The sequence below is a fragment of the Novosphingobium sp. BL-S-34 genome, assembly GCF_056857015.1.
In genome coordinates this window covers 1630201-2074080 of record NZ_CM166472.1, presented here as the reverse complement: position 1 = coordinate 2074080, position 443880 = coordinate 1630201, and the positions used below count along the sequence as shown (strand labels likewise).

Here is a 443880-nt window from a genome sequence, read left to right as displayed (position 1 = left end):
GGTCCACCGCCCTTACACCAACCTCGAAGATCTCGCCCGGCGCGCCAGCCTCCCCCAGCGGGCGCTCAACCTCCTGGCCGATGCCGATGCCCTGCATTCGATCGGTCTGGACCGCCGCGAGGGCCTTTGGGAAGCACGCCGCACCCCAACCGGCGAACTTCCCCTCTTCGCCGCCGCCCGCGCCCGCGAACTGGGAGAGGAACCCCATGCCGCCCTGCCCGCCATGCCGCTCTCAGAGGAAGTCGCCGCCGATTACCAGACCACCCGGCTCTCGCTGAAAGCCCATCCGATGTCGTTCCTGCGCCCGGTCTTCGCGGCGGAAGGCGTGCTGCGCTGCACGGACCTGGCGAAGACCCGAAACGGAAAGCGCGTGAAAGTCGCCGGCGTGGTGCTGGTTCGTCAGCGCCCGGGCAAGGGCAATGCCATTTTCGTCACGCTGGAGGACGAAGGCGGCATCGCCAACGTGGTGATCTGGGCCCGGCTGTTCGAAACCTACCGCCGCCCAGTCATGGCCGCGCGGCTGATGCTGGTGGAAGGTCTGATCCAGCACAGCCCCGAAGGCGTCATCCATATCATGGCCCAGAGCATCCATGACCGCACGCCCGAGCTGAAACGCCTCTCGGAAGTGCACGAGGCCGAGCCCCAGCTATCCCGCGCCGACGAATTCGTCCGCCCGCAGCACCCGCGCAACGTGCGGGTCCTCCCCCGCTCACGGGACTTTCATTGAGCCGTGCCACCTACAACTCAAAAAATTCATTGGTTTCTTAATGGCATGCCCATATCGATACGCCCCTTCACTTATCGACGGGGGTATCGATGACCGACACGAATTCATCCACTGCGGCCATGGCCGGCCTGCTCTACCAAGCAAATGCCAAGTCCACCGGCGTCACGTATCTCCTGTGGTTCTTCCTCGGCTCGCTGGGCGCCCATCGCTTCTACGCTGGCAAGACCGCCGGCGGCATCGTCCAGCTCGTCCTCTTCCTGCTCGGCTGGGCGACCATCTGGATCATGGGCTTCGGCCTGCTGTTCCTGATCCCGCTCGGCATCTGGGTGCTGGTGGACGCCTTCCTGATCCCGGGCTGGCTGCGTCAATACAACACCAACCTGGTCCACCGCGTCCTGGCCTGACCCGCCACACCTGAAGGGCGGCGCCCGCGCCGCCCGATCACGGCCACCGTGCCCGCCCCAATGCCCGAACAGACACGGCAGAGCATGGCCCAGAAGCCGGTTGATCTTCGCAAATGGAGGAAATGGTGCACCCGACAGGATTCGAACCTGTGGCCTCTGCCTTCGGAGGGCAGCGCTCTATCCAGCTGAGCTACGGGTGCAGTGCCCGCGGCGACTAGCAGAGCATGAGCGGTGTTGCCAGCGCCAAATCACTCCGATCCATCATGGACTTGGGAAAAACCTGTCGCCCACTCTGGCTGGGCCAGCGCTCCAGATGCCTTGCGGCTTGAAAGTTCCCTCTATGTTCCTATTATGCCGCGATGGCCGAAGCTGATTCTCCGCTCGTTTCTCCCGCTCTTTCTTTCGTCGCCGCCGATGTGGCGCGCGGAATAGGGCGGCTTTTTGCTCGTAACGACATCTGGTGCCTGCCGGAAATGTCGCTGCGCTGCGGGCGCCGCGCCGATCTCATGGGCATCGACGCGAAGGGCCATGTCGTCATCGTCGAAATCAAGGTTTCACGCGCGGACTTGCTGGGGGACGGCAAATGGCCCGACTATCTGGACTATTGCGACCGTTTCTACTGGGGGCTGCCCCCCTCGCTGGACCGGACGCCGCTGGAAACCGAGCCGTTCCTGCCCGACCAGTGCGGCGTGATCGTTGCCGATGGCTACGATGCCGAAATCCTGCGCCCGGCGCCGCTGCGCCAGCTTGCCGCGGCACGGCGCAAGGTGGAAACCGAGCGTCTGGCCCGCGCTTCGCTCAGGCGTCTGGTTACCCTGGGCGATCCGCAGACCCTGCAATGGGGCAGCGAAAGCTGACGTGCGAGCGAAACGATCCGGCGCCGAAACACCGGATCGGCCCGAAACTCAGGCGATCTCCTTCTCGATCCATTCGGGATAGAATGACGGTTCGCGCTCCGACCAGCCAGATGCCGTGGCCGCCGCTTCACTGATCGAGTGAAGCAACGTCTTGCGGCGATCGGGGCGGATCTGGGGAAGCGCGGCGGCTCCGCAGAAGGCGCCGGGCAGCCAGGGCCTTACCCAACCGCCAAGCAGGCGTTCGTAAAGGAAACGGAAGGCCGGGAACGATTCGATGCGTTCCTGGGCGAGATCGAAGGCGGCGACGTAAAGCAGCTTGCCCATGAACGCGGCAATGTCATCGAAGCCGAATTCGTCAGGCCGCATCTCGCGCAGCGCAGCGAGATCCGCGTAGGCTTCGTATTGCTTGCGGATCGAGGTGGCTTCGACGCCGTCGCGTGCCCAGAGACCCAGAGCATCCTGCCGGCCCAGTCCCACGTCCAGGCTGCGCCGGATGTAGCGCTGCTCGCAGGGCGTGAAGCTGGCGAATTCCCGCAGCTCCCCGATGGTGATGGTGGCCTTTCCCGTGTGAGTCATGGTCCTGATCCTCGTGACACGGAAGGACAATCCTCCCTGTCACTAGAACCAATCTCCGCCTCTTCGGTTGCTACAGCCTTAACCGGATAATGGTTTGAACCCGATAATAGCCGCAAGATTCTTGCAGCATTTCATTTCGGGACGCTTTAAAAATCGCCGTCCGCGGCACTTTTCCGTCACAATCGGCCATGCTGCAACAGAGCTATCGGCCATCGTGAAGAAAAATGCCCCGCGGCCGGATTTTCAGATCAGGCCGGCAAGCGGGCTGGAGGGATCGGCGTAGCGGCGCTGCGCCATGCGCCCTGCCAGATAGGCATCGCGGCCAGCCTCGACCGCCAGCTTCATGGCGCGAGCCATGCGGATCGGGTCGCGGGCTTCGGCAATCGCAGTATTCATCAGCACGCCGTCGCAGCCCAGCTCCATCGCCACGGCGGCTTCCGAGGCCGTACCAACGCCAGCATCGACGAGGACCGGCACTTTGGCCCCCTCAACGATCAGGCGGACGGTCACCTTGTTCTGGATGCCCAGGCCCGAGCCGATCGGCGCGCCCAGCGGCATGACCGCCACGGCGCCGGCATCCTCAAGCTGCTTGGCCGCGATCGGATCGTCCACGCAGTAGACCATCGGCAGGAAGCCTTCGTTCGCGAGGATTTCGGTGGCCTTCAGCGTCTCGCGCATGTCGGGATAGAGCGTCCGCGCCTCGCCCAGAACTTCCAGCTTCACCAGATCCCAGCCGCCCGCTTCGCGCGCCAGCCGCAAGGTGCGGATGGCGTCTTCGGCGGTGAAGCAGCCGGCGGTATTAGGCAGGTAGGTGATTTTCCGGGGATCGATGAAGTCGGTCAGCATCGGCGCCTTGGGGTCCGAAACATTGACCCGGCGCACCGCCACCGTGACGATCTCCGCGCCCGAAGCCTCCACCGCCGCCGCGTTCTGTTCGAAATCCTTGTACTTACCGGTGCCGACGATCAGGCGCGAACGGAAGGTCCGGCCAGCGACAGTCCAGGAATCGGTGGTCGAGGAATCGGAGACGGTATCGGTCAAGGTTCGCGTCCTTTCGGGGAACGGGTATGTCAGGGATCGGTCCGGCGAACAGGTTCAGCCACCGCCCACGAAGTGGACGATCTCCAGCACGTCGCCATCGGCCAGCAGCACATCGGCCAGGGTCGAGCGCGGGGCGATCTCGCCATTGCGCTCGACGGCGACCTTGCGGGGATCCAGGCCGATGCCCGACACGAGATCGGCAATCGAGGAACCGGGCGCCACGCGGCGCGGTTCGCCGTTCACGGTGAGGGAAAGTTCTTCAGCCATGGGCCGCAGATAGCGCGGAGAAACGATTTGGAAAGTGCCCAATCGGCACTTTCAATGCGCGCGGTGCAAGTTCCGGATGTGCGCGAAGGCGACAAGCGCGACGCCGAAAATGGTCAGCACCGATTCTGCCAGGCCATGACCGACGACGATGGCCGTGGCCATGAGCGCCAGGCCCAGGCCGCCGATCACCAGCGGTCCCACGCGGCCATGGCGCACGACGCCGAAGCCCAGGGAGATCACGCCGACCACCAGGGCCAGCCCCAGGCCGACGCGGTGAACCTCGGGCGAGAGCAGAACTTCGCCGCCAAGCCCCAGGAAACCCACGAAAAACACGCCGAGAATACAGTGAATCGCGCAAAGACCGCTGAGGACGATGCCTGCCCGGTCCAGCCGGTTTCGAATCGCGATGATGGCGGTGCGCATGAATGCCCATGTATGAGACGTTGTAACATTCATCAAGTCCTGACTGTGTCATGAAACATTCGGTCGACGTGCCCCTTGCGCATTTCGTCGCAAGATCGCAGGGATTTGCGTCATGAGAGTCCCTGACGGTCGCCCCCTCCTCGGTACAGCCGACGATATCGCCCCCATGGTTCGCTGGCTGCTGATCGTTGCCGCGCTGGTCATCCTTATCGTCGCGGTCGGCGGCATAACCCGGCTGACCGAATCCGGCCTGTCGATCACCCAGTGGAAGCCGCTCACCGGCGCCATTCCCCCGCTGACCGACGCGCAGTGGCAGGCCGAGTTCGCCCGCTACAAGCAGATCCCGCAATATATCGATGTCAACGGCCCGGCGGGCATGACCCTGTCCCAATACAAGTTCATCTACTTCTGGGAGTGGGTGCACCGCTTGCTGGCCCGCGTGATCGGCCTGGCCTTTGCGCTGCCGCTGGCGTGGTTCTGGTACAAGCGCACGATTCCCCTGGGCTACAAGCCGCGCCTGGTCGCGCTGTTGGCGCTGGGCGGGCTGCAAGGCGTGGTCGGCTGGTGGATGGTCTCTTCGGGCCTCTCCGCCGAGGCTGCGGACCGGGTGAGCCATTTCCGCCTTGCCGCCCACCTGCTGGTGGCGCTGACGACCCTGGGCGGTCTGGTCTGGACGGCGCTGGATCTTCGCGAACTGCGACGCGGCCAGGCCCCTGCCCGCCTCAACCGCTTCGGTGCCCTCGCCTTGGCCATGCTGTTCATCCAGCTCTTCATGGGCGCGATGGTGGCAGGCCTGCGCGCCGGCTACGTCGCGGGCATGGGCTGGTTCAGCATGGACGCCTGGCCGCTGATGCAGGGCAGCTTCTTCCCCGACGGCGTGGAATGGGCCGGCGGCGCGCTCCATGCGCTGGTCAACGACCCGTTCCTCACCCACTTCGTGCACCGCTGGTGGGCCTGGGCCGTGGTCGCCGTGCTGATCGTGATGGGCCGCAGGCTCAAGGCCCGCCATGCGCGTCTCGCTTCGATCGCCGTCCATTCCGCGTTCGGCACGCAAGTGCTGCTCGGCATCTTCACGGTGTGGTCTGGCGTAGCGCTCTGGCTTGCCGTGGCGCACCAGCTCTGCGGCGCGCTGCTCGTTGCGGCCACGGTCTGGGGCGCGCATTGCCTGGGCCGCCGCGACCAGGTCGGGCTTGGCATGTGACGGATCATGTGAGCGGGCAGGCCAACGGCCCGGCGCTTACCCCCGCGCTCATCTGGTGCCCCTTCCCCGATGAGGAGAGCGCGCTGAAGGCTGCCAATGCCCTGCTCGACGAGGGCCTGGCCGCCTGCGCCAACCTGCTCCCGGCGATGACCTCGGTCTTCGTCTGGAACGGCGAGAAGGGCACGAGCCGCGAGCAAGGCCTGCTGGTGAAGACCAACGCCGCCCTGCTCGATGCCGCCACGGCGCGGCTGGCCGAGATTCATCCTTACGAGGCGCCCGCGGTGCTGGGCTGGCGGTGCGACACTGCCGCGCCGGCTACTACCGCCTGGCTGGCCGCGATCGGCAGCACGCAACCTTAGAGGTATCATTTTACCTCTCTGGAATGCCGCGCTCTGCTTGACTTGCCGGCCCTTTTCGACGATTTGGCCGCCTTCCCGCGGTGCCGGAGATTCGTGAAAGCGATTGATTCGGCCTCCGCGACATGAACATTAGGGATAGACCAGCCATGAAGGCGCTTACGAAGGTCACCCGGTCGATCAAGCCGGCCGAGGTGGAAAAGAAGTGGCATCTGATCGATGCCGAGGGTCTGGTGGTTGGCCGTCTCGCGGTCGTTATCGCCGACCTCCTGCGCGGCAAGCACAAGCCGAGCTTCACCCCGCACGTCGATTGCGGCGACCACGTCGTCGTGATCAACGCCGAGAAGGTGAAGTTCACCGGCAAGAAGCTGGGCGACAAGACCTACTACAAGCACACCGGTTATGCCGGCGGCATCAAGGAAGTGACCGCGGACAAGGTTCTCGCCGGTCGTTTCCCCGAGCGCGTGCTTGAAAAGGCTGTTGAGCGCATGATCCCCCGTGGTCCGCTCGGCCGTGACCAGATGCGCGCCCTGCACCTCTATGCAGGCACCGAGCACCCGCACGGTGGTACCCAGCCCGAAGCGCTCGACGTCGCTTCCATGAACCGCAAGAACAAGGTGGGCGCGTAATGTCCGATACCGAAACCGTCCAGAGCCTGTCCGACCTCAAGGACCTCGGCGAAGTCGCTACCGCCGTTGAAACGTCGGAAGAGACCTTCACGCCCGTCGTTTCGAACGCGCCCCTGCGCGAGCAGCAGCTCGACGCCTATGGCCGCGCTTACGCCACCGGCCGCCGCAAGGATGCCGTGGCCCGCGTGTGGGTGAAGCCCGGCACCGGCAAGGTCATCATCAACGGCCGCGACCAGGAAGTGTACTTTGCACGTCCGACCCTGCGTCTCGTCATCAACCAGACCTTCCAGGTTGCTGGTCGTGACGGCCAGTACGACGTGATCGCCACCGTCAAGGGCGGCGGTCTCTCGGGCCAGGCAGGCGCCGTGAAGCACGGCATCGCCCAGGCACTCTCGAAGTACGAGCCCGCCCTGCGCGCCGCCGTCAAGGCTGCCGGCTTCCTTACCCGCGACCCGCGCGTCGTCGAGCGTAAGAAGTATGGCCGTGCCAAGGCACGTCGTAGCTTCCAGTTCTCGAAGCGTTAATTCGCTTACCGAGAGCTTCGGCTTTACGAAAAGGGGTCGCGGGCAACCGCGGCCCTTTTTTGTTGCGCGGCCTGTTTTTTGTTGCACCGCCTGTTTTGTTCAAGGCCGGGAGATAGCCGGATGCTCGTCCGGATTGCGCCGAGGGAAACGATGGACCATGCCCTTTCCCGCCGCCACCTGATCGCTGGCCTTGCCCTGGCTGCACTCGCCTGTCCCGCCCAGGCAGCGTCCGATCTGGAAGAAATCGAGCGACAGCACGGCATGCGCATCGGCGCGGTCATGCGCGGCAGCGATGGCAGGATCCATTTCGCCCACCGTGCGGACGAGCGGTTCCGGCTCTGCTCCACATTCAAGATCTTCCTGGCCGCCGAAGTGTACCGCCAGGCGGCCAAAGATCCGCACCTGCTGCAACGCCCGGTCACGATCCGCGATACCGACCGGCTCGGCAATTCGCCGGTGACCGCCCGGCAGCAGGACGGCGGGACATTGTCTGCCGAGATGCTGTGCAAGGCCGCCGTCCAGTACAGCGACAATTCGGCAGCCAACTACCTGCTCGATCTCGTCGGCGGCCCACCGGCCGTGACCCGGCTGTTCCGCACCTTGGGCGACAACATTTCACGGCTGGACCGCATGGAGCCCGCGCTGAACCTGGGCACCCCCGAAGACTTGCGCGACACCACGACACCCGCCGCGATCGCCCGTTCGCTGGGCACCCTGCTGCTGACGTCGACCGTTCTGGGCGACCACCAGCGCGCGACGCTGCTGGGCTGGATGCGGAACGAGCAGAACGGCACCCGGCGCATTCGCGCGGGCGTGCCCAGGGGTTGGACGGTGGCGAACAAGCCGGGGACCAACGATGCGGGCGCGGTCAACGATATCGCCATCATACGGCCTCCGTCGGGCGGCTCCTTCGTCCTGACGGTCTACACCGCTTCGGCGGAGAATCGCGTTACCCAAAGCGAAAGCGTGATTGCCGCAATCGCCGGCATGGCCGCGCTGAAGATTCCAGGGCGCTAAATCGAAAGGGGCGCCGCCGGAAAGCGGCGCCCCTTGTCTTGCAGGGCTGACCGATCGGCCTGGGACTCAGCTTTGGGGCAGGGCGTAGGCGACGAGGTAGTCGCCGGTCTTCGTGCCCAGGCCGCCATGGCCGCCGGCGGCGATCAGGACGTATTGCCTGCCGTCCACCGAATAGGTCATCGGCGTGGCATTGCCGCCGGCCGGGAGACCGGCCTCCCACAACGTCTTGCCGGTCCGCACGTCCACCGCACGGAACATGTTGTCTGCCGTGGCGCCGATGAAATCGAGGCCGCCGGCGGTCATCATGTTGCCGCCGATATTGAAGATGCCGGTCGGCAGCGGCAGGTTGGTATGGGTTCCGCCCAGGCCCGTGGCGCGGGTGTCGCCGATGGGGCGCTGCCAGACGATCTTGTGAGTCACCAGATCGATGGCAGTCAGGGTGCCCCACGGCGGCGGGTTACAGGGCACGCCGATCGGGTTCAGCCAGGGGTGGACCATGCCGACGTAGGGCGTGCCATACTGCGGTGCGATTCCGGGACCGATCCTGGGCTCGTTGCCCGAACCGTTCCACGGCGGCACCGCGCCCGACTTCTCGAAGGGCTCACGCGGCTTCATGGTAATCATGAAGGGGATGTAGTTCGAGTTTGCGATCAGCAACTTGCGCTGCGGATCGATGGTGGCGCCGTGCCAGTCGATCACCCCGTCGAAGGCCGGGTAGACGATGGTCTGCTTGAGCTGGGGCGGTGTGAACTGCCCTTCGTAATGCGCCTTGCGGAACTGGATGCGGCACATCATCTGGTCGATCGGCGTCGCGCCCCAGAGGTGGTTCTCGACCAGGTCGGCAGGCGTCAGCGACGGCATGCCGACAGGGTAGGACTGGGTCTTTGCCAGGGTCTCGCCCGGAACGCCGTCCTGCGGGACCGGCTTTTCGATGGTTTCGACCACGGGCTTGCCGGTGCGGCGATCCAGCACCCAGAATTCACCGCGCTTCGACGATTGGACAAGGGCAGGGACCGTCTTCCCGCCGATGGGCAGGTCCACCAGCGACGGACCGATCGGCAGGTCCATGTCCCACACGTCGTGATGAGTGGTCTGGAAGTGCCACTTGGGCGTCCCGGTGGTGATGTCCAGCGAGACGATGGAGCTGGAATATGCCTCGTCGAAAGGACGGCGTCCGCCGCCGAAGTAGTCCGGCGTGGCGTTGCCCAGCGGCAGGTAGACCATGTTGAGGTCCGGATCGGCGGTATACACGCCCCAGGCGTTGGGTGTGCCGCGCGTCAGCACGGTATCGTCGCCGGGATGGACGACCTGATCGGGATGGCCGACGTCCCAGGCCCAGATGATCTTGCCGGAGACCGGATCGAAGGCCCGGATCGCGCCCGAAGGCTCGTTGCGGGACTGGTTGTCGTAGACCCAGCCGCCCAGGATCATTCTGTCGTGAACGACCAGCGGCGGCGAGGTGACGAAGTGGAAGCCCGCCGGAACGTGGCCGAGGTACTTGGCCAGGCTGATGAAGCCATGGTCGCCGAAGTCCTCGCAGGGCTTACCCGTCTCGGCATTGAGCGCCATGATCCGCGCGTCCAGCACGGGGGCCAGGATGCGCGTGGGGCAGACGCTGCTCTTGCCCTCCGGCGCACGGTAATAGGCGACGCCGCGGCAGGCCAGGTAGACGTCCGCGTCGGTATTGGCCTTGGGGTCGAACTTCCACTTCACTTTGCCGGTGCGCGCATCGAGCGCCTCGACCCAGGAGTGGCCGGTGCAGACGTAGACGGTGTCACCGACCTTGATCGGCGTCACTTCGAAATTGAATTCGTGGCCGGCATCGGTGCCGCCGACATCCTCGCCCGGGCGCATCGTGTCGCCGGTCTGGGTGGTCCAGGCCACCTTGAGGTTCTTCACGTTGGCCGTGTTGATCTGATCCAGCGGAGAAAAGCGGTCTCCCTTGGCGGTGCGGCCGTAATACCACCAGTCCTCGGCGGGTACCGAACCGTCCACCTGGCCGGCGAAGAGGCGGCTTCCGGCGTCTCCCGCCACGCCCACCGGCTGCGCGAAGCCGGCGATGAGCACCACGATAGCCAGGCCGCTGGCCAGGGCAGGGGCCAGAACGGCATGGCGGGCGAGGGGCCGCCGATCGGTTGCCGGCACGATCCCGCGCCGTACCCAGGGCAGCGACAGCCACAGGCCCAGCACGGTGGGCGCCACCAGCCTCGGCTCCAGCCCCCAACCGTTCAGTCCCACCTCGTGAAGGGCCCAGAGCACGGTGCCCACCAGCAGCGCGCCATAGAGCCACAGTGCCTCCGGTCTTCGTCGCAGCGCCAGGATCCCGGTGGCGATCAGGGCGAGCCCGGCGACGAGATAATAGAGGGAGCCCGCCAGCGTCGCGAGATAGACGCCGCCGGCTGTGAACACGGCGCCGACCGCAAGGAGGACCAATGCGGTGAACCAGGGCTGGCGATGCGGGGAGGGGAATCGAGAGGGGGGCTGTGTCAAAGTGTTTCTCCTTGGCCACTCCCGACAATTCACGGCTCGGCGCGTGGTTGCAGCGAAACGGCGCAAAAGCGCGGAACAAGTGGGATTTCCTGCCGCCAAGGCTCGGCCAAGGCGGGTTGCACGGTGCCAGATACCTGGCCATAGCAAGGTACCTTGCGAGGCCCTGTACTAATCTTGGCAAGGTACCTTGCGTTACACGGTAGCTTGCAATATACACTCCTCATTCGCAGGAGATGATTCGATGTCCGAAATCGAAGTACAGCTGAAAAAGGGAGTGCTCGGCCTGTGCGTGCTCGCCCTGCTGTCGCGGGGGGACAGCTACGCCTACGAGATCGCCAGCCGCATGGCCGCGGCGGTCGATATGGGTGAGGGCACGATCTATCCGCTCATGCGCCGCATGCAGTCGGATGGCCTCGTGGCGACCTATCTGGAGGAATCGCCCTCGGGTCCGCCGCGCAAGTACTACCGCATCACCGAAACCGGCCGCAGCCGCCTTGCCGAACAGGTAGAGGAATGGCGCGGCTTCACCGCCGCCGTCGACGGGCTGATCGAAGAGGCTGCCGCCCCTTCGCCCGATGCTCCGATGGAAGGCCCCATCGCAGAGGAGCCGAGCCATGACGCGTAACGAATTCATCCGGCGCCTGAAGGCCGGTCTCAAGGGCATGCCGCAGGGCGATGTCGCCGAGATCGCAGCCGACTACGAAGAGCACTTCGAAGCCGGCGCCGCCGAAGGCCGCAGCGAACAGGAAGTGGCCGCCGCCCTTGGCGATCCCGGCCGCCTTGCCCGCGAACTCCGCTTCGAGGCAGGCTTCCGCAACTGGGAAAGCGGACGCTCGCCGTCCTCCGCCTGGGGCGCGATCCTGGCCTTCATGGGCCTGGCGACCATCGACATCCTGATCCTGCTGCCCATCGTCTTGCCGGTGCTGGGCGTGATGTTCGGCCTCTACGTCGCGGCCATCGCCGTGTTCGTGGCAGGTGGCTTCATGCTGATCGCCGGGCCGTTCAGCGGCTTTCCGGGCGGCATCCTCGTCGCGATCCTGGGCGGCCTCGGCACGATGAGCGCCGCCGTGGCGATCGCCGCGCTGCTGACATTGGTCAGCATCTGGATCATCAATGCCCTCATGTGGTTCGGCCGCCTTCACTACCGCGTGATCGAACCCGCCATCCACCCCGAAAACTGAGAAAAACGAGAGAAAGGAACCAAGTGATGTTCAGGAAACTGCTCATCGTATTCGCCAGCGGCGTGATCCTGACGATCGTCGCTTTCAGCGCGGCCTGGTTGATCGGCGGGGACAAGTTCCGCCAGGACATCCACAGCGGGGACTTCAACTGGACCATGGACGGTGACGATACGGACAGCCCGCAGATCACCCGCAACTTCCAGATCCAGCCCGGCGCCCGCCTGGCCATGGACATCCCCGTCCAGCTGGTCTTCACCAAGGGCGACAAGGCCGAGATGGTCGTCACCGGCCCGCAAAAGCTGGTCGACCGCCTGACCTGGGAAAACGGCCGCCTGGACGTGAAGGGCAAGTGGCACGGCCGCAAGGGCCTGAAGGTCCGCATCTCCGCGCCCGAGATCGAAGGCCTCGATTTCGAAGCGCCGGGTGACGTGACCCTGACCGGGCTCGACCAGGACAGCCTGACCGTGAACGGCAACGGCGCTCTCAGCCTCGAAGCCTCGGGCAAGGTCCGCAAGCTGGCCGTGACCGCCGAAGGCGCAGGCAACCTGGACTTCGGCAAGGTCGAAGCCCGCGACGCCCTGATCCGCGTCAATGGCGCAGGCAATATCACCATCGGCGCCACCGGCACGGTCGACGTTGCCATCAACGGCATCGGCAATGTCAGCCTGGTGCGCAAGCCCGCGAACCTCAAGACCGAGATCAACGGCATCGGCAACGTCGATCACGACTACAAGTAAGCATTCCCAGAGCCATCGCCGCGGGCCTTCCCGCAGCGACGGCAGAAATGAAAAGGGCCGCACCGTTTCGACGGTGCGGCCCTTTCTCTTTGTCTTTGGCCAGACCTCAGCGGATCAATGCACCGGCGGATCGACCGGCGGCACCGCGCCCACCGGCGCCACCGGCTCGCCCGGTTCGCGCGGGGGCAGGGCGTTCTCGGGCACCTGGTCGATCTGCATGGCCGACGTCGGCACATGATCGAGATTGCGGGCGACCACGTTGATCCGGTCGCCCTCGATGGTGATTTCGTTGAAGCTGGGCGGGGTCGAGCGAATCCGCTTCGACAGCGTGCCCGCGCCGATCATCCGCAGCGGCCCGGCCGGAGTCTCGGCGGTCAGGTCGAAAGCATCGTGAATGTGGCCAGACAGCACGGCCATGACCTTGCGGCCTGCCAGCACTTCCATCGTCCGGGTGCCGTTGATCGTCAGCAGCTTGTTGTCCTTGGCGCGTCGCTCGGTCAGCGGGTGATGCGCGGCGATCAGCACGCGGGTTCCCGCTGGCAGGGCATCGATGGCGGCCAGAGTTTCGGCCAGCGCCTTTTCCGTCACCCATCCGTTCGACCAGGGGAAGCGCTGCCACTGGGCGCGCGTGGTGGTCTTGAGCGGAACGATGGCCAGGCCCGGCAGGTGAAGCTCTGCCTCCACCATGCTCTCGATGGCGTGGAACCGCTTGTAGGGCGCGAAAAACCGTTCGTAGAGGTTGAAATAGGGGATGTCGTGATTCCCCACTTCGACCGTCACCGGCACGTCCAGCCCCTTGATCCACGCCGTCGCCGCGTCGAATTCGGGATGGCGTGCGCGCATGGTCAGGTCGCCGGTGATGGCGACGGCATCGGGTTTTTCACGCGCGATGCAGGACTTCGCCCAATCGATGGCGCGTCTGTCCTCCAACCCGAAATGGATGTCGCTCAAGTGGAACAGGCGGATCGGATCGCCCGGCGAGAGAGAGTTTTCAGGAAGCATTGCGGGTCGTTACCAGATCGACTTCGCAAGTTGCGAGGTAAAACTCCTCCTCCACGCCGCCATCGAAAGGTTCGCCGTCGATCAGCAGGCCCATCGGCTCGCCATCGGGGCAGACCAGCTTGAGCCGGCGATGGCTGCCGAGCGAGTCGTGCGGTCCGTCGCGAAAGTCGCGGTTGAGCAGGGCGATGCCCTGGCCGGCATAGTCCGCCAGCGATTCGGCGTAGTAGCCGTTCGCCTCCAGCCCGCTTTCGCCGGGCGTGACGGTGATGGCGGCATATCCGTCCTCGCGGCCGCAATCCGATTCGGCGCAGAATACCTTGGGGCCGTTCGCGGACCAGGAGATCGCCTGCCGCGCGGTGTTGACGAATTCGACGATATTCACCGCGCGCATGGCCTCGCGCACCTCGTTCCAGACGGTGCCGGGCCCGGCGAGCACGCCGGTCAGGCCGATTCCGTGGCGACTGGCGATGACGGTCGGCCGCACCGTGTCGAGCGGGCCGCCGGCGAGGCGGGCGACGATCTCTTCCACGGGGACATCGCCGTGCAGGCGCTTGGGCAGCATGTTCATCGTGCCGCCGGGCAGCACCAGCACCTCGCCGCTCCAGCCGCTGGCCGCCGCGACCACCGAATGCGTCGTGCCATCACCGCCGAAGGTGACCAGCAAATCCACTTGCGCGGCATCGAGCACGGCCGGTGTCGGCGCATCCTCTTCGGGAAAGCGCAAGGTGCGGACCACCGGAAAGCCGGCATCGGCCAGGTTTTCCTCGACCCGGGAAACGGAGGCATCGTCATTGCTGCCGCTGGCGGCGTTGCAGACCAGCCATACCCGGGGCAGCGGCGCGGCGGACTGCGGGATTCCGGCCTGCTGGCCAGGACGAGAGCGGGGATGTTCCGTTTGCGTCATGCCGCCAGAAACCTGCCTCGCCCCGCCGGGTTCCCGATCAAAGCCGCCCGCTGGAGATCAGCCAGGCGGAAAGGCCGTTGAGACCGGAGTAGAGGATATAGACCCAGGCCCAGCCCGCCGACCCGCCGGCCACGGCGATCATCGCGCCCAGCAGCATCACGAATTCGACGACAAGGCTGAAGCGCCCGCCCAGGGGCTGGAAGAACCACGGGATCTGCGAAAGCATTCGATGGCCGCTTTCGAGCACCGCCTTGTGCGCGGCGAAGTTGAATATCCCAAGGAAGAAGACGAGGATCAGTCCCATAAGTACATACAAATGGTACCGTCAAACGGCGAGGAAAGCCAGCTTTCGAATAGACCGCGATTTTCGCAGTGCTGATTCGCCGTAGTTCTTTCGCGCAGCCCGGATCGCAAGACGTCGTTCGTCGACACCCAATGTCGTTCATCCCCACCACCCGGCCTTCGTCGACCTTGAACGGGTGACGGTCGAGCCTCGCGTGAAGCTGCGGCGATTCGGCTGCAAACAGGTTTCACCGAGCCGGTTGCGACGAAACTCTCTGCACACGGCTCCCCTGAGGAGGAAGAGACGATGTTCAAGACCAACATGATCGCCGCCGCTGCTGCCGGACTTGTCCTGGGTGCCGTTGTTGCCGCAACCGCCCCGGCCCCCGCTTTCGCCAAGAATGTCGAAGTGCGCTATTCCGACCTGAATCTCTCGACGCCGGAAGGCCAGCAGAAGCTGGAACGCCGCATCGATACCGCCGCGCGTGAAGCCTGCGACTACAACCGCGTCACCACCGGGTCGCGCCTGCGCAGCTCCGATGCCACCGAATGCTACAGCAAGGCCCGTGCCGACGTCAGCGCGCAAGTTGCCGGCGCTGTCGACAAGGCCGGCGCCGAACGCCTCGCGGTCGGCCAGTAAGGCCGACCTTGGAGACGCCCCACACCCTACCCCGAAGTCCCTTAAAAAATAACCGGATACGACCTGGCGGGCCCTAGCGGCCCGCCATTTTCTTTACGGTCGGCAGATAAGTCCGGCCGATACGCAAGGCATCGCCGCTGGCGGTTTCCACCGACCACACCCCCAGCCCTTCGTGCCGCAGGCCGGTGACATGATCGCGGCGCAGGATGCAACTGCGGTGGATGCGGATGAAGCGTTCGGGATCGAGCCGCTCCTCCAGGCTGGTGATGGTCTGGAGCAGAAGGTAGCTCTGGCCCCGCACATGCAGCCGCACATAGTCGCGCTCGGCATCGATGCGCTCGACGTCGGCGGCCGGCACGCGCACCAGTTCGGAGCGATGCGGCACCCAGAATTCCTCCAGCCACTGGCTGGTCGGCGCCGTGCGCTGGTCTCCGCGCCGCGACATCACCCGGCCCACGGCCCGCTCCAGCCGATCCGGCGCCACGGGCTTGAGCACATAGTCGATGGCATCGAGGTCGAAAGCCTCGACCGCGAACTCGTCATGCGCGGTCACGAAGATCACCGCTGGCGCATCGGGCTTGCCCGAGAGACGCCGGGCCACGGTGAGTCCGTCGGTTTCCGGCATGGTCAGGTCGAGCAGGACGAGATCGGGCGTCAGCGCGTCGATCAGGCGCAGCGCGGCCTGGCCGTCGCTGGCCGTGCCGATCACCGAGACGCCCTCGATCCGCGAGCAGATCACCTGCATGCGTTCCACCGCCAGCGGCTCGTCGTCGACGATCAGCGCACGAAGCGGCGCCGCCTCGGTAAGTTCAGGGGAAATGTCAGGCAAAACCAGCCTCCAGGGGCATTCTCAGGACCGTGGCAAAGCCGCCCTCGGGGCGTTTGCCGAACGCAATCGTGGCCGCAGCGCCGTAGCGGGCGCGCAGGCGATCCCGCACATTGCCGAGGCCGATCCCGAAACCGCCGCTGTTTTCCGGGCATCCCGGCCCATCGTCCACCACGCTGATCTCCAGCATGTCGTCATCGCGGCGCGCGCGAACGGCGATCGTCACCGGCCGCTGGGTGGCGGCAACGGCATACTTCACCGAATTCTCTACGAGCGGCTGCAGGATCATGCCGGGCACCATTGCACCAAGAACGGAATCGTCAACATCAATCGTCGTTAACAATCGATTCGGAAACCGCACCGCTTCTATTGCGAAATAGAGCTTCTGCATCTCGATTTCGTCGACAAGTGCAAGATCGCTGGTGGGATCCCCGGAAAGTGTTCGCCGATAGAAGGTCGAAAGATTCTGGATCATCTTTTCGGCATCGTCCTGCTTGCCGATCATGACCAGTGCGGAAAGCGAATTGAGCGTGTTGAACAGGAAGTGCGGATTGACCTGATAGCGCAGCGATCGCAGCTCCGCCGCCGCCGCCGCCCGGCGATATTCGCCCTCGCGCCATTCCGCGGCGCGGGCTTCCTCCGCCTTGACCAGCGCGAAATAGAGAGCCGCCCAGGCCAGCACCAGGAAATAGCGGCCGAAGGCGGTGTCGGCCATGTTCGCCCAGCGATCGTAGGCCTGACCGAACATCTTCTCGGCATCGACGCTGATTTCCGAACGGGTTTCGGTCGTCGTCTCCGACTTGCGCTCACCATCGCCGGCCTCGGCAACGGGAGATTCGCTGGTCTCCGATTTCGGCGACATGCTCTTGGGAAGATCGACCAGGATATTGCCCGCATCGTCCCGGCTGATCCGCACATTGCTGGGGCCGTCGACGGAATCGTGCTGGTACTGCTCGTCCTTGTCCGAATTCATGTCGGCGAAGATCGCATCGTTGATGAGCGAGAGCGCGATCGCCAGCGGCAGCGCGCTGACCAGCACCACCACGAAGCGCGTACCGGCCGAGCGGCGATCCAGAAGTTGCAGCAGCGGCCAGACCGCCGCCATCAGCAGCATGGACAGGACGCAGATCGTCAGCCGCCGCGACACCATCGGCCAGAACATGTCGTAGCCCATCGCGACGCCGCGCAGCGTGGCGACGACGAAGTAACAGGCCCAGAGGGCGGCAAGGGAAAGCAGGACGAGCCGCGCAGGCACACGCGGCTGGGTGGAGACGGGCGTCATGGGGGTCGTCATCTGCAGGGGATAGCGCAAAAAATCCCCCGCGCGCCAGTTCCCTGATCGGGCCGCGACCGACATTCGTCGAAGCGGCGCCGAGGGAAGGTCCGGTCCGACGGAAAAGCCGCCGGACCGGGCTTCGATCACGCCGGAAGCAGGTGCTCCTTGGCGATCTTTTCCTTCCACACCAGCGGCGCCAGCTGGTGGACGTTCTTGCCCTCGGAATCGACCGCCACGGTCACCGGCATGTCCTTGACGGTGAATTCGTAGATCGCCTCCATGCCGAGGTCCGCAAAGCCGACGACCTTGGCTTCCTTGATCGCGCGCGCGACGAGGTAGGCGGCGCCGCCGACCGCCATCAGATAGGCCGACTTGTGCTTGGCGATGGATTCGGTGGCGGCGGGGCCGCGCTCCGACTTGCCGATGCTGGCCAGCAGGCCAAGATCGAGCATGGTGTCCGAGAACTTGTCCATGCGGGTCGCGGTGGTCGGGCCGGCGGGGCCGACGACTTCCTCGCGCACCGGATCGACCGGGCCGACGTAGTAGATCACGCGGCCCTTGAAATCGACCGGCAGTTCCTCGCCCTTGGCGAGCATGTCGGCGATGCGCTTGTGCGCGGCGTCGCGGCCGGTCAGCATCTTGCCGTTCAGCAGCAGGCGATCGCCCTGCTTCCAGCTCTGGACGATCTCGGGGGTGAGGGTGTCGAGGTCGACGCGGATGGCGCCGGCATCGGGAGCCCACTCCACCTGCGGCCACTCGTCCAGATTCGGGGTTTCGAGGTACTTCGGGCCGGAACCGTCCAGCGTGAAATGCGCGTGGCGGGTGGCGGCGCAGTTGGGGATCATGGCGACCGGCTTGCCGGCGGCGTGGCACGGCCAGTCCATGATCTTGACGTCCAGGATGGTGGCCAGGCCGCCAAGGCCCTGCGCGCCGATGCCGAGGGCATTCACCTTGTCGAAGATCTCGATGCGCAGCGCCTCGATATCGTTCTGCGGGCCGCGCTGCTTGAGCTGTGCCATGTCGATCGGCTCCATCAGGCTCTGCTTGGCGAGCTTGACGCAGTGCTCGGCGGTGCCGCCGATGCCGATGCCCAGCATGCCCGGCGGGCACCAGCCGGCACCCATCTGGGGCAGCATCTCGATCACCCAGTCGACGATGGAATCGCTGGGATTCATCATCTTGAACTTCGACTTGTTCTCCGAACCGCCGCCCTTGGCCGCAACGTCCACCGAGACCTTGGAGCCGGGGACCATGCTGACCGAAAGCACCGAAGGGGTGTTGTCCTTGGTGTTGCGGCGGGTGAAGGCGGGGTCGGCCAGAACCGAAGCGCGCAGCTTGTTCTCGGCATTGTTGTAGGCGCGGCGCACGCCTTCATCGACCACTTCCTGCAGCGACTTCTCGGATTCGAGGCGGCAGTTCTGGCCCCATTCGATGAAGACGTTGACGATGCCGGTGTCCTGGCAGATCGGGCGATGCCCTTCCGCGCACATGCGGCTGTTGGTCAGGATCTGGGCGATGGCATCCTTGGCGGCGGGGCCTTGTTCCGCCTCATAGGCGTCGCCCAGCGCGCGGATGTAGTCCATCGGGTGGAAGTAGCTGATATACTGAAGTGCGTCGGCGACACTGTCGATCAGGTCGTCTTCGCGGATGGTCACCATTTCTGTCATGGATTAGGCGCTCCCGTTTTTTGCGGATCACGTGGTTTTGCGCGCTCCTTAGACCCGCTTTGACATTTGCGCAAAAGCGCATTTCGCGCGGCGATTCTTGTGTTCCACGCGCAGCGGGTTGCATGTTCGGGAACGGCATCGTCAAAGCGTCACGATTGATCGACCAAGGTATTTCAAACTGCTTGGCCTGCATCGCCGCTTCGCTTAGAAGGCCCGGCATAAAGTCCGTATTTGCGGGGTACAGGCGTCTGCCGTCCTTTCCCGCGCCAGCATGAGGAATAGGCCGCAATGACCCTGACCGAGGATCGGTCCGCCACCGAAGCACGCCACGCGATGATCGTCAGCCAGCTGCGCACCAGCGGGGTCAACGAACCCTGGGTGCTCACCGCAATGGCCCGCGTCGCCCGCGAGAACTTCGTTCCGGCCGCCATGCGCGACGCCGCCTATATCGACCGCGCGATCGCGCTGGAAAACGGCCGGTTCCTGGCCGCTCCGCTCGTTCACGGCAAGATTCTGGCCGAAGCGGCTCCCACTCAGGACGACAAGGTCCTGCTCGTGGGCGAAGCCAATGGCTATCTGGCTGCGCTGCTGCGTCCGCTCGCCGGTTCGCTGACCGTGGTGGACCCTGCCGAAGCCGTCGCTCTGGCGGGTGAGGGCGGCTATTCGCTCGTCGTGATCGACGGTGCGATCGAGGAACTGCCCGCCGCTCTCGCCGCGCAAGTGGTCGACGGCGGCCGCGTGGTGACCGGTCTGGTCGTGCGCGGCGTCACGCGCCTCGCATCGGGCGTGAAGGCTGCCGGCGCGGTTTCGCTGCTGCCGCTGATCGAGATGGGGATTCCGGTTCTTCCCGAATTCGCTGCTCCCAAACACTGGAGCTTCTGAACGTGGCCCGGTTCGCAAAGCGTGCCGGGCTGCTCGCGGGGGGATGTCTGACACTGGCTCTGACCGGCGCTCCGGCGCTGGCAGATACCCTGCGCGATGCGCTTGTTGCCGCCTATCAAACCAATCCCACGCTCGAATCCGCGCGCGCGCAGCAGCGCGCCACGGATGAGGGCGTGCCGATCGCCAAGGCCCAGGGGCGGCCGAACGCCAGCGTCAGCGGCACCTACACGGAGTTCCTGAAGCAGAGCGAGAATTCGTTCAACGCGCCCGCGCGCACTTTCAATGCCGGGGCGGACCTGGGCGTGCCGATCTATTCGGGCGGCGCGGTGAAGAACCGCATCAAGGCCGCGAAGATCCGCGTCGACGCCGGACAGGCAGACTTGCGCGCCACGGAAGCCTCGATCTTCTCGCAAGTGGTCGCGGCCTACATGGACGTGATCCGCACCGAGGCGATCGTCGGGCTCAACCGCAAGAACGTCAGCGTTCTGCAGACCAACCTGCAGGCCACCAGCGACCGCTTCCAGATCGGCGACCTCACGCGCACCGACGTGGCGCAGTCGCAGTCGCGCCTGGCCGTCGCCCAGAGCGACTTGCGCACCGCCGAAGCCAATCTGGCCGGCGCGCGGGAGACTTACATCCGCCTCGTCGGCCATGCGCCCGAGGCTCTGGAGGCGCCGCCGCCCCTGCCGAACCTTCCCGGCAATGCGGATGAAGCCTCCGCCATCGCGCTCGATTCCAACCCCGATCTGATCGGCGCGCGAGAGCGTACCAAGGCTGCGGAAAAGGACATCGACGTCGCCGGCGCCAGCCGCCTGCCGACGCTGCGGCTGTTCGGCCAAGGCACCTACAACAACTACTTCAATACCCTGGCACGCGGCGTGCCCAGCTCAGGCGTGTCCCAGCACGATACCGCCGCGCAGGCCGGGGCGCAGTTGTCGATCCCGATCTTCCAGGGCGGATTGCCCGCCGCGCAGCGCCGCCAGGCCCAGGCCACGGCTTCCGCCACGCTGGAACAGGAAATCGCCGCCGAACGCGACGTGATCGCCCAGGTACGGTCGTCCTTCACCTCGTGGAACGCCTCGAACGACCTGATCCGCTCCTCGCAAGTGGCGGTAGACGCCGCCTCGCTCAGCCTGGAAGGCGTCCGCGCCGAGAATTCGGTAGGCAACCGCACCATTCTCGACATTCTCAATGCCGAGCAGGAACTGCTGAACGCCCAAGTCACCCTGGTGACGGCACGGCGCAACGCTTACGTCGCCGGCTTCACCCTGCTGGCGGCCATGGGCAAGGCCGAGGCCCGCGATCTCAACCTGGACGGCGGAATTCTCTACGATCCCGAGATCAATTACGACCGGGTGAAGGGCAAGATTCTCGACTGGGATAACGATCCGGCACCCGTGGCCAAGTCCACCCGGACCGTTGACACGCAAGTGCAGGACGGGAACATTCCGCAGCAGTAATTGGCTGCTCCGATTCGGAGCAGGATTTTCGTCGCGTCCGGTGGGCCTTTGAAGCAGGCAGCCGGACCAGCGAGCAGGGGCAAAGTGGCATGCGTCAAAGCGGTGAACCTTCGGTCGAGGAGATTCTCCAGTCGATCAAGCAGGTGATCGCCCGCGACATGCGTGTCGATTCGCGGTCCGATGCCCGGGCCGAGCGGCACCGCCGTTCGGTGGAGGATCTCCGCGCGGTCATGCTCGAGGACGAGGATGACGATGTGCTCGATCTGGCGGAAACCGCGCAGCTCGTGCCCGACGAACCTGCCGACGAGCCCGCGCTGGTTCATGACGAGAAGCGCAATTCGATGCGCGAATCGCTGGCGGCGTTGGCCATGATCTCGGAACCCGGCGTGCCGCCGCAGATCGTCCGCTCGGGCGAGACTTCGCTGGAAGCCCTGACTCGCGAATTGCTGCGCCCGGCGCTTGCCGAATGGCTCGACAAGAACCTGCCACCGATGGTGGAGCGGCTCGTCGCTGCCGAGATCGCCCGGATCGTGGGCAAGAAGGGCTGACAGCGCCCCGCCGGTGAGAGATCGGCCGGCGGCCTGCCGGCACGTTCGCACTGGACCATCCGGCCGCCGCTTCCTACTTCCCGGAACATGGCTAAACCCGATCCCGCGCTGCTAGACGCCGCGCGCTACCCGTTCTCGTGTCAGATCGAACCGCGTTTCGGCGATCTCGACGTGAACATGCACATCAACAACGTCGCCATGGCCGGCATTCTGGAGGACGCACGCGTGCGTTTCTTCCGCACGGCGGGCGGCCTTGAGCACCTCGCCGGGCTCTCGACGATGGTGGCCAGCATCGCCATCGATTACCTGGGCGAGACTCACTATCCGGAGGCGGTCACCGTGCACGGCGCGGTGGAACGCATGGGACGGACCAGCCAGACCGTGCTTCAGGTGGTGATGCAGGAGGGCAAGCCCGTGGTTTTCGCCCGCACCGTAATCGTCATGGTCGGTCCAAGCGGCCCTGCGCCGCTGACCGAAGCCTATCTGGAAAACGCCCGGCAATGGATGTTCCGCGCATGAGCGCCACGGCCGAAGACATCGCGCGCGCCGCCGATGCACTGGCGAAATCCGGAGGCGACGGAATCCAGCGGCACATCTTCATCTGCGCCGAACCCCAGAAGGGCGAGTGCTGCGCGCCGCAGCAGGGCGCGGCCTCATGGAAATACCTGAAGAAGCGGCTCAAGCAGCTCGGGCTCGACGGCCCCCTGCGTCAGGACGGCGGCGGCGTCGCCCGGACCAAGGCCGATTGCCTGCGCATCTGTTTCGCCGGTCCGGTCGCCGTGGTCTGGCCGGACGGCGTGTGGTACCACTCCTGCACCGAGGATGTGCTGGAGCGGATCATCCAGGAGCACCTGATCGGCGGCCACCCGGTCGAGGAATTCCGCCTGAGACCTGCGGCAACCTGATTCGTCCGGCGCCTGGCGTTCCGCAGCCGAAAATTCAGAACCGGTGATCGTCGTCCAGCGGATCGACGACCGCCTCGTCATGGCCGGTGCCGCTGGACAGGAACACCAGGCCCATCAGCGCGGACGCCAGCAGCATGGTGAAGCCGATGCCCAATGCCGCGGCAATGTAGAAGTGCACCGAGACCATCCCGTTGGAACGGTAGAGCAGAATCACCGAAGCGATCACCAGAGCCACCGTCACTGTCAGCATATAGCGCATGATGCGGCGATAGCGCGCCCAGGCGTGGGCGGCCTTTTCGGGGTCATCCAGGGGCGAGCGCGGTATCATCCGGCCCATGTGCGCCTTCGCGCGCCGGCTCGCAAGGGACTCGTGGCGGTGCCGGGCCTGTGTTACTCTCCATCGACCAAGCCCCGACAGAGGGCGTGCGAGGAGCGGGTCGAGGACCCGATTACGGGAGATTGAAACGATGACGATCGAGCGGATCATCGCCGGCCGGGAGGCCGTTATCACCTGCCAGGCCGATTGCACCGTCAGCGAGGCGGCGTCCCTTCTGGCCGATCGCCGCATCGGCGCATTGCCGATCTTCGAAGGCGACAGCCTCGTCGGGATCTTTTCCGAGCGCGACGTGATCTACCGCCTGCACGAATTCGGGCCGAGCGTGCTGGGCATGCAGGTCAGCGAAGTCATGACCTCTCCGCCCGTCACGGTGGATCCATCCGCCTCGGCCCTGGCTGCGCTGGCGTTGATGACGCGGCGGCGCATTCGCCACCTGCCGGTGACCGTCGGCGATCGCATGGTCGCTTTCGTATCGATCGGCGACATCGTGAAGTACCGACTGGAAAAGGTGGAATCCGAAGCCGCCGCCATGCGCGACTATATCCAGATGGCCTGAACCGGCTCCGGCCTCCCTTTGGGCACTCCCTTCCGGCCGCGCGAGGCCGTCAGAACGATCCGCCAGAGTGCGCGGGCGGTGCCGCATGGCGACGCGCCGCCGCACAGGCTTCCCGGCGCAATCGCCCTACCAAGCCGGACAGGATTCCTCTGCCCTCCGCGCCTTGCCGCGGGGGGCGGGGAGGCCTACATCGCGGACATGGACCAGCAAACCGTCACTCTCAGCCCCTCGGCGGCCTCGCGCGTTGCCGCGATTGCCGAAAAGCAGGGCAAGCCCGCGATTCTTCGTCTCTCGGTCGAAGGCGGCGGCTGCTCCGGCTTCCAATACAAGTTCGGCCTCGCCGAGGCGCCCGAGGCGGATGACACCGTCGCGGAAACGGACGGCGTGCGACTGGTCGTGGACTCGATGAGCCTCGATCTCGTGAGCGGCTGCGTGGTCGACTACGTGGAATCTCTTGGCGGTGCGGCCTTCAAGGTGGAGAACCCCCAGGCTGCGGCCGGATGCGGATGCGGATCGAGCTTCTCGGTATGAGGAAGATCGCGACGTTCAACATCAACGGGGTCAAGGCGCGCCTGCCCCGCCTGCTCGAATGGCTGGAAGAGACGCGACCGGCCGTCGCCTGCCTGCAGGAGATCAAGAGCCAGGACGAAGGCTTCCCGATCGCCGAGTTCGAGAAGATCGGCTACAAGGGCATCTGGCACGGCCAGAAGGGCTTCAACGGCGTGGCCATCCTTGCCGATGGCGAGATGCCGGTGGAAGTGCAGCGCGGCCTGGATGGGGAGCCTGAGGACGAGCATTCGCGCTATCTGGAGGCGGACGTCTTCGGAATGCGCGTCGTTTGCATCTACCTGCCCAATGGCAATCCGGTGCCCGGTCCCAAGTTCGACTACAAGCTGCGCTGGATGGACCGCCTCCGCCGCCGCATGGACGCGATCAAGGCCGAAGAAGTTCCCGCCATCGTCACCGGCGATTTCAACGTCATCCCCACCGATTGCGATGTCTGGTCGCCGCCGGCCATGGCGGCCGATGCCCTGATGCAGCCGGAATCGCGCGATGCCTATTTCCGCCTGCTCGGAGACGGCTGGACCGACGCGATCGCCACTCACAACCCGCGCGGCGGCGTCTGGACCTTCTGGGACTATCAGGCCGGCGCCTGGCAGCGCGACCATGGCTTCCGCATCGATCATGCACTGCTCTCGCCCGAGCTGGCGGACAGGCTCGTGGCCTGCGGCGTCGACAAGTCCTACCGCGGCCGCGAGAAGGCCAGCGACCATACCCCGGTCTGGGTCCATCTGAGGGACTGATTCCGGCGGGCCCGATAACGGCACGAGAAAGGGGAGCGAAAGCGGTGCATGGCGCACCGATTTCGCTCCCCTTCTCATGTCCCGCTACAGGGGCTGCAGCGCGCCCCCAGACCGATCACCGCCGGATCAACGGTAGAAGATGTGATTGTCCACGCGGGCCAGGCGCGTCAGGCGCCAGTTCGGTTCCACGCGCGTGGCGTGGAAGAACAGCGCACCCTTGACCGGGCTCTTCCAGCTCTTTTCCATGGCGATCTTGGCGACGGCCACGGCTTCGCGCCAGCCGCTCGACTGTTCGCGCACCTTGGGCATCTTCTTGCCCTGGATGAAGGAGAACTGCGCCGGCTGGTAGACGACGCCGCAGTAGCTGGCCGGGAAGCGACCCGATTCCGCGCGGTTGATGATCACGCGGCCAACAGCCAGCTGGCCTTCCAGAGTTTCGCCGCGCGATTCGAAGTAGATCGCGCTGGCCAGGCAGCGCATTTCGCTGCTCAAACGGCCAGGTACGGACTGCTGGGCAACAAGCTGCGCCAGCGTGTCTGCATCGACCGGGTTGTCCTGCGAAGCGTCCTGATCTTCTGCGCCTGCTGCACTGTCGTCATCCGTCGCGTCTACCCCGTCTTCCGAGGGGAGGGACTGGACGACCGGCTTCGAGACGAAGATCGGATCGAGGTTCGATTGGGCCTGGACCAGGACTGGTGCCAGAGCCGCGGCGCCCGAACCCTGTGCGCCGAATAGGGTGGTCAATATCGTAGCGGCCAGCGCCACTGCGCTTGCCCACTGAACTTTGCTTCGCATCAACTTTAGATCAAGGGCGGTGAACCAATCCGACGCAGGCGGGAACGGAATGCCTTTTAGAGGCGTTCACCTTCCAACGATCCTGCCGACGATTCCCCGTCTGCGTGCTAGCCGGGTTGGCCGAAATGCTACCCGAGCCGCTTCCGCGTCTGCGAAGAGGCCATTAACTTGCATGCCGTGCAAGTCAACCCGGTTATACACCAAGCCCGATGAAGCGTTCGGGCTTCGCGACATCCAGTTCCACAACCCAAAGGTCGGGGTCCTGCGTGCCGCGTCTCTCCACATAGTCCGAGAACGCGAGTCTCGCCGTTAGCGATTCGCCGAAATCTGCCGATTCCTCCTGGCGGCGAGTGCAATGCCAGGCGCGCGTGCCATCCAGGCCCGGCATGCGTTCATAGGCGCGCGCACTGCCTCCATTCTCGAGCAGGACGAGCATGATCGTCCCGGCGTCGCGCTCACCTTTGCTGAGAACCATGCCGAATCCGCCTTCCGCTTCCACTGCGCGTATGAGGCCGGAGACTTCCAGATGGGCGGGCAGGCGGTCGTCCATGTCAGGCCGTGCCGATCGGGCCGGGACCAGTCGGGCCCGGGGCAGTCGGGACGACGTAACCGGGCAGGCCGGAAAGCGCGATGCGCGAGCGCATGAACGTGCCGGTGCCGCGGCCCACTTCGTCGCCCTCCTCATCCACCAGGCGCGATTCCGCCACCAGCACGCGGCGGCGGCCGCTGACCCAGCGACCTTCGGCCACGATGGTGCCGCCCTTGATCGGCTTGCTCAGCAGCAGGTTGAACGAAGTGGTAAGCAGGAAGCGATCGGTGACGAGCGTGTTGGCGGCATAGAACGCCGCATCGTCCAGCATCTTGAAATAGATCGTCCCATGCGCCGCGCCGGCGGCGTGGAAACTGTCCGGCTCCACATCGAAAGTGATGCGGGAATGCCCCTCGCCGACGATATCGAGGCGAGAGCGGAACATCTGGTTGATCGGCGCCGAAGCATAGAGGCCTTCCAGCGCACGCCAGTGCAGGCCGGCGCCGGACATGTCCGGAGCGCCGGAGTCCGAAGTCTCAGGCGGCATCGCGATCGATGACGTTGCTGAGCAGGCTGTAGAGCGCCTCGGGGCCGGGCGCATCGATCAGCGCGGAATGCATGCGTTCATCGCGCATCATGCGCGAGATCGCGGCCAGGGCGTGAAGGTGAGTGGCGCCGGCATTCTCGGGCGAAAGCAGGCCGAACACCAGATCGACCGGCACGCCATCCGCGGATTCGAATTCCACGGGGGCGTCCAGTCGCAGCACGACGGCCACGGGCCGCCCAAGACCGGACATGCGGGCATGCGGTATGGCGATGCGGCGGCCGAAGCCCGTGCTGCCCAGTTCCTCGCGCTCGATAATGCGCGCAAGCACGACTTCGCGATCGAGGTGGTAAACCTCGGCGAAAAGGTCGGCGAGTCGGCCGAGAATCACGGGCTTGCTGTCTGCGCTGGAAGTCACGACGGCATCTGGCAACAGGGTAAAAAGACTGCTCATCTGCGTTTCTGGTTCTGGCCCAAGATGGGTTACCTAGGACTAAACGTCCATAACCCCCGGAAAACCGGGGGTTATGCTTTGTCCTTCGAAAAGAAGTATAGACGCCTATTCGGCGCTACGGTCGGCGTCAGTGCGGCTCGACCCAGCCAATCGAACCGTCGCCGCGGCGGTAAACCATATTATGGCGCCCCGTGCCAGCGTTTTTGAACAGCAGCGCCGTGGTGTTGCGCAAGTCGAGCATCATGACCGCGTCCGAAACGGTGGCCTCGGGAACGTCCACACGGGTTTCCGCAATCACGACAGGTGCGTCGATTTCCTGCTCTTCTTCCTGCTCGTTCGCGCGTTCTTCGAAGATCGTGTAGGCGGCTTCTTCCACTGCGACGGCATGAGCCGACTGTTCGTGGCGATCCTTGATCCGGCGCTTGTAACGGCGCAGCTGCTTGTCGATCTTTTCGGCGGCCTGGTCGCAGGCGATATGGGCGTCCTGTGCCATGCCGGTGCCCTTCAGCACCAGGTTCTGCATCACATGCATCACGATATCGCAGCGGAAAGCGCCGGCCGGGGCGCGTCCGAAGGTGACCTGGGACGACAGCGCTCGGCTGAAGTACTTGTCTATGATCGCCGTCAGTCGCTCGCTGGCGTGGTTCTGGAGGGCTTCACCGGTGTCGACCTGATGGCCGGAAACGCGGATGTCCATGGGCGATTACTCCTCTGCTGTGAATCAGGCGCCCCAGAGCGGGGCATCGACCGACTTGAGAAACTCTGCGTGAACAAGAAGTTCCTCGTCGGTAGCCGCGTGTGGACGCGGCTGACGAAACGGGCGATCCTTTCGAATGAGAATGCGCGCCTCCGTCGTGATTTCGGCGGTTTCCGCGAGAAGCTCCAGGCCGATCTGGCGACCGCCCCTCAGCTCCACATAGACCTGCGCGAGCAGCTCGGCGTCTAGCAAGGCGCCGTGCTTGGTACGATGACTTCGATCAATTCCGTAGCGCGTGCAAAGCGCGTCCAGAGACAGCTTGGCGCCGGGATGCCGCACTTTGGCGAGCGCCACGGTATCGACCATCCGCGTCAGGCAGACTTCGGCAAAGCCGCACTTGGCGAGTTCGAAATTGATGAAGTTGAAGTCGAAGCCCGCATTGTGCGCGATCATCGGCGCGTCGCCGATGAAGTCCACGAAGGCCTGGGCGCAGCTGCCGAACAGGGGCTTGTCGGCCAGGAAGGCATCGGACAGGCCGTGCACCGCTTCGGCTTCTGCGGGCATCGTGCGTTCGGGGTTGAAATAGGCGTGGTAGGTTTGGCCGGTGGGCACCCGGTTGACCATCTCGATGCAGCCGATCTCCACCATCCGGTCCCCGTTCCTGGGGTCGAAACCTGTAGTCTCGGTGTCGAAGATGATCTCTCTCATCCCTCTCCATATCTGCCTGCCCGGCCCACTTCGCAAGGCCCTGAGGCGATTATTCTGACCCGGCCAGCGCATCCACGATGCGGCTTACCTGCCGGCGGGTTTCCTCCAATGTGGTCCCGGTATCGATGACGAAATCGGCGCGCGCGCGCTTTTCCGCGTCCGGAACCTGAAGGGTCAGTATCTGCTGGAATTTCTCCGCCGTCATGCCCGGCCGCGCGAGCACGCGGGCACGCTGGGCCTCTGCCGGAGCGGAGACCACCACCACCCCGTCCAGGCCGCGATCGCCCGTTTTTTCGTAAAGCAGGGGTATGTCGAAAACGACCAGCGACGCGCTGCCATGCGTCGCCATGAAGCGGCGCCGCGCCTCCGCGACGGCGGGGTGGACGATGCCCTCGAGTCGCGCCAGTTCCGCCTTGTCTCCGAACACGGCCGCGCCCAGCTTCTGGCGAATGACCCCCTCCGGGCCGGTGGTGCCCGGAAAGGCCGCCTCGATCGCCGCGACCAGCAACCCGCCCGGGCCCTGCAATTCGTGAACGGCGGCATCCGCATCGAAGACCGGCACGCCGAGAGCGCGGAACATCCCGGCCACGGTGGACTTGCCCATGCCGATCGAGCCGGTGAGGCCCAGGATCTTCGGGGCCGCGGCGCGACTCATGCCAGAAGCCGCGCGCGCAGTTCCTCGTCATGCTCGCGCGGCGGCTTCACCCCGAAGAAACGCGTGAAGGCGACGTCGGCCTGGCCGATCAGCATCGCCAGGCCGTCGACCGTTTCCAGTCCCGCCTTGCGGGCATCCTGAAGGAACGGCGTCTCCAGCGGACTGGTAACGATGTCATAGGCCACGCTGCGCGGCGGCGCATGGCTGAAATCGAAGGCGAGGGGCGGCTGCCCGGCCATGCCCAGCGGACTCGCATTGACGATGATGTCGAGGCAGTGCTCGCGGTCGTCGAAGGCGAAATCGGTAGGCTCGGCGAAATGCGCCAGGTCGATGGCTTGATGGTCCTTCTGCACGGTCAACTCGTCCAGCATGGCCCGCGCCTTGGCGGGATCGCGCCCGGCCAGCACGATCACGAAGCCGCGCTCCGCCAGGGCCGCAACGATCGCCCGCGCAGCGCCGCCGGTACCGAGCACGCGCGCCATACGGAACAAGTGAGTCTGGTCGAGCAGCGGCTGCAGCGGCTCCAGAAAGCCCGGAGCGTCGGTGTTGTAGCCTGTCAGCGAGCCATCCGCTTCGCGCACCACTGTGTTCACGGCGCCGATCCTGGCCGCCAGCGGATCCAGCCTGTCGAGCAGGGGCACGATCGCCAGCTTGTGCGGCATGGTGACGTTGCAACCCCGCCAGGCGGCATCGCCGCGGCGTTCGTCGAGATAGCCGGCCAGGCCTTCAACCGGAACGAGATGCCGGTCGTAGCGACCCTCGAGGCCGAGCTTCTCCAGCCAGAATCCGTGAATCACCGGGGACCTGGATTGTCCGATCGGATCGCCGATCACTTCGGCATAAGGCAGAGTCATTGCGCGATTTCTCCGAGACGGCGCAGCGCCGCCTGCACTTTGAGCAGCGGCATGCCGAGAATGGTGAAATAGTCGCCGTCGATCTTCTCGAACAACTGCACGCCCCGGGCTTCGATACGAAAAACGCCGACGCAGCCCGCCACTTCGGGCCATTCGGCATCGAGATAATCGGCAATGAACGCTTCGGAAAGCGTCGTGACATGGAGCGAGGCCACGGCGTCTTCGGCCCAGAGGACCTCGCCGTCGCGCACGAGGGCGGCGGCGCTGTGGAGATTCATCGCCTTGCCGGAGAAAAAGCGCAGATGTTCGGCGGCGGCCTCGCGATCGGCGGGCTTGTCGAAACGGCGGCCAGCGCATTCGACCAGCGAGTCACTGCCGAGCACCAGCTCTCCAGGCGCCTGATCGGATACCGCCAGCGCCTTGGCCCGCGCCAGTTGCAGGGCGATCTCGGCGGGCGGCCTGCCGGAAAGCCCCGCCTCGATGGCGCGCTCGTCGACATGCGCGGGCTGCGCGCGAAACGGAATGGCTGCGGCTTCGAGCATGGCGCGCCGCGACGCGCTTTGAGATGCCAGGACGATCATGTCGATTTCCCGTGAAGTCAGATCGGCTTGGGGCCGACCGGACCTTGCGTCCCTTCGGCCTTGCGCTCGTTATAGAGATTGATGATCGCCGCGGCCGTTTCCTCGATCGAGCGACGCGTCACGTCGATCACCGGCCAGGAATTGTCCGCGAACATGCGGCGCGCGTATTTCAGCTCGTTCTCCACCCTATCGGACTTCACGTAATCGGTGTCCGGCGACTGGCTGAGGGAGAGCAGACGGTTGCGGCGAATCTGAATCAGGCGCTCCGGCGCGGTGGTCAGGCCCACGACCAGCGGTCGCTTGAGGCCGAACAGCAGCGGCGGCGGCGGACTCTCCACCACGATGGGGATGTTCGCCACTTTGTACCCGCGGTTGGCGAGGTAGATCGATGTCGGCGTCTTGCTGGTGCGCGAGACTCCCGCCAGGACGATATCGGACTCTTCCCAGTCCTCCCAGGCAATGCCGTCGTCATGAGCGATGGTGAACTGAATCGCATCGACGCGCGCGAAATAGGCGTCGTCCAGGCGGTGCTGCCGGCCCGGACGCCCCTTGGCCTCCTGGCCGAGCAGGGCTTCCAGGGCATCGGTGACACCGTCGAGCACGGCAATCGCCGGCAGCCCGAGCTGCTGGCAGCGCTCTTCCAGCCTGCCGCGCGTTTCCTCGTTCACGAGAGTGAAGAAGACGAGTCCGGGATTGGCGGCGATTTCGCCCATGATCCGGTCGAGGTGCTGCTGGGATCGCACCATCGGCCAGAAGTGCCGCAGGACGTCTGAATCGTCGAACTGGGCGAGGGCGGCCTTGGCTATCATTTCCAGCGTTTCGCCAGTGGAATCCGAGAGCAGGTGGAGATGAAATCGCGCCATTCGAGGCTTTTCCAGAGTCTTTCGCGAGGGAGCCGCCAGACCTCCCGGCGGCTTGTGGATATGTCCCGGCATAAACCACGGGACTAGTCCGGTGACAACTCGGATCCCGGTTTTCCTCCCCGTTGAACCGATTCAATCTCTAGAGTCGTAAACATGATTCAATTCGCGCCCACACCCTGTGGGTAACCGGGATAAAGAGTCTTTGACTCAGACTCCGTGGAGAGTCGCCGCGCAGATTTGAACCTGTTCACCGTGGAATAATTCGGGCAAGATTCAATCGTCCCCGATATCCACAGGACCAACAGACTCCATCATCCTTCTAAGAATCTTTATTTTTTTGATCGGACCTGAATCTCGATGCCTGGCCTTCTTCTCGAAAACCTGCGCGGAACGAACACGAGCAAGCGCCCGGTCTGGCTGATGCGCCAGGCCGGAAGATACCTTCCCGAATACCGTGCCCTGCGCACCGAAAAGGGCGGATTCCTGGCCCTCGTCTACGATACCGACTCAGCCGCCGAGATCACCCTGCAACCGATCCGCCGCTTCGGATTCGACGGCGCGATCCTGTTCTCGGACATCCTGATCGTGCCTTACGCCATGGGGCAGGACCTCCAGTTCCTGGCCGGCGAAGGTCCGCGGCTGACTCCGCGCCTGGTCGACAGCACGCTGGAGAGTCTCTCCGCCGTGCCCGATCGCCTCTCCCCGATCTACGAAACCGTGTGCAAGGTTCGCGCCGCACTCGATGCCGACAAGACGATGCTGGGCTTTGCAGGAAGCCCCTGGACGGTCGCCACGTACATGTGTGCAGGCGAGGGTAGCCGGGATCAGCATGAGACCCGCGCCATGGCCTATCGCGACCCTACGGCGTTCCAGGCGATCATCCAGGCTATCGTGGGGGTGACTGTCGACTACCTCAGCGGCCAGATCGAAGCCGGCGCGGAAGCCGTCCAGCTTTTCGATTCATGGGCAGGGTCGCTCTCTCCCGTTCAGTTCGAGCGCTGGGTCATCGCTCCCAATGCGCAGATCGTCGCTGCGGTGAAAGCGCGCCATCCCGAGACTCCGATCATCGGATTCCCCAAGGGGGCCGGCGAAAAACTGGCATCCTATGCCCGCGAGACCGGTGTCGACGCGGTCGGAATCGACGAGACCATCGACCCGATCTGGGCGGCGCGGGAATTGCCGGCGGGCCTGCCGGTGCAGGGGAATCTCGATCCGCTGTTGCTGCTTTCGGGCGGTGAGGACCTCGAGAGTCAGGTCCACCGCGTGCTCGATGCCTTTGCCGACCGGCCGCACGTCTTCAATCTCGGCCACGGAATCGGCCAGTTCACGCCGATCGAGAACGTGGAGAAGCTACTCGGCATCGTCCGGAACTGGTCGCGATAGGCCCATTCCGGCGGCGGCCCTCAACAGGCATCCCTCCCGACCCTGCCCAGCGATCGACCGCCCGGAAGCGGATTAATCGGCTGATTCACGGACGGAATCGTCTTGCCCGAAGCAGGGCAAGAGTGCAGGAGGGCCGCCCCGGAACCATCAGACTCGTGGGACTCATGCAGGAAGTGCTTTCCATGCTCTATCTCTGGCTCAAGGCCGGACATGTCATCTTCGTGATCTTCTGGATGGCCGGGCTGTTCATGCTCCCGCGCTATTTCGTCTATCACCAGGAAGCGGAGCCGGGCTCGGCAGAGGAAGCACGCTGGATCGATCGCGAAGCCAAGCTGCGCAAGATCATCCTGACGCCTTCGCTGATCCTCGTCTGGGTGCTGGGCATCGCCACCGCCACTGCCATGGGCGCGTGGGACCAGGGCTGGCTTCACGCCAAGCTGCTCTTCGTCCTGGGTCTTTCGGGCTATCATGGCTGGCTGGTAGGCTACGGCAAGAAGCTGGCGCGCGGCGAGCGTCCGCTGACCGGCCGAAAGCTGCGCCTGCTGAACGAGATTCCGGGGCTGGCCGCCGCCGTGATCGTGATCCTGGTGGTCGTGAAGCCGTTCTGAATCGATTTTAGTCCCACACCCCGGCCTTGTTTCGGGCCCGCGGACAGGCAGCGACCGGTCCGCAGGAAAGCGACTCAGGAACCCTCTGCGCTCCCCCGTTACGACCCAGGGGACTCGAACGGCTCCATTCGCCGCCGCGTTGAGGCCCGATCCATTCGGCCCGCCCACACGCCGCTTGGCGGATTGACTCGTTGACCGAGGCCCGGCGAACGCTTATCTGGGCCCTGTTCCGGCATAGGGCGGCGAGCCCATTCTCCTGCCCGGATCCGCTTTCCCCAAGCCCTTCGATCCCGCCGGCCGACACACCATTTCCATCCGGAATCCAGACAAATGCATCTTAAAGAACTCAAGAAGAAATCATCGGCCGAACTGGTCGAAATGGCTGAGGAACTGGGCGTTGAAGGCGCTTCGACGCTGCGCCGCCAGGACCTCATGTTCGCCATTCTCAAGGAAGTGGCCGAAGACGGCGAGGAAATCATCGGGCAGGGCACCATCGAAGTGCTCACTGACGGTTTCGGCTTCCTGCGCAGCCCCGAGGCGAACTACCTCGCCGGACCCGACGACATCTACGTTTCGCCGAACCAGGTCCGCAAATGGGGCCTGCGCACGGGCGATACCGTCGAAGGCGAAATCCGCGCCCCCAAGGACGGCGAGCGCTATTTTGCCATCACCAAGCTCATCAGCGTCAACTTCGACGATCCGGACGTGGTGCGCCACCGCGTCAACTTCGACAACCTGACGCCGCTCTATCCCGATCAGCGCCTGAAGCTCGATTGCCTGGACCCCACGGTCAAGGACAAGTCGGCCCGCGTGATCGATCTCATCTCGCCGCAGGGCAAGGGCCAGCGCGCGCTGATCGTGGCGCCGCCGCGCACGGGTAAGACCGTGCTGCTGCAGAACATGGCCAAGGCCATCACTGACAACCATCCGGAAGTCTTCCTGCTGGTGCTGCTCGTCGACGAGCGCCCCGAGGAAGTCACCGACATGCAGCGTTCGGTGAAGGGCGAGGTCATCTCCTCCACCTTCGACGAACCCGCCCAGCGCCACGTCCAGGTCGCCGAAATGGTGATCGAAAAGGCCAAGCGCCTGGTCGAGCACAAGCGCGACGTGGTGATCCTGCTGGACTCGATCACCCGTCTCGGCCGTGCCTACAACACCGTGGTGCCCAGCTCGGGCAAGGTGCTGACCGGCGGTGTGGACGCCAACGCCCTGCAGCGCCCCAAGCGCTTCTTCGGCGCCGCGCGCAACATCGAGGAGGGCGGTTCGCTCTCCATCATCGCCACCGCGCTGATCGATACCGGCAGCCGCATGGACGAAGTCATCTTCGAAGAGTTCAAGGGCACCGGTAACTCGGAAATCGTCCTGGACCGCAAGGTGGCGGACAAGCGCATCTTCCCGGCGCTGGATGTCGGCAAGTCCGGCACCCGCAAGGAAGAGCTGCTGGTTCCCAAGGATCAGCTCACCAAGATGTGGGTCCTTCGCCGTATCCTCATGCAGATGGGCACCGTCGACGCGATGGAGTTCCTGCTCGACAAGATGAAGGACTCGAAGACCAACGAGGACTTCTTCTCGACGATGAATCAGTAAAGGGGAGCTTGGGAGACTTTGGGGGGCTTGAGCATCCTTCAGACACTGGTCGCGACTTCCTCCATGGGCGGTCCGGCAGAGATCTGGCAGCACATCGTCAACGACTTCTCGAACCTGGGGACGCCGGCCGCTTTTTCGGCGTTCCTCCAGGTCCTGATGATCGACGTGGTGCTGGCGGGCGATAACGCCATTGTCGTGGGTGCCCTGGCCGCCGGTCTCCCGGCCGACCAGCGCAAGAAGGTGATCGCCCTGGGCGTGATCGCCGCGCTGGTCATGCGGATCGGCTTCGCGCTGATCGTCACCTGGCTGCTCGGCATTGTCGGGCTGGTGTTCGCGGGTGGATTGCTGCTGCTGTGGGTGGCGTGGAAGATGTACCGCGAGATTCACGGCGGCAATCATCCCGGCTCGCCCGAGATCGAGGGTGACGAAAACTCCGGCGTGCGCCCTGCCAAGAGCTTTGCGGGAGCGGCCATCTCGGTTGCGGTGGCGGATATCTCGATGTCGATCGACAACGTGCTCGGTGTCGCCGGCGCGGCGCGCGATCATCCCGGCATCCTCATCGTGGGTCTCGTCTTCGCCGTGGCGCTCATGGGCGTGGCCGCGAACTTCATCGCCCGGTACATCGAGCGTTATCGCTGGATCGCCTGGGTGGGGCTGGCCGTCATCCTCTACGTGGCGGTGAAGATGATCTACGAGGGCTGGGTGGATCCGCAGCTCGGGATCGTGACCCTGATCTGATACGATCGAGCGTGAAACGGAAAAGGGACCCGGAGGCTTCTGCCTTCCGGGTCCCTTTCTGTTCTAGGGCATTGAGTTCGCCGCCCGGTTCTTTGCCGCCTTGGGGTGACCGTCGAGAAACCCGCGGAAGGTCGGGCGCTATGTGCCCAGGATTGGCCGTGGAGCCTCGTCAGGGTACCAGGATGGTGGAACCGGTGGTTGCCCTCGATTCCAGCGCGCGATGCGCTTCTGCGGCCTCTTCCAGGCGGAACGTCTGCCCGATGTGCGGCTTCAGGATTCCTTTGGCGATGCGGTCGAACAGCTTCTTCGCGCTGATCGCCAGCTGTTCCGGCGTGGCGACGTAATCGGCCAGAGTCGGGCGCGTGAGATAGATCGATCCGGCCTTCATAAGCTCCAGCGGCGCGATCGGGGGTACCGGGCCCGAGGCATTGCCGTAAGTCACCATGAAGCCGCGCTTGCGCAGTGACGCGAGCGAGGCCGTCCACGATTCTGCGCCGACGCCGTCATAGACGACATGGCACATCTCGCCCCGGGTGATGTCCCGTACGGCTTCGGGCAGTTCCGCGAAGGGGCAGTGGAGCACATGATCGCCCGGCACTTGCGCAGCCTTCTCGGCGCTGCCGGTGTGGGCGATGACGGTGACGCCGCGATCGAGCAGCCAGGGGACCAGCAACGAACCGACTCCGCCCGCCGCGGAATGCACCAGGGCGACGTGGCCCTTGTCGGCCGCGAAAGTGTCCTCTGCCAGATAGCAGGCGGTCAGGCCCTTGAGCATGACGGCGGCCGCGATCTCGGGGGCGATCGCTTCGGGAATGCGCATCGCCTGCGCGGCCTTGATCAGGCGGTGGCTGGCATAAGCACCACCCGCATGAGTCGTGCCCACGCGTTCTCCGATGGAGAATTCCGAAACGCCGTCACCCAGCGCGACGATCCGGCCGACGCTTTCGGAGCCCAGCTTGATCGGCAGCGGATCGGCGTAGAGGCCTTTGCGGTAGTACGTATCGATGAAGTTGAGCCCCACCGCCTCGGTTTCGATCAGCACCTCGCCGGGGCCGGGGGAGGGAACGTCGAAATCTTCCCGCTCGATCACTTCGGGACCGCCGTGCGTGCGGGCGATCATCCTGTATCCGGTGGTCATGTCGTCAGGTCCTTGAAGAGGGCGATCAGAAGATTCTTCTGAACGTGTCCGCGCGCGAGACGCGCCAGGCGCGGGCGTATGGGGTGGATTCGGGGTCGGCGAGCAGTTCGCCCGGCTTGAGGAAGCGATAGACCTCGTCGAGCGGCCCGGCTTTGGCGCTGTCTATGCGCTGGTACATGTCGTGCTGGCTGAGGCCCCAGGGGTCGTCGTAGCCCATGGCCACCACGATCTCGCGCAGGGACTTCAGGGTCTCGCTCTGGAAACGCATGACTCGCTCTGCCTTGTCCTCGACCACGAGGCCGCGCTGGCGCCAGGCAACCTGGGTGGCCACGCCGGTCGGGCATTCGCCGGTGTGGCACTTCATCGACTGGACGCAGCCCAGCGAGAACATGAAGGCCCGCGCGGCATTGCACCAGTCCGCGCCGAGGGCAAAGGCACGGGCCATGCCGGCGCCGGAGTGAATCTTGCCTGAGGCGCCGAGCCGCACCCGGTGCTTGAGGTTCGCGCCGACCAGGGCGTTGCGCATCAGGGTCAGGCCCTCGCGCATCGGCATACCGACATTGTCGGTCAATTCCTGCGGGGCCGCGCCGGTGCCGCCCTCGGCCCCGTCGACGACGATGAAATCCGGGGTGATGCCGGTTTCCAGCATGGCCTTGATAAGCGCCATGACTTCATGGGGCTGCCCCACGCACAGCTTCATGCCCGCGGGCTTGCCGCCGGACAGTTCGCGCAGCTGCTCCAGCCACTGGAGCAATTCGATCGGGGTGGAGAAGGCCGAATGGGCGGCGGGGGAGAGGCAGTCCTCTCCGACTTCGACCTTGCGGGCCTCGGCAATTTCGGGCGTGACCTTGGGTCCGGGAAGTACGCCGCCGTGGCCGGGCTTGGCGCCCTGACTCAGCTTGATCTCCACCATCTTGACCTGATCGTCCTGCGCCTGCCGCGCGAAGAGATCGGGATCGAAGCTGCCGTCCTTGTGGCGACAGCCGAAATACCCGCTGCCGAGTTCCCATATCAAGTCGCCGCCATAAGTCCGATGGTAGCGGCTGATCGAGCCTTCGCCGGTGTCATGCGCGAAGCCGCCCATGGCCGCGCCCTTGTTCAGGGCTTCGATGGCATTGGCCGAAAGCGAGCCGAAGCTCATGGCGGAAATGTTGAGCAGGGCGCTTTCGTAGGGCTTGGCGCATTGGTCTCCGCCGATCTTCACGCGCCAGGATTCAGGGGCTTTCTCATTGGGGGCGATGGAGTGGCCGAGCCATTCGTATTCTTCCGAATAGACATCGAGTTCGGTGCCCATCGGGTGAGACGAGACATCGCCCTTGGCACGGGCATAGACCAGGCCGCGCTCCTCGATGGTGAAGGGCCGGCCTTCGCGGTCGCCTTCCACCAGATAGGCGCGCAAGTAAGGGCGCAAGTCTTCGAAGAGCCATCGGACCCGCGCGATCAGCGGGTAGTTTCGCCGCAAGGCGTGCCGGTTCTGCAGGAAGTCCCAGACGGTCAACAGCAGGACCGGCACCATCAGGATCAGCGCCCAGCGCCACGATGGAACCAGCCAGCAGGCGGCCGTGAGAATCACGACCGCAAGCGGCACGGCGTAGCGCGGGGCAACCGTCATCGGCTTAGCCGACATGCTCCGCGAAGAACGCCTCGGTTCGGCCGTCAGCCAGTTCCGCGCCGGCCTCGTCGCGGCGTGCACCGATCTCGGCGGCGAAGCCATGGTCGAGGCCCTCGTAGTCCCACAAGGTGACGCGGGGATGGTCGTCGAGACCGTCGTGGATGGCCTTCTGCGCGGCCGCGTCCACGAAGTGGTCGGCCACCGGGATATGCAGCATGAGCGGGCGGGCGATGGCGTGCTTTTCGCCCAGCATCTGGTCGATCATCACACCGTAGTAGCCCACCGAAGCATCGATGTCGGTGCGCGCCGCCACCATGTAGGCGATACGGCCGCCCATGCAGAATCCGACGAGGCCGACTTTCGGCACGCCTTCCTCGCGGCGGATCCAGTGGATCACCGCTTCGATGTCGCGAATGCCAAGATCGAAATCGTGCGCAGACATGTGGCCGATGGCCTGCTTGAATTCTTCCTCGACATAGGGGCTGAGTTCGATGCCGGGCTTCTGGCGCCAGAAGCTGTCAGGCGCGACGGCGAGGTAGCCCTTGGCGGCCCAGCCATCGGCCTTGCGGCGAATACCGGCATCGACTCCGAAGATCTCCTGCTGGACGATGATGGCGCCGCGCGGGGTGCCTTCGGGGCGGGCGACATAGGCCGGGATCATGCCGTCACCGTCGAGAGTCGGGATTTCGATATTGGTCATGGGTGTCTCCTGCGGAAGAGGGGCCTGGCAGCCTTTTGGCCCGATCAGACGTTGCCGGGAGGTTAGGCATGAGCGATGGACTTTGCCAACGCCATGTGTCAGGCAGGATGCAGAAATTCCAGATGGGAGGCCGTGATGAAGGTCAATGTCGAGGTCGAATGCTCGCCTGAAGAGGCAAGGCGGTTCCTCGGTCTGCCTGACGTCACCAAGGCGAACGACGTCTATGTCGATGCGCTGGCCAAGGCGATGCAGGGCGTCGGCAATTTCGACCAGCTTCAGGAGCTGACCAAGCAGGTCGCCCCCATGGGCCAATACGGTCTCAAGCTGTTCCAGCAATTGATGGAAAGCGGCGCGGCCATGGCCATGAGTGGTGGCACCAAGCCCAAGAAGACCGACTGAGCGATCGCAGCCGAGGGCGCGCATGATGCTGGGCGGGGTTCACCTCTCGCCCGCGCTCCTGTAGCGCGTTGCTCATGCCTCAAGACATTCAAGACACGATCTTCGCGCTCTCCAGCGGCGCGCCACCGGCTGCCATCGGCGTCGTCCGCATCAGCGGGCCGCGGGCCGGAGCGGCACTGGAAGCCTTGAGCGGATCGCTTCCGCAGCCCCGCCGTGCCAGCTACCGTCCCTTGCGCGACGGGGCCGGGGCGGTTCTCGACCAGGCGCTCGTTCTCTGGTTTCCGGGGCCTCGCACGGCAACGGGAGAGGATCTGGCCGAACTCCATCTGCATGGGGGAAGGGCCGTGGTTTCGGCCGTGGAGACGGCTCTTGCGGAGATTCCCGGCTTGCGCCGCGCCGTGCCGGGCGAATTCACGCGGCGTGCCTTTGCCAATGGCCGGATCGATCTCGCCGAAGCGGAAGGGCTGGCCGATCTGCTTTCGGCAGAAACCGAACTGCAGCGCCGCTCGGCGCTTGCCATGGCTGGCGGCGCTTTCTCGCGGCAGGTAGAGCTATGGCGTGACGATGTGCTCAGGGCATCGGCTTCCGTAGAAGCCGTGCTCGACTTTGGCGACGAAGACGACGTGTCCGATCTGCCGGCCGACTTCATCCAGCGCCTCGAAGGTCTCCGCGGCGAACTTCTGGCATGGATGTCCCGGCCGCGCGCGGAAGCGCTGCGTGAAGGCTTTCGCGTCGTCCTCGCCGGACCGCCCAATGCGGGGAAGAGCACGCTCTTTAACGCATTGGTGGAAGACGAAGCCGCCATCACCTCACCGCTGGCCGGAACGACACGTGACGTCCTGACCCGCGCCGTGTCCCTCGGCGGCATACCGTTCCTGTTCGGCGACACCGCAGGTCTTCGCGATGAGACCGGCGACGAGATCGAGGCCATCGGCATTTCGCGCGCTCTGGCAGCGTTGGACAAAGCCGACCTCGTGCTCTGGCTTGGTCCGGAAGGGGAGGCCCCTGAAGCCGCTTGGGAGATCGCGGCGCAAGCGGACTTGTTCCACGTGGAACAGAAACAGGCACCGCGCCACCGGGTGTCCGCAGTGACAGGTGAGGGGCTGGAAGCGCTGCGGCACGACCTGGTGGCGACCGCTTCCGTTTCCATGCCGAAGCCGGGTGAGGCAGCGCTCAACCGGCGGCAGCATGCTCTGGTGGCCGAAGCGGAGCGGGCCTTGGCCATGGCGGTCCTTGAGCGCGATCCTTTGCTGGTTGCAGAGTCGCTGCGGCTGGCGCGCGTTGCCTTCGATACCCTGATCGGGCGCGCCACCACCGAAGACATGCTCGACGCGCTGTTCGGCCGTTTCTGCATCGGCAAATAGCGATGTTCCACGTGAAACACTTTCAACGACTTTGACGGGACTCGTCGCTTCGGGTAAGCGCATCGTCCATGCATTCCTTTGATGTGATCGTGATCGGCGGCGGCCATGCCGGCTGCGAGGCGGCGGCGGTTGCCGCGCGTATGGGCGCGCGTGTCGCTCTGGTGAGCTTCGATCTCGATGCGGTGGGGGCCATGAGCTGCAACCCTGCCATCGGCGGGTTGGGCAAGGGGCACCTCGTGCGCGAGGTCGATGCCTTCGATGGGCTTATCGCGCGCGCAGCCGATGCGGCTGCCATCCATTATCGCATGCTCAACCGCTCGAAAGGCAGCGCGGTTCAGGGCCCACGGGTCCAGGCCGATCGCAAGCTGTTTCGGGCGGCTATCCATGGCCTGCTGCAGCAGCAGGGCGATCTCACCCTGATCGGCGGCGAGGCAGCGGCGCTCGTTATCGAACAGGGCAGGGTGGTCGGCATCGAACTCGGAGACGGCACGAAGGTCGCCGCGCGTGCCGTGATTCTCTGCACGGGTACTTTCCTTGGCGGCACTTTGTTCCGGGGCGAAGAACGGCTCACCGGCGGTCGCATCGGCGAGTCTTCCGCGCAGCGTCTGGCAGCACAGATGCGCGACGCCGCCTTGCCGATGGCGCGACTCAAGACGGGAACACCGCCGCGTCTCGATGGCCGCACCATCGATTGGGGCCGGCTCGACGAGCAGCCTTCCGATGGCGAGGACTGGACGATGTCGGCCATGGCGCCCAAGGACGGCGCGGCGCGGCGACGCAAGGTTCCGCAAGTCTTCTGCGCCATCACGCGGACAAACCCGCGCACCCATGACGTGATCCGCGAGAACCTCCACCGCTCCCCGCTGTTCACCGGCGCGATCGGTGCTTCCGGTCCGCGCTACTGCCCCTCGATCGAGGACAAGATTCACCGCTTCGCCGATCGCGACGGCCATCAGATATTCCTGGAGCCGGAAGGTCTCGATAACCCGCTGGTCTATCCGAACGGCGTGAGCACCTCGCTTCCGGCGGATGTGCAGCTTGCAATGCTGCGCACCATGGAAGGCCTGGAGCGGGTGGAGATGGTCGTTCCCGGCTACGCCGTTGAGTACGACCACATCGACCCCCGTGCGCTCCGCACGAGTCTGGAACTGCGTGATATGTCGGGGCTCTACTGCGCAGGCCAGATCAATGGCACGACCGGCTACGAGGAAGCCGCCGCGCAAGGTCTTGTCGCCGGGATGCATGCCGCTGCGGATGTGCTTGGACGCGAGGCCCCGGCGCTGGACCGGGCCAACAGCTATATGGCGGTGATGATCGACGATCTCACCCTTCACGGCGTGAGCGAGCCCTATCGCATGCTCACGGCGCGCGCCGAGTATCGCCTCCGTCTTCGCGCGAACAATGCCTCGACACGGCTGACTCCGCTGGCCATCCAGATCGGCGCGGCCGGCCCGGAGCGCCAGGCATGGTTCGAACGGCGGCTTGAGGATCGGGCCAAAGTGGACATGGCGTTCGGCATCGAAGTGACAGGGCATGAACTGGCGCAGGCCGGTCTCCCGGTGCGCGCGGATGTCGGGCGGCTTCCCATTCGCGAGTGGCTGCGGTTCGGCGGAGTCGACGTGACTGGCCTTGCCCCCTGGCTTGATCCGGCCCTGCTGGAAGACTCGGACTTGATCGAGGAGATGGTGGAGGACGCGGCTTACGCGCCTTACCTTGAACGGCAGGAACGCGAACTACGCGACCTTCGGGCCAGCGAGGGCCTGACGCTGCCCGATGATTTTCCATATGCCGACATTCCCGGCCTCTCGCGAGAGATGGTCGAGAGGTTGAGCAAGGCCCGGCCAGCGAGTCTCGCAGCGGCCGGGCGGATCCCCGGAATCACTCCGGCGGCGCTGGCGGCGCTGCTGGTCCATGCCCGCAGGGAGGCGGCATGATCACGACGGAAGACGAAGCACGCGAATGGCTGCGGAAGCTGCCCGAATGCGATGAGGACGCCTGGGTTCGCCTGGAGACCTTGATCGCCATGCTGGTCGAGGAGAACCGCCAGCAGAACCTCGTTTCCGCTGCGAGTCTGGAGCAGGTCTGGCTGCGGCATATCGTCGATAGCGCGCAGCTTCTTCCCTATGTTTCACGTGAAACATCTTCCCCCTGGATCGACCTTGGTACCGGCGCCGGTTTCCCCGGCCTCGTCATCGCGGCGCTAAGGCCCGAGTGCGAAGTGGTCATGGTCGAATCGCGCACGCGGCGAGTTGAGTGGCTCGATCGGGCGCGCGTGGCCATGGGACTGGATAATGCGCGTATCGCCGGGCAACGCCTCGAACTCGTCGAGAGCTTCGCCGCAAGCGTGATTTCCGCGCGCGCTTTTGCGCCCCTTGAAAAACTTCTGACAATTTCCGCACGTTTTTCCACAAGCGACACGGTTTGGCTGTTGCCCAAAGGGCGGTCGGCAAAGCAAGAACTGGAAGACCTTCGCAAGTGGCGGCACATGTTCCACGTGGAACAGTCCCTGACGGACCCGCATGCAGGCATCATTGTCGGTAAGCTGGCCGACAGGAAGGGTATGACCAAGTGATCCGTATCGCTATCGCCAACCAGAAGGGCGGGGTTGGAAAGACCACGACCGCGATCAACGTCGCGACCGCGCTTGCTGCGACTGGCTGGAATACCCTGCTGATCGACCTCGATCCGCAAGGCAATGCCTCGACCGGGATCGGCGTTTCGGCCTCCGATCGGGAACGCACTTCCTACGAAGTGCTGGTCGACCGCGCACGGGTAGCCGATTGCGTCATGCCCACCAGCATCCCCGGCCTCGATCTTCTGGCGGCCACTGTCGATCTCTCCGGTGCTGAAGTGGAACTGGTGAACGCAGACGACCGCGCCAACCGTCTCCGTTCGGCGCTGCGGGTCGATCTGGGTTACGACGTCTGCCTGATCGACTGCCCGCCTTCGCTGGGCCTGCTGACGCTCAATGCGCTCACCGCGGCCGATACCCTGCTGGTGCCGCTTCAGTGCGAGTTCTTCGCGCTGGAAGGACTTAGCCAGCTGCTCCAGACGGTGGAGCGGGTGCAGCAGCGGTTCAATCCGGACCTTGGCATCATCGGCATTGCGCTGACCATGTTCGATCGGCGCAACCGCCTGACCGATCAGGTCTCCGAAGATGTCCGCTCGTGCCTGGGCCAGCTCGTTTTCGAGACCACCATTCCGCGCAATGTGCGCCTTTCCGAAGCGCCCAGTCACGGCGTGCCCGCCTTGATCTACGATCATGCCTGCGCCGGCAGCCGCGCCTACATGGCCCTGGCGCGCGAACTTATCACCCGACTGCCCGAGAAGAGGAAAGCGGCATGAACGACGAATCGATCGTCCGCCTCAGCATACCCCCCGTCAAGGATCCGACCGCTCAGGAATCGGCCGCGCCCGGACCCTCGGCCTCTGCCTCGAAGGCGAAACCGAAGGGCCTTGGACGAGGTCTGGGTGCCCTGCTGGGCGAGACCCGCCGCGAGGAACCTCTGGCCGCTTCCGGCCTGTCGGAAGGTCGTAGCGGTTTACCGCGGGCAGGGGGGCTTGCCGTCCTGGCCATCGCCGACATCACCCCGCACCCGGATCAGCCCCGTCGGATTTTCGACGAGGAGGCGCTGGAAGAGCTGGCGGCCTCGATCGCCCATCGCGGTGTGATTCAGCCGATCATCGTGCGGCCGATGGACAACGGCCGGTACCAGCTGGTCGCGGGCGAGCGTCGCTGGCGCGCGGCGCAGAAGGCGCAGCTCCACGAGATTCCTGCACTGGTGCGGGAGCTTACTGAGCGCGAGGTCATGGCACTGGCCCTGATCGAGAACCTGCAGCGCGAAGACCTCAACCCGATCGAGGAAGCGCGGGCCTATAACCGCCTCGCGGAATTCGAGGGCATGACTCAGGCTGAGATCGCCCGCATGGTCGACAAGAGCCGCAGCCATGTCGCCAACTTCCAGCGCCTGCTCGCGCTGCCGGACGGCGTGATCTCGATGGTCGAGAAGGGCAGCCTGTCCATGGGCCATGCCCGTGCGCTCATCGGTTGCGATGATGCCGAGGAGATCGCCGACGCCGCGATCACCAAGCAGATGTCAGTGCGTGAGATCGAGAAGCTGGTTCGCAAGAAGGCGCGCGGAGACGTTGCTCCGCGCCGGGCGCGCACTGCTCGCAACCCGCATGAGGATGCCGACATCGTCGCGGTGCAGAGCCACCTTGAGGAGTTTCTGGGGTTGCCGGTGAAGATCAACGCCGATGCCGATCCCAAGTCAGGCACGGTGACGATCCGCTATGCCACGCTCGACCAGCTCGACCTGATCTGCCAGCGCCTCACTGGCGGATCTATCTGAGCGGCCGGCTTTTTGGAAAGATTGGGCGACGCCTGAACCTCGGTTCGGGCGCCGCTTTTCTTTGGCCTATTGCGCTTCGTAGACCTCGCCGGAAGCCTCGGCCGCGGCGGGATTGCGGCGCGGGATCGTTCGGCGGGCGGGGCGAACGCCGGCTTCCTCGGCATAAGCGATAGGTTCGCCGCGTCCGTCGATGGCCTGGATTACGGGGATCGATACCATCCGCATCGACTGGGCTGGATAGACGTAAGCATAGCCGGGAGCCGCATAGCCATAGACCGGTACCGCGACTTGGCCCTGCCGATAGCGGGCGAGATAGTCGTCGAGATACGCTTCGCACTCGCCGCTCGCGCCCTGGTTCTCGCGGTAGGTTCCCGAGCGGGGCCGACCGCTTGCTGCGACCTTGCCATGGCAATCGGCCAGCCAGGCATCGCGCTGGGCCGGATCGAATTCGTAGCGAATCGCGTGGGTGCTGGCGGAAGACGCCTGCGGCGTGCCGCGAAGATAATCCGCGCCGGCCTGGTCATCGGCGGCAAAAGCTACCGAAGTGCTGGAAAGCAGGGCAAGGGCGAGACTCGCGGTGCTGAGGGTCTTACGCATTCGCTGGGCCTTTTCACGGGATCCTGGGCATTAGCCGCGTCTGTTAACGGACTGTTTAGCACCATGAGCCGCGAAAGGCCAAGCTTCCCGCTCTCGCCGGCCAGTCCCGTCGAGAGACGGCATGAGTCAATCCCGGCGAGAGACGGCAGGAATCAGATCGAAGATGCGATGATGGCCGCGAGCGCCTCGATGCCTTCGGCATCCTCGCGGTCGAAGCGATTGGCAATCGGGCTGTCGAGGTCGATCACCGCCACGACTTTGCCATCGCGAACGACCGGGACCACCAGCTCGGAGCGGCTGTCGGCATCGCAGGCGATATGGCCGGGGAAAGCATGGACATCGGGAACGACTTGAGTCTCGCCGCTGGCCGCCGCCGTGCCGCAGACGCCGCGGCCCAAGGGGATGCGGATGCAGGCGGGCTTGCCCACGAAGGGACCGAGCACCAGTTCGTCCGCGATATTCCGATAGAATCCCGCCCAGTTCAGCTCGGGCAGGAACTGCCAAATCAGCGCGGCAACGTTGGCCATGTTGGCCACGCCGTCCGGTTCGCCTTCCACCAAGGCCTTCGCGGCCGAGGTAAGGTCTGCATAGAGTTCGGGCTTGGGCTGATCGCCCCGGGGAGCAAAGTCGTACATGACCCTTCCGTTACTCCAAGTCCCTGTTGCCGCATAGGCGGGACCGGCTTATTTCAGGGGCATGCGCTCCATTCTCACGAAAGTCGCCCTGGCCCTCGTCGTGGTCATTCTCGCCGTCGTCGGCGTGATCGCCTGGTCCCAGTACTCCAACACATCCGACCTCCCGTTCGACGACACGGTGGGCAAGGATCCCAAGCTGGTCGAGCCGGACCCGCAATGGATTCCCAGCGTCAAGCTGCTGGAGCCCGTGGGCTGGGCTGCCAACGAGGCGCCCAAGGCAGGGCAGGGGCTGGCCGTGGCCCGCTTCGCCGAAGGTCTCGACCATCCCCGCACCATGCTCACTCTGCCCAATGGCGACGTGCTGGTAGCGGAAACCAATGCGCCTGCCGGCAACAAGCCCAAGGGCGTGACCGGCATGGTGATGGGCTGGATGTTCAACAAGGTGGGCGCCGGTGAGGCCTCGCCCGACAAGATCGTGCTGCTGCGCGATGCGGACGGCGATGGCAAGGCGGAACAGCATTTCGATTTCCGTGCCGCCGACATGCATTCGCCCTCGGGCATGGCTTACCAGAACGGCAAACTCTACATCGCCAATCACGACAAGGTTCTCGAATTCGCCTTCCAGCCCGGCGCCACCAAGCTGGACGGCAAGCCGCTGCGCACGATGATGGACCTGCCGCCGGCCGGAAACCACTGGATGCGCAACCTGCTGCTCAGCCAGGACGGCAAGCATCTCTACGTCACGGTCGGTTCGGCCAGCAATATCGCCGATGATGGCATGGAAGCGGAAACGGGCCGCGCCGCGATCTGGGAGATCGACATCGACACCGCCCGCCGCCGCCAGTTCGCGGCCGGCATGCGCAATCCCAACGGCCTTGGCTGGAATCCATCTACCGGAGAGCTGTGGGCGACCGTGCAGGAGCGCGACATGCTCGGCCCGGACCTCGTGCCCGATTATCTGACCAACGTGCCGGTGGGTGCGCAGTATGGCTGGCCCTGGGTCTACTGGAAGACGACGTTCGACGAACGCGTGCAGTGGCCGATGCAGACTTACATGCTCGAATATACCCGCAAGCCGGAATACGCGATGGGCGCGCATGCCAGCGTGCTCGGCATGGTCTTCGCAGGCGGCGGTAACCGCATGGGCAGCAAGTTTGCCAATGGCGCCTTCGTCGCTCGCCACGGTTCCTGGAATCGCCGTCCGGCGGTGGGCTACGACGTGGTCTTCGTGCCCTTCGATGCCAATGGCAATCCGCAGGATGTGAAGCCGATCCCTGTGCTCTCGGGCTTCCTGAAGGACGCCTCGCATACGCGCGGCCGCCCCACCTGGCTGGCCTTTGACAAGACCGGCAGCCTGCTCGTCACGGACGATACCGCAGGCGTGGTCTGGCGGGTGCAGGCGCCCGGCGCGGCGCCTTCGGCAGCGATCAAGGCGGTGGAGACTGAACATATGAAGCCGCTGGAAGAGATCAAGGATCCCACCGTTCCCGGCGCTACCGGCAATCTGGAAGCCGGGTTCACCAAAGGACCGGACAAGATGCTGCCTGCGGGCCACTGACAAGGAAAAGGGGACCTTCGGGTCCCCTTTTTTGTGGATCGGTATGTGAGGCCGGAGCCAGGGCCTGAGAGCTGCTATTCCGTGTCCGCGCAGGGGCCCGCCTGGACCCCTTGCTCAGACGATCTTGCCTGCCCGGCCAGCGACTTCGGTTACGTACTGCCAGGCCACGCGGCCCGAACGGGCGCCACGGCGTCGCGACCATTCCAGCGCGTCATGCTCGTCGAAGGCCAGTCCGAACTGTTCGGTATAGCCGGCGATGATCGCGAGGTAGGAGGGCTGGTCGCAGTTATGGAAGCCGATCGAGAGTCCGAAGCGGTCGGCCAGAGCGAGCCGGTCGTCCACGACATCGCGTGGGTTGATCGGGTCATCCTGCTCCGACATCGAGCGAGAGACGATCGCGCGGCGGTTGGCGGTGACGGCAAGACGGACATTGTTCGGCCGGGCTTCCACCCCGCCTTCCAGCCAGGAGCGCAGCAGGCGCGGGCCGGCGCCATCATGCTCCTCGAAGCCGAGATCGTCGATGAAGACGAGGAACTGGCGGTCCACTTTCCCCAGCAGGGCGAAGAGAGCGGACACCCCGTGCAGGGCTTCCTGGGCCACCTGCACCAGCGCGATGCGGCCGGGATGGGCAGCCTGGGCAGCGCGGATGGCGGCGCGCATCACCGCGGACTTGCCCATCCCGCGCGACCCCCAGAGCAGCATGTCGTGCGCCGCGTAGCCGGCGGCGAGGCGCTCGACATTGCCGACCACGCGCTCCTTCTGGGAATCGATGCCCCGCAGAAGATCGAGCGGCGGCGCGAGCAGTTCGGGAACGCCGCGTGCTTCCGCCCCTGTCCAGACATAGGCGGGATGGGCCAGCCAGTCGACTTGCGCGGCGCCGGGCGGTGCCAGGCGTTCAAGGGCTTCGGCAATGCGGCTGAGGACTTCGATCTGGTCGGTCATGCTGTCAGTTCTTCGCTCGTCAGTTCGTAGAGAAGGCTCGCACCCTTCTGGGCCTGGGCGAGGTAGCCCATGGCTTCGGGCACCAGATGCTCGATAAAGTATCGCGCGACCACCTTTTTCCGCTTGGCAAAGGCATTGGACAGGCCTGCGGAGGGCAGGGCGTCAGCCTGGCGGTGAAGCTGCCAGGCGGCCACGGCGATGGCGCAGCCGGCCAGGAAGGGTACGCTGGCGCCGAGTCGGTTATCGAGGGACGGGCTAACGGGGCGCTCGTCTCCCTGGGGTGCGCCGATGAGATGCTCTGCCGTCTGGCGGCAGCATTCGGCAAGTTCCTGTAGCGAGAGGCACTCGCCTCCCGTGGCATAAGCCTGGATCTCCTCCATCAGCGAGAACACGACCTGGCCGCCTTCGAGAGCGAGTTTGCGAGTCACGAGGTCTGCGGCCTGGATGCCGTTGGTGCCTTCGTAGATCGGGGCGATGCGGGCGTCCCGGTAGTGCTGGGCGGCGCCGGTCTCCTCGATGAAGCCCATGCCGCCGTGGACCTGCACGCCGATGCTGGCGACCTCGACGCCCATGTCGGTGCACCAGGCCTTGACCATCGGCACCAGCAGCTCCGCCCGCAACCGCGCGGCTTCGTCATCCAGGGACCCGCGATCGAGCTGGCCGGCCGCATAGTAGAGCAGGGCGCGGCCGCCTTCGGTAAGCGCCCGCATCCGCAGGAGCATGCGGCGGACGTCCGGGTGCTCGACGATGGCGACAGGCTGCTTGTCGGCCGATCCGGCGCGGGCGGACTGAATGCGATCCGTGGCGTAGGCCATCGCCTGCTGCATGGCGCGTTCCGCGATCTGGACGCCTTGAGCGCCGACGTTGACCCGGGCGTTGTTCATCATCGTGAACATGCAGCGAAGGCCCTCGTTCTCGCGGCCGATCAGTTCGCCGATGCACTCGCCGTTGTCACCGTAACTCATCACGCATGTGGGCGAGGCATGGATGCCGAGCTTGTGCTCGATGCTGACGACCTTCAGGTCGTTTCGGGCACCGAGCGACCCGTCATGTTCCACGTGGAACTTCGGCACGATGAAGAGCGAGATACCACGCGACCCGGCCGGCGCGCCTGGCGTCCGGGCCAGAACGAGGTGGACGATGTTCTCGGCCAGATCGTGTTCGCCCCAGGTGATGAAGATCTTCTGTCCGGCGATGCGATACTTGCCCTTATGCGGCCCATCCGCGATGGGCGTGGCGGTGGTGCGCAGAGCGCCGACGTCGGAGCCTGCCTGCGGTTCGGTGAGGTTCATCGTCGCCGACCATTCCCCGCTGACGACATGCGGCAGGTACAGGGCCTGCTGCGCTTCGGTGCCGTGATGAAGTACGGCTTCGATCGCGCCGAGGGTCAGCATCGGCAGAAGCGAGAAGCCCATGTTGGCACTGCCGAGGCACTCCATCGCGGCCATCGCCAAGGAGAGAGGCAGGCCCTGTCCGCCGAATTCTTCCGGCGCGGCGATGGCGTTCCATCCGGCATCCACGAAAGCGCGATAGGCCTGCGCAAAACCGTCGGGCAGCACGACCCTGCCATCGGAGAGGCGCGCGCCCTCGGTGTCGCCCTTGCGGTTGAGCGGGGCCCATTCGCCGGCGGCAAAGGCGCCCGCGCCCTCCACGATGGCTTCGACAAGGTCGGGACTGGCCGCGGAGAAGCGCTCATGCGCCGCGAGTTCGTCCAGCCCGGCATTGACCCGCAAGGCCAGGATCTGGTCGGTGCTGGGGGGCGTGTAGGTCATTCGGAAGCATCCTCTGCGCGGTTTTTCTTGGCTTTCGGGGGCGTGGGCTATAGCGGCGGAGTATGGAGCGCAACCTTCGACCCGAACTTCTGGCGGCCGGCGCGGCCGGTGTCGCGCGCGCCGCCGAGCTGCTGCGCGGTGGTGGACTGGTCGCCGTTCCCACCGAGACGGTCTATGGCCTCATGGCCCGTGCCGACAGGGATGCCTCGGTGGCGGCGATCTATCGCGCCAAGGGTCGCCCCAGCTTCAACCCGCTGATCGTCCATGTCGCTGATCTTGCTGCGGCGCACCGTCTTGCCGTTCTCGATGCGCGCGCGGAGAAGCTTGCCGCAGCCTTCTGGCCGGGCGCCCTCACTCTGGTGCTGCCCTTGCGCGAAGGTGCGGAGGTTGCCCCCGCCGTCACCGCAGGGCTGCCGACGGTGGCGCTGCGCTGCCCGGCGCATCCCCTGATGCGCGCCGTCCTTGCCGAATCCGGGCTGCCGCTCGCGGGTCCTTCCGCGAACCGAAGCGGCGGCGTGAGTCCGACGCGCGCGGAGCATGTGGTTGCCTCGCTGGGTGCCAATGTGGATGCAGTGCTGGATGGTGGGGCCTGCGAGGCCGGTGTGGAATCGACCATCATTGCGCTGCGCGATGACGGGCGCTGGCAGGTCTTGAGGCCGGGTCCGATTCCGCAGGAGGCCATACGCGCCATTCTCGGCACCGAATGCGACGCCGTGACGTCACAGGAGATCGAGGCGCCGGGGCAGCTCGCCAGTCACTATGCGCCGGGCAAGCCGGTGCGGCTGAATGCCGAGACCGCGGCGGAAGACGAATTCCATATCGGCTTCGGCAATGTCGCCGGCGAGGCAAGCCTTTCGGCCTCGGGCGATGTGATCGAGGCGGCCTCGCGGCTTTATGCCTTGCTGCATGAGGGCGCGGCCGCGAGTCAGCCGCGCATAGCCGTCGCGCCGATTCCGCAGGACGGTGTCGGCGCGGCGATCAACGATCGATTGAGCCGGGCCGCGGCCTGAGACACGTCATCGCGGATCGGATCCGGTAAAACGTGTCGGCACTGGCGGTTCAGCGGCGCTGCGGTACGGCGCCGGGCATCAGGTACTGCATGTCGGCATAGTCATCGCGGGCCTTGTTGCAGGCCTGGCGGTCGCCCTGGTCGCACTGGCGCAAGTGCTTCTGGTACTGGCGCTGCATCTTGCCCAGCTTCTCTTCCTGTTCGCGCATCTGGCGGCCGCGCTTTTCGTCGGCTTCGGACTGGCTGGTCGTGACCGCGTCCACGGCGGAACCCGCGATACGCACCGGTGCGGTCACGATCTTTCCGGCCGTGCTGAGACAGCCGGTAAGGAGGAGCGCGGCGGCGGGTGCCAGAAGCGAGGGGGCCGAAAGCGAGGGGGCGAGCTTGAGCAGGGTGCGTGGGTTCATCGTGCCCCGGAACCTGTCACGAAGCGGGTTTCCGGGCAATGAACATCTGGGCGAACACGAACATCCGGCCGGGCAATCGACACCGACCCTGCAAGCGACGACTGCTCACAGGTGACCACAAACGAAAGGGGCCGCTTCCGGTGTGGAAGCGGCCCCTTTGCGTGCGATCTGCGCTGCGTCTGATCAGACTGCTTCAGCGCTCTCGTAATACTTGGGAGCGTATTCGTTGAGGATCGCGAGAATCTTCTTCAGAGCAGCCGGCTCGTCGGTCTTTTCCATCGCCGCGAGTTCGCGGGCCAGGCGCGACGAAGCCGCTTCGAAGATCTGACGTTCCGAATAGCTCTGCTCCGGCTGATCGTCGGCGCGGAACAAGTCGCGAGTCACTTCGGCGATCGACACGAGGTCGCCCGAGTTGATCTTGGCTTCGTATTCCTGGGCGCGGCGCGACCACATGGTGCGCTTTACCTTGGGTTTGCCCTTGAGCGTATCGAGAGCTTCACGCAGGGTCTTGTCGGACGACAGCTTGCGCATGCCGATCGATTCGACCTTGTTGACGGGAACCCGAAGAGTCATGCGCTCTTTTTCGAAGCGCAGAACATAAAGATCGAGCTGCATCCCGGCAATTTCCTGCTTCTGGAGCTCGATGACACGACCTACGCCGTGCTTAGGGTAAACGACGTAATCTCCAACATCGAAGGCATCGGCCCTGGTTGCCATGTATCGTCCTTTCACCTGCAGTGGTCCGTTGCCATACTTACGGTGAGAGAAACCCGGGTGGATGCGACGTGGAAAGGACAATAGCCTCTCCGCCGCCCGGTCAGATAACTCTCCCAGCCGTTTGCTTTTCGAACCCTGCCTCGCAATGAAAATGCCTGCCGAACGGGCAGAGGGCCCGGGCAGTTGTCGGATTATATAGCACCGATGTGACAAAATTACCAGAGGCGAGCTAACGTTTAACCGTCGCTCGCCTCAGGATGTGCCGGTGCGGGTCATTTCGACCCGCCAAGTGCCTCTGCCTTGGGGGAAACCCGGCGGAAAGCCGGAGGTTTCCCAAGGCCGATCAGTCGCCCTCGCCGGGCTCGGGGGAGAAATATTTTTCCAGCTTGCCTTCCTCGCCGCGCATCGCGTCCGCGTCTTCCGGCGCGTCCTTCTTGGTGGTGAGGTTGGGCCATTCGGCCGAATACTTGGCGTTCAGCTCGAGCCATTGCTCAAGGCCGCTCTCGGTATCGGGCAGGATCGCTTCGGCGGGGCATTCCGGTTCACAGACGCCGCAGTCGATGCACTCGCTGGGGTTGATGACCAGCATGTTCTCGCCTTCGTAGAAGCAGTCCACCGGACAGACTTCGACGCAATCCATGTACTTGCACCGGATGCAATTGTCGGTGACGACATAGGTCATGGCTGCGTATTCCTCTTAGAAGGCCTCGTTTCGGTTGGCCGCTGCTATGGGAACATCTGCCCCCGCGTCAAGCACTCTGTAGCAGGCTTGCGCTTCTGGGGCAGGGCCTCGGCGCTCCGGAAGGCAAAGGATTTCTATCACCTGCACGCCCTGAGCTGTCGGCAGGGTGAGAACATCGCCGACCGCCACCTTCTGATGCGCCCGCTCGACCCGGCGGCTGTTGAGCCGGATATGGCCGTCTTCCGCCAATGCCTGGGCCAGGGGACGCGTCCTGGTGAGGCGCAGGAACCAGAGAAGCTTGTCGATCCTCATCCGCGCTCTTCCTCCCCGCTATCTGCCCAGCAGTTCGCCCAGCGCCGCAAAGGCGCCGTCCGTGCGCTGGGGTGCCTCGCGAACTTCCTCGGCCTGCCGCCGCGGCGGACGCCAGCGCCAGCGCACCGGCGCGAGCGGTCCGTGCGCGCCTTCCGCCAGGGGCCGGGGCATCATCGCCTGGAATCCGCCGAAGCGCAGCAGCCGTGCATAGCTGCCCGTGGTGAGTCCCATGGAGACGGCCCTTGCGGGATCGATCGAGAACGAGCGCGATGGCCCGCGATTGCCGCTGCTGTCGCTGCCGACACGGGCCTCGTGCGCTTCGCGCAGAAGCTTTTCCACGATATCCAGTCGGACCAGCTGCTTGCCGAGGTTCCTGTAGCCGGGTGCCTTGTGGCGCTTGGTGGTATCCATCGTCGGCGGCATGGCGGCGTCCGGTTCGCCGCCGGGCACGGAATGGCCGGTGATCCGCGCCAGTTGCCGCCAGAGTGCGATGGGCGCGGGCCGCAGCATGGCCGGCACGAACAGATCCAGCGCGCCCACGCGAACCCCCAGCTTGGCCAGAAGGGTGCGGCGGCCCTTGTCGAGCCGGTCGACGCCCGAATCCTCGCGCGCGATCATGCCGCCGCGATCGACCAGGGTGATCAGCAGGGCGCGCAAGTCCGGCCCCGCTTCCTCGGAACGGCTTGCCTCGTCCAACTTGGCCAGCGGAGCCAGCGGTTCGAGCGCGCTTTCCACCCAGGCCTCGAGCGCTGCGACCAGCGCCTTGCGGGCAGGGGCGGGAACCGCGTCGAGCAATCGGTCCGGCACGAGCACCGGTGCAAGCAGCGAGCGGCCGGGGGTGAGGGCGGCGATGCGCGCGCCTTCCCAGTTCAGTGCGCCGTTCTCCAGCGCCAGCGGCGCCACGCCTTCGTGCACGGCGGCGGTCAGGGCATCGGCGCGCGACTGGAGAAGGCCCGGCAGGTGCCGTTCGGCCGCGGCCAGCAGGAGCTTGCGGTCGGACAGCCGGGCCGCAGGATCGACCTGGAAGGCGAAGCCGTGGAGGGAGCCGATATGCTCGCCTTCGACCAGCACTTCCTCGTCTTCGAGGCGGACCGAAAGGAGTCCGGCATCGGGGCCGAGTTTCTTCATGAGCACAGCCGTCCTGCGGTTGATGAATCGTTCGGTGAGTTTGCCATGGAGAGCATCGGAAAGGCGAGCCTCGACCGCGCGTGCGCGTGCAGCCATTTCGTCGCGGGCCAGCACCCAGTCCGGCCGCTGGGCGATATAGGCCCAGGAGCGAATGGCGGCGATGCGGCCCTGCAGGGTATCGATATCGCCGCCGGTCAGATCCAGCCTGGCGATCTGCTGGGCCATGTAGTCCGCGCCGAGTTCGCCGCTGCGCAGATCCTGCCAGAGCCGCGCGACGAAGCGCGAATGCGTCTCCACGCCCTGCTGGCGGAAGTCCGGCAGGCGGCAGACTTCCCAGAAACGGCGGACCATGGCGTGTCCGTGCAGGCTGTCCATGACCGTGCCGTCATCGGCAAGGCGCTTGAGCACGGCCAGGTCGATGGCTTCGGGCGCCAGCACCAGGCCGTCCCGGTCGGGCGGAGTCTCCAGATCGGCGATCAGGGTGGCGACGCTGTCGAACCGGGGTTCGGGTTCACGCCAGAACAGCTTGGTCAGCGGCGGGAAGCGATGTTCCTCGATCGCATAGACTTCGTCGGGCTCGAACTCGGAATCGTGTCCGCCGGACCCGGTGAGGGTGCCGAAAGTGCCGTCCGTCTGGTGGCGCCCGGCGCGCCCGGCGATCTGGGCCATTTCCGAGGTCGTGAGTCGCCGGTGCCGCTGGCCGTCGAACTTGGAGAGACCGGCGAAGGCGACATGCTCCACGTCGAGGTTGAGGCCCATGCCGATGGCATCGGTGGCGACGAGATAGTCTACCTCCCCAGATTGATAGAGCGCGACCTGGGCATTGCGGGTCTGCGGGCTGAGCGCGCCCATGACCACGGCCGCGCCGCCCCGGAAACGGCGCAGCATTTCGGCAATGGCGTAGACCTGCTCTGCGGAAAAGGCGACGATCGCGCTGCGCGGCGGAATGCGCGAAAGCTTCCTGGCGCCGGCATGGGTGAGGGTGGAGAAGCGCGGCCGGGTGACCACTTCGACGCCGGGGACCAGCGCTTTCACCATGGGTTCGAGCGTGGAGGAGCCCAGGATCATCGTCTCCTCCCGGCCGCGGGCATGGAGCAGGCGGTCGGTGAAGACGTGGCCGCGTTCGCGGTCTGCGGAAAGCTGCGCTTCGTCTATGGCGATGAAGGCCAGGCTGCGCTCCGTCACCGGCATGGCTTCCACCGTGCAGAGCAGGTAGCGCGCGTCCTTGGGCTCGATCCGCTCCTCGCCGGTGATCAGGGCGACGCTCTTCTCACCCTTGATCTTGCAGACCCGGTCATAGACTTCGCGCGCAAGGAGGCGGAGCGGAAAGCCGATGGCACCGCTGGAATGGGCGCAGAGACGCTCTATCGCGAGGTGAGTCTTGCCGGTATTCGTGGGACCGAGCACCGCCTTCACCCCGCTGGGGGCGTCGTTTCGCGACGAGGCATGCCGGTCGTGAACCATTATGCGGAGGAATGTGGCACCCCCTCCAGCCCCCCGCAAGTCTCGGCTCATCGAAAACAGGGGTGAAAATCCACAGTGTTAGCTGCAGATTAACCTTGAAGGGGCAGAACGTCGCCACTTAGCCATGCCGCCTGCGGGATCGGGCCGGCGCACGCAGGCGATTTGCAGCACTTCCGAGGGTATGCCGGAAGTGGTCGCGGGGAAGACTCGATTTGTTCAAGGCACTCGATCAGGCCGGGGATCACGCTGGAGGAGCAACCGCGCGCGTCGCGGCGCTTTCGCACGACCAGATGATTGCCGAGGCACCGGCCAGGCCGCCCGTTCTCGCGCGGTGGAAGCGCGGGATCGAGCGTTGGTGCCATGAAGTGGAGATCGCTCCGGACCTCGCATCGGACATCGGCAGTCGCCGTTGGTATCGCGGTCTCGCCACGATGCTGGGGCTGAGCGCCGCCGCAATTGCGCTCTGGCCGGATTTTTCCGCAGTGGAAGCCGCCACTACGTCGCCGATCGCGGCGCGCAGCCGGGACGAATTTCGCAGCCAGACCATTTCTCCCTTGGCACTCGGTGCCGACAGCGGCCGCCACATGGGTGCCAGCCCGCTGGTGCGGCCGCTGGCGAATGTGCCGGAGCGGCCCTCGATCCAACTCGTCTCGACCCTGGGACAGGGCGACAGCTTCGCGCGCATGCTGGAACGTGTCGGCGTGGGCAGCGCGGACGTCTCGCAGATTTCCGGCCTGATCGGCCAGGCCGTTCCGGTCGGGGATATCTCCTCGGGAACCCGATTCGACATCACCATGGGCCGCCGTCCGGTGCCGAACGCCCCCCGGGCGCTCGATTCGATGGACTTCCGCGCTCGCTTCGATCTCGACCTTTCCATCGAGCGCGGCCCGGCCGGGGCCTTGTCGCTCGTGCGCCATCCCATTCGCGTGGACGAAACCCCGCTGCGCATCCGCGGCACCGTGGGTTCCAGCCTCTACCGCTCGGCGCGCAATGCCGGGGCTCCGGTGGGCGCGATCCAGGATTACCTGCGGGCGATAGACAAGTATCTCAGCCTGGAACGCGACATTTCCGCGCAGGACCAGTTCGACATCGTCATCGGCTACAAGCGCTCTGCCAAAGGCGAGCGCGAAGTGGGCAACTTGCTCTATGCCGGGCTCGACCATGGCGGAAAGCCGCGCGTCCAACTGCTGCGCTGGGGCAAGGACGGCGAGATGATCGCCTCGTCCGCGCTCACCCAGCCTCAAGGCGCGCCGGGGGGCATGCCGGTGGCCGGACACATGACGTCGCCTTACGGCAAGCGCCGCCATCCGATCCTCGGTTTCGTGCGCATGCATGCGGGCATCGACTATGGCGCGCGCTATGGCTCGCCGATCTATGCGGTGGCGGATGGCGTCGTGAACTTCGCCGGTCGGCACGGCGGCCACGGCAACTACGTTCGCCTGAGTCACAGTGGCGGGCTGGACACCGGCTATGGCCACATGAGCCGGATCGCGGTGAAACGCGGAGCCCGGATCAAGGCGGGGCAGGTGATCGGCTATGTCGGCTCGACCGGCCTTTCTACCGGACCGCATCTTCATTTCGAAGCCTATCGCGGCGGCCATACGATCAACCCCGCCGGCCTCCGCTTCGTCTCGCGTCCGCAGATTGACGGCAAGGAGAAGGACGCCTTCAGGGCCAGGCTGGCCGCGCTCATGGGCGTTCAGCCGGGCGAGGCGCTCGGCACGATCGAGGGGCCCGCCGAAGCGTCTCCGGATATGCAGCGCGAGATCGACCGGCTGGCGGCCAAGCCCGCCGAGTGAGCAGGCGGTCCGTGACAGGTCCTCTCGCCTAGGACAGTCCGTCTCATTGAACCGGCTGGGCTTTTGCGGCAATCACTCCGGCCATGACCGGAGCATATCCCCACACCCGCCTGCGCCGCGCGCGCGCCACGGCCTGGAGCCGCGCCATGCACCGCGAGACGGTGCTGACCCCCGCCGACCTGATCTGGCCGGTTTTCGTGACCGAGGGAGAGGGCGTGGAACAGCCCATCGCTTCGCTGCCCGGCGTGTCGCGCTGGTCGGTGGACCTCTTGGTCGAGCGTGCGAAGGAAGCTGCGGACCTCGGCATTCCCTGCCTGGCGCTGTTCCCGGATACCCAGCCCGAGCGCCGCAGCGACGACGGCGCCGAGGCGCTCAATCCTGACAACCTGATGTGCCGCGCCTTGCGCGCCATCCGCGCGGAACTCGGCGATCGCATCGGCCTGCTGACCGACGTGGCCCTCGATCCCTATACCAACCACGGGCAGGATGGCCTGCTCGGCGATGACGGCTACGTGCTGAACGACGAGACGATCGAAGTGCTGGTCGGCCAGTCGCTGAATCAGGCGCGGGCCGGCGCGGACATCATTGCCCCCTCCGACATGATGGACGGCCGCATCGGCGCCATCCGCGACGCCCTTGAGGACGAGGGCTTCGTCAATGTCCAGATCATGAGCTACGCCGCGAAGTATGCCTCGGCCTTCTATGGCCCGTTCCGCGATGCCGTGAACACGCGCGGGCTGCTGAAGGGCGACAAGAAGACCTACCAGATGGACCCGGCCAACACCGAGGAAGCCCTGCGCGAGGTCGAGCTGGATCTGGGCGAGGGTGCGGACAGCGTCATGGTCAAGCCGGGCCTGCCCTATCTGGATATCGTACGCCGGGTGAAGGACACCTTCGAGGTTCCCGTCTTCGCCTATCAGGTCTCGGGCGAGTACGCGATGATCGAGGCGGCGGTGGCGGCCGGCGCGGCGGACCGCGATGCCATGGTGCTGGAAACGCTGCTGGCCTTCAAACGGGCCGGCTGCTCGGGCGTGCTGACGTACCACGCGGTCCATGCCGCGCGCCTGCTGCGGAAATGACGTCATGACCGATTTCCGCCTGGAAACGGATCGCCTCGTGCTGCGCAACTGGCAGGCGGGCGATATGGCGCGCTTCGCCGAAGTGACCAACACGCCCGACGTCATGCGCTGGCTGGGCGGCGTGATGGACGCGGAGCGGCTGGCCGCCTCGGAAGCCCGCATGCTGGGCTTCCACGAGACATATGGCCACACCTTCTGGATCGTCGAGCGCTTGGCAGACGGCGGCGATCTCTCGGGCGAGATGCTGGGCTTCTGCGGGCTGAAGAAGATCGACGCCCCGGGCGCCTCGTTCCTCGGAGCCTTCGAGATCGGCTGGCGCCTGCGCAGCGACGCGCACGGAAAAGGCTATGCCAAGGAAGCCGCCCTGGCATCGCTCGATGCCGGGTTCGGCACTTTCGGGGCAGAAGAGATCTTCGCGATCACCGTGACCGGCAACGAAGCGAGCTGGGGCCTGATGCGCCGGCTGGGCATGCGCCGCCGCGAGGATCTCGATTACGACGATCTGCGTTTCGAGCCACCCTTGCGCCATACGATCGTTTATTCGATCACGCGCGAGGAATGGGCCGCATAGACGAGCCCTATCGAGACGCGGGGTAGAGAGCATGATCGACAGCCGAACCGATATCACCGTCGCCGCCATTCACGGCAAGGCGCCGCGCATTCATTCGAGCGCGTTCATTGCCCCCGGCTGCCGCATCATCGGCGATGTCGAGATCGGCCCGGACGTCAGCATCTGGTACAATTGCGTGATCCGCGCGGATGTGAACCGGGTGGTGATCGGTGCGCGGACGAACATCCAGGACGGTTCCGTCATTCACTGCGACAGCCCAAAGCCTGTCCGACCGGAAGGCTATCCCACCCTGATCGGCGAGGACGTGCTGATCGGGCACATGGCGATGGTCCACGGCTGCATCCTGGAGGATCGCGCATTCGTCGGTCTCGGGGCGATCGTCATGGACGGCAGCCACATCGAATCCGACGGCATGCTGGCGGCGGGCGCGCAGCTTACCGGCAAGCGCATCGGCGCGGGGCAACTCTGGATGGGGCGACCGGCGAAGTATCTGCGGGACCTCGAATCAGAAGCCATCGCTGCGAACCAGGCCGGCGTGCAGGGTTATGTCGTGAACGGCCGCCTCCATGCCAAGGCGCTGGGTCTTACGCCCTGATGGCCAAGCCAAGGATCGCCTTGCCGCCGGCCGCGGTGCTCCGCGACCTGATCGATTCCGATAGCCGGCTTGCCGTGCGGGTGACGCCGGGCGCGAAGATGGAAGGGCTGGAGATCGCGGAAGGCCGTCTGCTGGTAAAAGTCCGGGCCAAGCCGGAAGATGGCAAAGCGACCGAGGCGGTGCGGGTTCTGCTGGCGGCGGCCCTGGGTCTGGCGCCGTCCCGCCTGGCCTTGTTGCGCGGCGCAACTTCGCGCGAGAAGCAGTTCCACGTGGAACTTTGACGGCTTCCATCGCGGAAAAACCGCGGCAACACCGCTAGCGCGCCATGCTCCGGGCCATGCGGGTCAGCACGTCCGTCATGGCATTTGCGACATTCTCGGGCTGCGGCGAGAACTCGGCGATGGCGCGGGCCATGGCCTCGGCCCATTGATCGGCGGTGGTGCGGTCGATCGGGAAGTCCCGGTGCAGACTCATCATGCATTTGCCGGGATTGGCTTCGAACCAGTCACGCGGGCCGCCGGCCCAGCCCGCCAGAAACCGCGGGAGGGACCGGCGCATCGGCGCGAGATCCTCGGCATGCATGGCGCGAAGCTGCGCATAGGCCGGGTCCTGCTCCATCAGGTCGTAAAAGCGATGGGCAATTGCCTCGAACGCCGGAGCGCCGCCGAGCAGATCGTGCGGCGTTGCAGGGGTCTCGGGTTGTTTCGTCATGATCGGCTCTTTCGGCGGCTTGTCCGGGGGCAGGGGAGAGCCTCAGGATATAGCCGATCTGTTCCACGTGGAACTTGATCGCGGTCAATCGCGGACCATTGCCTTCAGAGTCTCGATCCGGTCTGCCTCATGCGCGGGCTTGTCCATGCGGATCCGATGAATTCGCGGAAAACGCATGGCAAGCCCGGACTTGTGGCGCTTGCTGAGGTGGACCGAATCGAAGGCGACTTCCAGCACCAGCGATTTGTCCGTCTCCCGCACCGGGCCGAAGCGATTGACCGTATGGTTGCGCACATGCCGGTCCAGCCATTTCAGCTCCTCGTCAGTGAAGCCGAAATAGGCCTTGCCCACCGGGAGCAGTTCGGCGCCGGCATCCGGGTCGCCGTCCCAGCAGCCGAATGTGTAGTCGGAATAAAAAGAGGATCGCTTGCCGCTGCCGCGCTGGGCATACATCAGCACACAATCGATCAGCAGCGGATCGCGCTTCCACTTGTACCAGAGCCCGGTCTTGCGCCCGGCGACGTAAAGGCTGTCGCGCCGCTTGAGCATGACGCCTTCGATGGCATCATCCCGCGCCCGCTCGCGGATCGCGGCGAGTTCCGCGAAGTCGGCGGCCGGGATGACCGTGCTCAGGTCGAAATGCTGCGGGTCAAGCCCGGCCGCCAGGGTTTCGAGTCTAGCCCGGCGATCGCGCCAGGGGAGGGTGCGCAAATCCTCGCCCTCGACGATGAGCGCATCGTAGAGACGCACGAACGCGGGAGATTCCGCCAGCATCTTCTTCGAAACGGTCTTGCGGCCCAACCTCTGCTGAAGCGCATTGAAGCTGGCCGCGCCGCCTTCCTCGCCGCCCTGATGGATGCCGCGCACCAGCAATTCGCCGTCAAGCACGGCGTCGAGGTCGAGCGCAGAGGCGATTTCGGGAAAAGTGCCGGAAATATCGTCGCCGGAGCGGGAATAGACCCGGGTATCCCCTGCGACCCGCACCACCTGCACGCGAATGCCGTCCCATTTCCATTCGGCCGCATAGTCCGCAAGGTCGAGCTGGGCATCCTCCAGCGGATGGGCCAGCATGAACGGCCGGAACAGCGGCAGGTCTTCGGAGGAAGGCGCGGCGGCGCCATGGGCCGCCCAGTCGAACAGGGCGCTGTAAGGCGCTTGCTGACCATGCCAGTGCTCCTCGACATCCTCCACCGAGACGTCGAAAGCCTGCGCGAAGGCGGTCTTGGCCAGGCGGGACGAAATCCCGATCCGCATGGCCCCCGTCGCCAGTTTGAGCAGGGCATAGCGCCCTTCGGCGTCGAGACGGTCGAGCAGGCGCGGCAGTTCGGCCATGACATTGGCGCGAGTCATGCGGGCGAGCGCGTCGACTGCTTCGCTTACGGTCGGCGGATCGGGCGGAGCATCCGGGGTGGGCCAGAGCAGGCTGGCGGTCTCCGCCGAATCGCCCACGTAGTCGCGGCTCAGCGTCCAGAGCACCGGATCGATCCGCTCGCTCATCAGGTTGCGGATGGTCGAGCTTTTCACGGCGGGGAAGTCGAGCCCGTCGGTGAGCGCCGCCAGGGCCCATCCGCGGTCCGGATCGGGAGTCTCGCGCAAGTAGTCTGCCAGCAGCTTGAGCTTGGCGTTGCGGCTGCGGGTGTAGACCAGCGAGTCGATAAGGGCGGCGAAACGCTCCATTTATGAAGGCACGCGGAAGCGCGGTGGCGCAGCGAAGAGAGCAGCCCGTTCGCGCAAAGGCGTAAAGGCGCGAAGAGGCAACGCTCGCGGGGAATCCACTCTCGGAGCATGTGCCTGCGCGTGGCGCGATGCCGGAAAGCGGAAGCATGCCTGCGACGCCGGGCATCCTCCTGGCGCCTCTGCGGGAGTCCCGTCAATCATCTTCATCCTCGTATCCCACCAGCGCCAGTGCCCGCGCCCGGCGCTGGTTGAGCTGGCACCAGCGGAGCATCGCTTCCTCGCGGCCGTGCGTTATCCAGGTCTCGGCCGGATTTACGTCGATCACCGTCTGAGTCAGTTCGTCCCAGTCCGCATGGTCGGAGATCACCAGCGGCAGCTCGACCATGCGCTGGCGCGCGCGCTGGCGCACCCGCATCCATCCCGAAGCCATGGCGGTGATGGGATCCGGCAGGCGGCGGCTCCAGCGGTCGTTGAGCGTGGAAGGCGGCGCGACCACCACTCGGCCGACAAGGTCTGCCTTCGTGACGTCACTGACGAGCCGCAAATCGCCGAGATCGACGCCCAATTCTTCATAAAGGCGGCACATGCGCTCCATCGCGCCGTGGAGATAGATGACGTCATGATGTCCCGCGCGGCGCAGCTCGGCGATCAGGCGTTGCGCTTTGCCGAGAGCGTAGGCGCCCACCAGCACGCAGCGTTCGGGATTGGCGGCGAGGGCGGCCAGCAGCTTGGCGATCTCGTGTTCTACGGGCGGATGGCGGAACACGGGGAGGCCGAAAGTCGCCTCGGTGATGAGGACATCGCAAGCCGTCACTTCGAAAGGCGGGCAGGTGGGATCCGCCCGGCGCTTGAAGTCGCCGGTGACGATGATGCGCTCGCCCGCGTGCTCCAGCAGGATCTGCGCGGAGCCCAGCACATGTCCGGCCGGGATATAGGTTGCGGACACGCCGCCGCGCAGGCTCAGGGTCTCGTGATAGGCCACTGGAACGGCGCCTTCGGAAGTTGCGTAGCGCAACTTCATGATCGCGAGGGTCTCCGGGGTGGCGACGGTCTCGCCATGACCGCCGCGGGCGTGGTCGGAATGGCCGTGAGTCACCAGGGCGCGGTCGACGGGGCGGGATGGGTCGATCCAGCAGTCGGCGGGGACGACGTGAATTCCCCAGGGTTCGGGTCTGATCCAGGAGAAATCGCGGGCCATGCATGAAAAATGGGGCGGGAACCGCGTGGTTCCCGCCCCCTCTATTTCGTCATCCCGAATCAGGTCCGGGATGATTGGCCGTGACGACCCGGTTCAGTCGTCGGCATTGGCTTCCGACGGCGGCCCGGGCTTCTTCGCCGACTTCTTGGCGGCGGGCGCCTTGCGTCCCTTCACCATCTTGGGCGCGGCGGGCGTCAGTTCGAAGTTCAGCCCGTCATCCTTGACGGAAACATGCACTTCGCCGCCGTGGTTCAGCTTGCCGAACAGCAGTTCCTCGGCCAGCGGCTGCTTGACCTTCTCCTGGATGACACGGCCCATCGGACGCGCACCGTAGAGCTTGTCGTAGCCGCGATCGCCCAGCCAGGTGCGCGCGTCGGAGTCGAACTGGATATGGACGTTCTGGTCGGCCAGCTGCAGTTCCAGCTGGAGGATGAACTTGTCCACCACCCGGCTGATGGTGTCCTTGGCGAGATAGGCGAAGGGCACGATGGCATCGAGACGGTTGCGGAATTCCGGCGTGAACATCTGCTTCACCGCCTCGTCCCCGGCATCCGCCTTGGACGTGTCACCGAAGCCGATGCCCTGGCGAGCCATGTCGGATGCGCCCGCATTGGTGGTCATGATCAGGACCACGTTGCGGAAGTCCACGGTCTTGCCGTGGTGGTCCGTCAGTCGGCCGTTGTCCATCACCTGAAGCAGGATGTTGAACAGGTCCGGGTGGGCCTTCTCGATTTCGTCCAGCAGCAGCACGCAGTGCGGATTCTGGTCGATCGCATCCGTCAGCAACCCGCCCTGGTCGAAGCCGACATAGCCCGGAGGCGCGCCGATCAGGCGGCTGACCGAGTGACGCTCCATATATTCCGACATGTCGAAGCGCTTCAGCTCGATGCCCATGATCGAGGCGAGCTGGCGGGCGACTTCGGTCTTGCCGACGCCGGTGGGGCCGGAGAACAGGAACGAGCCGATCGGCTTGTCCGGATCGCGCAGGCCCGCGCGGCTGAGCTTCATGGCGGTGGCGAGCACGCCGATGGCCTTGTCCTGGCCGAACACGACGCGCTTCAGATCGCGTTCGAGATTCTCCAGCGCCTTCTTGTCGTCCGAGCTGACCGACTTGGGCGGGATGCGCGCCATCGTGGCGATCACCTGCTCGATTTCGCGGGCGGTGATCGTCTTCTTGCGGCGGCTGGGGGGCACCAGCATCTGCATCGCGCCCACTTCGTCGATCACGTCGATCGCCTTGTCCGGCAGCTTGCGGTCGTTGATGTAGCGCGCCGAAAGCTCGACGGCGGTCTTGATCGCGTCAGGCGTGTACTTGACCTTGTGGTGCTCCTCGAAGGCCGTGCGCAGGCCCTTGAGGATCTTGATGGTGTCTTCCACCGTGGGTTCGTTCACGTCGATCTTCTGGAACCGGCGCAGCAGGGCGCGGTCCTTCTCGAAGTGGTTGCGGAACTCCTTGTAGGTGGTGGATCCGATGCAGCGGATCGTGCCGCCGGACAGTGCGGGCTTGAGCAGGTTCGAGGCATCCATCGCGCCGCCGCTGGTGGCGCCGGCGCCGATCACCGTGTGGATCTCGTCGATGAACAGGATCGCGTGCGGCATCTTCTCCAGTTCGGAGACGACCTGCTTCAGGCGTTCCTCGAAGTCGCCGCGATACCGCGTGCCTGCCAGCAGCGAGCCCATGTCGAGCGAGTAGATCACCGCTTCGGCCAGCACTTCCGGCACGTCGCCCTCGACGATCTTGCGGGCCAGACCTTCGGCAATGGCGGTCTTGCCGACGCCGGGGTCGCCCACGTAGAGCGGGTTGTTCTTGGAGCGGCGGCAGAGGATCTGGATCGTGCGGTCCACTTCGGGGCCGCGGCCGATCAGCGGGTCAACCTTGCCGTTCAGCGCCTTTTCGTTGAGATTGACGGTGAACTGGTCGAGCGCCGAATCCTTCTTGCTGGCGTTCTTGGCTTCGGCCTTTTCCTCGGGCGTGGGGGCGTGTTCCTCGGACCCCTTGGAATTGCGTTCTTCCACGCGCTTGCCGCCCTTGCCGATGCCGTGGCTGATGTAGCTGACGGCATCCAGGCGGCTCATGTCCTGCTGCTGCAGGAAGTAGACGGCATAGGAATCGCGCTCGGAGAACAGCGCGACCAGCACGTTCGCGCCGGTTACGGTGTCCTTGCCTGAGGACTGAACATGCAGGATGGCGCGCTGGATCACGCGCTGGAATCCGGCGGTCGGGGCGGGATCGCCCTTTTCCTCGGTCTTGAGCGACTGGTATTCCTGATCGAGGTACTGACGGACCACGTCGCCGAGGTCGCCAAGTTCCACGCCGCATGCCTGCATGACCTGTGCCGCGTCCGGATCATCGATCAGGGCGAGCAGCAGGTGCTCCAGCGTGGCATACTCGTGGCTGCGCTCGGAAGCGTGCGACAGGGCCGAGTGCAGTGTCTTTTCCAGGCTTTGCGCGAAACTAGGCATCTAGAAGACTTTCATTTGGGAGGGGGACTCTCCTTGCGGCGGTTTCTGGCCTTGTAGGGGAGTTTGCTGGCCTTGCGAATTTGGCCGGGCTTCGTTTCAACTCATATATAGGGACGCTCCGGGTCCTTGCGAGGTTACCGTGAAGGAGAGTGACGCCGATCATGATTGCTTCGGCCTGAACAGCGCTTCTGCGGCCCGCATATGCGCGGATGCCTGGTGGCGATGCGCCTTGATGCGGGCTATCTCTGATTCGAGCAGGGCAACGCGTGCGTCGAGTTCGTCCAGCGAAAAGCGATCCAGGCTTTCGCTGGCGAGAAGGCTGGCAGCTCCGAAGTCACCTTCGGGCGACCGCCGCCGCGGTCGATCGTCCTCGTCCATTGCACCGCAGCATCGGACTGTACTTTGGGACTGTCAATGGCCAGAAAATATGTTCCACTTCAAAGTGGGACTGTGGCAACAGGATAAGCATGTTAGCTAACTCACCCACAATGATGACCGCGATCGGCTTCGAGGCGCCCGGCGGCCCCGAGGTTCTCCAGCCTGTGACCGTGCCCGTGCCGGTACCCGGAGCGGGCGAGGTTCTGGTCAAGGTCGCCTTTGCGGGCGTGAATCGGCCGGACGTCGTGCAGCGCCAGGGGAAATACCCGCCGCCGCCCGGCGCATCGCCGCTGCCGGGCCTGGAAGTCTCGGGCCAGGTGGTGGCGCTGGGCGAAGGGGTGACCGAACTTGCGCCGGGGCAAAAGGTCTGCGCGCTGGTGGCGGGCGGTGGCTATGCCGAATATTGCATCGCCAAGGTCGGCACCTGCCTGCCGGTCCCCGATTCGCTCGCCCTGGATGAAGCAGCCGCCTTGCCGGAGACGCTGTTCACCGTCTGGCACAATGTCTTCGAACGCGGCTGGGCGCGGGAAGGCGAGACCATCCTGATCCACGGGGGCACCAGCGGCATCGGCACGATGGCGACGATGCTGTGCCGCCAGTTCGGCCTGACCGTGATCGTCACCTGCGGCTCTCCCGACAAATGCGCCCGCGCGCTGGAGATCGGCGCCGATCACGCCATCGACTACAAGGCCGCCGATTTCGTCGAGGAAGTCGCACGGATAACCGAGGGCCGGGGCGTCGACCTGGTGCTGGACATGATCGCGGGCGATTATGTCGCGCGAAACCTCAAGTGCCTGGCGCCGGACGGCCGCCACGTCACCATTGCCGTGCAGGGCGGCGCGAAGGCGGAGATCAATATGGCCGTCGTCATGGCGCGCCGCTACACCCTGACCGGATCGACCCTGCGGCCCCGCACGGATTCCTTCAAGGCGCTGCTCGCCCAGGAGATCCGCGCCAATGCCTGGCCGCTGGTGGAGGAGGGCGCGCTGCGTCCGGTGATGGATACCCGCTTCCCCTTGCGGGAGGCGGCTGCGGCCCACGCCCGGATGGAAGCGGGGGATCACGTCGGCAAGATCGTGCTGGAGGTCTGAGCGGCTCCGGCGCGCCTGCCTGGAGGCGGCCGGGCACGAATCGTGCTCGCGGTCAGTCGAGCCGCATGGATAATAGAGTTGCCGAAAGCTAGGCTTTTGCTTGCCGAATGCGCAAAGTTTCCCTAAATCGGCTCTGTACGGCCGCTCCGCGAAGGGGCGGCCCTTATTGTTTCCGCCGGAGATAGAGACATGAGCCAGCCCACTCCGCTGATGCCGCACGCGACCGCCTCCTGGCTGGTCGACACCACTGCGTTGACCTTCGAGCAGATCGCAGAGTTCTGCGGCCTGCACATGCTCGAAGTGCAGGCGATGGCCGACGATCTGGCATCCAGCAAGTACACCGGCCGCGACCCCGTTCGTTCGGGCGAGCTGACGATGGAAGAAATCGAAAAGGGGCAGGCCAACCCCGAATACAAGCTGCGCATGCACAAGGTGCCGGTCACTTCGAACCGCACCAAGGGCCCGCGCTACACCCCGGTGTCCAAGCGCCAGGACAAGCCGGACGGCATCGCCTGGATCCTGCGCAACCACCCCGAGGTGTCGGACGCGCAGATCGGCAAGCTGATCGGCACCACCCGCAACACGATCGCGGCCATCCGCGACCGTTCGCACTGGAACATCGCCAACATCACCCCGAAGGACCCGGTTACGCTGGGCCTCTGCTCGCAGCGCGAACTCGATGCGATCGTGTTCAAGGCCGCGAAGAAGGCAGGCATCCAGGATGACGGCCAGAACGACGAGCGTCTGACCGACGACCGTGAAGCCCTGATCGAGGAACTGCGCGCCGAGCGTGAGGCCGCATCGCGCGCCGCCAGCGAAGCCGCGCAGGAAGCCGAAGTCGCTGCCTGGCTCGAAGCCAAGCGTGCCGCCGAGGCGGCGGGCGAAACGGGCGGAGACCGGGGCGAGTAATCGATCCCGTCGACGCGGTGCGCCGGAGCGATCCGGCGCGCAGCGATCCTTCACCGGAACGAAAAAAGGCCCGCGACAGTCATCTGTCGCGGGCCTTTTTGCTGTCTGCCGTCCCCGCCTCGGGGATGCGGGCCGCTTACTCGGCGGCCAGCACTTCCACTTCGGCTTCCGCGGAAGCGTGCGGCAGGCGCGCGAGGGCCGGGGGCATCTGGCCGCCATTGGGGCTGAGCCGGCCTTCGAGGCGCGCGCCCTGCTCGATGGTGAGGGCATCGTAGGCGATGTCGCCGATGATCTGCGCGCTCTTGAGGATCACCACTTCGCGAGCGGCGATGGTGCCGCGCACGATTCCGGCGATGCGCACCGATTCGGCGGAGATTCCGCCGGAGATCTCGCTCTCCTCGCCCTGGACGAGCGCTTTGCAGGTGATGTCGCCGATCACCCGTCCGTCGATATGGAGATCGGCGGAGGCTTCGACATTGCCGGTGAGCGTGATGTCGTTGCCGAGCATCGAGAAGCCCGAGGTCGGGCCGGTGCGGTGGCTGGTGAAGTTCTTGACCATGGTGTTATCGGGCTTCTTGCTGAACATTGCGGGCGGCCTCCAGGAAGGGGCGCGGATTCATCGGGCGATTGTTGACGCGCACTTCGAAGTGGAGGTGCGAGCCGGTGGAGCGGCCAGTGCTGCCCATCGCGGCGATGCGGGTTCCGCCGTCCACTTCCTGCCCGACGCGAACGCCGAAAGCGGAAAGGTGGCCGTAGCGGGTCATCAGGCCATTGCCATGGCTGATCTCGATGCAGTTTCCGTAGCCCTGGCGCTGCCCGACGAAGGACACCTTGCCCTTGGCGGCGGCGTAGATCGGCGAACCCATCGGGCCGGGGAAATCGAGCCCGGCATGGAACGCGGCGCCGCCGGTGAAGGGGTCGGACCGGTAGCCGTAGCTGGAGGAGACGTAGGCGACATGGGCCGGCTGCACCTGCGGGATCGAGGCGAGACCGTTCTCCAGCGCGTCCATGCGCGCAAGGCTGAGGCCCAGGCGCTGGAAGCGGGGATCCAGAGATCCGTCGGCCGCGGTGGCGAGGCTTTCGAGCGGACCACCTTCCGCCACCTTGGAGCGGGCGCGGGCCATGATCGGGGCAGGGTTCAGGCCGAGCTTGCGGATCGTGTCGGAAGCAAGGGCGGCGCGGTGGTCGGCATAGCGGGTCAGCCGTTCCACGAGCGCGATCTGCCCGGCTTCGAGCTGGGCCAGCTTGCCGGCCTCGGGCAGGACGGCGCTGATCTTGCGGGCGGGCTCGCCGGCCTTCGCCGCGTCAGCCTGCGCCGGATCGGCCTTCGCTGCGTCCTCGGCCGGGGCTTCTTCGGGAAGCTCGCCGATGTGCGCGTCGATCATCTTCTCGATGAACTGCTGGCGGCGGGCGAGGTCGGCCACCGTGCCGTCCAGATTGTCGCGATACTTTTCGACGTTGCTGGCCGCGGCGGCGACACGCGCCTCACGCGTGGCCAGGGCGGCGGATTCGCTGGTTGCCGAAAACTGCGAGAAGGCCAGGGCGCCCATCGAGACGCACCAGGCGCCGAGCAGCGAGACGGCCACGCCGGCGGCGGCCTTCTGCATTCCCGACGAGATACGAATGAAGCGGACCTGCCCCTGCGATCGCACGATCAGTTCGCGATCCGGGAACGCCGCCTTGAGACGCCGCTTGAGCGTCCCGGCAGATGTTGATTTCAAAACGACCCCGCGTAGTTTCTCGGCGTGAATTTTTGGCTTGAACCCGGGCCGGCGAGCTAGCAGGGGGCGGGCGGCAAGGCGAATCGACTTGCCGTGAGTCCTTGCGGAATCCCGCTGAGTCGAACTGTGCTTGCGATAAACGGAGGAACCCGTTTCGATTGCGGGCTGGGCCGTTCATCTCCCGTTTCGGGTGATTCGTCGAAAAACTTCGGTTTTTCAATCGCATTGTCGGGATCGCGCAGGATCGGCTCTCGGACCATGTCCGGTCGGTGACAGCCCCTTCCAACGGTGCTAGGCCGCTGGCCATGAACCTGCAGACCACTCCCGTCGCCGAGAAACAGGCTCCTGTCGATGAGACGCCTGAGGCGCTTGTAGCCCGCCTGGCCACCGATGGCCGCGCCGCGCAGCGCCTGCTGGCCCGGCTCACCGATGCGCAGAAGGCCGATGCCCTGCGCGCCGCCGCCGATGCGCTGCGGGCCGCGGAGCCAGCCATCCTGGAGGCCAATGCGCGGGACGTGGCCGCGGGAGAGGCCAAGGGGCTGACGGGCGCCATGCTCGATCGCCTGCGCCTCGATGCCGGTCGCCTTGCCGCCATGGCCGCTGCGGTCGAGCAAGTGGCCGGCCTGCCCGATCCGGTGGGCGAGATCATCTCCGAAAGCGCGCGCCCCAATGGCCTCAAGCTGTCGCGCGTGCGCATTCCGATCGGGCTGATCGGTATCATCTACGAAAGCCGCCCCAACGTCACCGCCGATGCGGCGGCGCTCTGCCTGCGCTCGGGCAATGCCGTGCTGCTGCGCGGCGGCAGCGAGGCCTTGCATTCCAACCGCGCGATTCTGGCAGCGATGGTCTCGGGCCTGGAACAGGCGGGCGTTCCCGCCGCGGCAGTTCAGCTCGTACCCACGCAGGACCGCGCCGTGGTGGGCGCCATGCTGACTGCGGCAGGCTTGATCGACATGATCGTGCCCCGCGGCGGCAAGAGCCTGGTGGCGCGGGTCCAGGCCGATGCCCGCGTGCCGGTGCTCGCCCACCTGGACGGTATCTGCCACACCTATGTCCACGCCTCCGCCGACCCGGAAATGGCGCGCGGCATCGCCGTCAACGCCAAGCTGCGCCGCACCGGCATCTGCGGTTCGATGGAGACGCTGCTGCTCGATACGCAGTTCCCCGGTTCTGCCGAAGTGGTGCGCGCGCTGGCGGATGCGGGCTGCGAACTGCGCGGCGATGCCCGCGCACAGGCGCTGGACCCGCGGGTTCTGCCTGCCGGTGACGAGGACTGGGACACCGAATATCTCGATGCCGTGCTCTCGGTGGCGGTGGTGGACGGGCTGGACCCGGCGATGGACCATATCGCCGCGCATTCCTCGCACCACACCGATGCCATCGTCGCTGCCGATCCGGCCGCGGCCGAGCGCTTCCTGGCCGAAGTGGACAGCGCCATCGTGATGGTCAACGCCTCCAGCCAGTTCGCCGACGGCGGCGAATTCGGCCTTGGCGCCGAGATCGGCATCGCCACCGGCCGGCTCCATGCGCGCGGCCCGGTCGCGCTGGAGGGACTCACGACGTACAAGTGGCTGGTCCGCGGCACCGGGCAGGAACGGCCCTGACCGTTCCGCGCACCGCGATTCCCTTGCATGGCTGACCGCAGGACCCGCCTCGGCCCGATCACCGGCCTGCTTGGCGGCAGTTTCAATCCGGCCCATGGCGGGCACCGGCGCATCAGCCTGTTCGCGGCAGAGGCGCTGGGACTCGACGAGGTCTGGTGGCTGGTCTCGCCCGGCAATCCGCTGAAGCCCAGGGCCGGGATGGCGCCGCTGGCCGCGCGGGTGCTTTCGGCCCGCCGGCAGGCCCGCCGTGCGCCGATCCGGGTGACGGCGATCGAGCGTGAACTGGGTACGCGCTACACAGTCGATACGCTGAAAAAGCTGGTCCGGCGCTACCCGAAACGCCGCTTCGTCTGGCTCATGGGAGCGGACAATCTGGCCCAGTTCCATCAGTGGAAAGACTGGCGCGCCATCGCGAGACTCATGCCGATTGCGGTTATCGCGCGTCCGGGGTATGATGGGGATGCCTTCGCGAGCCCCGCGATGGTCTGGTTGGGGAGGTTCCGGAGGCCCCGTCCTAGTCTTCGTGGTCCGGAAAGGTGGAGCGCACCCGCGCTGGTGACATTGCGATTCGACCCCGATACGCGGTCGGCCACGGCTCTACGCCGGGCTGATCCGGAGTGGGCCCGGAAGCTGATGAACAGGCTTCCGCAGGCAGGCTCCGATACCGTGGAACATTGGGGCATCGATTCGCTCAGAGACGATGTCACCCACCGCCCGATACCCGGAGATGCAGCGTGAGCAGGCTTGATGCCTCTCGTTCGCATGCCGGAAATCCAATGATCAGATCGAGTGCGGCAGGGCATTTCATGCCCGGCCCGGTCGGTCGCTGAAAGGAGCAGACCCTACTTAAGATGCCACAGGCACAGATACAGCCGGCTTCAACCGGCGCAACGCCCCCGGCCATGGTCGAGTCAGACGACCCGCAATTGGCCCTCGTCCTGCAGTCCCTGGATGACGACCAGGCGCAGGACATCGTGACCATCGACCTCGCCGGCAAGTCGACGATCGCCGAATTCATGGTGATCGCTTCGGGCCGTTCGACCCGCCAGGTGGCGGCCATGGCCCAGAAACTCGGCGAACGCCTCAAGCAGGGTGGCTTCGGTCATTCCCGCATCGAGGGTCTGCCGGCAGCCGACTGGGTTCTGGTCGACGCAGGTGGCGTGATCGTTCACCTCTTCCGTCCGGAAGTGCGCAGCTTCTACAACCTTGAACGGATGTGGGGCTTCGACGGACCGTCGGGCGCGGCCTGAGCCGAATGCGGCTTGAGCCTTCATGGGCTCAGGCGGTAACGGCCCCGGGTCCCGATCGGAACGGACTGGGATCACCCGGCCGCCAAGTGCGGCCGGGATCCGGCTGAACCTCGCGGCGCGCCGCCCAGGCTGCGCCCGTGGTTGCCGCATTTCGCGTTTTTGCGCCTGAGATTGGGCACCCATGCTTCTGCATATCATCGCCCGCGGCAAGATCGCGCGTTCGCCGGAGGCGGAACTGCTCGATCGCTATGCCAAGCGGCTCACCTGGCCCTTCCGCCATAGCGAATTGCCGGACGTGGGCGGTAGAGTGCCGCCGCCGGTACAGACCCCCTTCCGCGAAGTCCTGCTGGACGAGCGCGGCAAAGTCATGAGTTCGGAGGAATTCGCCGCGCTGCTCGGGCGCTGGCGGGATGAAGGCGTGCGCGAATGCCGCTTTCTGATCGGCGCGGCCGACGGTCACGGTGACGAGGCCCGCGCCCAGGCCGATCACCTGCTGTGCTTCGGCAAGATGACCTGGCCTCATCTGATGGCCCGCGCGATGCTGGCCGAACAGCTCTGGCGCGCGACCGCGATTCTGGCGGGGCATCCGTACCACCGTTCGGGCTGAGCGAGAGGCACGGCGGCGGCCATCGGTTTCGGTCGTCGCAGGCCGAATATCTCCCAGGAAAGCGCAAGGTTTCCTCTTTCCGCGGGACTCGCGCTGGCCTAATCATCCCCGCGTGAAGCCGGGACTGCGCACTTTCATCGTCACTGCCTCCGCTGCCCTGGCAGTCGGAACGGCCGTGCTTGCCGGACAGGGGCTGACCCAGTCCGGGGCGCTGGCCGTGCTCGACCCGGCGGTGGATGCGACCCAGGCACAGCGCGAGATGCTCGTCGCCCGAAAGGAGGGCGATGCGGCGCGCCGCCGCGCGGAAAAGCTGGAAGCCCGGGCCCGGGATGTCACTGAGCAGGCCGAACGGACCGCGCGGGAAACCGCCGCTGTCGCCGCGCGCATCCAGGAAACCGAAGCGGGAATTGCCGCGCAGCGCGCCCAGGTCCGGCTCATCGCCATCGAGCGCGTCGACTTGCGCGAGCGTCTGGCGGAAAAGCAGGCCCCGCTGGCGCGGCTGACGGGTTCGCTCCAGCGCCTGTCGCGCCGTCCGCCGCTGCTGGCCGTGCTGCGGCCGGGTTCGGTGCGCGACGCGGTCTATCTGCGCGCCTTGCTCGATACCATGCTGCCGGAAGTCGAGCGCCGCACCCGCGGGCTGCGCAGCGAGATCGAACGGGGCCGTGCGCTGGAGCAGCAGGCGCGCGCGGCCGGACGGCAGCTTGCGGAAATGGAGGGCGAGATGCGCCAGCGGCGCAAGGCCCTGGCCATTCTGGAATCCCGCCAGCGCCTTGCCGGGCGCGAGGCCAGCGGCATTGCCGCGCGCGAGGGCGAACGGGCGCTCGCCCTGGCGGAGAAGGCCCGCGATCTCGGAGACCTGGTGGACCGGATGGGCGAGCAGGGCGCGCTGCGCGAACAGCTTGCGGCGCTGCCCGGCCCGACGATGCGCCCCTTGCGACCGGAAGAAACGCGGGTGATCGAGGCTTCGCAATTCGTGCCCGTTCCCGAAGGGCTGGCCAGCTACATGCTGCCGGTGACAGGGCGGCTGGTGACAGGTTTCGGGGAAGTCCTGCCGGGACAGGCGCCTTCGCGCGGACTTTCGCTGGCGACACGGGCCAGCGCTCAAGTGGTGGCACCGGCCGCCGGGCGCATCGCATTTGCCGGTCCCTATCGCGGCTATGGGCAGATCGTCATCATCGAGCATCGCGGCGGATGGACCTCGCTGATCACGGGGCTGACGCGGCTCGACGCGGAGGTGGGCCGGCAGGTGGTGGCCGGTGCGCCGATCGGCACGACGGGGCCGCGCGATCCGCGCGTGATGGTCGAACTGCGGCGGCAGGGCGAAGCGGTGAATCCTCTACAATACATCCGTTCGCTATGAACGTTCCTTCGCGGCGCGCGGCAGCCTCTCCATTCCTGCCGCGTTCATTCTCGATCCTCTAGCCTCGCGACAGGTTTGCGCGTTCTTGGCAATTGTGCGCGCGGTCCTGTAGGATTACAGTCAGGAATTCCCCGGCCCCCGGCCGGCGTGACCCACGAAAAGGCCCCTAAGCCCGATGAAATTCGCACCCCTGATGCGCGCTGCCCTGCTGGTGTCGGCCGTTGCCGTCCTTCCTGCGGCGACGTCCGGTCTTGCCGCGGTGGACAGCCGCGTGAATCCAGAATTCAGCAAGCTTTTCACGATCTACGAACTGGTCAAGGCGAACTACGTAGACCAGGTTGACGACGACAAGCTCATCAAGGGCGCGATCGACGGCATGCTGGCCAGTCTCGACCCGCACTCCAACTACCTCGACGGCCCCTCGCTGCAGCGGCTGGAGACGATGATCGACGGCAATTATACCGGACTCGGCCTTTCCGTGGTCGAGGACGACGGCGCCGTGAAGATCGTCTCGCCGTTCAAGGGCAGCCCCGCGGAAAAGGCCGGGCTCAAGGCGGGCGATTACATCACTCATCTCGACGGCGTGCTCTATTACGAGCGCGACCTGGACGAGGCAGTGTCGAAGATGCGCGGCCAGGCCGGCACCTCGATCCGCCTGACGATCTACCGTCCCGGCCGCGACAAGCCTTTCGACGTCACTGTGACGCGCGGCGTGATCGAACTGGAACCGGTGACCTGGGAGCTGAAGGACGACGTGGGCGTGATCTCGGTGAACGAGTTCTCGCGCGATGTCGGCAACTTCGTGAACAAGGGCATTGCCGATCTCAAGAAGCAGGCCGCGACCAAGGGCACCAAGCTCGATGGCCTGGTGCTCGACTTGCGCTCCAACCCCGGCGGTTCGCTGGACGAGGCCGTGGCGCTGTCCGACCTGTTCCTCGACAAGGGCGTGATCGTGTCGCAGCGTGGCCGCATCGCCAGCGAGAATCAGTATTACCGCGCGGAAACGATGTTCAAGGGCGATGCCGTGAAGGGCATGCCGATCGTGGTGCTGGTCGACGCGGGTTCGGCTTCGGCTTCCGAGATCGTCGCCGGCGCGCTTCAGGACCAGCATCGTGCCGTCGTCATGGGCGAGCGTACGTTCGGCAAGGGCTCTGTCCAGTCGTTCATCCAGCTGGACAAGAACAGCGCCGTGAAGCTGACCACCGCGCGCTACTTCACCCCTTCGGGCCATTCGGTTCAGGAGGGCGGCATCCTGCCCGACATCAAGGTGCCGCAGCTTTCCGACCCGGATGCGCGTTTGCGGGCCGAACGGGCGGTGCGCGAATCCGACCTTCGCGGCCACCTCATCAACGAGGCCTCGCTGGACGACAAGGAACTGGAGACCGACAAGGCGGACGATCCGCGCTTCAAGGCCTCTGCCGAAGAGCTGAAGAAGCAGGGCATCGACGACTTCCAGCTGACTTACGCCATCGACACGCTGCGCCGCACCGCGGGCAAGCCGGCACTCGCCCGCTATACCGCGCCGCCCGCCACGGTTCCGCCCGTGCCCAAGACCGCGCAGAAGGACTGAGGCCGTCGTCATGACCGTTGCCGTTGCCGCTCCCCTGCGCGCCGCCCGCGCGCTTGCGCTGGCCGTACCCGTGGTCCTGCTGGGCGGGGCCTATGTCAGCCAGTATGTCTTCGGACTTCATCCTTGCGAGATGTGCTGGTGGCAGCGCTATCCGCACATGTTCGCCATCGTCTTCGCGGCGCTGGCGTTCTTCTGGCGTCCGGTCCGTCCGCTGGTGGCGGTGGCCGCGGTGGGCATCCTGACTTCGGGCCTGATCGGCGGCTACCATGCCGGCGTGGAATATGGCTGGTGGCAGGGCATGACCGCCTGCACTTCCACGCCTTTCGCGGCCGGGGTGGACCCGATGGAAGCGATCCTCAATGCGCCGGTGATCCGCTGCGACGTCGCGCCCTGGACCCTGGGCGGCATTTCGCTGGCGGGCTTCAACTTCCTCATTTCCACCCTGGGTGCGCTGGCCGTGTTCGGCCTCGTCGCCCGCAGCCGCAAGGTTCCGTCATGACGTCATCGAAGGCCGCGCGGATGATTCGGGTCGATCAGGCCGGTGAGTTCGGCGCGACGCGCATTTACGCGGGCCAGTTGGCGGTGATGGGGGCGCGCGCGCCGCACTCCACCGAGATCGCCGGCATGGCCGAGCAGGAGGCCGAGCATCAGGCGCGGTTCGACGCGATGATCGCCGAGCGGGGCGTGCGGCCTACCTTGCTTCAGCCCGTCTGGTCGGCGGCCGGCTATGCGCTGGGCGCCGCGACGGCGCTGATCGGGCCGGAAGCGGCCATGGCCTGCACCGCCGCGATCGAAACCGAGATCGACCGCCACTACAGCGAGCAGATCGAAGACCTGGGTGACGAGGATCCCGAACTGGGCGACGTGATCCGCAAGTTCCGGGACGAGGAACGCGAACACCGCGATGCCGCGCTGGCGGCAGGCGCGGAAAAGGCACCGGCCTATCCCCTGCTGTTCAACGCGATCCGTCTTGGTTGCCGGGTGGCAATCAAGCTCTCGGAAAGAATCTGACATCCGCACGTTATACTGTCGACCAAGAAGGGCGGCATGTTACCTTAGAGCGTTCTCCAATCAGGTGGAATCACCCGATGACTCGGAAAACGCGACAAACCAGGAGCCTGGTGCAGTGGATCCGATGCATTCGGATCGGAATTGCTCCAGGATACCGTTCAAGGCTGCCGCGGCCATCTTGTGGCACCGCTAAGCCATCGACCAAAGCTGGAGCAATTCCATGACGCGCCTCCTGACGACTGCCGCAGCCCTGGCCACTTTCGGCGCCGCCTGCGGGCTGACCATGGGCGCCATGCCCGCCTTGGCGCAGGCGCCCCAGGTTGCCACGGACGATCTGGGGTCGGGCGACGAGAAGGTGAACCAGCTCATCGTCTACGGCGAAGACCCTTGCCCTGCCTCGTCCGGCAACGAGATCACCGTCTGCGCGCGCAAGGCCGAAGCGGAGCGCTTCCGCATTCCCGAGCCGCTGCGCGGTATCGATCGGCCGCAGTCCGAAGCCTGGAGCAACAAAGTGCAGGCTTATGAGACGGTCGGTGCCTTCGGCAACATGAGCTGCTCGCCGGTCGGCGCGGGCGGCGCTTCGGGTTGCACCCAGAAGCTGATCAACCAGGCCTATTCCGAAAGGAAGAACGGCTCGGAAGTGCAGTTCAGCAAGCTGATCGAGGCCGAGCGCGAAAAGCGCCTTTCCACCATCGATGAAGATGCCGCCGCTCAGCAGAAGCGCGTCGAGGAAGCCGAGAAGGCCTATTTCGACCAGCAGCGCCGCCAGCAGGCCGACGCCGACGCCAAGGCAAATGCCACCGACGTAGCCCTGCCGCAGCCGAAATCCCGGAAGTGACGACAGCCCGGGGCGGGGCAAGGTAAGCTCCCCGGGCCCCGGACCTCTCATCCGGCATGAGCGGCTGACGATTGCCGCTCCTCCCTCAGGCCGGCTCGAACGCGGTGGAAAGCGAAAGCGTTTCCCAAGCGTCCATCTGCTGTCCCACGAATGCGATCTGGTCGCGGGCGTAGTGCAGCGCGTCTTCGCCCAGGAACAGGTGGAGCGGGGGCTCCGTGGCGTCGAGGGCGGCCAGGATAGCCTCGGCCCCGCGCGCAGGATCGCCCTTTTCGGCGCCGGCGCCCGCGGTGAGGCTGCGGCGCGCGAAGTGAGCGCCGTCCTCGTAATCGGCGATGTCCTTCGCCGCGACCTTGAGGCCCGAGGCCGCGAATCCGGTGCGGAACCCTCCGGGCGCGACATTGGTCACGCGGATGCCAAAGGGTGCCACTTCCTGCGCAAGGGTTTGGCCCACGCATTCCAGCGCATATTTGCTGGCCCCGTAGACGCCGGTACCCGCCCAGGGCGCATGGCCGGACACTGAAGTAGTGTTGACGACATGGCCCGCCCGCCGCGCCCGCATGGCGGGGAGCACTGCCTGGATCATGCGGATCGCGCCGAAGACATTGATTTCGAACAGATCGCGCGCCTCGTCGATGGAGACTTCCTCGATCGCCCCGACCAGGCCGTAGCCGGCGTTGTTGAGCAGGCGGTCGATACCGCCGGTCAGCGTCTCGGCCCGGGCGACGGCAGCGCGAACCGAAGCATCGTCGGTCAGGTCCACCGAGAGGACATGGGCGCGGCCCGGTGCCAGCGCCTCGAACGCTGCGTCTCCCGCGCTGCGCGTGGTGCCGACCACCGAGTCTCCGCGCGCCAGCGCCGCCTTCGCGACGGCCCGCCCGAGGCCGCCGCCGATGCCCGTGATGAGCCATTTCGTCATCTTCGATGTCCTTCAGGATTGCGCCGATCATGCTTTGCGGCGAGGATTGCTGCAGGCCGGTGCGGCCTCGATCAAGCGCATTGTAGGATCCGGGCCAATCCGCGCTCTTTGCGCTGGCAACCGCAATTGTTGCGGCAGCGCGCACGGCGGCGGGTGGCGCTTGACCTGTCCAAAGGCGCCATGCAGCCCATGAGGAAAGCAAGGGCGCGGAACGGCTTGGCGCCCTGAGCAAGTTGGGGTGGCAGCTTTGGCAGTTCACATCTTCGGTTCGATCAATCTCGATATCATCACGTCGCTGAACCATCTTCCACGGCCCGGCGAGACGGTCATGGCCACGGCAACGGCACGGCTGCCCGGCGGGAAAGGCGCGAACCAGGCGGTGGCGGCGGCGCGGATGGGCGCGCAGACCCGCATGGTGGGCGCCGTGGGGGAGGGAGATTCGGGAAGCTGGATGCTCTCGCGCCTCAAGGCCGACGGCATCGATGTCAGCGGCGTCGCCACGCTGCCCGGCGTCGATACGGGCACGGCCTATATCGCCGTGGACTCGCTGGGAGAGAACCAGATCATCGTCGTGCCCGGCGCCAACGCCCGCCTGCGCGATGCCCTGCCCGCGGCGGAAGGCGTGCTGCTGGCCCAGCTGGAAGTGCCGGTTTCGGCGCTGCTTCCGGTCTTTGCCCGTTCCAAGGCGCTCCGCATCCTGAATGCCGCCCCGGCCGTGATCGAGGGCAGGGCGCTGTTCGAGCATGTCGACATCCTGATCGTCAACCAGCACGAGATGGCGGCATTCCTCGGCCTGGATGCGGCGCCGGTCAACGACGACATGGTCGCCGTGGCCGAGACCGCGCGCGGCCTGCTCTGCCGCGAGGGGCAGACCGTCATCGTCACGCTCGGCGCCGGGGGCGCCCTGGCCGTGCGTGCGGACGGGCAGCTCCACGTCCCCGCCCTACCGGTGATACCCGTAGACACCATCGGCGCGGGGGACTGCTTCTGCGGCGCGCTGGCGGCCTTGCTCGACGAGGGGCGCTGCCTGGAGGAAGCCCTGCCTTATGCCACCGTGGCCGCGGCGCTCTGCACCCTGGGCCAGGGCGCGGCACCGGCCATGCCGATGCGCGCGGCGGTGGAGGATCTGATCGGGCGGCCGGCAACAGAACATGCGCTGCCAATCAAGAAGCCTTCGGCGGCATCCCTAAGCTGACTTCGAGCGGTGCCGGACCAGATCCGGATCCGGGGGCCCGCCCCCAGACGACCGGCCAACAAGAGGACGCGATGAACCAGTTTCCCATGACGCCCTTCGGACTTCCTTCGGACCACGGCGGCAAGGACCTTGGCCTGTTCCTGCCGGTCGCCAACGGCGGCTGGATCCTGTCGAAGAACAAGCCCGAGCTTGACGGCTCCTATGCCTACAACCGCCAGTGCGCCGTGCTGGCCGAGGCGGCCGGCATGGACTTCATCATGTCGATGTCGAAGTTTCGCGGCTATGGCGGCGAGACGAAGCACTGGGATTCCTCGCTCGATCCGATCGTGCTCATGGCCGCGCTCAGCGAAGTGACGCGCAAGACCCGCATCGTCACCACCCTGCACACCCTGCTCCAGAATCCGGCCGTCGCCGCCAAGATGATGGCGACGCTCCAGCAGGTGAGCGGCGGCCGCGCGGGGCTGAATGTCGTGACCGGCTCCTACAAAGGTGAGTTCGCGCAGATGGGCGCCTGGCCTGAGGACGTAAATCACGACCAGCGCTACGATCTCGCCTATGAATGGGTCCGCGCGGTGAAGGCGCTGTGGAGCGAGGATTCTGTCACCATGAAGGGTGACTACTTCACCCTGGAAGATTGCGAATCCTGGCCCAAGCCGGAGCAGCGGCCATTCCTGGTCTGCGCCGGGTCTTCCGAGATCGGCATGCGGCTCACCTCGGAAGAGATGGATGCGATCTTCCTGTCGGGCGGCACCGCGCCGGAACTGGCCAGGAACAGCGACCGCGCCAAGATCATCGCCGCCGAATATGGCCGCAACATCCGCACGTATTCGATGATGACCCTGGTGATCGACGACAGCGATGCGGCGGCCAAGGCCCGCGCCGAACACTATGCCGCCGGGCTGGACGAAGGCGCGCTGGCGGGCATGATGCGCGCTTACGGCTTCCTCGATGCCGAGATCGGCAAGGAGAACGACTTCACCCGCAAGGCGCGCAGCTCGTTCATGTCCGCCCAGATCGTCGGCAGCGCGAAAAGCGTGACCGAACAGCTCGGCGAACTGCTCGACGCCTCGGGCACCGACGGCCTCATGCTGATTTTCGACGATTACCTGAAGGGGCTGCCGGTCTTCGGCGCCGAGATCCTGCCGGCCCTGCGCGAACGCTTCCCCGGCAAGGTCGCCGCGCCGGTGGCAGGCTGAGTCGATGGCCCCGATCCCGCCCCATATCCCGCCCTCGTGCTCTGAAGACCTGCCGCACGTCGATCCGGCCGCACTGGCGGCGATGATCGATCCTGCGAAGACGGCGCTGGTCGTCATCGACATCCAGGTCGATTTCGCGGCGCCGCACGGCCTGCTCGGCGGCTACGGCGTCGACCTCTCATCCGCCGATGCGGCGATCGACAATTGCGAGAAGCTGGTGGCGGCGGCACGCGGCGCCGGGGCCACGGTTGCGCTGATGCGCGTCGTCACCAGCGCCGAAACGGATTCGCGGGCGCTCAAGACGCTGATGGCACGGCGCGGCCAGCCGGGCGGAGAAGCGATCTGCCGCGCCGAGGACGGCGGTGCGGACTATTACCGCATCTTCCCCCAGCCCGGTGACATCGAGATCGCCAAGCTGCTCTACGACGGTTTTCACGGCACCGACTTCGATGCGCAGCTGCGCGCGCGGGGCATCAAGACGCTGGTGATCTGCGGCCTCTCCACCGATTGCTGCGTGGACCAGACCGCGCGCTCGGCATTCCACCACGACTACGACGTGTTCCTCGTTTCCGATGCCAGCGCCGCCTACGAGCCGGGCCTTCACGAGAGTTCCCTCTCGGCGATGGAGAAGAACTGCGTCCTGCTGACCACCACCGGCGCGGTCGAGAACGCCTGGCGGACCTGAGTCGCTTCACCGAGCCCTGCCGCCCCCATCCCAATCAGGAGCCGCCGCCCATGACCGTGACCACTCCCCCCCGCGGATCGAAGGGCGGCGTGCTGTTCGCCTGCACGCTCGGCAATTCAGTGAGCGTGACTCCGGCTGTCCACGCGGTCTTCGGGCTGTTCCTGGTGCCCTTGTCGGAGACGTTCGGCTGGAGCCGGGCGAGTATCTCGGGCGTCCTCGGCATCCTCGCCCTGGTGGGCGCGGTGACGTATCCGTTGATCGGCCGTCACATCGACCGGGCCGGCGCGCGCACGACGCTGCTCGTCGGCACCTTCGGGCTGGCGCTTTCCATCGCGGCGCTGGCCCTGACCAACGGCAGCCTCTTCCAGTTCTACGCCACGTTCACCGTGCTCGCGGCCTTCGGGGCGATGGCGGGGACGCCGATTTTCCAGAAAGTGATCGCTGACTGGTTCGACGAGAATCGCGGCACCGCACTCGGCATCAGCGCGGGCGGCGGCTGCGGGATCGGCTCGGTGGTGCTGCCGGTCATGGCGGCGGTGCTGGTGCAGACCTGGGGATGGCGTGCCGGCTACCTTGGCATCAGCGCCTTCATGCTGGTGGTGGCCCTGCCGTTGCTGTTCGTGCTGCTGCGCGATCGGGCCGCTTCGGGCGCGGCGGATACCATGCGCCTTCGCGAGGGGATGACCCTTGGCGAAGCGGCGCAGACGCCGATGTTCTGGCTGATCCTGCTGGCACTGGCGGCCGGGGCGGGCGGCACCACCGCGGTGTTCAGCCATGTCGTGCCGATCCTCTCCGACCGCGGCTTCTCGGTGGCGGCGGGCACGGCGGTCGTCAGCGTCTTCGCGCTCGTCACATCCGGCTGGCAGATCGCCACGGGACGGATCATGGACAAGATCCAGACCCCGCGCGTGGCCGTGCCGATGTATCTCATGGCCGTCGTGGGCCTGGTCCTGCTGGAAACCGCGCAAGGCATGCCGCTCCTGATCGCGGGCGGGGCGCTGCTCGGTATCGGCCTGGGCGGCCAGTTCGGCGCGCTGCCTTACTTCATCGCCCGCTATTTCGGCACCAGGCACTTCGGTTCGGTGATCGGCGCGATGTATTCGGCGGTCATCGCCGCGCAGGGGACGACGCCGATCCTGCTCGACCTGGTTTTCGACGCGCGCCATTCCTACCGCCCCGCGCTTGTCGGTGTCGGCGCCGCGCTGCTGGCAGGGGCGCTGCTGCTCATGCTGCTCCCCCGTTACGGCCGGGGGGCGGAAGGCGCGGATGCGGATGGGCCGCTTTTCGCCGCCGCGCACTGATCATACACGGAGCCCCGACTTTGGCCGACATGCCCGATCCCGTCCCGACTTTCGCCGATCCCGCCAAGGCGCCTTACGCCGTGAGCGAGGCGGAACGCGCCGCCATCGCCGCCGCCATCGACAGCGACGAGCTGGTCGAACTGGCGCTCACCCTTGGCAACATCCCCAGCCGATCGCGGGAGGAACTGGCGGCGGCCGAATTCGTCCACGCCTGGATGGCGAAGGAGGGCTTCAACCCCCGCAAAGTCGGGGCCACGCCGGAACGTCCCAATGTGATCGGCGAGTACGGCGGCTCGGTAAGGGGAGGGGGACGCGGGGCGAACCTGCTGTTCACCGCTCACCTCGACACCGAATCGCCCAGCGGCCTGCCCGAGCACGACAAGTTCCGCTACCGCGATTCCACCTTGGCCGATCCCGAGTGGACGCAGTGCTGGCTGGACGAGGACGGCCGACTTCGCGGCTATCCGATCAGCAACGATCGCGGCCCGATGTCCTGCTTCCTGATCGCCGCCAAGGCGCTGAAGAAGGCGGGGATCGGCCTTTCCGGCAAGACCTGGCTCACCGCCTGTCCGGGAGAGATCGGTCCCGAGCCGATCGAGGAGTTTTCCGGCATCGGCTGGAACGGCAAGGACATCGGCGCGCATTACCTGTTCCACCACGGCGGCGTCGCGCCGGACTATGTCATTGCCGCGGAAGGCACGGACTTCGGGCTGACCTGGCAGGGCTGCGGCTATGCGCTCTACCGCGTGCGGATATTCGGGCAGGGCGTGTTCTCCCCGATCCTCGACGCTCCCGCCGACCCCCGCGCGCATCCCAACCCGATCTACCGCCTTGGCGCGGTGATCGAGGCGCTCCACGCCTGGGGCCTGAAGTTCGAGGCCGATTCCATCATGGAAACCGCCAGCGGCGCGATCCACCCCAAGGTCCAGATCGCCTCGGTTCGCGGCGGCATGCCGATAGACTTCGGCGCGGGCACGGAAGTCTGCGCGCTCTACATCGACGTCTCGCTCAACCCGCGCCAGAAGGCGGCCGATGCCTATCACGGCATCATGGAGGCCATGCGCGGCGTGGACGTGCAGGACTTCGACGTGGAGCCCATGGTCGTGCGCCACGGATTCGAGGCGCGGCCTTCCGAAGTGGCGCCGCTGGTCGGTGCGGTGGATGCCGCCACGCGGCTGGCGCGCGGCACGGCGCTGGAGCCGGCGCACCCGGTGTTCTCCAGCATGTGGCGCGACCACAACGTGTTCAACATGCACCGGGTGCCAGCCGTCACCACCGGCATGCCGCGCTGGCGGCCGACGCCGGCGGACATGGCCTCCAGCGCGCTTGTCTATGCCCTCACCATGCTGGCCGTCTGCGGCCGCGGCGAGGCGCCCGCTGCGGCGGGAGGCACCAGCGTGTACGGGAATGAGACTCCCTTCGAATAGCTCTTTCGCGCACTCTTGCCGAGGGGGGCGGCGGCCGATAGACCTTTGTCATAAAGGTCGCCAAAGTCCCCGAAATTGGTCGCCCGACAGGGAAGGGTGCCACCCGCTTCTAGGTGGTTTCCGCTTGCGTATAACGACGAATGTCTATCCCAAGGAGCAAAGGCGCGACGCCTGGCGTTTTGCGCTCAAGCGGCTTTCGCTGACGCTGGACGAGGCGGACGACGCCGCCCTCTACGGCGAACTGATCCAGTTCCGCGCCAGCACCGGCATCGACTTCATCCGCGTCACCGGCACGCCCCAGTCCTGGACCATCGACTTTCGCGATCGCCCTGCCACTTATTGGCTGGCCCTGGTGCTGGACGGCACCGCCACCGTGCGTGATTCCGAACAGGAACTGCGCCTTTCCGACGGCGAGATGATCTGCGGCCGGGGCGACAGCCCGGTGCACCTCTCGTTCTCGGGCGACAATCGCAGCCTGATCGTGCAAGTGCCGCACAGCGAACTCAGCGCCCGGCTCAAAACCCCGATCAGCGGGCCGCCGCGCAAGATCGCAACGGAAAGCGGCACGGCGCGGGTGTTCTCGGGCATGTTGCGCTCGCTGGCGGACACGATCTCGGACATCACCACCGACCAGGCCCGGCCGATCGAGCTGGCCTTTCCCGAATTCCTCGTCACCAGCCTGCTCGACAACGCCCCCGCCAAGGCCATGGGCGGCGCCGCGGGCATGCGCGCTGCGCTGCTGGAGCGGATCTTCCAGACCATCGAGATTCGCCTCTCCGACCCTGAGCTGAGCTATCAGCAGGTCGCCGCCGAGCACGGGATTTCGCCGCGCTATCTCCAGAAGCTGTTCGAATCGATCAACGACAGCTTCGGGCACTATGTGAAAGTGCGCAGGCTCGAACGCTGCCGGCTCGACTTGCGCAGCCCGCTGCACGTCCAGAAGTCGATTTCGGACATCCTGTTCGAATGGGGTTTCAACGACAGCGCCTCGTTCTCCCGCGCTTTCCGCGAGCAGTACGGCATTTCGCCCCGCGAATACCGCAAGGCGCCGCCGCAGGAGCAGGAGGCGGTCGAGCTGCTGCGCCGCGGTCGCCCCGGCCGCAAGGAGCGGGCCGCGCGGGTCGAGACGATGGAGAGCGAGCCGGAACTGGCGGGAGAGGGCGAGGAGATCGCTCGGCTGGCGGAAGCGCCGATGGGGCCGGCGCTGCTGGGCGATACCGGCATTTCGCGCCACCATCACTTGCCCGCCACGCCCGAGACCATTCACTGGGGCTATCTCAGCAAGGACCTGAAACCCGCGCTGCACATCCGCTCGGGCGATTTCGTGACGATCGAGGCCCTGACTCACCACGCCAACGACGATCATGAGCGCATGGTGGAGGGGGATCCGGGGGTAGAGAGCGTCTACCGCTGGGACGAGACCGGCAAGGCGGTGGACCGGCGCGGGGCAGGGCCGATGGATGCCAGCGCGGTCGGCCGCGGTCCGGGCGAGGGCTTCGGCGTGCACATCTGCACCGGGCCGATCCACATCGAGGAAGCCATGCCCGGCGATCTCGTCGAAGTGCGGATACTGGACCTCAAGCCCCGCCCCAGCGGCAATCCGCGCTTTGCCGGCAAATGCTTCGGCTCCAACGCGGCCACTTATTGGGGCTTCCACTATAACGACCTGCTGACCGAGCCGAAGATGCGCGAGGTCGTGACGATCTACGAAGTGGAAGCCGCAGGAGGCCGCCTGCCGACCGCGCACGCGGTCTATTCCTATCGCTGGACGCCGCAGGTGGACCCCTCGGGCGTGACTCATGCGCGCTACGACTATCCTGGAGTCCCGGTCGATCCCGCCTCCATCGAGCGCAATTACGACGTTCTGCGCAATGTCGAGATTCCGATCCGCCCGCATTTCGGCGTGATTGCGGTGGCGCCTGCCTATAACGGCCTCGTCGATTCGGTGCCTCCGGCGAGTTTCGGCGGCAATCTCGACAATTGGCGGACCGGGCCGGGCGCGCGGGTGTTCCTGCCCGTGCAGGTACCCGGTGCGCTGCTGTCCCTGGGCGATCCCCATGCGTCGCAGGGGGACAGCGAGCTGTGCGGCACGGCCATCGAATGCTCGATGACCGGGCTTGTCCAGGTGATCCATCACAAGGCGGCGGGGCTGATGGAGCAGCTCAGGGATGTCGACTATCCGCTGATCGAGACAGAGACCGAGTGGGTGGTGATGGGCTTCAGCCACCCGAACTACCTGAAGGAACTGGGCGACGATGCGCAGAGCGAGGTCTACAAGCAATCCTCGATCGACGCCGCCATGCGCGACGCCTTCCGCAAGGCCCGCCGTTTCCTGATGACGGCCAAGCAGCTGACCGAGGACGAGGCGATCTCGCTGCTGTCGGTCGGCGTGGACTTCGGAGTGTCGCAGATCGTCAATGGCAACTACGGCGTTCACGCGGTGATCCGCAAGGCGCTGTTCACCAGCTAAGGCCCCTGTACCGCGCCATCGGCGCGGGGCCGGGGCCGCGGTCGGGACCGGCGAAGAGGCAGTAAAGCAATTATCTTGCGTTTTCCCGAAACATGCACTAAATGCACCCCGACAACCGGCGCGTAGGGTTCTTCCCTGCCGCAATCCGTGAGCAGCGTGAGGTCCCGATGCGGACCGGCCCGGACGAGCGGTTGTCCCTTTGAACCAGCTTCCTTCTTCACGCAGGGTCGCCCGTAACGACACCTTGCTGTGTGCGCGGGCCAAGTACCTTCCGCGTGCCCCGCACCTTGTGAAAGTGACACATGTCCTATTTTTCCGAACTTGGTCTGGCCGAGCCGATCCTCCGTGCGCTCGCGGCCAAGGGCTACACCGATCCTTCGCCGATTCAGCGCCAGGCCATTCCCGCGCTTCTCGAAGGTCGTGACATCCTCGGCATCGCGCAGACCGGCACCGGCAAGACCGCCGCGTTCTCGCTGCCTTCGCTGCACCGCCTGGCAAACGACCCCAAGCCGCGCACCAATGCCGGCTGCCGCATGCTCGTGCTCTCGCCGACGCGCGAACTCGCGGCCCAGATCGCCGAGAACATGCGCGGCTATGCCAAGTTCCTGAACCTCTCGGTCCAGTGCATCTTCGGCGGCGTGCCTGCCGGCAAGCAGGCCCGTGCGCTCGAGCGCGGCACCGACATTCTCGTCGCCACCCCCGGCCGCCTGCTCGACCTGATCGACAGCCGCGCCCTGACGCTGCGCCATGTCGAGATCTTCGTGCTCGACGAAGCCGACCAGATGATGGACCTCGGCTTCATCGTTCCGCTGAAGCGGGTCGCGAACCTTCTGCCCAAGCAGCGCCAGAGCCTGTTCTTCTCGGCCACCATGCCGCAGGCGATCGCCGAACTGGGCAAGCAGTTCATCAACAACCCGGTGAAGGTCGAAGTCGCCCCGCAGTCGACCACGGCCGAGCGCGTCGAGCAGTATGCCACCTTCATCAACCAGGCCGAAAAGCAGGCGCTGCTGACCATCAGCCTGCGTGACGGCCTGGCCGAAGACGCTGCCGAGAAGGCCGAGCACGGCGCGATCGACCGCGCACTGGTCTTCACCCGCACCAAGCACGGCGCCGACCGCGTGGTCCGCCATCTCGTCGCGGCCGGCATTCCTGCCGCTGCCATCCATGGCAACAAGAGCCAGGCCCAGCGCACCGCCGCGCTTGGCGGCTTCCGCCAGGGCACCGTGCGCGTGCTCGTGGCCACTGACATCGCCGCCCGCGGCATCGACGTCAGCGGCGTGAGCCACGTCTACAACTTCGAAATCCCGAACGTTGCCGAACAGTACGTCCACCGCATCGGCCGCACCGCGCGCGCCGGCGCCGATGGCGTTGCGATCAGCTACGTCGCGCCGGACGAGAAGCCCTATATCCGCGACATCGAGAAGCTGACCCGCGTCAAGCTGGCCGCTCTCAGCCTGCCCGAGGACTTCCAGAAGCAGGCTGCGCGCCTTCCCGCGCCCTCGCGCCAGGCTCCGGCCGCGCCGCAGGGCAACGGTCGTGGTCGTCCGGGCGAAGGCCGCCGCGACGGTGGCCGTGGTGGCAACCGCAGCCAGCAGCCGCGCGGTGACCGCCGCGACCGTCCGCATGGTGATCGTCCGCATGGTGACCGCCCCCAGGGCGACCGTCCCCAGGGCGAGCGTACCGAGCGCCGCGGTGACGAGCGTCGCCGCGACGATCGTCCGCGCAGCGATGCACCGCGTGGCGATCGCCGCGAGCATGGTGGCGAGGAAGGCGAGCGCAAGCGCAGCTTCCGTCCGCGTGGCGGCAAGACCGTCGGCACGCACAAGGGTGCCGTCCGCCGCGCCAGCTGATCCGCGAATGAAAAAGGCCGGCCCCCATGCGATGACATGGGGGCCGGCCTTTCAACTCATCGAAAAGGGCCCCCTGCCTTTGGCACGGGGCCCTTTTCCTTATGCCTCTCCGGCAACTCCATCGGCGCCGCCATCCTCGTCGATGCGGGAGACGAGTATCTTGTCGATCTTCAGGCCGTCCATGTCGACGACCTCGAAGCGCCAGCCGCGGTCGGCGAAGAACTCGCCCTCGCGCGGGACTTTCTTGAGTGCGGCCAGAATGTAGCCGGCGGCGGTCGCATATTCGCGGTCGTCGGGCAGGGTCATGGCCAGGCGATCGGCCAGGGCGTCGGCCGGCATCGCGCCGGAAACGAGCAACGAACCGTCCTCGCGCTCCACGACCATCGGCTCGTCGCCCTCGTCCTGGTGGCCCACGAATGTACCGGCGAGCGCGGCCAGCATGTCGGACGTGGTGACCAGGCCTTCGAGATGGCCGTATTCGTCATGGACCACCGCCATCGTCACTTCCGCCAGCTGCAGCTTGCGCAGGGCGTCCATGGCGTCGAGCTGGTCGGGGATGACCTCGGCCTTCTTCATCATCGCGGCAATCGCGACCGGGCGCCCCTCGACGAGCGCGGCCAGGGCCTCGCGCACCTTGAGGATACCCACGATATTGTCGGGCGATCCTTCCTCGGCCACCGGCAGCATCGAATGCGGCGAGGATTCGATCTTGGCGCGCAGCGCTTCCTCGCTGGCGTTGACGTCGATCCAGTCGATCTGGTTGCGCGGCGTCATCAGTTCGCGGACCGGCCGTTCGGCCAGGCGCATGACGCCGGTCATCATCGCGCGCTCTTCCTCCTCGATCACGCCCGAACGGGTCGCTTCGGCGAAGATCATCTGGAGTTCCTCGGCAGTGAGCTGTTCCTGCCCGCCGCCGCGGATCGAGAAGAGGCGCAGGATCAGGCCCGAGGACTTGTCCAGCAGCCACACGAAGGGTGCCATGATCCGGGCCAGCCAGGCCATGGGCCGGGCCATGACGATGGCGACCGGCTCGGCCATGCGCAGCGCCAGCTGCTTGGGCACCAGTTCGCCCACGACGAGGCTGGCGAACGTGGTGGCGATGATGACCAGGGTGAAGCCGGCTTCACCCGCGAAGCGCGCCGGAACGCCCATCGCGGCAAGCCGTTCGCCCACCGGGCCGCCCAGGCTGGCGCCCGAATAAGCGCCGGCGATGATGCCGATCAGGGTGATGCCGATCTGAACGGTGCTGAGGAACTTGCCGGGGTCCGCCGCCAGTTCGAGCGCGGTGCGCGCGGCGCCGCTGCCCTTGTCGGCGGAGACTTTCAGCCGCGCGGAGCGTGCGGACACGATGGCCAGCTCGGACATGGAAAACAGGCCGTTGAGCAGGATCAGGCCGGCGATGATGAGGAGGTCGGTCCAGGGAAATGGTGTCACAGTACCTCAGCGCTAGCAGAAATCGCCGCAAGTGCGAAGCGCGTGTTGCGCTTGGACATAATCGTCACGGGCGGGAAACACCGCTTGGACAGAAACGATGGAACCGACGCGGGCGGGAACCCAAGCGGACAGTGATCGTTTCGCCGGGATCAGCCATCTGTTATTCATGTGCACTATAACACAGACGTGCCTGGAAGTGTTTCTGAACAGGAGGGAAGACCATGAAGAAATCACGCCTGATGACCTCCGCCCTTGCCGCGCTTTCGCTTGTCGCGGTTTCGGCCTGCGTCACCGATCCGAACACGGGTGAGAAGAAGGTGTCGCGCACGGCCATCGGCGGCGCTGGCGGCGCCGGCCTCGGCTACCTCCTGGGCAGCGTGATCGGCGGCAAGACCGCCCGCATCGTCGGTGCAGGCATCGGCGGCGTGGCCGGCGGTGTCGTCGGCTACCAGATGGACAAGCAGATCAAGGAACTGAAGGAAGACACTGCCGGTTCGGGCATCGACGTCACCCAGGAGGGAGACGGCATCCTGGTGAACCTGCCGGACGTGACTTTCGCGGTCAATTCCACCGAGATCAGCCCCTCGTTCCAGGCCGCGCTCGACAACGTGGCACAGAGCATGACGAAGTACCCGGACAGCCTGATCGACGTTTACGGCCACACCGATTCGACCGGGTCCGACACTTACAACCTCGACTTGTCCAAGCGCCGCGCCGATTCGGTGGCACGCTACCTGATCATGCGCCGCGTGGCCTCGTCGCGCATCCAGACCCAGGGCATGGGCAAGAACTACCCCGTGGCGGACAACACCACCCCGGAAGGACGCGCCAAGAATCGCCGCGTCGAAATCAAGATCACGCCGGTCACGCAGGACGAAGCTGCCGCCGCGCACTGATAAGGGATTTCCGCGAAAGCGGGATCGGGGAAGGGGTCGGCCGCAAGGTCCGGCCCCTTTTTACATGCGGGCGCCCGGCACCGGCTCCGGCCCGAAAGACTACGCCGAGTAGCGACGCGCGCGGTCGGCCAGCCGCTCCACCGCCGCCTCGTGAATCGCCGGAGAGCTTACCATCACCCCGAAAGCGCGAGGGTCGTGCTTGTTGTAGTTGAGCGGCTTGCCGAAAGCGTCAGTGACGGAGGCCCCCGCTTCGCGCGCGATCAGCCCGGCGGCGGCGATGTCCCATTCGTAGCCCCATCGCAGGGTCGTCAGGAGATCCGCCTCGTCGGCCGCGACCATCGCCATGCGCAGGGCGATCGAGTTCGGCTGGTCCACCAGGACGAGATCGGCATCCTCCGGTGCCAGCTTCTTTGCCGGAACCCGCGCACCGGCCAGGGCTTCGCGGTGGCTGGCCCGGAGGCGTTCGCCGTTTCGCCAGCTTCCCTTGCCGGCCTCGCCATACCAGAACTCGCCCCCGGCCTCGCGCGCCCGGGCCGGTGCATGGAGCAAGCCGATCAGCGGGCGCCGCGTATTGACCAGCGCCACGGACACCGCCCAACCGGTGCGGCCGGCGATGAAATCGCGGGTCCCGTCGATCGGGTCCACCAGCCAGACAAGCTCGTGTCCCTGTCGTGCCGGCGAATCCACGGTCTCTTCCGAGAGCCACCCGGCCGAGGGCAGCAGGCCGGACAATTCCCGCTTGAGGAAGGAATCCACCTCGATGTCGGCGACGCTCACCGGGCTGCCGGGAGTTTTTTCCCAATGTTCCAGGACGTGGCCGTCGCCGGGCCAGCCGGCCATGGCGATCCGGCCCGCTTCACGGACAATGGCTTCCAGTCTGTCGCGATCGATCATGCGCGAGTCGTTCTCGTTATTCGGGCGATCTGAGTGCTCGCGCGATCCCATTGCGCAGGGAACGGGACTTTTCAAGCGCGCAGGGATGTGCTTATGCGGCCGGGATCAAGTTCGGGGTCCCTCCCGCGCTTTTGGACAACTCCTTTCCTCGGACACTCCAGCAGAAAGCGATTTCAGCGATGAACATTCACGAATACCAGGCGAAGGAACTGCTCGCGAAGTACGGCGTCGGCATTCCGGCCGGCATTGCCGCCCTCACCGTCGAGGAAGCGGTTGCAGCTGCCAAGCAGCTCCCCGGACCGCTCTATGTCGTGAAAGCCCAGATTCATGCCGGCGGCCGCGGCAAGGGCAAGTTCAAGGAACTCGGCGCCGACGCCAAGGGCGGCGTGCGTCTTGCCAAGTCGGTCGAGGAAGTCGAAGCCTTCGCCCAGGAAATGCTCGGCAACACCCTCGTCACCGTGCAGACGGGTGATGCCGGCAAGCAGGTGAACCGCCTCTACGTCACCGACGGCGTCGACATCGCCAGCGAATACTACCTCTCGATGGTCGTCGACCGCGCTTCCAGCCGCGTCGCCATGATCGTCTCGACCGAGGGCGGCATGGACATCGAGGATGTTGCTCACAACACCCCCGAGAAGATCACCACTGTCACCATCGACACCGCCGCCGGCTTCCAGCCGCACCACGGCCGTGCCGTTGCCTTCGCCCTCAAGCTGACCGGCGACCTCAACAAGCAGGCGCAGAAGATCGCCAAGCAGCTTTACGAAGCCTTCGTGGCGCTCGATTGCGACATGCTCGAAATCAACCCGCTCGTCGAAACCAAGGACGGCAATCTGCTCGTCCTCGACACCAAGATGAGCTTCGATTCGAACGCGCTCTACCGTCACCCCGACGTGCAGGCCCTGCGCGACGAGACCGAGGAAGATCCGGCGGAAGTCGAAGCCTCGAAGTACGACCTGGCCTACATCAAGCTCGATGGCGACATCGGCTGCATGGTCAACGGTGCCGGCCTCGCCATGGCGACGATGGACATCATCAAGCTCAACGGTTCGTTCCCGGCCAACTTCCTTGACGTTGGCGGCGGCGCCACCAAGGAAAAGGTGACCGCGGCGTTCAAGATCATTCTGCGCGATCCGAACGTGAAGGGCATCCTCGTCAACATCTTCGGCGGCATCATGAAGTGCGACGTCATCGCCGACGGCATCGTTGCCGCCGCGAAGGAAGTGAACCTCTCGGTTCCCCTCGTCGTTCGCCTCGAAGGCACCAACGTCCAGCAGGGCAAGGACATCCTGGCCAACTCGGGCCTGCCGATCGTCCCCGCCAACGACCTGGGCGATGCCGCCAAGAAGATCGTGGCAGAGGTCAAGAACGTCGCCTGACAGGGCCCCGTTTCTTGGATCTTGCACGATCCCGTGATGGATAATGCAGCGGCGGGGGTTTCCGGACCCCCGCCGTTTGCGTTTGAAGCGCGCAGGAAGCCGGCCTTTTCGGCTTCATAGTAATTCTGGGCCTCCGATTTCTGCCGGGGCGATGCGCAATCTCGCGGATTTGCGATATGGCGCGCTTTGTAGCCCACGCTGGGCTCATCTCGCTGCGGCAGGTCTTGACGCTTACGTCAATTGCCTATTAGGCGGGCCTTGAGTGGATTTAATCGAGCGGCTAAACACGCCGTGCCTGAAACTGAGAGGACCCGATCAGATGAAGATCCTCGTGCCCGTAAAGCGGGTGATCGACTATAACGTGAAGCCCCGCGTGAAGGCGGATGGCACGGGTGTTGACCTGGCCAACGTCAAGATGAGCATGAACCCGTTCGACGAGATCGCGGTGGAAGAAGCCATCCGCATCAAGGAAGCGGGCAAGGCGGAAGAGATCGTCGCCGTCTCGGTCGGCCCGGCCAAGGCGCAGGATACGCTACGCACTGCGCTTGCGATGGGCGCCGACCGTGCGATCCTGATCGAGACCGATACGGAAGTGGAACCGCTGGCCGTCGCCAAGATCCTCAAGGCGATCGTCGCCGAAGAGAATCCCGGCCTCGTGATCCTCGGCAAGCAGGCCATCGACGACGATTCGAACCAGACCGGCCAGATGCTCGCCGCGCTGCTGGGCCGCCCGCAGGGCACCTTCGCCAGCAAGGTCGAGATCGACGGTGACCACGTTGCCGTGACCCGCGAAGTCGATGGCGGTCTGGAGACCGTCAAGCTGTCGCTGCCCGCGATCGTCACCACCGACTTGCGCCTCAACGAGCCGCGCTACGCTTCGCTGCCCAACATCATGAAGGCGAAGAAGAAGCAGCTCGATGTGAAGACCGCCGCCGATTACGGCGTCGACATCGCCCCGCGCCTCAAGACCCTGAAGGTCTCGGAGCCGCCGGTGCGTGTCGCCGGCGTCAAGGTCGCCGATGTCGACGCGCTGGTCACGAAGCTCAAGGAACTGGGAGTCGCCTAAGATGAAGACGCTCGTTTGGGTCGAACACGACAACGCGTCGGTCAAGGACGCGACGCTCCACACCGTCACTGCCGCAGCCAAGCTGGGTGAAGTCCACCTGCTGGTTGCCGGTGCGAACTGCCGCGCCGCTGCGGAGGCCGCTGCCAAGATCGCCGGCGTCGCCAAGGTTCATCTGGCCGACAATGCCGCCTACGAACACGCGCTGGCCGAGAACGTCGCGCCGCTGATCGTGGACCTCATGGGCCACCACGACGCGTTCCTGGCGCCCGCCACCACCACCGGCAAGAACGTCGCCCCGCGCGTCGCCGCGCTGCTCGACGTGATGCAGCTGTCGGACATCCTCTCGGTCGAGGGCGAGAAGACCTTCACGCGTCCGATCTACGCCGGCAACGCCATCGCCACCGTCGAATCGAGCGATGCCAAGCTGGTCATCACCGTGCGCGGCACCGCCTTCGAGAAGGCCGCTGCCGAGGGTGGTTCGGCTGCCATCGAAGACGTTGCCGGTGCCGGTGACGCGGGTCTGTCCAGCTTCGTGGGTGCCGAACTCGCCAAGTCGGAACGTCCGGAACTGACGAGCGCCAAGGTGATCGTCTCGGGCGGCCGCGCGCTGAAGGATTCGGAAACCTTCGAGCAGGTCATCATGCCGCTGGCCGACAAGCTCGGCGCCGCCGTTGGCGCCAGCCGCGCTGCGGTCGATGCGGGCTACGTGCCCAACGACTACCAGGTCGGCCAGACCGGCAAGATCGTGGCGCCCGAAGTCTACATCGCGGTCGGCATCTCGGGCGCGATCCAGCACCTTGCGGGCATGAAGGACTCCAAGACCATCATCGCCATCAACAAGGACGAAGACGCCCCGATCTTCCAGGTCGCCGACGTCGGCCTCGTCGCGGACCTGTTCACCGCCGTGCCGGAACTCACCGGCAAGCTCTGAGCGGTTAAATAATGGGAATACCGAAAACCCCGGTCGGAAACGGCCGGGGTTTTCTTTTTTCAGCCGCTGGTCTGTGCTCGCCACATTCGGGAAGAACGACTAATCGACGTGCAGGCCCGGCGAGTGGCAGCGTCATGACTCTCTGTGTTGTCGGGCGTGGACTGAACGCCATCGAGCTTTCGGATTGTAGAAGCGAGTTACCCAATGCCTCCTGCTGGTTATCTTTCTGCCCTGGCCATGATCGGGATGGCTCTTGCTCCGGTCCCAGGGATGACGAAAGTCAAGGAAGTCTCGCTGAAGGGCTCGTCGAACTGGCTGGTCGATTGGGCCGATCACAGCTGTGTTTTGGCACGCAAGTTCGGAACGGCGGACGCCCCGCTTTGGCTGAGTATGCGGACCTATACCCCCAGCTATCATTTCGAAATGACGATAGCCGGCAAGGCCATGTCGCAACTGCAGCCGCCCAAGAGTTTCTCTATTGCCTATGGGACGGGCTCACCGATCGAAATTCGCAGATACCAGGTCGGCCGCATCGCCGAGTATGGGCCGGCGCTGATCTTTTCCGGAGAGATGGCCGTAAAGGACGGAGACGACAGCGATGAGGAAAGTCGCGAGGTTCGCGCCTATCCCGATGTGCCCTTCGAGGCACAGCTGGACCGGATCGCACTGACGACCACCTATCGCAAGCTCGTTTTGAATACGGGACCGATGAAGAAGGCGCTCGACAGCCTTCGCCAGTGCACGGATAATCTAGTCAAAGGATGGGGACTGGATCCTGCGGTTCAGGCCAGTCTGAGTTCACGCGCAAAGACGGAAAATATCCGGACCTGGGCACAAAAAATCCAGGCGTCGTACCCGTCGGATTTGCTCGCTCAGAACAAGGAGGCCAGGGTTAATGTCCTCGTGATTGTCGATGAGCAGGGCATGCCCAAGAACTGCGATACCTGGCAGGCGTTCGATAACACCGATTTCAAGGTACGGGCCTGCGGCATCATACTCAGGGACGCGCGCTTTACGCCTGCCAGAGATAAGGATGGCCGCGCAACGGCTTCCTATTACACCACGGTGATCGTCTACAAATCCTGAGGAACCAGCCGAAGCGCGTTAATCCGCGCCACGCTCCAGCAGGTTCACGATGACTGACTTGTCGCTGTGGCCAAGGTCGTGGCTGCCATAGGCGACGAAGCCCAGGGCGGCGGCGACGCGCTCTGAGGCTTGGTTGCCCTCTTCGATCATGCAGGCAATGCGGCGCTGGCCGTGGGTCTTGTCGAACCATTCGAGGGCGGCGCGCATGACTTCCTTGGCGAGGCCCTGGCCCCAATGGTCGCGGCGCACGATCCAGCCTGCTTCGGGGACGTCGTCCATGCCCTTGCCGAAGCCGCGCCAGGAGTGGAAGACGCCGCAATTCGCGACGATCTCATCGCCGCCGCGCCGGCGCACCGGGAAAGTGCCGTAGCCGCGTAGCGACCAGGATCCGGCGTTGCGTTCCAGCCTTTCGAACACGCCTTTGGGCTCCGGCTGCGCCTGGCCCAGGAAAGTGCGGGTCTCCTCGTCGGCAATCAGGCGAATCATGTCGCCGAGATCGCTCGCCTGCGGTTTCCAGAGTTCGAAGCGCTCGGTCACGAGAACCGGGCCATCCAGCGCTGCGACGCTCACAGGAACTGGTCCACAACGTGGATGCAGACGCCGAACAGGCCGCCTACCAGCGTACCGTTGATCCGGATGAACTGCAGATCGCGGCCCACGGCGCCTTCGATCCGGTCCGTCACGGTACGCGCATCCCAGCGCTTTACGGTTTCCGACACCAGCCTCACGATCTCTCCCCCATAACGCGATACGACGCCTACGAGCGTGCGGCGTGCGAAGCGATTGACCATGTACTGCAGTCTCGGGTCTTCGCCCAGGGCCTGGCCGAGTTGGGCAAGGCTTTCGCCGAGCGCACCGGCGAGCGCCTGATCGGGATTGCGCACGGCCTTGAGCAAGGCCCCGCGCGCGCGTTCCCACATGCCGTCGAGCCACGATGCCATGGCCGGGTTGTCCAGCAGTTCTCCCTTGATGCGTTCGACCTTGGCGCGGGTCTCGGGCCGATGCAGGAGGTCGTCGGCCAGCTTGGCGAGCGCCTCGTCGATGCGGGCGCGCAGGGGATGGTCGGGCTGGACGATCACTTCGGCAAGCAAGCGATAGGCCCCATCGAGCACGCCATTGGCCAGCCGCTCGTCGAGCCCGGTCCAGCGCATGACGGTATTGGCGCGCTGGTGGATCATCTCGCGGATCATCGGCTCGTTCGCCTCGATCGCTTCACCGATCTTGCGCAGCAGGCTTTCCAGGACCGGGAGGTGTCGCCTGTCGGCAATGGCGTTGGAGAGCATCTGGCCGAGCAGGGGGGCAGCGTCGATCTTCTCGATCTGCCGCCGCAGGCCGGCCTTGACCATGCCGCCCATCTGTTCGGGATCGAGCGATTCGAGCACGTCGCCCAGCAGGTTGGCGGCGCCCGCGCGGATGCGGGACTGCTCGTCACGGGCCGGATCGGCCAGGAAGCCCCCGGCCGCGGCAGCGAGGTTGAAGCCGCGCAGGCGGCGGGCCACGACTTGGGGAGTCAGGAAATTGTCCCGCAGGAAAGTCGCCATCGAATCGGCGATGCGATCCTTGTTGACCGGGATGATGGCGGTGTGGGGGATCGGCAGGCCGAGCGGATGGCGGAACAGGGCCGTGACCGCGAACCAATCGGCCAGTCCGCCCACCATCGCCGCTTCGGTAAAGGAAATCGCGTAGCCGAGCGGCACGCTCCATTCCGGATGGAATACGGCCACACGGCGGAGCACGACGAAAGCCGCCGCCATGAACAGCAGCAGCCCGCCCGCGAACATCCGCATGCGGCGGGCCCGATCGCCAGGGACCGGACCCGGCTGGAAAAAGTCTTGCCGTGCCACGGGGATGCTACGCTTGGGGGCCGGCAATGTTCCTCCCTATCCCTTATTCCGCCGCGATCGGCTGAGGCATGGGCACGGCACCATGGGCGGTTTCCTGTGCATGATGCGGCTCGTACGTGAGCAGCTTGCGGCGCAGCCAGGGGCCGAGGCGCTTTTCGAAACCGTCTGCCAGGCTGAAGGCGGCCGGAACGATCACCAGGGTGAGCATGGTCGAGAGCAGCAGGCCGCCGATCACGGTGATGCCCATCGGCGCGCGCCAGGCGGCGTCACCCGAGAGCGAGATCGCGGTGGGCACCATGCCCGCCGTCATCGCGACGGTGGTCATGATGATGGGCTGGGCACGCTTGTGCCCCGCGTCCATGATCGCCGTGAGCTTGTCTACACCCTTTTCCATTTCCTCGATCGCGAAGTCGATCAGCAGGATGGAGTTCTTGGCGACGATGCCCAGCAGCATCAGGATGCCGATGTAGACCGGCATCGAGATCGGCTGGCCGACGATCACCAGCGCCAGCAGACCGCCAAGCGGGGCCAGCAGCAGCGAGGCCATGTTCACCAGCGGCGAGACGAAACGGCGGTAGAGCAGCACCAGGACCGCGAAGACCAGGAAGATGCCGCTGATGACGGCGATGACGAAGCTGTTCACCATCTCCGCCTGCCACTTGTCCTCGCCGACGGGGGCGTTGGAGACGCCGGTCGGCAAGTCCTTCATGATCGGCAGCTTCTGGATCTGCTCCATGATCGGGCCCTTGACCTGGCCCTCGCCGAGGTCGGCACCCACGAAGATGCGGCGCGACTGGTTGTAGCGCTGGATCTGGGTGGGCCCGGCGCCGAAGCGGATTTCCGCCACGCGCTTGAGCGGCACGGAACCGCCGCTGGCCGTGGTGACCGGAAGATTCTCGATCGTCGAGAAATCCCGGCGCGAGGCGCGGGCCAGGATCACGCGGATCGGCACCTGACGGTCGCTCAGCGAGAACTTGGCGGCGTTCTGGTCGATTTCGCCGAGGGTGGCGATGCGGATGGTCTGGCTGAGCGCGGCCGTGGTCACGCCGAGCTGTGCCGCAAGGTCGAGCCGGGGCACCACGACCAGTTCGGGGCGCTGAAGATCGGCGGCGATGCGCGGGGCGATGACGCCGGGGATCGTGCGCATCTGATCGGCCAGCTTCTGCGCCGTCTTGCGCAGCAGTTCCGAATCGCTTCCCGAAAGCATGACCGAAATGTCGCGGCCGCTGCCGAAGCCGCCCGACTGCGTGGCGAAAGTCACGCGGGCATCGGGGATGTCCTGAAGCTGCGGCGCCATCCGGCGTTCGAATTCGATGCTGGTCGCCTTGCGCTGGTCGGCAGGCTTGAGCGCGATGTAGAGCGATCCCTTGCCCTCGCGCGAGGCTTCCAGGATGTGCTGCACTTCGGGCTGGCTTTCCAGCAGGCGGGTGACCTTGTCGGCCACGGCGGCGGTCTGTTCGATGGTGGTGCCGGGCACCATCTCGAGATTGACCGTGCTGGTGTCGTTATTGGTGTTCGGCTGGAACTGCGAGGGCAGGCCGGCGAGCAGGGCGAACGTCAGCACCAGCGCGTAGATACCCGCGCAGAAGGCGTAGAACCGGTGGTCGCGCATGCGGGCCGCGAAACGGTCCGAGAAGTAGCGATACCACACGCCAAAGCGGCCGATCGCGCCCAGCAGGATCTTCATGCCCGCTCCGAGCAGGAAGATCACGACCGGGACGGCAAGCGGTGCGACGACCGCCGCCAGCACCAGGGCGGCCTTGTCGAGACCGGCCTTGGTCAGGACTGCCTTGACGCCCATGAAGAGCAGGGACGCGGCGAAGAGACCGCCCGCCAGGATGGCGATGACGGCCACGGCGGCGACCACATAGTACCACCAGCGCGCCGGGCTCTTGACGAGGCGTGCCTTCAGCCGGTGCGCTTCGCTGGAATCGAGCGTCCAGGCCAGGATCTTCAGATAGAAGTCCATCGCCCGCCCGCCGCCATGTTCGGCATGGCCGTGCGCCTTGAGGAAGTATGCCGCGACCATCGGCGTGATAAGACGTGCGACGGCAAGGCTCATCAGCACTGCGGCTACGACCGTCAGGCCGAAAGCCTTGAAGAACTGGCCGGGGATGCCGGGCATCAGGCCGACCGGAAGGAACACCGCGACGATCGAGAAGGTGGTGGCGACGACGGCCAGGCCGATCTCGTCCGCCGCGTCGATCGAGGCCTGGTAGGCGGATTTACCCATGCGCATGTGGCGCACGATGTTCTCGATCTCCACGATCGCATCGTCGACCAGCACACCTGCCACCAGGCTGAGCGCCAGCAGCGAGAGGAAGTTGAGCGTGAAGCCCAGCATGTCCATGAACCAGAAGGTCGGAATCGCGGAGAGCGGGATGGCGATGGCGGAAATCATCGTCGCCCGCCAGTCGCGCAGGAACAGATAGACGATGACGATGGCCAGGACGGCGCCTTCGACCAGCGCCTCCATCGAACTGGTGTACTGCCCCTTGGTGTAGTCCACGTCGGAGAACAGCCGCGTGATGTGGATGTTCGGGTTTTCCTTGCGGATCTTGTCCAGCGCCTTCTCGGCCCCGTCGTAGACGGCGACGTCGGAGGCCCCGAGGGCGCGGGTGAAGCCGAAAGTCACCACTTCGCGGCCGCGCAGCTTGGCGATGCGGGTCTGCTCGGAATAGCCGTCGTAGACTTTGGCGATGTCGGACAGCTTGACCTGCCGGCCGCCGCCCACGTTGATGCGGGTCTGCGAGAGCTGGAAGGCGTCTTGGGCATTGCCGAGCACGCGAACCGACTGGCGCGAGCCGGCGATTTCCGCCTGGCCGCCCGCCGCGTCGGTATTGACCTGGCGCAGCACGCCGTTGATGTCGTTGGCGGTGAGGCCCAGCGCGATCAGGCGCTCGGGATCGACGACGACGCGGATCTCGCGGTCGACGCCGCCGTTGCGCTCTACGGAGGCCAGGCCTTCGATCGAGAGCAGGGTCTTGGAGATCGTGTCGTCGACGAACCAGCTGAGCTGCTCCATCGTCATGTCGTCGGCGCTGACGGCATAATAGGCGAGATTGTCGCCATTGGCCTCGATCTTGGTGACCATCGGCTCGAGAATGCCGTCGGGCAACTGGCCGCGAACCTGATCGACCGCATTCTTGACCTGGTTGGTCGCGACATCGGGATCGGTGCCGACCGTGAAGAAGACCAGTGTGGTCGAAGTGCCTTCGGAGGCGGTCGACTGGATTTCCTCGATTCCCGGCACGGAGCGCACGGCGCCCTCGATGATCTGGGTGATCTGCGTCTCGATCTCGGTCGGGGCGGCGCCCGGCTGCGAGATCATGACGTGGACGCCGGGGAATTCGACGTCCGGCATGTTGTTCACGTCCATGCGCATGAACGAGACCACGCCGGCGATCATCACGCCGATGAAGAAGACGATCGGAATGATCGGATTGCGGATCGACCAGGCCGAGATATTGCGAAGGCTCATCGCGTATTTACTCGCCCGCGTTCGGTTTGGCGGCGGCGGTCATGCGCGGCTTGACCTTGTCGCCCTCGTTGAGGAAGCCACCGGCACGCAGCACGACTTTCTCGCTGCCGTCGAGGCCCTGCTTCACGGTGATACCCCGTGCGGTGACGATGCCGGTCTGCACGGCGCGGCGGTGGACCACGTCCTTGGCATCGACGACATAGACGAAGGCGCCCTTGTCGTCGTTCTGGATCGCGGATTCGGGCAGCACCGGGGCCACCGTCTGGCCGCTGTTGATCACGGCGCTGGCGAAGCCGCCGGGACGCAGGGCGGAATTGTAGGCGAGGGCGATGCGGGCGATGCCCTGGCGGTTGGTGGCGTCGATCACCGGGGCGATCTGCCATACCTGGCCGGTGAAGCTCTGGTTGCTGCCGGTAGGCGTCACCGTGGCTTCCACGCCCACTTTCATGCGCGCAAGGTCATCCTCGCTCATCTGGGCGAGCAGTTCCATTTCGCCGCCCTTGGCAAGGCGGAACAGCACCGAGCTGCCGCCGCCCACGACCTGGCCCAGTTCGACATTGCGTTCGAGTACGAGGCCGGAAGCCGGCGCGACGATGTTGAGGCGGGCGGTCTGCGCCTGGAGCTGGCCCAGCGTGGCGCGCGCGACCTTGACCTGGGCATTGGCCGAATCGCGCGTCGCAGTGAGACGGTCGACATCGGCGGCGGAGATGAAGCCGCGGTCGACAAGCTTGAGGGCGCGGTCGAGATTGGCCTGGGCCAGGCGGGCGTCGGCCTGGGCCACCGCGATCTGCGCGGACTGGCTGGCCTGCTGCTGCGACTGGACCGAGCGATCGATGACAGCGAGCACCTGACCCTGGGAAACCCAGTCACCCGGTTCGACCAGAACCGAACGGACCTGGCCGCCTTCGCCGACCGAACCGACCGGCATCGGGCGGCGTGCCGCCAGCGAGCCGGTGGCGGTGATCTCGCCTTCGACGGAGGCACGGCCCGGCACGACGACGGTGACCGCAGGCATCTGGATGTCTGCGGCGCCGGCCTTTTCGGTCTTTTCGCCGCCGCGCACGGCGAACCATATCCCGGTGGCCAGCACGATCGCGGCAACGATGGCGATCAGCCACCAGCGGCGCGATGCGCGGTCCTGCTCATTGTCGCTCTCGAGCGGATTGCCGCCCAGTCCGCTTCCGGTGGCCGCCAACCCCTCGTTCTCCGTCACGTCGATCCTGCTGTCGTAATTCATCGTGTCACCGCAAAAATTGCGATTGCCCCCAGTCCCGAATGCCTCGTCCGGATGCCCTTGCCCCGCGAAAGCGATGTCGCCCCTGGGGTGGCCGGAAGGCACGATCTGCCGCCGGAGCGCGGACACGTCGGTCCACGCCGCTGCGACGGCCAAATTTCCTGCGAAACGACATATACCTGCGGCGGACGGGTGGCAATCAGCAGTCGCCGTGTCGCCGACCCGGGTCGACCAGCGTCGACGACAGTATCCGGCGGCCAGGCCCCTGCTATCTTTCGAGAATTGCCCGGAGATATACGAAAAACGGCGACGAACCGAGGTCCGCCGCCGCTTTCAGGTCCTTTGGGGACCAAATAGGTAGTGCGCTCAATACTTCTGCTGGCGCTCGTAGAGATCGCGGTAATGCTGAATACGCGTGACGCGCAGGCCCTGCATTCCCGAACGGTCCACGGCACGCTGCCAGGACGCGAATTCCTCGAGCGTGAGCTGGTAGCGATCGCAGACCTCGTCGATCGACAGCAGGCCGCCGTTCACGGCCGCCACGACTTCCGCCTTGCGACGCACGACCCAGCGGGTGGTGTTCGCCGGGGGCAGCGATTCCAGCGTCAACGGCTCGCCGAGCGGCCCGATTACCTGGGCAGGACGGATTTTCTGGTTTTCGATCATCATCACCCTCGTACGCCGGTGCTTGGATTGCCGGCGACGGAAAGGACCTTGGCCTGCGCTGGCTTGCGATTGCCTGAAGCATTTGGGTTAACAGTTCTTGAGACTGTCGCATATGTATGAATCACATAAGCGACCGACCCGGCGAAACTGCCGAAGCGGTGGAGGCGCGGCGAGGCGGACGTCTCGGCAAACGCCGCACGCAGATCGTGCGCGGCGAAGAGCCGGGAACGCAAGGAAAACCAGTCGATTGGAAAACGGACCGGCATGAACTCCTCGCTGTCGCGACCCGACGCATGCCCCGCTTTGCAGGTTTCATGATCATGAGCGATGTTCATGTCGATCGCTTGTAACGGCGCTTGGTCAAGGGAGAGTAAAGGCCGGACTTACCTTTTGTTAAATATTCTTAACACCGGCTTCGCCATGACCTTTAACCGAGCGCCATGATCCTTGACCGGGCGAAGGCCCCGCCGTGGCCGACGGGATGAAAGCGGGTGTCTTGCCGGTCCTCCATCGTCAAAGGTAGGAATCCGGCGCGTTCGGCTGTATGGGGCGGCGCATGACCGCCCTTTCCGATCTTGAAGGACTGGTGGCCGGCCTCGACCCCGCCGCCCTGTTCCAGTTGCCTGCGCCGCTTTCGGCCCGCCGCATCGTCGTCGCCATGTCAGGCGGTGTCGACAGTTCCGTCGTGGCCGCGCTGGCCGCAGCCACCGGCGCCGAAACCATCGGCGTGACGCTCCAGCTCTACGACTACGGCGCCGCGACCGGCCGCAAGGGCGCCTGCTGCGCCGGCGACGACATCCGCGACGCCCGCGCCGTGGCAGACCGCCTGGGCATTGCCCACTATGTGTTCGACCATGAGAGCGCCTTCCGCGAGGAAGTGGTGGAGCGCTTCGCCGACGACTACATGGCCGGGCGCACGCCGATCCCCTGCATCCGCTGCAACATGGGTCCGAAGTTCACCGACCTGCTGACGATGGCCCGTGACCTCGGGGCCGACTGCCTTGCCACCGGCCACTACGTGCGCCGCGTCGAGGGACCGGCCGGCTCCGAGCTGCACCGCGCCTTCGATCCCGCGCGCGACCAGAGCTACTTCCTTTACGGAACCACCGAGGCGCAGCTGGACTTCCTGCGCTTCCCGCTGGGCGGGTTGCCGAAGAGCGAAACCCGCCGCCTGGCCGAAGCGGCAGGTCTGCGCGTTGCCGACAAGCCGGACAGCCAGGACATCTGCTTCGTGCCGGATGGCGATTATGCCAAGATCGTGCGCGCCGTCCGTCCGGAGGGTGAAGCGCCGGGCGAGATCGTTCATGCGCTCACCGGCGAAGTGCTGGGCACGCATCGCGGCATCATCCACTACACCGTCGGCCAGCGCCGGGGGCTGGAGATCGGCGGCCAGCCCGAACCGCTCTATGTCGTGCGCATCGATGCGCCGGGACGCCGCGTCCTGGTCGGCCCGCGCGCGCTGCTGGGCGTTGCCGCCGCCCTCGTCACCGAGACCAACCGTATCGGCCCGCTTCCCGATGCGCCGCTGACGGCCAAGGTGCGCTCGCTGGCGAAGCCGGTGCCGATCACGCTCGAAGGCGACTTCGGCGGCGGCGCGGCAGTCACGATCCGTTTCGCGAACCCCGAATATGGCGTTGCGCCGGGGCAGGCAGCGGTGATCTATGCCGGCGACCGGGTGGTGGGCGGCGGCTGGATCGAGGGGACCGAGTCCGCCGTTCCGCTGGACTGAAGGTACGTAAGGGGGCCCGGCGCCCGATGTTAGAAGCGCCGTGGCCCGTCAGTTGGCCCAGGGTTCGAGCTGGCATCCGCGATCGGGTGCGAAGGTGGCGGTCTGGCTGGCCAGCAACGGGACGCTGGCCTTGACCGAGCGATTCTCGGCATCTTCGGAAAGCATCATCAGCGACGCGGTGCGGCCCAGCCCGGCGATGGCGATCTGCCCCTTGCAGGTGCCCAGGTCCTGCTGCGAGACGAAGCGGCAGGCGCAGGCGACGCGGGCGCCGTAGGAGGTGCCGACAAGCGCCTGTTCGCGCAGGCCGCGCCACGACATCGCCATGACCAGCACCACCGCCAGCAGGGCCAGCAGCAGCGAATTGCGGATCCAGCGCGAGGGCTGGCGGCTGCGATGGGTGCTTCCGGAGGGGCCGTTATCGGCAGGCCCGTTTGCAGCAGGCCCATCTCCTGGGGGGCTTTCCCCGGTCGTGTACCTCGTGCCTGTTGCCATATTCCTGCGCCTCGCACATCACACCGCGCGTCATGCCGGTGCGCCGTCCCCCCCTTATCCTTGCCCTTTCCGTCCTGCCAGCCCTGGCGCTGAGCGCGCTTGCCGGCTGTGGACAGGATGCGCAGCAGGGGCCGCCGCCGCCGAGCGCGGAATCGCAGGCGGCGATCAAGGACGATGGCGGAGCGCCGCGCGCCGCCTTCGGCCGCGCCATCGACGGACTGTTCGACGAGGATCTCGGCCGTACCCAGGCACTGGTGGTGATGAAGCGCGGCTCCGTGATCGCAGAGCGCTATGGCGCCGGGGTCAAGCCGGACACCCGGCTGGACGGGCTGGGCATGGGCCAATGCGTCACGGCGCTGATGGTCGGGCAGCTCGTCAGCGATGGACGGCTGCGCCTCGCCGAATCGGCCCCTATCCCTGCGTGGCAGCGCCCGGGCGATCCGCGCGGCGAGATCACGCTCAAGCAGCTGCTGCAGATGCGCTCGGGCCTGCGCCATTCCGAAACGGCCGCATCGGTCACCGGCGGTCCGGCCCGCCAGTCCGACCGGATGCGGATGCTCTATCTCGACGGGCGTGACGACATGGCGGCCTATGCCGAGGCGCAGCCCCTGGAAGCTCCGGCGGGCGCGCGGTTCGTGGACAGCGCGGCAACCTCGGTCATTCTCTCCGACCTGGCCGCGCGCGTGCTTTCGTCCGATCGCAACCCCGATCGGCGCCGCAAGGCCGTGAACGACTATCTGCGCAACCGCGTCTTCGCCCCGATCGGGATGGATTCGGCCACCGCTGGCTTCGACCGTGCGGGCACGATGGTCGGCTCGGCCATGGTCCATGCCTCGGCGCGCGACTGGGCGAAGCTGGGCGAATTCCTGCGCCATACCGGCTCGATCCAGGGCGCGCAGATCCTGCCGCGCCGCTGGGTGCAGTTCATGCTGGAATCCTCGCCGCGTAATCCCGGCTATGGCGCCGGGGTCTGGCTCAACAAGGCCAAGGCGAAAGTCGGGGCAGGGGGCGAGGAAGTGCTGTTCCCGGGCATGGCGCCCGGCAACGTTTTCGCCTGCGTGGGCGAATATGGCCAATACGTGATCGGCTCGCCCGATCAGCTGCTCACCATCGTGCGCCTTGGCGAAAGCGATCCGCAGCAGGAACGGCTGGTGCACGACCGACTGGGCAAGCTGCTGGCAATGTTCCCGGGCGGGATCTGACAGCCTTTCGGGAAAATTCCCGAAAAGGATATTCTCGCGTGCCGCCGTCATCCGCCCGCGTCGAATCTTCAGACAGAGCAGGCATGAAAAAGGGCCGGAGCAGCCATGCCGCTCCGGCCCTTTTCGCGTTCGTCGAAGAGGGGATCAGCCCTCGATAGTCGTCTGCGCGTCGCGGCCGTCGCCTTCCGGGGCGGCGAGGATCGCGCGGGTCACCTGGCCCTTGGCGACGGTGTACGTGCCCGGATCGCCCACGGTGGAGCGGATCGAGGGCGCGGCCGGGCCGGCCATGCTCAGCGTCGACTTCTCGATTTCACTGCGGGCCTGCGGGCCGCCGAACAGCGCGTCGAGGGTCTGCTGCTGCAGATTGTCGTCATTGGGGCGAGGCTGTCCCTGCTTCGGCGGGGCCAGCGAGAAATCGGGCGGCACCACCAGCGGCGACTGGCGCTGCACGGCGAATTCATCGGGGCGGTTGTGGTTCAGCAGGCCGCTGCTTCCGCAGCCGGACACGAGCACCGCACCGGCGGCGACGAGAATCAGGGCTCCGGTCTTCTTCATGGGCATCAACTCAAATCTCCGGGGCGGCGTCGGGCGCCGTGTCATGTCCGCCATTCGTTTCCGGCTTGTCGCGCGAAAGCAATGAGCGGGCAAGGATAATCAGGACGCCGACGGTTATGGCGACGTCTGCGATGTTGAAAATGAGGAACGGCCGCCATTCACCGAAGTGAAGGTCGGCATAGTCGATCACGTAGCCCATGGTGAAGCGGTCGCGGATGTTGCCCAGCGCACCGCCCAGCACCATGGCCAGCGCGGCGATTTCGCCCAGCTTGCGTTCGCGAAGCATCCAGATGAGGACGAACAGCGCGATCGCGCCGGTCATCGCCACCAGGGCCCAGCGGCCCTCCGGCGAATCCGCGGTGAACAGGCCGAGCGAGACGCCCAGGTTCTTGGTCCAGCGCAAGTTGAAGAACGGCGCCAGCTCGATCACGCCCACGTCGCGCAGCTTCAATCCGGTGACGACCCAGGCCTTGAAGCCCTGGTCCACCATGAAGACCACCGCGGCGATCAGAAAGCCGATGAGGCGCTTGCGGCCAACGGTCATCTCGGCGCTCATGCCTCGGTCTCCAGCGCGCCGACCACGTCATCGCAGCGGTCGCACAGGGCGCCGTCTTCCGTAACTTCGGGAAGATGGCGCCAGCAGCGGCCGCACTTGTGGTTGGTGGAAGGCGTGACGGTCACGTCATCCCCCTGCCCACGCGCGACTTTCGCGGTGATGAACAGTTCGGCCAGATCTGCGTCGGAGGCACTGGCGGGCGCAGAGGCGGGAACCGTAACTTCTGCGGCCAGGCTGGAGCCGACGATCTTCTCGCGGCGGAGCGGTTCGATCGCCTCGGTCACCTTCACGCGCAGGGCGCGCAGTTCGGACCAGCGGGCAGCGTCCGCTTCCACGGCCGGGACTTCCGGCCATTCGAGCAAGTGCACGCTCTCGCTGCCGGGGAAGCGGCTCTGCCAGACTTCCTCGGCGGTGAAGACGGTGACCGGCGCGGCATAGCGCACCAGTGCGTGGAACAGCGTGTCCAGCACCGTGCGATAGGCGCGGCGCTTCGGATCGGCAGGGCTGTCGCAGTAGAGGCAGTCCTTGCGGATATCGAAGAAGAAGGCCGAAAGGTCTTCGTTGCAGAAGTCCAGCAGGGTGCGCACGTAGGTATTGAAGTCGAAGTCCGCGACGGCCTGGCGCAGCGCGGCGTCGACGCCGGCCAGCAGCGAGAGCACGTAGCGTTCCAGCTCGGGCATCTCGGCAACCGGCAGCTTCTCCTCGTCGGAGAAACCATCCAGCGCGCCCAGCAGGTAGCGCAGGGTGTTGCGCAGCTTGCGATACTGGTCGGCCACGCCCTTCAGGATCTCGTCGCCGATGCGGTGGTCTTCGGTGAAGTCCACCGAGAGCGCCCAGAGGCGGATGATGTCGGCGCCGTTGGTTTCCATGACCTTCAGCGGGCTGATCGTGTTGCCCAGCGACTTCGACATCTTGAAGCCCTTGGCATCCATCGTGAAGCCGTGAGTCAGCACTGCCTTGTAAGGCGCATGGCCGCGCGTGGCGCAGGATTCGAGCAGCGAGGACTGGAACCAGCCGCGATGCTGGTCGCTGCCTTCCAGATAGAGGTCCGCCTTGGGCCCTTGGTAGCCTTCGGGGCGCAAGAGGTCGGGCCAGCGGCCCGATTCGAGCACGAAGGCGTGAGTCGAGCCGGAATCGAACCAGACGTCGAGAATGTCGGCAACGCGCTCGTAGTCGTCGGCGCTGTAGTCCGGCCCGAGCAGGTCCTGCGCGGCTTCATCGGACCAGGCGTCCACGCCGCGGGCGAGGATGGCATTGACGATGCGGTCGTTGACGGCGGGGTCGACGAGGTATTCGCCGGTCTTGCGGTCGACGAACAGGGTGATCGGCACGCCCCAGGCGCGCTGGCGGCTGAGCACCCAGTCCGGGCGGCCTTCGACCATGGCGCCGATGCGGTTGCGGCCCTTTTCGGGAACGAAGCGCGTGTCGGCGATGGCCTGGAGCCCGGCTTCGCGCAGCGTGGGCGCGTCGTCCAGGTTTTCCTCGGCGGGATCGATGGCGCCGCCTTCGTTCTCCCAGCGGGTATCGGCGCGGCTCTTGGGCGAGATGTGAGTCATCGCCTTGTCCATCGGCACGAACCACTGCGGGGTGCAGCGGAAGATCACCTTGGCCTTGGAACGCCAGGAGTGCGGATAGGAATGCTTGTAGTCGGCCGAAGCCGCCAGCAGCGCGCCGGCCTCGCGCAGGTCCGAGCAGATCGGGCCGTCGGGGGCATTGAACTTCGGGTTGATGACCGAACCCTGGCCGCCCAGCCAGCCCCAGTCTTCGCGGTACTTGCCGTCGGCTTCGACCACGAACTTGGGATTGATGCCATGCGCCTTGCACAGCAGGAAGTCGTCCTCGCCGTGGTCGGGTGCCATGTGGACGAGGCCGGTGCCGCTCTCGGTGGTGACGAAATCGCCTGCCAGCAGCGGACGCGGTTCGGCGAAGAAGCCGCCCAGCGCATGCATCGGGTGGCGAGCGAGAGTGCCGGCGAGGTCGGCGCCGCGATAAGTGCCGAGCGCGTATTCGGACAAGTCGGCATCGCCGATTATGTTCTCGGCCACGGGGCCCAGGCCGGTGCGCGCGAAGAAGGCTTCGAGCAAGGGCACGGCGATCAGGAAGCGGCGGCCGTCATGCGCGCGGTAGTGGTGGTATTCCACCTCCGGCCCATAGGCGATCGCCTGGTTGGTCGGGATCGTCCACGGGGTGGTCGTCCAGATCACGGCATGGGCACCGACCAGTTCCGCGATGGGCGATTCGGTGATCTCGAAGGCCACGTCGATCTGGGTCGAGACGATGTCCTCGTACTCGACTTCGGCTTCTGCCAGCGCGGTCTTTTCCACCGGGCTCCACATCACCGGCTTGGCGCCGCGGTAGAGCATCTGGTTCTCGGCAAATTTCAGCAATTCGCCGACGATGGTGGCTTCGGCCTGGAAGTCCATCGTCAGGTAGGGATTGTCCCAATCGCCATTGACGCCGAGGCGCTTGAGCTGCTCGCGCTGCACATTGACCCAGTTCTGGGCATAGGCGCGGCATTCGGCGCGGAATTCCTCTGCGGGAACCTCGTCCTTGTTCTTCTTCTTCTTGCGGTACTCTTCCTCGACCTTCCACTCGATGGGCAGGCCGTGGCAGTCCCAGCCGGGGACATACGGGGCATTCTTGCCCAGCAGGGTCTGGGTGCGGACGACCATGTCCTTGAGGATATGATTCAGCGCATGGCCGATGTGCATGTCGCCATTGGCGTAGGGCGGACCGTCGTGCAGCACGAACATGTCGCGGTCGGCCCGCGCTTCGCGCGTCTTGCGGTAAATGTCCTGTTCCTGCCAGCGCGCAAGAATACCCGGCTCCTTCTGGGGGAGCCCGGCTTTCATGGGGAAATCGGTCTTCGGAAGGAAGACGGTCGCTCTATAATCGCGCTGTTCGGTCATATGCGCTGCGCACTAGAGCAATTGCGCGCCTGTTGGAAGAGTTCGCAGGCATGGCGATACGCGGGTTTCGATCGCGACGAAGCTCTGTGCAGCGCGCTCGCCGCTCCAGACTAGTTTCAGGGCGATTTCGTTTCTTGAGGCGAGCGGGCTTTGCTCAGCCGATGTGCGACAGCAGCTCGCGGGCCCGGTCGCAGTCGCGGCCCATCTGCGCCACCAGGGCGTCGAGCGAATCGAACTTGGCTTCGGGACGCAGGAAGTGGTGGAAGGCCACCTCGATCTCCTGTCCGTAGAGATCGCCTGAAAAATCGAAGAAGTAAGGTTCGAGCAGTTCGATCGGCGGCTCGAACGTCGGGCGCACGCCCATGTTGGCGGCGCCGGGCAGCACGCGTCCGTCCGGCATGCGCCCGGTCACGGCGTAGATGCCGTAGCGCGGGCGCAAGTAGTTGTGCATGTCGATATTGGCGGTGGGGAAGCCGATGGTCCGGCCCAGCTTGCCCCCGTGCTGCACCACGCCGCGCGCCGCGAAAGGGCGGGTGAGCAGGCGGGTGGCGGTCTCGCACTCGCCCAGCTTCAGCGCGTCGCGGATGCGGCTGGAGGAGATGACGCCCCGCTCGTCGTGCACGGCGCCCACGGTGCGGCCGATCAGGCCGATGCGCGCGCCGACCTCGCGCAGGACCTGCGGATTGCCGCCACGGCCCTTGCCGAACGTGAAGTCCTCGCCGGTGACGACACCGACGCAGCCAAGCTGCCGGCCGAGCACCTGTTCGATCCAGTCTGCCGCTTCCATCGAGGCCATGGCGCGGTCGAAATGGAGCAGCAGCATGGCGTCGGCGCCGGCCGCCTCGAACAGGTCCTGCCGCTGGTCCAGCGTGGTCAGGCGGAAGGCGGGCGCGTCTGGCTGGAACAGGCGGACGGGATGGGGATCGAACGTCGCGACGATGGCGGGCCGGCCGAGTTCGCGGGCCCAGCGGATGGCCTCGCCCACCACGGCCTGGTGGCCCTGGTGGAACCCGTCGAAGTTGCCGAGCGCCAGAACGGCGCCGCGCATCGATTCGGGAACGGGTTCGCGGTTGTCGAGACGAATCATGTCAGATCAGGCCTATAAGTCCCGGACCAGCGTGACGAAAGCATGCGCGGGAAAATCACCCGCGGCGGGATGCTCCTCGCGCGCGGCTTCGCGCCATTGCGGGCCTGCCGCGGGCATTTCGGTATCGCCGGGATAGTCGGCGTGGATCTCGGTCAGTTCGATGCGGGGGGCCAGCGGCAGGAACAGGCGGTAGATTTCGGCGCCGCCGATCACCGCCACTTCGCCGTCACCCGCCAGCGCCAGCGCTTCGTCCACCGAATGGGCCACTTCCGCGCCCTCGGCCGTCCATGCCGCGTCGCGGGTGAGCACGATATGGCGGCGGCCGGGAAGCGGAGAAGGGAAGCTGTCGAACGTCTTGCGGCCCATGATCATCGGCTTGCCGAGGGTCATGGCCTTGAATCGCCGGAGATCGGCGGGCAGGCGCCAGGGCAGGGCGCCGTCGCGGCCGATCACGCCGTTGGCGGCGCGGGCGTAGATGAGGAAGAGGTCCTGCGCCAAGGCTCTGGGTCAGTCGCGCTGGAAGGAGAGGCGGGTGACATGGCCCATCTTGCGGCCGGGACGCGAAGCGCCCTTGCCGTAGAGATGCAGATGGTTGGCCGGATCGGCCAGGATCTTGGCCCAGTCGTCCGCCTCGTCACCGATCAGGTTGCGCATTTCCACGGCATCGGCGGCCAGGCCGGTTTCGCCCAGCGGAAGGCCGCAGATCGCGCGGACGTGGTTCTCGAACTGGCTGGTGACCGCGCCCTCGATGGTCCAGTGCCCGGAATTGTGCACGCGCGGCGCCATCTCGTTGAAGACGGGTCCGTCCTCGGTCGCGAAGAATTCCAGCGTGAGCACGCCGACATAGTCCAGCGCTTCGGCTACTTTGGCGGCCAGCGCGCGCGCGGCGGGAACCTGGTCGAGCAGGCGCTGCGGGGCAGGCACCGTGCTGACCGAGAGAATGCCGCCCTCATGCACGTTGTGGGCGGAATCGAAGTAGCGGATGTCGCCGTCCGCGCCGCGGCACAGGATCACCGAGAATTCGGCGAAGAACGTGACGAAGCCCTCGTAGATGAGCGCCTGGTCCGGAAGATCGAGCCCCTCGGCGTCTTCGGGCGTCATGATGCGCCACTGGCCCTTGCCGTCATAGCCGTCGCGCCGGGTCTTGAGGATGCCCGGTGCGCCGATCGCGGCGACCGCCTTTGCAAGGTCCTGGGCCGAATCCACCGGCGCGAAGGGGGCAGGGGTGCCGCCCAGTTCGGTGACGAAGCGCTTCTCGCTCAGGCGATCCTGTGCGGTTTCGAGCGCGCGGGCATGGGCCAGCAGCGGTACCTTGCCCAGCGCCGCGAGCGGCGCCACCGGCACGTTCTCGAACTCGTAAGTGACGACCGCGCAGCCCGCTGCGAAGCGGGCCATCGCTTCGGCATCGTCCCAGGCGGCACAAGTGAATCCCGCGCTCACTTCGGCGGCGATGGAATCGGCCTCCGGTGCGTAGATGTGGCAGCGATAGCCGAGCTGGGCAGCGGCCATCGCGATCATCCGGCCGAGCTGGCCGCCGCCGAGTATGCCGATGGTTTCGCCGGGAGGGATCATCTTCAGGTGCTTGCTCGATCGGTCAGGAGGGACGTTCGGCGACGCTCGCCGTCTGGTCTGCGCGGAACGTCTTGAGGCGTTCGGCCAGGGCCGGGTCGGCCGTGGCGAGGATCGCGGCGGCGAGCAGGCCGGCATTGGCCGCGCCTGCCTCGCCGATCGCCAGCGTGCCCACCGGAATGCCGGCGGGCATCTGCACGATCGAGAGCAGGCTGTCCTGTCCCGAAAGCGCCTTGGATTGTACCGGCACGCCCAGCACGGGAAGGTGGGTCATCGAGGCGATCATGCCGGGCAGGTGGGCAGCGCCCCCCGCACCGGCGATCACGACCTTGAAGCCTTCGCCGTCCGCACCCTTGGCGAAATCGACCAGCCGCTCCGGCGTGCGGTGCGCCGAGACGATCCGCGCGTCGTAAGCGACGCCCAGCTTGTCCAGCATGTCGGCAGCGCGCTGCATGGTCGGCCAGTCGGACTGGCTGCCCATGACGATGGCAACAGGAGCCCCCACCCCGCTCATGTCAACGCTCCGACAGGTAATAGCGGTCGAGCACTGCGAGATCGTCTGCCAGTTCGTAGACGATCGGCTGGCCGGTCGGGATTTCCAGGCCGGTGATCTCGTCGTCCGAGATGCCCGAGAGGTGCTTCACCAGCGCGCGCAGGCTGTTGCCGTGGGCGGAGACGAGCACGTCGGCACCGGCCTTGAGGTGCGGGACGATCGAGCCTTCGTAATAAGGCAGGACGCGTGCGATGGTGTCCTTGAGGCTTTCGGTCATCGGCACCTCGATCCCGGCGTAACGCGGGTCGGACGAGAGATCGAACGCGCTGCCGCGCTCCAGGACAGGCGGCGGCGTGTCGAAGCTGCGGCGCCAGATCTTGACCTGGTCGTCGCCGTGCTTGGCCGCGGTTTCCGCCTTGTTGAGGCCGGTGAGGCCGCCGTAGTGACGCTCGTTGAGGCGCCAGTCCTTAGTCTCCGGGATCCAGAGCAGGCCCGCGGCTTCGAGCGCGAAGTGCAGGGTGCGGATCGCGCGGGTCTGCAGCGAGGTGAAGGCGACGGTGGGCAGGATGCCCTTTTCCTTCAGAAGCGTTCCTGCGGCGCGGGCTTCTTCCTCACCCTTTTCGGTAAGGTCGACGTCCCACCATCCGGTGAAGCGGTTCTCGAGATTCCATTGGCTCTGGCCGTGGCGGACGAGGATCAGGCGAGGCAAGGCGTACTCCCAGGTCTCAGCGGCGATCCCCTCGGGAAACGCCCGTTGGCAGACTGACTCTATGTCTGGGCGCAGCCCCTAGCTTTCCGGGGCGGGTTTGGAAAGACCGGCTGATTCGTTTTCAGCGTTCGATTCGCCCGCAGCGGCGCTATCCGCGTCCCCTGCCGACGCTTCGCTGGCGGAGGCAGGGGCATCGGAAGCCAGTGCGCGTGCCTGGACCTTGCGGCGGCGAAGATTTTCCCGAAGCTTGGCGGCGAGCCTTTCGTCGCGGGTTTGCTGGGCTTGCGTCATGGTCAGGCGTCTTTCGGAACGGTCTTCGGTGGGTCTGGAAATGGCTTTCTGAAAAAGAATGCGCAAGAGGCGCTTGACAATCAGGCCGGTCACGGACATTAGCCCGCCCCTGCCCCGGGTCGCCGGGACACAGCCTTTCCGGACACGGAAAAGAGCGCTGCTGTAGCTCAGTGGTAGAGCGCGTCATTGGTAATGACGAGGTCGGGAGTTCAATCCTCCCCAGCAGCACCATTCTCCCCTTATCGAGATTCGGTGAACCGCAAGCAAGTTGCGGATGTTCCACGTGAAAACACGCGGACTGTGGCTTTTTTGCTGCACTGCAGCGATGTCACGAAAGTGCCATGACATTGGCACGTAACTGTCACGAACCCTGCCTAGACGCGCCGCAATTCGTCGCAAAACAGGGTTCCAGTACATGAAAACCTCCTTCCGGATCGCAGCCGGCCTGCTCGCCTCGGCATCGTTCGCCACGATCGCGCACGCCGGCGAAGTCGCCGGCAGCGTTCATGACGCGTCGGGCGTGCGTCCGTTGCAGTCGGCTTCGGTTCGCATCGTCGAACTGAACCGCTCGGCCGAGACCGACCGCGGAGGCAACTTCATCTTCGGTGACGTGCCCGCCGGTACCTACACCCTGGAAGCGCGCTATGTCGGCGCCGAAGTGACCACGCAGAGCGTCTCGGTGGCCGCCACCGGCCGCATCGCCAGCAACTTCGACCTGCCCGCGATCGGCGGCGGCGACATCCTCGTCACCGGCCAGACCGCGAACCTCACCAGCGCCCTGTCGCGCCAAAAGGCTGCCGACGGCGTCGTCTCGGTGCTGACGCGTGACGCCGTGGGCCAGTTCCCCGACCAGAACGTCGCCGAATCGCTGCGCCGCCTGCCGGGCGTGAACATCCTCAACGACCAGGGCGAAGGCCGCTACGTTTCGGTTCGCGGCCTCGATCCCGACCTCAACGGCACCTCGATCAACGGCGTTCGCATGCCGGCGCCGGAATCGGACGCCCGCTCGGTCGCGCTCGACGTGGTTTCGTCGGACACCATCGAATCGGTGGAAGTGAAGAAGTCCTTCACCCCCGACATGGACGGCGACTTCATCGGCGCCTCGGTCGAGATCAAGACCACCAGCGCCTTCGATTCGAAGAAGAACCGCTACTCGCTCAGCGCCGAGGGCAGCTGGAACGACTATTCGGGCAAGGTCACGCCGAAGGGTTCGTTCGACTTCACCCAGAAGCTGGGCGACGATTTCGGCATCGCCGGTTCGGTCAGCTACTACAAGCGCAAGTTCGAGACCGACAACGTCGAGACCGGCGGCTGGAACGTCGACGATAGCGGCAATGCCTGGGCCGAATCGGTCGAATACCGCGACTATGACGTGGAGCGCACCCGCATCAATGCCGCGCTCTCGGCCGACTGGCGCGTGTCGGACACGACCAAGGCCTATGTGCGCGGCAACTGGGCGCAGTTCGACGATCACGAATATCGCCGCCGTACCACGCTCGACTTCAGCGACTTCGACGGTCCGAGCAGCAGCACGGACTCCAGCGCCACCTTCGATTCGGATGACGAGCGCATCACCGTCGAGCGCGACCTCAAGGATCGCTTCGAACGCCAGCGCATCCGCAGCGTTGCCATCGGCAGCGACACCGACACCGGTACGTGGAAGTTCAACTGGCAGGCGAGCTATGCCAAGTCGAGCGAGAAGGAAACGTTCTCGATCGACCCGACCCGCTTCCGCGCCCGCTTCAACGAAGGCGTGGTGGTCGCCACCGACTACGCGAACAAGTACTATCCGACTTACGCGGTCACCGCCGACCCGGACAGCGAGTTCAACGATGCCTCGGCCTATGAATTCAACAAGACCGAGCTGACCACCCTGTCCGACAGCCAGGATGAGGAATGGGCCGTCAAGGCCGACCTCGCCCGCACCTTTGCCGGCGACAATGGCGACTTCACCGTTCAGGCCGGCGCCAAGGCGCGCTGGCGCAAGAAGTCCTACGACTTCAACATGAACTACTACGAACTGGCCGACGGCGCGCCGGACTACACGCTGGCCGACGTGCTGGGCAAGCAGACCTATCGCCTGGTCGACATGGGCCCGGTCGCCAGCAAGACCGGCCCGGCCGACTACCTGCTGTCGAACCCGGACTCGTTCGTCATAAACGATTACGAAAGTGCCCTGAACTCGGCCGTCAGCGATTATTCGGTGCGTGAGGACATCCTGGCCGGCTACGCGATGGCCCGCTGGGACAGCTCGACGCTCCGCGTGATCGGCGGCGTGCGCATGGAGCGCACGCACAACGAACTCAACGGCAGCCTCGTCACCGACAATGGCGACGACACGATCACCATCGATCCGCTGAACTACAAGCGCAACTACACCAACTGGCTGCCCAGCCTGACGCTGCGCTTCAGCCCGCAGCCGAACCTGGTCGCCCGCGCGGCCGGCTACAAGACGATCGTGCGCCCCAAGCTCTCGCAGCTGGCCCCGCGCAACACGATCAACGACGATCTTGAGCTGGAAGTCGGCAATCCGGAGCTGAAGCCCTACCAGGCCTGGAACTTCGACGCCGGGTTCGACTACTACTTCACGAACAATGGTGCCCTCTCGATCGGCGGCTTCTACAAGTCGGTCAAGGACTACACCTATAGCTACAACTCGAAGGAAAGCGGCGTCTACAACGGCATCGCCTATGACGAGCTGACCGTTCCGGTGAACGGCGACACCGCCACGATCGCCGGCCTGGAAGCCAGCTTCAGCCAGGTGTTCTCGATGCTGCCCTCGCCGTTCGACGGGCTGCTGACGCAGATCAACTACACGTACACCTATGCCCGCGGCACCGTGTTCTCCGACGATGACGGCACGCAGATCGCTCGCCGCATCGCCCTGCCGAACGCGTCGAAGAACACCTTCAACGTCGTGCTCGGCTACGAGAAGGGCCCGGTCAGCCTGCGCGCCGCCGGTACCTTCCGCGACAAGTACCTCGACGAAGTGGGCGACGACGCCGAGACCGACCGCACGGTCAACCAGCACTTCCAGATGGACCTCTCGGCCAAGTACAAGGTCACCGAGAACATCCGCCTCTTCGCGGACTGGGTGAACGTCAACAATGCCAAGTACTTCGCCTATCAGAACCTCGGCGGCGCCAAGCGCGTCCTCCAGTACGAGGAATATGGCTCGACCGTGAAGTTCGGCGCGCGGGTGACCTTCTGATGAAGGCAGCCTTCACGAACCTTTCGGGAATCGTGAAGCAGGGGTCGGGAGCATTGCTCCCGGCCCTTCTGCTTGGCGCCCTTGGCGGATGCGCGACGACGGACGGGGCGCCTGCCGCCGTCATGCTTCCAGCCACGGATGTTCCCGCGCAGGCCGAGACCGACCCGGTCGGCACGGCCAATGTCGATGCCGCCGACGATCCGGCGATCTGGCGCAATGCCGCCGATCCGGCCGCCAGCCTGGTGCTGGGCACCGACAAGAAGGCGGGTCTCTACGTCTACGGCCTCGACGGCAAAGTGCGGGACTTCGCCGCGGCAGGCGCGCTCAACAATGCCGACTTGCGCGAAGTGCGCTTCGCCGACGGTTCGCAGCGGATCCTCGTGGGCGCGAGCGACCGTACCGACCGCGCCGAGCCGCGCATCGCGCTTTTCGCGCTGGACGGTGCCACCGGCAAGCTGGCGGCGCTCGGGTCCGAGACGTTCCTGCCCGCCGGCCATGCCCCGGCCGAGGCTTACGGCTTCTGCATGGGCAGCCCCCTGGCGCGTGACGAACTGGCCCGCGCCTATGTCGTGCTCAAGGACGGCTCGGTGGCGGAGAGCCGCCTGGTCGAAAAGGACGGCCGGATTGCCGCGGACTACGTGCGGCTGGTGAAGTTCGCGACGCAGTCCGAAGGCTGCGTGGTGGACGATGCCGGCAAGGTGCTGTTCGTGGCCGAGGAAGACGTCGGCATCTGGAAGGTGCCGCTGGCCGGCGCCACCCTGGTGGCCGAGCCCTTCGCCCGTGTCGGAGCGCAGGATGGCCTCGTCGCCGATGTCGAGGGGCTGGCGATCGCGCGCGAAAGCGGGGGCCGGGCCTGGCTCGTGGCTTCCAGCCAGGGCGACAATGCCTATGCCCTGTTCGACTTGTCTTCGGGCAAGCTCTCCGGCCGTTTCCGCATCAATGGCGGCCTGATCGGCGGAACCAGCGACACCGACGGCATCGAAGTCGCGCTCGGCGATTTCGGTCCGCAGTTCCCGGAGGGCCTGATGGTCGCGCAGGACGGGGACAACGCCCCGAAAGCGCAGAACTTCAAGATGCTGTCCTGGCGCGCGATTCGCACGGCTCTGGGCATTCAGTGATGCGTGCCGCCGCCCTGCGAATCTCCGGCCTTGAGGGGGTGTACCGGGCTGGAGTAACAGGGCGGCGATGACGCGGATCACGAATCACATGATGGGAATCGCCGGCGCGGCCGTGATGGCTGTGTCCGGCTCCGCTTGTCCGCAGGCCGCCTTGGCCGATGTCCTCCAGGTCGGCACCGGAGGCTACCAGTGGGTGGCCGGCGGTCCGGCGGGGCAGGGCGGTGACACCGTGGGCGCGCAAGTGGCCGAGGTCGAGCCGGTTCCGGCCGGACTGGAAGCCTCGCAGCTTCATCCCCAGTCGATCACCCAGGCGCTCGATGCTGCGGGTCCCACCCGCTGGCGGGCGCGGGTGGCGGAACTCGCGGCCAAGTACGACATCAGCCCGACCCTGTTCGAAGCGGTGGTCTGGCAGGAAAGCCGCTGGAACGAAGCGGCGCTCTCACCCGTCGGCGCGCGCGGGCTGACTCAGCTCATGCCCGGCACGGCGGCGCAGATGGGGGTCAATGCGGGCGACCCGATGGCCAACCTCGAAGGCGGCGCGCGCTATCTGCGCATGCAGCTGGATGCTTTCGGCGGCGATATCGAAAAGGCGCTCGCGGCCTATAATGCCGGTCCCGGCCGCGTGCAGAAGGCGGGCGGAATCCCGCGCATCCGCGAGACCCAGGCCTATGTCGCCTCGATCATGGCGCGCCTGACGGACCCGGTCCGCCACTGATAACGCGCCGATCGGTGTGATCGCTCTCCGGCAGACAGAACGCCGGAGCCAGCGGTTCGACGGCGCTCTTCCGATCTTTCCCGCCCAAGAAAAAAGCGCGCCTTGCGGGGCGCGCTTTTCGTCTGAATCACAGGGAAGAAAGGCTCAGCCCAGGAGCTTCTTCGCGATGGTCCGCACTTCCTCGCCGATATCCGAGCGATCGAGCGCGATGGCGAGCGTGGCTTCCACGAAGCCGACCTTCGAACCGCAGTCGAACCGCTGGCCGGCGAACGTCACGGCGTGGAACGGCTGCTGGCCGATCAGCTTGGCCATCGAATCGGTGAGCTGGATCTCGCCGCCGGCGCCCTTGCCCTGGTTCGCCAGGAGATCCATGATTTCCGGCTGGAGGATGTAGCGGCCCGAAACGATCTTGTTCGAGGGCGCTTCGGCCACCTTGGGCTTTTCGACCAGGCCCTTCACTTCGGTCAGCGCACCGCCGAGCACGTCGAGCGTGGCGCCCGGCGCGATCACGCCGTAGCTGGAGACTTCTTCCTGCGGCACTTCGAGCACCGAGACGAGGTTGCCGCCCACTTCGTTATAGGCTTCGACCATCTGCGCCATGCAGCCGGGCGAGCCGTACATCAGTTCGTCGGGAAGGAAGATCGCGAAAGGTTCATCGCCGATCACGGCGCGGGCGCACCAGACCGCGTGGCCCAGGCCGAGCGGGACCTGCTGGCGCACGGTCACCAGGTTGCCCGGCTGGATGCGGGTCGGTTCGAGGGGATCGAGCGACTTGCCCCGCGAGGACATGGTCGCTTCCAGTTCATAGGCCGTATCGAAATGTTCGACGATCGCGGTCTTGCCGCGGCCGGTGACGAAGACGAACTCCTCGATCCCGGCTTCGCGGGCTTCGTCGACCGCGTATTGGATCAGAGGCCGGTCGACGACCGGAAGAAGTTCCTTGGGAATCGCCTTTGTGGCGGGAAGAAAGCGGGTTCCAAGTCCTGCTACCGGGAATACGGCTTTTCGGACGGGCTTTTTGAACTGTGGTGCAGACATGGGTAAAGGTCTGACTCCGTTTGGTTACAATGCGATTAAAGCCGCTTCGCAGATGCAGCGCAACAGTCTATCCATCTTTCTCCGAGGTGTGCTTGCTGCACGGCCAAATCCCGTTAAAGAGCGGGCCATGGACAAGATCATCATCCAAGGCGGCAAGCGCCTCTCCGGCACCATCCCCGTTTCCGGCGCGAAGAACGCGGCGTTGACGCTCCTGCCCTGTGCCTTGCTGACCGAAGAGCCGCTGACCCTGCGCAATCTGCCGCGCCTGGCAGACATCGACGGGTTCCAGCACCTGATGAACCAGTTCGGCATCTCGACGATGATCGCCGGCAGCCGTCCCGAAGATTTCGGCCGGGTGATGACGCTCCAGGCCACCCGCATCACCAGTTCGGTCGCGCCTTACGATCTCGTGCGCAAGATGCGCGCCTCGATCCTGGTGCTCGGCCCGATGCTGGCCCGCATGGGCGAGGCGACCGTGTCGCTGCCCGGCGGCTGCGCGATCGGCAACCGCCCGATCGACCTGCACCTGAAGGCGCTGGAAGCGCTCGGCGCCCAGATCGAGATGGCGGCCGGCTACGTCCGCGCCATCGCGCCGGACGGCGGCCTTCCCGGTGGCCGCTATTCCTTCCCGGTGGTCTCGGTCGGGGCGACCGAGAACGCGCTGATGGCCGCCGTGCTTTGCACCGGCAAGTCCACGCTGCACAACGCAGCGCGCGAGCCCGAGATCGTCGACCTCTGCAACCTGCTGGTCGCCATGGGCGCGCAGATCGAAGGGATCGGCACTTCGGACCTCACCATCCAAGGCGTGTCCCGCCTTCACGGCGCGACCTACATGGTCATGCCCGACCGTATCGAGGCCGGCTCCTATGCCTGCGCGGCGGCGATCACCGGCGGCGAAGTGACGCTGAAGGGCGCGAAGATCGAGGATATGGAAGCCACCGTGCAGGCCCTGCGCGATGCCGGCGTCCATGTCGAGCCGACGGCTGACGGCCTCCATGTCGCGGCCGACGGTCCGCTGAAGCCCGTCACTCTTTCCACCGCGCCTTACCCCGGTTTCGCCACGGACATGCAGGCCCAGCTTATGGCCCTGCTGTGCCGTGCCGAAGGTTCCAGCGTGCTGACTGAGACGATTTTCGAGAACCGCTACATGCACGTTCCCGAACTCAACCGCATGGGCGCGCATATCGAGACCAAGGGCCGCACCGCCGTGGTCCACGGCGTGCAGAAGCTGACCGGCGCCGAAGTGATGGCCACGGACTTGCGCGCGTCGATGAGCCTGGTCATCGCCGGCCTGGCGGCGGAGGGCGAGACGCAGGTACACCGCCTCTACCACCTCGATCGCGGCTACGAGCGGCTCGAAGAAAAGCTCGCTCTGGTCGGCGCACAGATCGAACGGGTCGGCGGCGAGTAACGCAACCTATCGGCGCGATGGCGCGTTGCTCCCCCGAATACCCGAAAGGGTCCGGACACCCCAGGAGGAGCAACGACCATGGGCTTGATCAAATTGGCCGCAGCCGGAGCCATCGGCTACGCGCTTTACAAGTATGCCAATCGCGACGGCCAGCAGGCGGCAACCGCCGGCGGGTCCGAGAACTATAGCGTGCGCGATGCCGGGCCGGAGAACATGACTCACAAGCCGCCGCGCTGGTCCAAGACCGACGAGGCGATCGACGAGAGCTTCCCGGCCAGCGATCCGCCGTCCACCTACTGATTTCCTGCGGGAACACGATCTCCTGCGAGCCATCGCAGTGTACCCAAGGGGCGGGACCGCAAGGTTTCCGCCCCTTACCGTTTGGCGCCTCACCGCTTTGTATCGCAAGGCCGGGCGTTCAGGCCTGCAGGGCCGCGACCAGCCATACGCGAATGGCGCTTGCCAGACCGGGCGGGGTTTCCGCTTCCAGCCGCTCCGCATCGATCCGCGCCACGAGCGCGTTGATCGGAATCCCCCCTTCGGCGGCGACCTGGCGCAGCAGGTCCCAGAACACCGGTTCGAGGCTGATCGAGGTCTTGTGACCCGCGATCTCGATCGAGCGCTTGACCGGCGGGTGGTAGATCGACGTCATTGCCCTTGCCTAGCAGGCGGCGCGACCCGGGTGAATGGCCTGGACTCGCGTGAGGCTGACTTGCGACGCTGATTCCGGGACGCCGGCGCTTTCGTCGCCCGCAGCCTCGGCCTTGCGCCATGGCCCGAGAAGCCGGGAGACAGGCTGGCCGCCCCTCGCTATCGATCGGGAATGCAGAGCGTTATCATCTACATCGGCGCGGCGCTGGCCGAAATCGGGGGCTGTTTTGCGTTTTGGGCCTGGCTGCGGATGGGGAAGTCTCCCCTTTGGCTATTGCCGGGCTGCGCTTCGCTGGTGCTTTTCGCCTGGCTGCTGACGCTCGTGGACAGCAGCAATGCCGGGCGGGCCTATGCCGCCTATGGCGGAATTTACATCTCGTCGGCCCTGTTGTGGCTCTGGATCGCCGAGGGCGTTCGCCCGGATCGCTGGGATCTCGGCGGAGTGGCCGTCTGTCTGGTGGGCGCGGCCATGATTCTCTTCGGGCCGCACAAGGTCTGAACCCAAAGGCCAGAAGAGTAGGGCGGACCGACCCGACGCGCGGGCCGGTCCGCCGATGGCTCAATACATGTGCTGGCCGCCGTTGATGCTCAGGGTAGAGCCGGTGACGAAGCCCGCATTGTCGGAGCAGAGGAAGGCACAGCCGCGCGCGATCTCGTAGGCGTTGCCGAGGCGGCCGACGGGGATCTTGGCGACGATCTTCTCAAGGACCGGCGCCGGGACGGCGGCGACCATGTCGGTATCGATGTAGCCGGGCGCGATGGCATTGACGGTGACGCCGTACTTGGCGCCTTCCTGGGCCAGCGCCTTGGTGAAGCCGTGGATGCCGGACTTGGCCGCGGCATAGTTCACCTGGCCGTACTGGCCGGCCTGGCCGTTGATCGAGCCGATGTTGACGATGCGGCCCCAGCCGCGCTCGCGCATGCCGGAGAACGTGGCCTTCGCCATGTTGAAGCACCCGCCGAGGTTGATGCGCATCACCTCGTTCCAGTCATCGAAGCTCATCTTGTGAAGCACGCCGTCGCGCGTGATGCCGGCGTTGTTGATGACGATATCGACGGGGCCGACTTCCTCGGTCACCCGCGAGACGCCGTCGAGCACGGCTTCATGGTCGCCTACGTCCCACTTGTAGGCGGCAATTCCGGTCTTGTCCGTGAAAGCCTTGGCCTTCTCGTCATTGCCTGCATAATTTGCAACTACGGTGTGGCCCCTCTCCTGGAGGGCCAGCGACACAGCCTCCCCGATACCCCTGGTTCCGCCGGTAACGATAGCAACGCGCGCCATTCAAATAGCCTTTCGCTTAGTGAGCATCCACCAAGCACAGGCTAGGAAATGCCGTGCGCAAGGGCAAGCGGAAGCCCTCCCGCAGCAAGCTTTAATTACGCCATGTCGGATTGAGAGAAATGCAGCCCGAGTTGCAAAAATCAGAACTTGAACTGGGTGCCCACATAGACGGCCTGGCTGTCCTGCCTGCCGTCGGTCAGGGGCACCAGGCGTTCGCGATCCTGCGAGTAGCGAACGCCTGCCGTCAGATCTAGATTGTCGGTCACGCGGTAGGCTCCGGCCAGGTCGACCTCACCCGCTTCGCCCACGAAAGTGTGCGGTGCGCGGCCAGGCGCGCGCTTTTCGTCGATCGACAGGCGCGTGGTGAACCGCGGCTCCTTCTGCGAAGGCGTTCCGGCCTGAAGGCTGAACTTCTTCAGTTCCGGCGCGTCGGCAAGGCCGCGGGCAGGGGGGGCGGCCGGAGTGATGTCGGCCGCGAAGTTCTGATAGCCGCGCGCCACGCCCAGGTTGAAGGCGGCGGGCGCGATCTTCAGGCCGCCGACGCTGGCCAGCTCGCTATGCGGCATCGGGTTGCGATTGCGCACGATGATCGCCTGCGCGGCTTGGGGATCGACGCGCACCGCCACCGTGACGGCGCGTTCGCGGCGGCCCGCGGCCCCGGCCGGAGTGAACGGGAAGGCATCGCCATTACCCAGCGAGCGCATGGCAATGGCGCGCGACAGATTCTCGGGCGAAGTCTCGGCATCGAGCGCATCGAGGGCGCGATTCGAGGGATCGGCCTTGAACGTGGTGGTGAAGGCCAGGACGGCGCTGGGCAAGGCGAGCACGGTCACGCAGCAGGCCAGCATCATGCTGGTCCTCATGCCGCTTTTCGACGCGTGATTGCGCTCGCTTTCCGTCACTTCAAGTCCCAGTCGTCTTCCATACCGGCCGGCCCCAATTTCGCCTTCCGGTGCCAAAACACCCTGTCCGGCCATGCCGGCCTGCAGGATGGCGTGGCGAAAGGCGATAGCAGGTAGCTCCATTCTGGCCGCGGCATCTTAACACAGGCTGATCCACGCGGGGAAGGGGCAGAAAGGCGCTTTCCCGCGCCGCGCCGCCGTTCAGCAAGCGTTTAGCCTTGCAGGGGTTATGGCCGCAAGCTGAAGAAGCCGCACTTGCCGCCGGGCAATGGCGGCTATAGAGGCGTTTCACGGCAGGCGCGCGGAAAGTCCGGCGCCTTCGCCAAGACAGGAACTGGGAATTACGATGACAGGCAGCACCCATACCGGCCTTCTCTCTGCTCGATCGCTGGCAACCGCGGGCTTCTGCGCCGTGGCCGCGCTTGCACTGGCCGGCTGTGGCGGTGGCCGCAAGCAGGTGAATTCCTCGATCGCGCCCTCGGCGGTGACCACGATCGGCGTGAACAGCTACTTGTGGCGCGCCAGCCTCGATTCGCTCTCGTTCATGCCGCTGCTCCAGTCGGACAGCGCCGGCGGCGTCATCGTCACCGACTGGTACGTGAATCCCAAGCAGCCGGGTGAGCGCGTCAAGGTCACCGTCATGATCCTCGACAAGGACCTGCGCGCCGACGCCCTGCGCGTCACCGCGCAGCGCGAAGTCTCCGCCAACGGCGGCTGGGCTGCGGCACCGGTGCAGGCTGCCACCGTGCAGAAGCTTGAGGACATCATCCTCACCCGCGCCCGCGACCTTCGCCGCGATTCGATCGGCGGCTGATTGTTTTTTGAACGCGGCACCGGCCGGTGCCGCGACTGTGCGGGGGCTTACCCGCAGGAGACTCGATTAAGATGACCGAGCGGTTCGATCCGGCTCAGGCGGACACGCGCTGGCAGGCGGCGTGGGACGACGCGCAGTGCTTCAAGGCGGACGACACCTCGTCGAAGCCGCGCAGCTTCGTGCTTGAGATGTTCCCCTATCCTTCGGGGCGCATCCATATCGGCCACGTCCGCAACTACACGATGGGCGACGTGCTGGCGCGCTACAAGCGCATGACCGGGCACGAAGTGCTCCATCCGATGGGCTGGGACGCGTTCGGCATGCCGGCCGAGAATGCGGCCATGGAAAAGGGCGTCCATCCCGGCGGCTGGACGCGCGAGAACATCGCCAACATGAAGGCGCAGCTGAAGCGCCTGGGCTTCGCGCTCGACTGGAGCCGCGAGATCGCCACCTGTGAGCCGGAATATTACGGCCACGAGCAGGCGCTGTTCATCGATCTCTACGAAAATGACCTCGTTTACCGCAAGGAATCGGCGGTCAACTGGGATCCGGTGGACCAGACCGTGCTCGCCAACGAGCAAGTGATCGACGGGCGCGGCTGGCGCTCGGGCGCGCTGGTGGAGAAGCGCAAGCTCTCCCAGTGGTTCCTCAAGATCACCGACTTCGCCGACGAACTGCTGGACGGTCTTTCCACGCTCGACAAGTGGCCCGAAAAGGTCCGCACGATGCAGGAGAACTGGATCGGCAAGTCGCAGGGCCTGCAGTTCAAGTTCGACCTTACCGCCGAAGTGGGCGGCATCGGCTCGGTCGAAGTCTACTCGACCCGTCCGGATACGATCTTCGGCGCCAGCTTCGTCGCCGTCGCCGCCGATCACCCGATCGCGCAGGCGGTGGCCCAGGGCCGCCCGGAGGTCGAGGATTTCATCGCGCTGTGCAAGCAGGGCGGGACGACCGCGGCCGAACTGGAAACCGCCGAGAAGCTGGGCTTCGATACCGGCGTCAAGGCGAAGCACCCGTTCACGGGGGCCGACCTGCCGGTGTTCATCGCCAACTTCGTGCTGATGGACTACGGCACCGGCGCGGTCATGGCCGTTCCCGGCCACGACCAGCGTGACTTCGAATTCGCCACCAAGTACGGCTTGCCGATCCTGCGCGTCGTCGCGGCGAGCGAGGCCGATGCCGACAAGCCGTTCGACGGCGAGTCCGAAGCAGGTGACGGTGTCTGCGTCCACTCCGACTTCCTCAACGGCATGACCGTGAAGGACGCCAAGGCCGCCGTCATCGCGCGTGCCGAGGCGGAAGGCTGGGGCGAGGGCAAGACCGTGTGGCGCCTGCGCGACTGGGGCGTCTCGCGCCAGCGCTATTGGGGCACGCCGATCCCGTTCATCCACTGCGAGGTTTGCGGGGTGGTGCCGGTGCCCAAGAAGCACCTGCCGGTCACGCTGCCCGAGGACGTCGATTTCACGACCCCCGGCAACCCGCTGGTGCGTCACCCGACCTGGAAGCATGTCGATTGCCCGCAGTGCGGCCATGCCGCGCGCCGCGAAACCGACACGCTCGACACCTTTGTCGACAGCTCGTGGTATTTCCTGCGCTTCGCCAGCCAGCCGGAAGATCGTCCGTTCGATCCGGCCAAGATCGCTGAATGGCTGCCGGTTGAGCAGTATATCGGCGGTATCGAGCATGCGATCCTGCACTTGCTCTACGCCCGCTTCTGGACGCGCGCGCTGGCCCGCATCGGCAAGATCGAGGTCACGGAACCCTTCGCCAGCCTGTTCACGCAGGGCATGGTCACGCACGAAACCTATTTCCGCATCAACGATGCCAATGGCCAGCCGGTCTATTTCTCGCCCGGCGAGATCGAGCGCGGCGCCGAAACCGCCACGCTCAAGGCCGATGGCGCTCCGGTCGAGATCGGCCGCGTCATCAAGATGTCGAAGTCGAAGAAGAACGTCGTCGACCCCGACGAGATCGTGGCGACTTACGGTGCCGACGCGATCCGCTGGTTCATGCTGTCGGACAGCCCGCCGGAACGCGACCTGCCGTGGTCGGAAGCCGGTATCGAGGGCTGCGGCCGCTTCGTGCAGCGCCTGTGGCGCCTGTTCGCCCAGTACGACGCCTCGGCAACGGGCGAGGACAAGGCGATCGACCGCAAGGCGCACCAGACGGTGGCCGCTGTCGCTTCGGACATCGAATCGCTCGGCTTCAACAAGGCCGTGGCGCGCATCTACGAACTGACCGGCGCGGTGGAGAAGGCGGCCCCTTCGGCCAGCCGCTCGAACGCGATCCGTACGCTTCTGCTGCTCGTCTCGCCGATGATGCCGCACTTGACCGAGGAAGCTTTCGCCCAGTTCGGCGAAGGTCTCGTCGCCCAGGCGGCCTGGCCTGCCGTCGATCCGGCACTGCTGGTGGAGGACGAAGTGACCGTGGCGGTCCAGGTGAAGGGCAAGCTGCGCGACACCCTGACCGTGGCCAAGGGCACGTCCAAGGAAGAGCTTGAAGCGCTTGCCCTTGCCAGCGAGAAAGTGCAGCGTGCACTGGATGGAGCCGAGGTGAGGAAAGTGATCGTCGTTCCCGACCGACTGGTAAATCTCGTCGCGTGAAGGGTTTCCTGCGCCCTCGTTTCCTGCGTCTCGTCAGCCCGGCTCTTCTCGGGGCCGCTGTGCTGTCCGGATGCGGTCTCCAGCCGATGTACGCGGGGGGCGGCAGCGGTGCCGTCGCGCGCGGGCTTCAGGGCGTGCAGGTCGCCGCGATCGAAGGGCGTGCGGGCTGGCTGGTCCGCAATGCCGTGGTCGATCAGCTCGGCGCGGAAAAGAGCGGCGTAGCGCCGCGCTACCGCCTCGACATCCGTCTGGACGACAAGCTCGAAGGCTTCGCCCTGCTTTCGGACGATACCATCGGCCGTGAACGCCGCACGCTTCGCGCGCGCTATCAGCTGGTCGACATGTCCAGCAACGAGATCGTGCTCGACGCCACTGCCGGATCGGATGCGGGCATCGACGTCGTCTCTTCGGACTATGCGACGATCGCGGCGGAACAGACCGCGCTCGAAAACATGTCGAAGGACGTCGCCACCCGGATCGTCACCGCCGTCGCGCTGCGCCTGCGCGGCGACACCAAGCAGTAACCGGGCCGATGCGGCCCAGAGAAATGAGGCCAGCGCCCGTGCGTCCTTGCGGAGCGGGGGCGTGAAGGCCACCCAGAAGGACTTCGGCGGCCTTGCAGCCCGCGCCGCACAGCAGGCGCGGGTTTTCTTCTTCTGCGGCCCGGACGAGGCCGGCGCGAGCGACGCCGCGGCGAAGATCCTCTCTTTCCTGCCCGAACCGGGCGAGCGGGTGGAGATCGCCGGCTCCGAACTGCGCCGCGACCCGGTCAAGCTGGGTGACGAGGCGCGCTCCAATTCGCTGTTCGGCGGCACATCGCGCCATATCTGGGTGCGCGCCCAGGGCGACGAAGCACACGATGCCGTCCAGATCCTGCTCGAAAACGAAGTGGACGCCTGCCCGGTCCTGATCGTGGCGACCGGCGCCACCGACAAGTCGCGCACCGCCAAGCTTCTGGCGAATCGGCCCGACGGGCTGGTGGCGATGTTCTACCCGCCGGACCTGTCATCGGTGACCAGCGCGGTGCGCACGATGGCGAATGGCGCCGGCCTGAAGATGGGCAGCGACCTTGCCGAGCGAATCGCCCGGGCCTCCGGCCTGGATACCCGTCTGGCGCGCTCGGAAGTGACCAAGCTGGCGCTCTATCTCGATGCCAGCGCGGAGACGCCGCGCCCGGTATCCGCCGCGGATCTCGATGCCGTGGGCGCTGCGACCGAGGACGACGATTTCGGACCGCTGGTCGACGCGGTGCTGGGCGGCAAGCGGGATGCGATCGGCCCCGAACTCAAGCGCTTGCGCGACCAGGGCATCAATGCCGTTGGCCTGCTGCTTGCCTTCGAGCGGCGCACGGCGCAGCTCGCCGGGCTGAATTCGCGGCTTGGAAGAAGCGGCGACGTGGCCGCCCTGATCGATTCGGAAGCGGCTTCCCGCCGAATTTTCTGGAAAGACAAACCAGCACTTGGGGTGCAATTGCGGATCTGGCGTGGTAATCGTTTGGAACGGCTGGTTGCCCGTCTTATTGCAATGCACCAAACCCTTTTGGGTAATAGCCAGGATGCTGACCTTCTTCTCGCGGAAGGGTTAGTCGAAATAGCTAGAATTGCTACGCTTGATGGCAAACAACGGATAAAAAGAACAGCTTAACTGAATCGGCTTTCCCGCGCCGATGGAATGTTCATAAGGACATTCGCCTATTGCAGTGCAGCACGGACTTTCATTCGTGGCATTGGTGGTAGGACAGGACGAGGGGATCCGGGGGGCATGAGTTCGACAATTCGGGAGTGTTGAACGCATGAATGCGCCATTTGCAGTATCGACCCAAGCCGTTCAGCGCTCCGAAGCAGACGAACTTCTCGTCGCACCTTCGCTCGAACGTAGACGGCTTCAATGTTATCTTGCCTTGCTGGTTGGGGACCTTGTGGCCCTGCTGGCTGGCTTCGCACTGGCTGGCTGGCTTTATGATACCGGCCGGGGATTTCAGATGGCACTCGTCTACGGACAAGTGCTCTTGCCGATTTTCCTCACATTGGCCTTGTACAATGCCGCCTACTCCACCGACGCGCTTCGCGACGGCTGGCGAGGTATCTTCCGTGCGGAAGTGTCGATGGTGGTGGCGGTCGTCGTCGTCGTCTTCGTGCAGTTCCTCATGAAGTCCTCCGCCGAGCTGTCCCGCGGGGCGTTCAGCGGCGGGGTGATCTGCGCCATGGGCTTTATCGCCTGGTCGCGCCTGCAGCTTCGCAGCTTCGTCCACTGGCGCTGCGGTGCCAATGTCATCAATGAGTTGATCATCGATGATGGCGGTCCGCAGCTGCGCATGCCGGGCGCGATCCGCGTCTCGGCGGCGGCCATGGGTCTGCGGCCCAACCTCAAGGACCCCGATTCGCTCGACCGCGTCGGCCTCGTGCTGCGCAACATCGACCGGGTCGTGGTGAGCTGCCCGGCCGACCGCCGCGCGGAATGGGCCATGGTGCTCAAGGGCGCCAATGTCGACGGTGAAGTGCTGGACGACGAAGTCGCCCGTCTGGGTGCCCAGGGCGCGCGCGTCACGGGTCAGCACGGCCTGCTGCTCGTCTCGGCAGGGCCGCTCGGAATACGCGAGCGCGCCATCAAGCGCATCTTCGACGTCGCCTTCTCCGGCGCGGCGATCCTGGCGCTCTCGCCGCTGCTGCTGGTCGTGGCACTGGCCGTGAAGCTGCAGGACGGCGGACCGGTGTTCTTCGTCCAGCGCCGGATGGGCCGCGGCAACCGCTTCTTCAACATGTACAAGTTCCGCAGCATGACGCAGGCCTTGTGCGACACGAACGGCAACGTCTCGGCCTCCAAGGAGGACCAGCGCATCACCCGGGTCGGCCGCTTCATTCGCGGCACCAGCATCGACGAGCTGCCCCAGCTCTTCAACGTGCTGCTGGGCGACATGAGCCTGGTCGGGCCGCGTCCCCATGCCACGGGCTCGCTGGCGGGCGAGAAGCTGTTCTGGGAAGTGGATCGCCGCTACTGGCAGCGCCACTGCCTGAAGCCGGGCCTGAGCGGCCTGGCCCAGGTGCGCGGCTATCGCGGCGCCACGGACCAGGAATCGGACCTGATCAATCGCCTCCAGTCCGATCTCGAATATCTCGAAGGCTGGACCATCATGCGCGACCTGCACATCATGTTCCTCACCCTGCGGGTTCTCGTCCACGATCGCGCCTTCTGACCCGGCGCGGAGCGCGGCCTTTCCCGAAGGCCGCCTCCGCCCGGAAGAAGGTCCCGGCACAGCAAAAAGGCCGGTCATGACCCCAGGGTCGTGACCGGCCTTTTTGCTGTGTCTGCTGAATGCGCTTTCGTCCTGAGGGCGTGCCCTGAGACGTATCGACCCTTCGGCGTCAGTTGGTCTTCTTGGGGACGTTGAAGGTGCCCTTGACCCGGCCGCCCGAGGCCGAGGAGACGCCGCTCTTGAGGTCCATCACGAAGCGGCCGCCGTGCAGGGTATCGCCGGTGCCGCGCTTGAGGCTGGCATTGCCGACCATCGTGATGATGCGCTGGTTGAAGTCGTAGATGGCGGTATCGCCGGTGGCCACCTGGTCCTGACGGGTGACGACGACATTGCCGCTGGCGGTGATGCGCTGCACCTGGGTCTGGTCGCCCTTGGTGAAGTCGATCACCGTGCGCGCGCCGCGCAGGCGCAGGTCGGCCTGGGTAATGTCGACATTGCCGGTCAGCACGACCCGGTTCTGCTTGTCCTGCAGCTCGATGCGGTCTGCACCGAAATCGACGGGCGCATTCGAATTGTGGCCCGAAATGGCCTGCGCGCCCAGCTGCTGGCCGGCGGCGAACAGGGCCAGCCCGGCCACCGGGGCCGCGATGGAAGCGCGGAACAGGCGGGACTGGAGCAGGCCCGATTTGGGCAGGCTGGCTCGGAAGGTCATTTTGGCGCGGGGGGTCATTGCGGCATCCTCAGCTTGCCGGGCGTAATGCGCATCCGGGCATTGCCTTCGAGCGTAATATTGCGGGTGTCGAGATCGGCGTGCATCTTGTCGGCCTTGAAGGTGCCGGAGGGCACGGTGCCCTGGACACCGCCCGATGCGACCGCCGTCTTCTCCTTGATGTCGACGTCCACCTTGCTGGTGGTCATCGTATAGCCGTCGGACGACTTGAAGTTGACCGGGCCGTCCACCGCCATGGTGTCATTGTCGAAATTGTAGGCGCCGCGCGGCGCGGCGATGTCGGCCGGGCCGTCGCGCAAGTTCATCCTGGCGATGAGCTTCTGCATCTCGACGATGGGGATTTCGGGCGAGCGCTGCACCGCAGTGCCGGCCGTGACCACGAAATCGCGGCCCTGGTTGTCCTGGCCGCGATAGGCGGCGTTGTCGACGGCGATACGCTCGCCGGTGGTCGCCACCTTGTTACGGTCGAGCAGGAAGCTGATCTCGCCCCGCGGGGAGAGCGGCACCAGGATCATGACGGCCGCCACCAGCCCGATGCCCGCGGGCAGTGCCTTGGCAAGGAAGGCCACCATGCGATCGTGCGAGCCGCCGGGCGCGGCAAAGTGCCGGCGGCGGTTGCGGACCTGGTTGGCTTCGACCGACATGCCTGTTTACGCTCCGATCAGGCGGCTTCGTGGCTGAAGATATCGTGGTCCGGCCAGCCGGCCAGGTCGAGCCGGGCGCGGGCGGGCAGGAAGTCGAAACAGGCCTGGGCGATGTCGCTGCGATTCTCGCGCGCAAGGCGCATCACCAGGATCTGGTGCATCGCATGAAGGTATCGCACGTCCGAAGCGGCATAGTCCTTCTGCGCCTCGGTCAGTTCGGCGGCGCCCCAGTCGCTGGACTGCTGCTGCTTGGAGACTTCCTTGCCCAGCAGTTCGCGCACCAGGTCCTTCAAGCCGTGTCGATCGGTGTAGGTCCGCACGAGCTTGCTGGCGATCTTGGTGCAGAATACCGGTGCGGCGGTGACGCCCAGGTAGTGCTCGATCGCCGCGAGGTCGAACCGCGCGAAGTGATAGAGTTTCAGGCGCGCCGGATCGGCCAGCACCGCTTTCAGGTTCGGCGCGGCAAAGTCGCTGCCGGGCGCAAAGCGGACGAGATGCTCGTCGCCCTGTCCGTCGGAAATCTGGACCACGCAAAGGCGGTCGCGCGGGGTGATCAAGCCCATCGTCTCGGTGTCGACGGCGACGGGTCCCGGCGCAAGCACGCCTTCGGGGAGATCTTCTTCGTGGAGATAGACAGCCATGGTCCGGAAATGCTTAGGGACTGGGCCTGAGTTAGGCAATGGCCAAGGCGGCCGGAGTTTGATCCGAACGCACAAGTCCGGGACGCCGATGGCCGCCGACAGATCGGGAGTAAGCCGCAAGTGGACGCTTCAGGAGCCATGCAGGGCGTGCCGCCATCCTGGCAGGCCGCGCTAGGTCCGGTGCTCGATTCCCCCGAATCGCGCCATCTCGGCGGTTGGCTTCAGGCCGAGGAAGACGCCGGAAAGCGGATCTATCCGCCGCGCGGCAGCCGCCTCAGTGCTCTGGAACTGACGCCGCTGGACGAAGTGCGCGTGGTCATCCTGGGGCAGGATCCCTACCACGGCGCCGGACAGGCGCATGGCCTGGCCTTCTCGGTGGCGCATGGCGTGCGGGTGCCGCCTTCGCTGGCGAACATGTACAAGGAGCTGGCGACCGATTGCGGCGTCACGGCGCCGGGACACGGTAACCTGGAGCACTGGGCGCGGCAGGGCGTGCTGCTGCTGAACAATGCGCTGACAGTGGAGGAGGGCCAGGCCGGGTCTCACCAGAAGAAGGGCTGGGAGGCGATCACCGATGCTGCCGTGGCCGCCGTCGCCGCGAAAGCGGAGCCCTGCGTGTTCCTGCTCTGGGGCAATCACGCGAAGAAGAAAGCCATGCGGGTGCCGGGTCTGGCCTCCAGCCATCACCTCGTGCTGACCGCGCCGCATCCCAGCCCGCTGTCTGCCCATGCCGGATTCTTCGGCAGCCGGCCCTTCAGCCAGGCCAATGCCTTTCTGGAGGCCAACGGTCGCGGCCGGATCGACTGGTAGGCCGTTGGCGCCGCGTCACAGCGGCGCGTTCAGGCGGAGACGCCGGATATGGCCTCGTCCATGACGTAATGGCTCATCGCCCCGCCCACGCCCATGTCGCCGAAGGCGGCGCGGAAGCGGGTAAAGCTGTCCAGCGCGCGGGCAGCCTCGTGGGCTTCCATCGATGTCCACACGACGTTGAAGGTGAATTTCGACGGATTCTCCACGCCCCGGCCGAATCGGACGGAGACGACGCCTTTGCAGGCGGCGAGCTGGGCCAGCCCGTCTTCGTTCATGGCCGCGGCGAAAGCGTCCTCGGCGCCCGGACGCACTTCGATCTCGGCGATTTCCAGCAGCATTCGGGCGTTCTCCGGGGGACAGGTACGAGCGAGCCTCGCCGCGTCCCGGCCTTGGGTCAATCGCCGGCCGGGAGTGATCGCCCGGACGGAATGCCGGCATGAAAAAGGGGCGCTCCTTGCGGAACGCCCCTTTTCAATTCAGCGGAACGCCCTTTTTCAATCCAGCGGACCGGCCGGCTTCAGCGCGGCAGTTCGGAAGCGCCCATGAGCGCTTCGTCCACGGCGCGGGCGCACTGGCGGCCTTCGCGGATCGCCCAGACCACCAGCGACTGGCCGCGGCGCATGTCGCCGCAGGACCAGATGGCCGGGTCGCTGGTGCGGTAGTCGACCATGGTGGCCTTGACGTTGCCGCGTGCGTCCAGATCGACGCCCGACTGGTCGAGCATGCCGGCCTTGCGGGGGCCGACGAAGCCCATGGCGAGCAGGATGAGGTCGGCCTGGAGCGTGAACTCGCTGCCTTCCACTTCCTGCATCTTGCCGTCCTTCCACTCGACGCGGACGCATTCGAGGGCCCGGACGTCGTTGTCGCCGACGACGCGCTTGGTCAGCACCGCCCAGTCGCGATCGACGCCTTCCTCGTGGCTGGACGAGGTGCGCAGCTTGAGCGGCCAGTTCGGCCAGGACATCGCCTTGTTCTCGTGAAGCGGCGGCTTGGGCATGATTTCCAGCTGAGTCACCGAAGCGGCGCCCTGGCGGTTGGAAGTGCCGACGCAGTCCGAACCGGTGTCGCCGCCGCCGATGACGATGACGTGCTTGCCGGTGGCCGAGAGCGTGCCGCGCGGAGCCGCGCGCAACTCGTCGTCGCCGGCATTGCGCTTGTTCTGCTGGGTCAGGAATTCCATCGCGAAGCGCACGCCCGGCAGTTCGAAGCCGGGGATGTTCAGCGGACGGGGATCTTCGGCACCGCCGGAGAACACCACAGCGTCGAAGTTTTCCTTGAGCGAGGCGACCGAGACCGTCACGCCCACTTCGGTGGAAGTGCGGAATTCCACGCCTTCAGCCATCATCTGCACCAGGCGGCGGTTGATGAGGTGCTTTTCCATCTTGAAGTCGGGAATGCCGTAGCGAAGCAGGCCGCCGACGCGGTCGTTCTTCTCGAACAGGGTCACCGAGTGGCCGGCGCGGGCCAGCTGCTGCGCGCAGGCCATGCCTGCCGGGCCGGAACCGACCACGGCCACCGACTTGCCGGTCTTCTTCTCGGCAGGCTTCGGCGTGATCCAGCCTTCCTGCCAGCCCTTGTCGACGATCGCGCATTCGATCGATTTGATGGTGACCGGCTGGTCGATGATGTTCAGCGTGCACGCGGCCTCGCACGGGGCGGGGCAGATGCGGCCGGTGAACTCGGGGAAGTTGTTGGTCGAGTGGAGGACTTCCAGCGCGTTCTTGAAGTCGTCCTCGTAGACCAGGTGGTTCCAGTCGGGGATGATGTTGTTGACCGGACAGCCGGTATGGCAGTGCGGCACGCCGCAGTTCATGCAGCGCGATGCCTGGTCCTTCAGCGCTTCCGTCGACAGCGGGACGACGAATTCGTTGTAGTTCTTCAGGCGCTCGGTGGCGTCGCCGTAAGTGCGATCCTGGCGGTCCAGTTCGAGGAAGCCGGTTTCCTTGCCCATCTTGATACGTTCCTAGATCTTATTCTGCTGCGACCGAGGCGGCTTCGAGGCGTTCAGCCTCCTGCTGGCGCAGAGCCTTCGCATAGTCGCGCGGCATCACCTTGACGAACTTGCCCAGCGCGTTCGACCAGTCGTCGAGCAGCGCGCGGGCTCTTTTCGAGCCGGTGTGCAGGTGGTGGCGTTCGAGCAGGATGCGCAGGCGCTCCGCATCGTGGCGCAGCATGTCGCCCATGCCCAGGTCGCGGACCGAGACGGTGCGCTGCTGGGGACGGCCGGTTCCCTCTTCGTCTTCGTCTTCGGCCGAGATGCGGATGAGGTCGACCATCGCCGGGTTCACCAGCTTCTCGAACTCGCCGTCCTCGTCATAGACGTAGGCGATGCCGCCGGACATGCCTGCCGCGAAGTTGCGGCCGGTCTTGCCCAGCACCGTGACGACGCCGCCGGTCATGTATTCGCAGCCGTGGTCGCCGCAGCCTTCGACGACCGCGATCGCGCCCGAGTTGCGGACCGCAAAGCGCTCGCCGCCGACGCCGTTGAAGAACGCCTCGCCGGAGATCGCGCCGTAGAGCACGGTGTTGCCGACGATGATGTTCTTGAGCGGATCGCGGTTCACATGGCCGGGCTGGCGCACGATCACGCGGCCACCCGAAAGCCCCTTGCCGACGTAGTCGTTGGCATCGCCGGTCAGGTCGAGCGTGACGCCGTGGGCAAGCCAGGCGGCGAAGCTCTGGCCGGCGACGCCGGTGAGCTTCACGTTGATCGTGTTGTCGGGCAAGCCGTCATGGCCGTAGCGACGGGCCACTTCGCCCGAGAGCATCGCGCCGACCGTGCGGTTGACGTTGATGACGCTCTTCTCGATGCGAACGGCCTGGCGGTTATCCAGGGCGTCGTCCGAAGCGGCGATCAGCTCGTTATCGAGCGCGTTCTCAAGACCGTGGTCCTGCGCTTCGCTCCAGCCCAGCGAGGGGCTGTCGCCCAGCGGTGCCTGGTAGAGAACCTTGGACAGGTCGACACCCTTGGCCTTCCAGTGCTGGACGGCCTTCTTCATGTCGAGCTTGTCGACCCGGCCGACCATTTCCGCGATCGTGCGGAAGCCGAGTTCGGCCATGATCGCGCGCAGTTCCTCGGCGACGAAGAAGAAGTAGTTGACCACATGCTCGGGCTGGCCGGTGAAGCGGGCGCGCAGGACGGGGTCCTGGGTGGCGACGCCGACCGGGCAGGTGTTGAGGTGGCACTTGCGCATCATGATGCAGCCGGCCGCGATCAGCGGCGCGGTGGCGAAGCCGAACTCTTCCGCGCCGAGCAGCGCGGCCACGGCAACGTCACGGCCGGTACGCAGCCCGCCGTCGGCCTGGACCACCACGCGGCTGCGCAAGTTGTTGAGCAGCAGGGTCTGCTGGGTTTCGGCCAGGCCGATTTCCCAGGGCGAACCCGCGTGCGTCAGCGAGGTCAGCGGCGAAGCGCCGGTGCCGCCTTCGTAGCCCGAGATCGTGATGTGGTCCGCGCGCGCCTTGGAAACGCCCGCGGCAACCGTGCCCACGCCCACTTCGGACACCAGCTTGACCGAGACGCGGCTGGTCGGGTTCACGTTCTTGAGATCGTGAATGAGCTGCGCGATGTCTTCGATCGAGTAGATGTCGTGGTGCGGCGGCGGCGAAATCAGGCCGACGCCGGGCGTCGAGTGACGGGTGGCGCCGATGGTCTTGTCCACCTTGTCACCCGGCAGCTGACCGCCTTCGCCGGGCTTGGCGCCCTGGGCCATCTTGATCTGGATGTCGTCGGCGTTGACGAGGTACTCGGTGGTCACGCCGAAGCGGCCCGAGGCGACCTGCTTGATCGACGAACGCATGGAATCGCCGCCCGGCAGGGGCTTGAAGCGCGAGGGATCCTCGCCGCCTTCGCCGGTGTTCGACTTGCCGCCGATGCGGTTCATCGCCATCGCCAGCGTGGTATGCGCTTCCCACGAGATCGAGCCGTAGCTCATCGCGCCGGTGGCGAAGCGCTTCACGATCTCGCTGGCAGGCTCCACTTCGGAAATGTGGATCGCCTGGCCGGGAACGAACTCCATCAGCCCGCGGATGGTGAGCATCCGGGTCGACTGGTCGTTGATGGTGCGGGCGAATTCCTCGTACTTGGCGGGGATATTGCCGCGCACGGCGTGCTGGAGGGCGCCGATGTTCTCGGACGTCCAGGCGTGTTCCTCGCCGCGGACGCGCGAGCCGTAGATGCCGCCGACGTCGAGCATGCTGGCGTAGATCGGGTTGTCGCCATAGGCCGCATCGTGGCGGCGGACGGCTTCTTCCGCGATCTCGGTCAGGCCTGCGCCTTCGATGGTGGTGGCGGTTCCGGTGAAGTACTTGTCCACGAAGGCGGTCGAGAGGCCGACCGCGTCGAAGATCTGCGCGCCGCAATACGACTGATAGGTCGAAATGCCCATCTTGGACATGACCTTGCGGATGCCCTTGCCGACGGCATAGACGTAGTTCTTCGCGGCCTGCTCCGCCGAAACCGGCAGGTTCTTGCGAACGCGCACGGCCTCGATGGTCTCGAAGGCGAGATAGGGGTTGATCGCTTCGGCGCCGAAGCCCGCCAGCGCGCAGAAGTGGTGGACTTCACGCGCTTCGCCGGTTTCCACGACGAGGCCGGTCTGCATGCGCAGGCCCTGGCGAACGAGGTGGTGGTGCACGGCGGCCGTCGCCAGCAGGGCCGGCATCGGGATACGGTCGGGGCCCTGCGCACGGTCGGACAGGACGAGGATGTTCTTGTCCGCCAGCACCGCTTCGGTCGCGGCCCAGCACATTTCCTTGATCGCCATTTCGATGCCCGCGGCGCCGGTCTTGGCGTCCCAGGTCATGTCGATGGTGGCGGTGCGGAAGGCGCCGTCGAGCGCGGCTTCCACCGAACGGATCTTGGCGAGGCCAAGGTCGGTCAGGATCGGCTGGCTGACTTCCAGGCGCTTGTGCGTGCCGGCATCGTGGCCAAGCAGGTTCGGGCGCGGGCCGATCATCGAGACGAGGCTCATGACCAGTTCCTCGCGGATCGGGTCGATCGGCGGGTTGGTGACCTGCGCGAAGTTCTGCTTGAAGTAGTCGTAAAGCAGGCGGGCCTTGTTCGACAGCACCGGAATCGGCGTATCGGTGCCCATCGAGCCGAGCGGATCGTCGGCAGCGACGGCCATCGGCTCCAGGAAGCGGCTGACGTCTTCCTGGGTGTAACCGAAGACCTGCTGGCGATCGAGCAGCGTGCCGGTGGGCGCGGGCAGCTCGGCCAGTTCGGGTTCGATCACGTCGAGATCGGCCAGCTTGTACTGCGCCTGGTCGAGCCACTTCTCGTAGGGCTCTTCATTGGCAAGCTGGGTCTTGATTTCCTCGTCCTCGATGATGCGGCCCTGATCGAAGTCGATCAGGAGCATCCTGCCGGGCTGGAGGCGCCACTTGCGGACGATGTTGTCTTCCTTGATCGGAAGCACGCCGGATTCCGACGCCATGACGCAGATGTCGTCGTCCGTGACGAGGAAGCGCGCGGGGCGCAGCCCGTTACGGTCGAGCGTGGCGCCGATCTGGCGGCCGTCCGTGAAGGCCACGGCGGCCGGACCGTCCCAGGGCTCCATCAGGGCAGCGTGATATTCGTAGAAGGCGCGGCGTTCCGGCGTCATCAGCGGGTTGCCCGCCCATGCTTCCGGAATCAGCATCATCATCGCGTGGCTGAGCGAATAGCCGCCCGCCAGCAGCAGCTCGAAAGCGTTGTCGAGGCAGGCGGTGTCCGACTGGCCATGCGGGATCAGCGGCCACATCTTGTCGAGATCGGCGCCGAGCAGCTCGGATTCCATGGTGCGGCGGCGCGCGTTCATCCAGTTCACGTTGCCGCGAACCGTGTTGATTTCGCCGTTGTGGGCCATGAAGCGGAACGGATGCGCCAGCTTCCAGCTCGGGAAGGTGTTGGTCGAGAAGCGCTGGTGCACGAGGCCGAGCGCCGAGACGAACTCTGGATTGCGCAGATCGTCGTAGAACGAGCCGACCTGGGTCGCCAGCAGCAGGCCCTTGTAAACGATCGTGCGGCTGGAGAAGCTCGGCATGTAGAGCTCGGTCAGGCCGGGCAGCTTGTGCTTTTCGGCCATGGCCTTGAGCGGGTTCTGCGTCTGCTTGCGGATCGCCAGGATCTTGCGCTCGAAAGCGTCCTGGTCGGCGCAGTTGTCGCCGCGGCCGACGAAGCACTGGCGGATCACCGGCATCGAGTTGATGACGGTCTTGCCCAGACCATCGAGCGTGACGGGCACGTCGCGCCAGCCGATCAGGTGCTGGCCTTCCTTGGCGATGAACTTCTCGAAGGTCTGCGTGATGAGGTCGCGGCTGGCCTCGTCCTGCGGCAGGAAGCACATGGCGACGGCATAGTCGCCCGGCTGCGGCAGCTCGACGCCGGTCGCGGCGGCCCAGCTGCGGAACAGGCCATCGGGAAGCTGAGTCAGGATTCCTGCGCCGTCACCCAGCAGCGGGTCGGCACCCACCGCACCGCGGTGGTCGATATTTTTCAGGATTTCCAGCGCCTGAGTAATGATAGCATGCGTTTTCTGGCCTTTGATATGGGCTACGAAGCCCACACCACAGGAGTCGTGTTCGTTACGCGCATCATAAAGGCCCTGGGGCTTAGGAAATCCCATCGATATAAACCCATCCTGTCATTTTTTGCCGGGGACCTGTCCACGCCCCGCCGCGCACGAATCGTGCGGCGCCGGTGCGCGTCATGGTGGTCCCTCGCGCCCCCATGACGATTGCGGGACGCTTTTGCAATGGTGAAGGCAGGGGTGCGCGCAAAATTTAGTGCGTGTGCGCGGGAAAAAAGGGAATTTTGTTATGCGAAAACGTGTTTCAGTTGCGTGGAACGCGTTTTGGCAGGGACCGGCCGCTTAAAGGCCAGTCCCGGGGACCGACCGTTCAGGCGGCCCCGCTCATGCGCTGGAGCGTGGCAAGCGCGGCGCGCAGGGCCTTTTCTGTTTCGCTGGGATCGGGGCGCGCGGGTGGGTCGAACGGGCGGTGCCCACCGTCCTCGGCAAGGTGCGCCTCTTCCACCGGGCCTGAGTCCTCGCCGAAAGCCTCGGCGGGGGCGGCGTTCTCGTCGAAGCGCACGAAGTTCTGGCGGGGCGCCTGGCGCGAGAGGTTGAGCAGCGAGGAGTAACCCTGCTCGAGCACGGCCTCCTGTTCGTCGTCCTCGGGAGCCTCGGCATAGTCGAAGTCCTGCGAGAGCGGGTCGAAGGCGGCATATTTGCCGAGATCCTCGGCCTCGGCCTCATCACCAAGCCGTTCCGCCTCTTCGGCATCCGCCAGGGTGCGGGCCAGGACCGAAATCGGGCGGGCCGGCGCCAGGCCGATGTGGCGGGGCGGGACGTAGCCGGGCAGTGCGTCCTCGGCTTCGTCATGGCCGAAGGCATCGAAGCCCACCGGACGCAGGGCCGCGGGGATGCGGGTGGTGGCGGAAGGGACGATGTCCTGCTCCGGCGATTCCCGATCCGGCGATGCTTCGTCCGGGACCGGGCGCAGGGGCGCCGTGAACGGCGCTACCGAGGCAAGGCGCGGGAGCGTGGAGAGGGAAGTGGCAGGCGCGGGGAAAGCGATGGTCTCGGTGCCCGGCGATGCGGGATCGAAAAGCGGCGCCGGCATTTCGGCGGTTGCGGTGCCGTTGGGCGCGGTGATTCCTGAAGCGGTGCCGTCGGACGGCGCGCTGTCAGGAGTGGCGGCCTGAAGACGGCGCCTGCGCTGCTGCTCCATGGCCAGCGCCAGGCGTTCGAGCAGTTCGACTTGCGAAAGGTCTTCGAGATCGGCGCCGGCAATCCGCTCCGCAGCCTGCGGCAGCTCTTCTGCGGCCCGGAAGGACACGGCGATATCGGCCGTCTCCGCCGTTTCGGGGGAAAACAGCGGCCGGCCTTCGGAAGCCGGGGTTTCGGCCACTTCGGACAAGGAGCGCGAATAGGCTTCGAACAGGCGGTTGTTCAGGGTTTCGGGCGCCGGTGCGGATGCGGCAGGCTCGGGGACATCGTCCTGCGAGACGGCCCAGGCGGCCGGCGAGAAAGTGTGGGTTTCCTGGCGCGGTTCGAGCCATTCCGGGATGCGGCCGAAGGGGCCGTGATCGTCTTCGGCAAAGCCGCCCTGGCCAGGAACGACCTGGTCGATGGTTTCCGGCTTGGCCTCCTCAGCGCGGGCCTCGGAAGCGATTTCGGCTTCGTCCTCGTTCGCGACAGACCATTCGGCAGCCAGCGATTCGGGCATGTGCGATTCGGGCATCTCGGCGGTTTCGAGAGCGCCGGCCGTGTCCAGGTCGCTCTCGGCCAGGGTCGGTTGGCGATAGGCGTGCTGCTCAGGCGGGAGCGCCGGGTCGGTCAGGCCGGCGGCCTCGATTCCTTCCAGGTCGAGATCGGAGAGGTTGAGAATCGGCGGCTGGCCGTTCCCGGAAACTTCGGCGTCGGTTTCGGCTGCGGCATCGGCCTCTTCCAGCCGGGGCGCTTCCTCGGCCACCAGCGCGAAAGCACGGCGGCGGCGCGGCATGGCGGCGGACTTGCGGTCCTGCGCCGGGTCGGCTTCGGGTTCGAGATCGGTTTCCGCAGGTTCCAGCCCGGCGAACGGCATGCGCGCCGTGCCGGTTTGCGAGGTCTGCGCTTCGGCGGTCTGGGCCACGCGGCGGGCGGCCACCAGGCCGATCAGTCCGCCCAGGCCGGTAAGCCCCAGGGCGAACAGGATGCGGGCGGTCGTCCCCAGCGGGGGCGCGGCCATGGGCACCAGCTTGGCAATGCCGGTCGACAGGACGATATGTTCGATCAGCGCCGGACTGACGATGATCGATCCCAGGCCGAACAGGGCCGCGAACCACAAGGCCACGATGGCGGGGAACAAGGGATGACGGCTGATCGGCTGGGGCTTCCTGTTCTCTGGTTTCGCCACGTTTCTAAACCCCGTTCTCAGATCTGTTTGAGCGGAAGCCGCCAGCTCAGGCAGCGGTTTCCAGCCTTTTTCGTGCATCGAGAGGTGCCACCATTTGGTAAACGTCTCGATAACGACCGGCATTGACGGCCCAATCGTGCCGTTCCCGGACATGTTGGAGCCCGGCCCGGCGGTAGGCATCCCACGATTCGCGCGCCTCCAGCAAGCCCGCAAGTGCGGCGGCGCAGGCGGCGGGATCGTCTGGCGCGAAGAGAGTGCCGGTCTTGCCGTGAGTGACCAGTTCGCGGTGCCCGCCCACGTCGCTGGCGGCCACGAGCTTGCCCTGCGCCATGGCCTCCAGCGGCTTGAGCGGCGTGACGAGGTCCGTCAGCCGGCTTTTCTTGCGCGGATAGGCCATCACGTCGGCCAGCGCGTAATAGCGCTCCACGTCCTGATGCGGCACGCGGCCGATGAAGCGGATCGCGCCGGCAGCGGGAGAAGCCAGCGCCTGCGCCCGCAGCGCCTCCTCGCGCGGGCCGCCGCCCACCAGCAGCAGCCGCGCCAGGGGCTGGCGTTCCAGCAGCAGCGGCATGGCGGCGATCAGGTCGTCCAGCCCTTCGTAGTCGTAGAAGCTCCCGATGAAGCCGATCACCGGGCAGGCCAGGGCGCCGGCGGGGCCCTCCACCTCGAACCCGAGTTCGCGGGCGAGCGCGGGATCGCGCGGGGGCGGCGCGCCGAACAGGCTGAGGTCGACACCGTTGGGCATGAGCGTGATCTTCCCCGCCGGAACGCCGCGCGCGACGAGGTCTTGGCGCAGGCCGTCGCAGATCGTCACGACGGCATCGGCGCGCGACACCACGCGGTTCTCCAGCGCCCGGGTCAGGCGGTACTTCAGCGAGCCTTCGCGGCCCGTGCCGTTGCCGACCGCGGCATCTTCCCAGAAGGCGCGAATTTCATAGACGAGGGGAATGCCGTGGCGCCGGGCGACGCGCGCGGCGGCCGCGCCGCAGAGCGAGGGCGAGTGGGCATGGAGCACGTCCGGCCGCCATTCATGCACCACCCGCTCGATGGATTCGGCGAAGAGCCCGATCTCGCGCCATTCGCGCAGGACCGGCGGGCCGGCGACCGATCCCGACGTGCGATGGAACACCAGGCCATCGGCTTCCTCCACCGCGGGGCCGGCCGCCTTGTGGCGTATGCCGGTGACGCCCCGGACTTCGAAGCCCATGGCCTCCTGCGCCTTCAGGATCGCGCGGGTGCGGAAGGTGTAGCCGCTCTGCATCGGCAGCGAATGGTCGAGGACGTGAAGGACGCGGGTCATGAGCCAGGTCGTAAGTCTGCAAGGCTTAACGCCGCGTCAACTCCGCACTGCTAGGCCCGGCGCCGATGGTCGACATCCTTGCCCTTGCCCTGAGTCACGGACTGCTGGCGCTGGCCGCCTGGCGGCTGCTGATGCGGCCGGATCTCGATGTCGAATCGGTGCGCGGGAACGCATCCTCTCCAGCCGACACGGCGCCGGCTGCCAGTGGAAAGGCCCCGGCCTCGCGGTCGAGAACCGCGCCCGTCCGCCGCGAGATGCGCTGGCCGGGCGCAGACGACCCGCGCGAGGACGGCGATGCTTGACCTTGCGCTGACGGGCTTCGTCGCCTGCTTCCTGCTGATCGGCTTCCGGCGCCCGTTCCTCTGGGTGCTATGCTATCTCTACGTGGACATCGTCTCCCCGCAGATCATCTCCTGGGGCATCCTGGCCCATCTGCCGATCTCGCTGATGGCTTTCGCGGCGGCGTTCCTGGGCTGGGTGGCCCTGGACGACAAGCGCGATTCGCGGTTCACCTGGCGGCAGGGCATCCTGGTGCTGCTGCTGCTCTATTGCGGCTTCACCACCTGGACTGCCGTCTATCCGGCCGAAGCGGCTGAAAAGTGGGCCTGGGTGTGGAAGGCGCTGGTCTTCGCGATCTTCCTGCCGTTCACCCTGCGGACCCGCCTCCGGATCGAGGCAGTGGCGCTCGTGATGGTGCTGGCGGCGAGCGCGCTCATCATCGACGGCGGGCTCAAGACGGCGGGCGGCGGAGGCGGCTACGGCACGCTGCGCATCTTCGTGGAGAACAACACTGGCCTTTACGAAGGGTCGATCCTCTCGGCCGTGGCGATCTCCATCATTCCCATCATCCTCTGGCTGGTGAAGTACGGCACGGTCTTCCCGGCGGACTGGCGCGTCTATCTGTTTGCCGGAGCGCTGATCTTCGCCGCTTCGCTGATCCCGGTGGGCACGCAAGCCCGCACCGGGCTGGTGTGCCTCGGCGTGCTCTGCCTGTTCTACCTGAGGACCGCGAAGCACAAAGTGCTGATCGCCGGGGGCATGGCGCTGGCGGTGATGGTGGTGGTGCCGTTCCTGCCACCGGCCTTCCTGGCGCGCATGGGCACGATCGAGAATCACGAGGCCGACCAGTCCGCCAGCACGCGCCTGGGCGTGTGGAAATGGACCTGGGGCTATGTGAAGCAGCATCCCCTGGGCGGCGGCTTCGTGGTCAACCAGTCCAGCCGCGTCGAATACGATACCGTGGCCAAGACGACCGTGGACGGCAGCACCGAGATTCGGCGCACTCATGTGGTGGAGGAGGGCCGGGCCTTCCATTCGAGCTACTTCGAGATGCTGGGAGAGCAGGGCTTCCCCGGTTTCGGGCTATGGATCCTGCTCCAATTGACGGGCCTGCTGCAGATGGAGCAGATCCGCCGCCGCTGGCGCAAGCGCACCGGTCCGGACGAGGCCTGGGTGGCGCCGCTGGCGGTGTCGCTCCAGCTGGCCCAGGTGGTCTACCTGATCGGATCGCTGTTCGTGGGCATCGCCTTCCAGCCGTTCATCCTCATGCTGATCGGGCTGCAATGCGGGTTCTGGAGCTATCTGAAGCGCATCGACGTGCGGCTGCCGCAAGCCCCGATTCGCCCCGCCAAGACGGCCATGCGAACTGCCTGACCCGGCTTTCGGACATCGCGCACCGGATTTCCGCGATGAAATATTCCTAACACCCGCGGATTCCCTATCGCCCTGAAAATGCCCGGGCATTCGCATTTACGGCAAATTAACCTTTAACCTTCATTGGTCCTATGGTTAATACATGGAAATATCCGTTCCGGCTGGGGATTTGGGCCGATGGACGGGGGGCGAAAGGGAATTCCGATGCGAGTGCTGCTGATCGAGGATGAACCGACTACTGCGCGGGCCATCGAACTCATGCTGACGGCCGAAGGTTTCAACGTCTACTCCACCGATCTCGGTGAAGAAGGCCTCGATCTCGGCAAGCTTTACGATTACGACATCATTCTGCTCGACCTCAACCTGCCGGACATGCACGGCTATGACGTGCTGAAGAAGCTGCGCGTGGCCAAAGTGCAGACGCCGGTTCTCATTCTTTCCGGCATCTCCGAAATGGATTCGAAGGTGCGCTCGTTCGGCTTCGGCGCCGACGACTACGTGACCAAGCCCTTCCACCGCGAAGAACTGATCGCGCGTATCCACGCCGTGGTTCGTCGTTCGAAGGGCCATTCGCAGTCGGTCATCCGCACCGGCAAGCTGGTGGTGAACCTCGACGCCAAGACCGTCGAAGTCGACAGCGCCCGCGTGCACCTGACCGGCAAGGAATATGCGATGCTGGAGCTGCTCTCGCTCCGCAAGGGCACCACGCTGACCAAGGAAATGTTCCTCAACCACCTTTACGGCGGCATGGACGAGCCGGAACTGAAGATCATCGACGTCTTCATCTGCAAGCTGCGCAAGAAGCTGGCCCACGCCTGCGGCGGCGCCAACTATATCGAGACGGTCTGGGGCCGCGGCTATGTACTGCGCGATCCGGACGAGCTTCAGGAAGTCGCGTAAAACCTACCCCTTGCGCGCCCCTGACGGGGATGTGACGCGCGAATGGAACGGACTGCCCCTCGGGGTGGGCCGTTTCGTTTTGCGGGCCTTGTTTGTGGGGCTGGGCTGGGCACCGGCGCGTTCCGGGCGCATGCTTGGCACATGCCGATGTTTGTGCCCGCCCCGCTGGGCACCCCGACTCTGATCGATACTCGCTCTCACCACCTCCTTCGTCATTGCGAGGAGGCGAAGCCGACGTGGCAATCCAGGGCGGCGTGGAACTGCCCTGGATTGCTTCGCTACGCTCGCAATGACGAAGGTGGGGGTGGGTCGGGCATACGGTGCCAGGGTGCCAGGGTGCCAGAGTGCCAGAGTGCGAGGCACAGGGCGCGCAGGACCGGACCGAAACCTTACCCCCAATCACGCACAAAAGGCCCACGAAACCCCACCCTCGGCCGGTAAATCGCCGCCTCCACGGCCCCGTTAGCGGCTGCCACGTTGACCTTGCCCCGCATCGGTGCCAGTGGCCCGCGCCATGACGGCTCACAAATCCGGCGATCCGACCACGCTCAACCGCCTTTACGGCCGCGCCAAGGGCAAGCCCCTGCGCGCGGGCCAGCAGGCGCTGGTCGACAACCTGCTGCCGCGAATCGCGGTTCCCCTCGAAGGTCCGGTGACGGCCGAGCTGCTGTTCGGTGAGAATTGCCCGCTTCATTTCGAGATCGGCTTCGGCGGCGGCGAGCACCTGGCTTTCCGTGCGGACCTGCTGCCGGGGCATGGCTTCATCGGTGCAGAGCCCTTCATCAACGGCGTGGCGCAGGCGCTCACCCATGTCTCGGGCGAGAATCCGGTAGGCGGCGGGCCGGCGCAGCCGCCGCTCGGCAACGTCCGCATCCATCACGGCGATGCCCTGGAAGTGCTCTCGCGCATTCCGGACGGCTCGCTCTCGTTCCTCTACCTGCTGCACCCGGACCCCTGGCCCAAGGCGCGCCACGCCAAGCGGCGCATGATGAACGACGGCCCGGTGAACATGTTCGCGGCCAAGCTCAAGCCCGGCGGCGAGTTCCGCTTCGGCACCGACCATGCGGTCTACGTGCGCCATGCGCTGATGGTGATGCAGCGCCATACCGACCAGTTCGAGTGGCTTTGCGACAAGCCGCAGGACTTCCAGGTCCGTCCTGGCGGCTGGCCGGAAACGCGCTACGAAAACAAGGCGCGCACCGTCTATGGGCATGAGGTCTGGTATTTCCGCTATCGCCGGAAGTGAGCGGGAAGTGACGTCGTGGAGATGACGTCGTCCCGGACTTGATCCGGGACCGCGGGCCATGAACAGCCCAAATCGCGGGCAGGCGCTCTTCTGAACGGTATGTCTGAAAAAGCGGCGCCCGGCATGATCCGGGCGCCGCTTTTTTCGTTATCCGGCGATCCCGGCCGCAGCCAGTACCGCCAGCGTCAGCACGTCGGGTGCCAGTGCGGTCATCGGCACGATCTGCACCGGCTTTTCCGCGCCCAGCAGCATCGGCCCGATCGAGGTTGTGCCGCCGATTTCCTTGAGCAGCTTGGCCGAGATATTGGCCGACTGCAGGCCCGGCATGATCAGCACGTTGGCAGGCGCCGAAAGGCGGCTGAAGGGATAGAGCGCCATGATCTTCGGGTTCAGCGCGGCGTCGGGGGCCATTTCGCCTTCGTATTCGAAGTCGGGCTGTTCCTCGTCGAGGATGCGGATCGCCTCGCGGGTCTGTTCCAGCCACTTGCCCGACGGATTGCCGAACGTGGAGTAGCTGAGGAAGGCCACGCGCGGTTCATGGCCCAGGCGGCGGGCGACGGCCGCGGTTTCCTTGGCGATCACCGCGAGCTGCTCGGCGGTGGGGCGCTCGTTGATGGTGGTGTCGGCCATGAACACCGTGTGGTTCTTGCCCACCAGCATGTGGATGCCGAAGGCCAGCTTGCCCTCGGCCGGATCCAGCACGCGGCGCACTTCCTTGATGGACTGTGCGAAGGGGCGGGTCATGCCGGTGATAAGGCCGTCACCCACGCCCAGCTTGAGCAGGCCGGAAGCGAAGATGTTGCGATCGGTATTGACCATGCGCTGCACGTCGCGCTGCAGGAAGCCGCGACGTTTCAGGCGTTCGTAAAGCATCTCCACCATCGGGGCGACATGCTCGGAGACCATCGAATTCTCGATATGGAAGCTCTCCGGGTTGGGCACGCCCAGCTCGGCCATCTTGTCGAGGATGACCTGGGTGCGGCCGACCAGCACGGGTTCGCCATAGCCGAAGTCGCGGTACTGGATCGCCGCGCGCAGCACCACTTCGTTGTCCGCTTCGGCGAAGATCATGCGCTTGGGATTGGCGCGGACCTGTTCGTAGACGCGGGTGAGCACCGAGGTGGTGGGATTGAGACGCGCCTTTAGCTGGTCGCGATAGGCCTCGAAGTCCTCGATCGGGCGCTTGGCGACGCCCGAATCCATGGCTGCCTTGGCCACCGCCATGGGCACGACTTCCATCAGGCGCGGATCGAACGGCGCGGGGATGATGTAGTCGCGGCCGAACTGCTGCGATTCGCCGTAAGCGACGGCCACGTCCTCGTGAACCTGCTCGCGCGCCAGTTCGGCGATGGCCGTGGCGGCAGCGATCTTCATCTCTTCATTGATGGCGGTGGCGCTGACATCCAGCGCGCCGCGGAAGATGAAGGGGAAGCCCAGCACGTTGTTGACCTGGTTCGGATAGTCCGAACGGCCGGTGGCGACGATGGCATCGGGGCGAACGGCCTTGGCTTCGGGCGGGGTGATTTCCGGGTCCGGGTTGGCCATGGCGAAGATGATCGGCTCGGGGGCCATGGTCTTGACCATTTCGGGCGTGATCGCGCCCTTGGCCGAGAGGCCGAGAACGACGTCCGCGCCTTCGAGCGCTTCGGCCAGCGTGCGCCGGTCGGTCTTCACTGCGTGGGCGGACTTGAACTGGTCCACGCGTTCGCGGCCCGGATAGATCACGCCGCGCGTATCGCAGACGAGCACGTTTTCGTGGCGCACGCCCATCGACTTGATCAGCGCGGTGCAGGCCAGCGCCGAAGCGCCTGCGCCGTTCACCACCACCTTGACGTCCTCCAGCTTGCGGCCGGTGATGAGGCAGGCGTTGATCAGGCCGGCGGCGGCGATGATCGCGGTGCCGTGCTGGTCGTCATGCATGACCGGGATGTTCATGCGTTCGCGCAGGGCCTGCTCGATAATGAAGCATTCGGGCGCCTTGATATCTTCAAGGTTGATGCCGCCGAAGCTCGGCTCCATCATGGCGATGGCTTCGATCAGCGCGTCGGTATCCTCGCTGGCGAGTTCGATGTCGATGGAATCGACGTCGGCGAAGCGCTTGAACAGCACTGCCTTGCCTTCCATCACCGGCTTCGATGCCAGGGCGCCGAGGTTGCCCATGCCCAGGATCGCGGTGCCGTTCGAGATCACCGCAACGAGGTTGCCCTTGGCGGTGTAATCGTAGGCCGTGGCGGGATCGTCGGCAATGGCCTGGACCGGAACGGCGACGCCCGGCGAATAGGCAAGCGAGAGGTCGCGTTGCGTGGCCATGGGCTTTGACGCAATGATCTCGATCTTACCGGGGCGGATGGTGTTGTGATAGAACAGCGCTTCGCGCTCGGTGAACTGGATCTTCGACTTTTCGGACAAGCGATTTCTCCCGATTTGGGAGTGGCCCTAACGAATGTTATCGCCACGCGATAGGGGAAAGGCGGCGCCCCGGCGCTTCACAAAAAGGGACGCGCGGGGCTAACGCTCACAGCCATGAGCACAGCGTCCGAGAAAGCGGGGGTGACCCCGATGATGGCCCAGTACCTTGCCTTGCGGGAGGTGGCGGGGGACTGCCTGCTGTTCTATCGCATGGGCGACTTCTTCGAGCTGTTCTTCGAGGATGCAAAAATCGCAAGCCAAGTGCTCGACATTGCACTTACCACTCGCGGCGAACACAGCGGTCAGCCCATCCCGATGTGCGGCGTGCCGGTCCATGCGGCGGAGGGTTATCTGGCCCGTCTGATCAAGGCGGGCTGCCGCGTGGCGATTGCCGAACAGACCGAAACGCCCGCCGAAGCCAAGGAGCGCGCCAGAAAGGAAGGCCGGGCTTCCAAGGCGCTGGTCGCGCGCGATATCGTGCGCTTCGTCACCGCCGGCACGCTGACCGAGGAATCGCTGCTGGAACCGCGCCGCGCCAATGTGCTGGCGGCGGCCTGCGATCTGCGCGGCACGGTGGGGATCGCGGCCTGCGACATCTCGACCGGGCGCATGGAGCTGGAAGAGTGCCCGCCCGAGCGGCTGGGCGCGGCGCTGGCGCGTCTCGGTGCGCGCGAACTGGTGGTGTCGGAGGGCTGGGAGCTGGCGCCGGACGGCGCGATCTCGCGTTCGGGGCACGAGTTTTCGTCCGACGGCGGTGACGAGCGGCTGAAGCTGGTCCACGGCGTCGCCACGCTCGACGGCTTCGGCACCTTCACGCGCGCCATGCTGGCGGCGGCGGGCGGCTTGATCGCCTATCTCGACCATGTCGGGCGCGGCAAGCTGCCGCTGCTGCTGCCGCCGGAAGCGCGCGCAAGCGATGCGGCGCTGGCGATGGACGAGGCGACGCGCGCCAGCCTGGAGATTCTCGAATCGTCGCAGGGCGGACGCAAGGGCAGCCTTGTCGAGGCGATCGACCGCTGCGTGACCGGCGCCGGCGCACGCCAGCTGGCCGAAGACCTGTCCGCGCCGCTGACCGATCGCCACGCGATTGCCGAGCGGCTGGAACTGGTCGAATGGCTGCACGAGGACCCCCTGCTGCGCGAGGACATGCGCGCCGCGCTGCGGGCGCAGCCGGATATCGGCCGGGCATTGGGCCGCGTGGTGGCGGGGCGCGGCAGTCCGCGCGACCTGGGTCAGCTTCGCGACGGTCTGTCGGGCGCGCGCCGGATCGGGGAGCGACTGGCGCAGATGGATGGGTTGCCGGTGCTGCTCGACCGGCTGATGCCGGAGCTTGGCGGAAGCCAGGATCATTGGGCCGCCCTGGTCGATCACTTCACGCAGGCGCTGGTGGAAACCCCGCCGACCGAGCGCGGGCAGGGCGGCTATATCGCCAGCGGCTACGATGCCGGGTTGGACGAACTGCGCGTTACTTCGGGCAATGCCCGCCGCGCCATCGCCGCGCTGGAAGCGAAGTATCGTGAGGAAACCGGCGTCGCCGCGCTGAAGATCAAGCATAACAATGTGCTCGGCTACTTCATCGAAGTGCCGCAGCGCCATGCCGACAAGCTACTGGAGCCGGACAGCGGATTTTCGCACCGCCAGACGATGGCCGGGGCCATGCGCTTCAACGCGCTCGCCCTGCATGAGGAAGCGAGCCGCATCACCGAGGCGGGTGCCCACGCGCTCGCCGCCGAGGAAGCGCATTTCGAGGGACTGGTGGCCGAAGCGGTCGCCGCCCGCCATGCGATAGCCCGCACCGCCGCGGCGCTCGCCCGGCTCGACGTCGCTGCCGGACAGGCCGAGCGCGCGGTCGAGGGCGGCTGGGCGCGGCCCGAAGTGGTGGACGGTCTCTCGCTGGATATCGAGGGCGGCCGTCATCCCGTGGTCGAGGCCGCACTGAAGGTTCAGGGCGAGCGCTTCGTCGCCAACGATTGCCGCCTTGCCAGCCATGACCGGCTCTGGCTGATCGGCGGCCCCAACATGGGCGGTAAGTCGACGTTCCTGCGCCAGAACGCGCTGATCGTGCTGCTGGCGCAGGCGGGCGGCTTCGTGCCGGCCAGGTCGGCCAAGATCGGCATGGTGGACCGCCTGTTCAGCCGCGTCGGCGCTTCGGACAACCTGGCGCGCGGCCGGTCGACGTTCATGGTCGAGATGGTGGAGACCGCCGCGATCCTGGCGCAGGCGACCGATCGCAGCTTCGTCATCCTCGACGAAGTGGGACGCGGGACTTCGACGTACGACGGCCTGGCGCTGGCATGGGCCGTTGCCGAAGCGGTGCACGAAACCAACCGCTGCCGCTGCCTCTTCGCCACGCACTATCACGAGATGGCGCGGCTGGGTGAGACCTGCGAGGCGCTGTCGCTCCACCACGTTCGCGCGCGCGAGTGGAAGGGCGACCTGGTGCTGCTGCACGAACTGGCCGAAGGTCCGGCGGATCGCAGCTACGGCCTGGCCGTCGCACGCCTTGCCGGGGTGCCGCCCAAGGTGATCAGCCGCGCCAAGTCGGTGCTGGACAAGCTGGAGAAGGGCCGCGCCGAGACGGGCGGGCTGGCAGCGGGCCTTGGCGACCTGCCGCTGTTCGCGGCGGCGCACGATGCCCATGAGGAACAGTGCGACGCCCTGCGCGACAAGCTGCGCGATATGGACATCGACGCGCTTTCGCCGCGTGATGCGCTGGAAATCCTCTACGATCTGAAGCGCGAGGCGGGTACGGACTCTTAACCCTGCGCCGCTAGTCTGCGCGGATGTTCGGGCCCAAGATCAGGAATGTCTTCAAGAGCCGGTGGCATGCGCTGTTCTGGTCTGCCAGCATGTTGCTGACGGCCTATTGCTCCGTGCCCTCGCCGGACGAGGGCGGCGATGCGAATGACGCTGCCCAGTTGGCCGGGACCCTGGCGGCGCATGCCGATAAGCAGCCGCCGGCGCACCGGAATCCCTGGGCCTTGGACAAGCCGGCGAACTAGCCGGGCCGAAAGCCCGGCTTGCGCTCCTGACGAAGGCCGATTCGCAGGTCCGACTCCGTCGAAAGGCGCGGGTCCCATGGTTTTCAGGCCGCGCGGCATCTGACGGCAAGGAGCCGCCCCCTGTGCAGGGAGCGGCCTGTTTCCGTTAAAAGCGCCCCGGAACCTGGTTTTCGCCATCGGTCCCGGCCTTCAACGCCGAGTCAGCTGTCGTCGTCTTCGAAATCCTCGTCGGCGGCGTTCTGGGTGCCGTAGCGGTTTTCGAGGTCGTCCATCGTCTCTTCACCGCGATAGGCGGACATGTCGATGACGCCGCTGGTGTCCATCTGGTTCATGTGATCGACCAGATCCTCGACGTCATCCTCGTCGTCAATGCCGCCTTTCACCTTCTCGCTGTCTTCCAGGCCGAAAGGCGCGGTGGCGCGGTCCTGTGCCTCTTCGGCGACGGACTGGGCCTGCGCTTCTTCGTCATCCTGTTCGGGGTTGAAGGTTTCGGGCGCGGAATCGTCGGGACGTTCGGTCATGGCGTGTCTCCTTTGCCGGGATAACGGCTAAGGAAACACGCGGGTTCCGGTATAGGACGAACGCGACGGGAAACGGCTTCCCGTCGCGTTCCCTGTCCGCGCGCCGGACCTGTCAGCGCGCCACACCTGTCAGCGAGTAGGAACCGGCACTTCGCCCGAGTAATCGTAGAACCCCCGGCCGGACTTGCGGCCGTACCAGCCGGCCTCAACATATTTCTGGAGCAGCGGCGCCGGGCGGTACTTGGGATCGCCGGTGGTCGCCAGGAACACCTTCATGATCTCGTAGAGCGTATCGAGGCCGACGAAGTCGGCAAGCGTCAGCGGGCCCATCGGATGGTTCGCGCCCAGCCGCATGCCGGCGTCGATGTCCTCTACCGAGGCCAGCCCCTCGCCCAGCACGAAGATCGCTTCATTGAGCAGCGGGCAGAGGATGCGGTTGACCACGAAACCGGGGGCATCGCCCGCCAGCACCACGGTCTTGCCCAGGGCCTCACCGAAGGCTTTCATCCGCGCGGTCGTTTCCTCGGAAGTGGCGAGGCCGGGGATCACTTCCACCAGGCCCATGACCGGCACGGGGTTGAAGAAATGCAGCCCGCAGAAGCGCGCCGGATCGGGCGAACTGGCGGCCATGCGGGTGATCGGGATCGAACTGGTGTTGGAGGCCAGGATTGCGTTCGCGCCCAGCACTTCGCCCACGGCGGCGAAGATCTTCAGCTTGATATCCTCGCGCTCGGTCGCGGCCTCGATGATGAGGTCGCAGTCGCCCATTCCCGAGTAGTCTCCGGCCGTGGTGATGCGGGGCAGCAGCGCGTCCAAGTCGGCCTGGGCGATCTTTTCCTTCGCCACCAGCCGGGCCAGGCCCTTGGCGATGCCGGCCTTGCCCTTCTCGGCGATGTCGACCGAGATGTCGGACAGGACCACGTCCATGCCCTTGCTCGCCACGGTCTGGGCGATGCCCGAACCCATGATGCCCGCGCCGATGATTCCGACTTTCCGCACTGCCAAACTCCTCTGGTGATCCCTTTGCGCCGGAAGGATTATCATCGGCGCTCGGCGAGGGAACCTAGCGATTCTGGCCGGGTACCCAAAGCACGTCGTCGGTCCCATTGCCATTCACCGCCCGGGCGAGGACGAAGAGATAGTCGCTGAGCCGGTTGAGATAGCCGAGCGCCGCCGGATTGGTGGGCGTTTCGGCGGCCATGGCGACGGCGGCGCGCTCTGCCTTGCGGGCGGAGGCGCGGGCGATGTGGACACGCGCGGCGGCCTCGCTGCCGCCGGGCAGGATGAAGCTGCGCAGCGGCTGGAGATGGGCGTTGATCGCGTCGATCTCCGTTTCCAACCACGTCACTTGCGAGGGGACCACGCGCAGGGTCATCTCGCCGGGCGTGAAATTCTCGTCACCAGGGGCCTTGGGCGTCGCGAGATCCGCGCCAAGGTCGAACAGGTCGTTCTGGATGCGGGTGAGCACGGAACCGTGCGGCGTTTCCGTCAGCGCGCAGACGGCGAGGCCGATGGCGCAGTTCGCCTCGTCCACCGCGCCGATCGCTTCCATGCGTGCGGCATTCTTGGGCAGGCGCGAGCCGTCGACCAGGCCGGTCGTGCCGTCGTCACCGGTGCGGGTGTAGATCTTGTTGAGACGGACCAAGGTGGAATCCTTTGAAAATCCGCCCAAGGCGGATTTTGGCGGCGAAAGCCCTAGCGCGCCATGGCCAGCAGGATCGCGCAGACGATCACCGCCGCGGCCTGATACTTGATGCGGTTGAACATCATCTTGTTCTGGAGGAGCTGGTTCGCCGTGGGCTCCGTGGAGGCGGGATCCCGGTTCAGATCTTCCTTCGCGCCCTGCATGAAGGCCACGATACCGCGCACGAGGCTGACGACGACCATGATCATCAGCAGGATGATGATGGGGATGAGAATGGTGCTCATGGGCTTTGGTGTAGGCCCGCCGAAAGCGAAATGCCAGCAGGGAAGCGGTGCTGCCGAAGCGCCTCGGCGATGGCCTTGCCGTCCTCTCCCGCGCGCCGCCGGTCACCCAGCGAGGGCGCGCCGCGCCGCTTGGCGAGTTTGCGCCCGTCCGGCTCCACCAGCAGGGCATGATGATGCCACAACGGCACCGGCAGGCCGAGCAGCGCCTGCAGCAGCCGGTGGACATGGCTCGCCGGAAACAGGTCCATCCCGCGGGTGACGAGGGAAATGCCGTCGGCCGCGTCGTCCAGCGTGGCGGCCAGGTGATAGCTGGCGGGCAGGTCCTTGCGCAGCAGCACCACGTCACCGAAGATTTCGGGCGCGGCACGCAGGGTACCGGCCCCCTCGTCGGTCCATTCGAGCGGGCCGGTCAGGTCCAGCGCGCCTGCGACGTCGAGCCGCCAAGCCGCGCCTTCGGGGTCGATCTCCCGGTGGCGGCAGGTGCCTGGATAGACCGGGCCGTCCGGTCCCATTGCGGTGGCTGCGGCGGCGATCTCGGCGCGGGTGCAGCGGCAGGGATAGAGCAGGCCCAACGCCTTCAGGCGCTCTCCCGCCTCGGCATAACTGTCCAGGCGGCGGGACTGGAAGCGGACGTCTTCATTCCATTCCAGGCCGAGCCATTCGAGGTCGCGGAAGAATTCCTCCACGAATTCCGGGCGGCTGCGCTCTCCGTCGATATCCTCGATCCGCAGCAGGAACGCGCCGCCCCGCGTGCGGGCAAGGTCATGCGCCATCATGGCCGCATAAGCATGGCCGAGGTGCAGCGGGCCGTTGGGGCTGGGGGCGAAGCGGGTGCGGATCATCGCTGCTGCTCCTAGCCGCGCTGCGGCGTGCCGCAAGGGCAAGTGGCGATAGGCGTTTCCGTTTCGCGCTTCCGGCGGGGTTCTGGCTGTGCCTTCGCCTCTGCCGGTGTCCCCTGGCCTTGCCCTGCCTTTGCCTCGACCGCCGCCCCCCCTTCGTCATTGCGAGCGCAGCGAAGCAATCCAGGGCGGTTCTGCGCGGCTCTGGAATGCTTCGCTGCGCTCGCAATGACGAAAAGTAGGGCCGAAAGCGGCAGGACTTCACGCACACCCAGGCGTGTGGATAAGCTTGGCATAACCTGTGTGCCGGGCGTTGGCAGCCTGAGGACATCCTGTGGAATGCTTGTGGCGAACCTGTGGATTGTTGTATGGCGCGAACCCGGTCCCGGCTTGACGGCGACTCGCGTAAATGCTGCAAAGAAACTCATGCGTTGCCATGAAACCGCAATCAGGGCCTGCGACAGGAGGCCATGCTCAAGTCGGAGCTGATCGAGCGCGCGGCCCGGTTCCGCAGCGCGGAGGATGACCCCTCCCGAAGTCTTTCCGACTGTCCTGCCTTAGTGCTCAATGCGGATTACACGCCGCTTTCCTACTACCCCTTGAGTCTCTGGCCCTGGCAGACCGCGATCAAGGCGATCGTTCTGGAAAGGGTGGACATCATTTCCAGCTACGACCGGGTGGTGCACAGTCCCAGCTGGTCGATGCAGATCCCCTCGGTGATCGCCCTGAGGCAATATGTCAGGCCTTCCGAATTCCCCGCCTTCACCCGCTTCAATCTTTTCCTTCGCGACCGTTTCAGCTGCCAATATTGCGGCTCTCCCCAGCAACTGACGTTCGATCACGTCGTCCCGCGCCGTCTGGGCGGAAGGACCAGCTGGGAAAACATCCTCACCGCCTGCGCGCCCTGCAACCTCAAGAAGGGCGGCCGTACCCCCAAGCAGGCGAACATGCCGCCGCTGGTGGCCCCGATCCGGCCGACGAGCTGGCAGCTTCAGGAGCGCGGCCGGGCCTTCCCGCCGAACTACCTCCACGAAACGTGGCGGGACTGGCTCTATTGGGACATCGAGCTGGAGGCCTGAGCCCTCCAATGCCGCCCGGCGCGGGCGCGCCTCCCGAACTCAGCGCTTCCCCGTTCCGCGACGGCAACGGCTGGCCTCGACGGCCTTCAGGTCGGGATCGACGCGCGCGTCGGCGTAGGACCACGCTTTCATACCCGGCTTGAAGAAGGCGACTTTCCCGTCTTCGGTCTGGAAAAAGTAGGCGCCGGCCTGGGCGGCATAAGTCTTGCCCCCCACCGTGATGCCCGGACCCTCGGGCCGGGTGTCGATGACGACCTCACCGTAGCGCGCGAAGTGGCAAGTGTAGACGGCGGCGCGCTGGTCCGCGAAAGCGGAGGAACCGCTTGTGAAGAAGAGCGCGGCGAGTGCCAGGCAGGGGGCTGTCCGCATCAGATGCCCAGCATTTCCGGCTTGAACAGCCTTTTTCGCGACACCCGCTTGCCGGACAGCATGAACTGCCCGTCACCCAGGTAGTGGACGAATTGCGGCGCCTTCGGGCTGGTTGCGGCGCGGATGCGCAGGACTTCGAGGATGAACAGGTCGTACTGGCCCACCATGGCGTCGTCATGGAGACGGCATTCGAGCTGGGCGTGGCATTGCGGAAGGAGGGGGGCGGCGACATGGGCGGCCGGTTCGCGCTCGATGCCGAGATCGGCGAACTTGTCGCTGTCCGCGCCGCTGCAATTGCCGATCCGCACGACCATGTCGAGCAAGTCGGCGGTGGGCACGTTGATGGTGCACTCGCCGCTCCGTCGCAGCAGCGCATGGCTGTGGTTTCCGCGCGAAACGAGGCAGGAAATCAGCGCAGGCGTGAATTCCAGTACCTGGTGCCAGCCCATGGCCATCACGTTGTCCGCAGACGCGCCGGCATCGTGCGTCGCCAGCAGGACGACCGGCCCGGGTTCGAGGAACTGCCGGGCGTGGGACGGCGGGACTTCGCGCCAGTGAGTCATGCGGGGCTCCTTTCCTGTCGGATCAGGAGCGCCTCAGGGCCGGCGCGGTTCCGCCGGCGCAGCTATGGTCAGTGCAGGGTCTCGATCGGGGTTTCGGCTTCCTCGCCCTCCACGCCGCGGCCGACGGCGGTGGTCAGGGCCACATCCATCGTCACGTTGCCCACGGTGCGCATGAGATCCGGCAGCACTTCCACGGCCACCAGCACCCCGAGCGGCCAGAGCGGCGTGCCCATGGCCGCCGCGATGGGGCCGATCGAGGATACGAAGCTGATCGTGCCGGGCAGCGAGACGGCGCCGAACGTGGTGGCGAAGGCCACCAGGGCACCCGCCACGAGCGCGCCGGTGGTCAGCTCCATGCCGGCGAGCCGCGCGGCGTAGACGGCCACGGCCATGTTCATCGCCGGACCCGTCGCGCGGAACAGCGTGACGGCCAGCGGCAGGACGAACTCCGCGGTCGTGCCCGAAACGCCGAGGCGGCGGCTGGAGGCGAGCATGGCGGGCAGTGTGGCGATGGAGGACTGGGTGGAAATGGCCACGACTTGCGCGGGCAGCACGGCCGCGGCGAAAGCGGAAAGGCGGCGCCGCCCGGCGAAAGCGGCGATCAGGTATCCGGCCACCATGACGACGGTTCCGACCGCCGTGACCAGCACGATGTAATGGGCGAGCGCGCCCAGCGCGGCCCCGCCGCTGCGCACGCCCAGGCCGAAGCCGAGCGCGAAGACGCCGATCGGCGCGAGCGCCAGCACCCAGCCGATCACCACCATCATCGCGCCGGCAACCCCTTCGAACAGCACGGCGAGCGCGCGTCGCGGCTCGTCCGCAAGCCGGGTCGAGGCGACGGCGAACAGGGCGACGAAGACGATCACCGGCAGCATCGCATTGGCGGCGGCGGCGGAGATGACGTTCTCGGGCATGAGCGAGGAGAGGAAGTCGGCGATGCCCGGCACTGCGGCAGGTTCCTCGCCGTGAGTGAAGCGCACCCCGGGAGGGACGGGGAACAGGTCCAGCAGCAGGGGCATGGCCACCGCGCCCAGCGCGGCGCTGAAGGCCAGGAAGCCGATGATGATCCCCAGCGTGCGCCGCGCCATGGCGCCGGCCTGGGCGACGGCGATGGTTTCGACGATGCCGCTGAACAGCAGGCCCGCGACCAGCGGCAGGATCGTCATCTGCAGCCCCTGCAGCCATAGTGAGCCGATCGGTCCGGCCACTTTCAGCACCGGAATGGCGCGCGGATCGCCCGCCAGCACGAGGCCCAGCACCAGCCCCGCGACGAGTCCGGCCAGGGTCAGCTTTCCAGGAACGCGAATATCCGGAATGCGCGAGGAATTTCCGGGTTTTGCGGGACTTGGGGTGCTCATCGGGCTCCTGGGAGATATGGCCGCGCGGGGGCCTGCGGGGTCGGCCTTGCTCATAAGCGGTGCCGCCGCTCTTGGCAATTTGGCGGCGCTGCGGCTAGAGGATGGGCGAGGGAGCCGCGCGAGCGGGCTGCGGACGTCATCCGGTATTCACGAGACAGTCTCCAAGGGGCAGGTCATGAGCAGACAATTCTTCGGCACCGACGGTATCCGCGGCCGCACCAACCAGGGCGCGATGACGGCGGCCATCGCCATGAAGGTCGGCCAGGCGGCCGGCACCCGCTTCCTGCGCGGCAAGCACCGGCACCGCGTGGTGATCGGCAAGGATACCCGCCTCTCGGGCTACATGCTGGAAAACGCGCTTGTCGCCGGCTTCACCAGCGTGGGCATGGACGTGGTGCTGCTGGGGCCGATGCCGACCCCGGCCGTCGCCCTGCTGACCCGCGAGCTGCGCGCCGACGTGGGCGTGATGATCTCGGCCAGCCACAACCCTTACGAGGACAACGGCATCAAGTTGTTCGGCCCCGACGGCTTCAAGCTCTCCGACGAGGACGAACTGGCGATCGAGGCCATGCTGGCCCAGGATCTGGCGCTCGCCCCGTCCGAGGACATCGGCCGCGCCCGCCGCATCGACGATGCCCGCGGGCGCTACATCCACGCCGTCAAGCGCTCGCTGCCCCATGACATTCGCCTGGACGGGCTCAAGATCGCGGTCGATTGCGCCAATGGCGCCGCCTACCAGGTCGCGCCCTCGGCCCTGTGGGAACTCGGTGCCGAAGTCGTGGCGGTGGGCGTCACGCCCAACGGCCGCAATATCAACGACAAGTGCGGCTCCACGCACGTCGACCTGCTTCAGGAAACCGTGGTCACGACCGGAGCGGATATCGGCATCGCGCTTGACGGCGATGCCGACCGGCTGCTGGTCGTGGACGAAAAGGGCAAGACCGTGGACGGCGACCAGATCATGGCGCTGATCGGCACCCAGCTGGCCGCGCGCGGTGCCCTGCGCGGCGGCGGCGTGGTGGCGACGGTCATGTCGAACCTGGGCCTCGAACGCTATCTGCAGGGGCAGGGCCTCACGCTCGAACGCACCAAGGTGGGTGACCGCCACGTCCTCGAACGCATGCGCGCGGGCGGGTTCAACGTGGGCGGCGAGCAATCGGGCCACATGATCCTGCTCGACCATGCGACCACCGGGGACGGCACCGTGGCGGCGCTGCAGGTGCTGGCGGCGCTGGTCCAGTCCGGCAAGCGGGCGAGCGAACTGCTCCACCTTTTCGACCCGGTCCCGCAGCTGCTGCGCAACGTCCGCTTCTCGGGCGGGCAGCCGCTGGAGGCGGCCAGCGTGAAGACTGCCATTGCCGAGGCGGAGGCTTCGCTCAACGGCAGCGGCCGCCTCGTCATCCGTGCCTCGGGCACCGAGCCCCTGATCCGCGTCATGGCGGAAGGCGACGATGCCGGGCAGGTGGAGGCCGCCGTGGCCTCGATTTGCGCGGCCGTGGAAGAGGCGGCAGCCTGATGGCCCTCGAAATGCGCCCCGACTGCGAACGCTGCGGTACCGACCTTCCGGCCGATGCCCCCGGCGCGTTCATCTGCAGCTTCGAATGCACCTACTGCGCCGAATGCGCGGACGACCTTGACGAGCTTTGCCCCAATTGCAGCGGCGAACTGCTCGACCGGCCGACGCGGGCCAAGCGGCATTTCGATTCCGCGCCCCCGTCGAAGGAGCGCAGGTTCAAGGGCTGATCGGCTCCCGCAAGGGCGCGAAGCGGGCAGGGCGGCTTCGCCGGCTGCGCCACGTCTTCGCGCCTTGGCGGCTTTGCGCGATGCCATCCGGCGCATGCTTGCCGAACGACACCCCGGGTGCCATCAGCCCGTCATGACCACACCGCCCCGCATCCTTTCCATCGCCGGCTCCGACAGTTCGGGCGGTGCCGGTATCCAGGCCGATATCAAGACCATCACGATGCTCGGCGGCTATGCCATGACCGCGATCACCGCGATCACTGCGCAGAACACGTGCGGAGTTACGCATGTGGCGGCGCTCTTGCCGGAAATGGTGGCGGCGCAGATCGACGCCTGCGTAAGCGACATCGGCGTGGACGCGGTGAAGATCGGCATGCTCGGCAGTCCCGAGATCGCCCATGTCGTGGCGGAACGGCTGGAGCGGCTGGGCGTGCCGGTGGTGTTCGATCCGGTGATGATCTCCACCAGCGGCTCGGTCCTGGCGGATGCGGCCACCATTGCCGCTTTCGAACGGCTGATGACCCTCGCCACGCTGACCACGCCGAACGTCCCCGAACTGGAGGCGCTGGGCGGGGACCGCGCCATGGCGGCGCGCGGAGTGGCCTATATCGCCAAGGGCGGCGATGCGGAGGGGCCGATCGTGGAAGACAGGCTGCTGCGGCCCGGCGAACCGCCGATGTCGTGGACCGCACCGCGCATCGAGACGCGCCATACTCACGGCACCGGCTGCACGTTCTCCAGTGCCATCGCCACGTTCATGGGGCAGGGCGCCGGCCTGGAAGCGGCGATCGTCAGCGCGCGTGGCTATGTGCGCGCGGCGCTGTTCAATGCGCCGGGCTACGGCGCGGGACATGGCCCGCTGGGACATCACGTTCGCGGCTAGGCAGCGGACAGCCCGGGCAGGGCCTGCCGCAGAAACGCAAGAGAGCCGAAGAACTGGGCCGGCCAAAGCGTGTGCGTCCGGAAAAGGGGCGGCCCGGCGGCCGCCGCCCTTACCTCAGCAGCAGTCGAGATCGTAGAACTTCTGCACGACCTTCCAGCCTTCCTCGCCGGTTTCGCACCAGTGGAACAGCTTGAGGTCCTGCCGGTTGATGACGCCTTCGTCGGCCAGGGCCTCGAAATTGACGACGCGTTCCCAGAATTCCTTGCCGTAGAGCAGGATCGGGATCGGCTTCATCTTGCCGGTCTGGATCAGGGTAAGCAGCTCGAAGAATTCGTCGAAGGTACCGAAACCGCCCGGGAACACGGCCACGGCGCGCGCGCGCAGCAGGAAGTGCATCTTGCGCAGCGCAAAGTAGTGGAACTGGAACGAGAGCCGCGGCGTCACGTAAGGGTTGGGGGCCTGCTCATGGGGCAGCACGATGTTGAGGCCCAGCGATTCCGCGCCGACTTCCGAAGCGCCGCGATTGGCGGCTTCCATGATCGAAGGGCCGCCGCCCGAGCAGACGACGAACTGGCGCATGCCCTTTTCCACCACCGAGCACTGGCTGGCCAGCTTGGCGAGGGTCTTGGCTTCCTCGTAATACTTCGCCTTGGCGACGAGCCGCTCGGCGACTTTCTTCTCTTCCTCGGTCTTGGCCTGGGCCAGGACGCTTTCAGCATTCTCGGGCGCGGGGATGCGGGCGGAGCCGTACATCACCATGGTCGAGCCGATATTGGCTTCTTCCAGCAGCATCTCGGTCTTGAGAAGCTCAAGCTGGAAACGGACGGGGCGCAGTTCGTCGCGCAGCAGGAACTCGGTGTCCTGGAAGGCCAGGCGATAGGCCGGGTTCTGCGTCTGGATCGTGCCTTCCTGCGCGTCTGCGAAGTTGGCTTCCTGCTCGGCCTTGTAGAACCGGCGGTTGGTGACTTTCTTGTCTTCTTGTTCGGTCATCTGCATTCCATGGCCGCTGGGAGGCGCGGCGTCGAGGGATAAGGATTTAATTATGATACGCTTGCGCGCAAGCACGGCATGCGGTTGCAAGCAGGCCCGATGCACCAGTTTCACGGTTGGCCGCGTTTTCCGGGTCATCAGGTGATTCCCCCTGCTGGGAAAACGCTCTAGGCTGCACGACATGTCGAACATGACCATGACACGCCGCGCCGCGATGGCCGGTTTCGGCGCCGTGGCCGCAAGCTCCGTGCTGCCGGTACTCCCCGCTCTTTCGGCCCAGGTCCGCAGCACCGCGCGCAAGCTGGTGAAGCCCCCGCGCCTGAAGGAAGGCGACGTGCTGGGTCTGGTCGCGCCGGCGGGCTTCGTGGGGGATCGCTTCGGACTGGACCAGATCATGGCGACCGTGCGCGCCATGGGCCTGGAGCCGAGGCCGGCGCTGCACATGCTCCAGCGCGAAGGCTATCTGGCCGGCTCCGACCGGACGCGGGCAGACGATCTCATGGCCATGTTCGCCGACGACAAGGTCCGCGCCATCATGGCCGTGCGTGGCGGCTGGGGCTGCGCACGCATCCTGCCCTTGCTCGATTTCGACAGGATCGCGGCGAACCCGAAGCTCTTCGTGGGCTTCAGCGACAATACCGCGCTCCACCTGGCTTTCGCGGCGCGGACCGGCGTGGCCAGCATCCACGGGCCGAATGCTTCCGCCTCGTGGCCGCCGGCGGCCTGGGCTTCGTTCCATGGGCTGGCCTTCGAAGGCGCGACGCCGACCTGGCAAGTGCCCGAGGGTGCGGGCGTCAATCTTTCGGGCCGGGGCAAGGACTTGCGCACGTTCCGCGGCGGCAAGGCGCGCGGCCGGCTGCTTGGCGGCAATCTCAGCGTGCTTTCCGCGCTGGTGGGCACGCCCTACCTGCCGGACTTCACGGGGGCCGTGCTGTTCATCGAGGACACCAACGAATCCGAATACCGCATCGACCGCATGCTCACCCAGCTTGCCCTGGCGGGGATCTTCGACCGGGTGGCCGGGGTCGTCTTCGGCCAATGCACCGGCTGCCAGAACCCCGACGGCGGCTATTCGAACTTCACGATCTACGAAGTGCTCGACCGGCAGTTTTCCGGCCTCAGGGTTCCCGCGTTCCAGGGGCTCCAGATCGGCCATATCGCCTCGCAGCTCAGCGTGCCGGTGGGCCTGCCGGTGGAGATCGACGCCGATGCCGGGACGATGCGCCTGCTGGAGGCGGCGGTTGCGTAAGCTGACGCAAGTCCCCCTGCCCTGCACTTGAGACATGGCGAAGCGACTGTTATCGCGGGCACATGTCCAACTGTGACCTGTGCGTCGTTCGGAACCGGGCGATCTGTTCATCCCTCGATGCGAAAGAGCTGGAAGCGCTCAACGCCATCGGGCGTACCCGCACGATCCAGCCCGGCGAATCGCTGATCTGGGAAGGCGAGGACTCGGTTCTCGTGGCCAACGTGATCGACGGCGTGCTGAAGCTTTCGACCAATACCGAGGACGGGCGCGAGCAGATCGTCGGCGTGGTCTATCCTTCGGACTTTATCGGACGTCCCTTCGGCGGCACCACCGGCCACGGCGCCACCGCCCTGACGGAAGCGACGGTCTGCGTCTTCTCCCGCCGCGATTTCGACGCTTTCGCCCGCGAGCATCCGGCGCTGGAACACAAGCTGCTGGAGCGGACCCTGGGCGAACTGGACCGCACGCGCCGCTGGATGCTGCTGCTCGGCCGCAAGTCGGCCTCGGAAAAGCTGGCGAGCTTCCTGCTGGAAATGGCCGAGCGGTTGCAGCCCCCCGGCTGCGCCTGGAATTTCGAAAATGCCGGCCCGCGCCGCATCACCCTGCCGTTCTCGCGCCAGCAGATCGCCGACGTGCTGGGCCTCACCATCGAGACGGTGAGCCGCCAGTTCACCCGCTTCAAGAACGAGCGGCTGATCGACCTGCCTTCGCGCCGCGACGTGATCCTCCTGGACCACGAGGCGCTGACCGCCGAGGCGGGCTGAAGGGGCGTCGGTCCCCGGATCAGGCCTTGATCCCGCTCTCCTGACGGTAATGCAGGCGAGCCCGCCGCCCCCGTTTTTGCGGGGACGACGGGCATCCGGCTATGGCCGAAGTGCCTGCCGGAACCGGACCGTCTCTCAGAAGCGGTAGGACACGCCTGCGCTCAGGACCCAGGGATCGAGATCGTGGCGCGTCTTCAGCGCCAGCACGCCATCCTCGTAGAACGAGGCGGTGGGCTTCACCCAGTACTTCTTGGCATCGAGCGAGAGGCCCAGCCCCTTGTCGTTGATGGCGATGTCCACGCCGCCCTGCAGCGCGAAGCCCACCTTGTTCGACATCTTCACTCTGTCCACGCCCAGCGCGCGCGCCGTATCGCCCGGCTTCTCGTCGAACACGAAGAACCAGGCCGGGCCGGCGCCCACATAGGGCTTGAAGGGCGTTCCGGTGTCGAGATGCGCCTTGGCGGTCACCGTGGCCGGCAGGATGAGAACGTGATCGACCAGGCTGGCGCCCGCCACGTCGCCGGTGCCGCTGACATGGTGCTGGGTGAAGCAGCAGATCGTCTCCACCGAGAAGGCGTTGCTGAAGAAATATTCCACCGCCAGCGTGGGCACCAGGTTGTCGTTCGCCTTGGTGCCCACGGTTTCGAGCCCGGCGAGCGTGCCGCCCAGCGCGGTGTCGGTGTCGATCGACCTGATCTTGTCGATCTTGCCGTCGGGCAGCACGGCAGTGCCCAGAACCTTGACCTGCCACTTGCCGTCCGGGCTTCCGGCCTGGGCCGGGGTGACGATCGCGGTGGCGGCGGCGGCCGTCAGGGCAGCGGCCGCGAGCATGGACATCTTGCGCATCTTGGGTCTTTCCTGCGCCGCCGGGGCCGCACCGTGCGGGTCCCCCCTCTTGAGCGGCAGCAGGGCCGCTTTGGTCCTCCCGCGCGGCGGGGACATTGATCGCGCGCAAAAATCGGCAGATCGAGCCGGTTTCCCGCCCGTTGATCGAGCGCAATGACGCGGCCGCCTCCAGGCGCGATGGGTCTGCGCATGTGGACCTATCACCCCGAACTGCTTGCGGTGCCCGTGCCGCGCTACACCAGCTTCCCCACCGCCGCCGAATTCGACCAGACCGTCGGCGCCGAGGCTTTCGTGCAGGCGCTGGAGGCGGTGAACGGCGAGGTCTCGCTCTATGTCCATATCCCGTTCTGCGAGAAGATCTGCTGGTACTGCGGCTGCAACACCAGCGTCGCCAACCGCACCGATCGCGTTTCCGGCTATCTCGATGCCCTCCACCGCGAGATCGGCCTTGTCGCCGAACGCCTGCCGCAAGGCGCCCGGGTCACGCGCATCGCCTTTGGTGGCGGCAGTCCCAACGGAATTCCCCCGGTCGACTTCGTGCGGCTGGTGGACGCGCTGACGCTGCAGTTCCCCGCATCGCGCCCGGTCCTGTCGATCGAGCTGGACCCGCGCACGATGGGCCGCGAATGGGCGGCCGTGATCGGCGCGGTGGGGATCACGCGCGCCAGCCTGGGGGTGCAGACGTTCGCGCCGGGCCTTCAGCAGGCCATAGGCCGGGTGCAGCCGGCGTGGATGATCGAGGAAACGACCGCGATGCTGCGCGCGGCAGGCATCGATTCGCTTAACTTCGACCTGATGTACGGGCTTCCCGGGCAGACGATGGCCGATCTGGAAGATTCGCTGGCGCGAACCGCCGCGCTGGGGGCCGACCGGATCGCGCTGTTCGGCTATGCCCATGTGCCGCACCTGATCGCGCGCCAGCGCAAGATCGATGCCCGTGCCCTGCCCGATGCGGAGCAGCGATTCGCCATGGCCGCGCGCGGCCATGCGCTTCTGGTCGAGGCCGGTTATGTACCCATCGGTTTCGATCACTTCGCCCGGCCCGGAGACGCCCTGGCGCAGGCGGCGCTATCGGGAAGCCTGCGCCGCAACTTCCAGGGCTTCACCGAGGACAAGGCGCCGGTGTTGCTGGGTCTGGGCGCTTCGTCGATCAGCGGCTTTCCCGAGCTGCTGGTCCAGAACGAGAAGAACACCGGGCGCTATCGCATGATGCTCTCGCAGGACCGCATCGCCGCCAACCGCGGGATTCGCCGCAGCGGCGAAGACCGGCGGCGCGGCGCGGTGATCGAGGCGCTGCTGTGCCGGGGCAGGGCGCCGATCCCGCGCGACCTGCAATGCGAGGCCTGGCCGCTGCTGCTGCCCTATTTCGATGCCGGGCTCTGTGACAGCGACGGAGAGGATCTGGTGATCCTGCCCCAGGGCCTGCCCTATGCCCGCTCGATCGCGGCGCGCTTCGATCCCTATCGCAAGGATTCGCTGCGACGGTTCAGTTCGGCGGTCTGACGGCGCCTTGCTCCCTCAGGGGCGAATGTCGAATTCCACGCCGAAGAGATTGCCGTCCACCCAGCGCACGAGGCCCCACAGTTCGCGGCCGTCGTCCATCGCCGCGCGCACGACTTCGTTGCAGGCAGGCGGCTGGCCCGCCGCCGCCGCGCTCAACCCTCGTGACGAGACATTGCGCACGATCACGTCGATCGGCCTGCCGTGCGAATCCATCAGCGTGACATGGGCGCAGCGGCTACGGCGGCGTTCACGCAGGATCGGTGTGGGCCTGAAATGCGGATCATCCATTTTCGGCAGGACGGCGAATCGGCGAAAAATTGAAGGCCGGGGCAGGCGCGAATCGGTCGATTGACCACGATCAATGCAGTGCGGAGCGGGGGCTGGCAGATGGGCCGTGCCGGTCGTGCACCGCCAAGTCGAACCTTGCCGGCGGTGGCAACCGCTTCTCCCCGACTTCGGGCGGCTCTTCCCCGCGAAGGGCCGCCCCTCTTTCCGGGCGGGCGCCAACTCCAGACATGAACCGGAAAACCGCCGGGATCCGGCACGATTCGCACGCCGCCAGGGCATGCGAAAGCGTCCGGCGATGCCAGACGCGCTTCCCGAAGAAGAAGCGGATTTCAGCGATTTAGGGAGAATTGGATGCCCCGCGAGGATTCGAACCTCGATAGACGGAATCAGAATCCGTAGTCTTACCATTAGACGACGGGGCATCGGGAGGCGCCCCTCTAGTAGGGCTTCTGATTCGCGTCAAGCACCCTTTTTGCAGTCAGGGTTGCCCCTTGGCCCGGGGGGCGTTAGCATCGCCCCAGGTATCCGCCGCGCACGGCGGTAAGATTTATTCGAACGAGATTACATATCATGGCGGAGCAAGATCCGCCGGCAGCAAGAGTCGATGTGTCGGGCCGCACTGGAAGGCGGCGCAAGGCGAGGAAGGGCAAGTCACGCTCGTCCGGACCCGACACGGCCAAGGCGAAGGCGCGCCCTCCGGGCGGCGCCGCCGAGGCAGGCGGAGCGCCGCGCGAAGAGAAGACATCCGGCTCGCAGGCGTCGCCCCGCCAGCCGGAATCGCGCCGGGCGGCTGCCCGGAAGCGCGGCTCCCGCAAGGGCGCGGCGCGTTCCTCCAAGAAACCGCGCGCCCAGGGCGAAGCCGTTGCCGCCAAGACGGTGCCGGCAGAAGCGAAGACCGTTGCACCCGGCTTCCCGGCGGCCAGCTTCGTGCCTGCCGGCTTCACGCCCGTCCTTCCGGGCGCGAACGGGCCGTCGTCGCGCCCGTCCTACCGGCAGTCCTATGCCGCCATCGACCTCGGCACCAACAATTGCCGTCTCCTGATCGCCCGGCCATCGGGCGAGAATTTCACGGTGATCGATGCGTTCAGCCGCGTCGTGCGGCTGGGAGAAGGCCTGGCGCAGTCCGGCCGTCTGTCCGAGGCGGCGATGGACCGGACGCTGGCCGCACTGCGGGTCTGCGCCGAAAAGCTGATGCGCCGCAATGTCTATCTCGCCCGCTCGGTGGCGACCGAGGCCTGCCGCCGCGCGGAGAACGGCCCGGAATTCATCGAGCGCGTGCGCGAGGAAACCGGCATCGCGCTCGACATCATCAGCGCGCGCGAGGAAGCGCGGCTGGCCGTGCTCGGCTGCCATGTGCTGCTGGAGGAAGGCTTCGGCCCGGCGATGATCTTCGACATCGGCGGCGGATCGACCGAACTCGTCCTGATCGAGAGCACCGGCACCGTGCCGCGTATCCTCGACTGGCAATCGGTGCCCTGGGGCGTCGTTTCGCTGACCGAGAGCTGCGGGCCGGAAGGCACGACGCTGGAGGAACGCCTCGCGCGTTATCGCCACATGCATGGCCTGGTCTCGGAAAGCTTTTCCGCCTTTGCCAAGCGCGTCGGCCCGGCGCGCGGCAGCGCGGCGGAAACGGGTCCGCTGCGCCTGCTGGGCACCAGCGGCACGGTGACGACGCTGGCCAGCCTCCACCTCGAACTGCCGCAATACGACCGCCGCATGGTGGACGGATTGATCGTTCCGGCCGAATCGATGCGCGACATCAGTTCCCGGCTCTCCTCGATGTCGATCGAGGAGCGGCGCGAGGTGAACTGCATCGGGCGCGAGCGTGCGGACCTGGTCGTGGCCGGCTGTGCGATCCTCGAATCGATCCTCGACCTCTGGCCCGCGGCGCGGCTGGGCGTGGCCGATCGCGGCATTCGCGAAGGCATCCTGCGCAGCCTCATCGCATCCCATTCCAGCGGCAGGCCCACGGTAGCCCCCGCGCCATCACACCTATTGGAGAACCGGCCATGAGCCGTTCCGGACGCGATCCCAACGAGCGGCTTCGCACTGGCAAGAAGCGCACGACCAGTTCGGCGCGCTGGCTGACCCGCCAGATCAACGATCCTTACGTGAAGCAGGCCAAGGCCGACGGCTACCGTAGCCGCGCCGCCTACAAGCTGCTGGAACTCGACGAGAAATTCGACCTCTTCAAGAACGTGACCCGCGCGGTCGACCTCGGCATCGCGCCGGGCGGCTGGAGCCAGGTGCTGCGTCTCAAGGCCCCCAAGGCCAAAGTCGTGGGCATCGACCTGCTGCCCACCGACCCGATCGAGGGCGTGACCATCTTCGAGATGGACTTCATGGCCGACGAGGCCCCCGCGGCGCTGGAACAGGCCCTGGAAGGCGCGCCGGACCTCGTCCTCTCGGACATGGCGGCCAATACCGTCGGCCACAAGCAGACGGACCACTTGCGCACCATGGGGCTGGTGGAAACGGCGGCCGATTTCGCGATCCAGTACCTGGCGCCCGGCGGTACTTTCGTTGCCAAGGTCTTCGCGGGCGGTACGGACACCGAGCTGCTCGGCATTCTCAAGCGGCGCTTCACCAGCGTGAAGCACGCCAAGCCGCCGGCCAGCCGCAAGGGTTCGTCCGAGTGGTACGTGATCGCCAAGGGGTTCAAGGGGCCGGCGGACAGCGGCGAATGAGCGCCTATCTGGTCCTGCCCGGCATTGGCGGTTCAGGGCCGGAGCACTGGCAAACGCGGTGGGAAGCCGCCGAGCCGGAGATGCGGCGGTTCGCGCCCGACAGCTGGGACGCGCCGCAGCTCGATCAGTGGATCGCCGCGCTGGACGCGGCCGTGGCCGCGTGCTCCGAGGCACCGATCCTCGTCGCTCACAGCCTGTCCTGCCTGCTCGTCGCGCATTGGAGCGCGCGGTCCGACCGGGCGGTGCGAGGCGCGTTCCTGGTGGCGATGCCGGATCCGCAAGGCCCGGATTTTCCGCAAGAGGCGGCGAGCTTCGGCAATCCGCCCGAGCTTTTCCTGCGGTTTCCGGCGGTGGTCGTGGCGAGTTCGGACGATCCCTATGGTCCGCTCGTCCATTCCCGTATGCGCGCCCGCCAATGGGGCGCGTCCTTCGTCGAGGCCGGGGCGCTGGGGCACATCAATGCCGCAAGTGGCCTCGGCGACTGGTCCTGGGGCCGCGAACAGCTCCGCCGCTTCGAAGATGGTTTGACGGGCAAGATCGAAGACTAGAGCAGTTTCCAATCTGGATGCATCGGATCAACTGCTCCAGGCTTCTGGTTTGCCGCGTTTTTCTGGGTCATCAGGTGATTCCACCTGCTCGAAAGTGGTTCGCGATCGGGGCCGAGGCCGCCTCTACGTCCTGACGAAAACGGCCCGCAAGGCGACTCGGTGGCGCCCGCGGGACCGTTTTCTGCCGGCCTGGCCGGATTCCTAGACCGGGCGGTCCGCCCGACGGAGTCAGGCCAGACCGCTACCGGAAATCGGGTATTACTCGGCAGCCGCGGCGGCTGCGGGCGCGGCTGCGGCTTCGCTGCTGGCGGCGGCGGGCGCATCGCCGGCTGCCGGTGCTGCTGCTGCTGCTGCTGCAGGTGCGGCGGGAAGCGGCAGGTTCGAACCCTGGGCGTTGAGGTAGGCGATCACGTTGGCGCGATCCTCACCCTTGGGCAGGCCGGCGAACGTCATCTTGGTGCCGGGCGCGAAAGCCTTCGGGCTTTTCAGCCAGTCGTTCAGCTTGTCGAAGTCCCACTTGCCGCCAACGCCCTTGAGCGCGTCGGAGAAAGCGAAACCGCCGACGCCCTGGCCGATGCCTTCACCGACCACGCCGTAGAGATTGGGACCGATGCCGTTGGTGCCGCCCTGGTTGATCGTGTGGCAGGACTGGCACTTGGCGAAAGTGGCTTGTCCCTTGGCCGGGTCCGCGCTGGCAAGAAGCGTGGCGATCGGCGCTTCGGCGCCTGCTTCGCCTTCCTGTTCCACGCCTTCGATGGCGTAACCCATCGTCTCGGGACGATGCGGCTTGTCTGCACGGAAGTAATGAGAGCTGACGGTGGTCAGACCAAGACCGACGATACCGGCGAACAAAGCCCAGCCGGCAATGGTGTTGAAACGATCATCCATTTCTTGTTTGCCCTTGCCCCACGGGTGGAGTTTTTTCTCATCCTCTTTGGGTTGAGGCTCTAGAGTTGCCAGCAGGTTAGTGCAAGAGCCATTGCGGACATCGCCTTTGCGGCTTAATCGCGCGGACGCTATGCATTCCTATCCCGAACCCGCTCTCGACCTGGTCGCCCGCATGAACGAGGCCGCTGCGGCCGATCCTTCGCGCGCGGCGGCCTTCCAGGGCGCCCCCGGATGCAATTCGCACCGAGCGGCGTTGGAACACGATCCCGACTGTCTGCCGCTGCCGTGCTTTTCCTTCGAGGATGCGCTGGATGCGGTGAAGGACGGCCGGGCCGACCGGGCCATCATCCCGATCGAGAATTCGCAGCACGGCCGCGTGGCGGACATCCATTTCCTGCTGCCGGAAAGCGGGTTGTCGATCGTGGGCGAGCACTTCATGGGCATCGAGCATGCGCTGATGGCACTGCCCAATGCGGACGGCACCATGGGGCCGTTCTCGGGGGCCTACAGCCACCCGCAGGCGCTCGGCCAGTCGCGTCACTACTTGCGCGAGCGGGGCATCGTGCCGATGGCCTATGCCGATACCGCCGGCGCTGCCGCCTTCGTGCGCGAGCAGGGCGATACCGCGGCCTGCGCCATCGCCCCGAACCTGGCTGCGGAACTCTACGGCCTCAAGATCGTCGAGGAGAATGTCGAGGACGCGGCGGACAACACCACGCGCTTCGTCGTCCTCTCGCGTGAGCCGCTCGATCCCTTCGCGCTCAAGGGCGAGAAGGCGGTGACGACTTTCATCTTCGAGGTGAAGAACATCCCCGCCGCGCTCTACAAGGCGCTGGGCGGCTTTGCCACCAATGGCGTCAACATGACCAAGCTGGAGAGCTACCAGATCGGTGCCAGCTTCGCGGCCACCACCTTCTACGCCGACATCGAAGGTGCCCCCGGCGAGCCGCGCATCGACATGGCGCTTCAGGAACTTGCATTCCATTGCAAGTACGTGCGTCCGCTCGGCACCTACAAGCAGGCCCGCTCGCGCGGATAGGCGATCCTGGTTCGGTCCGGCACGGCGCGCGTCCTGGCCGGGCGCGCGCCGTGCCGTCCATGACGGACAGGCGGCCGCAACCCCTCCTCGATCGCTATCCAATCCTTTCATCGCAACGGCTTGCGCCTGCTCCCGGCCCATGCCAATCATCGGCGGGTAATGGCTGCTAGGGGTCAGATGGCGGGTGCGGCCCGGGACGCCGCGAGCGACTGGGAAGCCGTGCGTGGCGCGGCCGATATCCAGTACGCGCCGTTGCCGCCCTTCAAACCCGATCCTCCGGGGCAGGTTCCGGAATGGCTCCAGGCGCTCGGCCGCATGCTGGAGGCGATCTTCGCGCCGCTTGGAAGGTTGCTGGGCATGTCCTGGCCGGTGTTCTCCAACATATTGATCGCGCTGGCGGTGCTTCTGGCGCTGTTCATCCTCTGGCGTCTGGTGGGCCCGGTCATCGAGGCCTGGCGCGGCCGCAGCCGCGAGGAAGCGCCCGAGGCCTGGGTGCCGGCCGAGGCCGAGGCGCTGGCCCTGCTGGAGGACGCGGACCGCCTTGCCGGGGAGGGCCGGTTCGACGAGGCCACTCACTTGCTCCTGCGCCGCAGCGTGGGGCAGATCCGGCAGGCGCGGCCGGACTGGCTGCACCCGGCCAGCACCGCGCGGGAAATTTCGGTATTGCCCTCGCTTCCGGACAGCGGCCGCGAGGCGTTCGCCACGATCGCCGCCCGCGTGGAGCGCAGCCGCTTCGCGCTGCGCGAACTGGGCGCCGACGACTGGGCCGCCGCGCGCGAGGCCTATGCCCGCTTCGCCCGGCTGGAACTGCGCGCATGAGCGAGATGACAGCAACAGCGCCTGCCGATGCGAGACCTGCTGCGGAAGCCGGTATTCCTGTCGGCGCCAATCCGTTCTCGCGCTGGGCGGTGCTGGCGCTGGTGCTGATCGGATCGGCGCTGTTCCTTTCGCTCTTGTGGATGATCGGGACCGGCACCGGCTTCGGCTCCACCAACGACGGCCAGTCCCACGCCGACGGGCGCGGCCTCAACGGCTATGCCGCCATGGCGCGCTATATAGAGAAGCGCGGGCACCCGGTGGTTCGCGCGCGCAACGTGGGCGCGCTCGACAAGCCGGGCCTGCTGGTGCTCACTCCGCCTGCCGGGGCCGATGGCGAGGATATCGAGAAGATCGTCTCGAAGCGGCGCTACATCGGGCCGACGCTGGTGATCCTGCCCAAGTGGATGGCCTTGCAGCCCGGGCGCGAGCAGGAAAAGGCCAAGACCGGCTGGGTCAATCTCCAGGGCATGCGGCCGCTCGAATGGCGCGGTTTCCTCGATGACGTGACGGTCGTGCAGGGCGAGGTCGACGCCAACGGCGCGAAGGCCCGCTGGCACGGCTTCGGCCTGGAGGGCGCGCTGCCCAGCCGCAAGGCGCTGCAATCGGGCAAGGGCGATACGCTGGTGCCGGTGGTGGAGGAGCAGGACGGGCGCGTTCTCGCCGCCTTCATCGACGACGGCGGCAGCTATCCCGCGCTTGAGGACGCGGCGCTGACAGGTATGAGCAGCGACCCGGAGGACGAGGACCTCTACCCCCTGATCCTGGTGTTCGAACCCGACCTCGTCGACAATTGGGGCATGGCCGACCGCCGCGCCGCGCAGTTGGTGGACGCGCTGGTCGCGGCCAGCGAAGTCGAGCCCCGTGGCACGGTGACGTTCGACCTCACCATGAACGGTTTCGGGCGCGCGCAGAATCTGCTGACCCTGGCTTTCACCCCGCCATTCCTGGCCGCCACGCTCTGCCTGCTGCTGGCCGCCCTGGTGCTGGGATGGCGCGCTTTCCTGCGCTTCGGGCCGCCGCTGGCGGGAGAGCGGGCCATCGCTTTCGGCAAGCGCGCGCTGGTGGCCAATTCTGCCGGACTGGTGCGCCGCTCGCATAGACTGCACCTGATCGGCGGACCTTATGCCGACCATGCCCGCGACCGGTTGATCCGTGCTCTCGCCCTGCCGCGCACGCTCCCGCCCGAGCAGGCCGACGCCGCGATCGACCGCGCCCTTGCCTCGCGCAGGGCGGATGCCGAACCCTTTTCCGCGATTTCCGCGCGCCTTCGCCATGCGCGCAAATCGCACGATCTCGTCAAGGCTGCGCGCGATCTTCACGCGCTCGAAAGGATGCTGACTCGATGACCGATGCCCACTCCCCGAATGCCGAAGGCGATTTCGCTCGGGGCGATTTCGCGGTCGATCTCGCCGGGGTCGCCGTGCTTGCGGGAAGCATTCGCGAGCAGATCGGCAAGGCGGTGGTCGGCCAGAGCGCGACGGTGGAGCATCTGCTGATCGCCCTGCTGGCGCGCGGCCATGTCCTGCTGGAAGGGCCTCCGGGCACGGCCAAGACTTTCCTGGCGCAGTGCTTCGCCGCGACCCTGGGCCTGGATTTCGGCCGCATCCAGTTCACGCCGGACCTTATGCCGGGCGATATTCTGGGCTCGAACCTGTTCAACTTCCAGACCAGCCAGTTCACGCTGACTCATGGTCCGATCTTCTGCGACCTGCTGCTGGCGGACGAGATCAACCGCACGCCGCCCAAGACCCAGGCCGCGCTGCTGGAAGCCATGCAGGAGCGCCGCGTCACGCTGGATGGCACCGCCCACGCCCTGCCGGAGCAGTTCATGGTGGTGGCCACGCAGAACCCGATCGAGAGCCAGGGCGTCTATCCGCTGCCCGAGGCGCAGCTCGACCGGTTCCTGTTCAAGGTGAGCGTCGATTACCCCAGCTTCGAGGAAGAGCTGCGCATCGTCGCGCGCTTCGGCGAGAATCGCGGCGCGCCCAGCCCGGCCGCCTGCGGGGTGGAAGCCATTGCCAATCACGCGGTGATCGAGGCGGCGTCCCGTACGGTTTCGCGAGTGACCCTGGCCGAGAGCGTGACCGACTATATCGTCCGCCTGGTGCGCGCCACGCGGGAGAGCCCGGACCTTGCGAGCGGCGCCAGCCCCCGCGCGGCCGTGTTGCTGGCCGGCGCCGCGCGCGCCCGCGCCGCGCTGGACGGGCGCGACTACGTGGTGCCCGACGATGTCAAGGCGCTCGCCGGGTCGGTCCTGCGCCACCGCCTGCTGCTCAGCCCCGCCGCCGAGATCGAGGGCAAGCAGGTGGAGGCGCTGGTCGCCCAGCTGGTCGAGCAGACCGAGGCGCCCCGGTGATCCTGCGGTCCTGATCCGATGAGCCTGCGCTCCGCTCCCATGGTGCCCACCGCGCGTGCGGCCGGGCTACTGGCGCTGGCCGCGCCGGTGGCGCTGGTGATCGGCGCGACGCGGCCCGAAGCCTGGGTCGTGGCGCCGGTGTTCGGGCTGGCGGTGCTGGCGTTGATCGCGATCGACGCGCTTCTGGCGGGGCGCCTGGGCGACTTGCGGATCGCGGTACCGGCCGATGTCGAAGTGGGAGAGCCGGCCGAACTGACCGCCGCGCTGGATCTTTCCGCTGCGCGGGCCTCGCGGGTCGAACTCGCCCTGGAATGCGATCCACGCCTCGTTCCCGGCGGACGGGCCAGCCTCACTCTGGCCCACCGGGGTGAGGACGGCTGGCGCGGCACGCTCGCCTTCCGCCCCTCGCGCCGCGGCACCGGCCGGATCGCGCGGACCTGGCTGCGCTGGACCGGGCCTATGGGGCTGGGCGCACGGCAGTTCCGCGGTGAACTCGGCCGGGAAGTGCGCGTCTGGCCCAACATTGCCGCCGTGCGCTCCCCGGCGCTGCAGACCTTCCTCAAGGATGCGCAATATGGCCTGATCGCCCGCCGCATCCGGGGCGAGGGCACCCAGTTCGAATCGCTGGCCGAATACGAGCCGGGCATGGACCGCCGCCGGATCGACTGGAAAAGCTCGGCGCGGCACGTCCACCTCTACGCCAAGGAATACGAGACCGAGCGGAACAACCAGATCGTCTTCGCCTTCGATTGCGGACAGACGATGTGCGAGCCGATCCAGGGCATGCCCCGGCTCGACCGCGCGGTTTCCGCCGCGCTCGCCACCAGCTACGTGGCGCTCAAGGGCGGCGACCGCGTCTCGCTGTTCGGCTTCGCCGCGCGGCCCGAAGTGGCGACGCCTTTCGTCACCGCATCGCGCGACTTTCACCGGCTGCAACGCGCGGCGGCGGGGCTGGAATATCGCTCCGAAGAGCCGAATTTCACGCTGGCGCTGGCCACCCTGGCCGCGCGCCTGCAGCGCCGTTCGCTGATCGTGGTGTTCTCCGACTTCACCGACCCCACCAGCGCCCAGCTCATGATCGAATCGATCGGCCGGCTCGTCTCGCGCCATGTCGTGCTGTTCGTCACCATGGCCGACGACGAGCTGGAGGCGATCTCGGGCGCGGCGCCGGACGACCTCGAAACGCTGTCCATGGCGGTTTCCGCGGATACCCTGCTGCGCCAGCGCGCGCTGGTCACCCGGCGGCTGCAACAGCTGGGCGTGGACGTGGTGGAAGCGCCTTATCACACGATCGGCACCCGGCTGATCGATGCCTATCTCGAAATCAAGCGATCGGGAGCGATCGGATGAACGCCGCCACTCTGCTTTCAGGTACGGGGCGCTCCGGTACCGGGCTTCCCGATTCCGTCTCCGCCATCGAGAGCGCGGCGCTGCGCTCCGACCGCTTCCGCCTCGAACGCGAGGCCGACTGGCAGCGGCTGGAAGCGATCGTCACCAGCATGGAGAAGGGCCGCCTCCGCCGCCTGTCGGACGAAGACCTGCTGGCTCTTCCGGGGCTCTACCGTACCGTGGCCTCCAGCTTGTCGATCGCGCGGGAAACCTCGCTCGATGCCGCGACGCTGGCGTATCTCGAAGCGCTGGTGCAGCGCGCCTGGTTCGTCGTCTACGGCCCGCGCAGTTCGCTGTGGGACTGGCTGCGCGGCTTCCTGGGCGGCGGTTGGAGCGCGGCGGTGCGGGCGATCTGGCTGGACATCCTGGTCGCGCTGGCGGTGATGGTGGCCGGAACCGTGGTGGGCTGGCTGCTCGTGGCGCACGACGTGGACTGGTACCATGCCCTTGTCGGCGGCGACATGGCGGGCGGCCGCCTACCCGGGGCGACCCGCGAAGCCCTGCGCCACACGCTGTTCGGCGATAGCGGCCGCAACGGCATGAGCCTGTTCGCGACCCAGCTGTTCAGCAACAATTCGCAAGTCTCGATCCTGGCCTTCGCGCTGGGCTTCGCTTTCGGCATCCCCTCGCTCCTGTTGCTGGTGCACAACATGGCCATGCTGGGGGCGATGCTCTGGCTCTACCATGGGGCCGGGCTGCTGACCGATTTCGCCGGATGGCTCGCCGTCCACGGTACGACGGAACTCTTCGCCATCATGCTGGCGGGCGCGGCAGGGCTGCACATCGGCCGCTCGCTCGCCTTTCCCGGCAACCGGCCGGTGCTTCAGGCGACGGCGGAAGCCGGGCGGCGCGCGGCGCTGGTCATGACCGGGGTGGTGCTCATGCTGATCGTCGCCGCGCTGCTCGAAGGCTTTGCGCGCCAGCTCGTCGACCAGACTTTCGGACGATTCGCTATCGGCGGCTTCATGCTGGCGGCCTGGTGCGCCTATTTCTTCGCCTTCCGGGGCAACCGCGGCAAAGTGCGCGCGGCATGAGCGTGGTGCCGACCCGCTACCGGCGCACCTCGCGCGACCGCGTGCTGGTGACGCCGGAAGGCATCTCGGTCCCGGTGACGGTGGCCAGCCGGGGATCGCGCGTGGGCGCGCTCATGCTCGATTTCCTGGTGATCCTGGTGCTCATGGGCCTCACGACCTGGGGGCTCATCGAAATCGCCGGCGGGTTGACCGGGATCGATCGCAATCTCGAACAGAAGAATGCGCTGGGCCATGCCCTGCAGTTTCTCGTCATCGTCTGGCTGGTGGCGATGTTCCTGTTCCGCAACGCCTATTTCCTGTTCTTCGAACTGGGACCGCGCGGCGCCACGCCGGGCAAGCGTATCGCCGGCATCCGCATCGCCGCACGCGATGGCGGGCGGCTGACGGCGGACATGGTGATCGCCCGCAACCTCCTGCGCGACATCGAGCTGTTCCTGCCGATCGTCTTCATCCTGCAGGCGGGGGCGCAAAGCGGCATGGGCTGGCTGACGGCCACCGGCTGGCTGGCGATCTTCCTGCTCATGCCCTTGTTCAACCGCGACGCCCTGCGGGCCGGCGACATGATCGCGGGGACCTGGGTGCTGGAGCGGCCACGCCAGAAGCTGGAGGCGGCGATGTCCCTCGCGCGCACGCCTGCGGCAAGGCATGAGGACGAGGTCGCCCTCGATGCCGGCGCAGCGCCGGCGCGGCGCACCTATCGCTTCGAGGAAGCCGAACTGGCGGTCTACGGCGAATACGAGCTGCAGGCGCTGGAACGCGTCCTGCGCGACGACCGGGCGCAATCGCTCGAAAGCGTCTACGAAACCATCGCCCGCAAGATCGACCGCAACGACGGCTGGAACGACGAGCGGGCCTTCCTGGAAGACTACTACACCCAGTTGCGTGCCCGCCTGGAAGCAGGCATGCGCATGGGCCGCCGCAAGGCAGACAAGTTTTCCGGGAGCCAGGAATGACGCTTCATCTGACGATCGTGGAAGACGACCTGACGGGCCGTGACGTACTCGATCTGCTGCAGTTCCATCTCGACGAAATGCACCAGTGGTCGCCGCCGGAGAGTGTCCACGCCATGCCGGCCGCCCGCCTGCGCCAGCCCGATGTCACGTTCTTCTCCGCCTGGGATGGCGAGCACCTGGCCGGGTGCGGGGCGATCAAGCGTCTGGACGAGGGCCACGGCGAACTGAAATCGATGCGCGCGGCGCCGGACTATCGGGGGCGGGGCGTGGGCAAGGCCATTCTTCTGCGCCTGATCGAGGAAGCGCGCACGCGGGGCTATCGCCGCGTCAGCCTGGAAACCGGGCGGCCGGAGCCGTTCCACGCCGCCCATGCGCTCTATCGCGCGCACGGCTTCACGGAATGCCCGCCTTTCGGCAGCTATGAGCACGATCCCTTCTCCATGTGCATGACCCGGGAACTGACATGAATCTTCGCCCCGCCAACCCCGCCGATGCCGCGGCCCTGGCCGAACTCGGCGCCCGCAGTTTCGTCGCGAAGTTCGGCCATATGTACACGCCCCAGGATCTGGAGAATTTCCTGGCCGATTCGCACAGCGAGGCGAAAGTGGCCAAGGAGATCGCGGACCCGGCCATGCGCGTGCTGCTGGCCGAAGAGGACGGCGCGCTGCTGGGTTTTTGCAAGCTCGTCATGGCCTGCGGCTGGCCCGAACATGCGCGGCACGAGCGGGTGGTGGAACTCAAGCAGCTCTACACCGATCCGGAAACGACCGGGCGCGGCATCGGTGCTGCGCTGATGGACCGCGCGCTGGAGATCGGGCGCGAGCATGGCGCCGGGGAAATGCAGCTTTCGGTATGGAGCGGCAATGACGGCGCGCAGAAGTTCTATGCCCGCTACGGCTTCGGCAAAGTGGCCGACATCCATTTCATGGTCGGCGAACAGCGCGACGAGGAATTCCTCTACGCCCGAATGCTGTGACTGGCGGCGCCGGACGGGCGCCGTGAACGCGCCTCTCGGGTACCGCTCGATCGGCCACCCGAAAGGGGATTGCGGACCCCTGCGCAATGGTGCTTCAAACCGTCACTGCAAAGGCCTATAGGGGGCGCATGTCTTCCGTACGTCCCTGGCGCGATATAGAGCGCCGCAAGAGCCGCCAGATCATGGTCGGTAATGTTCCCGTCGGCGGCGATGCCCCGATCACGGTGCAGACCATGACCAACACCCTGACTTCCGACGCCAAGGCGACGATCGACCAGATCCGTCGCTGCGAGGAAGCCGGGGCGGACCTCATCCGCGTTTCCTGTCCCGACGTGGAGAGCACGGCGGCAATGAAGGAAATCGTGCGCGCCGCGAACGTCCCGCTGATCGCGGACATCCATTTCCACTACAAGCGTGCGCTTGAGGCCGCCGACGCCGGCGCTGCCTGCCTGCGCATCAATCCCGGCAACATCGGCTCCGACGACCGCGTGGCCGAAGTGGTGCGCGCGGCAAAGGCCAACGGCTGCGCGATCCGCATCGGCGTGAACGCGGGCAGCCTCGAAAAGGACCTATTGGAAAAGTACGGGGAGCCTTGCCCCGAAGCGCTCGTCGAATCCGCGCTCGACCATATCAAGCTGCTCCAGGACCACGATTTCCACGAATACAAGGTGGCGGTGAAGGCCAGCGACGTATTCCTGGCCGTCGCCGCCTACCAGGGCCTGGCGGATGCGGTGGACTGCCCGCTGCACCTGGGCATCACCGAAGCGGGCGGCCTCATCGGCGGCACCGTGAAATCCTCGATCGGCATGGGCATGCTGCTCTGGTCGGGCATTGGCGACACCTTGCGCGTCTCGCTTTCGGCCGAGCCGGAAGAGGAAGTGCGCGTGGGCTTCGAGATGCTCAAGGCGCTCGGCCTGCGCACGCGCGGCGTTCGCGTGGTGTCCTGCCCGTCCTGCGCCCGCCAGGGCTTCGACGTGATCCGCACGGTGGAAGCGCTGGAAGACCGGCTGCAGCACATCAAGACGCCGCTCTCGCTCTCGGTGCTCGGCTGCGTGGTCAATGGCCCCGGTGAAGCGCGAGAAACCGATATCGGCCTCACCGGCGGCGGCAATGGCAAGCACATGGTCTACTTGTCCGGCGTGACCGACCACGTCGTGCAGTCCGAAGACATGCTGGACCACATCGTCAAGCTGGTCGAAGCCAAGGCGGCCGAAATCGAAGCCGCGAACGAGGCGCAGGCGCAAGCCGCGGAATGAATCCGGGCAGAGCGCCGAAGGCGAAAGCCCTGCGCGCGTCCGCGCGAAGGGCGGCGCACGCGCCTGCGGCGATGGAAGCAGGGGCGGGGGCGCCGATGGAGCGGCTCCGCGCGGAGGCCCGCGGCTTCTTCGCCTCGCTGCGAGACAGCCTCGTCTTGTGGAAACTGGCGCCGGTAATCCCCGCGCTCGCCGCCATTCCGGAATTCGCCCAGCATGTCGTCGAGATCCGCCTCGGCATGTTCGCCAGCCGCGATGCCTTCGCCGCCCTGGGCTCGGACCCGGCGCGACTCTCGCTGGGTTCGGTCAAAGTCGCGGGACTGGTTTTCGCGATGCTGCTGGCGGCGCGCTTCTGGGCCAACCGAGAGGCGGGCCTGCGCAGCCTGAGCCTGGCCGGGATCGGCTGGAAGCAGGTCCTGACCGGATTTCTGGTCCAGGTTGTCTTCACGCTGCCGGGCCTGGTCGACTTCCGGATGCCAGCGGCGGCGTTCGCCATCTCGATCCTCGCTACGATCGCCAGCATGCCGGGCCTCGTCCTCATGGTTGGCGGATTGCTGGGCGACCGCGAGGCCGGGCTGGCCGATGCCTATCGGCGCGGCTGGGGCAAGGCGCTGCGGATGCTGATCTACATCGCCCCCGCGCTGGCCGTCCTGCAGCCGCTGCACCGCTGGGACCATATGGTCGTCCTGGGGCAGCCCCAGGCGCTCGTCTGGGCGCTGATGGCCTGGGATGCCCTCGTCGTCGGACTCATGGCGGCAGTGGCCGGTACGGGCCTGCACCGGGGCTATACCTTCTGGCAAAGAGCGGGCTGACAAGCCGAGTCCGGGCTTTGGCCGATCCGGCATGATTCGCGTGGCGGCTTCCGCATGAGGTCCGTCACGAGGCCATAAGGGCGCAGTTGAGAGCCCGCGGCTAAAGGCGGGCTAAAAGCGGAAGTTGGCAGCGATCGTTGCAGCGCCCTGCGCACGGTGACAGCCACTGACGATTCGGAAAACGCGATGGATCAGAAACGAGCGCCGTGGATCCTGCATAATCGGATCGAAAACGGCTCTATCTCTCCGCGATCGGACGTCGGCGTCCCCTGAAATGCCGATCCAGCAGGAATGGGCGTCAGGCGAAGGCGCTGAATCCCGCAAGGCTGGACCAGACTGCGAGCGCAGCCATGGCGATGACCGAAGCCATCGCGGCAGGTACGATCTTGGACTCAGGGTTGCCCATCCGGAACCAGCCTTGCGAGAGAGCGGGGTGTGGTCGCTATGCCCGGAAAGGCGCCCGCGAGCCATGTCGCCCGTCGAGCGCGGTAAGCCGCCCATCGAAGCCGCCTCCTGGCCGCACCGTCCTGCGCAGGCCCGTCATGCCCAAAGCAAAAGGCCCCGCCGGATCGCTCCGGCGGGGCCTCTATTCTGCCTGTCAGGCGGTAGCGGGGAGACTTACGCCTCGTCGCCACCTTCCGGCTGTTCGCCTTCCGACTGGTCGTCGCCCTTGATCAGGTAATCGCCGGCATCGGCGTCCAGACCATGGGTTTCACCCTCGACCGCGGCAAGCGGATCGTTGCCGATCGCGGCTTCCGGGCCCTGGGCCAGTTCGGCTGCATGCTCTTCTTCCGCCGTGTTGGCGGCGATCAGAGATTCCTGCAGGCGGCGGTAGGACGCGCGCAGGGCGGCATCGCGGCTGGTGGCCGCCACGCGGACGCGGTTCATGCCGGCACCGGTACCCGCCGGGATGAGGCGGCCGACGATGACGTTTTCCTTGAGGCCGATGAGCGAGTCCTTCTTGCCCTCGACAGCCGCCTGCGTGAGCACGCGGGTGGTCTCCTGGAACGAGGCCGCCGAGATGAACGAGCGGGTCTGCAGCGAGGCCTTGGTGATGCCGAGCAGCACCGGCTTGCCTTCCGCGGGCATCTTGCCCTCGGGAAGCTTGCTGTTGATCTCGAACATTTCCTCGTAGTCGACCTGTTCGCCCGGCAGCAGGGTGGTATCGCCACCGGCCGTGATCTCAACCTTCTGCAGCATCTGACGAACGATCGTCTCGATGTGCTTGTCGTTGATCTTCACGCCCTGCAAGCGGTAGACTTCCTGGATTTCCGCCACGAGGTATTCCGCAAGTGCCTCGACGCCGAGAACTTCCAGAATGTCGTGCGGATCGGGCGAACCCGAAATCAGGTTGTCGCCCTTCTTGACGAAGTCGCCTTCCTGCACGTCGATCACGCGGCTCTTCGGGATCAGGTACTCAACCGGATCACCCTCTTCCGGGATGATCGCGATCTTGCGCTTGGCCTTGTAGTCACGCACGAACTCGATGCGGCCGGAGACCTTGGCGATGATCGAGTTGTCCTTCGGCTTGCGGGCCTCGAACAGTTCGGCAACGCGCGGCAGACCGCCGGTGATGTCGCGGGTCTTGGCGGCTTCGCGCGAGGCACGGGCGATGATGTCGCCGGCCTCGACGGTCTGGCCGTCTTCCACCGAGAGCGTCGTGCCCGGCGCCATCATGTAGCGCGCGGATTCGCCGGACGCGTCGTCGAGAAGGGTGATGCGCGGACGCAGGTCCTCCTTCTTCTTCGCGGTGCGCGACGAACGGTCTTCCGTCACGACGCGGCTGGTCATGCCGGTCGCATCGTCGACATGCTCGGTCAGCGTGCGGGTGTCGATCAGGTCCTGATACTTCACCGTACCCGAGGTTTCGGTGATGATCGGGAGCGAGAACGGATCCCACTCGGCCAGGCGTTCGCCTTCCTTCACCTTCGCACCATTGGTGTGGAGCAGCACGGTACCGTAAGGCACGCGGTGCATGGCGCGCTCGCGGCCTTCGGTGTCCATCACGACGATTTCGCCGTTACGGGCCAGCGAGAGGCGACGGCCGCGCTTGTCCACGATCGTCGGGATGTCGCGATATTCGACCGAGCCTTCGCAGATCGATTCCAGGTGGCTGGTTTCGTTCAGCTGGGCGGCGCCGCCGATGTGGAAGGTACGCATGGTGAGCTGCGTGCCCGGTTCACCGATCGACTGTGCGGCGATGACGCCGACAGCTTCACCGATGTTGACCGGCGTACCGCGCGCGAGGTCACGGCCGTAGCACTTGCCGCAAACGCCCTGCTGGGCTTCGCAGACCAGCGGCGAACGGATGCGGGCAGCCTGCAGGCCGGTCGCCTCGATCGCAGCCACGGCGGCTTCGTCCAGGAGCTGGCCCTTGGCGGCGATGACGTTGCCTTCCTTGTCGGCAATGTCCTCGGCCAGGGTACGACCCAGGATACGCTCGGCGAGCGAGGCGATGGTGGAACCGCCCTGCACGATCGAACGCATTTCCAGCGCGCGCTCGGTACCGCAATCCTCGATCACGACGACGCAGTCCTGCGACACGTCGACCAGACGGCGGGTCAGGTAACCCGAGTTTGCCGTCTTGAGCGCCGTATCCGCCAGGCCCTTACGAGCACCGTGGGTCGAGTTGAAGTATTCAAGAACGGTCAGACCTTCCTTGAAGTTCGAGATGATCGGCGTTTCGATGATCTCGCCCGACGGCTTGGCCATGAGGCCGCGCATACCGCCAAGCTGCTTCATCTGTGCCGGGCTACCACGCGCACCGGAGTGGCTCATCATGTAGATCGAGTTGATCTGGGCCATGCGGCCCGTCTCGGGATCGACCGGCTGAGCCTTCAGCTCTTCCATCATGGCGTTCGCCACCTGGTCGCCGCAACGGCTCCAGGCGTCGATCACCTTGTTGTACTTTTCCTGCTGGGTGATCAGGCCGTCCTGGTACTGCTGCTCGTAGTCGGCAACCAGTTCCTTGGTTTCGCCGACCAGGGCTTCCTTCGAGTCCGGGATGATCATGTCATCCTTGCCGAAGGAGATGCCCGCCTTGAACGCGTTGCGGAAGCCGAGCGACATGATCGCGTCGGCGAACAGCACCGTGTCCTTCTGGCCGGTGTGGCGGTAGACCTGGTCGATAACGTCGCCGATTTCCTTCTTGGTGAGAAGGCGGTTGACGACGTCGAAGGGCACGGTGTGCGACTTCGGCAGGCATTCACCCAGCAGCATGCGGCCCGGAGTGGTCTCGAAGCGCTTCATGTACTGCTCGCCGTTCTCGTCGGTCTGCGGCACGCGGGCCTCGATCTTCGAGTGCAGCGTCACGGCACCGACGTGAAGCGCCTGGTGCACTTCCGCCATGTCCGCGAACTTCATGCCTTCGCCCGGCTCGCCGATGCGGTCCATCGACAGGTAGTACAGGCCGAGAACCATGTCCTGCGAAGGAACGATGATCGGCTTGCCGTTTGCCGGCGAGAGGATGTTGTTGGTCGACATCATCAGCACGCGCGCTTCGAGCTGGGCTTCCAGCGAGAGCGGCACGTGGACGGCCATCTGGTCACCGTCGAAGTCGGCGTTGAACGCCGAGCAGACGAGCGGGTGCAGCTGGATCGCCTTGCCTTCGATCAGGACCGGCTCGAACGCCTGGATGCCCAGACGGTGAAGCGTCGGCGCGCGGTTCAGCATGACCGGGTGCTCGCGAATGACTTCGTCGAGGATGTCCCAGACTTCCTTGCGCTCCTTCTCGACCCACTTCTTGGCCTGCTTCAGGGTCATGGAAAGACCCTTGGCGTCCAGACGGGCGTAGATGAACGGCTTGAACAGCTCGAGCGCCATCTTCTTCGGCAGGCCGCACTGGTGCAGCTTGAGTTCCGGTCCGGTCACGATGACCGAACGGCCCGAATAGTCGACGCGCTTGCCGAGCAGGTTCTGACGGAAGCGGCCCTGCTTGCCCTTGAGCATGTCGGACAGCGACTTCAGCGGACGCTTGTTGGCGCCGGTGATGACGCGGCCGCGGCGGCCGTTGTCGAACAGGGCGTCGACCGCTTCCTGCAGCATGCGCTTTTCGTTGCGGACGATGATGTCCGGCGCACGCAGCTCGATCAGGCGCTTCAGGCGGTTGTTGCGGTTGATGACGCGGCGATAGAGGTCGTTGAGGTCCGAGGTCGCGAAGCGGCCACCGTCCAGCGGCACCAGCGGGCGCAGTTCGGGCGGAATGACCGGCACGACGTCGAGAATCATCCACTCGGGGCGGTTGCCCGAATCGATGAACGATTCCACGACCTTGAGGCGCTTGATGATCTTCTTGGGCTTGAGCTCCGACTTGGTCGTCTCAAGTTCCTGGAGAAGGTCCGCACGCTCCTGCTGGAGGTCGAGGTTGATGAGCATGTGCTTCACCGCCTCGGCACCGATGCCGGCGGAGAACGAATCCTCGCCGTACTCGTCCTGGGCGTCGAGCATCTCGTCTTCGGTGAGGAGCTGGTACTTCTCGAGCGGGGTCAGGCCCGGCTCGATCACGATGTAGCTTTCGAAGTAGAGAACGCGCTCAAGCTGCTTGAGCTGCATGTCGAGCAGCAGGCCGATGCGCGAAGGCAGCGACTTCAGGAACCAGATGTGCGCGACCGGTGCGGCCAGCTCGATGTGGCCCATGCGCTCGCGGCGCACCTTGGTGACGGTGACTTCGACGCCGCACTTTTCGCAGACGACGCCCTTGTACTTCATGCGCTTGTACTTGCCGCAAAGGCATTCGTAGTCCTTCACGGGACCGAAGATGCGGGCGCAGAAAAGGCCGTCACGCTCAGGCTTGAACGTACGGTAGTTGATGGTTTCCGGCTTCTTGATCTCGCCGAAGGACCAGGAGCGGATGCGCTCGGGCGAGGCCAGACCGATCTGGATCTGATCGAAGGTCTCGGGCTTCGCCATCTGGTTGGTGAACTTGGTCAGGTCGTTCATGTTTCAGTCCCTCTGGGGGTGAATTCTCGAGGCGGAAGGAAGGGAAGGCGGGGCCGCGCGGGCCCCGCCCGATCCCGTTATTCCGCCGCCAGGGCCACGCCGTCGTCGTCCTCGTTGTCGTCGTGGCTGGTAAGCTCGACGTTGAGGCCCAGCGAGCGCATTTCCTTGACGAGCACGTTGAAGCTCTCGGGGATGCCGGCCTCGAAGGTATCGTCGCCCTTGACGATCGCTTCGTAGACCTTGGTGCGGCCGACCACGTCGTCCGATTTCACCGTCAGCATTTCCTGGAGCGTGTAAGCCGCGCCGTAGGCCTGGAGAGCCCAGACCTCCATTTCACCGAAGCGCTGGCCACCGAACTGCGCCTTACCGCCCAGCGGCTGCTGGGTGACGAGCGAGTAGGGGCCGATCGAACGCGCGTGGATCTTGTCGTCGACAAGGTGGTGCAGCTTGAGCACGTACTTGCAGCCGACGGTCACCTTGCGGTCGAAACGATCGCCGGTGCGGCCGTCGTAAAGGTCCACCTGGCCCGACTCGTCGAGACCGGCGAGGCGAAGCATGTCGGTGACGTCCTTCTCGACGGCGCCGTCGAAGACCGGCGAACCCATCGGCACGCCCTTGCGGACGGACTGAGCGAATTCGACGATCTGCTCGTCACTGCGCGCCTCGATCTCGGCGGTGTAGTTGGAGCCGTAGACTTCCTTGAGCAGTTCGCGGACCGCTTCCGGCGGTTCGCCGGCCACGGGATCCGGATTGGCTGCGCGCCAGTCGTCCAGAGCTGCGCCGATACGCGCGCCCAGGCCGCGGGCGGCCCAGCCGAGGTGCGTCTCGAAGATCTGGCCGACGTTCATGCGCGAAGGCACGCCGAGCGGGTTCAGCACGAAGTCCACGGGGGTGCCGTCCTCGAGGAAGGGCATGTCTTCCAGCGGCAGGATGCGGCTGATGATACCCTTGTTGCCGTGACGGCCGGCCATCTTGTCGCCCGGCTGAAGCTTGCGCTTCACGGCCACGAAGACCTTGACCATCTTGAGCACGCCGGGCGCGAGTTCGTCACCGCGCTCCAGCTTCTCCTTGCGGTCCTCGAACTTCTCCTGGATCGCCTTGACCGTGAGGTCGTACTGGGTCTTCACCGCTTCGAGCTGCGACTGCATGTGGTCGTCGGCAACGGCGAACTTCCACCACTCGTGACGCTCGACCTCGTCCAGCACCTCGTCGGTGATGTCCACGCCCTTCTTGATGCCCTTGGGCGCCGAAGCGGCGACCTGGCCGAGGAGCATGTCCTTCAGACGGTTGTAGGTGGCGCGGTTGAGGATGGCGCGTTCGTCCTCGCGGTCCTTGGCGAGGCGTTCGATTTCCTCGTTCTGGATCGCGCGGGTACGGTCGTCGACCTCGATGCCGTGGCGGTTGAACACGCGCACGTCGACGATGGTGCCCGAAACGCCCGGCGGCAGACGCAGCGAGGTGTCGCGGACGTCCGAAGCCTTTTCACCGAAGATGGCGCGGAGGAGCTTTTCTTCCGGCGTCATCGGGCTTTCGCCCTTCGGCGTGATCTTGCCGACCAGGATGTCACCCGGGTGCACTTCCGCGCCGATGTAGACGATGCCCGCTTCGTCGAGGTTGCGCAGGGCTTCCTCGCCGACGTTCGGGATGTCGCGCGTGATGTCTTCCGGACCCAGCTTGGTGTCGCGGGCCATCACTTCGAACTCGTCGATGTGGATCGAGGTGAAGACGTCTTCCTTCACGATCCGCTCGGAGATCAGGATGGAGTCTTCGTAGTTGTAGCCGTTCCAGGGCATGAACGCGACGAGCACGTTGCGGCCCAGGGCCAGTTCGCCCAGCTCGGTCGAAGGACCGTCGGCGATGGTGTCGCCGGCCTGGATCACTTCGCCCACCTTCACCAGCGGACGCTGGTTGATGCAGGTCGACTGGTTCGAACGCTCGAACTTCTGCAGGCGGTAGATGTCGACGCCGGACTTGCCGGGTTCGATATCGCCCGAGGCGCGGATGACGATACGCGTTGCGTCGACCTGGTCGACGATGCCGGCGCGCAGCGCCGAGATCGCGGCGCCGGAGTCACGCGCAACGGTTTCTTCCATGCCGGTGCCGACGAACGGAGCGTCCGCCTTCACGAGCGGTACGGCCTGACGCTGCATGTTCGAGCCCATGAGCGCGCGGTTGGCGTCGTCGTTTTCCAGGAACGGAATGAGCGAGGCGGCCACCGAGACGAGCTGCTTGGGCGAAACGTCCATCAGCGTGATCTGGTCGCGCGGGCTCATCACGAATTCGCCGTTCTGGCGAGCCGAGACGAGTTCCTCGACGAACGAACCGTCGGTGTTCAGCTCAGCCGACGCCTGCGCGACGGTGTGCTTCTGCTCTTCCATGGCGGAGAGATAGACGACGTCCTTCGAAACATGACCGTCGACGACGCGGCGGTAGGGGGTTTCGATGAAGCCGTACTTGTTGACGCGCGCGAAAGTCGACAGCGAGTTGATCAGACCGATGTTCGGGCCTTCCGGCGTTTCAATCGGGCAGATACGACCATAGTGCGTCGGGTGAACGTCGCGGACTTCGAAGCCGGCGCGCTCACGGGTGAGACCGCCCGGGCCCAAGGCCGAAACGCGGCGCTTGTGAGTGACTTCCGACAGCGGGTTGGTCTGGTCCATGAACTGCGAGAGCTGCGAGGAACCGAAGAACTCGCGAACGGCAGCCACGGCAGGCTTGGCGTTGATGAGGTCGTTCGGCATGACCGTCGACACGTCCACCGACGACATGCGCTCCTTCACGGCGCGCTCCATGCGGAGCAGGCCGACGCGGTACTGGTTCTCGAGCAGCTCGCCCACCGAACGCACGCGGCGGTTGCCGAGGTTGTCGATGTCGTCGATTTCGCCCTTGCCGTCCTTCAGGCCGACCAGTTCCTTGACCACGGCGAGGATGTCCTCGACGCGCAGCGTGGTGACGGTGTCCTCGGCATCGAGGCCCAGGCGCATGTTCATCTTCACGCGGCCCACGGCCGAGAGGTCGTAGCGATCGGCGTCGAAGAACAGGCCAGCGAAGAGGGCTTCGGCGGTTTCCTTCGTCGGCGGTTCGCCCGGACGCATGACCTTGTAGATCGCTTCCAGACCCATGTCGCGGTTCTCGGCCTTGTCGGCCTTGAGCGTGTTGCGGATCCAGGGACCGGTGTTCACGTCGTCGATGTCGAGCAGGTCGATCTGGTCGATGCCGGCCTGGTCGAGCGCCTCGAGGTTCTCGGGCGAAACTTCGTCGCCGGCTTCGATGTAGATGCGGCCGGTCGACTCGTTGATGAGATCCTTGGCCGAATAGCGGCCGAAGATTTCCTCGGTCGGGATCAGCAGCTCTTCAAGACCGTCCTTCTGCGCCTTGTTGGCGGCACGGGGGCTGATCTTGGTGCCGGCCGGGAACACGACTTCGCCCGACTTGGCGTCGACGATGTCGAAGGCGGGCTTGGCGCCGCGCCAGGCTTCCGACTGATAGGGCAGCTGCCAGCCGCCCGAACCGCGCTTCCAGGTGACCGTCTCGTAGAAGTAGTCGAGGATCGCTTCGTTATCGAGGCCGAGGCCGAACAGCAGCGAGGTCACCGGCAGCTTGCGCTTGCGGTCGATACGGACGTTGACGATGTCCTTGGCGTCGAACTCGAAGTCCAGCCAGGAACCGCGGTAGGGGATCACGCGGGCCGCGAAGAGGAACTTGCCCGAGGAGTGGGTCTTGCCGCGGTCGTGGTCGAACAGGACGCCCGGCGAACGATGCATCTGCGAGACGATCACGCGCTCGGTGCCGTTGATGAAGAAGGTGCCGTTCTCGGTCATGAGCGGCATGTCGCCCATGTAGACGTCCTGCTCCTTGATATCGAGGACCGAGCGGGTCTCGGTCTCGGCATCGACTTCGAACACGATGAGGCGCAGCGTGACCTTCATCGGGGCCGCATAGGTGATGCCGCGCTGGCGGCACTCGGTCACGTCGTACTTCGGCTCTTCCAGCTCGTAGTGCACGAAGTCGAGTTCGCTGGTGCCGGCGAAGTCGCGGATCGGGAAGACCGAACGCAGGGTCTTTTCCAGGCCCGAGACGTAGCCCGTCGCAGGGTTCGAGCGCAGGAACTGCTCGTAGCTCTCGCGCTGGACTTCGATCAGGTTGGGCATCTGGACGACTTCGTGGATGTCGCCGAAGATCTTGCGGATCCGCTTCTTTGCAGAGCGGACGCTTGCGGGCTTGGTGGCCATGAGCTGGTCTTTGCCTCTTCGCTTCAAAGGACCGATTCGCGTGAATCGGGCCGGAAAAATTCGTCGTCGCGAGTGACGTTATCCCTGCGTGGGCAGGGCATCCGAAACGCCAAAAGGCCGCCCGGCACGCGCGGAAAACCTGGAGTTTTACCGATGCGGCCAGCAGCCTTCTGCGTCAGATGAAACCCGTATCGCTTCCTTCCCGGGCCTGTCCCCGCGCATGGACAAGCCTTGCTCGAAGCGATCGAGCGAGGGCGTCATATAGAAGTGGAGGGGCCTGGTGTCAAACCGTCTGGCGATGGCGCGCAGAAAGATTCGCGAAAGCGGAGGGCGCGCGTCAATCCAGAAGCGACAGTATCGTCAATTTTCGCGTGAACGTAAAATTAACATCCGGCGGGGTCAATTTAATAGAGCGCGGCAGAGTCGAACGGATATGTGTATAAATGCGTAGATGTGTGCATTTCGTCCGGCTTTTCATTTCCTTTCGTCTCTTGGCAAGTCATTTCGGCGTAACTTCATCGTCTCCCATGCATTGAGCTTGCATGGAAAAAGATCCCGCCCCCCGCTCGTATGGCGCGGTAACGGCGATTGCCGCCGTTTTCGTGCTTTCTGCAACCTCGGCTCTGGCCCCCGCTCAGGCCCAGGACATGACGTCCGGTACCACCTTGCCGACCCAGCCGGGCTCGGCGCCGGTTCCCAGCACGGTCGTGGTGCCTGCTCTGCCCAGCGCCGTGCCGCCGGCGCCCGCGCCGGTGGCGCCCCAGGTTGTGCTGCCCGATTTCAGTCCAGCACCGGCCGTGGCTGCGCCGGAAGCAGCCGCCCCTGAAGCGGCCTCGGGCGCAAGCAATGCGGCGCCGCTGCCCGCAGCGCCTGCCGGGGCGGCTGGCAGTACGGCGCCGGCGCGGGCTGTCGCCCGCTCGGCTCCCGAGCCGACCCGCGTGCCCACGGCGGCCGATGCGGGCGCCGCGCGTGACGGGGCGCTCGCCCGCGGCGATGCTCCGCCGCCTGTCGCTGCGCCGCCGCGTGATGCATCGTCCTCTAGCCCATCCGCGGCCGCGCTGGCTGCACCCGCTGCCAGCGCGCCTGCCGGCAATGGAGCGGCCCGAAACGAGGGTCTGCCGGTCGAGGGTGTCCTTGGCCTGCTGGCGGCCCTTGGCGTGGCCGGTGCGGGTATCGCGGCGATGATGATGCGTCGCCGCAAGCCCGAACCGGAGGCCGATTCCTATTCCGAGCCCTGGGCAGCGACCTCCGTCGACGACAGGGCCTATGTGCAGCCGCTGGAACCCGCCGCGGAGGCGCGCCCTGCCGAGGCCGCCGTGCCGATTGCGACCGCGGCCGTGATCCCGCCGCCAACAGGTCCTTCGGCCGATGCGATGGCGGAAGGTCCCGTGCCCTTGCAGCAGGATCGCCGGGCCTTGCTCGAAGCCATGGTCGATGCGCCGCCTGACGCCGCCAATCCCTTCACCTCGCGCAAGGGCCGCATGCGCCGCGCGCGCCTGATTCTGCAACGCCGCGAGCATGCGCAGACCGAGGGCAAGCCCTTCGACTGGCGCACCTACAAGCCAACGACCACGCCCGCCGCGCCGGCAATTGCCGGGCGCAAGGAGCCGGTCGAGGTCTGACGCCGCGCTGCCGTAACCCCTACGCGGCAAGCCGGCGTGTGCGGGGCGGTTCCTCAGGGAGCCGCCCCGCTTTTCGTTGCCTGCGCGATTCGCGGGTCCTGACCTGACAGACCTGGCACGGCCGTCGCTTCCCGCGCGGCCATGGAACCGGGTGTGGGGGCACTCGGGAACTGGATCCAGAGTGGCGGATTCTCGTGCATTTTCGACGGTGCTTCTCGAAAAGCAACGAGCCTCATATCGTTTTTCAATATTATTGTTTGACGATATGCCGAATCGAGTTTATTGAATTTCGATATCAGGCATATCGGAGAACGAACAATGATCTTCTCGACTACCCAGGCCGCCAGCCGGCCTTTCGCCATTGCCCTTTCCCTGGCTTTCGTTGCCGGCTTCTGGCTGCCGACGATCTCCACGCCCGCGCATGCGGCCGATACGGCGGTCCATGAGACGGCCGCCCGCGACGGCGCCGTCACGCGCATCGTCATCGCCGCGCCCGTCGCGCCGGCCTTGATGTAAGCCGAACAGAAAAGGGGCAGGACGATGACTTCCACCATGCACGCGCTCACCCGCGATCCGCTGCTCGCCATTGCCAAGGGCATGCTCTGGTTCCTGATGGGCGCGATGGCCCTCGCCATCGGCGCCTGCCTCGTCGCGATCCCGGCGATGCTGGCGTTCCAGAACGAGATCTCGGCGGAAATGGCCAGGGAAATGCCGCTGCTGCTGCCGCAGTTCTATTGGGTGGTCAGCGGGATCCTGGTCCTCGCGGCGGTCCTTTGCCGGGTGCTGTTCCGGATATTCCAGCTGCTGAAGCGCATCGTCGGCACCGTGGGCGACGGCGACCCCTTCGTCCCCGAGAACGCCCGGCGGCTGACGCAGATGGCGTGGCTCAGCCTTGTCGTGCAGCTTCTCGGCCTGCCGCTCTCGGCGCTGGGCGCGCTGATCAACAAGATCGGCAAGGGCGAGACTCATCTGGACTCGATCGGCGGCATCTCGGGCAATGGCCTGCTGCTCATGCTGATCCTGTTCATCCTGGCGCGGGTCTTCCGCAAGGGCGCCGAGATGCGCGCCGAACTGGAAGGGACGGTCTGATGGGCGAAGACAGCACAGAAGGAGGCAATATCGTGGTGAAGCTCGACGACCTGCTCCATGCCCGCCGCATGACGCTGACCGAACTGGCGGAGCGCATCGGCATCACCCTGGCCAACCTCTCGATCCTCAAGACCGGCAAGGCCAAGGCCATCCGCTTCTCCACGCTGGAAGCGATCTGCCGGGAACTGGATTGCCAGCCCGGAGACCTGCTGGGCTACGATGCCGCCGGCGATGCCATCTGAGATCGATTGACTCGCGAAACTTGACTCGGGCCGCGCTTTCAGCCAAAGGCGCGGCCGAACCACATGGGTCCCGGCCCATGGTTCATCCGTCCGAGACAGTTGGTGCCCTCGATTTGCGAGGGCTTAATTTCCAGCCTAGACGGGGAACAGGAAAATTTCCGGCCCGGCATTCCTTCGCGGAATGTGGTGCCAGGTTCGTGTTTCGGCACGAAAAACTCCTTCCCCATCGCCAACGGACTCGCCCGAAGTGCATTTGCGCTTCGGACAAACGTAGCCGGCCGTGCGGGATGCAAGTCCCAAGCGGTCACATGTGAAGGAGTAAGGCATGGATCGTTTGCAGAAAGCCGATTCGGTCGCCCAGCTCAACGCAGTCTTCAACGAGGTCGGCGTGGTGGTCATCACCCGTAACCTCGGCATGTCGGTGGCCCAGTCCACCGCCCTGCGCGGCAAGATTCGTGATGCCGGTGCTACCTATAAGGTTGCAAAGAACAGTCTTGCCAAGCTTGCCATCGCGGACACCGACTATGTCGGTATCGGCGACTTCCTCAGCGGCCCGACGGCCATCGCCACCTCGGTGGACCCCGTCGCAGCAGCCAAGGCCGTCGTCGACTTCGCCAAGACGACCGACAAGATCGAGATCGTCGGCGGCGCGATGGGTTCGCAGGTTCTGAACGCCGATGGTGTCAAGGCTCTCGCCTCGATGCCCTCGCTCGACGAACTGCGCGCCAAGCTCATCGGCCTCGTTCAGGCTCCGGCGACCAAGATCGCACAGCTTCAGACCGCTCCGGCGGCCAAGCTGGCGCGCGTCTTCGCTGCCTACGCCGACAAGGCTGCTTGAGCTCAGGCCTGAGGCGGTCTCTCGCAGATCGCCAAAGGGCAAGCCTAAGCAATTCTATTCGTTTCGATTTATCCCGGTGGACCGCATCCAGCACCCCGGGACCACAGATCAGGAGTTATTATCATGGCCGATATCGCCAAGCTTGTTGAAGAACTGTCGCAGCTGACCGTCCTCGAGGCCGCTGACCTCGCCAAGGCCCTTGAAGAAGCATGGGGCGTTTCCGCCGCTGCCGCTGTTGCCGTGGCTGCTGCCCCGGCCGGCGACGCTGGCGCCGCTGTCGAAGAGAAGACCGAATTCGACGTCATCCTCACCGGCGACGGTGGCAAGAAGATCCAGGTCATCAAGGAAGTCCGCGCCATCACCGGTCTGGGCCTCGCTGAAGCCAAGGCTCTCGTCGAAGGCGCTCCCAAGGCTGTCAAGGAAGGCGTCAACAAGACCGAAGCCGAAGACATCAAGAAGAAGATCGAAGAAGCCGGCGGCACCGTCGAGCTCAAGTAATCCGCTGCGGGTTTCGGCCCGCAAGGATTCTCCCGGATTCGCTCCGGGATCGATCTCTCGGGTCTTCCGAGCAGACAGGGAAGGGCGGCTCCTCGGAGCCGCCCTTTCTTTTTGCCCGCTTGACGGTCCGGGTATATCTCCATAACGCGATATATAACGTGATATGGAGTTGAATGCATGACCGATGTGATCGCCCGCCTCGGCGGTGTCTATCTCGGCAGCCGCCTCAAGCGCCTGGCCGAGCGGCTCCAGGGCGATGCCGCGCAGATCATCCAGGCGGCGGGGATTCCCGCGCAGCCGGGCCAGATGCCGCTGCTGACCGCGCTTGACGATGGCGCCAGAACGATCGGCCAGCTTGCCGAGGCCGTGGGCTCCAGTCAGCCCGGCGTCACCCGCGCGATCGGCCAGCTCGCCGCACAGGGACTGGTTCAGACGGCCCAGGGCAGCGACCTTCGCCAGCGGCACGTATCGCTCACCCCGGCCGGCGAAACGGCCATGGCGCGGACGCGCATGCATGTCTGGCCCGGCATCGGGCTGGCCGTGGACGAGATGTGCGGCGGCGACACCGCGGCCTTGCTGGCGCTTCTGGAGCGGGTCGAGAACGCGCTGGACGAATCCTCGATGGTGGCGCGCTACGATCGGCTGAAGCCGCCCGTCCTGCGCATTCGCGAATTCGAGGATGGCCTTGCCCAGGATTTCCATGACATCAATGCGGAGTGGATCGCGGCGATGTTCCGCCTCGAACCCACCGATCGCGAGGTTCTGGAAAACCCGCGCCAGCGGATCGTCGATCCGGGCGGGGCGATCCTGTTCGTGGAAGCGGAAGGGCTGGGGATCGTCGGCACTTGCGCGTTGCAGAAGACGGGCGAGCGGTCGTTCGAACTCACGAAAATGGGGGTGCGGGCTTCTGCACGCGGGTTGAAGGCCGGGGAATTCCTGCTCGATGCCATGATTGCGCGGGCAGGGGAGATGGGCGCCGATCCGCTCTATCTCCTGACCAACAGGCACTGCGAGGCGGCGATCCACCTCTACGAAAAGCTGGGTTTCCGCCACGATGCCGGCATCATGGCGCTGTACGGCGCGCGCTACGAGCGGTGCGACGTGGCCATGCTCCACAGGCGATGAGCTGAGCCTGCGCGGGCCTGAAGCGAAGGGGCGCCGTCATCCGGCGTTCAGCTTGGCGGGCGCAGCTTTCGCCTCCGGAAGGGCTGCACCGACGGCTCGCTTTCAGGAGTTGTTTGCCCATGCGAATGCCTTCGAGGACATATCTTTTCGGCGCTGCCGCGCTGGCCCTGCTGGGCGCGGGCGTGGCCGAAGCAGCCACGGCCAGGCTGCACACGATGAACGTCGACGCGCCGGACGGTTCGCAGATCCAGGTTCGCTACTTCGGCGATACCGCGCCGCAAGTGGAAGTCGTGCCCGTGGAAGCCGCCGCCGAGGTCGGTGATGCCGGTGATGCCAGTGATGCCAGTGACGGCGGGGTCATGGCCGATCCCTTCATGGCAATGGCGCGGATCTCGGCAGCGATGGATGCGCGCATGGATGCGATGATGCAGCAGGCGGCGCTCGTCCAACGCCATGCCGCGCAGATGCAGCAGCAGGCGGTGGCCGGCGGCAACGCGCAGGGTGCACCCGGCATGATCCTGGCCGGAGACATGCCGGCCGGCTCGCATGTGACGTATTATTCCTCGTCCACCGACGCGCGGGGCTGCACACGCTCGGTCTCCTACAGCTCCGACGGCTCCGGGGCGGCGCCGAAGTTGACGCAAGCCGCTTCGGACGGCTGCGATGCCGCCGGGGCCACGAACCGTGCCATCCCGGCCACTCTCCCCGCCCGGATCGAGCCCGCTGCCGAGCAGCAGGTCCCGCCCGGCCGCAAGGTCTGATTCGCTTTCCCGGTCCTGGCTCCGGCCGCACCTTCGGCCTCACCCCCCGCAAGGACCGGTGGAAAGAAGGGCGCCGCGCGTACCCGCGGCGCCCTTCATTTCGCAACCCAAGTCAGCCGGCCAGGCCAAGTCAGCCGGCCAGGCCAAGTCAGCCGGCCAGGCCAAGTCAGCCGCCAGGCCAAGTCAGCCGGCCAGGCCAAGTCAGCCGGCCAGGCCAAGTCAGCCGGCCAGGCCGATGACGGCGCTTCCCTGGAAGCCGTCCGCCGCAGAGCCGCCGACCTCCAGTGTCATCACCTTGATCCGCTCGGCGCCATTGTCGCCGAAAACCATGTCGCGCGCGATCTCGCGGGATTGCGCCCAGGTTCGCGCCGAGCGCGCGTAGATCGAGGACGTGTAGGCCGCGTCGCAGGTCTCGGCGGGGACGGCGAGTTGCGAGGTCAGGCGCGCGAATTTCCCCGCCGTCGCGACTGGCAGGCTGGTGAAGGCTTCGAAGTGGATATGGGGATAGCGGCCCATGTAGCACCCCGGCACGATCGTGCGGAACCGGACGAGGCCGTTGTCGTCAGTGACCTGCAATCCGCGCAGCCAGCTGCGATCCGGCTGGTCGTAGAGCGAATACTGGCCGTTCGGATCGCAGTGCCAGAGATAGATGGCATGGCCCGGAAGTGGCATGCAGCCGGTGTTGACGTCGACAAGGCGCAGCGAGAGGTCGAGCGGGATGCCGGGCACTGTGTTGCCGCCGCCGATGTCGCTGCGAATGTCCTGGCGTTGCAGGCCCGAGCGGCCGAGCACGTTGGCCATCTGTCCGCGCGCCGTGTTGGAGCCATCTGCAGGATAGGGGCCCTCAGTCTCACGCGCGAAGGCCACGCAGCGCGTGCCGTCGGGTGCGGTGCCGGTGACGACCGGGCCGTTGTCGATCTGCGGCGGCGGTCCTCCCGGGCCATGATCGCCGAAGCCGCCGGGCGGGGGACCGCGCCTGCCGCCGGGCGGTGGGCCGCGCATGCCGTCAGCCGGCGGGCCGCCCCAGCCGCCGGACGGCGGCCCTTCCGGCGGTCCGCTCCGGCCCGCAGGCGCAGCGCAGCCGGCTAGTGCGGCGAGTCCGCCGATCGCGCCCAGCGAAAGCATTCGCCGCCGGCCGAGATTCATCTGTTCGATCCGCGTCAGGTCCGCCGCAAGGCCTTCCCGTTCCTGTCTGTCCATCCGTTCTTCTTCTGCTGGAAGCCATGTCGCACCATGGCAGGCCCTAGCAGCGTGAAGCGGCGGATCGCGGTCGTAAATTGTCGCCGATGGTAACCCGGCCGGGGCCGAGCGACGGTCTCACTTCAGGGATTCGAGGTAGTCGATCACGTCCTGGCGCTTTTTCGGATCGGGCACGCCGATCACCATCTTCGTGCCGGGCACCATCTTCATCGGACCCTGGAGCCAGGTGTCGAGCGACTGCCGGTCCCAGGTCACGCCCGAACCCTTGAGGGCGGGGCTGAAGTTGTAGCCGGGTACATCGCCGGCCTTGGTGCCGACGATCCCGAACAGCGAGGGGCCGACGCCGTTGCGGCCCGGTTCCACCGCGTGGCAAGAACGGCAGACGGCAAAGGCCGCCGGCGCATCGGCGGCAGCCTGGGCACTGCCCGGCGCGGGGCTGGCGGACGTTCCGGCATCCGCGGAAGTCTGCGCGGTTTCGGACCTATCCTGACCCGATCCGCCGCAAGCGGTGAGGACGAGCAGGGGGGCGATCAGGGAAGCAACAGTAATAAGGCGTGCAGGCGTCATGGTTCCTCCGGCGCTGCGGTGGTGCCTATTCGACCGGGCGTGGGATGGAAAGCCATGACGCAGCGCAAATCGGCCTTTGAAGCCGCAGGAAAACGGCAGGAATTTCCTTTCGCTTGTCGGTCCGCTCCCGTATCGCCCTGACCGATAATGGCTTCGCACCTTCTACCTTCGACTTTTCGCGCCGAATTGGGCGCCACCATGCGTCTTGCCGGGCCGCTGGCGCTCGCCAACCTGCTGCAGATGGCGGTCTTCGCCACCGATGTGATTTTCGTGGCACGCCTGGGGCAGCAGGCCCTGGCGGCCTCAAGCCTGGCGATCGCGATCGTCGCGCTGATGATGATGGGCATCAATGGCGTGACCGGCGCGGTTGCCCCGCTGATCGCTGCTGAAATCGGCCGCCGCCGCAATTCCGTGCGCGAAGTGCGCCGCTCGACGCGCATGGCGCTGTGGGTGGCGGTCCTGTTCAGCCTCGGCGCCATCGCGCTGTCGCAATTGGGCAACCTGCTGATGGAAGCCACCGGGCAGGATCCCGAGGTTTCCGTGACGGCGTCGGCCTTCCTCAGGCTGGTGAGCATCGCCGTGCTGCCGATGACCATCGCCAACGTGCTGCGCACCTTCGTTTCCGCGCTGGGCCGGCCGTTCTTCGCCACGGTGATCACGGCGCTGGCGATCGGCGTCAATGCCACCGGCAACTACGTTCTGGTCTTCGGACACTTCGGCTTTCCGGCGCTCGGCCTCATGGGTTCCGCGCTGGCCAGCATCACCACGGCCTGCGTGATGGTGCTGGCCTATATCGTGGCCATCCGCAGCGACCGCCGCCTGCGCCGCTATCATGTGCTTGGGCGCATCTGGCGGACCGAATGGCAGCGCCTGCGCCAGATCCTCTCGCTCGGCCTGCCGATCGCGGCGACGCTCATTGCGGAGGGCGGACTGTTCAGCGGCGCCGCGTTCCTGATGGGGCGCATCGGCGAAGCGCAGCTTGCCGCCCATACCGTCGCCCTCCAGATCGCGGCTTTTGCCTTCCAGGTGCCGTTTGGCGTGGGTCAGGCCGCGACGATCCGGGTCGGCTATCACTACGGCGCGGGCAACCGCATCGGCGTGGGCCTGGCAGGCTGGGCTGCGATCACCGTGGCGATGATCTTCATGGTCCTCTCGGCATCGACCATGCTGCTGGCGCCGCGCTTCATCCTTTCCGCCTATGTCGACGTGGAGGCGCCGCAGAACGCCGTGCTCGTGGGTTTTGCGCTGCATTTCCTGTTCGTGGCGGCGATATTCCAGCTGACCGACGGGCTCCAGGCGGTGGCGGCCGGCGCTCTGCGCGGCATCCAGGACACCCGCGTGCCGATGGCCATCGCGCTGTTCGGATACTGGGTCACGGGCTTCGCCACCTCGGCCCTGCTCGGCCTGTTCACCCCGCTGGAAGGCGTGGGCGTGTGGATCGGCCTGGCCGTGGGGCTGACCGTGGCGGCGGTGCTGCTGCTGGCGCGCTGGCACTGGCGCGATGAGTTCCACCTCGACCGGGTGTAACCGTCTCGTCTCATCCCGCGCCCATACCGGGTGAGAAATTTTTGGAAGCGATGCGCTTGACGTCGCCTCGGGCCAGAACCATATCCACGGCCGTTGGCACTCTACAACCATGAGTGCCAATTCCAGTTTCTTGCCCTTTAGTTCGTAGGATTAGGGAGATCCCCATGACTTTCCGCCCGCTGCACGACCGTGTTCTCGTGCGCCGCGTCGAGGCCGAAGAAAAGACGGCCGGTGGCATCATCATCCCCGACAGCGCCAAGGAAAAGCCGGCTGAAGGCGAAATCGTCGCCGTCGGCACCGGCGCCCGCGCCGAAAACGGCACCATCACTCCGCTCGACGTCAAGGTCGGCGACCGCGTGCTGTTCGGCAAGTGGTCCGGCACCGAAGTCAAGGTTAGCGGCGAAGACCTGCTGATCATGAAGGAATCGGACATCCTCGGCGTTATCGGCTGAGAATCGACGATTTCCGCATTTTCCAGATTTTCTAAAAGGAATTCAAAATGGCAGCCAAGGACGTAAAGTTCGGCCGCGACGCGCGTGAACGCATTCTCGCCGGCGTCGACACCCTCGCCAACGCCGTCAAGGTGACCCTGGGCCCCAAGGGCCGCAACGTCGTGATCGAGAAGAGCTTCGGCGCTCCCCGCATCACCAAGGACGGTGTCTCGGTCGCCAAGGAAATCGAACTCAAGGACAAGTTCGAGAACATGGGCGCGCAGATGCTGCGCGAAGTGGCCTCGAAGGCCAACGACAAGGCCGGTGACGGCACCACCACCGCGACCGTCCTCGCCCAGGCGATCGTTCGCGAAGGCATGAAGTCGGTTGCCGCCGGCATCAACCCGATGGACCTCAAGCGCGGTATCGACCTCGCCGTCCACAAGGTCGTCGAAAACCTCAAGACCCGCTCGACCCCGGTCGCCGGTTCGGCCGAAATCGCCCAGGTCGGCATCATCTCCGCCAACGGCGACGTCGAAGTCGGCGAGAAGATCGCCGAAGCGATGGAGAAGGTCGGCAAGGAAGGCGTGATCACCGTTGAAGAGGCCAAGGGTCTCGAATTCGAACTCGATGTCGTCGAAGGCATGCAGTTCGACCGCGGCTACCTCTCGCCCTACTTCGTCACCAACCCCGACAAGATGACGGTCGAGCTCGAAAACCCCTACATCCTCATCCACGAAAAGAAGCTTTCGTCGCTCCAGGCGCTGCTTCCGATCCTGGAAGCCGTGGTGCAGTCGGGTCGTCCGCTCCTCATCATCGCCGAAGACATCGAGGGTGAAGCCCTCGCCACGCTCGTCGTCAACAAGCTGCGTGGCGGCCTGAAGATCGCGGCCGTAAAGGCTCCGGGCTTCGGCGATCGTCGCAAGGCCATGCTGGGCGACATCGCCACGCTGACCGCCGGCGAGATGATCTCGGAAGACCTCGGCATCAAGCTTGAGAGCGTCACGCTCGGCATGCTTGGCGAAGCCAAGAAGGTCACCATCGACAAGGACAACACCGTCATCGTCGACGGCGCCGGTTCGCATGACGAAATCAAGGGCCGCGTCGAGCAGATCCGTTCGCAGATCGAAGTCACGACTTCGGACTACGACCGTGAAAAGCTGCAGGAACGCCTGGCCAAGCTGGCCGGCGGCGTTGCCGTCATCAAGGTCGGCGGTGCCACCGAAGTCGAAGTGAAGGAACGCAAGGACCGCGTCGACGACGCTCTCCACGCGACCCGCGCTGCGGTTGAAGAAGGCATCGTCCCCGGCGGCGGTACCGCGCTGCTCTACGCGATCCGCGCTCTCGACGGCCTGGCCGGCGCGAACGAAGACCAAACCCGCGGCGTGGACATCGTCCGCAAGGCGATCTCGGCTCCGGTGAAGCAGATCGCCGAGAACGCCGGCAGCGACGGCGCCGTCGTTGCAGGCAAGCTGCTCGACCAGACCGACGAGAACATCGGCTTCAACGCCGCGACCGACGTCTACGAGAACCTGAAGGCTGCCGGCGTGATCGACCCGACCAAGGTCGTCCGCACCGCGCTGCAGGATGCGGCTTCGGTCGCCGGCCTGCTGATCACCACCGAAGCGGCGATCAGCGACAAGCCGGAAGACAAGGCCTCCATGCCGGCAATGCCCGACATGGGCGGCATGGGCGGCATGGGCGGCTTCTAAGCCACTCCCGTCACCGACGCGAATTGGGGCCGGAAGGAGCGATCCTTCCGGCCCTTTTTCTTGGCCGGGTAAACGGCAACGACATTCGCCTACTCCCATCCTTTCGTCATTGCGCGCAATGACGAAAGGATGGGAGCGGTTTTCATCCAGCCAGTGTTACCTTCGCTCAACGGATTCGTTCATCTGGGCGAAAGGATTGTACGATTCCGAGCAATTGCCCGCATGGAACATGCAGTTCGTCGCGCCGGGCTGGCGCTTTATCTCGCTACCGTTAACTCTGTAGGAACATGTACAAGTACAGGGTGGGATCTGCATGATCGGGGCAGAGAAACTCGTTGCGCAGTGCCGCAAGGGCACGGGGCGCTTCCTTCAGATTGCGGGCTTGGTCGCCGCGGGCCTTTCGCTGGGCAGCTTGTCGCTGGCACCGGCGCAGGCGCAAGTCCGGACGCAGTTCCGCGCCCATTCGGGTGCCGTCAATGCGTCGGGCTCCAGCTATCAGGCCGGGGCCATCGGCGATGTGCAGGATTCGTTCGATTCGGTGTTCGGCACCGAGGAACGGGCGCCACGCACCTATTCCAGCGATTTCGGTAAGCAGCTCGCTTCGGTGGCGAACGCCTCGCAGGGCCGCATCGGCGTTGCCGCGATGGACCTGTCCACCGGACGCATGGTCGACGTGCTGGGCAACCAGCGCTTTCCCATGGCCAGCACCAGCAAGATCGCCATTGCCGCGACATTCCTGGAAGGCGTGGACAAGGGCAAATGGACGCTTTCCAGCGAGTTCCCGCTGATGGTTCCAGTGCCCTCCGCGCCGTTCTCCAGCGCCGTCGCGCCGGTGCGGGCCGGCACTTACATGAGCGCCCGCCAGCTGATCGAGCTGATGATCACCCGCTCGAACAACTACGCCACGGACGCCTTGCTCAAGGTGGTGGGCGGGCCATCGGCCGTGAACGCCTGGGTCCGCCGGACCGGCATCGATGAGTGGCATATCGACCGCGACATCGCCACCCTGGTCCGCGACGATGGCGCCATCGATCCCGCCAAGGTCGTCGACAAGCGCGACAGCGCGACGCCGATCGCGGTGGTCGAACTGCTCTCGGGCATCTACCAGGGCAAGTGGATGAGCAAGCAGGGCCGCGACGTCCTGCTCGGCGCCATGAGCCGCACCGTCACAGGCAAGCGGCGCATTCGCGCGGGGCTTCCCGCCGAAGTTTCGGTTTCGCACAAGACCGGATCGCTCAACAACACCTCCAGCGACATCGGCATCATCGAGACGCCGGACGGCCGGGCCTATGCCGTGGCGATCTATGTCACCGGACAGGGCACGCGCCCGAACCGCGAGGCGCGTATCGCCAGCATCGCCCGCGCCATCTACGAGGGCTACCTGGCGGAAGGCTCTTCCTACCGCACTGCCGTGCGCTGAGCTTCTGCACGGCCCCGGCCGTTGAAGAAAGCCACGAAAAAGGCGCTTCGGACCGGGTCCGAAGCGCCTTTTTCGTAATCGCAACCGGGCGGCGGGCGCCCGGTCCGCGAGGATCAGTGCTGGTCGGCGGCGTCGTGCGGGGTGCTTTCCGCATCGGTGACGTCGGCGGCGGCCTTCTCGGCATCGGCGGCGATGTCGTCAGTGGTCTTTTCGGCCTTCTTGGCAGCGTCGGCCGCGGCATCCTTCACGCCGTCGGCAGCGTCGCCCGCAGCGTCCGAAGCCTTGGCGCCGAGATCGGTCATGGCATCGCCCACGTCATCGGCAGCGTCCGACACGTCGCTGGCAGCCGAAGTGGCGGTGTCCGATGCGGCGTCCTGCGTCTTCTCGGAGCAGGCGGCGAGCGACAGGGCCGCGACGGCGGCAGTGGCGGCGATAACGATCTTGCGCATGTTCTCGGTATTCCCTCGTTTGCTGAAAGCGTTTGCTGAAAAGACAAACCCTGTGAGCCCATCCGCGCGGATGCGGGCGGCTTCCCCCCGTGGAAGGAGAAACTAGGCCGCTCGGACGCGCGATTCAAGCAGTCGCGGGCAAACGACGGGGGAGCGAATTGGTTCCATCTATTCCGCCGGGTGATTTCACCCGTCTCTTTCCACTGCCCTGCTGACGGCCCGCGCCCGCGCTGCTAGTGGTCTTGCCATGGATTCCAAGCAGCATCTCTACCTCGTCGACGGCTCGGCCTACATCTTCCGCGCCTATCACCGTCTGCCGCCCCTGACGAACCCGGAAGGGACGCCGGTGGGCGCGGTCTACGGCTATACGACGATGCTGTGGAAGCTCGCGGACGACCTGAACAAGGCCGACGGCCCGACTCACCTGGCGGTGATCCTCGATGCCGGCAGCCATTCGTTCCGCAACGATATCTACGACGACTACAAGGCCAACCGCCCGCCGCCGCCCGAGGACCTGGTTCCCCAGTTCCCGCTGATCCGCGACGCCACCCGCGCGTTCTCGCTGCCCTGCATCGAGGAAGCAGGCTTCGAGGCGGACGACCTGATCGCTTCCTACGCTCGCGCCGCCACGGCGCAGGGCTGGGACGTGACCATCGTGTCCTCGGACAAGGACCTGATGCAGTTGGTCGGCAAATGCGGGATCGGTGGGGGCTGCGTCGACATGCTCGACACCATGAAGAACCAGCGCATCGACATTCCAGAAGTGGTCGAGAAGTTCGGCGTCCCGCCCGAAAAGGTGGGCGACGTGCTGGCGCTGATGGGCGACTCGGTGGACAACGTGCCCGGTGTCTACGGCGTCGGCCCCAAGACTGCGTCGAAGCTGATCCAGGACTATGGCGACCTCGAATCCGCGCTCGCCGCCGCGCCTGCGATGAAGAAGTCCAAGCTCCAGGAGCGCCTGATCGAACAGGCCGAGCAGGCCCGCCTGTCCAAGGTGCTGGTCACTCTGAAGGAAGACTGCACGCTGCCGATGGCGCTGGAGGACTTCAAGCTGGACGCGATTCCGCCCGCGCCGCTTTCGGAATTCCTTGGCAGGCACGGCTTCACCAGCCTGCTCAAGCGTCTGGACGGCGGCACCGGCAGCCCGGATCGGCCGACCCAGCTTCACCCGGCCAAGCCGGTCACGGCAGCCAGCGGCCCCACCGAGGGCGCGGCGCGCCAGTCGCTGCCGGAATGGCCGGCAGTGGACTATGCGGCATACGAATGCGTGCAGACCGTGGAAGCGCTGGAGCGCTGGGTGGCGCGCGGGCTGGCCGCCCATGTCGTGGCCATCGACACCGAGACATCGATGCTCGATTCGATGAAAGCGGATCTGGCAGGCGTCAGCCTTGCGCTCGGCCCGAACGATGCGTGCTACATTCCGCTCGGCCATGGCGGCACCGACATGTTCGCCGAGAAGCCGCAGCAGGTGCCGCTGCAGACTGCGCTGGCGCTGCTCAAGCCGCTGCTGGAGAGCGATGCGGTGCTCAAGATCGGCCAGAACATCAAGTACGATCTCAACGTCCTGGCCCGCCACGGCATAGACGTGGCGCCGGTGGACGATACGATGATCGTCAGCTTCTGCCTCGACGCGGGCCGCCAGATCGAAGGCATCGGCGGCGGGCACGGCATGGACGAATTGTCCGAACGCCACCTTTCGCACAAGACCATGGCCTTCAAGGACGTCTGCGGCACCGGCAAGAAGGCGATTCCCTTCGGCGAGGTGCCGCTGGACCGCGCCACGCCTTATGCGGCCGAAGATGCCGACGTGACCTGGCGCCTCCACGCCCTGCTCAAGCCGCGGCTTGCGGACGAAGGCGGCACGCGCATCTACGAGCGGGTCGACCGCCCGCTGATCCCGGTCGTGGCGCAGATGGAGCGCCACGGCATCAAGGTGGACCGCGAGAAGCTGGCCGGGCTCTCCAGCCAGTTCGCCGAGGCGATCGGCGCGCTGGAAGGCGAGATTTACGGCAAGGTCGGTCAGGAATTCACCATCGGCAGCCCCAAGCAGCTTGGCGATATCCTGTTCGAGAAGCTTGGCTACAAGGGCGGCAAGAAGGGCAAGAGCGGGCAATATTCCACCGACCAGTCGGTGCTGGAGGGCCTGGCCACCCAGGGCGCGGAAGTCGCCACCAAGGTGCTGGAATGGCGCCAGCTTTCCAAGCTGCGCTCGACTTATACCGAGGCCCTGCAGGCGGCGATCAACCCGCGGACCGGGCGCGTCCACACCAGCTACAGCCTTGTCGGCGCGCAGACCGGGCGTCTGTCCTCCACCGACCCGAACCTCCAGAACATCCCGATCCGCACCGAAATCGGCCGCCAGATCCGCGACTGCTTCGTGGCCGAGCCGGGCCATGTCCTGCTGGCCGCCGACTATTCGCAGATCGAACTGCGCCTGGCCGCGCACATGGCCGACGTGCCAAGCCTCAAGGAAGCGTTCGCCGAGGGCGAGGACATTCACTCGCGCACGGCGATGGAGATGTTCGGCACCGTGGACCGCGACACGCGCGGGCGCGCCAAGACCATCAACTTCGCGATCCTCTACGGCATTTCGCGCTGGGGCCTCGCCGGCCGTCTCGGCACCGAGGCGGACGAGGCCCAGGCCATGATCGACCGCTACTTCGAGCGGTTCCCGGGCATCCAGCGCTACATCGTCCACACCCTCGAACAAGTGCGCGAGCGCGGCTATTCGGAGACCCTGTTCGGCCGCAAGACCTGGTTCCCGCGCATCACCTCGAAGAACGGCGCCGAGCGTCAGGGCAGCGAGCGCGCGGCGATCAATGCGCCGATCCAGGGCACCAGCGCCGATATCATCAAGCGCGCCATGGTCCGCATGAACCCGGCGCTCGCGGCAGCGGGGCTCGGCCATGTCCGCATGTTGCTTCAGGTGCACGACGAACTGGTGTTCGAACTGCCCGAAGGCGATGTCGCGGCCGCGTCCGACGTGATCCGCAGCGTGATGGCCGGCGCGGCGGCGCCTTCCGTCAGCCTCGATGTGCCGCTGGGCGTGGAAATCGGCTCGGGCCTGAGCTGGGGCGCGGCGCACTGACGGCTAGGGTTGGGGGAGGCGCCGGCGGCAAGTGAGCCGCGGCGCCGATCCCCGGGCAGCGCTTAGCTTCCACTGGTCCTGCCAGGGAGCTTCCCCCACCCCAGGCCATTCCCGTCAGGCGACGGCAGGACGGTGTCAGCTATCCGGGACATCGATTCCTTTACGGCTGGGCATGAGGCGGTATGCCGCCACCAAGCGCCATGGGCCCTCGAAATGGCCCGCGGAAAGACCGGCGACGGCCTCCGCTTCGCGCGAACCGCCCCGCAACACCGATGAACCGAAGCCCGGGATGAAACTGCTGCGATGCAGCATTGTTTCAGCACCATGATCCAGTTCATCGATCGCATCCTCGACGGGTTGCCCGATTGGGCGGAGCGGCCGCTCATGGCGGTGCTGGCCGCGCTGATCGGGCTGGTGCTGGCACTCGCTGTGCACACTTTGCTGTTCCGAATCCTCAACCGCATTGCCCATCGCAGCGCGAGCGAGGCGGACGACCTGGTGGTGAACCGGCTCAACCGGCCGACGCGCTGGGCTTTCCTGGCGATGGGCGTGGTGCTGGCCGCGCGCGAGACCCCGGCGCTGGAATCGATCTGGGAGCGGTTCGCGCCTTTCGTCATGCCTCTCCTCACCGGCTGGGTCGCCGTGGCCGTGCTGCGCGCCTTCGTCGAAGCGATGATCGTGCGCGCCGACATTTCGGTGGAGAACAACCGCAATGCCCGCCGCCGCCGGACCCGGCTGGCGATCTTTAGCCGTATCGGCACGTTCCTCATCGTGTTCCTCACCGTATCCGGCATGCTGGCCTCGGTGCCCGGCGTGCGGGAGATCGGCGTGACGCTGATGGCTTCGGCGGGACTGGCGGCCCTGGCGGTCGGCGCGGCGGCGCAGCCCGCGCTCAAGGCGCTGATCGCCGGCTTCCAGATGGCGATGACCGAGCCCATCTCCATCGACGACGTCATCATCCTCGACGGCGAATGGGGCCGCATCGAGGATATCCGCACGACATACGTGGTCGTGCGGCTGTGGGACGACCGGCGGCTGGTGGTACCGTCCAACCGCTTCCTGGAGGACACCTTCCAGAACTGGACCAAGACGACCTCGCAGCTCTTGGGCACGGTGTTCCTCTATCTCGACCAGGGCACCGAAATCGGCCCGATCCGCGAGGAATACAGCCGCCAGATCACGGCGCACCGCCTGTGGGACAAGCGCGCCCAGGTGCTGCAAGTGACGGATTGCAAGGACGAGGCCATCGAAGTGCGTCTGCTCATGAGCGCCAAGGACGGCCCGACCCTGTTCGACCTGCGCTGCGAGATCCGCGAGAGCATGATGGACTGGATCCGCCGGAACCAGCCCGAGGCGCTCGTGCGGCGGCGGACCCTGCCGGTCGGACCGGTGGAAATGGGTGCCACCGCGGGTTTGGCCGAACTTGTCGTCGCCTCAGCGAATGGCGAGGCCAGGAAGGCGAACTGACCGGGCGGCCGGGACGTGGGCGCTAGCCTAGCGCGATCTCTTCACCCAATTCCAGCGCCGCGCGAAAATCCGCGTCGTGGCTGACGCAGAGGATGGCGCCGTCATAGCCGCGCAGGGCCTGCTCCAGCATCTCCACGGAGGCGAGATCCAGGTGATTGGTGGGCTCGTCCAGGATCAGCAGCCAGGGGACGTCCCGGCGCGTGAAGAGGCAGGCCAAAGCCAGCCGCATCCGCTCGCCGCCGGAGAGGGTGGCAACGTCTCGCTCGGCCCAGGCGCTGCGAAAACCGAAGCGGGCAAGGGCGGCGTGGGCGGCGTGGCGGTCGGCATCGGGGTTGAGCCGCAAGTAGGCGTCCAGCACGCTTCCGCGCTCGCCCAGCAGGGAGACGTGCTGGTCCAGCAAGGCGATGCGCGCATTCCTGGAGTGAAGATCGCCGGTTTGGATGTCGCCAGCGTCGGGCCGGTCGAGCCCGGCCAGGATGCGGATCAGGCTGGTCTTGCCCGAGCCATTCGGCCCGGTCACGGCGATCCGGCGCGGGCCGCGCAGAATGAGGTCGAGCGGACCGAACAACCGCCGCCCGCCGCGCTCGCAGCATAGGCCCCGCGCCTCGATCAGGGTGTGGCCGGCAGGCAGTCCGCTCGGCGGCAGGTCGATATGGATCGGCGCCAGCACTTCGACTTCGCGGCGGGCCACGTCGAACTGCTCCTGTACGCGGCCGACGAGTTCATCGCCCAGCTTGCGCTGTCGCCCGCCCGTTTCCTCGGCCCGCTGCTTGCGCGCGCCGAGCAGGATCTTCGGATCGCCGCCCTTCGCAGCGTCCTTGCGGCCCTTGCTGTCGCGGCGCGCCTGTTTCTCAGCTTCCTGCTGCTTCTCGCGCCGGGCCTGCCGCAGGGCGTCCTCGCTGCGTTCGAGCGCCGAGGCCGCGCGGGCGCGTTCGGCGCTGCGCTGTTCGTCGAATGCGTCCCAGCCGCCGCCGACCATATGGATGCCCACGCTCGTCAGTTCGACGATGCGGTCGGCGCGGCGAAGCAGGTCGCGGTCATGGCTGGCGACGAGGGCGCCGCCGCTCCAGCCACCCAGCAAGTCGGCCACGGCCTGGCGTCCGGCATCGTCGAGATTGTTGGTCGGCTCGTCGAGCAGGAGCACGTCGGGTTCGCCCAGCAGCAGCCCCGTCAGCATGAGCCGGGTACGCTGCCCGCCGCTGAAGCTGGCGAGCCGGCGCGCGGGGTCAAGCTCCGCGAAACACGCCAGGGCGGCGGCTTTCTCGAAACGTTCGGCAAGGGTCCAGTCGGCCAGATCGAAATCGTCGTCCTCGAAACGGCCTTGCGTGATGCGGTCGAGCCGGGCGAAGTGCGCGGCAAGGCCCAGCGCCTCGGCGACGCTGGCGTTCTCATCGGGGGGAAGCTGGCGCAGCAGGCCGATCCGGCCCTGGCGCGTGATCGTGCCTTCGGAAACCGGCACTTCGCCGGCAATGGCGCGCAGGAGCGTGCTCTTGCCCGCGCCGTTGCGGCCAACCAGCCCCAGGGTTTCGCGGCCGAGCGCGAAAGTGAGATCGCGGAAGAGGGGAGAACCGTCGGGCGCCGAGCAGGCAACGCGGTCGAGAGTCAGAAATGTCATGGGAACACCGGCAGATAGCGTTTGGGAAAAACGGGCTATGTGCTCAGATGTCCATCGATCCATTCCTTCGGTTGCGACGGGTTCCTTACCTCAACGCGCTTCCATGGGCAAGTCGGCCCATGGACGAATCAGGCGCTTTTGGTGCAGGCCGGGGTGATCTGGAATATCTGGTTCCAGTTCTTGCCGGTCACGAAAATGCGGCGGCCCGGCGCGTCCCAGGCGATACCGTTGAGCACGGCATCGACGCCGGCGCCGCCCGCCTGCTCGCGCAGCCCGGCAAGGTCGAGCCAGGACTTCACTTTGCCCGTCTTCGGGTCGATGCGGGCGATGCGGTCGGTCATCCAGACATTGGCCCAGATCTCGCCGTCGATCCATTCCAGCTCGTTGAGATTCTCGACGGGCTTGCCCTCGGCCGTGACGGCGAGGCTGCCGGTCTGGCGCATGGTCGCCGGATCGCGGAGGCGCAGGGCGGCGGACCCGTCGCTCTGGTAGATCGTGTTGCCGTTGCGGGTCATGCCCCAGCCTTCGCCTTCGTAATGGAAGGTTCCCAGCGGTTTCAGCGTCGTGCGATCCCAGCGATAGCCGATCCCGTCGCGCCAGGTCAGGCTGATGAGCTGGCCGTTCCAGTCGATCAGCCCTTCGCCGAAGACCGCAGGATCGATCTCGATCTGCCCCACCGGCTCCAGCGTTTCCAGCTTGCGCACGACGATGCGGGAATCGCCCTTCTGGCCGGTGCTTTCGTAGAGCAGGCCCCGGTCGAAGAAGAGGCCTTCGGTGAAGGCGGCGGTGTCATGCGGGAAGGCGTTGTCGATGCGGTATCCGCAGACCGGCACGTCCTTCGCCTGCGCGACAGGGGCAGCGGTGAGGGCGAGTGCGGCGGCGAGCAAGGCGCGGACGGGAGAATTCATGCGATGCAGGTGCCGCAAGGGCGCGGCCTCCGCAAGAGGCGATGGGATGGGGAGGGGCCGTCGTCCCGGACCGGGTCCGGGACGACGTACCGCTCAATCGCCGTGCTTCTTTTCGCGGCGGGATTCGACCATGCCGGGGGCGATGAAACCGATCGGGATCACTTCCATGGCCCGCTTTTTCAGTTCGCCCTTCATGCGCTCGTACTCGGCTTCCATTTCCTCGGTCACCGTGGCGCGGCTGTCCTCGAGTGCATCGTCGAAGTCCTCGCGGCGAACCTGTTCCACTTCGGCCCCGCGCTTGCGGATGGCGATCAGACCGGCGCGGCGCACCACGTCCTCAAGGTCCGCGCCGGTGAACCGCTCGGTTCGCGCAGCGACATCGCGCAGCGAGACATCGTCGGCCAGCGGCATGCGGGCGGTGTGGATGCCCAGGATGTGCTCGCGTCCGGCCTCGTCAGGCGTGCCGACATAGACCAACTCGTCGAAGCGGCCGGGGCGCAGCAGGGCGGGATCGACCAGCGCCGGGCGATTGGTCGCGCCGATCAGCACGACCGACTGCAGTTCCTCCATGCCGTCCATCTCGGCAAGGATGGTGTTGACCACGCGGGAGGTGACTTGCGGTTCGCCGCCACCGCCGCCCATGCCGCGGGCGGGCACGAGGCTGTCGATCTCGTCGATGAAGATCACGCAAGGCGCGACCTGGCGGGCGCGGGCGAAGAGGCGGGCGATCTGCTGCTCGCTCTCGCCGTACCACTTGGACAGGAGATCGGACGACTTGATCGAGATGAAGTTCGCCTCCGCCTCCTTGGCGACGGCCTTGGCGAGCAGGGTCTTGCCGGTGCCCGGCGGGCCGTAGAGCAGGAAGCCCTTGGCCGGGCGGATACCCAGCTTGTGGAAGGCTTCCGGGTTCTTCAGCGGCAGTTCCACGCCTTCCTTCAGCTTGAGCTGCGCATTGTCGAGGCCGCCGATGTCGGCCCAGCCGATGTTGGGCACCTGCACCATGACTTCGCGCATGGCCGAAGGCTGGACGCGCTTGAGCGCGGCCACGAAATCCTCGCGAAGAACCTGCAATTCCTCCAGCACTTCGGGAGGGATAGTGCGGGCTTCGAGGTCCAGCCGGGGCATGATCCGGCGCACGGCCTCGATCGCCGCCTCGCGGGCGAGGGCGGCCAGGTCGGCGCCGACGAAGCCGTGGGTGGTGCGCGCGAGTTCGTTCAGATCGACCTTGCTGCCCAGCGGCATGCCGCGGGTGTGGATGCCGATGATCTCGCGGCGGCCGGCTTCGTCGGGCACACCGATCACGATCTCGCGGTCGAACCGGCCGGGACGGCGCAGGGCCTCGTCGATGGCGTCGGGCCGGTTGGTGGCGGCGATCACCACGACATGAGCGCGGCTGTCGATGCCGTCCATCAGGGTGAGCAACTGGGCAACGAGGCGCTTTTCCGCCTCGCCATGAACCTGGCTGCGCTTGGGCGCGATCGAATCGATCTCGTCGATGAAGATGATCGCCGGCGCGGCCTTGGTGGCCTGCTCGAACACCTCGCGCAGGGCCTTCTCGCTCTCGCCATAGCCCGAGCCCATGATCTCGGGACCGTTGATGGTGAAGAAGTTGGCCTCGCTCTCGTTGGCGACCGCCTGGGCGAGGCGCGTCTTGCCGGTGCCCGGCGGGCCATGCAGCAGCACGCCCTTCGGCGGGGCGACGCCGAGGCGGGTGAACAGTTCGGGATAGCGCAGCGGCAGTTCCACCATTTCGCGCAGCTGGCGGATGGTGTCGCTCATGCCGCCGACATCGTCGTAGTTGACGTCGCCGCGCGCGTCGTGGGCTTCCTCGAAGACCTCGCGCAGTTCCACTTCCGTGTTCTCGTCGATGTGCACGATGCCGCGCGGCGTGGTGGAAACGACGTTGAGGCGGATCTGGGTCAGCGCATAGGCCGGTGCATCGAACATGCGGCGAAGCTGCGGGGGAATATCCGCGACCTGCTGCTGGCCGGTGGTGGCGACAAGGTCGCCCTGCACCATCGGGCGGCCGAAGAAGTTGCGCTTCAGCGCGGCCGAGGGCCCCTGGAGGCGCATATCCTTCTGCGCGGGCGCGAAGACCACGCGCTGCGCGGGGCGCGATTCCGCCTTGCGCACGATGACGTGATCGCCGGATCCGACTTCGGCATTGCCGCGCTGGAGACCGTCCAGGCGAATGACCTGAAGGCCTTCGTCCTCGTCATAGGCGAGCACGGCGCGTGCAACGGTGGCGGCCTTGCCGGTGATTTCCAGCACGTCGCCTTCCATCGCGCCGATCTCGGAAAGCGCCGCGCGCGAGAGGCGGGCGATTCCCTGGCCGCTTTCTTCCTGTCGGGCAGCCGCGACTTGCAGCTTCACGGTCCGATCGTCGACGTTGGTCTGGGCGTCCGCCATGAGTGTCCTTTCGTCCTCCCGATGCCGGCATCCACCGCTTCGTGCGTGCCGTCCGGGGTGTGGATCAGGAACTAGGTATCGGTCTCCCGGATTTCAAACCAACCAACGGTCACTGCGGATGTTTCCGATGGAACTCTTTGAGAACGCCGTTCTCAAAAAGGCAAAAAGAAGGCCCGGACGTTGCCGGCCGGGCCATGAAAGTTTTGGGAGAGGATGCCTGAAAGGCAGCTTCTATATGCTCCGAATCGGGTTTTTGTGCAAGTGCGAAAACACCGATTTGAGATTGCGAAACGCGCAAGCAACGTTGCGCGGCTGGTAACTACCCGGGGTATACGACCTGCATTTTAAATAAAACAATGACTTATGAAATGAATCAGCTTTCATGTCGGTCTTGACGCAATCGTCAAGGCGATGCCCCTGTCCGCCATAATGCAAACGTTGACTGTTGCGTCGCGCCATTTGCTCACCGTGCTGAGTATCCAGCGAAAAAGGCGCCCGATCATGCGAAAGGGCGCCGGGGCACGGCCTGAAGCCGGCACCGACGCCCTCGATACGATTTACCCCCGCGCCTTGCGGGAACTCGTCAGTGCGAGAACAGGACCGCGGGGGCGCTCGCTTCGGACAGGAAGTGGGCGGTGACGCCGCCGAAGAGGAATTCGCGCAGGCGGCTCTTGCCGTAGGCGCCCATGACCAGCAGGTCCGCGTGGTTCTGGTTCACGGCCAGCGCCAAGGTTTCCTCGGTGGAACCGCGCCTTTCGTATTCCTCGTACTCCGCATGGAGTCCGTTGCGCGACAGATAGCGCAAGGCATCGGTCACCGGAAAGCCGCCGGATTTCTCGATCACGGTCACCAGCTTGACCGTCTGCGCGCTCTGCAACAGCGGCACGGCAGCCTTGAGGGCACTGGCGGCTTGCTCGCCGCCGTCCCAGGCGATGACGGCGCGGCGGATCGGCAGGGCCAGCGTGCGGCCTTCGGGCAGGGCCAGGACCGGCGCGCGGGCCACCATGGCCAATTGCCCGGCAATGCCGCTGGAGCGCGAGACGACCACCAGGTCGGACAGGCGCGCGGCGCCGGCAAGGGCGGGAACCGGGTCTTCCTCGCTGCGGATCACTTCGAAGGGAATGTCGCCGCGCGTCAGGCGTGCCTCGATGGCCTCGGCGGCGCTGTCGTCCTCGCCGCGCGCCTTGTCGAGCGCTTCGGAGATGACATAGCTGCCGCCCATCGGGTCCATGGCGATGTAGCGCGACACCGGGGTATCGACGAGCACGGTTACGTGGCCGTCCATGTGGCGGGCGAGTTCGAGCGCGGTGGCGACGCGGCTGTCGCTATCGGGCTTGCGATCGGCGTTCACGAGTATCGAGCGCATGGTATTTCTCCCGTTGATGGCAGCTAACCTATGGCCCGGTAACCTATCGTAAGGTCATGGAATTGCCATGACGAAGATCAAACTTCCGCTTCTCCGGCCGTTTCTATGGAGAGGCGGGTGGCCCGCTCGAACAGGTCCAGGATCATGGGATCGCGCTCTCGCGTGCGGATCGCGGCTTCGAAATGGACCTTGTGCTGCGGGCGGGGGAGCACTTCCTCCAGGATGCCGCGTTCCAGCTCGCGGCGGACCATGGTTTCGGGCAGCACTGCCGCGCCCTGGCCGCGCGAGACGATCTCTATCAGCATGCGCACGTTGTTGCAGGTGTTGAGCGTGCGAGGTGCGATCCGGTGCTGCTCCAGGGTCTCCAGCGTGACTCCGTGGAGCGGAGAGTGGTCTGGCAGGGACCAGACGGGAAAGGAATGAGCGCCCGGCGTCCCGTTGCGGCGCAAATCTGCGGATTCGGCCAAGGCGGGGCTGGAGGCCCAGACCAGGTCGACGGCGCCGATCGGCGTGGTCCGCAGGCCGGGGCTGGCGACGGGGCCGGCCAGGAACACGATGTCGCGGGTGCCCGAGAGAAGCTGCTGGAGCAGCCGGGCCGTCAGGTCGAGTTCGATTTCCAGTGTCACGCCGGGGCGTTCGCGCGCAATCGCGCCGATGAAGCCGGGCAGGCAGGTGGCGGCCGCGATCTCGCCCGAGCCGATCCGCACGGTGCCGCTGGCCCCGGCGAAGTCGCTGGCATCGAGCAGCACGCGCTCCAGACCCTGCCGCAGCGGCTCGCAATCCTGCACCAGGCGGCGGCCGCGTGCCGTCAGCACCATGCGCCGTCCGTCGCGCTGGAACAGCGATACGCCGAGTTGCTCCTCGATCTCGCGAACCCGCGCGGAGATGGCGGGTTGGGTGGTATTGAGTCTTTGCGCCGCGCCTGCAAACGTGCCGAGCCGGTCAATCCACATCAGCGTTTCGAGATGGAAAAGGGCGATACGTTTCATAACCGTGTCTTATCCATTCCGATAAATAACAATCGCTATTCGTAATGGAATTGCCTGTCTAGGCTCGCTTGCCGGAGCGATTTTCCGAGCCGACCAGAACGGCCCGGATGCTCCAAGATTTTGGTTTGCCGCGTTTTCCGGGCCAGAGGGTGATGCCACCCGATCGGAAGACGCTCTAACGGGAGAATGGCATGAACAAGGTCTATCCCAGCGCCGATGCCGCGCTGGACGGATTGCTGAAGGATGGCCTGCTGATCGCCGCCGGTGGTTTCGGCCTTTGCGGCATCCCTGAGCGCCTGCTCGATGCAGTGCGCGATTCGGGCGTGAGGAACCTGACGTTCGCCTCCAACAATGCCGGTATCGACAACGAAGGCATCGGCAAGCTGCTGCGCACCAAGCAGGTGAGCAAGATGATCTCGTCCTACGTCGGCGAGAACAAGGAATTCGAACGCCAGTTCCTCTCGGGCGAACTCGAAGTCGAATTCTGCCCGCAAGGCACTCTGGCGGAGCGCATGCGCGCCGGCGGCGCCGGGATTCCGGGCTTCTACACCAAGACCGGCGTCGGCACCCAGATCGCCGAGGGCAAGGAAGTGAAAGTCTTCCGCGGCGAGGAATTCATCCTGGAGGAAGGCATCTTCGCCGACCTCAGCCTGGTGAAGGCGTGGAAGGCGGACGAGACCGGCAACGTCGTGTTCCGCAAGACCGCCCGCAACTTCAACGTGCCGGCCGCCACTTGCGGCAAGGTCTGCGTGGTCGAAGTGGAGGAGATCGTCCCCACCGGCTCGCTCGATCCGGACGGCATCCACCTGCCGGGCGTGTTCGTCCAGCGCCTGGTCCTCGGCGCGCCCTACGACAAGAAGATCGAATTCACGACCACGCGCGAGAGGGAGACCGCCTGATGTCCTGGGACCGCAACGAGATGGCCGCGCGCGCGGCAAAGGAACTCCAGGACGGGTTCTACGTGAACCTCGGTATCGGCATTCCGACCCTGGTGGCGAACCATGTGCCCGGCGGCATGACGGTGACGCTCCAGTCGGAAAACGGGATGCTCGGCATCGGGCCGTTTCCTTACGCCGACGAAGTCGACGCCGACCTTATCAACGCGGGCAAGCAGACCGTCAGCGAACTGCCGCAGTCGGCCTATTTCGACAGCGCCACCAGCTTCGGCATGATCCGCGGCGGACACATCGACCTGGCCGTGCTGGGCGCGATGGAGGTTGCCGAGAATGGCGACATCGCCAACTGGATGATCCCCGGCAAGATGATCAAGGGCATGGGCGGCGCGATGGACCTCGTGGCCGGCGTGAAGAAGATCATCGTCGTAATGGAACACAATGCCAAGAACGGCGATCCGAAGTTCATCCCGGCGTGCACTCTGCCGCTCACCGGCAAGAACGTGGTCGACATGATCGTCACCGATCTGGCCGTGTTCCAGCGGCCCGACCACCAGAGCCCGTTCAAGCTGATCGAACTGGCTCCGGGCGTGACGGCCGACGAAGTCGCGGCTAAGACCACGGCGCACTACACGACCTGATGTCCCGCGAAGGAGAGTTCCGGATGGCCTATACGTTGATCACCGCCAATCGGAACTACTCCAGCTGGTCGCTGCGGCCGTGGCTGTTGATGAAGGCGCTCGGCATCGATTTCGCCGATCGGATCGAGCCCTTCACCGCGCCTGCGAACTACGACGCATTCCGCAGCTTCTCGCCCACCGGGCAAGTGCCCGCGCTGATCGACGGCGACCGTACCTTGTGGGATTCCCTGGGCATCACGCTCTATCTGGCGGACCGCCATCCCGGCATCTGGCCGGCCGACGAAGCGGCACGCGCCTTCGCGCAATGCGCGGTCGCGGAAATGCACGGCGGCTTCTCCGCCCTGCGCAACGACTGCACGATGAATGTCGGCGTCCGCGTTCGCCCAAAGCCGATGCGGCCGGGGCTGGTCCGCGATGTGGCCCGGCTGCGCGAGCTGTTCAGCGAGGGGCTCTCGCGCTTCGGCGGCCCCTGGCTGGCCGGGGCCAGCTTCACCGCCGTGGACGCCTTCTTCGCCCCGGTCGCCTTCCGCATCCGCACTTACGGGCTCGACGTCGGCACCTGCCAGTCCTGGGTCGATGCCGTGCTGGATCACCCCGCCATGAAGCAGTGGGAAGCCGAAGCCCTGGCCGAGACCTGGCGTGAGGAAGGCCACGAGGCGGAACTGGCCGAATGCGGCGACGTGATCGCCGACTACCGCAACGCGGATTGATCGCGCGCAGCCTTGCCGCCAATGCCTTGCCTGCGTCACCAAGCTGACGCAGTCTCCGTCCCCGAACCTATTCCCTCGCATCCCCTGGAGAGCCTCGAATGACCGATATCGCCCAGATTCCGCTGACCCGCATCGATGGCAGCGCCGACAGCCTGGCCAATCACGAAGGCAAAGTCCTTCTGGTGGTCAACGTCGCTTCCAAGTGCGGACTGACGCCGCAGTACGAAGGGCTGGAGAAGCTCTACGAGGACTACAAGGGCAAGGGCTTCGAAGTGCTGGGCTTCCCGGCCAATGATTTCGGCGCGCAGGAGCCGGGCACCGACGAGGAAATCGTCGAGTTCTGCCAGCTCAACTACGGCGTCTCGTTCCCGCTCTTCACCAAGGCCGACGTTACCGGCGAAGCCAAGCAGCCGCTCTATGCCGCGCTCACCGCAGCCATTCCCACCAAGCAGGGCGATGTCGATGGCATGAAGGAGCGCTTCAAGGGCTATGGCATGACCCCGAACGACGATCCCGAAGTGCTGTGGAACTTCGAGAAGTTCCTGGTCTCGCGCGAGGGCGCCGTGGTCGCACGTTTCGCGCCGGGCACGACCCCGCAGGATCCGCTGCTGGTGGATGCGATCGAGGGCGAACTGGCCAAGTGAAGGTAGGGCGGGCCGGACGGGGAGGTCCCCGGTCCGGCCACCTGCTCATTCGCCGACGAGGACGAAAGGCGCCCATGTGGCGGGATGGGCCCCGCCAGGCACATGGGTGTCCTCAAGCACGGTCATCTGCGCGCGTCTCAGCGCCTCGGCGCGGCTGGTCCGGCCATGCGCCGCCCGCACGGTGCGCAGCGTCATGCGGCTGGCGACATCGTCGCGGACGGGCCAGTGCGACAGCAGGAGCGCGCGGGCTCCCGCCGAAACGAAAGCGCGGGCCAGGCCCGAATACGTCGGGGCATTCTCGCTCTCGCCCGCGCTGGTGTCGCAGGCCGAGAGAATCACCCAGTCCGCATCCAGGTTCAATCGCGCGATTTCCGAAGCGGTCAGCAGGCCATCTTCGGAGCCATCCGAGCCGGGGGCGGGCGTGAGCACCAGGGCAGGCTCCACCAGGTTGCGGTACGCGCCGCCGACGAGGCCGTGAGTGGCGAAGGCGATCACCCCGGCGGCTGAGAGCGGGGCTGCTTTCACGGCCGCCTCGGTCGCCCCCGCTCCCACGAGAACCTGGCGCTCTCCATGAAAAGACCGGGCCATGGCCTGAAGTTCCTGCGCTGCACCCGGCAGTTCGGGCAGGCCGGCGAGCGTGGATTCGAGGGAGTTCGTCCAGCTTTCCGTTCCGCCCCGGGGCAGAAGCGGCGCACCGATCCCGGCAAATCCGCGCGGGCGGGCATGGCGCTCGCCGGGGCGGGCGAGCGGCGCTGCGGTCACCAGCGTGCTCACGCCGTGATGGCGGGCGAGCCAGTCGGTCTGGCGCAGCGCCTGCGGATCGGCATCGTCGCCAGTCGGGGGCTTTGTCACCAGCGCGCCGAAGGGCAGGGCGGACAGCATGCCCGGCGCCAGGATCGCGACATCGCGGCTTTCCTGCAGCGCCCTGGCGATCGGCTGGGGGAACAGCAGCCGGTAGAGCTGGTAGGCCGAATCGCGGTCGAAGGCGGATTTGCCGTCGGTGAGCACGCCGTCCTCGATCGAGGCGCGAAGCCGCCGCTGCAATTCGGCAAGGCGGCGTCCGGGGATCGGCGTTTCCGCCGCCGTCACGGCCTTGCGGGTGACGGCCATGATCACCAGGCCCTCCGCGTCCTGCCCGTAGAGCAGGAGCGCCTGGCCCGGCGCCAGTCGGGACCGGGCGGCGGCCAGGCTGGCAGGTTCGAAACCCGTCAGCGAGGCATAGCCGGGCACCAGCGCGCCGATCCGTTTGTCCAGTGCGCGGAGGTTTTCCTCGGCTGCGGCGATCCTCTCGGCGGTCGTGTCGGGGCTCTCGTTCGGGCTTGCGCCGGTCCGGTCCCGGGTGAGCGCGCGGTCGCGCTGCTTGTGCAATTCGCGCAGTTCGGCGCTGGCGGAGAGATAGGCGCGGATCGCGGCATTGGCCTCGGGACCATAGCGATCGGCAATGGCGTCGACGGAAGTGAACGCGGTCTGGAGATCGCCCATCCCCGCCATCTGCAAGGCGTCGAACGCGGTTTCCCGGTCCCCTGCGGCGATGGCGATCCGGGCTTCGAGGACGAATGTGCCCGCGGCCTGGTCGCGAAGGCGAATCGTGCCGGTGGCGGCGCTGGTGCGATCCAGCAGATGGCTGCGCAGAGGCTCGAGTGCGGGCTTTGCCGCAGCGAGCGCCGCTGCCGGATCGCCCCGGCGGGCGTCGACGGCGGCGCGCAGGGCCAGCGCGGCCACCCGGTCGAGATTGGTCGGCAGCGCCCGGCGCGCATAGGCTGCATTGACATGGTCGAGCAGCGCCTGCGCCGCATCGATGTCTCCGGTGGCAAGGAGCAGTTTGGCCAGGCTGAGTTCGGCGCGGAGCACTTCGGGATCGTCGGGCGAGGCGGCGATGCGCCGCGCCATGCCCAGCGCCTTGCGGTCGAGCGCGAGGGCGCGGTCGATCTGGCCGTCGTCGCGGACGATCCGGGCGATCTGCCCGAAGACATTGGCGCCGGACATCGGCTGGTCCGAAGCGGGCAGCTTTTCGAAGATTTCCGCCGAGCGCTCGTAGAAACCCAAGGCGTCCTCGGAAAATCCGGCCAGATCCAGCGCATAGGCCACGGCATTGAGCGAATAGCCCAGATCGCGCGGGTCGGGATCGCTCTTGGCCATGCGCAAGTCCAGCGCCCGCCGCAGGATCGGCGTGGCCTGGGCGTAAAGCCCCGCATCGTTGAGCGCGGCGCCCAGCGCATTGAGCGTGGCCAGCGTCAGGCGGTGCTCCTTGCCGAGATGCGTGTCGGCCCAGATCGCGGCGGCGCGGGCGGCGGCGATCGCGGACGTCGAATCGCCGGCCTGAATCTGCAGGGTGCTGAGGGTTATGCCGTAGACGGCGGGACTCTCGTTGTTACGGCCCGTCCGCGTGCTGGCCAGGGTGGCCACGATCACGGCCTGCTGCACTTTGGGAATCGCTTCCAGAGGCAGTCCGCGGCGGTAGTCGATCAGCGCCAGCCCGTAGAGCGCGGCGGCATATTCGCTGCTGTCGCGCCCGGCGAGGGTCTCGCTCAATTCCAGTGCACGCAGCTTGTAGGTTCGCGCTTCGTCCAGCTTGCCCAGGCTGGAGAGTGCGGATCCGATGTTGTTGACGATTTCCGCGCGGCGCGGCGTCATGGGTTGATTCCGCGCGGTCATCTCCGCGTCGAAATCGCGAAAGCCCGCCAGCGCTTCCTTGTAGCGGCCCATCCAGAACAGCGCTTCGGCCCGGGTGGCTTCGGCCATGAGGCGGTCCACGGGATCGACGGCGCCGGCCTTGCGGGCACCGGCAAGTGCGGCATCGATCCGGCGGAGCGCGGCCTTGGGATCGCCCGAGGTGTCGTAGTCGGCAAGGGCGCGAAGTTCGGCCACGGCGGAAACTGGCCCGGGCGCTGCCGAGACTCCTGCCGCAGTCCGGGTCGAAGCCAGCGCCGCCGGAACGCCCACCGTCATTTCCGCCAGAAGGCCCGCTGCCAGGCAGGCCCAGAGCCGAGTCTTCATGCTTGCCCCCCGCCGTAAGTCGATGGCCGGGGCGAATCCCCTTCATCGAAACCGGCAACGCTCTTTCAAGGGCAGAAATCCGGGCTTCGAGCAAGCATCCAATTGTTCTGACAGCGCAAACCCTGCTTCAGGAGGGGCGCTCAGGCGTCTCCGGTGGCGACGGGCCGTGCCGGGTCGGCGATCCATTCGCTCCATGATCCGGGGTAGAGCCTTGGCTGCGGCAGGCCAGCCACAGCCATCGCCAGGGCATTGTGACAGGCGGTCACACCCGAGCCGCAGGAGAGCAGGGCCGGCTGCTCTGCCAGCAGGGCGGCGAAGGCGGCGCCGAGTTCGTCGGCCGGGCGGAAACGTCCATCGGCGGCGAGGTTGTCGCGGAAGAAGCGGTTGCGGGCGCCGGGGATATGCCCGGCTACCGGGTCGACGGGGTTGGGATCGCCCCGGAATCGCGACGGGTCGCGCGCGTCCAGCACTTGCGCCGCGCCTTGCTCGATATTGGCCAGGACCTCCCGCGCGGTGGCCGGCGAGGGGACGAGCGGATCGCCGGCGACGAAGTCGCCCGGCACGGCGGGTGCGGCGTCGCCGGTCTCCAGCGGCAGGCCGGCGGCCGTCCAGGCTTGCTTGCCGCCGTCGAGCACGGCGACCCTGGCGTGGCCGATCCAGCGCAGCAACCACCAGGCCCGCGCCGCCCAGGCGCCGCCGCTGGAATCGCAGGCCACCACCTGCTGGCCCTGCTTGAGTCCCTGAGTCCGCAGCCAGGCCGCGAAAGCGACGCGCGCGGGCAGCGGATGGCGGCCGTTGCTGCCATCGGGCGGGCCGGCCAGATCCTCGTCGACATGGGCGTAGCGCGCGCCCGGCAAGTGCCCGGCGCGATAGGCGGCACGGCCCTTGTCCGGCATGCCCAGTTCGAAATCGCAATCGAGCACCAGCACGTCCGCACCGTCCGCGAAGAGCGCGTGCAACTGCGGGACGGATATCAGCGTGTCGTAAGCCATCGGGAATGCCTCGGAGAAGAGATCGGAAGCCATTAGGCCAAAGCCGGGCGCGCTGTCGACGCCGCGCATCGCGAATAGCGCAGCACCGGGCGCAGGGGGATGACAGTGGGGAGAAAAGTCCGAACCTGGCTGGACGGAACGAAAACGGGCCGGGTTTCCGCTTGGGAAACCCGGCCCGCTTCAAGGCCGTCCGCCGAATTCCGGGATCAGGTCCCGGACCGGACTGCGGTTCAGGCCAGAGCGGCCTTCAGCGCGTCGGCAAGGTCGGTGCGTTCCCAGGGGAACAGGTCGCCTTCGGGCTTGCGGCCGAAGTGGCCGTAAGCAGCCGTCTTGCCGTAGATCGGCTTGTTGAGGCCAAGACCCGTGCGGATGCCGCGCGGGGTCAGGCCGCCGAGCTTGTCCGCTGCGACCTTGGCGATCGCCACTTCGAGATCCGCGTCGCTGGCCGAGCCGGTGCCGTGAGTATCGACATAGAGCGAAAGCGGCTCGGACACGCCGATCGCATAGGCGATCTGGATCGTGCAGCGCTTGGCGAGGCCGGCTGCGACGACGTTCTTCGCGAGGTAGCGCGTGACGTAGGCGGCCGAACGGTCGACCTTGGTGGGGTCCTTGCCCGAGAAGGCGCCGCCGCCGTGCGGAGCTGCACCGCCGTAGGTGTCGACGATGATCTTGCGGCCGGTCAGGCCGGCATCGCCGTCGGGGCCGCCGATTTCGAACTTGCCGGTGGGATTGATGTGGAACTTGGTGTTTTCGGTGACGAAGCCGGCGGGCAGGATCTCGCCCACGGCCTTCTTCACGTATTCCTTGAGTTCCGCGTCCTTGCCGCCTTCGTGGTAGCCGGCCTTGTGCTGGGTGGAGACGACCACGGCGGTCGCTTCCACGGGCACGCCGTCCTTGAAGCGCAGGGTCACCTGGCTCTTGGCGTCGGGTTCGAGGAACGGCGCGGCGCCCGAGTGACGGTCGGCCGCGAGGCGTTCGAGGATCTTGTGGCTGTAATCGAGCGTGGCCGGCATGAGGTCCGGCGTTTCGTCGCAGGCGAAACCGAACATGATGCCCTGGTCGCCGGCGCCTTCGTCCTTGTTGCCGGCCGAGTCCACGCCCTGCGCGATGTCCGCGCTCTGCGGGTGCAGGTGGTTCTCGAACAGCAGGTCCTGCCAGTGGAAGCCGGCCTGTTCGTAGCCGATGCGCTTCACGGTTTCACGGACGATGTGCTGGATTTCCTCCTGCGCGCCGTCTTCCCAGTGACCGTCCTTGTCGATCATGCCCTTGCCGCGCACTTCGCCGGCAAGGACGACACGCTGGGTGGTCGTCAGGGTTTCGCAGGCAACGCGGGCTTCCGGGTCCTTCGAAAGGAAGAGATCGACGATGGCGTCGGAAATCTGGTCCGAAACCTTGTCGGGATGGCCTTCCGAGACGCTCTCGGAGGTAAAGACATAGTCATTTCGCATCGTGACACCACATATAAAGAAATCTTTATGTGGGCACTGGTCTAGCGACGACGACGGCGGAGCGCAATAACGGAAAGCGCAAGCGTCCAGAAAGCCGTGGCAAGTGTCAGCGGCAGCAAGTTTCCGAATATTGCGAAAGGCGTCGGTTCGCGGGGCGGCGGGATGCGTCCGTCAAGCCTGCCAGCGCTGTGCCAGGGCACATAGGCGCGCACCAGGCCATCGGCATCGATCACCGCGCTGATCCCGGTGGTGGTGGAGCGCATGACCGGAAGCCCCTCCTCGATCGCGCGAAGCCGGGCCTGGGCGAGGTGCTGCGGCGGGCCCCAGCGTCCGAACCAGCCGTCGTTGGAAGGGTTGAAGATATAGTCCGGCCTCACGCGCGGGTCTGCCACCTGACCGCTGAAGACGATTTCGTAGCAGATCTGCACCCCCGCCTTGCCCCAGGCGCCGAGGTCGAACGTGCGCGGACCCGGTCCGGGCCAGAAATCCAGCGCGCCGGGCACGAGGCGCGTCGCGCCGAGCGGTTCCAGCAACCAGCGCAGCGCGAGGTACTCGCCATAAGGGACGAGATGGGCCTTCGAATAGCTCGCCAGCAGATTGCCGTTGCCGTCGATCATGGAGACCGAATTGCGTGCGGCGATGCCTTCGCCGTCCTTGATGACGAGGTCGACCGCGCCGGTCATCAGCACGGCGTAAGGGCCGATGACCCGGCCGATACGCTCGCGCGCCAATACGGGGTCCTCCGCATAGGTATACATGCGGTAGAGGAACTGCGGATAGCCATCGCGAATATAGTCGCCCAGGCCCGATTCCGGCCAGAACACCACGCGCCGGTCACCCGGCGCGCGCGGCAGGGACAAGCGCGCCAGCTTGACGAAATTGGCCTCATAGAAGCGCGGGTCGTCGATGAATTCCTGGCGAATGTCGGGCTGGACAAGCGTGTAGCGAACGGCGCCTTCGGCGCGCGCGGCCCAGGGGTCTGGCAGGGTCATCAGCGCCGCGAGCGGCCCGAACAGGGCGAGGGCAGGAAGTACCCAGGCCCAGCGTGCGCCGCCGCGCGATCTGCGCGAAAGCCGCCAGAGCAGGCCGGGGACACAGGCGATCAGCGCGAGGAGCCCGGACAGCCCATAGGTCCCCACCCAGGGCGCGAGCAGGGCCAGTCCGCGGGTATCGTGACCGCCGAGCATGGCCACGCCAAGCGGGTTCCAGGCAAAGCCGGTGAAGACCCAGGCCCGCAGCCATTCGGTGACGATCCAGGCTGGGGCAAAGGCCAGCGCGAGAAGCAGGAAAGCGCCGGGACCGGCGGCATTCGGCGGGCTTTCCGGGGTTCGGCCGCGGTCCAGCCGCAGCAGCAGCCAGGCGCCCAGCGCGGCGAGGCCCGGATATACCGCGAGATAGAGAGAGATCAGGCAGACGGCGATCATGCCCAGCCAGGCAGGCATCGAGGCCTGATAGGTAAAGGCCGTCGCGATCCAGTTGTCGCCGAGCGTGAAGTGACCGAGACCGAAGAACCAGCCGATGAAGAACGCGCGCTTCCCGGTGGACGCCCGCGCGATGAGTTCCACCAGCACGGCCACGCCCAGCAGGGTCAGCGGCCAGAGGCCCAGCGGTTGGAAGCCGCAGGCGGCGATGACGCCGGCCAGAATCGCGACAAGTCCGGCCGCAAGGCGCGGGCGGCGATCGAGGAAGTCCATTACGGGTTTCAGAGCCGGGCCTCGCGCCGATGGGAATCCAATGGCGCCGCTATGTAGGGGCCTGTCGTGGGAGGCAAGCGAAGTTCGTGAAAAGAGCGGATTTGCCTGCCCCTTCCCTGAACTGGCTCCGCATATTGCCGGGCCGGAAAAGCGACGACCCACGTCCTGCCTTGCGGCGAGACGTGGGTCGCGAAATGCTGGACGTTTCCGCCCGGCCGGTCAGGCTCTTACGAGTTGACGGCTTCCAGCGGGTTTTCACCGCCCTCGTCCGACGACGGCGCAGCCTTGCGGGTGCGGCGGCGACGGGGCTTTTCCTCGGCGGCCTCGGCCTCCTCGGTGGGCTTTTCAACCGGCTTTTCCGCAGCCTTGGCGGCGCGGGGTGCGCGCTTGGCCGGAGCGGCGGCGATGGCGGGCGGCAGGATCGCGGGATCGAGGTTGCCGGTCGGTTCGGCTTCCACGGCGGGAGCCTCCTCACCGGCATTTTCGCCCGCTGCTTCTTCGTCACGGCGGCCGCGCGGCTTGCGCTGCTTCAGGCCACGCGAGGCGCGATTGTCGCGAACGAACGGGTTTTCCGCCGGTTCGTAGACCATCGGATCGCCGGTGACTTCCGCCTCGTTGCCGGGTGCGGCAACCGCCTCTTCCTCGACCGATTCGGGGCGGGGAGCGCGCTCGTCGCGGCGGCTGTCGTCGCGACGGTTGTCTTCGCGGCGGGTATCCTCACGACGCCCATCCTCACGGCGGGTATCGTCACGACGGCTATCGTCACGGCGCGAATCTTCGCGGCGGGGCTGGCGCTCCTGGCGCTGCTCCTGCCGATCGAAGTTGCGCTCCGGACGCTCCTGGCGTTCCGAACGTTCCTGCCGTTCCGGGGCGGGCGATTCGTAGTCGCCATATTCGTCGACTGCGTAATCGTCGCCATAGTCGGAACCGCGATCGTCGCGGCGCGGCTGGCGCGAATCTTCTTGGCGTTGCTTTTGATCAGCAAGGACGCGGAAGTAGTGGTCTGCGAACTGGAGGTAATATTCCTCCTGCACGCGGTCACCATTCAGATGCGCGTCATGGGCCAGCTTCTTGTACTTCTCCAGCAACTGCGGCGCATTGCCGCGAGCCCTGCTGTCGATCCGATTGATCTGCTGACCGCCCTGCTGGCGATTGTTACCGCGGCCACGCCGACGGTTATTACCACGATTATTATTCAAGGATTATTTCCTCAAAAACCCAGGGCATCGGCCTGTTCCCGTCGGGCCGATCTGCCACACGTCACATGATCACGGATCGCCCCCGAGTGCCGTGAACTCCACCGTTGCCGGGTCGTAGCCACTTCAGGCCGCGACGATCTGCAAAGGTTGGAGGCGAACCACCCACATGGGAAATTCCATCCATGTGCTGGTTCGCCGTAATCCTTAGGCATTCCGGGCCGGAATTCCAAGTGAAAACTTACGCAGCTGTTGAAAACTCCAGCACCCTGGGACGATTTCCCAGATCGCGATGGAGGCGGCTGGAGAGGCCGCACTCGCTGCCGATCGCGGCGACGGGCTCGGCCTGTTCGTGGCCGATCTCCACCAGCGCGGCGCCGCCCGGGGCAAGCAGGCCCGGCAATTGCGGGATCAGCACGCGATAGTCGTCCAGCCCCAGTTCGCCCGCGTAGAGCGCGCTGGCCGGCTCGTACCCGGCGACGGAGCGGTCAAGCGTCACGGTCGTCTCGACATAGGGAGGATTGGCGAGAATCAGGTCGAACGGCCCGCCCAGCGCATCTGCCCAGCCGGGCGCGTGCCAATCGGCCAGCGCCATGCGGGCACGCGCGCCAAGGCCCAGCGCTCCGGCATTGCCGGTCGCCACCGCGAGCGCTCCGGGGGAACTGTCCACACCGACGCCGCGCGCTTCGGGCAAATTGGCGAGCACGGCCAGCAGCAGGGCGCCGGACCCGGTTCCGCAGTCCAGCACGGCGCGGGCGGCGGGCCGGGCGGCCAGTGCCGCCTCGACGAGAATCTCCGAATCCCCGCGCGGGATCAGCACGTCCGGCCCGACCGTGAACGGCAGGCCGAAGAACTCCTGAGCGCCGGTGATATAGGCGACGGGTTCGTGCTCCGCGCGGCGCGCGACCAATGCGGCGAAACCTGCGGGCGCTGGATCGCGCATGCGCGAGAGCAGCAGCGACGAGCGCGAGCAGCCGATGGCGTGGGCCATGAGCACTTCGGCGTCGAGACGGGCGGTGTCGCTGGTCGCGGAGAGAAGTCCGGCGGCTTCGCGAATCGCCTCGCCGGCCGTGAGCACGGGGTCAGTCATGGTTGGGCGCGGTCAGCAGGCGCGGGGCGCTTGACAGGCACCCGGCGCGAAAGCCGGATCCTCAAGCATCCATGGCCGCGAGACGCTTGGCCTCGTCCTCGGCCAGCAGAGCGTCGACCATTTCGGCAAGGCCCGGACCTTCGAGAATTTCGGGCAGGCGGTGCAGGGTCAGGTTGATGCGGTGATCGGTCACGCGGCCCTGCGGGAAATTGTAGGTGCGGATGCGCTCCGAACGGTCGCCCGAACCGACCATCGCCTTGCGGGCTTCGGCCTCGGCGCCATGGGCCTCTTCGCGCATCTTCTCGTAGAGACGCGCGCGCAGGACCTGCATGGCCTTGGCCTTGTTCTTGTGCTGGCTGCGCTCGTCCTGGCAGATCACCACGAGATTGCTGGGCAAGTGCGTGATGCGCACGGCCGAATCGGTGGTGTTGACGTGCTGGCCGCCCGCGCCTGAGGCGCGGAAGATGTCGATCTTGAGGTCCTTGTCCTCGATCTGGACGTCGACTTCGCTCGGTTCGGGCAGCACCGCGACGGTCGCCGCCGAAGTGTGGATACGGCCGCCCGATTCGGTGACCGGCACGCGCTGGACCCGGTGGACGCCGCTCTCAAACTTCAGCTTGGCGAAGACGCCCGCGCCGGCGACATTGGCGACCACTTCCTTGAAGCCGCCGAGATCGTTGGCGTTGACGGAGATCATCTCGACCCGCCAGCCCTGTTCCGCGGCATAGCGCTCGTACATGCGATAGAGGTCGGCCGCGAAGAGGGCGGCTTCGTCACCGCCGGTGCCGGCGCGGATCTCCAGCATGGCCGGGCGCACGTCCGCCGCGTCGCGCGGGAGCATGGCGATGGCCAGCTGCCGCTCGGCCTCGGGCAGTTCGGCCTTGATCCGGTGAATTTCCTCCTCGGCCAGGGCGCGCATGTCGGGGTCGGGGTCTTCCAGCGTCTGGAGCGATTCCATTTCCCCGCGCATCGACACGACTTCGGCAGCGACGCGCGCCACCGGTTCCAGCTCGGCATAGTCGCGGCTGGCGGTAACGAAAGCGTCGCCTTCCAGCGTGCCCGAGGCGAGGCGTGCCTCAAGCTCGGAGAAACGCGCGGCGATCTGCGCCAGACGGGTGTCGGATATGCTCACGGATGGACCGACTGGAGGACCTGCTCGACCGCGAGATATTCGGCGGTCGGCTCGGCCGCGCGCAAGTTGGCGCTGGGCTGGCCGTCCTTGGCGCCGAACGAGACGAGCACCTTGGCGCCCATCTTCACGGCCTTGTCGAAGCGCTTGCGGGGGCTGCCGGTGGCGACCATCTCCGCGTCGAGGCCCTGGAAACGCAGCGCGGTGATGACCTTCTGGGCATAACCCAGCGCGGCATCGTCCTCGACCGCAAGCACCACGGTCAGCGGCGCTTCGGTGAGCGTGCCGGCATCGGTTACCAGCATGGCGAGTCGCTCGATCCCTGCCGCCCAGCCCACGGCCGGGGTGGCAGCGCCGCCGAGGCTTTCCATCAGTCCGTCATAGCGGCCGCCGCCGAGCACGGTGCCCTGCGCGCCGAGGCGGGTGGTGACGAATTCGAAGGCGGTGTGGCGATAGTAGTCCAGCCCGCGCACCAGCGACGGCGCGCGCTCATAGGCGACGCCGGCGGCATCGAGCCCGGCAGTCACCGCGGCGAAGAAGTCCTGCGCCTCTGCCGAGAGATAGGCGTCGATCTTCGGCGCATCGCCGACGAAGACCTTGTCGCGCGGGTCCTTGGAATCGAGGATGCGCAGCGGGTTGCGTTCGAGGCGGTCCTGCGAATCCTCGGACAATTCCGCCTTGTGAGCGCGGAAATATTCGATCAGCGCCGCGCGCCAGGCATCGCGGCTGGCAACGTCGCCCAGGGTGTTGAGCTGGAGCGCCACGCCGTCGGAAATGCCGAGTTCCTTCAGCAGGTGGTCGGCCATGACCAGCAGTTCCACGTCGGCCAGCGGCTCGGGCGAGCCGATCAGTTCGGCGTCGATCTGGTGGAACTGGCGGTAGCGGCCCTTCTGCGGGCGTTCGTAGCGGAACAGCGGGCCGTGAGTGGCGACCTTGAGCGGGGCGAACTGCTTCCAGCCATCGGTCAGGTAGGCGCGAGCCAGCCCGGCGGTGAATTCGGGGCGCAGGGTCAGCGATTCGCCGCCGCGATCCTCGAACGAGTACATTTCCTTGGACACCACGTCGGTGGTCTCGCCGATCGAACGCGAGAACACTTCGGTCTTTTCGAAGACCGGCATCTCCACGCGGCGGAAACGGTAGAGCTTGCGGACACGCTCGAACGTCGCGACGACATGGGAGAAAGCCTCGGCATCGGTGCCGAAGATGTCCTGGGTTCCGCGAATAGCCTGTGGTGTGGTGCTCATGACGCGCGCGCTTAGCCCGATTGCAGCGGCGGGGAAAGTGGCCCCGGCCGGTTTAGTGGATTGGACGGTTGCCAAATCGGGCAACTGTCGCAAAGAATGACGTAATGAAATATCGTTCCGCGGTCGTCACGCTCCTCGCCCTTCTCTCCGTATCAACCCCGGCCCTCGCGCAGGACACGGCGCAGCGCAGCCGTCCTGCGGCCCCCGCGCTGCCCGCACCGCTTCCCGCCGCGCAGGACAAGGCCTATCCCGGCACGATCGCGCTCGACATCGATGCCAGCGATGTCGTCCACGGCGTCTACCGCGTCACGCAGCAATTCCCCGTTGCGGCCGGGACCGACAAGCTGATCCTCGTCCAGCCGAGCTGGCTGCCGGGCAACCATTCGCCCACCGGCCCCGCGGCGCTGCTCGCGCAGGTCCATTTCTTTGCCGATGGCAAGGAGATCAAGTGGCAGCGCGACACCGTGGCCGTGAACGCCTTCCATCTGGAACTGCCGGCAGGAACGCAGGTCGTCACGGCCAGGTTCATCCACACCTCGCCGGTGCAGGCCAAGGAAGGCCGCATCACCATGACGCGGGAAATGCTGAACCTGCAGTGGGAAAAGATGAGCCTCTATCCCTCGGGCTACTACACCCGCGGGTTGACCGTGAAGCCCACCGTCAAGTTCCCGGCCGGCTGGACCGTCTACACCGCGCTCGATGGCAAAAGCCAGCAGGGCGACACCGTGACCTGGGCGCCGACCGACTACGAGCGTCTGGTCGACGAACCGATCTTCGCGGGCAAGTACGCCCAGCGCTGGGACCTTGGCCATGACGTCAGCATGGACGTGGTGGCGGACGAGGCCAAGCTGCTCGGCATCAAGCCCGAGAACATGAAGACCTACCGCAACCTCGTCTCGGAAGCGCTGCTGACGTTCGGCGCGCGCCACTTCGACCATTACGACTTCCTGCTGGCCCTGACGGACCGCATGGGCGGGATCGGCCTGGAGCACCATCGTTCGAGCGAAAACCAGATGGAGCCTAAGGTCTGGACCGAGTGGGACAAGATGGACTTCGATCGCAACGTGATCCCGCACGAATTCGTCCATAGCTGGAACGGCAAGTATCGCCGCCCGGCCGATCTGTGGACGCCGGACTACCAGCAGCCGATGCAGAACACGCTGCTCTGGGTCTATGAGGGCCAGACCCAGTTCTGGGGCTATATCCTGGCCGCGCGTTCGGGCGTGCAGACCAAGCAGACCATCCTCGACACGCTGGCCGGCGCGGTCGCGCGCTATGCGGAAGCGACGCCGGGGCGCGGCTGGCGTTCGGTGGAGGACACCACGTTCGCGCCGGTCCTCAACATGCGCCGCCCGCTGCCCTACACCTCGGTCACCCGCACCGAGGACTACTATGTGGAAGGCGCGCTGACCTGGCTCGAAGCGGACCAGATCATCCGCCAGGGCACCGGCGGCAAGAAAGGCCTCGACGATTTCGCCAAGGCCTTCTTCGGCGTTCGCGACGGCGATTGGGGCGAACTGACGTACGACTTCGACGAAGTCGTCAAGACGCTGAACGGCGTCTACCCCTACGACTGGGCCAGCTTCCTCAAGACCCGCATCTACGACACCAACCAGCCCGCGCCGACCAAGGGCGTGGAGATGGCCGGATACAAGCTGGTCTGGAAGGACACCCAGAACGGCTATGAGAAGGGCATCGCGGATTCGCGCAAGTCGCTGGACCTCAGCTATTCGCTGGGTGTCTCGCTGGACAACGAGGGCACCGTGACGGGCGCCGTGTTCGATGGACTGGGCTACAATGCCGGTCTCGTCAGCGGGGTGAAGGTCATGGCGGTGAACGGCACCGCCTATAGCGGCGAGACTATCAAGGACGCGATCACCGCGGCCAAGACCGCGAAAGAGCCGATCTCGCTGCTGGTGAAGCGCGGCGATGCCTTCAGCACCGTGACCATCGACTATCACGGCGGCCTGCGCTGGCCGTGGCTGGAAAGCACCACGCCGGGCAAGGTGAACGGGCTCGACCGCCTGCTGGCGCCGCGCAGCAAGTAACGCTCAGTCCGCGCGGGGGTCATCGCGCAAGTTAGCCTTTGCAGGCAACGAGATAGCCCGGAAGCGGATCCCCGTCCGCTTCCGGGTTTTTTCGTGCCGGGCCATCGGTGTCTGAGGGGATTCGTCTATCGCAGCGGCGCATGTGTCGCAAACTGGCTACATCTACCACGATAAGGCAGTTGCGGTGCATAAGTTGCAAGGCTAAGCCCCGCGGTCAAAGACTAACCGGCACTATTGACCCGTGCCTGTAATGAAGGACCAACATGCGCATCGACATGATTCCTGTCGGCAAGAACCCGCCGGAGAGCCTGAACGTCATCATCGAGGTCCCCATCGGCGGTGAGCCCGTGAAGTACGAGTTCGACAAGGACTCCGGCGCCCTGTTCGTCGATCGTATCCTGCACACTCCGATGCGCTATCCGGCGAATTACGGTTTCGTGCCGCACACCCTGTCGCCCGACGGTGATCCGCTCGACGCGCTGGTCGTCGCGCGCTCGCCCTTCGTCCCCGGAGCGGTGGTGCGCGTTCGCCCGATCGCGGTGCTGAACCTGGAAGACGAGCACGGCGGCGACGAGAAGCTGGTCTGCGTGCCTGACGACAAGACCTTCCCTTACTATTCCGACGTTCAGGAAAAGGGCGATCTGCCGCCGATCGTGTTCAGCCAGATCGAGCACTTCTTCACTCACTACAAGGATCTCGAGGCCGAAAAGTGGGTCCGCGTCGGCACCTGGGGCGGCGCTGAGGAAGCCCGCCGCATCGTCGTCGAGGCGATCGAACGCTACGAGACCGAGGGCAAGAAGGCCGAGGCCTGATCTTCCTCCAGTAATTCCACCACCCCCCATGTGGAACGAAGGGCCGGCGGTGCAAACCGCCGGCCCTTTACATTTGTCCGGGCAAGCCTGGCCCCATAGGCGAGGCTGCGGCCCGCCGGTCTGGCCTGAGCCCTGACCGGGGGCCAGGCCCCTCTCAGGTCACCACGCGACCGCCGTTGACGCCGATGGTCTGGCCGGTGACGTAGCCCGAATCCTCGTGGCAGAGCCAGGCGCAGGCATTGGCGATGTCGTCCGGTTCGCCAAGGCGGCGTACCGGGACCGACTGCAGCAGCACCTCGGTCGGGATCTGGAAGCGGTCGCGGTTCGCTTCCGACATGATCGTCCCCATCACCGATCCGGGCGGGATGTTGTTCACGGTGATCCCGTAAGGCCCGAATTCCTGCGCCATGGAGCGGGTCATGGTCACCACCGCGCCTTTCGAGGACGAATAGGGGATCATGTTTATCGCCCCGGTCTGCGCGCTGGAGGACGATATATTGACGATCCGGCCCCAGGCCGCCGCTTTCATGTCGGGCAGGCACTCCTGCGTCATGATGAACGGGCCGCGCACGTTGACGGCGTAGATGAAGTCCCAGCGCTCGTCCGTGAGTTCCTCGAACGGCGTGAAGTCGGTGACGCCTGCATTGTTGACCAGGATCGAGATCGGCCCCAGCGCCTCGCGCACCTGTTCCACGGCGGCCTGCACCGAGGCCCGGCTCGACACGTCGGCCCCCACGGCCAGGGCCGTGCCGCCCGCCTCGCGAATGGCAGCGACGGTATCGGCGCAGCGCTCGGCATCGAGGTCGAGCACGGCGACGGCCACGCCCTGTCTGGCCAGCCGCCTGGAGCAGGCCGCGCCGATGCCGGCGGCGGCGCCGGTGACGATGGCAACCTTGTAGGACACACGCATTCTCCCGTTGCGGCGCCTGTCTCGGCCTGGATCGATGGCCGGGCCCGGCGCGCTTCCCCACCGGGCTAGACCGAAACGGCTGCCATCAGAAGAGGTGTGCTGAACGGGTGTTCAAGAATTCGCCGGAGCGAAGCGCCACCATTTCCTTGCTCCGCCCCGATCTCAGCTGGAGTCTCAGCTGGAAACGTGTGGTGCCCGCCAGCCCATCCATGCGCCCAGCCGGGGCGCCAGCCGCTTGCCGGCCCCTTCCAGCGCGGCCGCCAGGGCGAGCGACAACCCGAAAAGCGGCATCGCCAGCGCCAGTGCGAAGACCAGCGCGACCAGCAGCCAGCTATGTCGCAGCGGCGCGAAAGCGGCGGGCGCGCCCAGCACCCGATCCGGCCGCCTACGCCACCAGAGCACCACGCTCGACAGGCACAGCATGACGAGGCCGAGCAGGACGGCGAGGTTGACCAGTTGGTTGGCCAGTCCCCACCACGCGCCCTCGTGCACGGCGACACCATAGCCGACTGCGCGGTCGATCCAGTGGCGCTGGCCGAAGCGCTGCACGCCGACCAGTCGGCCATCGCCGGAAATCTCGGCGCTGTCGCGGGCGGGGCGGTTCTCGGCCTGGCTGCGCACTTGCCACAAGGCGCCCTCGGCCATGGGCGGGCTCACTTCGACCGGCGCGGCAAAGTGAAGGCCCTGCGCCTGCGCCACGACGGCATCGAGCGCCTTCTCTTCCGGCGCCGTCATCGCCTCTGGCGCGGCCATCATCATTCCCCCGGGCATGGCCATCGCACTCTGCGCGCCATGCTCGGCGTGTTCCGCCATCATCGCCCGCATGCCGGCATCGGCGATGGCGCGGCGATCGGCATCGGCAGCGGAGCCGGCGGACCAGTCCTGCACCCCCTCCAGCGTGCCGGTGACCGCGCGGATGTTCCGGAAGTAGTCCCCCCAGGCATTGGCCCAGGGCAGGCCGGAAGCGATCAGGAACAGCGCACCGAGCGAGATCCACAGGCCGGTCACGGCATGGATGTCGCGCCAGAACAGCGCGCGGCCGCGGCGCAGGCGCGGATAGACCACACCGGCCAATTTCCCTCCCGTCTGCCGGGGCCACCAGAGGAACAGGCCGGTAAGCAGCATGACGATGGTCCAGCACGCGGCCGTCTCGACCAGGGCCGATCCGCGATTCCCCGCCAGCAATTCGCCGTGAAGGCGGAAGACGACGCGCATCAGCCTGTCCTCTTCGGCCATCTGGTGAAGGACCCGGCCGGTCTGCGGATGGACCCAGACCCGCACCTCTTCCGTGCCCTGGCCCACCAGCACTTCCACGGCATCGCCCTTGGCCTCGGGCAGGACGTACTTGTGGAGCACCGACCCCGGCACGGCGGCAACGGCGCGCGCCGCGATCGTCGCGGGCGCCAGCGCAGGGGCCGGGCCGCTCGCGACATCGCGGAAAGGTGCATAGAGCAGGCCCTCGATCTGCGGCTTGAACAAGTAGATGCCCCCCGTCACCGACAGCCACAGCACGAACGGCAGGCAGAACAGCCCGGCATAGAAATGCCAGCGCCAGACGGCGCGATACCAGCGTTCGGTGCGCGGCGCGGCTGCGTTCACGGTTCGGATCGTCGTCACAGTTTCCATCCCGCTTCCACCAGGAAGCTGCGCTGCGGGTAGGGGTGATAGACCCAGGCCCGGTCGTTGGTGAGATTGTCCACGCCCGCGCTGAAGCGAAGCTGGTCGGTAACGTCCCAGCTCACCTTGGCGTCGAGCGCGAAAAGTTCGGACGTGTAGCCGTAAGTGTCGCCGCGCTGGAGCCCGAACAGGTCGGTGTTCGGACGGCTGGCATAGCGCACCCCGATCGAGACAAGCACCGGCGGCGCCACGCGATATCGCAAGTTGCCGTTGAGACGCCAGCGGGGGATGCGGGGGAACTGCACACCTTCCGCTGCTGGCGCGCTGTCGTTGCGCAAGGTGGCCGAATCGATCCAGGCCGCATTGGCATCGAGATCCAGGCCCTCCAGCAGCACGCCGCGTGCTTCCGCGATCAGCTCGAAGCCATATTGCCGGGTCAGGTCGATGTTCTTGTACGTGGACGTCGTTACCCCGTTCTGGTTGAATCCGGTGAACGAGAAGATCGTGTTGCGCACCCGCTGCCAGAAGGCGGAGCCGGTGAGCTTTACTTTGCCGAACTGCCGCGCCAGCACGAGATTGGCATCGGTGGATCGCTCCGGCTTCAGGTTCGGATCGAAGCTTTGGGGGTCGAACAGGCCGTTGCCGTCCAGGCTGCCCTGAAACAACTCGCCCACCGTGGGAAACCGCGTGGCCTTGGCGAGGCTCAGTTGAAGTCTCGTATCCCCGTCGATGGACCATTCGGCCGAGGCCTTGGGCTGGAAGGCATCGGCATGGCGCCCGTCATACCGGTTGTCCACGGCAAGGCCGTTCGAACCGATCCGGCCGAGCCCGCCATCGAAGGCGTGCCAGTCCTCGAACCGGCCGCCGAGGGTGAGTGTCACGGCCTCGACCGGCACCCGCAGTTCGGCCCAGGCGGAAAGCGTGCGGGTCTTGCCGAAGCTGCGGGTCGCGAATGTCCGGCCCGTGTCGCGGCGCCAGTTGGCCAGGCTGTAAGTGATGAGGTCGGTGCGATAGAGGTTGGCCGCGGTGCCGCCGGCCAGTTCGGCGCCGCCCAGCCGGGCCGTGGCCGCAAGCTCTCCGGTGTACCATGCCGTCGGCCCCTGCCGTGCGAGCGTCCCCGCGCCGTCCTGCGCGCCGGCATTGTAGCCCTTCGAGGTGAAGGCGTCCGAGCGCAGGATCTGGTAGGTCGAGATATTGGCCGTCACCGTCACCGCATCCGAAACCGGCGCGGAAAGCTTGATCCCTGCCAGCAGTTCGTCGCGGATGGTGCGGGACCAGTTGGCGCCGCTGGCGGTGTAGGCCTGCCCGCCGAAGGTCACGGTGCCGTCGCAGACCGTGCCTCCTGCGGCATCGCGCAAATAGCAGTCGGGCGCGGTCTGGCTGTCGAGATTGTGCCAATAGGCCAGCAGCGCCTCGCCGGTCACGCCGGAAGCGCCCTCGTAGCCGAGGCGGAGCTTGGCCTGGTCCTGGGTGATGATCGCCGGGCTCTGCGCTGCGAAGATCGGGTTGGTCGCCGTGCCCGGGGCACTGGTCATGTGCTGGCCAGGATCGACCACGGCGCCGGTCACCGCCGGAAGGGCGGAGGCGCCGACGCTCGCCGTGCTCGGAGAGAGCCCGTAGAACATCTGCGGATGGCCCTCATTGCGGAAGTGGCGGCCCGACAGGCGGATCGACCAGGGACCGTCTTCCTGCCGGAAGCCCATGCCCGCTTCGGCCGAATAGCCCCAGTAGCTGTCATGGGTGCCGTACTGGTCATAGGGCTGGTTCATGCCCTGGACGGAGACGAAGGCTTCGGTCTTCTCGGGCGAGCGGGTGGTGATATTGACCACCCCGCCCATCGAATTGCCGGCATAGTGGGCCGAGTAGGGGCCATAGACCACGTCGAACTGCGAAACCTCGCCCGGGCCGACCACGCCCCATTTGGGCGCATAGGCAAAGGAGTTGCCCAGGAAGTTGGAGACCGTGAAGCCATCCACCATGACCAGCGTTCGGGCGCTCTGGGTGGAGTGCGTGCCGCGAAAGCCGGGCACGCCGTTGGAATCGCCGGCGTAGCGGGTGCGCACGAAGAAGTCGGGCGCGTATTTCATCAGGTCTTCGACGTTGCGGGCATTGACGCCCGCGAACTGTTCGTTGCCGAGGCTGACGGAAAGGCCGCGGGCTTCCAGGCTGATGGGGGCGTCGCGCTGGCCGACGACGAGGATGGTCGAGCCGGGCGCCGCATCGGCGTCCTCGGCAAAGGCTGCCCCGGAAAACAGGGCAAGCGGCGTCGCGCCGAGCGCGAGCAGGAATCTGTGCATGGGGATATTCACCTGATCGACAGGCCGTCCATGAGGATCGGCATGCGCGCGTCATGTCGTGCCGCAGGCTCGGGGCCGGCAGCGTCGCATCGGAATCAGGCGGGGAGGGGCGGCCCTCTCAGGGGCGGACGGATCTGCGCGCGAAGGCGGCGAAGCGCCAGCGGACGGTGCAGGACGGCCGCGACGAAGACGAACAGCAAGGCCGCCGCGACGAGCGCCGGAAGCACGGCATCGAGCGCGGCCGCGGAGTGCGAGGAAAAGGCGCAAGGGTGATCGGCGGTGTTGGACGCGTCGTGACTGCCGCCCTTGCGCTCGACGTGGATCAGCACCTTGGAGCCGGCCGGTGCCGAGCCGGAGCAAAGCTCCACCGTCAGCGCGCCGCCCTGGGCCGAAGGCATGTAGCCGGTGGGCACGAAGATCTTGAGGCACAGGGCCGCGGCCAGCAGCATTGCCGCAAGGCCGGGACGGGCCCGGAAGAACTGCCTGAGAGTGCCCACGGCGGATCGTCTACCCGCAAAGACCGGGTGCGTCATCAGGCGAAAATGTCCCAGGCGGCCCAGAGGGGCTTTTCGCGGCGGCGATCAGTCGACGACCAGGAAATAGTTGGCCTGGCTCTGGCCGCCGTTGCGCACTTCGATCAGGTAGCGCTGGGTGAACACCGGCACCCAGCGGCAGGCGCGGCGCTGGGCGTCCGCCAGGCAGACCGGCTTGTGGTCGGCATCGACGACGCGCAGGCTCAGCGGCTCGCCGCCGACGGCGGAAAGGGCGATGCTGGCCTTGCGGCCCGAAAGGAACACCTGCTGGAAGGAATCGCTCTTGCCCGCGCCGATCTGGCCCGAGCGGTAGCCCGGTCCGAGGGGACTGCCGCGCAAGGGCGAGCCTGCCGCCTCCGGCACCAGCGCGCGCCAGGCGGGGACCGGATCGGCGCCGGTCCAGCCTTCCATCGGCCGGGCGCCGGAACGGTCGATCACGCGCAGCGCATCGCCCAGCGCTGCCGGGTCGGCGGAACCGGCGGCTTCCTGCGCGGCAAGCAGGGCCTGGGCCACGCGCTCGCCCCGCGACAGCGGCAGGGCTGGTGCGGCTGGGGCTGCGGCTGAGACTGGGGCTGAGACTGGGGCAGGCACGCAGAGTGCCGGCGTACCGACCAGCAGCGCCGCGCCGGCCAGGACGTTCAGGGCGGACCTGGGCGCATTCATGGTTTCGACTCCGGTGCAATCGTGAAGCAGGCGCCTTTTTCGGTGGGCGCGAGAGTGATTTCAAGATGATGGCGCTCGGCAATCGCCTTGCAGAGGGCAAGACCCAGCCCGGCGCCGTTCTGGCCGTCCCGGTTGGCCGCGCGGCCGAACTTCTCGAAGATGCGCTCCCGCTCTTCGGCCGGAACGCCGGGGCCGTCGTCGCGCACGGTCAGCAGCGGCCCCTTCTCCAGTTCCAGCCTGACGTTTCCGCCCGGGGGGACGAACTTGAAGGCATTGTCGAGCAGGTTGGTGATGAGCCGGGTCAACTGCATTTCCTCGCCTTCCACCACGACGCCGGGGGTGATGGCGAGTTCGAACCCGTGGCCCGATTCCTCGGCACTGTCGGCATAGAGTTCGCCCAGTCGCTCGGCGAGAAGGCTGAGGTCCACCGGGGCCAGGCCATGGCGGTCGCCGCGGCGGGCCTGGCTGGCGGCGATGTCCAGCAGCGATTCGAGCATGCGGATGATGCCGCGGATCTCCAGCCGGGCATCGACGATCCGCGCCGACGTTTCGCCGTCGGGCGTCGCGGCCAGCGCCCGCACCAGGCGGTTGTCCAGATGCATGAGCGGGGTGCGCATCTCGTGCGCGACCTGGTCCGTGGTTTCGCGCTGGGCGCTGGCGAGGCGGCGCAGGCGGGCGAGGGCATCGCCGGAGTGGCGGGTCAGCTCGTCGATCTCGTCGCGGTCCTTGGAGCCTTTGGCGAGCTGGGCCAGCGCGGCATCGTCGGGGTGGCGGAAGGCGGCGTTGATGCGCTCGATCCGGCCGGCCAGGCGGCGCGCGGCGAACCAGCCGGCCAGCGCCACGGCGCCCACCGCCAGCAGCCCGCCGGCCAGGAAGGCCAGCGCGACTTGCCGCAGCAGCAGGCCGAGGTCGCGGTACTCGTGGGCAACCAGCAGCCGCAGGTCCGGCCCGAGCTGCGTGGCGCGGCCCAGCGCGCGCTGGCCATCGGGCAAAGTGACGTCGCCGGTTTCCGAGACGCCGGCGTGGAGGCCGGGCCATGCGCGAAGGTCGCCCGCGAGCGGGGCGCCCCTGGCGTCGGCCAGAAGATAGTGCGCCGGGTTGGCATCCCGCGGCTGAAGCGCGAGGCGGTCGTTGATGCGGTTCGAAAGCTCGACCGCGCCGCCGCTGGCGAAAATGTCGACCATGCCCGCAAGGTCCACGTCCACCGCGCGTTCCAGCGCCAGGCGGTTGGTGCGCTGGATCGTGGTATCGGTCAGCAGCCAGAGGCCGAACGTGATCATCGCCGCGATCAGGATCGCCCAGGCCACGATCTGGGTAAAGATCGACCTGTGAATTTCCACGAGGCGCGCCATGGCGTCTAGCGCCCGTCGAGCAGGCGGTAGCCCGAGCCCCAGATCGTCTCCAGCGCGGGCGTATCGAAGCCTTCCTCCAGCTTGCGGCGGAGGCGGCCGATATTCACGTCGACGACGTTGGTCTGCGGGTCGAAGTTCATCTTCCACACGTCGCGCAGCAGCATCTCGCGCGTCAGCACTTCGCCGGCGTTTTCCATGAAATAGCGGAAAAGCTCAAATTCCTTGGGGCTCAGCGCGAGGTGGCAATTGTTGCGGAAGGCGGTGCGCGCTTTCACATGGCACTCGAAGGCGCCGTAGAGGATCACCGCGCTATGCGCCCGCCCCGAAGCGCGGCGGTGAAGCGCGCGGAGCCGGGCGAGCAGTTCCGGCGCTTCGAAAGGCTTGGCCAGGTAGTCGTCCGCCCCGGCGTCCAGCCCCTCGGCCCGGTCGCTGGTGCGGCCCAGCGCGGAAAGCATCAGCACGGGCGTGCCGATGCCGCTTTCGCGCAGGCGCGAAAGGATCGTCAGCCCGTCGAGATCGGGCAGCATGCGGTCGAGGATGATGACGTCGAAATGCTCGAAGCCGGCCAGCTTGAGGCCTTGCTGTCCGCTTTCGGCCCAGACGAGCGGGATGCCCGCCTGCGCGGCCAGCTCCTTCACTTGCGTTGCGGCGCGGACGTCGTCTTCGATATAGAGGGTTTTCGGGCCGCTCATGGCGCTGTTCGCTGCTGCGTCGTACCGGCCGGGAAAAGGCCCCGGCCGGTCATTCCGCAAGATCGTGTCGATCAGTGGGCCTGGGCGTTGGTGGCCTGCGGGGCCGCCGCCGAGGCGCTTTCGGGCAGGCCGCCGAGCTGGGTGACCAGCTTGGTATAGGCATCGAGATAGGCGAGCACGATGATCTGGCCGATCTGGGTGTTCTGGTAGCCGCCGCCGCCTGCCGCGCCGAACGTGCCGCCGAAGAAGCCGCCACCGCCGCCGCCGAAGCTGACGTCCGACTTGCGGGCATAGCCCTCGGTCAGCGCTTCCTCGACCGTGGTGCGCGCGTTGACGATGGAGAGCGTGACGTTGGCCTCGCCCTTCTTGACGTTGAGGCCGCCGGCGATCGCGCCGAAGCCGCGACCGAACAGGCCGCCCACGCCGCCAAGCGCGGCGCCGAGACCGCCGCCGCCGGAATTGTTGTTGGTGGAGACGATATCGGGCTGGATGAAGTAGTCCGCCGCCTTGATCTGGCCCTTGCCGATGTTCGAGCCCTTCTGAAGCTCACCCTGTTCGGCCAGCGCGCGTTCCATCGCGCTGTTCTGCAGCGAACGGCCGCGGTTCACCATGGTGAAGCAGCCGGACTTCTGCACGAAGACGCGCAGGATCGCCTCGGGGCTGCCCAGGCTCAGTTCGCGCCACCACTGGTTCTCGGGCTCGACGATGGCGACGGTGCCGAGGTTCTTGCGGCACACCGGGATTTCCTGGGTGCCCTTGTCCTGGACCTTGCGCGCGGAAGAGCGGTCTTCGGCGAAAGCCGAGGGCGCGCCGGCCACGACGGCAAGTGCGGCGAGCGCACAGGCGAATTTCTTCATGATGACTTCCCTCTGTTGCACCGGACGCGGGGCGACCCGGCCTTCCCAACCCGGTTCGACCTTAAGCCGGAATTCCCGGCACGCAAATGACTATTGCTGTGAGATTTCCCGAAGGAAAAATCGGGATGGCGCAGCGGCTATTCCGGCAAGACCGCCATGTTGTCGATCAGGCGGGTCGTGCCGATCCGCGCCGCCACCAAAAGACGCATCGGCGCGGTCCCGCGCGAATCCAGCGGGGCAAGGCTGTCGGCATCGCGAAGCTCGGCATAGTCGACCGAGGAGAAGCCGCCTGCCAGCAAGGCGTCCTTCAGGTGGCCGATGCAGGCCGCTACGGGCTCGCCGTTCCGAATGCCCGCGATCGCGACTTTCATGGCCATCGGCAGGGTGACGGCCTGCAGGCGTTGCTCGGCCGTGAGGTAGGCATTGCGCGAGGACATGGCGAGGCCGTCCTCCTCGCGGACGGTGGCCACGCCCAGCACGGCGTCGGCGTGGGGGCTGGTCAGGTCCAGATCGCGGGCCATGCGGCGGATCACGGCGAGCTGCTGCCAGTCCTTCTCGCCGAACAGCGCCACGTCGGGCAGGACCTGGTGGAACAGTTTGCACACCACGGTGGCGACGCCGTCGAAGTGACCGGGGCGCGATGCGCCGCAAAGGCCGTCGCTGACGCCGGTGACGGAGATATTGGTGGCAAAACCCTGCGGGTACATCGCCTCCACGGTGGGTGCCCAGACCAGGTCCACCCCTTCCGCTTCCAGCAGCGCACAATCACGCTCCAGCTGGCGGGGATACTTGTCGAGATCCTCGTTAGCGCCGAATTGCAGCGGGTTCACGAAGATCGAGACGACGACGTGATCCGCCTGCTTCCGCGCTTCGCGCACCAGTGTCAGATGGCCTTCATGGAGCGCGCCCATGGTTGGCACCAGGGCGACGGTTTTCGGCCCGTCGGGCGACTGGCGCAAGGCGGCAACGGCACGGCGCAGTGGATCAAGGCTGTGGAGGGTTTGCATTGGGTGTCACTGCTCCGATAGGATGCACTTGACCGGTGGTCGCGCCTGCCCTTAGCCGCACCGCGCCCCGGGCGGCAATGGGTTTGACCCGCTTCGGCGGTTAAGGATTTGATTTCGCTTCCCGGGCTAAAGTCCGGGGGCAGCGAATCCGGGCTAGGGTCCGGGGGCAACAGGGAAAGCGAACAGGGTCCGTGACAGCGCATCGCATCGTCTTCGCCAATGAAAAAGGCGGCACCGGCAAGTCCACGACGGCCGTCCACGTCGCCATCGCGCTCGCCTATCAGGGCGCCAAGGTCGCCGCGATCGATCTCGATCCGCGCCAGCGCACTTTGTACCGCTATCTGGAGAACCGCGTCGAAACCGAGCGCCGCCGCGAAATCGCGCTGCCCGGCGCTCGCTTCTCGGTCTACGACGGCGAGGATATCGGCGAGCTGGACGATCTGGCCGAAGCCATCGCCGATGGTTACGACTTCCTGATCTTCGACACGCCCGGCCGTGACGACCAGTTCGCCCGCCACGTCGCGGCAACGGCCGACACCCTGGTCACTCCGCTGAACGACAGCTTCATCGACTTCGACCTCATCGGCCAGGTCGAGAGCGAATCGTTCAAGGTGAAGAAGCTTTCGTTCTACGCCGAACTCATGTGGGAAACCCGCAAGAAGCGCGGCCTCAAGACCATCAACGAAGGTCGCCGCGAACTCGACTGGGTGGTGGTGCGCAACCGCGTCCAGCACGTCGAGGCGAAGAACATGCGCCGCCTGGAAGGCGCGCTGCTCGAACTGTCCAAGCGCGTGGGCTTCCGCATTTCCAACGGGCTTTCCGAGCGAGTCATCTTCCGCGAGCTGTTCCCCTCGGGCCTGACCCTGCTCGACAAGGGGCATCTTGGCGAACTCGGGACCAGCCATCTCGTGGCACGTCAGGAACTGCGCCAGCTGGTGGCGGGGCTCAACCTGCCGATGCCGACGAACCGTGAGCCGGATCTCCAACTCGCCGGCGACGAATGAAACTGCTCTGGCTCATCGCGCTCGGCTGCATTGCCTGGCGGCTGATCAAGGGGCGCTGGCCGTGGCAGGGCAAGGCGCTGCCGGGTCCCTCCTTCGCGGACGTTCACGCCAGCGCGCAGGCGCGGGCGCTGCTGGGCGTGAGTGAAGGCGCGGACCGCCGCGAAATCCTCGACGCGCACCGCCGCGTCGTCGCGCAAGTCCATCCCGACCGGGGCGGCACGAACGAGAAAGTTCACGAAGCGAACGCGGCGCGCGATCTCCTGCTGGCCAGGCTGAGCAGCCCGCAGGCCTGAACATGGGCCACAGGTTCGATCCCACCATCCTGCGCGAATACGACATTCGCGGCGTGGTCGGCCGGGATCTCGGGCCGCAGGACGCGCATGCGATTGGCCGGGGCTTTGCCACCGTGCTGCGCCGCACCGGGGGGCGCAAGGTGGCGGTGGGCTATGACGGCCGCCTCAGTTCCCCGATGCTGGAAGCGGCGCTGGTCGAAGGGCTGCGCGCCAGCGGCGCGGACGTGGTCCGCATCGGCCTGGGGCCGACGCCGATGCTCTATTATGCCGAGGCGACGTCGGGCGACGTGCAGGGCGGCATCCAGATCACCGGCAGTCACAATCCCGCCGATCATAACGGCTTCAAGCTGGTGCTGGGCGGGCGGCCGTTCTTCGGCGCCGATATCGTCCGCCTGGGCGAGATGGCGGCGGTGGGCGACTGGGACGAGGGCGCCGGGCAGGTTGAGCAGCGCGAGGTGCTGGAGGCTTATGTCGATCGCATCGCGCAGGGCGTTTCGGGGCTCTCGCACGAGGCACTTGCCGGTCTGCGGATCGGCTGGGACGCCGGCAACGGCGCGGCCGGACCGGCGCTGGAGCGGCTCGCGGCGCGCCTGCCGGGCGAGCACCATCTGCTGTTCACGCAAGTGGATGGTACTTTCCCCAACCACCATCCCGATCCCACGGAAGAGCGGAACCTGGCGGACCTGAAGGCGCTCGTGGCCGCGAAGGGTCTGGACTTCGGCGTGGCTTTCGACGGCGATGCCGACCGGATCGGCGCCATCGACGGCCTGGGCCGGGTGATCTGGGGCGACCAGTTGCTCGGGATCTTCGCGGAAGACGTGCTGGCGCGCATGCCGGGGGCCACGGTGATCGCCGACGTCAAGGCATCCGGCGCCGTGTTCGACACGATCGCGCGCCACGGCGGGCGCCCACTCATGTGGAAGAGCGGCCATTCGCACATGAAGGCCAAGATGAAGGAGACCGGCGCGGCGCTGGCGGGCGAGACCAGCGCCCATGTCTTCTTCGCGGACGAATTCTACGGTTTCGACGACGGTCTCTATGCGGCGGTCAGGCTGATGGCGGCCACGGTCCGGCTGGGGCGCTCGGTGACCGAACTGCGCGGCGCGATGCCGGAGATGCTCAATACGCCGGAACTGCGGTTCCAGGTGGACGAGGCGCGCAAGTTCGCGGCCGTCGCGGAAGTGCGCGCGCGGCTTGCCGAGGCGGGGGCAGTTTTCGTCGATATGGACGGCGTTCGCGTCACCACGCCCGATGGCTGGTGGCTGCTGCGGGCTTCCAATACGCAGGACGTGCTCGTCGCCCGTGCGGAAAGTCACTCGGCCGAGGGGCTGAAGCGGCTGGTGGGCGAGATCGACGGGCAACTGGCGGCCTCGGGCCTGCAACGCGGGCCGCAGGCGGGGCACTAGCCGCCCTTAGCGCAGGACGAGCCAGGCAAGGCCCACGGCCAGGGCGCTGCCGACGAGGGGGATCACGCCGTCGCGGCCTTTCTCCCATCCCGCCACGCTGGCGACCACGCCGGCCTTGAACAGGGTGTTCAGCGCCACCGGCACTGCCAGGACCAGCCCGGCGGTACGCGGATCGAGCGTCTGGCCGGCCAATCCGCCCATGGTGATGATGGCGGAATCGACGTCCACCGTGCCCGAGATCGCCAGGACCAGCGCAAGGCCGCGGTCCCCGAAATTCTGCAGCACCCATAGCGAGGCGACGGTGAGCACCATGACCAGACCGGCGAGCATCAGCGCGGGGGCGACGTCGAAGGGATTGCGGATCGTCATCTCGTGGCTGGTGTCGCCCACTTCGGCGAAGCGCGTGCGGTGGAGATACCAGGCGGCCAGCGCGAGGCTGACCGTGAGGCCCGGGGCGATGAGCCTGACCAGCATCGGCAAGGCGGCCGGCGCGAGCAGGCCGGTCAGGACCATCACGCGCAGGAACATGACGACGGAGGATACCGATACCGCAGAGGCCAGCACGGGCGCCGGTATGGCGCCGTCCTTCATGCGGTTGGCGATCGAGGCGGTGACCGCGGTCGAGGAGACCAGCGCGCCGGCCGCGGCCGTGGCGATGACCCCGCGCGCCGCGCCGACGATGCGGGTGGCGAAGTAGCCCGCGAAGGAAAAGCCGGAGACCAGCACCACGATCAGCCAGAGCTTCCGCGGATTCCACGCGCCGTAAGGGCCGAAATCCTGGTTGGGCAGGAGCGGCAGGATCACCAGCGCGATCAGGGCGAAGCGGGCGATCGAGAGCACCTCGCGCTGGCTGAGGCGATCTATCCAACCGTGCAATTGCTCGCGCATGGCGAGCAGCAGGACCATGACCACCGCGATCACGGTGCCGATCAGCCGCTCGCCCAGGCCCACCATCAGGCCGCTCGCCAGAGTCAGCAGCGCGACGACGCCGGATGTGCCGCTGACGCTGCTGTTCAGCCGCGCGTCCCGCCAGTAGCCCACGATCACCAGCAGGGCGGCAGCGCCAAGGAGGACGGTGGCCGGGCCGGGGGCGGGGGCGAAGAGAATGCCCGCAAGCCCGCCGGCAAGGCCCATCAGGGCAAAAGTGCGGATGCCGGCAAAGCGCGATCCGTCGGCCTGTTCGCGCGCGGCCCAGCCGCGTTGCAGGCCCACCAGCAGCCCCAGTGCGAGGCTGACGGCCAGGGCGATCAGGTGTCTGAGATCGAGATCCGTCGGCATCGTCACCCTGGCCCTCGCTGCTGGGAACCGGCCGACCATCCGCGAAGGGGCACAAGTACGCAAGAAGATTGGCGCAACCGCGCCGCATGCTCGGGCTTTCCTGTTGTTCGCCCCCATGCTTCAACGGAGCCGTGCTGCAACCACCCGAGCGATGACCGTGCCGAGATCGACTTCATGACGCCGGCAACGGCCGTCCCTCCCGAGCTTGGCGACTGGTTCGCCGGGCGCGGATGGCGCGTGCGGCGGCACCAGCTGGAGATGCTGGAAGCCTCCGACCGCGGACTTCACGCCTTGCTGGTTGCCGATACCGGCGCCGGCAAGACGCTGGCCGGCTTTTTGCCCACCCTGGCGGCGTTCTGCCCCTCGCGGCGGGACGGCGGGCCGCTGCCCGAGGGCCTGCATACGCTCTACGTCTCGCCGCTCAAGGCGCTGGCGCACGATGTTCAGCGCAATCTCCTGACGCCCGTGGAGGAGATGGGACTGCCGATCCGCATCGAGACCCGCAGCGGCGATACCCCCTCGGACCGCAAGGCCCGCCAGCGCGCCCGGCCGCCGCATGTGCTGCTGACCACGCCCGAATCGCTCTCGCTCCTGCTGAGCTATCCCGAGGCGCCCACGCTGTTTGCCGGGCTTCAGCGGGTGGTGATCGATGAAATTCACGCCTTCGCCACCGGCAAGCGCGGCGATCTCCTGGCGCTGGCCTTGTCCCGGCTGCAGGCGCTTTCGCCGGCGCTGCAACGCGCGGGCCTGTCGGCGACGCTGGCGGACCCTGACGCCTTTCGCGGCTGGCTCGCGCCCTGGGGCGAGATCGATGCCGTCCAGCTCGTCGAAGGCGAGGCCGGTGCCGAGCCGGAAGTGTCGATCCTGCTGCCGCAGGAAGAACGCATCCCGTGGAGCGGCCACGCCGCCACCTGGGCGATCCCGCAGCTGATCCAGCAGGTCAAGGCCCACCGCACCACGCTGATCTTCACGAACACGCGCTTCCTCGCGGAATATATCTTCCAGGAGTTGTGGAACGCCAACGAGGACAACCTGCCGATCGGCATCCACCATGGTTCGCTCTCCAAGGAGGCGCGGCGCAAGGTGGAAGGGGCGATGGCGGAGGGGCGGCTGCGGGCCCTGGTCTGCACCGCCAGCCTGGATCTCGGGGTGGACTGGGGCGATATCGACCTGGTCGTGCAGATGGGCGCGCCGAAAGGATCGTCGCGCCTGCTCCAGCGCATCGGCCGCGCCAATCACCGGCTCGACCAGCCGAGCAAGGCGCTGCTGGTGCCGGGCAACCGGTTCGAGTTTCTCGAGGCTTTCGCCGCGCAGCAGGCCGTCCACGAGGGACAGCGCGATGGCGAACCGTTCCGCCCCGGCGGCCTCGACGTCCTGGCCCAGCACGTCATGGCCGTCGCCTGCGCGGGTCCGTTTCGCGAGGATGCGCTGCTGTCGGAAGTGCGCTCGTCGCTGGCCTATGCCTGGGTGGACAAGGCCATTTTCGCGCGCGTGCTCGATTTCGTGGCGACCGGGGGATACGCGCTGCGCTCCTACGATCGCTTCCGCCGGATCGTGCGCGAGAAGGACGGGACCTGGCGGCTGACCCACCCCGAGCATGCCGCACGCCACCGGCTCAACGCCGGAATCATCGTCGATTCAGAGATGCTCGACGTGCGCTTTCGCAATGGCCGCTCGCTCGGCAAAGTCGAGGAGGGGTTTGGGGCGAGCCTCAAGCCGGGGGACACTTTCCGCTTCGCCGGAATGGACCTGGAAGTGGAGGCGCTGCGCGAACTGGAGCTGGTCGTGCGCGCGGCGCGGCGCTCGGCGACGATCCCCAGCTACATGGGCCAGCGCATGCCGATCTCGACCCATCTTGCGGACCGGGTGCGTGCCATGCTGTTCGACCGCGCCGGCTGGTCGCGTTTTCCCGACGACGTGCGTGAATGGCTCGAAGTGCAGGACTGGCGCTCGCACTTGCCCGCGCCGGGGCGTCTGCTGGTGGAGAGCTTCCCGCACCAGGGCCGCGCCTATACCACCTATTACACCTTCGAGGGCTGGCCGGCGAACCAGTCGCTGGGGATGCTCGTGACGCGGCGGATGGAAGACCGGGGGCTGGGGCCGCTCGGCTTCGTGGCGACGGACTATGCGCTGGTGGTCTATGGCCTCAAGCCGGTGGACGATCCGGCCTCGCTGCTCTCGCCGGACATCCTGACGCACGAATTCGTCGACTGGGTGCAGCAGTCCTATCTTCTGCGCCGGGCTTTCCGGGAGGTTGCGGTGATTTCCGGCCTTGTCGAGCGGCAGCAGCCGGGCAAGCGCAAAACCGGGCGGCAGGTGACCTTCTCGACCGACCTGATCTACGATGTCCTGCGCAAGTACGAACCCGATCACCTCCTGATCGAGGCGGCCTGGGCCGATGCTCGGGCGCGGATGACCGACGTGGCGCGCGTGGCCGATGTGCTGGACCGTGCGGCGAAGGAAGTGGACCATGTGCGGCTGGAGCGGATCAGCCCGCTCTCGGTGCCGGCGATTTCGATGATCGGGCGGGAATCGCTGCCCTCGGGATCGGCCGACGAGGATCTGCTCGTGGAGGCGGAAAGCCTGGCCTCCATGGCCATGCGAGTGGACCCGGTGGCCGAGCCTGAGGAAGACTGAGCCAGGCAACGACTTGGACTGAATAGGGCTTGGCCTGAATAGGACTGGGCCGGACTAAGGCGGCTCCAGACTAAGGCTGCTCCAGACAACAAAAAAGGGGCGGATCGCTCCGCCCCTTCATTGGTCCTTGAGAGACCGGTTCCGTTCGTTCGGCTTACTTGCCGAAGTCGCGGAACTGTTCGTTGCCGACGAAGCCGAACTTCGTGACTTGCGCCGCCTTGATCACCTGCAGCACCTGGGCCGAGAGATCGTAGCTGGCGTTCGCTTCCGGCTGGTACTGCAGTTCGGGTTCGACCGCGTAGCTCAGCGACTGCTTGAGCAGATTCGCGAGACCCGGGCCGTCAACCTGCGTACCGTTCCAGAGGATCTTGTCGTCCGCGGTGAGAACCACCTTGTTGCGGATCGGATCGACCGGAGGAGGCGTGTTCGTCGGAGGGGTCGCAACCGGAAGATCGATGTCGATCGAGTGGGTCGCAACCGGGATGGTAATGATGAACATGATGAGGAGAACGAGCATGACGTCGATCAACGGCGTCGTGTTCATTTCCATCATCGGCTCGCCATTTTCCTTGCCGCCTGACATTGCCATGGAAAGTTACTCCTGTTCCTGCCTGAACGTCAGCCGTTCGGGTCGACCGGGTTGGTGATGAAGCCAACCGTGGGGTAGCCCGAGATCTGAACGTTGTAGATCGCACCGGCAACGCAGCGCCACGGGGCGTTGACGTCACCACGGATGTGGACCTGCGGCACGAGATCGGGGTTGGCCTGAAGGGCCTGCGGGCCGCCTTCGCGCTTCACGATTGCATCGAGACGCTTGAAAGCCTGGTCGCGCAGTTCCTGCGAGGTCACCGGCGTGATGTTGTTGAAGTAGACGCGGCATTCGCCGTTGCGCGAAGCGCCGACGTAACCGGGTTCACCCGCTGCCTTGCCCGCATCGTCGGTGGTCGAAACGGTGAGGAGAAGGTTTTCGACCTTGTCCTTCGATTCAACGGCCTCGACGACGGGGATCTTCAGCTTTTCGATCGTCTGGATCGCAACCGGAACCGCGATCAGGAAGATGATCAGAAGCACCAGCATGACGTCGACGAGCGGCGTCGTGTTGATGTCGGACATCGGTGTCTCGGCACCGCCTCCGCCCGAGGATATCGCCATAGTTTTATCCTAATCCTTGCGTTGCCCTGGGCAGGCGACGGACGCGCATGCAACGCACCGCCGCCTGAGTCCCTCGGATGTGGCCTGCCGTCCTGCGACAGGCCCATCCCATGCTGCTTACGGCTTGGCCGGAGCAGCAGCCGGCTTGGCCGGAGCAGCGGCGGGCTTCGCCGGGGCAGCAGCAACGATCGGCTTCACGGCGCCGCGCGAGTTGATGTTCGCGAGAACGTCGCTGGAGAAGCCGGTCAGGTTTTCGGCGATGCGCTTGTTGCGGCTCTGGAGGTAGTTGTAGGCCAGAACTGCAGGAACGGCGACGATCAGGCCGAGCGCGGTCATGATCAGCGATTCACCGACCGGACCAGCGACCTTGTCGATCGAAGCCGAACCGGCGATGCCGATGGCGATCAGGGCGCGGTAGATGCCGACCACGGTACCGAACAGACCGATGAACGGTGCGGTCGCGCCGACGGTGGCGAGGAACGGCAGGCCCTGAGCAAGGCGAGCGTTGATCGAAGCTTCCGAACGCGCGAGCGAAGCGTGCATCCAGTCATGGGCTTCGAGCGAATCGGTCATCTTGGCGTGCTGGTCTTCGGCGGCGATGCCGTCGTCGACGAGCTGGCGCCAGGCGCTGTTCTTCTCGAGCTTGGTGGCGCCTTCACGGAGGGTCGGAGCCTTCCAGAAGGTGGTGCGCACAACGTTGTACTGGCGCATGATCTTGGACTGTTCGAACCACTTGGTGAACAGGATGTAGAACGAGCCGAAGGACATGATGCCCATGATGATCACGGTGGCGTACGAAATGAAGCCGCCAGCCTGAAGGGCTTCCATGAAACCGAACTTGTTCTGGGGCGCAGCTTCGCCCGCTGCGGCAAGGATATCAACGATAAGCATGCGATTTACCTCTCAAGAAGAATGCAGGGACTGATTCCGGCCGGGGTGTGGGCCTAACCAGTCTTAAAAGGAGTTAGTTCAGCTTGTAGACGATGGCCGTCGAGAACTGGCCGCTCGTCGGGTTGCCGGCATCGTCGAGCGCCGGGTTGAACCGCGCGTAGCGGGTCATGCCGTCGCAAGCTGCCTCGTCAAGGTCAGGGCTGCCGCTCGATGCGGTGACCGAGCAAGCGGTGACCTTGCCGTCCGGACCGATTCCGACGCGCACACCGACACGGCCTTCACGCTCTTCACGAGCGGCGCGGGTCGGATAGTTCGCCTGAATGCGGGCGGCCCAGCTGCCCTGACCCTTCGGCGAAGCGCCGCGGGCCTTGGACGGACCCGGAGGTGCCGGAGCCGGAGCCGGGGGTGCGGGCGGAGCCGCGGTCGTGATCACCACCGGCGGCGGCGGCGGAGCCGTCACCACGGTCTGCACCGGCGGCGGGGCCGGGGCAATGTTGATCGGCGGCGGAGGCGCGACGATCGGCGGCGGCGGAGCTTCTTCCTGCTTCGGCGGCGGCGGCGGCGGCTCTTCCTCCTTCGGTTTCTCTTCCTTGATGTCGACTGTGGTCACCTTCTTGATGACCTGTTGCGCAGCCTGATAGGCCAGGCCCGTGACGAGCGCATAGCCTACAAAGACGTGGATCAGCGCAACAATGACAAGCGCGGTAATCTTGTTACCGCTCATTTGCTGGTCAGCGTAAGCCATTCAAACGCATCACTCCATTATCTAGCCCCGGGAAAGCCCGTGCCGGACGTGTCCAAGGGCGCCCATGGCCCTCACCCTGAGGCAAGGTCCATGACGAAACTCCAACTTACCCACCCTGACGGCTGACAGTCAGCCCATCCGTAAACTTTTAACGGGAGGCGAACCGCGGGGCTTATTCGTTTTTTTGCCCCAATTTGCGAGTTTCCTTAGCCCGACAGTTGCATGTGTGCAACGCCTTATCGGCACGTCAACGGTTAACGGTCAATTCAGGGCGGATAAGTTCCAATCGGAAAAGGGGGATTTTGTGGCCGGGCCCCAAAGCCGCTATAGGCTGGCCTTTTTCCACGGAGAGTGTCCCCCATGTCATCCCATCTGCACCGACTTGTCGCGAATCTGGCGGGCGTTGCGCTGGCCGTGCAGGCTGTTCCGGTCCTGGCCCAGGGGGTAACCGGTGGCAATTCGAACGAAGCCGGCGCGCGTGACTTGACGAGCGCGGGCGGACCGACATTTGCCGATATCGCCGACTTGTCCGAATCGGCCGGGCTGGTGGTCAAGGCACAGATTCGCAAGATGGTGCGCGTGGAGGATGCGCGGGCCCCCGGCCTCGCCCAGGGCATGGCGCGCTTCTACATGACCGCGCAGACCCAGGCGCTGATCGCGGGCAAGGCGCCGATCGGCGAATCGTTCGTCTATCTGGTGGACCTTCCGCTCGATTCCCGCGGCAAGGCGCCGAAGCTGAAGAAGCAGGACGTGCTGCTCTTCGCCCGCGCCGTTCCCGGCCGCCCCGGCGAGTTGCAACTGGTGACGCCCACGGCCCAGCAGCTCTGGAGCGAGCAGGCCGAGGCGCGCGTGCGCGGCATCCTGCGCTCGCTGCTCTCCGGCAATGCCCCGGTCAAGATCACCGGCGTGCGCGAACTGCTTTATGTTCCGGGCAATCTGGCAGGGCAGGGCGAGACGCAGATATTCCTCAAGACCAAGGACAATTCGGCGGCCTCGATCACGGTGCATCACGAGCCGGGTGCGGCGCCCGCCTGGGGCGTTTCGTTCTCCGAGCTGGTGGCCGACACCGGCAATCCGCCGCAGCCCGAGACAGTGGAATGGTACCGCCTGGCCTGCTTCCTGCCCAATAACCCGCCGCCGGGCACGAACGTGGCCGAGGGCATTGCCGAGCGCCGCCAGGCCGAGGCCGATTATCGCACGGTGATCGGTCAGCTCGGTGAATGCCGCCGGACGCTCAACCAGGGCACCAAGGTTTCCGGCTGATTCCCGGCGCCGGGGTCCTCGCGCCCGAAGTTTCGGGACGGACCCCGGCGAAGGTACTGGAATTTCACCGTGGGCTCCCCTAGGGCCCGGACCCGAAAGGGTTGTCCATGGTTGAACCGCTGAATATTGCGCTGGCCGGTCTCGGCACTGTCGGAACGGGCGTCGTCCGTCTTATCGAGACCAATGCCGAACTCATTGCCCGCCGGGCGCGCCGGCCGATCCGCATTGCCGCCGTCAGCGCGCGCGATCGCACCAAGGATCGCGGTGTCGACCTGTCGCATTACGACTGGGAAGACGATCCCGCCGCGCTCGCGGCCCGTCCCGACGTGGACGTGGTGGTGGAAATGGTCGGCGGGTCTGACGGACCGGCGCTGACCCTGGCGCGCAATGCCATCGGCCAGGGCAAGGGGCTGGTCACCGCCAACAAGGCGATGATCGCGCACCATGGGCTGGAACTGGCCTCGGCCGCTGAAAAGGCAGGCGTGGCGCTCAAGTTCGAGGCCGCCGTCGCGGGCGGCATCCCGGTCATCAAGGGGCTCAGCGAGGGTGCGGCGGCCAATGCCATCGACCGCGTCTATGGGATCCTCAACGGCACCTGCAACTACATCCTCTCCACCATGGAGGACACCGGGCGCGATTTCGGCGACGTTCTGGCCGAAGCCCAGCGCCTGGGCTACGCAGAGGCCGACCCCACGTTCGACGTGGAAGGCATCGATGCCGGCCACAAGCTCTCGATCCTGGCGGCAATCGCCTTCGGTTCGCGCCTGCGTTTCGATGCGGTGGAGACCACCGGCATTTCGCGGGTAAAGGCGGCCGACATCGAGCAGGCCCGCTCGCTCGGTTACGTCATCCGGCTGCTGGGCATGGGCGAGATCGACCGCACCGGCGGCAGCGCCCGCCTGTTCCAGCGGGTCCATCCGCATCTCGTGCCTTTCGACCATCCGCTCGCTCACGTCGACGGTGCCACCAATGCCGTCGTCGCCGAGGGCAATTTCATGGGCCGCCTGCTGTTCCAGGGCGCGGGCGCCGGTGACGGGCCGACCGCCAGCGCGGTGGTCGCCGACATCATCGACATCGCGCGCGGAGAGAAAGGCGCTGCCTTCTCCATGCCGGAAGGCGAGCTGGAAGCCATGGAGCCGGCCGAAACCGGCCATCGCCGTGGCCGCAGCTATATCCGCTTCGCCGTGCCGGACCGTCCGGGCGTGCTGGCCGAGATCACGGCCGCCATGCGCGATGCGGGTGTCTCGATCGCCAGCATGATCCAGAAGGGCGAGGACGCGCAGACCGGCGAGGTGATCTTGGCCATGGTCACGCACGAAGGGCCGGAATCGGCGGTGACCGAGGCGCTGCGTATTCTCGACGGATCGCAGAGCCTCGCAGCGCGTCCGCTGGTGATGCAGATCATCGAAGGCTGACAGGGGTCTGCGCCGGCGGCTTTTGGTCGGCGGCGCGGAATGTTCCAGATGAAAAACGGGCGCAGCGATGCGCCCGTTTTTCGTATCAGTGCGCGCGCATCTCGCCCCTGGCGACCTTGTCCGCGTCCGACCCGGCAGGCGCTTCGGGGATGGCCGACAAGTCGATCAGGTAGGGCTTTTCCACTTTGCCGAAGGTGGCGGTGGCCTTGCCCTTGAAGATGCCGTTGCCCGCGACGTCGGGCGGCGTCAGCCGGCCGTCGTTCAAGGCCTGGTCGGACATCGGGTCTTCCTGGGACGTGGACTGGACGCGGAACTTGTCCTCATCCGGGGCACAGACGACGATCTCGCCCGGGCGGGCGCTGCGGGTGTCGCTCAGGCATTTCTGCCGTGCGGTCTCCGGCGTGACCCTGCCGGCGCCGGACATCATGCGCTGGGCAATGGCCCTGTCTTCCGCGGAAACCGAGCCGTTTCCATTACTTGCCGAAGTGGATTTCGTCTGGCCGGCCGTACCGGCAGAAGCGCCAGCCGATTGCTGGGCAATCGCCGGAGCGGGAGCTAGTAATGCGATTGCGAATAGGATCCGCCCTCTTCTCGACAATTGAAAATCCTCTGTCTAAGCCGCTCCCAGAACCTTTCCTCCTCGGATTAATCCGGAGTGAACATGCCTGAAAACAAGACGCCTGCAAGTAAAGTTCTCGACCGTGTCCTCGTACTCGAAATGGTTCGCGTAACCGAGGCCGCGGCCATTGCCGCATCGCGCCTCGTCGGCCGCGGAGACGAGAAGGCGGCAGACCATGCCGCAGTCGAAGCGATGCGCAAGGCCTTCGATACACTTTACATGGATGGCACCGTGGTTATCGGTGAAGGCGAGCGCGACGAAGCGCCGATGCTGTTCATCGGCGAGAAGGTGGGCGGGGCGCCCGGTCGCGGGCCGAAGATCGACATCGCACTCGATCCGCTGGAAGGCACCACGATAACCGCCAAGGCCGGGCCGAACGCACTGGCGGTACTGGCCGCCGCGGAAGAGGGATGCCTGCTCAACGCACCCGACGTCTACATGCAGAAGCTGGCCGTTGGCCCCGGCTATCCCGAGGGCGTGATCGACCTCAACCGGACCGCGACCGAGAACGTCGCATCCGTGGCGGCGGCCAAGGGCGTGAAGCCGGACGAGATCATCGTCTGCGTGCTCGATCGCCCGCGCCATGCCGATCTCATCGAGGAACTGCGCGAGATCGGCTGCGGCATCCACCTGATCCCCGACGGCGACGTGGCCGGCGTGATCGCGGTGACCGACGAGAACACCACGATCGATATCTACATGGGTTCGGGCGGCGCCCCGGAAGGCGTGCTGGCCGCTGCGGCGCTGCGCTGCGTGGGCGGCCAGATCCAGGGCCGCCTGCTGTTCCGCAACGAGGACGAGCGCAGCCGGGCGCGCAAGTGGGGCATCAAGGATCTCGACAAGATCTACACCCTCAGCGACCTGGCCAAGGGTGACTGCATCTTCGCCGCCACCGGCGTGACCGACGGCTCGCTGCTCTCCGGCGTCAAGCGCCTCAAGGGCGGCAAGATGACCACCGAGAGCGTCGTTATGCGCGCCAGTTCCGGGACGGTGCGCTGGATCAAGGGCGAGCACCGGGACCGGTGACGTGCCGCGGCGCATGCGCGTCCCGCAGCGGGACTCGTCTTTGTGCTCAGATGGTTAGTCCATCGAACCGCCGGTTCCGGAACCTCCGGAGCCGGCGTTTTCACATCCGGGTCACGGTGACAGGCTGACGCTTTCTGTTGCAATCCGATGACTCATGGCTAGAGGCGACCGCGTCCAGCCACCCATCACCTCAAGCCGTCTCGGGGATTCGCAATGAAGATCATGTCCGGCAACAGCAACCTTCCGCTCGCACGCGCGATCGCGGGGTATCTTGAACTGCCGCTCACCGATGCGGCTGTGCGTCGCTTTGCCGACGAGGAAATCTTCGTCGAAATCCACGAGAACGTCCGCGGCGAGGACGTCTTCATCGTGCAGCCCACCAGCTACCCGGTGAACGACAACCTGATGGAACTGCTGATCGGCATCGACGCCCTGCGCCGCGCCTCGGCCAAGCGCATCACCGCCGTGGTGCCCTACTTCGGTTATGCCCGGCAGGACCGCAAGCCCGGCCCGCGCACGCCGATCTCGGCCAAGCTCGTGGCCAACCTGATCACCGAAGCCGGCGCCGACCGCGTCCTCTGCGTCGACCTGCACGCAGGGCAGATCCAGGGCTTCTTCGATATCCCGACCGACAACCTCTTCGCCGCGCCGGTCATGGCGGCCGACATTCAGGCCCGCTACGGCGACCAGTCGCTGATGGTGGTTTCGCCCGACGTCGGCGGCGTGGTCCGCGCCCGGGCGCTGGCCAAGCGCCTCGACAACGCCCCGCTGGCGATCGTCGACAAGCGTCGTGATCGCCCCGGCCAGTCGGAAGTCATGAACATCATCGGCGACGTCAAGGGCCGCGCCTGCATCCTGATCGACGACATCATCGATTCGGGCGGCACGCTCTGCAACGCCGCGCAGGCCCTGATGGACGAGGGCGCCACCAGCGTCACCGCCTACATCACGCACGGCGTGCTGTCGGGCGCGGCGGTTTCGCGCGTGACCAACTCGGCGCTGAAGGAACTGGTCATCACCGATTCGATCCAGGCCACCGAAGCGGCCCAGCAGTCGGACAAGATCCGCATCCTGACGATCGCGCCGCTGATCGGCGAGGCCATCCGCCGCATTGCCGACGAAAGCTCGGTTTCCAGCCTGTTCGATTGATCGGCCGCCCGGACCAGCGCCGGGCCGCCAACCAGCAAAAAAGGCGCGTCCTCCTGGGAGGGCGCGCCTTTTTGTTTCATGTGGAACGTTTTACGGCCCGCGCTCTTTCCGGGCCGGGACCGTTATTCCCAGGGCCGCGTCTGGCCGGGCTCCAGCCGGTGCAGCGCTTCCAGCCGCCGGGCCTGGCGCGATTCCAGCGACAGGGTGAGGATCGGCTGCGGAGTCTGTGCGAACTGGCGGGGCGAGATGCCGAACAGCTCGGTGAACTCGTGGATCAGGTGGCTCTCGTCATAATAGCGCAGGGCCATTTCGTCGGCTTCGTCCTTGTCGGCCACGCCGCGCAGGAAGCTGGCCATGTCCAACGCGCGGGCGCGGCGCAGCACCTGCTTGGGGGCCATGCCGAAGTCGCGATTGACCACCCGCTCCAGCTTGCGCCGCTCGACCCCGCAGGCCGCCGCGGCATCGGCGATCGACATGGCGGGATCGCGGTAGCTGATGTCCTCGAACCGGGCGCTGATCGGGTCGGGCAGGGGCGCGCCCATATGTTCGATCCGCTTGCGCATCATCGCTTCCAGGGCGTGGAGCCATTCCTCCGGCTCGGCATCCGGTTCGAGCATGGCCAGGATCCGGTCGGAGGGGATCCCGACGAGATCGGTGGAGGCCAGACGGTCGAGATGCTCGCCCACGCGCGGCCCGCGCAGCGCGGTGCAGGCGCCGGGCCGAAAGGCCAGGCCCACGCTGATGAAGCTGCCGGTGACGCGGATCGGCATGCGATGCGATTGCGGGCCGCAGAACATCGCGGCATTGCCTGCCTCTATCCGGCCGCCGGCGGTCTCGGCCTCCCAGAGACCGGCCAATTGGATGCGCAGGAAGGCGGTGTCGTTGAACAGGCCGCATTGCAGCGTGTAGTCCGCCGGTGCCGCCACCTTGGTGACATAGAGCCGCCCGATCCAGGGCGCGAGGTCCGGGGCGGGTGCTCTGTTGTAGCTGAGCGGTTGTCCGCCCTTGGTCGTTCCCTGTTCCGGCACGATCGCACTGTCGATGGCCGGCCGCACTTTATGGTACATGTACCCTGCTTCCGTTCTTCTGCATTCGCTGCGGCCCCAGCCATGGAATAAGTGCGTGTCCGGAGCGCTGCAATGTGGGAAAAACCCATAGAGTTTCTCCACAGGCCCGGATTGCGGCCAATCTGGCGGTTTTTCCGATGGTCCCTTGACCTGCCATCGCCGTGGCGGGCAGAGCAGGGGGCATGAAACTCGACAACGACATCGCCCTCGCCCTGCGCCTTGCCGACGCCGCCGGGGACGCGATTCGCCCGCACTTCCGCTCCGGCGTCGGGGTGGAGCGCAAGGGTGACGCCTCGCCGGTCACTGTCGCGGACCGCGCCGCCGAGGAAGCGATGCGCCGGATGCTCAAGGCCGAAGTCCCGCGCGACGGTATCATCGGCGAGGAGTTCGGCAGCGAGGAAGGCACTTCGGGCCGGACCTGGGTGCTCGATCCGATCGACGGCACCGTCTCTTTCATCGCTGGCCGCCCGATCTTCGGCACGCTGATCGCGCTGCTCGTCGATGGCTGGCCGGTGCTGGGCGTGATCGACCAGCCGATCCTGGGCGAACGCTGGGTCGGCGCGAGCGGCTTCCCCACCACGTTCAACGGCAAGGAAGTGCGCACCCGCCCCTGCCGCGAACTCTCCGACGCCATGCTGGCAACCACCGGCCCCCACTATTTCGACGACCACCAGGGCGAGCACTTCATGACCCTGGCGGCCAAGACCGATCACAAGCGGATGGTCATGGGGGGCGACTGCTACAACTACGGACTGCTGGCGAGCGGCCATCTCGACGTCGTTTGCGAGGCCGGGCTGAAGCTGCACGACTGGGCCGCCCTGGTCCCCGTGGTCGAAGGCGCGGGCGGGACGATGTGCGACTGGAACGGCGAACCGCTCCATGCGCAGTCGGATGGGCATGTTCTGGCCATTGGCGACCCGGCACGGCTGGAAGACGTCGTGGAAGCGCTGGACTGCCACCACTGACTCCGGCGCAGAGGCCCGCAATGCGCAAGGTCCGGCTGTTCGTCTATGGAACGCTCCAGCCCCACGCCGGAACCCGCATGGGGCGTTGGGTCGCGGCGCGGATGGTCTCGGCCGAGCCGGCCAGCGTTCCGGGGAGGATCCGCGCGATTCGCGGCGGGGACGGCTGGTTTCCCGCGCTCGTGCCGGCCAAGTCCGGAGCGCGGGTGCAGGGAACGCTTTGCGAACTGGCACTCCATCCGGGCGACCTTGCCAAGCTCGACCGCTACGAGGGGCGCGAGTACCGGCGCCGGACGATGCCCGTGCGCGGCTCGAACGGCAGGCGGCGCCAGGCGGAAATCTATCTCTGGCGCATTGCCTTGCCCAAGGGCTCTCCGCCGATCCTGACCGGCGACTATCTCGCCTGGCTGGAACTGACGGGGCGCCAGGCCTTTACCACTCCGCGCAATGGCGCCTGAGAGGGCGCCCGAGGAGATGGACATGACGGACAGGACGGCAATCGTGACGGGCGGCGGGGCGGGCATCGGCCGCGGGCTGGTCCTGCACTTCGCGGGCCTCGGCTGGCGGGTCGCGGCGCTGGACCGCGATGAAGAGGCGCTTGGCGAACTGGCGGCGCTGCTGCCGGAAGACCGTTTCCTGCCGCTGACGTGCGACGTCGGACAAGAGAAGCCGGTCCGCGCCGCCTTCGCCCGGATCGGCAAGTGGACCGAGGCTGCCCACCTCCTGGTCAACAATGCCGGGATCGCCGATCCCTATGCCGGCCCGCTGGAGGACCTTACGCTGGAGGCGTGGCAGGGCTGGATCGATGCAAGCCTTACTTCCGCTTTCCTCTGCACCCGCGAGGCGCTGGGCCTGCTTCGCAGCGGCGCCCCGGCAAGCGTGGTGCATATCGCCTCCACCCGGGCCTTGCAGTCGGAGCCTCATACATATGCCTATGCCGCCTCGAAGGGCGGGCTCTGCGCGCTGACCCATGCCATGGCCGTGGGACTGGGACCGGAGATCCGGGTGAATGCGGTCCTGCCCGGCTGGATCGAGACGGGCCCCTGGCAGAAAGCGGCAAGGCGGGAAGAGCCGCGGCATTCGGCCGAAGACCGCGCGCAGCACCCGGTGGGACGCGTGGGGGTGGTGGAGGACATCGCCGCCACCGTCGAGTGGCTGGCGGGAGAAGGCGCGGGTTTCGTGACCGGCCAGCAGATCGTCGTGGACGGGGGCATGACCCGCAAGATGATCTACGCGGGGGACTAGGCCGGGTCGGGCGCGTGTGTGCCCGGGTCGGGCTGGCGCTGGCGCCGCCCGGAACGCCCGGCGGCCGTTTTTGCGGACCACCGCGTCTGGCAACGCGCTCACCCCTTGCCTTCCGCCGATTCTCTCACTAAAGGCGCCCCCTTCAATCGACACGGTTGAGTCTTTAACCAAAGAGATTCGCGCGTCCGCCTGGCGAAAAGGGCTGCCATGGCTGACCGGACGTGTCCCTGTGAAAGGAGACGAAAATGCCCAAGCTGAAGACCAAGAGCGGTGTGAAGAAGCGCTTCAAGCTCACCGCCACCGGCAAGGTGAAGCACGGCGTAGCCGGCAAGCGCCACCGCCTGATGAGCCATAACGGCAAGTACATCCGCCAGAATCGCGGCACCGAAGTCATTTCCGACGCCGATGCCAAGACGATCAAGAAGTGGGCGCCCTACGGGCTCAACTGAGGAGTACTGACCTATGAGCCGTATCAAGAGGGGTGTTACCACCCGCGCCAAGCACAAGCGTCTTCTGGAACAGGCCAAGGGTTACCGCGGCCGTCGTAAGAACACGATCCGCGTTGCCCGCCAGGCCGTCGAAAAGGCCGGCCAGTACGCGTACCGCGACCGCAAGATCAAGAAGCGCACCTTCCGCGCTCTCTGGATCCAGCGCATCAACGCTGCCGTCCGCGCCGAAGGCCTGACCTACTCGCAGTTCATGCACGGCGTTAAGCTCGCCGGCATCGAACTCGATCGCAAGTCGATGGCCGACCTCGCCATGAACGAAGGTTCGGTGTTCTCGGCCGTGGTCGCTCAGGCGAAGGCTGCCATTCCGGCAGCCTGAACCGTCGAAGCCGGGGCCTAGGCGCCGGTCTTCGCGGATCACGCGAAACACATTCGGGGCGCGGGTGCTTAAGGCATCCGCGCCCCGAATTGTTTGTGCGGTAAATTATCCACGCCTTCGAAAAGTTTGCACTCCCCTGCAAGTCCTCGTACCAAAAGGACAGGGGTAAAGCGTGGCACGAAGAATAGACAGGGAATGACAGCTAGGCGGGTCGTCATACAGTATTGTCCCGTACCAGCGGGCCTCGATCGCTACCTGTCGGTGCTGTTTTACTGTGAAATCGAACTGGGCGAGAACGAGCGTCTCCATGACGTCCTGTTTCCCGACTGGGCCAGTCTGCGCTTCCATTTCGGGTCGACAGGCGATGGCGAGATTCGCGCCGGATCTCGACTGGAAAGCTGCCGCTTCTCGGTCACCGGCCCGCGTTCGCAGGAAGTGCGCTTCTCCATGGCCACGGCGCGGGAGTGGGGCTTCGGCCTGACCCCGCTCGGCTGGGCGACGTTCCTGGGCGTGCCGGCCGACCGCTATGCCAATGTGCTGGTCGATGGCGACGCGGATCCGGTCTTCGCCCATTTCAAGCCGCTTCACGATGCCCTGGCGGCCGAGGATAGCCCGGGCGATCAGCTCGATCGGTTGACCGCTTTCGTCGCCGCCATGCCGCGCCGCCCGGTGGTCCACGAAGACCTTATCCTGGCCATCTGCGAAGCGCTCGCCAATCCGGAAGTGCGCTCCGCCACCGACCTGGCCGCCCGCGTCCGCGCGCATCCGCGCATGGTGGAGCGCGTCTGCCGCGCCGCTTTCGGTTTCCCGCCCAAACTCCTGCTGCGCCGGCAGCGGTTCCTGCGCAGCATCGAGCAGTTCACGCTGGAACCCAAGCGCAAGTGGATCGGCGCGATCGATTCCGCCTATCACGACCAGGCCCAGTTCGTCCGCGATTTCCGGGCCTTCATGGGCATGACCCCGCGGCAATACGCCAAGCTGGACAAGCCGGTGACCGGGCCGCTCATGCGCGAAAGGGCGCGCCACGCCCGTCTCGCCTTGCGCTAGTCGGGGCCGGCGACATGCCGTCCGGATAAGTGTCATCGCGATTGCCGCCGTTGCGATTTGCCGGCCGTCCCCTTAAGGACCGCGCTTCCAGATATCAGCAACAGTCAGGCAGACCACCAGTGGACTACGCAGCAACCGGCCAGGAGGCGCTCTCGCGGATTGCGGAAGCATCCGATCTCGATACGCTGGAGGCGCTGCGTGTCGAGTTTCTGGGCAAGCAGGGTTCGATCTCCGGCCTGCTGAAGACGCTGGGCAAGCTCGATCCCGAAGAGCGCAAGGTCGAAGGGCCCAAGATCCACGCGCTGCGTGAAAGCGTGAGCGACGCGCTCGCCGCCCGCAAGGACGCGCTGGAGACGGCGGCGCTGAACGCCCGCCTCGCCGCCGAGACCATTGACCTCTCGCTGCCCGCACCCGAAGCGCCGCGCGGCACCGTGCACCCCATCTCGCAAGTGATGGACGAGATTGCCGAGATCTTCGCCGACCTTGGCTTCTCGGTCGCCACCGGGCCGGAGATCGAGGACGACTGGCACAACTTCACCGCGCTCAATATGCCGGAAAGCCACCCGGCGCGCGCGATGCACGACACGTTCTACTTCCCGGACCGCGACGCCCAGAACCGTGAGATGCTGCTGCGCACGCACACTTCGCCGGTGCAGATGCGCACGATGCTGGCGCAGGGCGCGCCGCTGCGCATCATCGCGCCGGGCCGCGTCTATCGCTCTGACAGCGACGCCACCCACACGCCGATGTTCCACCAGGTCGAAGGCCTGGTGATCGACAAGGACGTGCACCTGGGCCACCTGAAGTGGACGCTGGAAACCTTCCTGAAGGCATTCTTCGAGCGTGAGGACATCGTCCTGCGCCTGCGCCCCAGCTACTTCCCCTTCACCGAACCCTCGGTGGAAGCGGATATCGGCTTCACCCTGATCGACGGCAAGCGCGTGATCGGCGGCGATCCGTCGAAGGGCGAGGGCGGCTGGATGGAAGTGCTCGGCTCGGGCATGGTCAACCGCCGCGTCATCGAATTCGCCGGGCTCGATCCCGACGAATGGCAGGGCTTCGCCTTCGGCATCGGCATCGATCGCCTTGCCATGCTGAAGTACGGCATGGACGATCTGCGCGCCTTCTTCGACGGCGATGTGCGCTGGCTCTCCCACTACGGTTTCTCCGCCCTCGACGTGCCGACCCTTTCGGGCGGCGTTGGCACTCCGGCTTGAGCGCGGGAAGGATCTAGAAAATGAAGTTCTCGCTTTCCTGGCTCAAGCAGTACCTTGAGACCGACGCCTCGCTTGAGGATATCGCGCTGAAGCTCAACGCCATCGGCCTTGAGGTCGAAGGCATCGAAGACCCCGCCGCCAAGCTGGCCGGCTTCCGCGTGGCCAAGGTGCTGACGGCGGACAAGCATCCGCAGGCGGACAAGCTGCAGGTCCTCACCGTCGATACGGGCGAGGGCGTGCTCCAGGTCGTTTGCGGCGCACCCAATGCGCGTGCGGGCCTTGTCGGCGTGCTGGGCCTTGCCGGTGCCACGGTGCCTGCCAACGGCATGGTGCTGAAGGTTGCCGCCGTGCGCGGCGTCGAATCGAACGGCATGATGTGCTCCACGCGCGAGCTGGAGCTGGGCGAAGACCACGAGGGCATCATCGAACTGCCCGAGGACGCGCCGGTCGGCACGCCTTTCGCGGACTACCACGGCGCCGATCCGGTGATCGAGGTGGCCATCACCCCGAACCGTCCGGACTGCATGGGCGTCTACGGCATCGCGCGCGATCTTGCCGCTGTCGGCATCGGCACGCTGAAGCCGATCGAAGTGCTGGACATTCCCGGCAGCTTCCCCTGCCCGGTGGACGTGCGCACCGACGATGCAGAGGGCTGCCCGGCGTTCTACGGCCGTGTTATCAAGGGCGTGAAGAACGGCCCCTCGCCGCAGTGGCTTCAGGATCGCCTCAAGGCGGCAGGGCAGCGTCCGATCTCGGCGCTGGTCGATGCCACCAATTACCTGATGCTGGCCTATGGCCGCCCGGCGCATGCTTATGACCTCGCCAAGCTGAACGGTGCGGTCGTTGCGCGCCGCGCGACGGACGGCGAGACGGTCATCGCGCTGAACGAGAAGACCTACACGCTCGACGCCGAGATGACCGTGATCGCCGACGATTCGGGCGTGCACGACATTGCCGGCATCATGGGCGGCGAGCATTCGGGCTGCGGTGAAGAAACCACCGACGTCCTGCTCGAAATCGCCTACTTCGATCCCGAGCGCATCGCCAAGACGGGCCGCAAGCTCAACCTCACCTCGGACGCGCGCAGCCGGTTCGAGCGTGGGATCGATCCCAACTTCCTCGACACCGGCCTCGACCACCTCACCCAGCTGATCCAGACGCTCTGCGGCGGTGAGGCTTCGCAGGCCGTGCGCAGCGGTGCGGCTCCGGCCACGCCGAAGATCGTCCACTTCGATCCGGCGCTGACCGAGAAGCTGGGCGGCGTGACGATCGAGCCCGGCGAACAGCAGCGCATCCTGGAGAGCCTGGGCTTTTCGGTCGTCGCCGAGCAGGCAAACTTCGACAAGTCATGGGCCATCACCGTTCCCGGCTGGCGTCCGGACGTGGACGGCGCGCCCGACATCGTCGAGGAAGTGGTCCGCATCAACGGGCTCGACAAGGTGACCAGCGTCGCCCTGCCGCGCGCCGATGGCGTTGCCCGCCCGACCGCCACGCCGACCCAGGCGCTGGAACGCCGCGTTCGCCGCGCCGCCGCTGCGCGGGGGCTGCACGAGGCGGTCACCTGGTCGTTCCTGCCCACCGCCGAGGCCGATGCCTTTGCGGACGGCAATGACCTGTGGTCGCTCGCCAACCCGATCAGCGAGGACATGAAGGTCATGCGGCCTTCGCTGCTGCCGGGCCTGCTGATGGCGGCCAAGCGCAACCTCGATCGCGGTGCGTCGTCGCTGCGCCTGTTCGAACTCGGCCGTCGCTATCTGCGCGGCGCGGGCGGTGCGAGCGATGAGCGCCTTGCGCTCGGCTTCGTGCTGGCTGGCGAGAAGGTCTCGCGCGGCTGGGCCACCGGCAAGGCGACTGCCTTCGACGCCTACGACGCCAAGGCCGAAGTCACCGCGCTGCTGGCAGAGGCCGGTGCGCCGGTCGAGAAGCTTCAGGTCATGGGCGTTGACGACTCCGGGCATGGCCCGCAGTTCCACCCCGGCCAGTCGGCCACGCTGCGCCTCGGCCCCAAGAACGTGCTGGCGCGCTTCGGCATGCTGCACCCTACGGTCGCCAAGCAGTTCGACATCGAAGGCCCGGTGGCCGTGGCCGAGATCTATCTCGACGCGATCCCCGGCAAGAAGGGCGCCGCCACCTTCGCCCGCACCCGCTACGCGCCCCCGGCGCTCCAGGCGGTGACGCGCGACTTCGCGTTCCTCGTACCGGTCGAACTGGCCGCGGGCGATCTCGTCCGCATGGTCGCGGGCGCGGACAAGGCGAACATCGTCGCGGTCCGCCTGTTCGACGACTTCCGGGGGCAGGGCGTGCCCGAGGGCCAGAAGTCGCTGGCGCTCGAAGTCACGCTCCAGCCTCTGGACAAGAGCTACAAGGAAGAAGACCTCAAGGCGATCAGCGACAAGGTGACCGCCGCCGCCGCCAAGCTGGGCGCGGTTCTGCGGGGTTGATGCAATACGTCGTCCCGGACTTGGTCCGGGGCGACGAACCCTTTCGGAGATAGCCGGTGACCGACATGGACTTCGTGACGATTTCTTCCGGCGACCTCACGGCGCGAATCGCGTTGTTCGGGGCCGAACTCTGGTCGCTCACCGACCACGCGGGCCTCGAATACATGACCGATGCCGATCCGGCGTTCTGGACCGGCCATGCTCCGATCCTGTTCCCCATCGTCGGCGCGCTGAACGGCAATCGCTATCGGCTGGGTGACCGCGAATACGAACTGCCCAAGCATGGTTTCGCGCGCCATTCGCTGTTCGAACTCGTGGAGATTGCGGGCGATCACGTCCGCCTCCGCCTTCGCGACAGCGACGAGACGCGCAAGGTCTATCCCTTCGCGTTCACGCTGGACCTGGACTTCCGCCTGGAAGGCATGAGCCTCCACACCCAGGCCACGGTGACCAATGCGGGCGGCGAGGTCATGCCGTTCAGCTTCGGCTATCATCCCGCCTTCGCCTGGCCGCTGCCGGGCGGCGCGGCCAAGGCCGATCACACGATCGCCTTCGAGCAGCCGGAACCCCAGCCGATTCGCCGCATCGACATGCCGACCGGCCTCGTTCTGCCCGAACCGGTGGTGACGCCGGTCGAGGGACATCTGTTGACGCCCGAGCCCGCGCAGTTCGAGACCGACGCGCTGATCTGGGACCGGCTCGCCAGCCGGGCGCTCACGTTCGGCGCACCCGGCGGCGGGCAGCTTGCCGTTGCTTTCCCGGACACGCCGATGCTCGGGATCTGGCAGAAGCCGGGGGCGAACTATCTCTGCATAGAACCGTGGCAAGGCATCGCCGATCCCCTGGGCTATACCGGCGAATTCCGCGCCAAGCCCGGCGTGCTTTCGCTCGACCCCGGTGCAAACCGCAGCTTTCGCATGGACGTTACCGTCCTGACCGCCGACTAGGAGACCTTTCCCGATGAAGACCGCACTCGTAACCGGCGCCACGTCCGGAATCGGCGAAGCCTGTGCCCGCGCGTTCATCGCAGCCGGCTGGCGCGTGGTCGGCACCGGCCGCCGGGCCGAGCGCCTGGACGCGCTGAAGGCCGAACTGGGCGCGGACACGTTCCACGCCGCCGTCTTCGACGTGCGCGACGAAGCCGCGCGCGACGCTGCCCTTGCCGCGCTCCCGGCCGAATTCGCAGGCATCGATTGCCTGGTGAACAATGCCGGTCTCGCCCTCGGTACCGAGCCGGCCCAGAGCGCCTCGCTGGAAAGCTGGAAGACCATGATCGACACCAACGTCACGGCGCTGGTCTCGCTCACGCACAAGCTCCTGCCCGCGCTGGTCGAGCGCAAGGGCGCGATCGTCAACTTGTCCTCGGTGGCGGCGACTTATCCCTACACCGGCGGCAACGTCTACGGCGGCACCAAGGCCTTCGTGCACCAGTTCTCGCTCGGCCTGCGCTCGGACCTTGCGGGTACGGGCGTGCGCGTCACCTCGATCGAGCCGGGCATGGTGGAGACCGAGTTCACCCTCGTGCGCACGGGCGGCAACCAGCAGGCCTCCGACAACCTTTATGGCGGCGCCAATCCGATGACGGCCGAGGATATCGCCGGAACCGTGCTCTGGGTGGCGACCTTGCCGGCGCACCTCAACATCAACACCCTGGAGCTGATGCCGGTGAGCCAGTCCTTCGCCGGCTTCCAGGTCGCGCGGGAGGGCTGAGCGCGGCTTCTCTCCCGCGCCCCAACCTTCGTCATCCACGAGGAGGCTGAGTCGACGAAGCAATCCAGAGCGGCACAAGACGGCCCCTGGATTGCTTCGCTCTGCTCGCAATGACGAAAGTGGCGGGCAGGCTAGAGAGGGTTCGCCTGGCAGGTCGTCGCAACCTCGGGTTTCCGGGTCGCGCGGCAGGCTGAGCGCGGCTTCCCGCCTTCCCGCCTCCCCAACCTTCGTCATTGCGAGGAGGCGAAGCCGACGCGGCAATCCAAAGCGGCGCGGAACTGCCCTGGATTGCTTCGCTCCGCTCGCAATGACGAAGGTGGGCTGGGTAGCGGCGGTGGGCCGTGTCCCCTTTCCGCCCTTTCCATCTTGCCCCGCGCCCACTAATAGCGCGCCGATGAGCAATGTCCCCCACCAGTCCCGGCGCACCTTCGCGATCATCTCGCACCCTGACGCCGGTAAGACCACCCTGACCGAGAAGCTGCTGCTGCAAGGCGGCGCGATCCATCTGGCGGGGCAGGTCAAGGCACGCGGCGCCGCGCGGCGCGCGCGGTCGGACTGGATGAAGATCGAGCAGCAGCGCGGCATTTCCGTGACCAGCTCGGTCATGACCTTCGAGCGGGACGGAATCACCTTCAACCTGCTCGACACGCCGGGCCACGAAGACTTCTCGGAAGACACCTACCGCACGCTCACCGCCGTCGATTCGGCGATCATGGTGATCGACGCGGCCAAGGGCATCGAGCCGCAGACCCGCAAGCTCTTCGAGGTCTGCCGCCTGCGCTCGGTGCCGATCATCACTTTCATCAACAAGGTCGACCGCGAAGGCCGCGCCTGCTTCGACCTGATGGACGAAGTGGCCGACATGCTGGCGCTGGACGTCTGCCCGATGTCCTGGCCGGTCGGCATGGGGGGCCTGTTCGAAGGCATTCTCGACATCGCCACGGGCAAGGTCAGCCGTCCGGAAGGGCCGAGCAAGGAATTCCTCGGCAAAGTCGACGAGAACGTGACCCTGCCCGAAGCCGTGGCCGAGGAACTGGAACTGGCCCAGGCCGGTTATCCCGAATTCGACGTCGACGCCTATCGCGGCGGCGACCTAACCCCGGTCTATTTCGGCTCGGCGCTCAAGAACTTCGGCGTCACCGAACTGATCGACGCGATCGAGAAGTTCGCTCCGCCGCCGCGCCCGCAGCCTTCGAATGAGGGCACGATCGAGCCGGAGAACAAGGAAGTCACCGGCTTCATCTTCAAGGTCCAGGCCAATATGGACCCCATGCACCGCGACCGCATCGCCTTCATGCGGCTGGTCTCGGGCACCTTCAAGCGCGGCATGAAGCTGACGCCCTCGGGCCTGGGCAAGCCGATCGCGGTGCACTCGCCGATCCTGTTCTTCGCGCAGGACCGCGAGATCGCCGACAATGCCGAGCCGGGCGATATCATCGGCATTCCCAACCACGGCACCTTGCGCGTGGGCGACACCCTGTCCGAGAAGAACCAGGTGCGCTTCACCGGCCTGCCGAACTTCGCGCCCGAAATCCTGCGCCGCGTCGCCCTGAAGGATCCGACCAAGACCAAGCAGCTCCGCAAGGCGCTGGACGACCTTTCGGAAGAGGGCGTGATCCAGGTGTTCTACCCGGAGATCGGTTCGCAATGGATCGTCGGCGTGGTCGGCCAGCTCCAGCTCGACGTGCTGATCAGCCGCCTCGAAGCCGAGTACAAGGTCGAGGCGGTGCTGGAAGGCTCGCCCTTCGACACCGCCCGCTGGATCAAGGGCGACGACAAGACGCTGCGCGACTTCGCCGAGTTCAACAAGATGAACCTCGCCAAGGACCGCGACGGCGACCCCGTGTTCATGGCGCGCTCGGCCTGGGACGTCAGCTATCAGCAGGAACGCAACCCGGACCTGACCTTCAGCGCCACCAAGGAGCGTTGAGGATCTCGTCGTCCCGGATCAGGTCCGGGACGACGAACCGGGAACCTCATGCTATTCCGGCGGATTGCTACGCTATCCCCTTGGCCGGAAAGTCGTTCGTTGCAGATCAAGTTCGCCAGCTACAACATTCACAAGGCCGTCGGTCTCGACCGGCGGCGAGACCCTGAGCGCATCCTGACCGTCCTGCGCGAGATCGATGCGGATGTGGTGGCCCTGCAGGAAGTGGACCGCCGTTTCGGCCGCCGGATGAGCGCGCTTCCCCTCGATGCGATCCATACCACCACCGATTATGTGCCGGTGCCGCTGTCGATGAAGCCGGACAGCCTGGGCTGGCACGGGAACGCCATCCTGGTCCGCAAGGGCATCGAACTGCTCGCGGCGGAGCCCGTCCCGCTCCCGGTGCTGGAGCCGCGCGGAGCGATCCGGGCCGATCTCTCGCTGGAAGGGCATCGTTTCCGGGTCGTGGGCATGCATCTCGACCTTTCCGGCCTGCGCCGCCGGTTGCAGGTGCGAAGCGTCCTCGACCATTGCGCCCGCTGCGATGGCGCCGTGCCCACCGTGATGATGGGCGATCTCAACGAATGGTCGGCCAATGGCGGCTGTTTCCGGGAGTTTCACGCGCCCTGGCATGTTCTGGTGCCGGGCCGCAGCTTCCCCTCCCGCAGGCCGATGGCCAGGCTGGACCGCATCATTGTGTCCGAGCAGTGGTCTGTCCTGGGAACAAATGTGCACCACAGTGTGCTCTCGGCGATAGGATCCGATCATCTGCCCGTGTTCGCCTCGCTAGAGCTGCCTAAAAAATAGGCAAGTGCTCACGAATCGAGCGACGCATCATGCTGCACTTGCGTTCGGCTGATTAAATTCAGGCCGAATTGAGCCAATCGAAGAATTGGCACGCCCTTTGCATATCCTGTTTTCAGCCGGCGCGGGGCCGGTAACAAACAGGGGATAGGCATGAAGTTCATCATAGCCATCATCAAACCCTTCAAGCTCGACGAAGTTCGGGAAGCGTTGGGCGCAATCGGTGTCGCCGGAATGACCGTGTCCGAAGTGAAGGGCTTCGGGCGCCAGAAGGGTCAGACCGAAATCTATCGTGGGGCCGAGTATTCGACCAACATGCTCCCGAAAGTGAAGATCGAAGTGGCCGCGCCGGACGATCTGGCGCCAAAGATCGTGGAAACGATCCAGCAGGTCGCCAGCACCGAAGCCATCGGCGACGGCAAGATCTTCGTCCTCGATCTGGCTGCAGCCGTGCGCATCCGCACCGGCGAGTCCGGGGATACCGCGCTTTGACCGGCGCTTTCGACAGGAGGGAAACCACGATGAACCGCAAGATTCTTTGCGGCGCCGGCGCACTGGGTGCGTCGTTGTTCGCCGCCATGCCTGCCTGGGCGCAGGACGCCGCCGCCACGCCGACCATCGACAAGGGCGATACCGCCTGGATGCTGACGTCGACGTTGCTCGTCTTCCTGATGATCCTGCCTGGCCTCGCCCTGTTCTACGGCGGCCTGACCCGTTCGAAGAACATGCTCTCCACCATGACGCAGATCGGCGCAGCGGCCAGCTTCGCCATGCTGATCTGGGTCATGTACGGCTACACCATGGCCTTCGGTGATGGCGGCAACGCCTTCGTCGCCGGCTTCGGCAAAGCCTTCCTCAAGGGCATCACCCCCGATTCGGTTTCGGGCACCATTCCCGAATACGTCTTCGTCTGCTTCCAGATGACTTTCGCGGCGATCACCATCGCGCTGGTCCTGGGCTCGACGGTCGAACGCATCAAGTTCTCGGCAGTCATGGTCTTCGCGGCCATCTGGCTGACGATCGTCTACTTCCCGATCGCGCACATGGTCTGGGCACCGACCGGCTACTTCTTCGGTCTCGGCGCGCTCGACTACGCCGGCGGCACCGTGGTCCACATCAATGCCGGCGTTTCGGCACTGGTGGCCGCGCTGATCCTGGGCAAGCGCAAGGGCTATCCCAACGAACCGATGCCGCCGCACTCGCTCACGCTGACGTTCGTCGGCACCGGCCTGCTGTGGGTGGGCTGGTTCGGCTTCAACGCCGGCTCGGCTCTCTCGGCCAACGGCGCCGCCAGCCTTGCCATGATCAACACTTTCGTCGCCAGCGCCTCTGCCGGCCTGTTCTGGATGCTCGCCGAGCGTCTGGCCGGTCACAAGGGTTCGGCCTTGGGCTTCTGCTCGGGCGTCGTCGCCGGCCTCGTCGCCGTCACCCCTGCAGCTGGCAACTCGGGTCCCTTCGGCGCCATCGTTCTCGGCGCGGTCGCTTCGATCATCTGCTTCTTCGCCGTCAGCAAGCTCAAGCCCATGCTCGGCTATGACGACGCGCTGGATGCCTTCGGCGTCCACGGCATCGGCGGCATCGTCGGCGCCATCGGCACCGGCATCGTCTGTTCGCCGGCGCTCGGCGGCCCGGGCAAGGCGGACTTCTCGATCGGCTCGCAGCTCGTGATTCAGTTCGAAGCGGTTCTCGCCACGATCGTGATCTCCACGATCGGCACCGTCGTCGCGATCTATGTCGCCAAGGCAGTCACCGGCCTGCGCGTCGCTCCCGAAGTCGAACTGGAAGGTCTCGACATCGGCGAGCACGGCGAGCGCGCCTACAACTAAGCTTCAAGTTTGGCGGCGGCGGGTACTTCCTCCTCTCCTCTCACCCGTCGCCGCCTACAGATGTTCCTCCTGCGAACACAAACTCAAGGGCCGGAGCCAGCCGCTCCGGCCCATTTTTCGTGCCAAATCGCTTTGTGGTCGCGCCCGGATGTGGGATGCTCGCCCTGCAGCTTCCGCGCAGGAGCCCTCGGGTACTCGAAGCGGCCTTTCGGGGCTTGAACCGGCCAGGAGAACGGGCGTGAAGTACATCATCGCGATCATCAAGCCGTTCAAGTTCGCCGAAGTCAGGGAGGCGCTGTCCGCCGCCGGAATTTCGGGCCTGACAGTCTCGGAAGTCAGCGGCTTCGGCCGGCAGAAGGGGCAGAGCGAGATCTATCGCGGCGCGGAATACGCCTCGAGCATGGTGCCCAAGCTGAAGCTGGAAATCGCCGTTTCGGATGCTTTTGCCGGCACGGTGATAGAGATCATCCGCAACACGGCCAGCACCGAGGAAATCGGCGACGGGAAGATCTTCGTCTTCGACCTGGCCGATGTGCTGCGCGTCCGCACCGGCGAACAGGGCGAAATCGCGCTCTAGCGCGCGAAAGCCCCGAAGCGCCGTGCAGCCGGCAGGCTCAATTGCCGGCGGCGAACATATCGATAAGCTGGCGGATCGGCGAGACGTCGTAGCCCGCTGCGGCGGCCTTCGATGCGATCACGGAAGGGTTGTCCCCCGCCTTGGCACGGGCCAGCGCCCAGAGCAGGGTCGATCGCGTTCCCGAACGGCAATAGGCCAGAACCGGACCATCGGCAGTATCCAGGGCCTTGGCCATGGCATCGACCTGGGCCTGGCTGAAACCGCCATGCCCCACGGGAATGGCCACATAATCGATCCCCGCGGCGCGCGCTTCCGCCTCGATCGCATCGCCCGGGGTCTGATCGTCGCTCTCGCCCTCGGGGCGGTTGTTGACGATCCGCACGATTCCCATTTCCTTCGCTTCGGCGATGGCTTCGGTGCCGATTTGCGGGCTGGCGAATACGGAGTCGGTGATCTGGCGGAACATGAAAGCGAGTCTCCGGTATGAAACGGGCTGTTTGCGCCCCGGTTCGGCCTGAAATTCGTCCACGTCAAGCGCCCTGTTCCCGCTAAAAGCAAGCCGGAACGTCGTGAAAATGCGTTATTTCGTCGATTGGACGGGATTCTGGACCGTAATTGTGTTCGCCATGTGGCAGAACCTCGTGTATGACTGGAGATCGCAGGTAGGATCCGGCTTGTCCCGGCTGTCTTGCTTGCCGCCCGGCGCGGTTCGTCCACGTGACCGGGTTTATGCTTTTTGGGGCGCAGCGAAGGTACGTTCGTAGACATGGGTTTTGACAGAGGTCGTCGCGGAAGGGGACGCGACAAGCGCGATGGTGGTTTTGGTGAGAACGAGTTCGATCCGTTCTTCGCCGGCCAGGATCGTTTCGGTGGCGGTGACCGTTTCGGTGGCGGCGGCGATCGCTTCGGCGGTGGCGGTGGTGACCGCGGTGGTTTCGGCGGCGGTGACCGCTTCGGCGGCGGCGGCGGTGATCGCGGCGGCTTCGGCGGCCCGCGCGGCGGCGGCGGTGGCGGCTTCGGCGGACCCCGCGGTGGCGGCGGTGGCGGCGGAATGCCTGCCCAGGTCGTCGGCCAGGGCAAGGGCGTCGTAAAGTTCTTCAACGGCGCCAAGGGCTTCGGTTTCATTCAGCGCGATGAAGGCGGCGAAGACGTCTTCGTGCACATCAGCGCAGTGGAACGTGCCGGCCTCGAAGGCCTGGCTGAAGGCCAGCAGCTCGAATTCCAGCTCGTCGATCGCGGCGGCAAGATTTCGGCCAGCGAACTCGTCGTCGTCGGCGACGTGATCCCTGTCGAAAAGCGCGAGCCTGCGCCGCAGCGTCAGCTGACCGGCGAAAAGGCCACCGGCACCGTGAAGTTCTTCAATTCCATGAAGGGCTTCGGCTTCATCACCCGTGATGACGGCCAGCCGGACGCATTCGTTCACATCAGCGCTGTCGAGCGTTCGGGCCTTGGCGCTCTGAACGAAGGCGATCGCGTGGAGTTCGACATCGAGGTCGATCGACGAGGCAAGTACTCGGCGGTCAACCTGGCGCCGCTCCAGGGCTGATCAGCCTGCAACGCTTCCGGTGTTTGACCGGGAGCCTGCAAACACCTAAAAGCGCGCAAATGGCGGTCCGGATAGGGCCGCCATTTGTCGTTTGCGATTCCCGTTTTCACTTCACTGTTTCGTTATCGAGGAATTCCGTCATGTCGATCACTCCGCTGATGCCTGTGTACCCCCGGTGCGGCGTTCGGCCCGTTCGCGGCGAACACTGCCACCTCATCAGTGAAGACGGTCGCCGATTCCTCGATTTCGCCAGCGGCATCGCCGTCAACCTGCTGGGTCATTCGCATCCCGGCCTAATCGGCGCGATCCAGAAGCAGGCCGAGACGCTGATGCACGTCTCCAATCTGTACGGCAGCCCGCAGGGCGAGGCGATTGCCCAGCGCATCATCGACCTGACTTTCGCCGATACCGTGTTCTTCACCAATTCCGGCGCGGAAGCGGTGGAGTGCGCGATCAAGACTGCGCGCGCTTATCACCAGCACGTCGGCAACGACCACAAGTACGAGCTGATCACGTTCAACAACGCCTTCCACGGCCGGACCATGGCGACGATCAGCGCCTCCAACCAGGAAAAGATGCACAAGGGCTTCTTGCCGCTGCTGCCTGGTTTCAAGTACCTCGATTTCAATGACCTGGAAGCGGCCAAGGCTGCGATCGGCCCCAACACGGCCGGTTTCCTGGTCGAGCCGATCCAGGGCGAAGGCGGCGTGCGCATCGCCTCCGACGAATTCCTCCAGGGCCTGCGCCAGCTTTGCGACGAGCATGACCTCATGCTCGTCCTCGACGAAGTGCAGAGCGGCGTCGGCCGCGCCGGCACGCTCTATGCTTACGAGCAGTTCGGCGTGGTGCCGGATATCATGTCCACCGCCAAGGGCATCGGCGGCGGCTTCCCCGTCGGCGCCTGCCTCGCCACCGAGAAGGCCGCGCGCGGCATGGTGATCGGCGCGCATGGCTCGACCTATGGCGGCAATCCCTTCGCCATGGCCGCGATCGGCGCGGTGCTCGACGTGGTTTCGGACGAGGCCTTCCTCGCCGATGTCCGCGCCAAGGGCGAACGCCTGCGAGCCCGGCTGGAACAGTTCATCGGCAATTATCCCGAGCTGTTCGAATCGGTCCACGGGCGCGGCCTGTTCATCGGCATCAAGCTGAAGAGCGAACCGCGCGCCTTCGTGGCCCACATGCGCGACAATCATCAGGTGCTGACCGTTTCGGCCGGCGACAACGTCGTGCGCGTGCTGCCGCCGCTGGTGATCGACGACAGCCATATCGACGAGTTCATGGACCGGCTTTCCGCGGCTGCGGCAAGCTACCAGCCTGAAGGGGTGGCCTGATGAGCCGGGATTTCGTAGACCTGAGTGACGCCGGCGGCCCCGTCCTGGCCGCGATGATCAACGATGCCATAGACCGCAAGGCGGCACGCAAGGGTTGGCCCAAGGGCAAGCCCGATGCCGACGCTCCGCTGGACGGTCATGTGCTGGCGATGATCTTCGAGAAGAACTCGACTCGCACCCGCGTCTCTTTCGACATGGCCATGCGCCAGCTCGGCGGCAGTGCACTGATCCTCGAATCGGGTTCGACGCAGCTCGGCCGCGGCGAAACGGTGGCGGATACCGCCCGCGTGCTCAGCCGCATGGTCGATGCGATCATGATCCGCACTGACGATCACGCCAAGATCGAGGAACTGGCGCGCCATGCCGACGTGCCGGTCATCAACGGACTGACCGACCTTTCGCACCCCTGCCAGATCGTGGCCGATCTGCTGACCATCGTCGAGCGCGGCTTCTCGCTGCCCGGGCTTCAGCTCGCCTGGCTGGGCGATGGCAATAACGTGGCCAACTCGCTGATCGAGGCGGCAGGGCTGATGAAGTTCACCATCCGTATCGGCGGTCCGGCAGGCTATGAGCCCGATGCCGGCTTCGTCGAGCGCGCCCGCGCAGCGGGCGGCGAAGTGATCTTCACGCAGGATCCGGTCGAGGCCGTTCGCGGCGCGCAAGTGGTCGTCACCGATACCTGGGTCTCGATGGGCCAGGCCGGCGGCGAGGTGCATGTCGCGGCGATGCAGCCCTACCAGGTCAACCCGGCGCTCATGGGCGCTGCGGCCGACAATGCCATGTTCCTGCACTGCCTGCCCGCGCACCGCGGAGAGGAAGTGACGGACGATGTGATCGACGGACCGCAGTCCGGCGCCTGGGACGAGGCCGAGAACCGCATCCACGCCCAGAAATCCGTCTTGCTCTGGGCGCTGGGCAAGCTGTGATCGACGATACGCTGCGCAGCGACGACACCGGGTTCGATCGCGTCCTGGCCTTCACGGTTCCCGCGCGCCACGCGCGCGGGCGTGTCGTGCGGCTGGGGCCGGTGCTGGAAACGGTGCTTTCCGCGCATAGCTATCCCAAGGTCGTCAAGCATGTCCTGGCCGAGGCGCTGGTGCTGACCGCGTTGATGGGCTCTCTGCTCAAGGAAGACGGCGCGCAGCTGACCTTCCAGGCCCAGGCCGAGGGCGGCGCGGTGGACCTGCTCGTCTGCGATTATCGTAACGGGGAACTGCGTGGCTACTTGCGCCACGATCCGGACCTGGTCGAGCGGCTTGAGGAAGATTGCTCGCTGGAGGCGATCTTCGGTGCCGGTTACCTGGCGATCACTTTGGATCTGGAAGCCTCGAACCAGCGCTATCAGGGCGTGGTGCCGCTGGAAGGCGCCTCGCTGGCGGAAGCCTGCGAGAACTATTTCGCGCAGTCCGAGCAGTTGCCTACGGTCATTCGCGTTTCGGTTCGCTCCAATGAACTGCGCTGCGTGGCCGGCGGACTGCTGGTGCAGCACCTGCCGGACGGCGAGGAAGGCAAGGAGCGGCTCCATGCCAAGGAGACGCATCCGGATTGGGAGCATGTCTCGATCATGACCCAGAGCGTCCAGCCGGCCGAACTGGTGGATCCGGTGCTGAATCTGGAGCAGCTCGTCTGGCGGCTTTTCCACGAGGAAGACGAAGTCCGGGTCGAGCCGCTGGAGCCGCTGGAGCGCGGCTGTCGCTGTTCGGTGGAATACTATCGGAACATCCTCGAACGCTTCCCCGAAAGCGAAAAGGCCGACATGCGAGACGAAACGGGTATGGTTCCCGTGGATTGTGCTTTCTGTTCCAAGATCTTGCACGTCCCCGTGTAGTAATTTTCATCCCGCCGACCGGCTTGTCTTGTCGGCGGGGAATGACGATATGGGGCCCATGACCAAGCCCCAGGCACGAAATACCTCCCGTTCGGCCCGCAAGGGCTCCCCTGTTTTACAACTGCGGATGCGGACGGCCCTTATCGTCCTGACTGTCGGCGCGGCCCTTGGCGCCGGGTCGGGGGTGATGGGACAGAAGCGGTCTCTGGACATGCTGGACCAGCTGGAGTCGGGCTCCTGGGAGCTGCGCGAGCGGGGGCAGGGTGGCTCCGTCAACGATGTCTGCGTTCGCAGCGGGCGCCAGTTGATCCAGCTCCGCCATGCCGGGCTGGCTTGCAATTCCGTGGTCGTCGAAGATTCGCCCGCCGAAGTCGTGGTGCAATATACGTGCGCGGGCCAGGGTTACGGCCGCACGCGCATTCGCCGCGAGACCGATGCCCTGGTGCAGATCGACACCCAAGGCATCGTCAATGGCCTGCCCTTCGCTTATGCGGGCGAAGGTCGCCGGCTGGGTGCCTGCCGCAACTAGGGTAAGCACACGGTTGTCATCGCTCCGGCGAAAGCCTAGCGCAGGCCCATGCAGCTTTCTCAAAATACCGAAGGCCGGAAGGCGGTCGTGCTTCTTTCCGGCGGTCTCGACTCCATGGTGGCGGCCGGCATAGCCCGCGAAACGGGTTTCGCCGTGAACGCGCTGACCATCGACTACAACCAGCGCCACCGCTGCGAAATCGACTCCGCGCGGACGATTGCCGCGTTCGTCGGGGCAGAGCGCCATGTCATTCTTCCGCTCGACTTGCGGCAGTTCGGCGGCTCCGCGCTGACGGACGATATCGATGTTCCCAAGGACGGCGTGGGCACTGACGTGCCGGTGACTTACGTTCCGGCGCGCAACCTGGTGTTCCTTTCGCTGACCCTGGCATGGGCGGAAGCGATCGGGGCCTCGGATATCTTCATCGGGGTGAACGCGCTGGATTACTCGGGTTATCCCGATTGCCGGCCCGAGTTCATCGCCGCGTTCGAGGACATCGCGAAGCTGGCGACCAAGGAAGGCGACCAGGGCACGAACTTCCGCATTCACGCGCCGCTGCAGTACATGGGCAAGGCGGACATCGCGCGCGAGGCGGCGCGGCTGGGCATGGATGCCGGAATGAGCTGGTCCTGCTACGATCCGCAGCCGGGTGACCTGGCCTGTGGTGCGTGTGACAGCTGCCGCTTGCGCAAGGCCGGTTTCGCCGATGCCGGGCTCATCGATCCGACGCCTTACGCGGTCTGACCACTCTCTCTTTTCGGAAACACACGAACGCCCCGCGCAAGCGGGGCGTTTTTTTGTGCCCTCAATAGAGGGCTTCATCCGGACCAGCCGTCTGAAGCAGGCAAAAGAAAAGGGGGCCGGATTGCTCCGACCCCCCAATCTGTAACCGTTGCCGGTTCGCTTACATGCCCGAACCCGGACCGTAAGTGATTTCGACGCGACGGTTCTGCAGCTCGCGCACGCCGTCAGCAGTCGGAACGCGCGGGTTGGCTTCACCGAAGGCCTGGCTCGAGATCGAGCCGTCCGGAATGCCGTGGCTGGTCAGGTATGCACGAACCGAGTCGTTACGACGCGACGACAGACCCATGTTGTACTTCGGGCTACCCGAACGGTCGGTGTAACCGGCCAGCATGATCGGAACGCTGTTGCAGTTGCCATAGGCACTGACGGCGCTGTCGAGGATGGTGGCGGCTTCCGGCGTGATGTCCGACTTATCCCAGTCGAAGAACACGATGTACGGACCCTTGTTGCATTCCACAACCGGCGGCGGCGGCGGCGGCGGCGGCGGCGGGGGCGGCGGGGGCGGCGGCGGCGGCGGCGGCGGCGGAGCTGCCGGTTCGCCGAAGTTGTAGCCCAGGGTCGCCATCAGCGAGTGCGAGCGCCAGCGGGTGCTGATCTCGTTGCCGGCAACATCGACGAAGTCGAGGTTGTTGACGTTGCTGAAGCGGTACTTCAGGCCGACGTCCACGTGGCTGCTGATCGGCGCGCGGATACCCGCGATTGCCTGCCAGGCGAAGCCCGTGTCCGAATCGTCGAAGATGTCGTAGTGAACGCGGCCAACGCCGGCGCCACCACCGACGTAGCCCTGAAGGCCATCATCGGGACCGAAGTCGAGCAGACCGTTGACCATGAAGGTCAGGTTGCTGGCATCCGGGCCATTGCTGCCCATGAACGAAGCCTGGCGGTAGCTGGCTTCGGTTTCCAGACGGAAGGGACCGAAGTCGTAACCGAGAGCAACGCCACCGTCGAAGCCGGTGCCGAATTCGGCGGTCGCGACGTTGTTCACGCCGTTCACGTCGAGATCGGCGTCTTCGACGATCATCGCGCCGGCGTCGAGTTCAAGATACCACGAGTTGTCGCGCGCAAGCGCGGGCGTGGCGATAGCTGTAGAAGCCAGCGCCAGGCCAAGGACGAGTTTCCTCATATGTTTCCCCTACTAAGAGATTTGGAGCCACCGAGTGCCTCGAGTGTCTACCCCCTCAGCTTTACGTGTGCAAGCGCACATTGAACGCGACTGTTGCAGAAATGTCGCGTTTTCGGGGGGTTGGTGAAGCGTGTGACCCCTTTATTGGAAATCGACTGCACCGTATTACCCCTGTTCAATGCCACTCATTATGCTGAAGGAACGATACCCAAGGCTTGCAGAACGACAATCACTTCAGCGATCGCCGCCCGAGCCTGAACATCAACTGTCATTCCGCCAAGTGGTTCCACGGGAAGGGAAGCTTTTCTCCAAAAAATGTCGAAGAGGCGTTCCTGGCGGGTGGATAAGTCGTAAATCCTGAGCCCCTCGCGGGGTTGCGCGAAGAGCCAGTTGCCGCCGTGAAAGCCGGCCAGACAGCCCTGCTTGCCGGACCACTCGCCCGTTGCGCCCTCCGCAACCAGCCAGGTCTCGCCCGCGGCGGGATCGCCGGGCGGATCGGCACGCTCGCCCGACACGGTGCCGTGCAGCATCATGTCGCAGCGCGACAGCGCTTCGTTGACGAACGCTTCCTTCTGCGCCTGGCCCACCTGGAGAAGCGGCAGGGCGAATCGCGGGGTGGTGTTTTCGAAGGTAATGGAATCGCTCATCTAATGAGTCCTCGTACTCTGGTGGGGCGGTGTTCAGGGCAGGCGGAAGAGAGGGAGCGGATCGGACAGGGCATAAGTCCCCTGCTGGCGCACCCTCAGGATTTCACCGGGGGCAAGCGCCGCGAGATGGGCAAGCGTGCCGGGCGGAATGTCGAGGCGGGACGAGGATACGGTCCAGCTCGCCAACGGCGCTGCGAGGGGCCCGGCAGTGACCAGGTAGCTTTCCGCGTGTTCCATGAGAGGCACGTCGATGCCGTCCTGCCACACCCAGTTCCCTCGCGCGCGCCGGGTCCATTCCAGGCGCAGTGTGCCGTCCTGCAGCATGGCCGCGCGGGGATGGACGGGCGCCAGGGGGCGCAGGGTCAGACCGCTTGCCTGTAGCGGAGCCGTGACAGGTCCCGCATCGCCGCGGCCCAGCGCGACGACCTTCCGGTTCATCGCCGTGCCGACCAGCGCGGGATCGAGCGCGACGGCGCTGCCGTCCAGCAGGACGAAACTCTCGCCGGCGACATGGCCTGACACCGCCCCCTCGGTGCCGCCGCGCCCGCGCAGCAGGCCCTCCAGGCGCCACCGGCCATTGCCGAGCGACGTGGCCCGGGCGAACTGGATCATTTCCTCGCCGAGGAATGCGAGGTTGGCCCCTTCTGCGAGCTGGCGGGTCGTGGCGGCAACGAGCTGCATCGCGGCATCCACCAGAGTGACCTCCAGGCGCGAGCGGCGATCGAACAGGAGCGGACTCATCGGCGGCAGCGCGTCTGTCGCCCTGCCCATCGTCGCCCGCTTGCGCCCGCTCGGTCCCAGCGGGTGAAGCGCGCCGTCGCCGCGGTCGGCGAACAGGGCCGCGCCGCTCCAGTTGCTGCCGGCCGAGGAAAGCGCGGCGAAGAGACGCGCCTCGCCCGTGCCTGCCGTTGCCGGATCGCAGGGCAGTTCGAAGGCGGCCAGGACAGTGGGCATGGCCGGCAGGTCCTGCGGAGCATTGAGCCGCCCCGGATCGGCGGCCGACTGCTCCGGATCGTTGGCCCGGACGGGCGCCAGCCGCTCGGCCGAGAGTTCGATACCCGTGTCGCGCCATTCCCATTCGAGCACGCGCCATTGCCCCGCGATGCCCGGGAACGTGACCAGGGCGCCGGGCGCCACTTCGGGATCGAGTTCGCTCGTTCGCCAGGAAATACGCTCGCGGGACCAGTCGATCCGCTGCCGTACCTGCTCGATCATGGTCCGGGCCGTGTCCGCGGAAAGCGTGGCGGGCAGTTCGATCGCGCGCGGCGCCCCGGTGCTGCTGTTGCCCGCAGGACCCTGGGCATGCTGCACGCCGGGAAGATAATCACGCTCGCTGTCGAAGTAGCGCAGCAGGGAGATGGGCTGGGCTTCGGCGGCAAGGCGGCGCCGGCTGAAGCCGGTCGCGCCGCCGAAGTCGTCGTCGCCGGCCGAAACCGCTGCTTCGGGCAAAGCGATCGGGCGGTCCTGGCTGCGTCTGCGGGACACGACAAGCGTGTCCGGTCCGGCGTCGATATCGAGCGGCAGGACCTGGTCGATGGTCCGCAGCACACCGTCCAGCGGGCCGTCGCAGGTCAGGCCGCGAAAGCCTTCCAGAGGGACCGCCGCGTCCGCATCCGCGACCAGATCGCCCAGGACATCGGCCAGATCGAAGTCCTCATCGGCCAGGACTTCGAACGTCAGGGCGGGGATGCGGTTGTAGAATTCGGAAAGGTCGAGATCCTCGAAGACGACATAGGCGAGGTCGCGGTGGGCAGGACAGCGCGCCTCGCCCTCGGCAGAAAGGATCAGCGGGTCGCAGGGCTGGTCCCCGTGCCCCAGGTGGAGACGCAAGGTGCCGGCGGCCATGAGGTCCCCCTCTGTGCCGCGCAGCAGGCGGCCGTCGGCCCAGATCCGGCCGAGGGCCGCGATGGGCCGGCTGGAAAGCGCCACGGCGAAGCTGGCGGTGTAGCTGTAGGTTGTGATCGAGGCGGCGCCCTTGCCGCCGCCCAGTGTTTCGCTGCTTTCGACGAGGTCGGTGGCCCAGATCACCTGCCCGGCCACGCGCATGCGGCCGAAATGGCGAGGCAGGGGTTGGCCGTAGCTGGAGCTGGTGACCTCCAGTTCCTTCAGGCGAGGGCCTTGCCGGTGCGGAGAACCGAAGATCGCGGCGTCGAACTGGCTGCCGACCATCGAGCCGATCGCGCCGCCCACCGGCCCGCCGATCGCGGTGCCGACGGCATTGAGAACGAGCGTTGCCATGTCATGTCCTTCTAGGTGATGGGATCGCAGGCCTGGCGCCAGAGCCCGGCAAGCGGCCAGTCTTCGGGAATCGGGCCGAGCACGACGCGGCCCAGTCCCGCATGGGCGTGGACGATCCGGCGCCGGTCCACGGCCACGGCGAAATGGAGCTGGCATGCCCCGGGCCGCAGCATGAGCACGTCTCCCGGCACTGCAGGCCCATTGGCAGGCGCAAGTCCCATGGACCTTGCGGCGGCGGCGACGAGCGAGTCCCGCTCCCCGCCTTCCAGTGCGCGCAGCCGATACGTGGCAGGCACCTCCATCGCGCCTCCGTGGGCGAGTGCGACGACGCCGAGGCAATCGAGCCCGATGTGTCGGTCGCGGCCATGCAGCCGGAACGGCACGCCGACGAGGCCCTTTGCCGCGGCGGCGATCTCGTCCCCGGTCATGCGGCGGGCGCGGGGTAGCGGGTGAGCAGGTCGTTGCCGGGCAGGAAGGGCTCGCCGCGGAAGTTTGCGGCGTTGCCGAACCGGGTTCCGCACGTGCCGAGGGTATGATCGCAGCCTTCGCGCAGGAACGCCCGTGTGCCGGGGGGTGGTTGCCGGTCGAGCGGATCGCCGAGCCTCAGGCGGTCACCCGTCCACCCGGCGATCTTCATCGTCATGCCGGCATAAGGACCCTCCAGCCAGCGCAGGCTGCCGCCTGCGAACAGGGCGGGATCGACGGTGGTGCCGAGCAGAAGCGAGGTGTCCTCCGCGTCCACGGCCGCGATGCTGACCTCGCGGGTGAAGCGCTGGGGATCGAGATTGCAGCCCGGTCCGCAGAAGGATGCGCGGCACGAGGGGCTGGTGCGCGGCACGGGATCCCGCGCAAGCTCTTCCTTGCGCGATGCCAGTTCGGCCGAGAACGTGCCGTCCTCCTGCGACACGGCGCCGATCGTGCCGGTGTAGAGCGTGGTGCGCTCCCGCGTTTCCCAATCGACCAGGCCGATGCGGACGAAGGCACCATCGAAGCGGCCCCCGGCCAGGTCCTCGGCCGAGATCGCCTCGTGAGTGAGCGTGCCGCGCACTTCGGCGCTATCGGCCTCGAACCCGGCGGACTTGCGGATCGACGAGGGCACCATGCCGGGCGCGGCCCGGTGGAGCAGCCCGTCGAACCAGAGGTCGGCGTCATGCGTGGTGAAGCCCAGCGTCACGCCGTCTCGGCGGTCGATGCGCCAGAAGGCGGCGGCGGTTTCGAGGTCGCCTGAAAACCAGATGCGGCTCATGACGCCTCCCGGATCTCTACGACAGGCACGCTGGGTGCTTCACCGGCGGCGAAAGCAGAGCCGGTGATTTCGAGCCGATCCTCGGCGAAGCGCACCGGGACGTCGAACAGATATCCCGCGCGGACGACGGCGCCTGCAGCCGGGGCATCGTCGAACAGCACGATACCCATCGGCTCCAGCGACCAGTTCCCCTCCTGCTCCGTGCCGCCGACCGAGACGCGCAGGGTGCCGGGCTGCGGCCGGGTGATGCGGCGGACCTGGCCAAGATCCTCCTGTCCTTCCACGTCTCCGTAGCGCTTGACCAGCGGGAAGCCGGCGCGGGCGCCGTCGCCGGTGTCCAGGTACTGGTCGTGCGGCGTCGGCGCGGCGACCATGCCGTTCGAGCTGAAGTCGCTGGGATCGCGCAGGCGGAAACCGCGTGCGGGGCCGCGGCGGGCACGGAAGAAGGCGATCAGCGTGCCCAACTCGGCCTCGGATCGGACGCCCGGCCCCACGTCGAAGCGCAGGCGGGCGTTCGACCACAGACTGTTGCGCCGCTCGAAGCCGGAGGCAGTCACGGAGATCGAGGTGGAGAATTCGGGAATGACGGCAGCATCCCGGCCAAGCGCGAGGGGGTAGGGCACGTCGTCGAAGGCCTGCATGGGTTCGGCTCCTGAAGGCTGGAACGGTGGGGGGAGGCGGACGAAGCCGTCGCGGGCGACTTGCGGCAGAGCCCAGACGACCACCTCGTGCGGGGAGCGGGCCAGGGCCTCGTCGATGCCCGCGTCGATCCGCCGCCAATGGTCGCTCTGCGCGGCGGTCAGCACGAAGCCGGCGAGATAGTCCTGGTCCTCGGGCGGGTAGCCGAGGCGCTCGTTCACCGTGGCATAGGCGCGGCGGCGCAAGACGTCGGCACCGGCGGTGAGCCAGTCGTAGTCCTCCACCTGCAGCCGGTCGAAGGCGGGCGCGGCCCAGCCCACCGGCAGGTTGGCGCGCCGCATCTCGGGCATCGCGGCGTCGAGCACGGTGGGCGTGAAGACCAGCGCCAGCGCTTCGGCCGCTGCGGGCGCCGCGGCGGCGCGCACGGCGGAGACCAGATCGGCGGTGGACCTGGCCAGCACCGCGCCGGCCGTGTCGAGCAGGGCCTGCTGGGCAGCGTCCAGCGGCGCGCGCATGTCGGGAATGACGGCGGGCGTGCCGCCAAAGGTGGCGAGAGCCTCGGCATCGTAGAGACAGATGCGGCCGTCCGCGAAGCACCACCACCAGGGCTCGCCCACCTGGAAGCGCACCGGCGCACCGGCCTCGATCATGATCCGCGCAAAGGCGGCGCCGACCGATTGCAGCCAGGCCATCGCCGCGCGGTTCGCCGGCGAGAGCAGGGTGGAGGGCGGTTCCCATCCGGTCAGCGCGGGATTGCCCAGATGATCGCGCTGCTTCCATGCGGGAGGGCAATGCTGGTCGAGCAGTTCGTAGGACAGCGAGGCCACCGGGCTGAAGCCCAGGTCCATGCATTCCCGGAAGAAGGCGCGGTGCCAGTTGCGCGTCGGCGCATTGAGCGGGTCTGCGGTCGCGCCGGCCAAATAGCCGCCATCCGCCGGGGCGAGCCGGAAGTAATGGCTCATGCCGACATAGTGGATCACCGAGCCCCGGTAGCCGAGCTGGCGCACGTTTCGCAGCAGGCGCGCGGGCGTCTGCACGCCCTGATCGTCGAAGCCCGTTGCCATGGCGAGGCCGTTGGGCGGCAGGATCACGTCGCCGATTTCCAGCATGGCCCGCGCGCCATCGGTGCGGATCTCGCTCAGTTCGATCCAGCCTTCGGCTTCGGCCGGCAGGGGTTCGGCGCTGCCGTTATAACCGGGCGGGCAAAACGAGATGAACATGCGGTCGATCGCATGGGGCCATACCCGGTCAGCGGAAGGCAGCGAGAAACCGGCGTCGAGTTCGGAGAAACGCAAGTCGATGCGGGCGTCCTCGCCGGTTCCTTCCGCATAGTTCCAAAGGCGGACGTACCAGACGCGCGCCGCGCCCGCGGCGTCCTTGCCCTCGACGGTCAGGGTGGGGCCGATGCCGGAATCGAGCGGGATCACGCCCGATGAGCGCCAGCGAAAGCTCAGCGCGGTATGGGCGTAATCACGGTCGGTCCGGTAGGCGAGAAGCGGGTGGTCGAGGCTGTCGACACTGTCCCAGATCAGCCCCCCGAGATCGCCCTTGCGCAGGAAAGCTGCGTCGAGGCGCAGCGAATCGGGGCCTGTCGATATGAGGGAGGCCATCATCGGTCGCGGAAAGTTGACGGTCCAGAAACGCGGGTCGAAGCGCTTGATCCAGTCGCTCGCCTGTCCGTTGCGCTTGTTTGCAAGCCAGAATGCCATGTCGGTTGCTCCGATGGTGTCAGCGGGCGGCGATCGCGCGGCGGACGGCGCTGGCGACCTGGCGCGAGGAGCGCTGAAGCGATTGGGGTGCGCTGGATCCGCGCGGGGCGTTGAGGTGGATGGCGACTTTCACGTCGCGCGCGGGGGTGCCCGGGGATGCCTCGATCCGTCCCGCCGAGGTGGGGACGAACATTTCCGGCCCTCGCTCGCCGACGACATAGCCCCGCCCGGGCGAGACATTGCCCCCGGTGGCGCGGCCCGGCAGGCCCAGCACGCTGGAGAACAGGCCGGAGAGGTCGAGCATTCCCGCCACGCCCCCGGATGCGCCCGTGGAGCGGCCCGTTCCCGCACCGAGCAGGCCCTGCACCGACTGCGCGGCGATCTCTCCCAGCGTGCCGAGGGCGGCGCGCTTGAGGTCGCCGAACCCCAGGCTGCCGCGGCGGATGGCGCTGGTCAGGCCTTTTTCCAGCGCCTGTCCGGCCTGGGTGAAGCCGGAGACGAGATCGTTGTCGATGCTGCCGCGCATCCGGGCGATGTCGCGGGAAAAGCCATCGGTACTGGCCCGGACTTCCACCAGGAGGCTGTCGATTTCATCGCTCATCATCGTGCTCCATCAGCTTTTCGAGAGGGGACCGGTCACAAGGGGATGCCGTGGGGGCAGTGAGCAGGCCGAGCGCGGCGGCGAGTTCGGCGGGGGTGGCGGCCCAGAATTCTCCGGGCCTCCATCCGAGCTGGCGCGCGGCAAGGCCGCAGAGCGCCAGTGCCGCCGCGGCGAAACGATCCTCGCTCACCCGCCACCCTTGAGGATCTGGCCAAGCAGGCTGCGCAAGGGCGCCGAGGAGGCGGCAAGCCCCTGCGCGACGACGGCTTCGCCCACCGCCGCGCGGGGCACCGCGCGCAGCGGATCGAGGCAATGCCAGAACAGCGCCGTGATCTCCGCAAGGCGCAGCTGTCCGGCCCCGGCCCTCTCCACCAGCGCGAAGAGCGGACCGAGTTCCTCCTCGGCAGCGATCAGCGCGGTGAAGCTGGGGCGCAGGACATGCGCTGTTCCGCCGATCTCCAGCAGGGCCTCGCCTCGCAGCGAATTGGCGGGCCGGGCCTCATGTCCACCCGTCATGCCGCGGCCACCGGACCGGAGCTTTCGAGCTGGAGCGTGTAATTGCGCTCTCCGTTGAAATCCCCGGCGTAGTCGAGGCGCTGGACGAGGAAGCGGCCGCGTAGCCGTTCTCCGTCTTCGAAGCTCAGTTCGTAGTCGTCCAGGGTGCCGGCCATGGCATTGGCGCGGATCTTCGCCTCGGCCGCACTGCCGAGGAAGATGCCGGCCGCGCTCACCGAAACCGCGCGAACGCCCGCGCCGGACAGCAGGTCCCGCCAGCCGCCGCTGTCCTTGCTGGTGACGACGACGGCATCACCCGTCACTGACATCTGCGTCGTGCGCAGGCCGGCCACGGTCTGGTAGGCGGCAGGAATGTTGCCGTCGGAGATCTTGAGAAGGAAGGCGCTGCCTTTCTGGGCGGGCATGGATGGCTCCTTTGTCTTGCAGGGCTGGTTTCAGGGATCAGGCGGCGAGCAGCCTGAAGCGATATTCAAGCAGGATCGCGCGGCGGCTCTCGCCGCGCTGCTCGGCGCGGGCGCGCAGGAACTGGACGGCGACGACCTGGAAGGTCGGCTGGTCGCGGGGAAGGTCTTCGATCCGCGCCTCGATCGCAGAGGTGAGGAAGGCCGCGGCGTCGGGCGTTTCGCCCCGGCAGTGAAGTTCGAGGGCGACGCGCACCTCGCGGCCCGGCGCGGTCTTGCAGCTCCAGTCCGTGCTGGCGCTGGAGGCGATGGCGAGCCACGGCAGGCTGGTGCGCGAGGGGGCTTCCTCGACGATGGCGTTGAGCTGGGCGGCAAGCACCGGATCGGCGCCGAGCCAGTCCATGAGGGCGGCGCGCAGGGCGATTTCCATTCCCTATCCTTTCGCGAAGAGCGGCCAGACCAGGTCGGCCCGGCGCCAGCGGCTTTCGTCACGTCGGGCCGCAAGGTGGCGGGCCTGCGCGTGGGCGGCGGCGAGCGCGGCGGCGCGGGCGGCCAGGCGGCGTGCGAGATCGTCGAAAGCGGCTTCCGCATCGGCGGCGATGGTCCCGCTCATCGCAGGCGCATCCGCCGCCACGGGCGCCAGAGCGCCGCTACCGAGGCGGGGGGGAAGAGCCGCGGCGCCCTCGCTCTCGCGTTCGCGGTGCTGGTGCGCGGCAAGGCGGATCATCCCGTGGCGCAGTCCGTCCGGCAGGTGGTCCCAGTCTTCGGCCAGCCCCGCCGTGAAGCGCACCGCGATGCGAACGATGGAGCGCGTGGGATCCGGCGGCAGGGACAGCCTCACCCGGCCGCCGCCATCGGCGCCGAGGTCGATCTCGGCAGTGCCTGCCGGAAGCGGGAAGCGCTCGCTGGCGCTGCTGCTGCTGCCAGTGCCAGTGCCAGTGCCGATAGGGTCAGGGCCGAGTCCATGGATGGCGGTAATCGCCTGTACCGGGCGGGCGGACAGCGCGTGCCAGCCTGCTTCCGCCGGCAGCACTTCCTCGCACTGCGCGGCCAGCGGCATGCGGCCGGTGAACGCCTCGCAGGTTTCGAGCGCACTGGCGAGCAGGGCCGAAAGCGGTCCGTCGTCGCGCGTGGTGGTCACGCCGAGCCACTGCTTGAGCTCGGCAAGCGCCGAGGGTGGCAGCACGGCCGGCGTGAGAATGACCCGGTTCATGGGTGTCTCCGATGAGAAGGGAGGGGGCGGGTAGCCCGCGCCGCCCGAAGGTGGCGCGGGCTGCTGCTCAGGATCCGCGCCGGGGAAGCAGAAGGGTTCCTCCCCCGCGCGGGCCGGGGGCGTCAGGCCGAGATCTTGAGCAGCTTGATCGCGTCGGAATCGAGTACTTGGCCGCCGATGCGCTTGGTCGCGTAGAAGTGGACGAAGGGCTTGTTGGTGAACGGATCGCGCAGGATCGAGGTGGCGCTGCGTTCCGCGATCAGATAGCCGGCGCGGAAGTTGCCGAAGGCGATCGGGAAGGCGCCCGCCGCCACGTCGGGCATGTCCTCGGCCTCGATGACGGGGTAGCCGAGCAGGCGGTTCGGCTGGCCTTCCATCAGGCCGGGCTGCCAGAGGAAGGAGCCGTCCGACGCCTTGAGCTTGCGCACCACGGCCAGGGTCTTCGCATTCATCACCCAGCTTGCGCCCTGGCGGTGGCCGCCCTTCAGCGCATGGACCAGGTCGATCAGCTTGAGTTCGGGCGCGGTGTCGAAGCCGGTGGCATTGCCCGTGGCAAGGAACTGCAACGAGCCGAAGGGGCGCGCCGCGTCGCCCGTGGCGGCATTGGGCGCGATGAGGAAGCCCATCGGCTGGTTGATGCCGGTGCCGCTGACGAAGGCACGCCCTTCCGCGCGCGCGAATTCAGAGGCGATTTCGTCCGCCAGCCAGGACTGGATATCGAAGGCGGCATCGTCGAGCATGGCCTGGCTGGCGGCCGGGTTGGCATAGAGTTCACCGGCCGGCGGCGCGATTTCGGCAAAGCTGGGCGTGGCGGTTTCGGTGCGGGCGCCGGTTTCGCTCACCCAGCCCGAGGCGGTGCCGCCGGTGGTGATGAGCTTGCGGTAGCCCGCCGTACCGGTCTGCACCACTTGCGCGATCGCGCGGATCGGGCTGATGTCCCGCAGCCTGGCGGAAATCAGCGCGTCCACTTCGCGCGGCACGGCATAGCCGCCGTCCGAGGCGGCGATGCCGGAGAGCGATTTCACCTCCGTCTCGCGGCCCAGGCGCAAGTAGCCATCGACGAATCCCTTCACTTCGAGGCTGGCGGAACTGGCGGCGCCGCCTTCGATCACCGGGCGCGAGGCCGCGCGGCTGACGCGGTCGAGACGGGCCTTCACGTCCTCGACATCGCCGCGCAGGGTTTCGACGGCGGCTTCGGTGGCGTCCTGACGGGCGACGAGGTCGAACGAAGCGTCGAGCGCTTCGACCGGGGCAATGGATTCCATCGGGCACTTACCTTTCGGTTGGAGCCGCCGGATTGGCGGCGGGAAATCAATCGGGGGAAGGGATCAGGCGATCAGGTGGACCCGGGCGCCGTGCTGCATCGGGTGAGTGACGAGGCTCACCTCGAACAAGTCGAGGTCGAGCAGATCGCGGCCCTCGGCGCCGGCGCGGCTGGAGCGGGCGCGATAGCCGAAGGAGAGCCCGGTCACGGCCCCGCGCCGCAGCGCGAGTCCGGCCGCGCCGTCCGGGTTGTCGACCGCGGCGATCACGCGCAGGCCGCGTGCGTCTTCGGTGGCCGTCTGCACCCAGCCGATCCGCAGGTCCGGCCGGTGCTGCCAGAACAGCGGCAGGGGATCGCGCCGCTCGGCCAGGGTCCGGGCGAAGGCGCCGGGCCGGATCGCGTCGCGTCCGGCATCGCGGTGGCCGAACAGGGCGGCGTAGCCGGCGAAGCGCAGCGCGCGTGCATGCGGGGCCTGCGGCGTCATCGCAGCAGCTCCCCGGTACCGAAGCGAACCGCAAGGCCGAGCAGGAGCAGGGCGAGCACGCCGCGCACCAGCCAGCCGATTGCCGCGGCCTGGGCGCTGGCCTTGGCGTCGCGCCAGGCCTGGAGCAGTTCGCGCAGTTCCGAGAGATCGCCGGGCGCGGTCGCATCGTCGAGGCCGATCCGTGACAGCATCCGCCGCGCGCCCACTTCGCTGGCTTCCTCGACGATGGCGCGCAGGGTCACGAGTTCGCTGCCTTCGGTGGTCGCCTGGGCGAGCAGGCCGGCCAGCATGTCCTTCTGGTTCATGATTTGTTCTCCACGTCTTCCAGGGTCGACGCCGGTTTGGGCGCGAGTCCCAGCAGGGATCGTTTCTCATCATCCGCCAGGAAGTCCGCCGCGCAGACTTGTGCCCAGAGGCGTTCGCGGTCTTCGGACAAGGCCGGTACGCGGTCGAGGTCGATGGCCAGGGCGGCCTCCGGGAACCAGGGCGAAACCCCCTCGCAGAGACCGGCGAGAATCTTGCTCGCCAGTGGCAGCAGGGTCAGGCGCCAGAGCGCGCGGTTCGCCTCCCGGTAATTGGCGTAAGTGGCATCGCCGGGCAGGCCCAGCAGCATCGGCGGCACACCGAAGGCCAGCGCCACGTCACGGGCGGCGGCGGCCTTGAGCGTGGCGAAGTCCATGTCCGCGGGCGTCATGGCCATCGCCTGCCATTTCAGGCCGCCCTCCAGCAGCATCGGCCGCCCGGCATTGCCCGATCCGGCATAGGCCTGGGTAAGCTCGGTCTTGAGCCGGTCGAACTGGTCACCCGTGAGCGTATTGCCCTCGCCCGCCTCGTAGACCAGCGCCCCGGACGGACGGGCCGCATTTTCCAGAAGCTGGCGGTTCCACTGCGACGCGGCGTTGTGCGTGGCGATCGCCTCGTCGGCGGCGGCCAGGCAACCCGCGCCGTAATGGTCGTCCGCCGGGTGGAAATGGCGGATGTGGATGACGTTGGGCGCGGCGTCCTCGTCAAGCAGCGGGATCGTCAGGCGCCGCCCGGCCACGTCGTAGGCGAAAGCGGCAGGCCAGCCGTCCTCGCCCGCGACGATGGAGACGCGCTCGGGCCGCAAGGCGAAGAGTTCCACCGGACGGCCGCGCGCGTCCTTGAGCACCTGCACATAGGCATTGCCGTGGAGCAGGAGGTGGCAGGCGAGCGTCTCCAGCAGCGACTGTCCCGCGCTCGTTTCGGTCACGAGAGAGACAAGCCGCGGATCGGCAGGGCGCAGCGGCGCGCCGCCGATGCCTTCCGCAACCAGACGCACCGCGCGCTGGGCCACGGGATTCTCAAGATAGGCGCGGCGCACGGCCGAGCCATATTCGAAGGGAGCACGCCCGCCGCCGCTCTCGGCGAAAAACCATGGCGAGGCCGGTCCGCGCGCCAGCGGCACGCGGGCACTCTCACCCTTGAAGGCGGCGACGAGCGTTTCGAGGAAGGACACTGCAGGGTTTCCTTTCAATGGGGTTTTCACGAGCGGATCGCTCCGCAGGCCGCTGAGGCCGGAAATGGCGCAGGGAGGGTTCTGCCTGGCGTCCAGGGTGTCCGCGCAAAGGCGCGCAGATCCCCGGTTCGGTGCGGTAAACTCAGGCCAGCCGCACGCGAGGCTCGCCGTTCCGGCCGAGCATCAGTTCGCTCAGGGCCCAGACCAGGGCGTCGGCACGATCCGGCGAACGTCCCGGGCCCTGGTAGGCACCTCCGGCGATGAGGCCGCACATCTCGTCTTCCAGCGCGGGAAACAGCCCGGCATGGCGGACCCGCCCGGCCTCGTAGAGCGCGGCGACCGGCTCGGCGCGGGCGACTTTGCCGCGGCTGGCGTGGACCAGCCGCAAGGGCAGAGAGAGCTGGGCCGCGCGCAGTACCGAGGCGACCATGGCGCCGCCCTGGTTGGCCTCCGCGATCACCCGGTCGGCATGCCAGGCCTCGGCGGTGCCGGCGACGGCGCGGGCCCAGCGTTCGGGACCCGCCTTCTCCACCGAGGCATCGGCCATGACATGCGCGGTGCCGTCCTGCCCCATGCCCACGACCACGATCCCGCAGGCATCGCCCCCGGCCGAGGCCGGCGGATCGACGCCGACGACCACGCGGTCGCATGCGGGCGCGGCGTCCTCCCGGCAGCCTTCCAGCAGGGCACGGCTCCAGAGCGCGCCTTCGACATCGGCGATCAGTTCGCCGTCGATCTCCTGCCGTCCCAGCAGGCTTTGCGAAAACGTCCGGCGCATGGCCCTGAGGAAACGGGCGGGCAGGTTGGCGGCATTGTCGAAGGTGCTGCCGCGCGTCACGGCGACTTCGCCGTCCTGGCTTTCGGCCAGCAATCGCGAGACCAGAGGTACGCTTCGGGGCGTCGTCGTGGCCACGACGCGGGGGTCATGGCCCAGCCGGAGACCCATGAGCAGGTTGTCCCAGCTCGCGACGGCCCTGCCCGAGGCATTGTCCCATTTGGCCACTTCGTCGCACCAGGCGTGGCTGTGCTGGGGGCCGCGCAGGGCTTCCGGCTCGGCCGCGGAATAGAGCGTGGCCTGCGCGCCGTTCGGCCATGTCAGACGGCGCAGCGAAGGTTCGAAAAGGGGCCGTCTCCAGGGCGCGCCTATCGACAGCAATCCGCTTTCACCTTCCACCATCACCGAGCGCGCCTCGCCGAGATGGGCGGCGACGAGCGCGATGCGGGCATCGGGATGATGCTCGGCAACCTCGTTCACCCATTCGGCGCCGCAGCGCGTCTTGCCGAAGCCGCGCCCGGCCATGACCAGCCATACGCGCCAGTCCCCGGCGGGGGCGATCTGCGAGGGCCGGGCCCAGAGACGCCAGTCCCAGCGCCATTCGCGCTGTCCGGAGGCGCCAAGACCCGTCATGAAGGATTCCAGTTCGCCGTCTTCGGCTTCGGCCAGCCAGTGCAGGGGATCGGCTTCAGCCATGATCGGCCTCCTTGCCCGTTTCGAGCGCGCGGCGCGCCGTGATCTGCTGGCGCAGCTGCGCCAGCTTGGCGTGGATAGAGGCGCGCACGGCGGCCAGATCCTCGTTCTCCCGCGCTGCCCGCTCGCGCGCCACGGTTTCGCGGTGGAGGCCGAGGAGGCGAAGGGCGGTGGCGTTGTCGAACTTGACCTCGCCGTCCCGGGGATCGCCGAAGCGCAGCCGATAGAGCACTTCCATCTCGAGGTTCTCGTAACCTTCGAGCAGGGCGACGTGCCAGTCCCGGGCGAATTCCGGGTCTGTCCGGCGCAGTCTATAGGCCTTGCCCGGCGGCACTCCGGCGGCGGTGCTGGCGGCACTGACGTTCGAGGTTTCGGCCAGCGCGGCGAGGAAATCCGCACGCCACCGCCGGTTGTTGATGGGGCGCTCGTCCCCGGGCTCACGCGCCGTGGAGACAGGGCTGATCGTCTTGCCACGCCGGCACCGTGCAGCGCCGGACGTAGCCCGTTTCGGCTCGACCATAGGGGATCATCCCGGAGTTGATGTGGTGCGGATCGAAAGGAGAGCCGGACGAATCGGCTGCCCCCCTTGTTCCTGTTTTGTACCAATCCAGCGTCGTAATGTCAAGCAGATATAACCAAATGGGTTATAGCTTGCCGCCTCCGCGCCGGCCTACTAAGCACGGCACGCGTGCCGCCTTCTTGCGGCGCCCGATCTCATGACAGCCGGAGAACTCGATGCTGCGCCGCCTCTACGACTGGACCATGGCCAAGGCGGCGCACCGCCATGCCGAATGGTGGCTGGCCCTGTTCGCCTTCATGGAAGCCAGCTTCTTCCCCGTGCCGCCGCATCCGCTGCTGGGACTGATGTGCCTGGCCGAGCCGAAGAAGGCGATTCGCTTCGCGATGATCGCCACGCTGGCATCGGTCGTGGGCGGCCTGCTGGGCTATGCCATCGGCCACTTCGCCTATGCCGCTTTCGGTGAGGCGCTGCTTCACGCGCTGGGGCTGGCGGACAGCTTCCCCAAGGCGGCCTGCTACTTGCGGGAATACGGCGCCGAGATCATCGTGGTGAAGGGCGCGACGCCGATCCCGTTCAAGCTGCTGACGATCACGGCCGGCTTCATCGGCATGAACCTGGGCGTGTTCATCGCCGCCTCGGTCGTCTCGCGCTCAATCAGCTTCATGATCGTGGGCGTGCTGTTCCGCTTGTTCGGGGCACCGATCAAGGCCGTGATCGACAAGCACCTCGGCAAAGTCACGGCGGCCTTCGCCATCGCCGTGGTCGCCGGCTTCCTGGCGGTCGCCTTCCTGGGCGGCGGCACCAAGGAAGCCAACCAGAAGTGCGACTTCGCCGCCGCTGCCAAGGCCTGACCCGGCAGCCGCGCGCGGGGGAAATGACGGCGCCGTCCGCGACGGCGCCCTTATCGGCCTAGCCCTCGATCACCCGCGCATGGGGGTGATGCTTGGCGATATGCTTGCGGACGATCTTCAGGTTGCGGCTGTTGGAGCGGAACACGAAGTCGAACAGATCGCCGGCCACCGGAACCGCGCCAAGCAGCGTATCGACGCCGACATTGACGGTCATCCGGGCGAGCTGCCACTTCGGCATGCCCAGCCGCCGGGCTTCCCACACGATATACATGCCGAGCGCCGCCGAAACGAGATCGCCGGCCACGGGAACCAGGCCCATCACCGCGTCCAGCCCCACCTTGCGGCGCATGCCGGGAAGCGAGATGGCACGCTCCAGCACATGCTCGAGCATTTCGATGCGACGGGAGATGGAAACCGGATCGGACCCGAGCGGAAATTCCAGGTCCATGCGCCGTGCGGAAGTCTGTCCAGTCGCCAAAGTCGTACCTCTCCTCGAAAGGGATAGGCGAATTATCTGGGGACCCAGGCCAATGGCATCAAGGGGTGCCAGCCCCAGGTATTGGGCGCGAAGCCCGCGACGCTGCCGCGTACCAGCGACCAGCGGATCGGAGTTCCGAAGGGAATGAACACGTTGGCGGCCGTGAGTTCGGCCTCGGCCTCGGTCAGAAGCGCGGACCTTTCCTCGGGCGTGGTGGCCGTGGTGGCTTCCTTCACTCGGGCATCGGCCTCGGTGGAACAGAGGCCCTGTCCGTCGCTGCAGGCCAGGCGGTTGAGAAACCACGCAGCGCGGGGATAGCGGGCGACATCGTCCACCAGCCGCAGGTCCGCAGCTTCGATGTCGCTGTTGCGCAGGAGATGGACGCCGATGGCCGCGAAGTCTGCGGCGAGCTTGCCGAACAGGGTATCCGATCCGTCGCCGGCGGGGAGCCAGATCGACAGGTGCGGGCCGTTGGCGGCGGGCGGAACCGGCGCGGGGGCTGCGCCGCGCGTTGCCTTGGTCGCCTGCTTCGGCGCGGCACCGGGTGGCTGGGCGGCGGCCGGTGCGGCCGGAGCGGCGGGCCGCTCGCCGGTCGATCCACTTGCGCCCGATGCCCAGCGGCGCACGCGCGCCGCGGCCACCGCGCGCCGGTCGTCGAGCGACTGTTCGCTCCACCGTTCGCCGATCGTGCCAAGGTCGCCATCGAGGCTGGGCGAAACGAGCCGGGTCGTGGGCGACCATCCACCGAGGCTGAACGGCGCGATCAGGCCCTCCCGGTCGATCGCCATGGCCAGGGCCTCGCGATTGGCGGGGTCGGCCAGGAAACCCTTGTCGCGCATCACCTTGAGGCCGAACAGGCCGACCACGGGATCGAGCTGGATCGTCCCGCGCAGGATGCCGACCGAGCGGGTGAGGGGGAAGTCCTGGATCTCGCCGCCCATCACGATATCGACTTCGCCCGCGTTGAACGCCTCGACCGCGGCTGGACCGTCAAGCACCCGCAAGTCGATGCGGCGGCTGCGCTGCGGCCAGTTTTCCACCGCAGGCAGTCCCAGGCTGGCGGGATCGATGGGGACGAGGCGGGCCGCGCTACCGGCGCGTTCCAGGCGCATCGGACCAGCACCGCGGTTCTTGAAGGCCAGGCCGAGTTCCGGTTGGGCCAGCAGTTGCAGCAGATAGGGCATCGGCCGGCCGAGCCGGATCTCGACGACCCGCCCTGCCATCGTGCGGATTTCGTCGATACCGGCCAGATCGCGCGCGAGCGGTGTGCCGTCCAGCGCATCGAGCGCGGTCTGCAGCGCCTTCTTGGCCGATTCCGCCGTCAGCGGCTCGCCCGATGGCCAATCGCCGTCGCGCAGCCGGAAGATGTAGCTTTGCCCGTCGTCGGTGACGATCCAGCGATCCGCGAGCGCGGGAATGACGCGGCCCTTTTCATCGAAGGCCACCAGGCCCTCGGTGGTGGAGGCGCGCAGGAGCTGCCCGGCCAGGGTGGTGCTTTCGCCAATGTCGAAGGGCGCGCCGGATGTGCCGCCGGACCTGCCGAGCACGGCGACGCTCAAGGCCGAATTGTCCGGAGAACCGCAGGCGGCAAGCGCCAGCGCAGTGGCCAGAGGGATCAGGCGGAAGGGAACCGGAGTTCGAAAGGCATGGCGCTTGGCGAACATGGCCTTGGGACTAGTCGATTTGTGGCAGAGCGCAAATGGCTGGCGCGCCGCGGGGTCGATTTTTCGCCGGGCGGGCAGAAATCAGAGCTTGCGCAGGTTTTTCGCGGGCGTTGTGGGGGGCGAATATTGCGCTTCGTACGTGCGCACGAAATTCGGCTTGTCGTCCGGGACCGGGGTTACGGCGGCACGGGCCAGCTTGGGGTCGATTTCCTCGGTGAAGGCCACGCCGAAGCGGTTTTCCTGCACCCAGGCGACCGAGCCTGCGACCCAACCGATGTTACGGATGTTCACTGCGACCAGCGTGCCGCGCATGACCTGGATTCCGCCTTCGCCCATCATGCCGCCGGCGGAGAGGTTGCGGACCTTGATCCGGTATTCGCCGTCCAGCCCGTCGATGCGCAAATCGGCCATGAGGAACAGGCTGTCGCGCGCAATCTGGCGATTTTCGATCTCGGTCATGCGTTCTCGTCCGGCATTCGGTCAGGCAGATGATATCACGAACCTTGGCCCGCGATAGCCATAGCCTCACGCGCGAAGCGTGCTTACCGTCGATACCTAGAGGCGAGTGGCAAAGAAAGCCTTAACGCCCCGTCCGCTGTGGAAGGCCCGGCCTTCCATAAACCGGGCATCCCGTTCGGGCGGGGCGAAAAAGCTGTATTTGCGAGGGGATCACTCCTCGCGGGAGACCTTTTCGCGGCGCTCGTGCGCTTCCTGTGCCTCCACGGTCATGGTGGCGATCGGACGCGCCTCGAGACGGCCGAGGCCGATCGGTTCGCCGGTCACTTCGCAATAGCCGTATTCGCCTTCCTCGATCCGCCGCAGGGCGGAATCGATCTTGGCGATCAGTTTGCGCTGGCGGTCGCGGGTACGCAGTTCGATACCCCAATCGGTCTCGCTGGAAGCGCGATCGTTGAGGTCCGGCTCGCGGATCGGACCGTCCTGAAGCTGTGCCAGGGTGCCGGCAGAGGCGTCGAGAATCGATTTCTTCCAGGCCAGCAGAAGCCGCCGGAAGTAGTCTTGCTGAGCCTCGCACATGTAGGCTTCGTTCTCTACGGGAACATAAGAACCACCAAGCATGCGCTTGGCTTTGGCGAGGACATCAATTTCGTCAGCTAGGGCCGTTGCCATCCAGAGAATCTCCGCACGAATCCCCCCGGTCTGCCTACGCCCTGCGACCCCGGATTTTTCCAGTGGCCTCCCGGCAAACCGCGGTGCGGCGGCCTATAGGGCCGCCCCTCACCCTGCACAAGGCTATAACCATGGCAGTCCACAAAAAACCTGAATGCCGTTTCGGACAGGCACAAGTTTCTCCCGCGAGCTTGTAGCGTAAACTTACAGGGAATGTTTCAGATCTATCCTTAACGCTTTGTTGACCATGTCGGTGCCAGCCTTGCAGCACTGGACCGAAAGGACCGTAAACCGGGGGTTAGCTGACTATGGACCATGTCTGGATATCTGGAGAACACTTCACCGAAGTAACGGAAGGTCTTTCCGGGGCCGTCGGGGACCTGTTCCTGGCAGAGCGCCTGGCCGCTGCCGCGATCGGTGATTTTTCGGCCTGCTTCGATCTGGGCGTGGCCTTTTCCACCGGCAGCCACGGCGCGGCTTGCGATCTCATCGAAGCGCACAAGTGGTTCAATCTCGCCGCGGCCCGGGGTGACGAGGAAGCGGCGACCTGCCGCACAGAAGTGGCCGAGGACATGACCGCGCGCGAAATCGCCGAAGCCCAGCGCCGCGCGCGCCAGTGGCTTTGCGCCGCAGGACGAAAGGCGGCCTGAGGCCCTTTCCGGCCTAGCTCTTGCGGAAGGGCGTCCGTCCGTCCAGCAGCAGCTGGTCGCCCGCGATGCCGGAGCGCTCCTGCGTGAGATAGTCCGCGATGGCCGCGCGCAGCCCCGGATGGACGATGTAATGGGCCGAGATCGTGCGCACCGGTTCATAGCCGCGCGCAAGCTTGTGCCCGCCTTGCGCCCCCGCTTCCACGCGCGAGAGGCCGAGCGCGATGGCCGCGTCGATCGCCTGGTAGTAGCAAAGCTCGAAATGCAGGAAGGGCTTTTCCACCACGGCGCCCCAATAGCGGCCGTAGAGCGCCTCGCTGCCGATGAAGTTCAGCGCCCCGGCCACGGGCGTCCCATCCATATAGGCCAGGACCAGCAGGATGCGGTCGGCCATGGTCCGGCCCATGAGCGAGAACGCCTCGCGCGTCAGGTAGGGCTGGCCCCATTTGCGGGCGCCGGTGTCCTGGTAGAATTCCCAGAACGCGTCCCAGTGTTCCTCGCGCAGATCGTCGCCGGTGAGCCTGCGGATCTCGACGTCTTCCTGCGCCTTTTCGCGTTCCTTGCGAATGTCCTTGCGCCTGCGCGAGGAGAGGGCACCGAGAAATTCGTCGAAGCTGGCATAGCCCCGATTTTCCCAGTGGAACTGGATGTCCTCGCGCAGCAGCCAGTCGGCCGCCTCGAACAGCGGCACTTGCGCAGGTTCGATGAACGTCGCGTGGGCAGAGGACAGGCCATTGTCGCGGCAGACGGTTTCGGCGGCGGCGATCAGCGCGGGGGCCAGTTCCGGGTGCGGCGTGAGCAGGCGCGGGCCGGTAGCCGGCGTGAAGGGCGCGGCGATCTGGAGCTTGGGGTAGTACGATCCGCCGGCCCGGTGCCAGGCATCGGCCCAGGCATGGTCGAACACATATTCGCCCTGGCTGTGTTCCTTGAGATAGGCCGGAAGCGCCGCGGCCAGTTGTCCGTCGGGCCCGGCGATGGTGATCGGCACGGGCGTCCACCCGCTATCGCCGCCGACGCTTCCCGATTGCTCCATGGCTGCCAGGAAGGCGTGGGAAACGAAGGGGTTGCCGCCGCCGGTCAGGGCATCCCATTCCGCTGCCGGAAGTCCGTCGACGCCGCCGTGGATCCGGGCGATGAATTCGCCGCCGGGCTTGCGCTTGTCTTCCTCCTCGCCGGACCCGGCGCTCATGCCGGTTCTTCCGAAGGGCGCTCGAAAATCACGGCGTCCGCATGGATGCCGGCGCGCTCGCGGTGGTCCGGCCTGCGCACGGTCCAGGTTGCGACCGGCAGGCCGCGGCGGCGCTGGGCAGCCGCAAAGCGGCTGGGCAGGTCGCGGATGTCGTAGGCCAGGAAGTCCGGCCGGGCCTGCCAGAGCGCGAGTCGGCGGCGGATTTTTCCGGCCAGGGCGCGATCCTCGCCCTCGGATACGATAAGCCCGCGCACGGTGTGAGGCGAATGGCGCCGGTACCAGCGCGAGACGCGCGGGTCGAAGCTCATCACGGCGTGGGGGCCGGTATAACCCTCCAGCACCCGCCGCACCGCCAGGCAGAGCGCGGCGACCCGGGTCCCGCGCGAGGATTTCAGCTCGATCAGCACCGGCTTGCGGCCGCCGATCAGGGTGAGCGCCTGGCGCAGGCTGGGAATGCTCTCGGCCGTGCCGCCCAGGGTGAACGCGGCCAGTTGCGCCGCGCTATGCCGGGAAACTGCGCCGGCCTCGTCGGTCAGGCGCTCCAGCGTGGAATCGTGGAACACGACGGGTGTGCCATCCCCCGCGCGCTGCACGTCGAGTTCGATGCCATAGCCTTCCTCGATCGCCAGCCGGAAAGCCGCGAGCGAGTTTTCGGGAATCACCGCACCGTGCAGCCCGCGATGGGCATAGTCATGCCCGCCGATCCACCCGACCTTGCGCGGATCGGGCGGCGGCGAGCACCAGCGGTCAAGCAGGGCGAACGGCAACGATGGCGTCCACTTCGACAGCGGCGCCCAGCGGCAGGACCGGTACGCCGACCGCGCTGCGGGCATGCTTGCCCGCCTCGCCGAACACCGCGACCATCAGTTCCGAAGCGCCGTTGGCGACTTTCGGCTGGTCGGTGAAGTCGCCGGCCGAATTGACGAAGGCGCCCAGCTTGACCACGCGCTCCACGCGGTCGAGCGAGCCGAGCGCGGCCTTGAGCTGCGCCAGGATCATCACCGCGCAGGCCTGCGCCGCCTCGACACCGGATTCCAGGTCCACGTCTTCACCCAGGCGGCCGGTCACCAGCTTGCCTTCCACGAAAGGCAGCTGGCCAGAAACATGGGCGAGGCCGCCCGCGACCACCACCGGCACATAGGCCGCAACCGGGGCGGCGGGTTCGGGAAGGGTCAGGCCCAGTTCGGCCAGGCGGGATTCGATAGCACTCATCGTCGGCGTCTTCCTTGTGAGAGGAACGGGATCAGGATTCGGTCTTGGTAGCGTCGCTGCGTGTCAGCCAGTCGATCAGCCAGGGCGCGGCGTCCTGCCAGCGGTCGATTCGCGCATGGGCATGGCCGGCGACATGGGCGCAGGCGATATGCGGGGCGAGCAGCGGTTCGGCGCAGAGGTGCAGGCGCCCGATCTCCGGCGCCACGCCTGCCACGGAGCCGTGGTGCTGGGCCAGATCGTCCACGAAGACCGCCCGCGAAGGCGCGTACTCGTCGAGAATCGCCTTGAGAGCAGGGCCTTTCGGTCCCTGGTTGGTGAAGACGCGCACGTCGATCCCGTGCTCCAGCAATTGCTGACGGCGGGCTTCCTGGCGGAAATCCATGAGGTTGGTGAGCACCACCACGTCGGCATGATGCGCGATCTCGCGAATCGCCGCGACGGCGCCGTCCACCGGGGTCTGCCGATGCATCTGGCCGTCGAAGAACTTGTTCAGGAGCGACCACATTTCCGCCTGTTCGAGCAGGTCGCCGCCTTGCGTGCGCCGCATCGCGCCGGAAAATTCGCCGCGCTCCATGGCGAAGGTGACGCCTTCGTCCTCGGCCAGCCAGTCCCGGAAATGCGAGATCATGTAGAGGAGCACTTCGTCGCAATCGGTGATGAGCAGCGGCCTGCCGGTGCGATTCGTCATGTGCCGAGCCTTTCCCTTGCGCGGACCAGCATTTCCGGCGCGACGTCCAGCGCTTCGGCCGCGGCGACGAGGTCCGGTTCGTGCGAGCAGAGAAACTCCAGGACCGCCGCCATCGTGGCCTGCTGTCCCAGCGAGGCGCGCAGGACATCGGGCGTCAGGCCGGTCAGCGCCAGGAAACGCTCGGCGCGGTCCTGGTCTGCCAGCACCCAACCGAGGGCATTGAGCGCAAGGGCCTGCGGGTCCTGCGATGGGGATGGCGACTCTCGAAGAATTGTCAGTCTCGCTTGCCTGTCATAGAGCGGGTTTCCCCGCCCTTAGATGGTGATCACGCGTCGAATGGCAAAGCGTATCCTAGTTGTCGAGGACAACGACCTCAATCGGAAGCTCTTTTGCGATGTGCTCAGGAGCCAGGGCTTCGCCGTGGAGCCGGTGGCCGATGGCCTCGACGCGCTGGAGCGCGCCCGGGAATTCGTGCCCAATCTCGTTATCATGGATATCCAGCTGCCCAACGTATCGGGCCTGGACCTGATCGAGGCGGCCAAGAAGGATCCGGTGCTGCGCACGATCCCGGTGCTGGCCGTCACCGCTTATGCCGGCAAGGGCGACGAGGAGCGGATCCGCGAGGCCGGCGCCGAAGGCTATCTGGCCAAGCCGGTGTCGATCGGCCCGTTCATGCGCGCGGTCCGCGACTTGCTGTGATATGGCGGCGATGTCGCAACCGTCTTCGCGGCGGAAGCGACAAGTGTCGCGCCTGTGCTTGACTTTACCCCCCGTCGCCGCTTTTGCGCCGCAATTATCGGCCAGAGCGCCGCCCGAAATTACCGGAGTTGAAATGACCATGGACCGCGCAGAGACCTCGGCCCGCATCGCCGCGCTGATCGAGCCCTTCAACAAGAAGGGCATCGAAGTCGCCGACGCGACCCGCTTCACTGACGACCTCGAGTTCGACAGCCTGACCGTCATGGACTTCGTGGCCGCGATCGAGGACGAATTCGACATCATCATCTCGATGAACCAGCAGGCCGAGATCGAGAACTACGGCCAGCTCGTCGACGCCGTGGTCAAGCTCCAGGGCTGAGGGATCCATCGCGATGACCGATATGCTCAGCGAAAACGAAACCCAGGGCCACGCGGACCTGTTCAGCAAGTTCGATCCCCTGATCGAGATGCGCCGCGATCTGCTGTCGACCGGCGTCACCGATCCGTTCGGCCTCGTCATGGAAAAGGTGATCTCGCCCACCGTCGCCCTGTGCAACGGGCGCGAGACGATCCTGCTCGGCACCTACAACTACATGGGCATGACCTTCGATCCTGACGTGATCGCGGCCGGCAAGCAGGCGCTGGACGATTTCGGCGCCGGCACCACCGGCAGCCGCGTGCTCAACGGCACTTACGCCGGGCACAAGGCGGTTGAGGAAGCGCTATGCGACTTCTACGACATGAAGCACGCCATGGTGTTCTCCACCGGCTACCAGGCCAACCTGGGCATCATCTCGACGATCGCCGGCAAGGGTGACTACATCGTCCTCGACATCGACAGCCACGCTTCCATCTGGGACGGCTGCAAGATGGGCGACGCCGAAGTCGTGCCGTTCAAGCACAATGACATCGAGGCGATGGAAAAGCGCCTGCGCCGCATTCCCGAAGGCGCGGGCAAGCTGGTTGTGCTGGAAGGCGTCTACTCGATGCTGGGCGACATCGCCCCGCTCAAGGAGATGATCGCGGTCGCCAAGAAGTACGGCGCCATGGTCTTGGTGGACGAAGCGCACTCGATGGGCTTCATCGGCCCCAACGGACGCGGCGTGGCCGAGGACCAGGGCTGCCTCGAAGACGTGGACTTCGTGATCGGCACGTTCTCCAAGTCGGTCGGCACCGTCGGCGGCTTCTGCGTTTCGAACCACCCCAAGTTCGAGATCATGCGCTTGGTCTGCCGCCCTTACGTCTTCACCGCCAGCCTGCCGCCCAGCGTCGTCGCCACCGCGACGACCTCGATCCGCAAGCTGATGACGGCGGCGGAAAAGCGCGCCCACCTCTGGGAAGGCTCGCGCACGCTGCACAAGGGCCTGACCGATGCCGGCTTCCAGCTCGGCACGGACGAACCGCAGAGCGCGATCATCGCTGTCATCATGCCCGATCTCGAACGCGGCGCGATGATGTGGGAAGCGCTGCTGCACGAAGGGCTTTACGTGAACCTCGCAAGGCCGCCGGCAACGCCTGCGAACATGACGCTGCTGCGCTGCTCGCTCTGCGCCGAACACTCGGCCGAGCAGGTCCAGCAGATCATCGGCATGTTCACCCGCGCGGGCAAGACGGCCGGCATCCTCTGACAAGAACGTCGTCCCGGATCGAAGTCCGGGACGACGTTCTGCCTCAATCCCGGTGGCGGTCCACCAGCGCGAGGAACGCTTCAAGCCAGCCGCCGACGAACCCGGCCGACTGCTCGCCCACGGTGCCGTCCGGGGTGAGCAGGCCGTCCTTCCACTGGATGAAGGCTTCCGGTGCGCCCAGGGTGGGCATGTCGAGGTAGGCCAGCACGTTGCGCAAGTGCTGCTGGGAAAGCGCGGTCCCGATCGCACCGATCGACACGCCGATCACGCCTGCCGGCTTGCCCGCCCAGGCGCTGTCGCCATAGGGCCGCGAGGCGTTGTCGATGGCGTTCTTGAGCACGCCGGGGATCGAGCGATTGTATTCCGGCGTCACGAAGATCACGCCGTCGCTGCTGCGCACCAGCGCCTTCAGATCCTTCACCGGCTGCGCCTGGTCGCCATCGTGGTCCTGGTTGTAGAGCGGCAGGGACCCGATATCCGCGAACACGAAATCGTGGCCCGAGGCCGCCGGCAGCCGGGTCAGGGCTTTCGCGAATTGGTGGTTGTACGATTCGGCGCGAAGGCTTCCGACGACGACGACGATCTTCGACATGACGACTCCTCATGGCTGGTTGCTGCCGACGACAGGTATCGGGGCAAACGGTGTCAGTGGGAAGTCCGGGGAAGCGTCAGGGTTGCGAGGGTTCTGGTGCGATGCTTGATTTCAGGCGTTTGAGATGGCGGCCGCGCTGGGTTAAGCAGCCTTTATGAGAACGCTCTGCTTCCTGATCGCAACCCTGTCCCTGGCGGCTTGCGGACAGTCCGATCCGCCGGGACCGGACGGCGTCACGGTCGGCGAGGCGCGGGCGCTAGACGAGGCGGCGGAGATGTTCGATGCCCGGCCCGAACCTGCCTCGACCTCGGCGCCCACGGGCGCTGCCGTCACGCAGGCCGAGTGAGCGTCAGTCGAAGCTGACCTTGCCCCGCCCGGCCTTCACCGAGCCGCGCAACTTCTTGCCCTTGAGCCGCTGCTCCTTGCCGACCCGGTTGAGGCGGCTCTTCGCGCGCTTTTCCGGCAGCTTGTGAGCATCGCGCAGCATGTCCGCCAGGCGGTCACGGGCATCGGCGCGGTTGGCTTCCTGGGTGCGGAAGCGGCGGGCGGTGAACATCAGTTCGCCCGCCGCGGTCATGCGGCTGCCCGCCAGTTCCTTCAGCCGCGCGAAGACCGGCGGCGTCAGGCGCAACGCATAGACGTTGAGCCGCAATTGAACGGCGGTCGCGACTTTGTTGACGTTCTGCCCGCCCGGCCCGGTCGAAGCGATGAAACTCTCGCTCGCCAGGGCCTGGGCGCGGCCGACGGTCTCCTCAACCTCGCTCATTCATCGCTGAAGCCGAAAGCGGCGAAATCGGCCGGGAGCGGCGCGACGGCCACGATCGGCTCCTTGTCGCCGCGCGGCACGGTGAGGCCGGCCGCATGAAGCATGGTGCGCGGTGCGCCCTTGCTGCTGCCGTAGACCGGATCGCCGAGCAGCGGCAGGCCCAGGCCGGAAGCGGCGTGGACGCGGATCTGGTGGGTACGGCCGGTTTCGGGGCGGAATTCCACCAGGGTCAAGCCGTTCTTCTCGTCCAGCTTGCGCCAGTGGGTAACGGCGGGCTTGCCCTTCTTCGCCGGGATCATGCGCCAGCCGTCCTTGACCGTGCTGACCTTGGAGAGGTTGAGCGCGATCGTGCCTTCCTCTTCCGACAGGGTGCCGGCGACGATGCCGAGGTAGCGCTTCTTGACCAGCTTTTCCTCGAAAGCGGCGGAAAAGCGCTTCAGCGCCTTGGGATTGCGCGCCAGCAACAGGCATCCCGACGTGTCGCGGTCAAGCCGGTGCACCGGCATAGGCAGCCGCTGAAAGCCCAGCGTCAATTCCTCGAGCCGGTCTTCGAGGCTGCGACCGCCCGCGCGGGGCGTGTCGAGCGGAAGGCCGCCGGGCTTGTCGATGACCAGCGCTTCGCCGTCCTCGAAGAGGATTTCCAGTTCCATGTTACGTCAATGCTTTCTCTATGCGCCGAAGCGCTTCTTCGAGCCGCGCGTCGTCCGCGGCGAAACTGATGCGGAAGCCGTCACGCCCGCCGAAGGCGGAGGCGGGAACCAGCGCCACGCCGTGTTCCAGCAGGTGCAGCGTGAGCTTCACGTCGTCCCCGAAGCGGCCCATCAGCGGGGCGGCGTCGATCATGCAGTAGAACGCGCCGTCAGGGGTCGGCGTGGAGAGGCCGGGGATCGCGTTGATCGCGGCCACCACCCTGTCGCGCCGCTGCCGGAACCGTTCCCGCCATTCGGCCAGGAAGTCCTGCGGCCCCGCGAAAGCGGCGACGGCGGCGGCCTGGCTGATCGAACAGGGATTGCCCGAGGAATGCGACTGGAGCTTTTCCATCGCCTTGATAAGCCACTGCGGGCCGGCCGCCACGCCGATGCGGAAACCCGTCATCGCGTGGCTCTTGGACACGCCCGAGACCGTCAGGATGCGGTCGGCAAGATCGGGGCAGAGGTTGGCAAGCGTGGCATGCGGGCGGCCGCCATCACTGTCGATGGCGTAGTTGATCGGCGCGTAGATATCGTCGGACAGCACCATCACGCGCGGATGACGGCGCAGCACTTCGCCGATGCCGCGCAGCATCTCCTCCGGGTAATAGGCGCCGGTCGGATTTCCGGGGCTGTTGAGCAGCACCCAGAGCGTGCGCGGCCCGATCTGCGCTTCGAGATCGGCGGCGGTGAAGCGGAAGTTGTCCTTGGCCGAAGTCAGCAGCGGAACGACCTTGCCGCCCGCGAAGCGCACGATCTCGGGATAGCTCACCCACCAGGGCGAGGGCACGATTACTTCGTCGCCTTCGCTCACCGTGGCCAGCATGGCATGGAAGATCGCCTGCTTGCCGCCCGCGCTGACCGTCACTTGCGAGGCGGGAACCTCGATCCCCAGGTCGCGCGCGAAGTGCAGGGCGGCGGCCTGCTTCAGCTGCGAGGTGCCACCGACCGCGGTATACTTCGTCTGGCCGGCATCGAGCGCGGCCTTGGCGGCCTCGATCACATGGGGCGGAGTGGGGAAGTCGGGCTCGCCCACCGAGAGCGAGATGATGTCGAGACCGGATTCGCGCAGTTCGATCGCGCGGTCGGTCATCGCGGTGGTGCCGGAAGGGGCGATGCGCGCAAGGGCGGCGGAACCGTGCATGGTGCCGCGCGTCACGCCAGCAGCCGCGCGGGAAGCAGCCCGCGCAGGGAATTGCCGATGAAGAAGCCTTCCGCCAGATCGTCCAAAGTCAGTTCGGCTTCCACCGCGCGGTCTTCCTCGATCAGCGAGCGGCGCAGCACGCCGGCGAGCAGGCCCAGAGCCAGCGGCGGCGTCAGCAGCCGGCCATCGCGTTCGACGAAGAGATTGGTGAAGGTGCCCTCGGTAACCAGCCCGTCGTCCCGCAGGAACAGCGCTTCCTGTGCGCCGGCGGCCTTGGCGGCGGCCAGGCCCGCCTCATAGAAGCCGCGGTCGCTGGTCTTGTGACGCAGGCGCCAGTCGCCGCTGTCCACCGGCAGGCGCAGCACGCCCACGCTGACCGGCTCGCCCATCGGCTGCGGCAGTTCGGACAGCTCCAGCGCATAGGCGCCGCTGCGCGAGGCGACGAGGCGCAGCTTCGAGGGGCTTTCCGCATCGAAGCAGAGCGCCTGGATGGCATTGCGCACCGCATGGCGATCGAAGCTGAAGCCCAGCGTCTCGGCACTGCCGCGAATCCGCTCGAGATGATGTTCGAGCAGCGGGATGCCCTTTTCGGGCGTGAAGCACATCGTCTCGATCAGGTCGAAACTGGCGGGCGAGGATGCCCCTGCCGACTCTCTCACGAAACCCCCTTTGACCAGGCATTCCCGCCATTCGGGAAGCGCTTTTGAATCGGCGACCACGGCCGAGCCGACGCCGAGGACCGCACGGCCGGCCCCGTTCTCGCCCGGCGCCAGGCGCCCCGTTAGATGCAGAGTGCGAATTGCCACATTGAAGGCGGCATCGCCAGTAGGATCGATCCGGCCGATCGAGCCGCAATAGGGGCCGCGGGCATGGGATTCCCCTTCGGCGATCAGCTCCATGGCGCGGATCTTCGGTGCGCCGGTGATCGAGCCGCAGGGAAACAGCGCCCGCAGGATATCGACGGCGCCCTTGCTCTCCGCCAGATCGGCGCGGACGGTGGAGACCATCTGGTGGACGGTGGGATAGCTCTCGATCGCGAAGGCATCCTCCACGCGGACACTGCCGGCTTCGGCCACGCGCGAGAGGTCGTTGCGCATCAGATCCAGGATCATGAGGTTCTCTGCCCGGTCCTTTGCGGAGCCGGCGAGTTCCGCGCGCAGGGCCTGGTCCTGCGCCGCATCCTGGCCGCGCGGACGGGTGCCCTTCATCGGGCGCACCGTCACCCGGCCGTTTTCCAGCGCGAAGAACAGTTCGGGCGAGAAGCTCAGCAGGTACTGCGCACCGTCGCAGACCACACCGCCATAGCCGGCCGCGGCGGAAGGCCGGATCGCGGCATAGAGCGCCAGCGGATCGCCATGCCAGGGACCGGCCAGCGGGAACGTGAGGTTCGCCTGATAGATGTCCCCCGCCTCGATGGCGCCGTGAATCCGGGAAAAGACCCGGTCATAGTCGCCGGTCGTGATCTGCGGTTCCAGCGGTCCGATGCAGACGCGGCCCGGCGGGGCATGGCGGGCGAGCCAGTCCGGCACGTCCAGCGCGGCGATCGTCTCGTATCCGGCAAAGGCGCCGAACCACACGAGCGGGCCGGTCACCCCGGTGCGTCCGGGCAGGCGCCCCGCCAGCCGCGGTTCGAGGGCCAGTCCGGCTTCGTAGGCCAGGTAGCCCGCCAGGTGCAGCCCTTCCGCGGCGAGTTGCTCGATCCGCGCGAGCGCCGGCACCACCTCTTCGGCGCTGCGGGCGATCACGATCTCGCTCGGCGCGCGGTAGAGCCGGGCGTCGCCGGCGCCTTCGCGGCGGGCATCATCGAGGAGGACGAATATTTCGGACATGGTCTTGCCGCGCCTTTAGCGAGGGTTCGGGAACCGCACCAGCCCATGCGGCGCGGACGGCCGGGGCGATGAGCGCGCGCGTTCCCAGAATCCCTCTCGCGCTGGCGCCAAGGCCGCTCTATCACCATGGCGGGTGCAAGGAGCGGTGAATGGACGAGATTTTCCTGGGACTCGGGGCCAATGGTGAACGTCAGGTGCTGCGGCTGGACCGCGCCAACCGTCACGGGCTGATCGCGGGTGCCACCGGCACCGGCAAGACGGTGACCCTGCAGACCATTGCCGAGCAGTTTTCCGCAGCGGGGGTGCCGGTATTCCTCGCGGACGTGAAGGGCGATCTTTCGGGCATCTCGATGCCGGGCAGCCCGCAGTTCAAGAACGCCGCCGTGCTGGAAACCCGCGCGCGCGAAATCGGCATGGCGGACTATGCCTATTCGGACAATCCCGCGATCTTCTGGGACATCTACGGCGAGCAGGGCCATCCCGTCCGCACCACGATCTCGGAAATGGGGCCGCTGCTGCTGTCGCGGCTGATGGACCTCAACGACACGCAGGAAGGCGTGCTCAACGTCGTCTTCCGCTATGCCGACGAGCAGGGGCTGCTGCTGCTCGACTTGCCCGATCTCCAGGCGATGCTGGCCCATGTGGCGGAAAATGCCGCGGCGCTTTCGGCCAGGTACGGCAATGTCACCAAGGCGAGCGTCGGCACGATCCAGCGGCAGGTCCTGGCGCTGGACAGCCAGGGCGCGGCGCAGTTCTTCGGTGAGCCGGCGCTGGAAATCGCCGACTTCATCCGCTGCGACGACAAGGGGCGCGGCTTCATCAACGTGCTCGCCGCCGACAAGCTGATGCGCAGCCCCAAGCTCTACGCCACCTTCCTGCTATGGCTGTTGTCCGAGCTGTTCGAAGTGTTGCCCGAAGTGGGCGACCCCGAAAAGCCCCGGCTGGTGTTCTTCTTCGACGAGGCCCACCTGCTGTTCGACGATGCGCCCAAGGCGCTTCAGGACAAAGTGGAGCAAGTGGTGCGCCTCGTCCGGTCGAAGGGCGTGGGCGTCTACTTCGTGACGCAGAATCCCATCGACATTCCCGAGGACATTGCCGGACAGCTCGGCAACCGCGTGCAGCATGCGCTGCGGGCCTTCACCCCGCGCGACAAGCGGGCGATCAAGGCGGCGGCCGATACGTTCCGCATCAATCCCGCGCTCGACGTCGAAACGGCGATCACCGAGCTGAAAGTGGGCGAGGCGCTGGTCTCCACGCTCGACGAGGAAGGCGCCCCCACCGTGGTCCAGCGCACGTTGATCGCGCCGCCACGCTCGCGGCTGGGGCCGATCGAGCCGAAGGAGCGGGCGATCATCCAGTCGATCAGTCCTTTCGAGGGCAAGTACGACAGCCCCGTAAACCGCGAAAGCGCCGAGGAAGTGCTTGCCGCCAAGGCCGCCGATGCTGCGGCGACGGCCCAGGAAGTGGCGGAAAAGGGCAAGGAGGAAGTCGGCCGGCAGGAGCGCAAGAACCCCAGCCTGTGGGACGGGCTGGGCGGCAAGGTCGCCAAGGCGGCGGCCGGCGCGGCGGCCGCCAGCGCGGGGTCGATCCTGGCGCAATCGATGCAGGGCAAGAAGAGCCGCGCGGATCCCAAGGCCTCGGCCGCCAGCGCGGCCGCCGGCACCGTGGGCGACGCCTTCGGCAAGGCCATCGGCTTCCCGGGGCTGGGCCGCTTCGCCCGCAACCTTATCGGGGGCCTGATGCGCTGACCCGATGAGGGTCGGTCTCCGCCCGGTCGTGTTTGCCGCGCTGCTGGCAGCGCCCGGGGCGGCGCGCGCGCAGGATGCGGCATCGGGGCCGGTCGCGGAAGCGTCCGGCATCCTCGTCTCGGCGGAAAGACCAGACCTTCCCTTCGGCCGCCTCGACGATTCCGTCAGGCCCCTGGCCTATCGGCTGGACATGACGCTCGATCCGGCGAAGCCAAGGTTTTCCGGCCATGTCGAGATCGACCTGACATTGGCCGCCGGAACCTCGCGGATCTATCTTCATGGCCGCGATCTCGATGTCACGCGTGCGGAAGCGCGGATCGGCGCGCGCGGTGTCTCGGCGCACTGGCGCCAGCTCGATGCGAACGGGCTGGCCGAAGTGCGTTTCGACGAGCCGCTGCCCCCCGGCCGGCTCACGCTTTCCTTCGACTACTCGGCGGCGTTCGGTCAGGGCCCCGCCGGTCTGTTCCGGGTGGAAGTGGAAGGCGCGTGGTATGCCTGGAGCCAGTTCCAGTCGATCGACGCGCGCGCCGTATTTCCCGGTTTCGACCAACCGGGCTTCAAGACGCCTTTCGCCGTCACCTTGCGCACTCCGCCTGGCCTCATGGCGATCAGCAATGGCCCGGAAGTGGGTACCGCGGTGATCGAGAATGGCCTGGCCGTTCACCGCTTCGCCCCCGGCCCGCCGCTGCCGACCTACCTGGTGGCGATCATGGCCGGGCCATTCGCCAGCGTGTCCGGCGAAGTGCCGCCTTCGCCCCAGCGGGCAGAACCCTTGCCGCTGCGGATCGTCTCCACCCGCCAGAACGCGGCAAACCTCGCCTTCGCGCTGGAGGGCAGCAAGCGCATCGTCACCCTGCTGGAGGACTATTTCGGAGAGCGCTTTCCCTTCCCGAAGCTCGACCAGGTGACCAGCCCGATCCTGCCCGGCGCCATGGAGAACCCCGGCGCCGACCTCTACCGCGACGACATCCTTGTCATGGACGAGAACGCGCCGGTGGAGCAGCAGCGCCAGTTCGGCATGATCGTGGCGCACGAACTCGGCCACCAGTGGTTCGGCGATCTCGTCACGCCGGACTGGTGGGACGATCTCTGGCTCAACGAGAGCTTCGCCAACTGGATCGGCTACCGCGTGGGCGAGCAGTGGCGGCCGGACCTTGGCATTGCGGGCGATGCACTGGGCACCGGGTATCAGGCGATGGACATCGACGGCCTGCTCGCCGGACGGCCGATCCGCCAGCCCATCGAGACCAGCGAGCGGATCGATTCTGCCTTCGATTCGATCACTTACGGGAAAGGCGGTCATGTCGTGGGCATGATTGCGCAGTGGCTGGGAGAGGAGCGCTTCCGCCAGGGCGTGCGCCGCTACATCGACGCGCACCGGCAGGGTAGTGCCACCAGCGCCGATTTCTTTGCCGCCCTGGCCGACGTGGCCGGAGACCCTCGCCTGGTGCCGGCCATGCGCAGTTTCGTGGAGCAGCAGGGCGTGCCGCTGCTCGCCATGCGCCAGGCCGGGGACCGGGTCACGGTGACGCAGCTTCGCTATACCACGGCCGGTGTGGCGCCGCCCGAGGCGCGCTGGACGATCCCGCTCTGCTTTCATCGCGGGCCGCAGCGCCTGTGCACGATCATGGATCAGGGCACGCAGGCCTTCTCGGTGCCCGGAGAAGGGCCGGTGTTCCCCAATGCCGGAGGCAGCGGCTACTATCGCTTCGAACTCACCGCCAACCACTGGAAGGCGCTGATCGCCGAGGCCGACCGCCTGCCCGGCGGCGAGGCCCTGGCGCTTGTCGATTCGCTCGATGCCTCGATCCGGGCCGGGCGCGGCAACGTGGCGGAAATGGCGGGACTGGCTCGCAAGCTGATCCGCCATCCGGACCCTCACGCCGCCGATGCGCCGGACAAGGCACTGGCCCGCTACATGATGGAAGGCTTCGTCGGCACTCCGGCGCGGCGCAGCTTCGGTCTCTTGCGCGAGCGGCTCTATGCGCCGCTGCTCAAGGAACTCGGCTTCGACCCTCGCCTCGGGGTCTATGCCCATGAGGCGCCGGCGCGGACCCAGCGCCGCGTGCAAGTGGTGGCCGCCCTGCTCAACACCGGGCGCGGCGCGCGCCTGCGCGACCAGCTCGCCGATGCCATGGCGGCCTATTTGGCCGGTGACCATGCCGCGCTCGACCCTGCCTGGCTGGACCATGCGCTCGATCTCTACCTCTATCGGCGGCCTGCCGAAGCGGCGCGGGATCTGGTGGACCGGGCGCTCGCCTCGGAAGACCCGGTGTTCCGGCCTGCGGCGCTGGCGGCCGCCTCCCGCACCGGAGATGCCAGGCTCGCGGCCTGGCTGCTCGCCATGGACGACCCGCGTCTGCGCGAAAGCGAAAGACGCGACCTGCTGGACGGCGTGATGGCGCGCAGCGCCACGCGCGAGCTGGGTTACGATTGGGCGCTCGCGCATCTGGACGGGCTGCTGGACGGCAGCGATGGGCCGTTCCTGGTCCGGCGCCTGCCGCAGATGCTCGGGCGGTTCTGCTCGGTGGACCGGGCCACCCGGATCGCGCGCGACTTCAAGGCGCGGCTGGCGGGAACGCCCGGAGCTCTCGAACTCGACCGCGCGATCGAGCGCGTGCGCAATTGCGGTTTGCTCGACGACATGCTGGGTGCTCAGATCGACGCCGAGTTCGCCAAGCTGAAATGACGGCCTGAAGCGCCGTCCGCTGTCTGGAATTAACCGACTGCGCCGCGAACGTCAGCCCAGAGGCAGCTCCAGCCGGGCGTTCAGGCCCTCGACGGTGCCGCCTGCCGAGAGCCGGTTGGACAGAACCAAGGCGCCGCCGTGCTGGTCGGCAATGGCGCGGGCGAGCGCGAGGCCGAGCCCGGCGCCACCCGTGGCGCTGTTGCGCGAGGGGTCGCCGCGGGTGAAGGGGTTCATCATGTCCGCGATCGCATCGTCGGGAATGCCGGGGCCATCGTCCTCGATCAGGATGACGGCGCGGCCCTCCGCGCGGGAGAGCGAGACGCGGGCGCGTTCGCCGTAGCGCAGCGCATTGCCGATGAGGTTGCGCAAGGCGCGGCGAATCCAGGTGGGGCGCAGTTCCAGCGCCATCCGCGCGGTGTCGCCCACTTCGACCGGCTCGCCCATGTCCTCGTATTCCTCGATCACCGAGAACATCAGCGCGGAGAGTTCGGTGCGTTCGAGCGGATCGCTGGGTCGGCCGACGCGGGCGAGGGACAGGATGTCGTCCAGGGTGTGGACGATGTCCTCGATGGTGGCTGCCATGCGGCCGCGCTCGACGTCGTCCGTCACCGATTCGATGCGGACGCGCAGTGCCGCCAGCGGGGTCTTGAGATCGTGGCCGATGGCGCCCAGCATGACGTTCTTCTCGTCCAGCAGGGCGGCGATGCGCGATTCCATGGCGTTGTGGGCGATGATGAGGCGCTGCATGTCTTCCGGCCCGGAAGGGGCCAACTGGCCCTCCACGTCCTGCGTGGCGGCGAAGCGTTCGAGGCGGCGCGTCAGGGCGGCGAGCGGCCGGGTGATGCGGCGCAGGATCAGCGCCACGGCGGCCATGACGACGATGTAGATGATGATCGTCTGGACCAGCACCGGCGTCAGCAAGACATTTTCCGGCCTCGGCGCGCGCACCCGCGAGATGATCCAGCTGCCGTTTTCTTCCGTGCGCACGCCGACCACCAGCAGGTTGGCCCGCATGATGCGGTCGATTTCCTCACGCGCGAGGCCGTAATTGGCGGCGCGATCCAGCGCGTTGCGGCGGGCGACGCGGTCGCGGCCGACGTCGCGGTGGACCACGACGATGTCGCGCACCGGGAATTCCTGGTCGGCCAGGATCTTGGCCAGGCCCACTTCCGCTTCCCGGTCGCGCGTTTCCCCGGGACCGGCGGGGGAGCGCGTGCTGTATTCGAGATGGTAGCCCTTGGGCGGCGGGCCGGAGAGCGGCACGCGCGGCCCGTCATGCCGCCGCGACAGCGCGCGGGGGCCGCGCGTTTCCATGATGAGGCGGAACGCGGAGGCATTGAGCATGCTCGCCTCGTAGCCCTCGCGCTGGGCGCGATAGACCAGGAACGCGCCCAGGCCCTGCACGAGCATCAGCGCGACGGCCACTGCCAGCAGCATCTGGCCCATCAGGCTGTGGGGACGCGGCATCTTCAGGCTCGACATCTTGCGGGTTTCGCTCAGTCCGCGTCCAGCGGCACGCGCCGGACGTCCGTGGCCAGCATGTAGCCGCCGCCCCACACGGTCTGGATCAGTTGCGGGTTGCGCGAATCGACCTCGATCTTGCGGCGCAGGCGGCTGACCTGGTTGTCCACCGCGCGGTCGAACAGATGCGCTTCGCGGCCCTGCACCATGTCGAGCAGCCGATCGCGGTTGAGCACCTGGCGCGGGTGTTCGAGGAAGGCCATGAGCAGGCGGAACTCGACCGAGGAAATCGGCACGGTCGCGCCTTCGGCATCGGAAAGGCGGCGCTTGAGCGGATCGAGCAACCAGCCTTCGAATGCGAAGGCCTCGTTCTCCGGCGCCTGCGCAGGGATGCGGGCGGCGCGGCGCAGGACGGAGCGGATGCGGGCGACCAGTTCGCGGGGCTCGAAAGGCTTCACGACGTAATCGTCGGCACCGATCTCCAGCCCGACGATCCGGTCGGTCGCCTCGCCGCGCGCGGTGAGGAAGATCACCGGAATGTCCTGCGCTTCCACGAAGTGACGGCAGAGCGAGAGGCCATCCTCGCCCGGCATCATGATGTCAAGCAGGACGAGATCGGGCCTGTCGTCGCGCAGCTTGCTGCGGGCTTCGGCTGCACTCGTGGCCGGGGTGACGGCAAACCCCTGGCGCGACAGATAGTCGGCCAGGGGCTCGCGGAGTGCAGCTTCGTCGTCGACCAGCAGGACGCGGGCGGGCGAGATGTCGTTCATTCCAATCCTTTTCCGTCCGGTCGCGCGGGCGGGGTCTCGGGTTACTTCGTCGCGGGTGCAGGGGCCGGGGGCGCCGGCGGGGTATCGCCCCGGCCGCGCCGGGCCTCCCCACGCTCGCCCTTGCGGGCCTGCCACTCGGCACGCATCTTGTCATGCGCGGCGCGGCGTTCCTCGGGGGTGAGCTTGCCGTCCTTGTTGGTGTCCGCGGCATCGAAGCGCTGGAGGGCGGCTGCGACGAATTCGGCGCGGGTCACGGAGCGATCGCCATCGGCGTCCGCCTTGCCGAAGCCCATCATCGGACCCTTCATGCCGCCGCGCGGACCGTCGTGGCGGCCATGGCGATCCTTTCCAGGGCGCCCCGTGGGGCCGGCCATGTCGGGGCCACCGGGAGGCGGCGGCGGCATCGCGCCTTCCGCGCCGGGGGGCGGTGGGGGCATGTCGGCCAGTCGGTCACCATGGGGTCGGTCACCATCGGGCCGGTCACCATCGGGTCGATCGCCGTCACCGCGCGGTCCGCGATCGGCCATGAATTCGGCCTTGGAGATCGATCCGTCCTTGTTGGTGTCGAGCCGGTCGAACGCGGCTTCGCGCATCTGTTGGCGGCGGGCCTCGCGGTCTGCGCGGTCGAGCTTGCCGTCCTTGTTCACGTCGAGACGCGCGAACATTTCCTCCGCCCGGCTCTGGGCTTCGGCGCGCGTTTCGGTGCGCGTTTCGGGACGGTCGCGCTGCGGACCGGCAGGAGATTGGGCAGGAGATTGGGCCGGAGATTGGGCACAGGCCACCCCGGCAACGGCCAGCGCAGCGGCGAAGATGCCTACGGCGATCTTGCTGAAGCGGTTCATCCTCTGGGCTCTCTTTCTTCGGGCGAATAGGGCGAAAGCCGGGGGACGGGGAAGGGAGGGGGAAGAACAGCCCCGCGGCTTTCTGAGATCCCGTCTAACGACCGCTTGTCGCGCAGTTGTGCCGCCTTGCGGCTTTATTGTCGCCAATTGTCACAGGCTTGGCACTCTATTCATGCGGAGGCAAGCCTTGCGCCGTTTCATCGCGGCCGGTGCTGCGTTCCCATCCCCGCCGTCACGAACAGCGCCGTCGCCCGGCCGTCGACATCGGCGGTATGCCAGGCGCCGGGCGGGTTGATGGCATATTCGCCGGGCTGGAGCGACACGGTGCGCGCCGTGCCGTCCGCCAGTTCCTGGTGCAGCGTGATCGCCCCGCCCAGGCAGACCACGAGTTCGTCGCCGGCGGGGTGCATTTCCCAGCTGTCCCAGCTTTCGTCGAAATCGTACATCGAGACGAGGCGGCCCTCGGCCCCGTCGGCGGCGCTACGCTCGATATAGCCGGCGTACCATTCCATGCCGGTGAAAGCGGGCTGCGCCCTGGCCACCGCGCCGAGGCCGAGATGGACCGGATGGGTCCTGAGATCGTGCACTGCGTCCGTCATCGGGCGACTCCTCCCGGCCAGCCTGTTTCCGGGAGGAGGTTACGCCTGAGCCCGCAGGCTCACAACATCGGAAGCCGCGCGCTCAGAACGGGCGGCACTGCGCGTCGAGCCAGTGCTTCACTTCGCCCTCTACTTGCGGGCCGATTACCTGGAGCACCTTGGCATGGTAGGCATTCCACCAGGCCACTTCCTCCGCGGTAAGCAGCGAAAGGTCGACAAGGCGGCGGTCGATCGGCACCAGGGTCAGCGTTTCGAAGCCGAAGTATTCCCCGTCCGCTCCGGCGAACTGGCGCGGTTCGACGAGGATCAGGTTCTCGATGCGAATGCCGTATTCGCCAGCCTTGTAGTAGCCCGGCTCGTCGCTGAGGATCATGCCCGCGAGCAGTTCCTGCGATGTGCCGGCCTGGCCGCCCGCCGGCTTGCCGATGCGCTGCGGTCCTTCGTGAACCGAGAGGAAGCTGCCCACGCCGTGGCCGGTGCCATGGGCGTAGTCGAGCCCGACGGCCCAGAGGAACTGACGTGCCAGCGCGTCGAGCTGGCCGCCGTTGGTGCCCTTGGGGAAGACCGCGCGGTCGATGGCGATATGGCCCTTGAGCACGCGGGTGAAGCGGTCCTTCACTTCGGCCGGCGGGGCGCCGCTCTCATTTTCCGGACTGCCGATCCACACGGTGCGGGTGATGTCGGTGGTGCCGCAAGGGTACTGCCCGCCCGAATCGACGAGGTAGACGCTTTCCGGCGCCAGGGTCAGGCTCGATTCGTCCGAGACGCGGTAGTGCGGGCTGGCGGCGTTGGGGCCGGCGCCGGAGATCGTGTCGAACGAGAGGTCGCGAAGATCGCCGCATTCCTGGCGGAAGGCGTGGAGACGGTCCGAAGCGCTCATCTCGGTCACTTCGCCCTTGGGGCCTTCGACCGAGAGCCAGTGCAGGAAGCGCGTGACGGCCACCCCGTCGATGGCCTGGGCCTTGCGGTGGCCCTGCTGCTCGACCGGGTTCTTCACCGCCTTGGGCAGGATCGTGGGATCGCGTTCCTCGACGATCGCGGCGCCGGCGGCGCGCAGAGTCTCGAACACGGCGGCCACGGCATTGTCGGGATCGACCGAGACGCGCTTGCCCGCCAGTTTGCCGAGGCCCGCGACGAAGGCATCGCGCGGCTGGATGCGAACCGCATTGCCAAGGTGCTGGCGCAGTTCGGCCGTCACCTTTTCCTCGGCGATGTAGAGATCGGCTGTGCCGTCGGCGTGGGCGACGACGTAGGAGAGCGCCACGGGGGTCCGCTCCACGTCCGTGCCGCGCAAGTTGAGCAGCCAGGCAATGGAATCGAGCGCCGAGATCACGGTCGCATCGAGACCGCGCGCGGTCAGCCATTCGGAGACGGCGGCGCGCTTGGCCTTGCTCGATTCGCCGGCGAAGGCATCGTCATGGACGATCGCCGCAGCGGGCGAGGGGGCGGGCTGGTCCTGCCAGACGGCATCGATCGGGTTGCCGTCCACCGCCACGAGCGTGCCGCCCTTGTGCGAAAGCGCGGCCTGGGCGGCTTCCACCCATTTGGAGCCGTGAAGCCAGGCGTCGTAGCCGATCTTCGCACCCTTGGGCGCGTGCTCGCTCAGCCAGCGGGCGGCGCTGGTCTGCGGCACGCTTTCGTAGGCATAGGCCTTGCCGTCCACCTGCTCGCGCACCTGAAGCGTGTAGCGCCCGTCCACGAACATGGCGGCGGCGGGAGAGAGCGTGGGATCGGTAAGCACCACGGCCGTTCCGGCCGAGCCGCCGAAGCCGGTGAGCCAGGCGAGGCGCTGCGCATAGGCGCCGACGTATTCGCTCATATGCTCGTCGGAAATGGGGATCACGAAGCCGTCGAGGCCGCGCGACTTGAGTTCCTGGCGCAAGGCATCGAGCCGCGCTTCGTGGGTATTCATCAACATGAGGTGGGTATCCGGCTTGCGGGGGTCATGTGTGCAACATAGATGGAGGCAATGGCAGATTCCACCCAGGCCCTTGCAGGTCCTCCACAGGCGGCGAAGAAGCCGCATTCCTTCACTCACCACGGCCTGAGCGTGGAAGACGACTACGCCTGGCTGCGTGACGCGGGTTATCCCGAGGTCACCGACAAGGCGGTGCTGGACCATCTCGAAGCGGAAAACCGCTGGTTCGAGTCGCGCATGGAAGGCCGCCAGGGGCAGATCGACGCGCTGTTCAAGGAAATGCGCGCGCGCATCAAGGAAGCCGACAAGTCGGTGCCGCAGAAGGACGGCGATTTCCTCTACTGGATCGAATTCGAGGAAGGCGCCGAATACAAGAAGTGGTGGCGCCGCCCCGTGGGCGCCAGCGAAGACGGCAGCGCCGACGAGCTGATCCTGGACGAAGTGGCCCTGGCCGAGGGCAAGGAATACTTCAACCTCGGCGCGATCTCCACCAGCGCCAACGGCAAGCTGCTGGCCTATGCCTATGACGACAACGGTTCGGAGCGCTTCACCGCGCGGATCAAGAACCTGGAGACGGGCGAACTCCTGCCTGACGAAATTCCCGGCACGCTCTCGGCGCTGGTGTGGGTGGCGCAGGACAAGGGCCTCGTCTACTCGCTGGCCAACGAGCAGTGGCGTACCGACAATGCCCGCCTGCACTGGCTGGGGCAGCCGCTGGAAAGCGATGTCGAACTCTATCACGAGGACGACGAGGGTTTCCGCGTCGGTTCTTCGCTCTCCTCCAACGAGAAGTGGCTGCTGATCGGCGCCAGCGATCACGAGACCAGCGAATGCCGCATGGTCCTTGCCGACGATCCGCTGGGCCCGCAGATCCTGGTCAAGCCGCGCGTCAAGGGCGTGGAATACGACGTGGATGAGCGCGAGGGCGTGCTCTACATCCATACCAACGACAGCCACGAGAACTTCCGCCTCGCCACCGCGCCGCTGGATAATCCCGGCGAGTGGAGGACGCTGATCGAGGGGGCCGATGCCTTCTACCTCACGGGCGTGGACCTGTTCCGCGACTTCTACGTGGTCGAAGGCCGGAAGACGGCCGGGCGCGGGGCCGGGCTCGACCAGATCGAGCTGCGCTACTACGACGATTCCTCCCGCGTCGAGCCGATCGTCTTCCCCGAGGCCAGCTACTCGGCCGGGCTTTCCAACAATCCCGAATGGCACATGGACGTGCTGCGGGTGACGTACGAATCGATGGTCAGCCCCTCGTCGGTCTACGACTACGACGTGAAGGACCGCACGCTGGAGCTGCTGAAGGTCCAGGAAATCCCTTCGGGCTACGACGCCTCGCTCTATGCCACCGAGCGGCTGGAAGTGACCGCGCGCGACGGCACGGCGATCCCGGTCTCGGTCGTCTATCGCCGCGACCGCACGAGTGCCGGGCCGCTGCATCTCTACGGCTACGGCGCCTATGGCATCTCCATCGATCCGGGGTTCTCGACGGCGCGCCTCAGCCTCGTCGACCGTGGCTTCGCTTATGCCATTGCCCATATCCGCGGTGGCGACGATCTGGGCCGCGCCTGGTACAAGGCCGGCAAGCTGGAGAAGCGGGCCAATACGTTCAACGACTTCGTCGATGTGGCCAAGGGCCTGATCGAGCGCGGCTTCACGGAGGCGGGCAAGATCTCGATCTCGGGCGGCTCGGCAGGCGGTGAACTGATGGGCGCGGTCATCAATTCCGATCCCGACCTGTTCGGCGCGGTGGTGGCGCATGTGCCTTTCGTGGACGTGCTGAGCACCATGCTCGACGACACATTGCCGCTGACTCCGGGCGAATGGCCGGAATGGGGCAATCCCATCGAGGACCGCGCGGCCTTCGAGCTTATCCGCAGCTACTCGCCCTACGATCAGGTCAAGGCCCAGGCCTATCCGCCGCTGATGGTGACGGCCGGGCTCAACGATCCCCGCGTGACGTATTGGGAGCCCGCCAAGTGGGTCGCCCGTCTGCGCGAGTTGAAGACGGACGGCAACGAACTGATTCTCAAGACCAACATGGGCGCGGGCCACGGCGGCAAGTCCGGCCGGTTCGAGAGCCTGAAGGAAACCGCGGAGGAGTTCGCGTTCATCCTCTGGCAGCTCGGCGTTTCCGAGTGAAGCCGCCCTTCACCCGGACATTCACGGCGCAGGCCCATGACATCGACGTCATGGGCCACGTCAACAATGCGGTCTGGGTGCAATGGATGGAGGCCATGGCCACCGCGCACTGGGAAGCGGTGGCCCGGCCCGAGCACCAGGCGCTCTACGCCTGGGTCGTGACCCGGCACGAGATCGATTATCGCGGCAATATCCGCGAGGGCGAAAGCGTGACGGGAGAGACCTTCATTCCCGAAGGTCCGAGCGGCGCGCGCTTCGTGCGCCGCGTGGATTTCCGCAACGAAACGGGCAAAGTGCTCGTTTCCGCCCGGACGACCTGGGCCATGATCGACATCGCCTCCGAACGCCTCATGCGCGTGCCACCCGAGGTCGCGGCGCCCTTCTGGGACGGGTCTGACTGACCCCGGCAACCGTTCCGCGTACCCTGTTCCGCTGAACCCTTGGTATGGTCCCGGAAGCTCGGGCAGCCCTCGTCCCGGGACAAGGCCGGGACGAGAGCCGCCAGATCATCAGCCCAGAACGTCGCTCACCGGCACGTAGTCGTACCCCAGCTCGGTCGCCACGGCCTCGAAGGTCACTTTGCCGGCATGGACGTTGAGGCCCTCGGCCAGATAAGGATCGGCCTGTAGCGCGGCCTTCCAGCCGAGGTTGGCGATCGCCAGGGCGTGGGGCAGGGTGACGTTGTTCAGCGCGTAAGTGCTGGTGCGGGCCACGGCGCCCGGCATGTTGGCCACGCAGTAGTGGACGATGCCGTCGACCACGAAAGTCGGCTCGGCATGAGTGGTGGCATGGCTGGTTTCGAAGCAGCCGCCCTGATCGATGGCGACGTCCACCAGCACGGCGCCCGGCTTCATCGTGCCGAGCATGTCGCGGGTCACCAGCTTGGGAGCGGCCGCGCCGGGGATCAGCACCGCGCCGATCACGAGGTCGGCATCGGCCACGCTTTCCGCCAGGTTGGCGGTGCTGGCGAAGCGGGTCTTGGCGCGGGCCTCGAAATAGATGCCCAGCCGTTCAAGCACGTCGGGGCTGCGGTCGAGGATGGTGACGTCGGCGCCGAGGCCCACGGCCATCTGCGCGGCGTTGAAGCCGACCACGCCGCCGCCGATCACTGCGACTTTGCCCGGCATCACGCCCGGTACGCCGCCCAGCAGCACGCCGCGCCCGCCATGGGCCTTCTCCAGCGCGGTGGCGCCGGCCTGGATCGACATGCGCCCGGCCACCTGGCTCATCGGCTTGAGCAGCGGAAGCTGCCCACCGGGGCCGGTCACGGTTTCATAGGCGATGGCGGTGACGCCGGACTTCACCAGGTCGGCCGTCTGCTCGGGGTCGGGGGCGAGGTGCAGGTACGTGTAGAGGATCTGGCCTTCCCGCAGCATAGCGCGTTCGCCCGCCTGCGGTTCCTTGACCTTCACGACCATCTCGCAGCCTTCGAAGATCTCCCGCGCGGTCGCCACGATCTTGGCGCCCTGGCGGGTATAGTCGGCGTCGCTGGCGCCGATGCCCTGGCCGGCACCGCTTTCCACCCAGACTTCGTGCCCGTGAGTCACGAGTTCGCGGGCACTCTCCGGCGTCAGGCCGACGCGATATTCGTGGTTCTTGATTTCCCTGACCGTACCGACACGCATATTATCGACTCCGCGAAAAACTCTCCTGCCGATGAGATACACCCGGGCCTCTGCAATGTTTCACCGAATTGGGGCTTGTCAGAAAGCGAGGCAGGAATATTTCCCAGTCCTGAAACAAACGACAAGAGAATTTTCCATGGACCGGGCAGACCGCGCACTCCTCGAAGCGTTGCAGGCCGATTCCTCGCGCTCAATCGCCGAACTGGCGGCTCTGGTGAACCTGTCGTCCTCCGCCTGCCACCGGCGCATCCGCGCCCTGGAGGAGCAGGGCCTGATCCTGGGCTATGCCGCGCGGGTGGATGCCCGGCGGCTGGGCCTGTCGATGGAAGTCTTCGTCGAGATCACGCTGACCAGCCAGAGCCGCGAGGCCATGGAGCGTTTCGAGCGGGCGGTGGGAGACTTCGACGATATCCTCGAATGCCACCTGATGTCGGGCGCGGCGGATTATCAGCTGCGTGTCGCCGCCTCGGACCTCGATCACTACGACCGCATCCACCGCGACTGCCTGGCGCGGCTGCCGGGGGTATCGTCGATGCGGACAAGCTTCGCGCTGCGCCGGATCAAGCGGTTCGAGGGCTATTCGGTGCCGTGAGCGCCCGCGGGCAAGGCGTCCCCCGAAGGTGCGCTTCCCGGATGGATGCCGCCCGCCAGTGTCAATGCGCGTCGCGCAGGTCCTGGGTCAGGATGCGATCCCGCGCGGCGCGCAAGTCGCCGGTCTCGTGCTGGATCGACAAGCGCTCCCGGTCGCTGGCGCGATAGGTTTCCTCGGCATTGTCGATCTGCTCGATGGAGAGGCCAAGGTCGTCCAGCGCCTCGCGGGCCAGGGCGACGGCCGATTCCATCACTTCGCGGACCATGAAGGTGACGGGGGCATCCATCAGCCGGATCATCGCGCGGCGGTCATAGACACGGGCGAGGATGCGGGCATCGGGGAAAGCCTCGTGGACGTTCTGGAGGAAGCTGTCCGAGAGCTGGTCGCCGTCGATGCAGAACACGATCATCTGCGCGCCGCCGGCGCCGGCCTGCCGCAACAGGTCGATGCGGGTGCCGTCCCCGAACCAGACTTTCGCGCCGAAACCGCTGGCGACGTCGATCATCTCGATGTCGGTATCGATCAGCGTCACCTGGATTTCGGCGGCGATCAGCACTTGCGCCACGGTCTGGCCGAAGCGGCCGTAACCCACCAGTAGGGCCTTGGCGCCGTCCTTGCGGGGCCCTTCGCGGGTTTCCTTGCTGGTCGGCATTTCGCGGATGCGCGCGGTGGCCATCATCAGGAACGGGGTGGTGACCATCGACAGGGTGACGATGGCGCTGAACAGGCTGGCGGCGCGCGGCTCGATCAGCCAGGCGCTCTGCGCCTGCGCGAAAAGCACGAAGCCGAACTCGCCGCCCTGGCTCAGCAGCAGGCCGAGCGCCAGCGCACTGCGCCAGTTCATGCGGAACAGCAGGCCCAGCCCGAAGATCACCGAAGCCTTCACCGCGATCAGGGCCAGCGCCATGGTGGCGACGAACAGCGGGCGCTCGGCAATGGCGGAAAGGTCCAGCATCATGCCGACCGACATGAAGAACAGGCCGAGCAGGATCGAGCGGAACGGCTCGACGTCGGCCTCCAGCTCGTGGCGGTAAGGCGTATCGGCGAGCATGACGCCGGCAATAAAGGCACCCAGCGCGGTCGAAAGGCCGAGCGACTGCATCAGCGCGGCAGAGGCGATCACGGTGAACAGCGCGGCGAAGACGAACATCTCGCGCTCGCCGAGATTGCCGATCAGGCGGAACAGCGGGCGGATCACGAAGCGCCCGGCCAGGATCAGGCCGGCGATGGCGGCCAGGGTCTCCAGCACCAGGATCCAGCCCGGAGGACCTTCGGGCAAATGCGGGTTGCGGTTCATCGCCGCGATGATCGTGATCAGCGGGATGATCGACAGGTCCTGGAACAGCAGGATTGCGAAGGAGCGTTCGCCGAAAGGCGTGTTCAGGCGCCCGGCGCTCTGAAGCATCGGCAGGACCTGCGCGGTCGAGGACAGCCCCAGCGGCAGCCCCAGCGCCAGCGAGGCGGCCAGGCTGAACCCGGCGGAATAATAGATCACCGCAGAGACCGCGAGGCCGCAGAGCGTCACTTGCAGGAAGCCGAGGCCGAAGATCTCGTTGCGCATCCGCCAGAGCCGCCGCGGCGCCAGTTCCAGGCCGACGATGAACAGCAGCAGGGTGATGCCCAGCTCGGCAATGCCCAGCTTGTTCTCCGGATCGCCGACCAGGCCCAGCGCGTAAGGCCCGAGGATGGCGCCTGCGAGCAGGTAGCCCAAGGTCGCACCCAGGCCGAGGCGGCGGAACAGCAGGACGAAGGCAAGCGCCGTGCCGAGCAGCAGGAAGCCGTCGCGCAGGAGGAATGCCTGGGTATGATCTTCCATCGGGGCCTTTCGGGCGGGAAGCGAAAATTGCGTGCGGACGGTCTTCTTAGGGCGTCACGCTGCGGTGCGGAACCCTAGACGAAGGGAGGGGCCAGAAAAGGCCAACCGATCCGGGTGGCGCCAACCGGGCCGCGCCTATCGGGGGGCGCGCCTATCGGGGGCCGGGCCTGCGATGGCTCAGCGCGGGAGCACGCCGGTACAGACATATTTCAGCACCAGCCCGTCCTCGCCCGCCCATTGCACGCCGGAGACGCTTGGATTGGCATCGCTCCAGTCCCGCAGGACCGTGCCGTTCGGGCGGACGATGCGCCAGTGATAGGACAGGGCGCGGCTGCCGGTACAGTCCACCGCGCGCTCGGTGTAGAGCACGGTGCCTTGCGGATAGCCGGCATGGGCGCGCAGCAGGACCTGCATCTGCCGGAACTGCCGCCCGATCATGCCGGCCTTCACGCTGGCCTTGTCGACATAGACGCTGCGGCCGAGCGTGTTCTCCACGCTGGGCACGAACAGGCGCTGCCATTGCGCCGCCACGCCCGTCGCCGCCACGCCCGTCGCGGCCCCGCCCGTCGCCGCCACGCCCGTCGTGGCCAGGGCGGGCGCGGCCAGCAGGCCGAGCAGGGTCAGGCCGCGCTTTCCCGCTCGCATCAGAGCGGGCTGCCGTTCTCGTCGCGGTAGATGTCGCGGCGGCCGACGTGGTTGGCGGGGCCGACGTAGCCGTCGTTCTCCATGCGCTCCACCCACTTGGCAGCAGTGTTGTAGCCGACGCCCATCTGCCGCTGGAGCCACGAGACCGAGACTTTCTGGTTCTCGAACACCAGCTGGCAGACCTGCCGGTACTTGCGCTCTTCCGGCTGGTCCGACGCGGTGGCGTCGAGGTCGTCGAAGCCGAACGAGCCTTCCTCCGGCTCCTCGGTGACGGCATCGACGTAGTCCGGCTTGCCCTGGCCGCGCCAGTGATCGGCAACGTGCTCGACTTCCTCGTCCGAGACGAAGGGCGCGTGGACGCGTTTGATCGGGTCGGTGCTGGGCTTGTAGAGCATGTCGCCCTTGCCCAGCAGCTGCTCGGCGCCCTGTTCGCCCAGGATGGTGCGGCTGTCGATGCGGCTGGTGACGGCGAAGGAGATACGGGTCGGCAGGTTGGCCTTGATGACGCCGGTGATGACGTCGACCGAGGGGCGCTGCGTGGCCATGATGAGGTGAATGCCCGCCGCGCGGCTCTTTTGCGAGAGGCGCTGGATCAGCACTTCGATTTCCTTGCCCACCGTGACCATGAGGTCGGCCAGTTCGTCGACGATGAGGACGATCTGCGGCAGCGTCTCGTAATCGAGCTGGCGATCCTCGTAGAGTTCCTCGCCCGTCTCCGGGTCGAAACCGATCTGGATGCGGCGACCGAGCGGCTTGCCCTTGGCGGCGGCGGCGCGGACCTTTTCGTTGAAGCTGGCAAGGTTGCGCACTGAAATCTCGCTCATCTGGCGATAGCGGCGCTCCATTTCCTCTACCGCCCACTTCAGCGCGCGCACGGCCTTCGGCGGCTCGGTCACCACCGGCGAGAGCAAGTGCGGAATATCGTCGTAGCTCTTGAGTTCGAGAACCTTGGGATCGACGAGGATCAGGCGGCACTGCGCGGGGGTGAGGCGGTAGAGCAGCGAAAGCAGGATGACGTTGAGGCCGACCGACTTGCCCGACCCGGTGGTACCCGCGACCAGCAGGTGCGGCATGGTTGCAAGGTCCGCCACCACGGGCTCGCCGGCGATGTCCTTGCCCAGGATGATCGGCAGCATGCCCTTGTGGTTGGCGAAAGCCTCCGAGGCGACCATTTCCTTGAACGAGACCATCTGGCGGTCGGCGTTCGGAAGCTCGATGCCCATGACCGTGCGGCCGGGGATCGAGGCGACGCGCGCGGAAATCGCGCTCATGTTGCGGGCGATGTCGTCGGCCAGGCCGATCACGCGGCTGGCCTTGATGCCGGGAGCGGGCTCCAGCTCGTACATGGTGACGACCGGGCCGGTGCGCACGGCCGTGATCTCGCCCTTGACGTTGAAGTCGTCAAGCACGGTTTCCAGCAGCCGCGCATTGCGCTCCAGGCTGAGCTTGTCGACCTTGGGCTGCGAATTGGGCGGCGGATCGGCCAGGATGTCGAGCCCGGGCAGTTCGTACTTGTCGAACATGTCCTTCTGGCGGTTGCCCAGGTTGAGCTGCGCAGGGGCGGCGCTGGCCTTGGGATCGCTGATTTCGGGCGCCTTGCGCGGCTTGTCGGCCGCGGCGTCGAAAGCGGCGGCGGGCGCATCGATGCGGGGCGCGGGCTTGGCCATTTCCTCGCCCGTGTCGCGCGCGCTTGTATCGCGTGCCCCCTTGTCGCGTGATTTGGTCTTTTCGGACATGGCGGGCGCTGCCTCGCCTTCGCCGCGCAGGCGGCCGATCCGGCCCGGCAGTGTCAGCAGGCGCACCCAGTCGACCGCGAAGACCTGTCCGGCCAGGGCCACGCCGGCCAGCGCGCAGAGCAGCGCCAGCACGAGCTTGATCCAGCCCTGGACGACTTCGGGCGCGAAGGCCGCGATGCCGGTGATGCCCTTGGCGCCCAGCAGGCCGGTGATGCCGCCCATCGAGGCGGGCAGCACGCCGCCCGGCGCCGTGAAGACCAGCGACATGACGGTGGCGATCAGCGTCATGGCGATCGCCAGCACTGCCACCGGGCGCCACCAGCGCTGGTTGGAATGCTCGATCTCGTTGTCGTCCTCTTCCACCAGCAGCCAGAGCTTGCGGGCGAAGACGTAGAGCAGCGGCACGAACAAGGCCGAAACCGGGCCGAACAGCACCAGCGCGCGCTCGGCCACCCAGGCGCCGACGGAGCCCATCCAGTTCTGCGCCGGACCCCCTGCGGCGGTGGAGGCGGAAGGGTCGGTCTGGTGATAGCTGACGAGTGCCAGGGCCAGGAATGCCATGGCCGCGAACAGCGTCAGCGCGCCGCTCAGTTCGGAGGCGCGGCGCAGGGAGCGCTTGAGAACGGCGCGCCAGTTCGGCTTGGCGATCCGCCGTCCTGGTGCGATGGGCCGGGTGGCCATTAAGAATTCCCCCTGGAAATCGGGCCTCTGATCAGGCCCGGATAATGCGCTCTGGCGGGACTCGCCGTCAAGAATGGATCGGGAACAGCCCTGTGGGCTAGCGGGCAAGGCCCTGAATCGCAGCCCATTTCCTCGACGGCAAAGTGCGCGCCCGATGCACTGTCATGCCGCCCAGCGCAATCACCGGAACGGCGGAACGGGCGGCGAGCAAGTGAAAATGCACGCGGCCGAGCGTCCCCCCGCCGGGATGAGAGCGGGTTGCGAAGACCGGCGAGAGCAGGATGGCGTCGGCGCGGGCGCGGTGGGCCCGGCCCAGTTCGCGCAGGGAATGGACGGTGACGAGGCGCGGGCAAGCGGGCCCCCGCGCCAGCCTTGCGGGCGCGCCATAAGCGCCGTCTGCGCCCCAGCCCCGCGCCTCCCGCGCCGGGCCCGACAGGAACACGCTGTGCCCGAAGCGGCGGGCCGCGCGCGCAAGCGCTGCAAACCGGGCGCGGCGCGCGGCAGGGGCCAGGTGATAGTGCCGATAGACCAGCCCCGATCCCCGCGGCAGGCGGGCGAGGGTGCGCTCCAGGGCTTCGTCGTTGCGGGCGTCGGTGACGAGCCAGATGTCGGGAAGAGGCGGGTGGCGGTTCGGCACGAAGCCGCTATAGCAGCGCGCCATGGATCAGCCAGTATCTCCTCTCGACGACATCCGTGCCCGCATCGCCCACGCTGCCCGCATTGCCGGGCGCGAGGCCGAATCGGTGGAACTCGTCGCCATCTCCAAGACTCACCCCGCCGAGGCCATTGCGCCCCTGATCGCCCAGGGCCAGCGCGTCTTCGGCGAAAACCGCGTCCAGGAAGCCGAGGCCAAGTGGCCGGCCCTGCGCGGCGAGCACGAGGGCATTTCGCTTCATCTCGTGGGGCAGCTCCAGTCCAACAAGGCCGAGGATGCCCTGAACCTGTTCGACTGCATCCATTCGGTCGACCGGCCCTCGCTGGTGTCCGCGCTCGGCAAGGCGATGGACAGGACCGGCCGCCGGGTGCCCTGCTTCGTGCAGGTCAATATCGGCGCCGAGGAGCAGAAGGGCGGCTGCGCCATTGCCGAAGTGCCCGCATTGCTGGCTTCCGCGCGCGAGGCCGCGCTTCCGGTCGCGGGCCTGATGTGCGTGCCGCCGCAGGGCATCGAGGCAGCGCCGTTCTTCGCGCTCCTGGCGAAGATTGCGGCGGACAACGGCCTGTCGCAGCTTTCGATGGGCATGAGCGAGGACTTCGAGACCGCCATCATGCTCGGCGCCACGCATGTCCGCGTCGGCAGCGCCCTGTTCGGCGCGCGGGGCTGATCTGAACTTTAAAGCCGGCGCATCCCGGACTTGATCCGGGACCGCTGGCCGCTTGTGAAGCGCGAACTCTCCGTCGCGCGGGATCGGTCTAAAGCCGCGGCGACTTGCGCGTTTTGAGCGAGGGAAGGCGGCTGGCGACTTGTTGTTCCAGCAGCCCGTCCAGCAAGGCCGCGATGGCATTGTTCGGATTGTCGCCGCAGAAACCGCTGAGCCAGTGAGCCCGGCCTTTCGTAAGGCGTTCGGTCACGAAGCCGGGCCCGTCCATGCAGATCCAGCGAACCTGCCCTCGGCTTTCCGGAGTGCCTTGGGCGAGCAGTTCGTCGATCGTCCCTGCAAGATCATCGTAGGCATCTTCGGAAAGAGCGAAACGCATTTCGCCGTCCGGGTCCCATCGGTCGATCCCATGGCGGAAGAAGCGTGCAAGGACTTGAGGGCCCTGATCCCGCGTCTTGCCGTGCAGTTCGATGATGTATCCGGGCGCGCCCAGGGCGGGCGTGGAGCTGAAACGGATGACGTCGTCCGCGATTTTGCGCAGCGGTCTGCTTCCGGTTCCGTTCAGGACATCGCGATGTGCGGCGTAAATTCCTTCGCCCAGGTTGAGCGCGCTGGGCGTTTCCGACGCCGACGAAGGGCTTGCTCCGGCTGCAAGCGGCGAACCCAGAAATGCGAAGAACGCCAGCAACGCGGCGGTGCGGTGCGGCTTTCTTCGCATCTCCGGATCGAACCTCAGTTCGGCGTTTCCAGCTCGTTGCCGGTCAGCGTTACCACATGGAGCAGGTTCGTCGAACCCGGCGTGCCGAAGGGGACGCCGGCCAGTGCCACCAGGCGTGTACCGGCGGCGCCGAAGCCGTGGCGCAGGGCCATGCGCTTGCCCTTGGCGATCATCTCCTCGAAGCTGCCGATGTCCTTGGTGGTCACGGCATGCGCGCCCCAGAGCAGGGCCAGGCGGCGGGCGGTCTTCTGCGAGGGCGTGAGCACCAGCATCGGCGCGGCGGGACGCTCGCGGGCGACGCGGCGGGCCGAGCCGCCCGATCCGGTGAAGACGATGATGCCCTCGATCGGCAGGGTGTCGGCAATGGTGGCGCAGGAGGCGGAGAGCGCGTCGGCCGTGGTGGCGTCGGGCGGGGTCTGGGCAAGGTGGATGCGCTCGCGATAAGTGGAGTCGGTCTCCACCTTGATGGCGATGCGGTCCATGATCGTCACCGCTTCCACCGGCCACTGGCCCGCTGCCGTCTCGGCCGAGAGCATGACCGCGTCGGCGCCGTCATAGACGGCATTGGCCACGTCGGACACTTCGGCGCGGGTCGGCGAGGGGCTGGTGATCATCGATTCCAGCATCTGCGTGGCGACCACCACCGGCTTGCCGATGGCGCGGGTCTTGGCGATGATGTGCTTCTGGATCGGCGGCACTTCTTCAGGCAGCAGTTCCACGCCCAGATCGCCGCGGGCGACCATGATGCCGTCCGAAAGCTCGATGATCCCGTCGATGGAATCGACCGCCGCGGGCTTTTCGATCTTCGACATGAGCGCGCAGGCACCGCCGATCAGGCGGCGCGCTTCGGCCACGTCTTCGGGGCGCTGGACGAACGACAGGCCGATCCAGTCGGCGCCCTGCTCCACCGAGAAGGCGAGGTCGCGGCGATCCTTGTCGGTCAGCGCGGGGACCGGCACGATCGCGTCGGGCACGTTCACGCCCTTGCGGTCGGAAATGAAGCCGCCGACTTCGGCGGTGCAGAGGATCGAATCGGCTTCCGGCTTGATAACCACCAGGCGCAGCTTGCCGTCGTCGATCAGCAGGCGCTGGCCCTTCTGGAGAATGCCGAAGAGTTCGGGATGCGGCAGGCAGACGCGGTTCTCGTCACCCGGCGTGGGATCGCGATCGAGCGTAAAGTGAGCGCCGTGGCGCAGGAACACCTTGCCCTCGGCGAAAGTGCCGACGCGCAGTTTCGGGCCCTGGAGGTCGCAAAGGATCGCCACGGGGCGCATCAGGTCCTTTTCGACCGCGCGGATATTGGCGATGGTTTCGCGATGGGTCTCGTGATCGCCATGGCTCATGTTGACGCGGAACGCATCGGCGCCGGCCTTGAGCAGCTTGGCGATGGTCTCCTTGTCGCGGCTGGCCGGCCCCAGGGTGGCAAGAATCTTCACCTTGCGCTGGCGCTTGATGCCGCGATGGTGCGGCGAACGACGAAACGGAGGGGTGGTGGCCAAAATCTGTCTGCCTCTCTTTCGATATTTCGGCGACATATGGCAAAGGCGGCATGACAAACCAAGGACGATTGCCAGAAATATGAACGGAAACGACCAGATCGACCAACTCGACGACGCTGTGGCGGCTGCGGCGTTCCGTCGCCTCGTGCGGCACCTCCAGACCCGCCACGATGCGCAGAACATCGATTTGATGGGGCTGGCCGGCTTCTGCCGCAACTGCCTGGCGGACTGGATCCGCGATGCGGGCTACGATGGCGACAAGGCCGCGGCGCGCGAAGTGATCCACGGCATGCCCTTTGGCGCCTGGAAGGATGCCTATCAGAGCGAGGCCACGCCCGAGCAGATCGCGCGGATGGAGGAAAGCCTGAAGAAAAACGGCGGATCGCACTGACGCCCTAGGGCGATGTCCCGGGGCCGGTTTCGGGGGCGTGCCAGCGCCCTCAGGAACTCGCGAGCTTCATCATGACCAGCCCGGCCAGGATCAGCCCCGCCGCGGCGAGGCGCATCGCGCTGGCCGATTCCCCGAGCAGGACGATGCCGACGATGAAGGCGCCCAGCGCGCCGATGCCGGTCCAGACCATGTAGGCGGTGCCCAGCGGCAGCACGCGCATCGCCCAGGACAGCAGGCCGAAGCTCGCCAGCATGGCCGCGATCGTGACGATGCTGGGCCAGAGGCGGGTGAAGCCGTTGGACTGCTTCATCGCCGAGGCCCAGACCACTTCGAACAGGCCGGCAATGACGAGAACGATCCAGGGCATGGCAGTGGGCATTGGGGGGCAACCTCCTGAAATGGTTGCCGGGCCGTCCCGGTCTTGATGCTCCCGGGCGCGAGGTCGGTTCGGCCGGGGAGGCGGGAACGTGGTCGCCGCTCGCGGGGCGAATAACGCGGGCCCGTCGGGGATGCAACGGGGAAGGGCCGGGCGCCCTTGCTGCGGATTACACACAGGATTTCCACAGGTCGGCGCTTTGCCCGAATCCGGCGCAGTCGCTATCAGCCGCCGCCAAACCGATTCACGATTCCTATTGGAGCACTACACCGATGGCCGAAACCACCGACGATCGCCTGCGCCTGCTGATCGAGCGCGTCGAGCGCCTCGAAGAGGAAAAGAAGGGCATCTCGGACGATATCCGCGACGTCTACAACGAAGCCAAGGCAGTCGGCTACGACGTCAAGATCATGCGCCAGATCGTGCGCATCCGTAAGATGAAGCCGGATGACCGCCGCGAAATGGACATGCTGCTCGACACCTACAAGACGGCACTCGGCATCGACTGATGCCGCGAGCCTTCGACATCCATCGAAGGCGCATCGACAAAGACTTGGGCCGGTGCAGCAAGCTCGTCACTTTCGTGGCGAGCGCACCGGCGAAGACTCCGGCGTCTCGCCCCGCCCTTACGGCCGGGCAGAAACGCGCGTCACGTCCCGAAATGCACCAGCAGCATGGTCGCCGCATTGGCGCCGGCGTGCTGGAGCATGGCGGCGTGCAGGCCCACGCGCTGGCGGGTGAAGCCCAGCAGCAGCGCCGCCCATAATTGCGGCAGCACCAGCGGCAGCGTCAGCACCGAGACGGCAGGGTAGTTCGTCAGGTGCACGCCCGCGAAGACCAGCGCCACGATCCAGAACACCGCCGGATAGGCCGCAAGGAATTCGGCCATGGGCGCGCGCCGCTTGCGCAAGGCGATCCAGCCGCCCAGCGCCGCAAGGGCCAGCACCGCCAGCGCGCCTGCCAGCACCATCGGCGCCATGCCTTTCGCGCAGACCACCAGGATCGCCAGCACCACGGTGCAGGCCAATAGCCAGAGCGCGCGGGGGCGTCCCATCTGCCAGCCGCGGAAAAGCGCCTCTTCGGCGATCGGGGCAATCAGGATCGTGAAGGGGAGCAGCCAGCCTCCCGGCAGCTTGTCGAAAGCATCGGGCGGGGAAAGGTGCATGGCCTGCTGCCAGATCCCGATGAGCGGCAGCACCACCAGGAAAAGCCCGGCGATGTGAACCGTTTCCAGCACGCCGAGCGCCGCCCAGCCTTCGCGCCTGCGCAGGCCGATCGGCGTGAGCACGGCGGGCCGCCGCAGGAAAGGCGGCAGTTCGCGCAGCATGCCCAAGGGTGCGAAGGGCGGCGTGGAATGGGCGGGCGGGTGGGTTCGGGTAGCCATGCCCGTTCCTGATAGCCCCGTCATCCTTGCCAATTCATTGTGCGATGCGGCGCATGATCGGCGTGCGGAGCGGGCGGTTGCCCTCGGGTGCCGGCCTGTTGTAAGGCGCGCCCTGCGTCAATTGGCACACAACATTCACCGGACCTCATTCTCCGGGCCTCGCGGATCAGTCCGCAGGCAGGCAGACGAGCGAAGCAAGAGCGGACCCATGGCAGGCCATTCCAAATTCAAGAACATCATGCACCGCAAGGGCGCGCAGGACAAAAAGCGCTCGGCGCAGTTCAGCAAGCTCTCCCGCGAAATCACCGTCGCGGCCAAGATGGGCATGCCTGATCCGGACATGAACCCGCGCCTGCGCGCCGCCGTCAACGCGGCCAAGGCGCAGTCGATGCCCAAGGACAACATCCAGCGCGCGATCGACAAGGCGAGCAAGGGCGATGCCGAGAACTACGAGGAAGTGCGCTACGAGGGCTACGGCCCCGGCGGCGTGGCCCTCATCGTCGAGGCGCTGACCGACAACCGCAACCGCACCGCCACCAACGTGCGCACCGCCTTCTCCAAGAACGGCGGCAACCTTGGTGCTTCGGGCGCGGTTTCGCACGGTTTCGAACGCCTCGGCCTGATCGAATACCCCGGCAGCGTGGGTGACGAGGACAAGGTCCTCGAAGCCGCCATCGAAGCCGGCGCGGACGATGTCGAAAGCGATATGGGCGATGGCGACGAGAATCCCGGCAGCCACCAGATCTGGGTCTCGGTCGATTCGCTGCACGAAGTCGCCCGCGAGCTGGAAAAGGTCCTGGGCGAAGCCGAGGGCGTGAAGCTGGCGTGGAAGCCCAACCTCACTGTCGACGTCGATGCCGACACTGCCGGCACGCTGATGAAGCTGGTCGACACCCTCGAAGAAGACGACGACGTCCAGACCGTCTGGGGCAATTACGACATCTCCGACGAAGTCATGGAAAAGCTGGGCTAAGCCCAGCCGTGATCATCATCGGCCTCGATCCGGGGCTCACCTGCACGGGTTGGGGGGTGGTCGCCAAGAGCGGAAGCCGCCTAAGCCACGTTGCCAACGGGCAGATCCGTACCGACGCGAAGGCCGGCATGGCCGAGCGGCTGGTCGAGCTCGATGCCGCGCTCACCGACGTGATTCTCCTCCACCGGCCCGATGCGGGCGCGGTGGAGGAGGTCTTCGTCAACGTGAACCCGCAGTCGACGCTGAAGCTGGGGCAGGCGCGCGGCGTCGCCATGCTGTCGATCGCGCGGGCCGGTTTGCCGGTGGCCGAATACTCCACCAAGGTCATCAAGAAGGCGCTCGTCGGCACCGGCGGCGCCGACAAGAAGCAGATTCAGCACATGCTGAAAGTGCTGCTGCCCGGCGTGAAGCTGGCGGGCGAGGACGCCTCCGACGCCCTGGCCGTGGCCATCACGCATGCCAACATGCTCGGGAGCCACCGTTAGGTCGGCGCGTTGTGCGCGTCATGGAACCGCACGGCGAAGAACGAGGCAGCGACGAAGACCGGGCCGATGCCCGCTGGATGGCCGAGGCGATCCGCATCGCCGTGGCCGAAAAGGGCACCGATCCCGCCGACACCCCGATTGCCGCGCTCGTCGTGCTCGATGGAAAGCTGATCGCGGCCGGGGTCAACCGCACGGCCGAGCGCTGCGACGCCACCGCCCATGCCGAGATCGAAGCCTTTCGCCTTGCCGGCCGGGCCGTGGGCGCGATGCGCGTGGAGGGGGCAACGCTCTATTCCACGCTGCAACCTTGCGGAATGTGCACGATGGCGGCGATCTGGGCAGGGGTCAGCCGGATCGTCTACGGTGCCGGCCGGGCGGACGTGCATGTCATGTATTTCGAGGATCGCCACCTTTCGACACTCGATTTCGTGACCGACGCCTGGAAGGACGACCTCTCGGTGACCGGCGGCGTGATGGCGCAGGCCTGCGCAGCGCTCTATTACCGGCCGTGGGACCAGGTTTCCGAAGATCAACAGGCAAACACCTGAAGGCGCCCGGCGGGGCTGGCGTCGCGCGATTGTTCCTGCCATAGGAACAAACCATGATCGCCAAGCTTACAGGTCTGCTCGACGACACCGGCCCCGACTGGGCGATCATCGACGTCAACGGCGTCGGTTATCTCGTCCATTGTTCGGCGCGGACGCTCGACCATCTCGGCATCCGGGGGGACAAGGTCGTCGTCCATACCGAGATGCAGGTTTCCGAAACCGACCAGCGCCTCATCGGCTTCACCAGCGGCGCGGAACGCAACTGGTTCCGCCTGTTGACGGCCGTGCAGGGCGTCGGTTCGAAAGTGGCGCTGGCGATCCTCTCCGCCCTGACGACCGAGGAACTGCAGCGCGCCTGCGCCGGCGGCGATTCCGCCATGGTCGCGCGCGCCAACGGCGTCGGGCCGAAGCTGGCCAGCCGCATCGTCAACGAACTCAAGGACAAGGCCGGCGGCATGCCCACCGCACCGGGCGTGCCCGGTCTGGCCTCGGCCGTCGCACCTGCCGGTTTTTCCAGCGCGGATGCCGTTTCCGCGCTCCAGAACCTGGGCTTCAAGCCCGCGGTGGCCAGCATGGCGGTCGGCAAGGCCGTGGAGGAACTGGGCGAGGATGCGGGGCTCAACGACCTCGTCCGCGTGGCGCTGAAGAAGGCGGCGGGATGATGGCTGCAATCCGCCAGACGCGGCTCCGTAGAGAACTTCGTCACCCTGCACCCGTTTCAGGTTCCATTCCTCGTCAGATGCCCAACCCATGACCGATAACCCCATCCTTACCCCAACCCGCCAGCCCGAGGACGCAGATGCGGCCCTGCGGCCCAAGACTCTGGCGGAATTTGTCGGGCAGGCGGCGGCGAAGGACAACCTTCGCGTCTTCATCGAGAGCGCCAAGTCGCGGCGCGAGGCGATGGATCATACCTTGTTCTTCGGGCCTCCCGGCCTCGGCAAGACAACCCTGGCGCAGATTATCGCGCGGGAACTGGGCGTGGGGTTCCGCGCCACCAGCGGCCCGGTGATCGCCAAGGCGGGCGACCTGGCGGCGCTGCTGACCAATCTCGAGCATGGCGACGTGCTGTTCATCGACGAGATCCACCGCCTCAATCCCGTGGTCGAGGAAGTGCTCTACCCGGCGATGGAAGATCGCGCGCTGGACCTCATCATCGGCGAGGGGCCTTCGGCGCGCTCGGTGCGGATCGACTTGCCGCCCTTCACGCTGGTGGGTGCCACGACGCGGCAGGGCCTGCTCCAGACCCCGCTGCGCGATCGCTTCGGCATTCCGGTGCGCCTGCAGTTCTACTCCGTGGAAGAGCTGGAGAAAGTCGTCACGCGCGGCGCCAACCTGCTGGGCATCGGCATGGACAAGGGCGGGGCGACCGAGATCGCGCGCCGCTCGCGCGGTACGCCGCGCGTCGCCGGGCGCCTGATGCGCCGTGTGCGCGACTTTGCCCATGTCGCCGGCTCCGACGTCATCACGCACGAAATCGCCGACGATGCCCTGACCCGGCTGGAAGTGGATTCCATAGGTCTCGACGCGCAGGATCGCCGCTACCTGCAGATGATCGCCGGCATCTACAAGGGCGGCCCGGTGGGCGTCGAAACGCTGGCGGCGGGCCTGTCCGAACCGCGCGACACGATCGAGGAAGTGATCGAGCCCTACCTCATCCAGCTGGGCCTCATCGCCCGCACGGCAAGGGGCCGTTGCCTCAACGACCGGGGCTGGACGCACCTGGGCATGACGCCGCCGAATGGCGGCAGCGGACAGGGGCCGCAGGGGGCACTGTTCGATTCGGACGGGGACTGAACGCGCACGCGTTCCGCGCAACAAACTGTCGGGGGCGTTTACAGATGGGCCTTCGGATAGTCCCGGTTCGGTACAGCTTGCGCGTTACCTCCGAAAACTAACGCATTTTCTGCCTCGGCGCTGTCGAATCTCGGTAAATACCATTGTTCCGTTAACCGCTCTCTGCGTTTGTTCAGGGCAAGTCGGCTCCCGTGTTCCCCTTTGGGCATATTCCCGAACGGGCAGGGCCGAACAGAACGAAGAGAGAGACGATCATGTCGGTTCGTATGGCCCTCGCTAAACTGTCTGCCTGTGCGGCAGGCTGCGCTATCATCGGCGGTGGCGCGGTCCATGTGGCCGAGACGCAGCGCAAGTCGGTGGAGTACCGCAAGGTCAAGATGGCCAAGACGGCGAAGCCGCGCCATCCGGCCAAGCGGATCGTCCGCAAGGATCCGCCGCGCGAAGTGAAGCGCGCGCGCCGCATCATCCCGCGGCCCGACGTGCCGCAGATGGTCTCCGTCCCGCTTCCCCCGCCCTATATCCCGCCCGCCCCGGCGCCGTCCTATGCGGGTGGCAGCGGCGGTGCCCCGGTGGTGGTCGGCGGCGGTGGCGGCGGCTTCGGCGGTTTCGGAGGCGGCTTCTTCGGTGGTTTCTTCGGCGGCGGCGGATCGGGCGGCGGCAACGTCATCATTTCGTCCACCTCCAGCGGCGGCTCCACCTCGGGCTCTTCGTCCACCGGCGGCCTGACGACTACCACGACGGGCGGTTCCACCTCGTCCTCCAGCTCGACTGGCGGCCTGACGACCACGACCACCACCGGCGGACTGACCACGACGACCGGCGGCATCACCTCCACGACGACGTCGTCCAGCTCGGGCGACGTCTCGACGAGCACCAGCTCTTCCAGCTCGGGCAATGTTTCTACCAGCACCAGTTCGTCCAGCTCGGGCAACGTCTCGACCAGCACAAGCTCGTCCAGCTCCACGTCCTCGTCGTCGAGCAGCTCCAGTTCGACGTCGTCCTCGACCTCCAGCTCTACCTCGACATCCTCGGGCGGCGACAATCCGCCGCCGACCACGCCGCCGACCGACGTTCCCGCCCCGCCGATGCTGATCCTGTTCGGCGCGGCCGCGGCAGCGGTAGTCGGCCGCCAGCGTCTGGTGCGCAAGAAGTCCGGCTGAGGGCAGCCAGCCAGCGCGCCGCGATACGCGGCCAGCTGGAGACGGGGGTGAGCGTCGGGGGGCGCTCACCCCTTTTTCGTGTGCGGGGCGGGCGTGTGGAAGCAAGCCCCTTCGCGCGCCGGAAATGCTCTCTGCGGCCTGGCGGGGCGGCCGGACATCTTCTCCCAAAAGAAAACCCCGCCCCGCGCGAACGCGGGACGGGGTTTTTCTCAGCCTTGCGGCTGGCGGCTGTTTAGGCGGCCAGCTTGCGCAGCACGTACTGCAGGATGCCGCCGTTGTTGAAGTATTCCACTTCGTTGGCGGTATCGATGCGGCACAGCGCGGTGAAGGTGAAGGTCGAACCGTCCGGACGGGTCACTTCCACTTCCACGTCCTGGCGCGGCTTCAGGCTGGCGACGCCCTTGATCGTGAAGGCGTCGTCGCCGGTCAGGCCGAGCGACTGGCGGCTGTCGCCGTCCTTGAACTGAAGCGGAAGCACGCCCATGCCGACCAGGTTCGAGCGGTGGATACGCTCGAAGCTCTCGACGATCACGGCGCGGACGCCCAGCAGGTTGGTGCCCTTGGCCGCCCAGTCGCGCGACGAACCGGTGCCGTACTCCTTGCCGGCCACGACCACCAGCGGCGTGCCCTGCTCCTTGTACTTCTGCGCGACGTCGTAGACCGGCAGAACCTCTTCACCGAAGCGGCTCATGCCGCCTTCGATGCCGGGGACCATTTCGTTGCGGATGCGGATGTTGGCGAAAGTGCCGCGCATCATGACTTCGTGGTGGCCACGGCGCGAACCGTAGGAGTTGAAGTCCGCCTTGGCGACCTGGTGCTCCATTAGCCACTGGCCAGCCGGGCTGTCGGCCTTGATCGAGCCGGCCGGCGAGATGTGGTCGGTGGTGATCGAATCGCCGAGGATCAGCAGGGGCTTGGCCTCGATGATGTCGTTCACCGGCGCCGGGGTCATTTCCATGCCCTCGAAGTACGGCGGGTTGGCGACATACGTCGAACCGGCGCGCCACGAGTAGGTGTCCGAACCGACGACGTTGATCGCCTGCCAGTGCTTGTCGCCCTTGTAGACGTCTGCATAGCGGGCCTGGAACATGCCGCGATCGACGCAGGCGTTCATCGTGGTGCTGACTTCGAGGTTGGTCGGCCAGATGTCCTTGAGGAACACGTCCGTGCCGTCCTTGCTGACGCCGATCGGGGTGGTGGTGAAGTCTTCCACCACGGTTCCCTTGAGGGCGTAAGCAACGACCAGCGGCGGCGAGGCCAGGAAGTTGGCGCGCACGTCGGGGCTGACGCGGCCTTCGAAGTTGCGGTTGCCCGAGATCACGGCGCTGGCGACCAGGCCGTTCTCGTTGATCGCCTTCGAGATCGGCTCCGCGAGCGGGCCCGAGTTGCCGATGCAGGTGGTGCAGCCGTAACCGACGAGGTTGAAGCCGATGTTGTCGAGGTGCGACTGGAGACCGGCCTTCTCGAGGTAGTCGGTGACGACCTGCGAACCCGGCGCCAGCGAGGTCTTGACCCAGGGCTTCGGCTTCAGGCCCAGTTCGTCGGCCTTCTTGGCGACGAGACCGGCGGCAACCAGCACGCCCGGGTTCGAGGTGTTGGTGCAGCTGGTGATGGCGGCGATCATGACGTCGCCGTCACCGATGTCGAAGTCCTTGCCTTCCACGGGAACGCGGGCGGCGGTCTTCTTGTAGGTCTCGGCCATGTCCTTGTTGAACACGTCGTCCACGTCGGGAAGCGCGACCCAGTCCTGCGGGCGCTTGGGACCGGCGAGGGAAGGCACGACAGTCGACATGTCGAGTTCGAGGGTCGAGGAGAAGATCGGGTCGGCGGCGGCCGGGTCGATCCAGAAGCCCTGCTCCTTGGCATAGGCTTCGACGAGGGCGATCTGCTCTTCCTCGCGGCCGGTGAGGCGCAGGTAGTCGATCGTCTTGTCGTCGATGCCGAAGAAGCCGCAGGTGGCGCCGTATTCCGGGGCCATGTTGGCGAGCGTCGCACGGTCGGCCAGCGACAGCGAGGCGAGGCCGGGGCCGAAGTATTCGACGAAGCGGCCGACCACGCCGTGCTTGCGCAGCATGGCGGTGCAGGTCAGCACGAGGTCGGTGGCGGTCACGCCTTCCTTCAGTTCGCCGGTCAGCTTGAAGCCGACGACTTCGGGGATGAGCATCGAGACCGGCTGGCCGAGCATCGCGGCTTCCGCCTCGATGCCGCCGACGCCCCAGCCCAGCACGCCCAGGCCGTTGACCATGGTGGTGTGGCTGTCGGTGCCGACGCAGGTGTCGGGATAGGCGACCAGTTCACCGTTCTGGTCTTCGCTGGACCATACGGTCTTGGCGATGTTCTCCAGGTTGACCTGGTGGCAGATGCCGGTGCCCGGGGGAACGGCATAGAAGTTGTCGAGCGACTTCGAGCCCCACTTGAGGAAGTCGTAGCGCTCCATGTTGCGCTGGTATTCGATTTCCACGTTCTCTTCGAACGCCTTGGGGTGGCCGAATTCGTCGACCATGACCGAGTGGTCGATCACCAGGTTCACGGGGACCAGCGGGTTGATCTTGCTGGTGTCGCCGCCGAGCGTGGCGATGGCGTCGCGCATCGCGGCCAGGTCGACCACGCAGGGCACGCCGGTGAAGTCCTGAAGCAGAACGCGGGCCGGGCGGTACTGGATTTCCTCGCCCGTGGCAGGGTTCTTCTGCCAGTCGGCAATCGCCTGGATGTCCTTGGTGGCGACGGTGAAGCCGCCGTCTTCGAAGCGCAGGAGGTTCTCGAGAAGGACCTTCATCGAGAAGGGAAGGCGCGAAACGTCGCCGATCTTTTCGGCGGCTTTCTTGAGGGAGTAGTAGGCGATCTGCTTGCCGCCGACTGTCATGGTGCTGCGGGTGCCGAGCGTGTCCTGTCCGACCTGGGTCATTTGGGTATTATCCCCTTCTGTATGGAGCGTGCCACGAGAAGAGCGGCTATTTCGCAACCCACTAGCCCAGGTTCCGAAAATGATCGCCGTGCTGCATCGCGACAAGCGGATTCTTCGGCCCCGCCGATGCGCGCTCGCGGCCCTCAGGTCAAGGGGGGCTTGCGTGGTACCTGGGACTCGACTCTTGCGTTGCGTGCACCTGTCCAGCAGCCGATAACGATCAGTATCGTGCCGGCAACAGTTGCGAGATCAAGGCGCTCTCCGAACATCAGCCAGCCAAGCAGGGCGGCCCAGAAAAAGCCGGTATACTCGATCGGCAGCAGCACTTGCGTCTCGGCGCGGGCATAGCCCCAGGACAGGAACAGCAGCGCGCATGTCGCCAGCACGGCGCCGGCCAGGATCAGCAGCAGGCTGCGGGGATCGGGCATGACCGCAAGCCAGGGTGAAAACACCAGAAAAATCAACGTTACCAGCAGGTTCTGGAATTGCGCGATCTCTACCGGCCTGGCCAGGAGCGCCTGCTTGCGCTGGAGCACCAGGTTCATGGCGTAGAACACGGCCGAGAGCAGGATCGCCGCCGTGCCCGCTATCGCTTCGTCAGAATAGGCGCCCGATCCGAGCCGGCCGGCAGTGATCACCAGCACGCCCAGAATGCCCAGCAGCGAAGCGACGACGGCGCGCGGCCGGATCGTCTCGCCCAGGAAAAGCGCTGCGAAATAGAGCGCAATGATCGGGGACACGAAGGAAATGGCGATTCCCTCGGCCATAGGAATTCGTACCAGGCCATAGAAAAAGAGTGCGGCCATGGCCGAAGTGATCGCCGCGCGCAGGGCGTGGACCTTCAGCACCGCGCGGGAAGGCAGTGGCCGCCCGGCCGAGAGCCAGAGCGGGAACGTCAGGAACGTGCCGAAGAGATTGCGCAGCAGCAGCGCCGTATAGACGCCCACCGCGAGCCCGGCGCCCTTTATCATCGCGTCCATGGCGCTGAACGTGGCGATCCCGGCAATGACGGCCAGCACCGGCAGCGCCGAGGGGCGACCGGCGGGGTGCAGGCCGAGCGGCGAGCCAGGCGAAGACTCTATATCAGGGGCGGCAGGAGCGCTCATCAGGCCCCGGCTCTCGTCTCCCGCGCGGCCCCGCGCAAGCGCCAATGCAAGCAATTCATCGCAGGGACAGGCGAAATCCTTGAAGAAGGCACTATATGGGGGCAAAGCGGCAAGGTCTGCAGCCAGTTATCCTTGGCTGCGTTTCCCTCGATATCATTCCAGCATCACCAAGGGCAGGTTCAGATCACAATGGCGAGTTTCATGAGGTTCGGTTGCAGCGTGCTGGCGGTCATGGCGGCGACGGGTCTTGCAGCGCAGCCGGCTCTGGCCCAGAAGTCGGACGGAAAGACGGATACCAGGACCGCGTCCTCCAAGACCGATGCGGCGAAGAAGAAGACCGTCTCGGCGCCCACCTCTATTCTGCCGACCACGCAGGCGACCCCCACGCCCACACCAACGCCCAAACCCACGGCGACTGCGAAGCCCGCCGCCAAGACGGCCACGCGCCCGGCAGCGGTGCAGCCGGTGGTCCCGCCTGCCGTGGTTCCCACTGCGATCCCCACGGTTTCGCAGCCGGTGGTGCAGGACGTCGTCGTGGCCGAGCCGGTCATGGCCTGGTCCATGGCGGACGCCAAGGCCCTGCTCGCCACTGTCGAATATATCGGCAAGGAAGGTCTCGTGCCGGCCGACTACCAGCCCTCGGCCTTGCGCGCCGCGATCGCCAAGGGCGAAGGCGACGAGCTTGACGCGCTGGCAAGCCGCGTGTTCGGCTGGCTGATCGAGGATCTGCGCGACGGCCGCACCCCGATGAAGGCCCGCGTGCAGTGGTTTGCGGTAGACCCCGACCAGGACGTGATGCCCACCGCGCAGATCATGGCGCAGTCGCTTTCCGAGCATGACGTGGCCGGCGTGGTGGACAAGCTCGCGCCGACCAACCCCGACTATGCCGCGCTCAAGGCCGATCTCAACGCCACGCCCATGGCCAACAAGGCGCGCCGCGCGTTGATCCAGGCCAACATGGACCGCTGGCGCTGGCTCGCTCGCGACCTCGGCGACGTCTACCTGATGACCAACATTCCGGAATTCCAGCTCCGCCTGGTGGTCAAGAACAAGATCATCCGCAGCTACAAGACCGTGGTCGGCAAGCCCGGCCGCACGGCCACGCCGCAGTTGGCCGAGACGGTGAGCGCAGTGGTCTTCAACCCCACCTGGACCGTGCCGCAGTCGATCGTGAAGGGCGAAGGCCTGGGCGCCAAAGTGCTGAACAACCCCGGCTGGGCGCGTTCGGCAGGTTACAAGGCCACCAAGAACGGCGACGGCACGATCACCGTGGTCCAGCAGCCGGGCGCGAACAACTCGCTCGGCCTGATGAAGATCGACATGCCCAACCCCCACGCGATCTACCTGCACGACACCCCGTCGAAGCAGTATTTCAACTCGGACGTGCGCGCCTTCAGCCACGGCTGCATCCGCACCGAGCGCGCCGTGGAACTGGGCATGACCATGGCGATCCTCGGCGCCAAGAAGACCGCCGCCGAAGCCGCCGAGATCTCCCGCTCGGGCGACTATACCAAGGTCGAGATGACGCGGACCTTCCCGGTCTACCTCACCTATTTCACCTATGCCCGCTCGATCGACGGCCAGCTCAAGCCGTTCGACGATCTCTATGCCCGCGACAAGCCGGTGCTCGACAGCTTTGCCGGCCCGCGCCAGCTCAAGACGACCCAGCGTGCCAGCGAGGAAGAGATCATCAAGCTCGACAATCCTCTCTGACCTGAGGAATCCGCGTCGATCGCGGAAAGACGTTCCAGGGCCCCGGTTACCGCGAGAGCGATTGCCGGGGCCTTGCCTCTCTTGGTCCCGGTGGCCACCTAGTCGTCAGGCAACAAGAACCATCCGGGCGCGGGAGACCAGAGCATGAGCGAACAGGCCAGCGAAGAAACCGGCAGCGGCGCCGGCAGTGCCTTGGGTGACGGCTCCTTGGGTGACGGCGCTCACGGCGATCGTATCGCGGAAGCCACCTCGCGCATTGCCGAGCTGGAAGCCGAACTCGAAGCATCCGGCACCACGACCCGCGAAGCTTCCGAACTCGCACGCGCCAAGGCGTTGCTGCATGCTTGGGTGGACAGTGTCGTTGCCGTTGTGGCGACGCCGGGCGTCGGACGGGCCGTCCTGATCCACGACAACGGCACGGAATCGCGCATCGCCTCCCCCGACCTGCCATTCCGCCTGGCCGTGCCGGTTTCCTTCGACGGCCGCGAGGATTAGGCCGTGACCGCATAAGCGGCGCAATCTTGGCGGGCGGTCCGGATTTGCCCGAAAAGGTCTCTCGCCATGCCGGGAGCCTCTGAACCACCGGGTTATTCCTGCGGCTTCCTGCCTGGCGCCGAACCATTTCACCTCAAACCTCGATGGCGCTATTCCTGCGTTCACGACCTTGGACCGGTTCGCGGTTTCTTGGGGAGGCCGATGATGGTGTGGGATCTGCGGCGGGCGCTGCTTCGCAAGGAAGAGTTCGAATCCGGCCGCCTTACCGATTTCGAATTTCGCGAAACCGTCCGGACCCTCAAGTTGATGGCGCGGGCTTTCGCAACCGATGAAGCGGCGGTGCTGGATGCGCTCGTCGAACACGGATACGAGGCGGCGCTTCGCGGATTTCCCGAAAGGCTGGGCGACGAGGCCCGCGAAGAAGTCTGCCTGCGCCTGCGCAAGGAAGCGCGGCAGATGCTGATCCGTGAAGGCGGCGATCCCACGCCCTACCGGCTGGGCTAATCGATCGTTTCCCGGCCCGCGTACCGGCCGCCGCGCAGCGCGGACCCTTGTGCGGGCAGGCGTCTGCCGGTGGTCCGTCATGAGCCCGCGCTGCCTAGACCTGGCGGCGCTGCAATCGCACCAGCGTCTCGTCGAGACTGGAGAGGAAGCGCGATCGGTCGGTCTTGCTGAAGGGCGGCGGGCCTCCCACCACGTCGCCGCCTGCCCTGAGGTCGGCCATGATCGCCCGCGTGGCGATGGCGCTGCCGATTGAGGACGTGGTGAAAGGCTTGCCGTTGGGCGCGACCACTTCGGCGCCGAGCTTGAGGCAGCGGTCGGCCAGCAGGATGTCGGCGGTGATCACGACGGTGCCAGGCGCAGTGTTCTCGACGATCCAGTCGTCAGCGGCGTCGAACGCGTCGCTCACCAGCTTGCGGGAGACCAGTGGGCCTTGCGGAACGCGGATGGGGCTGTTGCTGACGACGACCACCGGCACCTTGTGGCGGGCTGCAACCTTGTAGGTCTCGTCCTTCACCGGGCAGGCGTCGGCATCGATCAATATGCGGATCATGTGGGCCCTTTAGCGCTTTGGGCGGCAAATGGCGACCGGAGGCGTGATCGACCCGGCTCGGCGCGAAACGGGAAGGTTCAGAACTGCCGCAGGACTTCGAGGAAGGCCTCGCCATAGGCTTCCAGCTTGCGGGCGCCGACGCCGCCGATCTCTCCGAGCTGTGCCAGCGACGATGGGCGCGCGGCGGCCATTTCGCGCAAGGTGGCGTCATGGAACACGACATAGGGCGGCACGCCCGCTTCCTGGGCGAGATCGCGGCGCAAGGCGCGCAGGGCATCGAACAGGGGATCGCCGACCGGGTTGGCGCCGCCGTCCGCCGCGCCGCGTCCACCGCGGCGCTTCTTCTCGCGCTTGGGCGGAACGACGATCTGCACCGAAGCCTCGCCCTTGAGGATTTCACGCGCGTCTCCGCCCAGCGAGAGGCCGCCATGTTCGGTCGGCAAGAGGCTGCCGCGGGCCTGGAGTGCGCGGGCCAGCGGCTTGAGCAGTGGCTGCTCTTCCTCGGTGAGAATGCCGAAGACCGAAAGCTGGTCGTGCCCGCGCTGCAGCACACGGTCGTCGCTGGCGCCGGTCAGGACCTTTTCGAGGTGGCCCAGTCCATAGCTCTGGCCGGTGCGATAGACGGCCGAAAGCAGCTTGCGCGCCACTTCCGTCACGTCGATCACACCTGCCGGCTCCAGGCAATTGTCGCAGTTTCCGCAGGAAGGCGCGGGCGTCTCGCCGAAGTGGCGGAGCAGGACCGCGCGGCGGCATTCGGCGGTTTCGACCAGACCCGCGAGGGCATCGAGGCGCTGGCGTTCGCTTTGCAGCCGGTGCGGTTCGATCTCGGAGAGGCGCTGGCGGGCGCGGGCGAAATCGTCGGCTCCCCAGAACATCATCGCCACCGAAGGATCGCCATCGCGCCCGGCGCGGCCGGTTTCCTGGTAATAGGCCTCGATCGACTTCGGAATGCCGGCATGGGCGACGAAGCGCACGTCCGGCTTGTCGATGCCCATGCCGAAGGCGACCGTGGCCACCATGACCATGTCTTCCGAGGCCACGAAGGCGGCCTGGTTGCGGGCGCGCACTTCGGGATCGAGCCCGGCGTGATAGGGCAGTACGCGCCGCCCGGTGGCGGAGGCCAGAGTCTCGGCCAGTTGCTCCACGCGGGCGCGGGTGGGGGCGTAGACGATGCCCGGGCCGGGGTTCTCCTCCATCACCGCTTTCAGCTGCCGCATCGCATTGTCGCGCGGGCGGATGGTGTAGCGGATGTTCGGACGGTCGAACCCGGCGACGATCAGCCCTTCTTCGGCAATGCCGAGCTGGGCGAGAATGTCGGTGCGGGTATGATGGTCTGCCGTGGCCGTCAGGGCGAGGCGCGGCACTTGCGGGAAAGCGTCCAGCAGCGGCCGCAGCAGGCGGTAGTCCGGCCGGAAATCGTGGCCCCATTCGGAAACGCAGTGCGCTTCGTCGATGGCGAAAAGGGCGACGCGCGACTGTTCGAGCAGCTCGCGGAAATGGGGCTGGCTCGCGCGTTCGGGGGCGATGTAGAGCAAGTCCAACTCGCCCGCGCGGAAGCGGTCCATGGTGAGGCCGCGATCGGCATCGGCGCTGGTCAGCGTGGCGGCGCGGATGCCGTTGGCAGTGGCCGAGCGCAACTGGTCGTGCATCAGCGCGATCAGCGGCGAAACCACCACGCAAGTGCCCTCCAGCATGACCGCGGGCAGCTGATAGGTCAGCGATTTGCCCGCGCCGGTCGGCATGACCGCCAGGGTGGAGCGGCCCGAAAGCGCGCGCGTGACCACCTGTTCCTGCACGCCGCGAAAGGCGTTGAAGCCGAATGTGGCATGGAGCGCTTCGTGCGCGTCAGGCAGGAGATCGGCAAGAGGGTCAGCGTCTGGCACGGGGCGCTTATGGCAGAGCGATGGCAGGTCTGAAAACCGCCGAACCGATGATTTCCTCCGTTTCCGCCCCAATCGCTTGCGGTTTGGCCGCGCGAGTAGTCGAAATGGCGGCAACGAGAAGCGAGAGGAGCGTGAAGCATGGGGTCTGGAGCACAATCAGGGCGCGTGGCGGTGGTGACGGGCGCCAGTTCGGGCATCGGTCTGGAGACGGCAAAGGCGCTGGCGCGGCAGGGTTTCCGGGTGATCGGCGTGGGCCGCGATGCCGGGCGCTGCGCCGAAGCCGCGGCGGCGCTTGCGGCCGAGAACGGCGCAGACGGCGGCGAAGCGGAGATGCTCCGCGCCGATCTCTCGTTGCTGGCGGACGTGGACCGTCTGGCGGACGAGATCGCCGGAAAGGTCGACCGCGTGGACGTGCTGGTTAACAATGCGGGCGGCATGGCGCGCGAACAGGCCATCACGGCCGAGGGTTTCGAGGCGAACTACGCGGCGAATTTCCTGGGGCCTTTCGCCTTGACCGCAAGGCTGCTGCCGCTGCTGCGCCAGGCAGCGGCCAGGAGCGGCGGGGCAGCGGCCGGCAGCGTCCGGATCGTCAACACCGCCTCGGACGGCAGCGAGATGATTCCCGCGATCAACCTGGAAGACCTCCAGAACCTGGACAACTGGAGCCCCGGCGCGGCCTATTGCAGCGGCAAGCTTGCCAATGTGCTGCACGCGCGGGCATTGGCGCCCCGGCTGGCGAAGGATGGGATCGTCGCGCACTCGGTCCATCCCGGCACGGTGGGCAGCAACTTCTTCTCCCACACGCCGGAGAGCGTCCAGGCCGCCTATGGCGACGCGCCCAAGCTGTCGCCGGCGCAGGGCGCCGATACGGTGATCTGGCTGGCGACGGCGGCAGAACCGGGCGAATCGAGCGGCGATTACTGGTTCGAACGGGCGCGCCGAAAGCCCAATCCCCTGGTCGAGGACGCGGCTTTCGTCGAGGCGTTCTGGCAGGCGGCGGAGAAACTGTCCGGCCGGGAAGGCGTGGGCCAGGCCGTCAACCGCCCGGGGTGAAATCGGCTTCCGGTCAGACGGCCCCGTCCTGCCCCATCCGGGCAAGGCGGGGCTTGACGATGGGCACGGTCAGCATGGTGCTCATGACCGCCATCAGCAGCAGGGCGGTGAAGGTCTCGGGCGTGATGATCCGCTTGTCGAGCAGCACGTTGACGAAGATGATCATGATCAGGGCCTTGGTCTGGAGCATCCAGCCGATCACCGTGGCATCGCCCTTCTTCCAGCCCAGCAGGCGCCCGGCCAGATGCACGCCGGCCAGCTTGCCTGCCACCGAGGCCAGCAGGAACAGCAGCGCCGCGCCCATGACCAGCAGGCCGCCCATGCCCCAGTCGGTGCGAAGCCCCGTGCTGAGGAAGAATACCGGCATGACCGTGAGCAGCAGGAATTCGCGGAACAGGTCCAGCTTCTCGCGGCTGAACCAGCGGGCGTCGAGCACGACACCGGCAAGGAAGGCGCCGACCATGAAGTGCAGGCCGGACCAGTCTGCGGCGAAACTGACCAGCGCCAGCCAGATCAACGACACGAACCACCGGTCCTGTTCGCCCAGGCGCTTGAACAGGGCGCGGACCAGGAACGAGGCCGCCGCGAAAGCGAGAAGGAACAGGCCCTGCCGTCCCACGCGCTCCCAATCGACGAGGATCAGGGCGAGCACGCCCCAGATGGCGATATCGTCCAGGCTGGCATAGCGCAGCAGCCGCTGGCCGAGCGGTTCGCGGAACACGCCCAGCTTTTCCATCAGCAGCACCAGGATCGGCAGCGCCGTGACCGCACAGGCCATGCCCACGCCGAGCACGGCCTGCGGATAAGTGCCCTTCGGCCCGATCCATCCGGGCGTGCGCAGCAGCAGGGCCGCGGCGATCGATCCGAACAGCAGCGGCGTCAGCAAGGCGCAGGCGGCGGTGAGCGTGGTCTCGCCGCGGTGCTTCCAGGCGTCGGACAGATCGAGTTCCACCCCGGCGACGAAGACGAACATCATCACCGCCCACCATGCCACGCCGTTAAGCGCGGTCATGACTTGCGGATTGAAGACGAAGGCATGGAACGCGGGCGCGGCATGGCCGAGCACGCCGGGGCCGAGCAGGATGCCGCCGATGATCTGGACGACGACCAGCGGCGCCCAATGTTCGGTGCGGAGCAGCCGCCATACCAGGTACGGCGCGCCGAGGATGATCGTCAACGCGATCAGATAGATTTCGGTCGTCCCCATCGGGTCCCCATTCCCATGTTTCTTATCGGGGGGATGGATGCCTTGCCCGGTCGGAATGGACAATCGGGACCGCCGGGTTTTTCCGGGAGTTTTCCGGATTGCAATCGAATGAGTGCGTTGCCGGCCGCCCTCACGCCTCATTTCCTGGAGCGTGAGACCCCCATTTCGTCGGGCGACGAAAAGGAGGTCTCCGCTCATGTAATTCGGGCGATGCCCGACCTTGTTGTCAGTCGAGGTTGGGGCGCAGCCAGCGTTCGGCCACGGCAAGGTCCACGTCGCGGCGTTCGGCATAGTCTTCGAGCTGGTCGCGGCCGATGCGGGCCACGCCGAAATACTGGCTTTCCGGGTGGCCGAAGTAGAAGCCCGAGACGGCAGCGGTGGGCAGCATGGCCTGGCTTTCGGTCAGGGTGATGCCTGCATTGTCCTGCGCCTTCAGCAGGTCGAACAGCATCGGCTTCAGCGAATGGTCCGGGCAGGCCGGATAGCCGGGCGCCGGGCGGATGCCGCGATATTCCTCGCGGATCAGGGCTTCGTTGGTGAACTGCTCGTCCGGCGCATAGCCCCAGAGCGTCGTGCGGACATGCTGGTGCAGGCGTTCGGCGAAGGCCTCGGCGAAGCGGTCGGCCAGCGCCTTGAGCAGGATGTCCGAATAGTCGTCATGCGCGGCCTGGAAGCGTTCGAGGTGCGGTTCGATGCCGTGGATGCCCACCGCGAAGCCGCCCAGCCAGTCGCCCGCCGGATCGACGAAGTCGGACAGGCAGTAGTTGGCGCGGCCGCGGCTCTTCTTGAACTGCTGGCGCAGGAACGGCAGGCGGACGAAGTCCGGACCTTCATGGACGCCCTGCTGGATGGCGTCGTAGACGACTTGCGGGTCCATGCCGCCGGCGCCGACGATCACGTCGTCATCCTTGGTCGCGGCCGGCCAGAAGGCGCAGACGCCCTTGGCGGTGAGCCACTTTTCCTCGACGATCTGCGCGAGCATCGCCTTCGCGTCGGCAAACAGGCTGCGGGCGCTTTCGCCCACCACGTCGTCCTCGAGAATGGCAGGATACGTGCCTGCCAGTTCCCAGGCGCGGAAGAACGGCGTCCAGTCGAACACGTCGACCAGTTCGTCGAGGTTCCAGTCCTCGAAGACATGGAGGCCGGGCTTCACCGGTGCACCCGGCTTCTGCGCGAAGTCGGCGGAGAAGCCGTTGGCGCGGGCGTCGGCGATGGAGAGCAGTTCGCTTTGACCCTTGCCTTCGCGGGCCACGCGGACTTTCTCGTACTCGTCCGCCGTCGCGGTGATGAAGCCGGTGGCCTGGGTGTCGGACAGCAGCTGCGAGGCGACGCCGACCGCGCGGCTGGCGTCGAGCACATGGACGACGGGGCCTTCGTAGGCCGGGTCGATGCGCAGGGCGGTGTGGACCTTGGAGGTCGTGGCGCCGCCGATCAGCAGCGGGATGGTCATCCCGGCGCGCTGCATTTCCTCGGCCACGGTCACCATCTCGTCAAGCGAGGGGGTGATGAGGCCCGAGAGGCCGATGATGTCCGCCTCGTGCTCGTTGGCGGCCTCGAGGATCTTGCTCCAGGGCACCATGACGCCAAGGTCGATCACTTCGTAGCCGTTGCACTGAAGCACGACGCCGACGATGTTCTTGCCGATGTCATGGACGTCGCCCTTGACAGTGGCCATGATGATCCGGCCCTTCGCCTTGGTCTTGGCGTCCTTTTCCGCTTCGATGAAGGGGATGAGGTGGGCCACGGCCTTCTTCATGACGCGGGCCGACTTCACGACTTGCGGCAGGAACATCTTGCCCGAGCCGAACAGGTCGCCGACCACGTTCATGCCGCCCATCAGCGGGCCTTCGATCACTTCGATCGGGCGGCCGCCGCGAGCCGCGATCGCAGCGCGGGCTTCCTCGGTATCCTCGACGACATGAGCGTCGATGCCGCGTACCAGCGCGTGTTCGATGCGCTTGACCACGTCCCAGCCGCGCCATTCCTCGGCGGCCTTTTCGGCCACGGCGTCCTTGCCCTTGAAGCTCTCGGCCAGTTCGATCAGCCGTTCGGTGGAGGTCTTGCCATCCTCGCCCACGCCGGGGCGGCGCATCATGATGACGTCTTCGCAAGCCTCGCGCAGGGCGGGGTCGATCTGGTCGTAGACGTCCAGCTGGCCGGCGTTGACGATCGCCATGTCGAGCCCGGCGGGGATCGCATGGTAGAGGAATACGGAGTGCATCGCCCGGCGCACCGTCTCGTTGCCGCGGAACGAGAACGAGAGGTTGGAAAGGCCGCCCGAGAAGTGGACGTGCGGGCAGGCCTTGCGGATTTCGACAACGGCCTCGATGAAGTCCAGCCCGTAGCGGTCATGTTCCTCGATGCCGGTGGCGACCGCGAAGACGTTGGGGTCGAAAATGATGTCCTCGGGCGGGAAGCCGATGCCGGTCAGCAGCTTGTAGGCGCGCGAGCAGATCTCGATCTTGCGCTCGCGGGTGTCGGCCTGGCCGGTCTCGTCGAAGGCCATGACCACGACGGCGGCGCCATAATCCATGCACTTGCGGGCCTGGGCCAGGAACGGTTCGACGCCTTCCTTCATCGAGATCGAATTGACGATCGGCTTGCCCGACACGCACTTGAGCCCGGCCTCGATGACTTCCCACTTCGAACTGTCGATCATCACCGGCACGCGGGCGATATCCGGCTCGGCGGCGATCAGCTTGAGGTAGGTGGTCATGGCCTCGACCGCGTCGAGCAGGCCTTCGTCCATGTTGACGTCGATCACCTGCGCGCCGTTGTCCACCTGCTGGCGGGCCACGTCGACGGCGGTGGGATAGTCGCCGGCCATGATGAGCTTCTTGAACTTCGCCGAGCCGGTGACGTTGGTGCGCTCGCCGATGTTGACGAAACGGGCGCCGGAATGAATCGAGGTCATGGTGTGTGGTTCTCGTTGAATCAGTTGGCCAGCGAATCAGTTCGCTAAATTGAGCGCGAGCACGAAATCGTCGTAGGTCTTGCCGCCCACGTCGAAAGTCCGGGTGCCGATCGTTTCGAAGCCGTGCTTGGCGTAGAAGGCGAGGGCGCGGTGATTGTCGTTCTTCACGCCCAGCAGCAGCCGGGAGTGGCTGGTCGCGGCAGCCTCGCGCACGATCCGCATCATGGTGCCGGCCATCATCGAACCCTGGAAGCGCGAGAACAGATAGATGCGCTTGAGTTCGAGGTCGCCTTCACCCGCCAGTTCCAGTTCGGGCCGGCAGAGCAGGGCATAGCCGACCGGGGCATGGCCCGGTTCGACTTCGGCCAGCCAGGCCCGCGCGCCATTGGCCAGGTATTTGCGGTAGTTCTCGGCCGAATGCTGCTTGAGGCAGTGCGCGACGATGCCCGCGCCGTCGACGAGGCCGGCGAAGCTCTCGAGGAACGTCGCGGCGGCCACGAGGGACAGCGCATCGGCATCGTCGGCGCCCGCCGGGCGAATGCGCCAGATAGGAAATTCGGTCATCCCGTCAGCCGACCATGGTGAAAGGTTCAAGGCCGGCAAGGCGCGTGACCGGGGCCAGGGCGGGCAGGTGGCGCGGGGGCAGGCCCGCCACTGTCCGCGCCATGGCGGCGATGTGGTCCGGCGTGGAGCCGCAGCAGCCGCCCAGCACGTTGACTTGTCCCGCCACGGCCCATTCGCCCACGAAGCCCGCGGTGGTCTCGGGCATTTCGTCGTAGGCGCCCAGTTCGTTGGGCAGGCCGGCGTTGGGATAGATCATGATCAGCGTGTCGGCGAGTTCGGACAGCGTCTTCACATGCGGGCGAAGCTGGGTGGCGCCGAACGAGCAGTTGAGCCCGATCGTCACCGGCCGGGCATGGCGCACCGCGTGCCAGAAGGCTTCCACCGTATGGCCGGAAAGGTTGCGGCCCGACAGGTCGGTCAGCGTCATGGACATCATGATCGGCACTTCGCGGCCCAGTTCGGCTTCGAGGTGGCGCACGGCCATGATCCCGGCCTTGGCGTTGAGCGTGTCGAACACGGTCTCGATCAGGATGAAGTCCGCGCCGCCTTCCACGAGGGCCGCGGCCTGTTCCTTGTAGACGTCGACCAGCTCGTCCCAGTCGATCTCGCGGTAGCCGGGATCGTTGACGTCGGGGCTGAGCGAGAGCGTCTTGTTCGTCGGCCCGATCGCGCCGGCCACGAAGCGGGGGCGGCCGTCCCTGGCCTGGTACTCGTCGGCCAGGCGGCGGGCGAGCTTGGCCGATTCGACGTTGATCTCGCGCACGAGGTGCTCGGCGCCGTAGTCGGCCTGGCTGATGCGGTTGGCCGAGAAGGTGTTGGTCTCGGCAATGTCGGCCCCGGCCTCGAAATAGGCGCGGTGGATCGATTCCGGCACCTCGGGCTTGGTCAGCGCGAGGATGTCGTTGTTGCCCTTCTGGTCATGGGTAAGGCCGAGGTTGCCGGCATAGTCCGCTTCGCTGAGCTTCCAGCGCTGGATTTCGGTGCCGAAGGCGCCGTCCGTGATGAGGATGCGCTTGGCGGCTTCGGCGAGGAACTGTTCTCTGGCACTCATGGTTTTCGTCCTTACTCACCCGCACTCGGGGCCGGTTGTTCCGGGTCCGCTTCGGGCCGATCGCGCCTTGCTGCACGAACGGCCCGGAGACAAGCCTGCATGCTCGTCCGCGTTCAGGCGCCCGGTTTCGGACGCAGGCCGAGGAGCTGGCAGATCGCATAGGCCTGCTCGGCGCGGTTGAGCGTGTAGAAGTGAAGATCGCGCACGCCGCCTTCATAGAGCCTGCGGCACAAGTCTGCAGCGGCGACCGCGGCGACCAACGCGCGCGGGCCGGGGCGCTCGTCCAGGCCCTCGAACATGGTTTCGAGCCAGCCCGGGATCTCCGTATTTCCCGACATGCGGCGGATCGCGGCGAAGCTCGTCACCGGCATGATGCCGGGCAGGATCGGCGCGGAGATGCCTGCGGCCAGCACTTTGTCGAGGAATCGGAAATAGGCGTCGGTCGAGAAGAAGAACTGCGTAATCGCGCGATTCGCACCGGCATCCAGCTTGCGTTTCAGGTTGTCGAGGTCGGCATCGGCGCTTGCCGCTTCCGGATGGACTTCGGGGTAGGCCGCCACCGAAATGTCGAAATCGTGCCGTGCCTTCAGGCCCGCGACGAGGTCGGCGGCGCCGGCATAGCCCTGCGGGTGCGGGGTGAAGACACCGCCGCTGCTCGGCGGCGGATCGCCGCGCAGGGCGACGATGTGGCGTACGCCGGCCTCCCAGTACTGGTCGGCGATCTCGGCGATCTCGTCCTTGCTCGCGCCCACGCAGGTCAGGTGGGCGGCAGGGACCAGCTGCGTCTCGCGAACCAGCCGGGAAACGGTGGAGTGCGTGCGCTCACGCGTGGAACCGCCGGCGCCATAAGTCACCGAGACGAAGCTGGGGTCGAGCGGCGCAAGCTGGGTGATCGCGTCCCAGAGCTGTTCCTCCATCTTCTCCGTCTTGGGCGGGAAGAACTCGAAGGAAACGGAAATGTCGCCCGGCAGGTCCTCGAAAAGCGGGGCTGAGACCGGTCGTTCGGCGAAAGTCATGGGAGTTCGGTCTTTCTGTCTTGAGTCTCGGGGTTCTCGAAGGGTTCGGCAGCGGGCAGGCGCCGCGCCGTCCATATCTTTACGGTCAGCGCATCGCTGGGCAGCGCCACCGGCGGTTCCGGCGCGAAGCCCGCGTCGGTCAGCAGCGTCTCCATTTGCTCGTCGGCGAAACCGAGGCGGGCGTGGGCGTGGCGCTCGCGAAGATCTTCGCGTTCGTGCGCGGCGAAATCGACCACGGCGATGCGCCCGCCCTCGCGCGTGACGCGGGCGGCTTCGGTCAGGACGATGCCGGGGGCCTGTGCATAGTGGAGCACCTGGTGGAACAGCACGGTGTCGAAACTGGCAGGTACGAAGGGCAGGGCGGTGAAGTCGCCCTGCAGCAACGAAACCTTGTCCGCTGGCAAAGATTGCAACCGTGCACGAGCAATTCGCAACATGTCCGGGCTCTTGTCGAGCGCGGTGACGTGGCCGGCCTTGCCCGCGAGCAGCTCGGCCATGCGTCCGGTGCCGGTGCCGACATCGAGCAGCGCACCCAGCTTCTGGCGTCCGAAGGCGGCGAGCAGTGCCGATTCGACCGGGCCATCCGCGCCATGAAGCTGGCGCAGCGAATCCCATTCTTCGGCATGGCTGGCGAAGTAGGCCTGGGCGCTGGCCTCGCGGGCCTCTCGAATCGCGGCAAGCTGGCGGCGATCCTCGTTGCAGCGCGCCGAAAAGGCCGGATCGTCGCGTTCGGCAATGGCAAGGAGCTGTGCGGCGGCGGCGCCCATCGGCGGCTCGCTTTTTTCCTTCACGGCCGTGCGCAGGAAGACCCAGCTACCTTCCTTGCGGCGCTGGGCGAGGCCCGCGTCGCACAGGATCTTGACGTGGCGGGACACTCTCGGCTGGCTCTGCCCGAGCACTTGCGCCAGCTCTCCGACCGCCAGTTCCATGTGTGCGAGCAGACGCATGATGCGTAGCCGCGTCGGCTCGGAAAGAGCCCTCAGAAGGGGGTCGATTTGCATGGTCTGGCATATAAAGATATCTTTATATGTGTGCAAGCCCTAGGATTTCTGCGGATTTCCGGCCCCTTACTTCCCGTTTGCGTTGCACCATTGTCTCGTCTAAAGAATGGCACCGCAGGCTTGCCTGCAAGCGTTGGCCTGTGCGCCAAACAATGCAAGGGGATTCGCATGAAGAAGATTGCTTTTGCCGCGTTCGCGTCGGCTGCCGCTCTGTCGCTCGCTGCTTGCGGTGGCGAAAAGCCCACCGAAGCTGCTACCGAGTCGGTTGAGACCCTGCCCGAGGAAACTCTGGCTGCTACCACCGAAGCGGCTACCGAAGAAGCCACCGCGGCTGCCGAGTAATCGGTTCGGGGGCCGCGCACCGACCTTCTTGGTCTGCCGGCCCCCAGTTGCTTTCCGCCTCTCTTGGAAATCAAGAGGGATCACGGAAAGTCCGTCCGAGACGGAAAAAGCCCTCCCCTCCGGGAGGGTTTTTTATTTGCCCGCACCGCGAAGGCGCGTTTGCCCTGGGCGAGAGGCATTTTGCACAGCATTATTTGCATGGCTGCGCTGCCCGATTCGTGCACGCCTCACTCCATTTCGCCCGATTTTTCAGGCCGACGCTCGGGAGCCCGCAGCGAAAAACCCGCCTTGGAAACTCCCGGCGACATTCAGGTCACGGGCACTTGGTGAACTGACCCTTCTTGGCGCCCGAACTGAAGCGGCACTTGCCGTCCGTGCCCTTGACCACGCCGGGCGTGACTTTGGCGGTGGTGACTTTGGTGGTGGTCTTCTTGGTCGTCACGGTCTTGCAGGGCACGAACTTGCCCTGCGCATCGCGGCAGGAATTGGCTGCCAGTGATGGGGTGGCTGCCAGAACGCCGATTGCCGCGGCGACGGTCATCAACTTGCGAATCATGATCGCTCTCCCTTTCGCACCTTCGCACAATGCCTCTGTACTTGCCTGCGCCGGGCGAGATGTCGCCCGTATGAACCTGGCCATCTGAACCTTTACGTGCCGCCGGACGGCTGTGCCCGCCCCGCTGCCGGTCGGCGCTTCCGCGCTCTTCGTTTCATGACCATTCGAACAACTTTCGAAACCCGTGAATGTTTCTCTTGTCAGATCGAAAAAGCCGATCTAGAGGGCTGCCTCCCACGCCGCTGCGCGCGGGACCGGATCGCCCGCCCAGGTGCGATCCGCTGAAATGGACGGGGCCTTAGCTCAGCTGGGAGAGCGCCTGCATGGCATGCAGGAGGTCAGCGGTTCGATCCCGCTAGGCTCCACCATTTCCCCGCGACATTCGCGAACTTCCCGATTTATCAGAGAGATGCTGTCAGGCCCATTGCCTGTCCGATGCTCATTGCCTGCCGGTTTCGCGAGAAGCGCGGACGGGGTGCAGGCCATCGGGGTCCGGCAATGACGCTGCACTGCAGGGCCGGGCCCAAGGTCTTCCCATCCCGGACAAACCTGCCCATAGCACCGCCATGCTTTCCCGTGTTTCTGCGTCATTGCCGCCGCTCGCTTCCTGGACTTCCGCGTTGATCGCCGCCCTGATCGGGTTCGGGGGTACCGTTGCCCTGGTGGTTCAGGCCATGCAGGCGCTGGGGGCCGAGGCCGGGCAGGTCGGTTCGGCGGTGACGGCGCTTTGCCTCGGCATTGCGGTGGCCGGGGCGATTCTCTCGCTGGGGACGCGCATGCCGGTGGTGCTGGCGTGGTCGACGCCGGGTGCGGCTCTGCTGGCCGCGAGCAACGGCGGCGCGGCCTGGCCGGTCGCGATCGGCGCCTTCATGGCGGCGGCGGCGCTGATGTGCCTGCTGGGGCTGGTGCCCGCACTCGGGCGGCTGGCCGCGCGCATCCCCGCCTCGGTGGCTTCGGCCATGCTTGCAGGAGTGCTGCTGCCGTTCTGCCTCCAGCTGTTCCGCACCCTGGAAACCGACGCGCTGCTGGTCGTGGTCCTGCTGCTGGTCTTCGTCATCGCCCGACAGCGTTTTCCGCTCTATGCCTTGCTGCTGGTGCTCGTCTCGGGCGTGGCGGTCGTACTGACGCGCGGTGATGTCGCCGGATTCGCGCCTCGCTCGCTGATCGGCGGGCTGGAGCCGGTCATGCCCGCTTTCGACCTAAAGGCCGTGGCCAGCATCGGCGTTCCGCTGTTCCTCGTCACGCTGGTCTCGCAGAACCTGCCCGGCCTCGTCGTGCTGCGGACCGCCGGTTACGAGCCTCGGCCGCAGCCCCTGCTGCTGGGCACGGGGCTGGCGACGATGCTGCTTGCGCCGTTCGGCGCCCACGGCGTCAACCTGGCGGCCATCACCGCGGCGATCTGCACCAGCTCCGACGCTCACCCGGATCAGGCGCGCCGCTGGACGGTGGGGTTGATCTACGCCGGGTGCTACCTGGCCCTGGCGCTGTTCTCCGCGCCGCTCGTGCAGTTCTTCCTGACCATGCCCAAGGCCTCCATCGCCGCGTTCACCGGCATCGCCCTGATCGCGCCACTGTCGGGTGCGGTCGAGAACATGCTCATCGAGAAGACCGAGCGCGATGCCGCGATCCTGACTTTCGCGGCGACGGCGTCCGGCGTTTCGCTGCTCGGCATCGGCTCGGCGTTCTGGGGGCTGCTGGCCGGCGTTGCCGCCCTGGCGGCCAAGGCGGTTTTCGCGCGCCGAAATTGACCTCCCGGCCGGCCCGCCGTAACGCGCGGGACATGACCGTAACCCGCTTCGCTCCCTCGCCCACCGGGCACCTCCACGTCGGCAATATCCGCACGGCGCTGCACAACTGGCTGCTGGCACGAAAAGGTGCCGAGGGGCAGGCGGGCGGCCGGTTCCTGCTGCGCATCGACGACACCGACGCCGCGCGCTCGAAGGAGGAATATGTCGAGGGCATCCGCGCCGACTTGTCCTGGCTCGGCATCGCCTGGAGCGGCGAGGAGCGCCAGTCGGCCCGTTTCGCGCTTTACGAGCGGGAATTCGAGAAGCTGAAGGCCGCCGGGCGCGTCTATCCTTGCTGGGAAACGCCGCAGGAACTGGAGCTTAAGCGCAAGGTCCTTCTCGGCCGCGGCCTGCCGCCGATCTACGATCGCGGCGCCCTGGCCTTGTCCGAAGCGGAGAAGGCGGCGCGAATCGCCAGCGGCGACCTGCCGCACTGGCGCTTCCTGCTCGACCGGGACGAACCCATCGTCTGGGAAGACGGCATTCGCGGCCCCCAGAAGTTCGATGCCGCGCAGATGAGCGACCCGGTGATTCGCCGCGCCGACGGTTCCTGGCTCTACATGCTGCCCTCGGCCATCGACGACGTGGACATGGGCGTCACCCAGATCCTGCGCGGCGAGGATCACGTCTCCAACACCGCGGCGCAGGTCCAGATGTTCACCGCGCTCGGCGCGCCGGTCCCCGCTTTTGCGCACGAGGCGCTGCTGGTGGGTACCGAAGGCAAGCTGTCCAAGCGCCTCGGCTCGCTGGGTGTCGCGCATTTCCGGGAAATCGGCATCGAGCCGCAGGCCGTCGTGGCGCTGCTCGGGCGCCTTGGCACCAGCGATCCGGTCGATCCCGCGCTGGATGCGGAAGCACTGGCGGCGGCCTTCGATCTTTCCCGCTTCGGACGCGCGCCCGCCCGTTTCGACGAGGTGGAACTGCAGCGGGTCAATGCCGCCGTGGTCCATGCGCTGCCTTTCGAGGCCGTCTCCGACCGGCTCCCGGAGGAAATGGACGCCGGGGCATGGGAAACGATTCGCCCCAACCTGTCATATGTGCACGAGGCGGCCGACTGGTGGACCGTGGTGATCGGCCCGATCGAGGTGCCCGCGCTGGCCGAGGAAGACCGCGCCTATCTGGCCGAGGCGGTCGCCGTACTGTCGAAGCTCGAATGGAGCGACGGGGCGTGGAAGGCGCTGACCGGGGCGCTCAAGGATGCCACCGGGCGCAAGGGCAAGGGGCTGTTCCTGCCGCTGCGCCTGGCGCTGACGGGGATGGAGCATGGGCCTGACATGGGCGCGCTCCTGCCGCTGATCGGGCGCGAAGAGGCTCTGGCGCGGCTCAAGGTCGTGGCAGGCTGAGGAAATAAAGAAGGTCTGGGGGATGATCCCCCAGACCCTCGGAATGGGTTCGCCGCGCGCCGCCTGACGCGGTGCGATCCTTGCGTTACTCCATGAACCATCCGTGGCTCGCCACCAGCGACTGCCCGGTGAGCGCGTTGGTCTGGAACCCTGCGAAGAACAGCGCCACTTCGGCGATGTCGTCCACGGTGGTGAATTCGCCGTCGACGGTCTGGCCCAGCATCACCCGGCTGACGACTTCGTCCTCGGAAATGCCGAGTTCCCTGGCCTGTTCGGGGATCTGCTTGTCCACCAGGGGCGTGCGCACGAAGCCGGGGCAGATCACGTTCGAACGGACGCCCTTCTTGCCGCCTTCCTTGGCGATCACGCGCGCCAGGCCGAGCAAGCCGTGCTTGGCGGTGACATAGGCGGATTTCAGCGGGCTCGCTTCCTTCGAATGGACCGAACCCATGAAGATGATCGAGCCGGAATTCTGCGCGTACATGTGCGGCAGCACGGCCTTGGAGGTGAGGAAGGCGCCGTCGAGGTGGATGGCCAGCATCTTCTTCCAGTCGGAGAAGGCGAACTGGTCCACCGGATTGACGATCTGGATGCCGGCATTGGAAACCAGCACGTCCACGGTGCCCCAGGCCTCTACCACCTTGGCGACGCCGGCATTCACCTGATCCTCGCTGGTCACGTCCATGGCGACGGCGAGAGCGGCAGTGCCGTACTTGGCCTCGATCTCGTCGGCCGCCTTCTGCGCGGCGTCTATGTTGAGGTCGGCGATAGCCACTTTCCCGCCCTCGGCCGCGTACTTGTGGGCGATGGCATTGCCGATTCCGCTGGCGGCGCCAGTGACGATGCAGGCCTTGTCCTTCAGTTTCATCTACCTACTCCTCATTGTTCGATCCCTGGGGGTGCCTGGGCCGGCGCTTGCCTGCGAGGTCGAATGTCATGATTTCGTCGGGCTTGAGGCGGCGTCCGGTCCAGCGGCCGTCACGCAGGGAAAAATGCGCGTCCGCCTTGCCGGCTTCCCAGTGCTCGGTCACCGTCATGCGCGAGAACTCGTAGTCCTTCGACATGGTTTCATAGCCGCGCGGGCGGTTGATGAGGTGGAGGACCGCCACCGCGCCGGCGGGGCGGCAGCCCAGCAACTGGCGCAAGTCCGGGTCGTCCTGCAGTTCGGGCGGCAGCTTGTGGCAAAGCCGCTGAGCCGCAGCGCGCATGTCCTGGAGGCGCTTGGACAAGTCCGTGTTCAGGCGCGTGCGGCTGGAGAAGCGGATGTCCTTCTCGCGCTGGGCGATGTCGGCCATGGTCTTGGGCACGGCCCCTCGCGAGGGGAAGAGGTCGACCTGGAACACCGTCATTTCGCAAGGGCTGCGGTTGTCGAGCACGTATTGCAGCGGCGTGTTGGAGACGAGGCCGCCGTCCCAGTACCACTCGCCGTCGATCTCCACCGGGGGGAAGCCGGGAGGCAGGGCGCCGCTGGCCATGATATGCTCGGGGCCGATCTTGCGGTCGCTGGTGCCGGATCCCCTGGCATTGTCGAAATAGGCGAAGTTGCCCGTCATCATGTTCACCGCGCCGACCGAGAAGCGGGTCTCGCCGTGGTTGATGCGGTCGAAATCGACGAGGTCGAGCAGGGTCTGCCGCAAGGGGGTGGTGTCGTAGAAGCTGAGACGGCCGATTTCGTCAGGCCATTCCGGCAGAGGCGTGGGAATGCGCGGCGTGAAGAAGCCGGGGACGCCGAACGTCGCGGCCCAGGCGGCCGCAGTCTCGTTGAAGGCGCGGCGGGCGAAGCCGTTGCCCACGTCCAGCCGGTAGAGCAGCTCGTGGCTTACGCCGTCCCAGAAGCTGCGCAGTTTGCCGACCCGCTCTTCGGGCGCGTTGCCGGCGATGATCGCCGCGTTGATCGCGCCGATCGAGATGCCGGCTACCCAGTCCGGCGCGTGGCCCTCTGCGGCCAGCGCCTCGTAGACACCGGCCTGGTAGGCCCCAAGAGCGCCCCCGCCCTGCAGGACGAGCACCGACTGCGGGGCGTCGGAAGACGAAGACGAAACGGCAGCGCTTTCGGCATTCATGGGCAGGGTCCTGCGCATGGGGATGTTGCGATGCAACAAGTGGGACCGTTGGGCCGGGCTTTCAATAGTTTATTCGGGGGGGATCTGGTGAGCGCCGCAACCTCGTCACGCCGCCACTTCGCTCAGGCTCCCTTCGCTCGCCGCTTCGAGCAGGCGGCGCTCCAGGGCCTTGATCCGGCTGGAGGACGTCAGTTTCTCGCCGAGCAGATCGGTGACGTAGAAGGTATCCGCCGCGCGCTCGCCATACGTGGCGATGTGGGCGGAGTGGACCATGAGCTTCGATTCGAACAGCGCATGGGCCAGCCGGTTGAGCAGCGCCGGACGGTCGCGGGCGTTCACTTCGACCACGGTGAGGCGGTTGGAGGCCTTGTTGTCCACCAGCACGCGCGGGCGCACGTCGAAGGCATCGGCGCGGGGCCGCGCATCGGGGCGGGCCACGAGTTGCGGCAGGATCTTGATGCGGTTGGCCAGCGCGTTCTCGATCGAGGAGCGCAGGCGGGCGAGCTGGGTCTCTTCCATGAAGGGCCGGCTGAGCGGGTCCTGAACCAGGAAGTTGTCCACCGCGCGGCCGGTGCGCGTCGTGTGGATGCGGGCATCGATGATGTTGCCGCCGGCCAGGTGGATGCCGCCGGCGATGCGGTAGAACAGGCCGGGATGGTCCGAGGCGATGACGGTGACGAGCGTCGCGCCGCGCGCCGGATAGTACTCGGTCGCGATCGAAAGCGGCTCTTCCTGCGAGGCGTGGAACTGCGCCAGGTTCTTGATGATGACGTCTTCGGGTTCGGCGATCCAGTAGGCATCGGCGAACTGGGTGCCGAGTTCGTCGACCAGCGCGGCATTCTCGGCGGCGCTGTCGGCGACGATGGCCTTCTTGGCGGCCACGCGCTTTTCGCGGCCGAACTCGACGTGGCCAAGGCGCAGGCGTTCCTCGGTGGCACCGTAGAGTTCGCCGATGAGCTGGCGCTTCCATGAATTCCAGGTGCCGGGCCCCACCGCGCGAATGTCGACGATGGTGAGGAGCGTCAACTGGCGCAGGCGGTCCACCGATTGCACGAGTTCGACGAAATCGGTGATCGTCTTGGCGTCGGACAAGTCGCGCTTGAAGGCGGTGGCGGACAGGATGAGGTGGTGCAGCACCAGCCAGGACACCAGCTCGGTCTCCTCCTCGTCCAGCCCGAAGCGCGGGCAGAGCTTCAGCGCGATCTCGGCGCCGATCTCGGAGTGGTCGCCGCCGCGGCCCTTGGCGATGTCATGCAGCAGCACCGAGGCATAGAGCGCGCGGCGCGAGCGGACCTTGTGGATGATCTCGTGGCTGAGCGGATGGTCCTGCTTCAGCTCGCCCTTCTCGATGCGGGCGAGCAGCCCGATGGCGCGGATGGTGTGTTCGTCCACCGTGTAGTGGTGGTACATGTCGAACTGCATCTGCGCGTTGACGCGGCCGAATTCGGTGACGAATCGGCCGAAGACGCCCGCCTCGTTGAACGAGCGCAGCGCCACTTCGGGATTGTTGCGGCTGGTGAGCAGTTCCATGAACAGCTCGTTGGCGCGCGGGTCGCGGCGCACGTCCTCGCGGATGAGGGCGGCATCGCGCGAGACGAGGCGCATGGTCTCGGGATGGATCTCCAGGCCTTCGCGGTCGGCGATGACGAAGATCTCGATCAGGCGCACGGGATCGGCCTCGAACCAGGTCTCGCCCGGTGCCATGATGCGGCCGCCGAAGACCTTGTAGCCCTTCAGCGTGCGCGGACGGGCGCGGAAGCCCGCCAGCAGCCCGCGCGGCTGGCGCTTGGCGAACTGGTCGTCGAGCTGGGCCAGGAACACGCCGGTGAGGGTGCCGACCATCTTCGCCTGGAGGAAGAACATCTGCATGAACCGTTCGACCGCGCTCTTTCCGGGGCGGTCGGAATAGTTCATCCGCGCCGCAACTTCGCGCTGAAGGTCGAAAGTCAGGCGATCCTCGGCGCGGCGGGTGATCGTGTGGAGGTGGCAGCGCACCGCCCAGAAGAAGTTCTCGGCCCGGCGGAAGGCGCGGTATTCCTTGTGAGTGAGCAGGCCCACGTCCACCAGTTCGCTGGGGTCGCGCACTTTGTGGATATATTTGCCGATCCAGTAGAGCGTGTGCAGATCGCGCAGGCCCCCCTTGCCCTCCTTCACATTGGGTTCGACCACGTAGCGGCTGTCGCCCATGCGCTTGTGGCGTTCCTCGCGCTCGGCCAGCTTCTCGACCACGAACTGGCGCTCGGTCCCGGCGACGACATCCTTCCAGAACCGCGCGCGGACTTCCTCGTAGAGGTCCTGGTCGCCCCAGACGTAGCGGCCTTCCAGCATGGCGGTGCGAATGGTGAGGTCCGAGCGGCTCATGCGGACCATGTCGTCCACCGAGCGGCTGGAATGGCCGATCTTGAGCCCCAGGTCCCAGAGGAAATAAAGCATCGCCTCGATCACCTGCTCGCACCAGGCGGTCTGCTTGATCGGGGTGAGGAAGGCGAGGTCGACGTCGGAATGGGGCGCCATCTCGCCGCGTCCATAGCCGCCCACGGCGATGATCGACAAGCGTTCGCCCTTGGAGCGGTTCATCGCCGGATAGACGTGCGTGGAGACGTGATCGTGGATCACCCGCAGCAGCTGGTCCACCAGATAGGCTTGCGCTTCGGCCACCTCGTGCCCGGCGGAGGGCTTTTCCACGAGGCGGCGGGCGATTTCGGCCCGGCCCTGCTCCAGCGCCTCGCGCAGGAGTTCGACCACTTGCTTGCGGCCCTTGGCGGCCCCCGGACCGGCAACGACGGCTTCGATGGCCTCGACCAGCGCGCGGCGGTCGATCACGGAACGGGGCGAGGGAATGCGGATTACGCTCATGTCGGGCGATATCTAGACATTCAAAGGCTTGGGGGGAACAGCGACGTGTCGCATCCAGCAGATTTTGCGGCGTCCTGGGGGCGGCGACGCAAAATCCGGCCTACCATCGCCCCGCAGCCTATGCCAGAAGGCGCACAGCACGGGCGCCCAGCACCGCTGCACAAGCACGGGCGCCCAGCACCGCCGAGGCCGTCCGGCCCGGCGACCTTACGAGATTTACGAGGTCGAGCACTTGTCCCTGACAGCACTTGCCGCAGCCGCCGCCGCCGCCGAAGTTCACCAGCCGATCTACTGGGTCAACCTGGGCCTCAAGAACTACCTGTTCCGGATCGGCAGCTTCGAGCTGCGCTGGTATTCGCTGGCCTATCTGGCGGGCATCATGCTCGGCTACTGGCACCTTTCGCGCATGATCAAGGCGCCCGGCGCGCCGCTGGCGCAGCGCCATGCCGACGACCTGTTCTTCTACTGCACGATCGGCATCATCCTGGGCGGCCGCCTGGGCTATGCGACGTTCTACACCGGCGGCGACACCGGCATTCCCAGCCTCTGGTCCGATCCGGGCGCGCTCCTGTCGCTGTGGCACGGCGGCATGAGCTTCCACGGCGGCCTGATCGGCGTGCTGCTGGCGATGGCCTGGGTATCCTGGCGCGGCAAGCTCGATTTCCTGCGAGTGGCGGACTATATCGCGGTCTGCGTGCCGTTCGGCATGATGTTCGGCCGCCTTGCCAACTTCGTGAACGGCGAACTCTGGGGCCGCGTGGTCACTAACCCGAACCTGCCCTGGGCCATGGTCTTCCCCGATGCCGGCCCGCTGCCCCGCCATCCCAGCCAGCTCTATGAAGCCGGCCTGGAAGGCCTGGCGATGATCGTCATCATGCTCACCCTGTTCTGGAAGACGCGGGCACGGTTCCGCCCGGGCCTGCTGGTCGGCGTGTTCACCACCGGCATCGCCTGCGCGCGCTTCACCGTGGAGTTCTTCCGCGAGCCCGACGCCCAGCTTCAGGACTTCGCCGCGCGCACCGGCCTGTCGATGGGCCAGTGGCTGACGATCCCACTGATCCTGCTCGGCCTGCTGCTGGTCGCCCGCGCCCTGGCGAAGCCGGCGCTGGCCACCGTCCGTCCGGTCACCGCCTGATCCCGGCGCGATGACCGCAGACGATACCGGGGCGAGCGCCGAACCGCTCACGGCCATTTTCCGGCGCCTGATCGGGACTTACGGGCCGCTCTCCCTGCTGCACTACATGGGCGAATCGAACGCCCGGTACTATGCCGACAAGGACCCGCTCGGCACGGCGGGGGACTTCATCACGGCCCCGGAAATCAGCCAGATGTTCGGCGAACTCGTCGGGCTCTGGCTGGCCGACGTCTGGATGCGCGCGGGCAGCCCCGTGCCGGTCCACTATGTCGAGCTGGGTCCGGGCCGCGGCACCCTGGCGCGCGACGCGCTGCGCACGATGAAACGCGTGGGCCTCGATCCGCAGGTGCATTTCGTCGAAAGCTCCCGCGCGCTCAAGGCGCTCCAGGCCCAGGCCGTGCCGCAGGCGCAATGGCACGACGACCTCGGCACCGTTCCCACCGACGTGCCGCTGCTGGTGGTCGGCAACGAATTCCTCGATGCCCTGCCGGTTCGCCAGCTGGTCAGGACGGCCAAGGGCTGGCGCGAACGCATGGTCGACTGGGCGGAGGACCGCTTCCGTCCGGTCGCGGGGGAAAAGCCGATGGACGCCGCGGTTCCGGGCGTGCTGGCCGATGCCGAAGAAGGCACGCTGCTGGAGACATGCCCCGGCGCCGCTGCGGTCATGCAGGAGCTTTCCGGGCGGCTTGCGGCTCAGGGCGGCGCAGCGCTGCTGATCGATTATGGCTATGCCGAGCCGCAGACCGGCTCGACGCTTCAGGCGCTGCGGGCCCATGCCAAGGTCGATCCCTTCACGGCCCCGGGCGAGGCTGACCTTACCTGTCTGGTGGACTTCGCCGTCCTGGCCGAGATCGCGGTGAAAGAGGGCGCGACATGGCAGGGCACCGTGACGCAGGGCGCCTTCCTGCGCGCCTTGGGGATCGATCTGCGCGCCGCCAAGCTGGCCGCCGCGGCGCCGCATCATGCCGATACTATTCAAAGGGCGAAGGATCGGCTTATCAGCGATGAGCAGATGGGAAGCCTGTTCAAGGTCATGGGCGTAAGCGGGCCGCAATGGCCGCAAGGCGCCGGATTCTAGAACGCGGCAGTGCTTCGCAGGTCCGGCGAAGGGGGACGCCGGGCCGATGACGGCCGGGCCCGTCGCGGTGTGAGATCGGAACAGGGGTTCAACAGGGAAACGATCATGGCAGTGCAGGGGGCAGACATGGGCGAGGCGGCGATTGCGGGGGCAGGGCCTAAGCCTCCCAGAGGCCTGACGCCGCAGGACTTGCGCGGGCCGGACAGGCTGGAACGCGTGCTGGGGCTGCTGGCGCTGGTCATGCTGGGCTTCATCTTCGCTGCTCTGCTGCGCGGCCGGGACGAATGGGCGCGCGTGCCCTCGGTGGTCTGGGTCCATCTGGCCACCATCCTCGTCGCGCTGGTGCTGACGCCGGTGCTGCTGTGGCGCCGCCGGGGAGACGCACGGCACCGCGTCTACGGCTATGTCTGGAGCGGGGCGATGATGCTGACGGCGCTGGACAGCCTTTTCGTGCATTCGGGCGGGCCGGGCCGGTTCAGCCTGATCCACGTCCTTTCCGTGTTCGTGCTGGTCATGGTGCCGGTGCTCGTGCTGGCGGCAAGGCGGCACAACGGCGTCCGTCACCGCCGGACCGTTCGCGGCCTCATCATCGGCGCCCTGCTGATCGCGGGCTTCTTCACTTTCCCGTTCAACCGCCTGCTCGGCCACTGGCTGTTCGGCTGAGAAACGAAAAAGGGAGCAGGCATGGCCCGCTCCCTCTCGTTTTCCTGGACCCGGCCTCTGCCTTTCAGCGGGCTTCCGGCGTCCGGTCGTCCTCCGGCACCTTGCGCAGCGGCACGGCCGAGAGCCAGTCCTCCAGCGCTTCCAGGTCGATGGCCCCGCGCGTGCGCTCCGTGCCCTGGGCGAAGCCGCTGAAGCCGTCGCCGCCTTCGGCCAGGAAGTTCACCACGCTGACGCGGTAGCTCTTCGCCGGGTCGAGCGGCTTGCCGTCCAGAGTGATGCCGGTGATCCGCGCACCGGAGGGGCGGCGCATGTCGAAGGCCACGCGCATGCCCTGGCTGGGTGCCAGGATCTGCTTGTCGCCGCTATCGTCCAGCCCCTGCTCCAGGGTCGCGCGGATTTGCGCGCCGGTCAGCGACATCGTGACGATCTCGTTGTTGAACGGCTCCACCGCGTAGATCTGGCCGAACGTCACGGTGCCGTCGGCGGCGGGGATCAGCGAGGTGCGGATGCCGAACGGATTGAGGAAGGCGATCTGCGCGCCGGCCTTGCGGGTGGCGGCAAGCTGCGAATCCGCGATCAGGTTGCCCAGCGCGCCGCCCTTGCCAACGCCGTTTTCCTCTTCCTTGGCGAGCGGGCCGGAAAGGCGGCCGACCGGACGCGCGACCAGATGCAGCGAAGCGTCCTTGTAGCGCTGGATATAAGCGGCCACGTCTTCCCGCGGCTGGAACCGGGGGAAGGCGTCGGAATTCGGGACTTCGCCCTTGGCCGACTTGTAGGCCGGCGACTGGACGATGAGATTGCTCGCCCGGCGGCCGAGCAGCTTGTGCGTCACCGGATCGAACCGCAGCGTGATGTCGGTCACCAGCTTGCCGTAGACGCCCGCGCTGGTCAGCAGGATCGGGCCGGTCCGGGCATTGGCGCCGTAGTCGCAGACATAGGCCCAATGCGTGTGGCCCGAGACGACCACGTCCACGCCGGGGTTCAGGCGATCGAGGATGGGCTGGATATCGCCGGTCATCTCGTTGCAGCCGTTGGGATCGGGCGTGCCCGCCGTGCGGCCGCCCTGGTGGATCAGCACGACCACGGCATCGGCGCCGGCAGCCTTGAGCTGGCCTGCGGCGCGGTTGATGGTATCCGCCTCGTCCGCGAACTTCAGCCCGGCCACCCGGTCGGGCGCTACGAGGGTGGGCACGGACTTGAGCGAGAGGCCGACGAAGCCGACGGTGATCCGGTCCTTGCCTTCTCCGAAAGTCTTCACGCCGGTGGCGGGGAACAGCGGGGACCCGTCTGCCAGGGTGGTGCTGGCGGCCAGGTACTTGTAATTGGCGCCCTTGAACGGCTCCAGCTGGCACGGCTGGAGGCGCGTGTTCTTCTCGCACCCGCCGTTCTGCAGGCGGCGCAGTTCCTGCCAGCCGCGGTCGAATTCGTGGTTGCCCACCGCGTTGAATTCCACGCCGACGCGGTTCATCACGCCGACGGCCGGCTCGTCGAGATAGAGCGAGGAGGCGAGCTGCGAGGCGCTCGTGAGGTCACCCGCGGCCACGACGACGTTGTTGGCGTGACGGGCCTTGAGCGAATCCACGGCAGAGGCCAGCCAGGCGCCGCCGCCTGCGGGCACCGAGACTTCGTTGCCGTGGCCGTCGGGCGCGTCGACCGACTGGTTCGGCGGTTCGAGCGCGCCGTGGAAATCGTTGATCGCGATCACGCCGACTTCGATCGGCCCGGCCTGCCCGGAGGAGGCTGCCGGAGAGGCGGGCTGGCGGGTTCCGGGCGTGGTGGCGCAGCCGGCGAGCAGGGCGGCCATCAGCGAGGTGGTCAGCAGCGGAAGGCTGCGGGTGAAGGGGAGAGTCATGGCAGCGTCCTATCGGATCGTTTCATGACGGGGCAATGGCTTTTCCTCTCCCGCAGAGCAGATTACGCTTCATCCTCCAGCCCGTGCATGTCCTCGTCCGACAGGCCGAAATGATGGCCGACTTCATGCACCACCACATGAGTGACGAGGTCTTCCAGCGTCACCCCCGTCTCGCACCATTCGGCCAGCAGCGGTTGCCGGTAGAGCGTGATGCGCGGGCGGAATTCTCCGGCGACCCAGACCGATTCCTCGTCGAGCGGGCGGCCGTGGTAAAGGCCGGTCAGTTCCCAGGCGTCCTCCAGCCCCACGGCATGGAGGGTTTCCTCGTCCGCGAATTCCTCGACGTGGACGGAGATGCCTTCGAGGTGCCGGGCGAAGGGCTCGGGAATGCGCGCGAAGGCGGCATGGGCCAGCGCCTCGAAGACGGCGGGGCCGGGCGCATTGCCGAAACGGCCCGGGGTGGGAGAAGACATGGCGGGGCTACTCCTGTGCTGCCCCCGCCGCGACGATACGCGCGATGCCTGCGGCGGTGGAGGGATGGTAGGTCGGCCGGGCTTCCTCGAAGAAGGCGCGCGCCTTCGGCTGGCCCCATTCGTCCTGCTTCATCAGGCCCTTGTAGAGCGGATAGACCAGCAACCCGCGCCCGATCTGCGAAAGGTAGCGGCGCAGGAAGGGGAGGGCAGGATCGTAGCGGTTGGCGATGGCCAGTTCGAACCAGGCCGACTGGATATAGGCATTTCCCGAAGCGGAAAGCCCCAGCGTCTTGTCCAGTTCGGCCAGGCGCGCAGGCGTCTGCCGGCGGTCGATGCCATTGAGGAAACGCAGCCATTCCTGCGTGGTCCAGCCCTTCGTCTCGACGGCGCTGGCCGGTCCGCCGCCATTGAAGGCCGCCAGCCGCGCGTCGACTTTCGCCAGCGTTTCGCTCCGCACATGGACCGCGTTGTCGGGAAGGCCCGCAGCGTAGGACCAGCGGTCGAGCTGGAGCGAGAGTTCCAGCTCCGGCTGGCCTTTCAGCAGGCGTTCGCGCAAGTCGGCCAGGAAGCCCGCAGTGGTCTGGGGCTGGAAGGCGTGGCGGTCGAAATAGGAAGTGAGATAGGCATCCCACTTCGCGCGGCCCACGGTATGCTCGATCATGCGCAGGAAGTTCGAGCCCTTGGTATAGTCCACTTCGCCCGCGCCGGGATCGCCGTGAAGACGAGTGACGGCGCCGGTCTGGCCGCCACCGGCCGCGATTTCGCGGCTCATCACGTCCCAGTCGAGGTCGGCATACGTGGCGGCCTGCTCCTTGCCGTAGAGCGACTCCATGATCCGGTTCTCGAAGTAGGTGGTGAAGCCCTCGTTCAGCCAGGAGTCCGACCAGGTCGCATTGGTGACCAGGTTGCCCGACCAGGAATGCGCCAGTTCATGAGCGACGACGTCGGTGTTCGAACGGTCGCCAGTAACGATCGTGGGGGTCAGGAACGTGAGCATGGGATTTTCCATGCCGCCATAGGGGAAGGCGGGGGGCAGCAGCAGCATGTCGTAGCGGCCCCAGCGATACGGGCCGTAGAGCTTGCTGGCGGCGTCGATCATCTTCTCCACATCGACGAATTCCCTGGCCGCCTTGTCCAGCATCGGCGCCTCGGTCCAGACGCCGGAGCGGGGCCCGAGCGCCTTGAACTTCAGGTCGCCCACGGCGAAGGCGATGAGATAGGGCGGCACCGGCTTGTCCATGCGGAAGCGGAAGGCGCGCCGGCCGTCGGGGAGCAGTTCGCCCTTGTCGCCGGAGAGCTTTTCCGCGCTCATCACCGCCACGAGATCGCCGGGGACGCGCAAGGTGGCTTCCCAGGTCTGGCGGATGCCGGGGCTGTCCTGCGTCGGCACCCACGAGCGGTTGAGAATGGCCTGGCCCTGGCTGAACAGGAACGGCTTCTTCTTGCCGAAGGTCATTTCCGGCGGCAGCCATTGCAGGGCAGTCGCGCCCGGCATGGAGCGATAGGCTATACGGATCCGGCTGGCCCCGGCGAGTTCGACGGTCAGCGCCGAGCCGATGTCCGCATTGTCCGCGTCCTTGGGGCCGAGCGTCCACCGGAGCGGTTTGCCCGCCTCGTCGGTGATCGCGGAAATATCGAGATCCCGTGCGTCGAGCACGATCCGGGTGGCGCCCGGCGCCGCCAGGATGTCCAGCACGGCGCTGCCGCCCAGCGTCTTTGTCGCGAAATCGACGTCCAGGTCCAGCGCCACATGGGTGACGCGGGCCACTTGCGGCTCGGCATGCGTCCACACGTCCTTCGCCTCGGGCGTGGTGAGGATCGGGGCGGGCGGCGTGCCGGCTCCCGTTACGGTCTGGGCGAAAGCGGGGGCGGCGGTTCCGGCGAGCAGCGCGGCGACAAGAAGAATACGCATGGCCGCGACTTATGGTCACGCCCATGGCACTGTGCAAGCGAACCTGTGTTGCAAAGGCGCAAAGGCCGAACCGGCTAGAGTTTCTTGAGAACCCCGGTCACGGGAATGGCGATGCTCGATCCCCCGGTCACGGGATCGCCGTCGAAGCTGGCCTGGGTGCCGTCTTCGGCTGACACGTTGACGATGCCGCCCGCCTGCGTGAAGGTCAGAGTGCCGCCGCCCAAGGTCGAGATCAGGACTTTGCCGTCCTTGCTGGACTTGATGGCGGCGGAGATGTCCTGCGGGGTCATGTAGCCGGTGAGCATGTGGTCCTTGAGCAGCGCCGCCAGTGCGGCGTGATCGTCGGCCTCGGTCAGTTGCTTGCCCGGATCGCCCAACTTTGCGAAGGCGTCGTCCTCCGGGGCGATCAGGGTGTAGCTGGCCTTTTCCTGGAACACGCCCTCGATGCCGGTTTCCTTGAGCGCTTCGGCCACGGTCTGGAGGCCGGCGGCATTGTCGAGCGCCTGCGGCAGGGTCTCGGACACGGCGGCGGCCGCATCGGCGGTGGCGCTGGCCTGTCCCTCCGGGCTGTTCCTGTCGGAGCAGGCGGCCAGCGAGAGGCCGGCGGCGGCCAGCAGCGTGAGTGCGAGATCGGTCTTGCGCATGAATTCCCCTCCTGACGCCGTTCAGGCGATCAGTTCGATGGCGGCCCGCACCAGGCGTGTGGCGGGTTCGAGTTGGTAGATGTAGCCGTCGCTGTATCGATAGAGTGCGTCAGGACCGTCGCGGTACTGGTCGCGGTAGCGTCCGGGGACATTGTAGACGTCGTAGCCGCCCGGCATGGGCTGGCCGATCCGGATCGTCTCGCCCAGCAGCAGGGCCGCTATGCCGGTGATGGTGGGATCGGCAGCGGCCGCATCGCCCGCATTCACGCGGTAGATCGTGTTGTCGTAGTAGCGATAGGAGCCTTCGCCGCCGAGACCGTAGTAGCGGGTGTAGTAGCCGGGCAGCGCGACAGGCCGGTAAGTGCCGGGCCATGCGCGGTCCACGGTCAGCGCGCCGCCGAGCAGCGGCGTGTAGCCGACCACGGCGCTGCTTCCGCCGGGGGCGCCGCCACTCGCTCCGCCCAGGCGCAGCAGGTAGCCTTCGCTGTAGCGATAGCGGGTGTCGTCATCGAAATCGCGGGAGAACCAGCGTGGGTCATGCCAGGCCTTTTCCGGCGGGTGTGTGCGGGGTGGCAGGTTGCAGCCCTGGTACTTGCCGGAGATGGCGGCCGGGCAACCCTCGATCGCCTGACCCCTGCCCGGGGCGGTCCAGCCCGCGTCCTGCCGGCCGGTGACCACCTTCACGCGGTCGTTGGTGGGGACGCGGAATTCGTGGCCGCGCCCATCCCTGTAGCTTACCTGCCGGACATCGCCGCGCGGTGCGGGCGGGGTCAGGCCGGGATCGACGCGGGTTTCATGCGGGCGGCCCTCGCGCGGGTCGGCCGGCGGCGTGCTGCCGCGCTCCTTCGGCGGGACCTGAGGCCGATCGGCGCGCCGGGCTTCGGGATCCTGCTGGGCGGGACGGTTCCCCTCTGCCGGCCGATCACCTTGTGTGGACGCACCGCGTTCCCGATCGCCCCGGTCCTGCTCGCGGCGGGCCGCTTCCTGCTGGCGCTGCTCGCGCTGGGCGGTTTCGCGGTTCTGCGCCTCGGCATGCGGCGGGACGCGGTCGCCGCCCGTCTGGCGCTCCGGCTGGGCGCGCCGTGCCTGTTCGGCATGCTGCTGTTCCGAACGCGGCTGGTCGCCTTGGGGACGGCTCTCGCCGGGCCGATCCTGCGCCGCTTGCGCGCTTGCCATGTGGCCGCCTGCGATGCCGATCGCCACAGGGGCGAGCAGGGCGGTTACCCCGGTGACGATCTTGCCGGTGCTTGGCTTGCGCGTACTGGGCCTGCGGGCACTGGGCCTGCGCGTACTGGGCCTGCGAGTCCTGGGCATCGCTGCTTCTCCTTTGCGGGGGCAACGCGGCGGGATGATAGCTGTTCCTGTCACGATTGTCGCCAAGCGTCGCGGCGGAACGTCGCGCGGCAGGAGCGGGCTGTCCGCACCGTTTCGCACTGAGCGCAAAGGTTCTTTTTCGTGCGGGGTAAGGCGCGGTCGGTCGAGGGAGCCGGTCTCCGCCTGCTGCGGATGCGCTCGAACGGCCAACGAAAAGGGCGCCCGGATTGCTCCGGGCGCCCCACTCGGCGAACTGATGCTCCTTCCCCCCTTTCCGAAGAAACGGGAGGAAGGAAGCGCGATCAGGCGCTGTAGTACATGTCGAACTCGACGGCCGACGGCGTGGTTTCCCAACGCAGCACTTCCGGCCACTTCAGTTCGAGGTAGGATTCGATCTGGTCCACGGTGAACACGCCGCCTTCGAGAAGGAAGGCATGGTCGGCCTGGAGCGAGTCGAGCGCTTCACGCAGCGAACCGCAGACGGTCGGCACTTCGGCGAGTTCGGCCGGCGGCAGATCGTAGAGGTTCTTGTCCATGGCTTCGCCCGGGTGGATCTTGTTCTTGATCCCGTCGAGGCCGGCCATGAGCAGCGAGGCGTAGCAGAGGTAGGGGTTGGCCATCGCGTCGGGGAAGCGGAATTCCACGCGCTTTGCCTTGTCGCCCGCACCGTAGGGGATGCGGCACGAGGCCGAGCGGTTGCGGGCCGAGTAGGCCAGCAGAACCGGGGCTTCGTAGCCCGGCACCAGGCGCTTGTAGCTGTTGGTGGTCGGGTTGGTGAAGGCGTTCAGGGCCTTGGCGTGCTTGATGACGCCGCCGATGAAGTACAGGCACATGTCGGAAAGACCGGCATAGCCGTTACCGGCGAACAGCGGGTTGCCCTTGTCCCAGATCGAGATGTGGGTGTGCATGCCCGAGCCGTTGTCCTTCATGATCGGCTTCGGCATGAACGTGGCGGTCTTGCCATAGGCCTGCGCGACCATGTGGACGACGTACTTGTAGATCTGCATGCGGTCGGCGGTGGTGACCAGCGTGCCGAAGGTCAGGCCGAGTTCGTGCTGGGCAGCCGCCACTTCGTGGTGGTGCTTGTCGCAGGGCAGGCCCATTTCGAGCATGGTGGTGACCATCTCGCCGCGGATGTCGACGGCCGAGTCGACCGGAGCGACCGGGAAGTAGCCGCCCTTGGCGCGCGGACGGTGGGCCAGGTTGCCCGTGTCGTACGACTTGTCCGAATTGCCCGGCAGTTCGATGTCGTCCAGCTTGAAGCCGTTGCCTTCGTAGCCGTCGTAGAACTTCACGTCGTCGAACATGAAGAATTCGGCTTCCGGGCCGACATAGACGGTGTCGCCGAAACCGGCCGACTTGACGAAGGCCTCGGCGCGCTTCGCGGTCGAGCGCGGATCGCGGGCGTAGAGGTCGCCGGTCGAGGGTTCCACGATGTCGCAGAACAGGATGAGCATCGGGGTGGCCGAGAACGGATCGACGTAGACGGCGTCGAGGTCGGGCTTGAGGATCATGTCCGACTCGTTGATGGCCTTCCAGCCTTCGATCGACGAACCGTCGAACATCAGGCCGTCTTCCAGCTCGTCCTCGCCGAGGATCGAAGCGACCATGGTGAGGTGCTGCCACTTGCCCTTGGGGTCGGTGAAACGCAGGTCAACCCACTCGATCTCTTCGTCCTTGATCCTCTTGAGGACGTCCTTTGCACTAGCCATTAGAGTAGTCTCCAGTGATGCTCTTCCGATCCCGAAAGAGGCTTTGGTGTTGCATTGTCCACGGGAAGACCCGGCCCCCGCCGGTTCGTCCCGATCCGGCCCGGAGGATCATTTCGATCCTGCCGAAGCCGGGCAATCGAATTCCGGCACACGCCGGCTTGGATGCGACAGGCGGCGGGAAAGCCCGCCCTTGTGGTCCTGCGCTCTCGAAAATCCTTCGCGGGCGAAGCCTTTCCGCTTCCCGTGATTTACAGGGCGTCGTCGTCCCGCTCGCCGGTGCGGATGCGCACGGCGGTTTCGACCGGCACGACGAAGATCTTGCCGTCACCGATGCGTCCCGTTTGCGCGGCGTCGGCAATGGCTTCCACCACGCGTTCGGCCAGTGCGTCGGGAACCACCACTTCGAGCTTCACCTTGGGCAGGAAGTCGACGACGTATTCGGCGCCGCGATAGAGTTCGGTATGGCCCTTCTGGCGGCCGAAGCCCTTGGCTTCCGTGACGGTGATGCCCGAAACGCCAACTTCGTGCAGTGCTTCCTTCACTTCGTCCAGCTTGAACGGCTTGATGATAGCTTCGATCTTTTTCACGCCTGTGTTGACCCCTGCATGGTCCCGGATCTTTTTCCGAAGACAATTCCGGTCCGGGAACCAGATGCCTCGCGCGCGATTCCCATCAAGAATCGTGCCAATGCGGATGGCCCTCTCGTAGGCCAACTGTGCAGCCGCGAAAAGACCGTAATCTTGGCTTTCGACACCTCGAATGTGCAGAGTCATGCGGGTAACTACCCGGTTGGCGACATTATGTGTTCAAGATTCGGGCACACCCTGCCTCAAAATTGTGCACGCGTGCTGTGAGGGCGAGGGAAGGTTTGCTTCGAACCCGTCACCCCTTGCTGGCCCCATGCCTGCCTGCTCCGCGAGTGCAGCACCCACCTTCGTCATTGCGAGCGCAGCGAAGCAATCCAGAGTCGCGCCGCGCCGCCCTGGATTGCTTCGCTGCGCTCGCAATGACGAAGAGCTGGAGGAACGTACGGGCGAACGAACGGGGGAGGGGACAGGCGAAAAGCGGGGCCTATAAGCTAACGCAAGAAGGCGCCGGAAACCGCTGGGGCTTCCGGCGCCTTCTTTGCGCGGTCGACGTATTGGGGTTTAGAGTCTCAGCCCGGCGGTCTCGGGGAGGCCCGCCATGAGGTTGAGGTTCTGCACCGCAGCCCCGCTCGCGCCCTTGCCGAGATTGTCGAGCATGGCGACGAGGCGTGCCTGGGAACCGTCGCTGGCACCCAGGACGCGCAGCGTCAGCGTGTCCACCGGCGCCATCGAGGCCCGCAGGAGCAGTTCGTCAGGCTGGTCGTCGATCACGGAGACGATCGTGCTGTCCGCATAGAAATCGGCCAGGGCGGCGCGAAGATCGGCCGGCGATCCCGCCTTGGGCATGGCGGACAAGTGCAGCGGCACTTCCACCAGCATGCCGCGATGCGCGGGGACGACGGCCGGCGCGAAGATCGGTTCGATCGACAGGCCGACATGCGCCACCATCTCAGGCACATGCTTGTGGCCGAGCGCCAGGCCATAGGCGCGGAAGGCCACGTCGCGGTCTTCCTCGAAACGGGCGATCAGTGCCTTGCCGCCGCCGGAATAGCCCGAGACGGCGTGGCAGACGTAAGGCCAGTCGGCCGGAAGCAGGCCGGCCTTCACCAGGGGCGCGACGAGGCCGATGAAGCCCGTGGGATAGCAGCCGGGATTGCTGACGAAGCGGGCGGCGGCCACGGCGTCGCGGCCAATCACTTCCGGGAAACCGTAGGTCCAGTCCGGCGCCACGCGGTGCGCCGAGGACGCATCGATCACGCGGGTGGTCTCGTTGCGGATCATGCCCACGGCGGCCTTGGCGGCATCGTCGGGCAGGCAGAGGATCACGAAGTCAGCCGCGTTCAGCGCTTCGGCGCGGGCAGTGTCGTCCTTGCGGCGCGCTTCATCGAGGACGATCAGTTCGAACTCGGCGCGGCCGGCAAGCCGTTCGGCGATCTCGAGGCCGGTGGTTCCGGCGGCGCCGTCGATGAAGACCGTCTTCGTCATCAGCTATGTGCCTTCAATGCGTCGAGCGCGACATAGCCGACCTGGCCGTCTTCGCCCAGCTGGCCCCAGGCCCAGTTGCCCGCCATGTCGAGCACGTTGAACGTGTCGCCAGAGGGCAGGTCGCGAATCGCTTCGGCATCGGCGCGGCTCATCACCCGCAGCACGGCGCCGTCCAGCACCACATGCGGCATCGGCACGGCATAGTGCGGCACGAAGTAGAGACCGGCCAGCTTGATGTGCGCCAGATCGCCGCGCACGGGAAGGCATCCGGGATCCGCGGTCACACTCGGTCCGGTCATGGCCAGCAGTCCATCGATCCGGGGAGGGCGGGTATAGGAATCCTCAGTGGCCAACGCGGGTGCTTCTCCAAATGCAAAGATGCGCGCGCTTAGCGGGGGCATGGCCAAGACGCAAGTTCAGCGGCCGTCGCCGGTGTAGCGCCGCTGCAACATCAGCCACGCCGCCCGCAGGCCGAGGGCGTCTCCACCCTTGGGACGGCCGGGCTTGGCGGCGGGACGCCAGGCGAACGTGTCGAAGTGGGCCCAGTCCATGCCCTTCGGCATGAAACGGTCCATGAACAACGCCGCCGTGCTGGCCCCGGCGAAGCCGCTGGAGCCGGCATTGTTGATGTCGGCAATGTCGGACTTCAGGTATTCGCGGTAGCCATCGTAGAGCGGCAGGCGCCAACAGGGATCGTCCACGGAAAGCCCGGCATCGAGAATGTCCTGCGCGGTCTTGTCATCGCGGGCGAACAGGGCGGGCAGGTCCGGGCCGACGGCGACGCGCGCGGCGCCGGTGAGCGTGGCGAAGTCGATCACCAGTTCAGGCTCCTTCTCGCCGGCGCGGGTCAGCGCGTCGCCCAGGATCAGGCGGCCTTCGGCATCGGTATTGCCGATTTCCACCGTGATGCCGGCGCGGCTGCGCAGCACGTCTCCGGGGCGGAAGGAATTGCCGGCGATGGCGTTCTCCACCGCCGGGATCACCAGATGCAGGCGTACCGGCAGGTTCGCGCCCATGATCAGGCGGGCGAGGGCCAAGGCGTGCGCGGCGCCGCCCATGTCCTTCTTCATCAGCAGCATTCCCGCGCCGGGCTTGATGTCGAGACCGCCCGAATCGAAGCAGACGCCCTTGCCGACGACGGCGATCCTGGGGTGCTTGGGGTCGCCCCATTCCAGCTCGATCAGGCGCGGTGCATGGGCACGGCCAGCCGCACGGCCGACGGCATGGACCATCGGGTATTCGCGCTCCAGCATTTCTCCGCGGGTGATCTTCACCTCCGCACGGAACGCCTTGGCGAGCGATTCCGCCTCGGTTTCGAGCTGGCCCGGGCCCATGTCCTCGGCCGGGGTATTGACGAGATCGCGGACCAGCTCGATCGCCTCGCCCTCGGCGATCATCGCGTCGATCGCCTTGACCTCGGTGGTCAGGAGAATGCGCGGACCTTCCTCGGACGGCTCGGAGCGGTAGCGATCGAAACGGTATTGCCCGGCGATCCAGCCCAGCGCGGCTTTGCCGATCTCGGCCTTGGCGCCATCGGCGCCGGCGCGGCGATAAGTGCCGGCGGGCAGGACATCGGCCAGCTTCGCCAGGCACCAGGTGGTGAGTCTGGCCGGATCGGATACGCCTGCGGCCACAAGCCAGCCGTCGCCATCGGGAAGGATCGCATGGCTTCCCGCATCGCCCACGAACTTCTGCGCTTCGAGCGCGGCGCGCTGCGAAACCGACAGGCCCTTGATGAATTGTTCCAGTCCATCCTTCTCCCCGTCCTTGGAAACGAGGTGGATGGCGACGGCCTTCTGGCCGCGATCGGGCTGAATCAATGCGTTCTTGTCGGTCATGGTCCCATTCTCTAGCCTTGCTGCGAGCATGAGCCGAGAGGAAAAATGATGCGATCTGGTGCCTGGTGTCTTGTCTCCGCTGCAATTGCGGCCCTGCTGCTGAGCGGCTGCAAGGGCGAAAAGTCCGCTCCTGCCCCGTCGGAAACCGCATCGGCCGGGATTTCGGCCCAGACCGAGAGCGCTAACGAAACGACGACGGAGACCAGCACCGAGGCCGGTGACGTCGTCGTGGGCGGCGGCCGCGCGGAGAAGACCGAGAACGATCTTTACGAATTCTCCTATTCCTATCCCGATGCCGCAGGGGCGATTCCAGGGCTCAAGGCCAATCTCGACCAGCAGCTCGACACGTCCCGCGCGGATCTGGTGAGCAGCGCCAGAGAAGGGCAGGCCGAAGCGAAGAAGAACGACTTCCCCTACCACGCCTACAGCTACGGCGAGGACTGGAAGGTCGTGACCAGCCTGCCGGGGTGGCTCTCGCTGTCCTCGGAATCCTACGTCTATTCGGGCGGCGCTCACGGCATGACCGCTTTCGACGGGCTTCTCTGGGATCGCCATGCCGAAACCGCGCGCAAGCCGATCGACCTCTTCACCAGCAAGGAAGCCCTGTCCAAGGCGCTGCGCACCGCGTTCTGCGCCGCGCTCGACAAGGAGCGCGTCAAGCGCCGCGGCGGCCCGATCGACAAGAGCGACGAGATGTTCTCCGAATGCATCGATCCGGTGGAGCAGGTGGTGATCCTGGGCTCGACCAACCGGCAGACGTTCGACCGCATCGGCTTGCTCGTGCCGCCCTACAATGCCGGTCCTTATGCCGAGGGCAGCTATGAAGTGACGGTGCCGGTGACGGGCGCGGTCATGGCCGCTCTCAAGCCGCAGTACCGATCCAGCTTCTCGGTGGCGAAATAGCGAGGCGGAAAAGGCAATAGCGCGCGCTCACGCGTGATCTCGCATTTTGCGCGCGCAATTGTTATGTAGCCCTCATGACCGAATACCAGACCGTCGAACCCGGAAGCGAAACCGTCCTGCGCGACGGCACCATCAAGCTGCACGGCCCCGAGGGCTTCGAGGGCATGCGCAAGGCCGGCCGCCTTGCCGCCATGATCCTCGACGAGATCGCACCGATGGTGCAGCCGGGCGTGACCACGGCCGCCATCGACGACAAAGTGCGCGAACTTACGCTGGACGGCGGCGCCGTGCCCGCCACTCTGGGCTACCGCGGCTATGCCCATTCGTGCTGCATCTCGATCAACCATGTGGTCTGCCACGGAATTCCCTCCGACAAGGCGATCAAGGACGGCGATATCGTCAATATCGACGTTACGCCGCTGCTGGACGGCTGGCACGGCGACACTAGCCGCATGTACCTGGCGGGCGATGTCTCGCTGAAGGCGCGTCGCCTGGTCGAGGTGACGTACGAATGCCTGATGATCGGCATCGAGCAGGCCCGGCCCGGCAACCGCGTGGGTGACATCGGCGCGGCGATCCAGGCCTATGCCGAGTCGTTCCGCTACGGCGTCGTGCGCGAATTCTGCGGCCACGGCCTCGGCCGCCTGTTCCACGACGCACCCGAAGTCGTGCATGCCGGCCGCCCCGGCACCGGGCCGCTGCTGAAGCCCGGCATGTTCATGACCATCGAACCGATGATCAACCTGGGCAAGCCGCCGGTAAAGCTGCTGTCCGACGGCTGGACGGCGGTGACGCGCGACAAGTCGCTGTCGGCGCAGTTCGAGCATTCGATCGGCATCACCGAAACCGGCTGCGAGATCTTCACCACCAGCCCCCAGGGTCTCCACAAGCCGCCCTACGCCTGACGAGTCATCGCCCCGGCGTACGCGCCCGGGCGTGACCTGACGTCTTCGCCATGACAGCCTCCTTTCCCGACACAGGGAAGGGAGAGCCATGGCCACCGCAGCATTCGATCTTACCGGCGGCGTCCCGGAAGAACGCGAGTTCGTCGTCGCGGAAAAGCCCGATGACGGGCTGCGCGATGCCGTGAACGTGTGGATCGAGGAGGAGAACGGCCTCTTCGCCATGCGGATCGGCGTCGAGGCGGTCGGCAATGCCTGGGACAGGCACGAATTCTGGCTCGACGTTGCCTTTGCTGATGGCCGCCTGCTCTCGAAACGCGGGGACGGAGCGGTTCATGCACCTTACGGTGCCGATGGCCGCCCGACCGTGCGCGGCACCGGCCCCGTCCGCTTCGAATGCGAGGACCCCTTCCGCCGCTGGACCGTCTCCTACCGGGGGCAGGCGGCGGAGACTTCGGCACAGGCCATAATCGACGATCCCGATTTCAAGGAAACCCGCTGGAGCGACCTGGAGATCGCGGCCGAAATGGACATGGCCGCGCCGCCCTGGGTGCCGGGATCGCTCCTGCCCGAAGCGGCCGCAGCGCTTGGCGGCGAGCAGGGCAGCTTCATGAGCCCGCGCTACGAGCAGCTCTTTCGCTGCAGCGGCACGCTCACTGTCGACGGCGTGGCCCGCCCGTTCAAGGGCAACGGGCTGCGCATTCGGCGCACCGGCTTTCGCGCCTTCGCCGGCTTCTGGGGCCATTGCTGGCAATCGGCGGTCTTCCCCGATGGCCGCGCCTTCGGCTTCAATATCTATCCCCCGCGCGAGGACGGCGAGCCGAACTATGCCGAGGGCTGGATCATCGATACCGACGGTGTCCACACCCCGGCGCGCCCGGTGGAAGTGCCGTGGCTGCGCCGCTTCGTCACCGGCGGCGAGGATGTGTCCTGCGTGCTCGAAACCGTCGACGGCCGCCGCGTGGCGATCGCGGGCACGACATTCGTCAATGTCCGTTCGCGCGGCGGGTTCGCCAAGCCGGTGGATTGGCCCGCGGACTTCCCGCTCGTCCAGCAGAGCCACGCCTTCTATACGTGGGACGGGCAGAGCACGACCGGCATGATCGAGCGCTCCAGCAAGCCGAGTGTGATGGAGTCATAGAGACGTATCAAGGCGGCGCGTTGCCGTCCTCGGCCGAGGGTTGCTGCCCCCGCGCTTCGCTTACGGCGGCGCGGCCTGCACTGGCTTGCTCAGAAGCGCTAGGAGCGAGATGCGGTTGAAGAACCACATCCGCTGCAATTCCAGGCCGCTGTATTTCCGCAAGGTATTGGCGAAAGTATAAGGCGTATACCAGACGTTGTGGTCGGGGTGGACGGCTTCCAGGAACGTCTCGGTTTCGGCCACGTAGTCGAAATGGCGCGACCGGCACTGGAAGGCGTCAGGCACGGAAATGAGGAAGAGATTGGCGTCCACCGCCGCGATCTGGCCGAGGAACGCCTCGACGTCCGCGACATGCTCCATCACTTCGGGAACGAGTACGACATCGTAGCTGTCAGTGACTTGCGCGAAGTCGGTGAACAGCCGTCCTGTCACGAACGGCCGCAACTGTTCGAGCGCCTCGCCATGGGGATCGAGCCCATCGAGTTGCCGGCAATGCGCTTCAAGCTGGACATGAAGCGAGGTTCGCGGATCGGTAATCGGCCAGTCCGCGCAGCCCACATGCAGCACGCGCTGACCGGCGAGCAGGCTGGCGAGAACCTCCATCCTGCCGAGCGGGGCCAGTTCGGCGCCCACTTGCACGCGCTGCAGGAAGTACGGGGCGTGGATGCCTTCGAGCGGAGATGCGCGCGGCGGGGGTGATGGCGATGGCGTTGCCGGAGTGGGTGCTGTCACTGCCGGCGCCGATGAAGGCGCCGTTTCCGGGGGCTGCCGGGACTGGCTGGCCATGGCGCCGATGTCGGTCCTGTGCATGTCCTCGTAAGTGCGCAGGGTGGAACCCCAGAGTTGATGGGCATAGACCGGGTCGCTGCCGCCATACGTCACGCCCGTGAAGTGGCGCGGGATGAACATGTGGCTCGGGTAGATGCGCAGCGGGGTATAGGCGAACTTGCGGTAGCAGTCGGTCAGGCGCTGCGGACCCACGGTTTTCCAGGCCATGTCGCCGATGACCGAGGGGCTGGCGGCGATGTCCTCGACGATTTGCCGCACGAAGCCATTGCCGGCCTCGCATCCGAAATAGCCGGCGGCGATCAGGCCGGGACGGGCGATTTCGCTTTCCCAGCAGGCGAACGCCTCGCAGTCGAGCAGGGTTTCGTCGAGCGGGCGCAGGCAGATCGAATCGGCATCGAAAACCAGGCCGCCATGTTCGAGCAGGATTTCCCAGCGCATCATGTCTGCCACGCCGTTGAGTTCGCGCGGGGCCATCTGCCGCATGTGAGCCGCGTTCACCCAGTTCCGCCCGTCCAGTTCGGCATTGCCCCAGAGGCGGAATTGCCAATCGGGATGGGCCGCGCGCCAGGTCTCGATGCAATTGTCGGGGCGGCGGGCCTCATCGCCCACCCAGATGAAATGGAAGCTCTTCGGAATCATCAGGCGGCTCCCGGCGGAAGAGGGCGTTCCTGCCGAGAGCTAAAGCGATGCGGTGTATCAAGTCCGAAGGGGGGCTAGGGAATTGTCCCGAGAAGGACCGATCCGGGCCATGAGAGAAGCGGGTAAAGAAAGAAGCGGGCCTGCTCCGCGACATGCGAAGCAGGCCCATCCCCCACCGAGGGCGGGAGCATCAGCCGGAGCGGCACACAAAGTGCGGAAGCGGTGCCGCTCCGGGCGGGTGACCTCTGGGGGTTTCGAGGTCAGTCCCGCGGGATGATCCAGCGGATCGTCCCCAGGTAACTGCCGGAGGCCGCCTGGCCTTCGGCATTGGTGGCCGGTTCGAACCGGGCACGCCTGCTGACGTATTTGCAGGTGGCCTCGTCGAGGCCGGTGAAGCCGCTCGACGCGACGATGGCGCATTGGCTGACGCGCCCGCGCGCATCGATGTCGAGCCTGAAACGGACGCTGCCCTGGTGTTCGGCGCGCAAATCCGCGGTGGGGTAGTCCTGCGTGGTGACCCAGCCCGATGCGGCATTGCTGGGAAGCGCCCCGCGCGGCTGGAACCGGGCCGGGGTCTCGGTTGGCGTGGGCAGCGCCACCGCGACTCTCTCCGTGGGTTCGAAGGCGCTGGGCGTGGCCGTGGGCACCGTGGTGGAGACCTGAACCGGATCCTGGGCAGGAAGCTGGATCCGCGGCGTCGGGGCGGTCAGCAGCGGCTGATCCACGGGCCTATCGGGCTGTGCCTGGGGCTCGGGCGGAGGTGGAACCGGGATAGGTTCCAGCCTGATCTGGGTCGCTTCGGGGTTCTTCGGCGGATCGCTCCTGAGCAGGGTGACCGCGAAACCGTTGACCAGGGCGAGAACGAGTCCACCCTGTATCAAGGCCACGATGCCGCCGGTGAGTGCCTTCTGGCTTCCGTTGGCCAGACTTTTTGTGGAATGTCGATCGACGTAGGACATCGGCAATCCTTTCCATGGGTACACCGCGTTCTTGCGACGTCACGAGCTTGCGGTTGGTCGCAAGTCCGGTGCACTTCATGGAAAGAAGGCTATCACGAATCGAAACAATTCAAATAGAATTATACTAAGCACAACAAGCATTTAACATGTCTTGTTTATCATCTGCTTGCTTAGTTCTTACCGCACCGCAGCAATAGCCTTCTGGCGGCGGCGCTGCACGGAACTGCCCAGCCCGATGGCCTCGCGGTACTTGGCGACGGTGCGGCGGGCCAGTTCGAAGCCTTTGTCCTTCAGCAGGTCCACCAGGGCATCGTCGGACAGGATGGCTTTGGGATCTTCGGCGTCGACAAGACGGCGGATGGCCGCCTTGACCGCTTCGGCCGAGGCGCCTTCGCCGCCGGTGGCGGCGACGCCCGAGGTGAAGAAGAACTTCAGTTCATAAGTCCCGCGCGGACAGCTGAGATATTTGTTCGAGGTGACGCGGCTGACGGTCGATTCGTGCATGCCGATCGCCTCGGCCACGGTGCGCAAAGTCAGCGGCCTGAGCTGCGATATGCCGCCGCTGAAAAAGCCTTCCTGCTGCTTCACCAGTTCGCTGGCGACTTTCAGGATGGTCTTCTGCCGCTGGTCCAGCGCCTTGATCAGCCAGTTCGCATCCGCCAGCTTTTCCGAGAGCCAGGCGCGCGAGCCCTTGTCGGCGCATGTACCTTTCAATTCCACGTAGTAGCTGCGGTTGACGATCAGGCGCGGCAGGCTGGCCTGGTTGACGGCGACATTCCAGCCGCCGTCGCTGCGCGGCGTGACGAGGATATCCGGGGTGACCGCGGCGCTGGGCTCGCCGCCGAAGCGCAGGCCGGGCTTCGGGTCGTAGCCGCGCAGCTCGGACAGCATGTCGGCGAAATCCTCGTCGTCCACGCCGCAGATGCGCTTGAGCCGGGCCAGTTCGCCGCGCGCGAGCAAGTCGAGATTGTCGATCAGCCGCGCCATCAGCGGGTCGAGGCGGTCGGCCTCCCGCGCCTGGAGAGCGATGCATTCGGACAGGGTTCGCGCGCCGACGCCGGTGGGATCGAGCGAATGGACGACGGCCAGTGCCGCCTCCGCCTCGGCCGGATCGACGGCGAGGTCTTCCGCGATTTCCGCGAGCGCGACCGGCAGGTAGCCCGCTTCGTCCAGTTGCCCGATCAGGTAGCGGGCGATCCCGGCCAGCAGAGGGTCGCCGGTGGCAGCGCCGACTTGTGCTTCGAGGTGCTCCACCAAGGTCGCTTCGCCCCGGCCGCGTTCCTCGATGGCGGGCAGTTCCTCGCCGCCGCCGAGGCGTAGGTCGGCGGACCATTCCCCGGTGTCGCGGTCGCGATCGAGCGCGGAAGCGTCGATATCGAGCGGGCGGTCGTCCTCTCCCCGCCCTTCGCCGATGAGCCGGTCCACCGGCGATTCCTCAAGCGTGGTGCGGCGCGCTTCCTCGGGCACGTCGACGGTTTCGGAGGCCGATGCAGCCGGTTCGCCGCCCACGTCGAGCAAGGGGTTGGCCTCCAGCGTTTCGCCGATGAAGGTTTCCACCTCGAGGTTGGACAGCGCCAGCAGCTTGATCGCTTGCTGGAGCTGCGGGGTCATGACCAGCGACTGGCTTTGCCTGAGGTCCAGGCGCGGTCCCAGGGCCATGGCCTAGCGGGCCTGCGTGAGCGGGCCTTTCGACAGGCATGAGCCTGCCGCGAGGGTCACAGCGTGAAGCCTTCGCCGAGGTAAAGCCGGCGCACGTTTTCGTCCGCCACCAGGGCTTCGGGGCTGCCGGCGAACAAGACCTGGCCGCCGTAGATGATGCAGGCACGGTCGACGATGTCGAGCGTCTCGCGCACGTTGTGGTCCGTGATGAGCACGCCGATGCCGCGCGTCTTGAGATCGCGCACGAGGTCGCGGATGTCGGAGATGGACAGCGGGTCAATGCCGGCGAACGGTTCGTCCAGCAGCATGATCGAGGGCTTGGCCGCCAGCGCGCGCGCGATTTCGCAGCGGCGGCGCTCGCCGCCCGAAAGCGCCATGGCCGGGCTGGAGCGCAGGCGGGTGAGGCCGAATTCGTCGAGCAGGCGTTCCAGCTCGCTGGCGCGGACGTTCTTGTCGGGCTCGTTGAGTTCGAGCACGGCGCCGATGTTCTGTTCCACCGTCAGGCCGCGGAAGATGGAGGTTTCCTGCGGCAGGTAACCGAGGCCGAGCACGGCGCGGCGGTACATCGGCAGGCGCGTCACGTCGACGCCGTCCATCAGGATGCGGCCCGAATCGGGGCGCACCAGCCCCATGATCGAATAGAAGCAGGTCGTCTTGCCGGCGCCGTTGGGGCCGAGCAGGCCGAGAACCTCTCCCTTGGCGACGGACAGCGAGATGTCGGTAAGCACCGCGCGCTTGTCGTAGCTCTTGGCGATCGAGATCACTTCGAGTCCGCCGGCTTCGGCGACGGTTGGCACGTGGTGGCCTGCACCTTGGCGGTCCGGCCCGGAGTCAGCCGGGTGCGGGGGGAGTTCGGTGGTTCCGGTCATGTTCAGAGCGGTTTACGCATGCCCCCGTTGCTCGGCAAGCGGGCAATTCCCGGATATGGAGGCAAATGGCAGGTTTCCTGCATGGTTCGGCGCATTTGCGGAACCGGGCAAGATTGTTGCGGGTTGTAGGGTAAACTTGAAATCCACGCGCTCAAGTGATCTAGTGGGTTCCAGGATAGATCAAAGGTCGCAGACAAGACGGGACAACCATGATGGACAGGATCGGCAAACAAGATACGGCGCCTCGCACCGGGATCCTGCCCCGGAACCGACCCCTGGATGCGCGCGGTTCCCTGCCCGATCCGCTTGCCGCATCGCGCGGCGGCCATCTTCCCGACAAGCCCGTGACGCCCGAAGGCGGTTCCATGCACGACTGGTCGAAAACCGACTGGCGCCGCAAGATGAGCGACAACATCGCCTATGCCCTGCTGGTCTACACCGCATTGCAGATTTTCGTGACGGTGGGCGCGCTCAAGGCCCACGGCGAATCGCTGCTGCCCTATCTTGCGCTGGTGATCCTGGTGGTCGCGATCATTCCGGCCTGCCGCCGGTTCGAGGCGCGCTGGAACCGGCTGGACGACGAGCAGGCCCACGATCCCGCGCTGGGCCCTTATTTCCGCCGCGACCGCATACTCCTGTGGGTGCTCGCGATCGGGCTTCCTTTCGCGATCACCGGGCTGTTCAAGGGCCTTTCCCTGCTGACGGCGTGAACGATCCTCACGCGAGATTTGCGCTCGGCCGCCGCGGAGTTTAGGGCTGCGCTCCCCCTGTGCCGGTATCGCGCCGGTCTCGCAGGGCATGGAGACCCGAAGAGATGCTCAGCCCCCAGGAAGCGCTCGACCGCGCCCAGGACCTCGCCGACCGTGCACGCAAGGCCGGCGCCGATGCCGCCGACGCCGTGTTCGGCGCCAGTTCGTCTGAGGGGATCCAGGTGCGCCTGGGCAATCTGGAAGATGTCGAAAGGTCCGAAAGCGAGCATATTTCCCTGCGCGTCTTCGTCGGCAGGCGTTCGGCCAGCATCGGATCCTCCGATCTTTCCCCCCAGGCGCTCGACGAACTCGCCGCCCGCGCCCTGTCCATGGCCAAGGCAGCGCCCGAAGACGCTTTCGCGGGGCTGGCGCCTGAAGACCTGCTGACCCGCGCGCCCTGGCCCGAACTCGACCTGCTGGACCCGGCCGAGCCCAGCCCGCAGGCGCTGCGCGCCGCCGCGCTGGAGGCGGAGGAAGCCGCCCGCGCGATTGCCGGCGTTTCCAACTCCGATGGCGCCACCGCCAGCGCCGGCAGCGGTGTCTTCGCGCTCGCCACCAGCCATGGCTTTGCCGGCGCCTATGGCTCGACCAGCCACTCGGTCAGCGTGTCGATCGTGGCGGGAGAAGGTTCGGCCAAGCAGCGTGACTATGCCTGGCGCTCGGCACATCACCGCGAGGATCTGCCGCCGCCCGCCGAGATCGGCGCGCTGGCCGGCGAACGCGCCGTGGCCCGCCTCAATCCGGGGCGCATGGCCAGCGGGCCGATGCCGGTCGTCTTCGACCCGCGGGTGGGCGGCTCGCTGATCGGTCATCTCACGGGCGCCATTTCCGGCAGCGCCATCGCGCGCCGCTCCAGCTTCCTGCTCGACCGCCTGGAAGAGCAGATCTTCGCGCCGGGCATCGTCCTGGTGGAGGAACCCCACACGCGGCGCGGCCTGCGTTCGCGCCCGTTCGACGGCGAGGGACTGGCCACGCGGACGCGCAACCTGGTGGAAGACGGCCGCCTCACCGGCTGGCTGCTGGACAGCGCCTCGGCCCGCCAGCTCGGCCTTGCGCCGACCGGCCATGCCGCGCGCGGAGGCGGCGGGGCGCCGGGCGTCTCGGTGGGCAACCTGCATCTCCAGCCCGGCACGGCGACGCCGGAAGCGCTGATGGCGGACATCGAGGACGGGGTCTACATCACCGAACTGATCGGCCACGGCGTCAACGGCGTGACCGGCGATTACAGCCGGGGCGCTTCCGGCTTTCGCATCGTCGGCGGTCAGATTGCAGGACCGATCGCGGAGTTCACGGTGGCGGGCAACCTGCTGGCGATGTTCGCGGGCCTCAGCGCCGCCAACGACCTGGAATGGCACCGCGCCATCAACGTGCCGACCTTGCGCGTCGACGGGATGACCATCGCCGGAGATTGAGCGGGCCGCGGGGCGTTTTCCCGTCGCTGCGCGGTACTTTCCCGGCGCTGCGCAGCTGGCGCCCGTCGCGGCGGGCTAGGCGTCCCGATCCTTGCGGATGTGGATTTCGCGCTGGGGGAAGGGCATCTGGATGCCTTCCTTGCCGAACCGCTGGGCAATCGTGAAGCGGAGCTGCGAGGCGATCGCGGAACCATCCGTCGCATCGGGCACGAAGACGAGCAAGCGCAAGTTGACGGCGCTTTCCGCAAAGCCGTCCAGCGTCACCGTGGGTGCGGGCGATTGCAGCACGCCCGCATGGGTGGCGGCGATGTCGAGCAGGACGATGCGCACGTTCTCCAGGTCCGAGCCGTAGGCCACGTTCACCGGCACCACCACGCGGGCCAGAGCCGCGCCCAGGCTCAGGTTCTTGACGCTGCCGGTGATGAGCTGGGAATTGGGTATGATGATCTGGTGGCGGTCGAAGCTCTCCAGATGGGTGGACCGCACCGAGACCTTGCGCACGATGCCCGAGAAATTCCCGACCTCGATCCAGTCACCCTCGCGGATCGGCCGTTCGACCAGCAGGATGATCCCGCTCGTGAAGTTCTCGACGGTGGACTGGAGGCCGAAGCCCAGCCCCACCGAAAGCGCCCCGGCCACGAACGTCAGGCTCGACAGGTCCAGCCCGGTACTGGCGATGGCGAGCACGGTGGCGAGGACGACGCCGACATAGCCGATCATCGTCACGATCGAGGCCTGCGAGCCGCGGTCCAGCCCAAACTGCGGCAGCACCGTCAGGTCCAGCACGCGCTTGAGCCAGCGGGTGATCGCGTAACCGCCCAGGAAAACGAAGAAGAAGGTCAGCACGTCTCCGGCAGAAAGGTTGACGCGGCCGATGGTCACGCCGCTGCGTAGCGCCACGATGCCGTCGCCGATCTCGCGGCTGTTGTAGCCCCAGGTCACGGCCAGCAGCGGCAGCGTGCCGAGCGTGAGCAGCAGGCCCGTCACCATCGGGATGATGTGCAGGGTGCGGTGATAACGCTTGAGCCGGCCCTGGGCGAGCATGTCCAGCACGGCGGAGATCAGGCGGTGGAGGAAGATGGCGATGGCGATGATGGCGATGGAGGCAACGACGTCGGAAAAGATCTCGCGCGCGAGCACGATGTAGCCGATCGCGGCGGCGCTCACGCTGCCGATCACCAAGAGCTTCAGGACACGGCTGAAAGGGGCGGCGAAATCGAGGGCATCGCCAACGGTGTGCTTTTCGTGCGCCTCTTCCTGGCGGCCGTCGCGCAGCAGGTTGGCCAGGGTCCAGATCAACCAGCCTCCGCCGATCAGCAGCAGGGCGGAGATCAGGTCGATCACGGTGCCGGAGGCGAAGCCGCCCTGTTCCAGCCCCTCCACCACGGCCTCCAGCGCCATGACGATGCCGATCCAGCGGACGGTCGAGACGCCCTTGTCCACCAGTTCCGGCCGCAATTGCACCAGTCGCAGTTCCGTGAAGGGGGATCGCAGCGTGCTGCGGCCCAGCCAGTGGGCGATGGCGACCATCAGCGCCGCCAGCACCAGCAGCACGCTCAGCGTGACCAGCGCGGGCATGGCCATGAACGGCTTCAGGACGAGGACGAATGCACCGATGGTGCAGCCGATGCCGAAGAACAGCACGATCGCGCCGGTCACGTCCTCCAGCACGACGAGAGGCAGGCGGCTTGAAAGCTGCTGGCTGGTGGGAATGCGCTTTTCCAGCGCGCGGCTGCCCGCGCGCAAGGCCCAGGTGGAGGCGAACGGCCCAAGCAGCACCAGCGCCGCGGCGCCCAGCAGGCGGCCGACCAGGCCGCCGAAGCCTTCCCTGGCGTAGGCCGCGGCCACGTTGTGAGCCACCAGGCTCATGCCGCGCGACACGTCCCAGGCAAAATCCACCCACAGCCGCGGGTCCAGCACCGAGCGGGCCCGCTCCCCCTTGCGCAGGCGTTCGATGGTAGAGATCCGGTTGTCGAGATCGGTCACCAACGTTGCCGCGCGCGCCTGCGCCTCTCGGGCGCGCAGCACCGGAGCGAGCGCTACGGAGAGCTTTGCGTCCAGTGCCTTGCGCTGCTGGGTAATGGCCGAGGCCTCGGTCTTGCCGGTTTCGGGCAGCGGGCCGAGGGCATTGATCTGGGCCTGGATGATCCGCGCGTCCAGGTTGCTGCGATCGGCCAGTTCGCGCGCCAGGTCTCGGTCGGCGGCCAGACGGTCGCGCAGCAGGTTGAGCTTGTGCACTTCGTCGTAGTCGAAGCGGCTGGGGGGCTTGCGCAGAATGGCCTTGGCGCTGGCGGCATCGGCCTCGAAGCCGGCGGTGAGGGCGGGGTCGGAGGCGTCGTCGGCTTTGGGCGGCGGAGGGGGCGCGTCCTTCTGGCGCACGGCGGGGACGGCCGAGGCCAGCACTTCCGGGACGGAAGGGTGCTGCGGCGGCGCGGCACCGACGAGACAGCAGGCTGCGGCCAGCGCCATGCAGATGCGCGCCAACCAGGCTCGGCCCTGTCTGCGGTCGGTACCGAAAGTGCGGGATGTCACGCCGGGCGGCTCAGAGCGGCGCGAGTTCGAAGATGCCGCCATCCATCTTGAGGGCAAGGAACAAGTGGCCGCCGCGCAAAGTATAGCTGGCCACGTCGGGCAGGCGGGCGGCAAGGGTCTGGCCGATGTCCGGCTGTGGGCAGAGTGCGCGCGTGGAGGCGACCGGACCGATCGACAGGGTGCCGCCTTCGCCGCTGGGCGCCGCCGTGTAAGTGGCGCGCCCGCGATTGCAGTCCAGCTGCATCCCCAGCGCGCCATCGGCGGCGAACTCCAGGGTATAGGTCCGACCCTCGCCCGGCGTACTGGTGCCCTGGGCGTCATCCGAGGACTGGAACTGCACGAGCTTCCAGGAGGTGCCTGCCAGAACTGCGGGGCTGGCGGAAGGCGTGGGTGCCGGGCCTGCAGACGGCGGCGGGGCGCCGTCCGCCGCGCAGCCGGCGAGCGTGGCCAGCCCGGTCGCCAGGGCAAGGGCCAGGGCGGCGGTTGGGGCGGTAACGGCGGTAAACCTGTTCATTGCCTGGCTCCCGGTGCTGTTGCGGTCAGTTGTAAGGCCGATGTTCCAGCGAATGCCTAGACGGCCGACGAAGCGCTTGTAGTCGCGGGTCGGCACGTTGGAATCGATATGGGTATAGCCTGCAAAGCCATAAAACGAGAAGCGCTTGTCGATCGCGTGTTCCAGCCCGCCCGGAACGTCTTGCGGTTCGGGGGCGGCTGTTGATCGGAAACGTCCGTACCGATTCCCGTGCGTACCAAGGGTGCCGGCCCCGGAAGAAGGCTTACGAGAGCAGCGCGCGCCGCTCCGGGGCCTGTCGTTCCGCCCGCAAGAGCCAGGCCCTCCGCCCTTCGATGGCCCCGGCTACCGCGCCTGGGGGCGCGTGCCGGTGAGGGGGAAGCTGCCGAAGGGGCCGTTGGCGTTTTCGCCGCTGAGCTTGCCGTCGCGCACCGTGACGTCGTAGCTCACCGTGATCGGCATGGGCATCGAGGCCTTGCCCTGGAATTTCGCGCGGCCGTCCTTCACGCCCCCCGCGACTTCCACTGTGCCCTGGTCGGCGCTGACTTTGCCTGTCACCACATTGCCCGCCACCTTCAGGACCATGACCGCCTTCTGCGCGCCGACCGGGGTCTGGATCACGATGTTCCAGGTGCCCGCGAAGTCCTGCGGCTTTGCATGGCTGGCTTGCGCGGTCCTGGCCTTGTCCAGCAGCGCCTTCTGCTCGGCCGGGGCGGCCTGGGCCCTGGCGCGCAAGTAGAAGCGCATGGTTTCCAGTTCCTCGTCCGTGAAGGCGGGGAACGGCGGCATGCCGTTCATCTTGAGGGCACCTTCCTTCACCACCTGCCGGAACGTGGCCGCATCGGTGATGATCGGGGAATAGCGCAGGTCCGGCGCGGCGCCGCCGCCCACGGCGTTCCAGCCGTGGCAGACCAGGCAGGCGCGCGTGCCGAACAGCATGGCGCCGGCCTGGGCGCGGGCGAGGTCCGGCTTGAAGTCCGGATCGGTGGGCGGGACGAGGTCCGGCATGACGAAGGGCGGGATCGTGTCCTGGCCGTCCAGCGCGAAAGTGAGGACCCGGCGCGGCAGGCGATAGTCGGTACGGAAGGCGGCGTTGCCGGGCGAATTGATCCCCGCGCCGTTGCCCCCGCTGCCGGTGATGACGGTGACGTATTGCCGCCCGTTCATGCGATAGGTGATCGGTGCGCCCACGATCGGGCTTTCGGTCTTGAACGACCAGAGCTGCTTGCCGGTCCTGGCGTCCCGCGCCACGAACCTGCCGTCGATCTGGCCCTGGAACACCAGGCCGCCGGCACTGGCCATGACGCCGCCCGGCCAGTTGCCCGGCAGCTCCACTTCCCAGGCGAGCGACTGCGTGACGGGGTTCCAGGCGCGCAGGAAGCTCTTGTGGCTGCCCGGCAGTTCCACTTCGGGGATCAGCGTCACGCCCATGCCTGCCGTGATTTCGCCGCCGCCCTTCTGGCCGTCGCCGATGAGCGCGCCCTGTTCGATGACCGGGAGATAGACCAGCCCAGTGAGCGGACTGTAGGCCTGCGGCATCCAGGAGTGCGCCCCGGTAGGCCCGGGCCAGAGTTCGAACAGGCCGGGCTTGCCCGCATAGCGGATTCCGGGATTTTCCACCGGGCGTCCGGTCTTGCCGTCGATATGGTCGGCCCAGGTGACCTTGGCGATCTTCTGCGCCGAGATGAACTGGCCGGTCGCGCGGTCGATCACGTAGAAGAACCCGTTCTTCGGCGCCTGCATCAGCACCTTGCGGTCCTTGCCGTCGATCTTCAGCGTGGCCAGCGTCATGTCGGTGGTGGCGGTGCAGTCCCACTGCTCTGCAGGGCAGACCTGGTAGTGCCACTTGTAAGCGCCGGTCTTCACGTCCACCGCCACGATCGAGGCGAGGAACAGGTTGTCCCCGCCGCCGGGGCTGCGCTTCGCCTGATTATAGGGAAAGCCGTTGCCGATGCCGAGGTAGACGAGGCCGAGTTCGGCATCGTAGCTGAAGGCGTTCCAGGCCGTGCCACCGCCGCCGCGGCGCGTGCCGTCGGGGTTTGTCCAGCCGCCGGGCCAGGTCTTGCGCATGACCGCTTCGGCTTTTTCGTTCCCGGGCGTCACCGGGTCTCCCGGTGTGGTGTAGAACCGCCAGGCGAGCTTGCCGGTTCGCGCATCGTAGGCGGAGACGAAGCCGCGCGCCGGGCTGATGTCCGCACCGCCGAAGCCGACGATCACCTTGCCGCCGAACACGCGCGGGGCGCCGTTGGAATTGCGCGGGGAATCGTCCGGGAAGTCGTAAGTCTTCCAGACTTCCTTGCCGGTCCTTGCATCAAGGGAGATCACGTAGCCGTCGGTGGTGACGAGGAAGACGTGGCCCGTCCCGTTTTCGCCGGCCTCATAGGCGATGCCCTTGTTGCCCCAGGACATCTGGAGCGCCGAAGTCGCGCGCTCGCGCGTGCCGCCGTCGTATTCCCAGAGCTGCTTGCCGGTCACGGCATCCAGCGCGCGGATGTGGGAGTGGCCGGACGTAAGGAAAACCTTGCCCTCCGCCATGAGCGGCGTGCTGGCGGTATAGCCGGGTTCGAGGTCGAAGTGCCAGGCGAGCTTGAGCCGGCCTACCGTGTCGGTGTCGATCGCATCGAGCGGGGAATAATGGGCTTCGCTGCCGGTGCGGCCCCAGCTCGGCCATTCGTCCGGGTCCGTGACCATGGCCTGTTCGATCGGCTGGGCCGGCTTGTCGCAGCTGGTCAGGGCGAGCGGCAGCAGGGCCGCGATCAGGAGCCGCAGCGCGGCAGTGCTTGGGCGTGCAATCACGGCTCTTCCCCCGTTACCTGTTATTCTGGCCCGTCTTCTGTTCTTGTTGCACGGGCTATCAGCCGCGCGCAGGCTTGGGAAGAGTTGCTAGCCTTTGTGTATCATAACTTGCGCGCCCATCGCCCGAGCGAAGAGCGGCGGCAGACGCAGGAACCCCGGCCGTCCGGGGGCGGGAGGCCGGGGTTCCGTCGGGAAGCGAGCGGGCTTCCCTTATCCGTCATCGAGGGACGAAGGCGTCAGTTGGTGCCGGCGCCCATGGGGATCGGCGTGCCTTCCTTCAGGTAGACGCGGTTGTCCTCGATGCGGTCCACATTGTCGAAAGCGATGAAATGATGGGCGCCATCGGAACTGTCGGACCGGGTGAGCTTGAGCTGGTCGTCCTTGACCTCGTCGATGGTCCCGACATGCTTGCCGGTATAATCGGTGACTTCCATGTGCTCACGGATGCGAAGCTTCTCGAACATGAGGGGTTCTCCTGTGCGGGTGAGAGTATCTGCCTTTCTAACGGCCCGCTTCGGCGCTTCGTTCCGGCATTTGGTCCCGCAGGCAAAACGGCTCGTGCGAGGCTGTGGCAGGGCGGTTCAGGGTTTCCGCGCCCGGCGCGCTCAGGGCTCCGCCCCTAACCCGAAGGTGGCATCGCCGCGCGGGGAGAGGAGGATCCTGTCGCCGTCGACGCCGTCGATCTCCGACACCGCGATAAAGGACGAGCCTTCGCCTTCCAGCACCACTTCCTGCCCGTCGACATGATCGACCGTGCCGATCGCGCTGCCGTCCGCCGCGATCACCGTCATACCCTTTTTGACGACGCCCGATTCGGTGGGCCAGGAGGTCTGGACGGGGTCGAAGTCCGATGGTGAAGGGGGCATGGCTTATTCCTCCGTGAAGGGGGGGACGGGCTTGTCGATAAGGGAGAAAGCGCTGCAAACCGGCCCGGTTCCACGATTCGCCACTTACCGCTGGCCCACAAGCCCTTGCGTCCCCATATTGGTCAAGGCGCAAGATGTGCCTTTTTGCTGTGCAAACTTTTGCCAACCCGCTCCAAAAACGATCAAATTTGGGTATCGTGGCGGGCATCGGCCCCGGAGCTTGCTCCGGGCCTCCAAGATCATGCGCCGGGAAAGGCGCGAAAGGCCGCATATCGGCCTTTCGAATCGCCCGGCGCCCCATGCGAATCGAACCCCCGGAGTTGTCCGCCCATGTCCCTTCTCGAAGCCCGCAAGACCTACAAGCCCTTCGAATACCCCTGGGCTTACGACTTCTGGAAGACGCAGCAGCAGATCCACTGGCTGCCCGAGGAAGTGCCGCTGGGCGAGGATTGCCGCGACTGGGCGCAGAACATCTCGGAGCATGAGCGCAACCTGCTCACCCAGATCTTCCGCTTCTTCACCCAGGCCGACGTGGAAGTGCAGGACTGCTACCACGAGAAGTACGCGCGCGTCTTCAAGCCGACCGAGATCAAGATGATGCTCACCGCCTTCTCCAACATGGAGACGGTGCACATCGCCGCCTACTCGCACCTGCTCGACACCATCGGCATGCCCGAAAGCGAATACGGCATGTTCCTCGAATACGAGGAGCTGAAGGCGAAGCACGATTACCTGCAGAAGTTCGGCGTCGACAATGACGAGGACATCGCGCGCACGCTGGCCATGTTCGGCGGCTTCACCGAGGGCGTGCAGCTCTTCGCCAGCTTCGCGATGCTGATGAACTTCCCGCGCTTCAACAAGATGAAGGGCATGGGCCAGATCGTTTCGTGGTCCGTGCGCGACGAATCGCTGCACTGCGAGGGCATCACCCGCCTGTTCCACGCCTTCGTGCAGGAGCGTAACTGCCTGACCAAGGCCGTGAAGGACGACATCGCCGACCAGTGCCAGACCACGGTTCGCCTGGAAGACGCCTTCATCGACCTGGCCTTCGAGATGGGTCCGGTCCCCGGCATGACCGCCAAGGACATCAAGAAGTACATCCGCTACATCGCCGACTGGCGCCTCAGCCAGCTGGGCCTGAACCCGATCTACCTGATCGAGGATCACCCGCTGCCCTGGCTTCAGCCGCTGCTGAACGGCGTGGAGCACGCGAACTTCTTCGAAACCCGCTCGACGGAATATTCGAAGGGCGCGACGCGCGGCAACTGGAACGACGTGTGGTCGAACTTCGATTCGCGCCGCAAGGTGAAGGCCAACGACGAAGTGCTCGTGGCCGACGGTACCGAACCCGACATGTTCGGTGCGACCGAAGCGGCCGAATAAGCCGGTTCACGAGAAACAGGAAAGGGCCCGGGAGCAGCGCTTCCGGGCCCTTTTCCATGCCGGTCCGTTTCCTGGCGGTGTGCCGATCAGCACCAGCTGCGGCGATGCCCCTGCCACTGCTCCGCCAGGCCTTCTTCCACCAGCGTCGCGCCCAGGCTGCGGCCTTTGCGGGTGACGATGCGCAGGGCGCGGCCGTAGCGGTCCTTGTCGCGGCCATCGCCGCCGGGCTGAAGCGTGAAGGGACCGGCGTTCAGCAGGGCGATCAGGCGGCGCGTCGCCTCCGCACCGAGTTGCGCCTCGTCGCGGCACTCGGGCGTGCTGGTTTCGGGGGTGTTGATGTCGGCGATGCGGATCTTGGTGCCCTGGTACCAGAAGGTGTCGCCATCGACGACGCAGGTCTTGCGCACCGGACCCGAGCAATGGGCGAAGCGCGCGGTCTCGGTATCGGGCGCGGCGGGAAACAGGCTGCCACCCAGCGTGGGCGCGCCGCTGCGCTGGTCGTGCCAGAGATAGAGCCCGGCCACCAGAACGAGGGGCAGCAGCAGCCAGATCGAAGCCGGGTGCCAGCGCCGGTGCGAGGGCCGGCGGTAAGGTCTTGGCATGGGGGAAGAAGCGTCCTCAGGTTCCGTATTCGCGCGCATCTGGGGCGTCGAATTCGCCCCGGCAAGTGCGAATCAGCCTGTCCAGCTCATGATGGTGGAAAGCGCGCAGGAGACGGAAGCCCAGCGTGCCGTTGCCGCTCCAGCGCACCCGCGCCTCGAACGGCTCCGCGCCATCCGGGGCGATGAGCAGCACTTCGCCGTTCTCGATGGGGTCCGGCAGCAGGTCGGCAGGCATGACGCAGCCGATCCGGCAGCCTTCCTGCGACACTTCCACAAGAAGCCCGGTGCCGATCCGGCGTGACCCACGCAGGATGCTCGCTTCGCGGCGAAGGGCATAGCGCTGATGCGCACGTATTCTGAGCATGTTCACAGGCAGTCGCCCCCCGGCATCCCTCTAAACGATATATGGCGTATCATTCTTATCATTCGGTTACCGACGCCGGCGGCGTTCAGATCCACAAAGTCGATGGATCGGGCATGGGTTCGTGCTTCTGTGCATTGAGCAGGCTCATCACGCTGCGTACGATCACCAGCACGGCCACGGCCATGAGCACCAGGGCGCCGATCACCACGACCAGGAGCAGCACGCCCAGGACCGAGCCGACGAGGCCGATCCAGAATGTGTTGATCTGGTACTGGTAATGCGATCGTTCCCAACCGCCCCCGGCTTCTCCGCGCCAGACGTAGGCAAGGACGACGCCCACGATCGCCGTGACGCCGGTGATGCAGGACGCCAGGTAGAGCAGGCTGATGATCGTGGGGTGATTGAATTCGAAGCCGGGAGTCGTGCCGGGACCCCGTTCGGTATCCGGGCCGGAATTCGCCTTCATGCGGTCCAGGTCGTCCATGGCTTTCCTCCATGCTGTTCCCGGACCGGGATGCTGCCCGGTTTATGACAAGCGTGCAAGACTTGGATTTTCCCGCGTTCCCCGGCTGGGAGGACGCAGGTAGCTGGAAGAGGAAGGCAGGATCGGGCGCCGGGCCGCCATGGGCCCGGTCGCGCCCGGAATGCGGATCAGGCTGCGCGCTGGTCGGCGGGGCCGTTCTTCAGGACGAAATGGCGGTCGCAATAGCCGCAGTCGACATAGCCCTTCTCGTCGATCTCCAGCCACACGCGCGGGTGGCCGAGGGCGGCGGGCACATAGTTGCCGGCGGCGCGGATGTCGGTGGCCCCGTCGCAGGAAACGCGGTGGGAATCGGTGTAGACGGTTTCGGGCTGCGTGCTCATGGATCGGCCGATTACCAAGCCTTCACGGGAATTTCCAGCGAGTCTTTGCTTAGTAGGCTCATCACTTCCGAATGGCTTGCGGCACCGGCCCGGGTCAAACCCGGGCCGGTGCCGCTCAAAAACGGGCGGGCGCCCGTTTGTGCCCGACTGCGCGGCCGGAAGATGCCTTGGATGTCAGGCCGGGACAGCCAGGGTGCCTGCTTCGGCAAGGGCGTCGGCAAGCGCCTTTTCGCGAACGTCGGGGCCGATGGCGATGCCTTCGGCGAGCACGAAGATGGGATCGGTGATGCCGATGAAGCCCAGGACCGCGCGCAGATAGCTCTCGGCATGCTCGACCGCGGCGCCGGGCTGGCCTTCGCCGTAGTAGCCGCCGCGCGAAAGGGCGATGTAGACCTTCTTGCCGCCGGCCAGGCCCTGCGGACCTTCGGCAGTATACTGGAAGGTCTTGCCGGCCACGAGCACGCGGTCGAACCAGGCCTTGAGCTGGCTGGGAATGGTGAAGTTGTACATGCCCGCACCGATCACGACCACGTCGGCAGCCAGGAATTCGGCCAGCTCGGGCGTGCCTTCAGGATTGCCGAGCACGTCGAGGGTGAGGTGCGGCAGGGCCTCGGCGGCGAGATCGCGGTAGGAAACCTCCAGCGAGGGATCGGCCTTGGTCAGCGAGGCGGTGATCGCGGCCGAAACGGCGCGGCTGACGGAATTTTCGCCGAGGATGCTGGAATCGAGGTGGAGAAGCTTCATGACGTTTGGCCTTTCTGGAAGGGCAGTCTGGAAAATGGCGTTGGTCTGGAATAATGACTGGCTCTAGCTATGTTGCACTGCGAAGAACGCCAAGAGCGCATTTTTTCAGGACCAGGTACCATGAAGATGACTACCCTTGAGAAGCCGGTTCCCGCAGCGCCGGTCTCTGCCGCCGCGCCGGACATGGTGCATTCCGCCGGCGCCTGCCGGGTGATCGGGGATATCCTCAGCCGGGTGGGGGACAAGTGGTCGATGCTGGTGGTCATGACGCTGCTGGAAGGCGATCGTCATTTCAACGAATTGAAGCGCGCGATCGACGGCATCTCGCAGCAGATGCTCTCGCGCACATTGCGGGCGCTGGAGCGCGACGGGCTGGTGCTGCGCACCGTTCATCCCAGCGTACCCGTGCGCGTCGAATATGCGCTCAGCGACCTCGGCCGCTCGCTTTCGCTGCCGGTGAAGGAACTGGGAGCCTGGGCCTTCGCCAACCGTCCGGCGATCGAGGCGAGCCGCAACTTCTTCGATAGCCGCAGCGCGGACAGCTGATCCGCGCCGAGGGGACAGGACAAGGGGGCACCATGGAAGCGGTCGTGGTCCTGGGCACGGCGCTGGTTCTGCTGATCGCCATGCCGGCGCTGATCGGCCGGATGATGCGGCGCGCGCGGCGCAAGCGCCAGGACCGTGCGATCGGTATGGGGTTCGAAGGTGCTTTCGATGTTTTCGATCCCGCCCGGGGCCGCGCCTTGCAGACGATCCGGCAGCACCAGGAAATCGGCGAGGCGGACGAGGGCAACCAGGGCGAACTGATCGACCCGCCCCGGCACTGAGCGGCCGTTTTTCGGAACTTGAAGGGCCGGGGAGCGCATGCCGGGCCTTTACTGGGACGCCGTCCTGCCCCACATGCGGGCCATGACCAGCACGACGTCCGCCGCCATCTCGATCCGCGACCTCAAGAAGCGCTACGCCCCCGCCGGAAGCGGAGAGGGCAAGCTGGCGCTCAAGGGCGTATCCTTCGACGTTCCGGAAGGCGGGATCTTCGGGCTGCTCGGCCCGAACGGCGCGGGCAAGTCCACGCTGATCAACATCATGGCGGGGCTCGTGCGTAAGACCTCGGGCTCCATCGATATCTGGGGCTTCGATATCGACAGGAACCAGCGCAACGCCAAGCGCTCGATCGGCATCGTCCCGCAGGAAATCGTGTTCGACCCGTTCTTCACGCCGTTCGAGGTGCTGGAGAACCAGGCCGGGCTCTATGGCATCACCAAAGTGCTGCGCCGCTCGGAAGAGCTGCTGCGCGCGGTGCACTTGTCCGACAAGCGCGACGCCTATGCCCGCACGCTTTCGGGGGGCATGAAGCGCCGTCTGCTGATCGCCAAGGCGCTGGTCCATCAGCCGCCGGTGCTGGTGCTCGACGAGCCGACCGCCGGCGTGGACGTGGAACTGCGCCGCCAGCTTTGGGAACTGGTGAGCGAACTTAACCGCGAAGGCGCGACCATCGTGCTCACCACGCATTACCTCGAAGAGGCCGAGGAACTGTGCGACCGGATCGCCATCATCAATCACGGCGAACTGATCGCCAACAAGCCGACCCGCGAACTGGTGGGCATGGCACGCGAGAAGATCCTGGTGCTGACGCTGGACCGCGACGTTTCGGCGCTGCCCAGCCACCCCGGCTTCCTCAAGTGCGAGATGACCGGGGAGCGCGTTCTCCAGATCACTTACGACAAGGACCGCAGCAACGCGGGCGAGATCCTTTCGGCCGTACAGGCGCAGGGCTTCGCCATCATCGACGTGACCACGCGCGAGGCGGACCTGGAGGACGTCTTCGTCAGCCTCACCAGTTCGGTCGCAGCGTGATCGCGCCGCCGGTAGGGTGCTGCCGTCAGGGATCGGCCTGGTGAGCTACCTCTACCTGGCGATTGCCATCGTCGCCGAAGTGATCGCCACGTCGTTTCTCAAGCAGTCGAACGGGTTCACCCGGCTGGTGCCGACGCTGATCATGGTGGCGGGCTATATGGTGGCGTTCTATTGCCTGTCGCTGGCGCTGCGCGGCATGCCGACCGGCGTGGCCTATGCGATCTGGTCCGGCGCGGGGATCGTGCTGATTGCCGGGATCGCGTGGATATTCCAGGGGCAGAAGCTGGACTTGCCCGCGATCCTGGGCATGGCGCTGATCATTGCCGGGGTGATCGTGATGAACCTTTTTTCCCGGGCCGCAGCACACTGACCTCAGGCGCGGCCTTCGGGGAATTCCTTCCAGACCCTGTGTGCATGGCGGCGGATCGTCCGGCTGCAGAGGCTGCAGATCGCCGCGTAATGCGTGCCGTCCCAATGCACGGAATCGCGGTCCGGCGCATGCCGGTCGAAATGGCAGAACATGGTCTGGAGGGGGTGTCGGTAAAAGGCAGTCATCCCGGCATGCTCCCTGCAGAAGCTTCTTGAAGAATGCGGGTCCGAAAAACGCGGGCCCGAAGAAGCTGACCTTGAAGAAGTCGGTCGAGAAACGGTCCGGCTTTCTCTGCGCGGGCCGGTTTGGGGCGATGTTACCCTCTTAATGAATATCCGGCGAGTTTAGAGACTGTAACGCTGCACTGCAACATGATTGCGGGCGGGCTTGGCGGGCAAAGCTAAATATTGCGTGACGCGCCCAGTCCCGGCATGGAGCCGGAATGGTTACGAATATTGATCCCGTCCCCGCGCAAGACCCTTCCCCGTCCGATTGGCCGCAACACGATGTGATCGTGATCGGCTCCGGCGCGGCCGGGCTGACCGCGGCGCTGGAACTGGCCGACAAGCTGAAGGTCCTGGTCCTGGCCAAGGGCGGGCTGACCGGCGGCTCCACGGCCTGGGCGCAAGGCGGGATCGCCGCGGTGCTCGATGCGGGCGATACGTTCGACGAACATATCGAGGATACCATGGTGGCCGGCGCGGGCCTCAACCGGCGCGAAACGGTGGAGTTCGTGATCGAGCGCGCGCCCCATGCCATCGAGCGGCTGGTCGAACTGGGCGTGCCGTTCAACACCGAGGGCAGCGAGCTTCACCTCACGCGCGAGGGCGGCCATTCGCATCGCCGCATCGTCCATGTCGCCGATGCCACCGGCTGGGCGGTGCAGAGCGCCTTGCTCAAGGCCGCGGAAGACCATCCCAACATCACGCTGCTGCCCGGGCAGTCGTGCATCGACCTGATCACCGGCCGGCACGAACTGCGTTATTCGGGTTCGGGGCGGGTCTGGGGTGTCTACGCGCTCGACGAGAAATCCGGCCGGGTCGCGGCGCATACCGCCCGCGCGACGATCCTGGCGACAGGCGGCGCGGGACGCGTGTACCAGTTCTCCACGGCGCCGCGCGGGGCCACGGGTGACGGCATCGCCATGGCCTGGCGCGCGGGTGCGCGCGTCTCCAACATGGAGATGATGCAGTTCCACCCGACCTGCCTCTACAATCTGGAGGTCAAGAACTTCCTCATCACTGAGGCCGTGCGCGGGGAGGGCGGGCACTTGCTCCACCCGGTCACCGGCCACCGCTTCATGCCCGACTACGACGAGCGCGCCGAACTGGCCCCGCGCGATGTCGTGGCCCGCGCCATCGACGACCAGATCAAGCGCTCCGGGCTGGACTACGTTCACCTCGATATCAGCCACCAGCCCGAGGAATTCATCCGCGAGCACTTCCCGAACATCTACGAGAAGCTGCTGGGCCTGGGCATCGACATGACGAAGGAGCCGATCCCGGTCGTGCCCGCCCAGCACTACACCTGCGGCGGCGTGCTGATCGACCTTGATGGCAAGACCGACCTGCCGGGTCTCTATGCGGCGGGCGAATGCACCGAGAGCGGGCTTCACGGCGCCAACCGGCTTGCGTCCAATTCGCTGCTCGAATGCTTCGTCTTCGGCGAATCCTGCGCGGCCCATATCCTGGACCACTGGGACGCGTTCGACAGTCCGCCCCCCGTCCGCGCCTGGGACGAAAGCCGGGTGATCGATTCCGACGAGGAAGTCGTCATCAAGCAGAACTGGACGGAAATCCGCCGGTTCATGTGGAACTATGTCGGCATCGTGCGCACCACCAAGCGGCTGGAACGCGCCATGCACCGCATCCAGATGCTCAACGGCGAGGTCGAGGAATACTACCGCCACTTCCGCGTCTCGACCGACCTGATCGAGCTGCGCAACCTGCTTCAGACGGCGGAACTCATTGTCCGCTCGGCGCTGCACCGGCACGAGAGCCGGGGGCTTCACTTCACGCTGGACTATCCCCGGGCCGAGGCCGAGCCACACGATACCGTGCTGGTGCCCTGAAGCGGCAATTCCGGCATGCCATGACCGCGGGTCAGGACGAGAAAGCGTCTCCGAAACGAGCCGGCCAACGCCGTTTTTTCGCGGAGCAAGGGACCGGCACCTCCTGCAGGAGGTCCCGGAACTTCAGCCCTCGACAGGTGCCGTCGTGACGCCAAGATCGGGCAGGCCTACCGAGCGCTTGCCGGAGAAGTCCGTGCGGACGACGATCAGCCCATCCTTCTCCAGGTAGTCGAGCAGGCGCGCGACGCGGCGGGGGCTGCTGGTGCCGTAGATCCGGGCCAGGGTCATGTCATCCGGGCAGGGCAGCCCGTCCATCGCGGCGCGGGCGATCATGTAGAACGGCGCCAGCGCATCGTCGGGGACGTGCTTGGCCAGGTTCACGAGATCGAACCAGCGCTCGTCGTCGGGATCTTCGATACCGGCCATGGCGGCTGCGAAGCCGCGGCGGAACATCGTGGCGTCCACCCCGCGCACCGAGATGCCCTTCATGCGGCAGCGGATCGTGAAGTCCTGGAACAGCGTGGTCGAGGACTGGAACGTGCATTCCGGGTCCTGGGCCATGGTGTTGAGGATTTCGAGCATCGCCGCGCGGTTTTCCTCGGGCTCGGGTTCTGGGCGTTCGAGGCGCGGGGGCGCCGCGGCGGATGCCGGCTGGCCATGGGCGATCGTTTCGCTCAACGCGTCGACGTCCACTGCCGGGCGCGGTGCGGGGCGGGCGAATTCGGGGCGGTCCGGCTCGACGTGCAGATTGTCGTGCAGCAGTTCGCGCAGCTCGTCGGTCGAGGCGGTGGGCAGCGGCATCAAGCCGGGGGTGACCGACTTCGCGCCGGTCAGCACGGAGCCGATGTTGACCGCCACCGGGCGGCGGCTGATCGCCGGGCCGAGGCCGAGGAACTGGCCGCGTGCGAGGTCGCGGATCGATTCCGCCTGGCGCCGTTCCATGCCCAGCAGGTCGGCCGCGCGCACCATGTCGATGTCGAGGAACGTGCGTCCCATCAGGAAGTTCGAGGCTTCGGCCGCCACATTCTTGGCCAGCTTGGCGAGGCGCTGGGTGGCGATAACGCCGGCCAGGCCGCGCTTGCGTCCGCGGCACATGAGGTTGGTCATGGCCGCCAGGCTGACCCGGCGCGCTTCTTCGGAAACTTCGCCGGCAGCGGCCGGCGCGAACATCTGCGCTTCATCCACCACCACCAGCGCGGGATACCACTGCTCGCGCGGGGCATCGAACATGGCATTGAGGAACTGCGCGGCGCACTTCATCTGCTGGTCGATTTCCAGCTCGTCCAGCGCCAGGACGACAGAGGCGCGGTGCTCGCGGATGCGTGCGCCGAGGCGGACGATCTCGCTTTCGGCATAAGCGGCGCCGTCGATCACGACATGGCCGAATTCCTCCGCAAGGCTGACGAAGTCACCTTCCGGGTCGATCACCACCTGCTGCACGACCGAGGCGCTCTCTTCGAGCAGGCGGCGCAGCAGATGCGACTTGCCGGACCCGGAATTGCCCTGCACCAGCAGGCGGGTCGCGAGTAGTTCCTTGATGTCGATCTCGATCGACTCGCCCTGCGGGGTCTGGCCGATCACGATATTGGCGCTCACGTCTGCTGCCTTGGGCAAGCGGGCGGCGAGAGGCAAGCCGAAGCGGGCGCGTTATCCATAGCTTGAACATGCGGCGGCCGATCCGCCTGCGAGAATCGCGGAGTTCTGCGCCCGGCGCGCGGCAGGGCGGTGGCCGAAGTCACGGCGCTGTCACAAGTACGGGGCATAGCGTCAGGGATCATGACTCCTCCGGTTTCTCCCGATATCGACGACATCGAACACCCACCCCTCCGCCTGGTCGTCCTGGCCGGTCATGGGCTGGGCCCGGCGGGCGTCGACCCTCTGGCGGAACGCTTCGGAGAGAAGCACCGCTGCCTGATCCCATTGGCGGGTCGGCCGCTGATCGCCCATGTGCTGCAGACCGCCGCGCAGCATCCGCGCGTCGCCAGCCTGGCCGTCTGCGTCGAGCGTGAGGCGTTCGATCCGATCTGGGACGTGCTCACCCGCCTGCCGGGCCGGGGCACCATTGCGCTGGTCGAAGCGAAAGAGGACATCGCCGAAAGCGTGCGCGCCGCGGCGGAAGACTGGGACGGGCCGCTGCTCGTCACCACGGCCGATCATGCGCTGCTCAGCCCGGAATCGATCGATGCCATGGCCGACATGCTGGAGGGCTGCGACGTGACGTTCGCGCTTGCCCGGCGTGATGCGGTGGAGGCAGCGCATCCCAGCGCCTTGCGCAACTATATCGCGCTGCGCGACGGCGAGTTCGCGACATGCGATCTCTACGGCATGGCGGGGGCCCGCTTCGTGGATGCCGTGGACGTGTTTCGCGGCGCCCGCATCGGCGGACGGGAAAGCGCACGCATCCTGCGGGCGATCGGCCTGGTGGGGCTGGTGATGATCAAGTTGGGCATGGAATCGCTGTCCGGCGCCGTCGTGCGCGCGTCGCGCCGCATGGGCCTGCGGGTGCGCGCCGTCATCATGGCCGACGGTACCCAGGCCATCGATGTCGACAACGACCGGACTTACGCGATCGTGCGCGACCTGCTGGGCGACAGCACGCCTGTCTCTCCCGACGAACTCGGCAAAGGCGTGGCGCGCGCCGTCGCCTGAGGCATCCTGCTGCACTGAGGGCAGCGGCGCCGCGATCTGCTTATAGAGATGGAAATGGAAGCCTGGACGGGCAGTCCGCCATGTCGGCTGCGCGGCTGGCGAGGCGACGATTCTCAGGAGCCCAAACGACTTTCGGGCCCCCTTGCGGGGGCCCGAAGGCTTTGTCCAATCTTGATCTACAAGAGTGATGGTGCGGTCAAGAAGACTCGAACTTCCACGGGCTTTCGCCCACAACGACCTCAACGTTGCGCGTCTACCAATTCCGCCATGACCGCTAAATCACCGGGGGGCTTCGAAGCCGCCCCTTGGCAGGAGCGCGCCACTAGCAAAGGGTTCCGAACCCGGCAAGTGGCTTCCGCCAATTATTTTCAAAAAGATCGAATTATTTTGCAGGTCACCGATTTTGTGGCGGATTCGCGTGACCATGCAGAAACGCGCCCAGGCCTTGCGCCCGGGCGCGCTGTAAAGCCGGCAGCGGAGTGCCGGCCGATGCTGCGGAAATTATTCGGGCTTCCAGCCGATTTCGGCGGCGGCGGCGGCCTTGGGAATGTCCGTCAGGGCCTCGTTGACGGTGATCGCTTCTCCGGGGGCCAGCTTCCGCTTGGAAGGGACCACTTCCTTTTCGTAGACGATGCGGTCCCGCTTGTCGCGCAGCACCACCAGCAGGGAGGGCACGTTGCGGGCCACGCTGCCGATATTGCTGATCGTGCCGCTGACCGAGAAGAACTCGGTGCCGTCGGGCAGGGGCTTGCGGTCCTGCCGCTTGCGCGGAAAGTCCAGCTGGAGATCGGGCTGGGCCTGCGAAAAGGTCTGGTGCGGGATCGGCAGCCAGTCCGGCAGGCCGCCCCAGGCCACTGCGCCCGTCAGCCCCAGGGCGACGACGGCAAAGAGCGCCGAGCCGAACGTGGCGATCCGCGTCCAGTTGCGGCGCGGGCGGAACGGCGGGGCGAAGTCGAAGCTGGAATGGCCCTCGTCCGCATAGTGGACGGCGGTGGTGTCGTCGTAGACCGCGCCGGACTTGCGGGTGCTCCGCTCGCTGTCGCCGGCAACGGCGGCGGGCGGCGATACCGGTTCGGTTTCGCGGGAAGCCTCGCCCTGGGGGCTTGCCGATGTGGGGGCCGGTGCCGGTTCCGGCGCGGCTTGGGCGGCGGTGCGGCCCGGAACGCGGATCGCTTCGCGCGGCGCGGCCGGCTGCACGGGCACGGCGGGAGCCGGCTGCGCGGCGGGAGTCGGTCGCGCGGCAACAGGCGCGGGTTCCGCGGGCCAGGTTTCCGCGGGCGGCTGCTCAACTGGCCGTGGTTCGGCGGGGCGGGGCTCTGCCGCGTAAGTCGGCGCGTCCTGAACCGGGGCGGGTTCGGCTGCAGCCTCGGGGCCTTCCTGGAACCAGCTGTGGCGGCACTTGGCGCAGCGTACCGTGCGGCCGTCGATGCCGATCGCGCTGTCCGGCACGGCATATCGTGTAGAGCAAGCTGGGCAGGCAATGATCATGATAACAAGCTAAAGCACGAGTGACTCTCTTACGACAAGGCATCGACCTGTGGGCACAAGCCGGAACGCCCTTTTTTCCACATTCAATGCTCGCTATAGCGCATCGGGTCGCCCGTTCGGACCAGACGCAGCATAGATTATACGAGCATGATCGCCGACGGGGAAATCGTTCATTTCGACAATGTCGGCTTGCGCTACGGTACGGAGCGCGAGGTGCTGTCCGATTTGACCTTCACGCTTTTCGCGGGGCGGTTCTATTTTCTCACCGGGGCGAGCGGCGCGGGGAAGACCTCGCTGCTGCGGCTGCTCTATCTGGCGCAGCGCCCCTCGCGCGGGGCGATCCGCATGTTCGGGACCGACGCCATAACCCTGCCGCGCAGCCGTCTGCCGGGGCTGCGGCGGCGGATCGGCGTGGTGTTTCAGGATTTCCGCCTGATCCCGCATCTCTCGGCCTTCGATAACGTCGCCCTGCCACTGCGTGTCGCCGGCCATCAGGAGCGCGACATCGGCGGCCCCGTGCGGGACATTCTCGAATGGGTCGGCCTGTCGGACAAGATGGACGCCCGCCCGGCGACGCTTTCCGGCGGTGAGCAGCAACGCGTGGCCATTGCCCGCGCGGTGATCGCGCGCCCGGCGATCCTGGTGGCGGACGAGCCGACCGGCAACGTCGATTCCGAGATGGCGCTCAAGTTGCTGCGCCTGTTCGAGATGCTCAACCGGCAAGGCACGACCGTCGTTGTCGCCACGCACGATCTCGACTTGCTGCGCAAAGTGCCGGACAGCCTGATCATGCGGCTGGACCGCGGGCGCCTGGCCGACCCCACCGGCGCCTTGCGCTATCCCCCACGGCGGCCGTCATGAGCGGGGACGACATCTCCGGGGCGGGTCGGTCCCGCCGAGGGGCTGAACCGGGCGCGGGTTCCCGTTGGAGTTGGGGCTGGCGGCGGCTGGGCGTGCGCGGCGCGGAGCTGATCCCGCAGACGCGCATGTCCGGGCCGATGCCCTGGGTGATCGCGATCATGGTGGCGATGACCGCCATCGCGCTCGCGGCCGGGCTTGCGCTCGGCAATGCGATTTCCTCGGCCCGGGCCGAGATCGAGGGCGGCGTCACCATCCAGGTGATCGAGCCGCGCGACGATATTCGCGCAAGGGAAGCCGCCGCGGCGGTGGAGGAGATCAAGCGCCTGCCGCATGTCGCGGGCCTGCGCCAGGTGCCCCAAGCCGAGCTGGACGCCCTGATCGAACCCTGGCTCGGCACCGGCATTGCCGCTGCCACCGGCGCGGCGATTCCCGTGCCTTCGCTGATCGACGTGCGCCTCAAGGGGCCGGCGACGCCGCAGCAGCTCGGCGCGATCGAACAGGCCATCGCGCGGGTCGCGCCTTCGGCCAAAGTCGATGCCCAATCCACCTGGTTGAAGCCGGTGTTCGATGCGATGGTGTCCTTGCAGGTGCTGTCGATCTCGCTGGTCGTGCTGCTCGCCGGCGCCCTGGCCGCGGCGGTGTTGCTGGCCGCCCGTTCGGCGCTGGGCGCCAATCGCGACGTGATCGAGATCGTTCACTTGCTGGGCGGAACGGATACCCAGGTCGCCCGCGTGTTCCAGCGCTCCATCGGCTATGACGCGGCGGGCGGCGGTACCGTGGGACTGGCCCTGGCGATGGTGGTGATCCTTTCGCTGGGCCGTCGTTTCGCGAGTCTCGGCGCCGGGCTGGTGGACAGCGGCGCTCTGGTCTGGAGCGACTGGCTGCTGCTGGCGCTGGTCCCGCTGCTCTCCACCCTGCTCGCCATGCTGACGGCACGCCTGACGGTGCTGCACGCATTGCGCAAGATGCTATAGTCTACGCAAGTCGCTATAGATCGCTCATGTTCCGTCGCACCGCCGCCTTCCTCCTGCTGATCTGGCTTTTCGGGTTCCTCTGGTTCGCGGTGACGCTTCCGGGGCCGCTGGACGATGCCGTGCGCACGGATGCCGTGATCGTGCTGACCGGCAGCAAGGGGCGCATCGAACGGGCGCTGACCGTGCTCGACGCGGGCCGCGCGCCGCGCCTGCTGATCTCCGGGGTCGACCGCGAGGTGAAGCCGCGCGAACTGGCGGCGGAGTTCCGTATCCCGGACCGGCTCATGAAATGCTGCATCACGCTGGGCTACGAAGCCTATGACACGCGCTCGAACGCGGTGGAGGCGGCGAACTGGCTGGCCCGGCGCAAAGCGCGTTCGGTGCGGCTGGTCACGGCCGACTGGCACATGCGCCGCGCCGCCTACGAGCTGGCGCGCGAACTGCCCGACCATATTGCCATTCTCGAGGATGGGGTGCCCTCCCGTCCGAGCCTGAGCACGCTTTTCCTCGAGTACCATAAGTATTTTGGGCGTATGGCACTCGACCTCTGGAACCGGCCCCCCTGGAAAGCCAATTGATGCGCGCTACCCCGCTCGATGTCGTTCGCAGTCTTCTGTTCTACCTGGTGTTCTATCCCGGAACCCTGTTCTTCGTCACCGGGGTGGGGCTGACATCGCTGATCGGCACCGAGCCGATGCGGCGCACCGTGCGCGGCTGGAGCCAGTTCCACCGCCTCTGCTGCCGGTACCTGCTGGGGATACGGCTCAGGATCGAGGGCACGATGCCCGAGGAAGGCGTGCTGGTGGCATTGAAGCACGAGAGCTTCTACGAGGCGATCGACTTGCCCGCGCTGATGAACTTCCCGGCGCCTTTCCCGAAGGCCGAACTGGTCGGCCTGCCCGGCTGGGGCTGGGCGGCGCGCAAGTACGGCGTGGTTTCGGTGGAGCGCGACCAGGGCGCCAAGGCCCTGCGCGCCATGGTCAGTTCCGCGCGCGGCTTCGCAGTGCTGGGGCGGCCGCTGGCGATCTTCCCCGAAGGAACGCGCATTCCCCATGGCGAGCAGGCCCCGCTCCAGTCTGGCTTTGCCGGGCTCTACAAGCTTCTGGCCCTGCCCGTGGTCCCCGTGGCGGTGGACAGCGGGCGGCTCTATCACCGCCTCTGGAAGAAGCCGGGCACGATCGTCATGCGCGTCGGCCAGAGGATCGAGCCGGGCCGCCCGCGCGAGGAAGTGGAAGCGGAAGTCCTCACCGCGATCAACGCGCTCAACACCTGACGTTCAGGGAACCTCGCGCACTTCCACCGACTGGGCCTGCAGCGTGACCGGCTCGTAGCTGGTCAGGAAGGCGACGCCGGCGGCGTCCGGCCCGACGCCGATCTTCGCCATGGCTTCCGGCCGGGTCATCCCGGTCGCGTCGACGAGGTGCCAGGCCCCGTCGAGGAACACTTCGGCCACGGCATGAAAGTCCTGCGGCTCCACGCCCAGCCCGTAGACGCTGACGAAGCGCGCGGGGATGGCGCTGGCGCGGCAGAGACTGATCATCAGGTGGGCATAGTCCCGGCAGACGCCTTCGCCGGAATCAAAGCTGTCCGCCGCCGTGGTCAGGGAATTGCTGGAGCCGGGGACGTAGCGCATGTGGCCGCTCACCCAGTCGCGCATGGCCGCGACCCGCTCGCCGCCAGCAAGCGTGCCGAACATGTCGAGCGTGAACTGCAGGAACGTGTCCGAAGGGCAGTAGCGCGAGGGGAGGAGGTAATCCACCGTCTCGCCGGGCAGCAGGTGCGGCGGCATGGCGGGCAGCCCTTCGATCGGCGCGAGATACCGCCGCGGCTCGACGACGGCCTCGTAGCGGACGGTCAGCCGGTCGGTGACGTGGAGCCAGATGCGGTCGCCGATCTGGTCGTGGCCCGGCAGGCGCGCGAAATGCTCGAAAGGCGGCAGGGTGATATGGGCGCGGTGCACGATCTGCTCGGGCAGCAGCGCCGCCTCCAGCTGGAGGAGAACGTCGGTGGGACCGGCCAGGGAGTAGTCGAGCAGCGCGGAGATCGAGAGCTTCATGAGGCGTCGGAAGTCCCTTGCGCCGGTTGACGCGTCTGAACGAGGAGTGGGGCCTGAACGAAGATTGGGGCCTGAACGGAAATTCGCGTTCGAACCGCATTTCGATCAAAGCGCGAACCGGGCCTTGGCTCCCGCCCGGTCGTCACGTCTTCTGTTCGCCCTCATGGTCGCCGCGGCCGAAGTCGGGGCGGGAATCGTCCTGGCCTTCCTCGATGATCGAGCGGCGGATGGCCCGGGTGTGCGTGAACTGGTCGAACAGGGCCTGCCCGTCGCCCACGCGGATCGCGCGTTGCAGCGCGGTCAGATCCTCGGTGAAGCGCTGGAGCATGGTCAGCACCGCGTCCTTGTTGGACAGGAACACGTCGCGCCACATCGTCGGGTCGGAGGCGGCGATACGCGTGAAATCCCGGAAGCCGCCGGCCGAATACTTGATCACTTCGCCCTGCGTCACGTCCTCCAGGTCGGACGCGGTGCCGACGATGGTATAGGCGATGAGGTGCGGGACATGGCTGGTGACGGCCAGGACGAGATCGTGATGCTCGGGCGTCATGATCTCGACATTGGCGCCCAGCGCTTCCCAGAAGCCGACGAGTTCGCTGAGCTTGACCAGATCGGTCCGCGCCGCGGGGGTGACGATGCACCAGCGGTTGCGGAACAGATGCGCAAAGCCGGCGTCGGGGCCGGAGTTTTCGGTGCCGGCCACGGGGTGCGCGGGGATCACCATATGATCGGGCAGGGCCGTGCCGAGGGCCTTGGAGATGGCCTGCTTGCTGGAGCCGACATCACTGACCAGCGCGTTGAGCGGCAGGGCTTCGCGCACTTGTTCGGCGGCGATGCCCATGACGCCCGGCGGAACGCAGAAGATCACCAGGTCTGCCTCGGCCACCGCTTCGGCTGCGGTGTCGCAGACTTTCGCAACCAGGCCGCGCTCGGCGGCGCGCTGGCGGTGGGCGGGGCTGAGGTCGTAGCCGGTGGTCGCCACGCCGGGCAGGTATTCCTGCACCGCAAGGCCGATCGATCCGCCCTGCAGGCCCAGGCCGATGATGGCGACGTTCTGGAAGCTCATTGCGCGGCTTCCGCCATTTCGCGCAGGGCCTCGGCGATCGTGTCCATGTCCTGCGGCTTGCCGATGGTGAAGCGCAGCGCCTGAGGCAGGCCCTGCCCCGGCAACCAGCGAACGATATAGCCGCGATCGGCCAGACCCTCGAAAGCGGCTTCGGCCGTCAGCGCGCCTTCGAACAGCACCAGCACGAAATTGGCCTGGCTCGGCAGCGGCCGCAACCCGTGGTTGCCCAGGGTATCGAGCTTTGCGACGAAGCGGGCGCGTTCGTCCCGGTTGTGGATGCGGCTGGCCTCGACGAAGGCGGCATCTCCCAGCGCGGCCAGCGCCATGGCCTGTCCGGTGTTGGAGACGTTGAAGGGCCCGCGGATGCGGTTGAGCGTGGCAACGATGCCCGGCGCGCCGGTCGCCCAGCCGATGCGCTCTCCGGCGAGGCCGAAGATCTTGGAGAACGTGCGCGTCACCAGCACGTTGTCATGCGCTTCGGCCAGGGCCAGCGATCCGTCGTCATCCTCGGGCGCGACATATTCGCCGTAGGCCTGGTCGAGCACCAGCAGGACGTCGGCGGGAAGTCCGGCGTGGAGCCGCGTGATCTCGCCGCGGGGCAGGTAGGAGCCGGTGGGATTGTTCGGATTGGCGACGAAGACCACGCGGGTGCGCTCGGTGACGAGGGCCAGCAGCGCATCGACATCGGTGCCGTAATCGGCATCCGGCGCCACCACCGGCACGGCGCCGCAGCGGCGCGCGGCGATGTCGTAGACCGAAAAACCGTAGCGCACGTAGATCACCTCGTCGCCCGGACCGGCGTAGCCCTGGGCCGCAAGGTTGAGCAGCTCGTCGGAGCCGGTGCCCATGACCACCCGCGCGGCGGCGAGCCCGTGCTTCGCCGCGATAGCTTCGCGCAGGGCGGTGCTGTCGGGATCGGGATAGAGCGCGGGAGCCTGCGCGCGGGCCGCGAGGGCGTCCTCGCTGGTGCCGAGCGGATTCTCGTTGGCCGACAACTTGATCAACGGCCGCCCGTCCTTGCCCTTGGACTTGCCCGGAACATAGGCATGGATCGCCTCGATCCATGGCTTTGGCTGCGGGGCTTGCTTGCTGGTGATCTGGCTATCGGTCATGACGCGCCGGCCTTAGAGCATTTTCAAGTCAGATGGAATCATCTGACGACTCGGAAAATGCGGCAAAGGGGCGCTGCATTTTCAAGTCAGATGGAATCATCTGACGACTCGGAAAATGCGGCAGAGGGGCGCTGCATTTTCAAGTCAGATGGAATCATCTGACGACTTGGAAAATGCGGCAGAGAGGCGCTGCATTTTCTGCCCGGATGACCTCCTCCCGTGATCGTCCTGACAATGAGCCCGCAGGCGGGGAACTAACCTCACCGGGGTGGGCACGATTGACAGGTCTGCGCCGCTCCCCCACCTCCCTTCCTGCATCATGTCTACCAGCACCGACACCAGCCAGTTCCTAGACCTTGCCCAGCCGCTGGCGCTCGACGGCGGCCAGAGCCTTCCCGGCGTGCGCATCGCCTACGAGACGCAGGGCACGCTCAATGCGGCCCGCGACAATGCGATCCTGATCTGCCACGCCCTTACCGGCGACCATCATGTGGTTTCCGACCACCCCAAGACCGGCAAGCCCGGCTGGTGGGTGCGCATGGTCGGGCCGGGCAAGCCGATCGACACCGACCGCTTCTTCGTGATCTGCGCCAATGTCATCGGCTCCTGCATGGGTTCGACCGGGCCGGCCAGCCTGGCCGGGGACGGCAGGCCCTGGGGCATGCGGTTCCCGGTCATCACCATTCGCGACATGGTGCGCGGCCACGTCGCCCTGCTCGATGCCCTTGGGATCGACAGCCTCCATGCCGTTGTCGGCGGGTCGATGGGCGGGATGCAGGCGCTGAGCCTGGCCTCCAACTTCGCGGACCGCACCCGCGCGGCGTTGGTGATCGCCTCCACCGCGCGGCATTCGGCGCAGAATATCGCGTTCCACGAAGTCGGCCGCCAGGCGATCATGGCCGACCCGGAATGGCGCGAGGGGGCCTATTACGAAGCCCGCGAAAATGGCGGAAAGGGCCCCGAAAAGGGCCTCTCCGTGGCGCGCATGGCGGCGCATATCACTTATCTGTCGGAAGCGGGGCTGACCGAGAAGTTCGGCCGGCGCCTGCAGGACCGCGAGGAAAAGACCTTCGGTTTCGACGCCGATTTCCAGATCGAAAGTTACCTGCGCTACCAGGGGCTCGCCTTCACCGACCGCTTCGACGCGAACTCGTACCTCTACATCACCCGCGCCATGGACTATTTCGACCTGGCCGAAGAGCATGGCGGCCTGCTGGCCCATGCCTTCGCCGCGTCGAAGGCGCGCTTCTGCCTGGTCAGCTTCGATACCGACTGGCTCTACCCCACCGCCGATTCCCGCAACGTCGTCCACGCGCTGAACGCGGCGGGCCTGCCGGTGAGCTTCGTCGAGCTTTCGGCGCCCTATGGGCACGATTCCTTCTTGCTGGACGTGCCCGCGCTGGACCGTGTCGTCGAAGGCTTCCTGGGAGAAGGACATTGAACGCGGCGCCAATCCAACTCAGCGACGACGCTGCGCGTCTGGATATTGCGCACATCCACGGCTGGCTGGCGTCGAGCTACTGGACGCCCGGAGTCGAGCGTGCGCAGGTCGAGCGCCAGATCGCCGGTTCGCATTGTCTGGGCGCCTATCTGGCCGATGGCACGCAAGTGGGCTTCGCGCGGGTCATCTCCGACCGCGCGAGCTTTGCCTGGCTGGCCGATGTATGGGTGGACGAAAGCGTGCGCGGACAGGGGCTGGGGCGCCGGATGGTCAGTTGGTTCCTCGATAACCCGGACTATGCGGATATTCGCCGCTTCATGCTGGCCACCAAGGACGCGCACGGCGTCTATGCGCGGCTCGGCTTTACCCCGCTGGTGCGGCCGGACCGGCTGATGGAGAAGCTGTCGGGGCCGTTCGCCGCGATCCTGGAGGCGGGTTCGTGAGCCTGCTGCGGCCCGATCTTGCCGTCATCGCCGCCAATGTCGCCCCCGGATCGCGCGTGCTGGACGTGGGCTGCGGCGACGGCACGCTGATGCTGGCCTTGCGCGACAAGGGCTGCGACGCGCGCGGCATGGAACTCGATTCCGCCAATGTCGGACTTTGCGTGGGCAAGGGCCTCTCGGTGATCCAGGGCGATGCCGACAGGGACCTTGCCTTCTATCCCGACCAGTCGGTGGACTATGCGATCCTGTCGCAGACCCTGCAGACGACCATGCGACCCGACATGGTGCTGGAGGAACTCCTGCGGATCGGCCGCCGCGCCTTCGTCAGTTTTCCGAATTTCGCGCACTGGCGCGTGCGGCTCTCGCTGCTCTGGGGCGGGCGAATGCCGGTGACGCGCCTGCTGCCGGTCGCCTGGTACGAGACGCCGAACATCCACCACCTGACGGTCGACGATTTCCGGGAACTGGTGCGCTCGCGCGGGATCACGGTGGAAGGCGCGTGGTTCCTCTCGGGCGACCAGACCTGCAGTCCGGCAGCGGCCAATTTCCGCGCCGAGCATGCGGTGTTCCTGCTGACGCGCTAGGCCGGGGGCGTTCCGACGCGCCGGTCCCGGCCGCGGTCACTTCCGCGGCGCGGTTACCGCCGCCCCGGTCAGCCGCCCATCGTCAGGCCGCAGTAGATGCCGAGCTTGTTGCCGTCCGGGTCGCGCATATAGGCGCCGAAGGCATTCCGGGCCTGGGGCTTGGGTTCCGGCTGGCCCTCGCTGGTGCCGCCATTGGCAAGGCCCGCTGCGTGCCAGGCGCGGACGGCGTCTTCGTCGGGCGCCTCGAAGATGATCGTTCCGCCATTGGCATGGGTGGCGGGCTGGCCATCGCGGGCGGGGCCGAGGAGGAATTTGAAGCCGTCGAGGTCCCACAGCACGATCGGATATTCGCTGGACGCGGCGCAGGGCGCGACGCCCAGAGCGGCGAACGTCGCATCATAGAAGGCACGGGCCTTGCCGAGATCGTTGGTGCCGAGGCGCAGGCTCTTCAGGATCATCTTCTTCCTCCTCCGATTGTCGCACCGAGCCGGGTCGGTGCCGCCAGTTGGGCCTTTTCACCCTGAACTGGCCTTCCGCCCGGCAGCGTCACGATGGGCGCGCTGCAGCGAACGCCCAGGGTGTGGATCGCGGCCCGCGCCCGGTCAATCGCGGCTTCTCCGCCGCCACGATGATTGCGGGCGATGCGGCGAAGGCGGGACTTATCCACGCGTTTCGCCCCCCTCTCCGGGCGGGGCCTGTGCTTCGGGTGGACGCTCGCGGGCAGGTTTGGCATTCGAAATCGCCATGTGGCACATCTTCCAGTTTCCGCTCTGCCCCTTCAGCCGCAAGGTCCGGCTGCTCATGGCCGAAAAGGGCATCGCCTACGAACTCCAGACCGCGCGTCCCTGGGAAGGCGAGGACCGGCTGTTCGAGATGAACCCGGCAGGGCGCACGCCGGTGGTCAAGGAAACCGAACGCGGCACCGTGGTCGTCGACAGCCGCGCGATCTGCGAATATTTCGAGGAAACCGTCGATCGTAACCCGCAGATCAGCGGCACGGCCGTCCAGCGCGCGGAAATCCGCCGCCTGATCGCGATGTTCGACGAGAATTTCTACAACGACGTGTCCGGTCCGCTGCTGCATGAGCGGATGAAGAAGCGTCTCGTGCTGCGCCAGTCGCCGGATGCCAAGATCCTGCGCGAATCGATGAAGCTGGCGCACGACTATCTCGACTACATCGATTACCTGATCGACAACCGCCCCTGGCTGGCCGGCGCGACCATGACGCTGGCCGACCTCGCCGCCGCGGCGCAGATCTCGGTGGCGGATTACCTGGGCGGGCTCGACTGGTCGAGCCACGAACAGGCGCGGGGCTGGTACCTGGTGATGAAGTCGCGCCCCTCGTTCCGGCCGCTGCTGAGCGAGCGCATGGAAGTGATCCAGCCGCCCAGCCACTACGCCGAAGTGGATGCCTGAGGCTTTTTGCTACCGTCGTCCCGGTTCAAGTGCGGGACGACGGTAGAATTATCCCTCAGGACGCGGCGCGGTAGCTTTCCAGAATGTCGCGGCGCAGGGCTGCGCCGCTGTCGGTGCGGGAATAGAACATGTGCCCGCCGGGATAGACGTGCAGGCGCACGCGGTCCGGGCGGCCGAACTGCGGCATCTGCGCCATGATCAGCCGCGAGCCGAAGTAGGGGCACGAAAGGTCGTCCCAGCCGTGGACGATGTCGACGGTCATCTTCGGGTCGATGGAGATCGCCTGGCGCAAGTCCTTGACCGGGTTGTCGCTGTCGTCGCGGGTCCAGGCCTCGTTCACTTCGTAGGACAGCGCATTGTAGCGCGCGTCGATCTTCCAGCCGACCTGCCGGGTCACGAAATCGACCATGGCCGAGGTCGTCGGCGCGATCAGCGTGGTCAGCAGCGGGTCGCTGTACTGCGGACGGGCGCTGGCCGGGAAAGGATCGTAAGCGGTGTAGTTGGAATCGTAGACCGACCCCACGAGGCCCTGATCGCGGCGGATCTCGCGCAAATACGTCGCGATGTCGACGCGGCCGTCCATGCGGCGCACCAGCGCGGGGTCGAGGCCGGTCAGTTCCGCGACTTTGGCGGAAAGGCGGTCGGTGGCTTCCTTGTCCTGCGGGCCGGCGAGGAAGTCCTGCACGTATTGGGTGCGGATATACTGCTCGACCGGGGCCATGCTCGCCTCGCTCAGGTTGCCCTGGCGCTCGAAGTGGCCGGCGACCATGGCCGGCAGGTTGATCATCCAGGGCAGCGGCGAGAGCGCATCGTCCTCGCCGATGGCTGGCGGATCGAGATAGGGCGAAACCAGCGTCATGCCCGAAATGCCTACGCCCATCTGCGTCTGGAGATTGTAGGCCAGGCGCGGCACGCGGTAGCCGCCGTAGCTTTCGCCGGCGAGATACTTGCGGCTGGTCAGGCGGCCGTTCTGGTTCAGCCAGTCATAGACCACGCGGCTGAGGTACTTGATGTCGTTCTCGGAGGTGTAGAACGCCTTCTTGGTCGCCTCGGCATCGACGCGGCTGCGCGAGAAGCCGGTGCCGATCGGGTCGATGAAGACGAGGTCGGTGAAGTCGAGCCACGAATTGGGGTTGTCGTGCAGCACGGCGGGGTCGGACGGCGCATCTCCCTGCGCGCCGAACTGCACGCGCTTGGGGCCGATCGCGCCGAGGTTCAGATAGACCGAGGCTGCGCCGGGGCCACCGTTGAAGGCGAAGGTGACGGGCCGCGCGGTGGGGGCGCCGGGCACGGTATAGGCGGTGTAGACCACCTCGCCGATGGTCTTGCCCTTCTCGTCCTTGATCGGCAGCGCGCCGACGGTGGCGACGTAGTTGACGGTCTTGCCGCCGATCACCGCGCTCTGCTTGATCGACTTGGCTGCGGGCAGCAGCGGGATTTCGTCGCCCTCCGCGTCCTTCTTCGCTTCGGCGCTTTCGGCAGGCTTGTCGGCAGCGAAGGCCGGGACGGAACAGGCGGCGAGCACCATGGCCAGGCAGGCCAGCGAAACTTTGCGCATGGAAGGAACGACCCCTTTTATCGATGCGTCCGAACGGACGTCAGGGGCGATCAGTAGAACCTTGAAATAGTATACGACAAGGGTCCGAGCGGGAAAAAGGTGCCTGGCCCGTCCTGCCTTCCGGAGATCGGGCCATGGGAATGGTCCATCGGAAGGCAGGGCAGGTCAGGCGTTCGGACGGCTCGGGGGTGCCGCCCGAATTCTTCAAGGCAGCATCGAACCCGTATCGATGAAGCGCTGGTGCCAGGACAGTGCCTCGCCCGGCAGCGAGGGCGACTGCAGGCCATAGGAGCCTTTCAGCGCGCGGGCGTAGTAGTCTTCCAGCAGCGGGCGATAGTCCGGGTGCGCGCAGTTGGCGATGATGACATGCGCGCGTTCCTTGGGGCTGAGGCCGCGAAGGTCGGCCAGGCCCTGCTCGGTGACGATCACCTGCACGTCCTGGTTGATGTGATCGACATGGCTGGCCTGCGGCACGATGGCCGAGATCTTGCCGCCCTTGGCGGTGGAGGGCGTCATGAAGATCGAGATATAGGCATTGCGCGCGAAGTCGCCCGAACCGCCGATGCCGTTCTGGATGCGCGAACCCATGACGTGGGTGGAGTTCACCGCGCCGTAGATGTCGGCTTCGATCAGTCCGTTCATGGCGATGCAGCCCAGGCGGCGGATCAGTTCGGGGTGGTTCGAGATTTCCTGCGGGCGCAGGATCATCTTGTCGCGGTAGCGGTGCATGTCGGCATTGACGCGCGCGGCGGCCTCGGGGCTGAGCGAGAAGGCAGTGGCGGAGGCCATGCGCAGCTTGCCGGAATCGAGCAGGTCCAGCATGCCGTCCTGGATCACTTCGGTATAGGAGGTCAGGCTGTCGAACGGCGAGTCGACCAGGCCGGTCAGCACGGCATTGGCGATATTGCCCACGCCCGACTGGATCGGCAGCAGCGCCGAGGGCAGGCGGCCCAGCTTCACTTCGTGGTTCAGGAATTCCAGGATGTGGCCGGCGATGGCCTTGGCCTTCTCGTCCGGCGGGCTGAAGGGCGCGTTGCGATCCGGCCGGTCGGTTTCGACGACGGCGACGACCTTGGCGGGATCGACCTTGAGGTAAGGCTCACCGATGCGGTCATCGGGCTTCACCAGCGGGATCGGCACGCGCGAAGGCGGCAGGGCGGTGCCGTAGTAGATGTCGTGCATGCCTTCCAGCGCCTCGTTCTGCCACGAATTTACTTCGAGGATCACCTTGGAAGCGCGGTCCAGCCAGGTCTTGTTGTTGCCGACCGAGGAGGAGGGGATCAGGCTGCCGTCGGCGCGGATGCCCGAGACTTCGATCACCGCCGTGTCGAGCGGACCGAGAAAACCCTGCCAGGCCATCGGCGCCACCTGCGAAAGGTGCATGTCGAAGTAGTTCATCTCGCCCTTGTTGATGCGTTCGCGGGCGATGGGATCGGAGTTGTAGGGCAGGCGGAACTCGATGCCGTCCGCTTTCGCCAGCGCGCCGTCGAGTTCGGGGCCGGTCGATGCGCCGGTCCACATGCGAACCTTGAAAGCGCGGCCGGCGGCGTGCTCGGCCTCGATCTGCGCGGCCAGAGCCAGCGGCACGGCCTTGGGATAGCCCGATCCGGTAAAACCGCTCATGCCCACGGCGGTGCCGCTTTCGATCAGGCGCGCGGCCTCTTCTGCGGGCATGACCTTTGAACGAAGCTCAACACTCTCGATGCGCATGGCAACCTCATCCTTTCTGACTGACCTTTGCTGCGCCAGTCGGCCTCCGGGGGCGGCGAATCCAGTGCAAAGTCCAACCAGACGGTTGCGGCGGATGCATGACAAAATGGCCCTGCGGCCGATGCTCCGCGCCCTTTTCCGGCCTTATCGCGAGGCCATTTCTATCACCGTTCGGGCGATCGCCACCAGTTCCGCCTCGCGGTTGACGCCGCACTTCTGGAAGATGGTGCGCAACTGCGCGACGACGGTCTGGACGCTGACCTTGCGCATCTGCGCCACGGTCTGGCGCGAATGGCCCTGGGCCAGCAACATCACGACTTCTGCTTCGGCCGTGGTCAGGTGCAGCGCCTCGGCCAGTCTCTGCGCAGGGACGTGGCTGGCAGCAAGCGGTGCGCGCAAGGTGACCAGCACCCGCGGGGCGAAGCCGAAGGACCAGTCCTGCCGCGGCAGGGTGCGCACGTCGATGAGGATCAGGCTGTCCTCGCTCCGCAGCCACAGATCGGCGGGGCCGGTGTCCAGTCCGGCCAGCGCGGCGGCGATCCGGGCCTGGAGCCGCTGGTCGATATCCTGCCGCACCGCATGGAGCGCGGCAGAGCGGACCTGGAGCGTCCAGGGCCCGAGCAGGGCCTGCGCGGCCGATGTCATGCCGCAGACCTTGCCGACCGCGTCGAGCAGGATGGCCGCGCTGCTCATCGATTCGAGGGAGCCCTTCAACAGCGCGGCGCCCTGGTGCTCGATCGCGTCCTGCAGCCGGATCGCATCGAGCACGGTTGGTCCGATCCGGCGGAATACTTCGCGCTGGGCTTCGGTCGTATGCCCTTCGGCCTGGCCATGGAGCGCGGCAAGCCCGAAGAGCACGCCGGGGCGCTGGCTGAGCACCATCTGCACCCCGAATTCGGCATCGTGGCGGCGCACGTAATCGAGGTAGGCCTCGTTCGTCGAAATGGCGCGTGCTGCGGTGTAATGAACTTCCCAGGTCAGTTCGAGCGGCGCACGCGTGGTGGCGACCCGGTAGTTAACGTCAGGCCGATATCCCCCGATCGTGTCGAATTCCGTCAGGAATGTGGGATTGGCGTCCGTCACCCAATTGAATGCGGCGTGCCGTTCGCCCAGCGCCAGCAATTGCGCGCGGGCCGAGCCGGTGTGGCTGGCGAGTGCTTTCAGCGCCGTGTCCCAGCCATTGGCCTCGAACGGCGCGCGCGCGAAAAGACCAGCCAGATCGTCCGCGCGCGTCTCGTCCCTGTCCCTGCCCACGAATCCGTCATGGAACGGCCGGGCGTGCTTAACAAGTCCTGTTATCGAACGCAGCTTCCGGGCGGCTACCATGAACATGGTATGCCCTTGATCCGAAACGGGTCCACAACCGAATCGCGACCCGAGGGATCGGCGACAAGCCATCCTGAGATAACTGCCCGAGGCCTGCACCGCAGGTCTCGGGCTTTTCTTTTCGCGGGGACGGGCGCGAGGCCGCCAGGTCGGCCGGCCGCGTGGATGGACGGGTGGCAGCGCGGCTCGGGGATCGGCATGCCGAGTTGGCCGAAGCCTTCAGGCGGCCTTTGGCAGCCAGCTCGACATCTGGAGCTGTTTTACGCCCGGAAGCCGGCTACTTGCCCCACTTTCGCTGCACTTTCCCATAGCGCGTCTTGCGGGTTCCCGGCTTGCCTTCGTTGCTGCGGCCGACGATCGGTGCTTTCTTGTGCTCGTCGGGGATGCCCAGTTCGCTGGCTTCCATCTTCCTGATCTCGTCGCGCAGGCGGCCGGCTTCCTCGAATTCGAGGTCGGCAGCGGCAGCGCGCATCTTCTTTTCGAGGTCCTCGATATAGGCGCGCAAGTTGTGGCCTACGAGGTTGTTCTGGCCCTCTGCGTCGATGTCCACCAGCACGCCGTCGCGGCTGGCGGTGTCTGCCACGATGTCGGCGATGCGGCGCTTGATCGTCTGGGGAGTGATGCCGTGCTGGGTGTTGTATTCTTCCTGGCGGGTGCGGCGACGGTCCGTTTCCGCGATGGCGCGCTCCATCGATCCGGTCATGCGGTCGGCATAGAGGATCACCCGGCCATCGACGTTGCGCGCGGCGCGGCCGATGGTCTGGATCAGCGAGGTTTCGCTGCGCAGGAAGCCTTCCTTGTCGGCATCGAGGATGCAGACCAGCCCGCATTCCGGAATATCGAGGCCCTCGCGCAGCAGGTTGATGCCCACCAGCACGTCGTAGACGCCCATGCGCAGATCGCGGATCAGTTCGATGCGCTCCAGCGTCTCGACATCGCTGTGCATGTAGCGCACGCGCACGCCGGCCTCGTGCATGAACTCGGTGAGATCCTCGGCCATTCGCTTGGTGAGGGTGGTGACGAGGGTGCGATAGCCCTTCTCGGCGGTGGCCTTGCACTCGACGATGCAGTCCTGCACCTGATCCTCGACCGGGCGAATCTCCACCGGCGGGTCGATCAGGCCGGTGGGGCGGATCACCTGTTCGGCGAAGACGCCGCCGGACTGGTCCATTTCCCAATGGCCGGGCGTGGCGGAGACGGCGATGGTCTGCGGCCGCATCGCGTCCCACTCGTTGAAGCGCAGCGGGCGGTTGTCGATGCAGCTCGGCAGGCGGAAGCCGTATTCGGCCAGCGTGATCTTGCGGCGGTGGTCGCCTTTCGACATCGCGCCGATCTGCGGCACCGTCTGGTGGCTTTCGTCCAAGAACAGCAGCGCGTTGTCCGGCAGATATTCGAACAAAGTCGGCGGCGGTTCACCCGGCAGACGGCCGGTGAGGAAGCGGGAATAGTTCTCGATCCCCGCGCAGGAGCCGGTGGCGGCGATCATTTCGAGATCGAAATTGGTGCGCTGTTCCAGCCGCTGGGCTTCGAGCAGGCGGCCCTCGGCTTCCAGCTCCTTCAAGCGCTCGGTCAGTTCGAAGCGGATCGCTTCGCTGGCCTGCTTCATCGTCGGGCCGGGCGTCACATAGTGCGAATTCGCATAGACCCGCACCTTTTCGAGCGTGGAGCCCTTCTTGCCGGTGAGCGGATCGAACTCGGCAATCTCCTCGATCTCGTCCCCGAAGAACGAGATGCGCCAGGCGGTGTCCTCCAGGTGCGAGGGAAACAGTTCCAGATTGTCGCCGCGCACGCGGAAGGTGCCGCGGGTGAAGGCGGCGTCATTGCGCTTGTACTGGAGCGCGACGAGCTTGCGGATGATCTCGCGCTGGTCCTGCGTGTCGCCGGTCTTGAGGTCGAAGATCATGGCCGAGTACGTCTCGACCGAGCCGATGCCGTAGAGGCAGGAGACGGAGGCGACGATGATGACATCGTCCCGCTCCAGCAGCGCGCGCGTGGCCGAGTGGCGCATGCGGTCGATCGCCTCGTTCACCGAGCTTTCCTTCTCGATGTACGTGTCGGACCGGGCGACATAGGCCTCCGGCTGGTAATAATCGTAGTAGGAGACGAAGTATTCCACCGCGTTCTCGGGGAAGAAGTCCTTCATCTCGGCATAGAGCTGTGCCGCCAGGATCTTGTTCGGCGCCAGGATCAGCGCCGGGCGCTGCAGTTCCTCGATCACCTTGGCCATCGTGAAGGTCTTGCCCGATCCGGTGACGCCCAGCAGCACTTGCGTCTTCTCGCCGTCGCCCGCCGTGGAAACGAGATCGGCGATGGCCGTCGGCTGGTCGCCGTTCGGTTCGTATTCGGAAACGACCTTGAAGGGCCGGCCGGGCATCGACTTGTCGGGTCGCTGCGGCTTGTGGGGGACGAACGTGCCCGAGGTGTCCGGTTCCTCAAGGCCCCGGCGAATGATCAGCTCTGCCATGGCAGAACATATGGGGTATGTGCCACGGGCCCGCAATGGGAGTCGGGTTCTATGGGGATCCGACCCGGAAGTCGGGCGAAAACGGCGGTTCGGCTGTTTTTGTACGGCACCGGCGCGCGCCCCCGCCCTGAACCCCCTCCGGTATGGTGGCGGCGAAGGGCCGGTGATACGTCTTGCGTCACGAAACGGTGCGAAGGAAGGTGCTGATATGAAGCCATTCATGACCCTTGCAGCGATGGGCCTGGCGTTTCTGGCGGCCGGCTGCGGATCGAAGGAGAAGTCCGGCGAGGCGGCGGGCGCACCGGGCAAGTCGCAGGAAGAAGTACGACAGGAAGCCGCCAAGCTCGACAAACCGCGCCCCGGACAGTATGCGCAGACCAGCGAAGTGAAGCAGATCGACGTTCCAGGGCTGCCCAAGCAGATGGCAGACCAGATGAAGTCGACGCTTCAGAAGTCTCAGGTCAGCAAGTTCTGCCTGACGTCCGCCGAAGCCGAAAAGGGCTATCGCGACATGTTCCACGATGTGGGGCAGGGCCGGGAATGCACTTATTCGCGCTTCGACGTTGATGGCGGGAAGCTGGATGCCCAAATGGAATGTGCGTCGAAGGAAGGCGGCAAGGCCGTTCTGGCGCTCGACGGCACGGTGGCCGAGGACAACTCGGACATCACCGTGAAGATGGATATGAGCGGTGGGCCCCAGATGGGCTCCCAGCCCGGTGGGCAGATGAAGATGACGATGCATGTCACCACGAAACGCATCGGAGATTGTCAGGGATAAGGCCCCGTTTCGGCAGGGCCCGACCGTACAGGAGTTAGAAGGGTAAAGTGAACGGTCAGGCCCCGCGCCAACTCGACATGATGCGCAGCGCCATCGTGCGCCGCGCTGCGCTTGCGCGCGAGCCGCATCCGGAGGGTGTCCGCAAGCCGTCGCTGCGGCTGTTCTTTGCCGAACTGGCCTCGCTGCGCCGGGGCGGCAAGAAGCTGCTCGGGATCGAGACCGCGCTTCACCCGCAGCCCGTCATGCTCCTGCCCGGTTTCGGCGCTCATCCCAACCGGATGAAGCCGATGGCCGAGGCGCTGACCCAGGCCGGGCACGAAGTTCACGAATGGGGCCTGGGTTTCAACTTCGGCCCCAACCAGCACAATTTCGAGTTCCTGATGCGCCGGGTCGGCGCGCTGGCCCGGCGGCACCGCGCCCCGATCACCCTGGTCGGCTGGAGCCTCGGCGGGCTGTTCGCGCGCGAAATCGCCCGTCGGCAACCCGCAAGCGTGGGCAAAGTGGTGACGATGGGCACGCCGTTTTCCGGTGATCCCAGGGCCAACAATGCCTGGCGCGCCTATCAGGTGGTGACCGGGCACTCGGTGGACGCGCCGCCGATCGACTGCGACTTCGCCGAGAAGCCGCCGGTGCCGACAGTGGCGCTGTGGAGCCCGCGCGACGGGGTGATCCACCCGCGCTCGGCCTGCGGCTGGCCGCATGAACGCGACCGGGCCGTGCCGATCCGCTGCTCGCACCTGGGTTTCGCCAGCGATCCGCGAGTCATCGCCGAAGTGCTCCGGCAACTCGACATCGAGGACTGAGCGGGTCGACGCTGGCTTGCGAATGCCCCGATGCGGGCTTCCGTTCAGGCCATCACGTCGTCGCGCGCCTTGGCCACTGGCGCTCTTGCGCCGAGGGAGCACCCGGCGCTTGCCGCGATCATCATCGCCACGGCCAGCCATTGCAGCGCCGTCAGCCGCTCGTCCAGCACCAGGAACCCCACTATGGCGCCGAGCGCGGGGGCCATGCTGCTCAGAAGGCCGACGATTCGGCTGGAGAGCTGCCCCATCGCGCGCATCTCCAGCATGTAGGGCAGGGCGCTCGACAGGATCGCGACAACGATGCCCAGGCCGAGCGCGTGAAGCGGAAGGCTCGCCGGTGCCGAGGCGATCCCGAACGGCATGGTGACGAGGCAGGCCACGGTCATGCCGATCGAGACCGCCGTCGTGCTGCCCACTTCGGAGGCGCGCTTTCCGCAGAGAATATAGAGTGCCCAGCAAGCCGCGGCGGCCAGGGCGAAGCCGATTCCCGCCAGGTCCAGCGGCTGCGCCCGGCCGGGCCAGGGTATCAGCAAGGCCAGTCCGCCAAGCGCCAGGGCGAGCCAGAGGAAGTCGCGCAGCGACCGCGAAGTCGCCAGGACCACGGCCAGCGGTCCGCAGATCTCGATGGCGACGGCGATGCCGATGGGGATGCGGCGGAAGGCCCAATAGATCATCAGGTTCATGCCGCCGAGCACGAGGCCATAGACCAGCAGCCAGCGAAGCTGCCGCCCGGTCACGCGGCTGCGCCAGGGGCGTGCAATGACCAGCAGGATCACGGCCGAAATCGTCGTGCGCAGGGCCGCGACGCCTTCCGGCCCCACGACCGGAAACAGGCTCTTGGCAAAGGCCGCGCCCAGATTGATCGAGGCTTGCGCCACGACGATGGAGAGGCCGGCAAGAAGTACGGTGCGGTCGGTCGTCGCGGTCATGCCCCGCGCGATGCCTGCACTGGCGACGCGGGGCAAGCCGATAGTGGGGAGGGCAGGATTTCCGCTGCTCTCTTTGTGGTGCTGCCTATCGCTGCTCCGGTGGATCCGCCCGAACTTGAGGCGCAGACCCGTGGACCGATCCCAGCCAGAAAAAGCCGTCGAAGCCTGCTATCGGCGCTTCTCCCGGAAAGGTACCCAGTTGCATGAAGGGGGCGCGTTTCAGATCGACGTCGCTTTTGGCGGGATGGTTGCCGCACTCGATCGCGTCCTTGGGAATGGCCTGTCCAGGTTCGAAACGCCTGCCGGGCTTGGCAATGCAGTTCCATGCGCTGCCGGCAGCGAAGCGCATTTTCAGGCTGACCACGCGGCCGGTCCGGGCGAGGCGTGCTGCCATCGGGTCGAAGCTCTTTGCGCCTTCGCCGTAAGGAACCGTTTCGGCATGAAACCCGCCGACCAGAACCAGGACGCGGTCATAGCTGCCGCTGCTCGCGGCATCGTGAATATTCTCCGCCTGGGCGGCCTCATGCGGGCCTTGCCCCGCAAGATGGGCGAAGCGCTTGCGCTGGGATTCGTCGCGCGGGCCGTTGAACGCCGCCACGTCGATCGGGCGGCCTGCATCCTTCAGCCGGTGAAGACGAACCAGCATCGCGAACATCGCCTCGCTGGCGACGCCATCCGTGCGCCCCTTCCATCCGGACTTCTGCAAGGCTTGCGCGAACTGGTTCGCAGGTAATCGCCAGGCGTCCTGCAAGGCGGCATCGGCGCCCGAATCAAATTCGATGGCAAGGAGAACGCGCTGGTCTTGCGAGGCGAGCGCGCACGCCAGATCACCGACGAATGCCGGGCTTTCCTGCGTTCCATGAAGCTCCCCGAAGACGATATAACGCGGCTGCAGATTCGCGATTTCGGCCCAACCTTCCGGCACCGTGCAGGTCTCGGCAGCAGATGTGATCGAGGGCGGTTCGCTCCGCCCGGGCGTTGCCCCGAGCGATAGGGCCAGGCAAGAAACCAGGATTGTCGGCATCGAAGGCATGCGTCATCCTCTTGCTCAGCCCGTCGGTGGCCGCCGACGATAGCTGAGCGCCTCCGCAACGTGGATACGCTTTACCTGTTCCTCCCCCGCCAGATCGCCGATCGTGCGCGCAACCCGAAGGATGCGCGTGTAACCTCGTGCAGAGAGATGCATCGCCTCGGCCGCCTGCATGAGCAGCTTGCGGCCGGCCTCGTCCGGCGTGGCGTAAGTCTCCAGAAGGTCGCCGTCGAGTTCGGCGTTGGTGCGGTTGCCTGTTCCCGCCAGGCGTGCGGTCTGGACGGCCCGGGCCTGGCCGACCCTGGCGGCAACTTGCGCGCTGCCCTCGCTGGGCGGGGGAAGCGCAAGGTCTACCGCGCGCACCGGGTCCACTTCCACGTGAAGATCGATACGGTCGAGCAGGGGGCCGGAGACCTTGCTCTGGTAGTCGGCCGCGCACTTGGGCACGCGGGAACAGGCGAGCGCGGGATCGCTGAGATAGCCGCAGCGACAAGGGTTCATGGCGGCGATCAACTGGACCCGGGCCGGATAAGTGACATGGGCATTGGCCCGCGCGACGGTGACTTCTCCGATCTCCAGCGGTTGGCGCAGCGAATCGAGCACGGCGCGCTGGAATTCCGGCAGTTCGTCCAGGAACAGCACGCCGAGATGGGCCATCGAGACTTCGCCGGGGCGCACTTTGAGGCCGCCGCCGGTCAAGGCCGCCATCGAGGCGGAGTGATGCGGCGATCGAAACGGCCGGGCACGGCTGATGCGGCCTTCCTCCAGCGTCCCCGCGACGGAGGCGATCATCGAGACTTCCAGCGCCTCTGCGGCCGTGAGTTCGGGCAGGATTCCGGGCAGGCAGGCGGCGAGCAGCGACTTTCCGGCGCCGGGAGGGCCGCTCATCAGCAGGTTGTGCGATCCGGCTGCGGCGATCTCCAGCGCCCGGCGAGCGACCTCCTGCCCTTTGACCTGTTTCAGGTCCGGTCCGCGCTTGGGCGGATCGGCGCGGCCGGGTTCGGGCTGCGGCAGCACTTGCGTGCCCTTCAGGTGATTGAGCAGGCTGACCAGGTTGGGCGCGGCCACCACTGGAATGCCGTCGGCCCAGCGTGCTTCGCTGCCCTGCGCCGCCGGGCAGATCAATCCGAGGTCGCGCTCACTGGCGTGAAGCGCGGCCAGCAGGACGCCGGGAGAAGGGATCACCCGGCCATCGAGCGCGAGTTCGCCCACCGCCACGAAGTCGGCCAATTGCTCGCTGTCGACAATGCCCATGGCCGCCAGCAGGGACAGCGCGATGGGCAGATCGTAGTGCGAGCCTTCCTTGGGTAAATCGGCCGGGGACAGGTTGATGGTTATACGCTTGGGCGGCAGGGCCAGGCCCATGGCCGTCAAGGCCGCGCTCACGCGCTGGCGGCTTTCTCCCACCGCCTTGTCCGGCAGTCCGACCAGCGCGAAACCCGGCATTCCGGGCGCGACCTGGCACTGGACCTCAACCGCACGCGCTTCCAACCCCAAGTAGGCGACAGTGGAAACGAGAGCGACCACGCAACCAATTCCTTGATGCAATCGTAATCAGAGCGGCGGTCGTAATCAAAATGTTAATCACGTTGTATAACGAAATTTGACCCAAGTAATTGCAGTTGTCCATTAGGTTAAAGTGTTTTAACCTTAGCTCTAGTGACTTGAGTAAGCAGATGGACTGCATCTCATGGACATGCGCGCATTTGCCTCCATTCCCGCTCTGGCGATCCTGACCTCCGCCTTGTTCGGAGCAGGCCCGGTCGCGGCGCGGGATGGCAGGATTTCCTACGAATTGGTAGAGGCCGGGGCCGGCTCAGGCCCCGCCGGGCTGGTCGATCCCAGCTATGCCGAACAAGTCGCTCTGGCGGCGGCTGACGAGGAACAGGGCCTTGCGCAGGATGCGCAGCAGCAGGCTGCGTTCTGGCAGTCCGCGCCTGCCGGCATTCCGCGCGGGATCGCCCGCTACGGCCCGTTTCGCGTGATCGACGGCACGCATGCCGCACTCGTGGATGCCACGGATTCGCGCAGCCCCGAACAGTTCGCGGCGCTGCTGCGGGACTATCCGAATATCTCCGAACTGGAGATGATTGAGTGCCCGGGGACTGAGGACGATCTTGCCAATCTGCGGCTGGGACGCATGATCCGGGCGCGCGGGCTTACGACTCATGTACCCACCGGTGGGTCGGTGCGATCCGGCGCTGTGGAGCTGTTTCTGGCTGGGCGGCTTCGCTATGCCGATCCGGGGTCGGAATTCGCCGTTCATGCCTGGCTCGACGATACCGGACGCACCCCGCGCGACTATGCGGCCAATGCACCGGAAAACCGCCGATATCTGGACTATTACCAGCAGATGGGAATGGATCTTCGCGAAGCGCAGGCATTCTACGCGATGACCAATGCCATTCCCTTCGAATCCGCGCGCTGGTTCGGGGCGGAAGAGATGGCGCGCTGGGTCAGGCTGGACCGGACGCGCAGCTGGACCTCCACGCAACTTACCCTGTTGCAACGATAACGGACCTGTCTTCCTTTGGAGGAGAGCTGAGATCCACAGCATGATCGATCCGTTGCGCGGGCGGGGGGCTGGCGCGGAATGCGGGTCGATGCAATGGATTTGGCGGAGAACGGCACGGGCAACCGACCCGGGCAAAAGCGTCTGAACAGGACCGACGCGGCCGATAGCGGCGCTTTGGGTTCGCTGGTCGGGCTTCAGGTGGCAAGGGCGCTGGCCGCCCTGTCGGTCACTTTTCACCATGCTCTGGAAACGTCGAACGGCGTCCCCGGCGCTTTCAGTCCGGACTGGCTCACTACGGGGGGAGCCGGCGGAGTCGACATCTTCTTCGTCATCAGTGGCTTCATCATGGCTCATACCAGCCTTGTTCCAGGGCGCCCCGCGCCTTCGCCAGCCGCCTTCCTGCAAAGGCGCGCCACGCGGATCTATCCGCTCTACTGGCTTGCCTGCCTGGCGATGCTGTCGCTCATGGCCCTGGGGTTCTTCCAATCGCGCACGCTCTCGACCGGAGACATCGTGGCCGGCCTGGCGCTGCTCCCCGGAGGACAGCCGATCATCGGGGTGGCCTGGACGCTCGTCTACGAAGTGTACTTCTATCTGGTCTTCGCGGTCTGCCTGATGGCGGGCTCTCGCAGGGCCACGCTGCTGGGGACGGGCGGGATCATCGTCTCGGTCCTGCTGCTGGCTCATGGCCTGCCGGAAAGCGAGATCCGGCGCTTCCTTACCGATCCGATCCCGCTCGAATTCCTGCTGGGCTTGGGGTTGGCGCAGTTTCATTCGGGGCTGATCGCGGGCCAGCGCGCAACCCGACTTGGGGCTTTGCTCGTCCTTTGCGGTTTCGCCCTGCTCTATGTCGCACCGCTGTTCGTCGCCCACGAGACAACGCATGGCCTCAGCGGATGGGGCAGGGTTGCTACCTGGGGCACGGCGGGAGCGGTGATCGTTGCCGGCCTGCTGGGAGTGCGGGCAAGTGGTGGCCGCGGCTGGATTGGACGCGTCGTGCAGCCGCTCGTTGCCTTGGGCAATGCTTCCTACGCCCTCTATCTCTCTCATTTCTTCGTCTTGATGGCTTACGGCCTGGCCCTGAGATCTCCGGAAGTGGCGCGGATACCGCAGTATCTGCTGGTGCTGCCCGTGGTCGTCCTTGCCTGCTTCGTGGGCGGCGTGACGCATCTCATGGTCGAGCGGCCCCTGCTGCGATTCTGCCGCCGCCTGACGGGATCTGCAGAAGGAAAGAGGGCAATGCCCTTCTCACGCCGGAGCGAATCGAATCCCTTTGCCCGAGCGCCTTGGCGCTGACCGTTCGCGCGCAAGGGGGCGGATCCGGGCGAATTGGCAGAAGGTGCGGCCTGCGAGGCGTTCTATTTGAAGAGCGAGCCGAGCCAACCGCCGCGCCGCGCGGGCCGCTGTGCCCCGCTGACCTGAAGCAGGTGATTCGCCAGGACCGCGGCCTGGCTGCGGGTCAGGAAGAATCGGGCGTTGTCGGGCTCGTCGCCGGAGTCCCAGCCTTCCTTTTCGAAGGTTTGAAGTTCAAGCAGGATGTTCGGGCCAAGGTCGCGCGAGGCCCATCCCACCAGCACGCTGATACGCTCTTCCATAGCCATCACTTCGCCGCACCCACCGTTTCTGCCGCCGAAAACCGGCCTTCGGCCGCGATGCTAACATGGATGGAGAGGCTCGGGACGTGGCGCTCCAGTAGACGCGCGGGGGCATTGTGGGTAATGGCGAAGGCGATCCAGGCTGGGCAGCCTCGGTGCGCCGGAGGCCTCTTCGGATCTGCCGTTTCATGTGCCTTTGCCTTGACTCTCCCGCACCGGTCCAGTAACGGCGCGCTTCTGTTTTGCGGTCGACCTTCTTTGGGCGGCCCTTTTTGTTCGGGTCCTTCGGGGCCGTATTTGAATTTCGAGGACCGTCATGAAGCGCACTTTCCAGCCCAGCCGCCTTGTTCGCGCCCGCCGTCACGGCTTCCGCGCCCGCACGGCGACCGTCGGCGGCCGCAAGGTGCTTCGTGCGCGCCGCGCTCGCGGCCGTTCGAAGCTTTCGGCCTAAGTCTTCCAGCCTCACGGCTGGATGCGGCACGGCCCGTGCCGCCATCCGAGTTCCCCTGCCTTCGGGGATTCGGGTGGCGGCACGGGTCGCCGCCGTATGGGGCGGCCGCAATCCGGCGCCGCGCGCGGCTCACGATCGCTTGTTCTGGCGATCCCTGCCATTTGCGAAGGGCGCCGTTTGTGATCGAGAGCCGTCGCCCCTATCTTCGACCGCAATGACCAGCGCCTATTCCACGATGACCAGAAGGGCCGACTTCGTTGCGGCCAACGGCGGTCTTCGAGTCGCGCGCGCCGGTTTCGTGCTCCTGGCCAAACCGAATGGTGGGCAGGGCATGCGGGCGGGGATTACCGTCACCAAGAAGATCGGCAATGCCGTCGTGCGCAACCGCATGAAGCGGCGCTTTCGGGCGTTGCTGCGCGAGATGCTGCCGGAGCACGGCCTGGCCGATACCGATCACGTCCTGATCGGCCGCGAAAACGGCGTCGAGCGGGACTTCACCCTGCTTCGCGACGAATTGCTGGCGGCGCTCGGCCGCGCCCAGGCCGGCAAGGGTGATCCGCCCCGTAGCCATCGCGGTCGCAAGCGTGGCCCGGGCGGCAAGGGGAGCCCGCCCAAAGGCGGCCCTGGCAAGATGGGCGGGGGCTCGGACGCCTCGAACAAGGACGCGCGGCCGTGAAAAGGGCGCTCGCCATCCTAGCTTCCGTGCCTGGGCTCCTGCTGATTCTGGTGGCGCGGGCCTGGCAACTCGGCCCGTCGCGTGTGATGCCGCCGACCTGCCGCTATGCGCCGTCCTGCTCGCAGTACGCCATCGTGGCGGTCCGCAAGCATGGTGCGATTAAGGGTGGCTGGCTGGCGTTCAAGCGTATATTGCGCTGCCAACCTTGGGGTGGGCACGGCTACGACCCCGTCCCTGACTGAATGAAATCGAGGCAGCCCTGGTCGCTGCCGCGGACGCGAATACGACAGGAAAACCTTCGTGGATAAGCAGCGCAACATCATCCTGGCGGTCGTCCTGACCGCGCTCGTGCTCTTCGGCTGGGAAGCCGGGATGGGGTACTTCTATCCGCAGGCCAACAAGCCGGCACCGGTCGCCCAGAATGCTGGAAACCCGACCGATGCGGCTGCCAGTGCCGGCAAGCCCACCCGTGAAGGCGGCCTGCGCGATGCGGCCGACCTGGCGCTGGAGCAGAAGGACCTGAAGACCGCGCTCGCCGCTCCCGGCCGCGTTCCCATCGCCGCGCCCGGCGTTTCGGGTTCGATCAACCTTACCGGCGCGCTGCTCGACGACCTCGTCCTGAATCGCCACCGCGAAACGGTGGAGAAGGATTCGGGTCCGGTCCGCATGTTCTCGCCTTCGGGAACCCCGGCGCAGCAGTATGCCCAGTTCGGCTGGGTCGGCGAAGGTGTGGCCGCGCCGACCGCGCAGACGGTATGGACCGTGGCGCAGGGCGCCCGGCTCACGCCGTCGACGCCTGTCGTCCTCACCTGGGACAACGGCCAGGGCCAACTCTTCTCCATCACGCTCAAGGTGGATGAGAACTATCTGATCACCGCCGACCAGCAAATCCAGAACCGTGGTTCGGGCGCCGTGGCGATCCAGCCCTTCGCGCTGGTGAACCGTACCGACCGTACCGCGGCGGCCTATGCCTGGACGCTGCGTACCGGCGGCGTGGGCGCGTTCGACGGTTCGGTCGCTTTCGGTCCGAAGTATGACGCGCTCGCCAAGGACGGCACGATGCCGCAGCCGGGCAACACCGACTGGATCGGCTTCACCGACGTCTACTGGATGTCGGCCGTCATCCCGGTCAACGCCAAGGCCCAGGGCACCTTCCGTTCGCAGGGCAACGGCATTTTCCGCGCCGACGTCGTCTATGACAAGTCGGTGATCCAGCCAGGCCAGAGCCTGACCCGCGAAACCAAGCTGTTCGCCGGCGCCAAGGAGCACAAGGTGCTCGACGCCTACGAAAAGTCGGGCATCGCCAACTTCGGGCTGGCGATCGACTGGGGCTGGTTCCGCTGGTTCGAAAAGCCGATCTTCTGGCTGCTCACCAAGCTGTTCAGCCTTGTCGGCAACTTTGGCGTGGCCATCATCCTGCTGACCGCGATCGTTCGCGGCATCATGTTCCCGGTGGCCCAGCGCGGTTTCGCCTCGATGGCCGCCATGCGCGCGATCCAGCCGAAGATGAAGGCGATCCAGGAGCGCTACAAGGACGACAAGCAGAAGCAACAGCTTGAGATCATGGCGCTCTACAAGCAGGAAAAGGTGAACCCGCTTGCCGGCTGCCTGCCCATGTTCCTGCAGATCCCGGTGTTCTTCGCGCTTTACAAGGTGCTGATGCTGGCGATCGAGATGCGCCACCAGCCCTTCGTGTTCTGGATCAAGGACCTTTCCGCGCCCGATCCGCTGCACATCCTGAACCTCTTCGGCCTGCTGCCGTTCAACCCGCCGGGCTTCCTTGCCATTGGCGTGCTGGCCCTGCTGCTGGGCGTGACGATGTACTTCCAGTTCAAGCTGAACCCGGCCCAGATGGACCCGGCCCAGCAGCAGGTCTTCGCGCTGATGCCGTGGTTCATGATGTTCGTGATGGCGCCGTTTGCCTCGGGCCTGCTGGTCTACTGGATCACCTCGAATATCCTGACCATTGCGCAGCAGCAGTTCCTTTACAGCCGTCATCCGCAGCTGCGGGCGCAGGCCGAAAAGGACGCGCAGGACAAGGCGCGCACCGCCGGACGCAAGGCCTGAGACTGACATGGAAGAAGAAAACACAGAATTGATGGAGCAGGCGCGCAAGCTCTTTTCGGGACCGGTAACGTTCCTGAAGAGCGCGCCAGCGCTCAAGTTCCTCCCCGATGGCGATTCGCCGGAGATCGCCTTCTGCGGTCGGTCGAACGTCGGCAAGTCGTCGCTGCTCAATGCGCTGACCGGCCGCAAGTCGATCGCGCGCACTTCGGTGACGCCGGGGCGCACGCAGGAGCTGAACTTCTTCGAAGTGGGCGAACCGCTGCAGTTCCGCCTCGTCGACATGCCCGGCTACGGCTTCGCCAAGGCGCCGCCTGCGGTCGTCGAGACCTGGCGGCGCCTGGTGCGCGACTATCTGCGCGGCCGCGTGGCGCTGAAACGCACGTTGCTGCTGGTCGATGCGCGCCACGGCGTGAAGACCGTCGATGCCGAAATGATGAAGATGCTGGACGAAGCCGCCGTCGGCTATCGGATCGTCCTGACCAAATCCGACAAGATCAAGGCGAGC

Annotated in this window: 427 protein-coding genes, 5 tRNA genes and 1 pseudogene (2 of these 433 cut by a window edge); 211 read left to right on the top strand and 222 right to left on the bottom strand. The window is 66.4% G+C overall.

The window, feature by feature from the left end:
- Together AC1VV3_RS09880 and AC1VV3_RS09875 are read left to right on the top strand one after the other, a co-directional pair.
- Window positions 1–727 carry the final stretch of an error-prone DNA polymerase gene (locus AC1VV3_RS09880; protein WP_482961658.1) on the top strand. Its footprint begins 2534 nt before the window's first position, so the window shows 727 of its 3261 coding nt (coding positions 2535–3261); its start codon lies beyond the left edge, outside the window; the stop codon is at window positions 725–727.
- 89 nt (window positions 728–816) lie between these two features.
- A complete protein-coding gene (locus AC1VV3_RS09875) occupies window positions 817–1131 on the top strand; it encodes a TM2 domain-containing protein (RefSeq protein ID WP_132269910.1) in 315 nt (104 codons plus the stop codon).
- Window positions 1132–1254: 123 nt separating this feature from the next.
- Here AC1VV3_RS09875 and AC1VV3_RS09870 read toward each other — a convergent pair.
- Window positions 1255–1331, bottom strand: a tRNA-Arg gene (locus AC1VV3_RS09870).
- Between the two features lie 159 nt (window positions 1332–1490).
- Here AC1VV3_RS09870 and AC1VV3_RS09865 point away from each other — a divergent pair.
- Window positions 1491–1988 carry an MmcB family DNA repair protein gene (locus tag AC1VV3_RS09865; protein WP_482961657.1) on the top strand — a complete coding sequence of 166 codons (498 nt, stop codon included), beginning with the start codon at window positions 1491–1493 and terminating at the stop codon, window positions 1986–1988.
- Between the two features lie 48 nt (window positions 1989–2036).
- Here the strand turns inward: AC1VV3_RS09865 and AC1VV3_RS09860 are convergent, their stop codons facing one another.
- The 4 genes and pseudogenes from AC1VV3_RS09860 to AC1VV3_RS09845 form a co-directional block, all read right to left on the bottom strand.
- A complete protein-coding gene (locus tag AC1VV3_RS09860) occupies window positions 2037–2564 on the bottom strand; it encodes a hypothetical protein (protein WP_132264235.1) in 528 nt (175 codons plus the stop codon).
- A 243-nt stretch (window positions 2565–2807) separates the two neighbouring features.
- Complete coding sequence (locus AC1VV3_RS09855; protein ID WP_134094848.1) at window positions 2808–3605, bottom strand: bifunctional sulfur carrier protein/thiazole synthase protein; 798 nt, start codon at window positions 3603–3605, stop codon at window positions 2808–2810.
- Between the two features lie 57 nt (window positions 3606–3662).
- Window positions 3663–3872 (bottom strand): annotated as a pseudogene (thiS, locus tag AC1VV3_RS09850) (sulfur carrier protein ThiS); the annotation flags it as partial.
- 51 nt (window positions 3873–3923) lie between these two features.
- A complete protein-coding gene (locus AC1VV3_RS09845) occupies window positions 3924–4295 on the bottom strand; it encodes a MerC domain-containing protein (RefSeq protein WP_132264237.1) in 372 nt (123 codons plus the stop codon).
- A gap of 112 nt (window positions 4296–4407) precedes the next feature.
- Here AC1VV3_RS09845 and AC1VV3_RS09840 point away from each other — a divergent pair, with 112 nt between their 5' ends.
- The 5 genes from AC1VV3_RS09840 to bla all read left to right on the top strand — a co-directional run bounded on the left by AC1VV3_RS09840 (window position 4408) and on the right by bla (window position 8022).
- Window positions 4408–5496 (top strand): COX15/CtaA family protein, encoded by a 1089-nt coding sequence (locus tag AC1VV3_RS09840; RefSeq protein ID WP_132264239.1) that lies wholly within the window; start codon window positions 4408–4410, stop codon window positions 5494–5496.
- Entirely contained in the window at window positions 5493–5855 is a 363-nt protein-coding gene (cutA, locus tag AC1VV3_RS09835) for a divalent-cation tolerance protein CutA (protein ID WP_482961656.1), read from the top strand. The genes AC1VV3_RS09840 and cutA overlap by 4 nt, the downstream gene beginning before the upstream one ends.
- A gap of 146 nt (window positions 5856–6001) precedes the next feature.
- Window positions 6002–6481, top strand: coding sequence for a 50S ribosomal protein L13 (rplM, locus tag AC1VV3_RS09830; RefSeq protein ID WP_054442085.1), 480 nt, complete (start codon window positions 6002–6004; stop codon window positions 6479–6481).
- Window positions 6481–7005: a 30S ribosomal protein S9 gene (rpsI, locus tag AC1VV3_RS09825; RefSeq protein ID WP_132264241.1), complete on the top strand. Its 525-nt coding sequence runs from the start codon at window positions 6481–6483 to the stop codon at window positions 7003–7005. Before rplM ends, rpsI begins: the two co-directional genes overlap by 1 nt.
- 120 nt (window positions 7006–7125) lie before the next feature.
- A complete protein-coding gene (gene bla / locus AC1VV3_RS09820) occupies window positions 7126–8022 on the top strand; it encodes a class A beta-lactamase (RefSeq protein WP_482961655.1) in 897 nt (298 codons plus the stop codon).
- Window positions 8023–8088: 66 nt separating this feature from the next.
- Here bla and AC1VV3_RS09815 read toward each other — a convergent pair whose 3' ends face one another.
- Window positions 8089–10512, bottom strand: coding sequence for a membrane-bound PQQ-dependent dehydrogenase, glucose/quinate/shikimate family (locus AC1VV3_RS09815; RefSeq protein WP_482961654.1), 2424 nt, complete (start codon window positions 10510–10512; stop codon window positions 8089–8091).
- A gap of 241 nt (window positions 10513–10753) precedes the next feature.
- Here AC1VV3_RS09815 and AC1VV3_RS09810 point away from each other — a divergent pair, with 241 nt between their 5' ends.
- Genes AC1VV3_RS09810 through AC1VV3_RS09800 form a run of 3 tightly spaced genes read left to right on the top strand, consistent with a single transcriptional unit; the run spans window position 10754 to window position 12430 of the window.
- A complete protein-coding gene (locus AC1VV3_RS09810) occupies window positions 10754–11137 on the top strand; it encodes a PadR family transcriptional regulator (RefSeq protein WP_132264247.1) in 384 nt (127 codons plus the stop codon).
- A complete protein-coding gene (locus AC1VV3_RS09805) occupies window positions 11127–11693 on the top strand; it encodes a DUF1700 domain-containing protein (RefSeq protein WP_132264249.1) in 567 nt (188 codons plus the stop codon). Before AC1VV3_RS09810 ends, AC1VV3_RS09805 begins: the two co-directional genes overlap by 11 nt.
- Before the next feature lie 26 nt (window positions 11694–11719).
- A complete protein-coding gene (locus AC1VV3_RS09800; RefSeq protein ID WP_132264251.1) occupies window positions 11720–12430 on the top strand; it encodes a GIN domain-containing protein in 711 nt (236 codons plus the stop codon).
- A 114-nt stretch (window positions 12431–12544) separates the two neighbouring features.
- Here the strand turns inward: AC1VV3_RS09800 and AC1VV3_RS09795 are convergent, their stop codons facing one another.
- From AC1VV3_RS09795 to AC1VV3_RS09785, 3 genes are read right to left on the bottom strand one after another with little or no spacing between them, the layout of a single operon-like run.
- Entirely contained in the window at window positions 12545–13432 is an 888-nt protein-coding gene (locus AC1VV3_RS09795) for a metallophosphoesterase family protein (RefSeq protein WP_482961653.1), read from the bottom strand.
- Window positions 13422–14336, bottom strand: coding sequence for a diacylglycerol/lipid kinase family protein (locus AC1VV3_RS09790; RefSeq protein ID WP_482961652.1), 915 nt, complete (start codon window positions 14334–14336; stop codon window positions 13422–13424). Before AC1VV3_RS09790 ends, AC1VV3_RS09795 begins: the two co-directional genes overlap by 11 nt.
- 37 nt (window positions 14337–14373) lie before the next feature.
- Window positions 14374–14640, bottom strand: coding sequence for a hypothetical protein (locus tag AC1VV3_RS09785; protein WP_132264257.1), 267 nt, complete (start codon window positions 14638–14640; stop codon window positions 14374–14376).
- Window positions 14641–14925: 285 nt separating this feature from the next.
- Between AC1VV3_RS09785 and AC1VV3_RS09780 the strand changes: the two genes are divergently transcribed.
- Window positions 14926–15258 carry a UrcA family protein gene (locus tag AC1VV3_RS09780; protein WP_243654126.1) on the top strand — a complete coding sequence of 111 codons (333 nt, stop codon included), beginning with the start codon at window positions 14926–14928 and terminating at the stop codon, window positions 15256–15258.
- A 73-nt stretch (window positions 15259–15331) separates the two neighbouring features.
- Here AC1VV3_RS09780 and AC1VV3_RS09775 read toward each other — a convergent pair whose 3' ends face one another.
- The 3 genes from AC1VV3_RS09775 to AC1VV3_RS09765 all read right to left on the bottom strand — a co-directional run bounded on the left by AC1VV3_RS09775 (window position 15332) and on the right by AC1VV3_RS09765 (window position 19027).
- Window positions 15332–16003 (bottom strand): LytR/AlgR family response regulator transcription factor, encoded by a 672-nt coding sequence (locus tag AC1VV3_RS09775; protein WP_243654173.1) that lies wholly within the window; start codon window positions 16001–16003, stop codon window positions 15332–15334.
- Window positions 16004–16079: 76 nt separating this feature from the next.
- The gene (locus tag AC1VV3_RS09770; protein WP_132265249.1) at window positions 16080–17366 is read right to left on the bottom strand and encodes a sensor histidine kinase; all 1287 of its coding nucleotides are present in this window, start codon (window positions 17364–17366) and stop codon (window positions 16080–16082) included.
- Window positions 17367–17503: 137 nt separating this feature from the next.
- Window positions 17504–19027, bottom strand: coding sequence for a fumarate hydratase (locus tag AC1VV3_RS09765; protein ID WP_482961651.1), 1524 nt, complete (start codon window positions 19025–19027; stop codon window positions 17504–17506).
- 288 nt (window positions 19028–19315) lie between these two features.
- On the opposite strand from AC1VV3_RS09765, the gene AC1VV3_RS09760 reads away from it, so the two are divergent.
- The 5 genes from AC1VV3_RS09760 to AC1VV3_RS09740 all read left to right on the top strand — a co-directional run bounded on the left by AC1VV3_RS09760 (window position 19316) and on the right by AC1VV3_RS09740 (window position 22822).
- Window positions 19316–19909, top strand: coding sequence for a protein-L-isoaspartate O-methyltransferase family protein (locus AC1VV3_RS09760; protein WP_482961650.1), 594 nt, complete (start codon window positions 19316–19318; stop codon window positions 19907–19909).
- A 2-nt stretch (window positions 19910–19911) separates the two neighbouring features.
- Window positions 19912–21369, top strand: coding sequence for a TolC family outer membrane protein (locus AC1VV3_RS09755; RefSeq protein WP_132264263.1), 1458 nt, complete (start codon window positions 19912–19914; stop codon window positions 21367–21369).
- An 89-nt stretch (window positions 21370–21458) separates the two neighbouring features.
- The gene (locus AC1VV3_RS09750) at window positions 21459–21917 is read left to right on the top strand and encodes a DUF2497 domain-containing protein (protein WP_431568068.1); all 459 of its coding nucleotides are present in this window, start codon (window positions 21459–21461) and stop codon (window positions 21915–21917) included.
- Window positions 21918–22004: 87 nt separating this feature from the next.
- On the top strand, window positions 22005–22436 hold the full coding sequence (locus AC1VV3_RS09745; protein WP_482961649.1) for an acyl-CoA thioesterase: 432 nt from the start codon (window positions 22005–22007) through the stop codon (window positions 22434–22436).
- Window positions 22433–22822, top strand: a complete 390-nt coding sequence (locus AC1VV3_RS09740) for a (2Fe-2S) ferredoxin domain-containing protein (protein WP_482961648.1) — start codon at window positions 22433–22435, stop codon at window positions 22820–22822. Before AC1VV3_RS09745 ends, AC1VV3_RS09740 begins: the two co-directional genes overlap by 4 nt.
- A 34-nt stretch (window positions 22823–22856) precedes the next feature.
- Here AC1VV3_RS09740 and AC1VV3_RS09735 read toward each other — a convergent pair whose 3' ends face one another.
- Window positions 22857–23150, bottom strand: a complete 294-nt coding sequence (locus tag AC1VV3_RS09735; protein WP_132265251.1) for a hypothetical protein — start codon at window positions 23148–23150, stop codon at window positions 22857–22859.
- Window positions 23151–23289: 139 nt separating this feature from the next.
- Between AC1VV3_RS09735 and AC1VV3_RS09730 the strand changes: the two genes are divergently transcribed.
- From AC1VV3_RS09730 to xth, 3 genes are all read left to right on the top strand, one after another.
- Window positions 23290–23715 (top strand): CBS domain-containing protein, encoded by a 426-nt coding sequence (locus AC1VV3_RS09730; RefSeq protein ID WP_482961647.1) that lies wholly within the window; start codon window positions 23290–23292, stop codon window positions 23713–23715.
- Window positions 23716–23913: 198 nt separating this feature from the next.
- Window positions 23914–24246: an iron-sulfur cluster insertion protein ErpA gene (gene erpA, locus AC1VV3_RS09725; protein WP_132264273.1), complete on the top strand. Its 333-nt coding sequence runs from the start codon at window positions 23914–23916 to the stop codon at window positions 24244–24246.
- Window positions 24243–25019, top strand: a complete 777-nt coding sequence (xth, locus tag AC1VV3_RS09720; protein ID WP_208324875.1) for an exodeoxyribonuclease III — start codon at window positions 24243–24245, stop codon at window positions 25017–25019. Before erpA ends, xth begins: the two co-directional genes overlap by 4 nt.
- A gap of 126 nt (window positions 25020–25145) precedes the next feature.
- Here xth and AC1VV3_RS09715 read toward each other — a convergent pair whose 3' ends face one another.
- The 10 genes from AC1VV3_RS09715 to AC1VV3_RS09670 form a co-directional block, all read right to left on the bottom strand.
- Window positions 25146–25814 carry a cell wall hydrolase gene (locus AC1VV3_RS09715; RefSeq protein WP_132264276.1) on the bottom strand — a complete coding sequence of 223 codons (669 nt, stop codon included), beginning with the start codon at window positions 25812–25814 and terminating at the stop codon, window positions 25146–25148.
- A 193-nt stretch (window positions 25815–26007) separates the two neighbouring features.
- Window positions 26008–26364: a DUF1491 family protein gene (locus AC1VV3_RS09710; protein WP_132264278.1), complete on the bottom strand. Its 357-nt coding sequence runs from the start codon at window positions 26362–26364 to the stop codon at window positions 26008–26010.
- A gap of 1 nt (window position 26365) precedes the next feature.
- Window positions 26366–26854, bottom strand: a complete 489-nt coding sequence (locus tag AC1VV3_RS09705; RefSeq protein WP_482961646.1) for a PaaI family thioesterase — start codon at window positions 26852–26854, stop codon at window positions 26366–26368.
- Window positions 26855–26879: 25 nt separating this feature from the next.
- The gene (locus AC1VV3_RS09700) at window positions 26880–27341 is read right to left on the bottom strand and encodes a PTS sugar transporter subunit IIA (protein WP_132264281.1); all 462 of its coding nucleotides are present in this window, start codon (window positions 27339–27341) and stop codon (window positions 26880–26882) included.
- 127 nt (window positions 27342–27468) lie between these two features.
- Entirely contained in the window at window positions 27469–28038 is a 570-nt protein-coding gene (gene hpf / locus AC1VV3_RS09695) for a ribosome hibernation-promoting factor, HPF/YfiA family (RefSeq protein WP_132264283.1), read from the bottom strand.
- 24 nt (window positions 28039–28062) lie between these two features.
- Window positions 28063–28746, bottom strand: a complete 684-nt coding sequence (gene dnaQ, locus AC1VV3_RS09690; RefSeq protein ID WP_132264285.1) for a DNA polymerase III subunit epsilon — start codon at window positions 28744–28746, stop codon at window positions 28063–28065.
- A gap of 49 nt (window positions 28747–28795) precedes the next feature.
- Entirely contained in the window at window positions 28796–29401 is a 606-nt protein-coding gene (gene coaE / locus AC1VV3_RS09685) for a dephospho-CoA kinase (RefSeq protein WP_482961645.1), read from the bottom strand.
- Window positions 29398–30255, bottom strand: coding sequence for a shikimate dehydrogenase family protein (locus AC1VV3_RS09680; protein ID WP_482961644.1), 858 nt, complete (start codon window positions 30253–30255; stop codon window positions 29398–29400). Before AC1VV3_RS09680 ends, coaE begins: the two co-directional genes overlap by 4 nt.
- Window positions 30252–30836, bottom strand: coding sequence for a Maf family protein (locus AC1VV3_RS09675; protein ID WP_134094829.1), 585 nt, complete (start codon window positions 30834–30836; stop codon window positions 30252–30254). Before AC1VV3_RS09675 ends, AC1VV3_RS09680 begins: the two co-directional genes overlap by 4 nt.
- A 17-nt stretch (window positions 30837–30853) precedes the next feature.
- A complete protein-coding gene (locus tag AC1VV3_RS09670; RefSeq protein WP_132264292.1) occupies window positions 30854–31699 on the bottom strand; it encodes a pyruvate, water dikinase regulatory protein in 846 nt (281 codons plus the stop codon).
- A 357-nt stretch (window positions 31700–32056) separates the two neighbouring features.
- Here AC1VV3_RS09670 and hemE point away from each other — a divergent pair, with 357 nt between their 5' ends.
- The 4 genes from hemE to AC1VV3_RS09650 all read left to right on the top strand — a co-directional run bounded on the left by hemE (window position 32057) and on the right by AC1VV3_RS09650 (window position 36015).
- Window positions 32057–33082, top strand: a complete 1026-nt coding sequence (gene hemE / locus AC1VV3_RS09665) for a uroporphyrinogen decarboxylase (protein WP_482961643.1) — start codon at window positions 32057–32059, stop codon at window positions 33080–33082.
- A gap of 164 nt (window positions 33083–33246) precedes the next feature.
- Window positions 33247–33690 (top strand): CopD family protein, encoded by a 444-nt coding sequence (locus tag AC1VV3_RS09660; protein ID WP_132265252.1) that lies wholly within the window; start codon window positions 33247–33249, stop codon window positions 33688–33690.
- A gap of 330 nt (window positions 33691–34020) precedes the next feature.
- Entirely contained in the window at window positions 34021–35277 is a 1257-nt protein-coding gene (gene rho, locus AC1VV3_RS09655) for a transcription termination factor Rho (RefSeq protein ID WP_132264295.1), read from the top strand.
- A 63-nt stretch (window positions 35278–35340) separates the two neighbouring features.
- Window positions 35341–36015 carry a TerC family protein gene (locus tag AC1VV3_RS09650; protein ID WP_132265254.1) on the top strand — a complete coding sequence of 225 codons (675 nt, stop codon included), beginning with the start codon at window positions 35341–35343 and terminating at the stop codon, window positions 36013–36015.
- Window positions 36016–36184: 169 nt separating this feature from the next.
- Here AC1VV3_RS09650 and AC1VV3_RS09645 read toward each other — a convergent pair whose 3' ends face one another.
- The 3 genes from AC1VV3_RS09645 to AC1VV3_RS09635 are packed head-to-tail and all read right to left on the bottom strand — an operon-like array spanning window position 36185 to window position 39465.
- On the bottom strand, window positions 36185–37153 hold the full coding sequence (locus AC1VV3_RS09645) for a quinone oxidoreductase family protein (RefSeq protein ID WP_482961642.1): 969 nt from the start codon (window positions 37151–37153) through the stop codon (window positions 36185–36187).
- A gap of 25 nt (window positions 37154–37178) precedes the next feature.
- A complete protein-coding gene (locus tag AC1VV3_RS09640) occupies window positions 37179–38765 on the bottom strand; it encodes an FMN-binding glutamate synthase family protein (RefSeq protein WP_482962087.1) in 1587 nt (528 codons plus the stop codon).
- Between the two features lie 4 nt (window positions 38766–38769).
- A complete protein-coding gene (locus AC1VV3_RS09635) occupies window positions 38770–39465 on the bottom strand; it encodes a dienelactone hydrolase family protein (protein ID WP_134094827.1) in 696 nt (231 codons plus the stop codon).
- Window positions 39466–39600: 135 nt separating this feature from the next.
- Between AC1VV3_RS09635 and AC1VV3_RS09630 the strand changes: the two genes are divergently transcribed.
- The 6 genes from AC1VV3_RS09630 (at window position 39601) to AC1VV3_RS09605 (ending at window position 45580) form a co-directional block, all read left to right on the top strand.
- Complete coding sequence (locus AC1VV3_RS09630) at window positions 39601–39864, top strand: DUF6489 family protein (RefSeq protein ID WP_482961641.1); 264 nt, start codon at window positions 39601–39603, stop codon at window positions 39862–39864.
- A gap of 86 nt (window positions 39865–39950) precedes the next feature.
- A complete protein-coding gene (gene mnmE, locus AC1VV3_RS09625; RefSeq protein WP_442047084.1) occupies window positions 39951–41228 on the top strand; it encodes a tRNA uridine-5-carboxymethylaminomethyl(34) synthesis GTPase MnmE in 1278 nt (425 codons plus the stop codon).
- Between the two features lie 68 nt (window positions 41229–41296).
- Window positions 41297–43162 (top strand): tRNA uridine-5-carboxymethylaminomethyl(34) synthesis enzyme MnmG, encoded by a 1866-nt coding sequence (gene mnmG / locus AC1VV3_RS09620; protein WP_482961640.1) that lies wholly within the window; start codon window positions 41297–41299, stop codon window positions 43160–43162.
- Complete coding sequence (gene rsmG, locus AC1VV3_RS09615) at window positions 43159–43800, top strand: 16S rRNA (guanine(527)-N(7))-methyltransferase RsmG (protein WP_482961639.1); 642 nt, start codon at window positions 43159–43161, stop codon at window positions 43798–43800. The genes mnmG and rsmG overlap by 4 nt, the downstream gene beginning before the upstream one ends.
- Window positions 43797–44573 carry a ParA family protein gene (locus tag AC1VV3_RS09610; RefSeq protein WP_132264304.1) on the top strand — a complete coding sequence of 259 codons (777 nt, stop codon included), beginning with the start codon at window positions 43797–43799 and terminating at the stop codon, window positions 44571–44573. Before rsmG ends, AC1VV3_RS09610 begins: the two co-directional genes overlap by 4 nt.
- On the top strand, window positions 44570–45580 hold the full coding sequence (locus AC1VV3_RS09605; protein ID WP_314467807.1) for a ParB/RepB/Spo0J family partition protein: 1011 nt from the start codon (window positions 44570–44572) through the stop codon (window positions 45578–45580). Before AC1VV3_RS09610 ends, AC1VV3_RS09605 begins: the two co-directional genes overlap by 4 nt.
- A 66-nt stretch (window positions 45581–45646) precedes the next feature.
- Here AC1VV3_RS09605 and AC1VV3_RS09600 read toward each other — a convergent pair whose 3' ends face one another.
- Entirely contained in the window at window positions 45647–46177 is a 531-nt protein-coding gene (locus AC1VV3_RS09600; RefSeq protein ID WP_465127678.1) for a hypothetical protein, read from the bottom strand.
- 152 nt (window positions 46178–46329) lie between these two features.
- On the bottom strand, window positions 46330–46812 hold the full coding sequence (locus tag AC1VV3_RS09595) for a GAF domain-containing protein (RefSeq protein WP_482961638.1): 483 nt from the start codon (window positions 46810–46812) through the stop codon (window positions 46330–46332).
- Between the two features lie 61 nt (window positions 46813–46873).
- Between AC1VV3_RS09595 and AC1VV3_RS09590 the strand changes: the two genes are divergently transcribed.
- On the top strand, window positions 46874–48370 hold the full coding sequence (locus AC1VV3_RS09590) for a PQQ-dependent sugar dehydrogenase (RefSeq protein WP_482961637.1): 1497 nt from the start codon (window positions 46874–46876) through the stop codon (window positions 48368–48370).
- A 114-nt stretch (window positions 48371–48484) separates the two neighbouring features.
- Here AC1VV3_RS09590 and AC1VV3_RS09585 read toward each other — a convergent pair whose 3' ends face one another.
- Together AC1VV3_RS09585 and AC1VV3_RS09580 are read right to left on the bottom strand one after the other, a co-directional pair.
- Window positions 48485–49312, bottom strand: coding sequence for a DUF815 domain-containing protein (locus tag AC1VV3_RS09585; RefSeq protein ID WP_482961636.1), 828 nt, complete (start codon window positions 49310–49312; stop codon window positions 48485–48487).
- Complete coding sequence (locus tag AC1VV3_RS09580; RefSeq protein ID WP_482961635.1) at window positions 49309–51084, bottom strand: acyl-CoA dehydrogenase family protein; 1776 nt, start codon at window positions 51082–51084, stop codon at window positions 49309–49311. The genes AC1VV3_RS09585 and AC1VV3_RS09580 overlap by 4 nt, the downstream gene beginning before the upstream one ends.
- A 62-nt stretch (window positions 51085–51146) precedes the next feature.
- Here AC1VV3_RS09580 and AC1VV3_RS09575 point away from each other — a divergent pair, with 62 nt between their 5' ends.
- Window positions 51147–52094 (top strand): L-threonylcarbamoyladenylate synthase, encoded by a 948-nt coding sequence (locus tag AC1VV3_RS09575; protein ID WP_482961634.1) that lies wholly within the window; start codon window positions 51147–51149, stop codon window positions 52092–52094.
- Window positions 52095–52143: 49 nt separating this feature from the next.
- On the opposite strand, the gene AC1VV3_RS09570 is transcribed toward AC1VV3_RS09575, so the two are convergent.
- The 5 genes from AC1VV3_RS09570 to AC1VV3_RS09550 form a co-directional block, all read right to left on the bottom strand.
- Entirely contained in the window at window positions 52144–52500 is a 357-nt protein-coding gene (locus AC1VV3_RS09570; protein WP_132264319.1) for a DUF6726 family protein, read from the bottom strand.
- 183 nt (window positions 52501–52683) lie between these two features.
- Entirely contained in the window at window positions 52684–53217 is a 534-nt protein-coding gene (locus AC1VV3_RS09565) for a CarD family transcriptional regulator (RefSeq protein ID WP_054442043.1), read from the bottom strand.
- A gap of 343 nt (window positions 53218–53560) precedes the next feature.
- A complete protein-coding gene (gene fdxA / locus AC1VV3_RS09560) occupies window positions 53561–53899 on the bottom strand; it encodes a ferredoxin FdxA (RefSeq protein ID WP_021234860.1) in 339 nt (112 codons plus the stop codon).
- A gap of 15 nt (window positions 53900–53914) precedes the next feature.
- On the bottom strand, window positions 53915–54211 hold the full coding sequence (locus AC1VV3_RS09555) for an RNA-binding S4 domain-containing protein (protein WP_132264321.1): 297 nt from the start codon (window positions 54209–54211) through the stop codon (window positions 53915–53917).
- 18 nt (window positions 54212–54229) lie between these two features.
- Window positions 54230–56803: a helicase-related protein gene (locus tag AC1VV3_RS09550; RefSeq protein ID WP_482961633.1), complete on the bottom strand. Its 2574-nt coding sequence runs from the start codon at window positions 56801–56803 to the stop codon at window positions 54230–54232.
- Window positions 56804–57015: 212 nt separating this feature from the next.
- On the opposite strand from AC1VV3_RS09550, the gene AC1VV3_RS09545 reads away from it, so the two are divergent.
- The 5 genes from AC1VV3_RS09545 (at window position 57016) to AC1VV3_RS09525 (ending at window position 61128) form a co-directional block, all read left to right on the top strand.
- Window positions 57016–58602: a peptidoglycan DD-metalloendopeptidase family protein gene (locus AC1VV3_RS09545; RefSeq protein ID WP_482961632.1), complete on the top strand. Its 1587-nt coding sequence runs from the start codon at window positions 57016–57018 to the stop codon at window positions 58600–58602.
- 83 nt (window positions 58603–58685) lie between these two features.
- Window positions 58686–59681, top strand: coding sequence for a porphobilinogen synthase (gene hemB, locus AC1VV3_RS09540; RefSeq protein ID WP_132264324.1), 996 nt, complete (start codon window positions 58686–58688; stop codon window positions 59679–59681).
- Window positions 59682–59685: 4 nt separating this feature from the next.
- Window positions 59686–60252 carry a GNAT family N-acetyltransferase gene (locus tag AC1VV3_RS09535; RefSeq protein ID WP_482961631.1) on the top strand — a complete coding sequence of 189 codons (567 nt, stop codon included), beginning with the start codon at window positions 59686–59688 and terminating at the stop codon, window positions 60250–60252.
- 31 nt (window positions 60253–60283) lie between these two features.
- The gene (locus AC1VV3_RS09530) at window positions 60284–60847 is read left to right on the top strand and encodes a gamma carbonic anhydrase family protein (RefSeq protein WP_482961630.1); all 564 of its coding nucleotides are present in this window, start codon (window positions 60284–60286) and stop codon (window positions 60845–60847) included.
- The gene (locus AC1VV3_RS09525; RefSeq protein ID WP_482961629.1) at window positions 60847–61128 is read left to right on the top strand and encodes a DUF167 domain-containing protein; all 282 of its coding nucleotides are present in this window, start codon (window positions 60847–60849) and stop codon (window positions 61126–61128) included. The genes AC1VV3_RS09530 and AC1VV3_RS09525 overlap by 1 nt, the downstream gene beginning before the upstream one ends.
- Before the next feature lie 34 nt (window positions 61129–61162).
- Here the strand turns inward: AC1VV3_RS09525 and AC1VV3_RS09520 are convergent, their stop codons facing one another.
- The 5 genes from AC1VV3_RS09520 to AC1VV3_RS09500 form a co-directional block, all read right to left on the bottom strand.
- The gene (locus tag AC1VV3_RS09520; RefSeq protein ID WP_482961628.1) at window positions 61163–61558 is read right to left on the bottom strand and encodes a group II truncated hemoglobin; all 396 of its coding nucleotides are present in this window, start codon (window positions 61556–61558) and stop codon (window positions 61163–61165) included.
- Window positions 61559–61642: 84 nt separating this feature from the next.
- Entirely contained in the window at window positions 61643–63235 is a 1593-nt protein-coding gene (locus AC1VV3_RS09515) for a cisplatin damage response ATP-dependent DNA ligase (protein ID WP_482961627.1), read from the bottom strand.
- A 193-nt stretch (window positions 63236–63428) separates the two neighbouring features.
- Complete coding sequence (locus AC1VV3_RS09510) at window positions 63429–64433, bottom strand: ligase-associated DNA damage response exonuclease (RefSeq protein ID WP_465127666.1); 1005 nt, start codon at window positions 64431–64433, stop codon at window positions 63429–63431.
- 93 nt (window positions 64434–64526) lie between these two features.
- The gene (gene clpA / locus AC1VV3_RS09505) at window positions 64527–66896 is read right to left on the bottom strand and encodes an ATP-dependent Clp protease ATP-binding subunit ClpA (RefSeq protein ID WP_132264336.1); all 2370 of its coding nucleotides are present in this window, start codon (window positions 66894–66896) and stop codon (window positions 64527–64529) included.
- 159 nt (window positions 66897–67055) lie between these two features.
- Complete coding sequence (locus AC1VV3_RS09500) at window positions 67056–67274, bottom strand: DUF1192 domain-containing protein (protein ID WP_465127665.1); 219 nt, start codon at window positions 67272–67274, stop codon at window positions 67056–67058.
- Window positions 67275–67387: 113 nt separating this feature from the next.
- Here AC1VV3_RS09500 and AC1VV3_RS09495 point away from each other — a divergent pair, with 113 nt between their 5' ends.
- Together AC1VV3_RS09495 and AC1VV3_RS09490 are read left to right on the top strand one after the other, a co-directional pair.
- Window positions 67388–68365 (top strand): NAD(P)H-quinone oxidoreductase, encoded by a 978-nt coding sequence (locus AC1VV3_RS09495; RefSeq protein WP_482962086.1) that lies wholly within the window; start codon window positions 67388–67390, stop codon window positions 68363–68365.
- A gap of 189 nt (window positions 68366–68554) precedes the next feature.
- Window positions 68555–69274, top strand: coding sequence for a DUF1013 domain-containing protein (locus tag AC1VV3_RS09490; RefSeq protein WP_132264341.1), 720 nt, complete (start codon window positions 68555–68557; stop codon window positions 69272–69274).
- A 136-nt stretch (window positions 69275–69410) separates the two neighbouring features.
- Here AC1VV3_RS09490 and AC1VV3_RS09485 read toward each other — a convergent pair whose 3' ends face one another.
- Both AC1VV3_RS09485 and AC1VV3_RS09480 read right to left on the bottom strand, forming a co-directional pair.
- The gene (locus tag AC1VV3_RS09485; RefSeq protein ID WP_132265263.1) at window positions 69411–69833 is read right to left on the bottom strand and encodes a bactofilin family protein; all 423 of its coding nucleotides are present in this window, start codon (window positions 69831–69833) and stop codon (window positions 69411–69413) included.
- A 4-nt stretch (window positions 69834–69837) separates the two neighbouring features.
- On the bottom strand, window positions 69838–70995 hold the full coding sequence (locus tag AC1VV3_RS09480) for a M23 family metallopeptidase (protein WP_431568093.1): 1158 nt from the start codon (window positions 70993–70995) through the stop codon (window positions 69838–69840).
- Between the two features lie 305 nt (window positions 70996–71300).
- Here AC1VV3_RS09480 and AC1VV3_RS09475 point away from each other — a divergent pair, with 305 nt between their 5' ends.
- The 9 genes from AC1VV3_RS09475 to AC1VV3_RS09435 all read left to right on the top strand — a co-directional run bounded on the left by AC1VV3_RS09475 (window position 71301) and on the right by AC1VV3_RS09435 (window position 79235).
- The gene (locus tag AC1VV3_RS09475) at window positions 71301–72599 is read left to right on the top strand and encodes a glutamate-5-semialdehyde dehydrogenase (protein WP_482961626.1); all 1299 of its coding nucleotides are present in this window, start codon (window positions 71301–71303) and stop codon (window positions 72597–72599) included.
- A 27-nt stretch (window positions 72600–72626) separates the two neighbouring features.
- Window positions 72627–73337 (top strand): nicotinate-nucleotide adenylyltransferase, encoded by a 711-nt coding sequence (locus tag AC1VV3_RS09470; RefSeq protein WP_132264345.1) that lies wholly within the window; start codon window positions 72627–72629, stop codon window positions 73335–73337.
- Between the two features lie 164 nt (window positions 73338–73501).
- On the top strand, window positions 73502–73849 hold the full coding sequence (gene rsfS, locus AC1VV3_RS09465) for a ribosome silencing factor (RefSeq protein ID WP_132264347.1): 348 nt from the start codon (window positions 73502–73504) through the stop codon (window positions 73847–73849).
- Window positions 73850–74030: 181 nt separating this feature from the next.
- On the top strand, window positions 74031–74456 hold the full coding sequence (locus AC1VV3_RS09460) for a 23S rRNA (pseudouridine(1915)-N(3))-methyltransferase RlmH (protein WP_482961625.1): 426 nt from the start codon (window positions 74031–74033) through the stop codon (window positions 74454–74456).
- Window positions 74457–74568: 112 nt separating this feature from the next.
- A complete protein-coding gene (locus AC1VV3_RS09455) occupies window positions 74569–75816 on the top strand; it encodes a murein hydrolase activator EnvC family protein (protein ID WP_482961624.1) in 1248 nt (415 codons plus the stop codon).
- A 175-nt stretch (window positions 75817–75991) separates the two neighbouring features.
- Window positions 75992–77386 (top strand): S41 family peptidase, encoded by a 1395-nt coding sequence (locus AC1VV3_RS09450; protein ID WP_132264353.1) that lies wholly within the window; start codon window positions 75992–75994, stop codon window positions 77384–77386.
- A 10-nt stretch (window positions 77387–77396) separates the two neighbouring features.
- On the top strand, window positions 77397–77885 hold the full coding sequence (locus AC1VV3_RS09445) for a disulfide bond formation protein B (RefSeq protein WP_314467756.1): 489 nt from the start codon (window positions 77397–77399) through the stop codon (window positions 77883–77885).
- Window positions 77882–78397 carry a demethoxyubiquinone hydroxylase family protein gene (locus tag AC1VV3_RS09440; protein ID WP_132264356.1) on the top strand — a complete coding sequence of 172 codons (516 nt, stop codon included), beginning with the start codon at window positions 77882–77884 and terminating at the stop codon, window positions 78395–78397. Before AC1VV3_RS09445 ends, AC1VV3_RS09440 begins: the two co-directional genes overlap by 4 nt.
- A 220-nt stretch (window positions 78398–78617) precedes the next feature.
- Window positions 78618–79235 (top strand): hypothetical protein, encoded by a 618-nt coding sequence (locus tag AC1VV3_RS09435; RefSeq protein WP_482961623.1) that lies wholly within the window; start codon window positions 78618–78620, stop codon window positions 79233–79235.
- An 85-nt stretch (window positions 79236–79320) separates the two neighbouring features.
- Here AC1VV3_RS09435 and AC1VV3_RS09430 read toward each other — a convergent pair whose 3' ends face one another.
- Entirely contained in the window at window positions 79321–80151 is an 831-nt protein-coding gene (locus AC1VV3_RS09430) for an oxidoreductase (protein WP_482961622.1), read from the bottom strand.
- A gap of 238 nt (window positions 80152–80389) precedes the next feature.
- Between AC1VV3_RS09430 and AC1VV3_RS09425 the strand changes: the two genes are divergently transcribed.
- From AC1VV3_RS09425 to AC1VV3_RS09395, 7 genes are all read left to right on the top strand, one after another.
- Window positions 80390–81346, top strand: coding sequence for a ribokinase (locus AC1VV3_RS09425; RefSeq protein WP_482961621.1), 957 nt, complete (start codon window positions 80390–80392; stop codon window positions 81344–81346).
- A 71-nt stretch (window positions 81347–81417) separates the two neighbouring features.
- Window positions 81418–82542, top strand: coding sequence for an LLM class flavin-dependent oxidoreductase (locus AC1VV3_RS09420; RefSeq protein ID WP_134094801.1), 1125 nt, complete (start codon window positions 81418–81420; stop codon window positions 82540–82542).
- 4 nt (window positions 82543–82546) lie between these two features.
- Entirely contained in the window at window positions 82547–83227 is a 681-nt protein-coding gene (locus AC1VV3_RS09415; protein WP_482961620.1) for a cysteine hydrolase family protein, read from the top strand.
- Window positions 83228–83277: 50 nt separating this feature from the next.
- Complete coding sequence (locus AC1VV3_RS09410; RefSeq protein ID WP_482961619.1) at window positions 83278–84528, top strand: MFS transporter; 1251 nt, start codon at window positions 83278–83280, stop codon at window positions 84526–84528.
- 29 nt (window positions 84529–84557) lie between these two features.
- Window positions 84558–85955 (top strand): zinc-binding metallopeptidase family protein, encoded by a 1398-nt coding sequence (locus tag AC1VV3_RS09405; protein WP_482962085.1) that lies wholly within the window; start codon window positions 84558–84560, stop codon window positions 85953–85955.
- A 124-nt stretch (window positions 85956–86079) separates the two neighbouring features.
- A complete protein-coding gene (locus AC1VV3_RS09400) occupies window positions 86080–88425 on the top strand; it encodes an acetamidase/formamidase family protein (protein WP_482961618.1) in 2346 nt (781 codons plus the stop codon).
- 302 nt (window positions 88426–88727) lie between these two features.
- Complete coding sequence (locus AC1VV3_RS09395) at window positions 88728–90275, top strand: DEAD/DEAH box helicase (RefSeq protein ID WP_314467740.1); 1548 nt, start codon at window positions 88728–88730, stop codon at window positions 90273–90275.
- A gap of 99 nt (window positions 90276–90374) precedes the next feature.
- Here the strand turns inward: AC1VV3_RS09395 and AC1VV3_RS09390 are convergent, their stop codons facing one another.
- On the bottom strand, window positions 90375–91709 hold the full coding sequence (locus tag AC1VV3_RS09390) for a hemolysin family protein (protein ID WP_134094799.1): 1335 nt from the start codon (window positions 91707–91709) through the stop codon (window positions 90375–90377).
- 221 nt (window positions 91710–91930) lie between these two features.
- Here AC1VV3_RS09390 and AC1VV3_RS09385 point away from each other — a divergent pair, with 221 nt between their 5' ends.
- On the top strand, window positions 91931–92605 hold the full coding sequence (locus AC1VV3_RS09385) for a YiaD family glycine zipper/OmpA-like lipoprotein (RefSeq protein ID WP_132264374.1): 675 nt from the start codon (window positions 91931–91933) through the stop codon (window positions 92603–92605).
- Window positions 92606–92704: 99 nt separating this feature from the next.
- Here AC1VV3_RS09385 and AC1VV3_RS09380 read toward each other — a convergent pair whose 3' ends face one another.
- Window positions 92705–93499 (bottom strand): 3'(2'),5'-bisphosphate nucleotidase CysQ, encoded by a 795-nt coding sequence (locus AC1VV3_RS09380; protein ID WP_482961617.1) that lies wholly within the window; start codon window positions 93497–93499, stop codon window positions 92705–92707.
- 179 nt (window positions 93500–93678) lie between these two features.
- Here AC1VV3_RS09380 and sucC point away from each other — a divergent pair, with 179 nt between their 5' ends.
- From sucC to AC1VV3_RS09360, 4 genes are all read left to right on the top strand, one after another.
- On the top strand, window positions 93679–94878 hold the full coding sequence (gene sucC / locus AC1VV3_RS09375) for an ADP-forming succinate--CoA ligase subunit beta (protein WP_134094797.1): 1200 nt from the start codon (window positions 93679–93681) through the stop codon (window positions 94876–94878).
- Between the two features lie 319 nt (window positions 94879–95197).
- Window positions 95198–95944, top strand: coding sequence for an electron transfer flavoprotein subunit beta/FixA family protein (locus tag AC1VV3_RS09370; protein ID WP_314466094.1), 747 nt, complete (start codon window positions 95198–95200; stop codon window positions 95942–95944).
- Window position 95945: 1 nt separating this feature from the next.
- Window positions 95946–96875 (top strand): electron transfer flavoprotein subunit alpha/FixB family protein, encoded by a 930-nt coding sequence (locus tag AC1VV3_RS09365; RefSeq protein ID WP_132264381.1) that lies wholly within the window; start codon window positions 95946–95948, stop codon window positions 96873–96875.
- Window positions 96876–97145: 270 nt separating this feature from the next.
- Window positions 97146–97961: an energy transducer TonB gene (locus AC1VV3_RS09360; RefSeq protein WP_431566973.1), complete on the top strand. Its 816-nt coding sequence runs from the start codon at window positions 97146–97148 to the stop codon at window positions 97959–97961.
- Window positions 97962–97979: 18 nt separating this feature from the next.
- Here AC1VV3_RS09360 and AC1VV3_RS09355 read toward each other — a convergent pair whose 3' ends face one another.
- From AC1VV3_RS09355 to AC1VV3_RS09330, 6 genes are all read right to left on the bottom strand, one after another.
- On the bottom strand, window positions 97980–98531 hold the full coding sequence (locus AC1VV3_RS09355) for a GNAT family N-acetyltransferase (protein WP_482961616.1): 552 nt from the start codon (window positions 98529–98531) through the stop codon (window positions 97980–97982).
- Window positions 98528–99748, bottom strand: a complete 1221-nt coding sequence (locus AC1VV3_RS09350) for a DUF445 domain-containing protein (RefSeq protein ID WP_132264384.1) — start codon at window positions 99746–99748, stop codon at window positions 98528–98530. Before AC1VV3_RS09350 ends, AC1VV3_RS09355 begins: the two co-directional genes overlap by 4 nt.
- 100 nt (window positions 99749–99848) lie before the next feature.
- On the bottom strand, window positions 99849–103286 hold the full coding sequence (locus AC1VV3_RS09345; RefSeq protein WP_132264386.1) for an efflux RND transporter permease subunit: 3438 nt from the start codon (window positions 103284–103286) through the stop codon (window positions 99849–99851).
- 7 nt (window positions 103287–103293) lie between these two features.
- Entirely contained in the window at window positions 103294–104523 is a 1230-nt protein-coding gene (locus AC1VV3_RS09340; protein WP_482962084.1) for an efflux RND transporter periplasmic adaptor subunit, read from the bottom strand.
- 363 nt (window positions 104524–104886) lie between these two features.
- Complete coding sequence (gene sciP / locus AC1VV3_RS09335; protein ID WP_031342751.1) at window positions 104887–105186, bottom strand: CtrA inhibitor SciP; 300 nt, start codon at window positions 105184–105186, stop codon at window positions 104887–104889.
- A gap of 2 nt (window positions 105187–105188) precedes the next feature.
- Window positions 105189–105521 carry a hypothetical protein gene (locus tag AC1VV3_RS09330; RefSeq protein WP_132264388.1) on the bottom strand — a complete coding sequence of 111 codons (333 nt, stop codon included), beginning with the start codon at window positions 105519–105521 and terminating at the stop codon, window positions 105189–105191.
- Window positions 105522–105742: 221 nt separating this feature from the next.
- Between AC1VV3_RS09330 and mnmA the strand changes: the two genes are divergently transcribed.
- Window positions 105743–106915, top strand: coding sequence for a tRNA 2-thiouridine(34) synthase MnmA (gene mnmA / locus AC1VV3_RS09325; RefSeq protein ID WP_134094791.1), 1173 nt, complete (start codon window positions 105743–105745; stop codon window positions 106913–106915).
- A gap of 48 nt (window positions 106916–106963) precedes the next feature.
- Here the strand turns inward: mnmA and AC1VV3_RS09320 are convergent, their stop codons facing one another.
- Entirely contained in the window at window positions 106964–107407 is a 444-nt protein-coding gene (locus AC1VV3_RS09320; protein ID WP_482961615.1) for a hypothetical protein, read from the bottom strand.
- A gap of 32 nt (window positions 107408–107439) precedes the next feature.
- Here AC1VV3_RS09320 and AC1VV3_RS09315 point away from each other — a divergent pair, with 32 nt between their 5' ends.
- Entirely contained in the window at window positions 107440–108609 is a 1170-nt protein-coding gene (locus tag AC1VV3_RS09315) for a serine hydrolase domain-containing protein (RefSeq protein ID WP_482961614.1), read from the top strand.
- Between the two features lie 144 nt (window positions 108610–108753).
- On the opposite strand, the gene AC1VV3_RS09310 is transcribed toward AC1VV3_RS09315, so the two are convergent.
- The 9 genes from AC1VV3_RS09310 to AC1VV3_RS09270 form a co-directional block, all read right to left on the bottom strand.
- Window positions 108754–109170, bottom strand: a complete 417-nt coding sequence (locus tag AC1VV3_RS09310) for a DUF3035 domain-containing protein (protein WP_132264393.1) — start codon at window positions 109168–109170, stop codon at window positions 108754–108756.
- Window positions 109171–109174: 4 nt separating this feature from the next.
- On the bottom strand, window positions 109175–109720 hold the full coding sequence (gene lspA / locus AC1VV3_RS09305) for a signal peptidase II (RefSeq protein ID WP_132264395.1): 546 nt from the start codon (window positions 109718–109720) through the stop codon (window positions 109175–109177).
- Window positions 109717–112629, bottom strand: coding sequence for an isoleucine--tRNA ligase (gene ileS / locus AC1VV3_RS09300; protein WP_482961613.1), 2913 nt, complete (start codon window positions 112627–112629; stop codon window positions 109717–109719). Before ileS ends, lspA begins: the two co-directional genes overlap by 4 nt.
- Before the next feature lie 154 nt (window positions 112630–112783).
- Window positions 112784–113716 carry a bifunctional riboflavin kinase/FAD synthetase gene (locus AC1VV3_RS09295; RefSeq protein WP_207912873.1) on the bottom strand — a complete coding sequence of 311 codons (933 nt, stop codon included), beginning with the start codon at window positions 113714–113716 and terminating at the stop codon, window positions 112784–112786.
- Between the two features lie 12 nt (window positions 113717–113728).
- Window positions 113729–114214 (bottom strand): dihydrofolate reductase, encoded by a 486-nt coding sequence (locus AC1VV3_RS09290; protein WP_134094788.1) that lies wholly within the window; start codon window positions 114212–114214, stop codon window positions 113729–113731.
- 9 nt (window positions 114215–114223) lie between these two features.
- Window positions 114224–115288, bottom strand: coding sequence for a 5-(carboxyamino)imidazole ribonucleotide synthase (locus AC1VV3_RS09285; protein ID WP_482961612.1), 1065 nt, complete (start codon window positions 115286–115288; stop codon window positions 114224–114226).
- A gap of 22 nt (window positions 115289–115310) precedes the next feature.
- Entirely contained in the window at window positions 115311–115799 is a 489-nt protein-coding gene (purE, locus tag AC1VV3_RS09280; RefSeq protein WP_431566981.1) for a 5-(carboxyamino)imidazole ribonucleotide mutase, read from the bottom strand.
- A 1-nt stretch (window position 115800) separates the two neighbouring features.
- The gene (gene gpmA / locus AC1VV3_RS09275) at window positions 115801–116487 is read right to left on the bottom strand and encodes a 2,3-diphosphoglycerate-dependent phosphoglycerate mutase (protein ID WP_482961611.1); all 687 of its coding nucleotides are present in this window, start codon (window positions 116485–116487) and stop codon (window positions 115801–115803) included.
- Between the two features lie 78 nt (window positions 116488–116565).
- On the bottom strand, window positions 116566–116877 hold the full coding sequence (locus tag AC1VV3_RS09270; RefSeq protein WP_482961610.1) for a hypothetical protein: 312 nt from the start codon (window positions 116875–116877) through the stop codon (window positions 116566–116568).
- A 57-nt stretch (window positions 116878–116934) separates the two neighbouring features.
- On the opposite strand from AC1VV3_RS09270, the gene AC1VV3_RS09265 reads away from it, so the two are divergent.
- The 4 genes from AC1VV3_RS09265 to AC1VV3_RS09250 all read left to right on the top strand — a co-directional run bounded on the left by AC1VV3_RS09265 (window position 116935) and on the right by AC1VV3_RS09250 (window position 121822).
- Window positions 116935–117009: transfer RNA gene (locus AC1VV3_RS09265), tRNA-Thr, on the top strand.
- 184 nt (window positions 117010–117193) lie between these two features.
- On the top strand, window positions 117194–119989 hold the full coding sequence (locus tag AC1VV3_RS09260; protein ID WP_482961609.1) for a TonB-dependent receptor: 2796 nt from the start codon (window positions 117194–117196) through the stop codon (window positions 119987–119989).
- Window positions 119989–121107, top strand: coding sequence for a phytase (locus AC1VV3_RS09255; protein ID WP_482961608.1), 1119 nt, complete (start codon window positions 119989–119991; stop codon window positions 121105–121107). Before AC1VV3_RS09260 ends, AC1VV3_RS09255 begins: the two co-directional genes overlap by 1 nt.
- Before the next feature lie 67 nt (window positions 121108–121174).
- Window positions 121175–121822, top strand: coding sequence for a lytic transglycosylase domain-containing protein (locus tag AC1VV3_RS09250; RefSeq protein ID WP_482961607.1), 648 nt, complete (start codon window positions 121175–121177; stop codon window positions 121820–121822).
- Between the two features lie 144 nt (window positions 121823–121966).
- Here the strand turns inward: AC1VV3_RS09250 and AC1VV3_RS09245 are convergent, their stop codons facing one another.
- Window positions 121967–122860, bottom strand: coding sequence for a UTP--glucose-1-phosphate uridylyltransferase (locus AC1VV3_RS09245; RefSeq protein ID WP_132264413.1), 894 nt, complete (start codon window positions 122858–122860; stop codon window positions 121967–121969).
- A 127-nt stretch (window positions 122861–122987) separates the two neighbouring features.
- On the opposite strand from AC1VV3_RS09245, the gene murA reads away from it, so the two are divergent.
- Together murA and AC1VV3_RS09235 are read left to right on the top strand one after the other, a co-directional pair.
- Complete coding sequence (gene murA, locus AC1VV3_RS09240; protein WP_482961606.1) at window positions 122988–124271, top strand: UDP-N-acetylglucosamine 1-carboxyvinyltransferase; 1284 nt, start codon at window positions 122988–122990, stop codon at window positions 124269–124271.
- 78 nt (window positions 124272–124349) lie between these two features.
- Window positions 124350–124571: a hypothetical protein gene (locus tag AC1VV3_RS09235; RefSeq protein ID WP_132264417.1), complete on the top strand. Its 222-nt coding sequence runs from the start codon at window positions 124350–124352 to the stop codon at window positions 124569–124571.
- A 118-nt stretch (window positions 124572–124689) separates the two neighbouring features.
- Here the strand turns inward: AC1VV3_RS09235 and AC1VV3_RS09230 are convergent, their stop codons facing one another.
- A complete protein-coding gene (locus AC1VV3_RS09230) occupies window positions 124690–124923 on the bottom strand; it encodes a ribbon-helix-helix domain-containing protein (RefSeq protein ID WP_132264419.1) in 234 nt (77 codons plus the stop codon).
- A gap of 171 nt (window positions 124924–125094) precedes the next feature.
- Between AC1VV3_RS09230 and AC1VV3_RS09225 the strand changes: the two genes are divergently transcribed.
- Complete coding sequence (locus AC1VV3_RS09225; protein WP_314467712.1) at window positions 125095–125421, top strand: YnfA family protein; 327 nt, start codon at window positions 125095–125097, stop codon at window positions 125419–125421.
- 60 nt (window positions 125422–125481) lie between these two features.
- Here AC1VV3_RS09225 and phbB read toward each other — a convergent pair whose 3' ends face one another.
- Complete coding sequence (phbB, locus tag AC1VV3_RS09220) at window positions 125482–126204, bottom strand: acetoacetyl-CoA reductase (protein WP_482961605.1); 723 nt, start codon at window positions 126202–126204, stop codon at window positions 125482–125484.
- Window positions 126205–126344: 140 nt separating this feature from the next.
- A complete protein-coding gene (locus tag AC1VV3_RS09215) occupies window positions 126345–127067 on the bottom strand; it encodes a hypothetical protein (protein ID WP_134094781.1) in 723 nt (240 codons plus the stop codon).
- Between the two features lie 385 nt (window positions 127068–127452).
- Here AC1VV3_RS09215 and AC1VV3_RS09210 point away from each other — a divergent pair, with 385 nt between their 5' ends.
- From AC1VV3_RS09210 to AC1VV3_RS09190, 5 genes are all read left to right on the top strand, one after another.
- Window positions 127453–127920, top strand: a complete 468-nt coding sequence (locus AC1VV3_RS09210) for a DUF3576 domain-containing protein (RefSeq protein WP_132264426.1) — start codon at window positions 127453–127455, stop codon at window positions 127918–127920.
- A 71-nt stretch (window positions 127921–127991) separates the two neighbouring features.
- Window positions 127992–130523 carry a leucine--tRNA ligase gene (gene leuS / locus AC1VV3_RS09205; RefSeq protein WP_482961604.1) on the top strand — a complete coding sequence of 844 codons (2532 nt, stop codon included), beginning with the start codon at window positions 127992–127994 and terminating at the stop codon, window positions 130521–130523.
- An 86-nt stretch (window positions 130524–130609) separates the two neighbouring features.
- A complete protein-coding gene (gene lptE, locus AC1VV3_RS09200) occupies window positions 130610–131047 on the top strand; it encodes an LPS assembly lipoprotein LptE (protein WP_165921377.1) in 438 nt (145 codons plus the stop codon).
- A gap of 61 nt (window positions 131048–131108) precedes the next feature.
- A complete protein-coding gene (gene holA / locus AC1VV3_RS09195; protein ID WP_132264430.1) occupies window positions 131109–132167 on the top strand; it encodes a DNA polymerase III subunit delta in 1059 nt (352 codons plus the stop codon).
- Between the two features lie 148 nt (window positions 132168–132315).
- The gene (locus tag AC1VV3_RS09190; protein WP_132264432.1) at window positions 132316–133716 is read left to right on the top strand and encodes a sugar transferase; all 1401 of its coding nucleotides are present in this window, start codon (window positions 132316–132318) and stop codon (window positions 133714–133716) included.
- A gap of 169 nt (window positions 133717–133885) precedes the next feature.
- On the opposite strand, the gene AC1VV3_RS09185 is transcribed toward AC1VV3_RS09190, so the two are convergent.
- Genes AC1VV3_RS09185 through AC1VV3_RS09175 form a run of 3 tightly spaced genes read right to left on the bottom strand, consistent with a single transcriptional unit; the run spans window position 133886 to window position 135731 of the window.
- Window positions 133886–134428 carry an LptA/OstA family protein gene (locus AC1VV3_RS09185; RefSeq protein ID WP_482961603.1) on the bottom strand — a complete coding sequence of 181 codons (543 nt, stop codon included), beginning with the start codon at window positions 134426–134428 and terminating at the stop codon, window positions 133886–133888.
- Window positions 134429–134442: 14 nt separating this feature from the next.
- Window positions 134443–135090: an LPS export ABC transporter periplasmic protein LptC gene (gene lptC / locus AC1VV3_RS09180; RefSeq protein WP_132264436.1), complete on the bottom strand. Its 648-nt coding sequence runs from the start codon at window positions 135088–135090 to the stop codon at window positions 134443–134445.
- A gap of 17 nt (window positions 135091–135107) precedes the next feature.
- Window positions 135108–135731: a ribonuclease D gene (locus AC1VV3_RS09175; protein WP_134094778.1), complete on the bottom strand. Its 624-nt coding sequence runs from the start codon at window positions 135729–135731 to the stop codon at window positions 135108–135110.
- Window positions 135732–135869: 138 nt separating this feature from the next.
- On the opposite strand from AC1VV3_RS09175, the gene ung reads away from it, so the two are divergent.
- A complete protein-coding gene (gene ung, locus AC1VV3_RS09170; RefSeq protein ID WP_132265279.1) occupies window positions 135870–136541 on the top strand; it encodes a uracil-DNA glycosylase in 672 nt (223 codons plus the stop codon).
- 29 nt (window positions 136542–136570) lie between these two features.
- On the opposite strand, the gene AC1VV3_RS09165 is transcribed toward ung, so the two are convergent.
- From AC1VV3_RS09165 to AC1VV3_RS09145, 5 genes are all read right to left on the bottom strand, one after another.
- Window positions 136571–136879 (bottom strand): putative quinol monooxygenase, encoded by a 309-nt coding sequence (locus tag AC1VV3_RS09165; RefSeq protein ID WP_134094777.1) that lies wholly within the window; start codon window positions 136877–136879, stop codon window positions 136571–136573.
- 179 nt (window positions 136880–137058) lie between these two features.
- Window positions 137059–138492: a glutamate synthase subunit beta gene (locus AC1VV3_RS09160; protein WP_132264441.1), complete on the bottom strand. Its 1434-nt coding sequence runs from the start codon at window positions 138490–138492 to the stop codon at window positions 137059–137061.
- A 19-nt stretch (window positions 138493–138511) separates the two neighbouring features.
- Entirely contained in the window at window positions 138512–143149 is a 4638-nt protein-coding gene (gene gltB, locus AC1VV3_RS09155; protein ID WP_482961602.1) for a glutamate synthase large subunit, read from the bottom strand.
- 274 nt (window positions 143150–143423) lie between these two features.
- Window positions 143424–145421, bottom strand: coding sequence for a hypothetical protein (locus tag AC1VV3_RS09150; RefSeq protein WP_482961601.1), 1998 nt, complete (start codon window positions 145419–145421; stop codon window positions 143424–143426).
- A 46-nt stretch (window positions 145422–145467) separates the two neighbouring features.
- The gene (locus AC1VV3_RS09145; protein ID WP_482961600.1) at window positions 145468–146721 is read right to left on the bottom strand and encodes a TIGR04063 family PEP-CTERM/XrtA system glycosyltransferase; all 1254 of its coding nucleotides are present in this window, start codon (window positions 146719–146721) and stop codon (window positions 145468–145470) included.
- A gap of 65 nt (window positions 146722–146786) precedes the next feature.
- On the opposite strand from AC1VV3_RS09145, the gene AC1VV3_RS09140 reads away from it, so the two are divergent.
- From AC1VV3_RS09140 to trmB, 4 genes are all read left to right on the top strand, one after another.
- Window positions 146787–147023, top strand: coding sequence for a hypothetical protein (locus AC1VV3_RS09140; protein ID WP_482961599.1), 237 nt, complete (start codon window positions 146787–146789; stop codon window positions 147021–147023).
- Entirely contained in the window at window positions 147016–148374 is a 1359-nt protein-coding gene (locus AC1VV3_RS09135) for a putative O-glycosylation ligase, exosortase A system-associated (RefSeq protein WP_132264451.1), read from the top strand. The genes AC1VV3_RS09140 and AC1VV3_RS09135 overlap by 8 nt, the downstream gene beginning before the upstream one ends.
- A 204-nt stretch (window positions 148375–148578) precedes the next feature.
- Window positions 148579–149274, top strand: coding sequence for a response regulator transcription factor CtrA (gene ctrA / locus AC1VV3_RS09130; RefSeq protein ID WP_021233000.1), 696 nt, complete (start codon window positions 148579–148581; stop codon window positions 149272–149274).
- 514 nt (window positions 149275–149788) lie between these two features.
- Window positions 149789–150520: a tRNA (guanine(46)-N(7))-methyltransferase TrmB gene (gene trmB, locus AC1VV3_RS09125; protein WP_134094772.1), complete on the top strand. Its 732-nt coding sequence runs from the start codon at window positions 149789–149791 to the stop codon at window positions 150518–150520.
- 147 nt (window positions 150521–150667) lie between these two features.
- On the opposite strand, the gene AC1VV3_RS09120 is transcribed toward trmB, so the two are convergent.
- Window positions 150668–152929: an NADP-dependent malic enzyme gene (locus tag AC1VV3_RS09120; protein ID WP_132264456.1), complete on the bottom strand. Its 2262-nt coding sequence runs from the start codon at window positions 152927–152929 to the stop codon at window positions 150668–150670.
- A 114-nt stretch (window positions 152930–153043) separates the two neighbouring features.
- Here AC1VV3_RS09120 and mutS point away from each other — a divergent pair, with 114 nt between their 5' ends.
- Complete coding sequence (gene mutS / locus AC1VV3_RS09115; RefSeq protein WP_482961598.1) at window positions 153044–155689, top strand: DNA mismatch repair protein MutS; 2646 nt, start codon at window positions 153044–153046, stop codon at window positions 155687–155689.
- 23 nt (window positions 155690–155712) lie between these two features.
- Window positions 155713–155931: a hypothetical protein gene (locus AC1VV3_RS09110; RefSeq protein ID WP_132264458.1), complete on the top strand. Its 219-nt coding sequence runs from the start codon at window positions 155713–155715 to the stop codon at window positions 155929–155931.
- Window positions 155932–156131: 200 nt separating this feature from the next.
- Here the strand turns inward: AC1VV3_RS09110 and AC1VV3_RS09105 are convergent, their stop codons facing one another.
- From AC1VV3_RS09105 to gluQRS, 5 genes are all read right to left on the bottom strand, one after another.
- Window positions 156132–156452, bottom strand: coding sequence for a hypothetical protein (locus AC1VV3_RS09105; protein WP_442046906.1), 321 nt, complete (start codon window positions 156450–156452; stop codon window positions 156132–156134).
- 129 nt (window positions 156453–156581) lie between these two features.
- Window positions 156582–157451, bottom strand: coding sequence for a 3-hydroxyacyl-CoA dehydrogenase family protein (locus tag AC1VV3_RS09100; protein WP_482961597.1), 870 nt, complete (start codon window positions 157449–157451; stop codon window positions 156582–156584).
- 64 nt (window positions 157452–157515) lie between these two features.
- Window positions 157516–158097 carry a cob(I)yrinic acid a,c-diamide adenosyltransferase gene (locus tag AC1VV3_RS09095; RefSeq protein WP_482961596.1) on the bottom strand — a complete coding sequence of 194 codons (582 nt, stop codon included), beginning with the start codon at window positions 158095–158097 and terminating at the stop codon, window positions 157516–157518.
- A gap of 50 nt (window positions 158098–158147) precedes the next feature.
- Window positions 158148–158381: an HIG1 domain-containing protein gene (locus AC1VV3_RS09090; RefSeq protein WP_132264465.1), complete on the bottom strand. Its 234-nt coding sequence runs from the start codon at window positions 158379–158381 to the stop codon at window positions 158148–158150.
- On the bottom strand, window positions 158378–159223 hold the full coding sequence (gene gluQRS / locus AC1VV3_RS09085) for a tRNA glutamyl-Q(34) synthetase GluQRS (protein ID WP_482961595.1): 846 nt from the start codon (window positions 159221–159223) through the stop codon (window positions 158378–158380). Before gluQRS ends, AC1VV3_RS09090 begins: the two co-directional genes overlap by 4 nt.
- A gap of 467 nt (window positions 159224–159690) precedes the next feature.
- Between gluQRS and AC1VV3_RS09080 the strand changes: the two genes are divergently transcribed.
- The gene (locus tag AC1VV3_RS09080) at window positions 159691–160299 is read left to right on the top strand and encodes an HNH endonuclease (protein ID WP_132264468.1); all 609 of its coding nucleotides are present in this window, start codon (window positions 159691–159693) and stop codon (window positions 160297–160299) included.
- Window positions 160300–160338: 39 nt separating this feature from the next.
- On the opposite strand, the gene AC1VV3_RS09075 is transcribed toward AC1VV3_RS09080, so the two are convergent.
- From AC1VV3_RS09075 to AC1VV3_RS09065, 3 genes are all read right to left on the bottom strand, one after another.
- Window positions 160339–160668, bottom strand: coding sequence for a hypothetical protein (locus AC1VV3_RS09075; protein WP_482961594.1), 330 nt, complete (start codon window positions 160666–160668; stop codon window positions 160339–160341).
- A complete protein-coding gene (locus tag AC1VV3_RS09070; protein WP_482961593.1) occupies window positions 160668–161231 on the bottom strand; it encodes a flavin reductase family protein in 564 nt (187 codons plus the stop codon). The genes AC1VV3_RS09075 and AC1VV3_RS09070 overlap by 1 nt, the downstream gene beginning before the upstream one ends.
- 68 nt (window positions 161232–161299) lie before the next feature.
- The gene (locus tag AC1VV3_RS09065; RefSeq protein WP_482961592.1) at window positions 161300–162589 is read right to left on the bottom strand and encodes a dicarboxylate/amino acid:cation symporter; all 1290 of its coding nucleotides are present in this window, start codon (window positions 162587–162589) and stop codon (window positions 161300–161302) included.
- Window positions 162590–162764: 175 nt separating this feature from the next.
- On the opposite strand from AC1VV3_RS09065, the gene glmM reads away from it, so the two are divergent.
- The 3 genes from glmM (at window position 162765) to thiD (ending at window position 165215) form a co-directional block, all read left to right on the top strand.
- Complete coding sequence (gene glmM, locus AC1VV3_RS09060) at window positions 162765–164105, top strand: phosphoglucosamine mutase (RefSeq protein ID WP_132264474.1); 1341 nt, start codon at window positions 162765–162767, stop codon at window positions 164103–164105.
- Window positions 164105–164332 carry a DUF1272 domain-containing protein gene (locus AC1VV3_RS09055; protein ID WP_132264476.1) on the top strand — a complete coding sequence of 76 codons (228 nt, stop codon included), beginning with the start codon at window positions 164105–164107 and terminating at the stop codon, window positions 164330–164332. The genes glmM and AC1VV3_RS09055 overlap by 1 nt, the downstream gene beginning before the upstream one ends.
- 133 nt (window positions 164333–164465) lie before the next feature.
- The gene (gene thiD / locus AC1VV3_RS09050) at window positions 164466–165215 is read left to right on the top strand and encodes a bifunctional hydroxymethylpyrimidine kinase/phosphomethylpyrimidine kinase (protein ID WP_482961591.1); all 750 of its coding nucleotides are present in this window, start codon (window positions 164466–164468) and stop codon (window positions 165213–165215) included.
- A gap of 114 nt (window positions 165216–165329) precedes the next feature.
- Here thiD and AC1VV3_RS09045 read toward each other — a convergent pair whose 3' ends face one another.
- A complete protein-coding gene (locus AC1VV3_RS09045) occupies window positions 165330–166205 on the bottom strand; it encodes an LOG family protein (RefSeq protein WP_482961590.1) in 876 nt (291 codons plus the stop codon).
- A 190-nt stretch (window positions 166206–166395) separates the two neighbouring features.
- Between AC1VV3_RS09045 and AC1VV3_RS09040 the strand changes: the two genes are divergently transcribed.
- Window positions 166396–167454 (top strand): S66 peptidase family protein, encoded by a 1059-nt coding sequence (locus tag AC1VV3_RS09040; RefSeq protein ID WP_482961589.1) that lies wholly within the window; start codon window positions 166396–166398, stop codon window positions 167452–167454.
- 62 nt (window positions 167455–167516) lie between these two features.
- Window positions 167517–168218 (top strand): Crp/Fnr family transcriptional regulator, encoded by a 702-nt coding sequence (locus AC1VV3_RS09035; protein ID WP_482961588.1) that lies wholly within the window; start codon window positions 167517–167519, stop codon window positions 168216–168218.
- A gap of 135 nt (window positions 168219–168353) precedes the next feature.
- Here AC1VV3_RS09035 and AC1VV3_RS09030 read toward each other — a convergent pair whose 3' ends face one another.
- Window positions 168354–169064: an OmpW/AlkL family protein gene (locus tag AC1VV3_RS09030; protein WP_482961587.1), complete on the bottom strand. Its 711-nt coding sequence runs from the start codon at window positions 169062–169064 to the stop codon at window positions 168354–168356.
- Window positions 169065–169253: 189 nt separating this feature from the next.
- Here AC1VV3_RS09030 and hemN point away from each other — a divergent pair, with 189 nt between their 5' ends.
- Entirely contained in the window at window positions 169254–170567 is a 1314-nt protein-coding gene (gene hemN / locus AC1VV3_RS09025) for an oxygen-independent coproporphyrinogen III oxidase (protein ID WP_482962083.1), read from the top strand.
- 15 nt (window positions 170568–170582) lie between these two features.
- Here hemN and AC1VV3_RS09020 read toward each other — a convergent pair whose 3' ends face one another.
- Together AC1VV3_RS09020 and AC1VV3_RS09015 are read right to left on the bottom strand one after the other, a co-directional pair.
- Entirely contained in the window at window positions 170583–170855 is a 273-nt protein-coding gene (locus AC1VV3_RS09020) for a histidine kinase (RefSeq protein WP_482961586.1), read from the bottom strand.
- A gap of 348 nt (window positions 170856–171203) precedes the next feature.
- Window positions 171204–171277, bottom strand: a tRNA-Gln gene (locus AC1VV3_RS09015).
- A 148-nt stretch (window positions 171278–171425) separates the two neighbouring features.
- On the opposite strand from AC1VV3_RS09015, the gene AC1VV3_RS09010 reads away from it, so the two are divergent.
- Genes AC1VV3_RS09010 through AC1VV3_RS09000 form a run of 3 tightly spaced genes read left to right on the top strand, consistent with a single transcriptional unit; the run spans window position 171426 to window position 174090 of the window.
- Entirely contained in the window at window positions 171426–172868 is a 1443-nt protein-coding gene (locus tag AC1VV3_RS09010; RefSeq protein ID WP_132264490.1) for a Ppx/GppA phosphatase family protein, read from the top strand.
- Window positions 172865–173542, top strand: a complete 678-nt coding sequence (locus AC1VV3_RS09005; protein ID WP_132264492.1) for an RlmE family RNA methyltransferase — start codon at window positions 172865–172867, stop codon at window positions 173540–173542. Before AC1VV3_RS09010 ends, AC1VV3_RS09005 begins: the two co-directional genes overlap by 4 nt.
- Window positions 173539–174090 carry an RBBP9/YdeN family alpha/beta hydrolase gene (locus AC1VV3_RS09000; protein WP_482961585.1) on the top strand — a complete coding sequence of 184 codons (552 nt, stop codon included), beginning with the start codon at window positions 173539–173541 and terminating at the stop codon, window positions 174088–174090. The genes AC1VV3_RS09005 and AC1VV3_RS09000 overlap by 4 nt, the downstream gene beginning before the upstream one ends.
- Before the next feature lie 258 nt (window positions 174091–174348).
- Here AC1VV3_RS09000 and AC1VV3_RS08995 read toward each other — a convergent pair whose 3' ends face one another.
- Entirely contained in the window at window positions 174349–174978 is a 630-nt protein-coding gene (locus AC1VV3_RS08995; protein ID WP_134094762.1) for a c-type cytochrome, read from the bottom strand.
- Window positions 174979–175108: 130 nt separating this feature from the next.
- Between AC1VV3_RS08995 and AC1VV3_RS08990 the strand changes: the two genes are divergently transcribed.
- The 11 genes from AC1VV3_RS08990 to AC1VV3_RS08940 all read left to right on the top strand — a co-directional run bounded on the left by AC1VV3_RS08990 (window position 175109) and on the right by AC1VV3_RS08940 (window position 185609).
- Complete coding sequence (locus tag AC1VV3_RS08990; RefSeq protein WP_132264498.1) at window positions 175109–176017, top strand: prephenate dehydratase; 909 nt, start codon at window positions 175109–175111, stop codon at window positions 176015–176017.
- A gap of 159 nt (window positions 176018–176176) precedes the next feature.
- Window positions 176177–176836 (top strand): hypothetical protein, encoded by a 660-nt coding sequence (locus tag AC1VV3_RS08985; protein ID WP_482961584.1) that lies wholly within the window; start codon window positions 176177–176179, stop codon window positions 176834–176836.
- Window positions 176833–178182: a DUF4350 domain-containing protein gene (locus AC1VV3_RS08980; RefSeq protein ID WP_482961583.1), complete on the top strand. Its 1350-nt coding sequence runs from the start codon at window positions 176833–176835 to the stop codon at window positions 178180–178182. The genes AC1VV3_RS08985 and AC1VV3_RS08980 overlap by 4 nt, the downstream gene beginning before the upstream one ends.
- Window positions 178179–179192 (top strand): AAA family ATPase, encoded by a 1014-nt coding sequence (locus AC1VV3_RS08975; protein WP_482961582.1) that lies wholly within the window; start codon window positions 178179–178181, stop codon window positions 179190–179192. Before AC1VV3_RS08980 ends, AC1VV3_RS08975 begins: the two co-directional genes overlap by 4 nt.
- 18 nt (window positions 179193–179210) lie before the next feature.
- Window positions 179211–180542, top strand: coding sequence for a DUF58 domain-containing protein (locus AC1VV3_RS08970; protein ID WP_482961581.1), 1332 nt, complete (start codon window positions 179211–179213; stop codon window positions 180540–180542).
- On the top strand, window positions 180539–181615 hold the full coding sequence (locus AC1VV3_RS08965; protein ID WP_482961580.1) for a stage II sporulation protein M: 1077 nt from the start codon (window positions 180539–180541) through the stop codon (window positions 181613–181615). Before AC1VV3_RS08970 ends, AC1VV3_RS08965 begins: the two co-directional genes overlap by 4 nt.
- A complete protein-coding gene (locus tag AC1VV3_RS08960; protein ID WP_134094758.1) occupies window positions 181612–182568 on the top strand; it encodes an RDD family protein in 957 nt (318 codons plus the stop codon). Before AC1VV3_RS08965 ends, AC1VV3_RS08960 begins: the two co-directional genes overlap by 4 nt.
- A complete protein-coding gene (locus AC1VV3_RS08955) occupies window positions 182565–183035 on the top strand; it encodes a GNAT family N-acetyltransferase (protein ID WP_482961579.1) in 471 nt (156 codons plus the stop codon). Before AC1VV3_RS08960 ends, AC1VV3_RS08955 begins: the two co-directional genes overlap by 4 nt.
- The gene (locus tag AC1VV3_RS08950; RefSeq protein ID WP_482961578.1) at window positions 183032–183544 is read left to right on the top strand and encodes a GNAT family N-acetyltransferase; all 513 of its coding nucleotides are present in this window, start codon (window positions 183032–183034) and stop codon (window positions 183542–183544) included. The genes AC1VV3_RS08955 and AC1VV3_RS08950 overlap by 4 nt, the downstream gene beginning before the upstream one ends.
- Before the next feature lie 128 nt (window positions 183545–183672).
- Window positions 183673–184800, top strand: a complete 1128-nt coding sequence (gene ispG / locus AC1VV3_RS08945; RefSeq protein ID WP_132264510.1) for a flavodoxin-dependent (E)-4-hydroxy-3-methylbut-2-enyl-diphosphate synthase — start codon at window positions 183673–183675, stop codon at window positions 184798–184800.
- A 95-nt stretch (window positions 184801–184895) separates the two neighbouring features.
- The gene (locus AC1VV3_RS08940) at window positions 184896–185609 is read left to right on the top strand and encodes a hypothetical protein (RefSeq protein WP_482961577.1); all 714 of its coding nucleotides are present in this window, start codon (window positions 184896–184898) and stop codon (window positions 185607–185609) included.
- Window positions 185610–186227: 618 nt separating this feature from the next.
- Here AC1VV3_RS08940 and rpoC read toward each other — a convergent pair.
- Window positions 186228–190547: a DNA-directed RNA polymerase subunit beta' gene (rpoC, locus tag AC1VV3_RS08935; RefSeq protein WP_132264512.1), complete on the bottom strand. Its 4320-nt coding sequence runs from the start codon at window positions 190545–190547 to the stop codon at window positions 186228–186230.
- Window positions 190548–190624: 77 nt separating this feature from the next.
- Window positions 190625–194779 (bottom strand): DNA-directed RNA polymerase subunit beta, encoded by a 4155-nt coding sequence (gene rpoB / locus AC1VV3_RS08930; protein ID WP_132264514.1) that lies wholly within the window; start codon window positions 194777–194779, stop codon window positions 190625–190627.
- Window positions 194780–195321: 542 nt separating this feature from the next.
- Between rpoB and AC1VV3_RS08925 the strand changes: the two genes are divergently transcribed.
- From AC1VV3_RS08925 to AC1VV3_RS08890, 8 genes are all read left to right on the top strand, one after another.
- Window positions 195322–196401, top strand: a complete 1080-nt coding sequence (locus AC1VV3_RS08925) for a hypothetical protein (RefSeq protein WP_482961576.1) — start codon at window positions 195322–195324, stop codon at window positions 196399–196401.
- Between the two features lie 318 nt (window positions 196402–196719).
- Entirely contained in the window at window positions 196720–196917 is a 198-nt protein-coding gene (locus AC1VV3_RS08920; RefSeq protein ID WP_482961575.1) for a hypothetical protein, read from the top strand.
- Window positions 196918–196941: 24 nt separating this feature from the next.
- A complete protein-coding gene (locus AC1VV3_RS08915; RefSeq protein ID WP_482961574.1) occupies window positions 196942–197490 on the top strand; it encodes a DUF2975 domain-containing protein in 549 nt (182 codons plus the stop codon).
- The gene (locus AC1VV3_RS08910) at window positions 197490–197732 is read left to right on the top strand and encodes a helix-turn-helix domain-containing protein (RefSeq protein WP_482961573.1); all 243 of its coding nucleotides are present in this window, start codon (window positions 197490–197492) and stop codon (window positions 197730–197732) included. The genes AC1VV3_RS08915 and AC1VV3_RS08910 overlap by 1 nt, the downstream gene beginning before the upstream one ends.
- 325 nt (window positions 197733–198057) lie before the next feature.
- A complete protein-coding gene (rplJ, locus tag AC1VV3_RS08905) occupies window positions 198058–198570 on the top strand; it encodes a 50S ribosomal protein L10 (RefSeq protein WP_132264521.1) in 513 nt (170 codons plus the stop codon).
- Between the two features lie 123 nt (window positions 198571–198693).
- Window positions 198694–199068 (top strand): 50S ribosomal protein L7/L12, encoded by a 375-nt coding sequence (gene rplL, locus AC1VV3_RS08900; protein WP_132264523.1) that lies wholly within the window; start codon window positions 198694–198696, stop codon window positions 199066–199068.
- Between the two features lie 177 nt (window positions 199069–199245).
- Window positions 199246–200193: a bifunctional helix-turn-helix transcriptional regulator/GNAT family N-acetyltransferase gene (locus AC1VV3_RS08895; RefSeq protein ID WP_482961572.1), complete on the top strand. Its 948-nt coding sequence runs from the start codon at window positions 199246–199248 to the stop codon at window positions 200191–200193.
- A gap of 119 nt (window positions 200194–200312) precedes the next feature.
- Window positions 200313–200954, top strand: coding sequence for a hypothetical protein (locus tag AC1VV3_RS08890; protein WP_482961571.1), 642 nt, complete (start codon window positions 200313–200315; stop codon window positions 200952–200954).
- A gap of 219 nt (window positions 200955–201173) precedes the next feature.
- Here the strand turns inward: AC1VV3_RS08890 and AC1VV3_RS08885 are convergent, their stop codons facing one another.
- Together AC1VV3_RS08885 and AC1VV3_RS08880 are read right to left on the bottom strand one after the other, a co-directional pair.
- Window positions 201174–202154: a dioxygenase family protein gene (locus tag AC1VV3_RS08885; RefSeq protein ID WP_482961570.1), complete on the bottom strand. Its 981-nt coding sequence runs from the start codon at window positions 202152–202154 to the stop codon at window positions 201174–201176.
- Between the two features lie 117 nt (window positions 202155–202271).
- Window positions 202272–202721: a c-type cytochrome gene (locus tag AC1VV3_RS08880; RefSeq protein WP_482961569.1), complete on the bottom strand. Its 450-nt coding sequence runs from the start codon at window positions 202719–202721 to the stop codon at window positions 202272–202274.
- Window positions 202722–202868: 147 nt separating this feature from the next.
- On the opposite strand from AC1VV3_RS08880, the gene AC1VV3_RS08875 reads away from it, so the two are divergent.
- The 4 genes from AC1VV3_RS08875 to AC1VV3_RS08860 all read left to right on the top strand — a co-directional run bounded on the left by AC1VV3_RS08875 (window position 202869) and on the right by AC1VV3_RS08860 (window position 207811).
- The gene (locus tag AC1VV3_RS08875; RefSeq protein ID WP_465127608.1) at window positions 202869–204248 is read left to right on the top strand and encodes an MATE family efflux transporter; all 1380 of its coding nucleotides are present in this window, start codon (window positions 202869–202871) and stop codon (window positions 204246–204248) included.
- A 164-nt stretch (window positions 204249–204412) separates the two neighbouring features.
- The gene (gene groES / locus AC1VV3_RS08870; RefSeq protein ID WP_110763794.1) at window positions 204413–204700 is read left to right on the top strand and encodes a co-chaperone GroES; all 288 of its coding nucleotides are present in this window, start codon (window positions 204413–204415) and stop codon (window positions 204698–204700) included.
- A 47-nt stretch (window positions 204701–204747) separates the two neighbouring features.
- Window positions 204748–206391, top strand: coding sequence for a chaperonin GroEL (groL, locus tag AC1VV3_RS08865; protein WP_132264534.1), 1644 nt, complete (start codon window positions 204748–204750; stop codon window positions 206389–206391).
- Between the two features lie 313 nt (window positions 206392–206704).
- Complete coding sequence (locus tag AC1VV3_RS08860; protein ID WP_482961568.1) at window positions 206705–207811, top strand: serine hydrolase; 1107 nt, start codon at window positions 206705–206707, stop codon at window positions 207809–207811.
- A 113-nt stretch (window positions 207812–207924) separates the two neighbouring features.
- Here AC1VV3_RS08860 and AC1VV3_RS08855 read toward each other — a convergent pair whose 3' ends face one another.
- A complete protein-coding gene (locus AC1VV3_RS08855; protein WP_134094748.1) occupies window positions 207925–208260 on the bottom strand; it encodes a hypothetical protein in 336 nt (111 codons plus the stop codon).
- Between the two features lie 247 nt (window positions 208261–208507).
- Here AC1VV3_RS08855 and polA point away from each other — a divergent pair, with 247 nt between their 5' ends.
- Window positions 208508–211348: a DNA polymerase I gene (gene polA, locus AC1VV3_RS08850; RefSeq protein WP_482961567.1), complete on the top strand. Its 2841-nt coding sequence runs from the start codon at window positions 208508–208510 to the stop codon at window positions 211346–211348.
- 324 nt (window positions 211349–211672) lie between these two features.
- Entirely contained in the window at window positions 211673–212815 is a 1143-nt protein-coding gene (locus AC1VV3_RS08845) for a mechanosensitive ion channel family protein (RefSeq protein ID WP_482961566.1), read from the top strand.
- A 22-nt stretch (window positions 212816–212837) separates the two neighbouring features.
- Here AC1VV3_RS08845 and AC1VV3_RS08840 read toward each other — a convergent pair whose 3' ends face one another.
- From AC1VV3_RS08840 to AC1VV3_RS08820, 5 genes are all read right to left on the bottom strand, one after another.
- A complete protein-coding gene (locus tag AC1VV3_RS08840; RefSeq protein ID WP_482961565.1) occupies window positions 212838–214430 on the bottom strand; it encodes an ABC-F family ATP-binding cassette domain-containing protein in 1593 nt (530 codons plus the stop codon).
- 128 nt (window positions 214431–214558) lie between these two features.
- Window positions 214559–215338 (bottom strand): glutaminyl-peptide cyclotransferase, encoded by a 780-nt coding sequence (locus AC1VV3_RS08835; protein ID WP_482961564.1) that lies wholly within the window; start codon window positions 215336–215338, stop codon window positions 214559–214561.
- A 93-nt stretch (window positions 215339–215431) separates the two neighbouring features.
- Window positions 215432–217747 carry a CDC48 family AAA ATPase gene (locus AC1VV3_RS08830; protein ID WP_132264546.1) on the bottom strand — a complete coding sequence of 772 codons (2316 nt, stop codon included), beginning with the start codon at window positions 217745–217747 and terminating at the stop codon, window positions 215432–215434.
- Between the two features lie 583 nt (window positions 217748–218330).
- Window positions 218331–219113, bottom strand: a complete 783-nt coding sequence (locus AC1VV3_RS08825; RefSeq protein WP_132264547.1) for a universal stress protein — start codon at window positions 219111–219113, stop codon at window positions 218331–218333.
- Window positions 219114–219190: 77 nt separating this feature from the next.
- On the bottom strand, window positions 219191–220102 hold the full coding sequence (locus AC1VV3_RS08820; RefSeq protein WP_482961563.1) for a LysR family transcriptional regulator: 912 nt from the start codon (window positions 220100–220102) through the stop codon (window positions 219191–219193).
- Between the two features lie 191 nt (window positions 220103–220293).
- On the opposite strand from AC1VV3_RS08820, the gene AC1VV3_RS08815 reads away from it, so the two are divergent.
- The 4 genes from AC1VV3_RS08815 (at window position 220294) to AC1VV3_RS08800 (ending at window position 222990) form a co-directional block, all read left to right on the top strand.
- Entirely contained in the window at window positions 220294–221001 is a 708-nt protein-coding gene (locus AC1VV3_RS08815) for a CoA transferase subunit A (RefSeq protein ID WP_134094743.1), read from the top strand.
- Window positions 221001–221636 (top strand): CoA transferase subunit B, encoded by a 636-nt coding sequence (locus AC1VV3_RS08810; RefSeq protein WP_314467617.1) that lies wholly within the window; start codon window positions 221001–221003, stop codon window positions 221634–221636. The genes AC1VV3_RS08815 and AC1VV3_RS08810 overlap by 1 nt, the downstream gene beginning before the upstream one ends.
- Window positions 221637–221659: 23 nt before the next feature.
- Complete coding sequence (locus AC1VV3_RS08805) at window positions 221660–222346, top strand: glutathione S-transferase family protein (protein ID WP_132264554.1); 687 nt, start codon at window positions 221660–221662, stop codon at window positions 222344–222346.
- Between the two features lie 98 nt (window positions 222347–222444).
- Entirely contained in the window at window positions 222445–222990 is a 546-nt protein-coding gene (locus AC1VV3_RS08800) for a glutathione peroxidase (protein ID WP_314467614.1), read from the top strand.
- Window positions 222991–223035: 45 nt separating this feature from the next.
- Here AC1VV3_RS08800 and AC1VV3_RS08795 read toward each other — a convergent pair whose 3' ends face one another.
- The 8 genes from AC1VV3_RS08795 to hisS form a co-directional block, all read right to left on the bottom strand.
- A complete protein-coding gene (locus AC1VV3_RS08795) occupies window positions 223036–225987 on the bottom strand; it encodes a CHAT domain-containing protein (protein WP_482961562.1) in 2952 nt (983 codons plus the stop codon).
- A gap of 140 nt (window positions 225988–226127) precedes the next feature.
- Window positions 226128–227012: a sulfurtransferase gene (locus AC1VV3_RS08790; RefSeq protein WP_482961561.1), complete on the bottom strand. Its 885-nt coding sequence runs from the start codon at window positions 227010–227012 to the stop codon at window positions 226128–226130.
- A gap of 197 nt (window positions 227013–227209) precedes the next feature.
- On the bottom strand, window positions 227210–228427 hold the full coding sequence (gene metK / locus AC1VV3_RS08785) for a methionine adenosyltransferase (RefSeq protein WP_132264560.1): 1218 nt from the start codon (window positions 228425–228427) through the stop codon (window positions 227210–227212).
- Window positions 228428–228468: 41 nt separating this feature from the next.
- Entirely contained in the window at window positions 228469–230121 is a 1653-nt protein-coding gene (gene lnt / locus AC1VV3_RS08780) for an apolipoprotein N-acyltransferase (RefSeq protein WP_482961560.1), read from the bottom strand.
- A 227-nt stretch (window positions 230122–230348) separates the two neighbouring features.
- Window positions 230349–231320 (bottom strand): DUF4167 domain-containing protein, encoded by a 972-nt coding sequence (locus AC1VV3_RS08775; RefSeq protein WP_482961559.1) that lies wholly within the window; start codon window positions 231318–231320, stop codon window positions 230349–230351.
- Window positions 231321–231558: 238 nt separating this feature from the next.
- The gene (prmC, locus tag AC1VV3_RS08770; protein WP_482961558.1) at window positions 231559–232407 is read right to left on the bottom strand and encodes a peptide chain release factor N(5)-glutamine methyltransferase; all 849 of its coding nucleotides are present in this window, start codon (window positions 232405–232407) and stop codon (window positions 231559–231561) included.
- Between the two features lie 61 nt (window positions 232408–232468).
- On the bottom strand, window positions 232469–233539 hold the full coding sequence (gene prfA, locus AC1VV3_RS08765) for a peptide chain release factor 1 (RefSeq protein ID WP_132264567.1): 1071 nt from the start codon (window positions 233537–233539) through the stop codon (window positions 232469–232471).
- On the bottom strand, window positions 233536–234780 hold the full coding sequence (hisS, locus tag AC1VV3_RS08760; protein WP_482961557.1) for a histidine--tRNA ligase: 1245 nt from the start codon (window positions 234778–234780) through the stop codon (window positions 233536–233538). The genes prfA and hisS overlap by 4 nt, the downstream gene beginning before the upstream one ends.
- A 104-nt stretch (window positions 234781–234884) precedes the next feature.
- On the opposite strand from hisS, the gene AC1VV3_RS08755 reads away from it, so the two are divergent.
- Together AC1VV3_RS08755 and ppa are read left to right on the top strand one after the other, a co-directional pair.
- The gene (locus AC1VV3_RS08755) at window positions 234885–236828 is read left to right on the top strand and encodes a M61 family metallopeptidase (RefSeq protein WP_465127597.1); all 1944 of its coding nucleotides are present in this window, start codon (window positions 234885–234887) and stop codon (window positions 236826–236828) included.
- Between the two features lie 263 nt (window positions 236829–237091).
- Window positions 237092–237640 carry an inorganic diphosphatase gene (gene ppa / locus AC1VV3_RS08750; protein WP_132264572.1) on the top strand — a complete coding sequence of 183 codons (549 nt, stop codon included), beginning with the start codon at window positions 237092–237094 and terminating at the stop codon, window positions 237638–237640.
- A 154-nt stretch (window positions 237641–237794) separates the two neighbouring features.
- On the opposite strand, the gene AC1VV3_RS08745 is transcribed toward ppa, so the two are convergent.
- From AC1VV3_RS08745 to panC, 9 genes are all read right to left on the bottom strand, one after another.
- Entirely contained in the window at window positions 237795–238550 is a 756-nt protein-coding gene (locus tag AC1VV3_RS08745; RefSeq protein WP_165921362.1) for an SDR family NAD(P)-dependent oxidoreductase, read from the bottom strand.
- Between the two features lie 174 nt (window positions 238551–238724).
- Window positions 238725–240158 carry a PepSY-associated TM helix domain-containing protein gene (locus tag AC1VV3_RS08740; protein WP_482962082.1) on the bottom strand — a complete coding sequence of 478 codons (1434 nt, stop codon included), beginning with the start codon at window positions 240156–240158 and terminating at the stop codon, window positions 238725–238727.
- 5 nt (window positions 240159–240163) lie between these two features.
- Window positions 240164–242464: a TonB-dependent receptor gene (locus tag AC1VV3_RS08735; RefSeq protein WP_482961556.1), complete on the bottom strand. Its 2301-nt coding sequence runs from the start codon at window positions 242462–242464 to the stop codon at window positions 240164–240166.
- A 95-nt stretch (window positions 242465–242559) separates the two neighbouring features.
- Complete coding sequence (locus tag AC1VV3_RS08730; protein WP_132264579.1) at window positions 242560–242961, bottom strand: hypothetical protein; 402 nt, start codon at window positions 242959–242961, stop codon at window positions 242560–242562.
- A gap of 84 nt (window positions 242962–243045) precedes the next feature.
- A complete protein-coding gene (locus AC1VV3_RS08725) occupies window positions 243046–243660 on the bottom strand; it encodes a hypothetical protein (protein ID WP_482961555.1) in 615 nt (204 codons plus the stop codon).
- The gene (locus AC1VV3_RS08720) at window positions 243657–245012 is read right to left on the bottom strand and encodes a HAMP domain-containing sensor histidine kinase (protein WP_132264583.1); all 1356 of its coding nucleotides are present in this window, start codon (window positions 245010–245012) and stop codon (window positions 243657–243659) included. The genes AC1VV3_RS08725 and AC1VV3_RS08720 overlap by 4 nt, the downstream gene beginning before the upstream one ends.
- A 5-nt stretch (window positions 245013–245017) precedes the next feature.
- Window positions 245018–245704 (bottom strand): response regulator transcription factor, encoded by a 687-nt coding sequence (locus tag AC1VV3_RS08715; protein WP_482961554.1) that lies wholly within the window; start codon window positions 245702–245704, stop codon window positions 245018–245020.
- Window positions 245705–245775: 71 nt separating this feature from the next.
- Window positions 245776–246561 carry a CsgG/HfaB family protein gene (locus tag AC1VV3_RS08710; protein ID WP_132264587.1) on the bottom strand — a complete coding sequence of 262 codons (786 nt, stop codon included), beginning with the start codon at window positions 246559–246561 and terminating at the stop codon, window positions 245776–245778.
- Between the two features lie 137 nt (window positions 246562–246698).
- Window positions 246699–247568, bottom strand: a complete 870-nt coding sequence (gene panC / locus AC1VV3_RS08705; protein WP_314467586.1) for a pantoate--beta-alanine ligase — start codon at window positions 247566–247568, stop codon at window positions 246699–246701.
- 191 nt (window positions 247569–247759) lie between these two features.
- Between panC and AC1VV3_RS08700 the strand changes: the two genes are divergently transcribed.
- The 3 genes from AC1VV3_RS08700 to pgmG are packed head-to-tail and all read left to right on the top strand — an operon-like array spanning window position 247760 to window position 250271.
- On the top strand, window positions 247760–248572 hold the full coding sequence (locus AC1VV3_RS08700) for a division plane positioning ATPase MipZ (protein WP_132264590.1): 813 nt from the start codon (window positions 247760–247762) through the stop codon (window positions 248570–248572).
- Window positions 248569–248865: a J domain-containing protein gene (locus tag AC1VV3_RS08695; RefSeq protein ID WP_132264592.1), complete on the top strand. Its 297-nt coding sequence runs from the start codon at window positions 248569–248571 to the stop codon at window positions 248863–248865. Before AC1VV3_RS08700 ends, AC1VV3_RS08695 begins: the two co-directional genes overlap by 4 nt.
- A gap of 2 nt (window positions 248866–248867) precedes the next feature.
- Window positions 248868–250271: a phosphoglucomutase/phosphomannomutase PgmG gene (pgmG, locus tag AC1VV3_RS08690; protein ID WP_482961553.1), complete on the top strand. Its 1404-nt coding sequence runs from the start codon at window positions 248868–248870 to the stop codon at window positions 250269–250271.
- 6 nt (window positions 250272–250277) lie between these two features.
- Here the strand turns inward: pgmG and AC1VV3_RS08685 are convergent, their stop codons facing one another.
- On the bottom strand, window positions 250278–251549 hold the full coding sequence (locus AC1VV3_RS08685) for an MgtC/SapB family protein (protein ID WP_314467925.1): 1272 nt from the start codon (window positions 251547–251549) through the stop codon (window positions 250278–250280).
- Between the two features lie 174 nt (window positions 251550–251723).
- Here AC1VV3_RS08685 and AC1VV3_RS08680 point away from each other — a divergent pair, with 174 nt between their 5' ends.
- Complete coding sequence (locus AC1VV3_RS08680; RefSeq protein WP_482961552.1) at window positions 251724–254186, top strand: ligase-associated DNA damage response DEXH box helicase; 2463 nt, start codon at window positions 251724–251726, stop codon at window positions 254184–254186.
- 154 nt (window positions 254187–254340) lie between these two features.
- Here AC1VV3_RS08680 and AC1VV3_RS08675 read toward each other — a convergent pair whose 3' ends face one another.
- The 4 genes from AC1VV3_RS08675 to AC1VV3_RS08660 form a co-directional block, all read right to left on the bottom strand.
- Window positions 254341–254775 carry an ExbD/TolR family protein gene (locus tag AC1VV3_RS08675; protein ID WP_134094727.1) on the bottom strand — a complete coding sequence of 145 codons (435 nt, stop codon included), beginning with the start codon at window positions 254773–254775 and terminating at the stop codon, window positions 254341–254343.
- Window positions 254776–254804: 29 nt separating this feature from the next.
- Window positions 254805–255338, bottom strand: a complete 534-nt coding sequence (locus AC1VV3_RS08670; RefSeq protein ID WP_207912874.1) for an ExbD/TolR family protein — start codon at window positions 255336–255338, stop codon at window positions 254805–254807.
- A gap of 117 nt (window positions 255339–255455) precedes the next feature.
- Window positions 255456–256229: a MotA/TolQ/ExbB proton channel family protein gene (locus AC1VV3_RS08665; protein WP_132264599.1), complete on the bottom strand. Its 774-nt coding sequence runs from the start codon at window positions 256227–256229 to the stop codon at window positions 255456–255458.
- Window positions 256230–256302: 73 nt separating this feature from the next.
- Window positions 256303–256974 (bottom strand): energy transducer TonB, encoded by a 672-nt coding sequence (locus AC1VV3_RS08660; RefSeq protein ID WP_132264601.1) that lies wholly within the window; start codon window positions 256972–256974, stop codon window positions 256303–256305.
- Window positions 256975–257334: 360 nt separating this feature from the next.
- Between AC1VV3_RS08660 and AC1VV3_RS08655 the strand changes: the two genes are divergently transcribed.
- Together AC1VV3_RS08655 and AC1VV3_RS08650 are read left to right on the top strand one after the other, a co-directional pair.
- Window positions 257335–258237, top strand: coding sequence for a hypothetical protein (locus tag AC1VV3_RS08655; RefSeq protein WP_132264603.1), 903 nt, complete (start codon window positions 257335–257337; stop codon window positions 258235–258237).
- A 107-nt stretch (window positions 258238–258344) separates the two neighbouring features.
- Complete coding sequence (locus AC1VV3_RS08650) at window positions 258345–259652, top strand: homoserine dehydrogenase (RefSeq protein WP_132264604.1); 1308 nt, start codon at window positions 258345–258347, stop codon at window positions 259650–259652.
- Window positions 259653–259737: 85 nt separating this feature from the next.
- Here the strand turns inward: AC1VV3_RS08650 and AC1VV3_RS08645 are convergent, their stop codons facing one another.
- Window positions 259738–260079 (bottom strand): hypothetical protein, encoded by a 342-nt coding sequence (locus AC1VV3_RS08645; protein WP_132264606.1) that lies wholly within the window; start codon window positions 260077–260079, stop codon window positions 259738–259740.
- 234 nt (window positions 260080–260313) lie between these two features.
- On the opposite strand from AC1VV3_RS08645, the gene glpX reads away from it, so the two are divergent.
- Window positions 260314–261297: a class II fructose-bisphosphatase gene (gene glpX, locus AC1VV3_RS08640; RefSeq protein WP_132264608.1), complete on the top strand. Its 984-nt coding sequence runs from the start codon at window positions 260314–260316 to the stop codon at window positions 261295–261297.
- Window positions 261298–261510: 213 nt separating this feature from the next.
- Window positions 261511–262446, top strand: coding sequence for a ribose-phosphate pyrophosphokinase (locus AC1VV3_RS08635; RefSeq protein ID WP_132264610.1), 936 nt, complete (start codon window positions 261511–261513; stop codon window positions 262444–262446).
- Between the two features lie 122 nt (window positions 262447–262568).
- Here the strand turns inward: AC1VV3_RS08635 and AC1VV3_RS08630 are convergent, their stop codons facing one another.
- Complete coding sequence (locus AC1VV3_RS08630; protein WP_134094726.1) at window positions 262569–263513, bottom strand: helix-turn-helix domain-containing protein; 945 nt, start codon at window positions 263511–263513, stop codon at window positions 262569–262571.
- Between the two features lie 182 nt (window positions 263514–263695).
- On the opposite strand from AC1VV3_RS08630, the gene hisN reads away from it, so the two are divergent.
- From hisN to AC1VV3_RS08555, 15 genes are all read left to right on the top strand, one after another.
- Complete coding sequence (gene hisN / locus AC1VV3_RS08625; protein ID WP_132264613.1) at window positions 263696–264478, top strand: histidinol-phosphatase; 783 nt, start codon at window positions 263696–263698, stop codon at window positions 264476–264478.
- A gap of 20 nt (window positions 264479–264498) precedes the next feature.
- Complete coding sequence (locus AC1VV3_RS08620) at window positions 264499–264933, top strand: gamma-glutamylcyclotransferase family protein (RefSeq protein WP_482961551.1); 435 nt, start codon at window positions 264499–264501, stop codon at window positions 264931–264933.
- Between the two features lie 22 nt (window positions 264934–264955).
- Window positions 264956–265720 carry an SDR family oxidoreductase gene (locus AC1VV3_RS08615; protein ID WP_482961550.1) on the top strand — a complete coding sequence of 255 codons (765 nt, stop codon included), beginning with the start codon at window positions 264956–264958 and terminating at the stop codon, window positions 265718–265720.
- A 245-nt stretch (window positions 265721–265965) separates the two neighbouring features.
- Window positions 265966–266169, top strand: a complete 204-nt coding sequence (gene rpmI, locus AC1VV3_RS08610) for a 50S ribosomal protein L35 (RefSeq protein WP_021232722.1) — start codon at window positions 265966–265968, stop codon at window positions 266167–266169.
- 13 nt (window positions 266170–266182) lie between these two features.
- A complete protein-coding gene (gene rplT, locus AC1VV3_RS08605; RefSeq protein WP_132264618.1) occupies window positions 266183–266545 on the top strand; it encodes a 50S ribosomal protein L20 in 363 nt (120 codons plus the stop codon).
- Between the two features lie 261 nt (window positions 266546–266806).
- The gene (locus AC1VV3_RS08600; RefSeq protein WP_166675276.1) at window positions 266807–267592 is read left to right on the top strand and encodes a helix-turn-helix domain-containing protein; all 786 of its coding nucleotides are present in this window, start codon (window positions 266807–266809) and stop codon (window positions 267590–267592) included.
- A gap of 119 nt (window positions 267593–267711) precedes the next feature.
- Entirely contained in the window at window positions 267712–268809 is a 1098-nt protein-coding gene (gene pheS, locus AC1VV3_RS08595) for a phenylalanine--tRNA ligase subunit alpha (protein WP_132264622.1), read from the top strand.
- Window positions 268810–268829: 20 nt separating this feature from the next.
- Window positions 268830–271250, top strand: coding sequence for a phenylalanine--tRNA ligase subunit beta (gene pheT, locus AC1VV3_RS08590; protein ID WP_482961549.1), 2421 nt, complete (start codon window positions 268830–268832; stop codon window positions 271248–271250).
- 65 nt (window positions 271251–271315) lie between these two features.
- Window positions 271316–272197, top strand: a complete 882-nt coding sequence (locus AC1VV3_RS08585) for an aldose 1-epimerase family protein (RefSeq protein WP_482962081.1) — start codon at window positions 271316–271318, stop codon at window positions 272195–272197.
- A gap of 13 nt (window positions 272198–272210) precedes the next feature.
- Window positions 272211–272960, top strand: a complete 750-nt coding sequence (locus tag AC1VV3_RS08580) for an SDR family NAD(P)-dependent oxidoreductase (RefSeq protein WP_442046954.1) — start codon at window positions 272211–272213, stop codon at window positions 272958–272960.
- 394 nt (window positions 272961–273354) lie between these two features.
- The gene (locus AC1VV3_RS08575; protein ID WP_132264627.1) at window positions 273355–274890 is read left to right on the top strand and encodes a peptide chain release factor 3; all 1536 of its coding nucleotides are present in this window, start codon (window positions 273355–273357) and stop codon (window positions 274888–274890) included.
- A gap of 99 nt (window positions 274891–274989) precedes the next feature.
- Window positions 274990–275694 carry an endonuclease/exonuclease/phosphatase family protein gene (locus tag AC1VV3_RS08570; protein WP_482961548.1) on the top strand — a complete coding sequence of 235 codons (705 nt, stop codon included), beginning with the start codon at window positions 274990–274992 and terminating at the stop codon, window positions 275692–275694.
- A 150-nt stretch (window positions 275695–275844) separates the two neighbouring features.
- Entirely contained in the window at window positions 275845–276183 is a 339-nt protein-coding gene (locus tag AC1VV3_RS08565; protein WP_132264630.1) for a P-II family nitrogen regulator, read from the top strand.
- Window positions 276184–276212: 29 nt separating this feature from the next.
- Window positions 276213–277517, top strand: a complete 1305-nt coding sequence (locus AC1VV3_RS08560; protein WP_482961547.1) for an ammonium transporter — start codon at window positions 276213–276215, stop codon at window positions 277515–277517.
- A 238-nt stretch (window positions 277518–277755) separates the two neighbouring features.
- Window positions 277756–278094 carry a P-II family nitrogen regulator gene (locus tag AC1VV3_RS08555; protein WP_132264634.1) on the top strand — a complete coding sequence of 113 codons (339 nt, stop codon included), beginning with the start codon at window positions 277756–277758 and terminating at the stop codon, window positions 278092–278094.
- A gap of 37 nt (window positions 278095–278131) precedes the next feature.
- Here the strand turns inward: AC1VV3_RS08555 and AC1VV3_RS08550 are convergent, their stop codons facing one another.
- Window positions 278132–278560 (bottom strand): protein tyrosine phosphatase family protein, encoded by a 429-nt coding sequence (locus AC1VV3_RS08550; protein ID WP_132264635.1) that lies wholly within the window; start codon window positions 278558–278560, stop codon window positions 278132–278134.
- 300 nt (window positions 278561–278860) lie between these two features.
- Here AC1VV3_RS08550 and AC1VV3_RS08545 point away from each other — a divergent pair, with 300 nt between their 5' ends.
- The 6 genes from AC1VV3_RS08545 to queC all read left to right on the top strand — a co-directional run bounded on the left by AC1VV3_RS08545 (window position 278861) and on the right by queC (window position 284072).
- Window positions 278861–279640: a cold-shock protein gene (locus AC1VV3_RS08545; protein ID WP_132265300.1), complete on the top strand. Its 780-nt coding sequence runs from the start codon at window positions 278861–278863 to the stop codon at window positions 279638–279640.
- 140 nt (window positions 279641–279780) lie between these two features.
- Window positions 279781–280971, top strand: a complete 1191-nt coding sequence (locus AC1VV3_RS08540; RefSeq protein WP_134094719.1) for an aspartate aminotransferase family protein — start codon at window positions 279781–279783, stop codon at window positions 280969–280971.
- Window positions 280971–281897 (top strand): ornithine carbamoyltransferase, encoded by a 927-nt coding sequence (gene argF / locus AC1VV3_RS08535; protein WP_132264638.1) that lies wholly within the window; start codon window positions 280971–280973, stop codon window positions 281895–281897. The genes AC1VV3_RS08540 and argF overlap by 1 nt, the downstream gene beginning before the upstream one ends.
- A complete protein-coding gene (gene hslO / locus AC1VV3_RS08530; RefSeq protein WP_482961546.1) occupies window positions 281894–282799 on the top strand; it encodes an Hsp33 family molecular chaperone HslO in 906 nt (301 codons plus the stop codon). Before argF ends, hslO begins: the two co-directional genes overlap by 4 nt.
- A 58-nt stretch (window positions 282800–282857) precedes the next feature.
- Window positions 282858–283328 (top strand): hypothetical protein, encoded by a 471-nt coding sequence (locus AC1VV3_RS08525; protein ID WP_243654144.1) that lies wholly within the window; start codon window positions 282858–282860, stop codon window positions 283326–283328.
- A 48-nt stretch (window positions 283329–283376) separates the two neighbouring features.
- The gene (queC, locus tag AC1VV3_RS08520; RefSeq protein ID WP_314467547.1) at window positions 283377–284072 is read left to right on the top strand and encodes a 7-cyano-7-deazaguanine synthase QueC; all 696 of its coding nucleotides are present in this window, start codon (window positions 283377–283379) and stop codon (window positions 284070–284072) included.
- Window positions 284073–284232: 160 nt separating this feature from the next.
- Here the strand turns inward: queC and AC1VV3_RS08515 are convergent, their stop codons facing one another.
- From AC1VV3_RS08515 to AC1VV3_RS08430, 18 genes are all read right to left on the bottom strand, one after another.
- A complete protein-coding gene (locus AC1VV3_RS08515; protein WP_134094717.1) occupies window positions 284233–285255 on the bottom strand; it encodes an OmpA family protein in 1023 nt (340 codons plus the stop codon).
- 188 nt (window positions 285256–285443) lie between these two features.
- Window positions 285444–285902: a DUF2793 domain-containing protein gene (locus tag AC1VV3_RS08510; protein ID WP_482961545.1), complete on the bottom strand. Its 459-nt coding sequence runs from the start codon at window positions 285900–285902 to the stop codon at window positions 285444–285446.
- Between the two features lie 33 nt (window positions 285903–285935).
- A complete protein-coding gene (locus AC1VV3_RS08505) occupies window positions 285936–288140 on the bottom strand; it encodes a phage tail protein (protein ID WP_482961544.1) in 2205 nt (734 codons plus the stop codon).
- Between the two features lie 11 nt (window positions 288141–288151).
- On the bottom strand, window positions 288152–288568 hold the full coding sequence (locus tag AC1VV3_RS08500; RefSeq protein ID WP_482961543.1) for a hypothetical protein: 417 nt from the start codon (window positions 288566–288568) through the stop codon (window positions 288152–288154).
- Window positions 288565–289386, bottom strand: a complete 822-nt coding sequence (locus tag AC1VV3_RS08495; protein ID WP_482961542.1) for a DUF2163 domain-containing protein — start codon at window positions 289384–289386, stop codon at window positions 288565–288567. The genes AC1VV3_RS08500 and AC1VV3_RS08495 overlap by 4 nt, the downstream gene beginning before the upstream one ends.
- On the bottom strand, window positions 289383–291734 hold the full coding sequence (locus tag AC1VV3_RS08490) for a phage distal tail protein, Rcc01695 family (protein WP_482961541.1): 2352 nt from the start codon (window positions 291732–291734) through the stop codon (window positions 289383–289385). Before AC1VV3_RS08490 ends, AC1VV3_RS08495 begins: the two co-directional genes overlap by 4 nt.
- A gap of 19 nt (window positions 291735–291753) precedes the next feature.
- A complete protein-coding gene (locus AC1VV3_RS08485) occupies window positions 291754–292335 on the bottom strand; it encodes a tail tape measure protein (protein ID WP_482961540.1) in 582 nt (193 codons plus the stop codon).
- Window positions 292325–292525, bottom strand: a complete 201-nt coding sequence (locus tag AC1VV3_RS08480) for a phage tail assembly chaperone (protein ID WP_482961539.1) — start codon at window positions 292523–292525, stop codon at window positions 292325–292327. The genes AC1VV3_RS08485 and AC1VV3_RS08480 overlap by 11 nt, the downstream gene beginning before the upstream one ends.
- Window positions 292522–292851, bottom strand: a complete 330-nt coding sequence (locus AC1VV3_RS08475) for a gene transfer agent family protein (protein WP_482961538.1) — start codon at window positions 292849–292851, stop codon at window positions 292522–292524. The genes AC1VV3_RS08480 and AC1VV3_RS08475 overlap by 4 nt, the downstream gene beginning before the upstream one ends.
- On the bottom strand, window positions 292848–293255 hold the full coding sequence (locus AC1VV3_RS08470) for a phage major tail protein, TP901-1 family (RefSeq protein ID WP_442045046.1): 408 nt from the start codon (window positions 293253–293255) through the stop codon (window positions 292848–292850). The genes AC1VV3_RS08475 and AC1VV3_RS08470 overlap by 4 nt, the downstream gene beginning before the upstream one ends.
- 37 nt (window positions 293256–293292) lie before the next feature.
- Window positions 293293–293682, bottom strand: a complete 390-nt coding sequence (locus tag AC1VV3_RS08465) for a DUF3168 domain-containing protein (RefSeq protein WP_482961537.1) — start codon at window positions 293680–293682, stop codon at window positions 293293–293295.
- Window positions 293683–293685: 3 nt separating this feature from the next.
- On the bottom strand, window positions 293686–294465 hold the full coding sequence (locus AC1VV3_RS08460) for a head-tail connector protein (RefSeq protein ID WP_482961536.1): 780 nt from the start codon (window positions 294463–294465) through the stop codon (window positions 293686–293688).
- 122 nt (window positions 294466–294587) lie between these two features.
- Window positions 294588–295730, bottom strand: a complete 1143-nt coding sequence (locus tag AC1VV3_RS08455) for a phage major capsid protein (RefSeq protein ID WP_482961535.1) — start codon at window positions 295728–295730, stop codon at window positions 294588–294590.
- Between the two features lie 63 nt (window positions 295731–295793).
- Window positions 295794–296213 carry an HK97 family phage prohead protease gene (locus AC1VV3_RS08450; RefSeq protein WP_314465069.1) on the bottom strand — a complete coding sequence of 140 codons (420 nt, stop codon included), beginning with the start codon at window positions 296211–296213 and terminating at the stop codon, window positions 295794–295796.
- Complete coding sequence (locus AC1VV3_RS08445; RefSeq protein ID WP_134094702.1) at window positions 296210–296518, bottom strand: DUF6127 family protein; 309 nt, start codon at window positions 296516–296518, stop codon at window positions 296210–296212. The genes AC1VV3_RS08450 and AC1VV3_RS08445 overlap by 4 nt, the downstream gene beginning before the upstream one ends.
- Complete coding sequence (locus AC1VV3_RS08440) at window positions 296515–297690, bottom strand: phage portal protein (protein ID WP_482961534.1); 1176 nt, start codon at window positions 297688–297690, stop codon at window positions 296515–296517. The genes AC1VV3_RS08445 and AC1VV3_RS08440 overlap by 4 nt, the downstream gene beginning before the upstream one ends.
- A gap of 142 nt (window positions 297691–297832) precedes the next feature.
- Complete coding sequence (locus AC1VV3_RS08435; RefSeq protein ID WP_482961533.1) at window positions 297833–299161, bottom strand: DNA-packaging protein; 1329 nt, start codon at window positions 299159–299161, stop codon at window positions 297833–297835.
- Entirely contained in the window at window positions 299154–299678 is a 525-nt protein-coding gene (locus tag AC1VV3_RS08430) for a hypothetical protein (protein ID WP_482961532.1), read from the bottom strand. The genes AC1VV3_RS08435 and AC1VV3_RS08430 overlap by 8 nt, the downstream gene beginning before the upstream one ends.
- Window positions 299679–299893: 215 nt before the next feature.
- On the opposite strand from AC1VV3_RS08430, the gene AC1VV3_RS08425 reads away from it, so the two are divergent.
- On the top strand, window positions 299894–300529 hold the full coding sequence (locus tag AC1VV3_RS08425; RefSeq protein WP_442045041.1) for a YqaA family protein: 636 nt from the start codon (window positions 299894–299896) through the stop codon (window positions 300527–300529).
- Between the two features lie 58 nt (window positions 300530–300587).
- Here the strand turns inward: AC1VV3_RS08425 and AC1VV3_RS08420 are convergent, their stop codons facing one another.
- The 4 genes from AC1VV3_RS08420 to dksA form a co-directional block, all read right to left on the bottom strand.
- Window positions 300588–300977, bottom strand: coding sequence for a DUF4112 domain-containing protein (locus AC1VV3_RS08420; protein WP_482962080.1), 390 nt, complete (start codon window positions 300975–300977; stop codon window positions 300588–300590).
- A 62-nt stretch (window positions 300978–301039) separates the two neighbouring features.
- Window positions 301040–302671: an ABC transporter substrate-binding protein gene (locus tag AC1VV3_RS08415; RefSeq protein ID WP_482961531.1), complete on the bottom strand. Its 1632-nt coding sequence runs from the start codon at window positions 302669–302671 to the stop codon at window positions 301040–301042.
- 81 nt (window positions 302672–302752) lie between these two features.
- Window positions 302753–303130 carry a PilZ domain-containing protein gene (locus AC1VV3_RS08410; RefSeq protein WP_132264659.1) on the bottom strand — a complete coding sequence of 126 codons (378 nt, stop codon included), beginning with the start codon at window positions 303128–303130 and terminating at the stop codon, window positions 302753–302755.
- 210 nt (window positions 303131–303340) lie between these two features.
- Complete coding sequence (gene dksA, locus AC1VV3_RS08405) at window positions 303341–303799, bottom strand: RNA polymerase-binding protein DksA (protein WP_132264661.1); 459 nt, start codon at window positions 303797–303799, stop codon at window positions 303341–303343.
- A gap of 308 nt (window positions 303800–304107) precedes the next feature.
- Here dksA and AC1VV3_RS08400 point away from each other — a divergent pair, with 308 nt between their 5' ends.
- Window positions 304108–304449 (top strand): SEL1-like repeat protein, encoded by a 342-nt coding sequence (locus tag AC1VV3_RS08400; protein WP_482961530.1) that lies wholly within the window; start codon window positions 304108–304110, stop codon window positions 304447–304449.
- A 13-nt stretch (window positions 304450–304462) separates the two neighbouring features.
- Here AC1VV3_RS08400 and AC1VV3_RS08395 read toward each other — a convergent pair whose 3' ends face one another.
- The 5 genes from AC1VV3_RS08395 to AC1VV3_RS08375 are packed head-to-tail and all read right to left on the bottom strand — an operon-like array spanning window position 304463 to window position 307741.
- Window positions 304463–305635, bottom strand: a complete 1173-nt coding sequence (locus tag AC1VV3_RS08395; protein WP_482961529.1) for a GNAT family N-acetyltransferase — start codon at window positions 305633–305635, stop codon at window positions 304463–304465.
- Complete coding sequence (locus AC1VV3_RS08390; protein WP_132264666.1) at window positions 305632–306402, bottom strand: glycerophosphodiester phosphodiesterase family protein; 771 nt, start codon at window positions 306400–306402, stop codon at window positions 305632–305634. Before AC1VV3_RS08390 ends, AC1VV3_RS08395 begins: the two co-directional genes overlap by 4 nt.
- Complete coding sequence (locus AC1VV3_RS08385) at window positions 306383–306847, bottom strand: RidA family protein (RefSeq protein ID WP_132264667.1); 465 nt, start codon at window positions 306845–306847, stop codon at window positions 306383–306385. Before AC1VV3_RS08385 ends, AC1VV3_RS08390 begins: the two co-directional genes overlap by 20 nt.
- 31 nt (window positions 306848–306878) lie before the next feature.
- Window positions 306879–307535, bottom strand: coding sequence for an HAD family hydrolase (locus AC1VV3_RS08380; RefSeq protein WP_132264669.1), 657 nt, complete (start codon window positions 307533–307535; stop codon window positions 306879–306881).
- The gene (locus AC1VV3_RS08375; RefSeq protein WP_465127567.1) at window positions 307532–307741 is read right to left on the bottom strand and encodes a DUF3572 family protein; all 210 of its coding nucleotides are present in this window, start codon (window positions 307739–307741) and stop codon (window positions 307532–307534) included. Before AC1VV3_RS08375 ends, AC1VV3_RS08380 begins: the two co-directional genes overlap by 4 nt.
- A 130-nt stretch (window positions 307742–307871) precedes the next feature.
- Here AC1VV3_RS08375 and AC1VV3_RS08370 point away from each other — a divergent pair, with 130 nt between their 5' ends.
- From AC1VV3_RS08370 to spt, 3 genes are all read left to right on the top strand, one after another.
- A complete protein-coding gene (locus AC1VV3_RS08370) occupies window positions 307872–308234 on the top strand; it encodes a response regulator (protein WP_132264672.1) in 363 nt (120 codons plus the stop codon).
- Between the two features lie 139 nt (window positions 308235–308373).
- Window positions 308374–308613 (top strand): acyl carrier protein, encoded by a 240-nt coding sequence (locus tag AC1VV3_RS08365; RefSeq protein WP_132265304.1) that lies wholly within the window; start codon window positions 308374–308376, stop codon window positions 308611–308613.
- A gap of 13 nt (window positions 308614–308626) precedes the next feature.
- Window positions 308627–309862: a serine palmitoyltransferase gene (gene spt, locus AC1VV3_RS08360; protein WP_482961528.1), complete on the top strand. Its 1236-nt coding sequence runs from the start codon at window positions 308627–308629 to the stop codon at window positions 309860–309862.
- Window positions 309863–309905: 43 nt separating this feature from the next.
- On the opposite strand, the gene AC1VV3_RS08355 is transcribed toward spt, so the two are convergent.
- Window positions 309906–310454 (bottom strand): NADPH-dependent FMN reductase, encoded by a 549-nt coding sequence (locus AC1VV3_RS08355; protein ID WP_132264676.1) that lies wholly within the window; start codon window positions 310452–310454, stop codon window positions 309906–309908.
- Window positions 310455–310608: 154 nt separating this feature from the next.
- Between AC1VV3_RS08355 and AC1VV3_RS08350 the strand changes: the two genes are divergently transcribed.
- Window positions 310609–310800 carry a hypothetical protein gene (locus AC1VV3_RS08350; protein ID WP_482961527.1) on the top strand — a complete coding sequence of 64 codons (192 nt, stop codon included), beginning with the start codon at window positions 310609–310611 and terminating at the stop codon, window positions 310798–310800.
- 3 nt (window positions 310801–310803) lie between these two features.
- On the opposite strand, the gene arfB is transcribed toward AC1VV3_RS08350, so the two are convergent.
- Genes arfB through pabB form a run of 4 tightly spaced genes read right to left on the bottom strand, consistent with a single transcriptional unit; the run spans window position 310804 to window position 314882 of the window.
- Window positions 310804–311220, bottom strand: coding sequence for an alternative ribosome rescue aminoacyl-tRNA hydrolase ArfB (gene arfB / locus AC1VV3_RS08345; RefSeq protein ID WP_482961526.1), 417 nt, complete (start codon window positions 311218–311220; stop codon window positions 310804–310806).
- Complete coding sequence (locus AC1VV3_RS08340) at window positions 311217–311870, bottom strand: RluA family pseudouridine synthase (protein WP_132264682.1); 654 nt, start codon at window positions 311868–311870, stop codon at window positions 311217–311219. The genes arfB and AC1VV3_RS08340 overlap by 4 nt, the downstream gene beginning before the upstream one ends.
- 1 nt (window position 311871) lies before the next feature.
- Window positions 311872–313053, bottom strand: a complete 1182-nt coding sequence (locus tag AC1VV3_RS08335) for a pyridoxal phosphate-dependent aminotransferase (protein ID WP_482962079.1) — start codon at window positions 313051–313053, stop codon at window positions 311872–311874.
- Between the two features lie 11 nt (window positions 313054–313064).
- Window positions 313065–314882: an aminodeoxychorismate synthase component I gene (gene pabB, locus AC1VV3_RS08330; protein ID WP_482961525.1), complete on the bottom strand. Its 1818-nt coding sequence runs from the start codon at window positions 314880–314882 to the stop codon at window positions 313065–313067.
- Window positions 314883–315031: 149 nt separating this feature from the next.
- Here pabB and AC1VV3_RS08325 point away from each other — a divergent pair, with 149 nt between their 5' ends.
- Both AC1VV3_RS08325 and AC1VV3_RS08320 read left to right on the top strand, forming a co-directional pair.
- Entirely contained in the window at window positions 315032–316630 is a 1599-nt protein-coding gene (locus tag AC1VV3_RS08325; RefSeq protein WP_134094692.1) for a helicase HerA-like domain-containing protein, read from the top strand.
- 4 nt (window positions 316631–316634) lie between these two features.
- Entirely contained in the window at window positions 316635–319319 is a 2685-nt protein-coding gene (locus tag AC1VV3_RS08320; protein ID WP_482961524.1) for a M1 family metallopeptidase, read from the top strand.
- Window positions 319320–319370: 51 nt separating this feature from the next.
- On the opposite strand, the gene AC1VV3_RS08315 is transcribed toward AC1VV3_RS08320, so the two are convergent.
- The 5 genes from AC1VV3_RS08315 to AC1VV3_RS08295 all read right to left on the bottom strand — a co-directional run bounded on the left by AC1VV3_RS08315 (window position 319371) and on the right by AC1VV3_RS08295 (window position 324909).
- Window positions 319371–320801 (bottom strand): ATP-binding protein, encoded by a 1431-nt coding sequence (locus AC1VV3_RS08315; protein ID WP_243841061.1) that lies wholly within the window; start codon window positions 320799–320801, stop codon window positions 319371–319373.
- A gap of 14 nt (window positions 320802–320815) precedes the next feature.
- A complete protein-coding gene (locus AC1VV3_RS08310) occupies window positions 320816–321550 on the bottom strand; it encodes a response regulator (RefSeq protein WP_482961523.1) in 735 nt (244 codons plus the stop codon).
- Window positions 321551–321591: 41 nt separating this feature from the next.
- Window positions 321592–322392, bottom strand: a complete 801-nt coding sequence (locus tag AC1VV3_RS08305; RefSeq protein WP_482961522.1) for an EF-hand domain-containing protein — start codon at window positions 322390–322392, stop codon at window positions 321592–321594.
- Between the two features lie 197 nt (window positions 322393–322589).
- Window positions 322590–322991: a cupin gene (locus tag AC1VV3_RS08300; protein WP_482961521.1), complete on the bottom strand. Its 402-nt coding sequence runs from the start codon at window positions 322989–322991 to the stop codon at window positions 322590–322592.
- A gap of 82 nt (window positions 322992–323073) precedes the next feature.
- Window positions 323074–324909 carry an aminopeptidase P family protein gene (locus tag AC1VV3_RS08295; RefSeq protein WP_482961520.1) on the bottom strand — a complete coding sequence of 612 codons (1836 nt, stop codon included), beginning with the start codon at window positions 324907–324909 and terminating at the stop codon, window positions 323074–323076.
- A 42-nt stretch (window positions 324910–324951) separates the two neighbouring features.
- On the opposite strand from AC1VV3_RS08295, the gene AC1VV3_RS08290 reads away from it, so the two are divergent.
- Together AC1VV3_RS08290 and AC1VV3_RS08285 are read left to right on the top strand one after the other, a co-directional pair.
- A complete protein-coding gene (locus AC1VV3_RS08290; RefSeq protein WP_132264697.1) occupies window positions 324952–327057 on the top strand; it encodes a S9 family peptidase in 2106 nt (701 codons plus the stop codon).
- A gap of 50 nt (window positions 327058–327107) precedes the next feature.
- Complete coding sequence (locus tag AC1VV3_RS08285; protein WP_482962078.1) at window positions 327108–327458, top strand: acyl-CoA thioesterase; 351 nt, start codon at window positions 327108–327110, stop codon at window positions 327456–327458.
- A gap of 108 nt (window positions 327459–327566) precedes the next feature.
- Here the strand turns inward: AC1VV3_RS08285 and ald are convergent, their stop codons facing one another.
- Complete coding sequence (gene ald / locus AC1VV3_RS08280; RefSeq protein WP_134094687.1) at window positions 327567–328682, bottom strand: alanine dehydrogenase; 1116 nt, start codon at window positions 328680–328682, stop codon at window positions 327567–327569.
- 136 nt (window positions 328683–328818) lie between these two features.
- On the opposite strand from ald, the gene AC1VV3_RS08275 reads away from it, so the two are divergent.
- Window positions 328819–329274 (top strand): Lrp/AsnC family transcriptional regulator, encoded by a 456-nt coding sequence (locus AC1VV3_RS08275; protein ID WP_132264703.1) that lies wholly within the window; start codon window positions 328819–328821, stop codon window positions 329272–329274.
- Window positions 329275–329335: 61 nt separating this feature from the next.
- Here AC1VV3_RS08275 and AC1VV3_RS08270 read toward each other — a convergent pair whose 3' ends face one another.
- The 4 genes from AC1VV3_RS08270 to AC1VV3_RS08255 form a co-directional block, all read right to left on the bottom strand.
- On the bottom strand, window positions 329336–331090 hold the full coding sequence (locus AC1VV3_RS08270) for a cation:proton antiporter domain-containing protein (protein ID WP_132264705.1): 1755 nt from the start codon (window positions 331088–331090) through the stop codon (window positions 329336–329338).
- Window positions 331091–331267: 177 nt separating this feature from the next.
- A complete protein-coding gene (locus tag AC1VV3_RS08265; protein WP_482961519.1) occupies window positions 331268–331735 on the bottom strand; it encodes a hypothetical protein in 468 nt (155 codons plus the stop codon).
- Window positions 331735–334152 carry an FtsK/SpoIIIE family DNA translocase gene (locus tag AC1VV3_RS08260; protein ID WP_134094684.1) on the bottom strand — a complete coding sequence of 806 codons (2418 nt, stop codon included), beginning with the start codon at window positions 334150–334152 and terminating at the stop codon, window positions 331735–331737. The genes AC1VV3_RS08265 and AC1VV3_RS08260 overlap by 1 nt, the downstream gene beginning before the upstream one ends.
- 97 nt (window positions 334153–334249) lie before the next feature.
- Complete coding sequence (locus tag AC1VV3_RS08255; protein ID WP_482961518.1) at window positions 334250–334813, bottom strand: thiamine phosphate synthase; 564 nt, start codon at window positions 334811–334813, stop codon at window positions 334250–334252.
- Between AC1VV3_RS08255 and AC1VV3_RS08250 the strand changes: the two genes are divergently transcribed.
- The gene (locus AC1VV3_RS08250) at window positions 334812–335474 is read left to right on the top strand and encodes a YggS family pyridoxal phosphate-dependent enzyme (RefSeq protein WP_482961517.1); all 663 of its coding nucleotides are present in this window, start codon (window positions 334812–334814) and stop codon (window positions 335472–335474) included. The genes AC1VV3_RS08255 and AC1VV3_RS08250 overlap by 2 nt on opposite strands.
- Before the next feature lie 88 nt (window positions 335475–335562).
- Here AC1VV3_RS08250 and AC1VV3_RS08245 read toward each other — a convergent pair whose 3' ends face one another.
- Window positions 335563–336186 carry a hypothetical protein gene (locus tag AC1VV3_RS08245; protein ID WP_132264714.1) on the bottom strand — a complete coding sequence of 208 codons (624 nt, stop codon included), beginning with the start codon at window positions 336184–336186 and terminating at the stop codon, window positions 335563–335565.
- Between the two features lie 14 nt (window positions 336187–336200).
- Window positions 336201–337685, bottom strand: a complete 1485-nt coding sequence (gene pyk, locus AC1VV3_RS08240) for a pyruvate kinase (protein WP_243654147.1) — start codon at window positions 337683–337685, stop codon at window positions 336201–336203.
- A gap of 79 nt (window positions 337686–337764) precedes the next feature.
- Between pyk and AC1VV3_RS08235 the strand changes: the two genes are divergently transcribed.
- The gene (locus tag AC1VV3_RS08235) at window positions 337765–338076 is read left to right on the top strand and encodes a DUF1244 domain-containing protein (protein WP_132264717.1); all 312 of its coding nucleotides are present in this window, start codon (window positions 337765–337767) and stop codon (window positions 338074–338076) included.
- A 49-nt stretch (window positions 338077–338125) separates the two neighbouring features.
- Here AC1VV3_RS08235 and sugE read toward each other — a convergent pair whose 3' ends face one another.
- Window positions 338126–338443: a quaternary ammonium compound efflux SMR transporter SugE gene (gene sugE / locus AC1VV3_RS08230; protein ID WP_132265308.1), complete on the bottom strand. Its 318-nt coding sequence runs from the start codon at window positions 338441–338443 to the stop codon at window positions 338126–338128.
- Window positions 338444–338724: 281 nt separating this feature from the next.
- Between sugE and AC1VV3_RS08225 the strand changes: the two genes are divergently transcribed.
- Complete coding sequence (locus tag AC1VV3_RS08225) at window positions 338725–338961, top strand: DUF2312 domain-containing protein (protein ID WP_086492369.1); 237 nt, start codon at window positions 338725–338727, stop codon at window positions 338959–338961.
- Window positions 338962–339101: 140 nt separating this feature from the next.
- On the opposite strand, the gene AC1VV3_RS08220 is transcribed toward AC1VV3_RS08225, so the two are convergent.
- A complete protein-coding gene (locus AC1VV3_RS08220; protein ID WP_482961516.1) occupies window positions 339102–339836 on the bottom strand; it encodes a CPBP family glutamic-type intramembrane protease in 735 nt (244 codons plus the stop codon).
- 208 nt (window positions 339837–340044) lie between these two features.
- On the opposite strand from AC1VV3_RS08220, the gene AC1VV3_RS08215 reads away from it, so the two are divergent.
- From AC1VV3_RS08215 to AC1VV3_RS08190, 6 genes are all read left to right on the top strand, one after another.
- Window positions 340045–340809, top strand: a complete 765-nt coding sequence (locus AC1VV3_RS08215; RefSeq protein ID WP_132264720.1) for a YebC/PmpR family DNA-binding transcriptional regulator — start codon at window positions 340045–340047, stop codon at window positions 340807–340809.
- An 8-nt stretch (window positions 340810–340817) separates the two neighbouring features.
- Window positions 340818–341294, top strand: a complete 477-nt coding sequence (gene ruvC, locus AC1VV3_RS08210) for a crossover junction endodeoxyribonuclease RuvC (protein ID WP_132264722.1) — start codon at window positions 340818–340820, stop codon at window positions 341292–341294.
- A gap of 20 nt (window positions 341295–341314) precedes the next feature.
- Window positions 341315–341842, top strand: a complete 528-nt coding sequence (locus AC1VV3_RS08205) for a nucleoside deaminase (protein WP_482961515.1) — start codon at window positions 341315–341317, stop codon at window positions 341840–341842.
- A 53-nt stretch (window positions 341843–341895) separates the two neighbouring features.
- The gene (ruvA, locus tag AC1VV3_RS08200; RefSeq protein ID WP_482961514.1) at window positions 341896–342504 is read left to right on the top strand and encodes a Holliday junction branch migration protein RuvA; all 609 of its coding nucleotides are present in this window, start codon (window positions 341896–341898) and stop codon (window positions 342502–342504) included.
- Between the two features lie 88 nt (window positions 342505–342592).
- On the top strand, window positions 342593–343639 hold the full coding sequence (ruvB, locus tag AC1VV3_RS08195; RefSeq protein WP_132264725.1) for a Holliday junction branch migration DNA helicase RuvB: 1047 nt from the start codon (window positions 342593–342595) through the stop codon (window positions 343637–343639).
- A 254-nt stretch (window positions 343640–343893) separates the two neighbouring features.
- Window positions 343894–344799, top strand: a complete 906-nt coding sequence (locus AC1VV3_RS08190) for a PEP-CTERM sorting domain-containing protein (protein ID WP_314465003.1) — start codon at window positions 343894–343896, stop codon at window positions 344797–344799.
- Between the two features lie 232 nt (window positions 344800–345031).
- Here AC1VV3_RS08190 and acnA read toward each other — a convergent pair whose 3' ends face one another.
- Both acnA and AC1VV3_RS08180 read right to left on the bottom strand, forming a co-directional pair.
- Window positions 345032–347704 carry an aconitate hydratase AcnA gene (gene acnA, locus AC1VV3_RS08185; protein ID WP_482961513.1) on the bottom strand — a complete coding sequence of 891 codons (2673 nt, stop codon included), beginning with the start codon at window positions 347702–347704 and terminating at the stop codon, window positions 345032–345034.
- A gap of 143 nt (window positions 347705–347847) precedes the next feature.
- On the bottom strand, window positions 347848–348810 hold the full coding sequence (locus AC1VV3_RS08180; protein ID WP_314465000.1) for an EamA family transporter: 963 nt from the start codon (window positions 348808–348810) through the stop codon (window positions 347848–347850).
- A gap of 189 nt (window positions 348811–348999) precedes the next feature.
- Between AC1VV3_RS08180 and AC1VV3_RS08175 the strand changes: the two genes are divergently transcribed.
- The 3 genes from AC1VV3_RS08175 (at window position 349000) to AC1VV3_RS08165 (ending at window position 351522) form a co-directional block, all read left to right on the top strand.
- The gene (locus AC1VV3_RS08175) at window positions 349000–350523 is read left to right on the top strand and encodes a L,D-transpeptidase family protein (protein ID WP_482961512.1); all 1524 of its coding nucleotides are present in this window, start codon (window positions 349000–349002) and stop codon (window positions 350521–350523) included.
- Window positions 350524–350667: 144 nt separating this feature from the next.
- Complete coding sequence (locus AC1VV3_RS08170) at window positions 350668–351018, top strand: hypothetical protein (RefSeq protein ID WP_482961511.1); 351 nt, start codon at window positions 350668–350670, stop codon at window positions 351016–351018.
- 204 nt (window positions 351019–351222) lie between these two features.
- The gene (locus AC1VV3_RS08165) at window positions 351223–351522 is read left to right on the top strand and encodes a hypothetical protein (RefSeq protein WP_482961510.1); all 300 of its coding nucleotides are present in this window, start codon (window positions 351223–351225) and stop codon (window positions 351520–351522) included.
- A 94-nt stretch (window positions 351523–351616) separates the two neighbouring features.
- Here AC1VV3_RS08165 and AC1VV3_RS08160 read toward each other — a convergent pair whose 3' ends face one another.
- Together AC1VV3_RS08160 and recQ are read right to left on the bottom strand one after the other, a co-directional pair.
- Window positions 351617–352072, bottom strand: a complete 456-nt coding sequence (locus tag AC1VV3_RS08160; protein ID WP_482961509.1) for a YaiI/YqxD family protein — start codon at window positions 352070–352072, stop codon at window positions 351617–351619.
- Between the two features lie 77 nt (window positions 352073–352149).
- Window positions 352150–353955 (bottom strand): DNA helicase RecQ, encoded by a 1806-nt coding sequence (gene recQ, locus AC1VV3_RS08155; protein ID WP_207912876.1) that lies wholly within the window; start codon window positions 353953–353955, stop codon window positions 352150–352152.
- A 138-nt stretch (window positions 353956–354093) separates the two neighbouring features.
- Here recQ and AC1VV3_RS08150 point away from each other — a divergent pair, with 138 nt between their 5' ends.
- On the top strand, window positions 354094–355008 hold the full coding sequence (locus AC1VV3_RS08150) for an SDR family NAD(P)-dependent oxidoreductase (RefSeq protein WP_482961508.1): 915 nt from the start codon (window positions 354094–354096) through the stop codon (window positions 355006–355008).
- Between the two features lie 13 nt (window positions 355009–355021).
- On the opposite strand, the gene AC1VV3_RS08145 is transcribed toward AC1VV3_RS08150, so the two are convergent.
- The 6 genes from AC1VV3_RS08145 to AC1VV3_RS08120 all read right to left on the bottom strand — a co-directional run bounded on the left by AC1VV3_RS08145 (window position 355022) and on the right by AC1VV3_RS08120 (window position 362761).
- Entirely contained in the window at window positions 355022–356215 is a 1194-nt protein-coding gene (locus AC1VV3_RS08145) for a cation:proton antiporter (protein ID WP_132264740.1), read from the bottom strand.
- Window positions 356216–356441: 226 nt separating this feature from the next.
- Window positions 356442–359129, bottom strand: coding sequence for a methionine synthase (metH, locus tag AC1VV3_RS08140; protein WP_314464990.1), 2688 nt, complete (start codon window positions 359127–359129; stop codon window positions 356442–356444).
- Window positions 359130–359165: 36 nt separating this feature from the next.
- Window positions 359166–359693 carry a GNAT family N-acetyltransferase gene (locus tag AC1VV3_RS08135; RefSeq protein ID WP_132264743.1) on the bottom strand — a complete coding sequence of 176 codons (528 nt, stop codon included), beginning with the start codon at window positions 359691–359693 and terminating at the stop codon, window positions 359166–359168.
- A 4-nt stretch (window positions 359694–359697) separates the two neighbouring features.
- Window positions 359698–360744, bottom strand: coding sequence for a homocysteine S-methyltransferase family protein (locus AC1VV3_RS08130; RefSeq protein ID WP_482961507.1), 1047 nt, complete (start codon window positions 360742–360744; stop codon window positions 359698–359700).
- Between the two features lie 113 nt (window positions 360745–360857).
- Window positions 360858–361760, bottom strand: a complete 903-nt coding sequence (metF, locus tag AC1VV3_RS08125; protein ID WP_134094668.1) for a methylenetetrahydrofolate reductase [NAD(P)H] — start codon at window positions 361758–361760, stop codon at window positions 360858–360860.
- Entirely contained in the window at window positions 361757–362761 is a 1005-nt protein-coding gene (locus tag AC1VV3_RS08120) for an ArsR/SmtB family transcription factor (RefSeq protein ID WP_431566794.1), read from the bottom strand. The genes metF and AC1VV3_RS08120 overlap by 4 nt, the downstream gene beginning before the upstream one ends.
- 168 nt (window positions 362762–362929) lie before the next feature.
- Here AC1VV3_RS08120 and AC1VV3_RS08115 point away from each other — a divergent pair, with 168 nt between their 5' ends.
- A complete protein-coding gene (locus tag AC1VV3_RS08115) occupies window positions 362930–363103 on the top strand; it encodes a hypothetical protein (RefSeq protein WP_021232409.1) in 174 nt (57 codons plus the stop codon).
- 313 nt (window positions 363104–363416) lie between these two features.
- Here AC1VV3_RS08115 and AC1VV3_RS08110 read toward each other — a convergent pair whose 3' ends face one another.
- The gene (locus tag AC1VV3_RS08110) at window positions 363417–363659 is read right to left on the bottom strand and encodes a hypothetical protein (RefSeq protein ID WP_132264751.1); all 243 of its coding nucleotides are present in this window, start codon (window positions 363657–363659) and stop codon (window positions 363417–363419) included.
- Window positions 363660–363951: 292 nt separating this feature from the next.
- Between AC1VV3_RS08110 and AC1VV3_RS08105 the strand changes: the two genes are divergently transcribed.
- The 3 genes from AC1VV3_RS08105 (at window position 363952) to AC1VV3_RS08095 (ending at window position 366789) form a co-directional block, all read left to right on the top strand.
- Window positions 363952–364027, top strand: a tRNA-Ala gene (locus tag AC1VV3_RS08105).
- A 198-nt stretch (window positions 364028–364225) separates the two neighbouring features.
- Window positions 364226–365407 carry a benzoate/H(+) symporter BenE family transporter gene (locus tag AC1VV3_RS08100; protein ID WP_482961506.1) on the top strand — a complete coding sequence of 394 codons (1182 nt, stop codon included), beginning with the start codon at window positions 364226–364228 and terminating at the stop codon, window positions 365405–365407.
- A 32-nt stretch (window positions 365408–365439) separates the two neighbouring features.
- Window positions 365440–366789 carry a glutamate--tRNA ligase gene (locus tag AC1VV3_RS08095; protein WP_482961505.1) on the top strand — a complete coding sequence of 450 codons (1350 nt, stop codon included), beginning with the start codon at window positions 365440–365442 and terminating at the stop codon, window positions 366787–366789.
- Between the two features lie 85 nt (window positions 366790–366874).
- Here the strand turns inward: AC1VV3_RS08095 and AC1VV3_RS08090 are convergent, their stop codons facing one another.
- From AC1VV3_RS08090 to AC1VV3_RS08080, 3 genes are all read right to left on the bottom strand, one after another.
- On the bottom strand, window positions 366875–367657 hold the full coding sequence (locus tag AC1VV3_RS08090) for a 3-hydroxybutyrate dehydrogenase (protein ID WP_134094663.1): 783 nt from the start codon (window positions 367655–367657) through the stop codon (window positions 366875–366877).
- 4 nt (window positions 367658–367661) lie between these two features.
- The gene (locus AC1VV3_RS08085) at window positions 367662–368852 is read right to left on the bottom strand and encodes a patatin-like phospholipase family protein (protein WP_482961504.1); all 1191 of its coding nucleotides are present in this window, start codon (window positions 368850–368852) and stop codon (window positions 367662–367664) included.
- 105 nt (window positions 368853–368957) lie between these two features.
- Window positions 368958–371708 carry a [protein-PII] uridylyltransferase gene (locus AC1VV3_RS08080; RefSeq protein ID WP_132264761.1) on the bottom strand — a complete coding sequence of 917 codons (2751 nt, stop codon included), beginning with the start codon at window positions 371706–371708 and terminating at the stop codon, window positions 368958–368960.
- A 232-nt stretch (window positions 371709–371940) separates the two neighbouring features.
- On the opposite strand from AC1VV3_RS08080, the gene lgt reads away from it, so the two are divergent.
- The 3 genes from lgt to AC1VV3_RS08065 all read left to right on the top strand — a co-directional run bounded on the left by lgt (window position 371941) and on the right by AC1VV3_RS08065 (window position 374584).
- Window positions 371941–372843 (top strand): prolipoprotein diacylglyceryl transferase, encoded by a 903-nt coding sequence (gene lgt, locus AC1VV3_RS08075; protein ID WP_482961503.1) that lies wholly within the window; start codon window positions 371941–371943, stop codon window positions 372841–372843.
- Window positions 372844–372853: 10 nt separating this feature from the next.
- The gene (locus AC1VV3_RS08070) at window positions 372854–373921 is read left to right on the top strand and encodes a class I SAM-dependent methyltransferase (protein ID WP_314464971.1); all 1068 of its coding nucleotides are present in this window, start codon (window positions 372854–372856) and stop codon (window positions 373919–373921) included.
- 105 nt (window positions 373922–374026) lie between these two features.
- Entirely contained in the window at window positions 374027–374584 is a 558-nt protein-coding gene (locus tag AC1VV3_RS08065) for a DUF2306 domain-containing protein (protein ID WP_243654151.1), read from the top strand.
- A gap of 64 nt (window positions 374585–374648) precedes the next feature.
- On the opposite strand, the gene AC1VV3_RS08060 is transcribed toward AC1VV3_RS08065, so the two are convergent.
- From AC1VV3_RS08060 to AC1VV3_RS08015, 10 genes are all read right to left on the bottom strand, one after another.
- A complete protein-coding gene (locus AC1VV3_RS08060) occupies window positions 374649–376436 on the bottom strand; it encodes a bifunctional metallophosphatase/5'-nucleotidase (RefSeq protein ID WP_482961502.1) in 1788 nt (595 codons plus the stop codon).
- Window positions 376437–376498: 62 nt separating this feature from the next.
- Window positions 376499–376909, bottom strand: coding sequence for a metallopeptidase family protein (locus AC1VV3_RS08055; protein ID WP_482961501.1), 411 nt, complete (start codon window positions 376907–376909; stop codon window positions 376499–376501).
- A gap of 7 nt (window positions 376910–376916) precedes the next feature.
- Entirely contained in the window at window positions 376917–378821 is a 1905-nt protein-coding gene (locus AC1VV3_RS08050; protein WP_482961500.1) for a M1 family metallopeptidase, read from the bottom strand.
- Between the two features lie 74 nt (window positions 378822–378895).
- Window positions 378896–379465, bottom strand: coding sequence for a fasciclin domain-containing protein (locus AC1VV3_RS08045; protein ID WP_431566783.1), 570 nt, complete (start codon window positions 379463–379465; stop codon window positions 378896–378898).
- 21 nt (window positions 379466–379486) lie between these two features.
- Window positions 379487–380779: a hypothetical protein gene (locus tag AC1VV3_RS08040; protein WP_482961499.1), complete on the bottom strand. Its 1293-nt coding sequence runs from the start codon at window positions 380777–380779 to the stop codon at window positions 379487–379489.
- Window positions 380780–381081: 302 nt separating this feature from the next.
- Entirely contained in the window at window positions 381082–382491 is a 1410-nt protein-coding gene (gene glnA / locus AC1VV3_RS08035; RefSeq protein ID WP_132264777.1) for a type I glutamate--ammonia ligase, read from the bottom strand.
- A 248-nt stretch (window positions 382492–382739) separates the two neighbouring features.
- Entirely contained in the window at window positions 382740–383078 is a 339-nt protein-coding gene (locus AC1VV3_RS08030) for a P-II family nitrogen regulator (protein ID WP_008832116.1), read from the bottom strand.
- Window positions 383079–383639: 561 nt separating this feature from the next.
- Window positions 383640–384563 carry an N-acetyl-gamma-glutamyl-phosphate reductase gene (gene argC / locus AC1VV3_RS08025; RefSeq protein WP_132264781.1) on the bottom strand — a complete coding sequence of 308 codons (924 nt, stop codon included), beginning with the start codon at window positions 384561–384563 and terminating at the stop codon, window positions 383640–383642.
- On the bottom strand, window positions 384563–384862 hold the full coding sequence (locus tag AC1VV3_RS08020; protein ID WP_134094654.1) for an SH3 domain-containing protein: 300 nt from the start codon (window positions 384860–384862) through the stop codon (window positions 384563–384565). The genes argC and AC1VV3_RS08020 overlap by 1 nt, the downstream gene beginning before the upstream one ends.
- 117 nt (window positions 384863–384979) lie before the next feature.
- On the bottom strand, window positions 384980–386401 hold the full coding sequence (locus AC1VV3_RS08015) for a leucyl aminopeptidase family protein (RefSeq protein WP_482961498.1): 1422 nt from the start codon (window positions 386399–386401) through the stop codon (window positions 384980–384982).
- A 48-nt stretch (window positions 386402–386449) separates the two neighbouring features.
- Between AC1VV3_RS08015 and AC1VV3_RS08010 the strand changes: the two genes are divergently transcribed.
- The 3 genes from AC1VV3_RS08010 to AC1VV3_RS08000 all read left to right on the top strand — a co-directional run bounded on the left by AC1VV3_RS08010 (window position 386450) and on the right by AC1VV3_RS08000 (window position 389347).
- Window positions 386450–387304, top strand: a complete 855-nt coding sequence (locus AC1VV3_RS08010) for a DUF4163 domain-containing protein (protein WP_482961497.1) — start codon at window positions 386450–386452, stop codon at window positions 387302–387304.
- Window positions 387305–387378: 74 nt separating this feature from the next.
- A complete protein-coding gene (gene map, locus AC1VV3_RS08005; protein ID WP_134094651.1) occupies window positions 387379–388209 on the top strand; it encodes a type I methionyl aminopeptidase in 831 nt (276 codons plus the stop codon).
- A gap of 88 nt (window positions 388210–388297) precedes the next feature.
- Window positions 388298–389347 carry a hypothetical protein gene (locus AC1VV3_RS08000; protein WP_482961496.1) on the top strand — a complete coding sequence of 350 codons (1050 nt, stop codon included), beginning with the start codon at window positions 388298–388300 and terminating at the stop codon, window positions 389345–389347.
- Between the two features lie 60 nt (window positions 389348–389407).
- Here the strand turns inward: AC1VV3_RS08000 and AC1VV3_RS07995 are convergent, their stop codons facing one another.
- From AC1VV3_RS07995 to lptB, 4 genes are all read right to left on the bottom strand, one after another.
- Window positions 389408–390775 (bottom strand): glycosyltransferase, encoded by a 1368-nt coding sequence (locus AC1VV3_RS07995; protein ID WP_482961495.1) that lies wholly within the window; start codon window positions 390773–390775, stop codon window positions 389408–389410.
- Between the two features lie 260 nt (window positions 390776–391035).
- Window positions 391036–391734, bottom strand: a complete 699-nt coding sequence (locus AC1VV3_RS07990; protein WP_134094648.1) for an energy transducer TonB — start codon at window positions 391732–391734, stop codon at window positions 391036–391038.
- Window positions 391735–391911: 177 nt separating this feature from the next.
- Window positions 391912–393393, bottom strand: a complete 1482-nt coding sequence (gene rpoN / locus AC1VV3_RS07985) for an RNA polymerase factor sigma-54 (protein WP_482961494.1) — start codon at window positions 393391–393393, stop codon at window positions 391912–391914.
- A 56-nt stretch (window positions 393394–393449) separates the two neighbouring features.
- Window positions 393450–394262, bottom strand: a complete 813-nt coding sequence (gene lptB / locus AC1VV3_RS07980) for an LPS export ABC transporter ATP-binding protein (RefSeq protein WP_243654152.1) — start codon at window positions 394260–394262, stop codon at window positions 393450–393452.
- Between the two features lie 209 nt (window positions 394263–394471).
- On the opposite strand from lptB, the gene AC1VV3_RS07975 reads away from it, so the two are divergent.
- A complete protein-coding gene (locus tag AC1VV3_RS07975; RefSeq protein ID WP_482961493.1) occupies window positions 394472–394972 on the top strand; it encodes a hypothetical protein in 501 nt (166 codons plus the stop codon).
- 104 nt (window positions 394973–395076) lie between these two features.
- Window positions 395077–396423: a TldD/PmbA family protein gene (locus tag AC1VV3_RS07970; RefSeq protein WP_132264797.1), complete on the top strand. Its 1347-nt coding sequence runs from the start codon at window positions 395077–395079 to the stop codon at window positions 396421–396423.
- A gap of 75 nt (window positions 396424–396498) precedes the next feature.
- On the opposite strand, the gene AC1VV3_RS07965 is transcribed toward AC1VV3_RS07970, so the two are convergent.
- The 5 genes from AC1VV3_RS07965 to AC1VV3_RS07945 form a co-directional block, all read right to left on the bottom strand.
- On the bottom strand, window positions 396499–398997 hold the full coding sequence (locus AC1VV3_RS07965; RefSeq protein WP_482961492.1) for a mechanosensitive ion channel family protein: 2499 nt from the start codon (window positions 398995–398997) through the stop codon (window positions 396499–396501).
- Complete coding sequence (locus AC1VV3_RS07960) at window positions 398966–399469, bottom strand: META domain-containing protein (RefSeq protein WP_482961491.1); 504 nt, start codon at window positions 399467–399469, stop codon at window positions 398966–398968. Before AC1VV3_RS07960 ends, AC1VV3_RS07965 begins: the two co-directional genes overlap by 32 nt.
- 342 nt (window positions 399470–399811) lie before the next feature.
- A complete protein-coding gene (locus AC1VV3_RS07955) occupies window positions 399812–402262 on the bottom strand; it encodes an outer membrane protein assembly factor BamB family protein (RefSeq protein ID WP_482961490.1) in 2451 nt (816 codons plus the stop codon).
- 236 nt (window positions 402263–402498) lie between these two features.
- Window positions 402499–402726 (bottom strand): DUF2171 domain-containing protein, encoded by a 228-nt coding sequence (locus AC1VV3_RS07950; protein WP_132264803.1) that lies wholly within the window; start codon window positions 402724–402726, stop codon window positions 402499–402501.
- Window positions 402727–402867: 141 nt separating this feature from the next.
- A complete protein-coding gene (locus AC1VV3_RS07945; RefSeq protein ID WP_132264805.1) occupies window positions 402868–403128 on the bottom strand; it encodes a DUF2171 domain-containing protein in 261 nt (86 codons plus the stop codon).
- A gap of 330 nt (window positions 403129–403458) precedes the next feature.
- Between AC1VV3_RS07945 and AC1VV3_RS07940 the strand changes: the two genes are divergently transcribed.
- A complete protein-coding gene (locus AC1VV3_RS07940; RefSeq protein WP_132264807.1) occupies window positions 403459–404511 on the top strand; it encodes a ribonucleotide-diphosphate reductase subunit beta in 1053 nt (350 codons plus the stop codon).
- A gap of 86 nt (window positions 404512–404597) precedes the next feature.
- Here AC1VV3_RS07940 and AC1VV3_RS07935 read toward each other — a convergent pair whose 3' ends face one another.
- From AC1VV3_RS07935 to AC1VV3_RS07915, 5 genes are all read right to left on the bottom strand, one after another.
- Window positions 404598–405113 (bottom strand): thermonuclease family protein, encoded by a 516-nt coding sequence (locus AC1VV3_RS07935; RefSeq protein WP_482961489.1) that lies wholly within the window; start codon window positions 405111–405113, stop codon window positions 404598–404600.
- A 16-nt stretch (window positions 405114–405129) separates the two neighbouring features.
- Window positions 405130–405477 carry a hypothetical protein gene (locus tag AC1VV3_RS07930; RefSeq protein ID WP_132264811.1) on the bottom strand — a complete coding sequence of 116 codons (348 nt, stop codon included), beginning with the start codon at window positions 405475–405477 and terminating at the stop codon, window positions 405130–405132.
- A gap of 85 nt (window positions 405478–405562) precedes the next feature.
- Window positions 405563–405961, bottom strand: a complete 399-nt coding sequence (locus tag AC1VV3_RS07925; RefSeq protein WP_442044986.1) for a DUF4870 family protein — start codon at window positions 405959–405961, stop codon at window positions 405563–405565.
- A 167-nt stretch (window positions 405962–406128) separates the two neighbouring features.
- Window positions 406129–406341: a zinc-finger domain-containing protein gene (locus tag AC1VV3_RS07920; protein ID WP_132264813.1), complete on the bottom strand. Its 213-nt coding sequence runs from the start codon at window positions 406339–406341 to the stop codon at window positions 406129–406131.
- A gap of 174 nt (window positions 406342–406515) precedes the next feature.
- Window positions 406516–407085 carry an FMN-dependent NADH-azoreductase gene (locus tag AC1VV3_RS07915; protein ID WP_134094643.1) on the bottom strand — a complete coding sequence of 190 codons (570 nt, stop codon included), beginning with the start codon at window positions 407083–407085 and terminating at the stop codon, window positions 406516–406518.
- A gap of 120 nt (window positions 407086–407205) precedes the next feature.
- Between AC1VV3_RS07915 and AC1VV3_RS07910 the strand changes: the two genes are divergently transcribed.
- The 4 genes from AC1VV3_RS07910 (at window position 407206) to AC1VV3_RS07895 (ending at window position 409312) form a co-directional block, all read left to right on the top strand.
- Window positions 407206–407631: a winged helix-turn-helix transcriptional regulator gene (locus tag AC1VV3_RS07910; RefSeq protein ID WP_134094642.1), complete on the top strand. Its 426-nt coding sequence runs from the start codon at window positions 407206–407208 to the stop codon at window positions 407629–407631.
- A gap of 32 nt (window positions 407632–407663) precedes the next feature.
- Window positions 407664–407912, top strand: a complete 249-nt coding sequence (locus AC1VV3_RS07905) for a hypothetical protein (RefSeq protein WP_482961488.1) — start codon at window positions 407664–407666, stop codon at window positions 407910–407912.
- Between the two features lie 82 nt (window positions 407913–407994).
- The gene (locus AC1VV3_RS07900) at window positions 407995–408942 is read left to right on the top strand and encodes an ABC transporter ATP-binding protein (RefSeq protein ID WP_134094882.1); all 948 of its coding nucleotides are present in this window, start codon (window positions 407995–407997) and stop codon (window positions 408940–408942) included.
- Between the two features lie 37 nt (window positions 408943–408979).
- Window positions 408980–409312: a DMT family transporter gene (locus AC1VV3_RS07895; protein WP_482962077.1), complete on the top strand. Its 333-nt coding sequence runs from the start codon at window positions 408980–408982 to the stop codon at window positions 409310–409312.
- Window positions 409313–409314: 2 nt separating this feature from the next.
- Here AC1VV3_RS07895 and AC1VV3_RS07890 read toward each other — a convergent pair whose 3' ends face one another.
- A complete protein-coding gene (locus tag AC1VV3_RS07890) occupies window positions 409315–409497 on the bottom strand; it encodes a hypothetical protein (protein ID WP_134094639.1) in 183 nt (60 codons plus the stop codon).
- 257 nt (window positions 409498–409754) lie between these two features.
- Between AC1VV3_RS07890 and nadB the strand changes: the two genes are divergently transcribed.
- Window positions 409755–411383, top strand: coding sequence for an L-aspartate oxidase (nadB, locus tag AC1VV3_RS07885; protein WP_132264823.1), 1629 nt, complete (start codon window positions 409755–409757; stop codon window positions 411381–411383).
- A gap of 123 nt (window positions 411384–411506) precedes the next feature.
- Here the strand turns inward: nadB and AC1VV3_RS07880 are convergent, their stop codons facing one another.
- Entirely contained in the window at window positions 411507–412979 is a 1473-nt protein-coding gene (locus tag AC1VV3_RS07880) for a helicase HerA domain-containing protein (protein ID WP_132264825.1), read from the bottom strand.
- Window positions 412980–413159: 180 nt separating this feature from the next.
- On the opposite strand from AC1VV3_RS07880, the gene AC1VV3_RS07875 reads away from it, so the two are divergent.
- A complete protein-coding gene (locus tag AC1VV3_RS07875) occupies window positions 413160–414032 on the top strand; it encodes an NTP transferase domain-containing protein (protein WP_134094637.1) in 873 nt (290 codons plus the stop codon).
- A 188-nt stretch (window positions 414033–414220) separates the two neighbouring features.
- Here AC1VV3_RS07875 and AC1VV3_RS07870 read toward each other — a convergent pair.
- Both AC1VV3_RS07870 and AC1VV3_RS07865 read right to left on the bottom strand, forming a co-directional pair.
- A tRNA-Leu gene (locus AC1VV3_RS07870) sits at window positions 414221–414307 on the bottom strand.
- Window positions 414308–414533: 226 nt separating this feature from the next.
- Window positions 414534–415481 (bottom strand): MJ0042-type zinc finger domain-containing protein, encoded by a 948-nt coding sequence (locus AC1VV3_RS07865; protein WP_482961487.1) that lies wholly within the window; start codon window positions 415479–415481, stop codon window positions 414534–414536.
- Window positions 415482–415667: 186 nt separating this feature from the next.
- On the opposite strand from AC1VV3_RS07865, the gene ftsE reads away from it, so the two are divergent.
- The 4 genes from ftsE to AC1VV3_RS07845 all read left to right on the top strand — a co-directional run bounded on the left by ftsE (window position 415668) and on the right by AC1VV3_RS07845 (window position 418628).
- Entirely contained in the window at window positions 415668–416381 is a 714-nt protein-coding gene (gene ftsE / locus AC1VV3_RS07860; protein ID WP_132264831.1) for a cell division ATP-binding protein FtsE, read from the top strand.
- Window positions 416382–416506: 125 nt separating this feature from the next.
- The gene (locus AC1VV3_RS07855) at window positions 416507–417355 is read left to right on the top strand and encodes a cell division protein FtsX (RefSeq protein ID WP_482962076.1); all 849 of its coding nucleotides are present in this window, start codon (window positions 416507–416509) and stop codon (window positions 417353–417355) included.
- Between the two features lie 26 nt (window positions 417356–417381).
- Entirely contained in the window at window positions 417382–417933 is a 552-nt protein-coding gene (locus AC1VV3_RS07850) for a YdcF family protein (RefSeq protein ID WP_132264833.1), read from the top strand.
- Entirely contained in the window at window positions 417933–418628 is a 696-nt protein-coding gene (locus AC1VV3_RS07845; protein WP_482961486.1) for a lysophospholipid acyltransferase family protein, read from the top strand. Before AC1VV3_RS07850 ends, AC1VV3_RS07845 begins: the two co-directional genes overlap by 1 nt.
- 3 nt (window positions 418629–418631) lie before the next feature.
- Here the strand turns inward: AC1VV3_RS07845 and AC1VV3_RS07840 are convergent, their stop codons facing one another.
- From AC1VV3_RS07840 to hisC, 3 genes are all read right to left on the bottom strand, one after another.
- Window positions 418632–419411, bottom strand: coding sequence for a transglutaminase-like domain-containing protein (locus tag AC1VV3_RS07840; protein ID WP_132264836.1), 780 nt, complete (start codon window positions 419409–419411; stop codon window positions 418632–418634).
- A gap of 142 nt (window positions 419412–419553) precedes the next feature.
- The gene (locus AC1VV3_RS07835) at window positions 419554–420477 is read right to left on the bottom strand and encodes a prephenate/arogenate dehydrogenase family protein (protein WP_314464906.1); all 924 of its coding nucleotides are present in this window, start codon (window positions 420475–420477) and stop codon (window positions 419554–419556) included.
- A complete protein-coding gene (hisC, locus tag AC1VV3_RS07830) occupies window positions 420474–421589 on the bottom strand; it encodes a histidinol-phosphate transaminase (protein WP_132264839.1) in 1116 nt (371 codons plus the stop codon). Before hisC ends, AC1VV3_RS07835 begins: the two co-directional genes overlap by 4 nt.
- Before the next feature lie 319 nt (window positions 421590–421908).
- On the opposite strand from hisC, the gene metX reads away from it, so the two are divergent.
- Genes metX through metW form a run of 3 tightly spaced genes read left to right on the top strand, consistent with a single transcriptional unit; the run spans window position 421909 to window position 424057 of the window.
- Window positions 421909–423030, top strand: a complete 1122-nt coding sequence (gene metX, locus AC1VV3_RS07825) for a homoserine O-acetyltransferase MetX (protein ID WP_431567342.1) — start codon at window positions 421909–421911, stop codon at window positions 423028–423030.
- Window positions 423027–423473 (top strand): GNAT family N-acetyltransferase, encoded by a 447-nt coding sequence (locus AC1VV3_RS07820; protein WP_482961485.1) that lies wholly within the window; start codon window positions 423027–423029, stop codon window positions 423471–423473. Before metX ends, AC1VV3_RS07820 begins: the two co-directional genes overlap by 4 nt.
- A complete protein-coding gene (metW, locus tag AC1VV3_RS07815; RefSeq protein ID WP_482961484.1) occupies window positions 423470–424057 on the top strand; it encodes a methionine biosynthesis protein MetW in 588 nt (195 codons plus the stop codon). The genes AC1VV3_RS07820 and metW overlap by 4 nt, the downstream gene beginning before the upstream one ends.
- 68 nt (window positions 424058–424125) lie before the next feature.
- Here metW and AC1VV3_RS07810 read toward each other — a convergent pair whose 3' ends face one another.
- Window positions 424126–424515: a VOC family protein gene (locus tag AC1VV3_RS07810; RefSeq protein WP_132264845.1), complete on the bottom strand. Its 390-nt coding sequence runs from the start codon at window positions 424513–424515 to the stop codon at window positions 424126–424128.
- A 286-nt stretch (window positions 424516–424801) separates the two neighbouring features.
- Between AC1VV3_RS07810 and AC1VV3_RS07805 the strand changes: the two genes are divergently transcribed.
- Window positions 424802–425473: a glutathione S-transferase family protein gene (locus AC1VV3_RS07805; RefSeq protein WP_132264847.1), complete on the top strand. Its 672-nt coding sequence runs from the start codon at window positions 424802–424804 to the stop codon at window positions 425471–425473.
- Window positions 425474–425528: 55 nt separating this feature from the next.
- Here AC1VV3_RS07805 and AC1VV3_RS07800 read toward each other — a convergent pair whose 3' ends face one another.
- The 4 genes from AC1VV3_RS07800 to uvrB all read right to left on the bottom strand — a co-directional run bounded on the left by AC1VV3_RS07800 (window position 425529) and on the right by uvrB (window position 432531).
- Window positions 425529–427031: a S10 family peptidase gene (locus AC1VV3_RS07800; protein ID WP_482961483.1), complete on the bottom strand. Its 1503-nt coding sequence runs from the start codon at window positions 427029–427031 to the stop codon at window positions 425529–425531.
- Between the two features lie 204 nt (window positions 427032–427235).
- Complete coding sequence (locus tag AC1VV3_RS07795; RefSeq protein WP_482961482.1) at window positions 427236–428705, bottom strand: acetyl-CoA hydrolase/transferase family protein; 1470 nt, start codon at window positions 428703–428705, stop codon at window positions 427236–427238.
- A 180-nt stretch (window positions 428706–428885) separates the two neighbouring features.
- Window positions 428886–429995 carry a helix-turn-helix transcriptional regulator gene (locus AC1VV3_RS07790; RefSeq protein WP_482961481.1) on the bottom strand — a complete coding sequence of 370 codons (1110 nt, stop codon included), beginning with the start codon at window positions 429993–429995 and terminating at the stop codon, window positions 428886–428888.
- Between the two features lie 349 nt (window positions 429996–430344).
- Complete coding sequence (uvrB, locus tag AC1VV3_RS07785; protein WP_482961480.1) at window positions 430345–432531, bottom strand: excinuclease ABC subunit UvrB; 2187 nt, start codon at window positions 432529–432531, stop codon at window positions 430345–430347.
- Window positions 432532–432739: 208 nt separating this feature from the next.
- Between uvrB and AC1VV3_RS07780 the strand changes: the two genes are divergently transcribed.
- Window positions 432740–433309, top strand: a complete 570-nt coding sequence (locus tag AC1VV3_RS07780; RefSeq protein WP_482961479.1) for a DUF3617 domain-containing protein — start codon at window positions 432740–432742, stop codon at window positions 433307–433309.
- Between the two features lie 77 nt (window positions 433310–433386).
- The gene (locus AC1VV3_RS07775; RefSeq protein ID WP_132265334.1) at window positions 433387–434112 is read left to right on the top strand and encodes an esterase/lipase family protein; all 726 of its coding nucleotides are present in this window, start codon (window positions 433387–433389) and stop codon (window positions 434110–434112) included.
- A 44-nt stretch (window positions 434113–434156) separates the two neighbouring features.
- Here the strand turns inward: AC1VV3_RS07775 and AC1VV3_RS07770 are convergent, their stop codons facing one another.
- The 3 genes from AC1VV3_RS07770 to AC1VV3_RS07760 all read right to left on the bottom strand — a co-directional run bounded on the left by AC1VV3_RS07770 (window position 434157) and on the right by AC1VV3_RS07760 (window position 437598).
- Entirely contained in the window at window positions 434157–435041 is an 885-nt protein-coding gene (locus AC1VV3_RS07770) for an EamA family transporter (RefSeq protein WP_482961478.1), read from the bottom strand.
- Window positions 435042–435126: 85 nt separating this feature from the next.
- Window positions 435127–436074, bottom strand: a complete 948-nt coding sequence (locus AC1VV3_RS07765; protein WP_431567335.1) for a hypothetical protein — start codon at window positions 436072–436074, stop codon at window positions 435127–435129.
- A 15-nt stretch (window positions 436075–436089) separates the two neighbouring features.
- Window positions 436090–437598, bottom strand: coding sequence for a YifB family Mg chelatase-like AAA ATPase (locus AC1VV3_RS07760; RefSeq protein ID WP_314464880.1), 1509 nt, complete (start codon window positions 437596–437598; stop codon window positions 436090–436092).
- Window positions 437599–437767: 169 nt separating this feature from the next.
- On the opposite strand from AC1VV3_RS07760, the gene AC1VV3_RS07755 reads away from it, so the two are divergent.
- Window positions 437768–438586: an alpha/beta hydrolase gene (locus tag AC1VV3_RS07755; RefSeq protein WP_482961477.1), complete on the top strand. Its 819-nt coding sequence runs from the start codon at window positions 437768–437770 to the stop codon at window positions 438584–438586.
- 78 nt (window positions 438587–438664) lie between these two features.
- On the top strand, window positions 438665–439882 hold the full coding sequence (locus AC1VV3_RS07750; protein WP_482961476.1) for an acyltransferase family protein: 1218 nt from the start codon (window positions 438665–438667) through the stop codon (window positions 439880–439882).
- A gap of 62 nt (window positions 439883–439944) precedes the next feature.
- On the opposite strand, the gene AC1VV3_RS07745 is transcribed toward AC1VV3_RS07750, so the two are convergent.
- The gene (locus AC1VV3_RS07745; protein WP_482961475.1) at window positions 439945–440181 is read right to left on the bottom strand and encodes a hypothetical protein; all 237 of its coding nucleotides are present in this window, start codon (window positions 440179–440181) and stop codon (window positions 439945–439947) included.
- Between the two features lie 316 nt (window positions 440182–440497).
- On the opposite strand from AC1VV3_RS07745, the gene rpmH reads away from it, so the two are divergent.
- The 5 genes from rpmH to yihA form a co-directional block, all read left to right on the top strand.
- Complete coding sequence (gene rpmH / locus AC1VV3_RS07740) at window positions 440498–440632, top strand: 50S ribosomal protein L34 (protein ID WP_086494189.1); 135 nt, start codon at window positions 440498–440500, stop codon at window positions 440630–440632.
- A 214-nt stretch (window positions 440633–440846) separates the two neighbouring features.
- Window positions 440847–441308, top strand: a complete 462-nt coding sequence (rnpA, locus tag AC1VV3_RS07735) for a ribonuclease P protein component (protein ID WP_482961474.1) — start codon at window positions 440847–440849, stop codon at window positions 441306–441308.
- A gap of 26 nt (window positions 441309–441334) precedes the next feature.
- On the top strand, window positions 441335–441550 hold the full coding sequence (gene yidD, locus AC1VV3_RS07730; protein WP_482962075.1) for a membrane protein insertion efficiency factor YidD: 216 nt from the start codon (window positions 441335–441337) through the stop codon (window positions 441548–441550).
- A gap of 58 nt (window positions 441551–441608) precedes the next feature.
- Window positions 441609–443375, top strand: a complete 1767-nt coding sequence (gene yidC, locus AC1VV3_RS07725; protein ID WP_132264864.1) for a membrane protein insertase YidC — start codon at window positions 441609–441611, stop codon at window positions 443373–443375.
- A gap of 7 nt (window positions 443376–443382) precedes the next feature.
- Window positions 443383–443880 carry the 5' portion of a ribosome biogenesis GTP-binding protein YihA/YsxC gene (yihA, locus tag AC1VV3_RS07720; RefSeq protein ID WP_132264866.1) on the top strand. 144 nt of this gene lie beyond the right edge of the window, so only the first 498 of its 642 coding nucleotides appear in the window; its start codon is at window positions 443383–443385; its stop codon lies off the right edge, out of view.

Bases quoted from the DNA above. Each gene is read 5' to 3' on its own strand.
- AC1VV3_RS07795 (WP_482961482.1), bottom strand. From the start codon at position 428,705: ATGCCCGCAGAAGAGGCCGCGCGCCTGATCGAAAGCGGCACCGCCGTG.
- AC1VV3_RS09185 (WP_482961603.1), bottom strand. From the start codon at position 134,428: ATGACCTTCCGAGCCAGCCTGCCCAAATCGGGCCTGCTCCAGTCCCGC.
- AC1VV3_RS08095 (WP_482961505.1), top strand. From the start codon at position 365,440: ATGACCGTAACCCGCTTCGCTCCCTCGCCCACCGGGCACCTCCACGTC.
- AC1VV3_RS09745 (WP_482961649.1), top strand. From the start codon at position 22,005: ATGGCTAAACCCGATCCCGCGCTGCTAGACGCCGCGCGCTACCCGTTC.
- AC1VV3_RS07960 (WP_482961491.1), bottom strand. From the start codon at position 399,469: ATGAACAGGTTTACCGCCGTTACCGCCCCAACCGCCGCCCTGGCCCTT.
- AC1VV3_RS08305 (WP_482961522.1), bottom strand. From the start codon at position 322,392: ATGAACCGCTTCAGCAAGATCGCCGTAGGCATCTTCGCCGCTGCGCTG.
- ileS (WP_482961613.1), bottom strand. From the start codon at position 112,629: ATGACCGAACAGCGCGATTATAGAGCGACCGTCTTCCTTCCGAAGACC.
- glpX (WP_132264608.1), top strand. From the start codon at position 260,314: ATGCCTGAAAACAAGACGCCTGCAAGTAAAGTTCTCGACCGTGTCCTC.
- AC1VV3_RS08635 (WP_132264610.1), top strand. From the start codon at position 261,511: ATGAAGATCATGTCCGGCAACAGCAACCTTCCGCTCGCACGCGCGATC.
- AC1VV3_RS09740 (WP_482961648.1), top strand. From the start codon at position 22,433: ATGAGCGCCACGGCCGAAGACATCGCGCGCGCCGCCGATGCACTGGCG.
- AC1VV3_RS09315 (WP_482961614.1), top strand. From the start codon at position 107,440: ATGCCGGTGCGCCGTCCCCCCCTTATCCTTGCCCTTTCCGTCCTGCCA.
- AC1VV3_RS08990 (WP_132264498.1), top strand. From the start codon at position 175,109: ATGCATTCCTATCCCGAACCCGCTCTCGACCTGGTCGCCCGCATGAAC.
- AC1VV3_RS09770 (WP_132265249.1), bottom strand. From the start codon at position 17,366: ATGACGCCCGTCTCCACCCAGCCGCGTGTGCCTGCGCGGCTCGTCCTG.
- AC1VV3_RS09680 (WP_482961644.1), bottom strand. From the start codon at position 30,255: ATGACTCTGCCTTATGCCGAAGTGATCGGCGATCCGATCGGACAATCC.
- AC1VV3_RS08145 (WP_132264740.1), bottom strand. From the start codon at position 356,215: ATGGGGACGACCGAAATCTATCTGATCGCGTTGACGATCATCCTCGGC.
- AC1VV3_RS08380 (WP_132264669.1), bottom strand. From the start codon at position 307,535: ATGACGAATCGCACCGGCAGGCCGCTGCTCATCACCGATTGCGACGAA.
- AC1VV3_RS08255 (WP_482961518.1), bottom strand. From the start codon at position 334,813: ATGGCGCGCTGCTATAGCGGCTTCGTGCCGAACCGCCACCCGCCTCTT.
- ctrA (WP_021233000.1), top strand. From the start codon at position 148,579: ATGCGAGTGCTGCTGATCGAGGATGAACCGACTACTGCGCGGGCCATC.
- AC1VV3_RS08835 (WP_482961564.1), bottom strand. From the start codon at position 215,338: ATGAATTCTCCCGTCCGCGCCTTGCTCGCCGCCGCACTCGCCCTCACC.
- AC1VV3_RS08435 (WP_482961533.1), bottom strand. From the start codon at position 299,161: ATGGCTGAAGCCGATCCCCTGCACTGGCTGGCCGAAGCCGAAGACGGC.
- AC1VV3_RS08430 (WP_482961532.1), bottom strand. From the start codon at position 299,678: ATGGTCGAGCCGAAACGGGCTACGTCCGGCGCTGCACGGTGCCGGCGT.
- AC1VV3_RS09775 (WP_243654173.1), bottom strand. From the start codon at position 16,003: ATGCAGGTGATCTGCTCGCGGATCGAGGGCGTCTCGGTGATCGGCACG.
- pgmG (WP_482961553.1), top strand. From the start codon at position 248,868: ATGGGCCACAGGTTCGATCCCACCATCCTGCGCGAATACGACATTCGC.
- AC1VV3_RS09670 (WP_132264292.1), bottom strand. From the start codon at position 31,699: ATGGCGCGATTTCATCTCCACCTGCTCTCGGATTCCACTGGCGAAACG.
- AC1VV3_RS08560 (WP_482961547.1), top strand. From the start codon at position 276,213: ATGAACCGCAAGATTCTTTGCGGCGCCGGCGCACTGGGTGCGTCGTTG.
- AC1VV3_RS08515 (WP_134094717.1), bottom strand. From the start codon at position 285,255: ATGAGGAAACTCGTCCTTGGCCTGGCGCTGGCTTCTACAGCTATCGCC.
- rplM (WP_054442085.1), top strand. From the start codon at position 6,002: ATGAAGGCGCTTACGAAGGTCACCCGGTCGATCAAGCCGGCCGAGGTG.
- AC1VV3_RS08460 (WP_482961536.1), bottom strand. From the start codon at position 294,465: ATGAACCGGGTCATTCTCACGCCGGCCGTGCTGCCACCCTCGGCGCTT.
- AC1VV3_RS09005 (WP_132264492.1), top strand. From the start codon at position 172,865: ATGAGCCGTTCCGGACGCGATCCCAACGAGCGGCTTCGCACTGGCAAG.
- gltB (WP_482961602.1), bottom strand. From the start codon at position 143,149: ATGGGATTTCCTAAGCCCCAGGGCCTTTATGATGCGCGTAACGAACAC.
- AC1VV3_RS08845 (WP_482961566.1), top strand. From the start codon at position 211,673: ATGATCCAGTTCATCGATCGCATCCTCGACGGGTTGCCCGATTGGGCG.
- rho (WP_132264295.1), top strand. From the start codon at position 34,021: ATGCATCTTAAAGAACTCAAGAAGAAATCATCGGCCGAACTGGTCGAA.
- AC1VV3_RS08940 (WP_482961577.1), top strand. From the start codon at position 184,896: ATGGAGCGGCTCCGCGCGGAGGCCCGCGGCTTCTTCGCCTCGCTGCGA.
- AC1VV3_RS09460 (WP_482961625.1), top strand. From the start codon at position 74,031: ATGCTTCTGCATATCATCGCCCGCGGCAAGATCGCGCGTTCGCCGGAG.
- AC1VV3_RS08090 (WP_134094663.1), bottom strand. From the start codon at position 367,657: ATGAAACTGAAGGACAAGGCCTGCATCGTCACTGGCGCCGCCAGCGGA.
- AC1VV3_RS09580 (WP_482961635.1), bottom strand. From the start codon at position 51,084: ATGACCTACACGCCCCCCAGCACCGACCAGATCCTGGCCTTGCGGGTC.
- AC1VV3_RS08500 (WP_482961543.1), bottom strand. From the start codon at position 288,568: ATGACCGGGGACGAGATCGCCGCCGCGGCAAAGGGCCTCGTCGGCGTG.
- AC1VV3_RS09630 (WP_482961641.1), top strand. From the start codon at position 39,601: ATGAAGGTCAATGTCGAGGTCGAATGCTCGCCTGAAGAGGCAAGGCGG.
- metX (WP_431567342.1), top strand. From the start codon at position 421,909: ATGTCTACCAGCACCGACACCAGCCAGTTCCTAGACCTTGCCCAGCCG.
- AC1VV3_RS09295 (WP_207912873.1), bottom strand. From the start codon at position 113,716: ATGATTCGTCTCGACAACCGCGAACCCGTTCCCGAATCGATGCGCGGC.
- AC1VV3_RS09750 (WP_431568068.1), top strand. From the start codon at position 21,459: ATGCGTCAAAGCGGTGAACCTTCGGTCGAGGAGATTCTCCAGTCGATC.
- AC1VV3_RS07925 (WP_442044986.1), bottom strand. From the start codon at position 405,961: ATGGACGACCTGGACCGCATGAAGGCGAATTCCGGCCCGGATACCGAA.
- AC1VV3_RS09490 (WP_132264341.1), top strand. From the start codon at position 68,555: ATGAGCCAGCCCACTCCGCTGATGCCGCACGCGACCGCCTCCTGGCTG.
- AC1VV3_RS08295 (WP_482961520.1), bottom strand. From the start codon at position 324,909: ATGTTGATGAATACCCACGAAGCGCGGCTCGATGCCTTGCGCCAGGAA.
- nadB (WP_132264823.1), top strand. From the start codon at position 409,755: ATGGTTACGAATATTGATCCCGTCCCCGCGCAAGACCCTTCCCCGTCC.
- sugE (WP_132265308.1), bottom strand. From the start codon at position 338,443: ATGCCCTGGATCGTTCTCGTCATTGCCGGCCTGTTCGAAGTGGTCTGG.
- AC1VV3_RS08980 (WP_482961583.1), top strand. From the start codon at position 176,833: ATGAGCGAGATGACAGCAACAGCGCCTGCCGATGCGAGACCTGCTGCG.
- metF (WP_134094668.1), bottom strand. From the start codon at position 361,760: ATGACTTTCGCCGAACGACCGGTCTCAGCCCCGCTTTTCGAGGACCTG.
- AC1VV3_RS09160 (WP_132264441.1), bottom strand. From the start codon at position 138,492: ATGGGCAAGGAAACCGGCTTCCTCGAACTGGACCGCCAGGATCGCACT.
- AC1VV3_RS07920 (WP_132264813.1), bottom strand. From the start codon at position 406,341: ATGAGCACGCAGCCCGAAACCGTCTACACCGATTCCCACCGCGTTTCC.
- AC1VV3_RS08395 (WP_482961529.1), bottom strand. From the start codon at position 305,635: ATGAGCGCCGGGTCCGGCGAGGAGGAAGACAAGCGCAAGCCCGGCGGC.
- AC1VV3_RS08315 (WP_243841061.1), bottom strand. From the start codon at position 320,801: ATGTCGAGCCTGAAGATGCCGCGTCCCCACAGCCTGATGGGCCAGATG.
- mutS (WP_482961598.1), top strand. From the start codon at position 153,044: ATGAGCACAGCGTCCGAGAAAGCGGGGGTGACCCCGATGATGGCCCAG.
- hemN (WP_482962083.1), top strand. From the start codon at position 169,254: ATGTGGACCTATCACCCCGAACTGCTTGCGGTGCCCGTGCCGCGCTAC.
- AC1VV3_RS08715 (WP_482961554.1), bottom strand. From the start codon at position 245,704: ATGAGCGGCCCGAAAACCCTCTATATCGAAGACGACGTCCGCGCCGCA.
- AC1VV3_RS08410 (WP_132264659.1), bottom strand. From the start codon at position 303,130: ATGACCGAGATCGAAAATCGCCAGATTGCGCGCGACAGCCTGTTCCTC.
- AC1VV3_RS08970 (WP_482961581.1), top strand. From the start codon at position 179,211: ATGAGCCTGCGCTCCGCTCCCATGGTGCCCACCGCGCGTGCGGCCGGG.
- AC1VV3_RS09510 (WP_465127666.1), bottom strand. From the start codon at position 64,433: ATGGCCCGCGATTTCTCCTGGATCAGACCCGAACCCTGGGGAATTCAC.
- AC1VV3_RS09730 (WP_482961647.1), top strand. From the start codon at position 23,290: ATGACGATCGAGCGGATCATCGCCGGCCGGGAGGCCGTTATCACCTGC.
- AC1VV3_RS08385 (WP_132264667.1), bottom strand. From the start codon at position 306,847: ATGAGTGCTATCGAATCCCGCCTGGCCGAACTGGGCCTGACCCTTCCC.
- AC1VV3_RS09760 (WP_482961650.1), top strand. From the start codon at position 19,316: ATGACCCTGACCGAGGATCGGTCCGCCACCGAAGCACGCCACGCGATG.
- rpoN (WP_482961494.1), bottom strand. From the start codon at position 393,393: ATGGCCCTGGGACCGCGCCTGGACCTCAGGCAAAGCCAGTCGCTGGTC.
- AC1VV3_RS09790 (WP_482961652.1), bottom strand. From the start codon at position 14,336: ATGACGCAAACGGAACATCCCCGCTCTCGTCCTGGCCAGCAGGCCGGA.
- AC1VV3_RS09320 (WP_482961615.1), bottom strand. From the start codon at position 107,407: ATGGCAACAGGCACGAGGTACACGACCGGGGAAAGCCCCCCAGGAGAT.
- AC1VV3_RS07755 (WP_482961477.1), top strand. From the start codon at position 437,768: ATGCGCGCATTTGCCTCCATTCCCGCTCTGGCGATCCTGACCTCCGCC.
- AC1VV3_RS08050 (WP_482961500.1), bottom strand. From the start codon at position 378,821: ATGCGTATTCTTCTTGTCGCCGCGCTGCTCGCCGGAACCGCCGCCCCC.
- AC1VV3_RS07970 (WP_132264797.1), top strand. From the start codon at position 395,077: ATGCTCAGCCCCCAGGAAGCGCTCGACCGCGCCCAGGACCTCGCCGAC.
- AC1VV3_RS08420 (WP_482962080.1), bottom strand. From the start codon at position 300,977: ATGGACCTGGAATTTCCGCTCGGGTCCGATCCGGTTTCCATCTCCCGT.
- AC1VV3_RS09635 (WP_134094827.1), bottom strand. From the start codon at position 39,465: ATGACCAATATCGAAATCCCGACTCTCGACGGTGACGGCATGATCCCG.
- AC1VV3_RS09330 (WP_132264388.1), bottom strand. From the start codon at position 105,521: ATGAACATCGCTCATGATCATGAAACCTGCAAAGCGGGGCATGCGTCG.
- AC1VV3_RS09010 (WP_132264490.1), top strand. From the start codon at position 171,426: ATGGCGGAGCAAGATCCGCCGGCAGCAAGAGTCGATGTGTCGGGCCGC.
- AC1VV3_RS09350 (WP_132264384.1), bottom strand. From the start codon at position 99,748: ATGCGGATGTTCGCGGGCGGGCTGCTGCTGTTCATGGCGGCGGCTTTC.
- argF (WP_132264638.1), top strand. From the start codon at position 280,971: ATGAGCCGGGATTTCGTAGACCTGAGTGACGCCGGCGGCCCCGTCCTG.
- AC1VV3_RS09595 (WP_482961638.1), bottom strand. From the start codon at position 46,812: ATGTACGACTTTGCTCCCCGGGGCGATCAGCCCAAGCCCGAACTCTAT.
- AC1VV3_RS09865 (WP_482961657.1), top strand. From the start codon at position 1,491: ATGGCCGAAGCTGATTCTCCGCTCGTTTCTCCCGCTCTTTCTTTCGTC.
- AC1VV3_RS08505 (WP_482961544.1), bottom strand. From the start codon at position 288,140: ATGGCAACGCTCGTTCTCAATGCCGTCGGCACCGCGATCGGCGGGCCG.
- rplJ (WP_132264521.1), top strand. From the start codon at position 198,058: ATGGATCGTTTGCAGAAAGCCGATTCGGTCGCCCAGCTCAACGCAGTC.
- AC1VV3_RS09445 (WP_314467756.1), top strand. From the start codon at position 77,397: ATGACCGTTGCCGTTGCCGCTCCCCTGCGCGCCGCCCGCGCGCTTGCG.
- mnmA (WP_134094791.1), top strand. From the start codon at position 105,743: ATGACCGCCCTTTCCGATCTTGAAGGACTGGTGGCCGGCCTCGACCCC.
- AC1VV3_RS07940 (WP_132264807.1), top strand. From the start codon at position 403,459: ATGTCCCTTCTCGAAGCCCGCAAGACCTACAAGCCCTTCGAATACCCC.
- AC1VV3_RS09525 (WP_482961629.1), top strand. From the start codon at position 60,847: ATGGCCAAGCCAAGGATCGCCTTGCCGCCGGCCGCGGTGCTCCGCGAC.
- AC1VV3_RS09605 (WP_314467807.1), top strand. From the start codon at position 44,570: ATGAACGACGAATCGATCGTCCGCCTCAGCATACCCCCCGTCAAGGAT.
- AC1VV3_RS08665 (WP_132264599.1), bottom strand. From the start codon at position 256,229: ATGCTTATCGTTGATATCCTTGCCGCAGCGGGCGAAGCTGCGCCCCAG.
- AC1VV3_RS08810 (WP_314467617.1), top strand. From the start codon at position 221,001: ATGTCCTGGGACCGCAACGAGATGGCCGCGCGCGCGGCAAAGGAACTC.
- AC1VV3_RS08215 (WP_132264720.1), top strand. From the start codon at position 340,045: ATGGCAGGCCATTCCAAATTCAAGAACATCATGCACCGCAAGGGCGCG.
- AC1VV3_RS08685 (WP_314467925.1), bottom strand. From the start codon at position 251,549: ATGCCGACGGATCTCGATCTCAGACACCTGATCGCCCTGGCCGTCAGC.
- AC1VV3_RS09070 (WP_482961593.1), bottom strand. From the start codon at position 161,231: ATGACTCACTGGCGCGAAGTCCCGCCGTCCCACGCCCGGCAGTTCCTC.
- hpf (WP_132264283.1), bottom strand. From the start codon at position 28,038: ATGGACATCCGCGTTTCCGGCCATCAGGTCGACACCGGTGAAGCCCTC.
- AC1VV3_RS08065 (WP_243654151.1), top strand. From the start codon at position 374,027: ATGGCAGTGCAGGGGGCAGACATGGGCGAGGCGGCGATTGCGGGGGCA.
- metK (WP_132264560.1), bottom strand. From the start codon at position 228,427: ATGCGAAATGACTATGTCTTTACCTCCGAGAGCGTCTCGGAAGGCCAT.
- AC1VV3_RS08675 (WP_134094727.1), bottom strand. From the start codon at position 254,775: ATGGCAATGTCAGGCGGCAAGGAAAATGGCGAGCCGATGATGGAAATG.
- AC1VV3_RS08100 (WP_482961506.1), top strand. From the start codon at position 364,226: ATGCTTTCCCGTGTTTCTGCGTCATTGCCGCCGCTCGCTTCCTGGACT.
- AC1VV3_RS08285 (WP_482962078.1), top strand. From the start codon at position 327,108: ATGGGCCACGTCAACAATGCGGTCTGGGTGCAATGGATGGAGGCCATG.
- AC1VV3_RS08275 (WP_132264703.1), top strand. From the start codon at position 328,819: ATGGACCGGGCAGACCGCGCACTCCTCGAAGCGTTGCAGGCCGATTCC.
- rsmG (WP_482961639.1), top strand. From the start codon at position 43,159: ATGATCACGACGGAAGACGAAGCACGCGAATGGCTGCGGAAGCTGCCC.
- rnpA (WP_482961474.1), top strand. From the start codon at position 440,847: ATGACCAGCGCCTATTCCACGATGACCAGAAGGGCCGACTTCGTTGCG.
- AC1VV3_RS08540 (WP_134094719.1), top strand. From the start codon at position 279,781: ATGTCGATCACTCCGCTGATGCCTGTGTACCCCCGGTGCGGCGTTCGG.
- AC1VV3_RS09555 (WP_132264321.1), bottom strand. From the start codon at position 54,211: ATGAGGATCGACAAGCTTCTCTGGTTCCTGCGCCTCACCAGGACGCGT.
- argC (WP_132264781.1), bottom strand. From the start codon at position 384,563: ATGACGAAGACGGTCTTCATCGACGGCGCCGCCGGAACCACCGGCCTC.
- AC1VV3_RS08370 (WP_132264672.1), top strand. From the start codon at position 307,872: ATGGCAAAGCGTATCCTAGTTGTCGAGGACAACGACCTCAATCGGAAG.
- AC1VV3_RS08205 (WP_482961515.1), top strand. From the start codon at position 341,315: ATGGAACCGCACGGCGAAGAACGAGGCAGCGACGAAGACCGGGCCGAT.
- AC1VV3_RS09705 (WP_482961646.1), bottom strand. From the start codon at position 26,854: ATGTCCGGCGCCGGCCTGCACTGGCGTGCGCTGGAAGGCCTCTATGCT.
- AC1VV3_RS07835 (WP_314464906.1), bottom strand. From the start codon at position 420,477: ATGAGCTTCCAGAACGTCGCCATCATCGGCCTGGGCCTGCAGGGCGGA.
- AC1VV3_RS09845 (WP_132264237.1), bottom strand. From the start codon at position 4,295: ATGCGCACCGCCATCATCGCGATTCGAAACCGGCTGGACCGGGCAGGC.
- AC1VV3_RS07950 (WP_132264803.1), bottom strand. From the start codon at position 402,726: ATGTTCGAGAAGCTTCGCATCCGTGAGCACATGGAAGTCACCGATTAT.
- hisC (WP_132264839.1), bottom strand. From the start codon at position 421,589: ATGACCGATAGCCAGATCACCAGCAAGCAAGCCCCGCAGCCAAAGCCA.
- AC1VV3_RS09190 (WP_132264432.1), top strand. From the start codon at position 132,316: ATGAATGCGCCATTTGCAGTATCGACCCAAGCCGTTCAGCGCTCCGAA.
- sciP (WP_031342751.1), bottom strand. From the start codon at position 105,186: ATGATCGAAAACCAGAAAATCCGTCCTGCCCAGGTAATCGGGCCGCTC.
- AC1VV3_RS08130 (WP_482961507.1), bottom strand. From the start codon at position 360,744: ATGAGTGCCAGAGAACAGTTCCTCGCCGAAGCCGCCAAGCGCATCCTC.
- AC1VV3_RS09470 (WP_132264345.1), top strand. From the start codon at position 72,627: ATGGCTGACCGCAGGACCCGCCTCGGCCCGATCACCGGCCTGCTTGGC.
- AC1VV3_RS09795 (WP_482961653.1), bottom strand. From the start codon at position 13,432: ATGCTTCCTGAAAACTCTCTCTCGCCGGGCGATCCGATCCGCCTGTTC.
- AC1VV3_RS08960 (WP_134094758.1), top strand. From the start codon at position 181,612: ATGAGCGTGGTGCCGACCCGCTACCGGCGCACCTCGCGCGACCGCGTG.
- AC1VV3_RS08790 (WP_482961561.1), bottom strand. From the start codon at position 227,012: ATGGCTTCCGATCTCTTCTCCGAGGCATTCCCGATGGCTTACGACACG.
- bla (WP_482961655.1), top strand. From the start codon at position 7,126: ATGCTCGTCCGGATTGCGCCGAGGGAAACGATGGACCATGCCCTTTCC.
- AC1VV3_RS09285 (WP_482961612.1), bottom strand. From the start codon at position 115,288: ATGATCCCTCCCGGCGAAACCATCGGCATACTCGGCGGCGGCCAGCTC.
- AC1VV3_RS08805 (WP_132264554.1), top strand. From the start codon at position 221,660: ATGGCCTATACGTTGATCACCGCCAATCGGAACTACTCCAGCTGGTCG.
- AC1VV3_RS08950 (WP_482961578.1), top strand. From the start codon at position 183,032: ATGAATCTTCGCCCCGCCAACCCCGCCGATGCCGCGGCCCTGGCCGAA.
- clpA (WP_132264336.1), bottom strand. From the start codon at position 66,896: ATGCCTAGTTTCGCGCAAAGCCTGGAAAAGACACTGCACTCGGCCCTG.
- AC1VV3_RS08115 (WP_021232409.1), top strand. From the start codon at position 362,930: ATGAAGAAGATTGCTTTTGCCGCGTTCGCGTCGGCTGCCGCTCTGTCG.
- AC1VV3_RS08040 (WP_482961499.1), bottom strand. From the start codon at position 380,779: ATGCCCAGGACTCGCAGGCCCAGTACGCGCAGGCCCAGTGCCCGCAGG.
- AC1VV3_RS09210 (WP_132264426.1), top strand. From the start codon at position 127,453: ATGACAGGCAGCACCCATACCGGCCTTCTCTCTGCTCGATCGCTGGCA.
- AC1VV3_RS08575 (WP_132264627.1), top strand. From the start codon at position 273,355: ATGAGCAATGTCCCCCACCAGTCCCGGCGCACCTTCGCGATCATCTCG.
- AC1VV3_RS08220 (WP_482961516.1), bottom strand. From the start codon at position 339,836: ATGGCTACCCGAACCCACCCGCCCGCCCATTCCACGCCGCCCTTCGCA.
- AC1VV3_RS09075 (WP_482961594.1), bottom strand. From the start codon at position 160,668: ATGCGGACAGCCCCCTGCCTGGCACTCGCCGCGCTCTTCTTCACAAGC.
- purE (WP_431566981.1), bottom strand. From the start codon at position 115,799: ATGAGCGGGGTGGGGGCTCCTGTTGCCATCGTCATGGGCAGCCAGTCC.
- AC1VV3_RS08150 (WP_482961508.1), top strand. From the start codon at position 354,094: ATGGGGTCTGGAGCACAATCAGGGCGCGTGGCGGTGGTGACGGGCGCC.
- AC1VV3_RS08815 (WP_134094743.1), top strand. From the start codon at position 220,294: ATGAACAAGGTCTATCCCAGCGCCGATGCCGCGCTGGACGGATTGCTG.
- AC1VV3_RS09715 (WP_132264276.1), bottom strand. From the start codon at position 25,814: ATGCGAAGCAAAGTTCAGTGGGCAAGCGCAGTGGCGCTGGCCGCTACG.
- AC1VV3_RS08800 (WP_314467614.1), top strand. From the start codon at position 222,445: ATGACCGATATCGCCCAGATTCCGCTGACCCGCATCGATGGCAGCGCC.
- AC1VV3_RS08825 (WP_132264547.1), bottom strand. From the start codon at position 219,113: ATGCGCTCGATACTCGTGAACGCCGATCGCAAGCCCGATAGCGACAGC.
- AC1VV3_RS08175 (WP_482961512.1), top strand. From the start codon at position 349,000: ATGGCGAGTTTCATGAGGTTCGGTTGCAGCGTGCTGGCGGTCATGGCG.
- AC1VV3_RS09385 (WP_132264374.1), top strand. From the start codon at position 91,931: ATGAAGAAATCACGCCTGATGACCTCCGCCCTTGCCGCGCTTTCGCTT.
- AC1VV3_RS08085 (WP_482961504.1), bottom strand. From the start codon at position 368,852: ATGAATGCCGAAAGCGCTGCCGTTTCGTCTTCGTCTTCCGACGCCCCG.
- AC1VV3_RS07935 (WP_482961489.1), bottom strand. From the start codon at position 405,113: ATGCCAAGACCTTACCGCCGGCCCTCGCACCGGCGCTGGCACCCGGCT.
- AC1VV3_RS08365 (WP_132265304.1), top strand. From the start codon at position 308,374: ATGGACCGCGCAGAGACCTCGGCCCGCATCGCCGCGCTGATCGAGCCC.
- AC1VV3_RS08120 (WP_431566794.1), bottom strand. From the start codon at position 362,761: ATGCAAATCGACCCCCTTCTGAGGGCTCTTTCCGAGCCGACGCGGCTA.
- hemE (WP_482961643.1), top strand. From the start codon at position 32,057: ATGCCTGGCCTTCTTCTCGAAAACCTGCGCGGAACGAACACGAGCAAG.
- AC1VV3_RS09260 (WP_482961609.1), top strand. From the start codon at position 117,194: ATGAAAACCTCCTTCCGGATCGCAGCCGGCCTGCTCGCCTCGGCATCG.
- thiD (WP_482961591.1), top strand. From the start codon at position 164,466: ATGACCACACCGCCCCGCATCCTTTCCATCGCCGGCTCCGACAGTTCG.
- AC1VV3_RS08465 (WP_482961537.1), bottom strand. From the start codon at position 293,682: ATGGAAATCGCCCTGCGCGCCGCCCTCATGGACTGGCTCGGCGCCGAT.
- AC1VV3_RS07745 (WP_482961475.1), bottom strand. From the start codon at position 440,181: ATGGAAGAGCGTATCAGCGTGCTGGTGGGATGGGCCTCGCGCGACCTT.
- AC1VV3_RS08300 (WP_482961521.1), bottom strand. From the start codon at position 322,991: ATGACGGACGCAGTGCACGATCTCAGGACCCATCCGGTCCATCTCGGC.
- AC1VV3_RS09570 (WP_132264319.1), bottom strand. From the start codon at position 52,500: ATGAACCCACGCACCCTGCTCAAGCTCGCCCCCTCGCTTTCGGCCCCC.
- AC1VV3_RS07875 (WP_134094637.1), top strand. From the start codon at position 413,160: ATGACTCCTCCGGTTTCTCCCGATATCGACGACATCGAACACCCACCC.
- AC1VV3_RS07765 (WP_431567335.1), bottom strand. From the start codon at position 436,074: ATGCCTTCGATGCCGACAATCCTGGTTTCTTGCCTGGCCCTATCGCTC.
- AC1VV3_RS09530 (WP_482961630.1), top strand. From the start codon at position 60,284: ATGATCGACAGCCGAACCGATATCACCGTCGCCGCCATTCACGGCAAG.
- dnaQ (WP_132264285.1), bottom strand. From the start codon at position 28,746: ATGAGAGAGATCATCTTCGACACCGAGACTACAGGTTTCGACCCCAGG.
- acnA (WP_482961513.1), bottom strand. From the start codon at position 347,704: ATGACCCAGGTCGGACAGGACACGCTCGGCACCCGCAGCACCATGACA.
- AC1VV3_RS08955 (WP_482961579.1), top strand. From the start codon at position 182,565: ATGACGCTTCATCTGACGATCGTGGAAGACGACCTGACGGGCCGTGAC.
- AC1VV3_RS09585 (WP_482961636.1), bottom strand. From the start codon at position 49,312: ATGACCGACCAGATCGAAGTCCTCAGCCGCATTGCCGAAGCCCTTGAA.
- AC1VV3_RS09235 (WP_132264417.1), top strand. From the start codon at position 124,350: ATGGGCTTGATCAAATTGGCCGCAGCCGGAGCCATCGGCTACGCGCTT.
- AC1VV3_RS08855 (WP_134094748.1), bottom strand. From the start codon at position 208,260: ATGCGCAAGATCGTTATCGCCGCCACTGCCGCCGTCGCGGCCCTGTCG.
- AC1VV3_RS08320 (WP_482961524.1), top strand. From the start codon at position 316,635: ATGAGGGTCGGTCTCCGCCCGGTCGTGTTTGCCGCGCTGCTGGCAGCG.
- AC1VV3_RS08310 (WP_482961523.1), bottom strand. From the start codon at position 321,550: ATGAACGACATCTCGCCCGCCCGCGTCCTGCTGGTCGACGACGAAGCT.
- AC1VV3_RS09140 (WP_482961599.1), top strand. From the start codon at position 146,787: ATGGTCGACATCCTTGCCCTTGCCCTGAGTCACGGACTGCTGGCGCTG.
- AC1VV3_RS09020 (WP_482961586.1), bottom strand. From the start codon at position 170,855: ATGGATGATCCGCATTTCAGGCCCACACCGATCCTGCGTGAACGCCGC.
- AC1VV3_RS09360 (WP_431566973.1), top strand. From the start codon at position 97,146: ATGACGAAAGTCAAGGAAGTCTCGCTGAAGGGCTCGTCGAACTGGCTG.
- AC1VV3_RS09230 (WP_132264419.1), bottom strand. From the start codon at position 124,923: ATGACGTCGATCTACCACCCGCCGGTCAAGCGCTCGATCGAGATCGCG.
- AC1VV3_RS09450 (WP_132264353.1), top strand. From the start codon at position 75,992: ATGAAATTCGCACCCCTGATGCGCGCTGCCCTGCTGGTGTCGGCCGTT.
- coaE (WP_482961645.1), bottom strand. From the start codon at position 29,401: ATGAGTCGCGCCGCGGCCCCGAAGATCCTGGGCCTCACCGGCTCGATC.
- AC1VV3_RS07750 (WP_482961476.1), top strand. From the start codon at position 438,665: ATGCGGGTCGATGCAATGGATTTGGCGGAGAACGGCACGGGCAACCGA.
- AC1VV3_RS09345 (WP_132264386.1), bottom strand. From the start codon at position 103,286: ATGAGCCTTCGCAATATCTCGGCCTGGTCGATCCGCAATCCGATCATT.
- AC1VV3_RS08580 (WP_442046954.1), top strand. From the start codon at position 272,211: ATGAAGACCGCACTCGTAACCGGCGCCACGTCCGGAATCGGCGAAGCC.
- rpmH (WP_086494189.1), top strand. From the start codon at position 440,498: ATGAAGCGCACTTTCCAGCCCAGCCGCCTTGTTCGCGCCCGCCGTCAC.
- uvrB (WP_482961480.1), bottom strand. From the start codon at position 432,531: ATGGCAGAGCTGATCATTCGCCGGGGCCTTGAGGAACCGGACACCTCG.
- AC1VV3_RS09860 (WP_132264235.1), bottom strand. From the start codon at position 2,564: ATGACTCACACGGGAAAGGCCACCATCACCATCGGGGAGCTGCGGGAA.
- AC1VV3_RS08015 (WP_482961498.1), bottom strand. From the start codon at position 386,401: ATGACCGACAAGAACGCATTGATTCAGCCCGATCGCGGCCAGAAGGCC.
- erpA (WP_132264273.1), top strand. From the start codon at position 23,914: ATGGACCAGCAAACCGTCACTCTCAGCCCCTCGGCGGCCTCGCGCGTT.
- AC1VV3_RS07965 (WP_482961492.1), bottom strand. From the start codon at position 398,997: ATGGCGGCATCTTCGAACTCGCGCCGCTCTGAGCCGCCCGGCGTGACA.
- AC1VV3_RS08020 (WP_134094654.1), bottom strand. From the start codon at position 384,862: ATGACCGGACCGAGTGTGACCGCGGATCCCGGATGCCTTCCCGTGCGC.
- AC1VV3_RS07805 (WP_132264847.1), top strand. From the start codon at position 424,802: ATGTGGCACATCTTCCAGTTTCCGCTCTGCCCCTTCAGCCGCAAGGTC.
- AC1VV3_RS08110 (WP_132264751.1), bottom strand. From the start codon at position 363,659: ATGATTCGCAAGTTGATGACCGTCGCCGCGGCAATCGGCGTTCTGGCA.
- AC1VV3_RS09035 (WP_482961588.1), top strand. From the start codon at position 167,517: ATGTCCAACTGTGACCTGTGCGTCGTTCGGAACCGGGCGATCTGTTCA.
- AC1VV3_RS08630 (WP_134094726.1), bottom strand. From the start codon at position 263,513: ATGTACCATAAAGTGCGGCCGGCCATCGACAGTGCGATCGTGCCGGAA.
- AC1VV3_RS07900 (WP_134094882.1), top strand. From the start codon at position 407,995: ATGACCAGCACGACGTCCGCCGCCATCTCGATCCGCGACCTCAAGAAG.
- AC1VV3_RS09055 (WP_132264476.1), top strand. From the start codon at position 164,105: ATGGCCCTCGAAATGCGCCCCGACTGCGAACGCTGCGGTACCGACCTT.
- AC1VV3_RS09475 (WP_482961626.1), top strand. From the start codon at position 71,301: ATGAACCTGCAGACCACTCCCGTCGCCGAGAAACAGGCTCCTGTCGAT.
- gluQRS (WP_482961595.1), bottom strand. From the start codon at position 159,223: ATGATCCGCACCCGCTTCGCCCCCAGCCCCAACGGCCCGCTGCACCTC.
- AC1VV3_RS08565 (WP_132264630.1), top strand. From the start codon at position 275,845: ATGAAGTTCATCATAGCCATCATCAAACCCTTCAAGCTCGACGAAGTT.
- AC1VV3_RS09045 (WP_482961590.1), bottom strand. From the start codon at position 166,205: ATGACCGAACAAGAAGACAAGAAAGTCACCAACCGCCGGTTCTACAAG.
- AC1VV3_RS09500 (WP_465127665.1), bottom strand. From the start codon at position 67,274: ATGGACGAGGACGATCGACCGCGGCGGCGGTCGCCCGAAGGTGACTTC.
- AC1VV3_RS08840 (WP_482961565.1), bottom strand. From the start codon at position 214,430: ATGACATTTCTGACTCTCGACCGCGTTGCCTGCTCGGCGCCCGACGGT.
- AC1VV3_RS08455 (WP_482961535.1), bottom strand. From the start codon at position 295,730: ATGGAATCCATTGCCCCGGTCGAAGCGCTCGACGCTTCGTTCGACCTC.
- AC1VV3_RS09840 (WP_132264239.1), top strand. From the start codon at position 4,408: ATGAGAGTCCCTGACGGTCGCCCCCTCCTCGGTACAGCCGACGATATC.
- AC1VV3_RS08545 (WP_132265300.1), top strand. From the start codon at position 278,861: ATGGGTTTTGACAGAGGTCGTCGCGGAAGGGGACGCGACAAGCGCGAT.
- AC1VV3_RS09590 (WP_482961637.1), top strand. From the start codon at position 46,874: ATGCGCTCCATTCTCACGAAAGTCGCCCTGGCCCTCGTCGTGGTCATT.
- trmB (WP_134094772.1), top strand. From the start codon at position 149,789: ATGACGGCTCACAAATCCGGCGATCCGACCACGCTCAACCGCCTTTAC.
- AC1VV3_RS07995 (WP_482961495.1), bottom strand. From the start codon at position 390,775: ATGATTCCGAAGAGCTTCCATTTCATCTGGGTGGGCGATGAGGCCCGC.
- AC1VV3_RS08290 (WP_132264697.1), top strand. From the start codon at position 324,952: ATGGAGGCAATGGCAGATTCCACCCAGGCCCTTGCAGGTCCTCCACAG.
- AC1VV3_RS09040 (WP_482961589.1), top strand. From the start codon at position 166,396: ATGACCATGACACGCCGCGCCGCGATGGCCGGTTTCGGCGCCGTGGCC.
- AC1VV3_RS07905 (WP_482961488.1), top strand. From the start codon at position 407,664: ATGGAAGCGGTCGTGGTCCTGGGCACGGCGCTGGTTCTGCTGATCGCC.
- AC1VV3_RS08890 (WP_482961571.1), top strand. From the start codon at position 200,313: ATGCGAATGCCTTCGAGGACATATCTTTTCGGCGCTGCCGCGCTGGCC.
- AC1VV3_RS08655 (WP_132264603.1), top strand. From the start codon at position 257,335: ATGTCATCCCATCTGCACCGACTTGTCGCGAATCTGGCGGGCGTTGCG.
- murA (WP_482961606.1), top strand. From the start codon at position 122,988: ATGGACAAGATCATCATCCAAGGCGGCAAGCGCCTCTCCGGCACCATC.
- AC1VV3_RS08450 (WP_314465069.1), bottom strand. From the start codon at position 296,213: ATGACGCCGCAGGCCCCGCATGCACGCGCGCTGCGCTTCGCCGGCTAC.
- AC1VV3_RS08985 (WP_482961584.1), top strand. From the start codon at position 176,177: ATGGCTGCTAGGGGTCAGATGGCGGGTGCGGCCCGGGACGCCGCGAGC.
- AC1VV3_RS08335 (WP_482962079.1), bottom strand. From the start codon at position 313,053: ATGCACGGTTCCGCCGCCCTTGCGCGCATCGCCCCTTCCGGCACCACC.
- AC1VV3_RS09675 (WP_134094829.1), bottom strand. From the start codon at position 30,836: ATGATCGTCCTGGCATCTCAAAGCGCGTCGCGGCGCGCCATGCTCGAA.
- AC1VV3_RS08180 (WP_314465000.1), bottom strand. From the start codon at position 348,810: ATGAGCGCTCCTGCCGCCCCTGATATAGAGTCTTCGCCTGGCTCGCCG.
- AC1VV3_RS08470 (WP_442045046.1), bottom strand. From the start codon at position 293,255: ATGCCCGCCCAGAAAGGCAGCGCCTTCCTTCTCAAGATCTCCGACGGC.
- AC1VV3_RS09640 (WP_482962087.1), bottom strand. From the start codon at position 38,765: ATGACGGTTGCCCCGCGCTACGCCGTGCCGCTTGCGGTCGTGATTCTC.
- AC1VV3_RS08160 (WP_482961509.1), bottom strand. From the start codon at position 352,072: ATGATCCGCATATTGATCGATGCCGACGCCTGCCCGGTGAAGGACGAG.
- AC1VV3_RS09110 (WP_132264458.1), top strand. From the start codon at position 155,713: ATGTTCGGGCCCAAGATCAGGAATGTCTTCAAGAGCCGGTGGCATGCG.
- sucC (WP_134094797.1), top strand. From the start codon at position 93,679: ATGAACATTCACGAATACCAGGCGAAGGAACTGCTCGCGAAGTACGGC.
- AC1VV3_RS08680 (WP_482961552.1), top strand. From the start codon at position 251,724: ATGACGCCGGCAACGGCCGTCCCTCCCGAGCTTGGCGACTGGTTCGCC.
- ruvB (WP_132264725.1), top strand. From the start codon at position 342,593: ATGACCGATAACCCCATCCTTACCCCAACCCGCCAGCCCGAGGACGCA.
- AC1VV3_RS08425 (WP_442045041.1), top strand. From the start codon at position 299,894: ATGCTGCGCCGCCTCTACGACTGGACCATGGCCAAGGCGGCGCACCGC.
- hisS (WP_482961557.1), bottom strand. From the start codon at position 234,780: ATGAGCACCACACCACAGGCTATTCGCGGAACCCAGGACATCTTCGGC.
- AC1VV3_RS09800 (WP_132264251.1), top strand. From the start codon at position 11,720: ATGTTCAGGAAACTGCTCATCGTATTCGCCAGCGGCGTGATCCTGACG.
- AC1VV3_RS08055 (WP_482961501.1), bottom strand. From the start codon at position 376,909: ATGTCTTCTCCCACCCCGGGCCGTTTCGGCAATGCGCCCGGCCCCGCC.
- rpsI (WP_132264241.1), top strand. From the start codon at position 6,481: ATGTCCGATACCGAAACCGTCCAGAGCCTGTCCGACCTCAAGGACCTC.
- AC1VV3_RS09255 (WP_482961608.1), top strand. From the start codon at position 119,989: ATGAAGGCAGCCTTCACGAACCTTTCGGGAATCGTGAAGCAGGGGTCG.
- metH (WP_314464990.1), bottom strand. From the start codon at position 359,129: ATGACCTCGATTCATTCCGGCGCCCGTTTCGTCAACATCGGCGAGCGC.
- hisN (WP_132264613.1), top strand. From the start codon at position 263,696: ATGAAACTCGACAACGACATCGCCCTCGCCCTGCGCCTTGCCGACGCC.
- AC1VV3_RS09310 (WP_132264393.1), bottom strand. From the start codon at position 109,170: ATGCCCATGAAGAAGACCGGAGCCCTGATTCTCGTCGCCGCCGGTGCG.
- AC1VV3_RS08250 (WP_482961517.1), top strand. From the start codon at position 334,812: ATGGATCAGCCAGTATCTCCTCTCGACGACATCCGTGCCCGCATCGCC.
- AC1VV3_RS09645 (WP_482961642.1), bottom strand. From the start codon at position 37,153: ATGACCACCGGATACAGGATGATCGCCCGCACGCACGGCGGTCCCGAA.
- AC1VV3_RS07780 (WP_482961479.1), top strand. From the start codon at position 432,740: ATGAAGCCATTCATGACCCTTGCAGCGATGGGCCTGGCGTTTCTGGCG.
- AC1VV3_RS07800 (WP_482961483.1), bottom strand. From the start codon at position 427,031: ATGCGCAAAGTTTCGCTGGCCTGCCTGGCCATGGTGCTCGCCGCCTGT.
- AC1VV3_RS07890 (WP_134094639.1), bottom strand. From the start codon at position 409,497: ATGACTGCCTTTTACCGACACCCCCTCCAGACCATGTTCTGCCATTTC.
- AC1VV3_RS08170 (WP_482961511.1), top strand. From the start codon at position 350,668: ATGAGCGAACAGGCCAGCGAAGAAACCGGCAGCGGCGCCGGCAGTGCC.
- AC1VV3_RS09415 (WP_482961620.1), top strand. From the start codon at position 82,547: ATGGCCCCGATCCCGCCCCATATCCCGCCCTCGTGCTCTGAAGACCTG.
- AC1VV3_RS09225 (WP_314467712.1), top strand. From the start codon at position 125,095: ATGCAGAGCGTTATCATCTACATCGGCGCGGCGCTGGCCGAAATCGGG.
- AC1VV3_RS08710 (WP_132264587.1), bottom strand. From the start codon at position 246,561: ATGAAGAAATTCGCCTGTGCGCTCGCCGCACTTGCCGTCGTGGCCGGC.
- rpoB (WP_132264514.1), bottom strand. From the start codon at position 194,779: ATGGCCACCAAGCCCGCAAGCGTCCGCTCTGCAAAGAAGCGGATCCGC.
- AC1VV3_RS09395 (WP_314467740.1), top strand. From the start codon at position 88,728: ATGTCCTATTTTTCCGAACTTGGTCTGGCCGAGCCGATCCTCCGTGCG.
- AC1VV3_RS07850 (WP_132264833.1), top strand. From the start codon at position 417,382: ATGTTCCGTCGCACCGCCGCCTTCCTCCTGCTGATCTGGCTTTTCGGG.
- AC1VV3_RS09515 (WP_482961627.1), bottom strand. From the start codon at position 63,235: ATGGAGCGTTTCGCCGCCCTTATCGACTCGCTGGTCTACACCCGCAGC.
- mnmG (WP_482961640.1), top strand. From the start codon at position 41,297: ATGCATTCCTTTGATGTGATCGTGATCGGCGGCGGCCATGCCGGCTGC.
- AC1VV3_RS07775 (WP_132265334.1), top strand. From the start codon at position 433,387: ATGATGCGCAGCGCCATCGTGCGCCGCGCTGCGCTTGCGCGCGAGCCG.
- AC1VV3_RS08720 (WP_132264583.1), bottom strand. From the start codon at position 245,012: ATGGCGCGCCTCGTGGAAATTCACAGGTCGATCTTTACCCAGATCGTG.
- pabB (WP_482961525.1), bottom strand. From the start codon at position 314,882: ATGTCCGAAATATTCGTCCTCCTCGATGATGCCCGCCGCGAAGGCGCC.
- AC1VV3_RS08550 (WP_132264635.1), bottom strand. From the start codon at position 278,560: ATGTTCCGCCAGATCACCGACTCCGTATTCGCCAGCCCGCAAATCGGC.
- AC1VV3_RS08965 (WP_482961580.1), top strand. From the start codon at position 180,539: ATGAACGCCGCCACTCTGCTTTCAGGTACGGGGCGCTCCGGTACCGGG.
- AC1VV3_RS08000 (WP_482961496.1), top strand. From the start codon at position 388,298: ATGGCCACCGCAGCATTCGATCTTACCGGCGGCGTCCCGGAAGAACGC.
- AC1VV3_RS09380 (WP_482961617.1), bottom strand. From the start codon at position 93,499: ATGATCGATCGCGACAGACTGGAAGCCATTGTCCGTGAAGCGGGCCGG.
- AC1VV3_RS09410 (WP_482961619.1), top strand. From the start codon at position 83,278: ATGACCGTGACCACTCCCCCCCGCGGATCGAAGGGCGGCGTGCTGTTC.
- AC1VV3_RS08260 (WP_134094684.1), bottom strand. From the start codon at position 334,152: ATGGCCACCCGGCCCATCGCACCAGGACGGCGGATCGCCAAGCCGAAC.
- xth (WP_208324875.1), top strand. From the start codon at position 24,243: ATGAGGAAGATCGCGACGTTCAACATCAACGGGGTCAAGGCGCGCCTG.
- AC1VV3_RS08060 (WP_482961502.1), bottom strand. From the start codon at position 376,436: ATGACTCTCCCCTTCACCCGCAGCCTTCCGCTGCTGACCACCTCGCTG.
- AC1VV3_RS09600 (WP_465127678.1), bottom strand. From the start codon at position 46,177: ATGCGTAAGACCCTCAGCACCGCGAGTCTCGCCCTTGCCCTGCTTTCC.
- AC1VV3_RS08325 (WP_134094692.1), top strand. From the start codon at position 315,032: ATGGACGAGATTTTCCTGGGACTCGGGGCCAATGGTGAACGTCAGGTG.
- AC1VV3_RS07945 (WP_132264805.1), bottom strand. From the start codon at position 403,128: ATGCCCCCTTCACCATCGGACTTCGACCCCGTCCAGACCTCCTGGCCC.
- AC1VV3_RS09370 (WP_314466094.1), top strand. From the start codon at position 95,198: ATGAAGATCCTCGTGCCCGTAAAGCGGGTGATCGACTATAACGTGAAG.
- ftsE (WP_132264831.1), top strand. From the start codon at position 415,668: ATGATCGCCGACGGGGAAATCGTTCATTTCGACAATGTCGGCTTGCGC.
- prmC (WP_482961558.1), bottom strand. From the start codon at position 232,407: ATGACTGACCCCGTGCTCACGGCCGGCGAGGCGATTCGCGAAGCCGCC.
- AC1VV3_RS09165 (WP_134094777.1), bottom strand. From the start codon at position 136,879: ATGCTGCTGGAAATCGCCGAGATCGAAGTGCGTCCGGGCGCCGAGGAC.
- AC1VV3_RS09090 (WP_132264465.1), bottom strand. From the start codon at position 158,381: ATGAGCACCATTCTCATCCCCATCATCATCCTGCTGATGATCATGGTC.
- AC1VV3_RS08445 (WP_134094702.1), bottom strand. From the start codon at position 296,518: ATGAACCAGAAGGACATGCTGGCCGGCCTGCTCGCCCAGGCGACCACC.
- AC1VV3_RS09000 (WP_482961585.1), top strand. From the start codon at position 173,539: ATGAGCGCCTATCTGGTCCTGCCCGGCATTGGCGGTTCAGGGCCGGAG.
- AC1VV3_RS07990 (WP_134094648.1), bottom strand. From the start codon at position 391,734: ATGTCCTACGTCGATCGACATTCCACAAAAAGTCTGGCCAACGGAAGC.
- AC1VV3_RS08875 (WP_465127608.1), top strand. From the start codon at position 202,869: ATGGCTTCGCACCTTCTACCTTCGACTTTTCGCGCCGAATTGGGCGCC.
- dksA (WP_132264661.1), bottom strand. From the start codon at position 303,799: ATGGCAACGGCCCTAGCTGACGAAATTGATGTCCTCGCCAAAGCCAAG.
- AC1VV3_RS08235 (WP_132264717.1), top strand. From the start codon at position 337,765: ATGAACGGAAACGACCAGATCGACCAACTCGACGACGCTGTGGCGGCT.
- AC1VV3_RS08615 (WP_482961550.1), top strand. From the start codon at position 264,956: ATGACGGACAGGACGGCAATCGTGACGGGCGGCGGGGCGGGCATCGGC.
- AC1VV3_RS08400 (WP_482961530.1), top strand. From the start codon at position 304,108: ATGGACCATGTCTGGATATCTGGAGAACACTTCACCGAAGTAACGGAA.
- AC1VV3_RS07975 (WP_482961493.1), top strand. From the start codon at position 394,472: ATGATGGACAGGATCGGCAAACAAGATACGGCGCCTCGCACCGGGATC.
- AC1VV3_RS08915 (WP_482961574.1), top strand. From the start codon at position 196,942: ATGACTTCCACCATGCACGCGCTCACCCGCGATCCGCTGCTCGCCATT.
- AC1VV3_RS09365 (WP_132264381.1), top strand. From the start codon at position 95,946: ATGAAGACGCTCGTTTGGGTCGAACACGACAACGCGTCGGTCAAGGAC.
- AC1VV3_RS08755 (WP_465127597.1), top strand. From the start codon at position 234,885: ATGAAATATCGTTCCGCGGTCGTCACGCTCCTCGCCCTTCTCTCCGTA.
- AC1VV3_RS09440 (WP_132264356.1), top strand. From the start codon at position 77,882: ATGACGTCATCGAAGGCCGCGCGGATGATTCGGGTCGATCAGGCCGGT.
- phbB (WP_482961605.1), bottom strand. From the start codon at position 126,204: ATGGCGCGCGTTGCTATCGTTACCGGCGGAACCAGGGGTATCGGGGAG.
- AC1VV3_RS09270 (WP_482961610.1), bottom strand. From the start codon at position 116,877: ATGTCCGTGACCGGCCTGATTGTCAAGCGCCTCTTGCGCATTCTTTTT.
- rpmI (WP_021232722.1), top strand. From the start codon at position 265,966: ATGCCCAAGCTGAAGACCAAGAGCGGTGTGAAGAAGCGCTTCAAGCTC.
- AC1VV3_RS08830 (WP_132264546.1), bottom strand. From the start codon at position 217,747: ATGGCGGACGCCCAGACCAACGTCGACGATCGGACCGTGAAGCTGCAA.
- AC1VV3_RS08585 (WP_482962081.1), top strand. From the start codon at position 271,316: ATGGACTTCGTGACGATTTCTTCCGGCGACCTCACGGCGCGAATCGCG.
- AC1VV3_RS08645 (WP_132264606.1), bottom strand. From the start codon at position 260,079: ATGATGTCCGGCGCCGGCAGGGTCACGCCGGAGACCGCACGGCAGAAA.
- AC1VV3_RS09405 (WP_482962085.1), top strand. From the start codon at position 84,558: ATGCCCGATCCCGTCCCGACTTTCGCCGATCCCGCCAAGGCGCCTTAC.
- AC1VV3_RS08270 (WP_132264705.1), bottom strand. From the start codon at position 331,090: ATGGAAGATCATACCCAGGCATTCCTCCTGCGCGACGGCTTCCTGCTG.
- ppa (WP_132264572.1), top strand. From the start codon at position 237,092: ATGCGCATCGACATGATTCCTGTCGGCAAGAACCCGCCGGAGAGCCTG.
- AC1VV3_RS09430 (WP_482961622.1), bottom strand. From the start codon at position 80,151: ATGACGAAATGGCTCATCACGGGCATCGGCGGCGGCCTCGGGCGGGCC.
- AC1VV3_RS09810 (WP_132264247.1), top strand. From the start codon at position 10,754: ATGTCCGAAATCGAAGTACAGCTGAAAAAGGGAGTGCTCGGCCTGTGC.
- glnA (WP_132264777.1), bottom strand. From the start codon at position 382,491: ATGGCTAGTGCAAAGGACGTCCTCAAGAGGATCAAGGACGAAGAGATC.
- AC1VV3_RS09175 (WP_134094778.1), bottom strand. From the start codon at position 135,731: ATGGCTGTCTATCTCCACGAAGAAGATCTCCCCGAAGGCGTGCTTGCG.
- AC1VV3_RS08355 (WP_132264676.1), bottom strand. From the start codon at position 310,454: ATGTCGAAGATCGTCGTCGTCGTCGGAAGCCTTCGCGCCGAATCGTAC.
- ald (WP_134094687.1), bottom strand. From the start codon at position 328,682: ATGCGTGTCGGTACGGTCAGGGAAATCAAGAACCACGAATATCGCGTC.
- AC1VV3_RS09575 (WP_482961634.1), top strand. From the start codon at position 51,147: ATGGAGCGCAACCTTCGACCCGAACTTCTGGCGGCCGGCGCGGCCGGT.
- AC1VV3_RS08045 (WP_431566783.1), bottom strand. From the start codon at position 379,465: ATGCGCAAGACCGATCTCGCACTCACGCTGCTGGCCGCCGCCGGCCTC.
- polA (WP_482961567.1), top strand. From the start codon at position 208,508: ATGGATTCCAAGCAGCATCTCTACCTCGTCGACGGCTCGGCCTACATC.
- rpoC (WP_132264512.1), bottom strand. From the start codon at position 190,547: ATGAACGACCTGACCAAGTTCACCAACCAGATGGCGAAGCCCGAGACC.
- AC1VV3_RS09700 (WP_132264281.1), bottom strand. From the start codon at position 27,341: ATGAGCAGTCTTTTTACCCTGTTGCCAGATGCCGTCGTGACTTCCAGC.
- AC1VV3_RS08620 (WP_482961551.1), top strand. From the start codon at position 264,499: ATGCGCAAGGTCCGGCTGTTCGTCTATGGAACGCTCCAGCCCCACGCC.
- AC1VV3_RS08475 (WP_482961538.1), bottom strand. From the start codon at position 292,851: ATGACGGGTGGACATGAGGCCCGGCCCGCCAATTCGCTGCGAGGCGAG.
- ruvA (WP_482961514.1), top strand. From the start codon at position 341,896: ATGATCGCCAAGCTTACAGGTCTGCTCGACGACACCGGCCCCGACTGG.
- AC1VV3_RS09485 (WP_132265263.1), bottom strand. From the start codon at position 69,833: ATGGTCAAGAACTTCACCAGCCACCGCACCGGCCCGACCTCGGGCTTC.
- lptC (WP_132264436.1), bottom strand. From the start codon at position 135,090: ATGTCGGTCGAAGCCAACCAGGTCCGCAACCGCCGCCGGCACTTTGCC.
- AC1VV3_RS08670 (WP_207912874.1), bottom strand. From the start codon at position 255,338: ATGGCGATATCCTCGGGCGGAGGCGGTGCCGAGACACCGATGTCCGAC.
- AC1VV3_RS07910 (WP_134094642.1), top strand. From the start codon at position 407,206: ATGAAGATGACTACCCTTGAGAAGCCGGTTCCCGCAGCGCCGGTCTCT.
- AC1VV3_RS08510 (WP_482961545.1), bottom strand. From the start codon at position 285,902: ATGAGCGATTCCATTACCTTCGAAAACACCACCCCGCGATTCGCCCTG.
- lspA (WP_132264395.1), bottom strand. From the start codon at position 109,720: ATGAGCGCCGAGATGACCGTTGGCCGCAAGCGCCTCATCGGCTTTCTG.
- glmM (WP_132264474.1), top strand. From the start codon at position 162,765: ATGAGCAGACAATTCTTCGGCACCGACGGTATCCGCGGCCGCACCAAC.
- AC1VV3_RS08735 (WP_482961556.1), bottom strand. From the start codon at position 242,464: ATGCACAGATTCCTGCTCGCGCTCGGCGCGACGCCGCTTGCCCTGTTT.
- ispG (WP_132264510.1), top strand. From the start codon at position 183,673: ATGTCTTCCGTACGTCCCTGGCGCGATATAGAGCGCCGCAAGAGCCGC.
- AC1VV3_RS09660 (WP_132265252.1), top strand. From the start codon at position 33,247: ATGCAGGAAGTGCTTTCCATGCTCTATCTCTGGCTCAAGGCCGGACAT.
- AC1VV3_RS08975 (WP_482961582.1), top strand. From the start codon at position 178,179: ATGACCGATGCCCACTCCCCGAATGCCGAAGGCGATTTCGCTCGGGGC.
- lnt (WP_482961560.1), bottom strand. From the start codon at position 230,121: ATGGACTTCCTCGATCGCCGCCCGCGCCTTGCGGCCGGACTTGTCGCG.
- AC1VV3_RS08795 (WP_482961562.1), bottom strand. From the start codon at position 225,987: ATGAAGACTCGGCTCTGGGCCTGCCTGGCAGCGGGCCTTCTGGCGGAA.
- AC1VV3_RS09535 (WP_482961631.1), top strand. From the start codon at position 59,686: ATGACCGATTTCCGCCTGGAAACGGATCGCCTCGTGCTGCGCAACTGG.
- AC1VV3_RS08820 (WP_482961563.1), bottom strand. From the start codon at position 220,102: ATGAAACGTATCGCCCTTTTCCATCTCGAAACGCTGATGTGGATTGAC.
- AC1VV3_RS09565 (WP_054442043.1), bottom strand. From the start codon at position 53,217: ATGGCAACCAGGGCCGATGCCTTCGATGTTGGAGATTACGTCGTTTAC.
- groL (WP_132264534.1), top strand. From the start codon at position 204,748: ATGGCAGCCAAGGACGTAAAGTTCGGCCGCGACGCGCGTGAACGCATT.
- pheT (WP_482961549.1), top strand. From the start codon at position 268,830: ATGAAGTTCTCGCTTTCCTGGCTCAAGCAGTACCTTGAGACCGACGCC.
- AC1VV3_RS08135 (WP_132264743.1), bottom strand. From the start codon at position 359,693: ATGACCGAATTTCCTATCTGGCGCATTCGCCCGGCGGGCGCCGACGAT.
- AC1VV3_RS09145 (WP_482961600.1), bottom strand. From the start codon at position 146,721: ATGACCCGCGTCCTTCACGTCCTCGACCATTCGCTGCCGATGCAGAGC.
- AC1VV3_RS09030 (WP_482961587.1), bottom strand. From the start codon at position 169,064: ATGCGCAAGATGTCCATGCTCGCGGCCGCTGCCCTGACGGCCGCCGCC.
- AC1VV3_RS08490 (WP_482961541.1), bottom strand. From the start codon at position 291,734: ATGGCATTCTGGCTTGCAAACAAGCGCAACGGACAGGCGAGCGACTGG.
- arfB (WP_482961526.1), bottom strand. From the start codon at position 311,220: ATGAGCGAGGTTGAGGAGACCGTCGGCCGCGCCCAGGCCCTGGCGAGC.
- lptB (WP_243654152.1), bottom strand. From the start codon at position 394,262: ATGACCGGAACCACCGAACTCCCCCCGCACCCGGCTGACTCCGGGCCG.
- AC1VV3_RS09710 (WP_132264278.1), bottom strand. From the start codon at position 26,364: ATGGACGACCGCCTGCCCGCCCATCTGGAAGTCTCCGGCCTCATACGC.
- rplT (WP_132264618.1), top strand. From the start codon at position 266,183: ATGAGCCGTATCAAGAGGGGTGTTACCACCCGCGCCAAGCACAAGCGT.
- AC1VV3_RS09215 (WP_134094781.1), bottom strand. From the start codon at position 127,067: ATGAGGACCAGCATGATGCTGGCCTGCTGCGTGACCGTGCTCGCCTTG.
- AC1VV3_RS09435 (WP_482961623.1), top strand. From the start codon at position 78,618: ATGACGCGCCTCCTGACGACTGCCGCAGCCCTGGCCACTTTCGGCGCC.
- AC1VV3_RS07915 (WP_134094643.1), bottom strand. From the start codon at position 407,085: ATGAAGCTTCTCCACCTCGATTCCAGCATCCTCGGCGAAAATTCCGTC.
- map (WP_134094651.1), top strand. From the start codon at position 387,379: ATGACCGAATACCAGACCGTCGAACCCGGAAGCGAAACCGTCCTGCGC.
- AC1VV3_RS09105 (WP_442046906.1), bottom strand. From the start codon at position 156,452: ATGACCGAACGTCCCGACGATTCCGCGCCCGAAACCTTCAACCCCGAA.
- AC1VV3_RS08920 (WP_482961575.1), top strand. From the start codon at position 196,720: ATGATCTTCTCGACTACCCAGGCCGCCAGCCGGCCTTTCGCCATTGCC.
- AC1VV3_RS08080 (WP_132264761.1), bottom strand. From the start codon at position 371,708: ATGAGCGTAATCCGCATTCCCTCGCCCCGTTCCGTGATCGACCGCCGC.
- AC1VV3_RS09550 (WP_482961633.1), bottom strand. From the start codon at position 56,803: ATGGTTCACGACCGGCATGCCTCGTCGCGAAACGACGCCCCCAGCGGG.
- AC1VV3_RS09805 (WP_132264249.1), top strand. From the start codon at position 11,127: ATGACGCGTAACGAATTCATCCGGCGCCTGAAGGCCGGTCTCAAGGGC.
- AC1VV3_RS09080 (WP_132264468.1), top strand. From the start codon at position 159,691: ATGCTCAAGTCGGAGCTGATCGAGCGCGCGGCCCGGTTCCGCAGCGCG.
- rsfS (WP_132264347.1), top strand. From the start codon at position 73,502: ATGGTCGAGTCAGACGACCCGCAATTGGCCCTCGTCCTGCAGTCCCTG.
- AC1VV3_RS08745 (WP_165921362.1), bottom strand. From the start codon at position 238,550: ATGCGTGTGTCCTACAAGGTTGCCATCGTCACCGGCGCCGCCGCCGGC.
- AC1VV3_RS08725 (WP_482961555.1), bottom strand. From the start codon at position 243,660: ATGAATGCGCCCAGGTCCGCCCTGAACGTCCTGGCCGGCGCGGCGCTG.
- groES (WP_110763794.1), top strand. From the start codon at position 204,413: ATGACTTTCCGCCCGCTGCACGACCGTGTTCTCGTGCGCCGCGTCGAG.
- AC1VV3_RS09065 (WP_482961592.1), bottom strand. From the start codon at position 162,589: ATGAGCACCCCAAGTCCCGCAAAACCCGGAAATTCCTCGCGCATTCCG.
- lptE (WP_165921377.1), top strand. From the start codon at position 130,610: ATGTACGCGGGGGGCGGCAGCGGTGCCGTCGCGCGCGGGCTTCAGGGC.
- rplL (WP_132264523.1), top strand. From the start codon at position 198,694: ATGGCCGATATCGCCAAGCTTGTTGAAGAACTGTCGCAGCTGACCGTC.
- AC1VV3_RS08485 (WP_482961540.1), bottom strand. From the start codon at position 292,335: ATGAGCGATGAAATCGACAGCCTCCTGGTGGAAGTCCGGGCCAGTACC.
- AC1VV3_RS09420 (WP_134094801.1), top strand. From the start codon at position 81,418: ATGAACCAGTTTCCCATGACGCCCTTCGGACTTCCTTCGGACCACGGC.
- AC1VV3_RS09250 (WP_482961607.1), top strand. From the start codon at position 121,175: ATGACGCGGATCACGAATCACATGATGGGAATCGCCGGCGCGGCCGTG.
- AC1VV3_RS08245 (WP_132264714.1), bottom strand. From the start codon at position 336,186: ATGCGAAGAAAGCCGCACCGCACCGCCGCGTTGCTGGCGTTCTTCGCA.
- leuS (WP_482961604.1), top strand. From the start codon at position 127,992: ATGACCGAGCGGTTCGATCCGGCTCAGGCGGACACGCGCTGGCAGGCG.
- AC1VV3_RS07810 (WP_132264845.1), bottom strand. From the start codon at position 424,515: ATGATCCTGAAGAGCCTGCGCCTCGGCACCAACGATCTCGGCAAGGCC.
- AC1VV3_RS07930 (WP_132264811.1), bottom strand. From the start codon at position 405,477: ATGCTCAGAATACGTGCGCATCAGCGCTATGCCCTTCGCCGCGAAGCG.
- AC1VV3_RS08495 (WP_482961542.1), bottom strand. From the start codon at position 289,386: ATGAGCCGCATCTGGTTTTCAGGCGACCTCGAAACCGCCGCCGCCTTC.
- AC1VV3_RS08070 (WP_314464971.1), top strand. From the start codon at position 372,854: ATGACCGCAGACGATACCGGGGCGAGCGCCGAACCGCTCACGGCCATT.
- AC1VV3_RS09245 (WP_132264413.1), bottom strand. From the start codon at position 122,860: ATGTCTGCACCACAGTTCAAAAAGCCCGTCCGAAAAGCCGTATTCCCG.
- AC1VV3_RS09735 (WP_132265251.1), bottom strand. From the start codon at position 23,150: ATGATACCGCGCTCGCCCCTGGATGACCCCGAAAAGGCCGCCCACGCC.
- AC1VV3_RS08910 (WP_482961573.1), top strand. From the start codon at position 197,490: ATGGGCGAAGACAGCACAGAAGGAGGCAATATCGTGGTGAAGCTCGAC.
- AC1VV3_RS08340 (WP_132264682.1), bottom strand. From the start codon at position 311,870: ATGGAACTGGAAATCCTCTTCGAGGACGGCGAAGCGCTGGTCATCGAC.
- AC1VV3_RS08925 (WP_482961576.1), top strand. From the start codon at position 195,322: ATGGAAAAAGATCCCGCCCCCCGCTCGTATGGCGCGGTAACGGCGATT.
- queC (WP_314467547.1), top strand. From the start codon at position 283,377: ATGCAGCTTTCTCAAAATACCGAAGGCCGGAAGGCGGTCGTGCTTCTT.
- AC1VV3_RS08895 (WP_482961572.1), top strand. From the start codon at position 199,246: ATGACCGATGTGATCGCCCGCCTCGGCGGTGTCTATCTCGGCAGCCGC.
- AC1VV3_RS08265 (WP_482961519.1), bottom strand. From the start codon at position 331,735: ATGCGAGCGGGAAAGCGCGGCCTGACCCTGCTCGGCCTGCTGGCCGCG.
- AC1VV3_RS09875 (WP_132269910.1), top strand. From the start codon at position 817: ATGACCGACACGAATTCATCCACTGCGGCCATGGCCGGCCTGCTCTAC.
- AC1VV3_RS08880 (WP_482961569.1), bottom strand. From the start codon at position 202,721: ATGACGCCTGCACGCCTTATTACTGTTGCTTCCCTGATCGCCCCCCTG.
- AC1VV3_RS08885 (WP_482961570.1), bottom strand. From the start codon at position 202,154: ATGGACAGACAGGAACGGGAAGGCCTTGCGGCGGACCTGACGCGGATC.
- AC1VV3_RS09785 (WP_132264257.1), bottom strand. From the start codon at position 14,640: ATGGGACTGATCCTCGTCTTCTTCCTTGGGATATTCAACTTCGCCGCG.
- AC1VV3_RS08165 (WP_482961510.1), top strand. From the start codon at position 351,223: ATGGTGTGGGATCTGCGGCGGGCGCTGCTTCGCAAGGAAGAGTTCGAA.
- AC1VV3_RS09765 (WP_482961651.1), bottom strand. From the start codon at position 19,027: ATGACAGAAATGGTGACCATCCGCGAAGACGACCTGATCGACAGTGTC.
- AC1VV3_RS08995 (WP_134094762.1), bottom strand. From the start codon at position 174,978: ATGGATGATCGTTTCAACACCATTGCCGGCTGGGCTTTGTTCGCCGGT.
- AC1VV3_RS08415 (WP_482961531.1), bottom strand. From the start codon at position 302,671: ATGTTCGCCAAGCGCCATGCCTTTCGAACTCCGGTTCCCTTCCGCCTG.
- AC1VV3_RS08225 (WP_086492369.1), top strand. From the start codon at position 338,725: ATGGCCGAAACCACCGACGATCGCCTGCGCCTGCTGATCGAGCGCGTC.
- AC1VV3_RS09520 (WP_482961628.1), bottom strand. From the start codon at position 61,558: ATGACGAAACAACCCGAGACCCCTGCAACGCCGCACGATCTGCTCGGC.
- AC1VV3_RS09780 (WP_243654126.1), top strand. From the start codon at position 14,926: ATGTTCAAGACCAACATGATCGCCGCCGCTGCTGCCGGACTTGTCCTG.
- AC1VV3_RS09135 (WP_132264451.1), top strand. From the start codon at position 147,016: ATGCTTGACCTTGCGCTGACGGGCTTCGTCGCCTGCTTCCTGCTGATC.
- AC1VV3_RS08525 (WP_243654144.1), top strand. From the start codon at position 282,858: ATGACCAAGCCCCAGGCACGAAATACCTCCCGTTCGGCCCGCAAGGGC.
- AC1VV3_RS07770 (WP_482961478.1), bottom strand. From the start codon at position 435,041: ATGACCGCGACGACCGACCGCACCGTACTTCTTGCCGGCCTCTCCATC.
- AC1VV3_RS08190 (WP_314465003.1), top strand. From the start codon at position 343,894: ATGTCGGTTCGTATGGCCCTCGCTAAACTGTCTGCCTGTGCGGCAGGC.
- AC1VV3_RS08660 (WP_132264601.1), bottom strand. From the start codon at position 256,974: ATGGCTTACGCTGACCAGCAAATGAGCGGTAACAAGATTACCGCGCTT.
- AC1VV3_RS08650 (WP_132264604.1), top strand. From the start codon at position 258,345: ATGGTTGAACCGCTGAATATTGCGCTGGCCGGTCTCGGCACTGTCGGA.
- AC1VV3_RS07840 (WP_132264836.1), bottom strand. From the start codon at position 419,411: ATGAAGCTCTCGATCTCCGCGCTGCTCGACTACTCCCTGGCCGGTCCC.
- panC (WP_314467586.1), bottom strand. From the start codon at position 247,568: ATGCAAACCCTCCACAGCCTTGATCCACTGCGCCGTGCCGTTGCCGCC.
- AC1VV3_RS07855 (WP_482962076.1), top strand. From the start codon at position 416,507: ATGTCCGGGCCGATGCCCTGGGTGATCGCGATCATGGTGGCGATGACC.
- spt (WP_482961528.1), top strand. From the start codon at position 308,627: ATGACCGATATGCTCAGCGAAAACGAAACCCAGGGCCACGCGGACCTG.
- AC1VV3_RS09650 (WP_132265254.1), top strand. From the start codon at position 35,341: ATGGGCGGTCCGGCAGAGATCTGGCAGCACATCGTCAACGACTTCTCG.
- hemB (WP_132264324.1), top strand. From the start codon at position 58,686: ATGACCGGAGCATATCCCCACACCCGCCTGCGCCGCGCGCGCGCCACG.
- ung (WP_132265279.1), top strand. From the start codon at position 135,870: ATGCAGGGCGTGCCGCCATCCTGGCAGGCCGCGCTAGGTCCGGTGCTC.
- AC1VV3_RS07845 (WP_482961486.1), top strand. From the start codon at position 417,933: ATGCGCGCTACCCCGCTCGATGTCGTTCGCAGTCTTCTGTTCTACCTG.
- AC1VV3_RS08860 (WP_482961568.1), top strand. From the start codon at position 206,705: ATGATCGGGGCAGAGAAACTCGTTGCGCAGTGCCGCAAGGGCACGGGG.
- AC1VV3_RS08695 (WP_132264592.1), top strand. From the start codon at position 248,569: ATGAAACTGCTCTGGCTCATCGCGCTCGGCTGCATTGCCTGGCGGCTG.
- AC1VV3_RS08350 (WP_482961527.1), top strand. From the start codon at position 310,609: ATGAGAACGCTCTGCTTCCTGATCGCAACCCTGTCCCTGGCGGCTTGC.
- AC1VV3_RS09495 (WP_482962086.1), top strand. From the start codon at position 67,388: ATGACCGCGATCGGCTTCGAGGCGCCCGGCGGCCCCGAGGTTCTCCAG.
- fdxA (WP_021234860.1), bottom strand. From the start codon at position 53,899: ATGACCTATGTCGTCACCGACAATTGCATCCGGTGCAAGTACATGGAT.
- AC1VV3_RS09340 (WP_482962084.1), bottom strand. From the start codon at position 104,523: ATGAATTACGACAGCAGGATCGACGTGACGGAGAACGAGGGGTTGGCG.
- AC1VV3_RS08010 (WP_482961497.1), top strand. From the start codon at position 386,450: ATGCGATCTGGTGCCTGGTGTCTTGTCTCCGCTGCAATTGCGGCCCTG.